This window comes from Janthinobacterium sp. CG3, assembly GCF_000344615.1.
Lineage (GTDB): Bacteria > Pseudomonadota > Gammaproteobacteria > Burkholderiales > Burkholderiaceae_D > Janthinobacterium.
The window spans coordinates 4,748,367-5,140,050 of record NZ_KB467824.1 but is presented as its reverse complement, the minus strand read 5'-3'; the positions used below and the strand labels follow the sequence as shown (position 1 = coordinate 5,140,050).

338 protein-coding genes, 4 tRNA genes, 1 rRNA gene and 2 pseudogenes are annotated in these 391,684 nt (G+C 65.5%); 142 read left to right on the top strand and 203 right to left on the bottom strand.

The annotated features are described in order from the left end of the window. The first annotated feature begins 752 nt into the window (after positions 1 to 752). Together JANGC3_RS0122820 and JANGC3_RS0122815 are read left to right on the top strand one after the other, a co-directional pair. On the top strand, positions 753 to 1,796 hold the full coding sequence (locus tag JANGC3_RS0122820) for a porin (RefSeq protein ID WP_026133378.1): 1,044 nt from the start codon (positions 753 to 755) through the stop codon (positions 1,794 to 1,796). Between the two features lie 318 nt (positions 1,797 to 2,114). Then, the gene (locus JANGC3_RS0122815; RefSeq protein WP_026133377.1) at positions 2,115 to 3,263 is read left to right on the top strand and encodes a branched-chain amino acid ABC transporter substrate-binding protein; all 1,149 of its coding nucleotides are present in this window, start codon (positions 2,115 to 2,117) and stop codon (positions 3,261 to 3,263) included. A gap of 141 nt (positions 3,264 to 3,404) precedes the next feature. On the opposite strand, the gene ispH is transcribed toward JANGC3_RS0122815, so the two are convergent. Both ispH and JANGC3_RS0122805 read right to left on the bottom strand, forming a co-directional pair. Continuing rightward, positions 3,405 to 4,352, bottom strand: coding sequence for a 4-hydroxy-3-methylbut-2-enyl diphosphate reductase (gene ispH / locus JANGC3_RS0122810; RefSeq protein WP_017878806.1), 948 nt, complete (start codon positions 4,350 to 4,352; stop codon positions 3,405 to 3,407). A gap of 32 nt (positions 4,353 to 4,384) precedes the next feature. Beyond that, complete coding sequence (locus JANGC3_RS0122805) at positions 4,385 to 4,840, bottom strand: FKBP-type peptidyl-prolyl cis-trans isomerase (protein WP_017878805.1); 456 nt, start codon at positions 4,838 to 4,840, stop codon at positions 4,385 to 4,387. Between the two features lie 93 nt (positions 4,841 to 4,933). Between JANGC3_RS0122805 and radC the strand changes: the two genes are divergently transcribed. The 4 genes from radC to JANGC3_RS0122790 all read left to right on the top strand — a co-directional run bounded on the left by radC (position 4,934) and on the right by JANGC3_RS0122790 (position 7,140). Then, a complete protein-coding gene (gene radC / locus JANGC3_RS0122800; RefSeq protein ID WP_017878804.1) occupies positions 4,934 to 5,608 on the top strand; it encodes a RadC family protein in 675 nt (224 codons plus the stop codon). 179 nt (positions 5,609 to 5,787) lie between these two features. Then, positions 5,788 to 6,024 carry a 50S ribosomal protein L28 gene (gene rpmB, locus JANGC3_RS0122795; protein ID WP_026637479.1) on the top strand — a complete coding sequence of 79 codons (237 nt, stop codon included), beginning with the start codon at positions 5,788 to 5,790 and terminating at the stop codon, positions 6,022 to 6,024. 22 nt (positions 6,025 to 6,046) lie between these two features. After that, the gene (gene rpmG, locus JANGC3_RS31860; protein WP_081611954.1) at positions 6,047 to 6,214 is read left to right on the top strand and encodes a 50S ribosomal protein L33; all 168 of its coding nucleotides are present in this window, start codon (positions 6,047 to 6,049) and stop codon (positions 6,212 to 6,214) included. A 122-nt stretch (positions 6,215 to 6,336) separates the two neighbouring features. Next, positions 6,337 to 7,140 carry a hypothetical protein gene (locus tag JANGC3_RS0122790; protein ID WP_157406839.1) on the top strand — a complete coding sequence of 268 codons (804 nt, stop codon included), beginning with the start codon at positions 6,337 to 6,339 and terminating at the stop codon, positions 7,138 to 7,140. A gap of 54 nt (positions 7,141 to 7,194) precedes the next feature. Here the strand turns inward: JANGC3_RS0122790 and JANGC3_RS0122785 are convergent, their stop codons facing one another. The 5 genes from JANGC3_RS0122785 to JANGC3_RS0122765 form a co-directional block, all read right to left on the bottom strand. Further along, the gene (locus JANGC3_RS0122785; RefSeq protein WP_017878802.1) at positions 7,195 to 8,403 is read right to left on the bottom strand and encodes a DesA family fatty acid desaturase; all 1,209 of its coding nucleotides are present in this window, start codon (positions 8,401 to 8,403) and stop codon (positions 7,195 to 7,197) included. A gap of 128 nt (positions 8,404 to 8,531) precedes the next feature. Further along, positions 8,532 to 9,887, bottom strand: coding sequence for a mechanosensitive ion channel family protein (locus tag JANGC3_RS0122780; protein WP_017878801.1), 1,356 nt, complete (start codon positions 9,885 to 9,887; stop codon positions 8,532 to 8,534). A 142-nt stretch (positions 9,888 to 10,029) separates the two neighbouring features. Further along, positions 10,030 to 11,349: an RsmB/NOP family class I SAM-dependent RNA methyltransferase gene (locus JANGC3_RS0122775; protein WP_026133376.1), complete on the bottom strand. Its 1,320-nt coding sequence runs from the start codon at positions 11,347 to 11,349 to the stop codon at positions 10,030 to 10,032. Positions 11,350 to 11,368: 19 nt separating this feature from the next. Beyond that, positions 11,369 to 11,977, bottom strand: coding sequence for a phosphoribosylglycinamide formyltransferase (gene purN / locus JANGC3_RS0122770; protein WP_017878799.1), 609 nt, complete (start codon positions 11,975 to 11,977; stop codon positions 11,369 to 11,371). Positions 11,978 to 12,306: 329 nt separating this feature from the next. Continuing rightward, a complete protein-coding gene (locus JANGC3_RS0122765) occupies positions 12,307 to 12,705 on the bottom strand; it encodes a barstar family protein (protein WP_026133375.1) in 399 nt (132 codons plus the stop codon). A 441-nt stretch (positions 12,706 to 13,146) separates the two neighbouring features. Here JANGC3_RS0122765 and JANGC3_RS0122760 point away from each other — a divergent pair, with 441 nt between their 5' ends. The 3 genes from JANGC3_RS0122760 (at position 13,147) to JANGC3_RS0122750 (ending at position 16,827) form a co-directional block, all read left to right on the top strand. Further along, positions 13,147 to 13,659, top strand: coding sequence for a glycine zipper 2TM domain-containing protein (locus JANGC3_RS0122760; protein ID WP_017878796.1), 513 nt, complete (start codon positions 13,147 to 13,149; stop codon positions 13,657 to 13,659). A 42-nt stretch (positions 13,660 to 13,701) separates the two neighbouring features. Next, on the top strand, positions 13,702 to 14,427 hold the full coding sequence (locus JANGC3_RS0122755; protein WP_017878795.1) for a PhzF family phenazine biosynthesis protein: 726 nt from the start codon (positions 13,702 to 13,704) through the stop codon (positions 14,425 to 14,427). 186 nt (positions 14,428 to 14,613) lie between these two features. Then, a complete protein-coding gene (locus JANGC3_RS0122750) occupies positions 14,614 to 16,827 on the top strand; it encodes a S9 family peptidase (protein WP_017878794.1) in 2,214 nt (737 codons plus the stop codon). A gap of 96 nt (positions 16,828 to 16,923) precedes the next feature. Here the strand turns inward: JANGC3_RS0122750 and JANGC3_RS29885 are convergent, their stop codons facing one another. The 3 genes from JANGC3_RS29885 to JANGC3_RS0122735 all read right to left on the bottom strand — a co-directional run bounded on the left by JANGC3_RS29885 (position 16,924) and on the right by JANGC3_RS0122735 (position 20,075). Beyond that, positions 16,924 to 17,133 (bottom strand): CsbD family protein, encoded by a 210-nt coding sequence (locus tag JANGC3_RS29885; protein ID WP_017878793.1) that lies wholly within the window; start codon positions 17,131 to 17,133, stop codon positions 16,924 to 16,926. Positions 17,134 to 17,289: 156 nt separating this feature from the next. Next, the gene (locus JANGC3_RS0122740; protein ID WP_017878792.1) at positions 17,290 to 17,919 is read right to left on the bottom strand and encodes a class I SAM-dependent methyltransferase; all 630 of its coding nucleotides are present in this window, start codon (positions 17,917 to 17,919) and stop codon (positions 17,290 to 17,292) included. Positions 17,920 to 18,011: 92 nt separating this feature from the next. Continuing rightward, positions 18,012 to 20,075, bottom strand: coding sequence for a M13 family metallopeptidase (locus JANGC3_RS0122735; protein WP_051068338.1), 2,064 nt, complete (start codon positions 20,073 to 20,075; stop codon positions 18,012 to 18,014). Between the two features lie 38 nt (positions 20,076 to 20,113). Between JANGC3_RS0122735 and JANGC3_RS32965 the strand changes: the two genes are divergently transcribed. The 3 genes from JANGC3_RS32965 to JANGC3_RS0122725 all read left to right on the top strand — a co-directional run bounded on the left by JANGC3_RS32965 (position 20,114) and on the right by JANGC3_RS0122725 (position 21,727). Then, positions 20,114 to 20,365, top strand: a complete 252-nt coding sequence (locus tag JANGC3_RS32965; RefSeq protein ID WP_157406837.1) for a hypothetical protein — start codon at positions 20,114 to 20,116, stop codon at positions 20,363 to 20,365. A gap of 39 nt (positions 20,366 to 20,404) precedes the next feature. Then, complete coding sequence (locus tag JANGC3_RS0122730; protein ID WP_026133374.1) at positions 20,405 to 21,232, top strand: HDOD domain-containing protein; 828 nt, start codon at positions 20,405 to 20,407, stop codon at positions 21,230 to 21,232. A gap of 207 nt (positions 21,233 to 21,439) precedes the next feature. Then, positions 21,440 to 21,727 carry a flagellar protein FliT gene (locus tag JANGC3_RS0122725; protein ID WP_017878789.1) on the top strand — a complete coding sequence of 96 codons (288 nt, stop codon included), beginning with the start codon at positions 21,440 to 21,442 and terminating at the stop codon, positions 21,725 to 21,727. A gap of 350 nt (positions 21,728 to 22,077) precedes the next feature. On the opposite strand, the gene JANGC3_RS0122720 is transcribed toward JANGC3_RS0122725, so the two are convergent. Beyond that, positions 22,078 to 23,202, bottom strand: coding sequence for a type IV pilus assembly protein FimV (locus JANGC3_RS0122720; RefSeq protein ID WP_026133373.1), 1,125 nt, complete (start codon positions 23,200 to 23,202; stop codon positions 22,078 to 22,080). 140 nt (positions 23,203 to 23,342) lie between these two features. Here JANGC3_RS0122720 and fumC point away from each other — a divergent pair, with 140 nt between their 5' ends. The 3 genes from fumC to JANGC3_RS0122705 all read left to right on the top strand — a co-directional run bounded on the left by fumC (position 23,343) and on the right by JANGC3_RS0122705 (position 25,534). Further along, positions 23,343 to 24,731, top strand: coding sequence for a class II fumarate hydratase (gene fumC, locus JANGC3_RS0122715; protein ID WP_026133372.1), 1,389 nt, complete (start codon positions 23,343 to 23,345; stop codon positions 24,729 to 24,731). Positions 24,732 to 24,848: 117 nt separating this feature from the next. Further along, on the top strand, positions 24,849 to 25,067 hold the full coding sequence (locus tag JANGC3_RS0122710) for an RNA-binding S4 domain-containing protein (RefSeq protein ID WP_017878787.1): 219 nt from the start codon (positions 24,849 to 24,851) through the stop codon (positions 25,065 to 25,067). 170 nt (positions 25,068 to 25,237) lie between these two features. After that, positions 25,238 to 25,534 (top strand): hypothetical protein, encoded by a 297-nt coding sequence (locus JANGC3_RS0122705; RefSeq protein ID WP_017878786.1) that lies wholly within the window; start codon positions 25,238 to 25,240, stop codon positions 25,532 to 25,534. Positions 25,535 to 25,603: 69 nt separating this feature from the next. On the opposite strand, the gene JANGC3_RS0122700 is transcribed toward JANGC3_RS0122705, so the two are convergent. The 10 genes from JANGC3_RS0122700 to JANGC3_RS0122655 form a co-directional block, all read right to left on the bottom strand. Beyond that, a complete protein-coding gene (locus tag JANGC3_RS0122700; RefSeq protein ID WP_017878785.1) occupies positions 25,604 to 26,062 on the bottom strand; it encodes a DoxX family protein in 459 nt (152 codons plus the stop codon). 36 nt (positions 26,063 to 26,098) lie between these two features. Then, positions 26,099 to 27,712 (bottom strand): MNIO family bufferin maturase, encoded by a 1,614-nt coding sequence (gene bufB, locus JANGC3_RS29880; protein WP_232429756.1) that lies wholly within the window; start codon positions 27,710 to 27,712, stop codon positions 26,099 to 26,101. Positions 27,713 to 27,778: 66 nt separating this feature from the next. Next, a complete protein-coding gene (locus JANGC3_RS0122690; RefSeq protein ID WP_017878783.1) occupies positions 27,779 to 28,045 on the bottom strand; it encodes a BufA1 family periplasmic bufferin-type metallophore in 267 nt (88 codons plus the stop codon). A gap of 365 nt (positions 28,046 to 28,410) precedes the next feature. Then, positions 28,411 to 28,602: a YjfB family protein gene (locus tag JANGC3_RS0122685; RefSeq protein WP_026133371.1), complete on the bottom strand. Its 192-nt coding sequence runs from the start codon at positions 28,600 to 28,602 to the stop codon at positions 28,411 to 28,413. Positions 28,603 to 28,654: 52 nt separating this feature from the next. Continuing rightward, positions 28,655 to 29,209 (bottom strand): molybdopterin-guanine dinucleotide biosynthesis protein B, encoded by a 555-nt coding sequence (gene mobB, locus JANGC3_RS0122680; protein ID WP_026133370.1) that lies wholly within the window; start codon positions 29,207 to 29,209, stop codon positions 28,655 to 28,657. Between the two features lie 87 nt (positions 29,210 to 29,296). After that, entirely contained in the window at positions 29,297 to 29,626 is a 330-nt protein-coding gene (locus JANGC3_RS0122675) for a hypothetical protein (protein WP_157406835.1), read from the bottom strand. Between the two features lie 98 nt (positions 29,627 to 29,724). Beyond that, a complete protein-coding gene (locus tag JANGC3_RS29875; RefSeq protein WP_017878779.1) occupies positions 29,725 to 31,143 on the bottom strand; it encodes an alkaline phosphatase family protein in 1,419 nt (472 codons plus the stop codon). Positions 31,144 to 31,352: 209 nt separating this feature from the next. Further along, positions 31,353 to 32,099, bottom strand: coding sequence for a general secretion pathway protein GspB (locus JANGC3_RS0122665; RefSeq protein WP_026133369.1), 747 nt, complete (start codon positions 32,097 to 32,099; stop codon positions 31,353 to 31,355). Between the two features lies 1 nt (position 32,100). Then, positions 32,101 to 33,753 carry an ExeA family protein gene (locus JANGC3_RS0122660; RefSeq protein WP_017878777.1) on the bottom strand — a complete coding sequence of 551 codons (1,653 nt, stop codon included), beginning with the start codon at positions 33,751 to 33,753 and terminating at the stop codon, positions 32,101 to 32,103. 46 nt (positions 33,754 to 33,799) lie between these two features. Next, positions 33,800 to 34,348 (bottom strand): hypothetical protein, encoded by a 549-nt coding sequence (locus JANGC3_RS0122655; protein ID WP_017878776.1) that lies wholly within the window; start codon positions 34,346 to 34,348, stop codon positions 33,800 to 33,802. Between the two features lie 776 nt (positions 34,349 to 35,124). Here JANGC3_RS0122655 and JANGC3_RS0122645 point away from each other — a divergent pair. Continuing rightward, on the top strand, positions 35,125 to 35,454 hold the full coding sequence (locus JANGC3_RS0122645) for a PEP-CTERM sorting domain-containing protein (protein WP_017878774.1): 330 nt from the start codon (positions 35,125 to 35,127) through the stop codon (positions 35,452 to 35,454). 49 nt (positions 35,455 to 35,503) lie between these two features. Here the strand turns inward: JANGC3_RS0122645 and JANGC3_RS0122640 are convergent, their stop codons facing one another. Next, complete coding sequence (locus tag JANGC3_RS0122640; RefSeq protein WP_017878773.1) at positions 35,504 to 35,788, bottom strand: hypothetical protein; 285 nt, start codon at positions 35,786 to 35,788, stop codon at positions 35,504 to 35,506. Positions 35,789 to 36,129: 341 nt separating this feature from the next. On the opposite strand from JANGC3_RS0122640, the gene JANGC3_RS0122635 reads away from it, so the two are divergent. The 12 genes from JANGC3_RS0122635 (at position 36,130) to JANGC3_RS0122580 (ending at position 49,680) form a co-directional block, all read left to right on the top strand. After that, on the top strand, positions 36,130 to 37,011 hold the full coding sequence (locus JANGC3_RS0122635; RefSeq protein WP_026133368.1) for a BadF/BadG/BcrA/BcrD ATPase family protein: 882 nt from the start codon (positions 36,130 to 36,132) through the stop codon (positions 37,009 to 37,011). Beyond that, on the top strand, positions 37,005 to 37,739 hold the full coding sequence (locus tag JANGC3_RS0122630) for a GntR family transcriptional regulator (RefSeq protein ID WP_017878771.1): 735 nt from the start codon (positions 37,005 to 37,007) through the stop codon (positions 37,737 to 37,739). Before JANGC3_RS0122635 ends, JANGC3_RS0122630 begins: the two co-directional genes overlap by 7 nt. Further along, entirely contained in the window at positions 37,736 to 38,848 is a 1,113-nt protein-coding gene (gene nagA / locus JANGC3_RS0122625; protein ID WP_017878770.1) for an N-acetylglucosamine-6-phosphate deacetylase, read from the top strand. The genes JANGC3_RS0122630 and nagA overlap by 4 nt, the downstream gene beginning before the upstream one ends. Further along, positions 38,838 to 39,851: an SIS domain-containing protein gene (locus JANGC3_RS0122620; protein ID WP_035787911.1), complete on the top strand. Its 1,014-nt coding sequence runs from the start codon at positions 38,838 to 38,840 to the stop codon at positions 39,849 to 39,851. Before nagA ends, JANGC3_RS0122620 begins: the two co-directional genes overlap by 11 nt. A gap of 123 nt (positions 39,852 to 39,974) precedes the next feature. Next, positions 39,975 to 41,240 (top strand): ABC transporter substrate-binding protein, encoded by a 1,266-nt coding sequence (locus JANGC3_RS0122615; RefSeq protein ID WP_017878768.1) that lies wholly within the window; start codon positions 39,975 to 39,977, stop codon positions 41,238 to 41,240. Position 41,241: 1 nt separating this feature from the next. Continuing rightward, positions 41,242 to 42,111: a carbohydrate ABC transporter permease gene (locus tag JANGC3_RS0122610; RefSeq protein ID WP_017878767.1), complete on the top strand. Its 870-nt coding sequence runs from the start codon at positions 41,242 to 41,244 to the stop codon at positions 42,109 to 42,111. Then, positions 42,108 to 42,944 carry a carbohydrate ABC transporter permease gene (locus JANGC3_RS0122605; RefSeq protein ID WP_017878766.1) on the top strand — a complete coding sequence of 279 codons (837 nt, stop codon included), beginning with the start codon at positions 42,108 to 42,110 and terminating at the stop codon, positions 42,942 to 42,944. Before JANGC3_RS0122610 ends, JANGC3_RS0122605 begins: the two co-directional genes overlap by 4 nt. Further along, positions 42,941 to 44,440, top strand: a complete 1,500-nt coding sequence (nagZ, locus tag JANGC3_RS0122600) for a beta-N-acetylhexosaminidase (RefSeq protein WP_017878765.1) — start codon at positions 42,941 to 42,943, stop codon at positions 44,438 to 44,440. Before JANGC3_RS0122605 ends, nagZ begins: the two co-directional genes overlap by 4 nt. Before the next feature lie 43 nt (positions 44,441 to 44,483). Beyond that, positions 44,484 to 45,788 (top strand): MFS transporter, encoded by a 1,305-nt coding sequence (locus JANGC3_RS0122595; protein WP_017878764.1) that lies wholly within the window; start codon positions 44,484 to 44,486, stop codon positions 45,786 to 45,788. 12 nt (positions 45,789 to 45,800) lie between these two features. Then, positions 45,801 to 46,946: an ABC transporter ATP-binding protein gene (locus tag JANGC3_RS0122590; protein WP_017878763.1), complete on the top strand. Its 1,146-nt coding sequence runs from the start codon at positions 45,801 to 45,803 to the stop codon at positions 46,944 to 46,946. Positions 46,947 to 47,113: 167 nt separating this feature from the next. Then, positions 47,114 to 48,412 (top strand): tetratricopeptide repeat protein, encoded by a 1,299-nt coding sequence (locus JANGC3_RS0122585; protein ID WP_017878762.1) that lies wholly within the window; start codon positions 47,114 to 47,116, stop codon positions 48,410 to 48,412. 56 nt (positions 48,413 to 48,468) lie between these two features. After that, positions 48,469 to 49,680 (top strand): DUF5009 domain-containing protein, encoded by a 1,212-nt coding sequence (locus tag JANGC3_RS0122580; protein WP_157406833.1) that lies wholly within the window; start codon positions 48,469 to 48,471, stop codon positions 49,678 to 49,680. Between the two features lie 39 nt (positions 49,681 to 49,719). Here the strand turns inward: JANGC3_RS0122580 and JANGC3_RS29870 are convergent, their stop codons facing one another. From JANGC3_RS29870 to JANGC3_RS0122560, 4 genes are all read right to left on the bottom strand, one after another. Beyond that, entirely contained in the window at positions 49,720 to 50,532 is an 813-nt protein-coding gene (locus JANGC3_RS29870) for a hypothetical protein (protein WP_017878760.1), read from the bottom strand. 19 nt (positions 50,533 to 50,551) lie between these two features. After that, on the bottom strand, positions 50,552 to 51,670 hold the full coding sequence (locus JANGC3_RS0122570) for an acyltransferase family protein (protein WP_017878759.1): 1,119 nt from the start codon (positions 51,668 to 51,670) through the stop codon (positions 50,552 to 50,554). Positions 51,671 to 51,694: 24 nt separating this feature from the next. Next, positions 51,695 to 54,409, bottom strand: a complete 2,715-nt coding sequence (locus JANGC3_RS0122565) for a TonB-dependent receptor (protein WP_026133363.1) — start codon at positions 54,407 to 54,409, stop codon at positions 51,695 to 51,697. A gap of 268 nt (positions 54,410 to 54,677) precedes the next feature. Further along, positions 54,678 to 57,347: a TonB-dependent receptor gene (locus JANGC3_RS0122560; RefSeq protein WP_157406831.1), complete on the bottom strand. Its 2,670-nt coding sequence runs from the start codon at positions 57,345 to 57,347 to the stop codon at positions 54,678 to 54,680. A gap of 366 nt (positions 57,348 to 57,713) precedes the next feature. On the opposite strand from JANGC3_RS0122560, the gene JANGC3_RS0122555 reads away from it, so the two are divergent. Continuing rightward, positions 57,714 to 58,451: a GntR family transcriptional regulator gene (locus JANGC3_RS0122555; RefSeq protein WP_017878756.1), complete on the top strand. Its 738-nt coding sequence runs from the start codon at positions 57,714 to 57,716 to the stop codon at positions 58,449 to 58,451. Between the two features lie 55 nt (positions 58,452 to 58,506). Here the strand turns inward: JANGC3_RS0122555 and JANGC3_RS0122550 are convergent, their stop codons facing one another. The 8 genes from JANGC3_RS0122550 to rpsP form a co-directional block, all read right to left on the bottom strand. Next, on the bottom strand, positions 58,507 to 58,956 hold the full coding sequence (locus JANGC3_RS0122550; RefSeq protein ID WP_026133362.1) for a CBS domain-containing protein: 450 nt from the start codon (positions 58,954 to 58,956) through the stop codon (positions 58,507 to 58,509). A gap of 118 nt (positions 58,957 to 59,074) precedes the next feature. After that, on the bottom strand, positions 59,075 to 59,413 hold the full coding sequence (locus JANGC3_RS0122545) for a DUF3579 domain-containing protein (protein WP_017878754.1): 339 nt from the start codon (positions 59,411 to 59,413) through the stop codon (positions 59,075 to 59,077). 222 nt (positions 59,414 to 59,635) lie between these two features. Beyond that, positions 59,636 to 60,595, bottom strand: coding sequence for a CobD/CbiB family protein (locus tag JANGC3_RS0122540; RefSeq protein WP_026133361.1), 960 nt, complete (start codon positions 60,593 to 60,595; stop codon positions 59,636 to 59,638). Between the two features lie 91 nt (positions 60,596 to 60,686). Then, positions 60,687 to 61,346 carry a CoA pyrophosphatase gene (locus JANGC3_RS0122535; protein ID WP_017878752.1) on the bottom strand — a complete coding sequence of 220 codons (660 nt, stop codon included), beginning with the start codon at positions 61,344 to 61,346 and terminating at the stop codon, positions 60,687 to 60,689. Between the two features lie 79 nt (positions 61,347 to 61,425). Continuing rightward, on the bottom strand, positions 61,426 to 61,809 hold the full coding sequence (rplS, locus tag JANGC3_RS31855; protein WP_026133360.1) for a 50S ribosomal protein L19: 384 nt from the start codon (positions 61,807 to 61,809) through the stop codon (positions 61,426 to 61,428). A gap of 121 nt (positions 61,810 to 61,930) precedes the next feature. Beyond that, complete coding sequence (gene trmD / locus JANGC3_RS0122525; protein ID WP_017878750.1) at positions 61,931 to 62,677, bottom strand: tRNA (guanosine(37)-N1)-methyltransferase TrmD; 747 nt, start codon at positions 62,675 to 62,677, stop codon at positions 61,931 to 61,933. Positions 62,678 to 62,703: 26 nt separating this feature from the next. Continuing rightward, positions 62,704 to 63,264 (bottom strand): ribosome maturation factor RimM, encoded by a 561-nt coding sequence (rimM, locus tag JANGC3_RS0122520; RefSeq protein WP_035787909.1) that lies wholly within the window; start codon positions 63,262 to 63,264, stop codon positions 62,704 to 62,706. 14 nt (positions 63,265 to 63,278) lie between these two features. Further along, complete coding sequence (rpsP, locus tag JANGC3_RS31850; protein WP_081611951.1) at positions 63,279 to 63,536, bottom strand: 30S ribosomal protein S16; 258 nt, start codon at positions 63,534 to 63,536, stop codon at positions 63,279 to 63,281. A gap of 233 nt (positions 63,537 to 63,769) precedes the next feature. On the opposite strand from rpsP, the gene JANGC3_RS0122515 reads away from it, so the two are divergent. Beyond that, entirely contained in the window at positions 63,770 to 64,186 is a 417-nt protein-coding gene (locus JANGC3_RS0122515) for an NINE protein (RefSeq protein WP_017878748.1), read from the top strand. 300 nt (positions 64,187 to 64,486) lie between these two features. Here the strand turns inward: JANGC3_RS0122515 and JANGC3_RS0122510 are convergent, their stop codons facing one another. The 6 genes from JANGC3_RS0122510 to ugpQ all read right to left on the bottom strand — a co-directional run bounded on the left by JANGC3_RS0122510 (position 64,487) and on the right by ugpQ (position 72,411). Further along, positions 64,487 to 66,277 (bottom strand): acyl-CoA dehydrogenase, encoded by a 1,791-nt coding sequence (locus JANGC3_RS0122510; RefSeq protein ID WP_026133359.1) that lies wholly within the window; start codon positions 66,275 to 66,277, stop codon positions 64,487 to 64,489. Positions 66,278 to 66,374: 97 nt separating this feature from the next. After that, positions 66,375 to 67,307 (bottom strand): electron transfer flavoprotein subunit alpha/FixB family protein, encoded by a 933-nt coding sequence (locus JANGC3_RS0122505; protein WP_026133358.1) that lies wholly within the window; start codon positions 67,305 to 67,307, stop codon positions 66,375 to 66,377. Positions 67,308 to 67,540: 233 nt separating this feature from the next. Further along, a complete protein-coding gene (locus JANGC3_RS0122500) occupies positions 67,541 to 68,290 on the bottom strand; it encodes an electron transfer flavoprotein subunit beta/FixA family protein (RefSeq protein WP_017878745.1) in 750 nt (249 codons plus the stop codon). A gap of 223 nt (positions 68,291 to 68,513) precedes the next feature. After that, the gene (locus tag JANGC3_RS0122495; protein ID WP_017878744.1) at positions 68,514 to 68,741 is read right to left on the bottom strand and encodes a sulfurtransferase TusA family protein; all 228 of its coding nucleotides are present in this window, start codon (positions 68,739 to 68,741) and stop codon (positions 68,514 to 68,516) included. Between the two features lie 191 nt (positions 68,742 to 68,932). Next, entirely contained in the window at positions 68,933 to 71,542 is a 2,610-nt protein-coding gene (alaS, locus tag JANGC3_RS0122490) for an alanine--tRNA ligase (RefSeq protein WP_017878743.1), read from the bottom strand. Positions 71,543 to 71,658: 116 nt separating this feature from the next. Beyond that, a complete protein-coding gene (ugpQ, locus tag JANGC3_RS0122485) occupies positions 71,659 to 72,411 on the bottom strand; it encodes a glycerophosphodiester phosphodiesterase (protein ID WP_017878742.1) in 753 nt (250 codons plus the stop codon). Positions 72,412 to 72,496: 85 nt separating this feature from the next. Between ugpQ and JANGC3_RS0122480 the strand changes: the two genes are divergently transcribed. Then, positions 72,497 to 73,750, top strand: coding sequence for a CaiB/BaiF CoA transferase family protein (locus JANGC3_RS0122480; protein ID WP_017878741.1), 1,254 nt, complete (start codon positions 72,497 to 72,499; stop codon positions 73,748 to 73,750). A 206-nt stretch (positions 73,751 to 73,956) separates the two neighbouring features. Here JANGC3_RS0122480 and JANGC3_RS0122475 read toward each other — a convergent pair whose 3' ends face one another. After that, positions 73,957 to 74,283: a hypothetical protein gene (locus JANGC3_RS0122475; RefSeq protein ID WP_017878740.1), complete on the bottom strand. Its 327-nt coding sequence runs from the start codon at positions 74,281 to 74,283 to the stop codon at positions 73,957 to 73,959. A 245-nt stretch (positions 74,284 to 74,528) separates the two neighbouring features. Here JANGC3_RS0122475 and JANGC3_RS0122470 point away from each other — a divergent pair, with 245 nt between their 5' ends. Continuing rightward, complete coding sequence (locus tag JANGC3_RS0122470) at positions 74,529 to 75,188, top strand: hypothetical protein (protein WP_157406829.1); 660 nt, start codon at positions 74,529 to 74,531, stop codon at positions 75,186 to 75,188. A 13-nt stretch (positions 75,189 to 75,201) separates the two neighbouring features. Here JANGC3_RS0122470 and JANGC3_RS0122465 read toward each other — a convergent pair whose 3' ends face one another. Further along, positions 75,202 to 76,485, bottom strand: coding sequence for an MFS transporter (locus JANGC3_RS0122465; protein ID WP_017878738.1), 1,284 nt, complete (start codon positions 76,483 to 76,485; stop codon positions 75,202 to 75,204). 68 nt (positions 76,486 to 76,553) lie between these two features. On the opposite strand from JANGC3_RS0122465, the gene JANGC3_RS0122460 reads away from it, so the two are divergent. Further along, positions 76,554 to 77,450 (top strand): LysR family transcriptional regulator, encoded by an 897-nt coding sequence (locus JANGC3_RS0122460; RefSeq protein ID WP_017878737.1) that lies wholly within the window; start codon positions 76,554 to 76,556, stop codon positions 77,448 to 77,450. 140 nt (positions 77,451 to 77,590) lie between these two features. Here the strand turns inward: JANGC3_RS0122460 and JANGC3_RS0122455 are convergent, their stop codons facing one another. From JANGC3_RS0122455 to JANGC3_RS0122440, 4 genes are all read right to left on the bottom strand, one after another. After that, complete coding sequence (locus JANGC3_RS0122455) at positions 77,591 to 78,463, bottom strand: hypothetical protein (protein WP_017878736.1); 873 nt, start codon at positions 78,461 to 78,463, stop codon at positions 77,591 to 77,593. 28 nt (positions 78,464 to 78,491) lie between these two features. Continuing rightward, complete coding sequence (locus JANGC3_RS0122450) at positions 78,492 to 79,274, bottom strand: hypothetical protein (RefSeq protein WP_017878735.1); 783 nt, start codon at positions 79,272 to 79,274, stop codon at positions 78,492 to 78,494. Further along, the gene (locus JANGC3_RS0122445) at positions 79,264 to 79,776 is read right to left on the bottom strand and encodes a hypothetical protein (protein WP_026133356.1); all 513 of its coding nucleotides are present in this window, start codon (positions 79,774 to 79,776) and stop codon (positions 79,264 to 79,266) included. Before JANGC3_RS0122445 ends, JANGC3_RS0122450 begins: the two co-directional genes overlap by 11 nt. Before the next feature lie 67 nt (positions 79,777 to 79,843). Continuing rightward, positions 79,844 to 80,134, bottom strand: coding sequence for a DnaJ domain-containing protein (locus JANGC3_RS0122440; protein ID WP_026133355.1), 291 nt, complete (start codon positions 80,132 to 80,134; stop codon positions 79,844 to 79,846). 175 nt (positions 80,135 to 80,309) lie between these two features. Here JANGC3_RS0122440 and JANGC3_RS0122435 point away from each other — a divergent pair, with 175 nt between their 5' ends. The 4 genes from JANGC3_RS0122435 to JANGC3_RS0122420 all read left to right on the top strand — a co-directional run bounded on the left by JANGC3_RS0122435 (position 80,310) and on the right by JANGC3_RS0122420 (position 86,182). After that, complete coding sequence (locus JANGC3_RS0122435) at positions 80,310 to 82,082, top strand: glutamine--tRNA ligase/YqeY domain fusion protein (protein ID WP_017878732.1); 1,773 nt, start codon at positions 80,310 to 80,312, stop codon at positions 82,080 to 82,082. A gap of 233 nt (positions 82,083 to 82,315) precedes the next feature. Next, on the top strand, positions 82,316 to 84,139 hold the full coding sequence (locus JANGC3_RS0122430) for a CHASE domain-containing protein (RefSeq protein WP_017878731.1): 1,824 nt from the start codon (positions 82,316 to 82,318) through the stop codon (positions 84,137 to 84,139). 131 nt (positions 84,140 to 84,270) lie between these two features. Further along, positions 84,271 to 85,047, top strand: coding sequence for a glycine-rich domain-containing protein (locus tag JANGC3_RS0122425; RefSeq protein ID WP_232429755.1), 777 nt, complete (start codon positions 84,271 to 84,273; stop codon positions 85,045 to 85,047). A gap of 352 nt (positions 85,048 to 85,399) precedes the next feature. Next, positions 85,400 to 86,182 (top strand): glycine-rich domain-containing protein, encoded by a 783-nt coding sequence (locus JANGC3_RS0122420; protein WP_017878729.1) that lies wholly within the window; start codon positions 85,400 to 85,402, stop codon positions 86,180 to 86,182. A 305-nt stretch (positions 86,183 to 86,487) separates the two neighbouring features. Here JANGC3_RS0122420 and JANGC3_RS0122415 read toward each other — a convergent pair whose 3' ends face one another. The 5 genes from JANGC3_RS0122415 to JANGC3_RS0122395 form a co-directional block, all read right to left on the bottom strand. Next, positions 86,488 to 86,667: a hypothetical protein gene (locus JANGC3_RS0122415; RefSeq protein WP_157406827.1), complete on the bottom strand. Its 180-nt coding sequence runs from the start codon at positions 86,665 to 86,667 to the stop codon at positions 86,488 to 86,490. 120 nt (positions 86,668 to 86,787) lie between these two features. Further along, positions 86,788 to 87,027, bottom strand: coding sequence for a hypothetical protein (locus JANGC3_RS0122410; protein ID WP_026133354.1), 240 nt, complete (start codon positions 87,025 to 87,027; stop codon positions 86,788 to 86,790). 245 nt (positions 87,028 to 87,272) lie between these two features. Beyond that, on the bottom strand, positions 87,273 to 87,512 hold the full coding sequence (locus tag JANGC3_RS0122405) for a hypothetical protein (protein WP_035787908.1): 240 nt from the start codon (positions 87,510 to 87,512) through the stop codon (positions 87,273 to 87,275). Positions 87,513 to 87,805: 293 nt separating this feature from the next. Beyond that, on the bottom strand, positions 87,806 to 88,075 hold the full coding sequence (locus tag JANGC3_RS0122400; protein WP_017878725.1) for a hypothetical protein: 270 nt from the start codon (positions 88,073 to 88,075) through the stop codon (positions 87,806 to 87,808). Positions 88,076 to 88,093: 18 nt separating this feature from the next. Beyond that, positions 88,094 to 88,990: an NAD-dependent epimerase/dehydratase family protein gene (locus JANGC3_RS0122395; protein ID WP_026133352.1), complete on the bottom strand. Its 897-nt coding sequence runs from the start codon at positions 88,988 to 88,990 to the stop codon at positions 88,094 to 88,096. Positions 88,991 to 89,002: 12 nt separating this feature from the next. On the opposite strand from JANGC3_RS0122395, the gene JANGC3_RS0122390 reads away from it, so the two are divergent. Continuing rightward, complete coding sequence (locus JANGC3_RS0122390) at positions 89,003 to 90,028, top strand: CDP-6-deoxy-delta-3,4-glucoseen reductase (protein WP_017878723.1); 1,026 nt, start codon at positions 89,003 to 89,005, stop codon at positions 90,026 to 90,028. Positions 90,029 to 90,090: 62 nt separating this feature from the next. Here JANGC3_RS0122390 and JANGC3_RS0122385 read toward each other — a convergent pair whose 3' ends face one another. After that, positions 90,091 to 90,699 carry a lysophospholipid acyltransferase family protein gene (locus JANGC3_RS0122385; RefSeq protein WP_017878722.1) on the bottom strand — a complete coding sequence of 203 codons (609 nt, stop codon included), beginning with the start codon at positions 90,697 to 90,699 and terminating at the stop codon, positions 90,091 to 90,093. 174 nt (positions 90,700 to 90,873) lie between these two features. On the opposite strand from JANGC3_RS0122385, the gene JANGC3_RS0122380 reads away from it, so the two are divergent. From JANGC3_RS0122380 to JANGC3_RS0122370, 3 genes are all read left to right on the top strand, one after another. Next, a complete protein-coding gene (locus JANGC3_RS0122380; RefSeq protein WP_035788926.1) occupies positions 90,874 to 92,139 on the top strand; it encodes an MFS transporter in 1,266 nt (421 codons plus the stop codon). A gap of 66 nt (positions 92,140 to 92,205) precedes the next feature. Further along, positions 92,206 to 92,868, top strand: a complete 663-nt coding sequence (locus tag JANGC3_RS0122375; protein ID WP_017878720.1) for a DUF1345 domain-containing protein — start codon at positions 92,206 to 92,208, stop codon at positions 92,866 to 92,868. Positions 92,869 to 93,096: 228 nt separating this feature from the next. Next, positions 93,097 to 93,474 carry an HPF/RaiA family ribosome-associated protein gene (locus tag JANGC3_RS0122370; protein ID WP_017878719.1) on the top strand — a complete coding sequence of 126 codons (378 nt, stop codon included), beginning with the start codon at positions 93,097 to 93,099 and terminating at the stop codon, positions 93,472 to 93,474. A 121-nt stretch (positions 93,475 to 93,595) separates the two neighbouring features. Here JANGC3_RS0122370 and JANGC3_RS0122365 read toward each other — a convergent pair whose 3' ends face one another. Continuing rightward, on the bottom strand, positions 93,596 to 94,375 hold the full coding sequence (locus JANGC3_RS0122365) for a helical backbone metal receptor (protein WP_017878718.1): 780 nt from the start codon (positions 94,373 to 94,375) through the stop codon (positions 93,596 to 93,598). Between the two features lie 201 nt (positions 94,376 to 94,576). Between JANGC3_RS0122365 and JANGC3_RS0122360 the strand changes: the two genes are divergently transcribed. Next, positions 94,577 to 95,542, top strand: coding sequence for a GGDEF domain-containing protein (locus tag JANGC3_RS0122360; RefSeq protein ID WP_017878717.1), 966 nt, complete (start codon positions 94,577 to 94,579; stop codon positions 95,540 to 95,542). Positions 95,543 to 95,545: 3 nt separating this feature from the next. Here JANGC3_RS0122360 and JANGC3_RS0122355 read toward each other — a convergent pair whose 3' ends face one another. Beyond that, entirely contained in the window at positions 95,546 to 96,121 is a 576-nt protein-coding gene (locus JANGC3_RS0122355) for a DUF5610 domain-containing protein (RefSeq protein WP_017878716.1), read from the bottom strand. 173 nt (positions 96,122 to 96,294) lie between these two features. On the opposite strand from JANGC3_RS0122355, the gene sbcB reads away from it, so the two are divergent. Continuing rightward, positions 96,295 to 97,743, top strand: coding sequence for an exodeoxyribonuclease I (gene sbcB / locus JANGC3_RS0122350; protein WP_017878715.1), 1,449 nt, complete (start codon positions 96,295 to 96,297; stop codon positions 97,741 to 97,743). Positions 97,744 to 97,780: 37 nt separating this feature from the next. Here sbcB and pyrF read toward each other — a convergent pair whose 3' ends face one another. Next, entirely contained in the window at positions 97,781 to 98,602 is an 822-nt protein-coding gene (pyrF, locus tag JANGC3_RS0122345) for an orotidine-5'-phosphate decarboxylase (RefSeq protein ID WP_017878714.1), read from the bottom strand. 202 nt (positions 98,603 to 98,804) lie between these two features. Here pyrF and JANGC3_RS0122340 point away from each other — a divergent pair, with 202 nt between their 5' ends. The 5 genes from JANGC3_RS0122340 (at position 98,805) to JANGC3_RS0122320 (ending at position 102,550) form a co-directional block, all read left to right on the top strand. Beyond that, positions 98,805 to 99,389, top strand: coding sequence for a LemA family protein (locus JANGC3_RS0122340; protein WP_017878713.1), 585 nt, complete (start codon positions 98,805 to 98,807; stop codon positions 99,387 to 99,389). 2 nt (positions 99,390 to 99,391) lie between these two features. After that, positions 99,392 to 100,213, top strand: a complete 822-nt coding sequence (locus JANGC3_RS0122335; RefSeq protein ID WP_017878712.1) for a TPM domain-containing protein — start codon at positions 99,392 to 99,394, stop codon at positions 100,211 to 100,213. Continuing rightward, a complete protein-coding gene (locus JANGC3_RS0122330; RefSeq protein ID WP_017878711.1) occupies positions 100,213 to 100,734 on the top strand; it encodes a TPM domain-containing protein in 522 nt (173 codons plus the stop codon). The genes JANGC3_RS0122335 and JANGC3_RS0122330 overlap by 1 nt, the downstream gene beginning before the upstream one ends. 39 nt (positions 100,735 to 100,773) lie before the next feature. Continuing rightward, complete coding sequence (locus JANGC3_RS0122325) at positions 100,774 to 101,538, top strand: SDR family NAD(P)-dependent oxidoreductase (RefSeq protein ID WP_017878710.1); 765 nt, start codon at positions 100,774 to 100,776, stop codon at positions 101,536 to 101,538. 577 nt (positions 101,539 to 102,115) lie between these two features. After that, complete coding sequence (locus tag JANGC3_RS0122320; protein WP_232429754.1) at positions 102,116 to 102,550, top strand: VanZ family protein; 435 nt, start codon at positions 102,116 to 102,118, stop codon at positions 102,548 to 102,550. A 45-nt stretch (positions 102,551 to 102,595) separates the two neighbouring features. Here the strand turns inward: JANGC3_RS0122320 and JANGC3_RS0122315 are convergent, their stop codons facing one another. Together JANGC3_RS0122315 and JANGC3_RS32960 are read right to left on the bottom strand one after the other, a co-directional pair. Continuing rightward, positions 102,596 to 102,883, bottom strand: a complete 288-nt coding sequence (locus JANGC3_RS0122315) for a hypothetical protein (protein ID WP_017878708.1) — start codon at positions 102,881 to 102,883, stop codon at positions 102,596 to 102,598. Positions 102,884 to 103,358: 475 nt separating this feature from the next. Next, positions 103,359 to 103,529 carry a hypothetical protein gene (locus tag JANGC3_RS32960; protein WP_157406825.1) on the bottom strand — a complete coding sequence of 57 codons (171 nt, stop codon included), beginning with the start codon at positions 103,527 to 103,529 and terminating at the stop codon, positions 103,359 to 103,361. Between JANGC3_RS32960 and JANGC3_RS32140 the strand changes: the two genes are divergently transcribed. Beyond that, entirely contained in the window at positions 103,516 to 103,758 is a 243-nt protein-coding gene (locus tag JANGC3_RS32140; protein WP_157406823.1) for a hypothetical protein, read from the top strand. The genes JANGC3_RS32960 and JANGC3_RS32140 overlap by 14 nt on opposite strands. Before the next feature lie 344 nt (positions 103,759 to 104,102). Here JANGC3_RS32140 and galE read toward each other — a convergent pair whose 3' ends face one another. From galE to galT, 7 genes are all read right to left on the bottom strand, one after another. Continuing rightward, complete coding sequence (gene galE, locus JANGC3_RS0122305; protein ID WP_017878707.1) at positions 104,103 to 105,107, bottom strand: UDP-glucose 4-epimerase GalE; 1,005 nt, start codon at positions 105,105 to 105,107, stop codon at positions 104,103 to 104,105. Between the two features lie 109 nt (positions 105,108 to 105,216). Then, positions 105,217 to 106,473 (bottom strand): IS4 family transposase, encoded by a 1,257-nt coding sequence (locus JANGC3_RS0122300; RefSeq protein ID WP_051068337.1) that lies wholly within the window; start codon positions 106,471 to 106,473, stop codon positions 105,217 to 105,219. Between the two features lie 241 nt (positions 106,474 to 106,714). Then, positions 106,715 to 110,542: an FAD-dependent oxidoreductase gene (locus tag JANGC3_RS0122290; protein WP_035788920.1), complete on the bottom strand. Its 3,828-nt coding sequence runs from the start codon at positions 110,540 to 110,542 to the stop codon at positions 106,715 to 106,717. Between the two features lie 200 nt (positions 110,543 to 110,742). Continuing rightward, the gene (locus JANGC3_RS0122285; RefSeq protein ID WP_026133347.1) at positions 110,743 to 112,515 is read right to left on the bottom strand and encodes a glycoside hydrolase family 2 protein; all 1,773 of its coding nucleotides are present in this window, start codon (positions 112,513 to 112,515) and stop codon (positions 110,743 to 110,745) included. Between the two features lie 231 nt (positions 112,516 to 112,746). Beyond that, entirely contained in the window at positions 112,747 to 113,853 is a 1,107-nt protein-coding gene (gene galK / locus JANGC3_RS0122280; RefSeq protein ID WP_017878703.1) for a galactokinase, read from the bottom strand. Next, a complete protein-coding gene (locus JANGC3_RS0122275) occupies positions 113,850 to 114,938 on the bottom strand; it encodes a M24 family metallopeptidase (RefSeq protein WP_017878702.1) in 1,089 nt (362 codons plus the stop codon). The genes galK and JANGC3_RS0122275 overlap by 4 nt, the downstream gene beginning before the upstream one ends. A gap of 3 nt (positions 114,939 to 114,941) precedes the next feature. Then, entirely contained in the window at positions 114,942 to 116,030 is a 1,089-nt protein-coding gene (gene galT, locus JANGC3_RS0122270; RefSeq protein ID WP_017878701.1) for a galactose-1-phosphate uridylyltransferase, read from the bottom strand. A gap of 221 nt (positions 116,031 to 116,251) precedes the next feature. Between galT and JANGC3_RS0122265 the strand changes: the two genes are divergently transcribed. Further along, positions 116,252 to 117,241 carry an LLM class flavin-dependent oxidoreductase gene (locus JANGC3_RS0122265; protein ID WP_017878700.1) on the top strand — a complete coding sequence of 330 codons (990 nt, stop codon included), beginning with the start codon at positions 116,252 to 116,254 and terminating at the stop codon, positions 117,239 to 117,241. Positions 117,242 to 117,398: 157 nt separating this feature from the next. After that, positions 117,399 to 117,776 (top strand): SirB2 family protein, encoded by a 378-nt coding sequence (locus tag JANGC3_RS0122260; protein ID WP_017878699.1) that lies wholly within the window; start codon positions 117,399 to 117,401, stop codon positions 117,774 to 117,776. Positions 117,777 to 117,804: 28 nt separating this feature from the next. On the opposite strand, the gene JANGC3_RS0122255 is transcribed toward JANGC3_RS0122260, so the two are convergent. The 4 genes from JANGC3_RS0122255 to JANGC3_RS0122240 all read right to left on the bottom strand — a co-directional run bounded on the left by JANGC3_RS0122255 (position 117,805) and on the right by JANGC3_RS0122240 (position 120,584). Next, positions 117,805 to 118,278 (bottom strand): hypothetical protein, encoded by a 474-nt coding sequence (locus tag JANGC3_RS0122255; protein ID WP_017878698.1) that lies wholly within the window; start codon positions 118,276 to 118,278, stop codon positions 117,805 to 117,807. A gap of 1 nt (position 118,279) precedes the next feature. Beyond that, positions 118,280 to 119,149 carry a hypothetical protein gene (locus tag JANGC3_RS0122250; protein WP_017878697.1) on the bottom strand — a complete coding sequence of 290 codons (870 nt, stop codon included), beginning with the start codon at positions 119,147 to 119,149 and terminating at the stop codon, positions 118,280 to 118,282. Positions 119,150 to 119,151: 2 nt separating this feature from the next. Then, a complete protein-coding gene (locus JANGC3_RS0122245; protein WP_232429752.1) occupies positions 119,152 to 119,967 on the bottom strand; it encodes a hypothetical protein in 816 nt (271 codons plus the stop codon). A 98-nt stretch (positions 119,968 to 120,065) separates the two neighbouring features. Beyond that, positions 120,066 to 120,584 (bottom strand): DUF6160 family protein, encoded by a 519-nt coding sequence (locus JANGC3_RS0122240; protein ID WP_026133346.1) that lies wholly within the window; start codon positions 120,582 to 120,584, stop codon positions 120,066 to 120,068. Positions 120,585 to 121,319: 735 nt separating this feature from the next. On the opposite strand from JANGC3_RS0122240, the gene JANGC3_RS0122235 reads away from it, so the two are divergent. From JANGC3_RS0122235 to JANGC3_RS0122205, 7 genes are all read left to right on the top strand, one after another. Next, entirely contained in the window at positions 121,320 to 122,087 is a 768-nt protein-coding gene (locus JANGC3_RS0122235) for a C39 family peptidase (RefSeq protein WP_026133345.1), read from the top strand. A 43-nt stretch (positions 122,088 to 122,130) separates the two neighbouring features. Beyond that, positions 122,131 to 123,150 carry a hypothetical protein gene (locus JANGC3_RS0122230; RefSeq protein WP_017878693.1) on the top strand — a complete coding sequence of 340 codons (1,020 nt, stop codon included), beginning with the start codon at positions 122,131 to 122,133 and terminating at the stop codon, positions 123,148 to 123,150. Between the two features lies 1 nt (position 123,151). Beyond that, complete coding sequence (locus JANGC3_RS0122225) at positions 123,152 to 124,765, top strand: OmpP1/FadL family transporter (protein WP_017878692.1); 1,614 nt, start codon at positions 123,152 to 123,154, stop codon at positions 124,763 to 124,765. Between the two features lie 56 nt (positions 124,766 to 124,821). Further along, positions 124,822 to 125,367 (top strand): hypothetical protein, encoded by a 546-nt coding sequence (locus JANGC3_RS0122220; RefSeq protein WP_017878691.1) that lies wholly within the window; start codon positions 124,822 to 124,824, stop codon positions 125,365 to 125,367. A 101-nt stretch (positions 125,368 to 125,468) separates the two neighbouring features. After that, positions 125,469 to 126,434 carry an AraC family transcriptional regulator gene (locus JANGC3_RS0122215; RefSeq protein ID WP_017878690.1) on the top strand — a complete coding sequence of 322 codons (966 nt, stop codon included), beginning with the start codon at positions 125,469 to 125,471 and terminating at the stop codon, positions 126,432 to 126,434. A gap of 24 nt (positions 126,435 to 126,458) precedes the next feature. Then, positions 126,459 to 129,194 (top strand): zinc-dependent metalloprotease, encoded by a 2,736-nt coding sequence (locus JANGC3_RS0122210; protein ID WP_017878689.1) that lies wholly within the window; start codon positions 126,459 to 126,461, stop codon positions 129,192 to 129,194. Positions 129,195 to 129,213: 19 nt separating this feature from the next. Further along, positions 129,214 to 129,912, top strand: coding sequence for a hypothetical protein (locus JANGC3_RS0122205; protein ID WP_017878688.1), 699 nt, complete (start codon positions 129,214 to 129,216; stop codon positions 129,910 to 129,912). A 51-nt stretch (positions 129,913 to 129,963) separates the two neighbouring features. On the opposite strand, the gene JANGC3_RS0122200 is transcribed toward JANGC3_RS0122205, so the two are convergent. The 6 genes from JANGC3_RS0122200 to JANGC3_RS0122175 form a co-directional block, all read right to left on the bottom strand. Continuing rightward, positions 129,964 to 131,631 carry a M28 family peptidase gene (locus JANGC3_RS0122200; protein WP_017878687.1) on the bottom strand — a complete coding sequence of 556 codons (1,668 nt, stop codon included), beginning with the start codon at positions 131,629 to 131,631 and terminating at the stop codon, positions 129,964 to 129,966. A gap of 184 nt (positions 131,632 to 131,815) precedes the next feature. Further along, positions 131,816 to 132,652, bottom strand: coding sequence for an HDOD domain-containing protein (locus JANGC3_RS0122195; RefSeq protein ID WP_017878686.1), 837 nt, complete (start codon positions 132,650 to 132,652; stop codon positions 131,816 to 131,818). Between the two features lie 149 nt (positions 132,653 to 132,801). Continuing rightward, positions 132,802 to 133,878, bottom strand: coding sequence for a BMP family ABC transporter substrate-binding protein (locus JANGC3_RS0122190; protein WP_026133344.1), 1,077 nt, complete (start codon positions 133,876 to 133,878; stop codon positions 132,802 to 132,804). A gap of 80 nt (positions 133,879 to 133,958) precedes the next feature. Further along, positions 133,959 to 134,876 carry an ABC transporter permease gene (locus JANGC3_RS0122185; protein WP_017878684.1) on the bottom strand — a complete coding sequence of 306 codons (918 nt, stop codon included), beginning with the start codon at positions 134,874 to 134,876 and terminating at the stop codon, positions 133,959 to 133,961. Then, positions 134,876 to 135,943 carry an ABC transporter permease gene (locus tag JANGC3_RS0122180; RefSeq protein ID WP_017878683.1) on the bottom strand — a complete coding sequence of 356 codons (1,068 nt, stop codon included), beginning with the start codon at positions 135,941 to 135,943 and terminating at the stop codon, positions 134,876 to 134,878. Before JANGC3_RS0122180 ends, JANGC3_RS0122185 begins: the two co-directional genes overlap by 1 nt. Next, positions 135,936 to 137,474, bottom strand: a complete 1,539-nt coding sequence (locus tag JANGC3_RS0122175; RefSeq protein WP_017878682.1) for an ABC transporter ATP-binding protein — start codon at positions 137,472 to 137,474, stop codon at positions 135,936 to 135,938. Before JANGC3_RS0122175 ends, JANGC3_RS0122180 begins: the two co-directional genes overlap by 8 nt. Positions 137,475 to 137,837: 363 nt before the next feature. Between JANGC3_RS0122175 and JANGC3_RS0122170 the strand changes: the two genes are divergently transcribed. After that, a complete protein-coding gene (locus JANGC3_RS0122170) occupies positions 137,838 to 138,707 on the top strand; it encodes a BLLF1 multi-domain protein (protein WP_017878681.1) in 870 nt (289 codons plus the stop codon). 193 nt (positions 138,708 to 138,900) lie between these two features. On the opposite strand, the gene JANGC3_RS0122165 is transcribed toward JANGC3_RS0122170, so the two are convergent. Together JANGC3_RS0122165 and JANGC3_RS30960 are read right to left on the bottom strand one after the other, a co-directional pair. Continuing rightward, positions 138,901 to 139,764 (bottom strand): substrate-binding periplasmic protein, encoded by an 864-nt coding sequence (locus tag JANGC3_RS0122165; protein ID WP_017878680.1) that lies wholly within the window; start codon positions 139,762 to 139,764, stop codon positions 138,901 to 138,903. Further along, positions 139,761 to 140,507: a substrate-binding periplasmic protein gene (locus JANGC3_RS30960; protein ID WP_017878679.1), complete on the bottom strand. Its 747-nt coding sequence runs from the start codon at positions 140,505 to 140,507 to the stop codon at positions 139,761 to 139,763. Before JANGC3_RS30960 ends, JANGC3_RS0122165 begins: the two co-directional genes overlap by 4 nt. Before the next feature lie 293 nt (positions 140,508 to 140,800). Between JANGC3_RS30960 and gluQRS the strand changes: the two genes are divergently transcribed. Then, positions 140,801 to 141,730, top strand: coding sequence for a tRNA glutamyl-Q(34) synthetase GluQRS (gene gluQRS, locus JANGC3_RS0122155; protein WP_017878678.1), 930 nt, complete (start codon positions 140,801 to 140,803; stop codon positions 141,728 to 141,730). Positions 141,731 to 141,794: 64 nt separating this feature from the next. Here the strand turns inward: gluQRS and JANGC3_RS0122150 are convergent, their stop codons facing one another. Next, a complete protein-coding gene (locus JANGC3_RS0122150) occupies positions 141,795 to 144,014 on the bottom strand; it encodes a TonB-dependent receptor (protein WP_017878677.1) in 2,220 nt (739 codons plus the stop codon). Between the two features lie 343 nt (positions 144,015 to 144,357). Here JANGC3_RS0122150 and JANGC3_RS0122145 point away from each other — a divergent pair, with 343 nt between their 5' ends. The 3 genes from JANGC3_RS0122145 to JANGC3_RS0122135 all read left to right on the top strand — a co-directional run bounded on the left by JANGC3_RS0122145 (position 144,358) and on the right by JANGC3_RS0122135 (position 147,050). After that, positions 144,358 to 145,203, top strand: coding sequence for a substrate-binding periplasmic protein (locus tag JANGC3_RS0122145; protein ID WP_017878676.1), 846 nt, complete (start codon positions 144,358 to 144,360; stop codon positions 145,201 to 145,203). Between the two features lie 52 nt (positions 145,204 to 145,255). After that, the gene (locus tag JANGC3_RS0122140) at positions 145,256 to 146,221 is read left to right on the top strand and encodes a GlxA family transcriptional regulator (RefSeq protein WP_017878675.1); all 966 of its coding nucleotides are present in this window, start codon (positions 145,256 to 145,258) and stop codon (positions 146,219 to 146,221) included. 190 nt (positions 146,222 to 146,411) lie between these two features. Continuing rightward, on the top strand, positions 146,412 to 147,050 hold the full coding sequence (locus JANGC3_RS0122135; protein ID WP_017878674.1) for an FABP family protein: 639 nt from the start codon (positions 146,412 to 146,414) through the stop codon (positions 147,048 to 147,050). Between the two features lie 63 nt (positions 147,051 to 147,113). Here the strand turns inward: JANGC3_RS0122135 and JANGC3_RS0122130 are convergent, their stop codons facing one another. Continuing rightward, the gene (locus tag JANGC3_RS0122130) at positions 147,114 to 148,253 is read right to left on the bottom strand and encodes an ABC transporter substrate-binding protein (protein WP_017878673.1); all 1,140 of its coding nucleotides are present in this window, start codon (positions 148,251 to 148,253) and stop codon (positions 147,114 to 147,116) included. A 220-nt stretch (positions 148,254 to 148,473) separates the two neighbouring features. Here JANGC3_RS0122130 and JANGC3_RS0122125 point away from each other — a divergent pair, with 220 nt between their 5' ends. Continuing rightward, the gene (locus JANGC3_RS0122125; protein ID WP_017878672.1) at positions 148,474 to 149,271 is read left to right on the top strand and encodes an alpha/beta fold hydrolase; all 798 of its coding nucleotides are present in this window, start codon (positions 148,474 to 148,476) and stop codon (positions 149,269 to 149,271) included. Here the strand turns inward: JANGC3_RS0122125 and JANGC3_RS0122120 are convergent. Together JANGC3_RS0122120 and JANGC3_RS0122115 are read right to left on the bottom strand one after the other, a co-directional pair. Continuing rightward, entirely contained in the window at positions 149,261 to 149,650 is a 390-nt protein-coding gene (locus tag JANGC3_RS0122120; protein WP_157406821.1) for a nuclear transport factor 2 family protein, read from the bottom strand. The genes JANGC3_RS0122125 and JANGC3_RS0122120 overlap by 11 nt on opposite strands. Before the next feature lie 116 nt (positions 149,651 to 149,766). Next, on the bottom strand, positions 149,767 to 150,495 hold the full coding sequence (locus JANGC3_RS0122115; protein WP_017878670.1) for a glutathione S-transferase family protein: 729 nt from the start codon (positions 150,493 to 150,495) through the stop codon (positions 149,767 to 149,769). A gap of 116 nt (positions 150,496 to 150,611) precedes the next feature. Between JANGC3_RS0122115 and JANGC3_RS0122110 the strand changes: the two genes are divergently transcribed. Then, positions 150,612 to 151,496: a LysR family transcriptional regulator gene (locus JANGC3_RS0122110; RefSeq protein WP_026133341.1), complete on the top strand. Its 885-nt coding sequence runs from the start codon at positions 150,612 to 150,614 to the stop codon at positions 151,494 to 151,496. Between the two features lie 82 nt (positions 151,497 to 151,578). Here JANGC3_RS0122110 and JANGC3_RS0122105 read toward each other — a convergent pair whose 3' ends face one another. After that, positions 151,579 to 152,055 carry an Lrp/AsnC family transcriptional regulator gene (locus tag JANGC3_RS0122105; protein ID WP_017878668.1) on the bottom strand — a complete coding sequence of 159 codons (477 nt, stop codon included), beginning with the start codon at positions 152,053 to 152,055 and terminating at the stop codon, positions 151,579 to 151,581. Positions 152,056 to 152,362: 307 nt separating this feature from the next. On the opposite strand from JANGC3_RS0122105, the gene JANGC3_RS0122095 reads away from it, so the two are divergent. Next, positions 152,363 to 153,583, top strand: a complete 1,221-nt coding sequence (locus tag JANGC3_RS0122095; RefSeq protein WP_026133340.1) for a diaminopropionate ammonia-lyase — start codon at positions 152,363 to 152,365, stop codon at positions 153,581 to 153,583. Between the two features lie 36 nt (positions 153,584 to 153,619). Then, on the top strand, positions 153,620 to 154,792 hold the full coding sequence (locus JANGC3_RS0122090) for a M20 aminoacylase family protein (RefSeq protein WP_017878665.1): 1,173 nt from the start codon (positions 153,620 to 153,622) through the stop codon (positions 154,790 to 154,792). A gap of 174 nt (positions 154,793 to 154,966) precedes the next feature. Here JANGC3_RS0122090 and JANGC3_RS0122085 read toward each other — a convergent pair whose 3' ends face one another. Further along, on the bottom strand, positions 154,967 to 155,386 hold the full coding sequence (locus tag JANGC3_RS0122085; protein WP_017878664.1) for a very short patch repair endonuclease: 420 nt from the start codon (positions 155,384 to 155,386) through the stop codon (positions 154,967 to 154,969). Positions 155,387 to 155,892: 506 nt separating this feature from the next. Between JANGC3_RS0122085 and JANGC3_RS0122080 the strand changes: the two genes are divergently transcribed. Then, positions 155,893 to 157,062, top strand: a complete 1,170-nt coding sequence (locus tag JANGC3_RS0122080) for a DNA cytosine methyltransferase (protein ID WP_035787898.1) — start codon at positions 155,893 to 155,895, stop codon at positions 157,060 to 157,062. A gap of 58 nt (positions 157,063 to 157,120) precedes the next feature. Here the strand turns inward: JANGC3_RS0122080 and JANGC3_RS30955 are convergent, their stop codons facing one another. Further along, positions 157,121 to 157,900: a hypothetical protein gene (locus tag JANGC3_RS30955; protein WP_017878662.1), complete on the bottom strand. Its 780-nt coding sequence runs from the start codon at positions 157,898 to 157,900 to the stop codon at positions 157,121 to 157,123. A gap of 162 nt (positions 157,901 to 158,062) precedes the next feature. On the opposite strand from JANGC3_RS30955, the gene JANGC3_RS0122070 reads away from it, so the two are divergent. After that, the gene (locus tag JANGC3_RS0122070; RefSeq protein ID WP_026133339.1) at positions 158,063 to 161,929 is read left to right on the top strand and encodes a DUF3427 domain-containing protein; all 3,867 of its coding nucleotides are present in this window, start codon (positions 158,063 to 158,065) and stop codon (positions 161,927 to 161,929) included. 449 nt (positions 161,930 to 162,378) lie between these two features. Here the strand turns inward: JANGC3_RS0122070 and JANGC3_RS0122065 are convergent. Then, a tRNA-Ser gene (locus tag JANGC3_RS0122065) sits at positions 162,379 to 162,469 on the bottom strand. Between the two features lie 135 nt (positions 162,470 to 162,604). Continuing rightward, positions 162,605 to 164,611 carry an acetate--CoA ligase gene (acs, locus tag JANGC3_RS0122060; RefSeq protein WP_017878660.1) on the bottom strand — a complete coding sequence of 669 codons (2,007 nt, stop codon included), beginning with the start codon at positions 164,609 to 164,611 and terminating at the stop codon, positions 162,605 to 162,607. A gap of 441 nt (positions 164,612 to 165,052) precedes the next feature. Between acs and JANGC3_RS0122055 the strand changes: the two genes are divergently transcribed. The 5 genes from JANGC3_RS0122055 to JANGC3_RS0122035 all read left to right on the top strand — a co-directional run bounded on the left by JANGC3_RS0122055 (position 165,053) and on the right by JANGC3_RS0122035 (position 168,593). After that, complete coding sequence (locus tag JANGC3_RS0122055; protein ID WP_017878659.1) at positions 165,053 to 165,664, top strand: TIGR00645 family protein; 612 nt, start codon at positions 165,053 to 165,055, stop codon at positions 165,662 to 165,664. Positions 165,665 to 165,688: 24 nt separating this feature from the next. Beyond that, positions 165,689 to 167,230, top strand: coding sequence for a fumarate hydratase (locus JANGC3_RS0122050; RefSeq protein WP_017878658.1), 1,542 nt, complete (start codon positions 165,689 to 165,691; stop codon positions 167,228 to 167,230). Positions 167,231 to 167,353: 123 nt separating this feature from the next. Then, the gene (gene murI / locus JANGC3_RS0122045) at positions 167,354 to 168,211 is read left to right on the top strand and encodes a glutamate racemase (protein WP_035787895.1); all 858 of its coding nucleotides are present in this window, start codon (positions 167,354 to 167,356) and stop codon (positions 168,209 to 168,211) included. Between the two features lie 91 nt (positions 168,212 to 168,302). Continuing rightward, positions 168,303 to 168,378, top strand: a tRNA-His gene (locus tag JANGC3_RS0122040). A gap of 139 nt (positions 168,379 to 168,517) precedes the next feature. Continuing rightward, a tRNA-His gene (locus JANGC3_RS0122035) sits at positions 168,518 to 168,593 on the top strand. A 191-nt stretch (positions 168,594 to 168,784) separates the two neighbouring features. Here JANGC3_RS0122035 and JANGC3_RS0122030 read toward each other — a convergent pair. Continuing rightward, positions 168,785 to 169,519 (bottom strand): substrate-binding periplasmic protein, encoded by a 735-nt coding sequence (locus JANGC3_RS0122030; protein ID WP_017878656.1) that lies wholly within the window; start codon positions 169,517 to 169,519, stop codon positions 168,785 to 168,787. 28 nt (positions 169,520 to 169,547) lie between these two features. Beyond that, positions 169,548 to 169,775, bottom strand: a complete 228-nt coding sequence (locus JANGC3_RS32955; RefSeq protein WP_157406819.1) for a hypothetical protein — start codon at positions 169,773 to 169,775, stop codon at positions 169,548 to 169,550. A gap of 700 nt (positions 169,776 to 170,475) precedes the next feature. Between JANGC3_RS32955 and JANGC3_RS0122020 the strand changes: the two genes are divergently transcribed. Further along, positions 170,476 to 170,925, top strand: a complete 450-nt coding sequence (locus JANGC3_RS0122020) for a hypothetical protein (protein ID WP_017878654.1) — start codon at positions 170,476 to 170,478, stop codon at positions 170,923 to 170,925. A 160-nt stretch (positions 170,926 to 171,085) separates the two neighbouring features. Next, the gene (locus JANGC3_RS34170; protein WP_017878653.1) at positions 171,086 to 171,217 is read left to right on the top strand and encodes a hypothetical protein; all 132 of its coding nucleotides are present in this window, start codon (positions 171,086 to 171,088) and stop codon (positions 171,215 to 171,217) included. Between the two features lie 55 nt (positions 171,218 to 171,272). Here JANGC3_RS34170 and JANGC3_RS31845 read toward each other — a convergent pair whose 3' ends face one another. The 15 genes from JANGC3_RS31845 to JANGC3_RS0121945 all read right to left on the bottom strand — a co-directional run bounded on the left by JANGC3_RS31845 (position 171,273) and on the right by JANGC3_RS0121945 (position 189,785). Then, positions 171,273 to 171,614 (bottom strand): hypothetical protein, encoded by a 342-nt coding sequence (locus JANGC3_RS31845; RefSeq protein ID WP_081612024.1) that lies wholly within the window; start codon positions 171,612 to 171,614, stop codon positions 171,273 to 171,275. 92 nt (positions 171,615 to 171,706) lie between these two features. Beyond that, the gene (locus JANGC3_RS32950) at positions 171,707 to 171,883 is read right to left on the bottom strand and encodes a hypothetical protein (RefSeq protein WP_017878652.1); all 177 of its coding nucleotides are present in this window, start codon (positions 171,881 to 171,883) and stop codon (positions 171,707 to 171,709) included. Positions 171,884 to 171,954: 71 nt separating this feature from the next. Beyond that, complete coding sequence (locus tag JANGC3_RS0122005) at positions 171,955 to 172,533, bottom strand: hypothetical protein (protein WP_157406817.1); 579 nt, start codon at positions 172,531 to 172,533, stop codon at positions 171,955 to 171,957. A 165-nt stretch (positions 172,534 to 172,698) separates the two neighbouring features. Further along, complete coding sequence (locus JANGC3_RS0122000; RefSeq protein ID WP_442789079.1) at positions 172,699 to 173,034, bottom strand: energy transducer TonB; 336 nt, start codon at positions 173,032 to 173,034, stop codon at positions 172,699 to 172,701. 74 nt (positions 173,035 to 173,108) lie between these two features. Further along, positions 173,109 to 174,836, bottom strand: a complete 1,728-nt coding sequence (locus tag JANGC3_RS0121995; RefSeq protein WP_017878649.1) for a methyl-accepting chemotaxis protein — start codon at positions 174,834 to 174,836, stop codon at positions 173,109 to 173,111. Positions 174,837 to 175,335: 499 nt separating this feature from the next. Continuing rightward, positions 175,336 to 176,340 carry a tRNA dihydrouridine(20/20a) synthase DusA gene (gene dusA, locus JANGC3_RS0121990; protein WP_269746258.1) on the bottom strand — a complete coding sequence of 335 codons (1,005 nt, stop codon included), beginning with the start codon at positions 176,338 to 176,340 and terminating at the stop codon, positions 175,336 to 175,338. Between the two features lie 125 nt (positions 176,341 to 176,465). Next, a complete protein-coding gene (typA, locus tag JANGC3_RS0121985; RefSeq protein WP_026133335.1) occupies positions 176,466 to 178,298 on the bottom strand; it encodes a translational GTPase TypA in 1,833 nt (610 codons plus the stop codon). A gap of 264 nt (positions 178,299 to 178,562) precedes the next feature. Then, entirely contained in the window at positions 178,563 to 179,498 is a 936-nt protein-coding gene (gene truB / locus JANGC3_RS0121980) for a tRNA pseudouridine(55) synthase TruB (protein ID WP_017878646.1), read from the bottom strand. Positions 179,499 to 179,510: 12 nt separating this feature from the next. Next, positions 179,511 to 179,957: a 30S ribosome-binding factor RbfA gene (gene rbfA / locus JANGC3_RS0121975; protein WP_017878645.1), complete on the bottom strand. Its 447-nt coding sequence runs from the start codon at positions 179,955 to 179,957 to the stop codon at positions 179,511 to 179,513. 115 nt (positions 179,958 to 180,072) lie between these two features. Beyond that, the gene (gene infB / locus JANGC3_RS0121970; RefSeq protein WP_026133334.1) at positions 180,073 to 182,934 is read right to left on the bottom strand and encodes a translation initiation factor IF-2; all 2,862 of its coding nucleotides are present in this window, start codon (positions 182,932 to 182,934) and stop codon (positions 180,073 to 180,075) included. A gap of 46 nt (positions 182,935 to 182,980) precedes the next feature. Further along, a complete protein-coding gene (nusA, locus tag JANGC3_RS0121965) occupies positions 182,981 to 184,546 on the bottom strand; it encodes a transcription termination factor NusA (RefSeq protein WP_026133333.1) in 1,566 nt (521 codons plus the stop codon). Continuing rightward, entirely contained in the window at positions 184,543 to 185,031 is a 489-nt protein-coding gene (gene rimP / locus JANGC3_RS0121960; RefSeq protein WP_017878642.1) for a ribosome maturation factor RimP, read from the bottom strand. Before rimP ends, nusA begins: the two co-directional genes overlap by 4 nt. Positions 185,032 to 185,300: 269 nt before the next feature. Beyond that, positions 185,301 to 187,445, bottom strand: coding sequence for a 23S rRNA pseudouridine(2605) synthase RluB (gene rluB, locus JANGC3_RS0121955; protein ID WP_026133332.1), 2,145 nt, complete (start codon positions 187,443 to 187,445; stop codon positions 185,301 to 185,303). Beyond that, positions 187,438 to 188,388 carry an SMC-Scp complex subunit ScpB gene (scpB, locus tag JANGC3_RS0121950; RefSeq protein WP_017878640.1) on the bottom strand — a complete coding sequence of 317 codons (951 nt, stop codon included), beginning with the start codon at positions 188,386 to 188,388 and terminating at the stop codon, positions 187,438 to 187,440. Before scpB ends, rluB begins: the two co-directional genes overlap by 8 nt. 371 nt (positions 188,389 to 188,759) lie before the next feature. Further along, positions 188,760 to 189,785: a glucokinase gene (locus tag JANGC3_RS0121945; protein WP_026133331.1), complete on the bottom strand. Its 1,026-nt coding sequence runs from the start codon at positions 189,783 to 189,785 to the stop codon at positions 188,760 to 188,762. Between the two features lie 245 nt (positions 189,786 to 190,030). Here JANGC3_RS0121945 and JANGC3_RS0121940 point away from each other — a divergent pair, with 245 nt between their 5' ends. Continuing rightward, positions 190,031 to 191,356 carry an IS1182 family transposase gene (locus tag JANGC3_RS0121940; RefSeq protein WP_017878638.1) on the top strand — a complete coding sequence of 442 codons (1,326 nt, stop codon included), beginning with the start codon at positions 190,031 to 190,033 and terminating at the stop codon, positions 191,354 to 191,356. Positions 191,357 to 191,722: 366 nt separating this feature from the next. Here JANGC3_RS0121940 and JANGC3_RS0121935 read toward each other — a convergent pair whose 3' ends face one another. The 5 genes from JANGC3_RS0121935 to JANGC3_RS0121915 form a co-directional block, all read right to left on the bottom strand. After that, positions 191,723 to 192,667, bottom strand: a complete 945-nt coding sequence (locus JANGC3_RS0121935) for a VTT domain-containing protein (RefSeq protein WP_026133330.1) — start codon at positions 192,665 to 192,667, stop codon at positions 191,723 to 191,725. A gap of 94 nt (positions 192,668 to 192,761) precedes the next feature. Then, positions 192,762 to 194,462: an ABC transporter ATP-binding protein gene (locus JANGC3_RS0121930; RefSeq protein WP_017878636.1), complete on the bottom strand. Its 1,701-nt coding sequence runs from the start codon at positions 194,460 to 194,462 to the stop codon at positions 192,762 to 192,764. 7 nt (positions 194,463 to 194,469) lie between these two features. After that, positions 194,470 to 195,582 (bottom strand): ABC transporter permease, encoded by a 1,113-nt coding sequence (locus JANGC3_RS0121925; RefSeq protein ID WP_035787891.1) that lies wholly within the window; start codon positions 195,580 to 195,582, stop codon positions 194,470 to 194,472. An 8-nt stretch (positions 195,583 to 195,590) separates the two neighbouring features. Then, entirely contained in the window at positions 195,591 to 196,529 is a 939-nt protein-coding gene (locus JANGC3_RS0121920; RefSeq protein WP_026133328.1) for an ABC transporter permease, read from the bottom strand. Positions 196,530 to 196,558: 29 nt separating this feature from the next. Next, positions 196,559 to 198,355: an ABC transporter substrate-binding protein gene (locus JANGC3_RS0121915; RefSeq protein WP_026133327.1), complete on the bottom strand. Its 1,797-nt coding sequence runs from the start codon at positions 198,353 to 198,355 to the stop codon at positions 196,559 to 196,561. 577 nt (positions 198,356 to 198,932) lie between these two features. On the opposite strand from JANGC3_RS0121915, the gene JANGC3_RS0121910 reads away from it, so the two are divergent. Next, positions 198,933 to 201,746, top strand: coding sequence for a TonB-dependent receptor (locus tag JANGC3_RS0121910; RefSeq protein ID WP_232429750.1), 2,814 nt, complete (start codon positions 198,933 to 198,935; stop codon positions 201,744 to 201,746). Between the two features lie 358 nt (positions 201,747 to 202,104). Beyond that, positions 202,105 to 204,690 (top strand): TonB-dependent receptor, encoded by a 2,586-nt coding sequence (locus JANGC3_RS0121905; protein WP_017878631.1) that lies wholly within the window; start codon positions 202,105 to 202,107, stop codon positions 204,688 to 204,690. Positions 204,691 to 204,837: 147 nt separating this feature from the next. On the opposite strand, the gene aroG is transcribed toward JANGC3_RS0121905, so the two are convergent. The 4 genes from aroG to JANGC3_RS0121885 all read right to left on the bottom strand — a co-directional run bounded on the left by aroG (position 204,838) and on the right by JANGC3_RS0121885 (position 212,908). Beyond that, positions 204,838 to 205,896 (bottom strand): 3-deoxy-7-phosphoheptulonate synthase AroG, encoded by a 1,059-nt coding sequence (aroG, locus tag JANGC3_RS0121900; protein ID WP_026133325.1) that lies wholly within the window; start codon positions 205,894 to 205,896, stop codon positions 204,838 to 204,840. Positions 205,897 to 206,290: 394 nt separating this feature from the next. Continuing rightward, positions 206,291 to 207,751 (bottom strand): metalloprotease TldD, encoded by a 1,461-nt coding sequence (tldD, locus tag JANGC3_RS0121895; protein ID WP_017878629.1) that lies wholly within the window; start codon positions 207,749 to 207,751, stop codon positions 206,291 to 206,293. Positions 207,752 to 207,790: 39 nt separating this feature from the next. Further along, positions 207,791 to 208,588, bottom strand: a complete 798-nt coding sequence (locus JANGC3_RS0121890) for a carbon-nitrogen hydrolase family protein (protein WP_081611947.1) — start codon at positions 208,586 to 208,588, stop codon at positions 207,791 to 207,793. A gap of 159 nt (positions 208,589 to 208,747) precedes the next feature. Then, positions 208,748 to 212,908 carry a YhdP family protein gene (locus JANGC3_RS0121885; protein ID WP_017878627.1) on the bottom strand — a complete coding sequence of 1,387 codons (4,161 nt, stop codon included), beginning with the start codon at positions 212,906 to 212,908 and terminating at the stop codon, positions 208,748 to 208,750. Between the two features lie 228 nt (positions 212,909 to 213,136). Between JANGC3_RS0121885 and glnE the strand changes: the two genes are divergently transcribed. The 4 genes and pseudogenes from glnE to JANGC3_RS34365 all read left to right on the top strand — a co-directional run bounded on the left by glnE (position 213,137) and on the right by JANGC3_RS34365 (position 218,651). Beyond that, entirely contained in the window at positions 213,137 to 215,893 is a 2,757-nt protein-coding gene (gene glnE, locus JANGC3_RS0121880) for a bifunctional [glutamate--ammonia ligase]-adenylyl-L-tyrosine phosphorylase/[glutamate--ammonia-ligase] adenylyltransferase (RefSeq protein WP_017878626.1), read from the top strand. An 87-nt stretch (positions 215,894 to 215,980) separates the two neighbouring features. Next, complete coding sequence (locus tag JANGC3_RS0121875) at positions 215,981 to 216,445, top strand: cache domain-containing protein (RefSeq protein ID WP_026133324.1); 465 nt, start codon at positions 215,981 to 215,983, stop codon at positions 216,443 to 216,445. 31 nt (positions 216,446 to 216,476) lie between these two features. Continuing rightward, complete coding sequence (locus JANGC3_RS0121870; RefSeq protein WP_017878624.1) at positions 216,477 to 217,238, top strand: YoaK family protein; 762 nt, start codon at positions 216,477 to 216,479, stop codon at positions 217,236 to 217,238. Between the two features lie 245 nt (positions 217,239 to 217,483). Next, positions 217,484 to 218,651: pseudogene (locus JANGC3_RS34365) on the top strand (IS110 family transposase). A 1,005-nt stretch (positions 218,652 to 219,656) separates the two neighbouring features. Here the strand turns inward: JANGC3_RS34365 and gap are convergent. Both gap and tkt read right to left on the bottom strand, forming a co-directional pair. After that, positions 219,657 to 220,667 (bottom strand): type I glyceraldehyde-3-phosphate dehydrogenase, encoded by a 1,011-nt coding sequence (gene gap, locus JANGC3_RS0121860; protein ID WP_017878623.1) that lies wholly within the window; start codon positions 220,665 to 220,667, stop codon positions 219,657 to 219,659. A gap of 71 nt (positions 220,668 to 220,738) precedes the next feature. Continuing rightward, the gene (tkt, locus tag JANGC3_RS0121855) at positions 220,739 to 222,736 is read right to left on the bottom strand and encodes a transketolase (protein ID WP_026133322.1); all 1,998 of its coding nucleotides are present in this window, start codon (positions 222,734 to 222,736) and stop codon (positions 220,739 to 220,741) included. Between the two features lie 215 nt (positions 222,737 to 222,951). On the opposite strand from tkt, the gene JANGC3_RS0121850 reads away from it, so the two are divergent. Further along, positions 222,952 to 223,677 (top strand): 16S rRNA (uracil(1498)-N(3))-methyltransferase, encoded by a 726-nt coding sequence (locus tag JANGC3_RS0121850; RefSeq protein WP_017878621.1) that lies wholly within the window; start codon positions 222,952 to 222,954, stop codon positions 223,675 to 223,677. A gap of 149 nt (positions 223,678 to 223,826) precedes the next feature. Here the strand turns inward: JANGC3_RS0121850 and JANGC3_RS0121845 are convergent, their stop codons facing one another. Continuing rightward, complete coding sequence (locus JANGC3_RS0121845; protein ID WP_017878620.1) at positions 223,827 to 226,613, bottom strand: TonB-dependent receptor domain-containing protein; 2,787 nt, start codon at positions 226,611 to 226,613, stop codon at positions 223,827 to 223,829. Between the two features lie 577 nt (positions 226,614 to 227,190). Here JANGC3_RS0121845 and JANGC3_RS0121840 point away from each other — a divergent pair. Next, positions 227,191 to 228,819, top strand: coding sequence for an NAD(P)/FAD-dependent oxidoreductase (locus tag JANGC3_RS0121840; protein WP_017878619.1), 1,629 nt, complete (start codon positions 227,191 to 227,193; stop codon positions 228,817 to 228,819). A gap of 99 nt (positions 228,820 to 228,918) precedes the next feature. Here JANGC3_RS0121840 and JANGC3_RS0121835 read toward each other — a convergent pair whose 3' ends face one another. Further along, positions 228,919 to 231,750: a TonB-dependent receptor gene (locus tag JANGC3_RS0121835; RefSeq protein WP_017878618.1), complete on the bottom strand. Its 2,832-nt coding sequence runs from the start codon at positions 231,748 to 231,750 to the stop codon at positions 228,919 to 228,921. A 125-nt stretch (positions 231,751 to 231,875) separates the two neighbouring features. Between JANGC3_RS0121835 and JANGC3_RS32945 the strand changes: the two genes are divergently transcribed. Beyond that, the gene (locus JANGC3_RS32945) at positions 231,876 to 232,121 is read left to right on the top strand and encodes a hypothetical protein (RefSeq protein ID WP_157406815.1); all 246 of its coding nucleotides are present in this window, start codon (positions 231,876 to 231,878) and stop codon (positions 232,119 to 232,121) included. 76 nt (positions 232,122 to 232,197) lie between these two features. Here JANGC3_RS32945 and JANGC3_RS30950 read toward each other — a convergent pair whose 3' ends face one another. From JANGC3_RS30950 to glnA, 7 genes are all read right to left on the bottom strand, one after another. Beyond that, complete coding sequence (locus JANGC3_RS30950; RefSeq protein ID WP_017878616.1) at positions 232,198 to 233,589, bottom strand: sensor histidine kinase; 1,392 nt, start codon at positions 233,587 to 233,589, stop codon at positions 232,198 to 232,200. 56 nt (positions 233,590 to 233,645) lie between these two features. Beyond that, complete coding sequence (locus JANGC3_RS0121820) at positions 233,646 to 235,187, bottom strand: HD domain-containing phosphohydrolase (RefSeq protein WP_026133321.1); 1,542 nt, start codon at positions 235,185 to 235,187, stop codon at positions 233,646 to 233,648. Positions 235,188 to 235,309: 122 nt separating this feature from the next. Further along, positions 235,310 to 236,278, bottom strand: coding sequence for a magnesium/cobalt transporter CorA (gene corA, locus JANGC3_RS0121815; protein WP_017878614.1), 969 nt, complete (start codon positions 236,276 to 236,278; stop codon positions 235,310 to 235,312). A 251-nt stretch (positions 236,279 to 236,529) separates the two neighbouring features. Further along, positions 236,530 to 238,029 (bottom strand): nitrogen regulation protein NR(I), encoded by a 1,500-nt coding sequence (gene ntrC, locus JANGC3_RS0121810; protein WP_017878613.1) that lies wholly within the window; start codon positions 238,027 to 238,029, stop codon positions 236,530 to 236,532. 63 nt (positions 238,030 to 238,092) lie between these two features. Further along, entirely contained in the window at positions 238,093 to 239,166 is a 1,074-nt protein-coding gene (glnL, locus tag JANGC3_RS0121805) for a nitrogen regulation protein NR(II) (RefSeq protein WP_017878612.1), read from the bottom strand. Then, on the bottom strand, positions 239,163 to 239,702 hold the full coding sequence (locus JANGC3_RS0121800) for a hypothetical protein (protein WP_017878611.1): 540 nt from the start codon (positions 239,700 to 239,702) through the stop codon (positions 239,163 to 239,165). Before JANGC3_RS0121800 ends, glnL begins: the two co-directional genes overlap by 4 nt. Before the next feature lie 158 nt (positions 239,703 to 239,860). Continuing rightward, positions 239,861 to 241,276, bottom strand: coding sequence for a type I glutamate--ammonia ligase (glnA, locus tag JANGC3_RS0121795; RefSeq protein ID WP_026133320.1), 1,416 nt, complete (start codon positions 241,274 to 241,276; stop codon positions 239,861 to 239,863). Between the two features lie 388 nt (positions 241,277 to 241,664). Between glnA and JANGC3_RS0121785 the strand changes: the two genes are divergently transcribed. Both JANGC3_RS0121785 and JANGC3_RS0121780 read left to right on the top strand, forming a co-directional pair. Beyond that, on the top strand, positions 241,665 to 242,123 hold the full coding sequence (locus tag JANGC3_RS0121785) for a rhodanese-like domain-containing protein (RefSeq protein ID WP_017878608.1): 459 nt from the start codon (positions 241,665 to 241,667) through the stop codon (positions 242,121 to 242,123). 103 nt (positions 242,124 to 242,226) lie between these two features. Beyond that, a complete protein-coding gene (locus tag JANGC3_RS0121780) occupies positions 242,227 to 243,357 on the top strand; it encodes a DUF3667 domain-containing protein (RefSeq protein ID WP_026133319.1) in 1,131 nt (376 codons plus the stop codon). A 211-nt stretch (positions 243,358 to 243,568) separates the two neighbouring features. Here JANGC3_RS0121780 and JANGC3_RS0121775 read toward each other — a convergent pair whose 3' ends face one another. Beyond that, positions 243,569 to 244,921, bottom strand: a complete 1,353-nt coding sequence (locus JANGC3_RS0121775) for a TAXI family TRAP transporter solute-binding subunit (RefSeq protein ID WP_026133318.1) — start codon at positions 244,919 to 244,921, stop codon at positions 243,569 to 243,571. A 127-nt stretch (positions 244,922 to 245,048) separates the two neighbouring features. Here JANGC3_RS0121775 and JANGC3_RS0121770 point away from each other — a divergent pair, with 127 nt between their 5' ends. Further along, positions 245,049 to 245,672 (top strand): glutathione S-transferase family protein, encoded by a 624-nt coding sequence (locus JANGC3_RS0121770; RefSeq protein WP_017878605.1) that lies wholly within the window; start codon positions 245,049 to 245,051, stop codon positions 245,670 to 245,672. Positions 245,673 to 245,763: 91 nt separating this feature from the next. Here JANGC3_RS0121770 and JANGC3_RS0121765 read toward each other — a convergent pair whose 3' ends face one another. The 6 genes from JANGC3_RS0121765 to JANGC3_RS0121740 all read right to left on the bottom strand — a co-directional run bounded on the left by JANGC3_RS0121765 (position 245,764) and on the right by JANGC3_RS0121740 (position 253,877). Then, positions 245,764 to 248,898, bottom strand: a complete 3,135-nt coding sequence (locus tag JANGC3_RS0121765; RefSeq protein WP_017878604.1) for a transglycosylase domain-containing protein — start codon at positions 248,896 to 248,898, stop codon at positions 245,764 to 245,766. A 502-nt stretch (positions 248,899 to 249,400) separates the two neighbouring features. Further along, entirely contained in the window at positions 249,401 to 250,186 is a 786-nt protein-coding gene (locus JANGC3_RS0121760) for a competence/damage-inducible protein A (RefSeq protein ID WP_017878603.1), read from the bottom strand. A gap of 71 nt (positions 250,187 to 250,257) precedes the next feature. Continuing rightward, complete coding sequence (locus tag JANGC3_RS0121755; protein ID WP_017878602.1) at positions 250,258 to 251,085, bottom strand: EI24 domain-containing protein; 828 nt, start codon at positions 251,083 to 251,085, stop codon at positions 250,258 to 250,260. Next, positions 251,085 to 252,080, bottom strand: coding sequence for a sterol desaturase family protein (locus JANGC3_RS0121750; RefSeq protein WP_017878601.1), 996 nt, complete (start codon positions 252,078 to 252,080; stop codon positions 251,085 to 251,087). The genes JANGC3_RS0121755 and JANGC3_RS0121750 overlap by 1 nt, the downstream gene beginning before the upstream one ends. Then, a complete protein-coding gene (locus tag JANGC3_RS0121745; RefSeq protein ID WP_017878600.1) occupies positions 252,077 to 252,889 on the bottom strand; it encodes a polysaccharide deacetylase family protein in 813 nt (270 codons plus the stop codon). Before JANGC3_RS0121745 ends, JANGC3_RS0121750 begins: the two co-directional genes overlap by 4 nt. A 7-nt stretch (positions 252,890 to 252,896) precedes the next feature. Beyond that, complete coding sequence (locus JANGC3_RS0121740) at positions 252,897 to 253,877, bottom strand: YVTN family beta-propeller repeat protein (protein ID WP_017878599.1); 981 nt, start codon at positions 253,875 to 253,877, stop codon at positions 252,897 to 252,899. Positions 253,878 to 254,068: 191 nt separating this feature from the next. Here JANGC3_RS0121740 and JANGC3_RS0121735 point away from each other — a divergent pair, with 191 nt between their 5' ends. Then, positions 254,069 to 254,425 carry an FKBP-type peptidyl-prolyl cis-trans isomerase gene (locus tag JANGC3_RS0121735; protein ID WP_017878598.1) on the top strand — a complete coding sequence of 119 codons (357 nt, stop codon included), beginning with the start codon at positions 254,069 to 254,071 and terminating at the stop codon, positions 254,423 to 254,425. Continuing rightward, on the top strand, positions 254,425 to 254,637 hold the full coding sequence (locus tag JANGC3_RS29840) for a hypothetical protein (RefSeq protein ID WP_017878597.1): 213 nt from the start codon (positions 254,425 to 254,427) through the stop codon (positions 254,635 to 254,637). Before JANGC3_RS0121735 ends, JANGC3_RS29840 begins: the two co-directional genes overlap by 1 nt. Positions 254,638 to 254,668: 31 nt before the next feature. Here JANGC3_RS29840 and JANGC3_RS0121725 read toward each other — a convergent pair whose 3' ends face one another. From JANGC3_RS0121725 to JANGC3_RS0121715, 3 genes are all read right to left on the bottom strand, one after another. After that, positions 254,669 to 255,451 carry an anti-sigma factor family protein gene (locus JANGC3_RS0121725; protein ID WP_017878596.1) on the bottom strand — a complete coding sequence of 261 codons (783 nt, stop codon included), beginning with the start codon at positions 255,449 to 255,451 and terminating at the stop codon, positions 254,669 to 254,671. Continuing rightward, positions 255,448 to 255,945 carry an RNA polymerase sigma factor gene (locus JANGC3_RS0121720; protein WP_157406813.1) on the bottom strand — a complete coding sequence of 166 codons (498 nt, stop codon included), beginning with the start codon at positions 255,943 to 255,945 and terminating at the stop codon, positions 255,448 to 255,450. Before JANGC3_RS0121720 ends, JANGC3_RS0121725 begins: the two co-directional genes overlap by 4 nt. 211 nt (positions 255,946 to 256,156) lie before the next feature. Continuing rightward, the gene (locus tag JANGC3_RS0121715) at positions 256,157 to 257,626 is read right to left on the bottom strand and encodes a wax ester/triacylglycerol synthase family O-acyltransferase (protein ID WP_232429749.1); all 1,470 of its coding nucleotides are present in this window, start codon (positions 257,624 to 257,626) and stop codon (positions 256,157 to 256,159) included. A gap of 138 nt (positions 257,627 to 257,764) precedes the next feature. On the opposite strand from JANGC3_RS0121715, the gene JANGC3_RS0121710 reads away from it, so the two are divergent. Next, positions 257,765 to 258,019, top strand: coding sequence for an acyl-CoA-binding protein (locus JANGC3_RS0121710; protein ID WP_017878593.1), 255 nt, complete (start codon positions 257,765 to 257,767; stop codon positions 258,017 to 258,019). Positions 258,020 to 258,297: 278 nt separating this feature from the next. On the opposite strand, the gene JANGC3_RS0121705 is transcribed toward JANGC3_RS0121710, so the two are convergent. After that, positions 258,298 to 258,582, bottom strand: a complete 285-nt coding sequence (locus tag JANGC3_RS0121705; protein ID WP_017878592.1) for a polyhydroxyalkanoic acid system family protein — start codon at positions 258,580 to 258,582, stop codon at positions 258,298 to 258,300. A gap of 186 nt (positions 258,583 to 258,768) precedes the next feature. Between JANGC3_RS0121705 and JANGC3_RS0121700 the strand changes: the two genes are divergently transcribed. The 6 genes from JANGC3_RS0121700 to JANGC3_RS0121675 all read left to right on the top strand — a co-directional run bounded on the left by JANGC3_RS0121700 (position 258,769) and on the right by JANGC3_RS0121675 (position 265,425). Beyond that, a complete protein-coding gene (locus JANGC3_RS0121700; protein WP_017878591.1) occupies positions 258,769 to 260,049 on the top strand; it encodes a putative Na+/H+ antiporter in 1,281 nt (426 codons plus the stop codon). Between the two features lie 352 nt (positions 260,050 to 260,401). After that, on the top strand, positions 260,402 to 261,910 hold the full coding sequence (locus tag JANGC3_RS0121695) for a hypothetical protein (RefSeq protein WP_020480971.1): 1,509 nt from the start codon (positions 260,402 to 260,404) through the stop codon (positions 261,908 to 261,910). Positions 261,911 to 261,966: 56 nt separating this feature from the next. Then, positions 261,967 to 262,257 (top strand): protealysin inhibitor emfourin, encoded by a 291-nt coding sequence (locus JANGC3_RS0121690; RefSeq protein ID WP_017878590.1) that lies wholly within the window; start codon positions 261,967 to 261,969, stop codon positions 262,255 to 262,257. A 228-nt stretch (positions 262,258 to 262,485) separates the two neighbouring features. After that, positions 262,486 to 262,809: a ferredoxin FdxA gene (fdxA, locus tag JANGC3_RS0121685; RefSeq protein WP_017878589.1), complete on the top strand. Its 324-nt coding sequence runs from the start codon at positions 262,486 to 262,488 to the stop codon at positions 262,807 to 262,809. A gap of 121 nt (positions 262,810 to 262,930) precedes the next feature. Beyond that, complete coding sequence (locus JANGC3_RS0121680; RefSeq protein ID WP_017878588.1) at positions 262,931 to 263,983, top strand: NAD(P)/FAD-dependent oxidoreductase; 1,053 nt, start codon at positions 262,931 to 262,933, stop codon at positions 263,981 to 263,983. Positions 263,984 to 264,204: 221 nt separating this feature from the next. Further along, complete coding sequence (locus JANGC3_RS0121675) at positions 264,205 to 265,425, top strand: polyhydroxyalkanoate depolymerase (protein WP_026133316.1); 1,221 nt, start codon at positions 264,205 to 264,207, stop codon at positions 265,423 to 265,425. 152 nt (positions 265,426 to 265,577) lie between these two features. On the opposite strand, the gene JANGC3_RS0121670 is transcribed toward JANGC3_RS0121675, so the two are convergent. Together JANGC3_RS0121670 and JANGC3_RS32940 are read right to left on the bottom strand one after the other, a co-directional pair. After that, positions 265,578 to 266,378, bottom strand: a complete 801-nt coding sequence (locus tag JANGC3_RS0121670) for a substrate-binding periplasmic protein (RefSeq protein ID WP_157406811.1) — start codon at positions 266,376 to 266,378, stop codon at positions 265,578 to 265,580. A gap of 19 nt (positions 266,379 to 266,397) precedes the next feature. Next, positions 266,398 to 266,583: a hypothetical protein gene (locus JANGC3_RS32940; protein WP_157406809.1), complete on the bottom strand. Its 186-nt coding sequence runs from the start codon at positions 266,581 to 266,583 to the stop codon at positions 266,398 to 266,400. 51 nt (positions 266,584 to 266,634) lie between these two features. Here JANGC3_RS32940 and rsxB point away from each other — a divergent pair, with 51 nt between their 5' ends. From rsxB to JANGC3_RS0121650, 4 genes are all read left to right on the top strand, one after another. Continuing rightward, entirely contained in the window at positions 266,635 to 267,324 is a 690-nt protein-coding gene (gene rsxB, locus JANGC3_RS0121665; protein ID WP_017878585.1) for an electron transport complex subunit RsxB, read from the top strand. Then, positions 267,321 to 267,968: an endonuclease III gene (gene nth / locus JANGC3_RS0121660; RefSeq protein ID WP_017878584.1), complete on the top strand. Its 648-nt coding sequence runs from the start codon at positions 267,321 to 267,323 to the stop codon at positions 267,966 to 267,968. Before rsxB ends, nth begins: the two co-directional genes overlap by 4 nt. 259 nt (positions 267,969 to 268,227) lie before the next feature. Continuing rightward, positions 268,228 to 270,135, top strand: a complete 1,908-nt coding sequence (locus JANGC3_RS0121655; RefSeq protein ID WP_017878583.1) for a rhomboid family intramembrane serine protease — start codon at positions 268,228 to 268,230, stop codon at positions 270,133 to 270,135. A 111-nt stretch (positions 270,136 to 270,246) separates the two neighbouring features. Continuing rightward, on the top strand, positions 270,247 to 270,639 hold the full coding sequence (locus JANGC3_RS0121650; protein WP_017878582.1) for a VOC family protein: 393 nt from the start codon (positions 270,247 to 270,249) through the stop codon (positions 270,637 to 270,639). A gap of 71 nt (positions 270,640 to 270,710) precedes the next feature. Here JANGC3_RS0121650 and proB read toward each other — a convergent pair whose 3' ends face one another. The 4 genes from proB to rplU all read right to left on the bottom strand — a co-directional run bounded on the left by proB (position 270,711) and on the right by rplU (position 274,040). Beyond that, complete coding sequence (proB, locus tag JANGC3_RS0121645) at positions 270,711 to 271,829, bottom strand: glutamate 5-kinase (protein WP_017878581.1); 1,119 nt, start codon at positions 271,827 to 271,829, stop codon at positions 270,711 to 270,713. A 382-nt stretch (positions 271,830 to 272,211) separates the two neighbouring features. Further along, complete coding sequence (gene obgE, locus JANGC3_RS0121640) at positions 272,212 to 273,321, bottom strand: GTPase ObgE (protein ID WP_017878580.1); 1,110 nt, start codon at positions 273,319 to 273,321, stop codon at positions 272,212 to 272,214. 91 nt (positions 273,322 to 273,412) lie between these two features. Next, positions 273,413 to 273,685 (bottom strand): 50S ribosomal protein L27, encoded by a 273-nt coding sequence (gene rpmA, locus JANGC3_RS31840; protein ID WP_081611939.1) that lies wholly within the window; start codon positions 273,683 to 273,685, stop codon positions 273,413 to 273,415. A 43-nt stretch (positions 273,686 to 273,728) separates the two neighbouring features. Continuing rightward, entirely contained in the window at positions 273,729 to 274,040 is a 312-nt protein-coding gene (gene rplU, locus JANGC3_RS31835; protein ID WP_038500602.1) for a 50S ribosomal protein L21, read from the bottom strand. A 293-nt stretch (positions 274,041 to 274,333) separates the two neighbouring features. On the opposite strand from rplU, the gene ispB reads away from it, so the two are divergent. After that, positions 274,334 to 275,323: an octaprenyl diphosphate synthase gene (gene ispB, locus JANGC3_RS0121630; RefSeq protein ID WP_017878578.1), complete on the top strand. Its 990-nt coding sequence runs from the start codon at positions 274,334 to 274,336 to the stop codon at positions 275,321 to 275,323. 156 nt (positions 275,324 to 275,479) lie between these two features. Here ispB and arsH read toward each other — a convergent pair whose 3' ends face one another. The 4 genes from arsH to JANGC3_RS0121610 form a co-directional block, all read right to left on the bottom strand. Then, positions 275,480 to 276,175 (bottom strand): arsenical resistance protein ArsH, encoded by a 696-nt coding sequence (gene arsH / locus JANGC3_RS0121625; RefSeq protein WP_035787882.1) that lies wholly within the window; start codon positions 276,173 to 276,175, stop codon positions 275,480 to 275,482. Continuing rightward, positions 276,168 to 276,596 carry an arsenate reductase (glutaredoxin) gene (gene arsC / locus JANGC3_RS0121620; protein WP_017878576.1) on the bottom strand — a complete coding sequence of 143 codons (429 nt, stop codon included), beginning with the start codon at positions 276,594 to 276,596 and terminating at the stop codon, positions 276,168 to 276,170. Before arsC ends, arsH begins: the two co-directional genes overlap by 8 nt. 41 nt (positions 276,597 to 276,637) lie before the next feature. After that, positions 276,638 to 276,976: an ArsR/SmtB family transcription factor gene (locus tag JANGC3_RS0121615; protein WP_026133312.1), complete on the bottom strand. Its 339-nt coding sequence runs from the start codon at positions 276,974 to 276,976 to the stop codon at positions 276,638 to 276,640. 150 nt (positions 276,977 to 277,126) lie between these two features. Beyond that, the gene (locus JANGC3_RS0121610; RefSeq protein ID WP_051068406.1) at positions 277,127 to 277,579 is read right to left on the bottom strand and encodes a cupin domain-containing protein; all 453 of its coding nucleotides are present in this window, start codon (positions 277,577 to 277,579) and stop codon (positions 277,127 to 277,129) included. A gap of 375 nt (positions 277,580 to 277,954) precedes the next feature. Here JANGC3_RS0121610 and JANGC3_RS0121605 point away from each other — a divergent pair, with 375 nt between their 5' ends. The 4 genes from JANGC3_RS0121605 (at position 277,955) to JANGC3_RS30940 (ending at position 280,866) form a co-directional block, all read left to right on the top strand. After that, on the top strand, positions 277,955 to 279,076 hold the full coding sequence (locus tag JANGC3_RS0121605; RefSeq protein WP_017875559.1) for an ISAs1 family transposase: 1,122 nt from the start codon (positions 277,955 to 277,957) through the stop codon (positions 279,074 to 279,076). A gap of 101 nt (positions 279,077 to 279,177) precedes the next feature. Continuing rightward, positions 279,178 to 279,254 (top strand) — tRNA-Pro (locus JANGC3_RS0121600). A 24-nt stretch (positions 279,255 to 279,278) separates the two neighbouring features. Further along, entirely contained in the window at positions 279,279 to 279,992 is a 714-nt protein-coding gene (locus JANGC3_RS30945; protein ID WP_017878573.1) for a glutaredoxin family protein, read from the top strand. A 286-nt stretch (positions 279,993 to 280,278) separates the two neighbouring features. After that, complete coding sequence (locus JANGC3_RS30940; protein ID WP_017878572.1) at positions 280,279 to 280,866, top strand: PEPxxWA-CTERM sorting domain-containing protein; 588 nt, start codon at positions 280,279 to 280,281, stop codon at positions 280,864 to 280,866. Positions 280,867 to 280,890: 24 nt separating this feature from the next. Here JANGC3_RS30940 and JANGC3_RS30935 read toward each other — a convergent pair whose 3' ends face one another. Next, complete coding sequence (locus JANGC3_RS30935) at positions 280,891 to 281,487, bottom strand: DUF2939 domain-containing protein (protein ID WP_081611936.1); 597 nt, start codon at positions 281,485 to 281,487, stop codon at positions 280,891 to 280,893. A gap of 405 nt (positions 281,488 to 281,892) precedes the next feature. On the opposite strand from JANGC3_RS30935, the gene ggpS reads away from it, so the two are divergent. From ggpS to JANGC3_RS0121560, 5 genes are read left to right on the top strand one after another with little or no spacing between them, the layout of a single operon-like run. Beyond that, positions 281,893 to 284,217 carry a glucosylglycerol-phosphate synthase gene (gene ggpS, locus JANGC3_RS0121580; RefSeq protein WP_198292048.1) on the top strand — a complete coding sequence of 775 codons (2,325 nt, stop codon included), beginning with the start codon at positions 281,893 to 281,895 and terminating at the stop codon, positions 284,215 to 284,217. Then, a complete protein-coding gene (locus tag JANGC3_RS0121575) occupies positions 284,214 to 285,116 on the top strand; it encodes a carbohydrate kinase family protein (protein ID WP_017878569.1) in 903 nt (300 codons plus the stop codon). The genes ggpS and JANGC3_RS0121575 overlap by 4 nt, the downstream gene beginning before the upstream one ends. Beyond that, entirely contained in the window at positions 285,104 to 286,384 is a 1,281-nt protein-coding gene (locus tag JANGC3_RS0121570; protein ID WP_017878568.1) for a family 4 glycosyl hydrolase, read from the top strand. The genes JANGC3_RS0121575 and JANGC3_RS0121570 overlap by 13 nt, the downstream gene beginning before the upstream one ends. Beyond that, entirely contained in the window at positions 286,381 to 287,220 is an 840-nt protein-coding gene (locus JANGC3_RS0121565) for a PIG-L deacetylase family protein (RefSeq protein ID WP_017878567.1), read from the top strand. Before JANGC3_RS0121570 ends, JANGC3_RS0121565 begins: the two co-directional genes overlap by 4 nt. 30 nt (positions 287,221 to 287,250) lie before the next feature. After that, a complete protein-coding gene (locus tag JANGC3_RS0121560) occupies positions 287,251 to 288,357 on the top strand; it encodes a mechanosensitive ion channel family protein (protein ID WP_017878566.1) in 1,107 nt (368 codons plus the stop codon). Positions 288,358 to 288,561: 204 nt separating this feature from the next. On the opposite strand, the gene JANGC3_RS0121555 is transcribed toward JANGC3_RS0121560, so the two are convergent. From JANGC3_RS0121555 to JANGC3_RS0121510, 10 genes are all read right to left on the bottom strand, one after another. After that, positions 288,562 to 289,125, bottom strand: a complete 564-nt coding sequence (locus tag JANGC3_RS0121555; RefSeq protein WP_232429748.1) for a YdcF family protein — start codon at positions 289,123 to 289,125, stop codon at positions 288,562 to 288,564. Between the two features lie 8 nt (positions 289,126 to 289,133). After that, a complete protein-coding gene (locus JANGC3_RS0121550) occupies positions 289,134 to 290,102 on the bottom strand; it encodes a hypothetical protein (RefSeq protein ID WP_017878564.1) in 969 nt (322 codons plus the stop codon). After that, positions 290,099 to 290,404: an NIPSNAP family protein gene (locus tag JANGC3_RS0121545; protein ID WP_026133310.1), complete on the bottom strand. Its 306-nt coding sequence runs from the start codon at positions 290,402 to 290,404 to the stop codon at positions 290,099 to 290,101. Before JANGC3_RS0121545 ends, JANGC3_RS0121550 begins: the two co-directional genes overlap by 4 nt. A gap of 114 nt (positions 290,405 to 290,518) precedes the next feature. After that, entirely contained in the window at positions 290,519 to 291,139 is a 621-nt protein-coding gene (locus JANGC3_RS29820) for a PqiC family protein (protein ID WP_232429747.1), read from the bottom strand. Beyond that, on the bottom strand, positions 291,136 to 292,776 hold the full coding sequence (locus JANGC3_RS0121535; protein WP_017878561.1) for a PqiB family protein: 1,641 nt from the start codon (positions 292,774 to 292,776) through the stop codon (positions 291,136 to 291,138). Before JANGC3_RS0121535 ends, JANGC3_RS29820 begins: the two co-directional genes overlap by 4 nt. After that, positions 292,769 to 294,046, bottom strand: coding sequence for a paraquat-inducible protein A (locus JANGC3_RS29815; protein WP_035787879.1), 1,278 nt, complete (start codon positions 294,044 to 294,046; stop codon positions 292,769 to 292,771). The genes JANGC3_RS0121535 and JANGC3_RS29815 overlap by 8 nt, the downstream gene beginning before the upstream one ends. A 119-nt stretch (positions 294,047 to 294,165) precedes the next feature. Next, positions 294,166 to 297,141 carry an EAL domain-containing protein gene (locus JANGC3_RS34230; protein ID WP_157406807.1) on the bottom strand — a complete coding sequence of 992 codons (2,976 nt, stop codon included), beginning with the start codon at positions 297,139 to 297,141 and terminating at the stop codon, positions 294,166 to 294,168. A gap of 12 nt (positions 297,142 to 297,153) precedes the next feature. After that, complete coding sequence (locus tag JANGC3_RS0121520; RefSeq protein ID WP_081611934.1) at positions 297,154 to 298,275, bottom strand: substrate-binding domain-containing protein; 1,122 nt, start codon at positions 298,273 to 298,275, stop codon at positions 297,154 to 297,156. A 263-nt stretch (positions 298,276 to 298,538) separates the two neighbouring features. After that, a complete protein-coding gene (locus JANGC3_RS0121515) occupies positions 298,539 to 299,771 on the bottom strand; it encodes a M20/M25/M40 family metallo-hydrolase (protein WP_017878557.1) in 1,233 nt (410 codons plus the stop codon). 68 nt (positions 299,772 to 299,839) lie between these two features. Further along, on the bottom strand, positions 299,840 to 301,054 hold the full coding sequence (locus JANGC3_RS0121510; RefSeq protein ID WP_017878556.1) for a urate hydroxylase PuuD: 1,215 nt from the start codon (positions 301,052 to 301,054) through the stop codon (positions 299,840 to 299,842). A 132-nt stretch (positions 301,055 to 301,186) separates the two neighbouring features. On the opposite strand from JANGC3_RS0121510, the gene JANGC3_RS0121505 reads away from it, so the two are divergent. After that, positions 301,187 to 302,125: a LysR family transcriptional regulator gene (locus tag JANGC3_RS0121505; protein WP_026133308.1), complete on the top strand. Its 939-nt coding sequence runs from the start codon at positions 301,187 to 301,189 to the stop codon at positions 302,123 to 302,125. A gap of 42 nt (positions 302,126 to 302,167) precedes the next feature. Here JANGC3_RS0121505 and JANGC3_RS0121500 read toward each other — a convergent pair whose 3' ends face one another. Beyond that, positions 302,168 to 302,494 (bottom strand): winged helix-turn-helix transcriptional regulator, encoded by a 327-nt coding sequence (locus tag JANGC3_RS0121500; protein WP_017878554.1) that lies wholly within the window; start codon positions 302,492 to 302,494, stop codon positions 302,168 to 302,170. Positions 302,495 to 302,605: 111 nt separating this feature from the next. On the opposite strand from JANGC3_RS0121500, the gene JANGC3_RS0121495 reads away from it, so the two are divergent. From JANGC3_RS0121495 to JANGC3_RS0121485, 3 genes are all read left to right on the top strand, one after another. Further along, positions 302,606 to 303,364 carry an MBL fold metallo-hydrolase gene (locus JANGC3_RS0121495; RefSeq protein WP_017878553.1) on the top strand — a complete coding sequence of 253 codons (759 nt, stop codon included), beginning with the start codon at positions 302,606 to 302,608 and terminating at the stop codon, positions 303,362 to 303,364. A gap of 119 nt (positions 303,365 to 303,483) precedes the next feature. Beyond that, positions 303,484 to 305,238, top strand: coding sequence for an allantoate amidohydrolase (locus JANGC3_RS0121490; RefSeq protein ID WP_017878552.1), 1,755 nt, complete (start codon positions 303,484 to 303,486; stop codon positions 305,236 to 305,238). Positions 305,239 to 305,522: 284 nt separating this feature from the next. Then, positions 305,523 to 306,716 (top strand): ammonium transporter, encoded by a 1,194-nt coding sequence (locus JANGC3_RS0121485; RefSeq protein WP_017878551.1) that lies wholly within the window; start codon positions 305,523 to 305,525, stop codon positions 306,714 to 306,716. 18 nt (positions 306,717 to 306,734) lie between these two features. On the opposite strand, the gene JANGC3_RS0121480 is transcribed toward JANGC3_RS0121485, so the two are convergent. The 10 genes from JANGC3_RS0121480 to JANGC3_RS0121435 form a co-directional block, all read right to left on the bottom strand. After that, positions 306,735 to 307,103, bottom strand: a complete 369-nt coding sequence (locus JANGC3_RS0121480) for a porin (RefSeq protein WP_017878550.1) — start codon at positions 307,101 to 307,103, stop codon at positions 306,735 to 306,737. A gap of 90 nt (positions 307,104 to 307,193) precedes the next feature. Next, on the bottom strand, positions 307,194 to 308,078 hold the full coding sequence (locus tag JANGC3_RS0121475) for a MaoC/PaaZ C-terminal domain-containing protein (RefSeq protein ID WP_017878549.1): 885 nt from the start codon (positions 308,076 to 308,078) through the stop codon (positions 307,194 to 307,196). Next, the gene (locus tag JANGC3_RS0121470; protein ID WP_026133307.1) at positions 308,075 to 309,634 is read right to left on the bottom strand and encodes an acyl-CoA synthetase; all 1,560 of its coding nucleotides are present in this window, start codon (positions 309,632 to 309,634) and stop codon (positions 308,075 to 308,077) included. Before JANGC3_RS0121470 ends, JANGC3_RS0121475 begins: the two co-directional genes overlap by 4 nt. Positions 309,635 to 309,658: 24 nt before the next feature. Then, on the bottom strand, positions 309,659 to 310,729 hold the full coding sequence (locus JANGC3_RS0121465) for an ABC transporter permease subunit (protein WP_017878547.1): 1,071 nt from the start codon (positions 310,727 to 310,729) through the stop codon (positions 309,659 to 309,661). Further along, the gene (locus tag JANGC3_RS0121460; RefSeq protein ID WP_017878546.1) at positions 310,726 to 311,721 is read right to left on the bottom strand and encodes a branched-chain amino acid ABC transporter permease; all 996 of its coding nucleotides are present in this window, start codon (positions 311,719 to 311,721) and stop codon (positions 310,726 to 310,728) included. Before JANGC3_RS0121460 ends, JANGC3_RS0121465 begins: the two co-directional genes overlap by 4 nt. Then, the gene (locus JANGC3_RS0121455) at positions 311,721 to 312,467 is read right to left on the bottom strand and encodes an ABC transporter ATP-binding protein (RefSeq protein ID WP_017878545.1); all 747 of its coding nucleotides are present in this window, start codon (positions 312,465 to 312,467) and stop codon (positions 311,721 to 311,723) included. The genes JANGC3_RS0121460 and JANGC3_RS0121455 overlap by 1 nt, the downstream gene beginning before the upstream one ends. Continuing rightward, the gene (locus JANGC3_RS0121450; RefSeq protein WP_017878544.1) at positions 312,464 to 313,234 is read right to left on the bottom strand and encodes an ABC transporter ATP-binding protein; all 771 of its coding nucleotides are present in this window, start codon (positions 313,232 to 313,234) and stop codon (positions 312,464 to 312,466) included. Before JANGC3_RS0121450 ends, JANGC3_RS0121455 begins: the two co-directional genes overlap by 4 nt. Positions 313,235 to 313,399: 165 nt before the next feature. Further along, entirely contained in the window at positions 313,400 to 314,593 is a 1,194-nt protein-coding gene (locus tag JANGC3_RS0121445; RefSeq protein ID WP_017878543.1) for an ABC transporter substrate-binding protein, read from the bottom strand. A 122-nt stretch (positions 314,594 to 314,715) separates the two neighbouring features. Continuing rightward, a complete protein-coding gene (locus JANGC3_RS0121440) occupies positions 314,716 to 315,495 on the bottom strand; it encodes an enoyl-CoA hydratase/isomerase family protein (protein WP_017878542.1) in 780 nt (259 codons plus the stop codon). Further along, positions 315,492 to 316,109, bottom strand: a complete 618-nt coding sequence (locus JANGC3_RS0121435; protein ID WP_017878541.1) for a TetR/AcrR family transcriptional regulator — start codon at positions 316,107 to 316,109, stop codon at positions 315,492 to 315,494. Before JANGC3_RS0121435 ends, JANGC3_RS0121440 begins: the two co-directional genes overlap by 4 nt. Before the next feature lie 55 nt (positions 316,110 to 316,164). Here JANGC3_RS0121435 and JANGC3_RS29805 point away from each other — a divergent pair, with 55 nt between their 5' ends. Continuing rightward, complete coding sequence (locus JANGC3_RS29805) at positions 316,165 to 317,043, top strand: alpha/beta fold hydrolase (RefSeq protein ID WP_017878540.1); 879 nt, start codon at positions 316,165 to 316,167, stop codon at positions 317,041 to 317,043. Here the strand turns inward: JANGC3_RS29805 and JANGC3_RS0121425 are convergent. The 8 genes from JANGC3_RS0121425 to JANGC3_RS0121390 form a co-directional block, all read right to left on the bottom strand. After that, positions 317,020 to 318,255, bottom strand: coding sequence for a Zn-dependent hydrolase (locus JANGC3_RS0121425; protein WP_017878539.1), 1,236 nt, complete (start codon positions 318,253 to 318,255; stop codon positions 317,020 to 317,022). The two genes, JANGC3_RS29805 and JANGC3_RS0121425, sit on opposite strands and share 24 nt — an antisense overlap. Before the next feature lie 134 nt (positions 318,256 to 318,389). Beyond that, complete coding sequence (hydA, locus tag JANGC3_RS0121420; protein WP_017878538.1) at positions 318,390 to 319,781, bottom strand: dihydropyrimidinase; 1,392 nt, start codon at positions 319,779 to 319,781, stop codon at positions 318,390 to 318,392. Between the two features lie 23 nt (positions 319,782 to 319,804). Beyond that, positions 319,805 to 321,289, bottom strand: coding sequence for an NCS1 family nucleobase:cation symporter-1 (locus JANGC3_RS0121415; protein ID WP_017878537.1), 1,485 nt, complete (start codon positions 321,287 to 321,289; stop codon positions 319,805 to 319,807). A gap of 160 nt (positions 321,290 to 321,449) precedes the next feature. Then, a complete protein-coding gene (preA, locus tag JANGC3_RS0121410) occupies positions 321,450 to 322,724 on the bottom strand; it encodes an NAD-dependent dihydropyrimidine dehydrogenase subunit PreA (RefSeq protein WP_017878536.1) in 1,275 nt (424 codons plus the stop codon). Then, the gene (locus JANGC3_RS0121405) at positions 322,724 to 324,094 is read right to left on the bottom strand and encodes an NAD(P)-dependent oxidoreductase (RefSeq protein WP_017878535.1); all 1,371 of its coding nucleotides are present in this window, start codon (positions 324,092 to 324,094) and stop codon (positions 322,724 to 322,726) included. Before JANGC3_RS0121405 ends, preA begins: the two co-directional genes overlap by 1 nt. 174 nt (positions 324,095 to 324,268) lie before the next feature. Beyond that, positions 324,269 to 325,771 (bottom strand): CoA-acylating methylmalonate-semialdehyde dehydrogenase, encoded by a 1,503-nt coding sequence (locus tag JANGC3_RS0121400; protein ID WP_017878534.1) that lies wholly within the window; start codon positions 325,769 to 325,771, stop codon positions 324,269 to 324,271. A gap of 29 nt (positions 325,772 to 325,800) precedes the next feature. Continuing rightward, positions 325,801 to 326,916 carry an alanine dehydrogenase gene (ald, locus tag JANGC3_RS0121395; RefSeq protein ID WP_026133304.1) on the bottom strand — a complete coding sequence of 372 codons (1,116 nt, stop codon included), beginning with the start codon at positions 326,914 to 326,916 and terminating at the stop codon, positions 325,801 to 325,803. Positions 326,917 to 327,013: 97 nt separating this feature from the next. Then, entirely contained in the window at positions 327,014 to 328,330 is a 1,317-nt protein-coding gene (locus tag JANGC3_RS0121390) for an aspartate aminotransferase family protein (protein ID WP_026133303.1), read from the bottom strand. Positions 328,331 to 328,557: 227 nt separating this feature from the next. Between JANGC3_RS0121390 and JANGC3_RS0121385 the strand changes: the two genes are divergently transcribed. From JANGC3_RS0121385 to JANGC3_RS0121360, 6 genes are all read left to right on the top strand, one after another. Then, positions 328,558 to 330,018: an aminotransferase-like domain-containing protein gene (locus JANGC3_RS0121385; protein WP_017878531.1), complete on the top strand. Its 1,461-nt coding sequence runs from the start codon at positions 328,558 to 328,560 to the stop codon at positions 330,016 to 330,018. 35 nt (positions 330,019 to 330,053) lie between these two features. Beyond that, the gene (locus tag JANGC3_RS0121380) at positions 330,054 to 330,731 is read left to right on the top strand and encodes a TetR/AcrR family transcriptional regulator (protein WP_017878530.1); all 678 of its coding nucleotides are present in this window, start codon (positions 330,054 to 330,056) and stop codon (positions 330,729 to 330,731) included. Positions 330,732 to 330,948: 217 nt separating this feature from the next. Further along, a complete protein-coding gene (locus JANGC3_RS0121375; RefSeq protein ID WP_017878529.1) occupies positions 330,949 to 331,581 on the top strand; it encodes a LysE family translocator in 633 nt (210 codons plus the stop codon). A gap of 118 nt (positions 331,582 to 331,699) precedes the next feature. Further along, positions 331,700 to 332,206 carry a hypothetical protein gene (locus JANGC3_RS0121370; protein ID WP_035787878.1) on the top strand — a complete coding sequence of 169 codons (507 nt, stop codon included), beginning with the start codon at positions 331,700 to 331,702 and terminating at the stop codon, positions 332,204 to 332,206. A 155-nt stretch (positions 332,207 to 332,361) separates the two neighbouring features. Further along, a complete protein-coding gene (locus JANGC3_RS0121365; RefSeq protein WP_017878527.1) occupies positions 332,362 to 332,640 on the top strand; it encodes a hypothetical protein in 279 nt (92 codons plus the stop codon). A 177-nt stretch (positions 332,641 to 332,817) separates the two neighbouring features. Next, positions 332,818 to 333,240: a VOC family protein gene (locus tag JANGC3_RS0121360; RefSeq protein WP_017878526.1), complete on the top strand. Its 423-nt coding sequence runs from the start codon at positions 332,818 to 332,820 to the stop codon at positions 333,238 to 333,240. Positions 333,241 to 333,282: 42 nt separating this feature from the next. Here JANGC3_RS0121360 and JANGC3_RS0121355 read toward each other — a convergent pair whose 3' ends face one another. The 7 genes from JANGC3_RS0121355 to xapA form a co-directional block, all read right to left on the bottom strand. Then, positions 333,283 to 334,497 carry a nucleoside deaminase gene (locus JANGC3_RS0121355; protein WP_026133301.1) on the bottom strand — a complete coding sequence of 405 codons (1,215 nt, stop codon included), beginning with the start codon at positions 334,495 to 334,497 and terminating at the stop codon, positions 333,283 to 333,285. A 9-nt stretch (positions 334,498 to 334,506) separates the two neighbouring features. After that, entirely contained in the window at positions 334,507 to 334,926 is a 420-nt protein-coding gene (locus JANGC3_RS0121350; RefSeq protein ID WP_017878524.1) for a cytidine deaminase, read from the bottom strand. Positions 334,927 to 334,945: 19 nt separating this feature from the next. Next, positions 334,946 to 336,268 carry a thymidine phosphorylase gene (gene deoA / locus JANGC3_RS0121345; protein ID WP_017878523.1) on the bottom strand — a complete coding sequence of 441 codons (1,323 nt, stop codon included), beginning with the start codon at positions 336,266 to 336,268 and terminating at the stop codon, positions 334,946 to 334,948. A gap of 127 nt (positions 336,269 to 336,395) precedes the next feature. Beyond that, entirely contained in the window at positions 336,396 to 338,780 is a 2,385-nt protein-coding gene (locus JANGC3_RS0121340) for an aldehyde dehydrogenase family protein (RefSeq protein ID WP_442789081.1), read from the bottom strand. 12 nt (positions 338,781 to 338,792) lie between these two features. Beyond that, the gene (gene deoC / locus JANGC3_RS0121335; protein ID WP_026133300.1) at positions 338,793 to 339,749 is read right to left on the bottom strand and encodes a deoxyribose-phosphate aldolase; all 957 of its coding nucleotides are present in this window, start codon (positions 339,747 to 339,749) and stop codon (positions 338,793 to 338,795) included. Next, the gene (locus tag JANGC3_RS0121330) at positions 339,746 to 340,939 is read right to left on the bottom strand and encodes a phosphopentomutase (protein WP_026133299.1); all 1,194 of its coding nucleotides are present in this window, start codon (positions 340,937 to 340,939) and stop codon (positions 339,746 to 339,748) included. Before JANGC3_RS0121330 ends, deoC begins: the two co-directional genes overlap by 4 nt. Positions 340,940 to 340,971: 32 nt before the next feature. Beyond that, positions 340,972 to 341,811: a xanthosine phosphorylase gene (xapA, locus tag JANGC3_RS0121325; protein WP_017878519.1), complete on the bottom strand. Its 840-nt coding sequence runs from the start codon at positions 341,809 to 341,811 to the stop codon at positions 340,972 to 340,974. A gap of 368 nt (positions 341,812 to 342,179) precedes the next feature. Between xapA and JANGC3_RS0121320 the strand changes: the two genes are divergently transcribed. Genes JANGC3_RS0121320 through JANGC3_RS0121310 form a run of 3 tightly spaced genes read left to right on the top strand, consistent with a single transcriptional unit; the run spans position 342,180 to position 345,159 of the window. Beyond that, on the top strand, positions 342,180 to 343,316 hold the full coding sequence (locus JANGC3_RS0121320) for a carbohydrate kinase (RefSeq protein ID WP_017878518.1): 1,137 nt from the start codon (positions 342,180 to 342,182) through the stop codon (positions 343,314 to 343,316). Between the two features lie 3 nt (positions 343,317 to 343,319). Beyond that, positions 343,320 to 344,243 carry a pseudouridine-5'-phosphate glycosidase gene (locus JANGC3_RS0121315; protein WP_017878517.1) on the top strand — a complete coding sequence of 308 codons (924 nt, stop codon included), beginning with the start codon at positions 343,320 to 343,322 and terminating at the stop codon, positions 344,241 to 344,243. A gap of 7 nt (positions 344,244 to 344,250) precedes the next feature. After that, positions 344,251 to 345,159, top strand: coding sequence for a LysR family transcriptional regulator (locus tag JANGC3_RS0121310; RefSeq protein WP_017878516.1), 909 nt, complete (start codon positions 344,251 to 344,253; stop codon positions 345,157 to 345,159). An 80-nt stretch (positions 345,160 to 345,239) separates the two neighbouring features. Here the strand turns inward: JANGC3_RS0121310 and JANGC3_RS0121305 are convergent, their stop codons facing one another. Next, positions 345,240 to 347,516, bottom strand: coding sequence for a TonB-dependent receptor (locus JANGC3_RS0121305; RefSeq protein ID WP_017878515.1), 2,277 nt, complete (start codon positions 347,514 to 347,516; stop codon positions 345,240 to 345,242). A gap of 702 nt (positions 347,517 to 348,218) precedes the next feature. Between JANGC3_RS0121305 and JANGC3_RS0121300 the strand changes: the two genes are divergently transcribed. From JANGC3_RS0121300 to JANGC3_RS32935, 7 genes are all read left to right on the top strand, one after another. Then, positions 348,219 to 349,214, top strand: a complete 996-nt coding sequence (locus tag JANGC3_RS0121300; RefSeq protein ID WP_026133297.1) for a BMP family lipoprotein — start codon at positions 348,219 to 348,221, stop codon at positions 349,212 to 349,214. Between the two features lie 73 nt (positions 349,215 to 349,287). After that, entirely contained in the window at positions 349,288 to 350,811 is a 1,524-nt protein-coding gene (locus tag JANGC3_RS0121295; protein WP_026133296.1) for an ABC transporter ATP-binding protein, read from the top strand. Between the two features lie 4 nt (positions 350,812 to 350,815). Continuing rightward, positions 350,816 to 351,907: an ABC transporter permease gene (locus JANGC3_RS0121290; protein WP_035787876.1), complete on the top strand. Its 1,092-nt coding sequence runs from the start codon at positions 350,816 to 350,818 to the stop codon at positions 351,905 to 351,907. Beyond that, a complete protein-coding gene (locus JANGC3_RS0121285; protein ID WP_017878511.1) occupies positions 351,904 to 352,875 on the top strand; it encodes an ABC transporter permease in 972 nt (323 codons plus the stop codon). The genes JANGC3_RS0121290 and JANGC3_RS0121285 overlap by 4 nt, the downstream gene beginning before the upstream one ends. 284 nt (positions 352,876 to 353,159) lie before the next feature. After that, complete coding sequence (locus JANGC3_RS29800; RefSeq protein ID WP_017878510.1) at positions 353,160 to 353,687, top strand: KGG domain-containing protein; 528 nt, start codon at positions 353,160 to 353,162, stop codon at positions 353,685 to 353,687. 103 nt (positions 353,688 to 353,790) lie between these two features. Beyond that, positions 353,791 to 354,942 carry an IS110 family transposase gene (locus JANGC3_RS0121275; RefSeq protein WP_017878279.1) on the top strand — a complete coding sequence of 384 codons (1,152 nt, stop codon included), beginning with the start codon at positions 353,791 to 353,793 and terminating at the stop codon, positions 354,940 to 354,942. A 222-nt stretch (positions 354,943 to 355,164) separates the two neighbouring features. Next, the gene (locus JANGC3_RS32935) at positions 355,165 to 355,386 is read left to right on the top strand and encodes a hypothetical protein (protein WP_157406805.1); all 222 of its coding nucleotides are present in this window, start codon (positions 355,165 to 355,167) and stop codon (positions 355,384 to 355,386) included. A gap of 550 nt (positions 355,387 to 355,936) precedes the next feature. Here JANGC3_RS32935 and JANGC3_RS33355 read toward each other — a convergent pair. After that, positions 355,937 to 356,506: pseudogene (locus JANGC3_RS33355) on the bottom strand (NUDIX domain-containing protein); the annotation flags it as partial. Between the two features lie 109 nt (positions 356,507 to 356,615). On the opposite strand from JANGC3_RS33355, the gene JANGC3_RS0121265 reads away from it, so the two are divergent. Continuing rightward, entirely contained in the window at positions 356,616 to 357,371 is a 756-nt protein-coding gene (locus JANGC3_RS0121265) for a DeoR/GlpR family DNA-binding transcription regulator (protein ID WP_017878508.1), read from the top strand. A gap of 15 nt (positions 357,372 to 357,386) precedes the next feature. On the opposite strand, the gene JANGC3_RS0121260 is transcribed toward JANGC3_RS0121265, so the two are convergent. The 3 genes from JANGC3_RS0121260 to JANGC3_RS0121250 all read right to left on the bottom strand — a co-directional run bounded on the left by JANGC3_RS0121260 (position 357,387) and on the right by JANGC3_RS0121250 (position 360,114). After that, a complete protein-coding gene (locus JANGC3_RS0121260) occupies positions 357,387 to 358,325 on the bottom strand; it encodes a sugar kinase (RefSeq protein WP_026133295.1) in 939 nt (312 codons plus the stop codon). Between the two features lie 5 nt (positions 358,326 to 358,330). Next, positions 358,331 to 359,350, bottom strand: coding sequence for an SPFH domain-containing protein (locus JANGC3_RS0121255; protein ID WP_017878506.1), 1,020 nt, complete (start codon positions 359,348 to 359,350; stop codon positions 358,331 to 358,333). A gap of 98 nt (positions 359,351 to 359,448) precedes the next feature. Then, positions 359,449 to 360,114, bottom strand: a complete 666-nt coding sequence (locus tag JANGC3_RS0121250) for an NUDIX hydrolase (protein ID WP_017878505.1) — start codon at positions 360,112 to 360,114, stop codon at positions 359,449 to 359,451. A gap of 181 nt (positions 360,115 to 360,295) precedes the next feature. On the opposite strand from JANGC3_RS0121250, the gene JANGC3_RS0121245 reads away from it, so the two are divergent. The 6 genes from JANGC3_RS0121245 (at position 360,296) to JANGC3_RS0121220 (ending at position 367,038) form a co-directional block, all read left to right on the top strand. Further along, positions 360,296 to 361,162 carry a hypothetical protein gene (locus JANGC3_RS0121245; protein ID WP_017878504.1) on the top strand — a complete coding sequence of 289 codons (867 nt, stop codon included), beginning with the start codon at positions 360,296 to 360,298 and terminating at the stop codon, positions 361,160 to 361,162. 57 nt (positions 361,163 to 361,219) lie between these two features. After that, positions 361,220 to 362,410, top strand: a complete 1,191-nt coding sequence (gene pncB, locus JANGC3_RS0121240) for a nicotinate phosphoribosyltransferase (RefSeq protein WP_017878503.1) — start codon at positions 361,220 to 361,222, stop codon at positions 362,408 to 362,410. A gap of 16 nt (positions 362,411 to 362,426) precedes the next feature. Then, positions 362,427 to 364,124, top strand: coding sequence for an NAD+ synthase (locus JANGC3_RS0121235; RefSeq protein WP_017878502.1), 1,698 nt, complete (start codon positions 362,427 to 362,429; stop codon positions 364,122 to 364,124). Positions 364,125 to 364,139: 15 nt separating this feature from the next. Continuing rightward, positions 364,140 to 365,186 (top strand): bifunctional nicotinamide-nucleotide adenylyltransferase/Nudix hydroxylase, encoded by a 1,047-nt coding sequence (locus tag JANGC3_RS0121230; RefSeq protein ID WP_017878501.1) that lies wholly within the window; start codon positions 364,140 to 364,142, stop codon positions 365,184 to 365,186. 80 nt (positions 365,187 to 365,266) lie between these two features. Continuing rightward, a complete protein-coding gene (locus tag JANGC3_RS0121225) occupies positions 365,267 to 366,178 on the top strand; it encodes a dihydrodipicolinate synthase family protein (RefSeq protein ID WP_017878500.1) in 912 nt (303 codons plus the stop codon). An 89-nt stretch (positions 366,179 to 366,267) separates the two neighbouring features. Then, complete coding sequence (locus JANGC3_RS0121220) at positions 366,268 to 367,038, top strand: AraC family transcriptional regulator (RefSeq protein WP_017878499.1); 771 nt, start codon at positions 366,268 to 366,270, stop codon at positions 367,036 to 367,038. 27 nt (positions 367,039 to 367,065) lie between these two features. Here JANGC3_RS0121220 and JANGC3_RS0121215 read toward each other — a convergent pair whose 3' ends face one another. The 14 genes from JANGC3_RS0121215 to puuE form a co-directional block, all read right to left on the bottom strand. Then, complete coding sequence (locus tag JANGC3_RS0121215) at positions 367,066 to 368,322, bottom strand: NAD(P)/FAD-dependent oxidoreductase (protein WP_017878498.1); 1,257 nt, start codon at positions 368,320 to 368,322, stop codon at positions 367,066 to 367,068. Next, positions 368,319 to 368,585 (bottom strand): 2Fe-2S iron-sulfur cluster-binding protein, encoded by a 267-nt coding sequence (locus JANGC3_RS0121210; RefSeq protein WP_017878497.1) that lies wholly within the window; start codon positions 368,583 to 368,585, stop codon positions 368,319 to 368,321. Before JANGC3_RS0121210 ends, JANGC3_RS0121215 begins: the two co-directional genes overlap by 4 nt. Then, entirely contained in the window at positions 368,578 to 369,702 is a 1,125-nt protein-coding gene (locus JANGC3_RS0121205) for an NAD(P)/FAD-dependent oxidoreductase (protein WP_017878496.1), read from the bottom strand. The genes JANGC3_RS0121210 and JANGC3_RS0121205 overlap by 8 nt, the downstream gene beginning before the upstream one ends. Continuing rightward, positions 369,699 to 370,634, bottom strand: a complete 936-nt coding sequence (locus JANGC3_RS33350; RefSeq protein WP_017878495.1) for a 4-hydroxyproline epimerase — start codon at positions 370,632 to 370,634, stop codon at positions 369,699 to 369,701. The genes JANGC3_RS0121205 and JANGC3_RS33350 overlap by 4 nt, the downstream gene beginning before the upstream one ends. A gap of 82 nt (positions 370,635 to 370,716) precedes the next feature. Then, a complete protein-coding gene (locus JANGC3_RS0121195) occupies positions 370,717 to 371,388 on the bottom strand; it encodes a GntR family transcriptional regulator (RefSeq protein WP_017878494.1) in 672 nt (223 codons plus the stop codon). A 150-nt stretch (positions 371,389 to 371,538) separates the two neighbouring features. Further along, positions 371,539 to 372,600: a S1/P1 nuclease gene (locus JANGC3_RS0121190; RefSeq protein ID WP_017878493.1), complete on the bottom strand. Its 1,062-nt coding sequence runs from the start codon at positions 372,598 to 372,600 to the stop codon at positions 371,539 to 371,541. Between the two features lie 49 nt (positions 372,601 to 372,649). After that, entirely contained in the window at positions 372,650 to 374,338 is a 1,689-nt protein-coding gene (locus JANGC3_RS0121185; protein WP_017878492.1) for a bifunctional metallophosphatase/5'-nucleotidase, read from the bottom strand. A gap of 153 nt (positions 374,339 to 374,491) precedes the next feature. Further along, positions 374,492 to 377,893: a TonB-dependent receptor gene (locus JANGC3_RS0121180; RefSeq protein WP_017878491.1), complete on the bottom strand. Its 3,402-nt coding sequence runs from the start codon at positions 377,891 to 377,893 to the stop codon at positions 374,492 to 374,494. Positions 377,894 to 378,384: 491 nt separating this feature from the next. Further along, entirely contained in the window at positions 378,385 to 379,848 is a 1,464-nt protein-coding gene (locus JANGC3_RS0121175) for a hypothetical protein (protein WP_017878490.1), read from the bottom strand. A gap of 70 nt (positions 379,849 to 379,918) precedes the next feature. Beyond that, on the bottom strand, positions 379,919 to 381,235 hold the full coding sequence (gene guaD / locus JANGC3_RS0121170; RefSeq protein ID WP_026133293.1) for a guanine deaminase: 1,317 nt from the start codon (positions 381,233 to 381,235) through the stop codon (positions 379,919 to 379,921). Between the two features lie 12 nt (positions 381,236 to 381,247). Further along, positions 381,248 to 382,300, bottom strand: coding sequence for a xanthine dehydrogenase accessory protein XdhC (gene xdhC, locus JANGC3_RS0121165; RefSeq protein WP_017878488.1), 1,053 nt, complete (start codon positions 382,298 to 382,300; stop codon positions 381,248 to 381,250). Beyond that, entirely contained in the window at positions 382,300 to 384,645 is a 2,346-nt protein-coding gene (xdhB, locus tag JANGC3_RS0121160; RefSeq protein ID WP_026133292.1) for a xanthine dehydrogenase molybdopterin binding subunit, read from the bottom strand. The genes xdhC and xdhB overlap by 1 nt, the downstream gene beginning before the upstream one ends. Positions 384,646 to 384,660: 15 nt before the next feature. After that, the gene (xdhA, locus tag JANGC3_RS0121155; RefSeq protein WP_026133291.1) at positions 384,661 to 386,124 is read right to left on the bottom strand and encodes a xanthine dehydrogenase small subunit; all 1,464 of its coding nucleotides are present in this window, start codon (positions 386,122 to 386,124) and stop codon (positions 384,661 to 384,663) included. Between the two features lie 140 nt (positions 386,125 to 386,264). After that, positions 386,265 to 387,218: an allantoinase PuuE gene (gene puuE, locus JANGC3_RS0121150; RefSeq protein ID WP_017878485.1), complete on the bottom strand. Its 954-nt coding sequence runs from the start codon at positions 387,216 to 387,218 to the stop codon at positions 386,265 to 386,267. Positions 387,219 to 387,325: 107 nt separating this feature from the next. On the opposite strand from puuE, the gene uraH reads away from it, so the two are divergent. Then, positions 387,326 to 387,679, top strand: coding sequence for a hydroxyisourate hydrolase (gene uraH / locus JANGC3_RS0121145; RefSeq protein WP_017878484.1), 354 nt, complete (start codon positions 387,326 to 387,328; stop codon positions 387,677 to 387,679). A gap of 3 nt (positions 387,680 to 387,682) precedes the next feature. Here the strand turns inward: uraH and JANGC3_RS29790 are convergent, their stop codons facing one another. Beyond that, positions 387,683 to 388,918: a TerD family protein gene (locus JANGC3_RS29790; RefSeq protein WP_157406799.1), complete on the bottom strand. Its 1,236-nt coding sequence runs from the start codon at positions 388,916 to 388,918 to the stop codon at positions 387,683 to 387,685. Positions 388,919 to 389,031: 113 nt separating this feature from the next. Beyond that, on the bottom strand, positions 389,032 to 389,703 hold the full coding sequence (locus JANGC3_RS0121135; RefSeq protein WP_017878482.1) for a LysE family translocator: 672 nt from the start codon (positions 389,701 to 389,703) through the stop codon (positions 389,032 to 389,034). Between the two features lie 32 nt (positions 389,704 to 389,735). Here JANGC3_RS0121135 and JANGC3_RS0121130 point away from each other — a divergent pair, with 32 nt between their 5' ends. Further along, positions 389,736 to 390,689 carry a LysR family transcriptional regulator gene (locus tag JANGC3_RS0121130; RefSeq protein ID WP_157406797.1) on the top strand — a complete coding sequence of 318 codons (954 nt, stop codon included), beginning with the start codon at positions 389,736 to 389,738 and terminating at the stop codon, positions 390,687 to 390,689. Here the strand turns inward: JANGC3_RS0121130 and JANGC3_RS0121125 are convergent. Both JANGC3_RS0121125 and rrf read right to left on the bottom strand, forming a co-directional pair. Next, entirely contained in the window at positions 390,686 to 391,321 is a 636-nt protein-coding gene (locus tag JANGC3_RS0121125) for a LysE family translocator (protein ID WP_026133289.1), read from the bottom strand. The two genes, JANGC3_RS0121130 and JANGC3_RS0121125, sit on opposite strands and share 4 nt — an antisense overlap. 218 nt (positions 391,322 to 391,539) lie before the next feature. Beyond that, positions 391,540 to 391,652, bottom strand: a 5S ribosomal RNA gene (gene rrf / locus JANGC3_RS0121120). Between the last annotated feature and the right edge of the window lie 32 nt (positions 391,653 to 391,684).

Sequence of the window (391,684 nt, the reverse complement as noted above, 5' to 3'; positions counted from 1 at the left end):
GCCATATACCATCGTATAGCCCAGGGCGACCAGCGCGTACATGCTGCCCAGCACCAAGCCGTTGATGATTTGTTGGATAAATGTATCCATGTTTTGCCTGCCCTTTATGAGTCGAATTATATTTGCGCAACGAACGCTATCAGAACAAACGACACCCAAAAAAACAACACTTCGGGCGCCCCGCGTGCGTGCTGTGATGACAGCCATAGGCCGCGACTACGCGCTGACATCGGTGACATGTGCTGTTCGTCCCCGTGTGCGGTAGGTGCTTTGCCGTTGCCTGTCGAATACAGTAGCCAAAATGATTAGAAGGCAATCTCTAAAGCGCTGCCATAATAACTAAGAATACGATAAACATCACGGGAATTTAGCGACACTCCAAATAAAATTCTGTTGCTTTTGCGGAAATGTTAGACGAGTGGGTAGAGAGCTGGGTGCCGAGACCCCCGCCCGGGCCAGGAAAGCCGATGGCGACCGTTTTTTATTCGCCGCCGTCAAGATAATAAATGTTGACATAAAAATCATTAAATGCGTCAAATAATTACATTAAAGCAATAATGTGTCGTAAAAATGTCTACAAACTACATTCAATTTCTGATTTCGCATGATTTTTGTATGTTAAGTAAGTAATCTTTGGTCAAATAAGCTCAGCTTCTTGAATCGACAGAACAAGCAGACCTCGACCAGCATACAGCTGAGCCGATTGCAGCATTAAGAAGTTGTACAACATACTCTTTTAGGATGACCCAAAAATGAAAAAAACGCTTCTCGCACTCGCAGTCCTGGCATCGATCGCCGGCGTCGCATCCGCACAATCGTCCGTCACCATCTACGGTGTAGTCGACGCAGGTATTACCCGTGAGACCGGCGCTATTGCCGGCGCCGTCACCAAGCTGTCTACCGGTGTGCAATCGGGCAATCGCCTGGGCTTTAAAGGTACGGAAGATCTGGGCGGCGGTTTGAAGGCGAACTTCCAACTTGAAAACGGTTTCGACCTCGATACCGGCGCGCAACGCCAAGGTGGCCGTCTGTTCGGTCGCCAGGCTTGGGTTGGCCTGTCGGGTGCCTTCGGCGCCGTGAACCTGGGTCGTCAATACAACCCAATCTTCCTGTCGATGGATGCTATCGATCCGTTCGGTACCGGCTTGTCGGGCGCCACCACCAACCTGATGAGCGCTGGCACCGTGCGCGTCGACAACGCCATTACCTACTCGATGCCAGCAATCAACGGCTTCACCGCAACCGCCCTGTTCGGCGCCGGTGAATCGTCGAACGGCAACAAAGTCAACGCCAAAGCCGGCGCCTCGGTTGACTTCAACAAAGGTCCACTGCTGGTCACCGCGGCTTGGAACAAAGTCGCCTCGAATTCAGCCATCGTAGGTTCGAACGGTACCGAAGACATCCTGGTCGGCGCGACCTACAACTTCGGTCCGGTCACCGCGCATGCGGCTTACGAAACCGAAGAAGTCAACGATGGCAAAACGGCCAAGTACCGCGACTTCATGGTTGGCGCTAGCGTACCGGTCGGTCCAGGCAGCTTCCTGGCTTCCTACATCGACAAAAACGACCGCATGGCCAATTCGAAAAAAGGCGCCAAGCAGATCGCCGTCGGTTACCTGTACTCGCTGTCGAAGCGCACCAACCTGTACACCTCGTATGCACGCATCAAAAACGAAGCAGGCGCGCGTAACTACGTGAGCGATGCCTCCAGCGGTGGCGTGGCCGACGCGTCGAAAGAGCAAGCCCTGGGTTCGACCTCGAGCGCGTTCAGCGTCGGTCTCCGTCACAAGTTCTAATCGACGACGGCTATAACAGTATGGTGGTAAAGCGGCGCCCTCGTCCCCCGGATGTTGGCGCCGCTATATAAAATGAGGCATGGAACGGGCCCAGATGCGCTTTTGCGTATTGACACATGGCCCGGCGCTGTGTCATCGTGCTCCGAACCGCAACCAACGCGAATATTCGGCGCTGCGCCATCGAGATAAGATAGCACAACGACAGCATGCGCTTGAGCGGTTTGCGGTACGGCGGATGATAAATAGAGGCTACTCGATTAGCCCGGTAAGAAAAAAATGGCAAGTCCCTGTTTTTTTAAATCCTCTGGAGAAGACCTAATGCAGATCAGTACAAAAATCATGCCACTGGCTGGCGCCATTGCTTTCGCATTCGCCGGTACAGCCGCTGCCCAAGAAGTTGTCAAGATTGGCCACGTTGGCCCGATCTCAGGCGCGATTGCCCACTTGGGCAAAGACAATGAAAACGGCGCACGCATGGCTATCGACGAACTGAACGCCAAGGGCGTGATGATCGGCGGTAAAAAAGTCAAACTGGAACTGCTGACCGAGGATGATGCTGCGGATCCAAAACAAGCCACCGCCGTCGCCCAGAAACTGGTCGATGCAAAAGTACAAGGCGTGATCGGCCACTTGAATTCGGGCACCACGATCCCGGCGTCGAAAATCTACAACGAAGCCGGCATCCCACAAATTTCGCCATCGGCAACCAACCCGAAATACACCCAACAAGGTTTCAAAACCGCCTTCCGCCTGGTCGCCAATGACGGCCAGCTGGGCGGCACGCTGGGTCGCTACGCCGTGCAAATCAACAAGGCCAAGAAAGTGGCCGTGATTGACGACCGCACCGCGTACGGCCAAGGCGTGTCCGAAGAGTTCATCAAAGGCGTGAACAGCAAAAAAGCCGGCACCGAAGTCGTCGGCCGCCAGTACACCACCGACAAGGCGACCGATTTCGGCGCCATCCTGACCGCCATCAAAGCCAAAAACCCGGACGTGATCTTCTTCGGCGGCATGGACGCCGTAGCCGGCCCAATGCTGCGCCAGATGAAACAACTGGGCATCAATGCCAAGCTGATGGGCGGCGACGGCATCTGTACCGAAGCGCTGGCCACCCTGGCGGGCGATGCGATGGCTGACAATCAAGTTGTCTGCGCGGAAGCCGGCGGCGTCGAAGATGCACAAAAATCGACCCTGGACGACTTCAAAGCGGCATACAAGAAAAAATTCGGCGTCGACGTGCAGATCTATGCTCCGTACGTGTACGATTCCGTTATGACCATGGTTGAGGCAATGCAGAAAGCCGGTTCGTCCGATCCTGCCAAGTACCTGCCTTTCCTGGCCAAGACCAAGCGCAAAGGCGTGACCGGCAATATCGCGTTTGACGCCAAAGGCGACATGCTCGAAGGCACCCTGACCTTGTACACCTACAAAGGCGGCAAGCGTTCGCTGCTGGCAGTGACCAAGTAATCATGTAAGCCAGTACGCCGGCTGGTCCGGCGTCGCATCGAATCGATGGCCGCCCTGTTCGCAGGGCCGCCATCGATTTTTCTTTTGGGCCTATACAAAACAACCGCGCGAGGCGGCCGTTCCTTTGTGGCAGGCAGACCGCTACAGCGCGCCGGCCTTGACGCCGTCGAGTCCCCGCGGCATCGGGAACGTCACCGCCTCCTGCACCCCGTCCAGCGCGCGCACGCTGCGCACGCCGCACGCCTTCAAGCGGTCGATCACTGCCTGCACCAGCACCTCCGGCGCCGAGGCGCCGGCCGTGACGCCGATCCTGACCTTGCCTTCAAGCCAGGCCGGATCGATTTGCGCGGCGCTATCGACCATGTAGGCCGGCGCGCCCATCTTCTCGGCCACTTCGCGCAGCCGGTTCGAGTTCGAGCTGTTCGGGCTGCCGACGACGATCACCAGGTCGACCTGCGGCGCCATGAACTTGACGGCCTCCTGGCGGTTGGTGGTGGCGTAGCAGATGTCGCCTTTTTTCGGCTCGGCGATATTCGGGAAGCGCGACTTGAGCGCGGCAATGATGTCGGCCGTGTCGTCGACCGACAAGGTGGTTTGCGACACGTAGGCCAGCATGTCCGGGTTGTCGACGTTTAAGCCGGCGACGTCGGCCAGGGTCTCCACCAGGTGCATGCCGCGCTCGGCCTGGCCCATCGTGCCCTCGACCTCGGGATGGCCGTCGTGGCCGATCATGACGATCTCGCGGCCCTCGCGGCGCATCTTCGCCACTTCGACGTGGACCTTGGTCACCAGCGGGCAGGTGGCGTCGAAAATGCTCAGTCCGCGCGACTCGGCCTCGGCCCGCACCGCCTTCGAGACGCCGTGCGCGGAAAACACCAGTGTGTTGCCGGCCGGGACGTCGTCGAGGTCGTCGATGAAGATCGCGCCCTTGTTGCGCAGGTCGGCCACGACGTAGGCGTTGTGCACGATTTCGTGGCGCACGTAGATCGGCGCGCCGAACTGCTGCAAGGCGCGCTCGACGATTTCAATGGCGCGGTCGACGCCGGCGCAAAAGCCGCGCGGTTGCGCCAGCAGAATTTCTTTGTCCATCGCTCATCCTTTTATCTATGCGGCGCGGCCGCTTACAGCACCGAAATCAGTTGGACTTCAAACGTCAGCGCCTGCCCGGCGAGCGGGTGGTTGAAGTCGAAAATCGCCGAATCGCCCTTCAGTTCGCGCAACACGCCGGCAAAGCGGCCGCCGCCCGGCGCGGCGAAGTCGACCAGGTCGCCGATCTTGTAGTCGGCGCCCGGCACCGAGTTTTCGTCGAGCGTGGCGCGGGTGACCGGCTGTACCAGCTCCGGGTTGCGTTCGCCGAAGGCTTCGGCGGCGGCCAGCTCGAAGCGCTGGTGGCTGCCTTCGGGCAGGCCCATCAGGCAGTCCTCGAGGAAGGGCGCCAGTTGGCCCTGCCCCAGCATCAGGGTGGCCGGATTTCCGTTAAAGGTAGTGACAATATCAGTACCGCCGGCGCTGGCGAGACGATAATGCAAAGTGAGGTAGGCCGATTTGGTGACGACCGCGGTTTCGACGTTGGACATAATATTCAGTTAGCAGGCAAAGCGATATTGTAAGCCACCTTGCCGTCGCCGCCGCGGGCACTGCGCGGACGGCGGCACATTTCGGGGGGAAACATGGGAATTAATCAATGGCCGGCCCACGAACGGCCGCGCGAACGCCTCATCAGCGAGGGCGCGCAGGCGCTGTCGAACGCCGAACTACTGGCGTTGTTCCTGCGCACCGGCGTCAAGGGCAAGAGCGCGGTCGACCTGGCGCGCGACACCGTATTACACTTCGGCTCGCTGGGCGGCCTGTTCGGCGCCAGCCTGAACGACTTTTGCGCCGTGCACGGCCTGGGCGCCGCCAAGTTCGCGCAACTGCAGGCGGTGATGGAGCTGGCGCGCCGCGCCATCGGCGAGCAACTGACGGCCGGCCAGGCCCTCAGCTCGCCGCAGGCGGTGAAGGAGTACCTGCGCCTGATGCTGAGCAACAAATCGCATGAATCGTTCTACGTGTTGTTTTTGGACGTCAAGAACCGCTTGATCGAGGCCAAGGAAATGTTTCGCGGCACCTTGACCCACACCAGCGTCTACCCGCGCGAAGTGGTCAAGGAAGCGCTGGCGCGCAACGCCGCCGGCGTCATGCTGGCCCACAACCATCCATCCGGCACGCCGGAACCCAGCGAGTCCGACCTGCTGCTCACGCGCGCGCTGGTGCAGGCGCTGGCCCTGGTGGACGTGCGCATCCTCGACCATTTCGTCGTGGCCGGCTGCATGGTGCACTCGTTCGCCGAGCACGGCCAGTTGTAGCCGGACGCGGCCGGTAGGCGGGTTTACCGCGCCGCCGCGGGCGTAAACCGCGAAAAACGCAATTGTTAAATTTATTTAAAACAACATGACACAATTGTTTTTCACAAGTCATTGATAATTCTGAGTTTTTTGGCTATACTCTCGTTTTTCCAATTGTGGAAGTCCTTAAGGAGTGCGATATGGCACGTGTTTGCCAAGTCACTGGGAAGAAGCCGATGGTCGGCAACAATGTTTCCCATGCAAACAACAAAACCAAACGTCGTTTTCTGCCTAACTTGCAGAATCGTCGTATTTTTGTTGAATCTGAAAACCGCTGGGTCTCCCTGCGCTTGTCCAACGCCGGTCTGCGCGTCATCGACAAAGTCGGCATCGACGCCGTATTGACCGATATGCGCGCTCGTGGCGAAAAAGTCTAATTAGCAGAATAAGGGAGCTATCATGGCAAAATCAGGCCGCGACAAAATCAAGTTAGAATCGACCGCCGGTACGGGTCACTTCTACACGACTACCAAAAACAAGCGTACCACGCCTGCGAAAATGGAGATCATGAAATTTGATCCTAAAGTTCGCAAGCACGTAACGTACAAAGAAACAAAGATCAAGTAATCCGGTCTCTGTCGCTTTGGGAAAAAGCCGCTCCACGAGCGGCTTTTTTTACGTCCGCGAATCGCCTCCCCGCCTGGGCGGCCGATTTCCTTTTCCCAGCCTTACTGTGAATGGCGCTTTCCATGAAACCAATACGCACCCTTGCCGTGGTCGCCATCTGGGCAAGCGCCGCTTGCACGACCGGAGCCACCGCCTCCGACATGCGGACCGGTAGCGGTAGCGCCGCACGCCTGTTCCAGTTCGAACCCCGCCTGGAGGACGGGCCGGGCGATCTGCACGGCGCTGCGGTGGGCCGCATCAGCGTGCTGCGCGCCGCCGACCGCCGGGTAGTCTATTCCGAGGACACGCCGTTGCAACCAGGTTGTGACGCCATCCCCGCGATGACACTACTGACGCCGCATCTGCTTGCCCTATGCGGCAATTTGGGCGGCCGGCACTACACCTATAAGGTCTTGCGCAGTGCCGGGGCGTCGCTAGACGTTGCCACGCTCGATATGCAGGATGGCAACGAGCCGCTCCATGTGGGCAGCGATGGCCGCGTATTCGGCGTCGTCATGCGGCGCGACGTTTACCCCCAGTTGACGGGGCCGCGCTATTTTCCATTGGTGTACCGCTTGCGGGAGGACGGCGCCAGTTTCGGTTTCCGGCCCGACTTTAGCAGCGCGGCGGCGCCGCTGTATCGGCGCCGCTATCAATTGATGAAACAACATAACAATGCCCAACAAGAGGCAGAGGAAATGCTGGCGATGCTGCTGGCTACCCAGGATCGGGCCTTTGTCTGCCAGGAATTGGCCTATCTGGAGAATATGCTCGTTAAGGGCGGCAAGTTCCAAGACGGGCAAGCGGCGCGCGGTTTCTTGACAGACTGGGCGCAAAAATTACCGGAGGCGGGATATCCCGCGTTCAACGATTTCACTTGTCAATGAGCGTAAAAAAGCCCCGCAAGCGGGGCTTTTTGCTGCTACGCGGACGCGGTGGCGTCAGGAATAGCTGCGCAGACGGAAAGAGAACTCTTGCAGCGACTTGATGCCGGACGCCTCGGCGCGCGCGCACCAGTCTTGCAGCTTGTGCAGCAACTGGTCGCGGGTGAAGTGCGAACGCTCCCAAATTACGCCCAGTTCTACGCGCATGTGGTGCATGGTTTCCAACGCCTTGCTGTGTTGGAACAATTCGCTCAGTTGTTGCTGCTGCGCGCCTTCCAACTTGCCCGGCTCGCGTTGCATCAGCTTACGCGACGATTTCAGGAAACGCGCCTCCAGTTCGGCCTTGCCCTTGAGCACAGCCAATTCTTCCTTCCACGCGTGCTTGATCGACTTGGCGTACTTCGACATGACGTCGTAGCGGTTGGCGATCACCGATTGCAGGGTGTCGAAGTCGGCTTCCATTTTTCCGTGCGCGAACTTCGGTTCCGGCGCGCGCTTCTTCACCTTGGCCAGGCCCATCATTTCCAAGGCGCGGATATAGCCCCAGCCAATATCGATTTCATACCATTTCGACGACAGCTTGGCCGACGTCGCGAAGGTGTGGTGATTGTTGTGCAATTCCTCGCCGCCGATCAGGATACCGAACGGAATGATGTTGGTGGCGGCGTCGGCGCAGTCGTAGTTGCGGTAGCCCCAATAGTGGCCGATGCCGTTGATGATGCCGGCGGCGGTGACGGGAATCCACATCATTTGCACGGCCCACACGGACACGCCGAGCACGCCGAACAGCGCGATGTTAATGAAAAACAAGGCAACCACGCCCTGCCAGCTGAAGCGGGTGTACAGATTGCGTTCGATCCAGTCGTCTGGCGTGCCATGGCCGTACTTCTCGATGGTTTCCATGTTTTTCGACTCGATACGGTACAGCTCGGCACCCTCGAACAGCACTTTCTTGATGCCGCGGGTGACCGGGCTGTGCGGATCTTCCACCGTGTCGCATTTGGCGTGGTGCTTGCGGTGTACGGCGGCCCATTCCTTGGTGACCTGGCCGGTCGTCAGCCACAGCCAGAAACGGAAGAAATGGCTGGGGAGGGCGTGCAGCTCCAACGCGCGGTGGGCCTGGTGGCGGTGCAAATAAATCGTCACGCTGGCGATGGTAATATGGGTTACCGCCAAGGTGTAAAAGAATACTTCCCAGCCCGAAAAGCCGGTGATGCCGTTGGCCAGAAACTCCAGCGTGGCATTTACAACTGAACTTAAAGTCATTACTGCTCCAAAGTGAATGGCGTGTTGACGGTCGCTCCCGCTACGCCAGAGAGGTCCGTTTTTCTCGATTTTGAACGCAATTGTACGCTGCTTTCAGATTTTTCAAGCGAAGCATTGCCGAGATACATCTACCCGGGCACAACGCCGGGGGCGGCGCCCGGCGCGCCGCCCGCTTCGGCGGCGAAAGCGCCGGCGCCGGCCGGCGCGCCGACAATGCGCACCTCGCGCTGCGGAAAGGGCACGGAAACATTGCTGGCCTTCAGCGCGTGCCAGATCGCCCGGTTGACGTCGGAGGTGACGCCGCCGCGGCCGTTCTCGGGGTCGCTGATCCAGAAGCCCACTTGCAGGTCGAGGCCGTCGGCGCCGAAGCGCAACAAGGTCGCCGACGGCGCAGGCTCCGTGGCCACGCGCGCAACGCTGGCGGCGGCGGCGATCAGCATCACCAGCACCGCCTCCAAGTCGGACTCGTAGGCCACCGACACCTGGGTCGAGAGCGCCAAATTGCGGTTTGACAGCGAGGAGTTTTGCACCGCCCCGGCGATGAACATTTCATTGGGCACAATCGACTCGATCCCGTCCAGCCCCTGCAACACCGTGTAGCGGGTGTTGATCTGCGTCACCCGGCCACTGTACTTGTCGACCGTGATCATGTCGCCGATCGACAAGCTGCGGTCGAGCAGGATAATGAAGCCGGACACGTAGTTACTGGCGATCTTCTGCAAACCCAGGCCGAGGCCGACACCAAGCGCGCCGCCGAACACCGACAACACCGTCAGGTCGATGCCCACCAGCGACAGGCTGAGCAGCACCGCCAGCAGGATCAGCACGGCGCGTGCCATGCGCGCCATCACCACCCGCAGCGACGAATGCATGCCCGACAGCTTCATCAAGCGGTCTTCCAGCGTGGCGCCGGCCCACATGGCCAGCATCAGCAACACTGCGACCGAGACGATGGCTTGCAAGATGGTGGCGACCGACACCTTGTGTTTGCCCAGCGGCAGCGTGGTCTGGTCCAGGTACTCGAACAGGTCTGGCCACAGGCCGGTGATGTACAAGGCCACGGCCAGCCACACCAGTAGCGCGAAGACTTTCTCAAACGTCACCAGGGCGGCGCCGACCTGGCCGTGGCGGGCGAAGACCTTGCGCAACATATAGAAGCCGAAACGAATCAAGGCTAGCGAGCTGCACAGCGGCAGCGCGACGCTAAGGGCGTGGACGTGCTGCGATTTGCTCAGGAAATATTGGGCGACGGCCATCAGGCCGGCAATCAGCGCTGGCGTGAGCACGCGCATGAAGCTTTCGATGCCGAAATGTTCGGCGGTGGGCGCCTGCGTGTTGCGCACGAAGGCCGCGCGCAAGCCGTGGGCGAGTGCCCAGCCGAGGATAACGCTGGCGAGAATGGCGCCAATCTGCCACATCATCGCCGGATTGCGCACATCGTCGGCCAAATCGGCGATCAGACTCAGGAGCGGGATTTGGTTCATGTCGTGGGGGAAGTGAACGAAGCCTAAAAAATCAAAAGTGTCAATCTTAGCGCGCCGGCGGCGTAAAACATCAGCCCAAGGCAAACGGCCCTTGGTTTGATGAATGCAACGACGAAGCCGCGGCGCCCTGCCGCGGCCCGCCTTACTCGGCGGCCGCTTCCGCGCCGTCGGCGTCTTCCACCTTGTCGGCGAAGACTTTCTTAGGCATGACTTTGCGCTCGAACACGGCGGCGAAGAAGCCGTCGGTATGGTGGCGGTGCGGCAAGAGTTTCAAGTAGTCGCCCATTTCCAGGTCGATTTTCTGTTCGGCCAAAACCTGCGACATCGGCAACAGGAAGAAGTCCGGGTGGCCCGCCAGGAACTGCTCGGCGATCTGGTCGTTTTCCTCGTTCAAGAAGCTGCAAGTCGCGTACACCAGGCGTCCGCCGCCTTTGACCAGGCGCGCCGCGCCGGCCAGGATGGCGGCCTGCTTTTCCTGCAGTTCGACGATCGATTGCGGCTGTTGGCGCCATTTGACGTCGGGATTGCGGCGCAGGGTGCCCAGGCCGCTGCACGGCGCGTCGACCAGCACGCGGTCGATCTTGCCGGCCAGGCGCTTGATCTTGGCGTCGCGCTCATGCGCGATCTGCACCGGATGCACGTTCGACAGACCGCTGCGGGCCAGGCGCGGCTTCAGCTTGGCCAGGCGTTTTTCCGACACGTCGAAGGCGTACAGCCGGCCGGTGTTGCGCATCAGCGCGCCCAGCGCCAGCGTCTTGCCGCCGGCGCCGGCGCAGAAATCGACCACCATCTCGCCGCGCTTGGCGCCGACGATTTGCGCCAGCACTTGGCTGCCCTCGTCCTGCACCTCGATTGCGCCGCTCTGGAACAAGGGCATGTTTTGCAGCGACGGCTTCTTCAGCACGCGCAAGCCAAGCGGCGCGTACGGCGTCGGCGTGCTCAGCACCGGCGCTTCGGCCAGCGCGACCATCACGTCTTCGCGGTTCGACTTCAGCGAATTGACGCGCAGGTCGAGCGGCGCCGGCGCGTTCAGCGCGTCGGTCAGCAGCATCGTTTCGGCTTCGCCGTACTGGGCGATGAGCTTGTCATACAGCCATTTCGGCATGTTGGCGCGCATCGTCGGCTGCATCAGGTTGCGGTCGATCTGGGTGATGCGTTCCAGCCATTCGGTTTCTTCCTCGGTCAAGCCGCCCAGCGAATCGGCGCCCATCGCCTCGGCCAGGCCGAGGATGGTCAGGCGGCGCATGGTCGGGCCGCTGCCGGCCTCGGCGAAGTCGGTGAAGAAGGATTTGTTGCGCAACACCGCGTAAATGCCTTCGGCGACGGCGCCGCGCTCGCGCGAGCCAAGCCGCGGGTGGTCGCGGAAATAGCGCGACAGGGTGGAGTCGGCTGGCGCCGTGAAACGCAAAATTTCGCGCAAGACTTCTTCGGCGTTGGCCAGAATCGCTGGTGGCAATCTCATAATATTTTCCTGTCTATATTTATTGTGTGTCCACGCGGACAGTGCCCTGCTCGATCGACAGCTTGCCGTCGATGAAGAGGCGGATCGCGCGCGGGTAAAGCAAATGTTCCTGGACCAACACGCGCGCCGACAGCGTGTCGGCGGTGTCGTCCGGCAAAACCGGCACCGTTGCCTGCGCAACCACGGGGCCGTGGTCGAGTTCGGCGGTGACGAAGTGCACCGTCGCCCCGTGCTCGCGCATGCCGCTGGCCAGCGCCTGCTCGTGCGTGGCCAGGCCGGGGAAGTGCGGCAGCAGCGACGGGTGGATGTTCAGCATGCGCCCGGCGTAGTGCTCGACGAAGGGCGCCGTCAAAATCCGCATGAAGCCGGCCAGCACCACCAGGTCGGGGGCGAAGCCGTCGATCGCGGTTTGCAGGGCGGCGTCGAACTCGGCGCGGCTAGCGTAGTCCTTGTTGGCCACGACGGCCGTCGCGATCCCCTTGTCGGCGGCGAAGGCCAGGCCTTTGGCGTCGGCGCGGTTGCTGATGACGGCGGCAATGCGGGCCGGCCATTGCTCGGCCTGGGCCGCGCGGACGACCGCCTCCATATTGCTGCCGCGCCCGGAAATGAGGATAACGATGTTTTTCATCAATTTTGCTCTGAGAGACTTCGCGGTTGAAGGCGAAGAGTGGAAGGAGCCGACTGCGATTAGGCGTCAACCTGGCGCGTAAAAGCGGTGAACGGTGTTGCGTGCCGACCGGGAGAGCGGCGGATCCGGCCTCTGTTGCGCGTGCGCGTCGCCTTTGTGGACAGCCTTCCTGTGCAGCGAAGAAGGCGTCAAACCGCGCATTGTACCTGCTATGGCGGCGCGAACCAAGGAAGCAGCGCAAATTTGTTGCGGCGCAGCACGCGAAAAGCCGGACCGCGTCGGCGTCGGCCGCGTCCGGCGCGGGGCGCGCGCGGGCGGCGCCGCGGCGCCTACTCGAAGGAGTAAAACACGCGGAAGGGAACTTTTTTCTCCATCCAGAAATCGGCCGCGTCGCGGAACACGTCGAGCAGGGTTTCGCGCGCCTCCTTGTCGAATTTCTGCGTGTTGGGCAACTGCTCCAACACCACCAGGAAACCGGTTTGCGGCCCCGCCTTGAACATCGTGTCGGTCAGGCATTCGCGCAGCGCGTCGACATTCTTGGCGAAGTTTTTCGGGAATAAAAACGACTCCGCAATAATGCCGAGCACTTGCTGTTTCGTTACACCGGCCAGGCAATGCGCATATAAAAAGTGCTGCCCGAGACGGACTGCCTCGTCTTGTAATTCGGTCACGCGGAACGCACGAATGGACTGGACAAGGTTGGGCGGCACGGTTATTAACAAACTCATTTTTCCCTCAAATCGACCTGTTATATGGATATGCTGGTGCTGTTTTCCCTATCGACGCACCACTGCAAGCGGGCCAATGCGCGTGCCGTGCTATGCTATGCTTTGTTTTTGCATTGTCAATCTGACGCCATACGCTTATTAGGGTAACGTGTTGTACTAAACGAATCAACCCGAATGTAGCGTCAAACGCAAGATTTGTTACAGACCGCGAATTTTGCCGCGCATTTCCGGTCGATTCGACCGATCGCCGCCACCGTTTCCCTCTTTCCTCCCCCTGCGCGGCGCTCGCCGCGTACGTCGAAGTGCATGTTACAGGCTGCCGGCGGCGGCGCCCCCGCTGTTACAATTTGTTGCCATACGAACCCCTTTTGCGCGCAAAGCGGGATTACCATTGTCTTAGGTTGTTAGAACACCCGACTATCCCCACGAACGAGGTCCCACATGAACTTGCAAGCCAAATTGATTCTGTCCGCCCTGTGTCTTGGCGCCTTGCCCGTCGCGCAGGCTGCCGACTTTGAAGATTTCGGCCGCGTCGTGCGCGTAACGCCGCAAGTTGAACAAGTGAACCGTCCACGGCAGGAATGCCGCACCGAATACGTCCAGGTACAGCAACAACAGCAACAACGCGGCGCCGGCGGCTCCATCATTGGCGGCATTGCCGGCGCCCTGATCGGTAGCCAGGTCGGCGGCGGCCACGGCAAAACCGCCGCCACCGCGGCCGGCGCCATCGCCGGTGCCGTCGCTGGCGACCGCATCGACAACAACGGCTACGGCGGTGGCGGCGTGCAAGAGCAAGCGGTCCAGCAATGTCGCACGGTTGACCACTGGGAATCGCAAAACAACGGCTACCAAGTGACCTACGACTATCGCGGCCGCAACTACACCAGCTTGATGTCGTACGATCCCGGCCAGCGCGTGCGCCTGCGCGTGTCGGTGGAGCCGGCGCAGCAATAAGCGCCCGCCCTCCCCGCGCCACCCCACACAAGCCGGCCAGCAATGACCGGCTTTGTTGCTTTCACAGCCGCCCCCCCCCTCTCGCCGCAGACCGAGTTCCCGTTCGCCGGCCACCCGACGCTGGGCACCGCGCACGCCCTGCTCGAAGCGGGCATGCGGCCGAAGGCCGGCGCGCGCATCGTCCAGGAATGCGGCGTCGGCCTGGTGCAAATCGACATGGCGGCGGACGGCTCGCTGGCATTCCAGGCGCCCGCCGCCGAGCTGCGGCCCTTCGATCCAAACCACCGCGCGCTGCTCGAAGCGGCGCTGGCCGGCGCCGCGCTGACGCCGTCGCCGGCGACGCCGCCGGTGCTGGCGAACATGGGCATTCGCTGGCTGGTCGCGCGCATGGCGAGCGCCCAGGCCTGCCTGGAGGTGCGCGCCGACGCCGCCGCGCTGGCCGGGCTGATGCGGCGTTGCGAGGTCGACGGCGTGGCCATTTACGGCCCTTATGGCGCAGCTGGCCCGGCCGATTACGAGGTTCGGGCGCTGCTGGTCGAGCAAGGCGCGCTGATCGAGGACCCCGTCACCGGCAGCGCCAACGCCTGCATCGCCCGCGTGCTACAGGCGCAGGGGTTTCCGGACGGCGCCGCGTCGGCACGCGCGTACAGCGCGCGCCAGGGCGCGCTGCTGCAGCGCGACGGCCGCGTGGCGGTGCGCTACCGCGACGGCCAGCCGTGGATAGGCGGGCATTCGGTGACGGTAATCGACGGCACGCTGGGGGCGTAGGCGCCGCGGGCGGCGTTGTGGCGGCACGGCCCGGCGGCTCTGCCCCGCCTTGCCGAACGATGCACGGCTTTTCCCGGCTTATTCCGAATCCCGGGCTATCGCTTAAAGCATCGCGCTCTGGTATCGTCTTGCGCATGGCCCACAGCCTTGTTGGGCCGTACCCCGTCCACCCTCACCGAGATATCCATGCGCTTTATTCTGTGTTTTTTGGCCGCCCTGGCCAGCGCCCCCGCCGGCGCCGAGCGCCTGACCCTGGAGCGTATCCACGCCGACCCGGCGCTGGCCGGTCCCGGCGTGCGCAATCTGAAAGTGTCGCCCGACGGCGCCCGCGTGACCTTCCTGCGCGGCCGCCCCGACAACCAGTTCCAGCTGGACCTGTGGGAATTCAACCTGAAGGATAAGCGCGCGCATTTGCTGGTCGATTCGACGGCGCTGGTGCCGAACGAGACGGTGTCGGAGCAGGAGAAGGCGCGCCGCGAACGCGACCGCACCTCCAGCCTGAACGGCATCCTCAGCTATAGCTGGTCGCCGGACGGCAAGCAACTGCTGGTGCCGCTGGGCGGCAACCTGTACCTGGTCGACGTCGCCAAGCCGGACGCGGCGCGCCTGGTCGCGGCGGGCAATGTGCTCGATCCGAAAATTTCGCCGAAGGGCCGCTACGTCTCCTTCGTGCGCGAGCAGAACCTGTTCGTGATCGACTTGGAAAGCGGCCGGGAGCGCCAGCTGACCAACGACGGCGCCGGCACCGTCCACAACGCCGAGGCGGAGTTCGTGGCGCAGGAAGAGATGGGCCAGCGTACCGGTTATTACTGGGCGCCGGACGATTCGGCGATCGCCTACAAACGCTACGACGAGGCGCCGGTGCCGGTGGTGCGGCGCTTTGAGATTTTCGCCGACCGCACCGACGTCGTCGAGCAGCGCTACCCGGCCGCCGGCGACCCGAACGTGCTGGTGCAACTGCTGATCGTTTCGCCGGAAACCGGCGCGCGGCGCCAGGTCGAGCTGGGCGCCGAGCAGGACATTTACCTGGTGCGCGCCGACTGGAGCGCCAACGGCAAGGCCCTGCTGTTCCAACGCCAGACGCGCGACCAGAAGCGCCTGGAACTGGTGTCGGTGGACGCCGCCACGCTGGCGCAGCGCGTCTTGATCACCGAAACCTCCAAGACCTGGGTCAGCATCCACGACGACCTGCGCTTCCTGAGCGGGCGCGACGCCTTCATCTGGTCGTCCGAGCGCAGCGGCCGCAACCACCTGTACCTGTACGACCTTGACGGTCGCTTGCTGCACCCGATTTCCAGCGGCGAATGGGGCATCGACAATGTGCTGGCGGTCGACGAAAAAGCCGGCCGCGTGTTCGTCGCCTCGAACCGCGACGCGGTGATCGACAAGCAGACCTACGCGCTGGCGCTGGACGGCGGCACGGCCGACCAGCCGGCGCGCATTACCCAGGGCGACGGCTGGCACGACGCCGCGTTCGCGCGCAACGGCGAGGTCTTCGTCGACACCTTCTCCGACCCGGACACGCCGCCGCAGGTGAGCATTCGCCGCCCCGACGGTTCGATGGTCGGTTGGCTTGAGCAGAACGCGCTGAGCGCCGAGCACCCGTACGGCAAATACCAGGCCAACCATCTGCCGACCGAGTACGGCACGCTGAAGGCGGCCGACGGCCAGAGCCTGCACTACTCGCTGCTGAAGCCGGCCAAGTTCAACCCGTTCAAGCGCTACCCCGTGTTCCTGTCGACCTACGGCGGGCCGCACGCGCAGCACGTGGCGCGGCGCTGGGGTAACCATTTCGACCAGTACATGGCGCAGCAGGGTTACGTGGTGTTCCGGCTGGATAACCGCGGCTCGTCGCGCCGCGAACGCGTCTTCACCGACGCGATTTACCGCAACCTGGGCGCGGCCGAGGTGGCCGACCAGCTGGTCGGTATCGACTGGCTGGGCCGGCAGAGTTTTGTCGACGCCAAGCGCATCGGCGTGTTCGGCTGGAGCTACGGCGGCTTTATGACGCTGCGCCTGCTGGCGGCGGCGTCCGACAAGATCGCGATGGGCGTGTCGGTGGCGCCGGTGACGGATTGGGCCTTGTACGACACCCACTACACCGAGCAGTTCATGGACGCGCCGAAAAACAACGTGGCCGGCTACCAGAGCGCCGGCGTGTACGCCCACCTCGACGGGCTGCGTTCGCCGCTGCTGCTGGTGCACGGCATGGCCGACGACAACGTGCTGTTCACCAACACCACGCGCATGATCGACGCGCTGGTCAACCGCGGCATACACTTCGACCTGATGACGTATCCGGGCGCGAAACACGGCATCTCGTCGCGCGCCGGCCAGCGCCACGTGTATGCGACCATCGAGGCGTTTTTCAAGAAAAACCTCGGCGGCGGAGAGCCATAATCTACGCTGGAAAACGCAGCCGAAAAAAAACAGCCGCACGTCGCGGCTGTTTTTTCATCCTCGCCGGGCGCGTCAGCGCGGGCGCGGCAAACAAGGTTAACGTTGCTTGTTGGCGTTTTTGACAGCTTGGTCGTTGGCGTCTTCAACGGCTTCCTGCATATTCCCAACCTGCTTTTGCAGCTTGCCTTCGACCTGGTTGGCCACACCCTTGGCTTGCTGCTTCGAGCTGCCGACAAGTTCGCCGACTTCCTGCTGGATTTTGCCGCCGATGTCTTTTGCTTCGCCTTTGATTTGGTTCTTGTTCATGATGAACTCCTTGGAAATGGTTGATACATCTGTCAATGGAACCTACTTCGGTCCGAGCTTCGCGGCTCTGGTGCGCCGCGGATGAATGAATCATAGAAGCAATAGCGGCATGGTTCTGTGCGCTTGCCAACATAGTGGAAAAGTAATTTTTCCCGCTCAGCCGGGTTTGCGCCAGACGCTGGCCAGCCACGCTTGCTGCGCGCGCGGCAAGCCGGCCGGCCGGTAGTAATGGCTGAGCGCGACAAAGCCGGCCGCCGTCATGAAGCGTTCCCAGGTGGCGTAGTCGTAGTAGCTGCCGTAGCGGGGGCCGTTCCAACCCTCCTGGTTTTGTCCGCGCGGATTCGAGCTGAACAGCACCGCGCCGGGTTTCAGCGTCGCGCACAACGCCTCCAGCACCTGCGGCAGGGCCGCGCTGGGCAGGTGGAATAGCGAGGCGTTGGCGAAGACGCCGTCGAAATGCCGCGGCGGTAGCTCGAGCTTGACGAAGTCCTGGTGCCAGACGGTGCAGCCGCTGTGCTGGCGCGCCATCGCGCAAAAGCTGGCCGAGCCGTCCACGCCGACCGCCGTGTGCCCCATGGCCGTGAAACTGGCCAGGTCGCGCCCGGGGCCGCAGCCCAGGTCGAGTATGGTGTACGGCGCTGGCGCTTCGATGGCGTCGAGCAGCGCGGCGATGTTTTGGCTGACGTCGTGGTCGCGCGTACCCTCGAAAAACTGCGCGGCGGTGTGTTCGTAGTGGGCCAGCGTGGGGCCGGTGATGTGCGCGAAAGCGTCGGGGGTGGCGGTCATGGCGGGGAAATGGGCGGACGGCGCGCGCGGCGCAAAGACACATTGTGCCTGATGCGCCGCGCGCTGTCGCGGGATGGCGCCGGGCCGGCTTGCTACCAGACGCGCACGCGCTGGCCGGGCGCCAAATACAGCGCCTGGCCCGGCTTGACGTCGAAGGCCTTGTACCAGGCGTCGAGATTGCGCACGGTGGCGGCGCGATAGGCCGCCGGGGCGTGGCCGTTGGTGACGAGCCGCTGCCGCTCGCTCGCCTCGCGCGCCTTGCTGCGCCAGGTTTCGGCGTAGCCAAGGAAGAACTGGCGGTCGGCGTCGGCCGACTCCGGTATCGCCTGCGCGGCCTTGAAGGCGTCGTAGGCGGCGGCCACGCCGGCCAGGTCGGCCAAGTTTTCGCTCAGCGTCAGCTGGCCGTTGACGGCCAGGTCCTTGAACGGCCGGTACTCCGAGTACTGCGCCGCCAACACCGCCGAGGCGCGCTTGAAGTGCTCCAGGTCGGCCGCCGTCCACCAGTCGCGCAGGCGGCCCTGGGCGTCGAACTGGGCGCCCTGGTCGTCGAAGCTGTGGCTGATTTCATGGCCGATGGTGGCGCCGATGCCGCCGTAGTTGGCGGCGTCGGAGGCCTTCGGGTCGAAGAACGGCGGCTGCAGTATCGCGGCCGGGAAGTTCAGCGCGTTTTGCAACGGCAGGTTGACGGCGTTGACCAGTTGCGCCGGCATCGCCCATTCGCTGCGCTCGACCGGTTGGCCCAGCTTGGCCAGCTGTTGGGCATAATGGTGCTGCTCGGCGCGCAGCATGTTGCCGAAGGCGTCGCCCGGCACCACCTCCAGGTCGCGGTAGGATGTCCAGCGCTCCGGGTAGGCCACGCCGACGTACAGCGTCTTGAGCTTTTCCTGCGCCTGGGCCTTGGTGGCCGGGGCCATCCAGTCGAGCTGCTCGACGCGGCGCGAGAAGGCGGCGACGATGTTGCCGACCATTTGCTGGACCCGCGCCTTCGACTCCGGCGCGACGTAGCGTTCGACGTACATCTGGCCGACGGCGTCCGGCAGCGCGGCATTGGTAGCGCTGAGCGCGCGCTTCCAGCGCGGCGGCTGCCGTTGCGCGCCGCTCAGGGCGCGGCCGTGGAACGAGAAGCGCTGCGCCGCCACCGCCTTCGGCAGCGCGCCGCCGAGCTGGTTGACGGTGTGGAAGCGCAGGAAGTCCTGCCACGTCGCCAGCGGCGTCGCGGCCACCAGCGCGGCGGCGCCGCTGAGGGCGTTGGGATGCCAGACGATGAAGCTGTCCTGGCCGCCCAGGCCGGCGCTGTTGAAGAAGGCGGCCCAGTCCATGCCGGGCGCCAGGTTGGCGAAGTCGGCCGCGCGCCAGACGTTGTTGCCCTTGACGACGTCGGCCGAGTCTTCGCGGCTGGCGTGCGACAGCGCGATGGCGTGCTCGAGTTCGAACACGCGCTTGGCGCGCGCGCGCGCGTCGGCGTAGCCGGCCAGCTTCAGCGTGGCGGCGATATGCGCCTGGTACTGGGTCCGCAAGGCCGCCATTTTCGGGTCGTCCGACAGGTAGTAGGTGCGCTCGGGCATGCCCAGGCCGCCCTGCAGCAGGTAGGGCAGGTTGCGCGAGGAGTCGGTCAAGCCTTGCGCGACCCACAGGCCGAACAGGTTCTCGGTGAAAAAATCGGTCATATTGAGCGGGTCGACGTCGGCGCGCAGGCTGGCGCCGAGCGCGCCGGTCAGCTCCGCCTTGTTGCGCAGGGCGTCGATTTTCTGCAACAGCGGCTTGAGCGGCGCCATGCCCTTGGCCTCGATCGCCGCCTCGTCCAGATAGGCGCGGTAGTAGTCGCTAACCTGCCGGGCCGGTTGCGGCGCCGCCGCACCTGCGGCCGCGGCCGCTTCGATCAGCTTGACGACGCGCTGGTTGGTTTCCTCGGACAGGGCGGCGAAGGAACTCCAGTCGCCGCGGTCGGCGGGGATCACGGTCGAGGCCATCCAGGCGCCGTTGACGTAATGGTAAAAATCGTCGCCCGGCAGTAGCGCGTGGCGCGCCTGCGCCGGCGCGCGGGCCGGCTGGGCGGCGGCGAACGCCGGCGCGAACGCCAGCGCGGCGCCGCAGAATGCCAGCGCGACGGTGTTTTTGCGCGGTGCGGCCCGCAACGATCGAAAAGCTGTGTGCATGGGTGTGCCTTTTTTGATTCTAGGTGGAAATGCGGCGGATGACGCGGACGCTTGTACTCAAGATCAACTATAAAGCCGGGAGCCGGAAAAAAACCGCACATTGCGACAAGCTGCGTTTTGCCCGCCCTGAACGGCGGATTGCCGGGGCGGAAAACCCGACGCCATCGCGGCGCGCACAATTGAACTTTCCACGGGGTAAATATATTGGTATGCTGGCTTTAAAACGCGCGGGCGGAAATGCCACAATTTCGCCGCAAATTTTTGCCTTGCGGCGACAAATCGGAATATAGTTCTTGGTAGTAACGTGGACACACACAGGAGACCAAAAAATGAAACTTGAGGCGCTTTTCCAAAACCCCCATGCCTTGCCCACGGCTCCCAAAGTAGTCGAGGAGCTCATCAACAGTTTCAACAACGCGAGCGTCTCAACCGACCAAATCGCCAAGAAAGTGTCCACCGATCCGGTGCTGAGCGCAAAACTGCTGCGCCTGGCCAACTCGGCGTACTACCACGTGTCGCGCAGCATCGGCACCGTCGAAGACGCCGTGCTGATGCTCGGCTTCGTTACCGTGCGCACGCTGGTGATCAGCTCCGGCCTGGTCAGCGGCTTCAAGGCCGTGCCCGGCCTCGACCTGAAGGAATTCTGGCGCTACAGCCTGCACACCGCCGTCTCGGCCAAATGGATCGCCAAGCAAGCGGGCGAAAACACCGACCTGGCGTTCACCATCGGCATGATGCACGCGATCGGCCAACTAGTGCTGCACTCGGCGATGCCGGAGCAGGCGATCCAGCTCGACAAAATCGCCCCGCCGCTGGACGCGCGCCGGCTCGACGCCGAAATGGCCTCGCTGGGCTACTGCTTCGCCGACGTCGGCGCGGAACTGGCCAAGCGCTGGAAATTCCCCGAGCCGTTCTCGGAAGCCATCGGCGCCTTCCCGGACCCGGTAAACAAACCGGAACTGAACCGGATGGCGGCGGTGATCCACCTGGCCGCCTGGCGCGCCCGGGTCGACGAAGCCAAACTGAGCGAAGAGGAAATCGCGGGATGCTATCCGACCGAGGTAGCGGAGGCGCTGGGCCTGGCGCCGGACCTGTTGATTGAGAAAATGCCGCCATTGAGCGACCTCAGCGCCGGCCTGGAAGAACTGGTCCACTAACTTTCCACGCATGCAAGGCGGGCCGCGGCGACTGCGGCGGCCCGTTTCCTCGCCCCCCCTGCCCCGCTCCAGCGCCGTCCAACGGCCGCGTCAAAATTATTTCACTTTATTTTCGTCTTTTTTCAAAAACACCCTAAAGTTTCCAAAAGCGCCGCCGCTAACCTAGACAAGCAGTAATCTTTTTCAATTTTAGCTACGGGTGCGCTCATGACCTCCACCGAAGTCCTTTCGATGTACGAAAACATTGCCGGCATCACCAATCAAATGGTATCGGCCGCGCGCGCGAGCGACTGGGACGCCCTGAGCACACTGGAAGGCCAATGCGCGAGCGAGGCGCGCGGCGCCAGCGCCGGCGCGGTACCGGCCCTGAGCGGCGCCCCGCGCATGCGCAAGATCGACCTGCTGAAACAAATCCTGGCCAACGACCGCGCCGTGCGCGACGCCACCGAGCCATGGATGGGGCAACTGGCCAACATCATGCCGGCAAAGCACTAAAATCGACACGCACTACCGAATCGAAGGCGCCTGCGGGCGCTTTTTTTTTTGGGGGGGGGGACCGCTGGATGAATTCTGGAGAGCGAGCACCAGGTATCTCCTGGTGTCGCCTCTTCGCCGGTTGCATCCGGCGTTCGCGTGCGCATCGTTGGCATCGCAAACCGCTTCCAGGGCAGGACGTTTATTCAACGTTAAACCTGTTTGTCGCGCCACTCCATCGTTGGTGACTGCGCCAGGTCCTGACCTGTTTTTTGTCGTGGTGCAAGACCACTGAAGTCAGTATAACCTATATGTTCGGGAATTGGCCCGCACAATTGAATCTCAGCATTGATTTATTTTTAGATAATATTTTATTCGTCCAGAACGGGTTCGACGGCGGCTGCGTCGGCGCCTTCAAGGGCTTTTTTGCGGCGGAAGGGTTTGCGCAGCAATACCCAGTATGTGGACGGTGCACCCGGCACGGCCGCCTTCTTGCGACGCCAGTACAAGTAGAGCGCCGCGCCGATCAGCAACAATAACGCAACGGCGCCGCCGCCCACCAGTGCCAGCGGCATCGGGCTGGTGGCCGGCGCTTTTTTGGCTGCGGCGGCGAGCGGTTTGGGTTTTGCCTTGAGCGGCGCGAGCGCGCTGATGGGCTGCGGTTTCAGCCCCGCCTGCCCCGGCAACAGTTCCCGCTGCAATATTTTTATTTTGCCTTCCAGTTCAACAAGTTTGCTGGTTAGCGCCGCGTTTTTCTGGTCCAGCACCCGGCAAGCCTTGGCTTGGCCGGCGGAACCGGGACCGCAAGTTGCCGCCGCCTCTGGTGTTGGTAGCTGCGCCGGCACGCTGGTATGCGGCACGGCCGGCGCCGCGGCGGCTTGTCGAGGTGGCTTATGGCTGGGCGGACGCGCCATGGCCGGAGCGGGAGCGGGCGCGGGTTCCCTTCGCTCGGGCATGGCGGCGCGCGCCCGCGCCGCCACCAAGGCTGGACTGGGCGCCGCTTCCGAGACGGCTGCGGCCGGCGAGGCGGGCACGGGCGCGTGTGCAATCACTGGCGCCGGTGCCGGCGCGGGTGTCGACGCCGGCGCCGGGTCCGCCGACAGCCAGAGCGTGACGGCGCGCACGGCGCTGCGCCCGCCCGCGCTCAGTTCCAAGTACAGGTGCAGGTAGTCGGCGTCGACGCGGCGCGGCGAGGTGACGCGCAGGTATTGCCGCTGCTCGCGCCGGAGCACGGCCAGGTGCACCGTTTGCAGCACCGGGTCCATGCTGATGTTGGCGCCACGGTAGACGTCGGGCGAGGCCAGCCGCACTTGCAGGCCCGCCACTTCGTCCGGCGCCAGCGCGGTCAGTTCGATCTCGGCCACCAGCGGCTGCCCAAGGTAGGAACGCACGCTCGGCTCGCCCAGTTCGGCCGCGGCCGCACCGGCGCAGGCCAGCGCGGCGGTGGCGATGACGCCGGCGCGTCGGATCAAGCTGAAGGGGGCGCTGCGCTGCATGGGCTGGTCGCTCGTATGTCGTGTGTATTGGAAGGAAGTGTATCTGCTATAACGGCAGGAAATCGCCGATTTGTAGCCCCGACGCAATTTTCAACCGCTGGAGTACACTTGCCAGCTCACCGTAGACGAAAGGAAGGCCCGTGAATAACAGAGTTGAACGCGACAGTTTCGGCCCGATCGAGGTGCCCGCCGATAAATTGTGGGGCGCGCAGACGCAGCGCTCACTGGAGCACTTCCATATTTCAAGCGAACGCATGCCGCCCGAGCTGATCGCCGCGCTGGCCGTGGTCAAGCGCGCCGCCGCCAAGGTCAACCTTGACCTGGGCTTGCTGGACGCGCCGAAGGCGCTGGCGATCACGCGGGCGGCCGACGAAGTGCTGGCCGGCGCCCACGCCGCCGAGTTCCCGCTGGCCGTGTGGCAGACCGGTTCCGGCACCCAGAGCAATATGAACATGAACGAGGTGCTGGCCAACCGCGGCTCGGAGTTGATGGGCGGCGTCCGCGGCGCCGAGCGGCTGTTGCATCCGAACGACGACGTCAACATGGGGCAGTCGTCAAACGATATTTTCCCGACCGCGATCCACGTCGCGGCGGCGCTGGCGGTGGCGCAGGCGGTGCTGCCGTCGCTGCGGCAGTTGCGCGACACGCTGGACGGCAAGGCCACCGCGTTCGCCGACATCGTCAAGATCGGCCGCACCCATCTGCAGGACGCCACCCCGCTGACCTTGGGACAGGAATTTTCCGGCTATGTGGCCCAGCTCGATTTCGCCGAGCATATTATCCAGGCGGCACTACCGCCGCTGTTACAACTGGCCGCCGGCGGCACCGCCGTGGGCACGGGCCTGAACGCGCATCCGCAGTTCGCCGAACGTATCGCCGCCGAGCTGGCCGAGCGTACCGCGCTGCCGTTCGCCAGCGCCAGCAACAAATTCGCCGCGCTGGCCGCACACGACGCGCTGGTGGCGGCGCACGGCGCGCTGAAAACCCTGGCCACCGCGTTGATGAAACTGGCCAACGACGTGCGCTGGATGGCCTCCGGTCCACGCTCGGGCCTGGGCGAACTGTCGATTCCGGAAAACGAGCCGGGCAGCTCCATCATGCCGGGCAAGGTCAACCCGACCCAGTGCGAGGCGCTGACGATGCTGTGTTGCCAGGTGTTCGGCAACGATGTCGCGATCACGCTGGGCGGCGCATCGGGCAATTTCGAGTTGAATGTGTTTAAACCCTTGATTGCGCACAACTTTTTGCAAAGCGCGCGCCTGCTGGCCGACGGCATGCGCAGTTTCGACCGCCATTGCGCGCATGGCATCGAAGCGAACCTGGAGCGCATCGGCGAACTGATGGCGCGCTCGCTGATGCTGGTGACGGCGCTGGCGCCGCACATCGGCTACGACCGCGCGGCGCAAATCGCCAAGAAGGCGCAGCACGAGGGATCGACGCTGAAGGAGGCGGCGCTGGCGCTGGGCTTCGTCACTGCCGAGCAGTTCGAGCAATGGATCGTCCCGCTTGAGATGACGCGGCCGGGTTGAGCGGCGTGGCAGGCGGCCGATTGCCGCCGCGGCGCGCGCTCAGGTACACTGCGCGCCGAGCCGGCGACATCGCGCTACACTTGGAACCAACCCGTAATGATGCAACAGAGGAAAGACATGCAAAGAGTAAGCTTTGACCTGACGTCGGAATATATTGAACTGAACCAGTTGCTGAAGCTGGTGGGGCTGTGCGACAGCGGCGGCGCCGGCAAGGTGCTGGTGGCCAGCGGCGTGGTCTGGATCGACGGGCAGCAAGAGTTGCGCAAGACGTGCAAAATCCGTGCCGGGCAGAACGTCAGCGTCGGCGATGTGCGCATTAGCGTCGTGGCGGCTTGACATTGGCGTAACGCAAGCAATTTCCCCAAGTAGATCTTGCGCTTAGGAAATAACCGTTTAAGCTGGAAAAAATGCACGGGCTTTCTGCGAATTTGCGCCTGATCAAATTCGTCCCGTCGTTGTTGTTTATATTATAAGTTAGTATATCAACCAGCTTGAAGGGGGACGCAATGGACAGTCCTGAACAAATCCACACCCAGGAACGCCTGATCGGCGATTTGCGTCTGGTAATCGAGAACGCTGAAGAGTTGCTGAAAAACACGGATCAGTACACCGGCGCGCTGTATCAACACGCCCGGGCCAAGCTGGTGGTGGCCTTGCAGGCCGCCTCCGAGGAGTTGGTCCGCTTCGAAGAAAGCCAACTCAACCGTATGATGGCGGCGACCCGCGTCGCCAACGAACTGTGGCATGACGACAGCGGCGAAGCGCGGCTGCTGCGCGCCTTCCAGCAGGCGCGTCCGGGCTGAGCGCCGCGACCCGCCACCCTGCCCGCCCGACTGTCGACGTTGCCCAATCGGCCCGAGCCTGGTCTGCGCTCAGCGCTTCTTGCCGAGAACACCGTCCAAGGAGAAGCGCCCCGCCCCGAACGCCGCGATCACCAGCAACAGCGCACCCCAGTAAAAATGGTCGTTGATGGCGGCCGGGCAGTCGAAGGAAAACAGCTGCGGGTAGGAAATCACCGCCATCGCATTGACCAGAAACAGCCCCAACGCCGCCGGACGCGTCAGCAAGCCGGCGAACAACAGCACCGGCAGCGCCAGCTCGCCCGCCGTGCCCATCAGCGCCGCCACTTCCGGCGACAGCAGCGGTACGTGGTATTCGTCGCGAAATAACGCCAAGGTCGCACTCCAGTCGCCGATTTTGCTCAGCCCCGCCTTGAGGAATTGCGCGCCGACATAAAAGCGGATTACCAGACTCAGCAGGGAGCCGCCCCAGTCGGCGATAGCGGCGTCGAAGCGGGTGGAAAGTTGGTGGTAGCCGAGTAGCGTTTTCATTGTTGTTTGGTCTAATTTAAGGGTGAACCGGACAGCTCAGTGCGCGCAGACGATCTCGACCACGACCGCGTGCGCTATCCAACGTGCGACACTGGCGCCGACGTCGAACGCCTCGTCGATGTCGAAGGCGGCGTCGAGCGCGGCGCCGAAGTCGTCGCCGCCGCCCAGCAGCGCCAGCGCCGCATGCTCGGCCTTGCCCAAGGGCAGCACCTGGGCCTTCCATAGCGGACGCGCGACCACGGCGTAGCTGTCGGCCCGCATCTGCTGCGGAAACGCCGGCGCGGCGTCGCCTTGGTGAGCCAGCCACAACGGTACGACCGCCCACTCCGACGCCAGTAGCGCGCACGCCGGATGCAGGCGCAGCCGCGCCGATTCCATACGCTGCGGCCCCACCGCGGCGAAATCGGCGGCGCCGACAGCGGCCGCGTCGGCGCTGTAATACGCCCGGTGCAAGGCCCATTCCAGCCGCGCCATGTCCGGCAGGTAAGGCAAGTGGGCGACATGCGGGAAACCGCCCAGGAAGTCGGCGAAACGCGCGCCGAAGCGGTTCAGGTCGCCGCTGTCGGACGGCTGCGCCAGCCCGTAGGCGCGCGCCAGGCCGCCGAAGAACTCCTCACCCACCAGCATCTGCAGCACCGGATAGGCGTGCGCCAGGGTCTTGGTCCACGTCGCCGTCAAATTGCCCCTGTACAAGGCAAGGCGGTGTGCATTGCCCTCCCCCCGACATTGCGCCAGGGCCGGCTCCTGTTGCGCCACCGCCAACAGGGCGGCGGCGAAACCTTGCTGCCCGGCGGCAAGAACGGCGCTGGCCGGGCCGCGCCCGGCGGCTGGCGCCGTGGCCGCGCCGGCGCGCCGCGCGGCCGGATAGTCGGCGGCCAGCGCGGCAGCCTTGCGCGCCTCGCCCAGCAGCACGTCGAGCGCGGGAATATCGGTGTCCCACTCGATCAAGGTCGGCACCCGCCCAAAACGTCGCAGGGCCGCCTGGTACAGCTCCCAGACCGGCGCGGCGACGGTGTCGCCGTGGTGGTCGATCACCGCCCGCGGCGTGACCAGATGCCCTGCCAGGTGAATTTCGCCGACGCTGCCGACGGCGATGGCTCCCAGCGCCGCCAGCGCGTCTTCGCCGTGGTTGCACTGGTTCACATACAGATTGTTCACGTCCAGCAGCAGGCCGCAGCCGCTGCGCCGCGCCAGCGCCGCCATGAACTCGGCCTCGCTCATCGCATCGTCGTGGAAACGCAGATAAGTGGACACGTTTTCCAGCAGAATCGGCCGCTTCAGCCGTTCCTGCACCCGCCCGACCCGCTCGCACAGCAGCGCCAGCGCGGCCTCGCTCAGCGTCAACGGCAGCAGGTCGTTGAGCTGGCGGCCGTCGACCGCGCCCCAGCACAGGTGCTCGGACACCAGCGCCGGCTCACACCGCTCGACCAGACTGGCGACCCGCTCCAGGTGCTCTTCGGAGAAACCGCGCGCCGAACCGAGACCCAGGCCGACGCCATGCAGGCTGATCGGATAATCGTGCCGCAACTGCCACAGCACGTGCCAGTCCCAACCCGCCTGGTCGAGATAGTTTTCGGTGTGGACTTCGAGCCAGTCGACGGCTGGCCGCTGTTCGATGAACTGCCGGTAATGCGGGGTCCGCAATCCCACTCCTGTGCCTGTCAATACGGAAGTATCTGGCATTGGCATGACCCCGTGGTTAAACGACAACGCCGATTACTTCGGCGCGGTCAGTTTGCCGCCGGCTTTTTCACAGGTACCTTTGGCAACATATTTCCACTCGGTGGCGGCCATGTCGGTTTTTCCCTGGCCGGCGCAGGAATGCGAACCGTTGGACGGCGCGCAATCGTTTTGACCGGCCTTGGCGACGCCGAAGCACTTTTCCTTGTCGCCGGTGGCGGAGGCGGCGGCCGTGGCGCTACCAACGCCGGCGGCGCAAACAGTGGCGAGGGCGGCGGCGATCAGGGCTTGACGTTTGTTCATGGTATATCTCCAATGTAGTAGTCGATTGTTTATGAATGGAAGCAAAGATTTTTGCAACTGAAGTATAGTCGTGGCGGCTCGCCCATCCTTACACAAGAAATTGAATATTCTCGCGATTGCATCCCCACTAGGCGGCGACGACACAGCGATTCTACTGAGTTTGGCTTGGAAAAGCTGATGTCCCGCACAATATTTCGGCGTGAGGGCGTCGGCAAACGGCCCACTCGACACGCGATCGCGCCGGCCTGGCGGGCGTTTTATTGAGTCGAACAAGGGGAAGGGGCGACGCTGGTGTCGCTGGCCGCGACGCCCCGGGAAAGGGGCGCTGGATGCACGGCGGCTCGCTTCTAGTGCTACGGCAAGATTTACGCGGTGGTGTTGATTCTGCTGCCCAGGTGCGCAGGCAGGTTCGGCACCGCCGGTATCGCTTCGATCAGCGCGGTCGCCGTCGAACTCTGGATATCTTGCGCTTTCTTCAACACTGCCATGCCAACCGCTTGCTTGGTGCCCGTATCCGCAAGTCCTGTTGCCAGCTGGGCAATACCGGTGATATCCATGCTGTTCTCCAATGAAGGTCTAACGGAGTTAACGGGCGCTCCGGCAAATACTTTAGCCTTCCCTGGACGACGCCGGCAAATTCCTGGCCTTACTCAACAACCAAGCCAGTACCTGCCGCGGCGCGTTCAGGTCGAGCCAGCTCACGCCGTCGGCCAAGTCGGCCGGCGCCGGCACGTCGGAGGCGACGGCGACAATGTGCGGGTCGCGCAGGTACAGCGGCGCCTGCCCCATTGCTGGCCGGAACACTTCAAGCTTGGCGATCGGCGTCGACTTGAAACCTTCGACCAGGGTCAGGTCGGCCGGCGCCAGGCGGGCGATCTGTTGCGCCAGCGTCGGCTCCGGCGCGCCGCGCAATTCATGCACGATGGCGTAGCGGAACGGCGACGCCACCAACACCTCGGCCGCGCCAACCATGCGCAGCCGGGCGCTGTCTTTATGCGCCGGCTCCAGCACAAGGTCGTGGTGGCTGTGCTTGATAATATTGACGCGCAAGCCCTGCGCCGCCAGTTGCGCCACGAGAAATTCAAGCAGCGTGGTCTTGCCGCTGCCCGAATGGCCGACCACGCCAAACACTGGGCCGGCCTGGATGGGAATTTCTCGCTGCATCGCTCAACCTCTTCGCCTTCGGTAAGAATGGCGCCATTATACGCAGCCATGGCCGAGGGGAAAGGTAGCCGACGTGGCGAGACGGCTTCAGGGGTCGCGCGCGAACACGTCGTTGCGCTGGCCGCGGGAGGTGAAACCCAGCATGCCCAGCCCGATGAGCAACAGGCAGTAGGGATTGGGCACCTGTGCAAGGGAGGCGGACTGCGGCGCAGCGCCCGCCGCCTGGCGCCGCAGCGCCGCATTGGCGCCGGCGGCAAGGCGGCCGCCGACGCCATCGGAGTCCGGCGCACCAGTGGCCGCAGACACAGCCGCAAAAGCCATGCCCCGGCCCCCCGTGGCGATCAGTTCGATGCATTGTGCGTTGCCCATGCCCCAGCAGGCCGCAAGGCACACCAAGGCCATTTTCTTCGTCAACATAAACATCCCCTGCCGTTTTAGCGATGTATGTAAATTAACAGTTTTACATGACAGCAAAATGACAAGAAAATATATTTAAACCAACATTTCCATGCGCTTTACTTCGCGCCGGCGGCTTCAGGGGAATGGGAGGGTTGCTGCGCCGGCTTGTCGCGCCTCTTGCGTCTTTTGGCGAGCGACAGCGGGGCCGCCTTGCCGTTCGCCGCCAGCGCCTTCTTCGACGTTTTCGCTATGTGTTTGTCGGCCGCGATCGCGCCCGCCTCTTCGACCGACAGCGTGCTTGCGGCGTCGGCGGTAGCGGCATCGCTGGCCAGGCCCGCGCCCCAACTTTCCACATGCCACGCGGCCCACTGGGCGATGGCGCTGTCGGGCATGAGCGGCGCCGGGCGCGCCTGCGACTCCGACAGCAAGGCGCCGACATGCGCCGCGGCGTTGACCCGCCGACCCATGTCGGGTATGTCGCCGTTGTCCAAGCGACAAAAGCGCATAAGGATGGTTTTGATGATCGAGGTATGGTCGAGCAGGCCGTGGTGTACGCTGGCCGGCGCCACCCACGGGCAAACCACCATGGCCGGCACGCGCACGCCGTATTGCTGAAAGGCCGGGTCGAGGTCTTGCGCCGGCGCCGGCGCGACATGGTCGTAGAAGCCGCCGTGCTCGTCGTAGCACAGCATTAGCAGCGTCTCGCCCCACGCCGGCCCGCGCGACAGCGCCTGGTACACCTGGGCCACCAGCGCCTGGCCGGCGCGCACGTCGCCCGGCGGGCTGTCGTCGTTTTCAAAGAAGTGCGGATCGATCCAGCTCACCGACGGCAAGGCGCCGGCCAGCGCGTCGCCGACGAAGCCGTAGCGGCGCCGGCTGCTGCCGAAGGGTTCGTAATTTTCCGAGGATCGATAATGCTCGTCCGTCAGCGCCAGCGTCCACGGTTTGCGCTCCGAGTAAAACTTCCAGCTGACACCGGCGCGGTCCAGGTGGCGCAGGAAGGATTTGTTGGCGTACAAGGGCACCCGCTTGTTGTCCTTGCTGCCGCTGGCCCGCCCGCTCATCGCGTACAGGCGGTTCGGCCAGGTGGCGCCGGGGACCGAACTGAACCATTTGTCGCACACGCAGAACTGCCGGGCCAGGAAGTCATACGCGGGCAATTGCTTGCCGTTGTAATAGCCCATCACCAGCGCGAACTCCGGGTCGCCCGGGTGCGTCAGCGCGTAGTCGTCGACGAAACCGCCATTGCCGCCCGCCAGTTGGCGCGCCACCGCCGCGCCGTCGTGCGCCGGCACCTGCTCCCGGCCCAGCGCGGTGCGCTCGAGGTGGTGGACCGGGTAGTTGCGCCCCTGGTGGGTGTTGAAAAAGGACGCCTGCAAGCCGTCGATGTCCGCGCGCCCGCCTTCCAGGCTCAGATAGCCCAGCATGTGGTCGAAGGATCGGTTTTCCATCATCAGCACGACGATGTGCTTGATCTTGTCGAGCTTACCGACACCGTCGATCGACGGTTCGGACACCGCGGTTTCAATAGTCATTCTGCCCCCAAAATCGACGGTTAGCGCCGTGTCGATTCTGGTTGGACCGGAGGGCGGCTCCACTGTTCAGCCTACTGTGCGCCCTTTTGATGCGGAACAATCCCGGCCGGGTCCGCAATGCCGCCAAGTGAAGCTTCCGTAGGTCGGATTAGCAACGCGTAGCATTAAATTAGCGCTCCGGGGCGCCTCGGCACAGGCCGCGCAGCGCGTTAATAGGGGACGCGGTAGCGATAGCCTTTGAAACTGAATACCGCCGATTTTGGCTGTAATTTTTCCAGGACCAGGCCGGGGGCCACTTCCTCGCCCTCGTGACGCAAGGCTTTGTCGACCAGCAGCAGGCGGTCGGCCGGATTTTTCGAGTAGATGTAACCGCCCAGCGCCAGCGGCGGAATCTGCCGTTGTATCGGCTCCGGCAGGTCGCGCAGGCCGGCCAGGTTGTCGTCGGCCGGCGTGGCCGGCGGCGCGGACTGCGCCGCCGGCTCCGGCGCCGGCAATACCGGTTTGGCGGACGCGCTCGCGCTCGCCACGTGCGGCGCAGCCATTGGCCGGCGCGGCGGCGCCGGAGGTGGCGCGGGGGACGCCAGGGCCACCGCGGCGGGCACGTGAACCGATGCCACAACAGCAGCGACGCCGACCGGAGCGGGCGCCGCCGCGGCAGCGCCGGTCGCCATGCCGGAGGGTGGCGGCGCAACGGCCGGCGTAGGCGACGCAGGCGGCGCGGTCGCGACGGCAACGCCAGCCGGCGCGGCCGGCGGCGGCGCCGCGCGCCACATCAGCGCCGCCAACGTTAACGCCAGCGCGGTCATGCCGCCCAGGGCCAGCCACAGCGGCTTGGCCAGCGCGCGGCCGGCAACCCTGGGGGCGCCCGCCCGCAGCTGTGGCGCGTGGATTGTTGGCAATTCGCCCAGTTGGCGCTCGGCCTGCGATTTCTTCAACGCTTCTAAAATATACGACATTTTATTTCCCCGCCACGGCGTTGGCCACCGGCGCCGGACGCATCAGGCGCGGCTCCTGGGCGCCGCTAGCCTGGATCAGGCGAATGAAGGTTTTCGGACCGGCCACGCCGTCCGCCTTGAGTTTCTGATCGAGCTGGAAGCCGCGTAGCAAGCGCTGGAAGTTGGCGTCGAGCGCTTGGTTGGCGGGCGGCTGGTCCAGTGCATGCATCTGCGCCAGGCGTCGCGCCAGCCAATCGACGTCCGGGCCGCGGTCGCCAACGCCGACTTCGTCGCGCCAGGAACGCGGCGCGCGCCAGAAGGTGACAAAGGCGCCGTCGAAGCGGGCCGCCAATTGCTCCAGGCTGAGCTGATAGTCCTTGCCGTCGACAAGCAAGGTCGCGCCCGCCTCGCCCAGCCCGCTCAACACCGCGTAATAGCGCGCGCCGGCGCTGTCATGCAGACTCAGCACGGCGGGACGGTCGAGCAGACGCAACTCGTCCAGCCCGCCCTTGCTTTGATGGCAGCGCAAATTCAATTTGGCGGCGACTTGGCAGGGCTCGCCGGCCGGCAAGGCCGCGCCCCACAGCGCCGCCAGCTCGCGCAGCGCGGCGCGGTTGTCGGTCGGCGCCAACGCCGCCACCGGCGCCGGCGCGGCGGTGGCGCCGGCTAACGGCGCCGCCGGCACCGGCGCCTTGGCGGGCGCGGACACGGCGGCGCGCGCGAGCACCGCGGCCGGCCGCTGCGCTTCGCGCGGCAACAATTGCCAGGCTGTGGCGCCCGTCACCAGCGCGCCCGCCATCACGCCGGCCAGCAGGTAGGGCCAGCGCGGCGCGGCGCGGGCCGGAGCGCCGTCGGCTTCGGCGAACACCTCGGCGGCGGCCTTGCGCAGGATCTGCCGCGTTACCTGGTGCCGGTTCTCGACGTAGGCGCCGAGCAAGGCGCGGTCGCACAGCAGGTTGATGCGGCGCGGCACGCCCTTGCTCAGTTGATGAATCCGCCGCGCCAGGCCGCGCGGAAACGGCGCCGCCGCCATTGCGCCGGCCACCGCCAGCCGGTGGCCGATATAGCTGGCGGTTTCGTCCGCCGACAGCGAGCCGAGGTGGTAGCGCGCGATGACCCGCTGCGCCAGTTGCTCCAGCTCCGGGCGGGCCAGCATAGCGCGCAACTCCGGCTGGCCGATCAGGATGATTTGCAGTAGCTTGCGCTCGTTGGTTTCCAGATTGGTCAGCAGGCGCAATTGCTCCAGCACCTCGGCCGACAGGTTTTGCGCCTCGTCGATGATCAACACATTGTTCTTGCCCTGGGCGTGGTTGGCCAGCAGGTACAGATTGATCGCGTCGACATAGGATTTCACGCTGACCGCGCCGGCGCCGTGCGGCGCCAGCGCGATGCCGAACTCGTCGCAGATCGACAGCAGCAACTCCTCCACCGACAATTTGGGGTTGAAGATGTAGGCCAGCTTGCAGTCCGGCGGAATCTGCTCCATGAAGCAGCGGCACACCGTGGTCTTGCCGGCGCCGATTTCGCCCGTCAACAGGACGAAGCCGCCGCCGCCGCCCACGCCGTACAGCAGATGCGCCAGCGCCTCGCGGTGGCGTTCGCTCATGAACAGGTAGCGCGGATCGGGGGCGATCGAAAACGGGGATTGCTTCAGCTGGAAAAATTGCGTGTACATGGAAACCCTGAGGATGCGTTGGCGGCACCGGAAAGCAGCGGAAAGCTCACTTGCGCCCCGGCGGCAACGGCTTGTATTTGGCGCAAAAAACCTTCGACTTGGTGCGGAAATAAACGATTTTGCTGCCCGGGCTCGATTCGCGCACCGGGTAGGCGCCGGCGTCGCGCTTGGCGTAGCGCGGCCCGGCCGCCGCGACGATGGCCGCGTCGACCGTCTCCGGCGTGGCGTCGGCCACCACGCCGAGGAAAGTGAGGGCGCTGGTGTCGTCGCTGACGATCACGTCGGTGATGCTCGCGCCCCACAGGGTGGCGTCGGCCTTGAACCAGTACGCCCCGCCCTCGCGCTTGTAGGCCGGGCCGAACGCGCTCGACAGATAGGAGTAAAAATATTTGTTGTCGATCTCGTCGAGGCACAGCACGGCGTTGCCGACGACGCTGCCGAAGGTCGACGGCGCCGCCTGCGCGGCGGCGCCGCAGACGCACAGCGCCAGCGCCGCCAGCCGGCGCAACGGCGCTGCGGACGGCGGCGGCGGAGCAGGCCAATATGCCTTGGCGCGCCATGCGGCGTTGCACATCTTGACGCGCCAATCCATCATATCGATCCGCTCCCCCGAGAATGCGGCGCTACATCAATGCTTGCGCTCGTCCTTCTTGACCTTCTTCGCTTCCTTCTTCTCTTTCATGGTTTTCGCCGGTTCCTTCTTGTTTTCCTTTTTACTGTCCTGTGCTTTACTCATAATGCCTGACTCCATTTGGTGGTTGAACTACTGGTACGCCCGCGGCCAGCGCCGGCTCGGCATGCTGGCAAGCAGCGCCGCCTGGCGTCCATCGGCTGGCGGCAACGGCTGGCATGTCACTTCGGCCATTATGACATTACAGCGCGCAATCCACAGCAGATTTCCCGCCCACGCCCCGGACCGGCATGGCCGGCCGCGCGCTTGACGTTCCGCCGAGGCCGTCCGCGCCGGCCATCCGCAGCGCGCGGCGCCAGCGACATACCCACAATACAACGACGGCGACTTTATTTTTCCGCCCCCGCGGCGCCGCCGCTAGCGGCTCTGCCCGCTCACCCGGGCGCCGCCCGGGCGCGCCGCCTTGTCGATAGCTCAAGCTTTAAAAAGTTGCCATGATTATTATCAAAATCAAATTCCCATGGCAATTAGATTGTGCTTAAATTAACGCCATTAAAGAGATAAGAAAACCGCCGGCCGAGGCGGCTACCGGCCCCGTCAGCGGGAGCGCGGCGTCACGGCCGCGGCGGCGACATAGTTGGAGACAGGGACATTGGGCGTGCTGGGTATGCCGCAGCGAAACTAGGTTTACCCAGCCCGGCAATGGATGTTTTCAAGCTTGAAATAATGAGGACGATGCGATGAAATTCGCCATACCCGCAGCAACTGCGCTGTTTTTGCTAACGCTGGCCAACGCCTCGCAGGGCGCGGTCGTTTACCTCGATCTGCCGACGGACGCACTTTCCGTCCAGCCGGCGCGCGCCGCCAACGGCGCGCAGCGCCAGCACCTGGCCTTGGCCGAGGCCGAGGTCGAGCTGCGCCACGGCGGCGCGCAACTGCCGCCAGGGCCGATGTCGACCGTGCCGGAACAAAGCGCCTACTCGATGCTGATGATCGGCCTGGGCTTGCTCGGCCTGCACATGCGCCGTCAACCGCAGGAAGAGAAATTCAGCGTCGAGCCGCCGCAATAGACGCGCCGGCGCCGTTGGCGCGACGCTTCCCCGTCCTTGTCGGCGGCGTTTACGCCAGGCCCAGGCGAACCCGGGTCGACTCGATCAGCGCGGTATCGTAGGGATACAGGTTTTCAATGAAGAACAGCTCGGTTTCGGCCGGGTCTTCCAGGCACATCGTCAGCATGTGCGGGCCGTCGTCTTCGCGGCCGAGAAACTCCTTAGGCCAGCGGTTTTTACGGTGCGCGCGCAGTACTTCCATGCCCAATGTTGCGAGGGGCGCGGCCACACCGGCCGCCAGCGCCTCGCGCTGCCAGTCGTCCCAATATGCGCTGTTTGCTGCCTTGTCGTTCATTTTGTACTTCCAACTGAGGTGTAAAGGGCGGACTGTACTCCGGATGGCCGCCGTTATCAAGCGCCGCCGCACAGCGCAGGCGCCCACCCCCGACGCGAATTGGCATTAAACAAGTCCAATTTCAATACCATTTGATCATCCCAATAAACCGAATAAAAACAACGGCTTACATTTTTTTAGACGGCGTCGACGGGCAGACCTCTTTGCCACTATGCAATACCACTTAAATACCTGTTGACAAGCTGGTTTGGCAACCATATAGTGCGCTCAGCTTGCCGCACCGCCGCCCCAACCTCGGCGCAGGCGGGCGCACTCCAACCAGTCAGCGGACTTGATAAAACATGATCGACTATTTAATCGGCGTAGATGGTGGCGGTAGCGGCACCCGGGTGCGCCTGGCGCAAGCCGACGGCAGCGTGCTGGCGCAGGGCCAGAACGGCCCGTCCGGCCTGGCCCACGGCATCGACCGGGCCTGGATCGCGGTCGGCAACGCGGTGCTCAACGCCTTCGCCGCGGCCGGCATCGCCCACCCGCCGCTGCGCCGCATCGCCATCGGCCTGGGCCTGGCGGGCGTGCACAACCCGCAGTGGGCCGCCCAGTTCCTCGACCAGAACCCCGGCTACGCCGCCATCGCGCTCGAATCGGACGCGCTGACCACGCTGCTGGGAGCGCACCAGGGCCAGCCCGGCGCCGTCGTGGCGATCGGCACCGGCAGCGTCGGCGAAGTGCTCTACCCCGACGGCGGCCGGCGCGAGGTCGGCGGCTGGGGCTTCCCCTCCGGCGACGAGGCCGGCGGCGCCTGGATCGGCATGCGCGCGGTCGGCCACGCCCAGCAGGTGGTCGACGGGCGCGCGCCGCACAGCCCGTTCAGCGACGCCGTCATCGACGCCTGCGGCGGCCACCGCGACGCCATCCAGGGCTGGCTGGCGTCGGCCAACCAAACCACCTACGCGCAACTGGCGCGCCTGGTGCTGGAGCACGCCGGCGCCAACCCGACCGCGCGCGCCATCCTGGCCGAGGCCGGCCAGCAGATCGCCCTGATCGCCGCCGCGCTCGACGCCAGCGCGGCGCTGCCGGTGGCGCTGTGCGGCGGCCTGGCCGAGCCGCTGCGCGCCTACCTGCCGCCGGAATTGCTGCGCCGCGTGGTGCCGCCCCACGGCGACTCGGCCGCCGGCGCGCTGCGCCTGATCCAGCAACACCTGCGCGAGCGCGGATCATGCTGAGCAAACTGAGCGCGTTTACGCCCGACCCCGACAGCGACACCCCTTTATATATGCAGCTGGCCAACACCCTGTCGGACGGCATCGCCGGCGGCGACTGGCGCGCCAACCAGGCCCTGCCCTCGGAGCGGGTGCTGTCGGAGCTGCTGCACATTTCCCGCGTCACCGCGCGCAAGGCCATCGACATGCTGTGCGAGCGCGGCATGCTGACCCGGAAACGCGGCTCCGGCACCTACATCACGCCCAAGCTGGAGCAGCCGCTGTCGCGCCTGACCAGTTTTTCGGAGGAGCTGCGCCAGCGCGGCTTCACCGCCGGCTCGCGCTGGCTGCAGCGCGACATCGGCGCGGCCGCGCCGCTGGAACTGCTGTCGCTGGGGCTGTCGCCGCACATGCCGGTGGCGCGCCTGAAGCGCCTGCGCACCGCCGACGACGTGGTGATGGCCATCGAGACCACCACCATCCCGGCGCTGTACATGCCCGACCCGGAGCGCGTCACCGACTCGCTGTACGGCTATCTCGAATCGATCGGCACGATCCCGATGCGCGCGCTGCAACACATCCGCGCCGTCAACGCCAGCCCGGAACAGGCCCGGCTGGCGGGGCTCAAAGCGGGGGCGGCGATGCTGCACATTACCCGCGTCAGTTATCTCGACAACGGAGCGGCGGTGGAACTGACCCACTCGTATTGCCGCAGTGATTATTATGAATTCGTAGCGGAGTCGCGCAGATGAGCGGTGCAATCAAAGGCAATATCCTGACCCCGGCGGGCTGGGTCCACGGCGGCATCGAGTTCGACGAGCGCGTCAAGGTGGTCGACGGCGCCGCCGCCAACCCGGCCTTCAACGCCGACGACTACATCATCCCCGGCTTCATCGACCTGCACGTGCACGGCGGCGCCGGCAAGGACGTGATGGAGGGCGGCGACGCCGTCTACGCCATCGCCGCGATGCACGCGCGCCACGGCACCACCAGCATGCTGGCCACCACCATGACGGCGCCGCCGGAGGACATCGACGTCGCCCTGAAGGCGATCGGCGAAGCGGCCGCCAGCCGCCGCCCCGGCACCGCGCGCGTGCTCGGCGCCCACCTGGAGGGGCCGTACATCAATTCCGGCAAGCTCGGCGCGCAGCCGAACTACGCCCGCGCCGCCACCCTCGAAGAGGTGCAGCGCCTGGCCGCGCTGGCGCCGCTGCGCCTGATCACGGTGGCGCCGGAAATCGCCGGCCACCTCGGCCTGGTGCGCCAGCTGTCCGACGCCGGCATGCGCGTGCAGATCGGCCACACGCTCGGCTCCTACGAGGACGGCGTGGCCGCGCTGGAGCACGGCGCGGCCGGCTTCACCCACCTGTTCAACGCCATGAGCGGCCTGCACCACCGCGAGCCGGGCATGGTCGGCGCGGCGCTGGCGCACGCCGAATACGCCGAACTGATCCCCGACCTGCTGCACGTCCACCCGGGCGCCATCAAGGTGGCGCTGCGCGCCATCCCGCGGCTGTACTGCGTCACCGATTCGACCGCCGCCACCGGCATGCCGGACGGCGAATACATGCTGGGCCGGCACGCCGTGCACAAGTGCATGGGCGGGGTGCGCCTGCCCGACGGCACCCTGGCCGGCAGCACCCTGACGATGGACCAGGCGCTGCGCAACCTGGTCGGCCTGGGGCTAGACCTGGCCGACGCCTCCAAGCGCGTCTCGACCCACGCCGCCGATTACCTGGGCTTGCATGAACGCGGCCGCCTCGCCCACGGCTGTTACGCCGATCTGGTGGTACTCGATCGCGACCTCAAACTCAAAGCTGTCTATATCGAAGGAGAATTGTGTGACCTCAATGATGCTTAAAGAAGCCGTATCCGCCGCCGAGTGCGTCGCCCTGCAACTGGCCAGCGACACCGAACGCTACGCGGAACTGGGCCGCAAATTGAGGAGCACCTCCTTCAACACCGCGCTGACGGTGGCGCGCGGCAGCTCCGACCACGCCGCCAACTACTGCGCCTACCTGATCATGGCGCGCCTGGGCCGCGTGGTGGCCTCGCTGCCGATGTCGCTGGTGACGCTGTACAAGTCGCCTTTGGTGACGCGCGACACCCTGACCATCGCCATTTCGCAGTCGGGCCAGAGTCCCGACGTGGTCGAACCGATCCGCTACTTCCGCGACGGCGGCGCCACCACCATCGCGCTGGTCAACGAGATCGATTCGCCGCTGGCGCACGCCGCCGAGTGGGCCATGCCGCTGCACGCCGGACGCGAACAGAGCGTGGCCGCCACCAAGAGCTTCATCGCCAGCCTGGTGGCCGGCGCGCGCCTGGTGGCGCAATGGCAGAACGACCCCGAGCTGCTGGCCGGCCTGGAGGCGCTGCCCGAGTCGCTGCTGGCGGCCACCCGGTGCGACTGGTCGGCCGCCGTCGACGTGCTGGCGCCGGCCAAGAACATCATGGTGGTCGGGCGCGGCATCAGCTTCCCGATCGCGCTGGAGTCGGCGCTGAAGTTCAAGGAAACCTCGGCGCTGCAGGCGGAGGCCTTCAGCGGCGCCGAGATCAAACACGGCCCGATGGCGCTGATCGAGGACGGCTATCCGCTGCTGATCTTCGCCACCCGCGGCCCGACCCAGGCCGGCCTGCTGCAACTGGCGCGCGAAATGCGCGAGCGCGGCGCGCGCGTGCTGCTGGCCGCGCCGGCCGACGTCGCTGAACGCGACCTGACGCTGCCGACCGCGGCCACGCCGGACCTCGACCCTATCGTCGCGGTGCAAGCGTTCTACGTGATGGCGGCCAAGCTGGCCGCGGCGCGCGGCATGGACCCGGACCGTCCGCGCCACCTGAACAAGGTCACCAAGACCCATTAAGCATAGCGGCGCCACCCCGGGGCCAGACCTCGGGGTCCGGCCTTCTCGCCTTGGCGCCGGCCCTTGCCCTTGGTTTCAAGCGCCACAGCGCACACAAACGGGGCGCCATCGTCCGGGATAGACATGATCATCAAGACACTGTTGGCGGCCCTGGCCGCGGCGAGCCTGATCGCGCCCTGCGCCATGGCGAGCGAGAAAATCGAATTCTGGACCTTCAGCATGAAGCCCAAATTCACGCCCTACTTCGAGGCCCTGGTGCGCCGGTACGAGGCCGGCAACCCCGACGTGAAAATCGAATGGGTCGACTTCCCGTGGGACGTGATCCAGACCAAGCTGGTGACGCGCATCGTCGCCGGCACGCCGCCGGCGCTGGTCAACCTGAACGTGCCCTGGGCCGACGAGTACGCCCGCGACGGCCTGCTCACGCCGGTCGACCTGCTGCTGCGCGAGAGCCGCGCCAACTACCTTCCCGGCACCCTGGCGGACCTGACCTTCCAGGGCAAGACCTATGGTTTCCCGATGTACAGCAACGTCGCCGTGATCGCCTACAACGGCGCCATCTTCAAGGCCGCCGGCCTGGAACGCGGCCCGGCCAGCCTGGACGAGCAATTGGCGTTCGCCCGGCAGATCGCCGCGCGCACCGGCAAGGCCGGCATCGCGCCGGCGCTGGCCAAGATCGACGGCCTGTTCATGCAACAGGGCCTGGCGCTGATCGCCGACGGCAAGGCGGTCTTCAATTCGCCGCGCCACGTCGCGCTGGTGCAAAAGCTGGCCGACACCTACAAGGCCGGCGGGCTGCTGAAGGAAGGCCTGTTCGCCGAGGATAATTTCCCGGCCGTCATCGACGCCTACAAGGGCGGCCGCCTGGGCATGCTGCTGGCGCCGCCGACGGCGCTCAAACGCATCCAGGCCGACGCCGCCGACATCTACGCGCTCACCGAGGTGGCGCCGGCGCCGCTGGGACCGACCGGCATCGCCGACGGCGGCTGGCTGATCCATTTCGCCATCCCGCGCGGCGTGCCGGTGCGGCTGCTGCCGGCGGTCGGCAAATTCGCCCGCTTCCTCAGCAACGACGACAACCAGCTGGCCTTCGCCAAGCAGGCCAGCGTGTTCCCGACCTCGGCCAAGGCGGCAGCCGACCCGTTTTTCCTGGCCGTGCCCAAGCACGCCGGCGCGGCCGAGAAGGCGCTGGCCGCCGGCGCCGCCTCGATGGCCCATGCGCGCACGCTGTACGTGGCCGGCATCCCCGACTACGACGAGCTGCGCCGCGCGCTGGTCAAAGCGGTCGAGGCCGGCGTCACCGGCAAGCAAAACGTCCAGCAGGCGCTCGACCGCGCCGCGCTGGTCTGGGACCGCAAGCTCGCCGTCGCCACCCAGCGCGCCCTGTAACATGGCCAGCACCCACCGCCACACCACCCAAGCCTGGTTGTTCCTGGCGCCGGCTATGCTGCTACTGGCGCTGTTTTCGTTCTGGCCGGTCGGCTTCGGCTCCTACCTGGCCTTCACCGACTACAGCCTGGTGCGGCCGACCTCCTGGGTCGGCCTGGCCAACTTCCGCTACATCTTCGACAACGAGATGTTCGTCACCGGCCTGCTCAACTCGCTGCTATTCCTGCTGGTGGTGCCGTTCACCCAGGTCGGCGCGCTGGCCCTGGCGGTGCTGGTCAACCAGCGCCTGCCCGGCATCGCCCTGTTCCGCGCCGCCTTCTACGTGCCGGTGGTGACCACCGTCTCGGTGGTCGGCATCATGTGGGGCTTCATGTTCCACGAACAGGGCGCGCTGAACTACGCGCTGCAAACGCTGCGCCTGGTCAACGCGCCGGTCGGCTGGCTCTCGGACGACGCGCTGGCGCTGTTCGCGGTGATGTTCGTGACGCTGTGGCGCGGCCTGGGCTGGTACATGGTGATGTACCTGGCGGCGCTGCAGGCGATCCCCTCGGACATGCGGGAGGCGGCCGTGCTGGACGGCGCCAACCGCTGGCAGATGTTTTGGAAAATCACCGTGCCGGTGCTGCGCCCGACCATCGCGCTGTGCTCGATCCTGTCGGTGCTGGCCGCGCTCAAGGCCTACCAGGAAGTCGACGTGCTGACCCAGGGCGGGCCGATGAACTCGACCTTCACGGCGCTGTACTACGCCTACGACCAGGGCTTGAAGCACTTGAAGCTGCCGCGCGCGCTGGCCGCCAGCATGGTGGTGTCGCTGTGTTGCGTCGGCATCGCCCTGCTCTGCCTGCGCTACCTGAAACCGGGGCGGCGATGAGGCGGCGCCGATTCCACCCGGCCGGCGCGGCCGCGCTGCTGGCGCGCTACCTGTTGCTGTGCGCGCTGGCGCTGCTGTGCGTGTTCCCGTTCTGGTGGACGCTGGTGACGGCGCTCTCGACCGAGGGCAACATCTTCGCCTTCCCGCCGACCTTCTGGCCGCGGGCGCCGTCGCTGGCCAACTTCGCCGAGGTGTTCCGCGCCATCCCGATGCTGGCCTTCTACAAGAACTCGCTCTTGATCGCCGCCTGCACGGTGTTCTGGAAGCTGCTGCTGTGCTCGATGGCGGCCTACCCGCTGGCGCGCCTGCGCTTCCGCGGCCGCAAGCTGGTGTTCGGCCTGATCCTGGCCACGCTGGTGCTGCCGTCGGAGGTCAACTTCCTGGTCAACTTCATCACCGTCACCCAACTGAGCCTGGTCGACACCTACACCGGCGTGCTGCTGCCGAACCTGGTCACGGCGGTCGCCATCCTGCTGCTCAAGCAAGCCTTCGAGGAGGTGCCGCAAGACCTGGTCGACGCCGCCCGCGTCGACGGCGCCTCCGAGTGGACCATCTTCAGCAAGATCATGCTGCCCTTGATCGCGCCGTGGCTGGCCACGGTCGGCGTGCTCACCGCCGTCGAGTCCTGGAACGAATACATCTGGCCCTCGATCGTCATGAGCAAACCCGACGAGTTTCCGCTGTCGGTGGGCGTGCTGTACCTGCGCGGCACCTTCGGCAGCAGCACCCGCGTGGTCGCGGCCGGCACCATTTTGACCATCTTGCCGACCCTGGCGGCCTTCCTATTTACCCAACGATTCTTCATGCGCGGCATGGACGGAGCAGTGAAATGACACAAGCACACGACAACCACACCTTCCGCCGCCTGGCCGGCCAACTGATCATGATCCGCTTTCCCGGCACCGAGCTGGACGCCGCCACCGCCGAGTTCCTGCGCGCCAACGCCATCCGCGCGGTCTGCCTGTTCCGCGCCAACATGGTCGATTCCACCCAGTTGGCGCGCCTGACCGCCGACCTGCGCGCGGCGATGGGGCCGCAGTCGCTGATCGCCATCGACCAGGAAGGCGGCGCCGTGGTGCGCTCGACCTGGGTGCCGGCGCCGCCGGCGGCGATGGCGCTGGGCGCCGCCGACGACGCCGAGCTGGCGCGCGCGGTCGGCGCGGCGGTGGCGCGGGCGGCGCGCTCGCTCGGCTTCAACTGGAACTTCGCGCCGGTGCTGGACCTCAACAACAACCCCGACAACCCGGTCATCGCCGAGCGCTCCTTCGGCGCCGACCCGCGCCGCGCCACCGAGCTGGCGATGGCCTGGATGGCCGGCAGCCACAGCGAGGGCGTGGCCTGCTGCGTCAAGCACTTCCCCGGCCACGGCGACACCCACGTCGACTCGCACCGCGACCTGCCGCGCGTCGACAAGCCCTTGGAAGAACTGGAACGGTTCGAGTTCGCGCCGTTCCGCGCCGCCGCGCCGCTGGCGCCGGCCATGATGACGGCGCACATCGTCTACCCGGCGCTGGACGCCGACAACCCGGCGACGATGTCGCGGCGCATCCTGCACCAGCTGCTGCGCGAAGAGTGGCGCTACGACGGCGTCATCATCACCGACGGCATGGACATGCACGCCATCGCCGGGCGCTACGGCGTCGGCAACGCCGCCGTGCGCGCCCTGGGAGCCGGCGCCGACATGGTGATGGCGCTGGGCACCGCCGCGACCCAGGAGGAAACGCTGGCGGCGATCGCCGCGGCGATCGCCTCCGGCGAACTCGACATGGAACAGGTGCGAAGCCGCCTGGCGCGCCTGGCGGCGCTGGCGAAGGCCTACCCGTGCCAGGCCCGCGACTACCCCGAGGACGAGGCCGACCGCGCGCTGATGGCCGCCGCCTGGCGCCGCGGCCTGAGCGCGCGCGGCGCGCCGCGGCGCCCGCCGGCCGGCGCCAGGCTGCGCCTGGTGGTGCGCCAGGACGTCGTCAGCGACGGCGTCTCCGAGGCCGGCGTGCCGGCGGCGGCGCTGGCGGCCTCGCTGGGCCAGTTGTACGACGTCGACATGGTCACCTTCGCCGACGCCGAACGCTTCGACTGGGCCGCGCTGCCCGCCGACGGCCGCTTCGTGGTGCTGGCCTCGACCTCGCGCCTGCGCTACGGTCCGCGGGCGCGCGCCAGCTGGCGCCCGGACCTGCACCTGGCGCTGTGGAACCCCTACCAGGCGCTCGACATCGACGCGCCGGCCCTGCTGACCTACGGCTTCGCGGCGCCGGCGCTGGCCGCCGTCAACGCCTGGCTGGGCGGCGAACTGGACGCCGCGGGCCGCTGCCCGGTGCCGGGTTTCGAATAAGGGAGCGCTTGGCGCACCCGCACGATAAAAACAGGAGACTCGCATGATCGATACAGACAAAACAACCCGCAATCCGGCCACCTGGATTCCCACCCTGTACTTCGCCCAGGGCCTGCCGTTCTACGCGGTGGCGCTGGTGGCCGGCCTGATGTTCAAGAGCATGGGCGTGTCGAACGCCGACATCGCCTACTGGACCGGACTGATCGGCTTCGCCTGGGTCTTCAAGCCGCTCTGGAGCCCGTTCCTGGAGCTGGCGCCGAGCAAGAAAATCATCGTCGTCGGCTTCCAGCTGGTCGGCGGCCTGAGCCTGGGCCTGGTCGCGCTGGCGCTGCAGACGCCGGCCTGGTTCGCCGTTTGCATCGGCGTGCTCGCGCTGGCGGCGATCGCCTCGGCCACCCACGACATCGCCTGCGACGGCCTGTACATCGCCAGCCTGTCGGACAAGCAGCAGGCCGCCTACGCCGGCTGGACCGGCGCCTTCTTCAACGCCGGCAAGTTCATCTCGCTGGGCGGCCTGGTGATCCTGGCCGGCCATTTCGAGAAAACCCTCGGCGTCGCGCCGGCCTGGACCATCATCTTCCTGATCCTCGGCGCGATGCTGCTGCTGCTGGCCTTCTACCATTCGTGGGCGCTGCCGCTGGCGCCGAACCCGGCGCTGGCCAGGCAGGACGTCGGCGCCATCGCCGCCACGCTGTGGGACGTGCTGGTGGAGTTCTTCAAGAAGCCCGGCATCTGGCTGGCGATCGTCTTCATCATCCTGTTCCGCGCCGGCGAGGCGCAGGTGCAGACCATTGGACCGCTGTTCCTGCGCGAGGCGCGCGCGCTCGGCGGGCTGGGCCTGTCGACCACCGAAGTGGGCGCCGTCTACGGCACCGCCGGCACGGTCGCCTTCGTGCTGGGCAGCATAGGCGGCGGCTACTTCACGTCCTGGCTCGGCCTGAAGCGGGCGATGCCCTTCCTGATCCTGGCGATGAACCTGCCGAACCTGGTGTTCTACTACCTGAGCCATGCGCTGCCGAGCGACATCACGCTGATCGCCGGCGCCCTCAGCGTCGAGATGTTCGGCTACGGCTTCGGCTTCGTCGGCCTGATCCTGTTCATGATGCAGGTGGTCGCCGTCGGCAAATACCAGACCGCCCACTACGCCTTCGCCACCGGCGTGATGCAGCTCGGCTTCGTGCTGTTCAAGATGGTCAGCGGCGCCGTCCAGACCGCGCTGGGCTACCAGCACTTCTTCCTGTGGGTGCTGCTGGCGGCGTTGCCGGTGCTGCTGCTGTCGCGCTTCATGCCGATCCGCGCGCGCCAGGACGGCGCCGACGCCGGCGCCGGCCACGCCGCCACCGCGTAACGGGCAGCGTCCATGGCCCAAATTTCCCTGAAAAACATCGTCAAGCGCTACGACGAGCGGCACACCGTCATCCACGGCGTCGACCTCGACATCGCCGACGGCGAATTCGTCGTCTTCGTCGGCCCGTCCGGCTGCGGCAAGTCGACCCTGCTGCGCATGATCGCCGGGCTGGAGGACATCAGCGGCGGCGAGCTGCACATCGGCGGGCGCCTGGCCAACGACGTCGCGCCGGCGCGGCGCGGCCTGGCGATGGTGTTCCAGTCGTACGCGCTGTACCCGCACATGACGGTGTTCGAGAACATGGCGTTCGCCCTCAAGCTGGCCGGCCACAAGGCGGCCGAGGTGAAGGCGGCGGTCGGGCGCGCCGCCGCCATCCTGCAGATCGAGCCGCTGCTGGGGCGCAAGCCGAAGGACCTGTCCGGCGGCCAGCGCCAGCGCGTGGCGATCGGCCGCGCCATCGTGCGCAAGCCGCAGGTGTTCCTGTTCGACGAGCCGTTGTCGAACCTGGACGCCAGCCTGCGGGTGCAGATGCGCGTCGAGATCAGCCGCCTGCACCGCGAGCTGCGCACCACCATGGTCTACGTCACCCACGACCAGGTCGAGGCGATGACGCTGGGCCAGCGCATCGTCGTCTTCAACGGCGGGCGCATCGAGCAGGTGGGCACGCCGCATGAACTGTACAACCACCCCGGCAACCTGTTCGTGGCCGGCTTCCTGGGCGCGCCGAAGATGAACTTGGTCGCCTGCCGGGTGTTGGCCGCCGACGCCGCCGGCGTGCGCGTGCGCCTGCCGGACGGCGCCGCCGTCGCGGTGGCGGCCGACGGCGCCGGCCTGGCCGCCGGCACGCCGCTGACGCTGGGCGTGCGCGCCGAGCACATCGCGTCGCGCGCGCCCGGCGCGGCCGGCGCCAACGTCGTCGCCGCCGGCGTCGGCCACGTCGAATACCTGGGCGACCAGTCGCTGGTGTACGCGGCGCTGGACGGCGCCCCCGGGCTGCTGGCGTTCAGGCAGCCGGCCGACGCCGCGCCGCCGCTGCCGGGCCAGCGCGTCGCCCTGCACCTGCCGCCGCGGCGCTGCCTGCTGTTCGACGACGCCGGCCTGGCGCTGCCGCGCGGCGACGCCGCGCTGTTGAGCGATCGCGCCGCGCAGTTTATGTGACAATACGCGTCTTGCCGGCCAGGACGGCGCTGGCCCCGCCTGTTCACCGGCGGGCGTGGCAGAATACCGTTCTTCGCGATTTTCGATTATTCTCTCCAACCCATTGCGACGCGGCCGCGCGCTTTACCCGCCAGCCCGTCACTTCGCCATTGATTGAAGGATTTACCATGTCCCAATTCCGTCTCGCCCGTCTTACTCTGCTGCTGGCCGCCATCGGCCTGAACCTCGCCCCGGTGCTGGCCGGCGCGTCGCTGGCCCAGGCGGCCGACGCCCCGGCGGCGGCGGCGCCGAAAGCCGACTCGGTGCGCCAGGAAATGTTCAAGCTGATCAATCCGACCGAGATGTCGGCCCTGATGGAGGCGAAGAACTACGCCGAGGTGCAAAGCCGCATCGACCGCGCCGAGGCGCTGGCCGACAAGAGCGCCTACGAGACGTTCGTGCTGAACCGCCTGCGCGTCGCGCTGGCCTCGTCCACCAACAACAACGCCATGGCCATCACCGCGCTCGAAGCGGTGATTGAATCGGGTCGCCTGGACAAGGCCGAGAAGGGCGCCTTCATCCAGGCGCTGGCCAACTACCACTACAACGCCAAGGACTACCCGAAGGCGATCACCTGGTACAAGCGGCATCAAACCGAGACCGGCGACCTGGCCACGGTGCGCCCTTACATCATCCGCGCCTACTACTTCGGCAACGAGCTGGAGCGGGCCAAGCAGGAATTGCTGGCCGACTTGAAGGCCAACCAGCAAGCCGGCACGACGCCGCCGCTGGACGCCCTGCAATTGCTGGCCAACACCGGCGCCAAGACCAAGGACAAGGCCACCTACCTGGTCGCGCTGGAACAGTTGGTCAAGTACTACCCGAGCGACGACTACTGGACCGACCTGCTCAGCCGCACCCAGGGTAAGGACGGTTACTCGGCGCGCTTCCAGCTCGACGTGTTGCGCCTCGAATTCGCCGCGGTGAAGGCGATGGCGCCGGATGAATACACCGAAATGGCCGAACTGGCGTTGCAGGCGGCCTTCCCGGCCGAGGCGAAAAAGGTCCTGGACGCCGGCTTCGCCGCCGGCTTGCTGGGCACCGGCCCGAACGGCGCCAAGCACAAGAAGCTGCGCGACCAGGCCGCCAAGGGCACGGCCGACGACCAGAAGAATATCGGCGCCGGCGAAGCGGCCGCCGCCAAGGCCAAGGACGGCACCGGCTTCGTCAACCTGGGTTACGCGTATGTCACGATGGACCAGTTCGACAAGGGTATCGAGCTGATCCAAAAAGGCATCGCCAAAGGCGGCCTGAAGCGTCCCGAAGACGCCAAGCTGCGCCTGGGCTACTCGTACGCGATGGCCGGCCGCAAGGACGACGCCGTCAAAACACTGGCGACGGTGCAAGGCAACGACGGCCTGGGCGACCTGGCGCGCTTCTGGACGTTGTGGCTGAACCGCCCGGCCGCAACCACCGCCGCGAAGTAAGGACGTCACGCCACGCCGCGGCGCCGCGCCGGCGCGGCGCCACCGAAAGCCGCACCATGCCCGTCGCGCCAGCCGCCACGCCCGTTCCCGCACGACTGCTCAGCCTGGACGCCTTCCGCGGCTTCGTCGTCCTGGCCATGGTCTGGCTCAACTACATTGCCGGGATGCCGGGCCTGCCGCACTGGCTCGAGCACGCCGGCGCCGGCGCCGACGGCGTCACCCTGCCCGACCTGGTGTTCCCGGCCTTCCTGTTCATTGTCGGCGTGGCGATTCCACTGGCGCTGCAGCGCCAGCGCGGCCGCGTCGGCTTGCCGCTGCTGGGCCGGCTGGGCTGGCGCGCCGCCGGCCTGATGCTCGCCGGCGTCGTGCTGGCCAACGCCTACCGCTACGACGCGGCCGCCGCGGCGCTGCCGCGCGCGCTGTACTTCGTGCTGTTTTACGCCGCGCTGATCCTGCTGTGGCGGCAAAGCGCCAGCCGCGGCGCCGCCTTCTACACCGGCGCCGCGCTGATGCTGGCGCTGCTGCTGGCGTTTCGCGGCACGCTCAACGGCGAATTCGACCGCGTCTGGCTGCAGCACAGCTGGTGGGGCATCCTCGGCATGATAGGCTGGACCTACCTGTTCTGCAGCCTGATTTACCTGGCCACCGGCGGCAACCGCGCCGCCCTGATGGGCGCGCTGGCCGGCTTGGTCGCGCTGTACATGGGCGGCCGGGTCGGCAGCCTGGATTTCCTGCCGGCGCAGTTGACGCAACTCGTCAACGTGCCGGAACTGCTGGGATCGACCGCCGCGAACGTGCTTGCCGGTACCGTCGTCGGCACCCTGTTCGTGCGCGACGGCGACGCGCCCGCCACCTCGCACGGGCAGCGCATCGGCTTCATGGCCTGGTTCGCCGCCGGGCTGGTGGCGGCCGGCATGCTGCTGCGCCCCTACCACCATATCAACAAAATCCACGCCACCGAGTCCTACACGCTGGTGTGCGCGGGGGCCGCGCTGGCCTTATTCCTGCTGTTTTATATAGTGATCGACGTGCTGGCATGGCGGCGCTGGAGCGCGCCGCTGCTGCCCGCCGGCGGCAACGCCCTGTTTGCCTACATCGTCCCGGACCTGTGCGAGCAGCTCGCGGCGCTGCTGCGCTTGCCGCGCCTCTGGTGGCCGTATTTGGCGACGGGCGGCGGCGCGGGACTGCTGAACGCCGCCGCGGTGACCGCCTGCATGATGCTCATCGTTGCGCTGGCGAACCGCCACGGCCTGCGCTTGAAATTTTAACCCTGGCGCAAACAAGCGGCCAGGCAAGCGCCCGCGGGGCTACTCAAGGCCGAACACTTCGTCGAGGGTTGACGCGCGCAGCAGCGCCTTGCTCCAAGCCATCAACTGCTCGTCGCCGGCATCGGCCAGGCGTTCCTTGAGCGTACTCGGCAAGGCGCCGAAACGCTCTTCGAGCAACGCCGACAGCATGCCGCGACGTCCTTCGATGCTGCCCTGCTGGCGGCCTTCCTGCCGCCCCGCTTGCCGGCCTTCGTCGCGAAATTTACGCTCAAAGTAACTCATGTAAGGCATCGTATCGCTCCTTTCCATTGCCTGGATGTCGGCCCACAATTCATCGTTCAATTCGGCGGGTAAACGCATCATCCAGTCTATGACGTTGAGGAAGTCGATGATACGTTGTTTGTCCCAGTTTCGCTGGAATAGCAGTACAAAAAGACGGCGCTTCGCCGCCGCCCGGCGCGCCACGTCGCCCTTGGTTTGGCGCGTCAGCAAGTGCGCCGCCGTCACCAGCGCAAACGGGTTGTCGTCCCGCAGCAATTGCTCGATTTGGCCGGCGTAATCGCTCAGTTTCACCACCGGAAAACTGAAGCGCATGTCGCAGCCGAACAGGCGATAGCCGAAGGTATCCGGCTTCCACGACGCGCTGCCGTCGGCCAGCAGCGCCAGGCTGGCGACGGGACGCCGGTAGTGGTCGTAAATGCGATAGTTGCAGACGAACATGCGCTCGGCGAAGCGGCCCTCGCGCCGCCCCTGCACTTCCAGATGCACCAGCACCCAGCGCTCGGCGCCGCCGAGCAAGGTAATTTTGGCCAGCTTGTCGGCCACGCGCTTGCCCAGTTCGGCCTCGCGCATCACCTGCGGCTTGCCGCGCTTAAACCTTGATGTAAAGCCCAGCCCGGTCCAACGCGTAGCCAACCAGCCAGCACGCCAGCATGAAGGCGACAGCGAACAGCAGCGAGCTGACGGACGCGCCGGCTAGCCCCTGGAACACGCTGGTGAACAGCCAGGAATACGCGCTTTGCCCGCCGATCTTCAGCGTGAACAGGAGCACCACGGCGATCTCGGACAGCAGGTAAATGAACAGGGTGTTCTTGCCGAACACCTCGAAGAAATAGGTCCATCGTCCGGGCTTGCGGCGTTCGATGAGATACATCAGCAGCGGCAGGATCAGCAGGTCGAGCCCGACCGTATAAAGCGCGTACGAGCCGGTCCACAATTTCTTGTTGATTGGCAGTACGCCGTTCCAGCACAAGCCGATGGCCACGCAAGCCAGGCCGGCGCATGCGAGTTTCAGCATGCTGTCGACGCCCTGCCCCCGGGACTGGATCAGGCGCCCGGCGTAGTAGCCGGCGATGACGTTGACCGTGGCCGGCAAAGTGCCCAGCACGCCCTCCGGGTCGAAGGCGATGCCCTCGCCGCGATACAGGTGGCGCTCGCCCAGCAAGTACAGGTCCAGTTTCAGGCCGGCGTTGCCGGCCAGCGTATAGTCGCCGAACTGGGCCAGGGCGAACCAGTGGCCCAGCAGCGCCACCGCGCAGAACAGCAGCGCGCCGCGCTCCCGCCAGAAGTGGAGGATCAGCGCGGCCAAGCCGAAACACAGGGCGATGCGCTGCAGCACGCCGGGAATCCGCGTCGCGGCCAGCGGCGCCAGCGTCCACGCGCCGGCGGCGTCGGGCTTGATAAACGGAAACCAGTACAGCAGGAAACCGAGCAGGAAGATCAATGCGCTACGCCGGCCGATCCTGGCGCACACGGCGGCATGGCCCAGCGCCGCGTACTTCGGCAGCGCGAAACTGAGCGCGTTGCCGACCACGAACAGGAAGGTCGGGAAGACCAGGTCGGTGGGCGTGAAACCGTGCCACAGCGCGTGCAGCAGCGGCGCGTAGGTGCCGGCCTCGTTGCCCGGGGTGTTTACGATGATCATCAAGGTGACGGTCAAGCCGCGCAGGACGTCGAGCGACAGGTAACGTTGGCTGGGTGGGTTCATCATACTTTCCTGGAGGGCGCCGGCGGCTTACAACTTGGCGCGCAGGCCGAAATAGTACTGGCGGCCGTTGGCGTACAGCGCGGTCGGCTGGTCGCGGGTGGCGCCGTAGGATTTCAGCACCGCGTTGTTCAGGTTCAACGCGTCAAAGGTCAGCGAATAGCGCTCGCTGAGCTTGTAGTTGAGCGACGCGGCCAGGTTGCCCACCGCGTCGACATGCTGCGGCGAGCTGCTGAACAAGCCGGACAGGAAGGTCGAGCGGTAGGTGTAGGCCAGCCGCGTGCTCAGGCGCGCGTCCTCGTAATACGCTTCCAGGTTGTAGGTGGCCTTCGAGCTGCCCACCATCGGCGCGCCGTCGGCCGCCTTGCCGTCGGTGTAGGTGTAGTTGCCCAGCACGCCGAAGCCGCCCCACAGGCCCTGCTGGTAGCTCAGCTCGACGCCCCGGTTTTTGGCGCCGATATTGGCCGGCGACTGGATCACGTAGGTGTTGAACTTTTTGAAGGTGTTGTTGTAATACGTGACCGGCGCGGTGCCGAACGTGACGTAGGACGCCATGTCCATGTAGAACACGCCGGCCGACAGCAGCGCCTTCGGCGCGAAATACCATTCCAGCGTGGCGTCGTAGTTGGTCGAGCGGATCGGTTTCAGGTCCGGGTTGCCGCCGCTGCCGGTCAGCAGCTGGTCGTTCAGGTTGACCGCCCCCACCAGCGCGCTGTAGTCGGCCCGCGCCATGGTCTTGGCGACGGCGACGCGCGCCACCAGGGCCGGACTCAGATCGAACTTGAAGTTGGCGCTGGGCAGCACGTCGGTGTAACTGTGCTCGGCCAGGGTCGGCGTGTACTGGCCGAAGATGCTGTCCTGGCTGATCGGGTTCGGTCCGCCCGGCACATTCGTCACCGTGCTCTGGCGCGTGCGCACGACGCGCACGCCGACGTTGCCGCGCCACTGCGCGCCGGCCAGGTTGAGCATCGCGTAGGCCGCGAGGTTCCTTTCCTTGACGTCCAGCTCGGCCGGCCAGTTGCGCGAATTCGGCCCGCCCGCCGTGTCGTACTGGTCGGCCCAGGCTTGCACCGCGGCCGGGTTCAACTGCCAGTAACGGCCGAACGCGCCGCCGCCCAGGGTGTTGCCGTAATTGGCCGGATAAGTGGCGCCGTTCCACACCGGCAGGGGCGCGGCGGCGCTGCCGTCGCAGCGCGCGCAACCGCGGTTTTCGGGCCAGCCGACGTTGCGGTGGTGCGCCGCGTAGCGCAGGCCGGCCTTGGCCGACTCCCAGACGCCGTCGCCGATGCTCAGCTCGGCGTCGGCCTGGCCGTACTGCTCGGTGTCCAGGGTTTTCACGTGCGAGCCCCAGCCGGAGGCCGTCACGGCGTTGCCGAACCTGGACACGTCCAGGCCGGGAAAGCCCATCTGCGCCGGCGCCAGGCCGTTCAGCCGGTAGGACATGCCGGCCCCGGTCAGGCCGGCCTCGTAGCCGAGGTCGTCCGGTGTTGCGCCGACGCCGCGGGTGCCGCCGGCGCTGGCCGACAGGCGCAGGCGCTCGCTGGCGCGGTAACTGCCATTGAGGTCGAGGTAGGCGGTCGACGAGTGCGATCCGGGCCGGTAGATCTGGTCCACCATGGCCGGGTACAACTGGGCGTTGTGGCGGCCGTCGGCGCCGGCGCCCGGGTACTGCGACGCCGGGAACAGCGCCGCCACCAGCGTGTTGTTGCGCACCGTGTACTGGGACGGCACCACGCCGACCGGCTTGCCGTCGGCGTCGACCGCGTTCAGGTTGGCGCCCGGCTGGCTGTAGAAGCTGCGGTTGTAGTTGGCCGCCTCGAGCTTGGAGGCGAAGCCGTTCAGGTCGAGCGTCAGGTCGGCGTGCGGCTTGAGCTGGATGTCGAAGCTGCCGCCGCTGCGCTTGCGGCGCTGCTCGAACAGCGCGGCGTTCACGCCCAGCGGCGCGCGCACCCCGGCCAGGTCCGGATGGGCGCGCGCTGCCGGGCTGTCCGGCGCGATCGGCGCGTAACCGAAGAATTCCTGGCCGTCACGCCGCTCGTGGCGCTTTTGCGAAAACAGTTGCAGCAGCACGCCCAGCGAGTTGGCCTGGTTCTTCCAGTTGAGCAGGCCGTTCAATTGCGGATCGGTGCGGCCCGGCAGGTCGGCGTAAATCGCCTGCAGCGACAGCTCGGCCGTGAACGGCTGCTTGAACGACAGCGGCTTGCGCGTTTCAATATTGACGGAGCCGGCCACGCCGCCCTCGACCAGGTCGGCCTGGGCGCTCTTTTGCACCGTCACGCGGTTGACGATTTCGGCCGGCAGCAGCGCGAAGCTGACGCTGCGCCCGACCGTGCCGACCTGGTCGTTGACGAACCAGTCGCCGGTGCCGACGGCGTGGCCGTTGATCAGGGTCTGGGTCAGGCTGGGGCTGGTGCCGCGGATGCTGACGCGGTCGTTCTCGGAAAAACCGCCGTCGCCGCCGGCCGCCGATGAAATGTTCACGCCCGGCACGCGCTGCACCGCGTCGGCGACGTTCTTGTCGGGCAGCTTGCCGATGTCCTCGGCGCTGACCACGTCGAGCACCGAGTCGCTGTTGCGCTTCTGGTTCAGCGACTGCTGGCGCGCCGCGCGGATGCCCGTCACCACCACTTCCTGGACGGCGCCGCCGGCCGGCGCCGCCGCTGCCGTGTGCGCCTGCTGCGCGTCGGCCGCCGCCGCGACGGCCAGCAAGGCCGCCGCCGCAATCGGTGTCAATGTCATCGTCATACCGTCCCCTTGATGATGCCCCTTCGATACGGCGGGGCTTTGCTTGTGTGGATGAACCTTAAAACATATACCAATATAAAACCAATTACGTTAAATATACATCAAATAAATACCAAATAACTACCACTTGCTATTTTTTTATCGCGTTTCCACCGTCATGCCGGGCGCGACGGACGTAAAAAAAGGCAAGTCCCGTGAAGAGACTCGCCTTGGCAAACCGAAATCTAGACCGACGCCCGCACCCCCGCGCGCGCGTCGGCCCGTACGATTACATCTTGCCGCGCAGACCGAGGTAGAACGTCCGGCCGTTCGAGTAAAACGCCCGCGGCTGGTCTTTATTCTCCGCGTACATTTTGATGGTGGTATTGGTCAGGTTCAATGCGTCGAAGGTCAGCGTGAAATTCTCGTTGATCTTGTAGTTCAACGAACCGGCCAGGCTGCTGCTGTCGTCGACGTGCTGGCTGGCGCCGCGGTCGACGCCGGCCTTGTAGGCCGAGCGGTAGTTGTAGGCCAGGCGCGCGCTGAAACGGTTGTCTTCATAGAAACCGGTGACGTTGTACGTGTTTTTCGACGCGTTCAACATTTCGCCGCCGCCGGCCAGTTCGCCGTCGGCGAAGGTGTAGTTGGCCAGTACGCCGAAGTTGCCCAGCACCGGCTGCTGGTAGCTCAGCTCGACACCCTTGTTCTTGCCGGTGGTGTTGAACGGCGACGTGATCTGGTACACCGTGCTGGCGTTTCGCTTGATGTTGAAATAACTCGCGCTGCTGGTGCCTTGGGCAACGATGGACGAGAAGTCCATGTAGAACACGCCCACCGAGACCGCCGATTTCGGCGCGAAGTACCACTCGGCGCTCACTTCGGCGTTGACCGACTTGACCGGGTTGAGCTGGGCGTTGCCGCCGGTACCGCTGAGGGCGTCGTCGTTCAGCGACACCGAACCGCCCAGCGCGCTGTAGTCGGGACGCGACATGGTCTTGGCCAGCGCGCCGCGCACCACCAGGTCCTTGCTGACGTCGAACTTGACGTTGGCGCTAGGCAGGTAGTCGGTGTAGCTGCGCTCCAACTCGAGCTGGGTGTAGGAACCGAACAGGGAACCGGTGATCGGGCCGCCGGCCTTGTTGAGCAGGGTCGTCTGTTCGGTGCGCACGGCGCGCACGCCGACGTTGCCGCTCCAGACGTCGCCGGCCAGGCTGGCCATGCCGTACAGCGCCGAGGTCTTTTCCCGCAGCTTGAATTCATGGCCCCAGTTGTGGCGCTGGACGGGGTCCAGGTTGCGGTAACCCGCCAAGCCCCACGCCGCCATCGCCGCGCCGTCGTACTTGAAGTAGTTCGACGACAGGCCGCCGCCCAGGTCCGAGGCGAAGTCGCCGGGATACATCTGGCCGTTCCAGGCAGGGCCCGGTACCGCCGTGCCGCCCGCGCCCGGGCCCGCCTCCACCGGGTGCTCGGCGGTGCGCTTGTGGTCGGTGAAGCGGGTACCGAACTTGACGGCGTCCCAGATGCCGTTGCTGATGCGCAGCTCGCCGTCGACCTGGGCGTAGCGTTCCTTGTCCACCGATTGCGCTTCGCCGCCGCCCATCCAGGCGGTGGTGCCCGGTTTGACGGTGCTGCCGCCCGGATAGGATACGCTGGCCGGGCTCATGCCGTTGAGCTGGTAGGCCATGCCGCCGCTGTCGATATTGTTTTGGAAGTACACGTCTTTGCGGTCGTAGCCGACGCCGTGGGTCGAGCCCAGTTTGCCGCTGAACGTCAGGTCGTTGGTGGCGCGGTATTTGGCGTTGAAATCGACATAATAAGCCTCGCCGCCGGCCTCGGGGCGGTAGATATTGTCGACTTCGCCCGAGTTATTGGCGAAGCTGGCGCCGACCAGCGTGCCGTTGCGCACCGTGTAGCCGGGCAGCGGCAGCTGCTTGTCGCGATGGATCGAGTTGGCCGGCGCCGCCAGCCAGTTGGTGTTTTGATGCGGCGCCTTCAGCTCCGAGTAGAAGCCGTTGAGGTCCAACGTCAGGTTCTTGGTCGGCTTGAATTCAACGTCGAAGGCGCCGCCCTTGCGGGTTTTCTCTTGCTCGAACAAGCTCGCGCCGATGAAAGTGGGCACCTGCACGCCGACCAGCGACGGGTCGCGCTGCGCGGCGGGCGAGTCGGCCAGGATCGGCGTGTAGCCGAGCACTTCCTGGCCGTCGCGGCGCACCGAGGTTTTCTGCGAGAAGGCCTGCAGCATCACGCCCAGCGTGTTGCCGTCGTTCTTCCAGTTGACCAGGCCGGAGAGTTGCGGCTCGGTTTTTTTCGACAGGTCGTTGTAGACCCCCTGCACCGAACCCTCGACCGTGACCTGCTTCTTGAACTCGAGCGGACGGCGGGTGATGACGTCGATGGCGCCGGAAACGCCACCCTCGACCAGGTCGGCGGTCGCGCTCTTCTTGACGACGACGGAGCTGACCAGCTCCGACGGCAACAGCGAGAAGCTGCTGCTGCGCCCGACGTTGCCGCCGAACTGGTTCAACACGAACCAGTCGCCGGTGCTGATGGCGTGGCCGTTGAACAGGGTTTGCTGCAGGCTCGGGCTGGTGCCGCGCAGGCTGACGCGGTCGTTTTCGCCGAAGCCGCCTTCGCCGCCGGCGGAGGACTGCGTATTCACACCTGGCAGGCGCTGGATCGCGTCGGCGACGTTACGGTCGGGCATTTTGCCGATGTCTTCGGCGGTCACCACCTCGACCACCGAGTCGGCGTTGCGTTTTTGCTTCAACGACTGCTCCAGCGACGCGCGCACGCCCGAGACGGTGACCACGGCAACCGGCGCCGCCGTCGCTTCCTGGGCTTGCGCTTGCGCGGCGAAACCGGCGCCGGCGATCAGGATCGCGACGCCAGCGGCGATCGGTGTCAGATTGCGTGACGCGGCGTTGCGCACAGCGTTACCAGGTGTCAAATTGCGTTTCATGTACTCCCCCTTGATGTCGGCTTCGGACGAAACCGTTTCATTTTTAACGTAGATCTTCTTTCCATTCCGCCGCGCGAACGGCATCGTGCAGATCCTTCGGTACAACCACCTACAAAACCAATTCAACGCCAATATACTCCTGTCCAATACCAGAATACTACCAGTTAGAATATTTTTTTTCTATCGTTGTGAGATACATACAGACCACTTTTGCGGCCCGCGCCGCGGCTTTACGCCAGCGCTGTTGGCGGCGAGAGATAAAATCCGGGAAATTGGTCTTGGGACGGCCTTTTTTGGTATTATCGGACGAGGTATTCCACAATAAGCAGGCGCGCACGCACGCGCCGCAACGGAGATTAGGACGGTATGACCACCCTGGCTGACATCATGCATAGCCTGGGGCAGAACAGCAGCCTGCCCCTGTACCAGCAATTGCAGCGCGCCTTGCGCGAGGCGATCGACCAACGCATCCTCGGCCCGGACGAAGCCCTGCCGGCCGAGCGGCAACTGGCGGCCGACCTGTCGGTGTCGCGCATTACGGTGCGCAAGGCGATCGACGGGCTGGTCGGCGAAGGCCTGCTGGTGCGCCGGCCCGGCTCGGGCAACTTCATCAATACCAGGATAGAAAAGAATTTCGCCAAGCTGACCTCGTTTTCCGAGGACATGCGGGCGCGCGGGCGCAGTCCGCGCAGCGTCTGGCTCAAGCGCTCGGCCGGCACGGTGACGCCGGAGGAGGCGCTGCGGCTGCGCCTCAGTCCGGGCGCGCCGGTGTACCGCTTCCACCGCATCCGCTACGCCGACGAGGTGCCGATGTGCCTGGAGTACGCGACCATCGTCGCGGCCTGCCTGCCGTCGCTGGAGGCGGTGGAGATTTCAATGTACGACGCGCTGGAGCGGGCCGGCAACCGGCCGGTGCGGGCGCTGCAGCGCCTGAGCGCGCTGCTGCTCAACGCCGAGCAAGCCACGCTGCTGCAGGCCAAGCCGGGCGACGCCGGCCTGTCGGTCGAGCGCCTGGGCTTTTTGCGCGATGGCCGCGCGGTGGAGTTTTGCCGCTCCTATTTCAGGGGCGACATGTACGACTTCGTGGCGGAGCTGACCACGTAGCGGGGCGCGGTGCTTGTTTTGCCGTCCGCGGCGCCTCGAGTGCGCCGCGCCGGGATTATTGCCGGGCCTGCTTCTCGTGGGCCAGTTGGCCCGAGCTGATGCGCGACAACTCGCCCATCTCCTCGGCCAGGAACTCGAGCAGGTCGTCGACACTGACAATGCCGCTCAAGCCGCCCATGCTGTTGACCACCGGCAGCCGGCGGATGTTCTTGAAACGCATGCGCTCGATGGTTTCATAAACGTCCTCGTCCTCGGTGGCGGTCATCAACTCCTCGGTCATAATGTCGCCGACCAGCAGGCTGGCCGGGTCCAGCCCGAGCGCGATGACGGAGATGACGATGTCGCGGTCGGTGATGATACCCACCGGAACCTGTTCGCCGTTGGGTTGCTCCACCACCACCAAGTCGCCGACATGGTGGGTGCGCATCAACAGCGCCGCTTCCTGCACCGTCATGTCGCGTTTGCAGTGCACGGTTTGCACAGTACAGATATCCCCGATACGCATAGCCATCCCCCTGTCGATGCGCGCGGCGCGCGCGTTGCAGCACCACGCTACGCCGGCACCGGCGCGCGGGCTTGATCTGCCTCAAAAGTGAGGGCGGCCGCGTCCGCGCCGCGCCGGCTTACGGGCGCTGGTCGTCGGGATACGGCAGGAAACAGGCGTCGACCACTTGCAGGTCGTTATCCTTGGCGAATTCGACGACGAAATGGAAAGCCATCGGCTCAAGCTGCTTGAGCTTGGCGTTGACCACCACCGCCTTCATGCCGTTGACGATGGTCGGGCGCACGTAGGGCGAGAATTGCAGGTGCGAGTGGCGCCCGCCTTCGGGATTGAAACAGGACATCACGCCGCACAGGCGTTCGGCCCAGTCGCTGGGACGGAACTGTTTGCCATCGCTGGTGGCGCCAAGGATAAAGAACTCGTTGGACAGTTCTTTGTTGGTTTGAGCGGAGTCGGCCATAGACGGTGGGCGGTGGGGCATGGATGCGTGAATGACCCCGGCAAGAGCGCCGGGCCGGTGGATCTGAACTGCCGTGTAGCGGTGCTGCCGTGCCTCTGAACTAGCAATACTTGGGTATTATATCTTATAGAAGACCTGCGCATCGAGCGCCGTTGCAGGCGGGCCGGCCGAAGTCGGCGCCGACCCCGGCCCTGCCCGCATTGTAGTCCTGTTTCCCGTCATTTAGCCGAGCCAGACCGCGCCGGACAACAACAACAGCAACAACATCCACAACAGCAAGGCGCGCCAGACCAGGCCCACCGTGCTTTGCAGCGCGCGCAGGCTCGGCTCGTCGCCGGGCACGCTCTCGCCTTCGCTGTCGCTGCTGTCGACGGTGGCGGCGTCGGCCGGCAGCACCTTGGCCGCGGTCTCCAGCGGCGTGCCCAGCCGCACGCCCATGGCGCCGCCGCCGGCCGACAGGATGATGCCGATGGCCTCGTCCTGCCAGCGGTGGGCGAAATTGCGCCAGGCGTAGATGGCGTCCTCGAAATTGCCGACCACGGCGAAGGCGATCGCCGTCAGGCGCGCCGGAATCCAGTCGATCCAGTAAAAGGCGCGCGCGGCGAACCGGCCGAAGGCCTCGTTGCGCATGTGCTCGGGTTCGTTCCAGGCGCGCGCCAGGTACTCGGCGACGCGGTACATCACGGCGCAGGCCGGCCCGAGCGGCATCAGGAACCAGAAGAACACGCCGAAGACGTTGCGGTGCGTGGTGATCAGCGACATCTCGACGGCGATGCGGGCGATCTCGTTGGCTTCCATGCCGACCGTGTCCTGCTTGGTCCATTCGGCCAGCAGCGCGCGCGCGGCGGCCTCGTCGCCGGCGCTCAGCGCCAGTTGAATCGACGTGAAGTAATGGCTGTAGTGGCGGAAACCCAGCGTCAGGTAGACGATCAGGATGTTCCAGACGAAGGCGACCAGCGGCAGGTTGTAATGGATCAGCACCCAGTAGATCAGCGCGGTGGGCACCATCAGCGCCGCCATCATCAGGAACCAGCCGATGCGGCCGTGGCCCGGGTCGCCGGCGTTGAACCAGGTTTCCATGCACATCGCGAGGCTTTTGATTTCGGCGTAGATGGGATTGTCCGCGCGCAAGGGCTTGAGTTGTTCGATCAACAGCGCGCAAAGAATGGAAAGAAATGTCATCAAACGTCCTTTTAATCAGCAATGCCGTAATGCCCGCTACGATAACGTAATGTCATGCCGGAATCAAACTTATTACTGGGGGGGGGCCGGCTCAGGCGCGCAGGAAGTGGAACAGGTTGCGCAGCATGCCGGCGGTGGCGCCCCAGATATAGAAGCGATCATACGGCATCGCGTAGAAAGAGCGTCGCCCGGCCGGCAACAGGGCCGACAGGCGCTGGTGGTTCTGGCCGTCCATCAGGAAGGCCAGCGGCACCTCGAAGATTTCATCGACCTCGCACGGGTCGGCGCGCAAGGCGAACGGCGGCGTGACCAGGCCGACCACCGGCGTGACGCAATAGCCGGTGCCGGTGTGGTAATCGGGCAAGGTGCCGAGCACGTCGACGTGGCGCCGCCGCAGGCCGACCTCTTCCTCGGTTTCGCGCAGCGCCGTGTCGACCGGCGAGCTGTCGCTTGGCTCGACGCGCCCGCCGGGAAAGCTGACCTGGCCGGCGTGGTTGTTCAGGTGCGCGGTGCGGCGCGTCAGCAGCAGCGTCAGACCGGCCTCGCGCAGCACCAGCGGCACCAACACCGCCGCCGCTTTGGCCGGCGCGGCCATCGGCCAGGGCTGCTCGGCCGCCTCCGGCGTCCAGTGCGGCGGCTCGGCGAAGCGCTGGCGCAACCAGTGCGCCGTCAGGCGCTCGGCGGCGACGGCGGCCTCGCCGGCGATCGAATCGATCGGCAGGGTTTGCGGGTCGAACAGGACGGTAGACAAGGCGTGTTTCCTTCCGGCGGCGGACAAACAAAAAAGGGGCACCTGCAGGCGCCCCTTCTTCCAGACACAGGCGCTAGAATTAAGCGCTTGCTTTCGCCACGACTTTACGTTGTGGCAATTTCTCTTTAATACGCGCCGATTTGCCCGAACGCTCACGCAGATAGTACAGCTTGGCGCGGCGAACGTCACCGCGGCGTTTCACTTCGATCGAAGCGATCAGCGGGGAGTACAACTGGAACGTACGCTCGACGCCTTCGCCGGACGAGATCTTGCGAACGATGAAGTTCGAGTTCAGGCCACGGTTACGACGGGAGATGACGACGCCTTCGTATGCCTGGGCGCGCTTGCGGGTGCCTTCGACGACGTTGACGTTGACGATAACGGTATCGCCAGGGGCGAACACAGGAATCGTTTTACCCAGACGGGCAATTTCTTCCTGCTCTAATTGCTGAATCAAGTCCATTTTTCTTACTCCAGAAACCATCTTGCCGGCGCGAAGATTTGCATCTGCCCGGTAGAGGATGGGGTTAAACATGCGGGCAAGACGCCCGCGCGGTACTGCTTGCTACCACCTGCGAAACGCATTACAGGCTTGATAAAAACTGTTCGTCGGCGCGCGTTAGCAAACCGGCGGCGCGCGACTTGGCCAGCAAGTCGGGGCGCTTGCGCGCGGTCGCCTCCAGCATGCGCTGGCGGCGCCATTTGACGATCTCGGCGTGGTTGCCGCCCATCAGCACCGGCGGCACGGCCACGCCTTCGTAACTTTCCGGACGCGTGTAGTGCGGCGAATCGAGCAAGCCGTTGACGAAGCTGTCCTCGACCGCCGAGGCGTCCGTGTTCAGCACGCCCGGCAACTGCCGTATCACCGCGTCCATCAGCGCCATCGCCGGCAGCTCGCCGCCGGACAGGACAAAGTCGCCGAGGCTGATTTCCTCGTCGACGCAGCGCTCGATCAGGCGCTGGTCGACCGCTTCGTAGCGGCCGCACAGGATCACCAGACCGGCTTCGGTTTTCAATTCCATCACGCGCTCGTGCGTCAGGGCGCGGCCTTGCGGCGACATGAACACCACCCGCGGCGCGGCCAGGCCGAGCGCGACTTGGCGCTGCTTGGCGGCGCCCAGGGTCGCCTCCAGCGGCTTGGCCAGCATTACCATGCCGGGGCCGCCGCCGTAGGGGCGGTCGTCGACGGTACGATGGTTGTCGGTGGTGAAATCACGCGGATTCCACAGCGACAGGCCGCATTTCTGCTGCTCGAACGCGCGCCGGGTCACCCCCGACTGCGTCAAGGCGGCAAACATTTCCGGAAACAGGGTGACGACATCAAATTGCATCGCAAGCCCCCTTCCCATGCCGCCGCTTAATAATCCAGACCCCAGTCGACCGTGATGGTCTTGCCGGCCTTGTCAACTTGAATGACAAACTGGCTGACAAACGGGATCAGGCGCTCGGGCGCCTTGTCGGCGGCGTCGGCGGCGGGGTCGACGACAGGGGCGACGCGCAATATCGATTGCGGACCGTTGCTCATCATGTCGGCGACCTGGCCGAGACACTCGCCTTGCAAATTCTGTACTGTCAGTCCGATCAGATCGGACCAATAAAATTCGTCAGCCGACAGCGTCGGGAAATGGCTGCGCGGAACCTGGACAGCGGCGCCTTTCAGCGCTTCTGCGGCATCCCGCCCTACCACACCCAGCAACTGGGCCACGACGTCGCCGCCGTGAAGTTTCACCTGCTTGACGTCAACGCCATGCAAGTTCGGCTTATCGAACCACCAGGTTTTGACACTCAACAAGGCATCCGCGTCGACCGAGAAAGGGGTGACCCTGACCCAGCCAGCGACGCCGTAGGCACCTGAAACATAACCTACCTGTACCAGATCGTCGGGGGCTTCCACCCCGGATGCAGTATTAACCGTCAAACCAGTGATCTAACTTAAGCTGCTACTGCTACTTTGTTGCCGGCCGCGATCAGGCGAGCGACGGTTGGCGACAATTGCGCGCCAACGCCTTGCCAGTACGACAGGCGATCTTCAGTGATACGGAATGGCACTTCGCCACCCGACGCCATCGGGTTGTAAAAACCGATGCGCTCAATGAAGCGACCATCGCGGCGATTGCGCGAATCCGTAGCGACGATGTTGAAGAACGGGCGCTTCTTGGCGCCTCCACGAGCTAAACGAATAACGACCATAATAATTCCAAATAAGTGTGCTGAGGCGGAAAAAGCCGCAAATTATAGCGCGCTTTACCGCCAGGCAGCAAGCGTTATGATGACGGGCGTGTAATTTGAGCTAATCGAACATTATGAACCATGCAGGGCCGGGCGCGCAATAGCGATCGGGGCCTTGATAGCGAATAAGGCTGGCGGCGGCGGCGGGTTTTGACCGATACTTGCGGTCTTTCCCCCTTCCCGCTCCGCACACCATGGCCGTTTCGCACAAAAACAAGACCTTCGCCAGCCTGCTGGCCTTCCTGCTGGGCGCGCTCGGCGCGCACCGCCTGTACCTGCGCGGCGCGCGCGACCGCTGGCTGTGGCTGCACCTGGCGGCGCTGCCGGCCAGCCTGCTGGTCTATACGCTGGCGCCGGCCGCCGACTGGTTCTACCAGGCCCTGCCGCTGATCGTCTCGACACTGGTCGCCTTCCTCGAATCGCTGGTGCTGGGCCTGACCCCGGACGAGAAGTGGGACGCGGCCCGCAACGCCGGCTCCGGCAAGCGGTCGGCGTCGAACTGGCCGCTGGCGCTGCTGCTGGTGGCCACGCTGATGGTCGGCGCCGGCTCGCTGATCTTCGCCATCGCCCGCCTGTTCGACCTGCTCTACACCGGCGGCGCCTACGGCTGAGCGCGACTAGCTGTTTTCCTCGACTTGAAGACGCGATAACACCCACCCCCACCCTCGCCGCCCATGGCATCGCCACGCGCGCGCGACGAGGGCAAGGGGCTGATGCGCGAGGATCGCGCCGGGGACGCTTGTTTGCGCTGGCGTAAGTGTGTCGTCGATCGGATTAGCGGGACGCGTCATCCGACAATGTTGGCCGAAGCGAGACGCGCTGCTCCGTGCCAACATTGTCGGGTTACGCCCTTTGGGCCAACCCGACCTGCAAAGCCGGGCTTGCTTAACGGTATCCGGGCGCCGCGAAGCTTAGAACTGGTCTTCGGTCAAGGCCAGCACGCCGGCGCTGCCGTCGATGATCGCCGTGCGCAGGCCCGACGCCTGCGACAGGATGTGGTCGGCGAAGAAGCGCGCGGTGCCGATCTTGGCGCGGTAGAACGAGGCGTCGCCGCCGCCCGCGTCCAGCTTCTGCTGGGCGATGATGGCGGCGCGCGCCATCTGCCAACCGCCCAGCACGATGCCGGCCAGTTTCAGGTACGGCACGCTGCCCGCGAAGACGGCTTTGATGTCGGTTTTCATGTTGGCGGCGACGTAGTCGACCACGGCGTCGAGCGCCGCGCTGCCTTCGCTCAACTGGCGGTGCATCGCCCGGAAGTCGGCGCCGGCCAGGCCGGCCAGTTGCGCCTCGGTCGCGCGGACCTGGGCGATGATGCTTTTCGCCACGGCGCCGCCGTCGCGCACGGTCTTGCGACCGACCAGGTCGTTGGCCTGGATCGCCGTGGTGCCTTCGTAGATCGTCAGGATCTTGGCGTCGCGGTAGTGCTGCGCGGCGCCGGTTTCCTCGATGAAGCCCATACCGCCGTGCACTTGCACGCCGTCGCGGGTGACGTCTTGCGACATTTCGGTCGACCAGCCCTTGATGACCGGCACCAGGTATTCATACACGGCCAGGCTGTCGGCGCGCACCGCCGCGTCCGGATGGTGGTGGGCCACGTCGCTGACGCCGGCGCCGACGTAGGCCAGCGCCCGCGCCGCCTCGATCTGCGCGCGCATCGACATCAGCATGCGCCGCACGTCCGGGTGGTGGATGATGGAAACCGGGCCGGCCGAACCGGCCAGGTCGCGCGACTGGACGCGGTCCTTGGCGAACGCCACCGCCTGCTGGTACGAGCGCTCGGCCAAGCCGATGCCCTGCAGGCCGACGCCGAAGCGGGCCGCGTTCATCATGATGAACATGTATTCCAGGCCGCGATTTTCCTCGCCGACCAGGGTGCCGATGGCGCCGCCGTGGTCGCCGAATTGCAGCACCGCGGTCGGGCTGGCCTTGATGCCCAGCTTGTGCTCGATCGAGACGCAATGGGCGTCGTTGCGCGCGCCCAGCGTACCGTCGGCGTTGACCAGGAATTTCGGCACGATGAACAGCGAGATGCCCTTGACGCCGGCCGGGGCGTCCGGCGTGCGCGCCAGCACCAGGTGGACGATGTTCTCGGCCATGTCGTGTTCGCCGTAGGTGATGAAGATTTTGGTGCCGAACACCTTGTAGGTGCCGTCGCCCTGCGGCACGGCGCGGCTGCGCACGGCGGCCAGGTCGGAGCCGGCCTGCGGCTCGGTCAGGTTCATGGTGCCGGTCCATTTGCCCGACACCAGCGGTTCCAGGTAGGTGGCCTTCTGCGCGTCGCTGCCGGCCGTCAGCAGCGCCTCGATGGCGCCGTCCGACAGCAGCGCGACCAGCGCGAACGAGACGCTGGCCGAGTTCAACATTTCAATGCACGGCGTCGCCAGCAACTTCGGCAAGCCCTGGCCGCCGAATTCGGTTGGATGTTGCACGCCCTGCCAGCCGGCCTCGGCGAACGCCTTGAAGGCGTCCTTGAAGCCCTTCGAGGTGGTGACGTTGCCGTCGTGCCAGAAGCTCGGCTCCTTGTCGCTGGGGCCGTTCAGCGGGGCCACCACGGCGCCGCAGAATTTCGCGTTCTCTTCCAGCACCGCCTCGGCGGTGTCCGGGGTCGCGTCTTCGCAGCCAGGCAGCGTGTGCACGTCGGCCAAGCCGGCCAGTTCGTTCATGACGAACAACATATCTTTCAACGGCGCTGTGTAACTCATCTCATCTCTCCAAGAAAACAAGCCACGGTGGCCCCGCACTTCGTGCGTCGGACCAGCGTGGCTTGGTAAGTATTAACTCAAGCTCTTATCAGCCGGATCAGCCCAGTTCTTTGACCAGTTCGGGAACGATATCGAACAGGTCGCCGACGATGCCGTAGTCGGCCACGGCGAAAATCGGCGCTTCCGGATCCTTATTGATCGCGACGATGGTTTTCGAATCCTTCATGCCGGCCAGATGCTGGATCGCGCCGGAAATACCGACGGCGATGTACAGCGTCGGCGCGACGATCTTGCCGGTCTGGCCCACCTGCCAGTCGTTCGGCACGAAGCCGGCGTCGACGGCGGCGCGCGAGGCGCCCATGGCCGCGCCCAGCTTGTCGGCCAGCGGCTCCAAGACCTTGAAGTTGTCGGCCGAACCGATACCGCGCCCGCCCGAAACGATGATCTTGGCGGCGGTCAACTCGGGACGGTCCGACTTGGCCACTTCGCGCCCGACGAAGACCGACTTGCCCGAGTCCGCGACGGCGGCCACGGTGTCGGTGGCGGCCGCACCGCCGGTGGCGGCGGCGGCGTCGAAGCCGGTACTGCGCACGGTGATGACTTTGACCTTGTCGCCCGACTGCACGGTGGCGATCGCGTTACCGGCGTAGATCGGGCGCTCGAAGGTGTCGGGCGAATCGACCTTGGTGATTTCCGAAATCTGCGCCACGTCCAGCTTGGCGGCCACGCGCGGCAGGATGTTCTTGCCGTAGGCGGTGGCCGGGGCCAGGATGTGGCTGTAGGCGGCGGCAACGGCGAGCACCTGCTCGGCGACGTTCTCGGCCAGGCCGTCGGCAAACGCGGGCGCGTCGGCAAGCAGCACCTTGGTCACGCCGGCGATTTGCGCGGCGGCCGCGGCGGCGGCGCCGGCATTGCTGCCGGCCACCAGAACGTGGACGTCGCCGCCGCATTGCAGCGCGGCGGTCACGGTGTGGAGGGTGCTTCCTTTTAACGAAGCGTTGTCGTGTTCAGCAATAACTAATGCGACCATGATAATTCCTAGTATGTCGGCGGCGCGGCGTTGCGCGCGCTGCCCGATTCATGTTGTGGGGACGGCGGGGCCGCAGGAACGTGTAAGAAATAAATTCCCTATTTGGACGCGTCTGGCGGGATGCGATGCAAGGCGGACGACCCGACGCAATGCGAGCATTGCTAGGGTCGGCCAACGCCGCAGCGCGCCCGCCAGACGCGCAACAAATCGGGAAGTTATTTCGCGCATGTTCCCTAGATGACTTTGGCTTCGTTGCGCAGCTTGGCGACCAGCGTCGCGACGTCCGGCACCTTGATGCCGGCCGAGCGCTTGGCCGGCTCGACGACTTTCAGGGTTTTCAGACGCGGCGTGCAGTCGACGCCCAGTTCCTCCGGCTTGACGGTGTCGAGCGGCTTCTTCTTCGCCTTCATGATGTTCGGCAGCGTCACGTAGCGCGGCTCGTTCAGGCGCAGGTCGGTGGTAATGATGGCCGGCAGAGTCAAAGTCAGCGTTTCCAGGCCGCCGTCGACTTCGCGGGTGACCGTCACTTTGCCGTCGTCGAGCAGCACTTTCGAGGCGAACGTCGCTTGCGGCCAGCCCAGCAGGGCCGCCAGCATCTGGCCGGTCTGGTTGCTGTCGTCGTCGATCGCCTGTTTGCCCAGGATGATCAGTTGCGGCTGTTCCTTGTCGGCCAGCGCCTTGACCAGCTTGGCGACGGCCAGCGGCTCCAGTTCGGCGGCCGTTTCCACCAGGATGCCGCGGTCGGCGCCGATGGCCATCGCGGTGCGCAGGGTTTCCTGGCACTGCGTCACGCCGCACGAGACGGCGATCACTTCGGTGACCTTGCCGGCTTCTTTGAGGCGCATCGCTTCTTCCAGCGCGATCTCATCGAACGGGTTCATCGACATTTTGACGTTGGCGGTATCGACGCCAGTGCCGTCACTTTTGACGCGGACTTTGACGTTGTAGTCGACCACGCGTTTGACGGGTACCAAGACTTTCATAGCTGTGCCTTTGGGAAATGATAAAAATGACGGACTAAGTAAATATGGGCTAGATTATAAGAGGAAACCCGGCGATAAACAGAATTAAAGCACGATCGTGCGATTTTTTGTTAGAAGAAGTCGTCTAATCCAACAGACGGCGTGCTTCGGAATGGCGATGAGAACGCTGCAAAGCAGCATAAACGCGTCGCGGCGGGCCGTTTCGGGGCCGCCGCGGCCTGGACTATTTGCGTTGCATCAAAAATACAAACTCGCGCCCGGTCTGCACGTGGGACAGCAGCGCGTTGCCGGTCTGCTTGGCGAACGCCTGGAAGTCGCGCACCGAACCGGGGTCGGTGGCCATAATGCGCAGTACTTCGCCGCTTTGCAGCTCGGCCAGGGCCTTCTTGGCCTTCAGAATCGGCAACGGGCAATTCAAGCCCCGCGCGTCGAGTTCTTTTTGGAATTCCATGATCTCGTTATCAAGTAGTGTGTCGCTCATCATATCCCGCTTGGTTCGTTGCACTGATTTTTGACATACTACTCCAATTACGGGCAAATGACGCGCTGCACCAAAATAGTTCGGCAAATGTTGTGAGGTCACAACGACAACTGAGGTAGTAAAACGACAACGCGGCCGTGGCCGCGCCGCCGTTTTCACTCTCAAGCGCGCTCGGCAACCCAGGCCGGGACGCCCGCCAAGGCGGCCGCCAGGTTGGTAGGATCGGTACCGCCGGCCTGCGCCATATCGGGGCGTCCGCCGCCTTTTCCGCCCACTTGTTGTGCAACGAAGTTGACCAGCTCGCCGGCCTTGACCTTGCCGGTGGCGTCGGCGGTGACGCCGGCGATCAGGCTGACCTTGCCGTCGGCGACGCTGGCGAGCACGATGGCGGCCGTCTTCAGCTTGTCCTTGAGCTTGTCCATGGTTTCACGCAGGCGCGCCACGTCGGCGCCGTCCAGCACCGCCGCCAGCACCTTGACGCCGTTGACGTCGACCGCCCGGGCGACCAGTTCGTCGCCCTGCCCGGAGGCCAGCTTCGACTTCAGCGCCGCCAATTCCTTCTCCAGCGACTTGACGTGGTCCTGTACCTGCACGATGCGGGCGGTCAGCTCGTCCGGGTTGGCCTTCAAGGCCGCCGACGCTTCCAGCAGACGCCGGTTCAAGCTTTGCACCAGCGCCAGCGCGCCTTCGCCGGTGACGGCCTCGACGCGGCGGATGCCGGCCGCGACGCCGCCCTCGCCGATGATCTTGAACAGGCCGATGTCGCCGGTGCGCTGCACGTGCACGCCGCCGCACAGCTCTTTCGAGCTGCCGATGTCGAGCACGCGCACCTCGTCGCCGTACTTCTCGCCGAACAAGGCCATGGCGCCGTGCTTGACGGCGTCGTCGAAGGACATGTTATGCGACTGGGTGGCGTGGTTTTGCAGGATCTCGCGGTTGACGAGCGCCTCCACGGCGACGATCTGCTCGGCCGTCAGCGGCGCGTTGTGCGAAAAGTCGAAACGGGTGCGGTCGGGATCGACCACCGAGCCTTTTTGCGCCACGTGGGCGCCCAGCACCTCGCGCAGCGCCTTGTGCATCAAATGCGTTGCCGAGTGGTTGCGGATGGTGCGCGCGCGGGTCGCCTCGTCGACGATCGCCTCGACCGTGTCGCCCACCGTCAGCGCGCCCTCCGCCAGCTCGCCGTGGTGGCCGAACACGTCGGCCTGGATCTTCAGCGTGTCTTCGACGTTGAACTGGCCGGAGGTGAACTGGATGACGCCCCGGTCGCCGACCTGGCCGCCCGATTCCGCGTAGAACGGCGTGGTGTCGAGCACCACGATGCCGGACTGGCCGCCCTTCAGTTCCTGCACCGACACGCCGTCGGCGTACAGCGCGACGACCTTGCTGGCGTGGACCAGCTTGTCGTAACCGACGAACTTGTTTTTCGCGCCGGCGTAGTCGACGTTTTGCAGCTTGGCGAAGCCGCCCTTCTTGCGCGCGTTTTCGCGCTGGCGCTCCATCGCCTCCTTGAAGCCGGCCTCGTCGAGCACGACGTCGCGCTCGCGGCAAATGTCGGCCGTCAAATCCAGCGGGAAGCCATAGGTGTCGTAGAGCAGGAAGGCGGTGGCGCCGTCGAGGTTCTTGCCGTCCTTGGCCAGTTGCGTTTCCAGGATCTTCATGCCGTTTTCCAGCGTCTCGCCGAAACGCTCTTCCTCCGTCTTGAGCATGTGCGCGACGCGCTCTTTCATGTCGGCCAGCTCGGGATAGGCGGCGCCCATCTGGATCGACAGGTCGTCGACCAGCCTGTAGAAGAACGGCTTGGTCTGGCCCAACTTGTGGCCGTGGCGCAGCGCGCGGCGGATGATGCGGCGCAGCACATAGCCGTGGCTTTCAGGGCCGGGAATGATGCCGTCGACGATCATGAACGCGGCCGAGCGGATGTGGTCGGCGATCACGCGCAGCGACTTGCTTTCCAGGTCGGTGGCGCCGGTTTCGCGCGCGGCGGCCTTGATCAAGGCCTGGAACAGGTCGATCTCGTAGTTCGAATGGACGTGCTGCAGCACGGCGGCCAGGCGCTCCATGCCCATGCCGGTATCGACGCAAGGCTTGGGCAGCTTGTGCATGACGCCGGCGTCGTCGCGGTTGAACTGCATGAACACCAGGTTCCAGATTTCGATGAAACGGTCGCCGTCCTCGTCGGGCGAACCCGGCGGGCCGCCCGGAATGTCGGCGCCGTGGTCGTAGAAGATCTCGGTGCACGGACCGCACGGGCCGGTGTCGGCCATCTGCCAGAAATTGTCCGAGGCGTAGCGCGCGCCCTTGTTGTCGCCGATGCGGATGATGCGCTCGACCGGCACGCCCATTTCCTTGGACCAGATGTCGTAGGCCTCGTCGTCCTCGTGGTAGACGGTGACGGTGAGCTTGTCGGCCGGCAGGCCGTAGACCTTGGTCAGCAATTCCCAGGCGTACTGGATGGCGTCGCGCTTGAAGTAGTCGCCGAAGCTGAAGTTGCCCAGCATTTCAAAGAAGGTGTGGTGGCGCGCGGTGTAGCCGACGTTTTCCAGGTCGTTGTGCTTGCCGCCGGCGCGCACGCAGCGTTGTACCGAGGTGGCGCGGGTGTACGGGCGCGTGTCGGTGCCGGTGAACACGTCCTTGAATTGCACCATGCCGCTATTGGTCAACAACAAGGTGGGATCGTTACCCGGAACGAGCGAACTGGAGCGGACAATTGTATGGCCCTTCGATTCGAAGAACTTGAGGAATTTGTCGCGGATGTCAGATGAATTCATGTTTTTTGGCAGGGGTGGCGGCAGCTTGAAAGAAAATATTATACGTGATAACCCCGCCCGGAAATACCGGGCGGCGGCGGCGGCGGGCGCCGTGGCGCCGCGGCCGGCCATGCCGTTTATGCGAAGTCCGGGCCGATCAGGTCGATGCGGTCGGTGCAGAAGCCGTCCACGCCCCAGCCGAGCAATTCGCGCGCGCGCCCGGGCTCGTTGACTGTGTAGCAGAACAGGCCCAGGCCGGCGTCCTTGACGGCCCGCGCCAGCGCCGCCGTCAGGTGGCGCTGGTTGGTGTGCACGGCAACAACGTCGAGCGCGCGCGCCCGGGCCAGCCAGTCGTGCGGCAGGCAATCGATCAGCAGCGCGCGCGGCAGGTAGGGCGCGGCCTCGCGCGCCGCCGCCAGCGCCTCGGCGCTGAACGAGGACAGCAGCGGCAGCTGGGCCGGGTCGCCGGCGGCGATCTCGGCGCCGAAGCAGGCCCGGGTAACGCCCGCCACCACCCTGCCCGTCTCGCGCTCGAAGCCCGGCACCGGCTTGATTTCAATGTTCATCCAGATGCGCTGCGCCTTGCAGTAGTCGACGAACAGGCCGAAGTTCGGCACCTTTTCGTCGGCGAACAGGGGGCTAAACCAGCTGCCGGCGTCCAGCGCCGCCAGCTCGGCCGCGCCGAGGTCGGCGACGCTGCCGGCGCCGGCCACGGTGCGCCCCAGCACGTCGTCGTGCAACACCACGCCGACGCCGTCGCGCGACAGCATGACGTCGAACTCGACGGCGTGGAAGCCGTAGGCCAGGGCGCAGCGCAGCGCGGCGAAGGTATTTTCCGGCGCCAGCGTGCCGCCGCCTCGGTGCGCAACAATTTTAGGGTAGGGCCACATGGACGATCCGCTCGGTGATTTCATCGACAAGCCTGGCGATGTGTTCTAGACTTTGTTTCCAACGTTACCATTGTTAAAGGACAAGATGTCGGATTCGACTGAAAAAACCTCGACCGCGCCAAAAGCGCTGGGCCATTTGCGCGTGCTCGACCTGAGCCGCGTGCTGGCCGGACCCTGGTGCTCGCAAAACCTGGCGGACTTGGGCGCCGACGTCATCAAGATCGAGCGGCCCGGCGCCGGCGACGACACGCGCGCCTGGGGCCCGCCCTATGCCAAGGACGCCGACGGCCGCGACACCAGCGAGGCGGCGTATTACCTGGCGGCGAACCGCGGCAAGCGCTCGGTGACGGTGGACATCGCCAGCGCCGACGGCCAGGCGCTGGTGCGCGAACTGGCGCGCCACTCCGACGTGGTGTTGGAGAACTTCAAGGTCGGCCATCTGAAACGCTACGGCCTCGACTATGAAACGCTGAAAGGGATCAAGCCGGACCTGGTGTATTGCTCGGTCACCGGTTTCGGCCAGGACGGGCCGTACGCGCACCGCCCCGGCTACGACTTCCTGATCCAAGGCATGGGCGGGCTGATGTCGGTCACCGGCGAACGCGACGACCTGCCCGGCGGCGGCCCGCAAAAGGCCGGCGTCGCGCTGACCGATTTGATGACCGGCATGTACGCGACCATCGCGGTGCTGGCCGCGCTGAGCCACCGCGACCGCACTGGCGAGGGCCAGTATATCGACATGGCGCTGCTCGACGTGCAGGTGGCGATGCTGGCGAATATGGGCAGCAATTACCTGAACAGCGGCAAGGCCCCCAAGCGCTGGGGCAACGCCCACCCGAACATCGTGCCCTACCAAACTTTCGCCTGCGCCGACGGCCACATCATCGTCGCCGCCGGCAACGACGGCCAGTACCAGAAGTTCGTCGAGGTCGGCGGGCGCGCGGACTTGGCGGCCGACGTCCGCTTCGCCAGCAATCCGGGCCGGGTCGAGCACCGCGACGCGCTGGTGCCGCTGCTGGCGGAGATGGTCAAGACGCGCACCCGGGCCGAGTGGATAGACCAGCTGGAAGCGGTCGGCGTGCCGTGCGGCCCGATCAACGACATCGCCGACGTGTTCGACAACCCGCAGGTGCGGGCGCGCGGTCTGGCCTTCGAGATGCCGCACCCCAGCGCCGGCACCGTCAAGCTGGTGCGCAGCCCGATGCGCCTGTCGGCCACGCCGCCCTGCACCGAGCTGGCGCCGCCGCTGCTGGGCCAGCACACCGACGAGGTGCTGCGCGAAATGCTCGGCCACAGCGCCGAACGCATCGCCGCGCTGCGCGACAAGGGCGTGCTCTAGTCCGTCGTGCCGCCGCGGAAGCCAATCGTCGCCCGTAAGTCGGGTTAGCCCGCAAGGGCGTAACCCGACTGGCGTACGCGTCAGCCCGGCGTTAACAACATTCAAACCACCGACAAAGGGCTGGGGTCAGACGGGGATGCCGTGTCACCTAGCCACCCACCCCGCTCCTTGAGGCCGTTGGCGGGCGTTTTACGTGCGCGGCGCTTTTAATGCAATTGGTGCTTCAGGTTGGACAGCTCGTCGTGCACCCGCAGCACGGCGTTTTTCATCTGCGGCGTCAGGTTGGCGCCGCTGCCGCACACCTGCTTGGCGCGGTCGCCCAGTTGTTCCAAGTCTTCGACCACTTTGCGGATGCGCATTTCGTCGCGCGATTCGATGGCTTCCTTGGCCAGGTCCGATTGCCGGTCCAGGCGCTCGATGCAATCCCTCAATTCGCTGGGCAGGTCGCGTTCGACGGAGCAAGCCTGGGAAGCCTGTCCGATGGCTTGCTGAATCGTAGTAAAGCGTTGTTGGATTTCGTTCGCTTGTAGCATGATTAGCCTCCAAAAAAAATCCCGGTGCGGAAAGTGCGCCGGTCTTGGTTGGATCGGCGGATGCGGCCAAAGTTGCAATCCCGGCCAGCCCGTCAGCCAGACTTTTTGCGCCGGCGCAAATAATCTATACGTCCAGAAACGAAGGTGCGCCCGCCTTGTAAGAATCTGTTACCGATTGCACAATTGTTAAATTAGTCATATACATTGCGCCATCGCTGACGCGCTTCGCCACTCGACATTCCACGATGACAAACACATTGAACACGCAGCGCATGGGGGCCGTCCTACTGACGGGGGCGGTGCATTTGGCCTTGCTGTACGCGTTTTTGCAAAGCCACCATCCGCTCCCGGCGGAGTCGGCACAGCCCGAGCGGGCGCCGATCCAGTGGTTCATCCTGCCTTTGCCGGCAACGCGCCCGAGCGGCACCAGCGCCGCGCCGCTGCCGCCGGTACCGCGGCGCCTGCCCGCCGCCGCGCGAACGCCGGCGCCACGCCGGGGCGCGCCGCGGGCGCCGACGGAAGCGGCGACTATCACGCCGGACCCGGTTACCGTCGCGCCGCCGGCGGCCGCGGCCGACCCCGCCGCGGCGCCGCTCAGCGTCGACGAGATCATGCGCATAGCCAAACGCGACATCGGCAAAATCGACAAACAATTGCGCAAGGAGCACCCGCAGCGCGGCGAACAGGCGCCGCTGGACACGCCGCAGGCCAGGCTGGAAAAAGGGTTCGCGGCGGCCCACGCGGCGGTACGGCCCAAGTTTTACGAAGCGGCAAGAACGGAGGAATTGACGATGCCGGGGAGCAGCGGCTCGCGCATCTATAAAGTCACTACCGCCGTCCTGAGCTACTGCATTCAAATCAAGCCCGACGGCGAGCGCATCTATCTGCTGACCTGCCCGAACTAGGCCGGCGGCCGGGTCAGGACGCGGCCAGGCGCGGCCCCAGCGGCGCCAGGTGACGCAAGCGCAGCGCGACTAGCAGGGCCAGCCCGAGGCCGACGCTGAGCAGCGTCACCACGCCGGACCAGCCGGCGCCGGCCCACACCAGGCCCGACAGCGAACCCACCAGGCTGGAACCGAGGTAGTAGAAGAACAGGTACAGCGCCGACGCCAGCGCCTGCGGCGCGCGCGCCCGCCGTCCCACCCAGCTGCTGGCGATCGAATGCGCGGCGAAAAAGCCAAAGGTGAACAGCGCCAGGCCGGCCAGGATCGGCGCCAGCGCGTTCGACAACGTCAGCAGCAAGCCGGCCAGCATCGTCGACAGCATGATCCACAACACGCCGCGGCGCCCGAGCCGGTCGGCCAGGCGGCCGGCCCAGACCGAACTGAAGATGCCGATCAGGTACAGGAAGGCGATCGCCCCGACGGTGCTCTGGCCCAGCGCGAACGGCGCCGCCAGCAGCCGGTAGGCGATGTAGTTGTACATGCTGACGAAACAACCCATCAGCAGGAACGCCAGCAGGAACAGCCACGGCAGGCCGGGGTCGGACAGGTGCCGGCGCAGGCCCGCCGGCAGCGCCGCCCAGCCGTCGCGGTTGGCGACGAAATTGCGCGAGCGCGGCAGGCTGCGCCAGAACTCGGCCGCCGCCAGCAAGCCCATCACGCCCATCGCCGCCAGCGCCGCCCGCCACGAGTAAAAGTCGCTGAGCACCGCCACCACCACCCTGCCGGCCATGCCGCCGAAGGCGCTGCCGGCGATGTACAAGCCCATCGACAAGCCCAGCGACGGCGCTTCGATCTCTTCGGCCAGGTAGGCCATGGCGATGGCCGGCATGCCGCCCAGGGCGACGCCGAGCGCGGCGCGCATCAGCAGCAACTGCGGATAACTGCGGGCGAAGGCGCACAGCAAAGTCATCAGTGCCGCCACGGCCAGCGCCGCCACCATCAGCGGCTTGCGCCCGAGCCGGTCGGACATGGCGCTCGTCAGCAACAGCGAGACGGCCAGCGCGGCCGTCGATATCGACAGCGACCAGCTGCTTTGCGCCGGCGTCAGCGCGAACTCGTGCGACAGCAGCGGCATCAGCGGCTGCACGCAGTACAACAGGGCGAAGGTGGAAAAACCGCCGAAAAACAGCGCGCGGTTGCTGCGTTTGAACGCCGGCGTGCCGGCGGCGATGGCCGGCTGCGCGGAGGGCGCGGCAACGAGATGGAGGGCGGGAGCGGGCATGGTGGCGGACTGGGAGGGCGGCGAGAAGTCCATCATAGGATTGCGTATTAATATCGTCCAATATATATTCGAGTCATTAATCATACTTTAAACAGATAACAAAAATGGAACTACGCCACCTGCGCTACTTCGTCGCCGTCGCCGAGGAGTTGCATTTCACGCGCGCCGCCGAACGCCTGCACATCGGCCAGCCGCCGCTGAGCCAACAAATCCAGGCGCTGGAGGCGGAGCTGGGCGCGCAGTTGTTCGAGCGCAGCAAGCGCTGGGTGCGCCTGACCGAGGCCGGCCGCCTGTTCCTCGTCGACGCCAGGCGCATCCTGGCGCTGGCCGACGAGGCCGCCGTGACGGCGCGCCGGGCCCAGCGCGGCGAGGCCGGCGAGCTGCGCATCGGCTTTACCTTCTCGACGCCGTTCACGCCGCTGTTTGCCAGCGTCATCAACGGCTACCGCCAGCGCTTCCCGCTGGTGCGCCTGACGCTGCATGAAATGGCGACGCTGCCGCAGATCGAGGCGATCGGCCAGCGCACGCTGGACCTGGGCTTCGTGCGCCCGCCGGAGGCGGCGATTCCCGACGGCGTGACGCTGAGCGTGTTGCGCCAGGACCCGCTGCTGCTGGTGCTGCCGAGCGGGCATGCGCTGGCCGGCCAGGCCGAGATCGCCATCAAGGATTTGGCCGGGCAGGCGTTCGTGATGTATCCGAAGGACGCCGGCACCGGCATTTATCCGCAAATCTTCCGTTTGTGCCGGGCCGCCGGTTTCGTGCCGCACATCGCCCAGGAGGCCGGCGAGGCGTCCACCATCATCGGCCTGGTGGCGGCCGGCTGCGGCATCTCGGTGCTGCCGGCCTCGTTCGACCGGATCAGGATGGACGGCGTGTGTTACCGGCCGATTGCCGACCCGGCCGCGACCACCAGCCTGCTGCTGGCGCGGCGCCGGGGGCCGAGCACGCCGCTGATCGACGCGTTTGTGGCGTTGGCGGGCGAGGCGGCCGGCGCGGCGTAGTGTAGGGGGGATCGAGGAAGGCCGCTGGAGCGGGAAAAAGCAACGCCAACGTGCCGGGGCCGGCCCCGGGTCAGACCCTCACGGTCTGGCCCGGGATGTGCGCCTCCGGTTTAATCGTACGACGGCGGCGCCCAGGGCGCCTAGTCGTAGTCGGCGTCGAGTTCCGAGCCGGCGTAGTTTTCCAGCTGTTCAAACAGCTTTTTCATGCTGGTGCGCGTCAGGATTTGCTGGATCACGGTGCAGTGCGTGCGATAGGCCTCGATGCGCTCGAGCAGCACCTCGTGGTGCTGCACCGGCACCTTGGCCAGCAGCTCCGTCCAGCCCGCCTCGAAGTCGGGCTTGTTCTTGCGCACCGCCCGCACCAGCCGTTCGAATTGCTTCTGGCCGGTGCGCGCGACGATGCCGCCGCCGCCCTCGATGGCGAAGATGACCGCCAGCGCAATCACGCCCTCCGCGTTGAGGTCGCTGTCGTTGACCGGGCCGCGGCTGTTGTGGCGGCGCAGCCAGTTGGCCAGGCGCACGATCGCCTGCACTTCCTTGCGCTGCTTGAGCTGGAGCGCGTATTTCTCCGGGCCGTTCCAGTTCTTGTTCGGGTCGGCGCCGCACAGGTCGACGAACAGGTCGCGCAGGCGCCGCTGCACATACACCGGGTCGACGTCGTACTCGCCGACCAGCGCGTCCTCGGGCAGTTGCGACAGCTCGCGCACCAGGCGGAAGCCGACCTGGAAGGCGTGCTCGGCGCCGTGCTCGACCAGGAAGTCGAGCGCCGCCTCGTCGCCCTCGTGCATCAGCGCGTGCTCCAGCCCCAGCGAGACGCCGCCCACCGTCAGGTACAGCGCCTTCTGGATGCCCTCGGCGGTGCGCTCGTTGGTGAACTTCTCGGCCACCATGGCGGTGATGCCGGTGAGTTCGTCGGCCAGGTTGGCGGCGGCGTCGATGCGCGCATCGGTCGCCAGCAATTTAATGGCGCGCACCAGGCGCGGCAGGTTTTCTACTACGATTGCAGGCAGCATTATGTAGGTTCCACTGACGATTGCGGCATCAAGAAAAGATGCCGGTGCCCAGGCTGCGGCGCGCGCCAGGCTTGGCCACGCTGCTGCGCGTGCTCGGCACTTGCTTGCGCAAGCGGTACAGCAACTCCTTGGTGCTGCGCTGCAGGAAGGCCGGCTCCTCCTCGTCCGGGTCGTCGGAAAATTCGGCGTCGACCAGGTCGCCGCTGTGGCGGAAGTCGGGGAACAGCTCGAACAGCGCGCGGTCCCAGCCGTCCTCGTTGGCCTGCGCCAGTTCGATCGCCAGCGGCACGACGTCGTTGTCGGACGAGGTCTGGCCGGTGATGTACGGGCCCTTGACCAGGATCTCGCCGGCCACTTCCAGGATTTCCTTCGGCGCCATCGAGAACAGGATGGCGAACGCGGTCGAGCCCCAGTCGGTGGCCGAGGCTTCGAACAGCAGCGCGCGGCGGCGCTCGGCGTCCTCGGACGAGAAGACGATGCCGTGGATGTGCGCGAACAGCGCCTCGGCGATGCGCTCCGGGTCGTCCTCGATCTGGTCGTCGCTCCAGGTGGCGGCGATGAAGGCCAGGCTGTCGGCCCAGGCCTTGGGCGGCACCAGCAGCGTCGCCAGCGACATCTTGCCGCCGTCGAAGCCGGCCAGGTGCAGCGCCGTCACCTGCGGCGGGATGCTGCCGAGCACCTCGGCCACGACCAGGTCACCGTACTGCTCGGCGGCGTCGGAAAAGGCTTGCTCGGCGTGGCCCAGCGAGCCGGCCAGCACCAGCTCGGTGACTTGCTTGCTCAGCGCCGGCAGGTTGCTGTTAGCGGCCATTGTCGTCTCCGTCCTGGTCGAACATCTGCGCGAACTCGTCGGTGACGTCGTCGTCGTCGTGCCGGTCGTCGCCGTCGTCGTTGACGCCGAGTTGCTCAAGCGACTGGTCCTCGTCGTCCCACAGGCGCGGGTTCTTGTACAGGAAGGCGGTGATAATGGCCTGGCGCGCCAGCTCCGGGAAGCTGTCGGCGATGGCCGCGTACATCTTGGCCGCCTCGGCGCCGGCGCAGGACGCCATCGCGAACACCGGGCCGGGCTCGCCCATGTCGTAGTCCTCGCTGGCGGCCAGCAAGCCCTTCGGGTTGTTGAAGACGATATGGTCGACCAGCGCAAAGCTGAGCATGTTCAAATCTTCGATGCCGCCGCCGCTGGCGTATTCGCCGACCAGCGCGCTGACCACGCTCTGGTAGTTCTTGCGGTTCGGCGGATCGCCCAGAATGCCTTCGATTTGGCCGCCCAACTCGCGCGACTGATAGGCAAATTCGGGGTGTACTCTTATCATTTTCTTCTTTCCAATGTATTCCACGGCGCCGTATGCGGCGCCGCTCTAGATGATGCGTAAACCCGGCTCAGGCCGGCAGGACGGTGCCGTGCAGACTGAACACGGAACGCCACAGCGCGTAGGCCTCGGCCTCCGGATCGATGATGATGCGGTGGTTGACGCTCTGGTCGTATTCAGCGCGCTTGACCGGGTCGGCCAGGATTTCATAGGCCTTGGTGATGCTCTTGAAACGCGCCTCCGCGCCCGGCGCCTGGTTGCGGTCGGGGTGGAAGCGCATCGCCAGCGAGCGGTAGACCTTCTTGACCTCCTCGTCGCTGGCATTCGGGGCGACGCCGAGGACGTTGTATACATTTTCCACCATATGAAGACTCCGGGACGCGTGCCGCAAACAATTAAAGACGAATTATCCTATAGAAAAGGGCCGGCGTCCGGCCCGCGCGTGAAATGCGCGCCGCAACATCGGCGGCAAACGCCGGCGCGTACGGTAAAATGCCGGCAACCCGACACTTTCACTGCATTGAACTGAAAAGCACATGAGCAACGACAAAAACAACAGCGCGCCGGCGGCCCCGGCGCTGACGTCCAACTTCCTGCGCGCCATCGTCGAAGCCGATCTGGCCGCCGGCACCCACGCGCGCCCGGGCCTGCCGCCCGTCATCACGCGCTTCCCGCCGGAGCCGAACGGCTACCTGCACGTCGGCCACGCCAAATCGATCTGCCTGAACTTCGGCCTGGCGCGCGACTACGCCGGGCGCTGCAACCTGCGCTTCGACGACACCAACCCGGCCAGGGAAGAGCAGGAATACGTCGACACCATCATCGACAGCGTCAAATGGCTCGGCTTCAACTGGGAATCCGCGGGACCGAACGGCGTCGAAAACCACCTGCACTACGCCAGCGACTACTTCGAGCAGTTGTACCTGATGGCCGAATACCTGATCCAGGCCGGCCTCGCCTACGTCGACAGCCAGAGCGCCGACGACATGGCGGCCAGCCGCGGCAACTTCAACACGCCGGGCAGCAATTCGCCGTTCCGCGACCGCCCCGCCGACGAGTCGCTGGCGCTGTTCCGGGCGATGCGCGCCGGCCAGTTCAAGGACGGCGAGCACATCCTGCGCGCCAAGGTCAGCGAGGACGCGATGGCGTCGCCGAACATGAACCTGCGCGACCCGGCCATCTACCGCATCCGCCACGCCCACCACCACCGCACCGGCGACGCCTGGTGCATCTACCCGATGTACGACTTCACGCACCCGATCTCGGATGCGCTGGAGAACATCACCCATTCGGTTTGCACGCTGGAGTTCCAGGACCACCGGCCGTTCTACGACTGGCTGCTGGCGACCCTGTCGGCCGGCAACTTCTTCCGGCTGCCGGCGCCGCGCCAGTACGAATTCTCGCGCCTGAACCTGACCTACGTCATCACCAGCAAGCGCAAGCTGCGCCAGCTGGTCGACGAGGGCATCGTCGACGGCTGGGACGATCCGCGCATGCCGACCATCGTCGGCCTGCGCCGGCGCGGCTTCACGCCGGAGGCGATCCAGCTGTTCTGCGAACGCATCGGCGTGACCAAGTCGGACGGCTGGATCGACATGAGCACCTTCGAGGGCTGCCTGCGCGAAGACCTGGACCCGAAGGCGCCGCGCGCGGCCGCCGTGCTGCGCCCGCTCAAGCTGGTGATCGACAACTTCGCCGAGGACGGCAGCGTCGAGTGCAACTCGCCGGTGCACCCGCACTTCCCCGAGCGCGGCCTGCGCACCTTCCCGCTGACGCGCCGGCTGTGGATCGAGCAGGACGACTTCATGGAGGTGCCGAGCAAGGGCTACTTCCGCCTGTATCCGCCGATCGGCGACAAGCCGGGCAGCCGGGTGCGCCTGCGCTACGGCTACGTGGTCGAATGCACCGGTTTTGACAAGGACGCCGACGGCAAGGTCGTCGCCGTGCATTGCCATTATTTCGAAGACAGCAAGTCGGGCAGCGACGGCAGCGCCACCTACAAGGTCAAGGGCAACATCCACTGGGTGAGCGAAGCGACCGCGGTGGAGGCCGAGGTACGCCTGTACGACCGCCTGTTTACCGACCCGCAGCCGGACGCCGGCGGCAAGGACTTCACACTGGCGCTGAACCCGAACGCCAAGGAAGTGGTGCGCGCCTACCTGGAGCCGGGCATGGCGGCGGCGCTGCCGGACCAGCGCTTCCAATTCGAACGGCACGGCTATTTCGTCGCCGACCGCGTCGACTCGCTGCCGGGCAAGCCGGTATTCAACCGCACCGTGACCCTGAAGGACAGCTGGGTCGCCAAGTAGGCGGGAACCGGCCGGGCCAGCGAACAACCCGCCGCGGCGGGTTTTTTTTGCGCCCGCCGCCCAGGCGGGGGCCGTTCAACCAACAGAAGTTTATTGACGCGGGAGGGCTTGATTTGTATATTAGTAACTTGTTGACCAAGTTTCAACAATGCAAAGTTTTCCGGCCAGAGGGTGCGGCAAGGCGCGGCGGACCCTGGACCCACGACCTCCTGATGCGGTTAACGATGCTTTCCATGTTAGGCAAGAAAAACCTGTTTGTCCCGAAAAAACCGTTCTGGTGGGTTGGCGTGCTGCTGTCGGCCGGCGTCGGCCTGCTGTTCTACCTGGCGACGTCGCGCTCGATCGAGGCCGATTCGAACCAACGTTTCAAGCACCTGGCCCACACCGCCCAGCACAGTATCGGCGCGCGCATTAAATCGTACGCGGACTTGCTGCGCGGCACCGCCAGCCTGTTCCAGGTGTCGGAGTCGATCACCCGCGCCCAGTTCCGCCACTATGTGGCCGGCCTGTCGCTGGCGGAGCATTTCCCGGCCATCGAAACGGTCAATTTCGCCAGGTTCATCACCGACGAGGCGCGCGCCGCCTTCGAGCTTAAGGTACGCGGGGAAGAGTCGGCCGGCGACGGCTATCCGCCCTTCGCGCTCACCCCGCCCGGGCGGCGCGCCAGTTATTCGGTGCTCACCTATATGGAACCGATCGCCAACGCGCCCGACAAGTTCGGCGTCGACATCGCCGCCGAACCCTTCCGCAACAAGGTGCTGGACGACTCCCGCGACAAAGGCACGGTCACCAATTCCGGACAAACGATCCAGATGCCGAGCAAGCCCGGCATGACGGCGCTGGCCATGCGCCTGCCGATCTACCGCGCCGGTATGTCCGTGAGCAACGTGGCGGAACGGCGCGCCGCCTATATAGGCTCGATCGGCGTCGGTTTCAACCTGCAGTCGCTGGTGCGCGGCGTGCTCGACGAAATGCCGGCGCGCAATGTGCGCGTCGAGCTGTACGATGGCGGCACCATCAGCCAACCGCGCCGGAGCGGCGACGGCGCCCTGGCCTTCGACAGCCAGGCGGCGCCGTGGCACGAGACCGCGGCACACCAAGTGTTTTCCACCATCGTTCCGATTAACTACAACGGGCGTTTGTGGCAAGCCCGCTTCAGCGTCAGCAAGGCCGAGCTGTACACCGGCTTCGACGTGTACTTCCCGTGGCTGGCGATGTTGGCCGGCTTCGTCGGCACCATGTTGATCTATGCGCTGTTCCACACCTTGACCACGTCGCGCATGCGCGCCATCCAGATGGCCAAGGCGATGACCCAGGAATTGCGCGACAGCCAGGCCAAGCTGCAGGTGTCGCACCAGAAGCTGCGCCGGTTGGCCGCGCACGCCGACCACATCAAGGAAGAGGAACGCAAGCGCATTGCCCGCGAGATCCACGACGACCTCGGCCAGAACCTGCTGGTGCTGCGCATCGACGCCGACATGCTGGCCTCGCGCACCGAACGGCGCCACCCGCGTCTGCACGCGCGCGCCCGCTCCACGCTGGGCCAGATCGACGCCACCATCAAGAGCGTGCGCCACATCATCAACGATTTGCGCCCGACCGTGCTCGACCTGGGCTTGAACGCGGCCGTCGAATGGCAGATCGCCGAGTTCCGCCGCCGCACCGGCATCTACTGCGAACTGAGCGAGAACCAGACCGACATCTGCCTCAGCGACCATTGCGCGACGGCCTTTTTCCGCATCCTGCAAGAGTCGCTCAGCAACATCTCCCAACACGCCAAGGCCAGCCTGGTCCAGGTGGAACTGAAAAAGGAGGGCGACATCCTGTCGATGACGGTGAAGGACAACGGCGTGGGCGTGCTCAACGAGGGGCGCAACAAGGCCGGCTCCTTTGGCCTGGTGGGCATCGAAGAGCGCATAAAGATACTAGGCGGAAAGTTTTCCATCAAGAGCGGCCAAGGCGCCGGCATGACGGTGCTGGTGTCGGTGCCGATCAAGGACGACCCCGTCTACCCGTATCTGCACGAGCAGAGCGAACTGGACTCCCATAGCGCCTGAGCCGACGGCGCCCCGGTTCAGCCATTCTCCTGCCGCGGCGTCGGACTTCGCCCGTCCGGCGTAGGAATTTCCTGAGTGAACATTGATATATATCAATAATGGCCTGCGCTTGAGGGGCAAAATGACTATCAATGCTTTTCATCAATATCCGATTCAAAGCAGACCTTTTTCAGGCTCTTGATTTGCGCGGCAGACGCACCCCGATCGCACACACCATTTTCCAAAGGACACTCACCATGCATGCAAACGACAATTTCAAGACAATTACAGAATTGGATCTGGACCCCATCAAAGTAAAGTTGATGCATCGGGAATCGGGGGAGGGTTGGAGCCTGGAGAAGGCCAACGCGGTCGAATTTGAATATCGCCGCTTCCTGATTTTGATGAAACAATATCCGACGGAGCAAGCCGCGCCATTGTTCGACGTCGACACATTTTGGCATTACCATATTCTCGACACGATGAAATACTCGGCCGATTGCGACGCGATCTTCGGCCATTTCATGCACCACTTCCCTTATATCGGCTTGCGCGGCGAGGCCGACGAAAAAGCGCACCAACGCCAAGGCGAGCGCATGCGCGAATTGTACGAAGGAACCTTCGGCGAGGACTATCTCCGCGCCGGCGCGCCGACTCAGGCGGCCTGGTCTGCACGCGCGCCCCTCGACGGCGCCGCCGCCGCGCCGCAAACGGCCTGGTCGGCCCGCGCCACCCTCGACGGCGCCGCCGCCGCGCCGCAAACGGCCTGGTCGGCCCGCGCCACGCTCGACGGCGGTGCCGCGGCGCCGCAAACGGCCTGGTCGGCCCGTGTGGCGATCGACGGGGCAGTCCAGTCGGCCCCAACGGAAGACCTGAGCGGACGCGCGCGCTTCTACTCGGAGCGCCCTAGCCTGCCAATTTCAGGCTAATAAACAACACTTCGGAGCCGCACAGGCTCCGAAGTCGCTACGCCCGCCACTGAGCCTTCAACGCGCGGCTCTCCCAGCCCGTCACCGCCCTCGCCCGCCACTGAAAATATTACCCCATCGCAATTAGTGTTGAAATTTTGATTGATTTCGCAACGACAATGCATATACTAAAAGAGTTGTCACGCAACAACTTGCAAAAAATTTTATTTAACACAACATTTTATCCAAGTCAATTTAGCGGTATGCAGATATCGGGCATGTCGCATACAGCGCTAGATCACCGATAGCGGCAAACAGCTTCACGTTTTCATCTTTATTCCCTAACGGCCCATTATCCAAAGGATTATCACTCATGAACTCGAACGACAACTTCCAAGCCATCGCCAATCTGGATCTGGATCCGATCAAAGTAAAACTGATGCATCAGGAGTCCGGCGAGGGCTGGTCGCTAGAAAAGGTCAACGCGGTCGAGTTTGAGTACCGCCGCTTTCTGCACCTGATGAAAATTTTCCCGTCCGAGGCCACCGCGCCGCTGTTCGACGTCGACACGTTCTGGCATTACCATATTTTGGACACGATGAAATACGCGGTCGATTGCGAGGAAGTCTTTGGTTATTTCCTGCACCACTTCCCGTATGTGGGATTGCGCGGCGAAGCCGATCTGGAAGCGCATCAACGCGTCGGCGAGCGGATGAAGGAACTGTACGAGCAGACGTTTGGCGAAGACTATATTCGCTCGGCAGCGGCGATGGAAGCGGCCGGCGCGCCGGAAACCGCTTTCTCCAGCGCCGCAACTACAACCGCGTTCTCCAGCCGCGCCCCGGCAGTCGCCTTTTCCAGCCGTGCGCCGGCAGTCGCATTCTCCAGCGCCGCCGTCGCCTCGGCGAAAACGGCATTTTCCAGCGCCGCCGTGAAAACGGCATTCTCCAGCAGAGCGCCAGCCACCGCATTCTCCAGCGCAGCGGTGCAAACGACGGCGTTTTCCAGCGCGGCGGTAAGCACCGCGTTTTCCAGCGCCTCCGTGAAAACGGCGTTCTCCAGCCGGGCGCCGGCCACGGCCTTTTCCAGCGCGGCGGTCACCGCCGAGCAAACCCGGTTTTACACGGAACGTCCGGTATTGAGCAAGCAACGCTAGCAAAGCGGGGGCAATGGCGCCATCATCGGGCAGCGGCGGATAAACGTCGCGCGCCCGGAACGCGCCCGCCTGCGCCTTGCGCCGCCGGCCGGCGGATACGCTGGGCGTACTCGGGCGCTACACAAGCGTCAACGTAGAGTTGAATTCACACGCGAAATGAATATACTAAGAAGGTTGACTTGTCTCAACCCGAGCAGAGCGATTTCGCTGCACTATGACGTCTAGGAAGACGCCTGGAATTGCGGCGTCCGAAAGCGGCCTCGACTTTAAAAGGCAGCAGCACGCTTCGCCGTCGCAGTCAACCGTCACCACACCGAGGGCATCATGACAGTCAGCGTTATTTCAAGCGGCAGCACCGTACCGATCGCACCGGTTAAAGCGCCAGAAACGACGCAGCAAGTGAAACCGCCACCGCCACCGGAGCCGGCCGCGCCGAAGGCGTCGGTCAACACCAGCGGCGAGCGCATTGGCAGCACCATCAGCACGACGGCTTGAACGGCCGGGCCGAGCGAGTCAGGCGTTCGACGCAGCCGCTGCAGTGGCGCGCTGGTCCGCCTGCCCCGCAAGGATGATTGCCGCGATGGCAAGCACCCAAGAATAGCTGTTTACGCAGCCATCAATTCGCGCAGTTCACGAATGCTGAAATCGCTGATTTCGTGCATGCGGATCAAGATGGTCGCGCCAATCGGCAAGGTGTTGTGGCGGATTTTACTGATGACCGGTGGCGCCACTTCGAGTGCGCGCGACAGGGCCGCGTCGTTTTTCAACTGCAACTTTTCAATGATCGCATCCAAAACGCGATTTGGATTGTAGGTAGGCAGTGCTGTGATTTGTTTGATAGTCATGATTGAACCCGAACTTTGTTGTATTTTTGCAAAAATTTGGCGCCAGAACACCTAACCTTGCTAGAACTCATGGAAACGCGCCAAAAACCACCTGTCATTTGTACGGCTTTTAACAAGTACGCCACATAATACACGTAATTGTTAGTTTTTGCTTAACTTGCGACATTTTTGTGATTATTGAAGAGATTTGATACGCATCAGATGTGTTAGAGGATACCGCAAAAACACTAAGTGTGCCTAAACTATCAGTGTTTGGTGTGGGCGCCGCCGATGCGGAACAGCCACTCCACGGCCAACAAAGCGGCGAGTTGGGCAATTTCGGCGGGAAAAAACAGACTTTGCGTGCCGCTGGCATGCAGCGGCGCCTTGATCCAGCCGAGCTGGCGGCGGATTTCATCGGCTGTGGGCGGCGGGCGGCGGGCGGCCTCGCGTTGCTGCATGTAGGCCCGGACTTGCTCTTTGGTAGGATGAGTGATGTGATGCATCGCACGCTCCAAAAGGATGCCGCGCCACAAGACGGAGCGGCCAAACTGCCATCAACGAACTGCCATCGACTATCGCTAACTGCTGACGAGTTAACTGCTCACGAGATGATGCACGATATCGTGTCGCGAACCCAGTATGCTTGATTTGCATCAAAAATGGCGCGTCGCATCAAACGAACACCACACGCCGCTTCGGCCACGGCGGCGCCCGGCCACGGGCCGGTTTTCAGCCCTTTCCTCCTGTGCCCCCGGCGGCGGTGCGCAGGGTCGGGCGCCTTGCCCGTTTCACCGGTTCAGCTCGGTTTGATTTTTTTGTCGCGCACCCTCAATTGCTGTTGTTTTTGCGTCAACTGCTTGTTTTGCTTGGCCTCGAACAAGCTTACCGCATCTTTCTTCGCCTGCTCGCGCGTGCGCATGTCTTCGCGGTTGTCATGCGCGACGAAAAAATCGGCCGCTTGCGCGTCGACCACCAATTTAATGGCAGCCTCATCCTCGACTTCGTACAGCTCGGTGATGATGGTGGTTACTTCATCCAAAAATTCTTCGTAAGTCAGGTTTGTCATGGTTTTTCCTGTTGCTGCTTAATAATTCGCTATTTTACTCTGCGGCAAGGCATCCGCCACCCGCGCATAGCGCAAACGCACGCCTAGCTCCTCTTTGATGCGCCGGTTCGACATGCGGCGCGACTCCGACATGAACGACAACAGCATCGGCGAGACCACCTCGCGCAGCGCGGCGCGCGGCAGGCGTGGCGGCCGCGGCAGCGCGTACGCGTCGGCCACCGCGTCGAAGTAATCGGCCATTTTCATGTCGCTGTCGTCGACCGCGTGGTAGACCCGGCCCGGCAGGCCGCGGCGCAGCGCGCAGGCGATGATGCGCGCCAGGTCGTCGGCGTGGATGTGGTTCGTATACACATCGTCGGCCGCGTCCAGCGCCGGCGTGCCCAACCGCAGGCGCTGGAGCGGCAGCCGCTCGGCCGCGTAAATGCCCGGCACCCGCAAAATCGACAGCACCGCGTGGCTGCCCCTGGCCCAGGCGCGCAAGACCCGCTCGGCGTCGAGGCGGCGCTTGGCGCGCGCATTGTTCGGCGCCACCGTCCGGGTCTCGTTGATGACGGCGCCGCCGCAATCGCCGTACACCCCGCTGGTACTGACGTAAACGAGTCGCGCGCGCTCAGGTAAAATGGCGCATACGTTGCGCGTGCGGCGGTCCAGCAAACCGTCCGATTGCGGCGGCGCCAGATGCACGATGGTCGACGCCAGGCCGGACAGGCGCGCCAGGCTGGCGCGGTCGTCCAGATCGGCGACGATCGGCACGGCGCCGGCGGCGCGCAGTTCGGCGCACCGCTCGGGCCGGCTGGTCACGGCGAAGATGCGAAAGCGCGCGCGCAGCAACGGCAGCAGGCGCAAGCCAACGTCGCCGCAGCCCAGAATAAGCAGGCGCGGTCGATGAATGCTGTGAATTATTGTATTTTTCATTTCAAGGATTGTATGACTTTTCAAATTACTGTCCAGCCCAGCGGCCACCAATTTAGCTGCGAAGCGGACGAAACAGTGCTGGCGGCGGCGATCCGCGCCGGCGTTGGCTTGCCTTACGGCTGCAAAAACGGCGCCTGCGGCTCGTGCAAAGGCAAGGTCGTGTCGGGCCAGGTGCAGCACAAGGCGCACCAGCAGCGCGCGCTGACGCCGGAAGAGGAGGCCGCCGGCGTCTCGCTGTTCTGCTGCGCCACCACCAGCGCCGACCTGGTCATCGAAGCGCGCGAAGTGGCCGGCAGCCACGACTTCCCAATCAAAAAAATGCCCTCGCGCGTGACCAGCATCGACAAGGTGGCGCCCGACGTGGTCGTGCTGACGCTGCAACTGCCGGCCACCGAGCGCCTGCAATACCGCGCCGGCCAGTATATCGAATTTATGCTGCGCGATGGCAAGCGGCGCAGTTATAGCATGGCCAACGCGCCCGACCTGGACGGCCCGATCACCCTGCACATCCGCCACATGGCCGGAGGCCTGTTCACCGAGCAGGTGTTCGGTACGATGAAGGAGCGCGACATCCTGCGCTTCGAGGGTCCGCTGGGTACCTTCTTCCTGCGCGAGGATAGCGAGAAGCCGATCGTGTTGCTGGCCTCGGGCACCGGTTTCGCGCCGATCAAAGCCATCGTCGAGCACATGATCCACCTGAAGTCGCCACGGCCGATGGTGCTGTACTGGGGCGGACGCCGCCCGCAAGACTTGTATATGGATGCGCTGTGCCGCCAGTGGCAGGCCGCACTGCCGAACTTCCGCTACGTGCCGGTGGTGTCCCAGGCCCAGCCAGACGACCAGTGGCAGGGCCGCGGCGGCTTCGTCCACCGCGCCGTCATCGACGACCTGCCGGACCTGTCGGGCTACCAGGTGTACGCCTGCGGCGCGCCGATCGTCGTCGATTCGGCCAAGCGCGACTTCGTGCAACTATGCAAGCTGCCGGAGGAGGAGTTTTACGCCGACGCGTTTACCACCGAGGCGGACCTGGCTAAGTAAGCCCGGCCGCGCGCGTGTAACCATGTCAGCGCCGAAGCCGCCTACGCTGACGGCATTGCCTGTCAGTCCCGGCCTTTGGTGCGGATCCGCGCGGCGTCGAACTGGTCCTGGTTCTTGCCCGTGACGCCGCTGTAGAACTGCTGGATCTGCGCCATGTCGCGTTCGATGTCGCCGCTGGTGCGAAACATCTGGCCGATGCCGCCGGCCTTGCGCTTGAAGTCGAGATAGGCCAGCGCCACCGGCACGCCGGCGCCGTGGGCGATGTGGTAGAACCCGGTCTTCCAGTGGCTGACGCGCCCGCGCGTGCCCTCCGGCGCGACGATCACCGCCAGCCGCGCTTGCCGCGCGAACGCCTCGATTGTGCTTTGCACCATGTTCGTGTTGGCGCTGCGGTCGACCGCGATGCCGCCCAGCCAACGCGCCAGCGGTCCCAGCGGCCAGCGGAACAGGCTGTCCTTGCCGACCCAGTACACCCGCAGCCGCAAGGCAAAGCACAGCATCAGCGTGTACGGGAAATCCCAGTTGCTGGTATGCGGCGCGGCGATCAGCACGTACTTCGGCGCGTCGGGCCGGATGCCTTCGGTTTTCCAGCCGAGCAGGCGCAGCGTGGCCACCGATATCCAGCGCATCAGGGTGTTGATAATGGGGGTGTCGAAAATTGTCTTGTGCATGGAGAACGACGGCGAAAAGCCGGTCTGGCGGGTGATGGCAGCGCGCGGTGCCGGGAACGCTGTTTTTGGCCGGGCCTCAAGCGGCGATGGGGAACATCAGGCACAATAGTGCAAAAAATTTCCGGCCGACACGTATTTTAATCCAAGCCCCGGCCCCGCCCCTTGAAAGTCTTCATGACCCCGACCTCCGGCAGCAACGCCTTCGGCGTATTACGGCACCGAAATTTCGCGTTTTACCTGTCGGCCCGGGTCCTCGGCACGCTCGCCGTGCAGATGCAGAGCGTCGCCATCGGCTGGCAAGTCTACCAGTTGACCGGCAGCCTGTTCGACCTCGGCCTGATCGGGCTGGCCCAGTTCGCCCCCTTCCTGCTGCTGATCCTGCTCGCCGGCCACGCCGCCGACCGCTACAACCGCCGCACCATCATTTCCCTGTGCCTGGGCGCGCAACTGCTGTGCGCCGGCGCGCTGCTGGCCTTCACCGTGGCCGGCCTGGGCGTGGTCTGGCCGGTGTTCGTGGTGCTGGTACTGTTCGGCGGCGCGCGCGCCTTCATGATGCCGGCCACCCAGGCGGTGCTGGTGAACATGGTGCCCACCGAGAGTTTCAGCCGGGCCGTCGCGCTCAGCTCGTCGGGTTCGCACCTGGCCGTCATCCTCGGACCGATCCTGGGCGGGCTGCTGTACCTGGCCGGGCCGGTGGCGGTGTACGTGGTGGCGGCGCTGCTGCTGGCCGTCTCGGTGCTGCTGATGCGCATGACGCACGCGGCGCCGCAGGCCAGCCACCGCGAGCCGGCCACCTGGCACACGCTGCTCGAAGGCCTGCGCTTCGTCTGGTCCAAGCCGGTCGTGCTGGGCGCCATCTCGCTGGACCTGTTCGCGGTGCTGTTCGGCGGCGCCACCGCGCTGCTGCCGGCGCTGGCGCACGACGTGCTGCACGTCGGCCCGACCGGCCTGGGCCTGCTGCGCACCGCGCCCGGCGCCGGCGCCGCGCTGTGCTCGGTGGCGCTGGCGTTTTTTCCGATCACGCGCCGGGTCGGGCCGTGGATGTTCGGCGGCGTCGCGCTGTTCGGCCTGGGCACGCTGGCGCTGGGCGCCACCACAAGTTTGGTAGTGGCGCTGGTGGCGCTGTTTCTGATGGGCATGGGCGACATGGTCAGCGTCTACATCCGCCACCTGCTGGTGCAATTTGAAACGCCGGACGCCATCCGCGGCCGCGTCAGCGCCGTCAACGCCGTCTTCATCGGCGCCTCCAACGAGCTGGGCGAATTCGAGTCGGGCCTGACCGCCGGCTGGTTCGGCCTGGTGCGGGCGATCCTGTTCGGCGGCGCCGCCACCGTCGTCGTCACGGCGACCTGGGCGTTGGGCTTCCCGGTGCTGGCGCGCATGGACCGCTTTCCCCACCACGAGAAGGAGCGGGCCGCCAGTGGCGGTAAAGCGGCCTGATCTTTGCCGCCGGCGCGCGCGCAAGGGGTAAGATGGCGCCTCCGCCCCTTCTTCGAGCCGACCGCCATGCCCATATCACTGCCGTTCCGCGGCTTCATCCGCAGCCGCCCGCACCTGAGCCTGGCAATCGGGCTCGGCCTCGCCGTCAGCGTATTCCTGCCGCGCGAGTGGCAAGCGATGACGCGCGTGCTGACCTCCTGGAACGTGGCGGTCTGGTCCTACCTGCTAACGTCCGGTTGGATGATCATGCGCGCCGACCACGTGAAGGTGCGGGAAATGTCGGCGCGGCAGGACGAGCGCGCCGCGCTGGTGCTGGCGACGCTGTCGGTGGCCTCGGTGATGAGCCTGGCGGCGATCATCTCGCAACTGTCGGCGCTGCAGGCGATGCCGCCCGACGCGCGCCTGTTGCACTACGGCTTCACCGTCGTCACGCTGCTGGGCTCCTGGTTCCTGGTCGGCACGCTGTTTTGCGTCCATTACGCCCACCTGTACTACCAGGCCGCGACCGACAAGCCGCTGCGCTTCCCCGACGACGAGGACAACCCCGATTACTGGGACTTCCTGTATTTCTCGTTCACCATCGCCGTTGCCGTGCAGACGTCGGACGTCAGCGTGCAGACGCGCGCGATGCGCAAAATCGTCCTGGGCCAGTCGGTGCTGAGCTTTTTCTTCAACCTGGTGGTGCTGGGCCTGTCGATCAACCTGGCCGCCGGCCTGATCAATGGATAAGGGCCCGGCCGGAGGACGCGCCGGACGGCGGAAAACGAACGGTACTGGCAAGAAGACGGAAAAGGTGTAAGATAAATTCGTGTGCAAAACGTTATAGCCAACCTGGATTTGGCGCCGGTATCACTGGCGCCTATGCACGCAAGCAAGGCCTCTGGTCGACTATGCGTCGACTGCGGCGCCGCGCCACTGGTTGGCAGGGTTTATTTTATGAATAACCGGAGTGAGCATATGCAAATCAATATCAATACCGACAGCACCATCGAACGCAACGTAGGATTGGACCAGCACGTGCAGTCCGTAGTTGAATCAGCCATCAGCCGTTTCCGCGAAAACATCACCCGCGTCGAAGTACACCTGAGCGACAACAACAGCCAGAAATCGGTCGACGGCGACAATCGCTGCCTGATGGAAGCGCGCATTACCGGCTACCAGCCGATCGCCGTCAGCGACCACGCCGCCACCCTGCACCAGGCCATTGCCGGTGCGGCGGAAAAACTCAAACGCGCCATCGATAGCGCGCTCGGACGACTGCACGACAGCAAGCGCCACGCCAGCGGCAAAATTCCCGCGACCGCCGACGTCGAAGCCGACGAAGTAAACGAGTAACACCCTAGCGCGCAAAGGTGCTGGCGGCCGTTCCAGGCCGCCAGTCAAGTTCCCTGCCGCATCCTATTGCGCCCGTTGCGCCCGTTGCATCGCGCGCATCCAGTACCGCCCTCCCCCCACTTTACGTTGCGGCCAACTGGCGCAGATAGCGCAAGCCCGCCAGCGAACGGCTGCCGTACCACGACATCATTTCGCCATCGACCAACTGCACCGGCTTGCCGATCTGCCGCTCCAGCGCGTCGACATGCTCCTCGGTAAAGCGATACGGCTCGCTCGACAGCAGCACGCCGTCGATTCCCGCCAGCAGTCCGGGATACCAGTCGAAGCGCGGATAGCGCGCCGCGCCGAGGTCGGGCACGCTCCAGCCGATCTGCGCCAGCATGTTGGCGATGTAGGTGTCGCGCGAGACGGCCATCCACGGGTCTTGCCAGATGCAGTACAACAGCGTCCGTGGCGGCCCCTTGGGCGCGGCCTGCAACAAGGCCCACTCGGCCTCGAAGGCGGCGCAAAAGGCTTCGGCCCTGTCCCCGGCGCGGAACACGCCGCCCAGCAGACGCGCCAGCGCCAAGTTGTCGCGCGGCGCGAGCGGGTGGGTGACGACGATATTCGGCACGAACTCGGCCAGCGCGGCCACGGTCGGCTTCTCGTTCTCGTCGATATTCACCACCAGATGGGTCGGCGCCAGCGCGCGGATCTTGGCCAGGTTGACATCCTTGGTGCCGCCGACCTTGGCGATGGCCGCCACCTGCGCGGCCGGATGGATGCAAAAGCCGGTGCGTCCGACGATTCGCGGCCCCAGGCCCAGCTCGCACAACAATTCGGTAATCGACGGCACCAGTGAGACTATCCGCGCGGCGCCATCGGCCGCGTGCGCCGTTCCCACCGCATCAATCCATTCCATCGCGTCTCCCGCAAAACAAAGTGGCTGCCATTGAACCACGCCGGCGCGGCGCGGCGCCAGCGCTTTTCAACGGCGCCGGCGCGGCAATCTGGCGTCAAGAGCAAAGTTGCACGGTGGCATATTTCAGCTGGGCATGGTTTGCGTTATGATTGCCGCAGCGGCCACGTGGTGGGCCGGCGCGGGTTTTTTGAAGGTCTTATTGTGGAACATATCTGTAGTTTTGGCGCTTCCCGCTACCAGATCGGCGATCTGCAGCTGTTTCGCGATTCGGACGACGCCGCCGTGGCCGCCTTGCTGGCGGCCTGCCCTATCGTGCGCCTGCTGCCCGGCCAGGTGATGACGGATACGCACCGTGCCCGCCTGTACATCGTGTTGCGCGGCGCGCTGACGGTGGCGGCCGACACCTCGACCGGCATGGCCGACGGCACGCTCAGCAAGGTATTGCCGGGCGAGAGCGTCGGCGAACAATCGGTGCTCGACGAGGAAAGCAACCTGTCGGCCATCGCCGCGCTGGAGGAAACCGAGTTGTTGGTCATCGACGGCAAGCTCGTCTGGCAATTGATCGACGCCTCGAACGCGCTGGCGCGCAATCTGCTGCGCCTGCTCTCCTTCCGCATCCGCGCCGCCAACGCGCAGTTGCGCCGGCGCCAGAAGGTCGGCGAGTTCTATCGCCAGTTGTCGATGGTCGACGGCCTGACCGGCTTGTACAACCGGGCCTGGTTGAACGATTTGCTGCCGGCCATGGCGGCCACCGCGCACGGCGCGAACACGCCGCTGTCGCTGATCATGATCGACCTCGACCATTTCAAGCGCTTCAACGACAGCCATGGCCACGTCGCCGGCGACCAGGCGCTGCGCACGGCGGCCCAGGTGCTCAGCGCGGCGCTGCGCCCGACCGACTGCGCGGTGCGCTACGGCGGCGAGGAAATGATGGTGATTTTGCCCGACACCAACACCAAGATGGCGCTGCTGGTGGCCGAGCGCCTGTGCGAGCGGATGCAGCAGGCGGTGGTGTTCGCCGACATGCGCAGTCCGTTGCCGCATGTTACGGCCTCGTTCGGCGTGGCCAGCCTGGCGCCGGGCCAGGACGAGCACGCGTTGATCGCCGCCGCCGACGCCGCCCTGTACCGCGCCAAGGACGGCGGCCGCAACCGCGCCGCGCTGTAGTCGTCAGGCCGGCGCGGCGGCGTCCGCCGGCGCCGGCTTGCGGGCCGCCTCGAAGGCGGCGTAACCCTGCTGGACCAGCGCGTAGGTCTTATCGATATTGCTGGCGATATTGCCGTTGAGCACCTTCAAGCCCTGCAGGATATCCTTCGCCTCCTTGAAACCCGATTCGAAGCCGCCGCGTATCGTGTCCATGAACTTGGTCAGCAGTTTGCCCTCGTCCTCGCCCGGGTGCTGTTTCTTGTAGGCGTCGAAAAACCCGGTCGACAACGATACAATGCGCTCGGCGGTGCCTTCCGCGCTGTTGTCTTGCGAGACGGCGCCCTGCAGCGCGTCGGGGCCATATTGCGTCTGCAGTTTTTCGTTGATGCTGGTGATGGCGCTCTTGTACAGCAGCGACAGCGGTTCGTTTTGCGAGCCGATGGCAACGCTGACGGACGCTTGCAGGATCGCCGCGTTCTGTTGCAGCCGGGCTTTTTCAAGCGGCGCCATGTCCGGCGTGGCGTCGGCCGACTTGGCTTTGTCGGTCGCGGCGGCGCTGGCGGCACTGCCGGCGCCGCTGACGGATAAGGGATTTGACATGATAAGTCTCCTTGGACGAGCATTCTGTGTAACATACGGGCCGACGGGCGGATTTACGCCGGCCACCAGCAGCCCCCACAGCTTATAACGACAACAACACCACAAACTATAGGCCGCCCGCGATAAAACGCCGCCGTCCGGCGCGGGCGCCACGAATTTTTTTAGCGATCACGATGACTACCCAGACCTTTCTTTGGCACGATTACGAAACCTTTGGCGTGCAGCCGCGGCGCGACCGCCCGGCCCAGTTCGCGGCGATCCGCACCGACGCCGACCTGAATGAGATCGACCAGCCTATCATGCTGTATTGCCAGCCGGCGCCCGACTTCCTACCCGACCCGCAATCGTGCCTGATCACCGGCATCACGCCGCAGCAGTGCCTGGAGCGGGGCGTGCCGGAACACCAGTTCGCCGCGACCATCGAAAAAGCCTTTTCCAAGGCCGGCACGATCGGCGTCGGCTACAACACCATCCGCTTCGACGACGAGGTCACCCGCTTCCTGTTCTGGCGCAACCTGATCGATCCCTACGCGCGCGAATGGCAACACCAGTGCGGCCGCTGGGACTTGCTCGACGTGGTGCGCATGACCTACGCGCTGCGCCCCGAGGGCATCGCGTGGCCGACGCGCGAAGACGGCAAGCCAAGCTTCCGCCTGGAACACCTGTGCGCGGCCAACGGCCTGTTGCACGAATCGGCGCATGACGCGCTGTCGGACGTGCGCGCCACCATCGCGCTGGCGCGCCTGATCAAGCAAAAGCAGCCGAAGCTGTTCGACTTTTGCTTCGCGCTGCACAAAAAGGACCGCGTCGCCGACGAAATGGGCATGGGCCTGGCGCCGGCGCTGCGCCAGCCCTTCCTGCACGTGTCGGGCATGTTCCCGACCGAGCGCGGCTGCATCGGCCTGGTGTGGCCGCTGGCCACCCACCCGAGCAACAAGAACGAGGTGATCGTCTGGGATTGCGCTTTCGACCCGGCCGAGCTGTTCACGCTGGACGCGGCGACGATCCGCACGCGCATGTTCACCCGCAGCGACGCGCTGCCCGAGGGCGTCACGCGCCTGCCGGTGAAAAGCATCCACCTGAACAAGTCGCCTATGTTGGTAGGCAACCTCAAGACCCTGTCGCCGGCCATGGCCGAGCGCTGGGGCATCGACCTGGCGGCCGGGCGCGCCCACGCCGCCACGGCGGCGGCCGGGCCGGACATGGCGGCGGTCTGGGCCGAGGTGTTCCAGCGCCCCGGCGCGACCGAGGCGCCGGACGTCGACGAGGATTTGTACGGCGGCTTCATCGGCAACGACGACCGCCGTCTGCTCGACGCGCTACGCAAGGAAAGTCCGCAGCGCCTGGCCAGCGCGCGCCCGTCGTTTTCCGACCAGCGCCTGCAAGAGCTGCTGTTCCGCTACCGCGCGCGCAATTTCCCGGCGAGCTTGAACGAGGTCGAGCTTGAGCGTTGGGAAGAGCACCGCGCCGCGCGCCTGTACCAAGGCGCCGCCGGGGCGCGCACGGTCGATCTGCTGTTCAGCGAAATCGACCAATTGCAGGAAACCGCCGACGAGCGCGGCGAGCAGATACTGGGCGCGCTGTACGATTACGTTGAGATGGTGGCGCCGCAGCACCAGTAGAAGCCGGTACGCGGCCCGTCCAGGGCCGCGAACCCATTCAAGCGCGGTACAGGTTGATGGCGTCGCGCGTTTCCAGCGCCACCCGGCGGGCGGCGGCGGCGAAGTCTTCGCCCTGCTCCGGCTTGGCGTAGATAATCGCGCGCGACGAGTTGATCATCATGCCCATGCCGTTCGCGGTCTGGCCGGCGGCAACCGTGGCGGCGACGTCGCCGCCCTGGGCGCCCACGCCCGGCACCAGCAGCGGCATGTCGCCGACAATCGCGCGCACCTGCGCCAGCTCCTGCGGGAAGGTGGCGCCGACCACCAGCGCGCACTGGCCGTTCTTGTTCCACTTTTCCGCCACCAGGCGCGCCACGTGCTGGTACAGCGGCTGGCCGTCGACATTCAAAAATTGCAGGTCGGAACCGCCCGGGTTCGAGGTGCGGCACAGGATGATCACGCCGCGGTCTTCCCACTCCATGTACGGCTCGACCGAATCGGCGCCCATGTACGGGTTGACGGTGACGGCGTCGGCGCCGTAGCGCTCGAACGCCTCGCGCGCGTACTGGGTCGCGGTGGCGCCGATGTCGCCGCGCTTGGCGTCGAGGATCAGCGGGATATGCGGATAGGTCTCGCGCGCGTAGCGGCAAATGTCCTCGAGCTGGCGCTCGGCGCCGAGCGCGGCGAAGTAGGCGATCTGCGGCTTGAACGAACACGCCAGGTCGGCGGTGGCGTCGATGATCCGGGTACAGAAGGTAACAATGCCATCCGGCTGGTCGCGCAGCTGCGGCGGCAGCTTGGCGAGGTCGGGGTCCAGCCCGACGCACAGCAGCGAATCGTTGGCCGTCCACGCGGCGGATAATTTATTGATGAAATTCACGGCGCGCCTTATCTATTCGGTTGCAAACCCCATATTGTACCGTCCGCCGGCCGGAAAGGCCGCCCAAGCCGCCGCGGCGCGCACGATATAACAGCGGCCGGCGGCGGGAAATTGCCCAGTTTGGGGTATATTAATCGCTCGTCCCTTACGCGCGCGCAGCGCCACCACCATGTCCACCACAGCAAACCGTTTTTCCCCTTGGATGCGCCTGATACTGATGCTGGGCGCGCTCGCCAGCCTGCTGTCGGGTTGCGGCTACAACCAGTTTCAAAGCAAGGACGAGGCCACCAAGGCCGCCTGGGGCGAGGTGGTGAACCAGTACCAACGGCGCGCCGACCTGATTCCCAACCTGGTCAACACCGTCAAGGGTTACGCCGCGCACGAGCGCGAAACGCTGGAGGCGGTCACGCGCGCGCGCGCCGCCGCCACCAGCTTCCAGATCACGCCGGAGGTGCTCAACAATCCCGCCGCGTTCCAGAAGTTCCAGCAGGTGCAGGGCGAGCTGTCGTCGGCGCTGTCGCGCCTGATGGTGGTGTCGGAGAAATATCCCGACCTGAAGGCCAACGCCAACTTCCGCGACCTGCAGTCTCAGCTCGAAGGCACGGAAAACCGCATCACCGTGGCGCGCCAGCGTTATATCGCGGCGGTCCAGGATTACAACGTGCTGGCGCGCAGCTTCCCCAGCAATCTGACGGCGATGGCGTTCGGCTACCAGGTCAAGCCCTCCTTCACGGTCGAGAACGAAAAATCGATATCGACCGCGCCCACCGTCAACTTCGGCAAATAGGCATGGCGATGCTGCGCAAGCTGGCCGGCCTCGTCTGCGTGCTGGGTTTCCTGGCGCCAGGTCCGGGCGCCGCCCAGGCGTTGCTGGCGGTGCCGCCGGTGCGCGCCCACGTCACCGACAACGCCGGCATGCTCGACGCCAAGCAGCGCGCCGCGCTCGACGGCGTGCTGGCCGACTACGAGGCCAAGACCGGCAGCCAGATCGCCGTGCTGCTGGTGGCCAGCACCGCGCCGGAAGCGATCGAACAATACGGCATCCGCGTCGCCGACGCCTGGAAGCTGGGCCGCAAGGGCGTCGACGACGGCGTTCTGTTATTGGTGGCCAAAGACAATCCGCCGGCGTTGCGGCGCCTGCGCATTGAGGCCGGCCGCGGCGTCCAGGGCGTGCTGACGGATGCGCAATCGAAGCGCGTGCTGCAGGACGTGATCGCACCGCATTTCCGCCAGAACGACTACTACGGCGGTCTGGTGGCCGGGGTCGGCGCGATCGCCACGCTGCTGAACCAGGAACAATTTCCAGCCGCCGCCCAGGGCAAGCCGGCCAACAGCGTGGAAGAAGACGTTGACGCCACCTTCTGGGGCCCGCTGCTGCTGTTGGGCGCGCTGGCGCTGGCGGCGCTGCGCCGTTCGCGCGGCGGCCCGCGCCGCGGCGGCTGGGCGCGCAACGCCAGCGGCGTCCTGCTGGGCGCCGCGCTGGGCAGCCGTGGCGGCGGCTTTTCCGGCGGCGGCGGGGGCTTTTCGGGCGGCGGCGGCTTTTCGGGCGGCGGCGGCTTTTCGGGCGGCGGCGGCAGTTTCGACGGCGGCGGCGCCTCGGGGGATTGGTAATGACTGACTCGAGCTCCTTCATCGCACGCTGCCGGCGCGCCCTGACCCATCTGCGCAGCACCGCGGCCGACGGCCGCCGCGCCTTTCCGCAGGCCACGCTGACAGCGATCGAGGACGCCATCGCCAAAGGCGAGCTGGCCCACACCGCCGAAGTGCGCCTGATCGTCGAAACCTCGCTGAATCCGGGCGAGGTGTTCAGCGGCATCAGCAACCGCGAGCGCGCGCTGGCCCTGTTCGCCCAATATGGCGTATGGGACACGGAAGACAATTGCGGCGTGCTGATCTACATTAACCTGGCCGAGCGCAAGGTCGACATCGTCGCCGACCGCAACGTCGGGCGCCGCCTCGGCCCGGCCGAATGGCAGGCGATCTGCCAGACGATGACGCGGGGCTACGCCAGCGGCGCCTTCCACGACAGCACGCTGCAAGCGCTGGCCACGCTCAACGACTTGCTTGCGCAGCACTTCCCCGCCAACGGCGCGCGTTCAAACCAGTTGCCGAACCAGGCCATCATCATCTAGGGCCACGCGGCCCCCTCCCCTATCCCAGTGTAAGCAACAATGAAACTATCCCATAAAGTAGCCATCGTCACCGGTGCGACCCAAGGCATCGGCCTGGCCTGCGCCCAACGCCTGATCATCGAAGGCGCCAGCGTGATGCTGGTCGACGTCAAGCCGGAGGGCGCACAGGCGGCCGCCGCGCTGGGCGGCAAGGCCGACTTCTTCACCGCCGACGTCAGCCAAAAAGCCGACGTCGACGCCCTGCTGGCGGCAACCCTGGCGCGCTTCGGGCGCGTCGACATTTTGATCAACAACGCCGGCGTCACCCACGCGGCCGACTTCCTCGACGTCAGCGAGGACGACTTCGACCGGGTTATGCGCATCAACCTGAAATCGATGTTCCTGTGCGGCCAGGCGGCGGCGCGCGAAATGGTCAGGCAAGGCAGCGGCTGCATCATCAACATGTCCAGCGTCAACGCCGAACTGGCAATCCCGAACCAGGTGCCCTATGTGGTGTCGAAAGGCGCGATCAACCAACTGACCAAGGTGATGGCGCTCAACCTGGCGCCGCACGGCGTGCGCGTGAACGGCATCGGCCCCGGCACCATCCTGACGGAACTGGCCAAGAAGGCGGTCCTGTCGAGTCCGCAAGCGCGCCACACCATCCTGTCGCGCACGCCGCTGGGACGCTGCGGCGAACCGGAGGAAGTGGCGTCCATCGCCGCTTTCCTGGCCAGCGACGACGCCAGCTACATGACCGGCCAGACCATCTACGTCGACGGCGGCCGCCTTGCGCTCAACTACACGGTAGCGGTCAAGGACTGAGGCGCGGCGGCGCGCCTATCGATATATGAAAAAATTATAACTGATATCGCGAAATATCATTAGACATATATGTGGCGGCGCAGCATAATGCATCTGTCTCCACTATTCTCCTCCAAGAAAATAGTTTTAAGCCCGCTTTTACCAGCGGGCTTTTTTTTATCCGCTCAACGCGCGTACCCGAACGGCAGGCCACGAACGTCGCCGCCGCCCGCTTTACACCGCTTAATTCAGTTGATTGATGTATGTCATCGCCCTGTCATCCTTGACGGTTATGCTGGTTACATCTGCAGTACACGCAAACGATATGCGTGATTTCGGATGGGTGTGCCGGCTCACTATGGCAGTCGGCACACCAAACTGCGGCGGCGTGCCGCCTTTCACACCGCGTCGCTGCCACACAGGCAGCGCGAGCAAACCCGCATTAGCGCAAGCAAGCCCGATGTAGCGCCAACAAGCCCATTTTGCACTCTTGACCCTTTCTTGGGTTTTTCGCCCGCTTTCACCAGCGGGCGCTTTTTTTCCCGGCGAACCAGCACCCGCCGTCCGATGCCGCCGACCCGAACGGCGGCGGCATGCTATGGTTGCCCTCTTTTTTGACTTTGCCCTTCCTATGCACACCCATCTCGTTAAGCTGCTTGTCTCCGCCGACTATCAAAAACTGCGCTACCGCAGCGCCTTCCTGCTGTATCTGATGATATTGATATGGGGATCGGTGCCCGGCGCCAGGGAAGAGATCGGCTATGTCGCGTCCGGCGTGGTGCTGCATTCGATCGCCTACGGCGGCCTGACCTTCCTGCTGTTTAGCGGCCGCACCGGCGCGCCGCTGTGGCGCGCGGCGACGGCGCTTGCGACAATTGCGCTGATGGGTGCGTTCGATGAACTGTTGCAAAGTTTTATGCCCTTCCGGCACGGTGCGCTGACAGACTGGCTGGTGGACTGCAACGCCGGCTTGATCATGTCGGCCTTGCTGTGGGCGTTCTGGGCCAAGGCGGAACGCGCCTACCAGGCCTGATCGCCGCCGCGCAACAAGGAAGGCCCGGCCTGGCCGGGCCGCCGCCTACTCCGAACTGGCGCCGTCCTCCTTATCAAACACAAATTTCCCCTGCCTGGCATTACCGTTCAAACCCATCCGGCGCAAGATCGCCTTGGTTTCGCGCCGGCTGCTGGAACACGCCACGGCCTTGCCGACATTGCTTTTCACATCCCTCATCTGCTCAGTCTTCGCCAGCCTCACCAGCCCGTACAAAGCCTGCGACAACACATATTGCTTACGCGGTTCCGGCGTGCCGCCATATACCGCAACGATTAAGTCTTCAATAACGTTGACACTGGTTTGTGTTGGCATGTTGTGTCCTAATTTCGGAAAAACAAATTATTGCCCTATCTTTAATCCGACAATTTGACTTGGCTCAATTTTTTTAATTGAGATATTAGGCTGCGCGTCATTGGGCGCGGAAACGGCAAAGCAAGATAAAAAAAATACATCGATTGATGTGGCTCAACGCCCTATACAGATGACGCGAACATCGTTACCGTTTTCCCCCTCTTACATTTGCGGCGGACGCTAAGCGGGTCGGCAAGGGGGCCGCAACGCAAAGGTTGCCGGCCACTTAATATCTGTTTGATAATTTCTTTAAAAAGAGTGTCTTGAATGACTGGGGCAATTGAATCATTTGCACACTTTGCCAAAAAATCTGAGCAGCAATTAAATAGGAGAATATTATGGGCACTACAAGAAACACTGTATTGGCGGGTCTCATCTGCGTCGCTGTGGCGGCGTGCGGCACCACAGACAGCGGCACCGCGATGAGCGGCGAGTCTTATGGCTCTAGCGCCGGCGGCGCATATGGTTCCAGCGGGTCCAGCGGCAGCGCAGCCGGCACCGGCGTCACCAGAGGCACCAGCGCCGGCGCTTCCGGTACCAGCGCCACCGGCGCCAGCCCGTTGACGGCGATGACGGCCCCTGGCGTCGTGGTGATGATCGAAACCATACCGCGTGCGCAGGCCGGCACGATGGACCACTCGACGTCCGGCACGACCAGTCAAGCCGGCACCTCGGGCACCGCGGGCGGCACCGGTTCATCCGGTGACGTCGCCTACCGCATCACAGTGCGCCTCGACGATGGCACGACCAGGGTCATGACGCAGCAAGCAACGCCGGCGTTCCAGACCGGCGACCGGGTGCGGATGGCAAGCGACGGTATGCTGCAGCGGTATTGAGGTATCGGCGAGACTGGCAAGGCGGCGCGCTCTGCCCGCCGCGCCAGTTGCTGCCCGCGTCAACAGAGTTGTTCAAGTTGCTGAGCACGCCGAAGAAATGAGTAGCCCGTACCACGCCGGTGGCGGGTTGCCATCGCGATGCGCAACGGCCCTTGCGCGAGTTCCAATATAAATACCAATGCGGAATGGCGAATGCCGCGGCGATGAAATATACTTCGGAAATTAAATTCAATCTCGACATCTGGATAAGGCGGACGGGTGCAAACAGACGATGTGTCGTCACGCCGCGCCGCGACAGATTGAAACATATATGGCAATAATAGAAAAGCCGGTCTTCTATTAGACTATCGCGTCTGCCCCGCTGTTTGCTCTTGCAACAATTTCAATTCCCACGCCCAAGCGTGTCGGATGATTACATTGATATCGGCATAGTTTGGCGACCATTGTAATTGCTTGCGCGCGCGCGTGGAATCGGCGACCAAGACCGCCGGATCGCCGTCCCGCCGCGGCCCGGCCAGTTGGCCGATGGCGCGGCCGCTGACCTGCCGCGCCGCCGCGATCACTTGGGCGATCGAATAGCCGTTGCCATTGCCTAGGTTAAAGCAGTCGCTGGCGCCCCCCGCCAACAGCGATTGCAGCGCCAGCAGGTGGGCTTCGCACAAATCCATCACGTGGACGTAGTCGCGCACGCAGGTGCCGTCCGCCGTGGCGTAGTCGTCGCCGTAGACGGTGACGGCCCCGCGCCGGCCGGAGGCGGCTTGCAGCACCAGCGGAATCAGGTGCGTCTCGGGCAGGTGGCGCTCGCCCAGTTCCGCGTCCGGGTCGGCGCCGGCGGCGTTGAAATAGCGCAGGCAAATGGACTTCATGCCGTAGGCGCGGTCGAAATCGGCCAGTATTTCCTCGACCATCCACTTCGAACGTCCGTAGGGGTTGATCGGGTGCTTCGGGTGGTTTTCATCGATGGGGACGTAAAGCGGATTGCCGAAGATGGCGGCGGTCGACGAAAAGATGAACTTGTCGACGCCGTGCCGCACCATCGCGTCGAGCAGGCGCACGGTGTTGCCGACGTTGTTGTCGTAGTACTTGGCCGGCTCGCGGAGCGATTCGCCAACCTGGATGAAGCTGGCGAAGTGCATCACGGCGCCGATGGGAAACGCTTGCAACATGACATCCAGCGCGCTGGCGTCGCCCAGGTCGCAGGCGATCAGGCTGTCGGGCGGCACGGCCTCGCGCCAACCCTGCGACAGGTTGTCGAGCACCACGCAAGGGTAGCCGGCCTGGCCCAGGCGCTTGACCATGTGGCTGCCGATGTAGCCGGCGCCGCCGACCACCAAAATATACGGTTTCATGTGCCGCCTCCGGACGGATCGGGTAATTCGGGCATGGGGGAAATCAAAACCACCGGCGTAAGCCCGGGGTCAGACCCCAATCCACCCAAGTTAGGGATTTTCCAACCTTTTAACATGGTTTTTGGATCATGTGCTTGTGCGGCTTCGGCCTGGTTTTGCGTGTTTTGGATAGATTTTCCCGATGGATGTGTGTCCGTTTCGCAATCAGGCGCAGCACCTCGCGCAGTAACTTCGCCACCTTTTTTCCGAGCAGAAGGGCCGGCAACAATGGTTTGAGGGCGGTATGCGCATAGGCGTGGTTGATGCGCTCGGCTGCGCGCAGGTCGGCGCTGTCGTGGGCTGTCAAGGCCGCCAGGGTTTGCAAGTTATCGCACATGATTTTGGCGGCGACGTCCTGCACCACGGCTTGCTGGGACAGGCCNGACACATGCTCCAAATTGAGNCGATGCTTGAGCCGCTTGAAGGCTTCCTCGATACGCCAGCGCTTGTGGTAGAGGTCGCCGAAGCCGTCGGCGGGAAAGCGCGCGCTGTCGAACAAATTGGTCATCAACACCCGCACCTTGCCGTTCGGCGCGACATGGCGGACGAGGCGCNCCTGCTGGGGNTCTCGGGGGCATTCATAATCGTCGGCGTCGCGCCGGTCGGGCGCGCGCAGCATGACGAGCTGCTCGCTCAGACCGGAGCGCAGGAAGTCGCGCACGCAGGGAAAGCCGCCGTTGCCGGCCTTCTCGACGCGCATGCAGAACGCAATGTGNCGATGTTTGAGCAGCGATACCAGCCATCGGGACGGGTAGCCCCGGTCGAGCAGCAGAAGATCGGTGCCGGAAAGTCGGTCCAGGTGTTCGACCAGCATTTGCCGCTCGCCGCAGTCCTCGATGCCGTGCAGCGAGGCCGCAAGCATCAATTCCGCGCCGGGAAGGAACAGGCCGAACAGGATTTGATCGGCCAGCGCGGCGCGCTTGACGTGGCTGGGGCGCAAGCCGAATCGCATGGTCGAAGCATCAGCGGCGACCAAACGCAGGCCGCGCCAGCGCGGCACAAATCCGTGGTGCTCGGCGCGTGCGACCAGCCAGTCGTTGAGCAGGGGAATGGCCGTCAGAGACAGCTTGGCGCGCGCCTGGGCGAACGCCTGCTCAGACACCTTGCGCACCAATTGCGCACGTTGCTGCAGATGGGCGAAGAATACGTCGAGCTCGGCTTGGACGCTCATGCGCATACCGGTAAGCATCAACGCGACCAGCGCCGGCAACGGCAATTTTCGCTGGCGGGAAAATGCGGCGGGGNGTTCAATATGTCGGGCCGTCAGAAGGAATTCGACGGACTGCAAATGCGCGGCAAGATCGTTGAACAGTGCGGCAAGGGACATAGCGGCCAATGAGGTAAAAAATCTCACTGACCGCGCCCTACCTCACTGGCATGTCAAGCTTTTTATTGTATTTCGCTCTACTTTTAAAGAAAAATTCTTAACTTGGGTGGATTGGGTCAGACCCCGAGGGTCTGACCCGCTCGCCTTGGCGCCGGCTCTTTGCCTTGGCTGGGCTTTCACCGTTGCCGGCACGCCAACTTCAGGGTGGGCGTGGGGGGGCGCCCCCCCCTCCCCGCCAGCGTCAATCGGCCAGCACGTTTTGCTGCGCCCCGCCCGTCTCGGCGGCAACCGCCAGCGCCGCCTTCTTGCCGGCGAGGAAGGCGTGGTCCGAGTTGTAGTACTCCCACTCGCTGTAGCGCCCGGCCAGCACGATGTCGTGGCCGGCCAGCCACGTCTTCACCAGCTCGACGTTGGCGGCGCGGGCGTGGTCGTAGACGACGTAGGCATAGGGCATGTCGACCTGGTTGGCGGTCAGCAGGCGGTCGTCGGGGCGCAGCATGCCGACCTTGATGCAGTCGGCCATGCAGCGCGCCACCAGCGCCGCGCCGCTGAGCGGCAAGGGCTTGCTCGGCGAATAGGAGATTTCGCAGGTCAGGCCGAAGCCCCCGGGCGGGTTGCAATGCGGGCTGGCATTGCCCTGGACGAAGATGCGGTGGAATATCGTCTCCTCCGGATAGTAGACCCAGTGTTTGTCGGTGATCTGCTCGCGCGCCACGCCAAGGTTGACGCAGCGCACCGACACGTGGCGCAGCGCGCGCGCGGCGGCGCGCACCTCGGCCGGCGCTTGCTCGCCAATCAGCCTGATCAGTTCCGGCAGCGGCATGGTGCTGATCAGCTGCTGGTAGCGGAAACGGCGGCCGTCGGCCAGCGCCAGCACGTGCTCGCGCGGCAGCAGTTGCACCACTTCGGCGTTGAGTTCGACTTTGCCGCGGATATGCGGCAGGAACGCCGACATCAGCGCCTGGAAGCCGCCCCGCAGCGGATAGCCGAAGCGCGCGTTCGGCCCCATCGGCCGCGCCACCGGCTCCAGCGCGCCGTCGATGATTTCCTCGAGGTCCGGCAACGGCACCCGCCCGCCCAGCCACGAGGTTTCCATTTCCGTCAGCGGAACGGTCCACAGCTTGCGGTTGTACGGAATCGCGAAATGCTTGGCGATGCCGGTGCCCCACACCTGGTAGATGAACTGCTCGAAGTTGATCGACTCCTTGCGGGCCGGCAGCGCGGTCGCCGCGTTGGCCACGTCGGCGCTGCCGTCGGCGCAGCAATCCTCGACCGGTTTGAGCGCGGCGCAGGCCGGCGCGGGCGCCGCCGCCGGCGCCGAACCTTGGCGCAGGTTGCCGAAGCGCGCCTGCATCGCGCCGACGATGCATTCCTTGATGACGGCCGGCGGCAGGCCGTAGAGCGCGCCCTGGAATGGGTAGCGCGTGTAGACGTTCTTGCTGTAGATCCAAGCCTCGCGGTTTTGCCAGTGCATGTTCGGCCCCAGCAGCAGACGGTACAGCTCGAGTACGTAGGGGTCGGTTGAAAACATGATGTGGCCGGCGTGGTCGAAGGTGAAGCCGGCGTCGCTGACCGAGCGGCACCAGCCGCCCACCTCGGCGTTGCGCTCCAGCAGCAGCGTGTCCGCTCCCAGGTGGTAAGCGGCCGACAGCCCGGTCGGGCCGGCGCCGACGATCGCGCAGCGCACCGCCTGCGGCGCGTTGGGCGTGCGCAGCGGGTTGACCTTGCCCGCGGCGGCGGCGTCCGGCGCCGGCGCCGCCACGGCGACGGCGCGCGCGCCCTGGCCCGGCTTGGTCGAATCGAGCAGCGCGCGCATCTGCTCCACCGTCGCGTCCCAGGAAGTCGCGGCGACCACCGCGGCCATGCCCGCGGCGCGCGCGGCGCGCTGCGCCGGCGTCGCCGCGAGCGCCTCTTCGCAGGCGCGCACGAAGCCGGCGGCGTCGTCGGCGATGGCGACCAGTTCGCCGTACGGCACCACCACGTCGGCGATCGCCGTGCTGACGATCGGCAGTTGCGCCGCCATGTATTCGAGCACCTTGGTCGGGCTGATGAACCGCGTCGCCTCGTTGAGCGCGAATGGCATCAGGCAGACGTCCCAGCCGGCCAGGAAGTGCGGCAGCGCCTGGTAGGGTTGCTGGCCGAGGTAATGGATGTTCTGCCGCTGCGGCAGGCTGGCCGGGTCGATTTTCAGCACCGGCCCGACCAGGACGATCTGCCAGTCGCTGTGGGCGTCGGCCAGCGCCGCCACCAGTGCCGGGTCGAAGCGCTCGTCGATGACGCCGTAGTAGCCCAGCCGCGGTGCCGGTATGTTCAGGTGCGCCGGATGGCCGTTGTGGCGGTCGAGCGCCTGCTCGAAATGCACCACGTCGACGCTGCTGGCGAAGCAATGCGTGTTCGGATGGCGCGCGCGCTTGGCCTCGAACAGGCTGGGGCCGCCGGCGAACACCAGGTCGGCGCGCGCCAGCAGCGCCGCCTCGCGCTGCAGCAACTGCTTGGGCGGGTTCTTGAACGCCGCCAGCTCGTCCATGCAGTCGTACACCACCAGGTGCGGATGCAGTTGCGGCAGCAGCGGCAGCGCCATCGGCGTGTAGAACCAGACGATCGGGTCCTCCTCCGGCGTCACCTCGCTCAGCAGCGACTGCAGCAGCGCCAGCTGGTCGTCGTGGAAGCCGCCCGCCGGCACCGGCGTTTGCGGCTGGCACAGCGTCACGTTGGGCGCCGGCGTCGACAAGGTCAGGTGCGGCGCCCCCTCGTGCAGCGTCGGCTCCTCGACGAACAACACATGGTAAAACTGCGCCAGGCGCGACAACAACTGCTGTGGCCTTTGGTAGACAAAGTTCCAACGAAGATGAGAGAAAACCATGATCGTCCTCATTCCAGCTCCTTCCCGCCCTGGTGGCGCGTACGTTGAACACAGGTGCCGCGTCAGGCGCTGGGCCTGGCGCAACCCCGTTGCATAAGGCTCGGACAGCACGCGCTGCAGTGGCTCCGGCCCGCTTAAACTGACATCCCACAAGCCGCTGTGGTGCCAGAAATTCTCGTCCTCCCAATCCGGCCGGTCGATCGCCGGATACATGCAGATGCCGCGCAGGTCGCCGCCGTGCTGGTGCGCCAGCGCGGCCTGCTGCGCGGTTTCCCTGATCCAGGCGCCGCGGCCGCTGCCGACGTGGCTGGTCTCGGCCAGCAGCAGCGGCCGGCGGTAGCGCCGCTGCACCTCCAGCAACAACTGGTGCAGCGGCATGCGGCGCGGCTCGCCCAGGTGCCACCACAGGCGCAGGTTGCTGCCGCTTTCCCATTGGTTGCTGTGGTAATAATTCAGGCCGATCAGGTCGAGGTAGCGCTCGGCCCCGCCCAGCTCCGGCTCGCTGCGTCCGCACAGCATGTCCCAGGCCTCGAACTGCGACTCGCGCCATTGCGCGGCGGAATCGGCCCAGTCGGGCCGGTCGGGCGGCGCGATGACGTGGATCAGCGGATCGCACTGCAGGATGCGGGCGCGCGGGTTGACGGCCCAGATCGCGTCGCAGCCGGCGAGCGTCGCGCGCACCAGTTGGCGCTTGCCGTCGGGGCCGGCGTTGGGCCGCTCCGTGTTCAAGCCCTGGAACATGTGCACCGACAGGCCCCAGCTGGAAAACGAGATTTCGTTGATCGGCGAGTAGATCGGCGCGGCGTCGGAGAACGGCGCCAGGTATGCGCTGACGGCGCCGCAAAAACGCGCGAAGCGTTCGACGAACTGCGGCGCGAACAGGTCGACGTCGGCCGGCCAGCCGTAGTGGTGGAAGGTCCAGCAGATCTGCAAGCCCATCTCGCGCGCCAGCCGGGCGCGCTCCTCCAGCGACGAGAAGTCGAAGCGGCCGTCCCGTTCGACCAGGCGCCAGCCGACGCTTTCGCGCACCGTGCGTATGCGGAACTGGGCCAGTTGCGCGTAGTCCTCGCGCACCCGCGCCAGATGGCCGCTGGCCTGGTTCATCGACAGCGCCCGCCCGGCGTGCGTGACGTGGTCGGCGCCCTCGAAGCCGGCCTGCCAGTACGACAGGAACGGCGCGGCGGCGGCGTCGTCTGGCTCACTCATCGGGGCCGCCATGCAGCAAGGTCTTCATGCCAAATCTCCTTTGAAAAACCGGCGCGCCGGTTCGCCGTCGTCGCTGAAATGCCGCCAATGCCAGGCACATGCAGGCGATTACCACCGGGGTCGGCCCCCTAGGGTCCGACTCCGGCGCTTTGCCTCCGGTATGCGTCGCCGTCCCGGTCGCCTTGGCCGCGCGCGGCGCGTCAATCGATTTTCTCGTTGCGGGTGGCCGCGCTGATCAGTTCCAGCTCGACCTTGGGCGTGCGGTCGGCGTTCAACAGGCCGTTCGCCTCCTGGAAGGTGTCGGCGAACTGGGTGTAGCAAAAACCGCTGAACAGTTGCGCCGTGTTGACCACCGCCAGCAGGCGCCGGTACAGGTCGAGGAAGCCGACCTCGCTGGTGGCGCGCGAGTAGCCCCAGGTGTGGCCGTCGACGCCCGCCGCCGGCTTGGTGAAGGCAATGCCGCCGAACTCGGTGAGCACGATCGGCTGGCCGCGGTGCGGAAAACCGTCCAGCGTCAAGATGCGCCCGCCCGGGCGGCGCTGGTCGAACAGGATCGTGCGCGAGGCGTCGGTGATGGCGTAGCGCGCCTGCAGCCGCTCCGGGTCGCAGTCGTAGTCGTGGATGCCGAGGATGTCGGTGGCCGAGGCCTCCCAGCCGTCGTTGCCGATCACCGGACGGGTCGCGTCGAGCGTGCGCGTCAAGTGGTACAGCGCCTCGACCGCGTTGCGGTGGGCCTGGATCGCGGTCAGGTTCGGCACCCCCCACGATTCGTTGAACGGCACCCACACCAGCACGCAGGGGTGGCTGTAGTCGCGCTCGATAACCTCGGTCCACTCGCGCACCATGCGCGTGATGGCGCGCGTCGTGAAGCGGTAGGCCGACGGCATTTCCTCCCATACCAGCAGACCGAGCCGGTCGGCCCAGTACAGGTAGCGCGGGTCTTCGATTTTCTGGTGCTTGCGCACGCCGTTGAAACCGAGCGCCTTGGCCAGTTCGACGTCGCGCTTGAGCGCGGCGTCGGACGGCGCCGCCAGCAGCGTGTCGGGCCAGTAGCCCTGGTCCAGCACCAGCCGCAGCGGATAGGGCCGGCCGTTGAGCATGAAGCGGTCGCGGTTGATCGCCACCGAGCGCAGCGCCGTATACGAGCGCACCGTGTCGATGACCTGCCCGCCCTGCAGCAGCAGGACCTCGGCGTCGAGCAGGGTCGGGCGTTCCGGACTCCACAGCAGCTCGTTGCGCGAATCGTCGATGCCCGGGTCCGCCAGCGAAATCTTGCGGTTCGCCTCGTTGCCCAACAGCGCGTAGCGGTCGTCGGCCAGCAGGCTGTCGCCGTGCCAGATGCGCACTTCGACGACCAGGTCGTCGGCGACGTCGCCGCCGGCGAACACTTCGCAGCCGATCTCGTAGCCCTCGAAGATCGGCGTCCAGCGCAGCTTCTGGATATAGGTGGCGGCGACGCGTTCAAGCCAGACCGTCTGCCAGATGCCGGTGGTGCGCGGATACCAGATCGAGTGCGGCTCGAGCTGCCAGTCCTGCTTGCCGCGCGGTTTGGCCAGGTCGTGCGGGTCGTCCTCGACGTACACCGTCACGGTGTGGCGGCCGTCGGCGTTGAGCACGTCGCCGATGTCGGCGACGAACGGCGTGTGGCCGCCCTCGTGCTCGGCCACGACGTGGCCGTTGACCCACACCTTGGCCTGGTAGTCGACGGCGCCGAAATGCAGCAGCACGCGCCCGGGGCCGGCGGCGATGTCGAACTCGCGCTGGTACCAGCAGGCGACGTGGAAGCCGCGGTCGCCGACCCCGCTGGCCTGCGACTCCGGCGGAAACGGCACGGTGATGTCGTGGGTCCAGTGAATGGGATCGGACGGCAGCTTGTGGCGCCGCTCGTTGTCGAAGGCGAAACGCCAGGGACCGTTGAGCGACTGCCAGTGCTCGCGCACCAGTTGCGGTCGGGGGTAGGCAAATGCGGACATCGGCTCCTCGTCGGGTGGGTCATATGGTCGGGTGGGTCGGGCAATGCGGCCGGGCAAGCCGAGGTCGGGCGCGTCGCCGGGCGCCGGCTTCGTGTACCGGTTACTAGTTGGAGCCGGCGCGGCGGCGGTAGTTCCAGCGCCGCGCCGGTTTCCGCCGCCGCCTTTAACTACGTCAAACAACCGCGTCAAACCACCGCGTCGAACTTTGGCGCGACGCCGCGGCCCGGCGCCTCAGGTTTGCCGCGGCGGCGCCGGCGCCGCGTCGTCCGGCGCCGGCAACAGCAGCCGGCCGCGCCGGCCGGCGCCGCCGCCGTTGTAGCGCGCCAGCACCGCGCGCCCGGTCGCCGCGCCCCAGCCGCGTTGGCACAGCGCCACGCAGGCGCCGCCGAAGCCAGCCCCGGTCAGGCGCGCGCCGTACACCGCCGGCTCGGCGCACAGCAGCGCGGCCAGCTCGTCGAGTTCGGCGATCGACACCTCGTAGTCGTCGCGCAGGCTGGCGTGCGACTGGCGCATCAGGCGGCCGAACTCGGCCGGGCCGGGCTGGGCGCAGGCGCGCAGCACGCGGGCGTTTTCGCTGACCACGTGGCGCGCCCGCCGCCGCCACGGCTGCGGCAGGCGCTCGACCAGCTCCAACGCGTCGACGTCGCGCAGCGCCGCCACCCCGAGCAGGCGCGCCGCCTCCTCGCACTCGCGGCGGCGCTCGTTGTACTTGCTGGCCGCCAGCGAGCGCGCGACGCCGGAGTCAATCACGATCAGCTCGCTGTCGGCCGGCAGCGGCAGCAGCTCGAACTGCAGGCTGCGGGCGTCGAGGAACAGCATGTGCGCGCTGTCGGCCAGGCTGGCCGCCATCTGGTCCATGACGCCGCAGTTGACCTGGGCGTAATTAACCTCGGCCTGCTGGCCGATCAGCGCCAGCGCGACGTCGTCCAGCGCCAGCCCGAGCAGCGCGCGCAGCGCGCGCAGCGTCGCCAGTTCCAGCGCCGCGCTGCTCGACAGGCCGGCGCCGACCGGCACGTCCGAGCGCACGTAGACGCGCAGCGCCGGCACCACCACCGCGCGCTCCTCGAGCACGCGGATGCAACCCTCGACATAGCGGCCGAAGCCGGGCGGCGCGTGGCCGGCGCGGGCGAAGCGCACGCCCTGGTCCAGCGTTGCCGAATACACCTGGTGGTGCTCGTCAAGGGCCGGCGCCAGCGCCACCTCGGTGCGCTGCAGCGTCGCCGTCGGCAACATGAAGCCGTCGTTGTAGTCGGTGTGCTCGCCGAGCAGGTTGACGCGCCCGGGCGCCGACGCCCGCACCGCCGGCGCGCCGGCGAAATATTCGGTCATGGTAATCATGTCTTCTCCAGGCAAAGCGGACGCTTGCGGCCCTGCACCAAGGCCCACGGCCAGTCCGGGTCGAAGGTCAGGTTCTCCAGCTCGCCGCCCTCGAGCAGGAAGGTGTCCTCGATCTTGATGCCGTCCAGGCTGGGGTTCAGCGCCAGCGCCATGCCGTCCCTCAAGCAGGTCTCGGCGTGCGCGCTGGCCAGCACCTCGCGCGCCAGGTAGCCGGTGATGCCGCCCTGGTGGTGTTGCAGGATGGCGTCCGGCCAGCCGGCGTAGGCGTAGGCGCCCTCGAGGGCGCGGTACACCGTCGACAAGGGCTGGCCGGGTTCGCAGGCGTCCAGGCCGACCGCCTCCAGCGCCATCAGCGCCTGCTGGCGCGGGTCGGCGCCGGCGCCGAAGCTGACGAAGCGGGTCAGGTTGGCGTACAGGCCGAAGCGGCGCGCGCACAGCACCAGCATGGCGCGCCGGCCCAGCGGCTGCGCGGTCGGCAGCGGATGGCGGTAGCGCCCCAGCCGCTCGGCGCCGGCGGCCAGCACCAGCGCCGGCGCCAGCCCGCGCGCGCACAGCGCCTGGGCGGCGGCGCCGGCGAGCTCGTATTCGGTCCAGCCCGGCCCGGCCGCGCGCAGCGTCGCGCTGGCGGCGCCGGCGGCGAGGCGGCCTAGTTGGCGGTAGCGCGCCCGCTCCGGCGCCGCCAGCACCAGCCGCTCGTCGCGCGCCCAGGCCGGCAGCGCGTGCTCCAGCGGGCCCGGGCGGTCGCTCAACACGCCGGCGCCGGCCGCCGCGTGGCGCACGAAATGTTCGCGCAACTCCTGCCGCGCCCACGGCGTCACCTGCCAGGTCCACGGCGCCAGCACTTGTTCGCTGCGCAAGCGCTCGGCCTCGATGGCGTCGGTCAGCACGTAGGCGGCGTCGGCCGTGACGAGCGCCTCGGCCACCCCGGCCTCGGCCGTCAGCAGCACCGCGTTCGAGGCGCCCGCCGCCGCCCAGGCGAACCAGTCGACGCCGCGCAGGCGCAGCGCGCCGGCGCCGCTGCGCGCCAACCAGCCGCGCATGCGCGCCAGCTTGGCCCTGGTTTCGTGTTCGCCCGGCGCCGTCACCGCTCAGCCCTCCAGCCTGACGTCGACCTGCTGCAATTCGCGCGCCTTGTCCTCGGGCAAGGCGTCCATCGCGAACAGGCCGGCCGCCAGCTCGGTGCCGGCGAGGTACTTGAGGCGCTCGCGGGTACGGTAGGGCGGATAGAACTGGGCGTGCAACTGGGTCTCCGGATGGGCCTGGCCGTCGGTGGGCGCCTGGTACCACGCCATCAGGTACGGGAACGGCCGCTGCCACAAACCCTCGTACTTGAGCAGCACGGTTTTCAGCGCGCGCGCCAGGTCGGCGCGCTGCGGCGCCGTCAGCGCGGCGAACTGGGCGACCGGCGCCAGCGGCGTCACCCACACCTCGTACGGGTAGCGCGCGCAGGCCGGCACGAAGGCGGCCGCGTGCGGGCCGCGGTACAACAGGCGCTCGCCGCTGTCGATCTCGCGCTGGGCGAAGTCGACCAGCAGCGGCACCCCGCCCTGCAGATAGAAGGCGCGCTCGCGCTCGAGCATGCGCTGCGGCACCGGCGGCACGAACGGATAGGCGTAGATCTGGCCGTGCGGATGGTGCAGCGTCACGCCGACCTCGGCGCCGCGGTTCTCGAACGGCAGCACATAGGCGATGGTGCCGCGCGCGGCCAGGCGCGCCGTGCGCGCCGCCCAGACCTGCAGCAGCAACTCGATGTGGCCCAGCTCCAACGCGCCCAGCGACGCCTGCGGGTCCTGCGTGAACACCACCACCTCGCAGTGGCCGGCGGCGGCGGCGGTCGGCACGATCAGCGCCGGCGGCTCGCCGGCGTCCAGCGCCAGCGACGGGAAGCGGTTGTCGAACACCGCCACCTCGTAGTCGCCGCGCGGCAACTCGGTCGGGTTGGCCGGGTCGAGCGTGGCGGCGAGCGGGTTGTATTGCGGCGGCGGCAGGAAGGTGCGCTCCTGGCGGAACGGCGCGTAGGCGACCCACTCGCCGCGCAACGGATGCCAGCGCAGGTGCGGATACGCCCGCTGCGGGTCGGCGAAGGGACTGGGCGCGGCGTCCACCGCGAGGATGGGCTGGCGGCTGTACAGCGTCAGGCGACGCCCGTCCGGTTTGATGAGTTCCTTGCAGTGCATACGCGGCGCCGTTTCGGTCGGGTGGGTAAACCAGTTCAGACTTGGACGGCGCCGGAAAGTTCGGCGCGGCGCCGGACTTGCTTGTCCGGGCGCAGTGGACGGCGTTTTTTCCGGCGTCTTGGCGGCAACGACGCGCCCCGGTCGCCGGCGATGCCCCTGCCGGCGACAGGGGAATGGCAATCTACCATTGCGTTTGCGCCCGCCGTCCCGATATCCGGTGCATGATTCCATTTTCCATACTCGATCTCGCCCCCATCGTCGAGGGCGGCAGCGCGGCCGCCTCGTTTCGCAACACGCTCGAACTGGCGCAGCACGGCGAACGCTGGGGCTACCAACGCTACTGGCTGGCCGAACACCACGGCATGCCCGGCATCGCCAGCGCCGCCACGGCGGTGGTGATGGCGCACGTCGCCGCCGGCACCCGCACCATCCGGGTCGGCGCCGGCGGCGTCATGCTGCCGAACCACTCGCCGCTAGTGATCGCCGAGCAATTCGGCACGCTCGAGGCGCTCCACCCCGGCCGCATCGACCTCGGGCTGGGCCGCGCGCCCGGCTCCGACCAGGCCACCGCGCGGGCGCTGCGCCGCAACCTGGAATCGGACGCCGACGCCTTCCCGCAAGACGTGCTGGAGTTGATGGACTACCTGTCCGACGCGCCCAAGCAGCGCGTACTGGCGGTGCCCGGCAAGGGTAGTAAGGTGCCGCTGTGGATACTTGGCTCGAGCATGTTCGGCGCACAACTGGCGGCCCACCTCGGCCTGCCCTACGCCTTCGCCTCGCACTTCGCGCCGCAGCAGATGATGCAGGCGGTGGCGTTTTACCGCGACAACTTCCGCCCGTCGGCGCAACTGGCCACGCCCTACGTGATGCTGGGTTTCAACGTCTTTGCCGCCGACACCGACGCCGAGGCGCAACTGCGCGCGACGTCGATGCAGCAAGCTTTCGTCAACCTGCGCAGCGGCCGGCCGGCGCGCCTGCAGCCGCCGCTGCCGGGCTACCTGGAAAACCTCGGCCCGCAGGAGCGCGCGATGCTCGACGCGGTGCTGTCGTGCTCGGCCATCGGCGCGCCCGACACCGTCGCGCGCCAGTTGCACGCCTTCATCGAGCGCAGCGGCGCCGACGAGCTGATGATCACCTCGCAGATTTTCGACCACCAGCACCGCCTGCGCTCGTACGAGCTCACCGCGCAGATCCGGCGCGCCGCCGCGTAGGCCGTTTCCACCGCCCTCCCCGCCCTCCCCTTTCGGCGCCCCCCCCGGGCAACCGGCGGCGCGCCGTTTTGACGCGGATTGGCGGCAGATTCCGCTTGCGTGGCGCGACGCCAGCACCGATGATGGCGGCAACTCATCATTCAAGGACGCCAGCACCATGACGTATTTCGCGTTGAAACACCTGCACGTCGCCTTCGCCATGCTCAGTGGCGTCTTGTTCCTGCTGCGCGGATGCTGGATGCTGGGCGACTCGGCGCTGCTGCAACGGCGCTGGGTGAGGATCGCCCCGCACGTGATCGATACGTTGTTGCTGGCCAGCGCGCTGGCGCTGGCGCTGTGGAGCAAGCAGTATCCGTTCGTGCAGGCCTGGCTCAGCGCCAAGGTCGTCGCGCTGCTGGTGTATATCGTGCTGGGGACGCTCGCTTTGAAACGCGGCAAGACCAAGGCGGTGCGCGCGCTGGCCTTCGCCGGCGCGCTGGCGGCGTTTGGCTATATTGTCGCGGTGGCGTTGAGCAAGCAGCCGCTGCCGTTTTAAGGCGGCGCTTGCAACCGCGGGCGGCGGCTCAGTGCGCCCACAGGCGGAACTGGCCTTGCAGCGCCATGCCGCCGTGGATGTTCAGGCTGCCCAGGCTGCTGGCCACCGGCGCCAGCGGATCGCTCTGCACGCTCAGCGATTCGAAGCCGAAATTGCTGAACTTGACGTAGCCCGGCAGGCCGAGCGCGACGTAGTCGCCGCCGTCCGGCTTTTTGTTGACGCCGATGCTGAAGGCGAACATGTCGACGCTGCCGCGCAGGTTTTTGATGACCAGGTAGTTGCTCTGGCCGTCGCCCTTGAAGCCCAGCGACAGACGGCTGTCGCTGACCGCGCCGACCAGCGTCGGGTCGTTGATGACGATGTGGGCGGCAAAGGCGACGCCGTCGCCGCCGCGCACCGCGGACAGTTCGCCGTCGTCGAGCGGGCGCAGCCCTTGGCCCGCCGCGGCTCCGCCGCAGAGCAGGCAAAACAGGCCCAGCCAGGCCAGCGGCAAGCGCCCCATATCAGCGCTTGAACTTCACGTCGAGGTACTGGATCTGCAGCGCGCCGATGCGCGACGAACCCAGGTCGACAGTCGGCCGGCCGGCGCTGACGAAGCAGATGTTGTCGACCTGCAGGGCGCCGGACGACGCCGCGCCGTTGCCGAAGCGCGCGTCCGGCCAGCCGATGCCGAAGTGCAGCCGCGGCCCGCTTTCGTCGCTCAGCGCGTTCAGCAGCGCCGGCTGCGCCGCGACGTCGGCCAGCACCCACGGCGTGTTGTCGAAGTTGCCGTCGGCGTCGACGCCGCCCAGGCGGATGCCGCGCAGCGCCAGTTGCTCGCTGGCGTCGCCGCGGCCGCGCGGGCGCAGCGCCAGCTCGCCCACGCGCAGGTGCAGCGCCAACCCGAAGGCGACGCCGTCGTGGAACTCCGGCGTGGCGAACTGCAGGCCGCCGCCGTACCAGCGCGCGTCTTGCCACACCACGCTGCCGCCGTCGCGGCTGACGCCGTCGGCCGTCACGCCCCAGTCGTAGGCGAACTGCCAGCGCTGCGCGCCGGCGGCGTTGAGCGGAAAGGCCAGTTGGAAGTAGTCGGCGCGGCCGGCGGCGCCGACGACGTCGAGGCGGTACGGGTCGCCGAACGGGTCGGCGCCGTCGCTGCGCGCGGCGCTGGCGGCGCCGGTGTACAGGCTGCGCCCGGGCGCCGCCGTGTAGGTGACGCGGGCGTCGCCGGACATCGAAAAACCGGCCAGGTCGAAGCTGACGCCGTCGCCGCCGCGCACCGCCGACAGCGCCGCGTCGCTCAGCGGTTCGAACGCCGCCGCCGGCCCCGCCGCCGCCAGCCACGCCAGCCACGCCAGCGCCGCCGCGCGAGAAAGACCCCAAGGCGCGCGCACGCTCAGCGTCCCTTCGGCAGGTTGGGCGGGGTCAGGCCGTTGACGCCGAGCGCGCTCAAGCGGTCGCGCCAGTTCAACCACATGCCGGCCTGCGCGGCGTCGGGCAGGCCGGCGCCGCCGGCCGGCGCCTGGAATTGCACGCCGGTCTTCAACATGGAAATCCAAAAGTCGCGGCTGGGGCCGCTGGCGTCGCCGGCGCGCACGCCGCCCAGCTGCGCCAGCGGCAGGCAGGGCGCGGCGCAGGCGCCGTCCCAGCGCTTGCCGCCGCCGGCGTCCAGGCGCGAGTCGAGCAGCAGCGCGGCGCCGTCGGCGCCGCTGCCGGCCACGCGCATCGAGCCCGACAGGCTGGCCAGCTTCAGGCCGACGTCGCCGCTGATGCCGTCGAAGCCGATGCGCAGGCCGATCACCTCGCGGGCGGCGCCGTCGCCGCGGAAAACGAATTCAAAATAGGGATTGCTGATGTGTACCAGCCGGGCCGCGTCGCCGGCGTCGCTGCGGCCGAACTGCAGCAGCGGCATGTCGATGTCGGCGCCCAGGCCGTTGCGCGTGGCCAGCGTGTATTCGCCCAGCCGGGTGTTGCGGACATTGGCGTTGAGCGCGACGTCGGCGTCCAGGCCGATGCGGGTGAAGTCAAACCCTCCCAGGCTGGCGTTGCTGATCGACAACAGCCCCTGCCCCCGCACGTGCGACAGCGCCTGGTCGTCGAGCGGGCGCAATTGGGCCCAGGCCGGCGCGGCCGCGGCCAGGCCGGCCAGCGCGAGGATGGCGCGGCGCCAGCGGGCGGGCGGGGACGGCGTCAAAGGGAGAGCGGTCATCATGGTCATCCGTGAGCGGCGCCGCGTGCGCCGGGAATGCTGTAGGAACGCCGGCCGCGCCGGCTGGCGTGGCGCCGGCGCTTCAAGCGGCCGCGCGCCGCTTAGTGCGCCCAGATCCAGACCTGGGTACCGCGCAGGTCGATCTGGTTCATCGCGACCGAGCCGAACGAGGCGGCGTTGTGACCCATTTTGATCGCGTCCACCGACACGTTCAAGAACTTGCCGGCGGCAACCTGCACGTCGGCCGGGATGGCGATCTGCACCACGTCGCCGCCGGTGGCCGGGTTGTAGAAGGTGCCCGGATTGGTCACGCCGGCGGCGCCGGCCGCCTGCAGGAACGAAGCCTTGCTGAGGATGTCGATGCTGGCGGCGATCAGGCCGTTGACCTTGATGCCGTTGAAGCTAACCGAACCGCCGCCCAGGCCGGTCGAGGCGTCGACCGCGTCGGTATCGGTGTAGACGAAGGAGTCGATCTTGACGTTCAGGTTGGCCGTGATCGACACGCCGTCCTGGCCGCTGACAGTGCTCAGTTCGGCGTCCTGGATCGGCGTCATCGCCGAGGCGGCCAGGGCGATCGAGGACAGCAAGGCGGCGATGGCGGTTTGTTTGATCAGTTTCATGGTGTTGTCTCCGTTGATTGACATGCTTGTTTTTGTGGTGTCGGCGCCGGGAAAAGCCCCTTTGCCGCATGAGTATTATTTCAATGTTGCAGGTCCATCTTATGGGCTGCGGCGGCGCCGGTAAAGCCTGTTGCGCTGACTTTCCGGGCCAAGCGACGGGCCTCGCAAGCCAGCGCCGCGGTCGCCGCGGCGGCGGCCAACGCCGTGGGGAATCCTCGTGCGCCCAGATCCACACCTGGGTGCCGCGCAGGTCGATCCGGTCATCGCGACCGAGCCGAACGAGGCGGCGTTGTGACCCATTTTGAAGTGGTTGGAATGGTGGATGAACCGACGCGGGCAATGCGTTTTTCCAGGCGGTACCACGAGCGCTCCCCGCCGTTTTTCAACGGGACCCCGCGCTCGCGCGCTGACCCGCAAAGCCAAGCACTTGACCCTGCGAGCCATGCACAGTGGCGCCCGTGCCGTGCGACCGTTGTTTGCGTTAGCATAAGTTTTGAAGAAAATCCTAGAGGCAGCGATCTAATTTTATAAGTTGCCCCGGGCACTGGAATCATGCGTTAATAAGTTACAAAAATATAAAGAAAACCTGTCGGCTTAATAAAGCACGACCGTTCTTATTAGAGACATTGGAGACAAGATGGACGCAGTCATGGGGCGCCGGACGCCTCGGGTAAGCCTGTATCGATTCACTTCGCGCGCCGGCCCGGCGCGGCTGCCCGGCGCCGGCGGTGCGCCATGATGATGATCCTGCTGGGCGTGCTGGCGGCGCTGATCGCCGGCGCCGGCGTCGTCGAGCGGCACACGCCGCTGGACCGCCCCAAGGGCCAGTACCAGATGCCGCAGCCGCTGCTGGGCGGCGGCGCCTACAGCCAGGCGGTGCGGATGGAGCCGTACTCCGAGCTGAAGTACCGCCACATCGTGCGCCAGGCCTTCGACTACAGCTGCGGCTCGGCCGCCCTGGTGACCATCCTGAATTTCCACCTCGGCCTGAAGGTCAGCGAACAGCAGGCCATGGAGGGCATGCTCGAGCGCGGCGAGAAGGAAAAGATCATCGAGCGGCGCGGTTTTTCCCTGCTCGACATGAAGCGCTACGTCGCCGCGCTGGGCGTCGAGGGGGCCGGCTTCCGCGCCGAGATCAAGGACTTGCTGGCGCTCGAGCATCCGGCCATCGTGCCGATCGACTACGCCGGCGCCAAGCACTTCGTGGTGCTGCGCGGCATCCGCGACGGCGTCGTCTACATCGCCGACCCGTCGGCCGGCAACATCGTCTTCTCGCTGGCCGAATTCGCCGCGCTGTGGGACAAGAACACCCTGTTCATCGTCTACCCGGCCAAGAACGCGCCGCTGCCGGCGCAACTGGCGCTGAGCGACCGCGAACTCGGCGTCGTCGACATGGACCGCGTCAGCAACCGCGCCCGCCTCGGCGCGCTGGAAAACCAGACCCACCTGCTGGAACGGGCCATCAATTCGGGCGCCAGCGGCACCTGGATGCGCCGCCAGTAGGCACGCCCTCCCCTTCGCTTCCACTTTTCGACAAGGACTCACCATGAAGATTCGCATCCCGCCAGCCAGCCTCGCCTGCGCCTGGCTGCTGCTGGCCGCCCCCGCGCTGGCCCAGGAAAGCCCGGCGGCGCCGGCCCCGGCCAGCTCGGACGCGGCGCGCGACGCGCTGGCCAAGCGCGAGGGCGAGGGCGACCAGAGCGCGCTGCTGAAGCAGACCCTGACGGCGGTCGACAAGCAGTATTCGCTGATCCGCCGCCAGCAGTTCCAGTTCAACTACGACCTCAACTACAGCTACATCGGCCAGGAAAAAATCATCACCGACCTGTCGGCCGGCAACATCACCCTGTTCGACATCGAGAACACCAGCTCGCACACCATCACCAACACCTTCTCGGCCGACTACGGCCTGCTCGACAACCTGACCGGCAACGTCACGCTGCCGGTGCTGTCGAAGTACGCCGAGTCGCGCGGCAAAAGCGGCGTCTCCAATTCGCTGGGCGACCTCGGCCTGGGCCTGCGCTGGCAGCCGCTGGCGGCCCAGCGCGACCGCCCCAACCTGACCGCCACGGCCAGCGTGCGCCTGCCGTCCGGGCGCAGCCCGTTCAAGGTCGTCGCCGGCAGCGGCCAGGCCACCGGCAGCGGCGTGACCGGCTTCAACGCCGGCCTGAACGTGAACCGCATCGTCGACCCGGTCGCCCTGTTCGGCTCGGTCAACGTCGGCGCCAGCCTGCCCGCCAAGCACCTGTGGCAGGTCAACGGCACGCGCGTGCTCACCAAGGTCGAGCCCGGCGCCAGCGTCGGCTTCGGCCTCGGCTTCGCCTACGCGCTGTCGTACGGCATCTCGACGACGATCTCGTTCCAGGAATCGATTTCGGCCGGCTCGACGCTCACCTTCTCCGACGGCAAGAGCGCCAAGACGACGATGCAAACCTCGGGCATGCTCAACCTCGGGCTGGGTTACCGGGTCTCGCCGAAGACCACCGTCAACCTGTCGGTGGGCATCGGCTTGACGGCCGACTCGCCCAACCTGTCGGTCGGGCTGAGCCTGCCGCTGGCGTTCTGACATGGGTCGCCGCGTCCCCGCCCGCGCGCGCCTGCTGGCCGCCGCCGCGGCGTGCGCCGCCGCCGCGCCGGCGCCGGCGGCGATCACCGAAAACCTGACCACCAGCGTCGTCGCGATGGCGCTGGGCAACGCCGTCACGGCCGACCCGCCGGCGATCGACTCGATCCACTTCAACCCGGCCGGGCTGGCCCGGCTGGTCGGCGACAGCGAAGCGTTTTCCGCCTTCGGCGCCTCGATCCGCACCGGCGCGACGATCCGCGCGCCGGCCGGCTTCGACGTCGGCGGCTGGAGCGACGACCCGCTGTCCGGCGCCAGCTCCGGCCCGGTGCGCCAGGGCATGTTCGTGCCGGCCTACGGCAAGCCGGGCTGGCGCCTGCCGGGCGTGCTGATCCCCGGCCTGGGCATGGCCTTCAACCGGGCCGGTTCGCGCTTCACCTTCGCCACCCAGAGCTATATGTCGCAGGCGATGAGCATCGACCGCACCACCGAGCCGAACGACCCGGCGCGCTTCCAGGGCCGCCAGGTGCAGTTGCAGCGCCTGGTGTACGCGGCGCCGTCGGTCGGCTACAAGTATTCGGAGACGCTGCGCTTCGGCGTGTCGGTGCCGATCGCCCACGCCGCCTTCGTCGTCGACACCGACATGCGCTTCCCGAACAGCCTGCTGGGCATCTTCGGCAAGTTCCAGCAGGGCTGGTGCCCGGAAAACGGCGGCAACATCCTCGACACGCTCAGCGTCGGCCTGTGCGGCGGCGGCAAGGACGGCATGGTCAACCCGTTCAAGAAGGCCGCCCGGATGCGCCTGGAGATGACGGCGCCGTTCGACCCGACGCTGAACCTGGGCGTGCTGTGGGAGCCGCGCCCGTGGTTCGCGCTGGGCGCGGTCTACCAGGGCGGCTCGAAGACCCAGTACACCGGCACCTACACCTTCAACACCGAGCCGATGCTGCGCAGTTTCGTCAACGGCATGAACAGCAGCCTGTTCGGACCGATCGTCGGCGCCGTGCTCGGCCTGCCCAGCTCGATCCCGGCCGAGCAGAAGGGCAACCTGACGGCGACCATCCCGTTTCCGGCCCACGTGCAGATCGGCGTCAAACTCAAACCGCTGCGCTACCTGCAACTGAACGTCGACGCCAGCTACGCCCGCTGGGCCGAATGGGACGCGCTGACGTTCCAGTTCGACCAGAGCGTCAAGCTGCTCGAGGTGGCGCGCCTGTACGGCATCGCCAACTCGGGCCAGTTGAAGATCCCGCGCGGCTATAAGAGCGTGCTCAACATGGGCTACGGCCTGCAGCTGTTGCCGACCGAGAAGCTGACCGTGCGCTTCGGCTACGAGCCGCGCAAGAGTTCGATCCCGGGCAACAAGATCGACTTGATCGCGCCGCTGCCGGACACCAGGCTGTACAGCTTCGGCCTGGGCTACCAGCTGAGCCCGAAGAGCGACGTCAGCCTGACGGCCAGCTACATGGTCGGGCATTTCAACGCGCCGGCCAACAGCGACTGCAATCTGAACTGCAACAAGCTGTTCAACGTGATCTACAACCCCTACGCCGGCGAAGACGTGGCCGGCAACATCCGGGTGCGCTATGTCGGCGTCAGTTACAACAAACGTTTTTAAGCAGCCATGACGGTTTCACTGATGTTTCACTGATATCACTCACAGAGGAGGTTTCGATGTTGAAAGCAAGCGCGACAATCATACTGGCGGCCCTGTGCGGCGCCGCCGCCGCCGCCCCGGCCCCGGCCGCCGTGCCGGCCGCCAAGCAGGAACTGGTGCGCCAGGTGCTGCAACTGTGGCATATCGACGCCATCGGCCAGTCGATGCTGCAGGTGCCGGTGGGCGACGCGGTGCAGCAGGCGCGCGCCATGCTGCAGGGCCGCGCCGCGCCGGACAAGCGCGACGCCGCCATGAGCGAGGTGGTCGGCGAGGCCAAGAAATTCATGGACGAGGCGGCGCCGGTGGTGCGCGCCAGCGCGCAAAAGCTGATCCCCAGCACCGTCGCGCCGCTGCTGGCCGAGCGCTTCAGCGAGGACGAGCTGCGGCAGATGGTGGCGATCCTGGAGTCGCCGGTCAAGCGCAAGTTCGAGGCGATGCTGCCGGAGATGCAAAAGCTGCTCGGCGAGGGCGTCGCCGCCGACACCCGCGGCGCCATCGACCCCAAGCTGCAAGGCTTGAAGGAACGCATCGGCCTGCGCCTGCGCGCCGCGGTCACGCCTTGAAACACGTTTTACGCATGCCCGATTGCAGTGATGACCACAGGGAGATCCATCTTGTTCATGCACTTTATTGATCGCAGTATGTCGGCAACGGGGGGGGCGCCATGAGCTACTCTTCCGCGCTGCACCTGGTGCGCGGCGTCAAGTCGCGCCTGGCCAACTCCGGCTTCGAGGCCGAGGCGCTGTTCAAGCAGGCCGGCCTGGACGAGGGCGACGGCCTGGCCTGCGACGCGCTGTCGCTGTCCGACAAGCTCAGCCACCTGTGGGAATTGCTGGTGGAGAGTTCGGGCGACCCGCTGCTGGGCTTGAAGATCTCGACGCCGCACCGCCTCGGCTGGCTCGGCGTGATGGGCCACATCATGCTGGTCTCGCCGACGGTGCAAAGCACCATCGAACGCTGCCACGGCCACACCCGGGTCGGCATGTTGTTGCCGGGCGCGCAGCGGGTGGTGCCGCAACAACGCTACGACTTCGTCTGGTGCGTGCTGCTGCGCACGCTGCGTTGCGCCTCCGGGCGCGACGACGCCACCCCGGTGCTGGTCGAGTACGCCTTTCCGAAGCCGGCCAACGCCCAGGTCTACGCCGACACCTTCGGCTGCCCGGTGCACTTCAACATGCCGCACAACGTCATGGAGTTCGCCGACACCGACATGGTGATGGCGCTGCCGCAGGCGGCCAGCGGCAACGTGCTGGCCACGCTGGCGCGGGCCGAGCCGCCCACCTTCAGCGCCAAGGTGCAGGCGCTGCTGGCGTGCATGCTGCCGAAGGGGCCGCCGCTGCGCGACGACGTCGCCGCGCGCATGATGATGAGCGAGCGCACGCTGCAGCGCCGCCTGGCCGAGGAGGGCACCAGCTTTACCACGCTGGTCGACGACACCCGCCGCGAACTGGCGCGGCAGTCGCTCAACAGCGGCGAGCTGTCGCTGAAAATGCTCAGCTTCCAGCTCGGCTTTTCCGAGCCGAGCGCCTTTTACCGCGCCTGCAAGCGCTGGTTCGGCCGCGCCCCGTCCGACATCGCCGGCGACGCCGCGCCGCTGCTGACGCGGCATCCGCACAAACTGTCGGCGTAAGGGGGGTTACCGCGCATGCTTACTATGAGCGATGTTCTGCGGCGCCGGCGCGGCGCCGGCGCCGGCCAAACCAAGGGCGTGAACCTGGGGTCGGACCCCGGGGGTCTGAGCCCGCGGCTTGGCCTGTGGGTTTTTCTCGCGGCGGCGGCGTTGCAGCCGCAGCACGCCCGCGCCAACGACGCCGCCGCGGCCGCCGCCGCCGCGCAAAGCCAGGCCAACGCGCTGCTGGCCCGGCTTGAACCGGCGGCGCGGCCGTTCCAGTTCGTCGTCAAGGACGCGCGCGAACTCAAGGGCCTGTTTACGTTGTGGCAGCAGGACGAGAAGATCTGGATCGCGCTGCGCCCGGAGCAGCTTGAACAGCCGTTCTTTCTCAGCTACAACGTCAGCCACAGCGTCGGCGAACGCCGCCTGTACGCCGGCCAGATGGGCGGCAGCCGCATCGCGCTGTGGCGCCGCGTCGGCAACCAGGTCCAGCTGATCGCCAAGAACACCGCCTATCGCGCCGCGCCCGGCACGCCGCAGGCGCTGGCGGTCAGCCAGGCCTTCTCCGACAGCCTGCTGGCCAGCGCGCCGGTGGCCAGCGCCGCGCACCCGGCCAGCAAGGCTTTCCTGGTCGAAGCCAACGCCCTGCTGCTGACCGACATCCCGGGCTACGCGACCCAGCTCGAAAGCGCCTACCGCCTGCCCTACCAGCTCGACGCGCGCAACAGCAGCTTCGCCAGCGCGCGCGGCGACGCCGGCCTGACCGGGCTGCAAGTCAACGCCCACTTCGCGCTGGCGCGCCTGCCGGCGCCGGCGCCCGGCCAGCCGGGCGCGCCGGCGCCGGCCATGCCCGACCCGCGCAGCCTGTTCGCCGGCTTCTACTACAGCTTCGCGGCGCTGCCGGCCAGCGTCATGCCGGGGCGCGCGGCCGACGACCGCATCGGCCATTTCGCCACCACCGTGCACGACTATTCCGACGACCTGAGCGCCGGCACCGCGCTGCGCCACGTCTACCGCTGGCGCCTCGAACCGGCCGACGCCGCCGATGCCGCCAATGCCGCCGACACGGGCGGGCCCGGCGCGCCGCGCGAACCGAAGCAGCCGATCGTCTACTGGATCGACAAAAACGTGCCGCTGAAATACCGCCGCGCGGTGGCCGAGGGCGTGCTCGAATGGAACCGCGCGTTTGAAAAAATCGGCTTCAAGAACGCCATCGTGGTCAGGCAGCAAAGCGAGCAGGATGCCTTCGACACGCTCGACGCGCGCCACGCCTCGATCCGCTGGTTCCTCGGCAGCGACGTCGGTTTCGCCGCCGGCCCGGTGCAGGTCGACCCGCGCAGCGGCGAAATCCTCGACGCCGACATCGCCATGTCCGACGTCTACGCCCGCAGCGCGCGGCGCTTCGCCGCCGACCACCCCGAGCCGGGTTCGGCTGGCGGCGCCGGCGCGGCGGCGGCAGGCGCCGCGCTGTGCGAGTATGGCCACGGCGGCCACGGCGGCGGCGCCGACATCCACTTCGCGCTCGACCTGCTGGCCGCCCGCGGCGGCGTCGAAGCGGACCTGGCCGGGCCGCAGGCCGAGGCGCTGGCCCAGGCCTACGTGCGCCAGGTGATCATGCACGAGGTCGGCCACACCCTCGGGCTGCGCCACAACTTCCGCGCGTCCACCATCTACAGCCTGCGCCAGTTGCAAGACCCGCGCTTCGGCAAGCAGCGCCCGCTGGCCGGCTCGGTGATGGACTACCTGCCCTTCAACCTGGCCGCGCCGGGCCAGGCGCAGGGTCCGTACGTCAACGAAACGCTCGGCCCCTACGACTACTGGGCCATCGAATACGCCTACAAGACGCTGCCGGCGGCGGACGAAAAGCAGCTGCTCGCAGAAATCGCCGCGCGCTCGAGCGAGCCGGCGCTGGCCTACGGCACCGACGAGGACGCGCAAGCCAACGTCGCCGACCCCGAGGTCAACGCCTTCGACCTCGGCGACGACCCGCTGCTATACGCGCGCCAGCGCCTGGGCCTGACGCGCGAGTTGTGGCAACGGCTGGAAACGCGCCGGCTGCCGGACGGCGAAAGCTACGCCACGCTGCGCCGCGGCCTCAACGAGGGCTTCAGCCAGCTGGCCGCGACGCTGCCGGTGGCGCTCAAGTACATCGGCGGCGTGCGCATGCTGCGCGACCACGCCGGCACCGCGCGCGCGCCGTTCACGCCGGTGGCGCTGCACAGCCAGCGCGCCGCGCTGGCGCTGATCACCGACAGCGTGTTCGCCGCCGACAGCTTGCGCTTCTCGCCGGCGCTGATCAGCCGGCTCGGCATCGACCACTTCGAGCAGCAGCCCGACATCGCCGTCGGCCGGCGCGTGCTGGCGCTGCAAAGCAACGCGCTCGACCAGGTGCTGGCCGACGCGGTGGCGGCGCGCCTGCTCGACGCCCAGGCCGCCGAGGCCGGCGGCGCGCCCACGCTGTCGCTGGGCGAACTGTACGCCAGCGTGCAGGGCGCGGTCTGGAGCGAACTCAAGCAAGGCAAGAACATCCCGGCGCAGCGCCGCAACCTGCAACGCGAACACTTGAAACGGCTGGCCGGCGCGCTGCTGCGGCCGGGGCCGGGCGCGCCGGCCGACGTGCGCAGCCTGCAACGGCAAAACGCCATCGCGCTGCGGGCGCTGCTGCGCGCGGGGCTGCCCGGCAAATCGCTCGACCGCGAAACCCGGGCCCACCTGAGCGAATGCGCGCAGACGCTCGACGAGGCGCTGCGCGCGCCGCTGCTGCGCGCGACCATTTGAATTGACCGGGGAGAGTGACATGGGCTGGCTGACACAACATCAAAGCAAATCGCAAATCGGACAACTGCTGGTCAAGCGCAGGCTGATCTCGGAGGAGCAACTGGCGCGCGCCATCGAGCGCCAGCGCGGCACCGGCCAGCGCCTCGGCGACATTCTGGCCGAGTGGAACCTGGTCACACACCAGCACGTGCGGGAAGCGCTGCGCAAGCAACGCCAATTGCGCATGGCGGCGGCCATCGTCACCGCCATGCTGGCGCCGCTGGAAACCTACGCGGTGGAGGCGCTGCCGACGCTGGCCGCCAGCGCCACCATGCTACCCAACCGCGGCGGCGCCGGCGCCGGCCCGCAAGCGCTCAGCGAGGAGGAATTGGACAACACCTCGGCGCAGGGCCTGAACGAGGAATTGCTGCTGCAGGTGCGCGAACAGGGCAAGCAGCGCAGCCTGGCCATCAGCGGCGACGTCGCCAAACTGCTCAACCCGGTGCTGGGTTTTTTGCAGGCCGACGTCAGCATGAAAGACGTCGTCTACGACCCGGCGATGGCGGCGGCGGCCATCAACAAGGACGGCTCGCTGACCTTGCGCCTGCCCAGCTCGATCGGCGAAATCAGCTTCCAGAACATCCGCGTCAAAGGCTCCGACGGGCCGAGCTTCGGCAGCATCGCCATCAAGGGCATCGACCTGAGCGGCACCACCATCACGCTCGCGCTGAAGCGTTAGTATCGAACATCAAAAAAGCCGGACGCGGGGCCGACGTTGTCGGGTTACGCCCTATGGGCTAACCCGACCAACTGCGGGCCACTGGCGCGGACCCGGCTTGACGGCGCGCACCTTGCCGAAGGCGTCGCCGGCTTTCCACGCCGGCATCCGCGGCGCGTTCGCCACCGCCAGCCCCAGGTTTAGCGTGAACTGCGCCTGTTGCGTCATGCCCGACAGATCCCAGCTCGGGTCGTACTCGTCGCTGGCCTGGTGGTAGCGCGCCCGGTACGCCTTCATTTTCGCCTTGGCCGCCGCCGGGTCGCGCAGGTAGTCGCGCCCCGCCTCGACCGAGAACGCCGGCACTCCCGCCTTGGCGAAGCTGAAATGGTCGCTGCGGAAATAGCCGCCGGCCAGGTCCGGCTCGGCCGCGGCGACGCGCATGCCCATGCCTTTGGCGACCGCCCGCGCCATCTGTCCCAACTCGCTGCGTTCGCTGCCGTCGGCGCCAATGTCGCGGGTGGCGCCGACGAAGTTGAGGCTGTCGAGGTTAAGGTTGGCGGCGGTCTTTTCCAGCGGCCACAGCGGGCTGGCGGCGTACGCCGTGCTGCCCAGCAGGCCCTCCTCCTCGCCGGCCAGCCACAGGAACATCTGGCTGCGCCGGGCCGGTTGCAAGGCCGCCTCCTTGGCCATCGCCAGCAGCGCCGCCACGCCCGAGGCGTTGTCGACGGCGCCGTTGAAGACGCGGTCGCCGGGGCCGGCGTGCACGCCCAGGTGGTCCCAGTGGGCGCTGTAGATGACGACTTCGTCCTTGAGCTTGGGATCGCTGCCGGGCACCAGGCCGGCGACGTTGAATTGTTCGAACTGCCGCACCACGGACTTCATCTCGCCGGCGGCGCGGGCGGCCAGCGCGACCGGGCGGAAGTCCTTGCGCTCGGCCGCCGCGCGCAGCAGGTCGAGGTCCTGGCCGCCGGCGCTGAACAGCGCGCGCGCCGCCGCGTCGGCGATCCAGCCCTGCAGCGCGGTGCCGGCGCTGGCCCCGGTCAGCTGGAAGCGCTCGCCGCCGCCCCAGCTGCTTTGCACCACGCCCCAACCGTAGGTGGCCGAGGCGTCGGTGTGGATGAGCAGCACGCCGGCGGCGCCGCGGCGCTTGGCTTCTTCCAGTTTATAGGTCCAGCGGCCGTAATAGGTCAGCGCCTTGCCGCCGAAGCGCTCCGGCTCGGCGGCGCTCGGCAAGGGGTCGTTGACCATCACCACCAGCACCTTGCCTTCACAGTCGACGCCCTTGAAATCGTCCCAGTCCTGCTCCGGCGCGCTGATGCCGTAGCCGACGAACAGCAGCCCGGCGTCCAGCGTGCGCGAGGGCGTGGCGTCGCCGGCCATCCAGACCCAGTCGCGGCCGTACTCCAGCGGCAAGGCCTTGCCGCCGGCCTGCAGGTGGACGCTGCTTTCGGCCGGCAAAACCTTGACGCCGGCGATCTTGACGGACTGGCGGTAGCCGCCGCCCCGTACCGGCTTGAGCCCGGCGACGATGGCCTGGCTTTCCAGATAGGCGACGGTCAGGTCGGCGCCGCGCTGGCCGGTGCCGCGCCCTTCCAGCGCGTCGCTGGCCAGCAGGGCGAGGTGGGCGCGCAGCGGCGCTTCCTGCACGGTGGGCGCGGTGGGCGCGGCGTGGGCGGGGAACGCCAGCGCCAGGCTTGTGGCCAGCACGCTCGCGGCGAATGAGGAGTACACGTTTTGCATGGGATCCTATTGTCATTTGTGAATGGGATGGAGGGGGCATTGTAAAGCCATGGGGACAGACCACGATTTCCGGGAAAGAATTTCCCGGAAATCGTGGTCTGTCCCCGGTGTGGCCCCGGCGGCGTGTGGACGAAAAAAAGCCCCGCGGCGCCAGGCGGGGCTTTTTTTCGGGCGCCGGCGCGGGCTACACCAGCAGCGCCGCCGTCAGCGATTCAATTTCCTCGGCCGAGTCGTCGAGGATGCCGTGCAGCGTGCTGCCGCCGGTCTCGAAGTCGATCATCGCCGCCACCTGGCGCGCGTTGGCGCTTTCCGGCGGGTGCAGCGGCGAGACCACGCGCGCCAGGTCGTTGGCCAGCAGCAGCGTGTCGCCAAGGGTGCGCGGCGGCGTGTTGGCGCCGCCGTGCCACATGCCTTCGACCGCCTGCAGCACCTGGTCGGGCACGCCGAGCTGGCGCAGCACGCCGCGGCCGATCAGTTTTTCGCCGTATTCGATCCAGTCTTCGGTGTTGTCGTCGAGCAGGCCCGGATACTCCTCGGCGCGCGACAGCAGGTAGAAGCCGCCGACCTCGTGCACGATGGCGGCGAACATCGCCGTTTCCGGGTCGATGCGGCTGATTTTCTTGCCGATCACCTGGGCCAGCGCGGCCACGTGGGCGGTGTGCTCCCACAGCCTGGCCGATTTGGCGCGCAGCATCGGGTCGGTGATGCTGCTGCCGAGCTGGCGCACGATGACCGAGGCGACCATCGATTTCAGCGTGCGAAAGCCGAGCCGGCTGACGGCCACGCGCACGCTGGTGATTTCGTCGCCGCTGCGGTTGTAGGCGGCCGAGTTGGCGATGGCCACGGTGCGCGCCGACAGCACCGGTTCGGCCATCACCATCTTGGCGGCGGCGTCGATGTGGCAGTCCGGGTCGTCCAGCGCCTGCTGCAGTTTCAACGTCGCGCTGACGTTCGCCGGGAAGGTCAGTTCGCCCCTGCCGGCCTGGGTGGCGATGCTCTTGAAAATTTCCAGTCTGTCCATGAAACCACTCTCCTCGCATACCGGACCGGTGCCGGGCCGGCTTGATCCGATGGGCGATCCGGATCATCGATCGATGCTGCCACGGCAGCAAGGACGGCGGCGGGCGGACGCCACCTGCCGCCCGTCCGCCGCCGCCGCCCTGCCGCCGCCTACTTGTTCGACACCTTGCCGAGCACGCCTTCGACGAAATAGTCCATCTTGTTGAGCGCGTCGTCGCCGAGCGTGCCCTTGTCGAGGCGGAGCTTGCCCTCGTTGTCCTTCATCGGCCCGGCGAACGGCGCCAGCGCGCCGCTGACGAGGTCCTTCTCGCGCGCCGCGACGAACTGCCTGACGTCGGCCGGCACCGCCGCGTTGATGCCTTCGAGCTTGACCATGCCGTCCTTGATGCCGCCCCAGACGCTGCTCGGCTTCCAGCTGCCGTCGATTACCGCCTGCGCCTGTTTCGCATAGTATGCACCCCAATGATGCGTTACGGCACCCAGTTGCGCTTTCGAACCGTATTTTTTCATGTCCGAGTGGTAGGCGATCGCGTACTTGCCCTTTTCCTCGGCGGCCTGGACCACGGCGGTCGAGTCGGTGTGGTGGGTGACCACGTCGGCGCCCTGGCCCAGCAGCGTGATGGCGGCGTCGCGCTCCTTGCCCGGGTCGAACCAGCTGTTGACCCAGATCACCTTCACCTGCGCCTTCGGATCGACGCTGCGCATGCCGCGCGCGAACGCGTTGACGCCCTGCAGCACTTCGGGGATCGGGAAGGCCGCCACGTAGCCGGCGGTGTGGGTTTTGCTCATTTTGCCGGCCAGCACGCCGGCCAGATAGCGGCCCTCGTAGAAGCGGGCGTTGGTGTTGCCGACGTTGGCGGCGGTTTTATAGCCGGTCACGTGGATGAATTTGACGTCGGGGAATTGCTTGGCCACCTTCAGCGTCGGGTTCATGTAGCCGAACGAGGTGGTGATGACGAGCTTGCTGCCCTGCTGCGCCAGGTCGCGGATGACGCGTTCCGAGTCGGCGCCCTCGGGCACGTTTTCGACGTACTTGGTGGTGATCTTCGGGCCCAGCGCCTTTTCCATTTCCTTGCGCGCGATGTCATGCTGCGTGGTCCAGCCGGCGTCGCCGATCGGGCTGATATACACAAAGCCGACGTTGAGCGGCGCGGCGGCCGCGGCCAGCGTCGCCACGGGCGACAAGACAAGCGTGCATAGCGCGGCGCGCAAGATTTTTTTGGACATGATTTTCCTCGTGTTGGCTCCCCCCACCTACCTTCCGGCCCCGCCGCGGGGGAGACAACGGCGCAGCAACGTAAAACGCCTCAGGCGCCCGGCTTGAAATACTTGCCGAGCGACGCGGGCATGTTCAATTTGATGTAGTTGGCGTTGCTCGAAATAAGCACCAGCACCACGATGGTGGCCAGGTAGGGCAGCATCGACAGCAGTTGCGAGGCGACCGCCACGCCCTCGCCCTGCACCGAGTACGTCAAAATGGTGATGCCGCCGAACAGGTAGGCGCCGCCGACCACGCGCGCCGGGCGCCAGGTGGCGAAGGTGGTCAAGGCCAGCGCGATCCAGCCGCGCCCGGCCACCATATTCTCCACCCACAGCGGGGTGTAGACCAGCGACATGAAGGCGCCGGCCAGGCCGCAGCAGGCGCCGCCGAAGAGGATCGCGGCGAGGCGGATGCGGCGCACGTCGTAACCCAGCGAATGCGCCGACGACGGCGACTCGCCGACCGCGCGCAGCACCAGGCCGGCGCGGCTGCGGTACAGGAAGCAGGCGATGGCCGCGCACAGCAGCAGCGCCAGGTACACCATCGGGTGCTGGCGGAACAGCGCCGGGCCGACGAAGGGCAGGTCCTGCAACCAGGGCACGCCGAAGCTGCCGTTGCTCAGGCTGTTGCCGACGTAGTTGATGCCGATGTAGGTCGAGGCGCCGCCGCCGAACAGCGCCAGCGCCAGGCCGGTGGCGTACTGGTTGGTGCCCAGCCACACCGTCATCCAGGCGAAGAAGCCGGCCAGCACCACGCTGGCGCCGGCGCCGGCGGCGAAACCCAGCGCCGGGCTGCCGCTGTTGACGGCGACGGCGAAGCCGACCACGGCGCCGATCAGCATCATGCCCTCGGCGCCGAGGTTGACGACGCCGGATTTTTCATTGATCAGCAAGCCCAGCGCGGCCAGCATCAGGGGGGTGCCGGCGTTGATGCTGGCGGCGATCAGGAGGGCGATGGCGTCCATTATGGGTTCCGGCTAACACGCAGTTTGTAGTGGATCAGCACGTCGCAGGCCAGCAGCGCGAACAGCAGCACGCCCTGGAACACGCCGGTGATCGCGCTTGGCAGGCCCAGGCGCGACTGCGCCAGTTCGCCGCCGATGTAAAACATCGCCATGATGAAGCTGGAGAAGACCACGCCGACCGGGTGCAGCCGGCCGACGTAGGCGACGATGATGGCGGCGAAGCCGTAGCCGGGCGACACCGACGGCGTCAACTGGCCCAGCGGCCCCAGCACTTCGCAGGTGCCGGCCAGGCCGGCCAGCGCGCCGCACAGCAGCATCGAGGTCCACAGCGATTTGCGCGCCGAGAAGCCGGCGTAGCGCGCCGCCGCCGGCGCCATGCCGCCGACGCGCAGGCGGAAACCGGCCATGCTTTTCGACAGGAACAGCCAGCCGCCGACCGAGGCCAGCAGCGCCAGGATTATTCCCAGGTGCAGGCGCGTGCCGGGCAGCACGATCGGCAGCAGCAGCGCCTCCGACAGCAGCTTTGACTGCGGAAAATTGAACCCCTCCGGGTCCTTCAGCACGCCGTACACCAGGTAGCTCAGCAGCAATTGGGCGATATACACCAGCATCAGCGAGACCAGGATTTCGCTGGCGTTGAAACGGTCGCGCAGGAACGCCGTGACGCCGGCCCAGGCCATGCCGCCGGCCATGCCGGCCAGCAGCACCAGCGCCGTCACCCACGCGCCGGCGGCGCCGGCGTCGTCGAAGTAGAGCGCGGCGGCGCCGCCGCTGACGGCGCCGACGACGAACTGGCCCTCGGCGCCGATGTTGTAGACGTTGGCGCGGTAGCACACCGCCAGGCCGACGGCGATCAACAGCAGCGGCGCCACCTTCACGCCCAGCTCCGACAGGCCGCGCAAGTCCTTCATCGGCTCCCAGAAAAACACCGCCAGGCCGGCCAGCGGGTCCTTGCCCAGCGCGACGAACAGCAGCGCGCCGCACAACACCGTCAACAGCAGCGCCAGCAGCGGCGAGCACCAGGACATCGCCGCCGACGGCGTGGCGCGCGCTTCGAGTTTAAACATGCTTGCCCCCGGCATGGCTGGCCCGCGGCGCCGGCTGCGGCCACAGGCCGCTCATCCATTGGCCGACCAGCGCGACGCTGGCGTCGGCGGTCTTGATCGACGGCGACAGCCGCCCCTTCGCGATCACATGCAGGCGGTCGGCGATCTGGAACAATTCGTCGAGCTCCTCGGAAATGACCAGCAGCGCGCAGCCGGCGTCGCGCAGCGCCACCAGCTCGGCGCGGATCTGCGCGGCGGCGCCGACGTCGACGCCCCAGGTCGGTTGCGCCACCACCAGCACGCTCGGGGCGCGCATGACTTCGCGCCCGACGATGTATTTTTGCAGGTTGCCGCCCGACAGGCTGCGCGCCGGCGCGTGCGGCCCGCCGGCCTTGACGCCGAAGCGGGCGATGATCGCCGCCGCCATCGCCGCGATGGCCTTGCCGCGCACGAAGCCGCGCTTGACGGTGGCCCCGGTTTGCAGACTCAGCAGCACGTTGTCGGCCAGCGACATCTCCGGCACCGCGCCGCGGCCCAGGCGCTCCTCCGGCACGAAGCCGAAGCCGAGGGCGCGCCGCCGCCCGGGCGCCAGGCGCCCGGCCGCGACGCCGCCCAGCATGATGGAAGCGGGCGCCGCGCGCGGGTCCTCGCCCGACAGCGCCGCCATCAATTCCTGCTGGCCGTTGCCGGAAACGCCGGCCAGGCCGACGATCTCGCCGGCGCGCAGCTCGAAGCAAACGTCTTGCAACGCGGTGGCGAACGGGTGGCTCTTCGACAGGCACAGCTGGTTCACCGCCAGCATGCTGGCGCCGGGCGCGCGCTCGACGTGGGTGAGGGCCGGCGGTTCCGCACCGATCATCAGGCGCGACAGGCTGGCGGCGGACTCTTCGCGCGGGTCGCAGACGCCGCTGTTCTTGCCGGCGCGCACCACCGTGCAGGTGTGGCACAGCGCCCGGATCTCGTCGAGCTTATGGCTGATGTAGAGGATGCTGCAACCCTCGGCCGCCAACTGGCGCAGCGTGCCGAACAGCTTCTCGACGGCGCCCGGCGTCAGCACCGAGGTCGGCTCGTCGAGGATCAGCAGTTGCGGCTTGGCCAGCAGCGCGCGCACGATCTCGACGCGCTGGCACTCGCCCACCGACAGCGTGTGCACGTGGCGCTGCGGCTCCAGTTCCAGGCCGTACTGGCTGGCGGTGGCCTCGATGCGCCGGGCCAGCTCGTCGAGTTTGGTGTCGGCGGGCAGGCCGAGGGCGATGTTTTCCGTCACCGTCAGCGTGTCGAACAGCGAAAAGTGCTGGAACACCATGGCGATGCCGAGCTCGCGCGCCATCGCCGGGTTGGCAATGTGCACTTCCCTGCCGTTCCACAGCACCCGGCCGGCGTCCGGTTTCACCGAGCCGTAGATGATCTTCATCAGCGTCGACTTGCCGGCGCCGTTCTCGCCCAGCACGGCGTGGATCTGGCCCGGCTCGACCGTCAAATGGATGGCGTCGTTGGCCACCACGGAAGGGTAGCGCTTGGTGATGTCGTGTAGTTCCAGGCGGGTCGTCATGTCGTTTTTATCGTTCTCGAACGGTCACCAACAATTCATCGGAATCGGCGCCACGGCGGGCCGCCAACGCCATGTATCGTATCGGCATCTGTCCCGATTATCCGCATCGGTCATTGCGCCGGCGCAGACTTTCAGCGTAAAAACAACACCGGGAAACTATTTACACGATAGCCAACGGCCGACGCCGTTGCCGCCAGCCCCTGCCGGTACGAAAATCCGACTATTATATCAGCTCGAATATACCAACTATTAACCGCCCTGGCAGCCCGCGAGGGGGCGCTTCTCGCATCATTGCCGGGCTAGTCTGGTTGTCGACGCCGCCAGCGCCATGTTTTTTTCATGCAACGTCAAGAGGAGTTTCAAGTGTACAAAACAACATCGAGTCTCGTTCCCCGCCTGTGTTTCGCCGCCATCCTGAGCCTGTCCGCCGGCGCCCACGCCGCCGACTGGAGCGACACCTCGATCAGCTGGCGCGCCGGCAGCGACTACCGCGAACCGTTCAACCCGAACGACATCAAGAAAAACATCGTCGGACTGACCCACGCCAGCGGCTACAAATACGGCAGCAACTTCGTCAACGTCGACTACCTGATGTCCGACAGCAAGGACCCGGGTTCGTTGAACCAGCGTTCGGGCGCCAGCGAAGCCTACATCCTCTACCGCCACACGCTCGACATCGGCAAACTGCGCGGCAGCGACATCAAATTCGGCCCGGTGCGCGGCGTCGGCGTGACCGCCGGTTTCGACCTCAACACCAAGAACGACACCGGCTACAACTCGCGCAAGCGCATGCTGGTGGCCGGCCCCACGCTGATGTGGGACGTGCCCGGCTTCCTCAACACCAGCCTGTTGCTGCTGCGTGAAAGCAACGCGCCGAGCGGCGCCTTCGCGCCGATCTCCAACGTCAACGGGCGCTACACCTACAAGACCCACGCCATGCTCAACGCGGTGTGGGGCATCCCGGTGACGCCGCTGCTGTCGTTCGAAGGCTTCGCCAACGTCATCGACGCCAAGGGCAACGACGAGGTGGGGCGCAAAACCGGCGTGGAAACCAACATCGACATGCAACTGATGCTCGACGTCGGCGCCGCCATGGGCAAAGCCAAGAACACCTTCCGCGTCGGCCTGCAATACCAGTACTGGAACAACAAGTTCGGCAACACCGACGCCACCACCGGCGGCGTTGGCAACACCGCCAAAACGCCGATGATCCGCGCCGAATACCACTTCTAAGCGGACCTCGCCGCCCGCACGGCTGCGGCGTTGAGTTCATCCAAACCAACGCCGCGAGTCCGGGGGCAGACCCAAAGGCCGTAGATCGGGTTAGCCGGAACGGCGTAACCCGGCTGGCGTCGGCGGCGGCTCGGCGGCGGCTCGGCGTCGGATTACGCGTCCGCCCCGGCGCCCCCCCCCCCCCGGATCCGGCCTACGGCACCATAACTGGGCGGAATGAGGGTCCGACCACGGCGCCTTGCACCGTCGCGGCGCCTTCATGGCGCCCGCTAACGCCCTGCCGCTTGCCGGCGTCGCCATACGCGGCCACGATCTGCGCCAGACGCCCGGAATCGCGCAGCTTCACCATCCCCCCGGAAAACATCTGCGCATAGTCGCGCGCACGCGCGCCGCCCGGCGCGAAGCCGACATACTCGTACTTGCGCTCAATGCAGCCGGCCATCCTCAGCGGCGCCAGGTGCTGCGTCGCCAGCACATACTCCACGCTGCGGCGCTCCTCGAGCAGCGCGTCCAGGCGATGCAACTGCAGCATCGTGACCATGCGCCGGGTCACGCCCTCGCCGCTGACCCGCGCCACCTTGTCGAACGCGCGCGCCAGGCGCGCATCGACCACCTTGCCATGGGCCACGCCCAGCGCGACGCCGCCGTACTTCCTGCCGAAGCCGCCGAAGCGCCAGGCGCTGCCGGCGTCGGTGAAGAAACAAAATTGCGTGTCGATGACGGGCTGGTCGGGAAAGAGCAAGTCCGGCGCCAGCGCCGGCAGGATGCCGACGACGCCGTCGATCTGGCCGCCGCGGGCGGATTGGACGCCGCGCGACAGCGGCATGTTAACGAAGGACACGGCCAGACCCTCGGCCGCGAACAGCTCGGTGATGACGTCGACCAGGATGCCGCGGCGGGCGCTGGCCAGCTCGCAGATATACGGGCACCACTGGTTCACCGCCAGCACGATCGGCGCGGCGCGCGCCGGCCCCGACGCCAGCGCCAGCGCCAAGGCCGGCAGGCCCAGGCAAACGCGCCACGACGGCGCCCGCACGCCGGCCGGCGCCACGTTCACTCGAGTCCGTACTTGCCGGTGATGGCCTTCCAGGCCGGATCACCCTTCATGCCGGCGGCCACCGCGTCAAGCTCCTTGGCCAGCGCGGCGTCGCCGTTCGCGCTGAACAGGAAGCGGTCGAATTTCGCGTGCGGCTTCGGCGACAGGTACAGCGTCGACTTGACTGGGCTGGCGTCGCCCAACTGCTTGAGCAGGAAGCGGTACGTGCTCGACGCCATAATGGTGACGTCGGCCTTGCCGGACGACACCTTGCGGATGTTCGACAACTCCTCGTTACTGTTCTCGCGCTGGATATCCTTGCCGAAGCGATCATCCAGGCCGGCGTAGCGGTTGCCGGCCACGCCGGCGAACTTCAAGCCCTTCAGCGAGTCCGGGTCGACATAATCGACCTTCTTCGTGTTCAGCGAAATGACCGCGTTCGAGTCGGCGATAACGGCCGGGGTCCAATGGTATTTTTTCTTGTCCGGGTCGCCCACGAACATCGGATTGAGGAACAGCACCACCCCCTTGAAGTTCGGCTCCTTCTCCAGCGTCTGGTTGAGCTTGTCGCGCGGCAGCACGGTCAAATCGAAGTGGTACTTGCCTTTGAGCTTGTCGTTCAAATAGCCGACCATGTCGCTGGCCAAGCCGCCGCCGCCGACCACGAACGGCACCGCCTGGTAGGTGTTATAGGCGGGGAGGTTTTCGAGCGCGCCGGCGCACTGCGCGGCGACGGCCAAGACGCCGAAGGCGATGCCGCGCAAAGTGTAAGCCGACCAACGCTGATTCTGACGTCGGGATTGCTGACTAACCATATTTCCTCCAATGCAGTGAACGAATCTGTTAACACGAAGCAATGTGTGTCTGGACGATTCTACGCGCAAGCGCGCCGCGCATTGTTGTATCAACGCCGCGCCGGGCAAAAAAACACCGTTGCCGCCCCGGCCCTCGCCCCGGGTGTGCGGCGCGTCCCCCACGCCGCCCCGACAAAAAACGGCACAAGGAATAGAATAGCATAATCACACTGTTAACTTTAAAGTCTACCTGCCGGCTTCGAATGACATCAGAACGCGACACCCGCCGCTACGTCGGCCGCTTCGCCCCCTCCCCCACCGGCACGCTGCATCTGGGTTCGCTGGTGGCGGCGCTGGCCAGCTACCTGGACGCCAAAGTGCACCACGGCCAATGGCTGGTGCGCATCGAAGACCTCGACTGGGACCGCAACGTGGTCGGCGCCGACCGCGCCATCCTGGCCTCGCTGCGGCGCTGCGGCATGCACTGGGACGGCGATGTCGCCTGGCAAAGCGAACGCCTGGCGCTGTACGAGGCGGCGGCCGGCGCCCTGCGCGCCGACATCTACCCCTGCGCCTGCTCGCGCCGCGAAATCCTCGATGCGCGGGCCGACCCCGGCGCCGCCCGGGCGGCGGCGCCGCCGGTGTATTCCGGCGCCTGCCGCAACGGCATCGCCGCCGGGCGCGCCGTGCGCGCGCTGCGCCTGCGCGTGCCGCCGGCGCCGCGCGGCGTGGTCGGCTTCACCGACCGCTGGCACGGCGCGCTGCGCCAGGACCTGGCCGACGCCGTCGGCGACTTCATCGTGCGCCGCGCCGACGGCTACTGGGCCTACCAGCTGGCCGTCGTCGTCGACGACGCCGCCCAGGGCGTCACCCACGTGGTGCGCGGCGCCGACCTGCTCGACTCGACGCCGCGCCAGATCTACCTGCAAGGGCTGCTCGGCCTGCCGCGGCCGGCCTACCTGCACGTGCCCGTCGTTACCAACCCGGCCGGCGACAAACTCTCGAAGCAAACCGGCGCGCAAGCGTTCGACACCGGCGCCGCGCCCGCCGAGCTGCTGCGCACGGCGCTGCTGCCGGCGGCGCGCTTCCTCGGCATGGAGCTGCGCGCGGCCAGCCTCGACGACTTCTGGCGCCTGGCCCTGCCGGCGTGGGCGCAGCTGCTGCGCCGGCGCGGCGCGCCCGCGGCGCCCTGAAAGCAAACAACCCGCCGCGGCGCTGGGGCCGGGGCGGGTTGTGCGCGACTCAGCGTCGACGGGCTTAGAAGTTGCCCTTGAACTGGACGCCCCAAATGCGCGGCTCGTTGAGGAAGCCGGTGCGATTGTTAAAATCGATGGCGCCGGTGACGCGCCTGGTGTCGGTGATGTTGCGGCCGTAGGCGGCCACTTCATATTTGCCGCTGTCCCAGGTGTAACCGACGCGCAAGCCGCCTTCGAGCAAGGGTTTGGCGCTGTATTCCACCGCTTCGTACAGGAACAGGTTGATCTTGCTGCGGTAGGCCCAGTCGGTGAAGACGAACAGTTCGCCGTCGGCCAGCGGCACCGAGTAGCGCGCGGTGCTGGTGACGATCCACTTCGGCGCCTGCGGCAGCGGGTTGCCGTCGATGACGACGCGCCCGGCCGCGTTCAGCGGATCGGTCACGGTGCACGAACCGCACTTGCCGACGGACAGGCTGGTGTCCTTGATCTCGGTGAAGTTGTAGCTGCCGCCCAGCGACATTTTCAGGCTGGGCGTGACGAAGCCTTCCAGGTCCAGCTCGGCGCCGTGGCCCTTGGTCTTGGCCGCGTTGATCAGCCGGGTCACGTTCGACAGGCCGCCGACGACGGTCAATTGCTGGTTCTTGACGTCGAAGTTGTAGACGCTGAAGGCGACGCGGGCGCGCCGGTTCATCAAGTCGGCCTTGACGCCGGCCTCGTACGACAGGATGGTCTCGGCGTCGGCCACGGTGATCGGCACCTGGCTGTTGGCGGCGGCGATGCTCGGCGCGCGGAAACCGGTGGCGACGCGGGCGTAGACGTTGACGTCCCGGTTCATCTTGTAGCTGCCGCTGACGTCCCAGTTGACCTTGTTCTTGCTCTCGGCCACGCCGTTCGGTCCGATCTGCACCACGTTGAGCGCCTCGACCGTGTTGAAGTCTTTCTTGTCGGTGGTGTAGCGCAGGCCGCCGCGCAGCGTGAAGGCGTCGCTGAAGGCGTAGTTGAGCGAGCCGAACGCCGCCCAGGCGGTGTTCTTCTGGTGGCTGGCCAGGTGCGTGGTGCGCGCGCCGCTGTCGCTGTTGAAGCCGTCGGTATAGCCGTTGGCGTCTTCGTTGAAGTAGTAGAGGCCGCTCTGCCAGTTCAGCGGGCCGGCGTTTTTCGACTCGACCCGGAATTCCTGGCTGTACTGCTTGACGGCGCCGATGCCGCCGGCGCTTTCCACCTGGAAGGGGATGAAGCCGGGGCCGGTCTTGGCGCCGCCGTCGATGTCGCCGCGGCTCAGGTAGTCGTCGACGCCTTCGTAGCCGGTGATCGAGAACAGCTTGACGCTGTCGAGGTCCCAGCTCAGGCGCACGCTGCCGCCGTTGCTGCGCAGGCGCTGGAAGTTCTGGCCGTTGGTATGCGACTGCCCGGCGTCGTAGCCGTCGACGATGTCGTTCGTCCCCTTTTTAATCAAGTTGGCGTAAAACAGGCGCGAGCTGCCCGTGGTGGCGCGCTGGTGCAGGTTGAACAGCGCGTTGAACTGGCCGTTCGGCGCGTACAGCAACTGCACCCGCTCGGCGTGTTCGTTGTAGCCGTCCAGCGCGTCCTTGGCGCCGGTGAAGCTGTTGTCGACGTAGTCGTCGCGGTGCTGGCGCAGCGCCGACACGCGCATCGCCCATTCCTTGCTCAGCGGGACGTTGACGGCGCCGTCGGCGTTGGCCGTGTTGTGGCTGGCGACGGAGACGTTGTAATAGCCTTCCACTGTCGCCAGCTTCGGCTTTTCCGACTCGAATTTGACGACGCCGGCCGGGGTGTTGCGGCCGAACAGCGTGCCCTGCGGACCGCGCAGCACTTCCACGCCGGCCAGGTCGAAGATCGGGAAGCCCTTCAGGATGGGATTTTCCTGCACCACGTCGTCGTAGATCAGCGAGACCGGCTGCGAGGCGAAGGTGCTGAAGTCGGTGTTGCCGTAGCCGCGGATGTAAAAGCGCGGGAAGGTGCGCCCGTTCGACGACTCCACGTTCAGGCTCGGCACCTTGCCGGCCAACACGCGGATGTCCTGGCCGCCGGAGACCAGCACGTCGAGTTTTTCGTCGCGCAGCAGCGTCACCGAGACCGGCACCTCGCGGATGTTTTCCTTGCGGCGCTGCGCGGTGACGGTGACCGTTTCCAATTGCGGCGCGGCGGCGGGCGCGGCGGCCGACTGGGCCATCGCCGAGCCGATAGGCAGGGCGGCGCTCAAGGCCAGCATCGCGCCGTGGGTGCGGGCGAGACGCTTGTGGATGTTCGACTTCTTGATCATTGACTTCCCCAGAATTTTAATAAGCTTACAAAGAGTGTTCCAAGCAGCGTCTCCCGCTTTCTCTTGTGCTGGCGCCGGCCAGCCGGCGCGAACGGGTGTCCCCCCGCCCCCGGCAGTGGCTGCCGGCTTGTAGAAGGCCGACAATTTAATTCATGCCCAAAGGCATTTGCAAGAACTTATTGCCAGATGCGAGGCATCTACAACACTTTCCCGCCTGAAGGTGGCGGCTTAACAACAACAGCGCCGGCGGCGCCCGCATGAAACGCAGCAACATTTTTCCGCACCGACACACGGTTGTTGACGAAACTATCGGCCGCCAGCACAATCACCCCAGCGCCTTCCAATGACTAACACGATAGCCAGCGGCGTAAACGGAAAGAACACCACCGTGACACAAGCCAAGCTTTGCAAGCCGCGCGACTGGCCGGCGCGCGTGGCCACCCTGGCCGGCGCGGCCGCGCTGGCGCTCGGCCTGTGCGCCGGCCCGGCCCAGGGCGCGCAAGTGAGCATGGCCTTCGGCGAAAAAATCCCCCCGTTCTGCCTGCCCGAGAGCAACTCGGGGATCGAACTGGAAGTCATCGGCGAAGCGCTGGCCCACCGCGGCCACGTGCTGCGGCCGAAGTACTATCCGTTCGCGCGCATCCCGCTGGCCTTCAAGAACCGCGACGTGGCCGCCGCGATGACCGACCTGGGCCAGGACATGACGGCGGAGGGCGCCTTCTACGGCGACCCCGCCGTCATCTACGACAACGTTTTCATCAGCCTCAAAGAGCGCCACCTGCAAATCCGCAAGCCGGCCGACCTACAAGGCTTGCGAGTGCTGTCGTTCGCCGGCGCCGCCAAACGCTATCCCGAGTGGCTCGGTCCGGTCGCCAAGGCCGGCCGCTACTTCGAGCAAAACGACCAGGCGCTGCAAGTGCTGACGTTGAACTATGGCCGCTACGACGTCGTCCTCAGCGACCGCAACATCTTCAAATACTTCAGCATCAAGCTGGCGCGCGAGCACGGCTTGGTGTCCGCCCCGACCACCCAGCAAAGCTTCGTCAAGGTCAACCCGATGGATTACCGGCCGGTGTTCCGCGACCGCGGCATCCGCGACGACTTCAACGCCGGACTGAAACACTTGAAGGACAGCGGCCGCTTCGAGGCGATCTACCGGAAATACCTCGGCGACGGCGCGGCGGAGTAGCGCCGGCGCGAAAAGATTGGCATAAACAGGCGAAAGGTATTACATTCCGCCAATGAGCGCTCCCCTCCACATTGCGCTGCTGGCCTTCGACGGCATGCAGATACTCGACATCACCGGGCCGGCGGCCGTGTTCGCCGCCGCCAACGACGCCTGCGGGCGCGCGTTCTACCGCGTCCACATCCTGTCGGCGCACGGCGGCGCCGTCGCCAGCAACAGCGCCGTCAGCGTGGCCAGCGCCGCGCTGGCCACGTTGGCCCCGGCCGCCGTGGACACGCTGCTGATCGCCGGCGGCGCCAGCGCCGGCCTGCGCCACATGGGCACGCAGGCGGCGGTGCGCGATTGGGTGCGCGACAGCGCGGCCACGGCGCGGCGCTACGGCTCGGTGTGCAGCGGCGCCCTGGCGCTGGGCGCGTTCGGCCTGCTCGACGGCAAGCGCGTGGCCACCCACTGGGACGATTGCGCGGCGCTGGCGCGCGACAACCCGCGCGCGCAGGTCGACCCGAACGCGCTGTACATCCAGGACGGCCGGCTGTGGACCTCGGCCGGCGTGACCACCGGCATCGACATGTGCCTGGCGCTGGTCGAGCAAGACCTCGGCAGCGCGATCAGCCACACCATCGCCGCCCGCTTCGTGCTCTACGCGCGCCGGCCCGGCTACCAGTCGCAATTTAGCCCGATGCTGCACGCCCAGGCGCGCGCCGGCGCGCAGTTCTCCGGGCTGGTCGACTGGATGAAGGACCACCTGACGGCGGCGCTGGACGTGCCCAGCCTGGCGGCCAGGGTCGCCATGTCGGAGCGCAGCTTCCACCGCAAGTTTACCGGCGCCATCGGCGCCACGCCGGCCTACTTCGTTGAAACGCTGCGGCTCGACCACGCCCGCGACCTGCTGGGCGCCCAGGTCGCGCTCAAGGAAATCGCCGCGCGCGCCGGCTTCTCGACGCCGGCCCAGCTGTCGAAGGCGTTCGAGCGCCGCTTCGGCGTGACGCCGATGCTGTTTCGCGAAATGCAGGCGGCCTGACCCATTTCCACGGCTTCGGGGACAGACCACGATTTCCGGGAAACTATTTCCTGGAAATCGTGGTCTGTCCCCGTTTACGCGAACGACGCTGGCGCGCGCAGGACCTGAAAAATTGGGGGGCTTACCCGCTGCGGAGCCTTGCTCTACAATCGTTAGCTCCGACTGTCGCCAACCGCAAGGAACTGAACCAATGAGCCAATTTTCCCACGATATCTACACCGAACCTTCCGACACCGACATCAACACCTTGAACCAGCTCGGGCCGTTGCGCGCGATGGCCGGCATCTGGGAAGGCGAGCGCGGCCTCGACATCAAACCCAAGGCCGACGGCGCGCGCAAGCAAGCCTTCGTCGAGCGCATCGAACTGCAGCCGATCGACCCGGTGACCAACGGCCCGCAACTGTTCTACGGCCTGCGCTACCAGATCCACGTGACCAAGCCGGGCCAGGTCAAGACCTACCACGAGCAGGTTGGCTACTGGCTGTGGGAGCCGGCCACCGGCACCGTGATCCAGACCCTGGCGATCCCGCGCGGGCAGATCGCCATGGCCTCCGGCAGCGCCAGCGCCGACGCCACCAGCTTCGAACTGGTGGCCTACAACGACGCCGAAAGCTACGGCATCCGCTCGAACCCCTTCCTCGAATACGCGTTCAAAACCGTCGAATACCGCATCAAAGTGACCATCAACGCCGACGGCACCTGGGGCTACGAAGAAGACACCGTGATGATGATCAAAGGCCAGGACGAACCGTTCCACCACATCGACCGCAACATCCTGGTCAAAGTCGCCGAGCCGACGCCCAACCCGCTGGCGCGCCAGGCGCAATAAGAGAAAAAACCAGCGGCGCAAACCCGGGGTCCGCCCCTGCCCCACGCCCTTGGTTTATCCACACTACAGCTTATCCAGCGGCGTCACCCTGCCCCCCTTCACCTGCGTCAGATACACCCGGTCGCTGCCCTGATGACGCTGCGCGCTGAACGCGACGGGCATGCCGCCGGCGTTCATCTGAAGCTGCTCGAGCGTGCGCAGCAGCCCGGCCCGGGTCGGCTCGCGGCCGCAGCGCCGCAAGGCCTCGACCAGGATCATCGCGTTCGCATACCCCTCCAGCGAGCCGTAATTGCGCGCGGCCGGCAACACGTCGGCGTGGTACAGCTTCACCAGCGGATCGGCGCCGTCGTCCGGCGACGGCACAACCTGGCTGATGACGACACCGTTGCCGGCGTCGCCGGCGTGCTTGATGAATTCACTGGAGCCGACGAAGGACACGGTCAGGAACCTGGTCTTGACGCCGGCCTGCCCGGCCTTCTTGACCAGCGAGGCGAGCGGCCGGTAGGTGCCGATGAAGATCACCGCCTCCGGCGCCTGGCTCTTGAGGAGCGCCAGGCCGGCCTCGATGTCGATGGTGTTGCGGCTGTAGCGCGCCTCCAACGCCACGCTCAGCCGGCGCTTGCTCAGCGCGCGCACGACGCCGGCCTTGCCGGCCTCGCCAAACTCGTCGTCCTGGATGAACAAAGCGATTTTCTTCACGCCCAGCGCGCCGGTGAGGTGCGCCACCAGCGCCTCGGTCTCGTCGAAATACGAGGCGCGGAAATTGAACACGACCGGAATGACGGGATTGCGCAGGAACTCGGCGCCGGTGAACGGGAACAGATACGGCACGCCGGCCTTCGCCGCGATCGGCACCGCCGCCGTCGACGTCGGCGTGCCGACGTAGCCGAACAGCGCGAACACCTTGTCGGTGTCGATCAGCGCGCGGGTGGCGGCGGCCGACTGCAGCGGGTCGTAGGCGTCGTCGACGCTGACCAGCGCCACGGCGCGGCCGTTGACGCCGCCGCCGGCGTTAATTTTGTCCAAGTAGGCCTTGGCGCCGGCGCGCAATTGCAGGCCGAGGCCGGCGGCCGGGCCGCTGGTGGCGTTGGCCATGCCGATCTTGATGGCGCTGGCCGACACGCCGTCCTCGGCCACGGCCGAACCCGCCCAGCCGAGCGAGCAACACACCAGCGCCAACGCCGCCAATCTCAATTTTTGCATGTCAATTCCGCCTCGCGTGAACCGGCAAAGGAACCCATACCTTGCAGAGAGTATCCGCAAGGTGGGCGCGGTTGTCAAACGTCAAGATGGCGAAAAGCCGCCGTCGACAAGACAAACCACGTTAAAAAGCGTTCCCACACCGGATCAACTGCCCCGACATATCGACTCGGCAAGCGGCCCCGCATATAATCCGCGCCTCGTCCTTTACTTCACGCCAACAATGACCACCAACGCCATGCCGCCCGACGCGCGGCCAGCCATCGTCCTGCTCCACAGCTCCATGAGTTCCCGCAACCAATGGTCCGACCTGAGCGCGCAGCTGGAAGCGAGCTTCCGCTGCATCGCCGTCGACTTGCTCGGCTACGGCAAGTCGCCGTTCCCCGACGTTGCCGACGGCGCGGCCTTCACGCTGGCGCACGAGGTCGACGCGGTCAACGCGGCCATCGCCGCCAAGCTCGCCCCAGGCGAGTCCTTCCACCTGGTCGGCCACTCCTACGGCGGCGTCACCGCACTGCGGCTGGCCCGCCAGATGCGCGAACGCGTGTTGTCGCTGGCCGTCTTCGAGCCGGTCGCCTTCCACCTGCTCGCCGCCAACGACGCGGCGCGGGTCGAGATCGAGACCGTCGTGGCCGCCATCGGCGACGCCGCCACGCCGCGCGACGCGACCCGCGTCTTTATCGACTATTGGAACCGCGCGGGCGCCTTCGATTCGCTGCCCGGCGCGCAGCAGGACAAGTTCACCGCGCAGATTGAGAAAGTCAAGCTGGACTTCCAAGCCTTGCTGGGCGAGCCGGCCACGCTGGTCGACATGGCCGGACTCGACATGCCGGCGCTGGTCATGTCCGGCCTGAACAGCCCGGCGTCGACGCGCCGCCTGGCCGAGCGGCTGGCCGCCGCGCTGCCGAACGCATCCGCCGTGCAGACCAAGGGCGGCCACATGGGGCCGATCACGCACGGCCAGGTCGTCAATGCGCTGATCGCCAGCTTCCTCGTCGGCGCCGAAGTCGTCAGCGTCTAGGGTACTCCTCCTTCCATCTTCCCTTCATGCGGGCGTAGACGTCGACATAGCGATAGTGCGACTCAACGTCCTCGGCCTGGCAGGGATTGACGGCAAGCCTGGGCGACATGATGAAGGCCAGAAAGGCGGCACGGTTGCTGACGTCGCCGTTGGCACGGATGTGCCTGAAGTCGTTGGCCATGTTGGCGTCCAGGGCGGCCCAATCCTTGTCCCGGATGGCCGCATTCCAGGCGTCGGCCTGGCGCGTCAAATCGTCGACGATCGACTTCGTCGTTTCGCCGGTCCCCATGATCGCCGCACAAGCCTGAAGCACCCATAGATGGATGTAAAGCCGGACCAGGCGGGCGACCATTTTAAGCGGGGTTCTGAGTGGCATCATAGGCCCGTGCAAGCGGCTGGGTTGGCACGAAACGACCTGCCCCGACCGCTGGCGCCTGCCGACCACTCGCGCGACGCTGCAGTATAGCGCCGCGCACCATGGCAAACATGCCGGCATCAACGTGGATCGACGGCTACTTGTTCCAGCACGAAGTTTGCGTCCCGCGCCGCCGGCCCGGCCGTCTGCGCCACCAGCCTGGACAGCGCCGAGTTTCGCCGCAGCAGGAAGGTCCGCAGCAGCGCGGCATAATCTGCGGGCGCGGCGTTGCGCACCGACTGGCGCGCCCGCAACACCCCGCGCCAGGCTTGCACCCGCGGCGCCCGCTTGAAAAACGCGAAGTCGGCGACGTCGTCGAAGACGTCGAAGTAGCGAAATATCGGGCCGAAGACCGCGTCCACCATCGACATGCGTCCTCCCGAGAAATAGCCGCCGTCGCCCAGCGCCGCCTCGACCTGCTCGAACCGCGCGCGTATCGTGGCGGCCTGGTGCGACAACGCTTCGATGTCCGGCGCCCGGTAAAAGGCGCCAATGTCGTTGAGGATGGCCGAACCGAATTCCATCCACGCGCGGTGGCGGGCGCGCTGCAAGGCGCTGTCCGGGTGCAGCCGTGGCGCGCTGGTTTCGTCCAGATACTCGCAGATCACCGACGATTCAAAGATCGCCTCTGCATCGACCAGCAATACCGGCGTCTTGCCCAACGGAGAGACCGCCAGGAACCAGTCCGGTTTGTTCGCCAGGTCGATATCGACGCGCTCGAAGGCGATGCCCTTCTCTTCCAGCACAATCGCGACGCGCTGCACGTAGGGGCACAAGCTATGGCTGATCAGCCTTGGTAACGCGTTCATGGTTGCCTGGCCGTAAATTGATGATCGGGGTGTTTCATTGCGTTTCTCCATTCAAATCGTCGTGGATTCACTATATGATTTCGAATGCGCAATGAAAATAGGCGGGGACGCACATCATGGTTGCAACGACGCAATATAGAATTGGCTACGCCGACTTGGAGGTCGTACTGGCCCTGGTACGGGCCGGCACCTTGGCGCAGGCCGGCGAGCGTCTGTCGCTGGACGCGTCGACGGTGTTTCGCACCGTACAGCGCATTGAAAAGGGGCTTGCCGAACGCCTGTTTGAACGCTCGCGCAGCGGCTACGTGCCGTCCGAGCTGGCGCGGGAACTGGCCGCCCACGCCGAGCAGATGGAGGCGCAGCTCGAAGCGGCCCGCTCGGCCGTACAAGGCAGCCCGGAGCAAGTATCCGGCACGGTGCGCATCAGCACCACCGACACGGTGCTGCACGGCCTGGTGGCGCCGGCGCTGCTGCAGTTGCAAACCAGCCATCCACTGCTGACGTATGAGCTGCACACCGGAAACGAGCTGGCCAACCTGACCCGCCGCGACGCCGACATCGCCGTGCGCGCCACCAAGCGCCCGCCGCAACATTTGGTCGGCAAACACGTCGGCCCGATCCGCGTCGCCCTGTTCGGGCCGAAGCAAGGCGGGCTGGCGAGCTTCGACGGCGACGTCGCGGCGCGCGCGCGCTGGGTGGCGCCGGACGACGCCTTGCCCGAGCATCCGTCCGTGCTCTGGCGCAAGAAGCATTTTCCCAAGGTGGCGCCGGCCTACCGGGTCAACAGCATCTTGACGGTGGCCGAACTGGTGGGGCGTGGATTGGGCATCGGCGTGCTGCCGCTGTTCCTGGCGAGTCGCCGCGGCGACCTGGTGCAACTGAGCGAGGTGCTCGACGAGTGCCAGACCGAGTTGTGGTTGCTCACGCATATGGAGTCGAAGCATCTGCGCCGGGTCGCCGCGGTGTTCAGCCACCTGTCGCAGAATCTATTGCTGGATTGACGCTGCACTGTCGGCGCAATCGGAAAACCCTTCACATTGAGCCACAACACTGCAACAGCTAGACCAGAACTCACCCGGCATCCTATTCAGGATAAGGGCTGTCCACTGGGACTGACATCTTCGCTTTAACGCGGTTCATGGCAACCAGTGTGTTGAACGACTTGACGTTGCCCGATTCGAAGAAGAGTTCGCGTGTGAGCGAGACGTATTGGTCCATCGAGCGGACCAGGAAGATCAGCACGAAGTCCCACTCGCCCGCGACGTAGTAGCACTGTTGAACCTGGGGGCAGGCGGCGAACCGGCGCTGCATTTCATCCAATAGGTCCACCCGCTCGTTTTCCACCTTGACCTCCACGATCACCGTGATGTCGTAGCCCAAGGATTTCGGGTTGAGGCAGGCAGAAAACCGCTCGATGACGCCGGCGCCCTGCAGCAGTTTGAGTCGGCGGTTCACTGCCGCGGTCGACAGATTGGCCATCTGTCCGAGCTGGCTCTGCGGCACGCGGCCATCCTCCTGAAGAGCCGCTAAGAGGACGCGATCGTAGTTATCCAATTTCATTGTAGAGAGAGGCAGATCAACCCTTGATGTGAATAATATTCAACTTTTTTCTCGAATTTTCGAAAAATTAGTCGGCGCTAAAGCATATTATTATCACACGGAAGACCCAGGAGACAAACATGGCCGCGACTAAACTTTCACTGAATGTCGAGCCGATGCTCCAGCAAATTTGCAATGGGCCGGCCTCGCTGGCCGCATCGAAGCGCGTCCAGGACTGCCTGGCCGCAGGCTGAAGCGCCGTTCGCCGACCCATGGCGGCGCCAAGCCGCGCCGGCTATTTATTCTCGATTTTCCCTCTAGGACAGCTATGTTAAACCTCAACCAGCGCGCCGTACGTGCGCCATACCCGGCTGAACTGGCCTCGATTATGAACATTGAACGTTCGCACGAGAGCCGTCAATGGTTGTCGCACTGGCCGCGGATCGCGCGCGGCGCCACCCCGCTGCACAGCCTGCCCGGTCTGGCGCAAGGACTCAACGTTGCGCAATTGAGCGTCAAAGACGAGTCGCTGCGCTCCCCGCTGGGCAGCTTCAAAGCCCTGGGCGCGCCCATCGCCCTGGTGCGCCAGATCTTGCTGTTGCACCCGCACTTCGAACCAACAAGCGTCCTGGCTGGTCGGTATGCGGACCAGCTCGCGGCGTACACCGTGATCAGCGCCACCGACGGCAACCATGGTCGCGGCTTGGCCGCCGCTGCCCGGGACGCCGGCTGTCGCTGCGTGATCGTGTTGCACGCCCACGTCAGCGAGGAACGCGAACGGGCCATCGCCGTCCATGGCGCGCGGATTGTGCGCGTCAAGGGCAATTACGACGAGTCGGTGGAAGAAGCCGCGCGCCTGGCCGGCGCCAACGGCTGGCAGGTGGTGTCCGACACATCCTATCAAGGCTACGAGACGATTCCACGCGACGTGATGCAAGGCTACGGCACCATCGCCGAAGAGATTGTTGAACAGAGCGCTGGCCGCGCCGGCGAGGCCGGGGCGTTCACCCATGTTTTCCTACAGGGCGGCGTAGGCGGCATGGCGGCCGGGTTGGCGAGCTATTTCTGGGAGTTCCAAGGCGCGCAGCGTCCGCGCTTCATCGTCGTCGAGCCGGCACAAGCGGACTGCCTGCTGCAAAGCGCGATCCAGGGCCGGGCGGCCCGGGCCACCGGCTCGGTCGATTCAGTGATGGCGGGCCTGGCGTGCGGCGCGACATCGCCGCTGGCCTGGCGCTTCCTGCAACCCTGCGTGGACGCCTTCATGACGATCGAGGACGACCAGGCGGTGCAGGCCATGCGCACGCTGGCCAGGGGCAGCGCTGGCGACATTCCCATTGTCTCCGGCGAATCCGGCGCGGCCGGGCTGGCAGCGTTGCAGCTGTTGCGATCCGATCCGGCCTGGTCCCTCCAGGTCCGGCTCGACGAGCAATCGCGCGTGCTCGTCATCAGCACCGAAGGTGCCACGGCGCCCAAGGTGTACCAGGCACTGGCCGGCGAGAGCGCCGAAGCCGTGCTCCGGCGTCAGCGGGCCTGGATTGCGGCGCGATAATTGACACCGACGGCAATCACTCACGGGAGACGCACCATGTATATCGACAACGAACTCGGCACCCAGATGGTGCGATGGCGGCACCAGCTACACCAGTTCCCCGAGACCGGCTTCAACGAGCATAAAACAGCCAACTTTATTGCCAACGCGCTTGAACTGATGGGCATGCAAGTGCACAGGGGTATCGGCGGCACGGGGCTGGTGGCCAGCCTCACGGTGGGCGAGGGCAAGGGCGTGATCGGCCTGCGCGCCGACATGGACGCCCTGGCGATGACGGAGACGGCCCAGGGCCGCCCCTACATCTCCCGGCATACCGGCTGCATGCACGGCTGCGGACACGACGGGCACATGGCCATGTTGCTGGGCGCGGCCCAGAGCCTGACGCGCACCCGCGACTTCAACGGCACGGTGCGCTTTATCTTCCAGCCCGCCGAAGAACATGGCAGGGGCGCCAACGCGATGATCGGGGACGGTCTGTTCGATCGGTTTCCAGTCGACCAGATCTATGGTGCCCACAACATCCCCGGCCTGCCAGCCGGACACATTGCCACCCGCGCGGGCGGCATCATGGCCAGCGAGGACAACTTTGTCATTCGCATCCACGGTCGGGGCGGCCATGCCGCCCGCCCCCACATGGCCATCGACCCGCTGCTGGTGGCGGCCGAGATCATCCTGGCGCTGCAAACCATAGTGGCTCGCGCGGTCGATCCGGCCGACCCGGCCGTGCTCTCCTGCACCGAGATCCACAGCGACGGCATCCGCAACGCGATCCCGGGCAACGTGGAAATCAAGGGCGATACGCGCAGCTACTCGCCGCATGTGCAAGCCCTGCTGGAGCGCCGCATGCGCGAAATCTGCCACGGCATCGCCGCGGCGCACGGTGCCAGCTGCGAGGTGGAGTACACACACGAGTTCGTTCCCACGGTGAACTGGCCGGAGTGCACCTCCGTCGCGGTGCGCGCCGCCCAAGCTGTGGTGGGAATTGATAACGTGGACGGCAATGTCGCGCCGATGATGATCTCGGAAGACTTCGGGGCTTTCCTCAAGGTGGTTCCGGGCGCGTTCGTGTTCATAGGCAACGGTATTGCAGACGCACCGGGAGGTGTGCCGCTGCACAACGCCAAGTACGACTTCAACGACGCCATCCTGCCCATCGGCGCGCGCTACTTCGCCGAGCTCGTACGGCAACGGCTTTTACCCGCTTGTTGATACCCGCTTTGCCAGTGATGTCCCGCTGACCAAAAACCTGGTATTCGTCAGCACGCACTCGACGACCTACGCAATCGACCGCCGACCGGGCGTCGCGAAGCGTTTTTCAACATGCAATGCCAGGATCGAAAGCAAGCCTACACAATAGGTTGGCGCGGCGGCCAATTGAGCGGCTCAGCCGGGACCGTCGAGGAACGCGAAGACCTTGGCGCGAAGCGCGTCATGGTCGGCCAACTCGCATTCCCACAGCGTCAACACCTTCCAGCCCAATCCGGCAAGCGCCGCGCGGTTCGCCTCGTCGCGGCGCCGGTTTCCCTCCAGCTTCAGCGTCCAAAAATCAACCCGCGACTTCGGTATGCGCGCGCCAAGCAAACAGCCCGCATGCAAATGCCAGAAGCAGCCGTGCACAAAGATGACCTTGCGCCGGCCGGCGAACACCAGATCCGGCTTCCCCGGCAGCTTCTTCCCGTGCAAACGGTAGCGGTAGCCGGCCGCGAACACCAGGCGCCGCACCAGCATTTCCGGCCCCGTGTTTTTCGAGCGGACGCACGACATGATGTCGCTCCTTGTCGCGACGTCGACCGTGTCAACCACAAGCGCCCCGCACCGCCAGCCGACCGCCTAGCCCAAAACAAAAACAATCGTCCATCCCGCCATTTCATCCACGAAAGCCGCCACGCCCGGCACCGCAATATTATGTGCCCCTCCCTTTTCGATTTCCAGCGGAATTTTTCAACTGTGCGGCAGTCCGCCCCTCGGGTCTGCCCCCTGCACTACGCCTCTGGCTTTAACGATAACTGTATATAAATACAGTATAATAAATCCTAAAATAAATTGCCACAAAACAGGCAAATGGAACTTTCCCGGCGGCGGTGCTTTATACTACTGCCTGCCTGGCGGGGCCGAGCCCGCAGCCCACCTAGCGGCCCGTTTCCCGACGGCCCGCCAACCGGTGCGCCGCCCGCACAAACACACACTACCGGAAGAAGTAAACGCTTTGAACAAGTCACGCACCCCACACCCGCCCCAGCGCCGCCGCGGCGGCACCCAAGGCCCGACGGCGCCACAGACCCCGACGGCCGACGCTAAGGGGCGGCGCCGTGAAGCTTGAATCGATTGAACTGTTCGCCGGCGCCGGCGGGCTCGCCATGGGCTTCTCCGGGCAAAACGTGGACCACCGCGCGGTGGTCGAGTGGAACAGCCACGCCTGCGAGACGCTGCGCAACAACAAGCTCAAACTGGTCGCCCCGATGAGCCACTGGCCGGACGTCACCGAGGGCGACGTCCGCCAATTCCTGTACGGCGGCCACCAGGGCCTCGACCTGGTCACCGGCGGCCCGCCCTGCCAACCCTTCTCTATGGGCGGCAAGCACGGCGGCTTCCTCGACGAGCGCGACATGTTCCCGCAGGCGATCCGCGCGGTGCGCGAGGTGCGCCCGCGCGCCTTCGTCTTCGAAAACGTCCGCGGCCTGACGCGCGCCGCGTTCGCCAACTACTTCAACTACATCCTGCTGCAACTCGAATACCCGTCGCTGCAGCCGAAGGCCAAGGAGGAATGGCTGGACCACCTGGCCCGGCTGGAAAAGCACAAGGCCAAGGGCGGCAAGCGCGAGTACCGCGTCGTGTCCAAGCTGGTCAACGCCGCCAACTTCGGCGTGCCGCAAAAACGCATGCGCGTGTTCATCGTCGGCTTCCGCGAAGACCTCGGCCTGGACTGGGTATTCCCGGAGGAAACGCACAGCCACGACGCGCTGCTGCTGTCGCAGTGGGGCAATGGCGAATACTGGGCGCGCCACCGCGTGGCGGCGAAAAACCGCCCGGCCAAGCCGGACGGCCTGGAGCGCAAGCTCGCCATCCTGGCCGACGCCGACCCGGACGCCTTGGCGCTGCCGTGGGAAACCGTGCGCGACGCCATCTCCGACCTGCCGGACCCGGAAAAGCACCCGGGCAAGGAACTGGTGCAGGCGCACCGCTTCCAGCCGGGCGCGCGCTCGTACGCGGGGCACACCGGCAGCCCGCTCGACGAGCCGGCCAAGGCGCTGAAGGCGGGCGACCACGGCGTGCCCGGCGGCGAAAACATGCTGCGCCGGCACGACGGCTCGGTGCGCTACTTCACGGTGCGGGAATCGGCGCGCATCCAGACCTTCCCGGACAGCTTCATCTTCGAGGGGGGGTGGTCGGAGACCATGCGCCAGCTGGGCAACGCCGTGCCGGTGAAACTGGCGGCGGTCGTCGCCAACGGGGTGTGCAAAATGTTGCGGAAGGGATAGCAACGAAACGGGACGCGGGCAGGCGCAGGATTCGGGCCCCCTCCCCCGCCCGCGTAGCTTACGGCGTCAACTCTTCGCCGTAAGGGTAGTCTTTGGTCGTTTTGTACAGCACCATGCCATAGCTGATGATGGCGCCCTTCCATCCGGCACCGAGGACCGTCACCGCCGCTTGAAGCAGGCTGCGCGCATCGTGTTTGACGCCCGCCAGACTAATTTGCCGCACCAGCTGGTCAGCTGGAACCGTGTATCTGAAAACGTACGGAAGCTGCACTTTCATCAGCCCAAGCAATACGGCCAAACCGATTTGCTCCGTCGGCCCGGCATCGAGGTCGATCGGAAAATCATCGACAATAGGGAAATGCCTATCGAACCAGCCGGGTCTGGTAGTGTCGCGGTTTTGGCCTGGATCCTTCGGCCCAAAACCTGCTCCATTCCACATGTTCGCGTGCTTGCCTTTGTACATGGAAATTAGCAGGTCTTCGTTCGCTGCCGTGCCCATGCTTTTGTCCAGCAGGAGCGCCTTGTAGCCCACTCGGTCGGGGTCGACGCCCCGGCGCCCCTTGAGTTTTTCGAGATGCTGGGAAAGCCGTTCGCTGACGTCGTTCGCCTTGCCGAGGTAGACCGGAACGCCATCGTAGTGGAGGACGTAGACGCCTTGGCGCGAATCCTTTTGAACCTGAAACGCATTCAGCGTTGTCAATGCGACACCGTTCAACATCGACTCCTCCATACCATCCAGCGTTTCTTTGAGTTGCGTAGACACAGTCTGAAGAAAATCGAACACGTAAATTGATTGCAAAATGAAGGCTCCGGAAATTTTGGTGGCAGGGATGGCCATGCGTGCGCAGCAGCGGAATATTTTACCTGATTGAAATCGTACTCCAGGGGGATACGTATAGAGCCACTGCAAGTGCCATGGTCAGCTTACCTTCCACTCCATGGAACTGACTAGCCACCAATAAGGAATATAATTAAGGAATTGAAATTCAAGCGGCCATGTATGACCAGTTCCCTCGCCTACTACAATCAAAACGCAGCCGCTTTTTTTTCCAATACCATCCATGTGGATATGTCGATCCTACACGATCGTTTTCTTTCCACTGTCAATCCAGGTGGATTGATTCTCGATGCCGGTTGCGGCTCCGGCAGGGATACACAGGCGTTTCTCGGCCGTGGTTTTCGGGTAAGGGCCTTCGACGCCTCGCCCGAACTGGCTCGTATGGCCTCCGAACACACCGGAATAAACGTTGAGGTCCGACGCTTTTCCGACGTACGCGAACAGTCCTGCTATGACGGTATTTGGGCCTGCGCCAGCTTATTGCATTTACCCCCACTGGATATTCCAGCCATTTTGGCGCAATTATGGACTGCGCTAAAACCGGGTGGGACTTTATATCTCAGCTTTAAGCGTGGCGATGGCGAGCGAGTCCAAAATGGCCGACATTTCACCGATGCGAGCGAGATCCGGTTACGCAGCTGGCTCGCCGCGCTGCCTGATCTGCTTGGCGTGGAATGCTGGCTATCGACCGATCAGCGTCCGGGGCGAGTCGAGCCGTGGCTCAACGCCATCCTATTGCGTGCACCGCAAGAAAAAAAGCAGTTGATCACCGGTGGCGACGATCCCTTTCTGCCGCACCTTTGCGGCGCCATCAACCGCGCGTCCGAGGTCGATCTGGCGGTGGCGTTCGTTAAAGCCACGGGACTACGTTTATTGCTTCCCGATTTGTACGGTACGCTGGCGCGCAATGGAGCCAACAGAGAAAGGGTGGGGCGCGTTCGCGTGCTAACCAGCGATTATCTCGATGTTACCGATCCGGAGGCATTGCGGCTATTGATGTTGCTTCAAGCGCAAGGCGCACAGGTGCGCGTATACGAATCGGCCGGTGGCAGTTTTCATCTGAAAGCCTATATATTTACCCAACTGGATGACGAAAACGGCTTATGCGGCACAGCCTTCATCGGTTCCAGCAATATCAGCAGGCAAGCGCTGCAAAACGGATTGGAATGGAACTACCGGATCGACTATCCCGGGGAGCAAGGTTTCCTTGAAGCGCGCGCCAGGTTCGACGAGCTATTTGCGAGCGCGCGCTGCGTACCCTTGACCGACGCGTGGATCGATCAGTACCAGGCCCGTCGTGTTCCACTGCCGCTCGCAGTCGCGCCCGGTAGCCAGGAACAAGATCCCGCGCCGCTACCGACCGGAGTCCAAGAAGATGCCTTGCTTGCGCTCTCAGAAACCAGAGACGAGGGTTTCCGCCGAGGTTTGGTGGTATTGGCCACCGGTCTTGGCAAGACCTGGCTGGCCGCTTTCGACGCCGAACAGTTCGCCGCCAGACGAGTATTGTTCGTCGCTCACCGAGAAGAAATTTTGAATCAGGCGGCGGAAACTTTTCTGCGCATTAAACCACGCTCAAGAGTCGGCCTGTATATGGGAAAGACATGCGACGTTGAGGTCGATGTGCTGTGTGCGTCGATCCAGACACTCAGTCGCAACACTCACCTTGAGCGCTTTTCCCCCCAACATTTCGACTACATCGTGGTTGACGAATTCCATCATGCGGCGGCGTCCACTTATCGGCGCCTGCTGAGCTATTTCGCCCCCCGTTTTATGCTCGGACTGACCGCGACGCCTGACCGCTCGGACCAATCAGACATTTTGTCGTTATGCGATGACAATTTGGTGTTCACCTGTGGCCTATTCGCCGGAATCGAGTCCGACCTGCTGGTGCCGTTCCACTACTACGGTATTTTCGACGAATCGGTCAATTATGCGGAAGTGCCTTGGCGTAATGGCCGCTTCGACCCGGAACAATTATCCAACAAACTGGCCACGCTGGCGCGCGCCCGGCATGCACTGAAAACATGGCGTCTGCACAAGCAGGAACGCACTTTGGCGTTTTGCGTATCGATTTCCCACGCCGATTTTATGGCGCTCCAGTTCGCTAAAGCCGGGATCACATGCGCCGCCGTCTATTCGGGCTCAGCCTTGAGCCGTGGGGATGCCTTGGCTCGCTTGCGCGATGGCCGCCTCGCGATTATTTTTTCGGTTGATCTATTCAATGAAGGGGTGGACTTGCCCGTGATAGACACGGTGATGATGTTGCGGCCGACCGAATCGAAAATCCTTTTCCTTCAACAACTGGGTCGGGGCTTGCGTAAGAGCCCGGGCAAGGAGAGATTGGTAGTGCTCGACTTCATCGGCAACCATCAAAGTTTCCTGCACAAGCCGCAGGCGCTGTTTGAAATCGGTTCCAGCTACAAACAATTGGCAAAATTCGGCCGCGATCTGGAAGAAAAACGACTCAAGCTGCCCAAGGGTTGTTACATCAATTATGACTTGCAGTTGGTAGCATTCCTGAAAGCCCTCGACAACGGCGACGGTATTCAAAAGGAGTATCAAGCGCTGAAGGAAGCTTTTGGACGGCGGCCAACACTGAGCGAGTTCTACCGCGCCGGAGCCAGTTTGCCAAAATTGCGGCAGCAATATGGCAGCTGGTTCGAACTGGTCGCCGCCGCCGGCGACCTCGACGAGACCGAACAAGCCATTGCGCTCGATCACCGCTCTTTTTTGCGCGAAGTGGAAACCACCAAAATGACCAAGAGTTTCAAAATGGTGCTGTTGGAGGCTTTCCAGGAATTAAACGGTTGGCGCGCCCCGATTCCGACCACGGCCTTGGCCATACGGTCCTGGCAAGTGTTGCAGCGGCGGCGCGCCTTGCTCGTCGACCTCCCCGATGCGCAGCGTCAAGTATCGGACGCGGCGGACATTACCTGGCATCGTTATTGGCAAGAAAACCCCGTGCTTGCCTGGATCGGCGGCAACCGCCCTGCCAACGCCAGCGCCTTTTTCAAGGTTGTAGACGGCACTTTTCAAGCCGCATTCACGCTTCGACCAGAACAACAAGCGGAGTTCGAGTCCATGTTGCAAGAGCTGATCGATTTCCGTCTGGCGGCTTATGAAGTTCGTGGCGCCAATGGCGATGCGCCCGGCAATGTGATCCAGTTCAACCGGCTTCCGAACCCACCACATATCGATCGCACGGAATTGCCCTATTTCCCGAACCTCAAGATCGCTTGCGGCCATTTCAAGAATGCCACGGCGGATGCCGAGGAATACCGCGCGCTCGGACCTAAGCATGGCCGCCTGGACCCGGAGCGGCACTTTCTCGCCCACGCATCGGGCAATTCCATGGACGGGGGGAAACATCCGATTCGGGATGGTGATTTCCTCTTATTCGAACATCTTTCAGCCACGAACGCGGGATCCATCACGGGCGCGGTCGTGGCAATCGAGCGCCAAGACGCATCAGGCGAGGGGAATCAATATCTGTTGCGCGTAGTGCTGAAAGCGCCCGATGGAAGCTACCTGTTGCGTGCTAATAACGCCGACTATGCGGACCTGCCGGCAACCGAGGAAATGCGTACCTTGGCCCGCCTCAAGGCCGTAATCAGTCCGCACGACATGGCGCTCGGCCGGTCCTTCATGCGGGAAGATATTGCGCCGCTGTTCAGTAGTACGTTTAATCCCGGCAACTGGAATACGGGGCATGTTGTGCTCACCGACCAAAAGGCCCATGTATTGCTCGTGACACTCAATAAGAGCGGCAGAGCTCTTGATCACCGCTACTTGGACCACTGGATCGATGCCACTCACTTTCATTGGCAAAGTCAGAACGCCACGACGCCCCACAGCAAGCGAGGACAGGAAGTAATCGAGCATGCCAAGCGAGGCATTGACGTCCACCTATTTGTGCGTGAAAACAAACTATTTAATGGAAAGGCCGCCCCGTTCGCTTATCACGGCATGGTTTACTACCAAAACCATATGGGAAGTGGCCCGATGAGTGTGGTTTTCAAGGTCGAATGAAGCTGCCGATGCCGTTACTTGCCGGAGAGTACCACCATGCGTCGGCTTCAGCTCCATACAGTTATGGCGCAGCAAGTGCCTGCTTTGCAACGTCTGCGGCCACGCTTAGGGAGCCGATCAGTTCAAGTAGGTTTGACGCCCGAGTTCGACAGTTTGATTGGTTTTGCCCCGTCTTTTTGATCGCAGGAGCGAGTATCCATGCTGGGGGCGATGGGTAGTGCCGACACTCGAAAAATTTCCGAAATACAATTTCTCTTGAGGAACTGCGCTGCGCGCTGCGCCTTCGGCGCGCCACCGCTACGCGGTGGCAAATGGGCGATTCGGAGAGGGCTGGGCCAGTAGGCCCAGCCCTTCGAATCCCCCGCGCAAGGCCCGCAGGGGCCTTGCTTCTCTCCGCCAAGGCTACAACGCAAAAAGCCACCCGAGGGTGGCTTTTGCTTTTGTATCCTTGGCGGAGAGAGGGGGATTCGAACCCCCGATAGGCTATGAACCTATACACGCTTTCCAGGCGTGCGACTTCAACCACTCATCCACCTCTCCTGCATTACATCTTCGTTCTCACGAAGAGCGCGAATTATAGCAAAAATTACGCGAAGCACCAAGTTTTCCGACAAGCTACTTTGCGCGCGGCGCGGGGCGCCAACAACACCCAGCGCCGCGCCCGCCGTCAGCGTGTCAAGACGCCTCTTTCAACTGCTCCAGAATCGCCGGATTTTCCAGTGTGGAAATATCCTGGGTGATCGTCTCGCCCTTGGCCAGCACGCGCAGCAGGCGGCGCATGATCTTGCCCGAGCGCGTCTTCGGCAGATTGTCGCCGAAGCGGATTTCCTTCGGCTTGGCGATCGGGCCGATTTCCTTGGCGACCCAGTTGCGCAACTCCAGCGCCAGCTTCTTGGCTTCCTCGCCGGTCGGGCGCGCCTGCTTCAGCACGACGAAGGCGCAGATCGATTCGCCGGTGGTGTCGTCCGGCTTGCCGACCACGGCCGCCTCGGCCACCAGTGGGTTGGCCACCAGCGCCGATTCGATTTCCATCGTGCCCATGCGGTGGCCAGAGACGTTCAGCACGTCGTCGATACGCCCGGTAATGGTGAAGTAGCCGGTGTCCTTGTTGCGGATGGCGCCGTCGCCGGCCAGGTACATCTTGCCGCCCAGCTCCTCCGGGAAGTAGCTGCTCTTGAAGCGCTCCGGGTTGCCCCAGATGGTGCGAATCATCGACGGCCAAGGCCGCTTGACGACCAGGATGCCGCCCTGCCCGTTCGGCACGTCGTGGCCGGCCTCGTCGACGATGGCGGCGGCAATGCCCGGCAGCGGCAAGGTGCACGAACCCGGCACCATCGGCGTCGCGCCCGGCAGCGGCGTGATCATGTGGCCGCCCGTTTCGGTCTGCCAGAAGGTGTCGACGATCGGGCATTTCTCGCGGCCGATGTTTTTGTAGTACCACATCCAGGCCTCCGGGTTGATCGGCTCGCCGACACTGCCCAGCAGGCGCAGGCTGCCCAGGTCGTAATTGTCCGGGTGGACTTTCGGGTCGACGTCGGCCGCCTTGATCAGCGAGCGGATCGCCGTCGGCGCCGTGTAAAAAATGCTGACCTGGTGTTTTTTAATCGTCTCCCAGAAGCGCCCGGCGTTGGGGAACGTCGGGATACCCTCGAACACCACCTGGGTCGCGCCGACCGCCAACGGGCCGTAGGCGATGTAGCTGTGGCCGGTAACCCAACCGATGTCGGCGGTGCACCAGAACACGTCGGCCGGCTTGATGTCGAAGCTCCACTTCATCGTCAGCGCCGCCCACAGCAGGTAGCCGCCGCTGGCGTGCTGCACGCCCTTCGGCGTGCCGGTCGAGCCGGAGGTGTAGAGGATGAACAGCGGGTGTTCGGCGTCGACCCATTCCGGTTCGCACACGGCCGGTTGCGCCGCCACCAGTTCGTGCAGCCAGACGTCGCGCCCGGCCGCCATCGGCAGCGCGCTGCCGGTGCGTTGATAGACGACGACGTTGCGGATGCTGTCGCAGCCGCCCAGCGCCAGCGCCTCGTCGACGATGGCTTTGAGCGCCAGTTGCTTGCCGCCGCGCAGTTGCTGGTCGGCGGTGATGACGGCCACCGCGCCGGCGTCGATGATGCGTTCCTGCAGCGATTTGGCCGAGAAGCCGCCGAACACCACCGAGTGGGTCGCGCCGATGCGCGCGCACGCCTGCATCGCCGCCACGCCTTCGACCGACATCGACATGTAGATGATGACGCGGTCGCCCTTCTTGATGCCCAGCGACTTCAAGCCGTTGGCGAACTTGCAGACCTTTTCGTGCAGCTCTTTATACGTGACCTTGCTCGACTGGCCGTCGTCGGCTTCGAAGATGATGGCGATCTTGTCGGCGTTGCCGTTTTCCAGGTTGCGGTCCAGGCAGTTGTAGGACACGTTCAGCTGCCCGTCCTCGTACCATTTGTAGAACGGCGCGTTGTCTTCGTTCAGGGTTTTGGTGAACGGTTTGTGCCAGGCCAGGTTTTCCCGCGCCAGCCGGGCCCAAAAGCCTTCGTAGTCTTGCTCGGCTTCGGCGCACAGCGCGTTGTAGGCGGCCATGCCGGATATCGTCGCCTGCCCGGTGAACGCCGCCGGCGCGTTGAATACGCGCGATTCCTGTGGTCCCTGTTGCTGCGTGCCCTGCCCTGAGTTTTCTGTCGCGGCCATGCTTGTCTCCATTGAATAATAGTTTGTTAACAATGTAGGCGGTGTCGCTTACGGACGCCTTACATTGCCCTGTTTGCTGCGTGGTTGCACAACTGCGGGGGCGCTGCGGCTTGGCTAACTTGTCTGGGAATGTGTATTTTTATGTAATTTTACCAACTTTTAGCGGGGTTTGCTGGAGGCGTTTTGGCGGCCTTGTAAACCAGGGGCAAGCGCCGGGGTCGGCCGCCTCGCGCCGAGGCGAGAAGGCCTGACCCCGTATCGGGGCCGCGCGCCGAGGCGGACGACTCCATCATCGCCGAAAAAATTGTGGCTGACGCCTTTGTTTCGTGGTGTTTGCGTGAAATCAAGACGCGCCACCGGTGTCGGGACCGTACGCATGGGCTTGCAGCCCGTGTAAAATGTCGGGCATATTAACTTGCAGCATCTTAGGAGCAGACCACGATGACAGTCCCGCAACACACCAAGCAGCAGGCCAAGTTGAGGCCGCTGCCGTCCTTCATTTTCATGACGCGCTGGTTGCAACTGCCGCTGTATCTGGGCCTGATCCTCGCGCAATGCGTGTATGTGTTCCATTTCTGGGTCGAGCTGAAGGACCTGATCGGCGCGGTGTTCGGCAACGAGGCGGCGCTGCAGCATATTTTCCAGGCCGTCGCGGTGCCCGGCACGGTGCCGCCCACCAAGCTGAACGAGTCGACCATCATGCTGGTGGTGCTGGGCCTGATCGACGTCGTCATGATCTCCAACTTGCTGATCATGGTCATCATCGGCGGCTACGAAACCTTCGTCTCGCGCATGCACCTCGACGAGCACCCGGACCAGCCGGAGTGGTTGTCGCATGTGAACGCGTCCGTGCTCAAAACCAAGCTGGCGATGGCGATCATCGGCATCTCCTCGATCCACCTGCTGAAGACCTTCATCAACGCCAACGCCTACACCAGCCAGGTGCTGATCGCCCAGACCGTGATCCATCTGGTCTTCCTGCTGTCGGCGCTGGCCATCGCCTACACCGACCGCATCATGGTGGGCACGCAAAACGAAATCAAGTCTCATTAATACCGACCCCACAGCGAGAACACCATGACCATCATAAAGCAAGAAGACCTGATCGAATCCGTCGCCGCGGCGCTGCAATACATCAGCTATTACCATCCGGCCGATTACATTGCGCACCTGGCGCGCGCCTACGACGCCGAGCAGAGTCCGGCGGCGAAGGACGCGATCGCGCAGATCCTGACCAACTCGCGCATGTGCGCCGAGGGCAAGCGGCCAATCTGCCAGGACACCGGCATCGTCAACGTCTTCCTGAAGATCGGCATGGGCGTGCGTTTCGAGGGCTTTTCCGGCACCGTCACCGACGCGATCAACGAGGGCGTGCGCCGGGCCTACAATTTCGAGGACAACAAGCTGCGCGCCTCGATCGTCGCCGACCCGCATTTCGATCGCAAGAACACCAAGGACAACACCCCGGCCGTGGTGCACATGGAGCTGGTCGCCGGCAACACCGTCGACGTCAAGGTCGCGGCCAAGGGCGGCGGTTCGGAAAACAAGTCGAAATTCGTCATGCTCAACCCGTCCGACTCGCTGGTCGACTGGGTCATGAAGACGGTGCCGCTGATGGGCGCCGGCTGGTGCCCGCCGGGCATGCTGGGCATCGGCATCGGCGGCACCGCCGAGAAGGCCATGCTGATGGCCAAGGAAGTGCTGATGGACGACATCGACATGTTCGACCTGAAACAGCGCGGCCCGCAAAACAAGACCGAAGAGCTGCGCATCGAGCTGTGCGACAAAATCAACGCGCTCGGCATCGGCGCCCAGGGCCTGGGCGGCCTGACCACCGTGCTCGACGTGAAAATCATGATGCACCCGACCCACGCCGCCTCCAAGCCGGTGGCGATGATCCCGAACTGCGCGGCGACCCGCCACGCCCACTTCGTGCTCGACGGCTCCGGCGCCAGCTACATCGAACCGCCGCTGCTGTCGTCGTGGCCGGACGTGCACTGGACCGCCGACACCGAAAAGTCGCAGCGCGTCAACCTCGACACGCTGACCAAGGCCGAAGTGGCGGCGTGGAAACCGGGCCAGACCCTGCTGCTGAACGGCAAAATGCTGACCGGCCGCGACGCCGCCCACAAGCGCATCCAGGACATGCTGGCCAAGGGCGAAAGCCTGCCGGTCGACTTCGCCAACCGCGTCATCTACTACGTCGGCCCGGTCGATCCGGTGCGCGACGAAGCGGTCGGCCCGGCCGGCCCGACCACCGCCACGCGCATGGACGGCTTCACCGACATGATGCTGGAAAAAACCGGCCTGATCGCAATGATCGGCAAGGCCGAGCGCGGACCGGCGGCGATCGAGTCGATCAAGCAGCACCAGTCTGCCTACCTGATGGCGGTCGGCGGCGCGGCCTACCTGGTGTCGAAGGCGATCAAGACGGCCAAGGTGGTCGGCTTCCACGACCTCGGCATGGAAGCGATCTACGAGTTCGACGTCACCGACATGCCGGTGACGGTGGCGGTCGATTCGACCGGCACCTCGGTGCACAACACCGGCCCGAAAGAGTGGCAGGCGAAGATCGAGCAACTGAGCAGCGTGGGAAAAATCCCCGTCGCCGTCGCTTAAGCTCCCCGCGCGCCGCTGGCCAGGAAAAAAACCAGCGGCGTAAAACCGGGGTCTGCCCCTCGGGGACGCGGGGTCCCCGTCCGCCCCCGGAATTACGCCCTTGGTGTTAAAGCGAAGAAAGACATGCTCCCACTTGCCCCCCTTACCTCCCCCGCAGACGCGCCCATCGGCGTGTTCGACTCCGGCGCGGGCGGGCTGTCGGTACTGCGCCATATCCGCGCGCAACTGCCGCGAGAACACCTGATGTATTTCGCCGACACCGGCTTCGCGCCGTACGGCGGCAAGTCCGAGCAGGTGCTCGTCGAGCGCTCGCTGGCCATCGCCGCCTTCCTGCTCGAGCGCGGCGCCAAGGCGCTGGTGGTGGCCTGCAACACCGCCACCGTCGCCGCCATCAAGGCGCTGCGCGCGCGCTACCCGGCGCTGCCGCTGGTCGGCGTCGAACCCGGCCTGAAACCGGGCGCCGCCCTGACCCACAACGGCAAGGTCGGCGTGCTGGCGACCGTATTTACGCTGTCCGGCGAAAAATTCCTGGCGCTGCGCGAGCAGATCAGCGCCGCCAGCAAGGTCGAATTCCTGTTGCAGCCTTGCCCGGGCCTGGCCGACCAGGTGGAAAAAGGCGAACTCGATACGCCCGCCACCGTCGCCCTGCTGGAGGGTTTCATCGCGCCGCTGCTGGCGCAGGGCGTCGACACGCTGGTGCTCGGCTGCACCCACTATCCATTCGTGCTGCCGCAGGTCGAGCGCATCATCGCGCGGCACGGCGCGCCGGTCGCGCTGGTCGACACCGGCGACGCGGTGGCGCGGCAACTGGCCCGGCTGCTGGCGGCGGCGGCGCTGCTGCGCGGCGGCGACGAGGCGCCGCAATTACGCGGCTACACCAGCGCCGACGCTGCGGCCCTGTCGGCGAAGTTCGCCACCCTGCTGGGCCTGCATCCGCAGGTGGAAGAAGCGCGCCTGGCCAGCGCCCCGCAGCCCCTTTAGAAGGCGCCGCATTTAAGTTTGCACATTCGCGGAGAACTTTGTATAATTCGGCACCTGTCTAGGAAATATCTAGACAAACGTTAGTTCAGTGGTGGCTGTAGCTCAGTTGGTAGAGTCCAGGATTGTGATTCCTGTTGTCGTGGGTTCGAGCCCCATCAGTCACCCCATTTACTGTTCAACGTGCAAGAGAAAACCAAGTCGCCTACGCGGCTTTTTTTTCGCCCTCCGCGCCTGTTGCAAATCGCGGAAAAGTTTGTATAATGCGACACCTGTTTAAGAAGCACCAAGACAGGCGTTCGTTCAGTGGTGGCTGTAGCTCAGTTGGTAGAGTCCAGGATTGTGATTCCTGTTGTCGTGGGTTCGAGCCCCATCAGTCACCCCATTTACTGTTCAATGCGCAAGAAAAAATCCAAGCCGCCCACGCGGCTTTTTTTTCGTCCCCACCTTAATCCGAATGTCGATTTCGTAGGTCGGGTTAGCCGGAACGGCGTAACCCGACAACGTTGGCCTCGACGGCCCCCACATCCGGCGCCGACACCGCAACTCAACGGCCATCGCGGCCTGTGCCCTTTTTCATGGTTCGAAACGGATCTCGCGGTCCAGCCGGCGCATCCACTGTTCCGCCACGTCCTTGCTGCACATGATGTGGCGGGTTTCGCCGTTCGGCAGATCGGCGAAGCGCAGCAGGCTGAAGCCCTGCTGGCTCAGACCGCTCTGACCGATCAGGTACTGCGCCTCCTCCTCCGCCACGAACATCAGGTCGGCGCGCCCGGCCTCGATCATCGCCACCATGTTGACGCTCTCGGCGCTGGTCTTGGCCAGCGCCGGATGGATTTTCAGCAGCGCCTCGTCGATATAGCCGCCGTAGGAATAGTTTTCCTTGACCAATACGCGCAGGCCCGGCGTGGCCAGCGCGCTCTCCAGCGCCAGCTTTTGCCCGATCGGGTAAGCGCTGCGCATCAACGCTACCGTCGGCAGGTCGCGGTAAATCGCTTTGGAAAAACGCGCGAAGCGTTCGCGCTCGCTGTTCTTGAACCAGCCGACCACGCAGCGCGCGCCGCCCTCCTTGAGCAGCGCCAATTGCCGGTTGATCGGCGTCTTCAACCAGTTGACGTCGATGCCGGCGGCGCGGAACGCGCGCTCGGCAACGCTGGCGGTGAGGCCGTTGACGCTGCCGTCCGGCGCCCCGGCCATATACGGCGGGCGCTCGTTGTAGTACAGCGTGACGGCGTCGCCGGCGCGGCAGGCGCCGCCGCACAATAGCAACAGCAGCGGCAGCCAGGCGGCGCGCCGCGGCGATGCAACCATCTGGCTTGTCCGCTTCATTGCGCCAGCGCTATTGGACGGCGGGCTTCCTGGCGGCGATCGCCTTGTTCAGCTTGCCGATGACCTCGTCGGACCCGGCCGGCGAGGCCGTCAAACCGCTGGCCGAGCCGTCCGCGGCGGGGATAATGTAGGGCGGGCGTTCGTTGAAACTGAGGGTGATTTTGTCGTCGGCCTGGGCCAAGGCCGGGGACGCCAGGAACAGGCATGCCGCGTACTGCGCAAAGCGAAGAACATTCATGGCGATACTCCTGCGAGTGGGTCGAGCAAGCGCGCCAAGCCGCATCCGCCAAATGCACCGTCCGGCAAGCGACTCCAGGCACCTTGTCTATTCTACATCCGTCAGATATGTGCATACAGAAACTTTTTGGCTTGTGCCGAAAAGCCGCATTTGCCTCCGCGGTGCTGGCAAGGTCAGCGGGCCGACCCCGCCGGATTAGCAGAGCGCAATCCGACGCCGAGCGCGCGCTGGCTGCGACCCCGCCCCCTCAGTTGCCCTGGCGCACGCGCCTGAGCAGCCACAGCGCCAGCCCGAACAGGGCGGCGGCCCACAGCGCGGCCGTCGTAGCGCTTGCTCAAATGTTCAATGTGGATCATGGCTCTCCTGGATTAGCGGCGGCAAGCCGGCTTACTCGACTCATGCAAGTGAGTTGCAAAATAACCGCATGATATTGCCAGGCCGATTTTAATGCAACAATCTTGCATTAAATATTTACCACAGAGGAGGCAGCAGGCAAATTAAAAAAATGCCACCGATGTTGCACGAAAGAATTAGATTAGGACTACAATGGGGTAGCCGTTTTGCGGTGCAGCCGCGCGGCACCAGACTTACCGGGCGACAATAACGCCCTCCCCCCACTACCTCACTCAACAGGAGGGCCGGCAATGCTGGACTTGGCAGCGACCCTGCCGTCTCGCTGCGACCGCGGCCACGAAATACCATGTCTGAAGAAAAAAGCGCACTCGAACTCAGCACGTATAGCAAGGACACGCCAATCGGCCGTCCCGACGTCGACGGCCGCGCCGGCGTGTTCGTACCGACGGACGAATTCGATCTGGACAATACCACCACCATCCGCAAAGGCGCCGGCGTAGTTGGTTACGGCAATCTGGATGGCTCGCTGACGGTGTACTTCGAAGCTAACCGCTTCGACGATTCGAGTCTGCACAAATGGGAAAACAAGGCGCGCAAGGCCTACGATCGCATGGTGATGGGTTCGCCAACCGTGTCGAAGATCGCCAAGATCGATTCCAAGATGCTGGAACAGGTCGGCGTCATCGACGGCATGGGAATTAACTTGAAGCATCCGGAACGCCTGAGCCTGTGGCTGGCGCGCTCGGACTTGTCGGACACGGCGCCGGAACAAAACATTGTGTTGTGGAAAAAATAGGCGGCGCCCGTTTGCAACCCGGGCCGGCATACTCTTACCGGCCGGGCATGATCTTGTCATAAATATACTCGACGGGCGTTTCTCCTACGCCGTCGCGGACGTCCATCCGATTCACACAGTCATTGCTATCTCATATCATTCAGGCACACTCAGAAACTCTATGGAACATGATATGTCCCGCCTTTTTCCCGTCGCTTTCGGTGCATTGCAGCTTGGTTTGGTGGCTGCTGCGACCTATATTCTGTGCTCGGCGCCGCTGCTGCACGAAGCCGTCGTGTTTTTCGCGCACTGAGCCAGGACTAGAAAAACCACTGGCATAACCCGCCCCCGAGAGTAAGGCGCGGGCCTTAACGGTGGCCGTGGCCGCGCCCGCCCCAACCATGATGCCTGCCGCCATGCCGGCCACCGCTCCATCCAAACATGAAGTCGAGCCCGATGCTTACCGGCGGCGTGTAAAAGTACGGCTGCGGAGCATACAGTGGCTGCGGCAAATACACAGTTTGTTGCACATAGACGGGCGCGTTGCCGTAGCTTCGCTGCGGCGCGTACACCGGCACGGCCGACACGGTGTGCCATTGATATGGATCGAAAGGCTCGGCCCAACGGCTTCCGTAATATGCGGGACCAGGCGGCGCCACAACGCAGCCTCCCAGAGCGACGAGCAACACAACGGCCAGCAGGCTTTTCATGGCAAATTCTCCTATCCTAACAAGCAATACTATAAGAAAAATTTGCCGGACGCCGCACATTTACAGTTGCTTACATTCGATCCCATGCAAGCTTAATGCTTGCGCTTTTGCTTGGCGCCGCCGCCCTTCCCGCCGGACTTGGGCGTGCTGGCCGCTTCCTTACCGCGTTTATCGCTCTTGTCGCTACTGGCGCCCTGCTCCGACCCGCGACTAGCCGCCTCGCCGACCGATTGCTTGCTCTGGCCGCCGTTCGATTTCTGCTTGTTCATATGACCCCCATCTACGAAGGAATATCCCATGCGCCGCCATCATCGCCTTGCGGCGCGCCCTCTTACAAGAGTTAAATATAAGGGATTTCGCAGATGTCGAGCGCACGACCGCTTGCGTCGTAGCGCAGCGCGCACACTTCGAAGCGCACGCCGTAGTCGAACTCAATGCGCTCCACCCGGCCGTACTGCAAGTTCAGCGTACGTTGCTCGTCCTTCTTCCAGCGCAAGGCGGCGATATCGGACGGAATCGCCATCGCCGCGTTAAACGTGCCACGGTGAATCTCCTGGCGCCGGTCGACGTCCAGCGCCAAGCCCAGTTCCAGCGTCACGCCGCCGGGCGCATAGGTGAAACGGTTCAGCTTACGCTGCGCCACCATCACGCCCCAGGCACAGGGCGCCCCGGCCGCCTCGCAATGTTTGATCTGGGCCAGCGGGAAGATTTCAACCTCGCCCTTATGCGCCTTCAAGGGCCAGCTGGAGCGCAGGCCGTCGCGCTTGCCGGTCATTGGATTGATCCAGCTCAAGCTATTCACCATCGAGACGTATTGCTGGTCCTTGGCGGGATCGTGCTCGCTGGGTAACACAGCGCAGGCCGACAGCGTGCATGCCGCAAGCGCGGACGCGGCCAGGGTAACGGTTCTATTCATCATGGCGACCCATTTCAAACGTGGCGCCGGGCGCATCGTGCCGGCGGGATAGATATGGGGAGATAGGGTAACAGATAGTGGCGCGCGGGGAAGCGCGCCATGGAGGCGAGCAGGAAATAAGGCGCCGGGAACGATCAAAGCAAAGCAAGCACGTCGGCGCCCGGAAAATCAGTCCAGCTTCCAGGCGTAGTCCACCTTGGTCCAGCTCTGGTCGGCCTTGCCGTCCTTGCTGCCGGGCTTGAACTTGCAGGCGCTGAGGGCTTTGAGCGCGGCCTTGTCCAAATTCTTGAAGCCGCTGGTTTTCTCCAGCTTCGACTCGACCACGCTGCCGTCGGCGGCGACCAGGAACATCATCGATACCGTGCCCTGCTCCTCGTTCATCAGCGACGCCTTCGGATAGTCGGCCTTGCAATTTTTCGAGTCGAAGCTTGCGGATGTGTCGGCGGCCGACGCGGCGCAAGACAAGGACACGAGCAAGGCGGCCATTACACTGGATGTATTCATAGACATTTGTTTCCTCAAGTATTTAATTAAAGCGAACTCTTACCGCTCATGCGCACGTGCCCTGCTGCCGGTGCTTAGCATTGTTCCCAGTCGTCGCTTTCGGCGCCGGAAGCCGCCCTCTTCGGCCGGGCCGACGGCGCCGCCACCGCCAGCGGTTGGCGGCCGGCCGGCCGGACCACCGCGCGCAACGCCTGCGGCTTCACCGGCGCGCGCGGCGCCAGCGCCGGCAACGCGGCGCGCACCGCCTCCTCGCCCTCGGCCAGCTTGAAGATGCTGACTACGTTTGCCAGTTCGCAGGCCTGGTCCTGCAAGCTTTGCGCGGCGGCGGCGGCCTGTTCCACCAATGCCGCGTTTTGCTGCGTCATGCTGTCCATGTCGATGATCGACTGGTTGACCTGCTCGATGCCGGCGCTCTGCTCCTCGCTGGCGTTGGCGATCTCGCCCATGATGTCGGTGACGCGCCTGACGCTGGCCACCACCTCGCCCATGGTCACGCCGGCCTGGCCAACCAGCCGGGTGCCGCGCTCGACCTTCTCGGCCGAGTCGTCGATTAAAATCTTGATTTCCTTGGCCGCACCGGCGCTGCGCTGCGCCAGGCTGCGCACTTCCGACGCCACCACGGCGAAGCCGCGGCCCTGCTCGCCGGCACGGGCCGCTTCGACGGCGGCGTTCAGCGCCAGAATATTCGTCTGGAAGGCGATGCCGTCGATGACGCCGATGATGTCGACAATTTTTTTGGCCGAATCGTTGATCGAACTCATCGTGTCGACCACCTGCGACACCACCGAACCGCCCTTCAGCGCCACGTCGGAGGCGGTGGCCGCCAACAGATTGGCTTCGCGGGCGTTGTCGGCGTTTTGCTTCACGGTCGAGGTCAGCTCCTCCATCGCCAGAGCGGTTTTCTCCAGCGAGCTGGCCTGCATTTCGGTGCGCGACGACAAATCGATATTGCCGGCCGCGATTTCACGCGACGCCGTACCGATGGTTTCCGTCCCGGCACGCACTTGGCCGACGATACCCACCAGGCTGTTGCGCATTTCCTTCATTTCCGCCAACAGGCTGGTATTGTCGGCGGCGCGCGTGTCGATCGACACCGACAAATCGCCGTTGGCGATACTGCCGGCGATTGACGCCGTGTAATCGGGTTCGCCGCCCAACTGTTTGAGCAGGCCGCGGGTAATCACCAGCGCCGCCGCGATGCCCAGCGCCACCGCCAGCACGCCCAGCATAATCATGAAGGTGCGCGCGTTGTCGAAGGCGCCGCGGGCGTCGGCCAGCACCTGCTCGTTCAACTTGTCTTCCAGCGCGGCCAACTGTTCCAGCGCCTCCATCCATTTCTTTTGCGGCGGACGGATTTCCTTGATCATGACCTTGGTCGCGTCTTCGGCCTGGTTGGCCAGCCACAACTGCGAGGCCTTGGCGATGGCCGGCATCGCCACGGCCGCGTGCTCCTTGATCGCCGCCAGCAAGGCCTTTTCCTCGGCCGACGCGTGCAGCGCGAACTGCGCCTGCAACTGCTGCTCGGCTTCGTCGTATTTGGCGCTCTGGCCCTTGATGCGCGCCATTTCCGGCTCCATGTCGCCGGCGTCCGTCATCAGCGTCAAAATGCGCAGCGAGGTGATGCGGTCTCTGACATTGGTGCGCATGTCGATGACCAGCCGCGTGACGACGTTGTTCACGCCGACCACGTGGTCGAGCCGGTCCTGGATCTGCGACATACGGTTGATGCCGACGCCCGTCACCGCGATCAACAGCACCAACACCAGTGCGAACCCCAGACCCAGGCGGGTGCCAACCTTCATTTTTGCTAAATTCATTTCGACTCTTCGTAAGTGACACGTGGATAGAATTTGCCCGACGTACGGCTGCGATACAAGACGAAGGCCACGTCTTACCGGCGATCCGCTTGGCGCATGGTGCGACGCAAGGGCAACCGGCCAGACGCAGCCTGGGGTACTTGGGACATGCAAAATAGGCGCAACATCCGCATAAAAACCGCGCCGAAATAGCGCTGGATTAAATGAAAATATTGCAAATAATGTTTGTCGTTATTGAATTATAGATGCAAATTTTTCCTGATAGCAAGCACAAAAACATTGGAAAAACGCATACATACTTTCTGTGGAGAAACTGAACCTCCACCGATGCTTGCACGGGAAAAGGCGGAAATACAGGGAATTTATGTGTCGCGGAAAGGCCGGAAAACGCGGTAGCCGGCGCAAAGCCAAGCTCGGTGGCGCTGCCGCGCGAACGCGCGGCGGGCTGCGCAGTCCCGGGAGCCGGGCCGCGCCGTGATATTTCCTAGATTGTGTCGTTGTGCGTGACGCGGGCGGCCGCCTCCAGCAACAGATTGGCGTCGCCGCTGGCGAGCTTTTTTGAGTCCGACATGGTTTGCCGGTAAGCGCGCGCGCCGGCCAGGCCCTGCATCAAGCCCAGCATGTGGCGCGTAATGCTGTTGAGCCTCAAGCCGCGGCTGTCCTCCTTAGCCAACTGCGCCTGGATGTACGGAATCATCGCCGCCAGCACTTCCTCGCGCGTCTTGGTCGGCCTCTCGTCGCCGTAGTAGCGTTGGTCGAACTGCGCCATCGAATACGGATTGTGATACGCCTCGCGTCCCAGCATCACGCCGTCGACGTGCTGCAAGTGTAAATCGATTTCCTCGGTGGTTTTGATGGCGCCGTTGATGATGAATTCGAGGTCCGGGAAATCGCGCTTCAACTGGTAGGCGAAGTCGTACTTCAACGGCGGAATCTCGCGGTTTTCCTTCGGCGTCAAGCCCTTCAGGATGGCGTTGCGGGCGTGCACGATAAACGTCGTGCAACCGGCTGCGGCCACCGTGCCGACGAAGTCGCGCACGAAATCATAGGACTCGAACTGGTCGATACCGACGCGGTGCTTGACGGTGACGTCGATGCTCACGGCGTCGCGCATCGCCTTCACGCAGTCCGCCACCAGTTGCGGCTCGGCCATCAGGCAGGCGCCGAACGCGCCCTTCTGCACCCGCTCCGACGGGCAACCGCAATTCAGGTTGATCTCGTCGTAACCCCACTGCTGGCCCAGCTTGGCGCTGGTGGCCAGGTCGGCCGGATCGCTGCCGCCCAGTTGCAGCGCGACCGGATGCTCCTCGTCGTTGAACTGCAAATGGCGCGCCACGTCGCCGTGCACCAGCGCGCCAGTGGTCACCATCTCGGTGTACAACCAGGTGTGGCGCGTAATCTGGCGATGGAACAGGCGGCAATGGCGGTCGCTCCAGTCCATCATCGGAGCGACGGAGATGCGGCGGGAAGGCAGGATACGGGAGGTCACAATACACTCACTACAAAAAAGGGCGGTACAACGTCAAACCCGCTGCCCCGCAAGGCCGTTGAGGCAATGCGGGAACAGCGGGCTGGAATTCCCGGGGCAAGCCCCGGGACGGCAGACAAAGGCGATTAGCCTTCGCGCGAGCTACGCTTGCGCTCGTTCTCTTTCAAGAAACGCTTACGCAGGCGGATGCTCTTCGGCGTGATTTCAACCAGCTCATCGTCGGCGATGAATTCAACCGCGTATTCCAGCGACATTTGAACCGGTGGCACCAGGCGCACCGCTTCGTCGGTACCGGACGAACGCACGTTGGTCAATTGCTTGCCCTTGATCGGGTTGACGACCAGATCGTTGTCGCGCGAGTGGATACCGATGATCATGCCTTCGTACACTGGGTCGTTGTGAACCACGAACATACGGCCGCGGTCTTGCAGTTTCCAGATGGCGTAGGCAACGGCGGCGCCGTCGTCTTGGGAGATCAGCACGCCGTTGCGACGGCCGGCCATTTCGCCCTTGTTATTGTCGACCGGTGCGTACTCGTCGAAAATGTGGCTCATCAAGCCGGTACCGCGGGTCAGGGTCATGAATTCGCCCTGGAAGCCGATCAGGCCACGCGCAGGGATACGGTATTCCAGGCGAACGCGGCCTTTGGCATCCGATTCCATGTTCTGCAGATCACCGCGACGACGACCCAGTTCTTCCATGACGCCGCCCTGGTTGGCTTCTTCGACGTCGACCGACAGCAGTTCAAACGGCTCGTGGCGCACGCCGTCGACCATTTTGTACACAACGCGCGGACGCGATACGGCCATCTCGAAACCTTCGCGACGCATGTTTTCGATCAGAATCGTCAGATGCAATTCGCCGCGGCCGGACACTTCGAAAATCGTGTCGTCGTCGGTTGGCGCAACGCGCAAGGCGACGTTGGCTTTCAATTCGCGGTCCAGACGGTCGCGCAATTGACGGCTAGTAACGAACTTGCCTTCGCGGCCGGCCAGTGGCGAGTTGTTGACCATGAAGTTCATCGTCAGCGTCGGCTCGTCGACGGTCAGCATTTCCAGCGCGTCTGGTTTTTCAGGTGCGCAGATGGTCGAACCGATACCGATTTCTTCGATACCGTTGATCAGTACGATGTCGCCGGCGACGGCTTCGTCAACGATCACGCGGTCCAGGCCCTTGAAGTTCAGAACCTGGTTGATGCGTGCCTTGATCGGGGTCGAATCCGGACCGTTCATGACGATCACGTCTTGCAGCGCGCGAACGCGGCCGCGGGTGATGCGGCCAATACCGATCTTGCCGACGTAGGACGAATAGTCCAGCGAAGTGATCTGGAATTGCAGAGGACCGTCTTGGTCGTCTTCGCGGGCTGGAACGTGCTTCAGGATGGCTTCGAACAGCGGCGTCATGTCGCCTTCGCGCACTTCCGAATCCAGGCTGGCGTAGCCGTTCAGGGCCGAAGCGAACACCACTGGGAAGTCCAGCTGCTCTTCGGTCGCGCCCAGTTTGTCGAACAGTTCGAACGTGGCGTTGATGGCCCACTCCGGACGCGCGCCTGGACGGTCGATTTTATTGATGACGACGATAGGCTTCAGACCCAACGCCAGCGCTTTGCGCGTGACGAAACGGGTTTGCGGCATCGGGCCTTCTTGGGCATCGACCAGCAACAGAACCGAGTCAACCATCGACAGCACGCGTTCGACTTCGCCGCCGAAGTCGGCATGGCCCGGGGTGTCGACGATGTTGATGTGGGTGCCTTGATACTCAACCGCGCAGTTCTTCGACAAAATCGTAATGCCGCGTTCTTTTTCGAGGTCGTTCGAATCCATGACACGTGCGTCAACCTGCTGGTTGTCGCGGAAAGTTCCGGACTGACGCAGCAGCTTGTCGACGAGAGTAGTTTTGCCGTGGTCAACGTGGGCGATGATGGCGATGTTACGAATTGCGCGTTTTGTATTTGACATGGTCGTAGTGTTTGCTGAAAAACTGCGGGGTGTGTACGGGTGTGTACGTAGAGCGAGCTGCTTGCCTAATTCCGGAACCGCGTAGTATAGCATGATGTGCCGCAACGCCCTTTTAACTTTAAAGAATCGCGTGCAAATAGGTACAAAATAGCGCGGCGCGGCGTGATGCACTTGCCTTACGCGGCTTCGGAAACCCAATGCCGCCAAGGCAAGCTTCCGTAGGTCGGCTTAGTCCAAGGGACGTAAGCCGACCTACGAAATACTTTACTGGTGGGCGGTGGCGATCAGGCGCTCGGGCGCCAGGATCGCGTATTCCTGCATGTTGCCGGTGCCAAGCAGGCGCGGCGCGTCGCCCCGCTCGTAGACGCGCACGCGGCCCAGTTCAGCCGGTACGCTAACCGCCTCCTCTTTGCCCAGCGCCAGGCGCTGGCCTTGCAGGAAGCGCGCGGCCAGCTCCGCCGTCAACATGACGGCCGGGAACGACGACAGCAGCGCGTCGACCGGCGCGAGCAGGCCCAACGGCGCGGCGTGGGCGATCAGCGCGTCCAGCGTGATGATGTTGTCCATCGTCAGCGCGCCGACCTGCGTGCGGCGCAGCGCGTTCAGATGGGCGCCGCAGCCGAGCGCGTTGCCGATGTCTTCGCCCAGCACGCGGATGTAGGTGCCTTTGCTGCAGGTCACCGACAATTTCAGGAACGGCGCCTGGTAGTCGAGCAATTCGAGCTTGTGGATCGTCACCGGGCGCGCCTCGCGCTCCAGCGTGATGCCGGCGCGCGCGTATTCGTACAGCGGCTTGCCGTCGCGCTTCAAGGCCGAGTACATCGGCGGCGTCTGCCATATCGGCCCGCGGAAACGTGCCAGCACGGCTTCGATCTGCTCGCGCGTGACGTCGACCGGACGTTCTTCGATGACGTCGCCCTCGGTGTCGCCGGTGTCGGTGTTCTGTCCCAGGTGCACCAGGGTTTCGTAGGTCTTGTCCGCTTCCAGCAAGTCTTGCGAGAACTTGGTCGCCTCGCCGAAGCACAGCGGCAGCAAACCCGTGGCGAACGGGTCGAGCGTGCCGGTGTGGCCGGCCTTCTTGGCGTTGAGCACGCGCTTGGCCTTGATCAGCGCGTCGTTGCTGGAAAAGCCGACCGGCTTGTCGAGCAGCAGCACGCCGTCGACCAGGTCGCGGATCTTTTTAGGGGAAGTAGCTTTCATGGCGCCCGGCGCTTACTCTGCGTCCGCCGCCTTGGCGCCGTCGGCCGCTTCCGGCTTAAGCTCAGGCTTTACATCCGGCTCGGCGTCGGCCGCGCGCACCGAGTTGGCCTTGTCGATCAGCAGCGACATTTCCATGCCGCGCGAGGTCGACGAGTCGTACACGAAATGCAAGGCCGGCAGCGTGTGGATGTGCAGGCGCTTGCCCAGCTGGCCACGGACGTAGCCGGCGGCGGCGGCCAGGCCTTCAACGGTGTTCTTGATGTCTTCCTTGCCGTCCTTGAGCATCGTGAAAAACACTTTCGCGTGTGCGTAGTCGGGCGTGATCTGCACTTCGGTGACGGTGATCATGCCGACGCGCGGGTCTTTCAAGTCGTAGGCGAGGATTTCGGCCAGGTCGCGCTGGATCTGGTCGGCCACGCGCAAGCCGCGGGCTGGCATGGTTTTGCTATGTTTGGCCATGATAATGACTGCTTTCTAAAGTGCCGCAGGGCGCAGTCGCTGTGGCGGGTTGCCGCCAAGCTCGTGCGCCCTACGTGTTTGCGCGGGCCAGAATAGGCCCGCACCAAGCGTGCTATTACAGTGTGCGGGCGATTTCCTGCACTTCGAACACTTCCAAAACGTCGCCGATTTCGATGTCGTTGTAGCCTTTGAGCGACAAACCGCACTCGAAGCCCGAACGCACTTCTTTCGCGTCGTCCTTGAAACGTTTCAGCGAGTCGATCTCGCCGGTCCAGGTGACGATGTTGTTGCGCAACAAACGTACCGAGGAACCGCGCTTGACCACGCCGTCGGTGACCAGGCAACCGGCAATCGCGCCCACTTTCGAGACCAGGATAACCTGGCGGATCTCGACTTGGCCGATGACGCTTTCGCGCTTCTCCGGCGACAACATACCCGACAAGGCGGAACGAATTTCGTCGATCGCGTCGTAGATGATGTTGTAGTAGCGGATGTCGACGCCGTTCGACTCGGCCAGTTTGCGCGCTTGCGCGTCGGCACGGGCGTTGAAGCCAATGATGACCGCTTTCGAGGCAACCGCCAAGTTGACGTCCGATTCCGTGATACCGCCGACCGCCGCGTGCACCACCTGAACCCGGACTTCCGAGGTCGACAGTTTTTGCAGCGATTGCACCAGCGCCTCTTGCGAACCCTGCACGTCGGTCTTGATGATCAACGGCAGGTTTTTGACTTCGCCCTCGGCCATCTGGTCGAACATGTTTTCCAGCTTCGACGCTTGCTGCTTGGCCAGTTTGACGTCGCGGAACTTACCTTGACGGAACAAACCGATTTCGCGCGCTTTGCGCTCGTCAGCCATCACAACCACTTCTTCACCGGCGACCGGTACTTCGGTCAGGCCCTGGATCTCGACCGGAATCGACGGACCGGCTTCGGCGATGCTCTTGCCGTTTTCGTCCAGCATGGCGCGCACGCGGCCATACGAGGAACCCGCCAGCACGACGTCGCCGCGCTTCAGGGTACCGGACTGCACCAGGATCGTCGCAACCGGGCCCTTGCCCTTGTCGAGGCGGGCTTCGACCACCAGGCCACGGGCCGGGGCGTCGATTGGCGCCGTCAATTCCAGCACCTCCGCTTGCAACAGCACTTGCTCCAGCAACTCGTCGATACCGGCACCGGTTTTCGCCGACACCAGGCAGAACGGCGATTCGCCGCCGTACTCTTCCGGCACCACTTGTTCGGCAACCAGTTCCTGCTTGACGCGGTCCAGGTTCGAACCGGGCTTGTCGATCTTGTTGATCGCCACGACCAGCGGTACGCCGGCGGCTTTCGCGTGGGCGATCGCTTCCTTGGTTTGCGGCATCACGCCATCGTCGGCGGCAACCACCAGAATCACGATGTCGGTTGCCTTCGCGCCACGGGCACGCATCGCCGTAAAGGCTTCATGGCCAGGGGTATCCAGGAAGGTGATCGTGCCGCGCGGTGTTTCAACGTGGTACGCACCAATGTGCTGGGTAATCCCGCCCGCTTCGCCGGAGGCGACCTTGGCGCGACGGATGTAATCGAGCAGCGAGGTCTTACCATGGTCGACGTGACCCATGACGGTGACGACCGGCGCGCGCGGCTTCAGTTCGAAGTGGGCGTGCTCGCCGATATCGGCCAGCAGCGCTTCAGGATCGTCTTGCTCGGCGGCAAACGCCTTGTGGCCCATTTCTTCCACCAAAATCATGGCGGTTTCCTGGTCCAGCACCTGGTTGATGGTGCACATCTGGCCGAGCTTCATCAAATGCTTGATGACTTCGGAAGCCTTGACCGACATCTTGTGGGCCAGTTCGGCGACGGTAATCGTCTCCGGCACGTGGACGTCCTTGATGACGGCTTCGGTAGGCGCCTGGAAATTCGTTTCGCGGTCGTCGTGGTGCGAAGGGCGACGGCCCTTGGCACCGCCACGCCAGCCGTCGCGGCCGGACGGGCCGCTGTTGCCGCGCGGTTTGGGACCACCGGTGGTGCCGCGTTTTTTCGCGTCGTCCGACCAGGTCGAGGACACGTTCGCCGATTTGATCGACTTCTTGTCCGCGACAACCGGCTTCTTGTCGCCGGGCTTGTCGCCCGGTTTCTTGTCGGCTGGTTTGTGCAGCGTGCCTTCAGGCGGTTTCGGCTTGACGGCGGCCACCACGGGCACCGGCTCCGGGGCCTTGATGGCGCGGCGCGGCGCGTTCATCATCGCTTTGATCTGGGCGACTTCGTCCGCCACGGCCTTGCGGGCGCGGTCGGTCGCTTCGGCCTTGTCGGCGGCTTCTTTCGCGGCGACGGCGGCTTTTTTCTTCGCTTCGTCGGCGGCGGCTTTTTTCTTCTCTTCGGCGACGGCGTCGTCGGCGACGGCAGGCGCGCCGGCGGCGACGGCGGCAACCGCGGTCGCTGCCTTGGCGGCGGCTTTCTTCGCTTCGGCGTCGGCTTCGCGCTTGGCGCTCAACTCGGCCGCTTGCGTGGCTTTCGCTTGCGCTTCCTTCTCGGCGTCGAGCTTGGCCAGGCGCTCTTGCTTCTCGCGCAGGTCAGCTTCCTGACGCGCGATCAGCTCGACCTGGCGGCGCGCCTCGTCTTCGCGGCGCGCCACTTCGGCGGCGTCGATCACCGGCGCGGCCGGGGCGGCAGCCTCGACCACCGGTGCCGGCACGTCGTCGCGTTGCACGAAGGTGCGTACCTTCTTGACGGCTACCTGGATCGTGCGCGACTTGCCCGTGGAGTCGGCTTGCTTGATCTCGGTGGTTTCCTTGCGCGTCAGCGTGATTTTCTTTTTCTCAGTGTCTGCCACTGCGCCGTGCGTGCGGCGCAGGTGATCCAAAAGCTTGTCCTTATCATCTTTCGACAATGGATCTGACGTCGAACTTTTCTCGACGCCGGCAGAACGCAGCTGCGTCAGCAGCAAATCTGCAGGCATCTTCAGTTCGGTGGCAAATTGGGCTACGTTGTTACTCGCCATTCAGTCCTCTTTTCTATGTGTCGCGGAGATGATAAAGATACTCAAATTAAGCCTTTGCGGATTCGGCCAGACTCCATGCCTTGGCCTGGAGGGCCTTGGCACGATCGTCGTATTTCGAGTCAACCAACTTCATCTCATCGTCGGTCACATCTTTAAATTCACTTGTAATCAGTTCACGCGCACGGTCCGCAGACAAGGCCAGGATTGCGCCGAACTCGTCGTATGCCAGTGCTGCAAATGCTTCAACGGTCTTGATACCAGCCAGACCCAGCTTGCCGGCGGTGATGCGGTCCATGCTTTCCAGACCAACCAACGCCTCGTCCATGCCTTCCAGACCTTCTTCCGAGGCAATCGCCTCGGTCACCAGCGCATCGCGCGCCCGGGTCCGCAATTCATTGACGGTATCTTCGTCAAACGATTCGATTTCCAGCATTTCGGAAATTGGCACGTAGGCGATTTCTTCCAGACTGGCGAAACCTTCCTCCACCAGAATGTCGGCCACTTCCTGGTCAACATCGAGCTTTTCCATGAACAGGATGCGCACGGCAGCCGTTTCCTGGGCCGACTTGTCGGCCGATTCCTCGGCCGTCATGATGTTGATCTTCCAACCGGTCAGTTCGGCGGCCAGGCGCACGTTCTGGCCGGAGCGGCCGATCGCGATCGCCAGGTTTTCCTCGTCGACGACCACGTCCATCGCGTGTTTTTCTTCATCGACCATGATCGAGGATACGTTGGCCGGGGCCAGCGCGCCGATGACGAACTGGGCCGGATCTTCCGACCACAACACGATATCGACACGTTCGCCGCCCAGCTCGCCGGTGACGGCCTGGACGCGGGAACCGCGCATGCCGACGCAGGTGCCGATGGGATCGATGCGCTTGTCGGCCGTGTAGACGGCGATCTTGGCGCGCACGCCGGCGTCGCGGGCGGCGGATTTAATCTCCAGCATGCCCTGCTCGATTTCCGGCACTTCCAGTTCGAACAGCTTCATGATGAAGTCCGGCGCGGTGCGCGACAGAATCACCTGCGGCCCGCGCATATTGCGGTCGATGCGCAGGATGAAGGCGCGAACGCGGTCACCGATACGCAGATTCTCTTTCGGAATCATCTGGTCGCGCGGCAGGCGCGCTTCGATCTTGCCCGACTCGACGATCGCGTCGCCGCGTTCCATGCGCTTGATGGTGCCGGTCACGAGCGCGTCGCCGCGTTCGAGGAAGTCGACCAGGATCTGTTCGCGCTCGGCGTCACGCACGCGCTGCAAGACCACCTGTTTGGTGTCCTGGGCGAAGCGGCGGCCGAATTCGACGGACTCGATCGGTTCTTCAATATGGTCGTCTACTTCGATGTCGGGAATTTGTTCCTTGGCTTCGAAATGGAGGATCTCCTGGTCCGGCAGTTGCAGGCCGGCCTCGTCGGGCACGACGTGCCAGCGACGGAACGATTCAAACACACCCGAGTCGCGATCGATCGAGACGCGAATGTCGACCTCGCCCTCGTAGCGTTTTTTCGTGGCTTGCGCCAGCGCGAATTCCAGCGCTCCGAATACGACATCCTTGTCGACATTTTTTTCACGCGCCAGCGCGTCAACCAATAATAAAACTTCGCGACTCATGCTTTGCGACTCCTAAAATCCACCTGCGGCACCAAACGTGCCTTATCCACATCGGCGAGCGTAAACTCCAACATCGCCGGACCATCCTTACCTTCAAATTCTAACGACAATTTATCGCCCACGGGTTCTTGCAAGATCCCCTGGAACGACTTCCGGTTGTTCGTACCCGGCATGGCAACCGTCAGCTTGACGATGATTTCGTAACCGGCGAAGCGCACGAAATCTTCCAGCTTGCGCACCGGGCGGTCTAAGCCCGGGGAAGAAATTTCAAGGCGCTCGTACGGCACGTTTTCAACCGTCAGCACATGCGACAACTGGTGACTGACCGTGGCGCAATCCTCGACCGTGATCGGGCCTTTTTCGGCCGCGTCGGCGGCGGTGAAATCGATAAACACGCGCAGCACGCCGCGCTCGGCTCGTTCGACATCAACCAGCTCGTAGCCCAGTCCTGTAACTGTCGTTTCTATTAATCCCAAACGCTGCAAGTCATTCTCCAGATCATAGCCGTTATCTTATCAAACAGACCATCACAAACGGTTCAACAAAAAAAAAATGGGCATCTGCCCACCTTCTTGTATTTCCCCAACCAGATGAAAGCACTCCCCGCCACGCTACTTTGCGGAGAACTTTTATTAGGCTGCAGATTATAACCCCTTCTGGAGCGCGAAGCAATCCCGCGCACTGCGTCCAGGGCATTCATACAACACCGACGAAGATGTCAACCGCGCGGCCGCGAGCCGCGCCGGCGCTGCCTTTACGGCTTGCGCGAACCGCGTTTCATGCCCTGGTCCATGCCGCCGCGATTGTGATCCATGCCGCCGCGGGGCTGGCCGGAACGGGCCTGGCCGGCGCCGGCGCCGGCGCCGCCGCGGCGCGGACCGGTGTTGGCGAAACCAAACGTCGTTTGCAGCGGATCAGGCTGGCGGGTACGCTGTGGCGCGCGGCCTTCGCCGGCGCGGCCTTCGCTTGGACGACCCTCGCCGCCTGGACGACCCTGCCCTTGCGGACGGCCCTGGCCCTGCGAACGAGCCTGGCCCTGGCCTTCAAACGCGGCCGCCGAGGAACGCGGCTGGCCGGCGAACTGGCCCGACGACTGGCCGCGGCCCGGACCGCGGCTTTCGCCACCCGGACGGCCCATGCCGGCGCCCATGCCACCCTGGCCGCCCGGACGACCCTGGCCGCCCGGACGGCCGGAACCCTGGAACTGGCCCTGCGGCTGGCCGCGGCCGACGCCACGCCCGGTCGACGGGTAGGGATCGGCGTTGCGGTTGCTGGCGTCGATGCGGTTGCCGTTCGGCTCGTCCGATTCGCGCGCCGGGCGCCCCTTGGCGGCGGCGGCGGCGCGTGGATCGCCCGATGCCGGCATCTTTTTCTCGATACCGTAGGCGGTGAGCAGATCGCGCACCGTGTTTTCTTCCATTTCTTCCCAACGGCCGCGTTTCAAGTTGCTAGGCAAGGTCATCGCGCCGTAACGGGTACGGATCAGGCGCGACACGGTCAGGCCGATCGCTTCGAACATGCGCCGCACTTCGCGGTTACGGCCTTCGCCGATGATGACGCGATACCACTTGTTGATGCCTTCGCCGCCGCCGTCGGCGATCTTCGAGAAGTTCGCCGGACCGTCTTCCAGCTCGACGCCGGCCAGCAGCTTCTGGCGCATGCCCTCTTCCAGCTCGCCCAGCGTGCGCACCGCGTATTCGCGGTCGATGCCGTAGCGCGGGTGCATCAGACGGTTGGCCAGGTCACCCGAGGTGGTAAACAGCAGCAGGCCCTCGGTGTTGAAATCGAGGCGGCCGACGGCCAGCCACTTGCCGGCCTTCATGGTCGGCAGGCGGTCGAACACCGACGGACGGCCGTCCGGATCGTCGTGGCTGACGATTTCGCCGGCCGGCTTGTGGTACACCAGCACGCGTGGCGGCTTCTTGCTGACGCGGCGCTGGATCAATTTACCGTTGATGCGCACGTGGTCGGTGGGCAGGATGCGCTGGCCGATATGGGCCGGCTCGCCGTTGACCGACACGCGGCCCGACATGATCAAGTCTTCCATGTCGCGGCGCGAACCGAGACCGGCCTCGGCCAGCACCTTGTGCAGCTTCGGCGCGTCGTCGTCCGAGGTCAGGTCGCGGCGCACCAGCGCTTTTTGCGGCTGGCGGCCCTTGGCCGGCTCGTCGCTGTCGAAGGCGTCCGAGGTAACGAAGGAAAACACGTCGTCGGCGTCGCTAGGCTTGGCCTGGCCGGCGTCGCGGCCCTTGCCCTTGTTGCCCTTGCCTTTGCCGGCGTTCTTGCCGGCGCCGCGCACGTCGTTGCGCGCCGCGCGCTCCTGGCGGGTCGGGGCGACGACATTGCCTTCGGCGTCGAGCGTTTCCGGCAGCGGCGCCGGTTGCGCCGCGTCGAGCGGCTGGGCGTTGCGCGGCAGATTGATGCGCGGCGCGCGGTCGGCTTGCTCGGCGCGCATCTGGCGCGGGCCGCGCGGGGCGCGCTCCTGGCGCTCCTGGCGCGGCGCGGCGTCGGCGACAGCCGCTTCGGCGGCTTCGGCGGCGACTTCGATTTTCTTGGCTTCGCGGGCCGGGCGCGGACGCGGGGCCGGCGCGGCGGGCGCGCCGGCGGTTTCGGCGTCGGGCTGGGCGGCCTTGGCGGCCGGCTTGGCGCGCGGTTTTTTCACAGGCGCGACGGCGTCGGCGGCGCCCGCGTCGGCGCTGGCCGCTTCCACCACGCCGGCGTCGGCCTTGGCGCGGCGCTTCGGTTTGGCGGGCGCGTCGCCGGCCAGGGCCGCGGCGGCGGCGTCGGCTTCGATCTGCGCCTTGGTGCGTCGCTTCGGCTTGGCAACAACGTCTGCGGCGCCATCGGCGGCACCCATCACGGCGTTGGTAACTGTCTCGGGAGTGTTCGGATTAGTCATTATTAGTTTCTTGGTTGTGCTGACCTGGCGCAGCGTCAACCGTTAATTCTGGCGCAGGGTCGTGAGTGAAGGCTTCATCAGCTGAAGCATCGGGGCCGGCATCAGGGCTTGCTGTCACATCTGTCACAGCCGTATTGCTACCTGCACCACCTTGTATTACAGCGTCTTTCATTGCGGCGTCGCGTACCGCGGCGTCGTGTATTGCAGCGTCGCGTATTGCAGCGGCGATAGCGTCGGCGTCGCTCATTGGAACCTCGCGCGGCGTCGCCTTTTCAAACACCGCGACGTCGTGCGTCGCAGTCTTATCGACTTTGACAGCGTCGTTGGTCGCCGCCTTATCAAAATTCTCTTGCAGGGCGGCCTCCAGGGCCTCCATCTCCAGCCCGCTGCCGCCCATGTCACTGATGTGCTGCAACGGCGGCAACTGGGACAGCGAATTCAAACCCAGGTCTTCCAAAAACTGCTTGGTGGTGGCCAGCAAGGCCGGCCGCCCCACCACGTCGCGGTAACCGATGGCATCGACCCAGCCGCGGTCTTCCAGCATCTTGATCGTCTGCGAATTGACGGCGACGCCGCGAATCTCCTCGATGTCGCCGCGCGTCACCGGCTGGCGATAGGCAATGATGGCCAGCGTCTCCAGCGTCGCCCGGGAATACTTCGGCGGACGCTCCGGCGTCATGCGGTCCAGATACATCTTCATTTCCGGGCGGCTTTGAAAACGCCAGCCCGAGGCCAGGCTCACCACTTCGATACCCTTGCCGGCCCAATCGCGGCGCAACTCCTCCAGCAACTGCTTGATGGTGTCGGCGCCCACCCCCACGCCGCGCGCACGACCACTGTCATCGGCGTCGACAAACAGCTTTTTCAGGCTGTGGATCGACAAGGACTCGCGCGCGCACAGCAAAGCGGTTTCGAGGACTTTTTTCGCCTCAATTGTATTCATAGCAACTCTGTGCGGATGTGTATTGCAAATCGTATGCAAAGAAAGAAATCAAAACAAATCATCTCAACGAAAACAGGACACTGGCATCGGAGGACGCCGCCTTGCTGGATTGCTCGTTGAAGCTGTTTTCCGACGCCCTGGCCGATGCGCGCAGAGCGGGACTGTTACAGAAGGAGAGTAGTACCCTGCCAACTACGGCCCGGATTCTATTGAATCAGTGCTGGGCCGTTGATTTCAAAGTGGAACGCGATCTCGCTCCGCGATGTTCAGGCAAGTGCGAACGAGAGACGCAATTTCATCCAACGACGCCAATTGTACCTGATAAAAGCGGAGAAAGCGCAAAAACGGGTAAACGCTTGCCGGGGACGACCTCAGCCGCCGGCCAGTTTTTCCGACAAGATAGCCGATGTCCCAAGGAAGGCGGGGTATTGCGCGGTGATAACAAAGGTTGGTACCTGCGAAAGATATTTCACGAAGCGGCCTTTTTGCTGGAAACGGGCGCGGAAGCTGGAGCGGTCGAAGCGCTCGCCCAGCCGCGGCACGATGCCGCCGCCTATATAGATACCGCCGTGCGCGCCCAAGGTCACGGCGATGTTGCCGCAGACGGTGCCGAGCATGCCGCAGAACGCCTCGATGACGTCGTCGCACAGCGCCGACTCGCCGGCCAACGCGCGCCGGGTGATCTCGGCCGCGCCGATCGCCTCGGCGGCGACGCCGGCGCGGTCGGCCAGCGCCCGGTAGATCAACTCCAGGCCGACGCCGGACATCAGGCGTTCGGCCGAGACGTGCTCGAACTCGCGCCAGGCGAATTGCAAAATGGCGATCTCGGTCTGGTTAACCGGCGAAAAGCTGACATGGCCGCCCTCGCTTTGCAGCGCGCTCCAGTAACCGTGCGACGGGATCAGGCCGGACACGCCCAGGCCTGTGCCGGGGCCGATCAGGCCCAGCGCGGCGTCGGCGCGCGCCTCGCCGGAACCGACCTGGCGCTTGTCGGCGGCCGACAAATGCGGCAGCGAGCGCGCCAGCGCGGTGAAATCGTTGACCACGACGAAGTTGTCGAAACCGCACTCCAGGCGCATCGCCTCGATCGAGAACGACCAGTGGTGGTTGGTCATCTGCAAAAAGTCGCCGTCGACCGGATTGGCGATGGCCACCGCCGCGTTGCGCACCGCGGCGCCACCGGCGGCGGCCACCTCCGGCGACGCCAAATATGCCTTGAGCGCGTCCGTCAGGCTCGCGTAGTTGGCGCACGGCAGTACGACCACCAAACCGATGTCGCCCGGCGCCGTCTCCAGCGCGAAACGGGCATTGGTGCCGCCAACATCCGCCAACAGGCGCGGACCATCGATGAAGGTGGAAGGCGAAGTATGCAAGGCGGAGTTGGACTGAGCGCTCATGATGTCAATTAAGAAGTGGGAAGCCAAGCTTAATGGATTTCTTGGTAACGACGCAAGCTATCTTTGTAGTTTTAGTACATATCATGGCCGTAGCCGCCAAAAACACGACAAAACTACGTTGATATGTCAGTAGTAAAACTACCAAAAACTAAATATTTAGCGACGCCGGAGTCTGGGGCCAGACCCTAGGAGTCTGCGCGGCAGAAACTGATGCAATCGGAATGGGGACGAGGTAAACTTGTCGAATGACGACGAGCTACCTCCCCTACAATCAGCATCAACAGATGCTGCTTCCCCATGCTTTGCAAGATTGGCTCCCTGAGGGGCACCTGGCCTACTTCGTTAGCGACACTGTCGACTCGCTCGACCTGTCCGCCTTTCACGCGCGGTATGCAGGGGGCGGGTCCCGCAACCAGCCATTTAATCCGGCGATGATGGTCAAAATACTTGTGTACGGGTATGCAACCGGTGTGTTCTCATCACGCAAGCTGGCCCGAAAGCTGTACGAGGACGTGGCGTTGCGTATGCTCGCCGCTGACAACTATCCGGCGCACCGAACAATTTGCGATTTCCGCGCGATCCACTTGAAGGAACTGTCGGACCTGTTCGTACAGGTAGTGAAGATGGCGAAAGAGTGCGGCTTGGTCAAGCTTGGCACGATCGGTGTCGATGGCACCAAGATCAAGGCCAACGCATCGCGCCACAAAGCGATGAGCTACGACCGGATGCAAAAGGCCGAGCGTGAGCTCAAGGATCAAATCGACGCGTTGCTGGCCAGGGCCAGAGCGGCGGATGCCGCCGAAAAAAACGAGCCGGAACTCGATATCCCGGCGGAGATCGCAAGGCGCGAGGACCGCCTTGCCGTCATCCGCGCTGCCCGTGCGCGTCTTGAAGATCGCCAACGCCAGGCCGATATCGCGCGCGGCCGTAGCGATGACGAAGATGTGCCGCCCGAGGACTCTGGCAAGCCAAAGAAGAAGTCGCGTTTTAAATACAAGTTCGGCGAACCCAAGCCCGACGCCCAAGAGAATTTTACCGANCCGGAAAGCCGTATCATGAAGCGCGCCGGCGGCGGCTTCGACTATGCGTACAACGCCCAAGCTGCAGTCGACGAGAGCGCCCACATCATCGTGGCGGCCAAACTCGTCAATAGTGCGGCTGACAGTGGGCAACTGGCGTCGGTGCTCGCAGCGGTAAAGCGCAACGTCGGTGACGATGCCGAGCTGGTGCTCGCCGATGCAGGCTATCGCTCGGAAGCCATGTTCGAGCAACTACGCGCTCACCCGTCCGAACTGATTGTGGCACTCGGACGCATCGGCAAGCAGGAAGCGGTAATCGATCCGAAAAAGCGGCCTTTGTGTGCCGCCATGGCAGACAAGTTCAGATCCGCGACGATCCAGGCGGCTTACCGAAAACGCAAGTGGATCTCGGAACCGCCCAACGCTTGGGTGAAAAGCGTACTCGGGTTCCGGCAATTTAGCATGCGAGGACTGGCGAAGGCTCAGGCCGAGTGGAAACTCGTCTGCACCGCGCTGAACCTGCGGCGCATGGCGAAAATGCTGTCCGCGTAAGACCTGAAAGGGCGAAAGTCCGTCCAATCCCCACTCTCAGGCTCCTATTTCATTCCACTTTCGAGTGCGAAAGTGAATCGCCATCGACGCAGGCAAGAAGCGCGTCACATGGTCAGCGCAAGAATTGTCTGCCGCGCAGACTCCTAGGGGTCTGACCCCGGCCTTTGCGCTTGGTTTCAAATGAGCTTAGCGGGATAGCGAACGAGGTGGCGCGCGCCGGGCGCCGCCAAGGATGCAGCTGGCGCGATTTTCGTAGGTCGGGTTAGCCCGACTGGGCGTAAGCCGGCTGGCGTCGGCAGCGGCTCGGCGTCGGATTACGCGACGCTAATCCGACCTACGCGGCAGCCGGGTCTGGCCCCGGTTGCCTCAAGCCGCCGCGTTGACCGCGGCGCCCTGCGGCCGGAACGCCGCGTTCCACGCGTCCAGCCCGCCCTGCAGCGGTTTGGCGCGGTGGTAACCATGGGCGTGCAATTGCTGGGCGACATGGGCGGCCGTCACGTCGTTGGGGCAACTACAATATACGACGATGTGGCGATCCTTCGACAGCGCGCCGATCGCCTTGCTCGGCTCGCCGCCACTGAACAACAGCGCGCCGGGCGCGGCCGGGTCCAGCGTTTGCGCCGTGGCGCTGCGGGCGTCCACCAGCACCGGCTCGAGGCCGTCGTCGACCAGTTTGCGCAATGCGTCGACGCTGATGCGCTCGCCTTGCATCTTGCGCTGGAAACGCTTGCGCTCGACATACTTAAAGCAGACGAACAGCGCCAGCAGGCACACCAGCACGATCAGCGCGGTCGTGCCCATGGTGCCGAGCGTTTCAAGCACCTCGTCGACGCTGGTGTGGAAGTAGGCGCCGAGGGCAATGCCGGTGCCGCTCCACAGCAACGCGCCCAGCACGCTGAAGCCGAGGAAGGTGGCGTCGCCGGTACCCATCGCGCCGGCCAGCGGCGGCGCGATCGTGCTAAAGCCGGGGACGAACTTGGCCACGATCAAGCCCTTCGGACCCCAGCGGCTGAAACTGTCCTCGGTCTGGCTGACGCAATAGTCGGGCGACAGGGATATGCGGCACAGTAGCTTGAGGATGCGCTTGCCGTAATGGCGTCCGGCGCGGAACCAGAAATAGTCGCTGATCAGGCACGCCGCGACGCTCAGGGCGAGCACCGCCGGCCAACTGCCGTCGCCGTCGACGACCAGCGCGCCGGAGACGATCAGGATGGGAAAGGCTGGAATGGGCAAGCCGAATTGCTGGACCAGCACCACGGCGAACACGATGAACAAACCGTATTCTTGCAACAGGGAGATTAAGGTCGACATAGCGTCATGATAGCCGAAAAATATGTCGAAGCCGAGGCTGCCGGCCACTCCCTTTGATATGGCCGGCAGCCCGGGGTGACGCCCTTGGTGCTAATTACGCCGGCACGCCGCGCGGAATGGCGCTGAGCAGGGTCTTCGTGTACGGGTGCACCGGGTTGCGGTACAACTCGTCCGAATTGGCCATTTCCACCACTTGCCCCTTGTGCATCACCATCACCTGGTCGGCCATGTATTTCACCACCGACAGGTCGTGCGAGATGAAGATGTAACTCATGCCGAATTCGTCCTGCAAGTCTTGCAGCAGGTTCAGCACCTGCGCCTGCACCGACACGTCCAGCGCCGACACCGATTCGTCGCACACCAGGATTTCCGGCTGCATCGTCAGGCAGCGCGCAATGGCGATGCGCTGCCGCTGGCCGCCGGAAAACTCGTGCGGGTAGCGCTGGAAGGCTTGCGCCGGCAAGCCGACCTTTTCCAGCAGCCAATAGGCTTTCTCGGTGCGTTCCTTGTCCGTGGCGCCGATCTTGTGGATGCGCATCGGCTCCAGCAGGATCTGCCCGACCGTGAAGCGCGGGTTCAGCGAGGCGTACGGGTTCTGGAAAATGATCTGGATGCGCCGCTTGTACGGCAGGTATTCCTTGGCCGGCATGGCGATCAGGTCCTTGCCCTCGAACAGCGCGGTGCCACCGGTGGCCTGGTGCAGGCGCAGCAAAGTCAGGCCGACCGTGGTCTTGCCCGAGCCGGACTCGCCGACCACGCCCAGGGTTTTGCCGCGGGGCAGGTTGAACGAGACGTCCTTGACGGCCTGGAACTCGCGCTTGCCGAACAGCCCTTCGCGCAGGTAAAAACTCTTGCAGAGGTTTTTCACCACCAGCACGTTGTCCTCGCCGTCGACGTAGCCGCGGCTGCGCTGCCTAACCTCGACGCCGGGCGCGGCCGCGCCGCTGATGTAGTCGTTGATCACCGGCAGGCGCCACGGCCGCTGCTCCAGCGACGGCCGGCAGTGCAGCAACGCCTTGGTATAGGCGTCCCGCGGGTCGCTGAACACGGCGCCGGTGGCGCCGGTCTCGCGCACGTCGCCGTGGCGCATGACGATGACGTGGTCGGCGATCTCGCCCACCAGGCCCAGGTCGTGGGTGATGAACAGCACCGACATCTGGTGTTTCTTTTGCAGCTTGGCGATCAGTTCCATGATCTGCTTCTGGATCGTCACGTCGAGCGCGGTGGTGGGCTCGTCGGCGATCAGCAGTTTCGGCTCGCAGGCGATGGCCATGGCGATCATCACGCGCTGCTGCTGGCCGCCCGACATCATGCTCGGGTAGGCGTCGATCTTGGTGGCCGGGTCGGGAATGCCCACCTCGTCGAGCAACGCCAGCGTGCGCGCGCGCGCCTGCTTGGCGTCCATGCCCATGTGCTGGCGCAGCACCTCGGCGATCTGGAAGCCGACCGTGAAGACCGGGTTGAGCGACGACATCGGCTCCTGGAAGATCATCGCGATGTCCTTGCCGCAGATGTCGCGCCGCGCCGCCTTGCCCATCTTCAGCAAGTCCCTGCCGCCGAACAGGATGCGGCTGGCCGGGTCGATGATGGTGGTGTCCTCCGGCAGCAGGCCCATTACGGCCAGCGAGCTGACCGATTTGCCGCTGCCGGACTCGCCCACCAGCGCCACCGTGGCGTTGCGCGGCACGTCGAAGGAGATCGCCTTGACGGCTTCGAAGGTGTTTTTCTTGTCGATGCGGAAGGTCACGCGCAAATCGCGCACCTGCAGCAAATCGTTATGCTTGTCTTGGCTCATGGCTGTCCTATTTCACTTTCGGGTCAAGCGCGTCGCGCAGCGCGTCGGTAAACAGCGAGAACGCCGTCACCAGGACCGCCATCGCCACGGCCGCGGCGGTCAATTGCCACCACATGCCAAGAATCAACTCGTTTTGCGCCTCGTTCAAAATACTGCCCCAGGACACCATGCCGACCGGCACGCCGAAACCGAGGAAGCTCAAAATCACCTCGGCCTTGATGAAGCCGACCACCAGGATCGACATCTGCACCAGCGCGACGTGGCTGACGTTGGGGAAGATGTGCGAGAACATCTTGCGCCAGTGCGAGGCGCCGATGGCGTCGGCCGCCATCACGTACTCGCGCGCCTTGTGCTTGATGTATTCGGCGCGCATCAGGCGGTACGGCCCGGTCCAGCCGGTCAGGCCGAGGATCAAGACGATGGTCATCAAGCCCTTCTGTTGCAGCACGGCGGCCACCGTCAGTATCATCAGAATCGACGGAATCGCCGTGAAGATGCTGTAGAACCAGTTGAAGAAATCGTCGACGACGCCGCCGAAGTAGCCGGAGACGGCGCCGAACAGGGTGCCCAGCAGCACCGCCAGCAGCGCCGCGACCAGGCCGACGACGATCGAGGTTTCGGCGCCCTTGATGGTTTTCTTGAGCACGTCGTGGCCCCATTTGTCGGCGCCGAACGGCAGCGTCGCCAGTTTCGCGGCGGCGCCGGCGCCGTGCGACTTGGCCATGCCGGCGCGCAATTCGGCCAGTTCGGCGGCGAGCGGGTCGGTGACGCCGTACATGTCGACGGCGACGTCCGGGCTGGCGCCCATTTCGGCGCGCAACTGGGCGATCTCGTCGGCCAGCGGGTCGAGCACGTTGACTTCGGTCGGCGCGTCATGGCCGGCCTTGGCCTTGACCTTTTCCTGCAGGGCGGCGACGGCGCCGGCGCCGAGGAAACCCGGTGGCGCGTAACTGACGCCGACCTCGTCTTCCCAGTCGGCGACGATGACGCCGGTCGACGACAGTAGCAGCATCAGCAGGAAGGCGCCAACCACGGCCAGCGCCAGCATCGCCATCTTGTCGGCGCGCAAACGGCGCCACGCCAGGGCCCACAGCCCCGGCGATGAGTGAGTATTCGACATCGCTATCCTTACTTCAGTTGTACGCGTGGATCAACCGCCTGGTACATCAGGTCGGTGAGCAGATTGAAGACCATGGTTGCGGCGGCGACGTACACGGTGATCGCCTTGATCACCGGGAAGTCGCTGCGCTCGACGGCCAAAATCACCTCGCGGCCGATGCCGGGGATGCCGAAGAAGCGCTCGAGCAAAAAGGCGCCGATCAACAACGCGGGCAAATTCGACATCACATGCGTGATGATCGGAATCGAGGCGTTGCGCAGCACGTGCACCCACATGATGCGGCGCTCCGGCAAGCCCTTGGCGCGCGCGGTGCGCACGTAATCCTGGTTGACCTCGTCGAGCACGAAGGTGCGGTACAGCCGCAACGTCGGGGCGATCGACACGGCCAGCCCGATCAGGATCGGCAGCGTCGAATAGCGCAGCAGGTTTTCCCAAAAGCCCTCGCCCCAGCCCTGCACCGGGAACAGGCCCAGCTTGTAGGCGAAGCCGTACTGGAACACGATGATGTAGACCAGGATGGAAATCGACATGCCGACGGTGCAGGCGACCATGACGGCGCGGTCGGTCAACGAGCCGCGCACGAAGGCGATCGCCAGCGCCAGCGCGATGCCGAAGAAGGTTTCCAGTATCGTCAACGGCAGCAGCACCGTCAGCGACGGTCCGAGCCGGCTGCCGATGATGTGCGAGACGGTCTCGCCGGTGGCCCAGCTCTGGCCGAAGTCGAAGGTGACGATCTGCTTGACGAAGATCCACAGTTGCACGTAGTACGGCTGGTCCACGCCCAGCTGGGCGCGGATGTTGGCGATGCTTTCGGCGTTCGACATCTTGCCCGCGAGGATATAGGCGGGGTCGCCGCCGACCCAGTTAAACAGCAGGAAGACCAGCAGCACGACGCCCAGCATGGTGGGCAGCATCTGCCACAGGCGACGCAATATATAAGCAAACATTATTTTTCCTTAGTAACTATAAGCGGCGCTTACTTGGCTTTTTCAATGTCGATGTATTGCCATTCCTGGTGCAGGATGGGGTGTTTTTTGTAGCCCAGCACGCCCGGCTGGGCCAGCATGTTGCGGTAGCGCGCGTAGCCCATCAGGGCGCCGGCGTTGACTTCCAGCAGGCGCGCCATCTTGTGGTACAGCAGGTCGCGCTCGGGGCCGGCCGCCATCTTCTGGCTGGCCGCGTACAGCTTGTCGTATTCCGGGTCCTGGTAGCAGCCGTTGTTGTTCTGGTGCGTGTTCGGGCCGTAGTACAACTGCATGAAGTTGTCGCCGTCCGGATAGTCGGCCAGCCACGGCGCGCTGCGGCTTTGCATCTTGCACTGCTTCTCGGTCTTCAGGATGTCGGAGAAGATCATGCGGTCGTTGACCATCTGGATGCCGATCGAGGTGTAGGTCTTGCGCCACATCTCGGCCTGCAACACGCCGCTGGCCTCGTTGCGCGAGGCGTAGTGCAGCACCAGCGGCTTGCCGTCGGGCAGCGTGCGCCAGCCGTCGGCGCCCTTCTTGTAGCCGAACTTGTCGAGCAGCTTGTTGGCCAGCACCGGGTCGTATTGCAGCAGGCTCTTGTAGTGCGGGTCGTGGCCGACGACGCCCGGCGGAATCGGGAATTCCATCTTCTCGGCCTGGCCTTGCCAGACGATGCGGATTTCCTCGTCGATGTTGTGGGCCATCGCGATGGCGCGCCGCAGGGCGATTTTTTCCTTCGCGAAGCCGCCCAGGATCGGGTCCTGCATATTCCAATAGTAGGAGGTGATTTCCGGGTCGATCAGGCGCGACAGCTGCACGCCGCGGGCCGCCAGCTCGGGCCGCAGCTTGCCGTCCAGCATGGCCTTCGGCGACAGCGGGCCGTCCAGCCAGAACAGGTCGGTGCCGCCGCTCTGGAACGACAGCCAGCGCGACTGGTCCTCGATCAACACGCTAATTTCAATACGGCCGATCTGCGGGATTTTCTTGCCCTTCATCTGGCGCACGATGCGCTGGTCGTCCGGGTCGTCGCCGGCCTCGAAGTCCCAGGTTTCGGGCAGGTGGTCGGTGTTTTCCTCGAGCACGATGCGGTTGCCGCGGACCCACTGGCCCAGCTTGTAGTGGCCGCTGCCGACCGGGTTCGAGGCGACCTCGCCCTTGACGTCGCCGTATTGCTGCACCACCTCGCGCGCCACCGCCGAGGTCGGCTCGTACGCGAGGATCATGCCGAGGTTGAAATCGGTCTGGGTCAGGTTGATGCGCAGCGTGTACGGGTCGAGCAGCTCGAAGCCGGGAATCGCCTTGTCGTAGTCGAACTTGCCGCTTTTCTTGGCGTCCTTGGCCAACTGGTCGAGGCCGACGACCTTGTTTTCCAGCAGCCAGGTGTGGGCCGACGCCAGTTTCGGGTCGAACAGCCGCTTCCACGAGTACACGTAGTCGGCCATCGTCACCTCGCGCCGCTTGCCCTTGAAGGCCGGGTCGGGCGTGAAAACGATGCCCTTTTTCAGGCGGATCGTATAGGTCTTGCCGTCGGCCGACACCTCGGGCAGCGCGGCGGCGGCGTGCGGGGCCAGCTTGGCCGGGCGCGCCAGGTAATCGTAGGTGAACAGCGGCTCGAAAATGGCCTGCGTGATGTGGTTCGAATACAGGTCGCGCGCGGTGGCCGGATCGAAACCCGTTTCCGCCGCCGGCAAGATATAGCGCAACACCTTCACCGGCTTGCCCGCCTCGTCCGGCGCGGCCGCCGCCAGCGGCGCCAAGGCGCCCAGCGCTGCCGCCAGCGTCAAGCGCTGGCCCCATTTTGATCTCATCTGCAACCCTTCCATGTCTTGTTGTGACGCCCCGTATCAGTGCGCCGCGCCGACCGGCCCCCGGTTGGCGGGGGCCGGCGTTGAACGCCCGTTTCACTAATGCAAGTTCCGTGCCGGTTGGGTGCGGTCCCTGGTATTGTGCCGCGCCCAAAAAGAGGCGTAACGATAACGCATATTCCACCGTCTTGGCGAACCCCGGCGGACATAAATATTTTGCGCCGGCGCCGGCGCGCGCGGAAAACGCGGATGTGCGCCGGACTGGCCAAACGTGCTGCGGCGCAGCATCGGCGGACGCAGGAGGCCGGCCGGTCCGCGCGCCGGCCCGGGGTAAGTGGTTTACACCGTAATAAAGCGCTTTTTGCGCCGCAACATACGCGGCCCCACTCTGTAAATAATGACGATTACGGCAATTTTATTGGTGTTGTTTCTATGTTGAACGAACATGCCGGCGATTGACAGCCGCGGGGGCGCGGTGGTCTTATCGATTAATAAAAAATCAATATGATTTTTTTGACAGAGTTAAGGAAACGACCTCCCCCGCCCCCAACCAATACCGTTACTTACTGGAGCCAGCACCATGATCAGGATGGAAACCGTTGAAACCGTGATATCGCGCTCGGTGCGCCTGCTGTGCGCCGGCGGCGTCGCCGCCCTCGCCGCCGCCGCGCTGGCCCAGCCGGCCCTGGCCCAGGACGGCAATATGCAACGGGTTGAAATTACCGGCTCAAGCATCAAGCGCGCCAGCGCCGAGACGGCCTCGCCGATCCAGGTGATCGGCCGCGACGAGTTGCTCAAATCGGGCAAAAGCAGCGTCGCCGACTTCCTGCAAACCCTGACCGCCGACGGCGCCGGCTCGCTGCCCACCGGCTTTGGCAACGGTTTTGCCGCCGGCTCGACGGCGATCTCGCTGCGCGGCCTGGGCGCGACCTCGACCTTGGTGCTGCTCAACGGGCGGCGTATGGCGCCGTTCGCGCGCGCCGACGACGGCCAGAAAAGCTTCACCGACCTGAGCAGCGTGCCGATGCAAATCGTCGAGCGCATCGAGATTCTCAAGGACGGCGCCTCGTCGACCTACGGCGCCGACGCCATCGCCGGCGTCGTCAACATCATCTTGCGCAAGGACTTCGAGGGCAGCATGCTCAAGGCCGACACCGGCGTCTCCGGCGACGGCGACGCGCGCCAGCACAAGGCCTCGCTGAGCGTTGGCAAGGGCAACCTCGAGCGCGACAACTACAACCTCGTCGTCAACGCCGAATACAGCAAGTCCGACATGCTGTTCAACAAGGACCGCGCCGGCCGCGACTGGATCGGCAAGGGCGACCTGCGCGCCTACGGCTACCCGATCGGCACCCAGTTCGCCTCCGGCTACATCAACGGCAACAACGACGCCACGGCCGGCCCGGCCGGTTCGATCCGCAACCCCGCCACCCTCGACTACGTTTCCCTGCCGGGCTGCGCCGGCCTGTCGGCGTCGGCCCCGCCCGACCCGAAGGGCGGCTGCCTGTGGCACCACGACCAGTTCCGCGCGATGCAGCCGAAGATCGAATCGGTCAACCTGTACGGCCGCGGCACCTGGCAGTTGCATCCCGACACCCAGCTCTACACCGAACTGGGCTACTCGAAGCGCGACACCTCCTTCCAGATGATCCCGCCGACCATCACCCCGACCGTGGCCTTCCCGTCGAGCGCGGCCAACCCGGCCGGCGTGATCAACTACGGCTCCGGCGCCGGCACCGCCATGTTGCTGGCCGCGAACCATCCGCAAAACCCGTATGGCGTGCCGGTGCGGGTGCGCTACACCGCCTTCGACGTCGGCGCCAGCACGCGCTCGGCGAACAACGAGTTCAGCCGCTTCGTCGCCGGCGCCAAGGGCAAGCTCGGCGACTGGGACTACGACGCCGCCTATGTGCATTCCGAGTCGAAACTGCACCTGGACTACAGCAACATGTTGAACCTGAACGTGGTGCGCGACGCGCTGGGCAACCCGGCCAGCCAGTATTTCCCCTACTACCTCGGAGCCCAGGCCGGCCGCAACCCGGCCTCGCTGTACGCGGCGATGGCGCGCAGCCTGCGCTCCGACTCCACCACCAAGCTCGACATCGTCGACGCCAAGGCCTCGCGCGAGCTGTTCGCGCTGCCGGGCGGCATGCTGGGCCTGGCCGTGGGCGCCGAGCACCGCCGCGAAAAACTCGACAACCCCTCGCTCGACGGCACCCGCGACGGCTCGGTCAACTCGAACTACGTCGCCGCCAAGGGCGACAGCAAGGTCTCGGCGCTGTTCATCGAGGTGGCGGCGCCGCTCGTCAACACGCTGGAACTGTCGGCCGCGCTGCGCTACGACAAGTACCAGAACTTCAGCTCGAGCACGCCGAAACTGGGCGCCAAGTGGACCCCGCTGAAAACCTTCGCGCTGCGCGGCACCTACGCCGAGGGCTTCCGCGCGCCCGGTCCGGCCGAGTCCGGCGCCGAAAGCCAGAGCACCGGCGCCGCGCCGACCGTCGACCCGGTGCGCTGTCCGAACGGCAAGACGCCGCTGTCGGGCGCCACCTCGACCGACTGCAACATCACCATCAACGCCGTCAAGCTGGGCAATCCGAACCTGCGTCCGGAAACCTCGAAGGGCTACACGCTGGGCCTGGTGTGGGATGTGCTCAAGGACACCAGCCTGTCGCTGGACGCGTGGAAGATCAAGCGCATTGACGAGATCAACCCGCTGCCGTACAACGAGGCGGCGGCGCTGCCGAGCGCGATCCGGGCCGACAATAACCTGAGCATCGGCGGCGTGGTCGCGCCCAACACCGGCACCCTGCTGCTGGCGCGCGCGCCCTACCGCAACTCCAGCTTCACCGAGATCAAGGGCGTCGACCTGGACCTCAAACAGCGCCTGCGGCTGGGCGAGTACGGCCGCGCCAGCGTCGGCCTGACCTGGACCCACATCGCCTCGTGGCTGCGGGCCGAGTCCGCCACGGTGCGCTACCAGTTCGCCGGCACCCACGGCAATTGCGACACCTCGAACTGCGCCGGCACGCCGAAGAACAAAATCAACCTGGTCGCCTCGTGGGACCGGGCCGACTGGAACGTCACGGGCACGCTGAACTACCGCTCGGACCTGAAGAACATCAAGTACCAGGGCGCCAAGTGCGCCACCGTGCTGGCCGACGGCGGCGACGCGCCGCCGGGCTGTACGCTGGCCTCGTTCACGACGCTGGACCTGTCGACGCGCTGGAACTACAGCAAGGCGCTGCAACTGTTCGCCTCGGTGTCCAACGCCACCGACAAGGTCGCCCCGCTGGACGCGCTGACCTACGGCGGCTTGAGCTACAACCCGATGGACGCCAGCGGCGCCATCGGCCGCTACTTCAAGCTCGGCGCCAGCTACCGGTTTAACTAGTCGGCGCGGCGGAGGTCGGCGCCGCCATGCTGCGGCGCCGCATGCGCGCGGCCGCCGCCGGTCGCCGCGCGCGCGGGCCTTTGCGCGCGGCCAAACGCCGCTCGCGCAGGCGTTGTTTAACCGCACAACCGCGCTGTAAATGTTGACACTAGGATCATCTGCTAGGTACATTGATTCGCAAATCTTGCTAAACGAATTAGCAAGGTTGCTGCACCGGTCGCCATGGCCACCCCACGTCGACTGCACTCGAAATAGCCAATCACGCTTTTAAAAGGGAGTTCCGCACATGTTCAGAGAATCAGTTTTGTCGCGTTCCGTTCGTATTATTTGTGCCGGTGGTTTTGCCGCGAGCTTAGGTATGCTGGCGCAGCCGGCGCAGGCGCAGGAGGCTGCACCGATGCAGCGCGTCGAGGTGACGGGGTCGTCGATCAAACGCCTGGTGTCGGAAACGGCCAACCCGCTGAGCGTGATCAAGGCGGAGGAATTCATCAAACAGGGCCTGACCACGGCCCAGGAAGTGCTGAGCAAGATCCCGTCCAACCAATCGAACCTGGGCAGCGGCAACTCCGTCGGCGGCAACTCCAGCGGCCTGCCCACCGGCGGCCAGGCCGGCGCCGACTTGCGCGGCCTGGGCGGCGACAAGACCCTGGTGCTGCTGAACGGCCGGCGCATCGCCAACCACCCGTACGACGGCGCCAGCGTCGACTTGAACATCATTCCGCTGTCGGCGCTGGACCGGGTCGAAGTGCTGCGCGACGGCGCCTCGGCGATCTACGGCACCGACGCCATCGGCGGCGTGATCAACTTCATCACCAAACGTTCGGTCAACGTCACCAACATCACCGCCGAAGTGGTGGCGCCGCAACACAAGGGCGGCGGCGAGCATCGCGTCAACCTGTCGTCCGGCTTCGGCAAGCTCGACACCGACGGCTTCAACGTTTTCGGCGTGGTCGACTACCACAAGCAAAAAGTGCTGACCTCGCAGCAGCGCGAGTTCTCCAAGACCGGCGTGAACCGCGCCCGCGGCCTCGACACGACCAGCGGCACCACCTTCCCCGGCAACTATTACGACGCCACCGCGGACCTGGCCGGCAATCCCAGCTTCGCCACCGGTTGCCAGCCGCCGCTGTCGGTGCCCAGCGTCGACAACAATACCTGCCGCCAGGATTACACGCGGCAGATCGACAACTTGCCGGAGCAAAAGCAACTGGCCTTCTTCGGCAAGGGCGCGCTGAAGCTGGGCAGCCACCTGGCGACGCTGGAATACCTGCATTCGGAAAGCGACGTGCGCGCGCGCACCGCGCCGCCGCCGCAAATCGGCCTGGTGCTGCCGGCCAGCAGCCCCTACTATCCGGGCAACGCGGGCGGCGTGCCGGCCCAGCCCGGCTTGTCCGGCGATCCGCTCAGCGTCAACTGGCGCCCGATCGACGCCGGCCAGCGCCAAATCGACTCGAAGGGCCGCACCGACCGCCTGTTGCTGTCGCTGGAGGGCGAACTGGCCGGCTGGGACTACCAGACCGGCTTGAGCCGCGCCATCAGCAAATCGGCCGAAAACTTCACCGGCGGCTATGTGCAGGACGCCTCGTTTGCGGCCGGCGTGGCCAACGGCATCTTGAACCCGTTCGGACCGCAAAACGCCGCCGGCACCGCCTACCTGGCCAGCACCGCGCTGCGCGGCGAAGTGCAGAACGCCAAGGTGACCACGACCGCGCTCGACGCCAAGGCCAGCCGCGAGCTGATGCCGATGGCCGGCGGCATGATGGCGCTGGCGGTGGGCGCCGAGGTGCGCCAGGAGAAGGCCGACTTCTACGTCAACCGCGCGATCGCCTCGCAGGCCAGCAGCTCCGGCCTGTCGGGTTCGTTGTCGAAGGACGGTTCGCGCAATATCAAGGCGCTGTTCGGCGAACTGAATTTGCCGCTGGTCAAGGACCTGGAAGTGCAACTGGCGCTGCGCTACGACGATTACAGCGACGTCGGCAACACCACCAACCCGAAAATCGGCGTGCGCTACCAGCCCACCAAGCAGGTGTTGCTGCGCGGCTCGGCCAGCACCGGCTTCCGCGCGCCGACGCTGTTCGAGAAAAACGGCCCGCCGTCGCGCAACGACACCAACGACTCGTACAGCGATCCGATCCTGTGCCCGGGCGGCGTCAAGCAACCCGGCGCCAACCCTTCGCGCGACTGCAAAACCCAGCAGTTCAAGCTGCAGGGCGGCAATCCCAACCTGAAGCCTGAACAATCCAAGACCTTCGCCGTCGGCATGGTCATCGAGCCGATCAAGGAAGTCACGCTGGCGCTCGACTACTGGAACATCGCGCTCAAGGACAAGATCTCCTCGCTGCCAGAGCAAAGCATTTTCGGCAACTACGAACGCTACAAGGCGCTGTTCCTGCGCAACGCCGACGGCTCGCCGAACGCCATCCTCGACCTCAACGACAACATCGGCGAAGTCAAGACCGACGGTATCGACGCCAGCCTGAACCTGCGCCTGCCGGCCAGCGCCTACGGCAACTTCACCGTCTCGCTGGACGGCACCTATGTGCACAAGTACGACTACCAGAACGAGCGCAACGGCGAGTTCATCCACAACGTCGGCCGCTACGCCGACAACAACGTGGTGTTCCGCTGGAAGCACAACCTGGCGCTGAACTGGCGCATGGGCGACTACAGCGCGACGCTGGCGCAGTCGTTTAAGTCGGGCTACACCGACCAGAACGCGGTCGATCCCGAGTTCAAGCAGGACATCGGTTCGTACAGCCTGATCAACCTGTCGGGCAGCTACGCCGGCGTCAAGGGCTTGCTGCTGACGGCCGGCGTGAAAAACCTGTTCGACAAGGAGCCGCCGTTCTCCAACCAGGGCACGCTGTTCCAGAAGGGTTACGATCCGCGCTACACCGACCCGGTCGGCCGCGCGTTCTACGTGCGCGCAGGCTATACGTTCTAATCGGCAGGGAGAAGGGCGCGCCGCAGACGGCCGCCCGAACCGGCGCCGGGAAGGCGGGGGAAACCCCGCGCCCGGCGCCGTTTTTTTGCGTTGACGGCCATGCCGGCGCGACGCGTCTGGCGGGCGCGTCGCCGCGCCCGGCCCCCGTCAGTCCTGTTGCAGGCGGCGCTGGCGCACCGCGGCGGCCAGGCCTTCGAGCACGGCAACACTCTGGGTCCAGTCGATGCAACCGTCGGTCACGGACTGGCCGTACACCAGCTCTTTGCCCGGCACCAGGTCCTGGCGCCCGGCCACCAGGTGCGATTCGACCATCACGCCGACGATGCGGCTGTCGCCGCCGGCCACCTGGGCGGCGATGTCGGCGCACACCGGCACCTGGTTTTCCGGTTTCTTCGAGCTGTTGGCGTGCGAGGCGTCGATCATCAGGCGCGCCGCCAAGCCTTGCGCGGCGATGGCCTTGCAGGCCTCCTCGACGCTGACGGCGTCGTAATTCGGCGCCTTGCCGCCGCGCAGGATGATGTGGCAGTCCTCGTTGCCGTTGGTCGAGACGATGGCCGAGTGGCCGCCCTTGGTCACCGACAGGAAATGGTGCGGCTGCGAGGCCGCCTTGATCGCCTCGACGGCGATCTTGACGTTGCCGTCGGTGCCGTTCTTGAAGCCGACCGGGCACGACAACCCCGACGCCAGTTCGCGGTGCACCTGCGATTCGGTGGTGCGGGCGCCGATCGCGCCCCAGCTGATCAGGTCGGCGATGTACTGCGGGCTGATCACGTCGAGGAATTCGGTGCCGGCCGGCAGGCCCAGCTCGTTGATGTCGCGCAGCAGCTCGCGCGCCATGCGCAGGCCGTCGTTGATGCGGAAGCTGTTGTCCATGTACGGGTCGTTGATCAGCCCCTTCCAGCCCACCGTCGTGCGCGGCTTCTCGAAGTACACCCGCATCACGATTTCGAGTTCGCCGGCGAAGCGCGCCCGCTCCTTCACCAGCAGGCGCGCGTATTCCATCGCCGCCTTGGTGTCGTGGATCGAGCACGGCCCGATCACCACCATCAGGCGGTCGTCCTGGCCGTGCAGGATGCGGTGCAGCGCGATGCGCGCGTCGGCGGCGGTCTGGCCGGCGTTTTCCGAGCAGGCGAATTCGCGGATCAGGTGCGACGGCGGCGTTAATTCTTTCATTTCGCGGATGCGCAGATCGTCGGTGCGTGGCATGGTGTTCTCCAAAAAGAGTCGAAAGATAAAACGTCGAAGTAAAAAAAAACCGCCATCGTTGGCGGTTTTCAGGATTTGCTGGGATCTCGTTTTTGCTTGCTACGTGAACCGGCCGCTACTCCACCGCCTTTGGGTTGGAATTGCTAAAGTAAAAATAACCGGTAAAAAATGGGAAGCTGTGCATGTCGGAATCCATTGAAGTCGCAACGACTATACCGCCAATCCACGCCGCTTGGCAAGGAAATTGTCCTTTTGTACTTTGTTGCGGCGCCGCGACATAGGCGAAACCAAGGGCGCGCACCCGGGGCCGGACCCCGACGGTCCGACCTTGCCGCCTTGGCGCCGGCTGCCCGCCTCGGATTTTTTTCAACGCCGGCGGCGCGCCATCCTCTTATCAGGCGGTGCCGCCGACGGTGACGCCGTCGATGCGCAGCGTCGGCTGGCCGACGCCCACCGGCACGCTCTGGCCTTCCTTGCCGCACACGCCCACGCCGGAATCGAGGCGCATGTCGTTGCCGATCATCGAGACGCGGTTCAGCACGTCGGGACCGTTGCCGATCAGCGTGGCGCCCTTGACCGGATAGGTGACCTTGCCGTTTTCGATCATGTACGCTTCGCTGGCCGAGAAGACGAACTTGCCGTTGGTGATGTCGACCTGGCCGCCGCCGAAGTTGACCGCGTACAGGCCGTTTTTCACCGACGCCAGGATTTCCGCCGGGTCCTTGTCGCCGGCCAGCATGTAGGTGTTGGTCATGCGCGGCATCGGCAGGTGGGCGAACGATTCGCGGCGGGCGTTGCCGGTCACCGGCATTTTCATCAGGCGCGCGTTCATCGTGTCCTGGATGTAGCCCTTCAGAATGCCGTCCTCGATCAGCGTGGTGCACTGGGTCGGATTGCCCTCGTCGTCCATGTTGAGCGAGCCGCGGCGGTCCGCCAGCGTGCCGTCGTCGACCACGGTGACGCCCTTGGCGGCGACGCGCTCGCCGATGCGCCCGGAGAACGCCGACGAGCCTTTGCGGTTGAAGTCGCCTTCCAGGCCGTGGCCGATCGCCTCGTGCAGCAGCACGCCGGGCCAGCCCGGTCCCAGCACGATCGTCATCGGGCCGGCCGGGGCCGGACGGGCGTCGAGGTTGACGATGGCGGCGTTGACCGCCTCGCTGGCGTATTGCTCCAGCAAGGCGTCGCTGAAGTAGTCGTAGCTGTAGCGCCCGCCGCCGCCGGACGAGCCCATCTCGCGGCGGCCGTTCTGCTCGGCGATCACCGTCACCGACACGCGCACCAGCGGCCGGATGTCGGCCGCCAGCACGCCGTCGCTGCGCACCACCAGCACCACGTCGTATTCGCCGGCCAGGCCGGCCATCACCTGCACCACGCGCGGGTCCTTGGCGCGCGCCATTTTCTCGACGCGCTCAAGCAGCTTCACCTTGGCGGTGGCGTCGAGCGAGTCGAGCGGGTCGTTCGGCAGGTACAAGGAGCGCCCGCCCTGCTGGCGCATGGCGCCGGCGACCTTGACCTTGCCGGCGCCGGCGCGCGCGATGGTGCGCGTGGCGGCCGCCGCTTCCAGCAGCGCGCTTTCGGAGATTTCGTCCGAATACGAAAAAGCCGTCTTGTCGCCCGACACCGCGCGCACGCCGACGCCCTGGTCGATCGAGAAACTGCCGGTCTTGACGATGCCCTCTTCCAGGCTCCAGCCCTCGTTCTTGGTGAACTGGAAATACAGGTCGGCGTAGTCGACCTTGTGCGTAAACATCGTGCCCAGCGCCTTCAACAGCTTGGCCTCGTCCAGGCCGAACGGCGTCAGCAGGATCTCGCGGGCCACCGCCATGGTGGAGAGGTTCGGTTCAAATAGGTTCATGATGGTGTCTTTTCGTCGATGTTGTTTAATTATGCCGCATTACATGGTGCGGTGCTGCAGGGCCGGCAGCGACTCGCGCACGCTGGCCAGGAAAAGCGGGTCGACCGCGCCGCTGACCACGCCCTCGCCCTCGGGCAAGAGCGCCTTGATCTCGCCCCACGGGTCGATCAGCATGCTATGGCCCCAGGTGCGGCGGCCGTTCGGGTGCAGCCCGCCCTGCGCGGCGGCCAGCACGTAGCATTGGTTTTCAATCGCCCGCGCGCGCAGCAACACCTCCCAGTGCGCCAGGCCGGTGGTGTGGGTGAAGGCGGCCGGCACGACGATCAGCGCGCACGGCCCCATCGCCCGGTACAGCTCGGGGAAGCGCAGGTCGTAGCAGACCGACAGGCCGACCCGGCCGAATGGCGCCTGGAAGCTGCCCACCGCCGCGCCCGGCACGATGGTGCGCGCCTCGTCGTAGGATTCGCTGCCCTTGGTGAAGCCGAACAGGTGGATCTTGTCGTAGCGTCCGGCCGGCCGGCCCTGCGGGTCGTACACCAGCGTGGTGTTCAAGACCTTGCCCTCCAACTCGCTGGCCAGCGGCAGCGTGCCGCCGATCAGCCAGACGCCGTGCTGGCGCGCCATCTGCGCCATGAAGTCCTGGATCGGGCCGCGCCCGGCCTGCTCGGCGTGGGCCACCTTGTCGCTGTCGTGCTGGCCCATGATGGCCCAGTATTCCGGCAGCGTCACCAGGCAGGCGCCGGTGGCGGCGGCCTGGCCGATCAGGCGGCGCGCCGTCTCGATGTTGTCGGCCACCGACGGCGAGGAAATCATCTGTACTGCTGCAACTGTATCCATAGAAATTCTTGCCCGTTCTCGTTTGATGAGCGTGACGCTCCACACCGGGGACAGACCACGATTTCCGCGCTCCACACCGGGGACAGACCACGATTTCCGGGAAACTTCCCCCGGAAATCGTGGTCTGTCCCCTCGCCCCCTGCCCCCTCGGCCCCGCGCTTAATTCGCCTTGGCCGGCGCAGCCTCCAATTTACCACTATCGAGCTTGCTTATCACGGGCGCCTTCCACGGCCCCGTCACTTGCATATGGTAGGTCAGCGCCTTCATCACCGGCGCGCGCAAGAACAACTGCGCCAGGAAGCTGCCCAGGCCGATGACCGGGTTGACCGCCAGCGCGTATACCAGCGGCCCGGTGCCGAGGTTGAACTCGGGTATCACCACCACGTGCAGGTTGGTCGATTCGTTGGCGATGTCGGCGCTGCCGTCCATTAACACGGTGGCGGCCACGCCGTGCATTTTCAAGTTGTCGGTCTTGACCACGCCGCGCGCGATGCTGGCGTTGGCGCTGATGCCGTCGAACGCCAGCCCCTCCGAAAAGACGTCGTGGAAATCCAGCTTGAGCAGGCGCGGCAGGGCCTGCAGGCTGAGCACGCCCAGCAACTTGGCCGCGCCCGGGTCTTGCTTGAGGAACTGGCCCGATTCGACGTTCATCACCAGCTGGCCGCTCAGGCTGGGGATGTCCAGCGAATACGGCAAGCCCTTCCAGCTGATGTCGCCGCTCAGCTTGCCCTTGCCCTTGCGCACCGTGTCGGCGAAGCCGAAGCGGTCCAGCAGCCTGCCGGCGTCGGCGATGTCGAGCGTGAAGTTCAGGCTGGTGTTGCTCTGGCCGTCGCGCAAAATCCATTTGCCGGTGCCCTTCAGCTCGCCGTCGGCGTTGGCCAGCGATAACTTGCTGACGCGCCAGTCGCGCCCGGTGGCGGCGGCGTTGTAGGCTTGCAGTTCGAGCCGGCCGATCTGTTTGTTGAACAATTCGAAGCGCTCGGCCACGATGTCGAGCGCGGGGATGCTTTGGGCCGCGCCGTTTTTACCTTCTAGCAAGTCCTTGACGTCGGCGCCGGCCGACTCCGGAATAATCAGCGAGGATAACCGCGCCGTCACCTTGCCCAGGCCGGACGGCGTTTCGACCCAGCTGACGTAGCCGGACACGCGGTTGGAATCCACGTTGGCCTGCCACAGGCCCTTCTGGTGGGTGGCGCCGACGACGACGTTGTCGAGCTTGCGTTCGCCCAGGATCATCTCGTCGGCGCGCGCCGCCATCAGGTCCGGCAGCACGTACTGGCCCAGCTCCGGGGCGCCGGGGTCGCCGGCCGCGGTCGCGCCGGGGGCGGCGGCCGGGCCGGCGATGGCGCCGCCGAGGTTCAGCCAGGAGTCGACGTTGAGCGACTTGAGGTTGACGTTGATCATCATGCCGCTGTCGGGCTCGGGCGCCGGCGTGTTCACGCCGATGCCGCCGCGCACCACCCGCCAAGCCTCGCCGCCCTGCTTCTCGCGCTGGTAGCGCGCGGCGATGCCGCCGCCGAGCGCGATGCGGATGTCGTCGCGCATCAAGCCGGCCTCGTTGGCGGCGCCGCCGCTGAGCACGAACTTCAGCGGCAGGCTGTCGGGCGCCGCCTTCTTCGCCGGGACCGGGAAGTCCAGGCCCAGGCCGACCAGGTTCGAGTCGACCGCGACCTGGAACTGGTGCTCGCGCGCCGTCACCAGCGCGCTGTAGCGGGCGCCGCCGCTCAGGTGCCCGGCCAGGCGCTGCATCACCGGCGCCGGATAGGCCTTGCGCAAGCCGTCGGCGGTGACGTTGCCGGCGATGCGCACGACGATGCTATTGTCGCGCTGGCTGCCGCCCGACACCGCCACCGGGCCGCCGACGAAGCTGCCGCCCAGGCTGTTCAGGTTGACGCCCTTCTCGTTGAACTCGATGCGCCCCAGCGTGCCCTGCACCGGCGGAAAGTCGTGGAACAGCGTAATGTCGTTGCCCGCCAGTTGCAGCGCGCCCTGCACCTTGGCCTCGACCATGTGGTGCAGCGGCAGGTGCAGCTTGAGCGCCAGCTTGGCGTTGCCGCTGGCCGAGGTCTGGTCGGTGAAGTGGGAAATCCACTCCAGCACCGGGCTGGCCGCCATGTACTTCAGGAATTCCTGCATCGGCCCGGACGCGCCGCCTTCGATGTCGAGCATTTTTTCCGGCACCGTCAAGTCGGCGATCACCGCCTTCACGCCGGACAGCGCGACGCCGCCGGTGGTGGCGCTGTCGCCGCGGATTTCCATGCGCGCGCGCTCGAACACGAAGCCGCCCTTGATGTGCTCGGCCTGCGGCCACAGCGGCGCCTTGCCGTCCTTGGCGACATGCCCGGGCGAATAGTTCAGCTTGGCGTTCTCGAGCCGGCCGGCAACGCGGAATTCGCCGCGGCTGCGCTCCTGCGGCGTGTCGGCCTTGAACGGGAAATGCGCCAGCTCGCCGCGCAGGCGCAGGCCGACGTCGCTGGCAACGCCGTCCTCGAGCGCGCCGACCAGCCAGTGGCGCAGGTCGGCCGGGGTTTGCAGCGGCAGGTAGCGGTCGATGGTTTTCAGGTCGAAATTGTGCACGGTGCCGCTGAAGTCGGCGCTGCCCAGGCCCTTGCCGGGCGCCGCGTCGAGCGGCAGCAGGTGCGAGCCCTTGAGCGTGGCCGACAAGCCCTGTTGGACGAAGTCGAGGCCGTCGACGTCGACCCGCAGCTTGCTGCCGCTTTCGAACGACCAGCGCGCCTTCAGGTTGAGGCGCTCGAACGGCATGGCCGGCTCGCTGAAGTAAGCGGGCATGCGCAGCACCAGGTCGCGCGAGGCCAGCGTGACGCTGCCGCCCCGCTCGCTGGCGTCGATGGCGCCGCTCAAGTTGTCGAAGCCGGGCAACGCGGCCGTCGCCGGCACGGCCGCGTCGGCGCCGTTCCTCGGCTGCGCCGGGCGCGCCGGCTGGGCCCGCAGGCCCAGCCCCGCCAGTTGGCCGCGCACGCGGTAAGACTTCACCTCGGGCAAGGCGCCCTGCCACTCGGCCGAGAAATTGTGCAGCCGGCCGCTCGGCGCCAGCGCCTCCAGCGCCTGGCGCTGCGCCGCGGCCAGCGGCAGGCGCGCGGCCAGCGCCGCCATGGTTTGCAGCTCCAGCGAGCGGGCCTTGATTTCCACCCGCTGCGGCTGGCCGGCGGCGGCGGCGACGTAGCGCTCCGACAGCGAAGTTGGCGGCAGGCTCAGGCCGTCCCGGGTTTCCAGCGAAAACGCGCTGAGGCTGACGGCGTGGCCGCGCGCGCCGAAGGTCGGCTTGCCGTCCTGCGCGTCGGCGGCGATGACCTCGTGCGCCGAGACGCGCCCGCTGACGCGCACCAGGTCCAGCGCCGGCAGCTCCGGCCCCAGTTGCGCCAGCACGTCGGTCAGGCCGACGTCGGCGGTGAAGCCGGCCAATTTGGCGTGGTCCAGCGTCAGCCAGGCGCGCAGCGCGCCGCGGCCCCGGCTCAGTTCAAACGGAAAATCGATATGGCTTGTCAGGGCCGCCAGGTCGGCGTCCTTCAAGTCGGCGAAAATTTCGCCCTTCCACATGCCGACGTCGGAAACGCGGCGCGCGAAAGGCGGGTGGGAAAAGCGCGCCCGCACGTCGATCGGCGCGGCCAGGCCGGCCGGCGGCGTCGCCTGCAAGCCGAACTGGTGGCTGCGCCATTTGTTGCGCAGCAGCAGGTTGAGCTTGTCGAGCGCCAGCGGGACGTTGCCGCGCAGCTCGTCGGTCCAGCGCAGGCGCCCTTCGCGCACGACGATTTCGCGCTGCGACAGCAACCAGTCGGCGCCGGCGCCGTCGCCGCCGGCGCCGCCCAGCGCCACGCCGGCGGCGTACAGCGTGCCGTCGGCGGCGCGGCGCACGTCCAGGTCGGGGCGGATGATTTCCAGCGATTCGAAACGCACGCCGCCGGACAGCACGCTCCACCAGGACAGCGTGGCCGACACGCTCGGCAGGCTCAGCACGGTGCGCCCGGCGCCGTCGCGCAGCGTCACGTCGCCCAGGAACAGGTTCGGCCGCAGCCCGCTCCACGACGCGTAAATGCGCGCAATGGCGACCCGGTTGCCGATCGCCCGGCTGGCGGCCTGTTCGATGCCGCCCTTGTAATAGTCGATATTCGGCAGGATCGCGTAGCGCAGGAACAGGAACAGGACGGCGAACAGGAAATACGCGGCCACGGCCAGCTTGACGCTAAAGCCCAGCACGTGGTGGGTTGCCAGGTTGCAAATCCGATAGGCGCTACGCATCCTGCGCCAGCGCACGGCCAGGGGCACATGCGCGTTCACGGTCTCCTCTGGCGGTTTTTGCATCAATAAGCTAATAAATCGGGTCCGGCGTAAAAAAAAGCTGAATAAAAGGCGCACTTGCTTCAAAACCACGCCTCCCTTACCATCGTCCTGGCGGGGCGGGCGGCGCGGGTTTCCGCCCGCGGCCCAATTCTACCGCATACCCACCGGAAAGAACGCCGCTTTGCCCAGCATTTCGGCCTTCCTTTGCCATTTACCCAGCCACTTACCGAGCCCCACAGAACGCCACCGATGAGCCACTCCCCCCTGATCTCCGCCTCCCGTTTCTACCAGCGCTGGCTGGGCGCGGCCCCCGACCGCGCCGCCAAGGTGGCGCAACTGGCGCGCCTGCCGCTGGCCGGACTCGACTTCGCCGCCGCGCTGGAACGCGAGGCCCGCCCGGAAGGGGCTGTGGCGGCGCTGCCGCTACCGCGCGCCATGCGGCGCCTGCGCAACCTGCTGGTGGCCGGCCTGATCGAGCGCGACCTGGATGGCCGCGCCGACCTCGCCGAGGTGGTCGGCGCGATGACCGGCTTCGCCGACTTCGCCATCCAGACCCACCTGCGGGCGCTGATGGCCGAGACGGTGGCCGCGCACGGTATGCCCATCGGTCACGAATCGGGACTGCCGCAGGAAATGCTGGTGTTGGCGATGGGCAAACAGGGCGGCGGCGAACTCAACGTCTCTTCCGACATCGACCTGATCTTCGTCTATCCGGAGGACGGCGACACGCTGGCCGACGGGCCGGGCCAGCGGCCGCTGTCGAACCACGAATTCTTCACCCGCCTGGGCAAGAAACTGATCGCCGCGCTCGCCGAAATCACCGAGGACGGCTTCACCTTCCGGGTCGACATGGCGCTGCGCCCGAACGGCAACTCCGGCCCGCTGGTGGCCAGCCTGAACATGGTCGAGCAATACCTGATCGTCCAGGGCCGCGAATGGGAGCGCTACGCCTGGGTCAAGGCGCGCGCCGTCAGCGGCACCGAGGCCGACATCGCCGCGCTCGACGCCATCGTGCGCCCGTTCGTGTTCCGCCGCTACCTCGACTTCGGCGTCATCGACGCGATCCGCAACATGCACGGGCAAATCCGCGCCGAGGTCGGCCGCCAGGAGCGCCTGCACCCGGACCGCAGCAACAACGTCAAGCTGGGCCGCGGCGGCATCCGCGAAATCGAATTCCTGGCGCAGGTGTTCCAACTGATACGGGGCGGGCGCGACGCCGCGCTGCGGGACCGCTCGACGCGCGCCACGCTGCGGATACTGGCCGAGAAAACCCTGCTAACGCCGGACATCGTCGAACAACTGCTGGCATCCTACACCTTCCTGCGCAACCTCGAACACCGCCTGCAATACCTCGACGACGCCCAGACCCACACGCTGCCGCCCAACGACGCCGACCGCCTGGTGGTGGCGCAGATGATGGGCCTGGCCGACACCGCCACGCTGCTGGCGCGGCTCGAATGGCACCGCGCCTTCGTCGCCGGGCAGTTCGACGAAATGTTCAGCGACAAGAGCGCGCCGCCGGCCGACGGCAATCTCGACCCGCAGGCCAGCAACGACTGCGCCGACCCCGACAACCACGAGGCGATCGAGGCGCGCTTCCGCGCCCTCGGCTTCGTCGAGCCGCCGGCCGCCGCCAAGCGCCTGATCGCCACCTGGCAGGCGCCGCGGCTGCAATCGATGCCCGAGGCCAGCCGCAACCGCCTGGTCGCGCTGGTCAACCTGGCGCTGCCGCTGATTGCCAAGAACGCCCCGGCCAGCGGCCCGGGCGACCAGCTGACCACGCTGGGCCGCCTGCTCGACTTCCTCGAAGCGATCGCGCGCCGCTCGGCCTACCTGTCGCTGCTGACCGAATACCCGCACACGCTCGAACACGTGGTGCTGATGGTCTGCGCCAGCGGCTGGGCCGCCACGTTCCTGACGCTGCACCCGATTTTGCTCGACGAGTTGCTGGACGCGCGCATCCGCAACGACGTGCCGGACCCGACGGCGCTGGCGCGCGAACTGCAAGAACAGCTCGACGGCGCCACCGGCGACACCGAGCGGCAGATGGACGTGCTGCGCGAAATGCACCATGCCCAGCTGTTCCATTGGCTGGCGCAAGACCTGGCCGGCGACCTGACGGTGGAAAAACTCGCCGATTACCTGTCCAAGCTGGCCGACATCATCGTCGCCGCCACCATCCAGTCGGCTTGGCAGGCGCTGGCGACGCGCCACCGCGAGGTGCCGAAATTCGCCGTGATCGCCTACGGCAAGCTGGGCGGCAAGGAACTCGGCTACGTCTCCGACCTCGACGTCATCTTCCTGTACGACGACGACGACCAGGACGCCCCCGGCCTGTACGCCAAGCTGGCGCAGCGCTTCATCACCTGGATGACCTCGCACACCTCGGCCGGCATCCTGTTCGACGTCGACATCGCGCTGCGCCCGGACGGCGCCTCCGGCATGCTGGTGTCGAGCGTGCAGGCGTTCGAGCGCTACCAGGCCAACTCGGCCTGGGTGTGGGAACACCAGGCGTTGACGCGGGCGCGTTTTTGCGCCGGCGACGCCGGCATCGGCGAGCGCTTCGAGCAAATCCGCGAAGACGTGCTGCGCCGCGAGCGGCCCCAGGACGGGCCGCTGAAGCAGGAGGTGCTGACGATGCGCAAGAAAATGCGCGACGCCCACCCGTCCCGCCCCGGCCGCTTCGACCTCAAGCAAGACCCGGGCGGCATGATCGACATCGAATTCATGGTCCAGTTCCTGGTGCTGCAACACGCGGCGCGCTACCCGCAACTGACCGCCAACGTCGGCAACATCGCCCTGCTCAAGCTGTGCGGCGAGCTGGACTTGATCGACGCGGCGCTGGCGGCCCGCGCCGCCGACGCCTACCGCGCGCTGCGCAAGCTACAGCACCAGATCCGGCTGCAGGGCCAGGACTCGGCGCGGGTCGAACCGGCCCAGGTGCGGGCGCACACCGACAGCGTACGGCAACTATGGACGGGCATCTTCGGTGACAAGGCCGCGTAAATATTGTATAACTGTTTCAGTACGGAAAGAACGTTTAAGCCGGACGACAAGGCCGGATTCACCATTGCACTTTTGGAGAGCGTCACAATGAAAGCACTCGTTACCGCAGTCGCAGTGAGCCTCAGCATCCTCGCCATGCCGTCCGCGGCGCTGGCGGCCGACAAGGGCACGGCCGAGCAGGCCATCGCCATGACCAAGAAGGCCGTGGCGCTGATCAGATCGGCCGGCAAGGACAAGGCCTTCGCCGAGATTGCCGATCCGACCAACGCCACCTTCCACGACCGCGACCTGTATGTCTACGTCTACGACATGAACGGCATCACCCTGGCGCATGGCAACAATCCTAAGATGGTCGGCAAGAACCTGATCGAATTGAAGGACAACGAGGGCAAGGCCGTCATCAAGGGTTTGATCGAGATGGCCAACAGCCCGGCCGGCAAAGGCTGGGTCGAATTCAAATGGCCCAATCCGGTGACCAAGGCGGTCGAGCAGAAGGCCGGCTATATCGAGAAGGTCGACAACATCATCGTCGGCTCCGGTATCTACAAATAAGCCGGGTCGGCGCACGCGCCCGACCGCCCCGATGCCGATCCGCTACCTGTCCCGCCTCAGCGCCGAAAAACGCGACGCCCGCTCCGACCTGCATCTGGGTTGCGTGCTGGCCTTCGTTGCCGGCGCGGTCAACGCCGGCGGCTTCCTCGCCATCGGCCGCTACACCTCGCACATGACCGGCATCGTCTCCAACATGGCCGACGACCTGGCGCTGGGCAACGCCCGGGTGGCGCTGGCCGCGCTGGCGGCCTGGTTGGCTTTCATCGCCGGCGCGGCCACCACCGCCGTATTGATCAACTGGACCCGACGCCGCAAATTGCGCAGCCAATATGCGCTGAGTTTATTGCTGGAGGCGGCGCTGCTATTATTGTTCGGCCTGGCCGGCAATAACCTGGCGGCGATGCACGATATGCTGGCCCCGGTCACCGTGTTATTGCTGTGTTTTATCATGGGCTTGCAAAACGCGATCATTACCAAAATATCCGGCGCCTCGATCCGTACCACCCACGTCACCGGCCTGTCGACTGACATCGGTATCGAACTGGGCAAGCTCTTCTATTACAACCGCCACGCCCGGCCCGAATTACTGGTGCGCGCCAACCGCCAGAAACTCAAGCTACATTCCCTGCTGGTTTTGTTCTTCTTCGTCGGCGGCATATCTGGCGCGCTTGGCTTTAAACATATCGGCTTCTCCGCCACCATTGTTCTGGCCGCCGTGCTGGCGACCTTGGCCATCGGTCCGATCGTGCACGACGCGCATCTGCTGTGGCGCTATTACCGCCGTAAAGCTTGACAACACATGCCGCCCATATGACTGGCCGGGGATAACGTCAAGTCTAATTCCGGGGTTATGCCGTCAGCTTGATTATGTCGCAGCGCGCCCAGGACAGACAAAAAATTGACTTGTTTAAGCCAAAATTGAGCATGAGCGGCGCCCTTTCCAAGGGTTTCCGTAGATACTATGAATGAAGGCGGGTCGGCAAAAGACGCAAATTAATCCTAAAGTGAAGGTTCGAAGAATCAACTTAGGAGAAAATCATGCAACCGACCCGCGCCAACGATTTTACGCCTGAAGTCGAAGTTTTTGCAGTGGCATTAGAGTTGTCGAGCAAGAGCTGGAAAATTGCCTTGCACGACGAAAAGAGAGAGAAGCCGGCGATTCAGACGGTTTCCGGCGAGACAGCGGCGGGGCGCCTCAACGAAACGGTGCAGGAGATTGAGAAGTTCAAGGCAAAGTGGGGCCTGGCCGCCCGAGGTACGCACCGTCGTGCTGTACGAGGCTGGTCAGGATGGCTTCTGGATTGAACGCGCCCTCTCGAAGCTGGGCTACGAGGTGGTGATCTGCGACCCTGCCAGCATTCCCGTCGAGCGGCACAAACGGCGGGCCAAGACCGACCGGCTCGACGCGATCAAGCTGGTGCTGACATTGCGGGGCTGGTTTGCGTGGCGAGTACGACCGGATGCACGTGATCCGTGTTCCGACGGTGGAGGCCGAGGCGCAGCGGCACGTGGTACGGGGACCGCGGCGAGTTGCAAAAGGAAACGCAGCAGCACCGCGACCGGATCCGCAAGCTGCTGCGCACCGTCGGCTGCCTGGGATGGCGTCGGCGGCGAATGTGTGGGGGCGCGGCTGAACAAGCGGGAATTGTGTTGCCTACGACGCGCGATCCGCTTGTCGGCGCAGCTGCAGCAGCGGCTGGAACAGGGAGTTGCAAACGTTTGGAGTTTGCGCGCAGCAAACAACTGGCCGCGCGCTGGAAAAAGGGATGGCGGAGGCAATTGCCGCCGGAGGTGCGCCAGCGCATTGCCGACCTGGAACGGTTGAAGGCGGTGGGGCGGGTGGGCGCGACCGAGGCTGGTGCTGGAGCTGTTCTGGCGCAAATTTCGAGAACCGCAGGCAGGTGGGCGCCTGCGTCGGTTTTGGTGCCGCAGCCCTACGACAGCGGTCGAGAGCCGGGTTGACCAGGGCATCAGCAAGCAGGGGCAACCGGCGCGTGCGCGCGCTGTTGATCGAGAGTCTTGGGTTCTGGCTGCGCTACCAACCCGACAGCGTGATGACGAAATGGTTCGCCCGGCGCACGCATGGAGGCCAGAACAAGCGGCGGCAAGCGCATCGCCATCGTCGGCGGTTGGCGCGCAAGCTGGTGGTCGCCCTGTGGCGCTACCTGGGATCATGGGTATCGTCCCCGAAGGGGCGCGCAGTTGAAACGAGCGGCATTAAGGGAGTAAGGCGGCACGTTCAGTACCAGTAGTTGGCATTACGTTGAAGTACGCCAGCAGCAAGGAGTAGGCAGGCCCGTAACCCGACCTGGTTGCCCCATGGCAACCGACCGCTAGTAGATGGGGCTTGCACGCATCAAGGTCACTAAGCGCAACGGCGCATGCAGAATTAGGCTGGGGTAGCAAAACCAGCGGATAGAGGTGTGTGGGACGTGAAGTCTCACCGTGCAATGATGACCGAGAGCTTCGAACTGGGCTGTTACGAACGGGACGAAAGCGCAATAGCGGCTGGCAATGAACGAAGGCCAAAAAACGAAAACAGGTCGGCATGGCGCCAAGCCGCAATATGCGTCATGGCGCCATGGACCAGCAGTATTTCGGTATCGGTCGGCGTCAAGGGTTCGCTTCGCCGGGCTTCTGCCCCGCCCTTGACCCCGGCCGATACCGAAACAAGGGATAGGATAAATTTGCGAAAAACCAGTTGACTTGGAATTCATCATAGAAGGTCGGGTTAGCCGGAACGGCATAACCCGACTGGCGTCGGCAGCGGCCCGGCGTCGGATTACGCGTCCCGCTAATCCGACCTACGGAATCTTAACCTAGCGGTATTTCCAACGAATGCGATGTTGGGGGGGACGAGGCAAGACGCGGCGCTTTGGATCAACGTTGTTGGACTAATCCAACTTACGAAAATCGCTCGAACTTAGCGGCATAAGCGGCGTGGCGGATATTCGAAGAGTTTATTTTTGAAAGTGTAAATAGTGTCCGATTAAATAATTTATTGCATTCGCGTTTCTCCTTATACTCGCCCGATAAGAAGGTCCATATTCGCTGCGCCGAGGTTTCCAATGCGCGCGTCGCAGGCGGTTTCAAATAAGCTGTATTTGATATCAAAGCCAATACCATCCTCACCTAGCCGGGCTTATATCTCGGTTTGTGCGGACGAAAAAAAACGCCCCGCGGGGCGTTTTTTTCCAGCGATATGGCAGGCTTATTTAGCCGACATCAGCGCCACCGTGGTATCCAGCATGCGGTTCGAGAAACCCCATTCGTTGTCGTACCACGACGATACTTTCACCAGGCGGCCCGATACCTTGGTCAGGGTCGAATCGAAATTCGACGACGCCGGGTTGTGGTTGAAGTCGATCGACACCAGCGGCTCGGTCTGGTATGTCAGGATGCCTTCCAGCGCGCCTTCGGCCGCGGCCTTCATCAGCGCGTTGACTTCGTCGACCGTGGTGTCGCGCTTGGCGATGAACGACAGGTCGACCAGCGACACGTTGATCGTCGGCACGCGAATGGCGAAACCGTCCAGCTTGCCGTTCAACTCGGGCAGCACCAGGCCGACCGCGGCGGCGGCGCCGGTCTTGGTCGGGATCATGCTCATCGTGGCCGAACGGGCGCGGCGCAGGTCTTCGTGCATCACGTCGGACAGCACCTGGTCGTTGGTGTAGGCGTGGATGGTGGTCATCAGGCCGGTTTCGATGCCGATGGCGTCGTTGAGCGGCTTGACCAGCGGCGCCAGGCAATTCGTGGTGCAGGAGGCGTTCGAGATGACGGTGTCGCTCGACTTCAGCACGGCGTGGTTGACGCCGTAGACGATGGTGGCGTCGACGTCCTTGCCGCCCGGCGCCGAAATGATGACTTTCTTGGCGCCGCCGACCAGATGGGCCGAAGCCTTTTCCTTGGTGGTGAAGAAGCCGGTGCACTCGAGCACGACGTCCACGCCCAGCTCGCCCCACGGGATTTCCGCGGGATTGCGCTGCGCGAACACGCGGATGGTGTCGCCGTTGACGATCATGTTGTCGCCTTCGACCGTGACGGTGCCGGGAAACTTGCCGTGCGCCGTATCGTAGCGCGTCAGGTGGGCGTTCGACTTGGCGTCGCCCAGGTCGTTGATCGCGACGATCTGGATGTCTTGCTTCTTGCCGCCTTCGTAGAATGCGCGCAAGACATTGCGGCCGATGCGGCCATAACCGTTAATTGCAACTTTGATCGTCATACTTTGCTCCTGATTAAAAAAATGAGGTACTTAGCACAAGGGCGCCGCCTACGCGGCGCCCGTCACAGAAATTATGCGGCCAGAACGGATTTGACTTTCGCCACGACGTTCTCGACGGTGAAGCCGAAATGCTTGAACAGTACGCCGGCCGGGGCCGACTCGCCGAAGCTGTCGATGCCGACGACGGCGCCTTCCAGGCCGACATATTTATACCAGAAGCTGGTGACGCCGGCTTCGATGGCCACCCGCGGCAGGCCTTTGGCCAATACGCCGGCCTTGTAGGCGGCGTCCTGGCGGTCGTAGACGTCGGTCGACGGCATCGACACCACGCGCACGGCGATGCCTTCGGCCGCCAGCGCGCTGGCCGCGGCCACCGCCAGTTCGACTTCGGAACCGGTGGCGATCAGGATCGCCTTGGCGTCGGCAACGTCGTTCAGGACGTAGCCGCCGCGGCTGATGTCGGCGATCTGCGCGCTCGAACGTTCCTGGTAAGGCAGGTTCTGGCGCGAGAAGATCAAGGTCGACGGGCCGTCCTGGCGTTTCACCGCCGCGCCCCACGCCGCCGCCGACTCAACGGTGTCGCACGGGCGCCAGTTGTCCAGGTTCGGGATCAGGCGCATCGACGAGATGTGCTCGACCGACTGGTGGGTCGGGCCGTCTTCGCCCAGGCCGATCGAGTCGTGGGTGAAGACGAAAATCGAGCGCAGCTTCATCAGCGCGGCCATGCGCAGCGCGTTGCGGCTGTAGTCGGAGAAGGTCAGGAAGGTCGCGCCGAACGGGATATAGCCGCCGTGCAGGACGATGCCGTTCATGATCGCGCTCATGCCGAATTCGCGCACGCCGTAGTTGATATGGTTGCCCGGCTGGCCGGAGCGCAGCGCGACGCACTCTTTCCAGTTGGTCAGGTTGGAACCGGTCAGGTCGGCCGAGCCGCCGAGGAATTCCGGCAGCGCCGGCGCCAGCGCCTGGATGGCGTTCTGGCTGGCCTTGCGGGTGGCGATGTTTTCTTTTTTCTCGACGCAGGCGGCGATGGCGGCGGCCAGCACCTCGTCGAACGCGGCCGGCAGCTCGCCTTTCATGCGCCGCGTCAGCTCGCCCGCTTCGGCCGGGAAGGCGGCGGCGTAGGCGGCGAAGCTGGCGTTCCATTGGGCTTCGGCGGCGGCGCCGGCGGCTTTCGCGTCCCAGGCGGCGTAGACGTCGGCCGGCATCTCGAACGGCGCGGCGTCCCAGCCGATGTATTCGCGTACCGCGGCGATTTCCTTGTCGCCCAGCGCGGCGCCGTGCACCTTGTCGCCGCCTTGCAGGTTCGGCGAACCCTTGCCGATGACGGTCTTGCAGCAGATCAGGGTCGGCTTGGCCGAGGTCTTGGCGGCGGCGATGGCGGCGTCGACCGCGGCGACGTCGTGGCCGTCGACGGCGGCGATGACGTTCCAGCCGTAGGCTTCGAAGCGCTTCGGCGTGTCATCGGTGAACCAGCCCTCGACCTTGCCGTCGATCGAAATGCCGTTGTCGTCGTACAGCGCGATCAGCTTGTTCAAGCCCAGCGTGCCGGCCAGCGCGCACACTTCGTGGGAAATGCCTTCCATCAGGCAACCGTCGCCGAGGAAGGCGTAGGTGTAGTGGTCGACCACGTCGAAACCCGGGCGGTTGAACTCGGCCGCCAGCAGTTGCTCCGACAGCGCCATGCCGACCGCGTTGGCGATACCCTGGCCGAGCGGGCCGGTGGTCGTTTCCACGCCGGGCGTGACGTCCACTTCCGGGTGGCCCGGGGTTTTCGAGTGCATCTGGCGGAAGGCGCGCAGGTCGTCCATCGTCAACGCGTAGCCGCTCAGGTGCAGCAGCGCGTAGTGCAGCATCGAACCGTGGCCGTTCGACAGCAGGAAGCGGTCGCGGTTGATCCATTTCGGGTTGGCCGGGTTGTGGCTATAGTGCCCGCTCCACAGCGCGACGGCGATCTCGGCCATGCCCATCGGCATGCCCGGGTGGCCGGAATTGGCCTTTTGCACAGCGTCCATTGCCAGCGCGCGGATCGCGTTGGCCATTTTGGTGGTAGGGAGCGTAGATTTCATCGTGGTGTGGTCGATCGCGGAGTTTGAATTCGTTTGCAGTAGATCAAGCTACTTTCTGAGCTAAGTATTTTACCAGACCAAGTGTGTCCGAATTAAAATTGCACTGCAAAGCGGCGCGTTTTTGATGCCTGTTGCGCGCTTTTCCCCCGTTTTGGCCGCGCCCGGCGCCCCCCCCCGGGGCGGGCCGCCCCCACCCTTCTACACCAGGATTTTGCATGCCGCGTTTTTTCTGCCCACTCGCCCTCGCCATCGGCGCCACCGTCACCCTGCCCGAGGCCGTCGCCCACCATGTGCAAGTGGTGCGGCTGGCGCCGGGCGACGCCATCACCCTGTTCAACGGCGAGGGCGGCGAGTACACGGCGGTTCTGGCCAGCGTCGAGAAGCGCCGCGTGACGGCCGAGCTGAAGGCCTTCGCGCCGCGCGACACCGAGCTGGCCTACGCGGTGACGCTGGCGCAGGCGCTGCCGGAGGCGTCGAAGATGGACTGGATCGTCGAGAAGGCGATCGAACTGGGCGCGTCCGGCATCGCGCCGCTGTCGGCGCAGCGCTGCGTGGTGCGCCTGTCGGCCGAACGGGCCGAGAAAAAGCACGCGCATTGGCAAGGCATCGTCGTCGCCGCCTCGGAGCAAAGCGGACGCAACCGGCTGGCGCAACTGGCGCCGTTGGACGATTTCCAGCGCTGGATCGCCCAGCAGGACATGCACCGGCGCATCATTCTCAGTCCGCGCGGCCAGCAGTCGCTGGCCGACTGGGCGCGCCACCAGCCGCCGCAGGCCGTCACGCTGATGGTCGGCCCGGAGGGCGGCTTCAGCGCCGCCGAGGAGGACGCCGCGCTGGCGCACGGCGCGCTGGCGCTGTCGATGGGAGCGCGCATCCTGCGCACCGAGACGGCCGGCCTGGCCGCGCTGGCCGCGCTCAACGCGCTGTGGGGCGGCATGTAACGCCCCCCTTCGCAAAAAAACCGCCGGCTTGACGCCGGCGGTTTTTTTTCGAAGCGGCCACCCACCTGGACTAGCCAGGCCGCGGCCGCCGCGCGCCCCGCTTCGGGGCGCGCACTCACAGCAGGCGCAAGCCCACCGTGTCCAGTCGCTTAAAACTTATACGACGCGTTCGCATACAGCGTGCGGCCGCGCGAATCGTAGTAACGGTCGTCGTAGCCGAACTGCTGGCCGCGGTTGCCACCGGACGTAGAAGGAACGAACGGCGGATCGCGGTCGAACAGGTTCAAAGCACCCGCCGAAATGGACCAGCTTTTGCTCGGGGTCCACAGGGTCTGCCAATCCCAGGTCGAGAAATAGCCGACTTCCATGCGGATTTTTTCGGTACCGGTGACGACACCGCTGGCATCGAGCACTTCGACGCTGGTGGCCTGATCCTTGTAGCCGGACTTGAAGTTCAAGCCCAGTGTATTGGTCCAGTTACCGGTTTTCAAGGTGGTCACCAAACGGCCCTGGGTGCGGAACGTCACCGTGCCCAGGTCGGCGAAATTGCCTACCGCCGAGTAATACTCGCCGTCTTTCAGCAACTGGCTACGCTCACGCAGCATATGGGTCACGTTCAGCTGCGAGGTCAACTGGCCGAAGCCGGTTTTGAGGCGGCCGGTGATATCGATATCGACTCCGGTGTAATAGGCGTTGCCCAGGTTTTTGTTATCCGCCAGGAAGGCCAGATAGTTTTTACCGGTGCCGACGTCGACCTTGCTGCCCCAGGAATCCGCGTACTTAGCCGGATTGGCGAAGACCACGTCCTCGGTCAGCTGGCCAAACGTGTCGCGAATTTGCACATGCCACAGATCGGCGCCCATCGACAGCGCGGCCATCGGCTCGAAACGCAGGCCAAAGGTCGCTTGCTTGGATTTTTCTGCCTTCAGCTCGGGATTGCCGCCGGCCAGCTTGTCATATTGGCGGTTGCCGCTCTGGCAAATGGCGTTGTTCGCGGTTGCGACCGCCTGCAATTCCGGCGTGCATTTGTATTTTTCACTGGTGACGCCATAGCCTTGCAACAGCGCGTTCACCTGTGGCACCGTCGGCGCGTGGAAGCCGTTGCCGACCGAACCGCGCACCATTACTGTCGGCACCGGGGTCCAGCGGAAACTGGCCTTGGCCGTCGTGGCGCTGTCGAAGTCGGAGAAATCGTCGAGGCGCAGCGCGGCGCCCAGTTCCAGCGTTTTCAGCACCGGCATGATCAATTCGCCGAATACGCCCTTCGACGTGCGGCCGGCCTCGTACGGCAGGGCGTCGGCGGCGTCGCCGAAGCGCTTGTCGCACAGCAGCGCGCCGCCGCACAAGGTGCCCTTGACCGGATCGGCCAGTTTGCCCTGCGAAAACAAGCTAGGCTTGCTGGAGAAATTCTCGCGCGACACGCTGGCGCCGACGCCCAGCATCATCGAGCCGCCCTGCAGTTGCGCCAGGGCGCGCGAACCGTTGACGCTCAACGATTGCAGTTTGGACTCGCCGCCGTCGAAGTAACCGCTGTAGGCGGCGCCTTTGATGGCTTCCAGCGCGGCGGCCGATTGCTGGCCCGGTCCGACGAAAGGATCGAGCAAGCCGCTGCCGGTCAGAGCACGCACCGCCCGCGCGCCCGGGTAGCCGGAGATGCTGCCCTTGACCTTGCTTTCGGAGAAATTGTACGCGGCGTTATAGTCCCAACCCATCACTTCGCCGCGGATGCCGCCGACGATGCTGACGAAATCGGCCTTGTCGCTCGAGGTGCGCTTACCCATGTCGTACAGGCGGTAGTACGCCAGGCTGTCTTGCGTAATACCCAGTGGCAGCAGGTACTTGTCATGCAGCGGGGTACCGGCGTCGATGCTGATCGAGCCCGGCACCGGTGCGATACGCGAGACCTGGCTGGTGCGCGACAACAGGACGTCGGCGAAGACTTCCTGGCTGCCGAGTTTGGCGGTCAGCGAGCTCATGAAGCTGTCGCGCTTGCGCTCCGGAAAGATTTCCAGATCGCCCACGAAGTCGTAGCCGCAGTAGTCGTCCACCAAACCGGTGCCGTCGTTGTAAGGCTCGGTCACGCGGAAGGTCTGGGTTGGGCAGGAGCCGTTTTTTTTCTGGTACGGGTTGATCAGCTGTCCCAGGTCGTCGGTCGCGTTGGCCGGAATCGGGCTGGCCGAGAATTGTTGCTTCTGGTATTGCTTGCCGTTGGCGGAAAACTTCACCTTGCCGGTCTTGGCGAAGTCGCGGTCGCCGGACTTCAATTTGGTGCGTTCGTCATGGCCGAACGTCATCATCACGTTGAAGCCGTCTTCATCGAGCGAGCCGAAGCCCTTGCTGGCGCTCAAACGTTTTTCCTGGGCGCCGTCGGCCGGGTTGGAGAAGCCGATGGTGACATCGCCTTCGGTCGAGTTGCGCTTGGTGATAAAGTTGACCACGCCGGCGATCGCGTCGGCGCCGTACAGGGCCGAGGCGCCGTCGGTCAGCATTTCCACGCGTTCAATGGCCGACAGCGGAATCGAATTCAAGTCGAAGCCGGCGGCGAAGCCGGTCAGGTTCTGGCCGCCAAACAGGGCCAGGCGCTTGCCGTTCAACAGCACCAGGGTGCGGGTTTCGCCGACGTTGTGGATCGAGATGCCAGAAAAACCGAAACTGCCGCCGCCGACGGCGCCCGATTCGCCCATTCCGCCCTGGGTGGCGACGAGGCGCTTGACCAGATCGGCGGCGGACGTCACACCGCTGGCCTTGATCGCCGCGGCGTTCACCACGGTTACCGGCAGCGCACCTTCGGCGGCGATCCGTTTGATCGACGAGCCGGTGATTTCAACGCGCTGGATCGGGGCGTCCGCGGCGGGTTGCTGTTGCGCCATGGCCGACGGAACCACCACAGCGCTGAGCGCGGCGGTGCCGAATGCGATTGTCAGGGCGCGTGCCAAAACTGTTTTTCTAAACATGTGATTTCCCAATTTATATGCTTTTCTGATAGATAAGCTGGTGTAAGTTTGTGGACTCATTACGTAGCATTACAGGATAGTAAAGTCTGGCCTCTTCCTATTTCCCAAGCCGCCGGTAAGCAGACTAGCTGATCAGACGCGATACAAAAATCCGCCTGATCAAGCTACCTATGGAAACATATCGAAACATTTACTGTCAACTAAGCACGTTGCTTTATGCGTAGAAACAACAGATGGTTGTCACACAATGACGTAAATCGTTATCTTCACCAAGTCGGTGCAGGCCCGCACAAAATTAAGCACCATAAATGCATCTACAAACAGCGGCAAAGTTCGGAACCAGCGTTTTCCGCGGGCGCGAACGCCACGCGCACGGGCGGTCTCGACGGGCCCGCCGCGCGGCGATCCGGCGGCGCCGTTTGATGGAGGTAAAATAGCGTCTTTGGCGCGCCCCGCCCGCTTGGCGGCTGGCGCCGGCGCCGCGCGCTCACCCCGCACACGCCGCTCACACTATCCGCCGGTCCGACGACCGGCGCAGAAATTCTCGGAAATATTGATTATGTTGCGACTCAACGAAGTAAAACTCCCGCTCGAGCACGACGAGGCGGCGCTGACCGGCGCCGTGCTGGCGCGCCTGGGCATCGGCGCCGAGGCGCTGCTCGGCTACACCATCTTCAAGCGTAGTTACGACGCCAGGAAGCGCAGCGCGGTGGTGCTGATTTACTCGCTCGACGTCGCCGTCGCCGACGAGGCCGCGCTGCTGGCGCGCCTGAAGCACGACGCCCACCTGGCGCCGGCGCCCGACACCGCCTACCGCTTCGTCGCCGGCGGCGAACGCGCCGCCGCCGGGGCGCGCGGCGAACGCCCGGTGGTCATCGGCACCGGCCCCTGCGGCCTGTTCGCGGCGCTGGTGCTGGCGCAGATGGGCTTGCGCCCTTTGATCCTCGAGCGCGGCAAGGAAGTGCGCGAGCGCACCGTCGACACCTTCGGCTTCTGGCGCAAGCGCGAACTGAACCCGGAGTCGAACGTGCAGTTCGGCGAGGGCGGCGCCGGCACCTTCTCGGACGGCAAGCTGTACAGCCAGATCAAGGACCCGAAGCACTACGGGCGCAAGGTCTTGACCGAGTTCGTCAAGGCCGGCGCGCCGGAGGAGATCATGTACGTCAGCAAACCGCACATTGGCACCTTCCGCCTGGTCAAAATGGTCGAGCAGATGCGCGCCAACATCGAGGCGATGGGCGGCGAATACCGCTTCAACAGCAAGGTCGTCGACATCGAGATCGAGCCGGGCCAGGACGGCGGCCAGGTGCGCGCCCTGACGCTGGCCGGCGGCGAGCGCATCGCCACGCGCCACGTCGTGCTGGCGATCGGCCACAGCGCCCGCGACACCTTTGAAATGCTCTACGAACGCGGCGTATACATCGAGGCCAAGCCGTTTTCGATCGGCTTCCGGGTCGAGCACCCGCAGTCGCTGATCGACAGCTGCCGCTTCGGCCCCAGCGCCGGCCACCCCATCCTCGGCGCCGCCGACTACAAGCTGGTGCACCACGCCACCAACGGCCGCTCGGTGTACAGTTTTTGCATGTGCCCGGGCGGCACCGTGGTGGCGGCGGCGTCCGAGCCGGGCCGCCTGGTCACCAACGGCATGAGCCAGTATTCGCGCAACGAGCGCAACGCCAACAGCGCCATCGTGGTCGGCATCACGCCGCTGGACTACCCGGGCCATCCGCTGGCCGGCATCGCCCTGCAGCGCGAGCTGGAGGAGCGCGCCTTCGCCCTGGGCGGCGGCAACTACGACGCCCCCGGCCAGCTGGTGGGCGACTTCGTCGCCGCGCGCGCCTCGACCGAGTTCGGCTCGGTGACGCCGTCGTACAAGCCGGCGGTGCGCCTGACCGACCTGGCGTCGGCGCTGCCGGAATACGCCATCGCGGCCATGCGCGAAGCCTTCCCGGCGTTCAACAAGCAGATCAAGGGTTACTACCAGGCCGACGCGGTGCTGACCGGGGTCGAGACGCGCACCTCGTCGCCGATCCGCATCAAACGCCGCGACGACGACCTGCAAAGCCTGAACACCCGCGGCCTGTTCCCGGCCGGCGAGGGCGCCGGTTACGCCGGCGGCATCCTGTCGGCGGCGGTCGACGGCATCAAGGTGGCCGAGGCGGTGGCGCTGGCGATGGCCGCCGGCTAGCGGCGCGCCGGCCCCGGACGAAAAAAACGCCGCGAAGATCGCGGCGTTTTTTTTACGTCGGGCGGCGCCCGGACCGGCGCGCCGCTGGCGAACGGGGGCTTAAAACTTGTAGTTCGCCTTGGCGGTGAAGTAACGACCTTTGCCGCTATGCATGCTGGCGTTGAAGCCGCCAATCTGCGTGGTGTTGGAGTTCGGATCGAACGGCGCCTTCGAGTCCAGCAAATTCTGGACGTTGAAGCCCATCGTCAGCTGTTTCGAGTAGGCGTAGCTGTAGGCCATGTCGACCGTGGTCCAGGCGCTGACTTTGCAGTCGGCGTGGTCCTTGGCGTACAGCGGCACGCTGGCGGCGCGGCCGTATTCGCAATACGGCTTCTCGTAGGCAACCACCTTGCCGGTCTCCTCGTCGGTGGCGTAGCGGGCGATCAGCGACACGCCGCCGATGTAGTTGACGGTGCCGGTCAGGCTGTGCGGACCGAACGACCAGTTGGTCGACAGGCTGCCTTTCAGGCGCGGCAGGTCGCCGACGCTGGTGGTGTCGTTGCTGACGGCGCCGTTGGTGCCAACCAGTTCATACGCCGGGTCGTTCGCGCCGCCGGCCTTTTTGTACGACAGCATGTAGCTGGCGTTCAGGCGGCTGCTCAGCTTGCCGTACTGGCCCAGCGAGTTGCGCATTGCCAATTCCAGATCGAGGCCGCTGGTGTCGGTGCGGCCGGCGTTGATGTAAGGCGTTTGCACGCTGATCAACGGACCCGAGTTGGGGATCAGCACGCCGTTGGCGTCGCGCAACCAGGTACCCTGGTTTTGGTTGCGGCTGACGTATTTCGCATATGCCGGATCGTCGATGACGGTGGCCGACGAGATCAGGTCGACTTCCTTCTCTTTCTTGATTCTGTAGTAATCAAGCAAGATGTCGATCGAATTGATCGGCGAGTACACCAGTCCCAGCGTAAAGCTCTTGGCGGTTTCCGGCTTCAAGTCCGGATTGGCCGCGGCGATGCCGGAGAAGCTGCGGTTGCAATCGAGCGTGTCGGCGCCCGGCTTATCGCAGCGCAGCTTGTCGACGTAGTTGTTGACGAAGTACTGGGTGCTGCCGTTGACCATCTGGGTCAGCGACGGCGCGCGGAAACCGGTCGAATACGTGCCGCGCACGGCCAGGTTCGGCATAATCGTCCATTTCGCGCCGACCTTCGGCGTGACTTTGCCTTTGAAGCCCTGGTATTTGTCGTAGCGCCCGGCAAATTCCATTTCCAGCGACTTGAAGAACGGCGTGCGCAATTCGATGAAGGTTGAGCCGACGTTGCGCGACGCCTCGGCGAAGGTGTTGGCGATGCCGACCATCTGGCCCGTCACGCTGAGCGGATCGGGACGCAGGGACATGGTTTCGTGCTTCGCTTCGACGCCCACGGCCAAGCCGATTTTACCGCCCGGCAAAGAACCCAATTCGGTCGCGCCCTTCAAGTCCCACTGGGTGATGGTGGAGTCGCCGTCCAGGGTGACGTTGCGGATCAGGTTGGGGTCTTTGATGATCGTTGCCAACGGGACGTTGTTTTTGTACAGCTTTTCAATCGTCGGCAAATGGACGAAACCGTTGCTGATCTGCGAGCGCTCCGACTTGTTGTACAGCAGGCCGGTATCCCAGTCCCAGTTGAAGTTGCTGCCCTTCAAGCCCGCCAGCAGGCGCGTTGCCGAGTTGGTGTTTTCGCTGCCGCCGATGCTGTCGGTGAAGCGGTAGGCCACCGCCACCCGCTGCGGTTTGGCGCTGTTGTTGGTCGGATTGTCTGGATGGCCCACCGGCAAAATCGGCTGGAACGGTGTACCGGCGCCCTGGGCCGGGAACACCGTGGTCAGCACGCGCCCGCTCATGCTGCGCGGCGAGCCGCTGTATTGCAGCTTGGAGCGGTTGTAGGTCGCTTCGCTGAACGCGGTCAGCGTCGACGAGACCTTGAACTCGCCGCGCAACAGCACGCTGGCGGCGTCGCTCTGGCCTTGCGCGTCTTCGAAATTCGCGTTGTCGAAATTGCAGAATTTTTTGCCGATCAGCGGATCGTTGGCGCGCATCGGCACCAGCGCGGTCGAACCGGTGCGCAGTTGCGATGGATCGCAACCGAGGTCGGCGCCGGCGTAGGTGCCGAACACGCCGCTACCCGGTTTCGCTTCCTTGTAGAACACCGGATGGCCGCTGACGCCGCTGAAGAAATTGCTCAGACGGCCGTGGATGGCGCGGTATTCGTCGGTGCGCACGCCGCGCGCGTCGTCGATCGAGGCGCGCTGGCGTTGCGACAGGTCGACCGAGCCGAAGACGTTGTAGCCGTCCTTGTCCAGGTCGCCGAAACCGAAGGCGCCGTTGACGGTGGAGCGGCCGAAATTGCCGCGCGCGTCGCTGCTGGTGTCGGCCGACAGTTCGGCGCCGTGGTAGTCGCTGCGGGTGATGAAGTTGATCACGCCGGCGATCGCGTCGGAACCGTAGACGGCCGAGGCGCCGTCCTTCAGCACTTCAACGCGTTCGATCGCCGACAGCGGGATCGAGTTCAAGTCGTACTGGGTCGACTGGCCGGCGTTCGGATCGGCGTACGCGCTCGGGGCGATGCGGCGCCCGTTCAGCAGCACCAGCGTCGAGGCCGAACCCAGGCCGCGCATCGACGCGGTCGCCAGCCCCTTCGAGAAACCGCCGTCGCGGGCGTCGACCTGGTTGCTCGAACCGAGCGCAGGCAGCTTGCTCATCAGGTCGGCCACGCTGACCGCGCCCGATTGCTGAATTTCCTTCTTGGTGATCAATTGCATCGGCGACGTGCCTTCCGAGGCCGTGCGCTTGATGTTCGAACCGGTCACGATGACCCGTTCCATCGCCACTTCTTCGGCGGCGATGGCGCCATGGACGAAACCGACACAGCCCATCAACGCGATGGCCTTGGCAATCATACTTTTTTGCATGTCCCACACTCCAAATAATTGCTAAAAATAATCAACAAAAATGAGAATGATCGGTTCAAGCCTATTCCATTGTTCCGCCCGGCGTTGCGCACCGAAGCACACTGCGGGGCCGAGGAGCAGGATTGGTGGCTGGATTCGATCATCTGCACTGCCTGCACGATGTAAAACGCCAAGCTATTGTCGCTGCGGCAACAGCACACAATGACCAAAAGCTCAACATTTCTTACACGGAGGCCATTATGGAGCGAAAGCGACGGGCGCGGGGGAGGCCGAAGGGAGGCGGCAAATCAAAAAATCCGCAAATGAGCGAATATTCTGCCATTCTTAAAAAAAACATTGAATGTTTTGCAAAAAATCAAATGACCGTATGAATATTGTAGCCAATACGCAACAACAATGCGCATAGTGGCCGCGCCGGGACGCCGTGTGGCGCCGGGCGCGGACGGCTCAGGCCGGCGGCAGCGGCAGGCGCACGTGGATGCGGCAGCCGGGCGCGGCGCCGCCGTCGAGCGCCACCTGGCCGCCGAGCTGGTGCACGATGGTGTAGACGATGTGCATGCCCAGGCCGGAACCGCCCTGCCCGCGCTTGGTGGTGAAGAAGGGTTCGAAGACGCGCTCGCGGATGCCGGGCGCCAGGCCGACGCCGTCGTCGGCGAAGTCGAGCAACAGCCACGCCGCGGCCGGGTCGGCGGCGTCGACGCGGCCGGCAATCGTCACCAGCCCCGGCCCGCCCTGCGGATAGCCGTGCTTGGCGGCGTTCATCAACAAATTCGACAACACCTGCGAGACCTTGCCGGCCGCCAGCCGCACCCGGCTGTCCGGGGCGATCAACAGCTCGACCTTGATGCCGGCCTTGCGCAGCTCCGGGCTGTGCGCCGACACCACGCCGTGCACATACTCGCGCAGCGCCAGCTCGGTGACGTGCTCGCTGGCCTGGTCCACCGCCAGTTGTTTGAAGTTGCCGATCAGCTCGGCGGCGCGCGCCAGGTTTTGCTCGACCAGACCGGCCGCGGCCTTGAGCCGGCCGGCCAGCTCGGCCAGCTCGGCGCGGCTGACCTTGTCGCCGCCCAGCGTGGCGATCAGCTTGTCGGCGTAGCTGCTCAGCCCCGACGCCGCCGTCACCGCCACGCCGATCGGCGTGTTGACCTCGTGCGCGACGCCGGCCACCAGCGCGCCCAGCGCCGCCATCTTTTCCTGCTCGACCAGGTTGGCCTGGGCCGCGCGCAGCGCCTCGGTGCGCTGCGCAACCTTCAGTTCGAGCAGCGCCTCGCGGTCCTGGTGCTGCAGCTCGGCGGCGCCGCGGGCGGCGAAGATCGACAGCAGCGACAACGCCAGCAGGCGCTTGTTCTCGTCGATCTCCTTGGTGTCGATGGCCGACAGGATGCCCAGCGTCTTGCCCTCGGTGTCGATCATCGGCATCCCGATATAGCTCTCGGCGCCCATGTCGACCAGCAGCGTGTCGAGCGGATAGTCGGCCTGGATGCCGCAGCCGTGGAAGCACATGGTCTGGTCGGTGACGTCCTGGCACGGCGTGTGCCGCAGGCTGTATTCCATGTTCGGCAGGTAGTCGGCGCCGCCCCACACCGCCAGCGTGCGGATGCCCTCGCCGCCGTCGGCCTGCTCGATGACGCGCCCGGCGATGACGTAGGTGACGTCGAGCGCCAGGGCCAGGTCGCGCACCAGAATGCGCAGGAAGTCGTCGCCGCGGGCGCGCGCGGTCGACGCCGTGATCGAGCGCAGCGCCGCCTCGGCCAGGGTGCGGCGTTCGTCGGCGTCGAACAGCGCGCGGTGCTCGCCGCCGTCGGGGTCGGCCTGCTTGGCCGGTGTGTTCAAGTCCATCGTAGGCTCCTGCGCAGCGCGCGTGAATTGGCGGTATAAAGCTTGAATCGTCTACATTAATCCGGCGGCAGGCGCAGGTACAGCGCGCGCAGCCAGTCGAGCCGCTCGAACAGGTGCGCCACCAGGTCCGGCGCGAAGCGCTTGCCGCTTTCCTCGCGCACCTGGCGCAGCGTGTGTTCCAGCGACCAGGCTTGGCGGTAGCTGCGCGGGCTGACCATGGCGTCGATAAAGTCGGCCAGGGCGGTGATGCGCGCGGCCAGGCCGATCTGTTCGCCGGCCAGCGCGCGCGGGTAGCCGCCGCCGTCCCAGCGCTCGTGGTGTTCGTGGGCGATGGCGGCCGCCAATTGCAGCACCGGCCGCGGCGAGCGCGCCAGCATGTCGCGCCCGATGCCCGTATGGCGGCGCATCAGCTGCCACTGCTCGGCGTCGAGCGGACCGGGCGCGTGCAGCACGGCGTCGGGCACGCCGCAGTGGCCGGCGTCGTGCAGCGGCGCGGCCAGGCGCAGCTGGCGCACGGCCGCCGGCGCCATGCCGGCGGCGGCGCCGAGCATCGCGGCGATCGCGCCGACCCGCTCGGCGTGCGCGCCGGGCGCGGCCGAACGCCGCCCGAGCGCCTCGCCGAGGATCGCCACGGTGGCTTCCTGGGTCGCCTCGAGCTCTTCGCGCTGCAGCAGTTTTTCATAGGTGATGGCGACGTTGGCGGCGAAGGCGGCCAGCGTCTCGCGCGCGTCGGCGCCGATCGGCTCGGCGAAGGCCATGTACAGGAAGCTTTCGTTGCCGTCGCCGGTGCGGTGGTAGCTCAGGTGGTGCAACTCGCCCTGGTGGCCGCGCCGCTCGGCCATCGCGCGCTCGAAGGCGGCGCGCACCGGCCCCGGCAGATGGTCCAGGCTGGTCTGCGGCGCCAGGCCGGCGTAGGCCGGCGTGACGGCCAGCACGCGCATGCCCTCGTCGAGCCGGGCGGCGGCGAAGGTGCCGAGGCGGCCGGCGCAGACGCCCTCGCCGTCCTGGCCCAGCAACGCGCCGGCCTGGGCCAGCACCGCCGAGCAAAAGCCGCGCAGGTTGTCGGCGTCGCAGACGGCGGTGATCGCCTCGATCGAACGGCGCAGGCCGTCCCTGGCGCGCTGCAGGCGCATCAGGTCGCGGTAGCCGCGCAACGCCGAGTAGAACACGGTGCTCAGCTTGCCGTGCGTGAGTTCGGTCTTTTCGCGGTAGTCGTTGATGTCGTAGTTGCGGATCACGTATTCCTGCGGCGCCTGGCCGGGCTGGCCGGTGCGCAGCACGATGCGTACGCTGTGGTTGTGCAGCTCGTCGCGGATGAAGCGCACCAGGTCCAGCCCGGCGTGCTCGTGCTCCATGACGACGTCGAGCAGGATCAGCGCGACGTCGCCGCCCTGCGCCAGCGCGGCGCCGGCCTCGGCCGCCGAATAGCAACTGCTGAACTGCACGCCGCGCCCGTCGAAGCTGAAGTCCGACATCACCAGCCGGGTTACCTGGTGCACCGATTCCTCGTCGTCGACGATCATCACTTGCCACGGCGGCGGCGCGGCGCACTTGGCCTGCGGCGCCTCGTCGTCTTCGAACAACATCTCGTCTGTCATGGATCTTCCTTGGTGCGCGGCCGCGACGGCCCGATGGACAAGATGGTGCGAGCAAGCCACTGCGCCCATGCGGCCATTGTACATCCTACTGTTGTTGTAATTGACACGGCCGCGGCGTTTTTTTAGAGCCAGCCGGAGCGCCGGAAACGGTAGTACAGATAGCCCGACACCGAGAACATCGCCAGCACCGCCGCCGGATAGCCGTATTTCCACTTCAGCTCGGGCATGACGTCGAAGTTCATGCCCCAGACGCCGGCGAAGGCGGTGAAGATGGCGAAGATCGCGGCCCAGGCCGCCAGGCGCTTGTTGACCTCGCTCTCGTCGATCGCCACCATCGACAGGTTGACCTGGATCGCCGTGCTGATGGTGTCGCGGATGGTGTCGAGGGTGCCGCTGATGCGGTGCAAATGGTCGTGCACGTCGCGGAAGTATTCCTGGGTGTCGCCGCACAGCGCCGGCACGCGCCCGCCGTGCAGCTTGCCGACGGCCTCCATCAGCGGCGCGACGACGTGGCGCAGCACCATGATCTTGCGTTTGAGCTGGTACAGCCGCTCGATGTTGTCGCGCTCGGCGCCGCGGGCGAAGATGCGGTCCTCGATCAGTTCGAGTTCGCTCTCGAGCGCGTCGACCACCGGGAAATAGCGGTCGACGACCGCGTCCATCAGCGCGTAGAAGACGAAGGCCGAGCCCTTCGACAGCAGGTGCGGTTCGCGCTCGGCGCGCGCGCGCACGCCGAGGAAGCCCTGCGAGCTGTGGCTGCCGCGCACCGACAGCACATAGTTGGCGCCGACGAAAATGTCGACTTCGCCGAGCACCAGCGCGTCGCCGACCAGCTCGACCGTCTGCACCACGGCGAACAGCGAATCGCCGTATTCCTCGATCTTCGGGCGCTGGTGGCCGCGGCGGGCGTCCTCGACGGCCAATTCGTGCAGGCAGAACTCCTCCTGCATCTGGGCCAGCTCGGCGGGCTGGGCGTCGAGCAAGGCGACCCAGACGAAGCAATCGGGCCGCTCGACGAAATCGCTGATCGCCTCGACCGGGATGTCCGCCAGTTTTTTGCCGTCCTGGTAGGCCACGCAGTTAATCAACATACTGTTTCCATGAAAAACGGGGCACGCCGCCCCTGCAGCCGAGAGCTTACCTGATCGCGGCAGGTTTGCGCAGTGCAAGATGGAGGGGGACGTGGCCGCTACGGTGAACTTCCGCGGGTCGGATGCGCGACGGCGCCAGCCGACGCCGGGCCGCGCGTAGTCATAGCGCACCTGCTTGCGGCATTCGACCGCGCCGGCCCGCCGGCGGCGGCGCCGACACGCGCCGGCGCGCGACCTGGACCGGCGCTGCGCTAGTCGTCCTTGGCGCCGTCGATGCCCAGCTCGGCGATCTTGCGCGTGATGGTGTTGCGGCCGATACCCAGGCGCACCGCGGCGTCGTTCTTGCGCCCGTGCGTGTGGCGCAGCGCGGTCTTGATCAGCGCCGACTCGAACTGCCGGCCCAGCACCGCCATGACCTCTTGCTGGCCGCCGGCGAGCATCGCGGCGGCCTGCAACTCCAGCAGGCCGAGCCAGCCCGGCGGCGTGCCGTTGCCGGACGCGGCGGCGTCGAACACCACCCCGCCGGCCGGCGCGTGCGCGCCCGCGGCCTCGGGCGCGGTGGCGAGCGGCGCCGCGGGCGGCGCGGCGCCGCCCTCGTGCCCCTGGGTCAGTTCCGGCGGCAAGTCCTTGACTTCGACGCTCTGGCCCGGCGCCATCACGGTGATCCAGTTGCACAGGTTTTCCAGCTGGCGCACATTGCCCGGCAGGTCCAGCCCGGTGAGGAACTGCACCGTCGCCTCGCTCATGCGCTTGGCCTCGACGCCCAGTTGGCGCGCGCTCTGCACCAGGAAGTGGCGCACCAAAATAGGGATATCCTCGCGCCGCTCCCTCAAACTGGGCAGGCGCAGGCGGATGACGTTGAGGCGGTGGTACAAGTCCTCGCGGAACAGGCCGTCGCGCACGCGCTGCTCCAGGTTCTGGTGCGTCGCCGTGATGACGCGCACGTTGGCCTTCAAGGGCTGGTGGCCGCCGACGCGATAGAAGTGGCCGTCCGACAAGACCCGCAGCAGCCGGGTCTGCAGGTCGAAGGGCATGTCGCCGATTTCATCGAGGAACAGGGTGCCGTTCTCGGCCTGTTCGAAGCGGCCGCGCCGGCTGGTCTGGGCGCCGGTGAAGGCGCCGCGCTCGTGGCCGAACAATTCCGATTCCAGCAAGTCCTTCGGAATGGCGGCGGTGTTCAGGGCGATGAACGGTTGCTGCGCGCGCGGGCTGTGCTTGTGCAGCGCGCGCGCGACCAGTTCCTTGCCGGTGCCGGACTCGCCGGTGATGAGCACCGTCACGTTCGACTGCGACAGCCGGCCGATGGCGCGGAACACTTCCTGCATGGCGGCGGCCTGGCCGAGGATTTCCGGGGTCTCGCTGGGACCGGACTCGACGCTGGTCTCGCGCAGGCTCTCGTCGAGGGCGCGGCGGATCAGCTCGACGGCCTTGTCGATGTCGAAGGGCTTGGCCAGGTATTCGAAGGCGCCGCCCTGGAAGGCGGCGACCGCCGAGTCGAGGTCGGAGAAGGCGGTGATGATGATCACCGGCAGGCCGGGGAAGCGGCGCTTGACGGTTTGCAGCAGGTCCAGCCCGGAGGCGCCCGGCATGCGGATGTCCGACACCAGCACCTGCGGGGTGTCGAATTCCAGCGCGGCGATGGCGTCGCGCGCGTTGGCAAAACTCTTGGTGGCGAGGTTTTCCCGCGCCAGCGCTTTTTCCAGCACCCAGCGGATCGATTCGTCGTCGTCAACTATCCAGATTGGCTTCATGTGTATGTGCGTCCCGCAATATGGATTCATTTGGGATACGGACCAGGCGCCGCCCCGCGCCGCCTAGGGAAGCGGCAGGACGATCCTGAAATCGGTATATCCTGGCCGGCTCTCGCACTCGATCACGCCCATATGCTGCTGCACGAAAGTTTGCGCCAGTGTCAGCCCCAAACCGCTGCCGCCCTCCCGTCCCGACACCAGCGGGTAGAAAATACGGTCGCGGATCTGGGGCGAGATGCCCGGTCCATTGTCAATGATATGCAAGTCTAATGCCAGGTTGTAGCGCACCTTCGCCAGCGTCACCTGGCGCGCCACCCGGGTCTTGAAAACCAGCTCGGCGTCGCCCGCCTCGATGCGCTCGGACAGCGCCTGGGCGGCGTTGTGGGCGATGTTGAGCACGGTCTGGATCAGTTGTTCCTTGTCGCCGCGGAACTCGGGAATCGAGGCGTCGTAGTCGCGCCGGATGCTCAGGCCGCAGGGAAACTCGGCCAGGATCAGGCTGCGCACCCGCTCGCACACTTCGTGGATGTTGACGTCGCCGACGATGTGCGGGCGGCGGTGCGGCGCCAGCAGCCGGTCGACCAGGGTTTGCAGGCGGTCGGCCTCCTTGATGATGACCTGGGTGTACTCGCGCAAGGCGCCCAGGTGCAGCGCCGGCAGCTCCAGTTCCAGCAACTGGGCGGCGCCGCGGATGCCGCCCAGCGGGTTCTTGATCTCGTGCGCCAGGTTGCGGATCAACTCCTTGTTGACCTGGCTCTGGTCGAGGATGCGCTCCTCGCGGTCGAGCTTGAGCTGCTGGACGTTCTCGCGCAGCTCGATCAGGATGGTGCCGGCGGCGTCGTCGAGCGCGCTGATAATGCTGTGCACGTGCAGCGCCTCGCGCCCGGGCCGCTCCAGCGTCAGGTCCTGGCGCATGTCGGCGAACTTGTGCTCGAGCGCCTGGACGCAGATGCCGGCCAGTTCGTCGGGGTTGCTGAACAGCGAGGTCAGCCTCTGGCGCGAGAGCGCCTTGAGCGAACTCTCCAGCAGGTTCTCGGCGGCCGCGTTGGCGTAGCTGATGCGGCCCTCGGCGTCGAGCAGGACCACGGCCGAGGCCAGGATGTCCAGCCCGGCCAGCTTGTGGTTAACTAGTGTCATCGGATATTCGCGATCTCGCGTTTCAAGGCCTCGACGTTCTTTTCGGCGCGGCCCACGTTGTCCTTCATTTGCGCCACCCGCTCCAGGTACTTGGCGTAGTTGCGCTCGTTGCCATGGCGCTCGGGCTCGCCGCCGTTGTACTCCAGCTTCAGCGCGGCCAGTTTTTGCTCCTCGGCGCGCAGTTCGTCGAGCAGGATCTGGCGCCGGTCGTTGTCGCGCGCCTTCTGGGCGCCGCTGTCGACCTTGGGAAAATCGGCCGGCGTCGACATCGTCGGGGCCGGCGCGGCGGCGCCGCCGCCGGCGCGCGCCGGCGCCGCGACCGGCGCGGAGCGCCGCGGCGCCGGCGCCGGCGCGATCGCCCCCGGCAGGTCGAGCAGCTTGCACTGGCCCTTGCGGTTCACGTCGGTCAATTCCTTGCGCCCGTCGGCGTCGACGCACAAAAAAATCTGGCCGTCGGCGCGCGCCTGCGCGCCGGCGCCCAGCGCCAGCGCGGCGGCCAGCGCCAGTACAGTGGCAGGTGCTGCGATTTTCTGCATATTCAATCCGCTTGTCATTCCAATAGCCCATTCGCGGTGCGCGAATAAATCAGCCCAAGCCGAATATACAACATCAATGAAAAAACGCGAGGAAAGCCGTGTGGCTCGCCTCGCGTTCTTTTAAGCCCCGGCGCCGGCAGCGGGCCGGCGCGGCGCCGTTACAGCGAGTAGTACATGTCGAATTCGACCGGATGCGTGGTCATGCGCATGCGCTGCACGTCCTGCATCTTCAATTCGAGGTAGGCGTCGATCATGGCGTCGCTGAACACGCCGCCACGGGTCAGGAACTCGCGGTCCTTGTTCAACGCGTCCAGCGCTTCTTCCAGCGAGGCGCAGACGGTCGGGATCAGCGCGTCTTCCTCGGGCGGCAGATGGTACAGATCCTTCGAGGCGGCTTCGCCCGGGTGGATCTTGTTCTGCACGCCGTCCAGGCCGGCCATCAGCAGCGCGGCGAAGCACAGGTACGGGTTCGCCAGCGGGTCCGGGAAGCGCGCTTCGACGCGGCGGCCCTTAGGATTGGCCACGTGCGGGATGCGGATCGAGGCCGAGCGGTTGCGCGCCGAGTACGCCAGCTTGACCGGCGCCTCGTAGCCTGGAACCAGACGCTTGTACGAGTTGGTGCCCGGGTTGGTGATGGCGTTCAGCGCCTTGGCGTGCTTGATGATACCGCCGATGTAGTACAGGGCGAAATCGGACAGGCCGGCATAGCCGTCGCCGGCGAACAGGTTCTTGCCGTCTTTCCATACCGATTGGTGCACGTGCATGCCGGAACCGTTGTCGCCGACGATAGGCTTAGGCATGAAGGTGGCGGTCTTGCCGTAGCTGTGGGCGACGTTCCAGATCACGTACTTCATGTTCTGGGTCCAGTCGGCGCGCTCGACCAGGGTCGAGAAGCGGGTGCCGATTTCGTTCTGGCCGGCGCCGGCCACTTCGTGGTGGTGCACTTCGACCGGGATGCCCAGCGATTCCAGGATCAGGCACATTTCCGAACGCATGTCCTGGAAGCTGTCCACCGGCGGCACCGGGAAGTAGCCGCCCTTGACGGTAGGACGGTGGCCGCTGTTGCCGCCTTCGATGTCCTTGCCGGTCGACCACGAGGCTTCGTCGGAACCGATCTTGACGAAGCAACCCGACATGTCGATTTTCCAGCGCACGCTGTCGAAGATGAAGAATTCCGGCTCGGGACCGAAGTAGGCGGTGTCGCCCAGGCCCGACGATTTCAGGTAGGCTTCGGCGCGCTTGGCGATCGAGCGCGGATCGCGGTCGTAACCCTTGCCGTCCGACGGTTCGATCACGTCGCACTGCATGAACAGGGTGGTCTCTTCCATGAACGGGTCGATGTTGGCCGTGTTGGGATCCGGCAGCAGGATCATGTCGGACGCTTCGATGCCCTTCCAGCCGGCGATCGACGAACCGTCGAAGGCGTGGCCGGATTCAAATTTATCCATATCGAAATGCGACACGGGAACAGTCACGTGTTGTTCTTTACCACGGGTGTCGGCAAAGCGGAAATCAACGAATTTCACTTCGTTGTCTTTTGCCATTTTCAAGACTTCTGCGGCTGTCATTGCCATGCGTATCTCCTAAATAAATGTGGGGTGAGCCGACCATGTCTTACTGGCTGATCATGCGGCGCCAAGCGAACATTGCGTGCGACCAAAACTCAATGAAATGATAGCAGATTCCATGCCAGCCCCGGTAGCCCGGGCAAATTGCCGAGTCCGCCGGCAAGCGCTTGAAAAGACAGCGGTATTTCCGCCTTCGTGAACTTTTTTGCACTACTTTGCGCCACATCAATAACGCACTAAAGAAGTGCAAAAAACGATTATCGCACTATCCTTGTGCGTTTTTTTCAAAAACGCCAAAAACGCATCGTTGCGGTGCATTGCGCCGGCCGCGACGAAGCGTCCGGCGCGCACTATAATCAAGCCATCCTTCTTCCACTCCGACCGGAGAAATACCATGAGCTTTGTCGCCGACATCCTGGGCGCCGCGCGCGCCCGCATCCAGCCCGCACCCTATGCGGGCGCCGTCACGCCGCAAGAGGCGCACGCGCTGCTGGAAGCGGACCCGGCCATCAAACTGATCGACGTGCGCACCAACGCCGAGCGCGACTGGGTCGGCCGGGTGGATATTCCCGCCGCCCAGCACGGCGCGGTGCAATGGAGCACCTACCCGGGCGGCGCGGCCAACCCCGACTTCCTGGCGCAACTGGCCGCCGCCGCCGGCAAGGACGAGGTGCTGCTGTTCCTGTGCCGTTCCGGCGTGCGCTCGCGCCATGCGGCCAAGCTGGCCACCGAAAACGGCTACACGCACTGCTTCGACATCCTCGAAGGCTTCGAGGGCGACAAGGACGAACACGGCCATCGCAAACACGTGGCCGGCTGGTGCAAGTGCGGCCTGCCCTGGCTGGGCGCGTAAACCATTCGAGGGTTTCGACTAATTCCATAAGGAAAGCTTGGTTTTACAATAATCTCATCGATTATTTCGGTACAATCTGCGCGACAACTACTTGGAGCGCGGGATGAGTATGGAAATCGAATCGGTCGGCGCGCTGCTCACGGCCGGGCTGGCGGCCAGCGCTATCGAAGGCGAAGGCGGCAAGGCCGCAGGCCAGCACGACGCCAATTGCGCCAATTGCGCCACGCCGTTGAGCGGACAATACTGCCACGCCTGCGGCCAGGCCGCGCACGTGCATCGCTCCCTGCTGCACCTGGGCGAGGAAGTCCTGCACGGCATGCTGCATTTCGACGCCAAGGGTTGGCGCACCATTCCGATGCTGGTGGCCCAGCCCGGCCAACTGACGCGGCGTTACGTCAACGGCCAGCGCGCGCGCTACGTCTCGCCGCTCGGCCTGTTCCTGTTCATGATCTTCCTGATGTTCTTTGTGTTCTCGTACACCAGCGGCAGCATCAACGTGAAGGGGCCGGGCAACACCGGGTCGCGGAGCGGACTGGTCGACGAAGTGGCCGACAAGCAGGCCGAAGTCGGCCGCGCCGAGGCGGCGCTGGCCAAGCTGCAGGCGCGCGCCGGCGGCGAGCCGAGCCACGCCGACCTGGCCGCAGCGCGCAGCGAACTGGAGAGCGAGCGCGCCGCGTTGGCGCTGAACCAAAACATACTCCAGGAATTCGACGCCAAGGCCGCCCGAAAGACGGCGGCGGGGACGGCCCCCGCCACGGCGGCGCCGGAAGAGGAGCGGCGCGACTGGTCGAGCATCATCACGACCGACGATCCAAGCATCGGCCTGCCGCTCAAACGCGCGCTGAAGAACCCCGACCTGATGCTCTACAAGCTGAAGAACACCGCCTACAAGTTCTCCTTCGCGCTGGTGCCGATCACCCTGCCCTTCCTCTGGTTGATGTTCGTGCGCCGGCGCGACATCACCATGTACGACCACGCCGTGTTTTCGCTGTATTCGCTGTGCTTCATGTCATTGCTGTTCAGCGTACTGGCGGTGCTCGCCAAGCTCGACGCCGACACCTTGTTTATCAGCTTGCTGCTGCTCGCGCCGCCGCTGCACATGTTTGTGCAACTGCGCGGCGCCTACGGCATCAGCCGCCGCGCGGCGCTGTGGCGCACCGCGCTGCTGCTGTTTGTCGTCGGCAGCGTGTTCCTGCTGTTCCTGGCGCTGATCACCGTGCTCAGCGTGAAATGAGACGCCCGCGCCGCGCCTAAAACCGCGGCGCCGCCGGCGGGTCCGACCCTCGGGCCCGCCCCTAATACCGCTACCTTGAGCTTCCGTAGGTCGGATTAGCGACAGCGTAATCCGACGCCGAGCCGCTGCCGACGCCAGTCGGGTTACGCGGTTCCGGCTACGCCGACCTACGCAAAGCCTTAACGTAGCGGTATCAGGGGCCAACCCCGGCTCAATCCGCCACGACGGCCGCTTCCGCCGAGTTGCCGGCCATCAGGCCGAGCACGCGCTGGCGCACGAAGTTGATGTGGCTGCGCAGGCCGTACAGGCCGTCCGCGAACGACAGCGGTATCGATATCTGGTTGACCATTTCCTCGATTTCATTCAGGCGCTTGAGTTGCTCGGCGTAGATCTCGGCGCGGCGTTCCTCCGGCGCCTCCTCCAGCGCCTGCTCGACGGTGCGCAACTGGCCGTACCAACGGTACACGCGCGAACGGATGCGCCACACGTACAGCGGCGGCACCACCTTCGACAGCGGCAGGATCAGCGCGCCCAGCGCCACCACCAGCACCCACATGCGGTCGAAGAAATTGGCCAGCCAGAAACTCATGTAGTGCTGCAACATCGGCGCGCCATCCTTGTAGAACTTGGCGGCCTCGCGCGCCACCGGAATTTCGGTATACCGCGCCGACGGAAACTGGCCCTGCTGCTGGAACCAGCCGGTGCCGCCGTGGATCTGCCCGGCGGCCTGGACGAACAGGTCGATCAGCGCCGGATGCAAGTCCTCGCGCGCGACCAGGGTCGCGGTCGGCGCGATCAACTGGTAGTCCTGGCCCGGCAGGTCGCGGCCCAGATCGACGATGCCGCGCGGCAAGGTCACATGGGTCAGGAACGGCAGGCGCCGGGTGTAGGCCTCGGCTTGGGCGAAGTCGAACAGGGTGATGCCCGGCGTTTGCAGCAGCATCTGGATCAGCGGCGCCTCCGGCGCCGAGCTAAACACCAGCGCGTCGATGCGCCCCTCCAGCAATTCCACGGTGGCCGGGGTGTTTTCCAGCCCGCCGATGACCAGGTCGGCCGCCTCGACGCCGTTGACCGCCAGCACCTGCTTGAACAGGCGCGGCACGCCGCTGCCCTCCGGTCCCAGATTAATTTTCAATCCCTTGAGCTGGGTCAACTGATTGATCGATTTTTCCTCCCGCATGAACAGCCAGACCGGCTCGGTAAACAAGCTGCCCAGAGAAATCAAGCCCTTGCGCTCGGCCTCGGCCTGTTCGGTCGAGCCGCTTTGCACGAAGGCGATATCGACCGCGCCCTGGTTCAGGCGCTGCAGGTTTTCCTGCGAGCCGAGCGAAGGCTGCGGCGTGACGACGATGGCGTGCCTGGCCAGCGCGGCGACGTATTGCTTGCCGAATTCACTATAGGCGCTGTTGTCCTGGCCCGTGGCCAGGCTCACTTTGCGCGGCGGCGCCGGGTCGACCAGCCAGTAGGCGACGGCGCAGACGGCGACGATGACGGCGATGGTGGGGCCGGCGGTGACGAGCAGGTCGCGCACCGAAAAACGCGTGAACGTCAGGATTTTGGACATGGTATAGCGCATAGGTTTCATGGGTTGATACCATGCCAATATTTGCGCAACTATGCAAGGGGCTTGTCCATGCGGCGCTGCGTCAATTCGGGTACAGTGGAACGATGTTCATTAAACAGGGAAGTTTATGTTGAAAATACTGGGCAAGGCGTCTTCCATCAACGTGCGCAAAGTGCTGTGGACCTGCGCCGAAATCGGCATTCCCTTTGAACGCGAAGACTGGGGCGCGGGGTTCCGGTCTACCGCCGACCCGGAATTTCTCCGAATGAACCCGAACGCGCTAGTACCCGTCATCAAGGACGGCGACTTCGTGCTGTGGGAATCGAACGCCATCTGCCGCTACCTGTGCGCGCGGCACGAACGCGAGGACTTGCTGCCGCGCGCGCCGCAAGCCCGCGCCCACGTCGAAAAATGGATGGATTGGCAAGCCACGGACTTGAACAATTCGTGGAAGTACGCCTTCATGGCGCTGGTGCGCGAGAGTCCGCAGCACCGCAACGCCGCCGAACTGGAGGCCGGCATGGCCAACTGGGTCAAGCACACCGCCATGCTGGAGCGCCATTTGCAGGGCGGCGGCGAGTACGTGGCCGGACCCGGCTTCACGCTGGCCGACGTGGTGCTGGGTCTGTCGGTGAACCGCTGGTACATGACGCCGATGAAGCGGCCCGACTACCCGGCCGTGGCGGCCTACTACGAACGCCTGAGCCAGCGCCCCGGCTTCATGCTGCACGGGCGCAACGGCACGCCGTAACGCCGGCGCCGCACCGCGGTCAGCCCCCGAGGGTCCGACCCCGGTGTAAGGCCGCCGCTTCCGTTCACTGGCGCGGCCCTCTCACTTCCCCTCAACCACCGACGCATTGCGCCGGCGCGGCCGGCCCCGGCGCCGGGCCGGCCGCGGTCTTCAGCAGCGCGCCGGCGGCCGGCGCCGGCGGCTCGATCAGCGGCATTAGTTTCGGCGCCAGCACCACCAGCAACTGCACCGGCAGCGCGCTGGTGAAGTCGTAGTTCTTGGCGTCAGGGCCGCGCACATAGGCGGTCATGCTGCCGAAGAAGCGTTCACCGATGTTGAAGACGAAAGTGGCCGAGCGGTTCACGTAGCGCGACTCGATCAGCCGACCGCCGCCGCCGTAGACGTCGAAACGCTGGTCGCCGGTGCCAGTCTTGCCGCCGACCGGGATGACGCTGCCGTCGGCCTTGACGAAGGCGCTTTTGACGCGCTTGGCGGTGCCGTTGGAGACCACTTCGGCGATCGCGTCAACCACCGCGCGCGCCACTTCCGGCGCCAGCACCTGTTCGTTGGCGCTGCTGGTAGCGCGCTTGACGGTGGTGTCGTACGGCGTCCCGGCGGCGAAGTGCAGCGATTCGATGCGCTGGCTGGCCTTGCGCACGCCGCCGTTGATGAGGATGCCCATCATTTCGGCCAGCGCCGCCGGCCGGTCGGCCGAGGCGCCCAGCGTGGTGGCGTAGGACGGCACCAGCGAGTCGAACGGATACCCCATCTTTTTCCACTGGCGGTGGATTTCCAGGAAGCCCTCCAGTTCCAGCAATTCCGAAATGCGCCGGTCCTGGGCGTGCTTGCGGTGGGTCGAAAACAGCCATTTATACACTTCCTGGCGCTCCTTGTCGCTGGCGGCGACCATTTGCGACAGCGTCGCGCCCTCGTGGCCGCGCAGGTAGCCGACCATCCACAGTTCCAGCGGGTGGACGTTGGCCAGGTAGCCGCGGTCGGCCAGCGACCAGTTGCCGATGGCGTATTGCTGGTACAGCTTGGCCACGCGCTCGGCCGGCACTTCGTTTTGCGACGGCAGGTTGTCCTTGAGGAAGGCGGCGAACTGTTCCAGGCTGGCCTCGGGGGCGATCGAGCGGTGGATATTGCTCAAGCGAACCGGGGTGGCGCGTATGCTACCGAGCAGCACTTTTTCCTGCTCGGCGGCGTTCTTGCCCTTGTACTTCTGGTAGAAGCGCTGCAGGAACTCGCGCCCTTCCTTGTCGGCGAAGCGGCTCAGGTAGAGGGCGCGGCGCGGGTCGTCCGAGTCGGCCAGCAGCGACGCCGACGAGCCCGGCGTCTGGAACATGTAGAAGCGCGCGACGTCGCGCATCAGGCGCACGAACACCAGGTTGGTCGACTGGCGCAACGCCTCGCGCACGGTGAGGATGCGGCTGTCGTCGAGCTTGGAGAAGTTGTTGAAGTAGTGCACGCCGCCGCCGGTGAAGAAGCCTTCGCCCGGGCCGCCCGAATACTTGCGCTCGAGCGCGGCCTGGAGCATCGCCGGCAGGTCGCGGCCCCGGTCCAGCGGCAGCGCCTTGAAGTAGCCGATGGCCCACTGCGACAGCGTGTCCTTGGGGTCGACCACGGCCTTGCCGAGCGCGCCCGCGTCCATGCCGCCGTAGCGCTTGTGCAATTGCGCGACGATGTCCATATACGTCACCAGCGTGCGCAGCTTGGCGGTCGAGCCGAGGTCGAGCTTGGCGCCGTCGTTGATGTCGAGCGGCTGGTCGAAGTTGTCGGTCTGCAGGCGCAGGCGGTTGACCTGCTCGCCCTTTTCCAGCAGCGTGAAGCTGTAGACGACGTTGGCCGGGTCGCCGTTGCCCAGCATGCCCTTGCCGGTCAGGCCGGCGGCCTTGGCCGCCTCCGGGTCGCGCAACTGGCGCAGCACGGTGGTGACGTCCTTCTGGGCGCGCGCGTCGAGCGTGCTGACCACGCTCAGGTCGAGCCGGTCGAGGTTGTACAGGCGGGCGTCGCCGAGCAGGCCGCCGAGGTGGGTGCGCACCGCGTTCGAAGCCTTGCGCGTGACGAAGGAAATCGGCTGCGCCAGTTGCGCGCCGGAGGCGGCCGCCGTGTGCAGCTTGACGGCGGTGGCGGCGTCGCGCAGTTGCGCCGTGATGACGCCGGCCTGGGCCAGCAGGCGCAGGTGGCTGTTGGTCAGCTCTTCCAGATCCTCGTCGCCGGCGCCCAGGTAGTGCGACGGCCGGCGCTGCGCGATCAGCAGGCTGAGCGCCTGCTTGTAGGCCAGCGCGCTGCCGGGCTGGTCGAGCTTGCCCTTCAGCTCGCCGCTGACTTCGTTGAAGTCGCGCCCGTACCAGACCCACAGGCCGTCGCCGATGCCGTTGACCTCGCCGTAGCCGGGCTTGGCCGACAGCGGCACCGTGTTCAGGTAGTCGACGACGATCTGCCGCCGCACCTCGGTGGTGTCCTCGCCCTGCTGGTAGGCGCGCAGGGTGGCCGAGACCATCTGCCGCAGCTTGTCCTTCATCGAGCCGGTGCGGCCCTCGGCCGAGTGGCGGTATTTCTCGATCTGCGTCGCCAGCGTGCTGCCGCCGCCGCCGCGGTGGCCGCCCAGCGTGTTGAGCGATTTGTCGAGCACGGCCTTGCTGAGGCGGTCCCACTCGACCGCCGGGTTGCGCTTCGGATAGGTCGGGTCGAGCAGCTCGCGGTTTTCAATGAACAGCAGGCTTTTCACCAGGATGGCCGGGGTGTGCGCGAAGCCGTTGTAGACGCGCTCCGGATAGCTGGCGGTAAACAGCGGCTCGCTGCGGCAGTCGAGGATGGCCAGGCCGACCTTGGTCTTTTCGCGGTAGGTGGCGAACACGCCCATGTCGGCCAGTTCCACCATCTTCGGCGAGAAGCGCGCCTGCGACGTGACCAGGTAGTCCTTGCTCTTGAGCTTGCCGAGGAAGTCCGGCAGGTTGGCGTAGCCGAGCCGCTCGTCGTACGGGCTGTCTTGCGGGAAACGGATCGACGCGGCCGGGCTAGGGCCGGCCTCGACCGTGTACTTGAGCTTGCCGACCAGTTGCGTGAAGAACCGCGCCTGCATCGCCGAGGTGCGGCTTTCGCGCACGCCCCACCAGGCCGCCGCCAGCAGCAGCGCCAGCAGGATCAACAGCAACATGGCCTTGAGGCGGCGGGGTTTTTTCGGCGCCGCTGGCGGCGCCGGGGCGTCTTCCTGCGGCGGGACCGGAACGTCGGCCGGGGCCATATGTGCGCTTGTTTGTGTCATAGGATGCAAATGGGTAAAAGGGACTGGCCGCGGCCGGCCGTAGCGCAACGCGGCCGCGCCGGCGCGCAGTTTGCGCACCGCGCGCACCACGACGCGCGGGCGGGAAAAGCGGCGGTTGCTTAACATATGCCGGCCCCCGGCGCCGCCGCACCGCCGCGCGACGCGCGTCGCACACGGTACGCGCGCGTTGCCGTGGCGACGCGCAGCAGGTTCTCGGAGGTGCCCATATGTGTCAAACCTGTCAGTCGTGGTTCAGTGAGCGTAAAACTGTCGGTCGGTTGGAAATGTTCGGCCGTGGCGCCGGCGCATGCCGGCGTCGCACTACCATTCCACCACATCGGCACCGCGGCGACCGGGTGGCGTGTATAAAAAACCCGCTTCAGTTGAGATTTTCGCAAAAAAACAACGGCGCGTCCCGGATTCGGCCAGCGCCGCATCGGTCCTCCAGAAAGCGGGGTTTTCCGACGCTAGTATTTTGTTATTAAATCTCCGTGTACTCGACCTCCAGTCGTTCCAGTTCGGCGCACAGCAGCGCGAAGGCGGCCGCCGTCTGGGCCGGCTCGCCCTTGACGCCCAGCTCGATATGCCGGCGCGTCTTGGCGTCGCCCACGTGCGGCAGGCTGAACACCTTCACCAGCGCGAACTGCGCCTCGAGCGCCTCCATCAGCGGCGTCAGTGTCGACTCGGCCGCCTCGAACACCAGCGCCGCCTGCTCGGTGCGGGCGTCGCGGTTGAACAGCTGCGGATAGTGGGTGTCGAGCACCCATTCGATCATCGGCCAGGCCATCACCGGGAAGCCCGGCACGAAGTAATGCGTGCCCAGCGCGAAGCCGGCGACCTTGTTGTACGGGTTCGGGATCAGCTCGGCGCCCTCGGCGAACTCGGCCATTTTGAGGCGGTGCAGATTGTCCGCCGCCTCCAGGTCGACCGTGCGGCCGGCCTCGGCGGCCACCTCCAGGATGCGCTGCTGGATGCTGTCCCTGGCCCCCGGGTGCAGGCGCAGCGGCCGGCCCAGCGCCGTGGCGGCGGCCTGGCGGGTATGGTCGTCCGGCGTGGCGCCGATGCCGCCGCAGCAAAACACGATGTCGCCGCCGGCGAAGGTGCGCTTCAGCGTCGCCGCGATGCGCTCCGGCTCGTCGCCCAGGTATTCGGCCCAACCCAGTTGCAGGCCGCGCGCGCCGAGCAGTTGCACGACCTTGGCGAAGTGCTGGTCGACCCGCTTGCCCGATAAGATTTCGTCGCCGATGATGATCAGTCCGATAGCCATAGCCGCTCCTGTGTGATAGTCGAAAGTAGGGATTGCAAAGCCCGCGCTAGCGGCCGTGGCGCCCGGCGCGTTCAAGCCTCGGCCGCCGCCGCTTCCCCGGCGCCGCCGGCGCCGCGCAGCGCGCCCAGCGCCGCAAGGCAGAAATAGGCGAACCACAGGCCGGTAAAGATGAATATGAGCACATACAACCAGATCGCCAGCATCGCCAGGAAGGGGAAGAACACCACCGACATGGCGCCGCCCATCCACAACAGGCCGGGCAGCGAGCCGGCCGCGCCCGAGACCAGGCCGATCGCCAGCAGGGGCCAGCGCCGGGTGCGCATCAGCGCGCGCCGCTCGTCCTCGCTGGCGTAGTCGGCCAGCGCGTCGTAGGCCATGACGCGGCAGGTCAGCCAGCCCCACAGCAGCGCCTGGGCCAGCAGCGCCAGCGGCGGAAAGACGTACAGCGGCAAGGTGACGAACCAGCCCAGCACGAATACCAGGAAGGCGCCGCAGCTGGTCTTGAGGCTGCCGGCGAAGCTGCCGCCGCGCTTTTTCTCCAGTTGCGGGAAATGCCGCCCGCCGACGTGGCGCCCGACCGCCGGCATCGCCGCCACGCCGATGAACAGCAGCGCCGTCAAGATCATCAGCGGCAGCAGCAGGAACATGGCGATCAGCGGCACGATGACGGTCTTCAGCATGCCCAGGCCGAGCGCGCCCAGCACGCCGCCGCTGAGGCGAAAGCCGTCGTGCTCGACGAAAAAGCCGTGCAGGGCGTCGACCAGCGGTTGCAGGCCCAGCCACAGCAACGCGGCCCACAGGGCCACCGACAGCGCGAAGGGGATCAGGCTCAGCAAGATCATGCGGCCGTGCAACTGCGACAGCAGCGCGCGGCCATAGGCGTTCAGCACGGCGCGCATCAGTCCGGGCTCCGGCGCATGTATTCGAGCATGCGCTTCAGGCCCAGCCATTGCTGGCTGTAGAAGCCGCGGCCGTAGTCGCGCCCCGGGATCGCCTTGCCGGCGGCGTTGATGTAGGGATACTGGCCGCGCACGCCGGTGGCGGCGTATTCCGCCGTGAAGTTGGCGGTGCGAAAGACGATGTCCCAGATCGGCAGCAGGACGGCGAAATTGCAGCCGCCCAGGCTGCCCTTGCCCTTCGATTCGTGGCCGACGCCGATGGCGTGGTGCATGCGGTGGTAGCGCGGCGACACCAGCAGGCGTTCGCCGACGCGCCCGAAATGGATGCGCACGTTGGCGTGCTGCAAACTTTGCAGGATGCGCGAGACCGACACCAGCAACACGTACTGGCCGGGCGGCACGCCGATGCCCAGCGCGATCAGCGCCATGAAGACGTCGCGCAGCAGGTCGTCGAGCAGGTGGTTGCGGTCGTCGCTCCACAAGTTCATATTGCGCTGGCTGTGGTGCAGGCTGTGCAGGCCCCACCACCAGTTGAACACGTGCGAGGCGCGGTGGTACCAGTAGTCGAAGAAGTCGAGCACGACAAAGTACAGCAGGAAGCTGGCGATCGGGCTGATGCCCGGCCACAAGGTTTCCAGGTTGACCGGGTGCACCCCGTCGAGCCGCAACGCGCCGGCCAGGCTATCCATCAGCGGGTCGAGCGTGAAGAAGATCAGCAGCGGGAACAGGCCGACGCGGTGCAGCACGGTGTAGACGAAGTCGTTCCAGCGCGCGCGCCGGTCGCTGATCTGGTGCACCGGAATCAGCGCCTCCAGCGGGCGCAGCACGACGAACAGCAGCGCCAGCTCGCACACGCCGATCAGCAGCCACTCGGTGCCCTCGAAGGCTTCCTCGGTGAATGCGCCGAAGCCGAACTGGTAAATCAAGGGTTGGATGGCGTGTTCGAACAGCCAGCCCTGGGTGGCGCCGAAGCCATCGATTAAAAATTGGATCATGGACGCTTCATGAGGGGTTTATAGTCGGGATGCTCGCGCAGCGTGGCGAAGCAAAAGCCTTTTTGTTGCAGGCCGACGATCAGCGGTTCCAGGTTGGCCGGTGCCCACGCCTGCCGGCGCGACCAGATGCCCATGTGCGCGACGAAGATGTCGCCGTCGCGCAAGTTGGCCAGCGCGCGTTGCAGCAGCAGCGGGTTGGGGTAGGCTTCGCTGGACAGTTCGTCGCCGGAGAAACCGGCCTTGGCCCAGCCCACGTGGGCGTAGCCGCAAGCCTTGCCGGCGGCTATGCTGGCGGCCGAGACGCGCCCGCCGGGCGCGCGCCAGAGCGGGTCGAGCTTGGCGCCGGTGAGTTCCTGGAAGCGCCGGTCGACCCGTTCGATTTCCTCGCACAACTGGCGCGCACTCCAGTGGAGCGTTTTGCCGGCGTTGGCGCCGAACTGCGGCTGCACCGCGATGGCCCCGGGCGCGGCGTCGCGCCGCAGGTAGACGTGGTCGAAGGTGTGCGAGCCGAAGGCGTGGCCCTCGGCGACGCGGGCCTTCCAGTAGGCGGCCCAGGACGGGTCCAGCGAATAGTCGCCGCGGCTGGTCTTTTCGTTGGCCAGGAAGAAGGTGGCCTTGACGCGGTGCCGCCCGAGCGTGCTGGCGATCAGCTCGGCCTGCGACTGGCTGCCGGTGTCGAAGGTCAGGTAAATCGTGCCCTGGCAGGCCGGCGCGGCGGCGGCCGGCGCCGCCACTTGCAGCGCCGCCGCCAGCGCGCCGGCGATCAGGGCGGCGCGCGGCGCCGGGGCGGGCGGGGTCGGAATCGGCATGCCGCGCTTAAATGCGCGGCGAGTGGCCGGCGAAATACACGCCGTGCGGCGAACGGCCGACCGGGATCAACTTGACAACCTTGCGCGTGGTCAAGTCGATGACCGCGACTTTCTTAATCCAGCGCAAAGTCACCCACATGGTCTTGCCGTCGGCGCTGACCTCCATGCAGTCCGGGCCGCCCGGCACGTTGATGGTGCCGACGTTTTCCAGCGTGTGCTGGTCGATGATGTTGATCGTGTTCGAGACCCGGTTCGAGACGAAGGTGTGGCGCTTGTCGCCCAGCGCGCGGAAATTGTGGGTGCCGGCGCCGGCCTTGATGCGCTTGACGATTTTCTGGCTCTTCCAGTCGATCACCTCGACGTAGTCGCTGCCCATGATGCCGACGAGCAGGTATTTGTCGTCCGGCGTCATGGCGATGCCGGCCGGCAGCTTGCCAACCGGCATGGTCCACTTGACCGTTTGCGTGGCCAGGTCGATGCCGCTGACCTGGTCGCTGCCCTGCTGGGTGATGAAGGCCATGGTGCTGGCGGCGTTGAAGGCCATGTGGCTAGGCAACTTGGCCAGCGGGATGCGCTTGGCCAGCGTCAGCGCGCTGCCGTCGTAGCGGTACAGGTCGATCCGGTCCAGGCGCAGGGAATTGGAGATAAACCACTTCTGGTCGGGCGAAAAGCCGATTTGATACGGATCAAGGATGTCCTTGATGCGGCGCTGCAACTGACCGGTTTTCGGATCGAGGAAAATCAGCTCGTTGCCGACCGAACTGGCGACGATCAGCGACTTGCCGTCCGGCGTTTCCATCAAATGGTGCGGCTCCTTGCCCACTGGTATCGAGGAGATCGGGCTGAAGGTTTCCTGGTTCAACAGTTGGATGGTGGCGTCGCGCGAGTTGAGAACCACCACGACACCCGCTTGCGCCGTCGAGACGGCCGCGACGGCCGAGATGGCGCAGACACTGGAAAAAACGATACGGCGTAGACTGCGGAACATGAAAAAATCGCTTGAAAGTCCGAAAAGGCTATTTTACGTGCAAACGGGCATGCGCTTCGATTTATTGCCTAGATATCGCCCAGATATCAATTCGCTCTCCGGCCGGCGCCGCGCGCCGGCCACGCCCAATAGCGCTTTGTAACTGCTTGCTCTACAATCTAGGATTAGCCCCTCCACACACAAGGAAAACCATGTCCACAATCACCACACCATCCGGCCTGCAATACATCGACGTCAGCGTCGGCGAAGGCGCCGAGGCGCAAGCGGGCCAGAACGTCGTCGTCCATTACACCGGCTGGCTGCAAAACGACGACGGCAGCAAGGGCTCGAAATTCGACTCCAGCAAAGACCGCAACGACCCGTTTGAATTCCCGCTGGGCGCCGGCCGCGTCATCAAGGGTTGGGACGAGGGCGTGCAGGGCATGAAAATCGGCGGCACCCGCCAGCTGATCATCCCGTCGGCGCTGGGCTACGGTTCGCGCGGCGCGGGCGGCGCGATTCCACCGAACGCGACCCTGATTTTCGACGTCGAACTGCTGGGCGTGTAATGTCCCAGGCCGCCGTTGTTACCGTTGCGCGCAGCGCGCTGCTGCTGGTGGCGCTGCTGCCGGCCTTGAGCGGCTGCGTCGTCGTGGCGGTCGCCTCGACGGTCGTCGGCGTGGGCGTGTCGGTGGCCTCGACCGCCGTTGACGCCACCGTCGCCGTCGGCAAGGGCGCCGTCAAAGTCGGCGGCGCCGTGCTCGGCTCCGGCGACGAGTAAGCCGCCGGCCGGCCGCGGCCGGCCGCGGCCGTTAGCGCTGCCAACCCTGGCGCAACGCCTGCCGTTCCATCTTGGCGTCCAGCGCGGCGCTGTCGATGCGCTGCTCGACCGCCTGCTGCACCGCCAACGCCGCCTCGGCGCGGCCGCGCCCGGCGCCCGCCTGCCGCGCTTGCCCGGCCTGCTGCACCAGCACCGGCAGCGCCCATTGCGCGCCGCTGCGGCACGCCAGCCCGGCCAGATCCCGGCCGCCGCCGTCCATCACGAAGCTGCGGCAATACACCCCCTGGTTCGACACGAAGCTCAAGCCAATGGCCACCTTGCCGTCCGCCGTGGCCGGGCCGGACAGTTGCTGCGACAGCGCCGCCGCCAGTTCGCCGCGCGCCACCAGCGCGCCGTCGGCGCCGGCCGCCGCCGCCAACCGGTCCGACGGCCACTCGGCCAGCACGAAGCGGCCCAGCAGCAAGCCGCAGGCCAGCGCCGCCGCCAGCGCCGCCCATTCCGGCCAGGACCAGTTCGCCACCCTGGCGACCGGCTCCGGCGCGGCGTGGCGCGCCGTCCTGGTGGCGCGCACCGCGTCGAGTTGCACCACCTTGGCGCCGCGCAGGGGCCGCAGCGGCCGCAACAAGCGCGGCGGCGGCGTCTCGTCGAGGATAGGCGCGAAGGCGGCGAACACCTCGGCGCGCAAGGCCTTGTACCGCGCCACCCGTTGCGCCACGGCCGGGTCGCGCCGCATCGCCGCCTCGACGGCCTGGCGGCTGGCGTCGTCGAGTTCGCCGTCGGCAAACGCCATCAGGATGTCGTCGCTCAAGGTCATGGCATTTTCCGCGCCTGGTCAGGTAGCAGCCCCTGCAAGGCCTGGCGCGCCCGTAGCAAATGCTGGCCCACCGACTCGGGCGGCAGGTCCAGCACGGCCGCCGCCTCCTGATACGGCAAACCCTCGACCAGCACCAGGCCGAGCACCAGGCGCTGCTCGTCGTCGAGCCGGCCGATGGCCTGCCGCAGCGCGCGCCTGGGCGCGTCGGCCGCGACGCCGCCGCGCTCGCCGGTATCGTCCGCCGAGAACGCCGGCTCGGCGCGCGCGGCCGGCCGCGGCTGGCCGCGCCAAGCCTGCGCCATGATGCGGAAAACCCAACTGTCGAGGCGGGTGCCGGGCTGCCACTGCGCGCTGCGCTGCAAGGCGCGTTCGACCGAGATCTGGACCAGGTCGTCGGCCTCGTCGCGGCGCGGGCACAGGACGCGGGCGAAGCGACGCAGGCGCGGCAGCAAGGCGCCAATGTCGGCATGGAGCAACATGGAGGTCGTGGTCATCAATATCCGCTCAGCGGGCGCGGCGCCGCGCGCCGTTGCCGCGCCGCGCCATCCATCATCGATATCAGGACACCTATACTATCATCCGGCCCGCCGGCGCCGCGCACGCGCCTCCGGTATAGCGGGCCGGCAAGTACGAGCTTGCCGGCCGTCTCAGCCGTCGCAGCCGTCGATTGACCTGCCGCGCCGGACCGTCCGCCGCCGCGACCTGTCAGCCCGGTTCCCGCCACTCGTCCATCAGCGCCAGCATCACCAGTTTCTCGAACTCGGGCGCGAAGCGGTGAATGATGTTGTCCGGATCGGTGGCCAGCGCGTCGTCGGTGACGATGCCGAACTGCACGCCGCCGTTGTAGCTGAGGATGGACACGCCGACGCCGATGTCGCCCGACTGCGGCACCCAGAACATCACCTGGTCGAGCTGGCTGCCGGCCAGGTACAGCGGCGTGTGCGGACCGGACACGTTGCTCATCACCGCCGTGGCCTTCCTGGCGAAGTAGTTCTGTACCTCGTTTTGCACCTGCTTCGGGGTCGCCCCCAGCACGCCCAGCACCGACATCGCCACCAGCGCGGTGTAACCGCCCTTCAGCTCGTTCATGCGCCGGCGCACCTCGAACAGGCGGGCGACCGGGTCTTCCAGCCCGACCGGCAACACCAGCGGCACCAGGCCGAAGGCGTTGCCGAGCTTTTGCCGGCGGCTGGCCTTGCGCAGGTTCACCGGCACCATGACGCGCACGTCGCAGTCGCGCGCCACCGCGTCGCCCTTGGCGCGCAGGTAGGCGCGCAGCGCCCCGGCCACGCTGGCCATCAACACGTCGTTGATCGAGCAGCCGAAGGCCTTGCCGACCGCCTTCACCTCGGCCAGCGGCAGCGGCTCGCTCCACGCCACGTGCTTTTTACCGTTCGGCTTGCCCTTCAAGCGGGTCGGCGTATCCTCGCTCATGGTCGTCAATTTGACGGCGTCGGTCGCCAATTGCCCGGCCGTATGGCCCAGCTCGGCGAGCTGCCCGCCCAGCTTGTCGAGCTCGCCCAGCATGCCCATCGACTTGATCAGCAGGTGCGACGACAGGTCGATCGCCTTGATGCCGGTGGCGGTCAGCGGCAGCAGGATCTGCGCCCACGGGTTTTCCTCGGCGGCGGCGCGCGCGCGCGGGCTCGGCTCGGCCGGGGCGACGTCGATTTTGCTACCGAACATGGACATGAACACGCCCACCAGCGCCACGCCGTCGGCGATGCAGTGGTGGATGCGCACGATCAGCGCTTGGCGCACGCGGCCGTCCTCGCCGACGCAATGGTCGACCAGGTGCATCTGCCACAGCGGCTTGTCGGCCGCCAGCGGCTGCTGCGACAAGGCGCCGACCAGTTGCTGCAGCGCCGGCTTGTTGCTGGCGCCGGCCGGCAGCGCCGGCGCCAGCAGGGCCGGCACCACGTGGTCGTCGAGGTCGACCGTTTGCTCCTGCCACCAACTACCCGACAGGTCGCTGACGACCCGGCTGCGAAAGCGCGACAACACCAGGAAGCGCGTCGTCAGCGCCAGCTTCAGCGCCGCGGCGCTGATCGGCTTGTCGAGCATGGCGACGCCGACGATCATCATCAAGTTGCTGTCCGAATCCATCCTGAGCCATGCGGTGTCGACGCTGGACATCTTTTTCCGGCTGGGGGCCGGCAGGGCTTTGGACAACATTCGAGCATCTCCTCTATAGTTTGGCGGGGGTTTGGTCCTATTATGTCGCTCGGGAATCGGATTGTTGCGATAAGATTCTAGTGAAACTACTCTAGCAACATTAACAGAGCAATATTTTTTCAGCCAACAGGAGTACGTATGAGTTTACAAGAGCAATTCGAGCAAGCGCAGCTTGACTCCAAGAACCTGTCCGAGCGTCCGGACAATATGACCTTGCTGAAGATTTACGCGCTGTTCAAGCAATCGTCGGCCGGCGACGCCAGCGGTTCGCGCCCCGGCTTCACCGACATGGTCGGCCGCGCCAAATACGACGCCTGGGCAGCCCTGACGGGTACCTCGACCGAAGAGGCGCAACAGCAATACGTCGACTTGATCGCCGATCTGAAAGACTAAAACGCACTAGCGCGCGGGCGGCGCCGGCGCGCAGCGGCGCCCGCCCCGCCCATCGCCCATCGCCCACCGCCGGCCCCCGCCGCCGGCCCCCTCCGTCCCGCTTCCACCGCGACTATTTTTATCCGCCGCCAGCGCCTGGACGATCCATTCGTCGCCGCTTTTCTGTTGCCATATGATGACCCGCGCGTCGGTGTGGCGGGCGACGTCCCTGGCCGGGCTCGAAGGACGCCTTGCGCGCCCTTCGCGGCGAAGCGGCGCGGCCAGCGCCGCGCGCGCCGTCAAGCTTTGCCGCCGAACACGGTCTGCATGTTTTCGGTGATCTTGCTTTCGATCTTGGCCGAGAAGGCGCTGAACAGGAAACCCAGCTTCAAGTCCATCTGCGCCTGCGTCTTGGCCAGCGTCAACGAACCGCTGACGCCGCTGCGCTCGAAGCGCAGCACGTCGCCCTCCCAGGTGCAGTCGAGGTCGTATTCCTCGGCCATTTTGTCGGCCACTTTTTGCGCCGCCTCGCGGGCTTTTTTGGGTGTCAGGCCGTGTTCCTGAACGATATGAATGTCAGCCATCGAGCTATCCTTTTGTTGAGATGAAATAAGACAGTCGGAATAATGCCAGTTGGGCCGCGGCGGCGCCAGTGCCCGCCCGTCGCCGCCCTCCGGCGGCGCGCCGTTGTGTAGCATAATAACGCCGCGGCGGCCGTGCGCCCCGGGCCGCCGCCGCGCCGACAACAGACAAAAGAAGAAAGATAAACGATGGAAACGAGCAGCATGCAAACGCTAGGCGCGGTCCTGTTCGGACTGGCCCTGTTGCACACCTTCGGCGCCAAATTTTTCGAGGTGCTGGCCCACCGCCACCCGCGCCACGCCGGCCTGCTGCACCTGCTCGGCGAGGTCGAGGTGGTGTTCGGCTTCTGGGCCATGCTGCTGCTGCTGGCGATGGCCGCGCTGGCCGGCGGCCCCGCCGCCCTCGCCTACGCCGAATCGCGCCAGTTCGCCGAGCCGATGTTCGTCTGCGTGGTCATGGTGGTGGCCGCCTCGCAACCGGTGCTGGGCGCGGTCGGGCGCCTGCTGGCCGGGCTGGCGCGGCTGGCGCCAATGCGCACCGCGGTCGCGCTGGCCTGGCTCGGGCTGGGCGTGGTACCGCTGACCGGTTCGCTCATCACCGAGCCGGCGGCGATGACGCTGGCCGCGCTGATGCTGGCGCCGCAGATTTTTCGCAAGGACATGCCGGAATGGCTGAAGTACGGCGCGCTGGGCGTGCTGTTCGTCAACGTCTCGATCGGCGGCACGCTGACCTCGTACGCCGCGCCGCCGGTGCTGATGGTCGCCACGACCTGGCATTGGGACACCGCGTTCATGGCCAGCACCTTCGGCTGGCGCGCCGCGCTGGCGGTCGTGCTCAACGCCAGCGTCATCACCTTCCTGCTGCGCGCGCACCTGCGCGACGCCGGCGCCGGCGCGGATGACGGCGCCGGCGCCGACGCCGCCCCGGCTGGCGCCGCGCCGATGTCGTGGACCGTCAGCGCGGTGCACCTGGCGTTCCTGGCCGGCGTGGTGTATTTCGCCCACCACCCGGTGGTCTTCATCGGCCTGTTCCTGTTCTTCCTCGGCTACACCAAGGCCTACGAGCACCACCAAAGCCCGCTGATCCTGAAGGAGGGCCTGCTGGTCGGATTCTTCCTGGCCGGCCTGGTGCTGCTCGGCGGCATGCAGCAGTGGTGGTTGCAGCCGCTGGTGTCCAGCCTGGGCCCGACCGCCATCTTCTTCGGCGCGCTCGGCCTGACGGCGATCACCGACAACGCCGCGCTGACCTACCTCGGCTCGCTGATCAGCGGCCTGTCGGAGCAGGCCAAGTACATGCTGATGGCCGGCGCGGTGGCCGGCGGCGGCCTGACCGTGATCGCCAACGCGCCCAATCCGGCCGGCGCCGCGCTGGTGCGGCGCGGCTTCAAGGACGGTTCGATCGGCGCCCTCGGCCTGCTGCTGGGCGCGCTGCCGCCGACCATCACGGCGGCGTTTTTCTTCCTGCTGTAACAACTGGGTCCACCCTGACGCCGCGGGTCGGCTTGGCCTGGCGCCATCCGACGCCGAGCCGCCGCCGGCGCCAGTCGGGTTACGCCCTGGCGGGCTAACCCGACCGACGACAACCCTCAACTGAGCGCGCGGTCCCGGGTTCAGCCCCTGGTTTCGGTGCGCGGCGCCCCTCCCCCTGTCCCGGCACCGGGCGCCACGTCGCGCCGCCCGTGCAAAGCTTGTGCCAGCTCAAACCGCGGCGCGGACAGAAGCCGACTATCTCAGTTCGAACCGAGGCGTGAAACTGGAACGGTCTGATCGCGCTGGCGCGTCGACGCCGCGGCCCGCGCCGCATCTTTTCTGGAGAGAAAATATGGACCAAAAAGTGATCGTGCCGGTCGAAGCCGTGCTCACGAAATGCGCCTCCCTGCCCGTCAGCTACGTGCCGACGCCGTCGGCGCCGTACCGCCAGCACCGCAAGAACGTGCAACTGACGCTGCAGCCGGGGCGCCCGCGCGGGCCGCAACCGTCGACGCCGGCGGCGGTGCCGCTCGGCTCGCGCGTGCTGATCTGGAAGCAAGACCCGGCCGTGAGCGACCTGGGCACGCGCAAGGTGTTCCTGCCCGGCCTGGTGCTGCAGGGTCCGCGCGACGCCCGCGTCACCTTCGGCGAGCCGGGCATCGCCCCGGTCAACCCGAACGCCTTCGGCGACTTCGTGGTCTCGCCCAACACCGACCAGTTCGACGCGATCCATACCTTCGCCGTGGTGCGCCTGACGCTGAGCATGTACCAGCGCGCGCTGGCCAGCGGCGGCAACGCCGCGCCGTTGCCGTGGCAGTGGAACAGCGCCAACAACACCGCGCCGCTGAAGGTGTTTCCGCACGGCCTGCCCAACGTCATGAACGCGTTCTACAGCCGCACCGAGAAGGCGCTCAAGTTCGGCGACTTCATCCCCAGCGGCGGCACCGAGCGGGTCTACACCTGCCGCTCGTTCGACATCGTCTCGCACGAGGCCGGCCACGCGGTGCTCGACGGCCTCAAGCCGAAATGGCTGCTCAACGGCAATCCGCCGCAAACCGGCGGCCTGCACGAAGCCTTCGGCGACCTGACCGCGATCTTCCTGGCCCTGTCGCAGCTCGACCAGGTCGAGGCGGTGATCGCCCAGACCAAGGCCAACCTGCACGACAAGACCTTCCTGGCCGACATGGCCGAACAGTTCGGTCTGGCGCTGGGGCGGCCGAACGGCTTGCGCAACGCCGACAACGACTTCAAGCTCTCCGAAACCGGCAACGAGGTGCACGCGATCTCGCAGGTGTTCACCGGCGCCGTCTACGACATCCTGGCCGACGTGTTCGCGTTCGAGCGCGACCCGGCCGTCGCAGACGACGCGGCGGTGCTGCACCGCGTCGCCGACGGCCTGCGCAGCCTGCTGCTGCGCGCGCTGATCGGCGCGCCGGACATGGGCGCCACCTACGCCGACGTCGCCAACCAGATGCTGCTCATCGCCAGCGCCGACGGCAAGCCGCAGCGCTACCGCGACGCCATCCGCGAACAGTTCACGCGGCGCGAAGTGCTCAGCGAGACGCCGTTGACGGGCCAGGCCGGTCCCAATCTGATGTTCCAGGCCTACACCGAAGACCAGCCCGGCGCGCGGCAAGACCGGCGCGCCTGCTGCGGCACGATGAACAGCGCCGAATACCTCGAATCGGAAAGCCTGCTCGACGAGGAGCGCGCGGCGCTGGCGGCGTGGTGCCGCGACTACGGCGGCAACCTGCGCGGCAACGGCCACGCGCCCGACGGCGGCGGCGCGCAACAAAACGGCGGCGGCGGCGGCGGCGGCGGCGGCGCGGCGGCGCGGGGCTTGAACGAAGAGCTGGGTTAAGCCCGGTTCGCGGGCGCCGCGCGGCGGCGGCCCGGCACGCAACCAAGAGGAGCGAGATGAAAATATCGGCAACCAGCAGCGGTGGCTTCGCCGGCCAGGGCGAACGCTACGACATAGACACCGCCGCCAGCGCCAAGGGCAAGGCGCTGGAGGCGGCGCTGGCCGGGGCCGGCTTTTTCGCGGACCGGGCCACGGCCCAGCCGGAGACCATCGGCGCCGACCTGCCGCGCTGGCACATCACCGTCGACGACAACGGCCGCCAGCACACGCTGAGCTTCGTCGAGGACGGCAGCCCGGCCAGCGCGGCGTGGCAAACCCTGCTGGCGCAGATCCGCGCCGCCGCCTGAACGGCGGCGGCCGCCTCCAAACCAAGGGCGCCAATCCGCTACCGCGCCGCGGCCGCGCCTTGGCGCCGCGGCCGCAAAACCGCGCATAAAACGAATTTGCTTATTTGTATTGTATATAAGCCCGATTTGTGAGAAATACCGAATTGCCTTAAAATACGCTGCTTTGCTTTAGCGGCACCGACGAATTCCCTCCGGCGCCACAGCACCCCCCATATTGATAGGACTGTTATGACCCACGTTGTCACCGAATCCTGCATCGCCTGCCGTTACACGGACTGCGTTGATGTCTGCCCGGTAGATTGTTTCCGGGAAGGCCCGAATTTCCTGACAATCGATCCGGACGAATGCATCGACTGCGCGGTGTGCGTCGCGGAATGCCCGGTCAACGCGATTTTCGCCGAGGAAGATGTGCCGGCCGACCAGCAAGCCTTCATCAAGATCAACGTCGACCTGGCGCGTAACTGGCCGTCGATCACCAAGACCAAGGCGGCCCTGCCGGATGCCGAAGAATTCAAGGACGTCAAGGAAAAAACCCACCTGCTGGTACGCTGACAGCGCGGCCGCGCGGCCACGCTAACTTGACCGTTCCCGGCGCCGGGCAGCCGAGCACAGCCGCGTTCGCGGCTGCGCGCCGTTGACCACCCCATCGCGCAACAGACAGGACACACACGGTATGAGTTATCACAACGTCATCGACGCCGACGCCGTCATCATCGGCGCCGGCCCGGTCGGGCTGTTCCAGGTTTTCGAACTCGGCCTGCTGGAAATCAAAGCCCATGTCATCGATTCGCTGCCGGCCGTCGGCGGCCAGTGCATCGAACTCTACCCCGACAAGCCGATCTACGACATTCCAGCCGTGCCCGTGTGCACCGGCCAGGAACTGACCGACAAGCTGCTCAAGCAAATCGCCCCGTTTGAACCGACCTTCCACCTGAGCCAGGAAGTGAGCGTGGTCGAGCGCCGCGACGACGGCCGCTTCAACGTCGAGACCAGCACCGGCACGCGCTTTCTGACCAAGACCATTTTCATCGCCGCCGGCGTCGGCTCGTTCCAGGCGCGCAAGCTAAAGCTCGACGGCATCGAAGCCTTCGAAGACACGCAACTGTTCTACCGCGTCAAGCAGCCGGCGCTGTTCGACGGCAAGAACATCGTCATCTGCGGCGGCGGCGACTCGGCGCTCGACTGGGCCTTGAATTTCGTCGGCAAGGCCGAATCGGTGGTGCTGTTGCACCGCCGCGAAGACTTCCGCGCCGCCCCGGCGTCGGTGGCGAAAATGAAGGCGCTGTGCGACGCCTGCGAAATGCAGCTGATCGTCGGCCAGGCCACCGGCTTCGACACCCGCGACGGCCGACTGAGCGAGATCAAGGTAAGCGGCAGCGACGGCGTGACGCGCCGCCTGCCGCTCGACATGCTGCTGGTGTTCTTCGGCCTGACGCCCAAGCTGGGGCCGATCGCCGACTGGGGCCTGGACATCGAGCGGCGCCAGTTGAAGGTGGTCAGCACGGAAAAGTTCGAGACCAGCGTCCCGGGTATTTTCGCCGTCGGCGACATCAACACCTATCCGGGCAAGAAAAAGCTGATCCTGTCGGGCTTCCACGAAGCGGCGCTGGCGGCATTCGGCGCCGCGCCCTACATCTTCCCGGACAAAAAAATCTATATGCAATACACCACCACCTCGCCGAAGCTGCACAAGATCCTCGGCGTCGACACCCCGGTTTTCGACTAGGCGGGCGGGCCTTCCGGCGCAGCCAAAACGCAACACTGAAAGCAGCGGAAACGCTGCTTTTTACGTTTTGGGCGCATGATGGAGACGTGCACCTTTACCGCTAGTTAGCGTAATTGCCACTCGGAATTAAAAACTGCTTCAAGTCACGAACAATTTTTCTATAATTGGATTATGATGATTGGAGCTGAAATCCGCACCCGGCACTCTACGAGGAATCATTTATGCTTTATCAACTGCACGAAATGCAACGCTCATTTCTCACACCCGTGATGCAATGGGCGGACATGTCCTCCAAGTTGTTCACCAACCCGGTGTCACCGCTGGCCCATACGCCGTTTTCGCAGCGCATCGCCGCCGGCTACGAGCTGATGTACCGGTTGGGCAAGGACTACGAGAAGCCAAAATTCGAAATCGACACGATTGACGTCAATGGCCAGACCCTGGCCATCACCGAACGCGTCGTCGTCAACAAATCATTCTGCCGCCTGCTGCACTTCCAGAAGGACGCGGGCGCCCCGGCGCAGCCGAAAGTGTTGCTGGTGGCGCCGCTGTCGGGCCACCACTCGACGCTGCTGCGCGACACCGTGCGCGGCCTGCTGGCCGAGCACGACGTCTACATTACCGACTGGACCGATGCGCGCATGGTGCCGGCCAGCGCCGGCGCCTTCCACCTGGACGACTACATCTTTTACGTGCAGGAATTCATCCGCCTGCTGGCGCCCGACCTGCACGTTATTTCGGTATGCCAGCCGACGGTGCCGGTGCTGGCGGCGATTTCGTTGATGGCCACGGCCAAAGACAAGCACATGCCGAAGACCATGACGATGATGGGCGGGCCGATCGATCCGCGCAAATCGCCGACCCAGGTCAACAACCTGGCCACCGAGAAGAAATTTTCGTGGTTTGAAAACACCGTCATTTACGCGGTGCCGCCGAACTATCCGGGTTTTGGCCGCAAGGTCTACCCCGGCTTCCTGCAGCACGCCGGTTTCATCGCGATGAACCCGGGCCGCCACGCCCAGAGCCACCGCGAGTTTTATATGCACCTGGTGACCGGCGACGACGAGCCGGCGGAAGGCCACCGCCAGTTCTACAACGAGTACAACGCGGTGCTGGACATGCCGGCTGAATACTATCTGGACACGATCAAGACCGTGTTCCAGGAATTCAAGCTGCCGATGGGCACATGGGAAGTGGACGGCCAACTGGTGCGTCCGCAAGACATCACCAATGTCGCCCTGTTCACCGTCGAAGGCGAGCTGGACGACATTTCCGGCGCCGGCCAGACCCAGGCCGCGCATGACCTGTGCAGCGGCATACCGGCCGAGATGCAGCGCGACTTCGTGGCGCCGAAATGCGGCCACTACGGTATTTTCTCGGGCCGCCGCTGGCGCGAAGTGATTTGCCCTGAAATCGGCAAGTTCATCAAGCAGCACGGTTAAGCGGGCGGGCCGGCAACGCTAGAAATCAACCCAGGCAAGGAGCCGGGGTCGGCCCCCAGGGGTCCGACCCCGGGGTTGCGCCTTTTTGGTTTTTACTATGTCAACGCCGAAACCGTCCGTCCAAGCGCGCCGTTGAGCGCGCTTTTTTACGCCTAGAAATCCAGCCCGGCGCCGCTGGTGTCGGCGCCGATACGCTTCCAGTACTCGCGCTCCAGCTTGGCCATATCGATCTCCTTGGCGGCGTCGTTGAATTTCTGCTGCTGCCGCAAGCCCTCCGCCGTCCGCTTGAAGCACAGGTGCACCGGGCGCTCCTTGAAAACATGCTCGGTAATCGTGATGCGCGCCCGTTCGGCCGCGCTGAAACGCGAACTGAGCATCAAATGCCGCAGCACATGCCTTTCAATCACGATCACGCGAAAGCGCTTGATCAGCAGCTTCCTCACATTGATTTCATCGCTGACGCCCTCCTCGACGCCGAGTTCGCCGCGTTTGACCATCGCATCGAACTGCTCGCCGTTCGAGTAGCCCGCCACCGTGCCGATCTTGACGCCGCCCAGCTGCGCCAGGCTCGCCGTCGGCAACGGGTCTTCCTTCAGGTGCGCCAGCACGGTCAGCGTGTTGCCGATCGGCGCCGAAAAGTGGCAGAGCGTTTCGCGTTCGGGGGTGCGCCATACCGCCAGAAAACCGGCGTAGGCCGGGTCCCGCAGGCCCGACTGCATGGTGCGCTTCCAGGGGAAATAGTCGACCCTCAGGCGGTAACCAGCGCGCTCGAACGCCAGCCTCACCATGGTGCCCGACAGGCCCTCGCCGGGCAGCGCCGCTGAAATGAACGGCGGCCAGTCCTCGGCCGCAAAGCGGATAGGACGCAACGCATCGGCCGGCCCGTCCGCCGCCCCGGCGGCGCAGGACAGGGCCAGCCCGGCGAGCACCGCGACCGTCCTGAAGATACTCATTTGCTGGCTCCCAAACACATCAGCGGATCGCCTCTTCCTCGATAGTAGGAAACATCGTCCCATAAACGATACCGTTTTCAAAGTTGTTTGTCCGCATCTTGTATACAAACGGGAAATACGCTGAAAAACCGGCAATTGCGCCACACCGGCGCCGGCCACGCCCGCTTTCGCCGATAGTCCGACAGCGCGCCATGGTTTTTTGCATAAGCCGCACCCATATATTGGATAATGAGGTTTTACCGCCCCGAAGATCACCGTGCCGCAACCAGACCACCGCTCCCTCGCCGACCAGATCGAAGACCTGCTGCCGCAGACGCAATGCACCAAATGCGGCTTTGACGGCTGCCGCCCCTACGCCGAGGCCATCGCCGCCGGCGCCGCCGACATCAACCAGTGTCCGCCGGGCGGCCTGGAGGGGGTGGCGCGGCTGGCCGGGATGCTGGGGCGCAAGGTCATCCCGCTGAACCCGGTACACGGCTTCGAGCGGTCGCGCCCGGTCGCCTTCATCGACGAGGCTTTGTGTATCGGCTGCACGCTGTGCATCCAGGCCTGTCCGGTCGACGCCATCATCGGCGCGGCCAAGCACATGCACACCATCGTCCCGAGCCTGTGCACCGGTTGCGACCTGTGCGTGGCGCCCTGCCCGGTCGATTGCATCGTGATGTACCCGGTGACCGACGAGCGGACCGGCTGGAACGCCTGGAGCGGGGAACAGGCCGCCGCCGCGCGCCAACGGCACGACTTGCGCGGCATGCGCCTGCAGCGCGAGCGCGCCGAAAACGACGCGCGCCTGGCCGCCAAGGCGCTTGAAAAAATGAAGGCGGTCATCGCCGAGCCGGGCAACACGGATGCCGAAATCGCCGAGAAGGAACGCAAGCGCGCCATCATCGCCGCGGCGATGGAGCGCGCCCGCGCCAAGGCCGCCGAACCGAAGGGCGACGCGTGAACGCCGCCAAGCGCCTGGAAATCTTCACCCGTTTCCGCGCCGCCAACCCAAAACCCATGACGGAGTTGGAATACAGCACGCCGTTTGAATTGCTGATCGCCGTGCTGTTGTCGGCCCAGTCCACCGACGTCGGCGTCAACAAGGCCACGCGCCTGCTGTACCCGGTCGCCAACACCCCGGCGGCGATCCTGGCGCTGGGGCTGGAAGAGTTGAAGGGCTACATCCAGACCATCGGCCTGTATCCGAACAAGGCCAAGAACGTCATCGCCACCTGCCGCATCCTGGTCGAGCAATACGGCGGCGAGGTGCCGCGCACCCGCGAACAGCTGGTGGAACTGCCCGGGGTCGGCCGCAAGACCGCCAACGTTGTGCTCAACACCGCCTTCGGCGAAATAGCCATGGCGGTCGACACGCATATTTTCCGCGTGTCCAACCGCACCGGCATCGCGCCCGGCAAGACCGTCGAGATCGTCGAGCAGAAGCTGCTCCAATTCGTGCCCAAGCAATTCCTGCTCGACGCCCACCACTGGTTGATACTGCACGGGCGCTACACCTGCGTGGCGCGCAAACCGCAATGCTGGAACTGCATGATCGCCGACCTGTGCGACTACAAGTCGAAATCGGCCACCCCGCAGCAGGTATAAGGCGCGCACCATCGCGTATTCAGGGCAACACTGGAACGGCTGCACCGTCGGCGACGATATTTGTCCTGAAGGGCGCGGTGCCGCGCGTAAATCCGATACACTCTGGCGCTTCAGCATTGTTGCCAATGTATTAAAGTTTTCGCGTACGCGCGCGAACTGGCTTTCGCGCGAATGCAATCGCGCCATCTTGACGGAAAAATCCCAGCTAATGAAAACCGACGTCCGCCCCGCTCTCTATCTGAGAACGTTCCTCGTTTTAATGACGATCAATATCGCTTTATATATCCTGCAACTAGTCAAAGGCGTCGACGCGATGTCGCCGGAGACGATGGATATGATCGAATGGGGCGCGAATCTGGCGCCGCTGACGATGGCGGGCGAATCCTGGCGTCTCTTTACCAGCATGTTCCTGCATATCGGCCTCATCCACCTCGCGCTGAATATGTACATGCTGCTGATGTGCGGCCCGATCGTCGAGCGCGCTTTCGGCTCGGTGAAGTTTATGCTGATCTATCTGATATCCGGTTTGTTCGGCAGCCTGGCCAGCGCGCTGTGGTATGCGCAACATAAAGTCACGTCGGTATCGGTATCGATTTTCGGCCAAATTGCCAGCCAGTCCGAACTGCAACTGGTGGTCGCGGCCGGCGCCTCCGGCGCCCTGATGGGTATCTCGGGGGCGTTTCTGGCGCGCTCGCTGGTGCTCGACGAGGTGGACCAGAACAACAACCCGGTCGGCTACGGCGGCATGCGCGGCGCGTTCGCGCAAACCATCGGGATCAACCTGGTCATGGGTTTTGCCGGCACCGGTGTCGACAACGCCTGCCATATCGGCGGCTTGCTCGCCGGGGCGGTGATCGGCGGCGGCTTGGCGCTGGCGGGCGACAATCAGCAGCGCCTCAAGCGCGGCGTCGCCAGCCTCGCCGTGGTGGTCGGCAGCCTGGCCCTGCTGTACTACGCGACGACCACGACGCCGTCGGCCGAACTGTTGAAACTGCACACCCAGGTCGCGGACGAAATACTGGAGGCACAGCAGAAAAAAACCGCCGCCGGAGCCCAGGCCAACAGAGCCCAGGAGATCGCCCAGGATTTGAAAACCGCCCCGGCGCCGGTCGACGAAACAACAGCTGCCGGTACGCTGGCGCCGATTGGCAAGCTGACCCGGGCCATGGTCCTGAGCAAGGACGGCAAGCGCCTGTACCTGGTCGGGGACGAGAGCAACCTTCTTTCGATTATGGATCTGGGAACGAAAAAACTCATTGCAACGCTGGCGCACCCGTCGCCCAAGCCCGTCTCGGACGACTGCGGTTGGCACGACTGCCAGCAAGACCGCGGCGCCCATGCCATCGCGCTGAGCCCGGACGAACATTTTGCCTACGTCACGTCGATCATGGACAACCTCGTGACCGTGATCGATGTACGGCAAAACAAGGTCGTCACCGCCATCCCGCTCGACCAAGGGCCGCGCAGCGTCAAGGTGTCCGGCAACGGCCAGCGCGCGTATGTGCTGAATACGCGCTCCAATAGCGTGACGCAACTGGACCTGGGCAGCAACAAGGTCATCGGCAACCCCTTGGCTCTGCCAGGCGGCCCCTTGCAACACAGCTTCTTCGCGCCGTCGGAGCTGTGGCTGGCCAACGACGACAAGGAAGTATGGGTGGTCAACCCCGTCACAAATGCGCTCAGCGTGATCGATACCGCCAGCATGACGGTAAAACAAGAACTCCCCTTGGGCGACGATAATCTGTTTCGCGCCGGCTTCTTTTTCCCGAAAACATCGTCGGCCTGGGTCGCCGGTTTCCAGGGGCTGGACGCCATCAACCTGAAGACAAAAACCTCGAAAAACATCCTGTCGTTCTGTGGGAAAATGGAAGAAACCCAGCTTGACGTCAACCCGGCGGGCACGCTGATCGCGCTGGCCGCGCCGGCAAGGAATTATGTTCGCCTGGTCAAAGTGCGCACGCAAACGACCGTCGGCGTTTACCCGGTGAAGGGCGGCATCGGCGGCATCCGCTTCTCGGCGGACGATAAGCAACTGTATGTGCTGACCAATGAGATCGGCGCCAAGGGCGCGGCAAGCCAGGCGCTGGCCATTCTCGACATCAACAAAACGGCGAATGTGGCGGAATACCTCGACCAGAATGGCGAACTGGCCTGCACCAGCCAATAGCGGCCTCGGCAGGTCCGGCGTCGCGCCCCCATCGGCTTTGCCACCCGGCTTGCTGGCGGTGGCATTGCAATTGAGGTAATATTGCACGCCGTCCCCCACTGGAGTTCAAGCATGAAGTTCGGCTACACCATCGTCTACGTCCCCGACGTCGCCGCCTCCCTTTCCTTCTACGAAACGGCCTTCGGCCTGCCACGCCGCTTCCTGCACGATTCCGGCACCTACGGCGAACTGGAAACCGGCGCGACGACGCTGGCGTTCGCCGCGCACGAGCTAGGCGAGCTGAATTTCCCCGCCGGCCACGTCCGCGCCAGCGCCTCCGACAAGCCGCTTGGCGTCGAAATCGCCCTGGTCACCGAAGACGTCGCCCAAGCGCACCGCACCGCGCTGGCCGCCGGCGCCACCGAAGTGGCCGCGCCCACCGCCAAACCATGGGGCCAGGTGGTGTCCTACGTACGCTGCCCGGACGGCAGCCTGGTCGAACTGTGCACGCCGATGGGCGCCTGACACGCCCTTTAAAACGCCGCCGCATAAAAAACGCGCGCCGATGGCGCGCGTTTTTTTCAACAGCTAAACAATCAAAGCAAGACCATGTTGTCGCGATGCACCAGCTCCGGGCCTTCCAGGAAGCCCAGGATCGCTTCGATCTCGGCCGACGGCCGGCGCATGATACGCCGCGCCTCGGCGCTGGTGTAGTTCGACAGGCCGCGCGCCACCGCGTGGCCGTCCTCGCCGATGCAGGTGATGACGGCGCCGCGGCCGAACTCGCCCTTGACGTCGACGACGCCGATCGGCAGCAGCGACTTGCCCTCCTGCGTCAGCTTCTGCACCGCGCCGGCGTCGAGCACGACCTTGCCGGCCGTGTGCAAATGGTCGGCCATCCACTGCTTGCGCGCGGTCAACTGGCCGGTCTGCGCCGTCAACTCGGTGCCGATCGCCTCGCCCTCGGCCAGGCGGGTCAGCACGTCGCTGTCGCGGCCCCAGGCGATGATGGTGTGGGCGCCCGACTTGGCGGCGCGCTTGGCCGCCAGGATCTTGGTCAGCATGCCGCCGCGGCCGATGCTGGTGCCGGCGCCGCCGGCCATCGCCTCCAACGCCGGGTCGCCCGCCTGCGCCTGCGTGATCAGATAGGCGTTCGGGTCCTTGCGCGGATCGGCCGAGAACAGGCCGTGCTGGTCGGTCAGGATGATCAGGGCGTCGGCCTCGATCAGATTGGCCACCAGCGCGCCCAGCGTGTCGTTGTCGCCGAACTTGATTTCATCGGTGACGACGGTGTCGTTCTCGTTGATGATCGGCACCACGCCCAGGCGCAGCAAAGTTGTCAGCGTCGAGCGCGCGTTCAGGTAGCGTTCGCGGTCGGCCAAGTCGGCGTGGGTCAGCAGCACCTGGGCGGTGCCCAGCCCGTGGGCGCGGAAACTGGTTTCGTAGATTTGCGCCAGGCCCATCTGGCCGACGGCGGCGCAAGCCTGCAATTCGTGGATATCGGTGGGGCGGCGTTCGAAGCCCAGGCGCAACATGCCCTCGGCGATGGCGCCGGAGCTGACCAGTACGACTTCCTTGCCGAGCGCGCGCAAGCCGGCGATCTGCACGGCCCAGCGCGCGATGGCGGCGTGGTCCAGGCCGCTGCCGTCGTTGGTAACCAGCGAGGAGCCGACTTTGATGATGATGCGGCTAGCTTTTTGAATGACGGATTTCATGATGCGGCGGCTCTTATCTCAAGTCGCGGGGCGCAACGCCAGCAGGCCCTATCACCCCGCGCATGACTAACAAAAAACCCGGGCATGCCGCTCCAGGGGCCGCGAACACACGGCCGGGCGGCTGCGCCAGGACGAACATTGCTGTGACATCGCCGCGGCCGGCTGTGCGCCGCGCCTTGCGCCAGCGCAAGCGGGCCGGCGGTAAGCGGACCAGCCCCGCCATGGGTGGGCGGCGGTAGCCGGCCACACCATTGAGAATGAGGCTCCGGTGAATACCGGAGTAAAACCAGCGACGTAATGCCTGGGCCGGCCCCTCGGGGTCCGACCTTCTCGCCTTGGCGCCAGCTCTTCGCCGCTGGTTCTTTTGACGTATCTGCTACATTTAGTCGAGGATCTTGAAGCGCGGATCGTCCGGGTCGATCGACGAAATGCCGCGCGCCTCTTCGGTCATCTGGGTTTCTTCGGCGCGGCTTTCGCTGTGCTTCTTCTCTTCCAGATGCTTGTAGATGGCGTTGACCAGTTCCGGGCAACCGTTGTGGTTCAGCGCCGAAATCTCGAACACCGGACCCTTCCAGCCGAAACGCTTGATGAAGTCCTTGACGATCTTCACGCGATCGTCGGTCGGCACCATATCAAGCTTGTTGAGCACCAACCAGCGCGGCTTGTCGACCAGCGACTCGTCGTACTTTTTCAACTCCTTGACCAGCGCCTTGGCTTCCTTGACAGGATCGACGTTGGTTTCGAACGGCGCCAGGTCGACGATGTGCAACAGCAAACCGGTGCGCTGCAGATGGCGCAGAAATTGATGGCCCAGGCCGGCGCCTTCGGAAGCGCCTTCGATCAAGCCGGGAATGTCGGCGATCACAAAGCTCTTCTCGTGCGACACGCGGACCACGCCCAGGTTCGGGTGCAAGGTCGTAAACGGGTAGTCGGCGATCTTCGGACGGGCGTTCGAGACGGCCGAAATAAAGGTCGACTTGCCGGCGTTCGGCATGCCCAGCAGGCCGACGTCGGCCAGCACCTTCAGTTCCAGACGCAACTCGCGCCGCTCGCCTTCCTTGCCCTCGCCCTTTTGGCGTGGTGCGCGGTTGGTCGAGGATTTGAAATGGATATTGCCCCAGCCGCCTTCGCCGCCCTTGGCCAGCATTTCGATCTGACCGTGCTCGGTCATATCGGCAATGATCTCGCCGCTCAGGTGGTCGACGATCAGGGTGCCGACCGGCATGCGCAGGTGGATGTCGTCCGCGCCCTTGCCGTAGCAATCGGCGCCGCGGCCCGGTTCGCCATTTTTGGCTTTGTGCATTTTGGAGAAACGGAAGTCGACCAGCGTGTTGATGTTGCGGTCCGCGACGGCCCAAATGGTGCCGCCCTTGCCGCCATCGCCACCATCGGGCCCGCCGAATGGTCTAAATTTCTCACGACAGAAAGATGCGCAGCCATTGCCGCCATCACCAGCGATGACTTCGATTTTTGCTTCGTCGATAAACTTCATGATTTGCCGCCATAAAACTAAAAAGGCTCCACCTGGGGCAGAGCCTTTCGATTGAAGGCTTGCGCCTTACACTATGCGAATACGGTAAGTATTACGCTGGTACTGCTTCGTTCGGTACAACGGTAACGAACTGGTGCGATTTTGCGCCACGAACGATGAACTTGACTTTGCCTGCGATCAACGCGAACAGAGTGTGGTCCTTGCCCATGCCAACACCTTCGCCGGCGCGCACTGGCGTGCCGCGTTGACGAATGATGATGCCGCCAGCGTTGATAGCTTGGCCGCCGTAAACCTTAACGCCCAGGCGTTTTGATTCTGAATCACGGCCGTTGCGCGTTGTGCCGCCGCCCTTTTTATGTGCCATTTAAGACTCCTTGATAGCTGATTATGAATTCAAACAGCGGCAATTAGCCGTTGATCGAAACGATTTGGATTTCGGTAAAATTCTGGCGATGGCCCTGATGCTTTTGGTAGTGCTTACGACGACGCATCTTGAAAATTTTGACCTTATCATGGCGACCATGCGCCACAACCGTAACCAGTACCGTTGCACCTTCGACCAATGGGGCACCAAACTTGATGGTGTCGCCCGCACCTACTGCGAGTACTTGATCGATGGTGATTTCGGAACCAATGTCTGCCGGTATCTGTTCTACTTTAAGTTTTTCGCCAGCGACAACTTTGTATTGTTTGCCACCGGTTTTTATGACCGCGTACATGATTTGAAACCTCATCAAATGTTGAAAGAATTTCTCTCTAAGCCGGACCAGGCAAGCCGTGCCCAACCGGGAGAACTGGCGATTATACATGGGATGAGAAAATCCGTCAAAAACTATTCACAAACGCCGGTTGTCGTGGTATGTCGGCAACTTGAAAGGCAGGGCCGGGCGAGCCAAAAACGTGAAAAATACTGACAAGACAGCAATATAGACCCCGAAGAGGCCGCCAGTGAACACAGCGGCGCGAGCCATGTCGTATAATCGCCGCACCTAACGTCTATTGCAGGTTCGCCTTGTCTGCCGCTCACAAAAACGCCACCCAGAACACCATCGCCCTTTCGATCGCCACCGACATGGAGGCAGTCAACACCGTGATCCGGCAGAAACTGTATTCCGAGGTCAGCCTCGTGAACCAGATCGCCGAATACATCATCAGCGCCGGCGGCAAACGCATCCGCCCGGTGCTGGTACTGCTGGTGGCCAACGCCTATTCATATAAGGGAACCGCCCACCACGAGCTGGCGGCGGTCGTCGAATTCATCCACACCGCCACGCTGCTGCACGACGACGTCGTCGACGAATCGTCGATGCGGCGCGGCCGCCAGACCGCCAACGCGCTGTTCGGCAACGCCGCCTCGGTGCTGGTGGGCGACTTCCTGTACTCGCGCTCGTTCCAGATGATGGTCACGCTCGACAACATGCGCGTGATGCAAATCCTGTCGGACGCCACCAACGTGATCGCCGAAGGCGAAGTGCTGCAGCTGCTCAACATGCACAACCCCGACGTCAGCCAGGACAACTACCTGCAAGTGATACGCTCCAAGACCGCCAAGCTGTTTGAGGCGGCGGCGCAACTGGGCGCGCTGATCTCCGGCGCCAGCGACGCCGAGATCGACGCGGCCGGCGAATACGGCCGCTCGCTGGGTACCGCCTTCCAGCTGATCGACGACGTGCTCGACTACGCCGGCGACGCCGCCGAAATCGGCAAGAACGTCGGCGACGACCTGCGCGAAGGCAAACCGACCCTGCCGCTGATCTACCTGATGGAAAACGGCACGCCGGAACAGCGCGAACTGGTGCGCGCCTGTATTGAAAAAGGCGACGAACAACACTTCGACGCGATCCTGGCCGCCATCACCAGCAGCGGCGCGCTCGACTACACCCGGCGCGCGGCGGAAGCAGCGGCCCGCCGCGCCGCCGACGCCGTCGCCGACCTCCCCGATAGCGTCTACAAGCAAGCGCTGCTGCAACTGTGCGTATTCGCGGTCGACCGCAACCACTGAGCGCCGGCGCGGGCAACAAGAAAGGCGGCGCCGTGGCGCCGCCTTTTTTGTTGCCCGCGCGCCCGGAACCCCGCTTTAAACCAGCGGCAACGAGCCGGGGGCAGCCCCACGGAGCCTGGCCCCGGGGTTACGCGCTTGGTTAATAAACACCCACCATCACAGCTTCGCCACGGATTGCGGCCGCGCCTCCTTGCGCTCGCTATACCGGCTGGTCAGATAATCGGAGCGGTCGCGAATGATCAGGGTGAACTTGTACAACTCTTCCATCACATCAACCAAGCGCTCGTAATACGCCGACGGCTTCATGCGCCCGGCCTCGTCGAACTCCTGGTAAGCCTTGGCCACCGAGGACTGGTTCGGAATCGTCACCATACGCATCCAGCGTCCGAGAACCCGCAAGCCGTTGACTGCGTTGAACGACTGCGAGCCGCCCGACACTTGCATTACCGCCAGCGTGCGGCCCTGGGTGGGGCGCAGGCTACCCAGCTCCAGCGGCAGCCAGTCGATCTGCGACTTGAACACACCCGTCATCGCGCCGTGGCGTTCCGGGCTGCACCACACCTGCCCCTCCGACCAGACCGACAAGGCGCGCAACTCCTGTACCTTCGGATGGTCGGCCGGCACGCTATCGACCATCGGCAAGCCGTGCGGATCGAACACCCGCGTCTCGGCGCCGAAATGCCGCAGGATGCGCTCGGCCTCCAGCGTCAGCAGCTTGCTGAACGAACGCTCGCGCAACGAGCCGTACAGCAGCAGGATGCGCGGCGCATGACGCGACACGCTGGCCGGCTCCAGCTTCTCCAGCGTCGGCAAGTCCAGATGCTCGACACTAATGTTGGGCAATTTATCCATGCGAGCCCAGCCGGCGCCCGGCCGCGTCAACCACCGCCTCACCGTCTTCCTTGCTAAAGGCGCCCTGCTGCGGCAGCGGCAGAATGTCGAGCACCAGCTCGGACGGACGGCACAGGCGCACGCCCTTCTCGGTGGCGACGAAAGGCCGGTTGATCAGGACCGGATGGGCCAGCATGGCGTCCAGCAGGACCTCGTCGGTATGCTCGTCGGCCAGGCCCAGCTCCTGGTACAGATCGCCCTTGTCGCGCAGCGCCTCGCGCACGGTCAAGCCTGCACGCGCGATCAAATCCATCAACGTGTCGCGCGACGGCGGATTCTTGAGGTAGTCGACGATTTCCGGCTCGACACCGGTGTTGCGGATCAGCGCAAGCGTGTTGCGCGAAGTGCCGCAGGCGGCGTTGTGATAGATCGTGATGGCCATGATAGATATCCTTTTTCAAACCAGTGTTGTGAGACTGCACTTCATGGCGCCGGTTCCTGGCCGACGCAAAGCGACACGCTGACGGGCGAACAGGCGTTTCCGCCGCAGCAATTCTGCGTCAGGAACGCCAACAAGCCGTTCATCGACGCGAAATTGGCCGAATAGATAATCGAGCGCCCGGCCTTGACCGAGGCGATCAGATTCGCGTGCGCCAGCTCCTTTAGATGGAAGGACAGCGACGACGGCGCGATGCCGAGCGCCTCGGCGATCTTGCTCGCCGCCAGACCAGCCGGCCCCGCCTGCACCAGCAGCCGGAACACGGCCAGGCGCGATTCCTGCGCCAGCGCGGCCAACGATGTGAGAGCGGTAGAAGTTTCCATATTTCGATAATAATGGAAATATCTATCGAGCGCAACGCCGCGCTTCCGCGGCGCCATGGATCTGCGTCAAGGAAGCGGCCACGGACGACGTAGTGTCCTGTTGGCGCTGCGCGCAGCGGGCCTTGCGTTGACGCGAACCGACGCCGTTTTTTATTGCGCGGCGGTCGAAGCGGCGTCTAATTCAGGGTGCGCCACAGTCAATTTCCGACCGACGGCTCCGGTATACAACACCAGCAGTTTGACGCTCTTTCCGTCCAAGGAGCGGCCATTGTGCAGCGTGTTGACCACTTCGGGCAACACGTCGCCTACGTGCAGCACCTTGGTCTCCCCGGTCTTGCGCGTCACTTCCAGGGTGCCTTCCAAGACATAGGCGAACGACGCAACCGGATGTTCATGCCAACCTGTTTGCGCGCCGGCCGCTATCTCGACGATGAGGGCCGTGACCTCGGCCTGGCCCTCGGGATAGGCCAACGCCTTGCCATCCCAGCTAGTGCTTGACTTGAGCAAGGGCGTGACCTTGACCGCGACGGAATTGTCCAGGGCGTGGGCGCTAAATGGCAGGCAGATGGCAAACAGACTTGCCATTATCAGAGTTCGGTTCATTGACATCCCTTTTTGTCGATTGAATAGGTCGCGCAGGCTGGTGGAGAAAAGTCATCGCATTTTACGCCGTTACCAGGGCTTGGTTGTGTATTTGTAGCAACATGCGCTTGAAAAGGCGCCGACTTGCATGTGGCGCGTTTTTCCTCTGCTGCACACACACAACAACTCTGGGATCAGGTCTCAAAATGACGGTTTCCTACCCAGCAACCCTGTAGAGGAACTAGCGCTGCGTCAAGGAAGGGGCAATAAGGCGCCAGGGCGATTGCATGAAGGCGGAGCCGAGGCGATGAGCACAGCTTGTAGGTATCGCTTGTAAACTCTTTGAAAAAGGCGTTTACTCTCGATATTTGGGCGAGAAAAATGACAATCGGACCGATGTCGCTGCTGGAAGCATTCGATGAATTACGCGATCCGCGCGCGCGCGAGTGCGCATATCAACTGGACGAATTGCTGCTGGCCGCGATCTGCGCCGTCATCAGTGGAGCGGAAAGCTGGACCACGGTTGTGGAATGGAGCGAAATGAAGCTCGAGTGGCTGCGTCAGTACCGGCCGTTCGCCAATGGCATCGCCTCGCACGACACCTTCGGACGCGTTTTTTCCCTGCTTGACGCGAAGCAGTTCGAATCGTGTTTTGTACGCTGGATGGGCGCACTGTGTCCGTCGCTTGAAGGGCAGCACATTGCCATCGATGGCAAATGCGTGCGTGGTTCACACGATGGCAAACAGAGCGCCATTCATCTGGTGTCGGCGTGGAGCAGCGCGAGCGGCGTCACACTTGGGCAGGTTCGGACCGCCGACAAGAGCAACGAGATCACCGCGATACCGGAATTATTGGATACCCTGGACGTCAAAGGCGCCATCATCACAATCGACGCGATGGGGTGCCAGCGCGACATCGCCGCCAAGATCGTTGCCAACGGCGCCGACTATGTTCTGGGTGTGAAGGACAACCAGCCCGTCTTGGCCGAAGCCGTCAAGCTGTGGTTCGACGCCGCCGACGCAGGCAAGATGGATCGTCCATTCTGGGAGCACATCCAGACCGAAAAAGATCACGGACGGATCGAAACCCGGCGCTGCCTTGTCACCAACGACATCGCTTGGCTCGTTCAGCAAAAACAGCATTGGAGCGGGCTGCAAAGCCTCATCATGATCGAGTCGACGCGCGAAATCATCGGGCGAAACAGCACCGGAACAGCCAGCGTTGAACGCCGCTATTACATCAGCAGCTTGCCGGCCAAGGCTGCAATGTTGGGCAAAACAGTACGGGCGCACTGGGGCATCGAAAACAGCATGCATTGGGTGCTGGACGTCGCATTTCGCGAGGACGGCTGCCGCGTGCGCGTTGGCGACGCGGCGCAAAATTTCGCCATCCTGCGCCGCATTGCCCTCAACCTGCTGAAGAACGAGAAAACGACGAAGCTCGGCGTCGCCTCCAAGCGCCTAAAGGCGGGCTGGAACGCCGACTACCTTGGCAAGGTGTTGGGCCTGGCCATCTGATCCTTCATGCAATCGCCCTGAATAAGGCGCGGGAAGGTGCCACGCCGCTGGCTGCGCCGGTTGAAAACCCTGTACGAGTATGATGTAATAAACATAAGACTCGGGGTGTGGCTCAGCCTGGTAGAGCGCTGCGTTCGGGACGCAGAGGCCGGAGGTTCGAATCCTCTCACCCCGACCAAGAATTCCAAGCAAGGAGGAATACATGTTGTCTTCAGGCCCCACCAAAGTATCGCTCTTCATTCTTATTTTAGCAACCTTTCTGACTTCAACAGGCCACACCCAATCGCTGGGCAACTTGCTGAAAGCGCTACAGGAAGCCAGCTCCTCGGACACCGTAGGGGCCATCAAATCGCTTGCGGATACCCTGCAAGGTCATGTACCACCAGGAATCCAAGCTGAAAACGCCGAGGGGAAGGTGGTCTTGTATCGCACCGCGTGGTGCGGGTATTGCAAGAAAGCCGCCGTTTACATGCGCAATAACAACATCCCCTTTGTCGAGCGCGACATTGAAACCAACGGTGCCTACAAGGCGGAATACAAGAGCTTAGGTGGCTACGGCGCAGTTCCGTTCTTGGTGTTCGGACAGAAAACGATGCATGGATTTTCGGAAACCGCATTTGTTAAAAACTACGCCGATTTTCAGGTTGCGCTTGCAGCTCCGCAGCCGACAACCGCAGGCCACGGTCCATTGTCAACGAAGGGGCAGCCCGACGGCGCGCAGGCTGGCCAAACGATGATGGGGAAGATCCCAGGGGTCAAGGTGTACGCGCAGCCATATAAATCGGCCGAAAAGCTCCTGCTGCTGGGCAAAACTGACGAGGTCGTCTATATGGGGGAGGAGCGAGATGGAATGTATCGGGTAACGACGCAAAAAGGAGAAGGCTGGGTTGATAAGCTGCTCCTTAAGAAGCCGTAGTGGAAGTCGCGTGGCGTTGCAAGTGCAGCCATTGACATCAGACGTTCAAGAGCCGCAACGTGAGACCCGTAGTTCAGCGCCACTTTGAGCGCCGTCAAGCTAAGCTTGGGTCGGACGCCTATCCTGACAACTGGTATGCGCAGGCAAACAATACGCGAGCCCTATTGCCCGCAGAGAAAAAACGACTCCCTCCACGCATACCCCCCCCCAAGACAGCGCTTCGGTGAATTGCGCCACCACGTCCACCGCCGCGCCCCCAACGTATAACAAGCAATAAGGAGCATATATGAACGCTGTTTCAGTATCCAAGCTGGGCGCCGCCCTGCTGCTCGGTTGCGGCCTGCTGGCTCCGGCCGCGCAAGCCGATACCCAAACGGTCTTCTACAGCCACCTCGTTTCCACGGCGGTCGTGGCAACGCCGCTGCTGGCGCAAGACACCCTGTTCGTCGATACCTTCACCACGGAGCGCGGGCCGCTGCGGCAAACCACGACGTTTACCGTCGGCGCCGACGTCCAATCGTTTACGGGCAACGCCGCGTGGCTGGTCAACACGGCCACCGGCGTCGGACCGCGGCTGATTGACGTCAACATCGACCTGTTCGACGCCGGCAACCAATTGATTCAATCGGACAGCTTCGCCGGGCTACTGGCCGGCTTTGCCCACTCGACCTTCAGCGGTTCGCTGGAACCCGGCATCTACACCCTCGTCGCAACCGGCACCGGCGTGCGCGACTCGTCCCTGGACATTTCGCTGACGCTCGCCGTTCCCGAACCGGCCACCTACGCGATGCTGCTCGCCGGACTCGGCTTGGTCGGGCTTGGGTTGCGCCGCAGGGAGTCTGAAGATGAGCCGGAACCGTCCGTCAACATGTGAGCCGTTTTCCCCATGATTCATGCCTCATTTGTTCGCCGATGACATCCGCACCTCGGTCAGCTTCCAGTCGGCGAAGCCGCTGCGCTGGAACACCAGGCCGAGTATGCCCCGGCCCGCCGCATCCGCGGCGTCCGGATCGGCCGCATGGACGACGACGTTGTTCAGCCCCCGCCGTTCATACTTCCAGATGAATTTTTCCTTCGGCGTTGCGGCCGGCGCCGAGGCGCCGGCCGAACGCTGGCGATTGGACGGCGCAAACTGGCCGCTCCGCATCGCCAGCATCATGGATTCCGGCTGCACCACCGCGTCGACGAATCGGTCGACCATTAGCGCGCCCAATCTGGCGCCAAAATCGGCGCCGTTCGCGCCGAGCGCCCTGTCGACGCCGCCCGACCGTTCCATCTCGTTTTGAAACAAGGCGGAGAATTGGCCCTTGATGCTCTGGCGCACCTTGGGGTAGTCGACGTGCTCGCTAAAGGCTACCGCATCCCTGCTCCGGACCGCCGACTGCAGCTGCCGCACGGCTAGCAATGGCGACCAGTACCAATACGCGGCGACGGCCACGATGGTTGCAAGCGCGGATGCCGCGACTATGTTTGTTTTGATGACTATTGACCTCATATTAAATCGGCTCCGGGCGCTTCCGCAGCGCCCACCGCGGGCCTGCCATCGGATTGCGCGAACTGACTCCGGCGCTATCGGAGCCCGATATTACCGCAAAGCGCAGGTTTCACCCGGCGGCCAAGCGTGCGCCCGCTCAAGCCACATCATGGTAAAGTTGCAAAGCTTTCTGAGGGTCAAGCGCCATCACGAACACCGCCACACAAGCGCCACCGGTCCCCGGCGCGCCAAGCTGGCCCAGCTTCCCCTCTTCGCCTGGCAACACGCCTGCGGCGCCTTTCGCGCCCACCCGATTGCCTCTCCGCCCATGTGAACGGCCCCTTGCGGCCGCTGCGTTCACACCTCGATCTGCTTCGGCGCGACCGCTGTATGGCCACGTCGATTTCGCTACCAAAGGATAAATACATGACTATTCTCGCGCCGCAACGATGGACTTCGCCGACCAATCCACGCCCCCTGGTGCTCGCCACCGACCTCGACGGTACCCTGCTGGCGGGAACGCACGAGGCGCGCCGACGCGTGCGCGACCTGTTCAGCGGCGCCTTGCCGGGCGCCAAGCTGGTGTTCATCACCGGCCGCGGCCTTGAATCGATCATCCCCCTGCTCAGCGACCCGACCATTCCGATGCCTGACTACATCATCGCCGACGTCGGCGCCACCATCGTCCACGGCGACCTGCGCCCGGTCGAGCCGCTGCACCACGAAATCGCCGCCCACTGGCCCGGCGCGCAGGCGGTGCTGAAAGCGCTGGCCGACTTCCCCAGGCTGCGCCGGCAAAACGTGCCGCAGGAGCGGCGCTGCTCGTTTTTCATCAGCGAGGGCGGCGTCACGCCGGCGCTGCGCGCGGCGGTCGAGGCGCTCGGCTGCGACCTGCTGTTTTCCGGCGGGCGCTATCTCGACGTGCTGCCGCGCGGCATCGGCAAGGGTCCGGCGCTGCTGCGCCTGGCCCAGGCGGAAGGTTTCGACCCGGCCGACGTGGTGGTGGCCGGCGACACCCTGAACGACCTGTCGATGTTCGAGGCCGGCTATCGCGGCATCGTCGTCGGCGGCGCCGAGCCGGCCCTGGTCGAGCGGGTGCGCAAACTGCCGCGCGCCTACCTGGCCCGGGCCGAAGGCTGCGGCGGCATTCTGGAGGGGCTGGCCCACCACGGCACGCTGGTCGAGCCGTCCGCGGCGGCGCAGGGGCGCATCGACCAGCGCGGCGAGGCCGAACTGGTGATGGTCTACCACCGCCAACCCTTCGATGAAATCGTCGAGGACGGCGTGCTGCGGCAGCGCCGCCCGGAAAGCCCGAACGGCATCATTCCGACGCTGCTGAGCTTTTTCGCCGGGGAGCGCTGCGGCTCCTGGGTCGCCTGGTCGCAGCAGCCCAGCCGCGCGCCGGCCGATTTCGCCAGCCACGCGCCGGTCGACCTGGAACGCTATCCGCGCTTGCAGGTGGCGCGCATCGCCCTGACCGAGGACGACATCGACGTGTTCTACAAGAAGTTTTCCAAGGAGGCGTTCTGGCCGATCATCTTTTCCTTCCCCGACAAGGCCGAGTTCCACCAGGCCCATTGGGAGCGCTTCCTCGAAGTCAACCGCCTGTTCGCCGAGCAGGCCGCGCGCGAGGCGGCCGAAGGCGCCATCGCCTGGATCCACGACTACAACCTGTGGATGGTGCCGGCCTTCCTGCGCCCGCTGCGCCCGGACCTGCGCATCGCCTTCTTCCACCACACGGCCTTCCCGTCGAGCGACGTGTTCAACATCCTGCCGTGGCGCCGCGACATCATCGGCAGCCTGCTGCAATGCGACTATATCGGCTTCCACATCCCGCGCTACGTCGAGAACTTCGTCGACGCGGTGCGCTCCTTCGCGCCGCTCGAAGTGCTCGCCAGCGTACCCTGCGCGCCGCGCTTCCTGACCTACGGCTGCGCCCTCGGGGTGGACAAGATGACGTCGGCCATCGAGGCCGGCGGGCGCCGCGTCGCGCTCGGCGCGCACCCGGTCGGCACCGACGTCGGCCTGATCGCGCAGCAGTTGCGCACGCCGGAAGTCGAGCGGAAAATCGCCGGCATCCGCGACTACCTGGGCGGCGTCACCGGGGTCGTGTCGATCGAACGGCTGGACTACGTCAAGGGCTCGCTGGAAAAACTGCAAGCCTTCGAGCGCCTGCTCGAACAGTACCCGGAACACGCCGGCAAGGTCACGCTGCTCAACGTCATCACCCCGGCCGCGCCCGGCATGGAAATCTACCAGGCGCTGCGGGTCGAAGTCGACCGCATCGTCGGCCGCATCAACGGCCGCTTCTCGACGCTGGAATGGGTGCCGGTGCGTTACTTCTACCGCTCGCTGCCGTTCGAGGAGGTGCTCGCCCACTACGCCGCCTGCGACATCGCCTGGATCACGCCGCTGCGCGACGGCCTCAACCTGGTCGCCAAGGAATTCGTCGCCACCAAGCAGGCCATCGGCCAGTCCGGCGTGCTGATCCTGTCGGAATTCGCCGGCGCCGCCGTCGAACTGCACGGCGCCCTGCTCACCAACCCCTACGACGCCGGCGCCATGACGGCGGCGCTGCACCAGGCCCTGACCATGGGCGAGGACGAGCGCGCCTACCGCACCGCGCGCATGGCGGCCATCGTCGCCGAGCACGACATCACGCGCTGGGGCGACGACTTCCTCGACGCGGTCGCGCGCGGCCCCCACGCCAGCGACGCGCTGGCGCTGGCCGAGCAACGGGCCGCCGCGTGAGCGCGCCGGCCGGCGCCGCCGCGGCCGAGCTGCTGGTGGCCGGCCTGGCCTATTTCGAGGTGCACGTGCCGGCGGGCGCGCCGCCGCAACCCGGCGAGGAGCGCTTCGTGTCGACCATCGGACTCGGTTTCGGCGGCGCCCTGAACAGCGCCAGCGTGGCCGCCGCGCTCGGCCTGCGGGTGGCGCTGTGCGTGCCGGCCGGCGCCGGCGTCGCCGACCACGCGCTGGCGCTGCTGGCGCGGCGCCTGGGCATCGCCCTCACCGCCCTGCCCTGCGGCGACAACCCGGCCATCTCGCTGGTGTACGCCAGCGCCGACGAGCGCGCCTTCCTCAGCGCCGCCGACTTCACCGCGCTGGAGCGGGTCGAGACGCTGCCGGCCGCGCGCTGGATCCACGTGCCGGGGCTGGAGGAGGCGGCCCGGCTGGCCGCGCCGCTGGCGCGCGCGCGCGGCGCCGGCGCCCAGGTCGCCGTCAGCGGCAGCTGGACGCCGGCGCGCCTGGCCGCTCTGGCGGCGCGGCGCGACTGCCCGTGGGACCTGCTGGTGCTCAACGACAAGGAGGCGCACGCGGCCTGCGGCGACGTCGCCGAGGCGCCGCGCCACCTGGCCGGCGCGGCCCGCTCGGTGCTGGTCACGCAAGGCGCGCAGGGCGCGTTTGGCACCCTCAACGGCTACGGCGTGCGCCTGCCGGCGGCGGCGCTCGCCGTGTGCGACCCGACCGGCGCCGGCGACGCCTTCTGCGCCGGCCTGCTGGCCGCCCTGATCCGCGGCGCCGCGCCCGAGCCGGCCTTGCGCCTGGCCGGCGCGGCCGCCGGCCACATTTTGCAACAACGCGGCGGCGTGCTCGACGACCCCGCCCGCATAGCCCTCGTGGCCAAGGAGATGCGATGGATATCCTGACGGTACTCGGCGGCGGCAGCGCCTACACCCCCGGCCTGCTGCAAGCGCTGCTCGCCCACGCGGCGCTGCTGCCGCTGCACACGGTGCGCCTGTACGACACCGACCCCGCGCGGCTCGACCTGGTGGCCCGCCTCGGCGCCGGCATGGCGCGCAGCGCCGGCGCGCCCTTCAAGGTCGAGCCGGCGCGCAGCCTGGAGGACGCCGTCCGCGGCGCCGGCCTGGTGCTCAATTCGACCCGACCCGGCGGGCTGGCGGCGCGCCGCATCGACGAAACGCTGCCGCTGGAATTCGACATTCCCGGCCAGGAAACGGTCGGCCCCGGCGGTTTTTTCTACGCGCTGCGCTCGGTCCCCGAGGCGCTGCGCGTGGCCGCGGCGATGCACGCGCTGGCGCCGGGCGCGGTCCTGCTCAACTACACCAACCCCAGCAACATCGTCACCCAGGCGCTGGCCGACCAGGGCAAGGTGGCCGTCATCGGCATGTGCGACCAGTCCGACGAAGACCTGCAAGCGCTGGCGCGGGCGCTCGGCCTGGACGGCCAGCCGACGGCCCGTTGCAACGGCCTGAACCACGCGACCTGGTACAGCGAGCTGAGCGTCGGCGGCACGCCGCTGGGTCCGCTTCCGGCGACGCTGGCGGCGCCGCCCGAGTTCGACGAGGAACACCAGTTGCGCTTTTCCTACGCGCTGGCGCTGGCGCGCGCGCAGCCGCCGGGCCACTGGCCCAATTCCTACCTGCCCTATTACCTGTATCCGCAAGCGTTCGTCGAACAGGCGCGCCGGGTCGGCCCGCGCAGCGACGTCGTGGCGGCCTCGCTGGAACGCTACTACAGCCACTTCGCCGAGCAGGCCGCATGCGCCGAGCCGAAGCTGGCGCTGTACCGCGGCGCGGCCGGCTTCGGCGACCTGGCCGTCAACGTCATCCGCGCCCTGGCCGCCGAGCGGCCGCGCGAACTGGTGCTCAACCTGCCCAACCGCGGCGCCAGCGACGCCTTCGCCGCCGACTGCGTGATCGAAACGCGGGTGCGGCTGTCGCGCCACGGCGTCGAACGGCTGCCGGCGCCGGCGCTGCCGGCCTCGTTCGCGCCGCTGGCGGGCCAGCTGGAACGCTACCAGCGCCTGAGCGCGCGCGCCGCCGCCGGCGCCGCGCTGGCGCCGCGGGTGGCGGCGCTGGCCGCCAACCCGCTGGTGGCCGACGCCGCGCTGGCCGCGCGCATGCTGGAACGCGCGCGCGCCGCCTACGGCGAGCTGATCGCGTGGCAGGCATGACGCCGATGCCGCCGCGCGCGCTGCTCGAGCGGCTCGACTTCGACGCCTTCGAACGGGTGGTGGTCCTCTCGCCCCACCTCGACGACGCCGCCCTCAGCTGCGGCGGCCTGCTGCACGCGCTGCAGGGCGTCCCGACGCTGGTGGTGACGATTTGCAGCGGCAACCCGCCGGCGCCGGCGGCGCCGGACGGCGGCGCCGGCAAGGGGCCGCCGCGGCGCGGCCACGTCAGCCCGCGCATCCGCCGCGCCGAGGACATCGCGGCGATGCACGCGATCCGCGCCGACTTCGTCCACCTCAGCTTTCCCGACGCGATCTACCGGCGCAGCGCCCGCACCGGCAAACTAATCTACCGCAACGCGCGCGAGCGCTGGATCGCGCCGCACGTCGACGACGCCGGCTACATCGAGGAACTGCACCAGCTGCTGCGCCGCATCTGCCTCGACCTGGGCGGCATTCTGCTGGTGAGCCCGCTGGGCATTGGCGACCACGTCGACCACCAGATCACGGCGCGGGTCGCGCTGCGCCTGGCGGCGGCCGGCGCCAGCCTGTTGTTCTACGAAGACTTTCCCTACGTGGCCGACGCCAGCAGCGGCCGCGGCGACGGCGACGGCCCGCAGGCCGCGATGGCGCGCCTGCGCCTGGTGCCGGCCGAGCGCTTCGTGGTGCCGGTCGACCTCGAAGGCAAGATGAACCTGCTGCGCCACTACACCTCGCAGGTGCCGCCGCTGTTCGGCGACGACGAGGGCATGCGCGCCGCCGTGCTGGGCCGCCAATACCTGGGACAACCCTGCGAATTCTACTGGCGCGCGAAGGCACCCCCGCCGCTCGCGCCCTGACGCCCCACGCAAGCAAGGAGAACGACGACAATGGCATTCACATTCATCGGCAACGGGCCGATTCCATGGGGCACCGCGCTGGCGGTGCTGGCCGGCAGCGCCGGCGCCATCTACCTGTTAAAAATCGTCCTCGTCAAGCGCCTGGGCATGATGGCCGGCCGCGGCACCAGCTATGTCGACAAGATCGCCGTGGCGGTGCTGTCGTCGACCAGGCCGCTGTTCATCCTGGCCACGGCGCTGTACCTGGCGACGCTGTCGCTGGAACTGCCGGCGAAAAGCGAGCGCATCATCAACCAGGCGGTGGTCGTCACCGTGCTGCTGCAACTGGCGCTGTGGGGCGACACCGGCGTGCGCGAATGGCTGACGCGCTACCGCCAGCAACGCAGCGTGGACGACGTCGGCAGCACCACCTCGACGGCCGCGCTGGGCTTTTTGGCGCGCACCGGGCTGTGGCTGCTCGCCACGCTGATGATCCTCGACAATCTCGGCGTCAACGTCACGACGCTCGTCGCCAGCCTGGGCATCGGCGGCATCGCGGTCGCGCTGGCGCTGCAAAACATCCTCGGCGACCTGTTTTCCTCGCTCTCGATCGTACTCGACAAACCGTTCGTCATCGGCGACTTCATCATCGTCGGCGACACGCCTGGCACGGTCGAATACGTCGGCCTGAAAACCACGCGCCTGCGCAGCCTGGGCGGCGAACAAGTGGTGTTCTCGAATTCGGACCTGTTGAAAAGCCGCATCCACAACTACAAGTGCATGCAAACGCGGCGCATCGCCTTCCGCATCGGCGTCACCTACCAGAGCAGCGCCCGGCAACTGCGGGCGATCCCGGAGATCGTCCGCGCCATCGTGGCCGAGCAGGCCCACGCGCACTTCGACCGCGCCCACTTCAAGGAATTCGCGGCGGCCTCGCTCGACTTCGAAGTGGTCTACTTCATCGACAGCCCCGACTACCAGATCTACATGGACATCCAGCAGGAGATCAACCTGGGGCTGTTCGAACGATTCGCGCGCGAAGGCATCGAATTCGCCTACCTGACCCAGACGCTGCAACTGGCGAACCAGACGGCGGCCGCCGCCGAGCCGCCGGCGCCGGGCATGCGCATGGCCGCGGCGCGGGCCGTGCCGCGCTGACGGCGAAGCCGGCGCGCATCGGAGAGGGATAAGCAGGTAGTTGTGCCCGTGCGGGGCGCAGGAGGCGCCCCGCAGCACCACAAGCAAAACAGCACCTCATCGTGCCGGCCCGCGGTACGGAGCCAGCCGCGCGGGCTCGACAGCGTGCTGACGCTACAGGGGAAACAATCCAGCCGTTGCCCATGGCAACACCTCCCTGCACAGTCATTTCGCGCCGAATATATACACCGGCACGGCGACCGCCTCCCGCAAGGTGGAATATACGTCGCGCCACTCGACATAGCGCGGGTGGGCCGAGTACACCGTCGCCACGCCGTTGTCGCGCAGCGCCATCTTGCTGCGGGTGACGTGGAAATACTGGGTCACTACGAGCGCGCTCGTCATACCCCGCTGGCGCATCAGCGCGGCGCTGTTTCTCGCCGTCGCCTCGGTGTTGACGCCAGCGGCGTCGACGATGACCGCCGCCGCCGGCACGCCGCGCGCCACCAGATAATCGCGCATGGTCGCGGCTTCGTCGTAGCCTTCCTTGCCCAGCCCGCCGCTAACGATCACGCTGGGAAACAGGCCGGCGCGGTACAGCTCGACGGCCTTGTCCAGCCGCGCCGCCAGGCGCGCCGATGGCCGGCCGTCCAGCTCCACCTTCGAGCCGAGCACAATGCCAACGTCGCTGCGCCGGGCGTCGTCGCTCAGGCCGTCGGCGACGATGGCGCAGCCGCCGCCGGCCAGCAGCATGCCCGCCATGATGGCGATCCTGGCAACGGTCGTCACCGGGCGCCTCACTTCAGCAGGCGCCGCGGTATGGTGGCCATATTGGCCTCCCGGCCCTGGCCGCCGCCGACGCCAAACACCTCCTCGTCGGCCAGCGCCTCGGCGATGCGGGGCTGGGGCTGGGGCTGGCGGTGCCACTTGAAGCCGTCTTTTGTCATCGTGTAATACTCGACTTTTTTCAGCGGCTTGGTCGCATCCTCGTCCGTGGTGCCGCTATACGTGGCGCGGATCGTGAAATACTCGCCCGGCCCGTTTTTCAGAAAAGCCAGCTTGGCCTCGAAGCCCCAGCACGGGTGCAAGGTGGTGCCGGGCTCTGCCAACTCCTTGGGATCGTCCGAGCAGGTGCCGCTGTTGGAGCGCCCGGTTTCGAACTCGAACGTCTGCCGCACGGTGGCGGCGCTGAGGTCGACGAGAATGGCGTAGTCGTTGCTCACGCCCTGGTGCACGTCGCCGCCCTCGAACAGCAGCCCGAACTTGCCGTCGCCGATGCGCAGCAGCCGGCCGTTGGGCGCGTTGCCGTGGGCCCCGGCCGTCGCCGCCACCTGTTTGCCCTTTTCAAACACCCACTGCCCGCCCTTGTGGATGAAGACATACACCGACATATCGGCCGCCGTGGCGTGCGAGTCGACCACCTCGCCGTCCGTCGTCACCGTTTGCCGCTGGATCGCCAGCACGCCCTTTTCCACCCCGCCGTCGTCGTAGGTCACCGCCAGCATCGGCGTGGCCAGCACCTCGGCGCCCTTGAGGCTCCACGCGGCCGTGTTCGCCACCGGGATCAAGGTGCCCTTTTGCGCGCTGTTGTAGGCGCCGAAAATGGCGCGCATCGCCGTGCCTTCGTTAAACACGGCAGGCCGCGCGCCGTCGCCGCCCACCGGCGCGGCGTGCTGCGCCTCGGCGCCGTGCGAGACCCACAGCACGGCCGCCGCGCCGATCGCGCAGGCGGCCAGCAGCGCACCGACGACGGAGAATTTTTTCATGTGAATACGGGGCGGAAGAAGCTTCTTTCGTAGCTGACGATGCACTGCGTTTCGTCGGCGTAGTGGAAGGCGGCGACGCAGTCGGCGTCGTCCAGCATCTTGATGCGGTATTGCTCGTATTCGGCCAGGCTGGGAAAGCTGAACAGCGCCAGCGCGACGTTGCTGGCGCCTTCCGACGGCAGGAAGTAGCCGTGGTGCTGGCCGCCGAATTTTTCCACCAGCGGTATCCACATTTGCCCGTAGCGCTCGAATTGCTTGAGCTTGGACGGATCGATGATGTAGCGCAAATAACAAGTGACCATGCCGTTTCCTCTGTCGGTGGACCCGCCGGTCCGTTGTTCAACAGGCATGATACTGCAATTTATCGCGGGTTCAGCGCGGCCGGAGCGCTCAACGGTGCGCCCGGCACCACGTTGTTACGCCGCGTTGCAGCCGCCGCCGTCTTTCGGGAAGCTGCGGATGCTGTTGGCGATCTGCTGCGACACCTGGCCCAGCGCGCGCCGGTGGCCCGCCACCAGCGCCTCGTAGCCGGCGCCGACTTTTTCGTTGACCACGCTGCGGCAGGTCAGCACCTTGCCGCTGGCCAGCTGGCGCACGCTCCACACCGCGTCCACCAGCGCGTACTGGCCCAGCGCCGATTCGAAGCGCTGCACGTTGGTGCTGACGCGGTACACCGGCAGCGTGTCCGGATACGGCGTGCGGTACACGTCGATCGCGCCCAGCTCGCCGGTGATGCCGATCGACAACGCCTGGCCGATCTCGGCCGCCAGCGGCCCGGCCCAACGCTCCTGCTCCAACAGTTCGACGCGCCCGCCGGCGCCGGTCAGCACCAGCTGGTTGCGGCTGACCTGCTGCGGCACGCTGACGGCCAGCACCTCGACGTAATAATTCACCGCGGTCTTGGCCGGCGCCGCCTCGGCGCCGCCGTTGAGGGTGTAGAAGCGCTCGACCTGCGGCGCGGCGCAGGCCGCCAGCAGGCCCAGCGCGGCAAACAGGGCCAGCGCGGGCGCGCGGCGCAACATGGCATGGCGGGTCATTTTTGGTCTCCTTTTTTACCGCGGAGCAGCGCTTCCGGGTGGCGTTCCAGATAGTCGGACAGGCCGTTGAGCGACTGCAGCGTCTGCGTCAGTTGTTGCAGCGCCTGGCGCACGTCCGATTGCAGCGGCGAGTCCTTCTGCAGCACCTGTTCGGCGGTGCTGAAGGTTTGCTTGGCCGCGTCCAGGGTTTTCTGCATCTCCGGCACGAGCTGGCCGTCGAGCCGCTTGATCATCGCGTCGGCGCTTTTCACGGTGGCGTTCAGGTTCGCGGCGATCTCGGCGTACGGCACCTGGTCGAGCTTTTTGACGATGCTGGCGATCTGCGTCTGCAACTCGTCCAGGCTGTTCGGCACCGTCGGCACCTCCATCGGATACTGGTTGAAGTCGAGTTTGACCGGCGGCGCCTTCGGGAAGAAGTCGAGCGCGATGTACAACTGGCTGGTCAGCAGGTTGCCGGTGCGCAGCTGGGCGCGCATGCCGCGGCTGACCATCCGTCCCAGCACGTCGTGGCCTTCCTTGCGGTACTCGTTCTCCAGCGTCTGCTGGAAGCGTTTGCCCAGGCGGCCCGGGTACAGGTCGACCGTCACCGGCATGCGGAAACTCTTCTTGAGGTTGTCGTACTCGACGCCGACCGAGCGCACCTCGCCCAGCACGATGCCGCGGAAGTCGACCGTGGCGCCGGCCGACAGGCCGCGCAGCGACTGGTCGAAATAAAACACCGTGGTGATCGGCGCGCCGTCCGGCTCGCGCATCGCGCTGGCCTGGTCGGCCGCCAGCGGGAAGGTGGTGCCGGCGGCGGCCACCGCGTCGGGCCGCTGGCCGTTCTGCGATTCGAAGGCGATGCCGCCGACGACCATCGCCGCCAGCGACTGGGTGTTGAGCTTGAAACCGTTCGAGTCGAGCCGCACGTCGACGCCGCTGGCGTGCCACCAGCGCGAATTCTGGCCGACGAACTGCTCGTACGGCGATTGCACGAACACCTCCATGCTGACGCCGTTGCCGGCCTTGTCGAGCGCGAAGCTGACCACCTGGCCGACCTGCACGCGGCGGTAGAACAGCGGCGAGCCGATGTCGACCGAGCCGAGGCTGTCGCCGTGCAGCTTGAACAGCTTGCCCTTCTGGTCGCCGGCCACCGGCGGCGCGTTCTCCAGCCCGGTGAAGGCGTCGTCGCGCTCGGCCGACTTGCCGGCGTCGACGCCGATGTAGGCGCCCGACAGCAAGGTGCCCAGGCCGGACACGCCGCTGGCGCCGACGCGCGGACGCACCACCCAGAAGCGCGTGTCCTGCGCCGTGAAGCGCTTGGCCTCCTTGCTCATGTCGATCGTCACCAGCACCTTCGACAGGTCCTCGCCGAGCTTGATGGCGCGCACTAGGCCGATCTCGACGTCCTTGTACTTGACCTTGGTCTTGCCCGGCTCCAGCCCCTCGGCGCTGCGGAAGCTGACCGTCACCGTCGGCCCCTGGTCGAGCACCGAACGGGCCACCAGCGCGGCGCCGATCAGCGCCGCCAGCAACGGGATCAGCCAGACCAGCGACGGCAGCCAGCGGCTGGCCGGCTCGACTTCGGGTTCCGGCGGCAGCGGCGGCGCGGGTGGGCGGACGACGGCGCCCGCGATGCTCGGCTCGTGCTCAGACATGTTTTTCTCCAGGGGGGGCAAGCGGGCCACGGTCGACGTGGTCCCAGATAAGGCGCGGGTCGAACTGCATCGACGCCAGCATGGTCAACACCACCACCGCGCCGAAGGCCAGCGCGCCCGGGCCGGCCGTAATCACGGCCAAGGCCTGGAAGCGCACCAGCGCGACGGTCAGGGTGACGACGAAAATATCCAGCATCGACCAGCGGCCGATGAATTCCACCATCCGGTACAGCAGCGTACGTTGCAGCGGGCGCCAGCGCGAGCGCCGCTGCGCGCTCCAGGCCAGCAGCGTCAGTACCGCCAGCTTGAGCATCGGCACCACCACGCTGGCGACGAAAATGATCGCCGCCATGCCCTGCGAACCGCTGTTCCAGAAAAACACCACGCCGCTCATGATGGTGTCGTCCTCGGTGCCGAACAGCGAATGGGTGGTCATCACCGGCAGGATGTTGGCGGGGATATACAGGATCGCCGCGGCGATCAGCAGCGCCCAGGTGCGCGCCACGCTGTCCGGACGGCGCCGGTGCAGCGCGCCGGCGCAGCGCGCGCAGCGCTGGCGGGCGCGCGCCGGCGCCGCCGGCGTGACCAGGCCGCAGGCGTGGCAGGGCAGCAGCTCGGCGCCCGAGGCGCGCAGCGCCGCGTAGTCGAGTCGCGGCGGCGGCCGCGGCGCCAGGTCGTCGGCCAGGTTCCACAGCGTCTTCGGGTCGAACGCCACCACCAGCGCCAGCATCAGGGTCAGCGCGCCGAAGGCGTACAGGCCCGGCTGCGGCAGCACCCGCGCCAGGCTGGTCATCTTGATGACGGTGATCAGGATGCCGATCATCAGCACCTCCGTCATGCCCCAGCGGCGCGCCGCCTGCACCGCGCGCAGCACCCGGTTCAAGCCGGGCGGCGGCGCGCCGGCGCGCAGGCCCAGCGCGACGTACAGCAGCGCGCCCAGTTCGACCGCCGGGAACAGTATCGTGAAGAGGAACACCATCGCCGCCACCAGCTGCATCTGTTCCGACCACAGCACGACGATGGCGCCGAGCAGCGTGGCGCTGGACGTGTAGCCGTTGACCTCCAGCTCGACGATGGGGAAGAACTGGGCGATCAGGAACACCAGCGCGGTGGCCAGCGTCAGCGCGACCACCCGGTCCAGGTCGGCGGTGCCGCCGCGGTAGAGCACCGAACGGCAGCGCGTGCAGCGCGCCTTCTCCCTCGGACGCAGCGGCCGCTTGCGGTGCAAGGTGCCACAGTCATGACAGCTGATCAGGTCGTATCGATGCACGGGTTCGCGGAGGCTGGATAATGTTGCATATCATACGGTATCGGCGCGCGTGCAAGCGCGAATGCCGTTCAGTGGGCGGGCCGGCGGCGCCAAAAACCCGCGCCGGCAACGAGCCGCGGTCACACCGCGATGGTCTGACCCCGGGGTTGCGGGCTTGCCGTGAAGTGTTGCCCGGCCTGCCCCTCGAACAGGCGCACGATCTCCTCGGCCGGCACCGGCCGGCTGAACAGGTAACCCTGCATTTCGTCGCAGCCGTTGGCGTGCAGGAAGTCGCGCTGCGCCTGCGTCTCGACGCCCTCGGCCACCACTTTCAGCTGCAGCTTGTGCCCCAGCGAGATCACCGCCGTGGCGATGGCGCGGTCGTCGTCGTCGTCGGGCAGGTCGCGCACGAACGACTTGTCGATCTTCAGGCGGCCGATGGGGAAGCTTTTCAAGGCCGACAGGCTGGAATAGCCGGTGCCGAAATCGTCGATCGACAGTTGCACGCCCATCGCCTGCAACTCGCGCATCGTCTGCAGCGCCTGCTGCAAGTCTTGCATGATCAGGCTTTCGGTCAGCTCCATGCCCAGGTAGCGCGGCGCCAGGCCGCTGTCGCGCAACGCCTCGGCGATGCGGGCGACCAGGTTGGCCTCCTTGAACTGGCGCGCCGACAGGTTCACCGACATGGTGATCGGCGGCAGGCCGGCGTCCTGCCAGGCGCGGTTTTGCCGGCACGCGGTCTGGATGACCCAGTCGCCGATCGGCACGATCAGGCCGTTTTCCTCGGCCAGCGGAATGAAGGCGTCCGGCGCCACCATGCCCAGCTGCGGGTGGCGCCAGCGGATCAGCGCCTCGACGCCGATCATGCGCCCGCTGTCCAGGTCCACCTGCGGCTGGTACAGCAGGATGAACTCGGCGCGCTCGACGGCGTTGCGCAAGCCCTCCTGCAGCGCCAGCTTTTGCTGGATCTTCAGATTCATCTCGCTGGTGTAGAACTGGTAGTTGTTACGCCCCAGCTCCTTGGCGCGGTACATCGCCGCGTCCGCGTGCATCAGCAGCGTGGTGGTGTCGGCGCCGTCGGCCGGATAGCTCGCCAGGCCCATGCTGCAGGTGATCTGCAGACGCTGCCCGGCGACGTGCACCGGCTGGCCGATGGCGTCGCGGATGTCGCCGAGCACCCGCGCCACGCCGCCGGCCGCCTCGGCCTGGTCGCACAGCACGATGACGAATTCGTCGCCGCCCAGGCGCACCACCGTGTCGGTCGCGCGCACGCACAGCAACATGCGGTCGGCCACCGCCTTGAGCAGCTCGTCGCCGGCGTTGTGGCCCAGGCTGTCGTTGATCAGCTTGAAATGGTCGAGGTCGAGGAAGGCCACCGTCACCTCGCGCTCGTAGCGCTGGGCGTAGAACATCGCCTGCTTCAAGCGGTCCTCCAACAGCGTGCGGTTGGGCAGGCCGGTCAACGCGTCGTGCTGGCCCATGTAGCGGATCTGCTCCTCGGTGTTCCTGCGCTCAATGGCGATGCCGGCGATGCGCGTGGCCATCTCCATCAGGCGCGTCTCGGCCGCGCTGGGCACCCGCACCTGGTAGGCGTACAGCGCGAAGGTGCCGAGGATTTTCCCGTCGTTGAGCATCACCGGGGTCGACCAGCAGGCGCGCAAGCCATACGGCGCCACCAGCGCGCGGTAGTCGTCCCACAGCGGATCGACCAGGATGTCGCTGACGATCACGGTTTCGCCGCGGTGCGCGGCGGTGCCGCAGGAGCCCGCCTTGGGTCCGGCGGCGAGGCCGTCGATCAGCGCCGTGTAGTGCGCCGGCAGGTTGGGCGCGGCGCCGTGGCGCAGATGGCGGCCGTCCTCCTCCAGCAACAGCACCGACGCCATCATGCCCTCCATCTGCGACTCGATCAACAGCACCAGGCTCTCCAACACCTCGGCCAGCGGCGTGCTGCTGGCAATCATCTCCAGCACCCTGCCCTGCTTGACCCACAGCGTTTCGGCGCGCAGGCGCACCACCGCCTCCTCCTGCAACTGCTGGTTCTGCTCGGCCAAGCGCTCCTTGGCGTCGCCCAGCTCCAGCGTGCGCTTTTCCAGCTGCAGCCGGTCGTGCAGGAAGCGCTGCACCGCGCGCGCCATCTCGCCGATCTCGTCGGCGGCGTCGACCGCCAGCGCGGCCGCGCCGGCGTCGGCGCCGGCATGGCCGCGCCGCAGCGCGCGGCTGATGTCGCTCAGGCGCGCCAGCACATGGCGGCCCAGGAACACCCGCCCGACCAGCCAGGCCAGCAACACGCTACCGGCCAGCATCGCCAACACCCACTGCTGGCGGCGGTTGGACGCTTGCACCAGCTCGCGCACGGCGCCGCGGTAGTCGCGCGTCAGCTGGGACGACTGCTGGCGCGCGGCGCCGGCCAGCGCGGCGCCCTGGCGGCGCAGTTCGCCATGGAAGCGCTGCAGTACCCGCCGCCGCTCCAGCATGTCGGCGCGCAGCGCGAACAGGTCCGCCGCCCCGGCAGCCGCGGCGGCGCCGCCGCGGCGCTCGAACGCCAGCGCCAACTGGCGCACGCGCCCGGCGTCGGCGGCGTCGCGCAACTGCTGCAACAGCAGCGCCCGCTCCAGGTCCGGCCGGGTGGCGCCGGCCTGCAACTGGGCGCCGCGCTCGCGCACGCCGCGCGCGAACGCGGTTTCCACCTCGAAGACGCCCTCGTGCAAGCTGGCGACGATGTTCGCGGTGTTGCGAAACGCCTGGCTGGCCTGCTGCAAATCGAGCACCGCGACGTCGTCGCTGGCCTGCGCCAGGGCGGCCACCTGCGCGTCGAGCGCGGCCAGTTGGCGCACCATGTCGTCGTAACTGGCGCGCAGCGCCTCCGGCGAGGCGGCCACCAGCAGGCGGTCGCTGTCGCGGTCGATCAGCATGCTCTGTTGCAGCACATCCTGGGCGCCCTGCATGCGCACCAGACGCTGGTCGGCCAGCTCACGGGTGGCGTCGCTTGAACTGCGCAGCGCGTAGACGGCGATGGCGCCGCCGCCGACGACCAGCATGGCCAGCGCCGACAGCGCCAGCGTGAACTGCACGCGCAGCGAGCGCGGCAACAGTGTGCGGGGAAAGGAAATGCGCATGTGGCCGCTCCGCTAGCGTTTCCAGATGCGCCGGTAGACGTCGCGGTAGCCGTTGTCGGGATCGTACTGGAAGCGCGCGCCGCCGTCGAAGCCGACGTTCTCGGCCGTGACCAGGTGCGCCGGCGCGACGAAGGCGCTGACGGGCTTGCCGGCGAACAGGCGATTGAGTTCGTCGACCACCTGCCAGCCCTGCGCGTTGAGCGGTTCGGCCACGGTACCGGTCTGGAAAATATGCGCCTGGATGCGCATGAAGGCGGCGGCGCTGCCGTCGCCGGCCGACAACAGGCTGAGCGACTTGGCGGCCGCGCCGGCCCTGGTCAGCGCCGGCAGCGCGTAGTCGAAATACAGGTCGTTGATGGCCAGCGCGTGGGTCCAGCGCTTGCCGTATTGCGCCAGCCATTGCTCGGTCAGCGGCGCCATCTTTTCGGCGCTGTCGGAAATGGCCACGTCGCGCACCTCCAGCAGTGTGCAGCCGGGGCAGGCGCGGATGACGTCGGCCATCGCGTTGGCCTTGGCCATGGCGATGCCGAAGCGCGAGTCGGTCAGGATCACCACGCCGGCGCGCCCGTCCGACTGCGCCACCGCCGCCAGCGCCGTCACGCGCGCCACCTGCAGCGGGTCGGTGCTGACGTTCATCGCCACCGGCGTGCCGTCGATCGGGCCGGGTTTCGGGCCGGCGTGCCAGCCCACCACCGCCAGCTTGCGCTGGGCGAACGGCGCCAGCGCGGCGCGGCTTTCCAGCGCGTCCGAGCCGCACAGCACCAAGCCGTCCGGCCGCGAGGCCAGCGCCAGCGCCAGCGCCTTGGCGCGGCCGGCGGGCGAGCCGCCGCCGTCGAAAATCTTCAGGGTCCAGCCCATCACGGCGGCGGCCTCGCGCACGCCCTGGGCGACGCCGACCACGCCGCCGTTGCGCAAATCCTCGGCCATCAGGGCGATGTACTTGCCGGGCACGGCGGCCGGCCCGGTGGTCGGGCCGCTCCAACTGCCGCCCGGCAGCGTGGCCGTGGCGACGCGCGCGCGGGCCTGCTGCAAGCCGGCCGCGGCGCTCGCCGGCCCCTGGCAGACAGCGCTGGATGTGGCGAAGACACCACAGACGACGATCAAGGCGCGGGCGACCCGATGCCAAGTTTTCATAGCATGTCCTAGGGTGCTGGCCGGACCGTGGCAAACCGGGAATAGCTTGCCGAGAATCAACAATTATGGCCAACCCCATACTACCCGAAAAGCGCCGGCAAGTATGTAATTACGCGGACATGCGCGATTTTCCTTTCTCGGGTTAGCCCATCGCCGTTACACGAGGCGGATAACCCGGCTGGCGTCGGAGGGCGCGTGCCGCCGATCCGACCGAGGTATTGCAACCATGTTGCGCCGCATCGCGCCGGAGCGCAGCCCGACGCTCAGGCGGCGAAGAAGTCGAGCAGTGTCAGCGCGACCACCTTAGTGGCCTTGCGCAAATCTTCCAGCTCCAGCCGCTCGTCGGCTTTTTTCGCGTTCGACTCCGGCACCGTGCGCGGACCGGCGCCGTACAGCACCGCCGGAATGCCGTGCTCGCCGTACAGGCGGGCGTCGGCGTACAGCGGCGTGCCCTGCGCCGGAATGGTTTCGCCGATGACCTCGAGCGCGTTCTTTTGCAGCTTGGCCACCAGTTGCTCGGAGCCGGGCAGCGGACGCAGCGCGTGCGACAGCAGCAGCCGCTTGATCTCGATGCGGATGCCCGGCTCGCCCTGCACCGCCGCCTCGATCATCGCGCGCACCTGCGCCTCGACCTCGACCGGATTTTCTTCCGGGATCATGCGCCGGTCCATCTTCATCACCACCTTGCCCGGCACCACGTTGGTATTGGTGCCGCCGTCAATGCGACCCACCAGCATGGTCGGCGAATCGATGCCGGGAACCGCCGACTTGATCTTTTTCAACCCCGGCAACTGGGCGTAGATGGCGCTCAAAATCTTGTTGGCGGCCTGCAAGGCGTCATGCCCGGTTTCCGGCATCGAACCGTGGCCGGCCTTGCCGTGCACGGTGATTTCCAGTTGCAGGCAGGCGTTGTGCGCGGTGATGATGTTGTAGCTGAAGCCGGCGGCGATGACGAAGTCCGGCTTGGTCAGCTTTTGTTCCAGCAGCCAGCCCGGCCCCAGCAGGCCGCCGAATTCCTCGTCGTAGGTGAAGTGCAATTCCAGATTGCCCCTCAGCGGCACGCCCAGCGCCTCCAGCGCCCGGGCGGCGAAGATATAGGTGGCGAAATCGCATTTCGAGACGGCGGCGGCGCGGCCGTAGATGTGGCCGTTGTCGATCACCCCGCCGTATGGCGGAAAGGTCCAGCCGTCGCCCGGCGGCACCACGTCGCCGTGGGCGTTCAGCGCGACCGTCGGGCCGCCGGCCAGGTAGGGGCGGCGCACGATCAGATTGGTGATGCTTTCCATGCCGTAGTCGGTGACGGTTTGCTGCGGCACCACATGCTTTTCGGCGTGCCAGCCGAATCCCTGCAGCAAGTCGGCGACGGCGTCGGCGTGCGGCGCGTTGTTGCCCGGCGGCGTGTCGGTCGGCACCTGGATGACCTGTTGCAGGAAGGCGATTTGCGCGTCGAAATGGGCGTCGATCCAGTCAGTCAGTTGCGCGCGTGCGTTGCTCATTCTGTTTCCTTGGCGGTGATAGGTGAATACCGCGTTAAAGTTGATTTTGATATGTTGTCGACGTCGGCTTACTTGGCGCCGGACTCGAACCAGGCGCCCAGCAACGCGCGCTCCGCGTCGGTCATCTGCGTCAGGTTGCCAATCGGCATGGCCTTCAACTGCACGGCCTGCTTGTAGATTTGCTCCGAATGCTGGCGGATCTGCGCCGCCGAGTCGAGCATGACGCCGGCCGGCGCCGTCGCGAAGCCCGGCTGGGTCGGCGCGGCCGCGTGGCAGGTGGCGCAGCGCTGGGTGACCACCGCCTGCACCTTGGCGAACTGCGCCGCCGGGTCGTTGGCGGCGCGCGCCACCGGCGCCGGCGGCGCGATCGCCACCGCCACGCCGACCAGCAGCGCCACGCCCAACAGCGGATAGCCCCACACCACGCGGCCCTTGTGGCGCAAATTGAAAAAGTGGCGGATGAACACGCCCGCCGCCATGATACAGGCCAGCACCAGCCAGCCGCGCTCGTTGCGGTAGGTCATCGCGTAGTGGTTGCTGATCATGATGAACAGCACCGGCAGCGTGAAGTAGTTGTTGTGCACGCTGCGCTGCTTGGCGCGCTGGCCGTGCACCGGGTCCGGCAACTTGCCGGCCGCCATCGCCTCGACCATCTTGCGCTGGCCCGGGATGATCAGCATCAGCACGTTGCCCACCATGATGGTGCCGATCATCGCGCCGACGTGGATGTAGGCGGCGCGCCCGCTCAGCAGATGCGTCAGCGCGTAGGCCGCCGCCACCACCAGCGCGAACACCACCACGCCGAACCACAGCTCGTGCCTGGCCAGCGGCGAACGGCACAGCAGGTCGTAGACGGTCCAGCCGAGCGCCAGCATGCCGACGCCGACGCCGATCGCCTGCCAGCTGCTGAGGTCGGCCACCGACTTGTCGATCATCATCGCCTGGGCGTTGAAGTAATACGCGATCGTCAGCAGCGCGATGCCCGACAGCCAGGTCGAGTAGGCCTCCCACTTGAACCAGTGCAAATCCTTCGGCAACTCGGCCGGCGCGACCAGGTATTTTTGCGGATTGTAGAAGCCGCCGCCGTGCACCGCCCACAACTCGCCCGAGACGCCCTTCAGCGCCAGCGGCGAGCCGGGGGCCGGCGCACGGATCGAATTGTCCAGCCAGACGAAGTAAAACGAGGCGCCGATCCAGGCGATGCCGGTAATCATGTGCAACCAGCGCACGATCAGGTTGAGCCACTCGAGGCCATAGGGGATCAGGTAGGCAAACACATCCATAAAATTCCTTCAGTCGACGCTGGGCTTGATTGGGGGTAACTTACACAAGATAAACCGAATTGGCGCACGAAATAGGAAATCTATCGTATATTTAACATATTCGAAATAATATAGCCGAGGGTGCCCTACACGATGTCCAGCCTGCCGCAACACCTCGACCTGCACCTGATCCGCATCCTCTACCTGCTGCTGGTGGAAAAAAACGTCTCGCGGGTGGCGCTCAAGCTGAACCAGCCGCAGCCGTCGATTTCGGCCTCGCTGCGCAAGCTGCGCGAACTCACCGGCGACCCGCTGCTGGTGCGCGGCGCGCGCGGCATGGTGCCGACCCAGCACGGCGAGAGCCTGCTCAGCCCGGCCAAGAAAATCCTCGACCAGACCGAAAGCCTGTTCGTCAAAAAGACCCCCTTCGTCGCGCAGGAAGAGGCGCGCACCTTCCACATCGCCGCGCCGGACTACCTCGACAGCCAGTTCCTGCCGAACGTCGTCGCCGTGCTGCGGCGCGGCTCGCCGAAGAGCCGCGTGGTGCTTCACAACCTGGGGCCGGGCATCGACCACGTGCGACTGTTGTCGGACGGCGACATGGACCTGGTCATCGCCAACTGGGACGAGCCGCCGGCGCACCTGCACATCTCGAAGCTGTTCGAAGACCCGATCATCTGCACCATGCGCGCCGAGAGCGCCTACGCCAAGCGCACCGCCAGCGACGCCATGACGCTCGAGGACTACCTGAGCCTGCCGCACGTGGCGCCGTCGCAAATGATGCCCGGCTACCACGGCGTGATCGACGCCTTCCTTGAAAAGCAAAACTTGCAGCGCAACGTCGTCGTCGAATCGGCCTACTTCGGCCTGATCCCCTACATGCTGACGCAAACCGACCTGGTGCTCACCACCGGGCGCCAGTTCATGCGCTTCTACGAAAAAACGCTGCCGCTGAAAAGCTTCACGGTGCCGCTGAAATTCCCGCCGATGCGCTTCTACCAGTTGTGGCACCAGCGCGTGCACCAGGCGCCCGAGCACAAATGGCTGCGCGACCAGATCAGCGCGGCGGCCAAGGCGCTGGTCATCAAGTAGGCATCAAGTAAGCGCGCGGCGCGCCCCACCGGGCCGCGCGGGTCACGCCGCCAGCGTCTCGCCCCAGGCGTACAAATCGCGCAGCACCGGCTGCAGCGCGCAGCCGCGCGGCGTGAGCGAATACTCGACCCGCGGCGGCACCTCGGCGTAGACCTTGCGCAGCACCACGCCGTCGGCCTCGAGCTCGCGCAACTGCTGCGTCAGCATCTTCTGGCTCACCGGCGGGATATTCTTCTTCATCTCGCCAAAGCGCAGCGTGCCCTCGCTCAGCATATGCAAAATGATCGGCTTCCACTTCCCGCCGATCACATCGAGCGCCGCCACCATCGGGCAGGCGAGCGGATTGTCCGTGTGCCAGTCCTGTTCCATGACTCTCCTTTTTAGTGACTACGTTACTAAATTGTGCCTACTTGTTTAAATATCGCCCGCATTCCAGAATACGCGCTCCGCTGCCGCGCAGCGCCTACAGAGAGCGCCATTATGCCCCTGCCGCACATCATCCGCATCGCCATCCTACCGTTCGGCATGGTCAACTGCCACCTCATCGTCGGGCCGCAAGGCTGCATCCTGGTCGACACCGGCCTGCCCGGCTCGGAGGCGAAAATCGGCCGCGCCCTGCGTCGCCACGGCATGCGGTTCAGCGACATTCGATTGATCGTCGTCACCCACGCCCATGTCGACCACGCAGGCAGCGCCGCGCGCCTGCGCGAGCTATCCGGCGCCCCCATCGTCGGCCACGCCGGCGACATCGACTACTACCAGCAAAGAAAAACCATGACGTTCTGCTCGACCGGCTGGTTTGGCCGGCTGTTCCTGAAAACCGGCCTGATACTGCAACCCTACACGCCGTTCCAACCCGACGTCCTGCTGGCCGACGGCGCCAGCCTCGACCTGCAGCGCTTCGGCGCGGCCGGCGCCGTCAGGCACACGCCGGGCCACACGGCCGGTTCGATCTCGGTGCAACTGGCCGGCATGGCGGTGCTGGCCGGCGACTTGCTGGCGTCCGGGATACTATTGGGCGGCATCGTCAGGACCGGCAAGGCGATGCGTCCGCCGTTTGAAGACGACCCGCACGCCGTGGCCGACGAATTGCAGCACATGCTGGACGGCGGCGCGCACACCTTTTACATCGGCCACGGCGGCCCGCTGCGCGCCGCCGCCGTCGCGCGCCACGTGAAGGCGCTGCGCGCGCTGCCGCCACCGCAGCGGCCGGCGCCGGCGCCGGGCTGCTGCCGCTGAGCGCCCGGCCGCGCGCATGCCCATATAAGGCGCGGCAGAGATGCCACATCAGCGCCCACGTATATCCGGACTATCGACAACGATATATGATCGGCTCTTGCATGATCGGATAAAAAACCATGACGACACTGACAGAACTGAACGGCTGCGACCAGGCCAGCTTCATCGAGCACCTGCGCGGCATCTACGAACACTCGCCATGGATACCCGAGCGGGCCTGCGCCTGGCGCCCGTTCGCCAGCGCCACCGCGCTCAAGCAGGCCTTGCAGCGCGCCGTCAACGGCGCCAGCGTCGACGAGCAACTGGGCCTGATCCGCGCCCACCCCGAGCTGGCCGGCAAGGCCGCCATCGCCGGCGAGCTGACCGCCGAATCGACCGACGAACAAACCAAGTCCGGCCTGAACCTGTGCAGCGCCGACGAATTCGCCGCGCTGCAGCGCCTCAACGCCGACTACAACGCCAAATTCGGCTTCCCCTTCATCCTCGCCGTCAAAGGCCCGGACGGCAACGGCCTGACGCGCCAGCACATCATCGCCACCTTCACGCGGCGCCTAAAGCAGCAGCGCGGCGACGAAATGGCCGAGTGCCTGCGGCAGATCAAGCGCATCGCCGAACTGCGCGTCAACGCCCTGCTCGACTGCCAACTCGAATTCGGCCCCACCATCATGCAATGGTCGGAAACCCTGGCCGGCTGGAGCGACAGCCCCGACAACCTGACCTGCGCCTACCTGACCGAGGCGCATATCCAGAGCGCCGCGCAACTGGCCGAGTGGATGCGCGCGGCCGGCATGCAGGTGCGGATCGACGCCGTCGGCAACGTCGCCGGGCGCTACCTGTCGCCCCTGCCGGGGGCGAAAACCCTGATGACCGGCTCGCACTACGACACCGTGCGCAACGGCGGCAAATACGACGGCCGCCTCGGCATCCTGCTGCCGATCGCCATCGTCCAACACCTGCACCAGCGCGGCGAAACGCTGCCCTTCCACTTTGAAATCGTCGGCTTCGCGGAAGAGGAAGGCGTGCGCTTCAAGAGTACCTTCCTGGGCAGCAACGCCGTCACCGGCCGCTTCGACCTGTCGCTGCTGGGGCAAACCGACGCCGACGGCGTCAGCATGCGCGAGGCCATCGCCGCCGCCGGCCACGACGTCGGCGCCATCCCGGCCATCGCCCGCGACCCGGCCGACCTGCTCGGCTACGTCGAGGTGCACATCGAACAGGGACCGGTGCTGCTCGAACGCGACCTGGCGCTGGGCGTGGTCACCGCCATCAACGGCAGCTCGCGCTACCTGGTCGAGCTGGGCGGCCTAGCCAGCCACGCCGGCACCACCCCGATGACGATGCGCAAGGACGCCGCCGCCGCCGCCGCCGAAATCGTCCTGCTGGTCGAGCGCCGCTGCGGCAGCGGCGCATCGCTGGTCGGCACCGTCGGCCAGTTGCAGGTGCCGGGCGGCTCGGTGAACGTCATTCCGGGCGCCTGCAAACTCTCGCTCGACATCCGCGCCGCCGACGACGCGGTGCGGCTGGCGGCGGTCGCCGACATCCTCGACGGCATCGCCGCGATCTGCGCGCGGCGCCAGATCGACGCCGACGTCAAACAAATCGTCTCGGCCAGCGCGGCGCCGTGCGCGCCGTGGCTGATGCGGCAACTGGGCGAGGCGGTCGAACGCGCCGGCCTGCCGCGCTTCGAACTGGCCTCCGGCGCCGGCCACGACGCCATGGCGATGGCCGCCGTGACCGACGTGGCGATGCTGTTTACGCGCTGCGGCAACGGCGGCATCAGCCACAACCCGCTGGAAACGATGACCGCCGACGACGCCGACATCGCCGCCCAAGTGCTGCTCGACTTCCTGCGCCGCTTCCAGCCGAAGGCGTGATTCGCAGGTCGGGTTAGCCCAGCGGGCGTAACCCGACTGGCGCCGGCAGCGGCCAGGCGTCGGATGACGCTCTGCCAATCCGACCTAGGGGACCTGCCGCGCCCGCCCCAAAGCGGGGCGAAAAACCGCACGCTAACGGTGCGCCGTCCCGCGCCCCGCCCGGCCGCCGCAATTTTTACCCATACGTATCAAGCCACTACACAAACCGCACCAAAATGGAACGAATCTTGCTTTAGTTTGTAGCAGTCATTTAATTCTGCACAATTATTGGGAGAATCCTCAGCATGGATGCACAAAAAAACGGCGCCGACGCCCTCTTCATCCTGCTCGGCGCAATCATGATCCTGGCCATGCACGCCGACTTCGCGTTTCTCGAACTGGGCACGGTGCGCAAAAAGAACCAGGTCAACGCCCTGGTCAAGATCCTGGTCGACTTCGCCGTCTCGACTATCGCCTACTTCTTCGTCGGCTACGGCATCGCCTACGGCGCCCACTTCTTCGGCAGCGCCGCAACGCTGAGCGCCCAAAACGGCTACGAGCTGGTCAAATTTTTCTTCCTGTTGACGTTTGCGGCGGCGATCCCGGCCATCATCTCCGGCGGCATCGCCGAGCGCGCCAAGTTCTATCCGCAACTGGCGGCCACCGCCGTGCTGGTCGGTTTGGTCTACCCCTTCTTCGAAGGCATCGCCTGGAACGACCGCTTCGGCGTCCAGGGCTGGCTGCTGGCCAGCTTCGGCCACAAATTCCACGACTTCGCCGGTTCCATCGTCGTGCATGCGGTGGGCGGCTGGGTCGCGCTGCCGGCGGTGCTGCTGCTGGGCGCGCGCCGCGGGCGCTACACGAAGGACGGTGCGGTCGCCGCCCATCCGCCGTCGAACATCCCCTTCCTGGCGCTGGGCGCCTGGATCCTGACGGTGGGCTGGTTCGGCTTCAACGTCATGAGCGCGCAAACCCTCGACAACATGAACGGCCTGGTGGCGGTGAACTCGCTGATGGCGATGGTCGGCGGCACCCTGGTGGCGCTGGTGATGGGCAAAAACGATCCGGGCTTCGTCTACAACGGCCCGCTGGCGGGGCTGGTGGCGGTATGCGCCGGCTCCGACCTGATGCACCCGCTGGGCGCGCTGATCACCGGCGGCATCGCCGGCGCCATCTTCGTCTGGATGTTCACCTGGACCCAGAACAAATGGAAAATCGACGACGTGCTGGGCGTGTGGCCGCTGCACGGCCTGTGCGGCACCTGGGGCGGACTGGCGGCGGGCATCTTCGGCGGCAAGGCGCTGGGCGGCATCGGCGGCGTCTCGTTCATGTCGCAACTGCTGGGCAGCGCGCTCGGCATCGCCATCGCCGTCGCCGGCGGCGCCATCATCTACGGCGTACTGAAAAAAACCGTCGGCATCCGCCTCGACGCCGAACAGGAATTCGACGGCGCCGACCTGTCCATCCACAAGATCAGCGCCACCCCCGAGCGTGACTGAACGGGGCGCGTTTTTGGCTTAGAAGAGGTGGTCGACGCCGATGGAGACGCCGGTCTGGCTGGTCTGGCTGCCGATGCGCGAGCGGCCGCTCAGTTTGGCGTGGTCGATGTCGGCGTACAGGTTGGTGCGCTTGGACAGGTAGTAGACCGCGCCGACCATGTAGAGTTTGCGCGCGCCGCCTATGCGCGCCACCGGGCTTGTGGTCCGGTAGTAGGCGGCGCTGACGACGGTTTGCGGCGCCACGTCGGCGCTGATACCGCCCCAGGCGTTTTTGGAGGCCAGGCCGAGCGCTTTGGCGGTGTTGGTGCCGGCGCCGCCGGCTTTTTCGCCGGGCGCGGGTGGTGCCGACTGCCCGCCGCGGTGGCCGCGGCCGGCAGTGTTGAACATGTCGACGTCGACAGGGCGCGGCTCTCCCGCGCCGCGCGCCGGCGGCGATTGTCACATCGGTGGGGGAGCGGGCGCCGGGTCCGCGCGGCGTCAGCCGGCCGGCGCTTCCAGGTTGCGCACCAGGACCAGCGATTCGCCGCGGCAGATGGTGCGCCCGTCCGCGCCGGTGAGTACGCTGGACAGGTTGACCAGGTCCTTGTCGGCGCGCAGGCGGACGATTTCGACTTCGGCGGTGATGCGTTCGCCGACGTAGGCCGGCGCGACGAAGCGCAGCGCCTGCTTCATCCAGCCGGTGCCGCGCCCCGGCAGGCGGGTGCCGAGCAGGTCGGAGAACAGGCTCGCCAGCAGCGGCGGCGGCACCAGGCGGCCGGCGAAGCCGTGGGCGACGGCCCAGTCGTCGCTGTGGTGCAGCGGGTTGCAATCGCCGGTCAGCGCCGCGTAGTCGGCCAGGTCGGCCTCGCTCAGGGTGCGCTCGGCGCGCGCGCGCATGCCGCGGCGCAGTCCGCGCAGTTCGTCGTCGCCGCCGCCGGCCGCCCCGGTGTCGGCGGCGGCGTCGTTGGCGCCGGCCAGCGCGGCGGCGCCGCCGCTGTTGCTCACGCGCGCGCTTCCCTGCGCGGTGACGATGGCCGCGCCGCCGGCCTGCTTGCGCACCACCGTGCTGAAGCTGCGGCTGCCGTCGCCGCGCCCGGGCAGCGGCGTGACCAGCACCTCCACATCGTCGTGCGCGAAGCTGGGGTTGGGGAACATCAGTTCCTGTTCGAGCTGCAGCATGCCGGCGCCGGGCAGCGCCTCTCCCAGCGCGCGGTAGATCAGGCCGTACAGGAACATGCCGTGCGCGACGGTGGCGCCGAAGTGGCTGCGGCCGGCGAATTCCGGGTCGCAGTGGATCGGGTTGTCGTCGCCGCTCAGCACGGCGAAACGGTCGAAGTCGCTCTGTTGCAGCGTGCGGCGAAAGCCGGATGGGACGGAGCTCATGGCGCGCCTCCTTGTTGATTACCGAGATCGGCGAATTGGCTGCGCAGTTTGTGTTTTTCGAGCTTGCCCGACGGCGTGCGCGGCAGCGTGTCGACGAACACCACGTGGCGCGGCACCTTGTAGCCGGACAGGCGGCCGCGGCAGAACGCTTGCAGCTCGGCCGGCGCCAGCGGCTGGCCGGCCTTGAGCACGACGATGGCGGCGCCGACGTCGCCCCATTTGGCGTCGGCCACGCCGATGACGGCGGCGTCGGCGATTTGCGGCATTTGGAACAGCACGTTTTCAACTTCGGCCGGGTAGACGTTTTCGGCGCCGGAGATGTACATGTCCTTGGCGCGGTCGACGATGTAGTGGTCGCCCTCGTCGTCGAAGTAGGCGACGTCGCCCGAGCGCAGCCAGCCGTCGACGAAGGCTTCGGCGCTGGCCCGCGGCAGCTTCCAGTAGCCGGGCGTGACGCCCGGCCCCTGGATGTAGAGTTCGCCGCGCTGGCCGGGGCCGGCGTCGCCGCCGTCGGCCAGCACCACGCGCGTGCGCATCGAGCCGACCGGCCGGCCGATGCTGCCGGTCTTGCGCCGGGCGGTGGCCTCGTCGCAGATGAACACGGTGGGTCCGGTTTCGGTCATGCCGAAGCCGAAGCAAATGGTCACGCCCTTGGCCTGGTACAGTTCGAGCAGGCTGTGCGCCATCGGCGAGCCGCCGGCCGACCAGTGGCGCATGGAGCGGAAGCGCGCGGCGGCGAAGCCGGGATGCTGGCTCAGCATCAGGTAGACCGCCGGCACGCCGAGGAACAGCGTCACCGTGCTGTCGAGCAGCTCGAGGGTGGCGCCGGCGTCGAATTGCTGCATGATGTGGACCGTGCCGCCGGCGTGCAGGACGGGATTGGTGTACAGGTTCAGGCCGCCCGTGTGGAAGAACGGCAGCACGTTGAGCAGCACGTCGCGCTGCGACAGGCCGGTCGCCAGCATGCAGTTGACGGCGTTGAAGTAGACCATGCCGTAGGTCTGCATCACCCCCTTCGGCTTGCCGGTGGTGCCGGAGGTGTAGAGCAGGTGCCAAAGTTCGTCCATGCGGCGCGGCGGCATTTCGATGACGCGGCCGGCGGCGCCGGCCAGGCAATCCTCGTAGGCGTGCGCGGCTCCCCCCTCTTGCGCCGCGCCGATCACCACCGCCCGCTGCGTCTGCAGGCCCGGCAGCTGCGCCCGCAGCGCCTCGGCGGTGGCGGCGAAGGGCTGGCCGTACACCAGCACGGCCGGGTCGGCGTCCCGCAAAATCGGCAGCAGCTCGGCCGGCGCCAGGCGCCAGTTCAGGCAAACCATCACCATGCCGGCCTTGGCGCAGCCGTACAGCAGCTCCAGGTAGTCCGACGAGTTATGCGCCAGCACCGCCACGCGCGCGCCCGGTTGCAGGCCGGGCCGCGTCAGCAGGTAGTCGGCGACGCCGCTGGCGCGCGCGTTGAACTGGCGGTAGGTCCATGCGCGCCCGCTGGCAAGGTCGACCAGCGCGGTCTTGTCCGGCGTGTTTTGGGCTTGCTTGTGCAACCAGTCCACTACATACATATGCGACTCCCTTCAATGCCAATATCAATGTTTGCCGCGCAGGCGACCGACTATGCCGCTCGGGAAAAAGTACACGCTGAGGATGAACAGCACGCCCAGCCACAGCAGCCAACGGTCCGGATGGAACAGCGCCGCCAGCGGCGGCGCCGCCGCCAGCGCGCCGCTCAGCAGCTTCATGCCGTCTTGCAGATAGTTTTGCGCGATCACGAAAATGGCCGCGCCCAGCGCCGCGCCGTACATCGAGCCCATGCCGCCGATGACCACCATCAGCAGGATGTCGACCATGATGGCGAAGCTGAGCGTGGTGTCGGGGCCGACGTAGCGCAGCCATAGCGCGTACAGGATGCCGGCGGCGCAGGCCAGCAGCGCCGCCAGGCAATTCGCCACGGTGCGGTACAGCACCGGGTTGTAGCCGATGGCGGCGGCGCGGAAGTCGTTTTCGCGGATCGCCTGCAGCACCTTGCCGAACGGCGAATTGACCACCCGCAGCGCGAGCAGGAACAGCGCCAGGCTGCAAAAAAACACCAGGTAGTAGCTCAGCAGCTTGCCGCTCCAGTCGACGCCGAGGAAGGGCTGCTCGAGCAACCGCGTGGCCGGCGACAGCAGCGCCGGCAGCTTGAAGCTGAGGCCGTCCTCGCCGCCGGTGAAGGCGGAAAACTGCGACGCCAGCGTGGCGAAGAAGGACGCCAGCGCCAGCGACATCATGGCGAAGAAAATGGTGCGCACGCGCAGCGACAGCACGCCCAGCAGCAGGGCCAGCAGCAGCGCCAGCAGCAACGCCGCGGCGGCGCCGGCGGCCAGCGCCAGCCAGTCGCCCTCGTGGCGCGCCATGGCGATGCCGACGCCGTAGGCGCCGATGCCGAAGAACATGGTGTGGGCGAAGGAGACCACGCCGGTGTAACCCAGCAGCAGGTCGTAGCTGGCGGCCAGCACGATGAAGACGCAGATCTTGGCGGCGACGTTGAGCGCGCGCGTGCCGGGGAACAGGAACGGCGCCAGCAGCAGGCCGACGCAAACCAGCAGCAGCAAGGCCGCCAGGACGCGGCTGCGCGGCGCGTCGCCCGACAGCGCGCCGGGGAGCAGGCGGGCCATCATCGCGACGTCACCGGAAACAGGCCCTGCGGGCGCCACAGCAGGATCAGCACCATCAACAGGATGTTGGCGCCCAGCGCCACCTTGGGCGCCAGGAAGCCGGCGTAGTTGGCGGTCAGGCCGACCAGCAGCGCGCCGGCGAAGCAGCCGCCAACCGAGCCGAGGCCGCCGATGATGATGACGATGAAGATCAGCACCATCAGTTGCGCGCCCAGCGCGGCGCTGACGCTTTCCTGGTACAAGCCCCACAGCACCCCGCCCAGCCCGGCCAGCGCGGAACCGGCGACGAAGACGCCGACGAACAGCACGCCGACGCGGTAGCCCAGCGCTTCCACCATTTCGCGGTCCTGCACGCCGGCGCGCACCAGCAGACCGATCTTGGTGCGGTTCAGTACCAGCCACATGGCGGCGAAGACCAGCAGCCCCAGCGCCACCGCCAGCAGGCGGAATTTTTCGACCGCGACGTCGCCGACGATCCAGGCGCCGCGCAGGCTGGCCGGGCGCGGCAGCGGAATCTGCTCCGGCCCCCAGATGACGTGGATCAGCTGCTCGGCGACGATCAGGCCGCCGGTGGTGACCAGGATCTGGGTCAGGTGGCTGCCGTAGACCGGGCGTATCATCAGGCGCTCGACGCCCCAGCCCAGCAGGCCGGTGACCAGCGCCGCCACCAGCAGCGCGACGCCGACGGCGCCGCCGTTGAGCAGCAGGCTGTCGGCCTCCATCCAGCCCGCCATCCGCCGCAGCACGCTGGTGGCCACAAAAGCGCCGACGGCGATAAAGGCGCCGTGGCCGAAGTTCATCACGTCCATCAGGCCGAACACCAGGGTCAGGCCGCTGGCCATGATGAAGATCATCATGCCCATCGCCAGCCCGGTCACGGTCAGCGTGATCCAGGTCGGCAGGCCGGGCAGCAGCGGCAGGGCCAGCAGCATCAGCGCCGGCAGCACCAGCTTGGGCAGGTTCTGGTCGAACGCCTGCAGGCGGCTCGCGGCCATCACGCGCCCTCCCCGGCGCGCGCCGGGGCGGCGCCCAGGTGCAGGCCGAGCAGGCGCTGCTGCAGGTCGGGGTCGGCCGCCAGTTGCGCCATGCCGCCATGGTGGACCACCCTGCCGGCGCCCATCACCGCCACCGTGTCGCCCAGCGCCTGCGCCACCGCCAGGTTCTGCTCGACCAGCAGCACCGTCGCGCCCTGCTCCTTGAGCGCGCGCAGCGCCGCCACCATGCTGTTGACCATCACCGGCGCCAGCCCCTTGGAGGGTTCGTCGAACATGTACAACTGGCGCGGTTCGATCAGCGCGCGGCCGATCGCCAGCATCTGCTTCTGGCCGCCCGAAAGCTTGCCGGCCGGCTTCTCCCAAAACTGTTTGATCGAGGGGAAGAGCTTGACTATCCACTCCAGGCGGGCGCCGTCCATCGGCCCGCTGCGCGCCGCCAGCAGCATGTTTTCGCGCACCGACAGGTCGCTGAAGATGCCCATGTTCTCCGGCACGTAGGCGATGCCGCGGGCGGCGATGTCGGCCGTGCCGACGCCGCACAGCGCGGCGCCGCCGAAGGTGACGGACCCGGCGCTGGCGCGCCACAGCCCCATGATGGTGCGCAGCGTCGTGCTCTTGCCGGCGCCGTTGCGACCCAGCAGCATGGTCAGTTGGCCGCGCGGCACCTCCAGGTCGACGCCCTGCAGAATGTGGTAGGGTCCGATGTGGGTGTGCACCCCGGCCAGCGTCAGCAGGGGCGCGTTCATGCCGCCTCCTCCAGCGCCACCTCGGCGCCCAGATAGGCTTGCTGCACCACGCGCAGGCGCATCACCTCGGCCGGCGCGCCGTCGGCCACCAGCTCGCCGTGGTTGAGCACGATGACGCGGTCGGCCAGGCGCTCGACCACGTCCATCTTGTGCTCGACCAGCAGGATGGTCTTGTCGCGCCGCGCCTGGATCCGCGCGATCAGCTCGAGGATCACCGGCGCCTCGTCGTGGCTCATGCCGGCGGTCGGTTCGTCGAACATGAACACCTGCGGCTGCATCGCCAGCAGCAGGCCGACCTCCAGCTTGCGCTGGTCGCCGTGCGACAGCGCGCTGGCCGGCGTCTCGCGCCGCGCCGTCAGGGAAATCTGTTCGAGGATGTCGTCGGCCTCCTCGATCAGGTGGCGCTGGCTGAACCAGGTCGTCAGCAGGCGCAGGCCGATGCGGTGGCGCACCTGCAGCACCAGGCGCACGTTTTCCAGCACCGACAGGCGCGGAAAAAGATTGGTCAGCTGGAAGGCCCGGCCCAGGCCGCCGCGGGCGCGCGCGGCGGCGCCGTGGCGCGTCAGGTTCTCGCCGTTCAGCAGCACCTCGCCGCCGCTGGCCGGCAACTGGCCGGAGATCAGATTGAAATAGGTGGTCTTGCCGGCGCCGTTGGGGCCGACGATGGCGGTCAGGGTGCCGGGCCGGAAGGCGCACGAGACCTGGTTGACCGCCACGTGGCCGCCAAAATTGACGGTCAGCGCGCGCGTTTCGAGAGAAATGGACATGGGGAACCCGAGCCGCGTTTGAAGGCGGCAAAAATGTGCAAAAAAAGGTAACGCCAAGGTGCTGCCACGGATGCCGAAAACCCAAAAGCGCAGGGGGGGCAGGCGGGGACACCGCGTCCCTTGGGGTCCGACCCCGGGGTTACGCTCTTGGTTTGGCCGGCGGCGTCACAGCTTGTTACGCAGCGGCACCTTGATCTCCTCGATCGTCAGCTCGCGCACCAGCTCCGGCACGCCCCAGGCAAACGCCGGATCGGCCTTGATCTGGAAGTGGTACATCGACTGCAGCGCCTGGTGGTCCTCCTTGCGGAACACCATCTTGCCTTTCGGGCTCTGGAACTCCATGCCCTCCATGGCCTTGATCAGCTTTTCCGAGCCGCTGTCGTCGGCCTTTTTCAGCGCCTCCACCAGCGCGATGCCGGCCGCCATGCCGCCGGCCGTGAAGAAATCGGGCGGCGTCTTGAACTTCTTGTAGTGCTCGGCGACCAGCCAGGTGTTGGCCGGGTTCTTCGGGATGCCGAAGTAATAATAGGTGGCGCCCTGCATGCCGGGGAACTGCTTGTAGGCGGCCATCGCCGGCAGGATATTGCCGCCGCTGGCGATCTCGATGCCGTAGCGCTTCAGGTCCAGGTCGGCGATCTTGAAGGGGTTGCCGGCGCCGGCCCAGATCACGAAGATCACCTTGCGCCCGGGCTGGTTCTTCAGCGCGTCGATCAGGCGCTGGGCGCCGGCGGTGAAGTCGGTGGTCGAGGTGGGCAGATATTCCTCGTGCACCAGTTTGGCGCCCTTGCCCGACAGCGCCTGGGAGAAGGCCTTCACGCCGTCGCGCCCGAAGGCGTAGTCCTGCGCCAGCGTGGCGATGGTCACGCCCGGCTTGTCCAGCGCGACGGCGTTGGCGATGGCGTCCTGGGACGAGTTGCGCCCGCTGCGGAAGACGTAGCGGTTCCACTTGCTGCCGGTGATCGAATCGGCCACCGCCGGCTCCACCAGCAGCACCTTCTTGTATTCCTCGGCCACCGGTAGCATGGCGATGGCCACGCTCGACGAGGTCGGGCCGACGGCCAGGTCGACCTTGTCGTCGCCGTAGGCCTGCGCCAGCAGCGACTTGCCGACGTCCGGCTTGCCCTGGTCGTCCTTCTCGATGACGACGATCTTGCGGCCCTTGACGGTCATGCTGCCGCCGGTGGCGTAGTCCAGCCCCATCATCAGCCCGGTCTGGGTCTGCTTGCCGTAGGCTTCCAGCGCGCCGGTCTTGCTATAGATGTGGGCGATTTTGATATCGGCGGCCCGCGCCGGCGTACTCGCGCACGCCAGCGCCAGCAGCGCGCCGGCGGCCTTCATCGTCAACGATATGGTATTCATGTCTCTTCTATCCTTTTTCATATGATGGTGGAGATGCACTGACGCCAAGACGCCGCGTAGCGCGCCCTTGACACTGGATGACACATGCATGAAACCGTACATCGTCGCGCCCGTATCAGCTATTAACGCTGTAGCGCCTGGCTGCCCTGGGACAAGAACCGCCGCATGCCTTGCTGCGCCTCCGCGCTCACCAGCTGGCGTAAAAATTCGACGCGTTCCCGCTCCAGCGCCGCGGCCAGGCGCAGCGGGTCCGGCCCCAGCAAGGCGCGCGTGCGGCGCACGCTGCCGGGCACCTTGGCGGCGACGGCGCGGGCCGTCGCGGCGGCCTGGTCGGCCATGTCGATCGACGCCACCAGCTTCGACGCCATGCCCCAGGCCAGCGCCTGCTCGGCGCTGATGCGCTGGTTCAGCAACTGCACCGTGCGCGCGCGCGCCGGGCCGATAAAGGCCGGCAGCAACGCGCTCCAACCACCGTCCGGGCTGAAGCCGACGTCGACGTAATAAGGCGTGAAGCTGGCGCGCGCCGACACCAGCACGATGTCGCAGGCCAGCACCAGGCCGAGCGCGCCGCCGGTGACGATGCCGTCGACCGCCGCCACGACCGGCTTGGCGCCGCCGGCCAGGCGCACGATGGCCTCGTTGAGCAGGCCGACCAGCTCGGCGCCGTAGGCGGCGATGCCCTCGCCCTGTTCATGCAAGGCGCGCACGTCGCCGCCGGTTGAAAACGACGTTCCGGCGTGCGCCAGCACCAGCGCGCCGATGCCGGCGTCGGCCTCGCAGGCGTCCAGCGCCGCCAGCAGCGCGCGCAACAACTCGGGCACCAGGCTGTTGTGGCGCGCCGGGCGGTTCAACACCAGACGCGCGATCGCGCCGTCGCGCTCGACCAGCACCAGCGCCGTCATGTGGCGCCGCCCGCGCGCAAGCCGTTGCTGATGAAATCGGTGGCGGCGTCGACCACGCGGGCGTGCGCCTGCGGGTTGTCCCACAGGCCGTAACGCATGCCGAGGAAATGGCTGATACCCATCAGGCACCAGGCGCGCACCTCGGTGTCGCCGGCGCTGATCTCGCCGTTGTCCGCCGCCGCCGCGAGCCGGCCCTGGTACAGCGCGCCGAAGTTGCTGAAGTAGTTGCGGTAGATCGCCTCGTCGACGAACAGCGACTCGAGCACGATGCGGTACAGGTTTTTGTGCTCGGCGACGAAAGACAGAAAGGCTTGCAAACCGAGGCGCTCGGCCTCGATCCGGCTCTGCGCGGCGCCGGTGCGCTGGCGGATGAAGGCTTGCGTTTCCTGGCCCATGTACTCGACCAGCGCGCGGAACGCCTCTTCCTTGTCCGGAAAGTAGATATAGAAGGTACCCTGCGAGACCTCGGCGACCTGGGTGATTTCCGCGATCGAGGCGGCGTGGAAGCCCTTGTTGCCGAACACCTGCTCGGCCGCCGCGAGGATCTTGGCGCGCGTTTTCAGGCCGCGGGCGGTCTTCGGCGGGTCGATTTTCTTGACTGGGGTCGCTTGCATGGCTACTCAATATACAATATGATTCATGCGTCATATTGTATATTGAAAAACAACAATGTCAACGACTACCGGCACAAATTCCGAGCTCGCGCTACGCGACGGCGCGCGGCTGCACTACCGCGACAGCGGCGCCGGCGCGCCCGCGCCCGTCCCTGTCATCCTGCTGCACGGCTGGGGCGCCTCGGGCGACTTCTTCGAGCGGCAAACGGCGCTGGCCGGGCGCGGCCTGCGGCTGATCGTCCCCGACCTGCGCGGCCACGGCCGGTCGCCGGGCGTGCCGGGGGCGCCGCTGAGCATCGCCATGCTGGCGGCCGACCTGCGCGAACTCATCGCCCACCTTGAACTGGGCCGCTACTCGCTGGTAGGCTGGTCGATGGGCGCGATGGTCGCGTGGGAGCACCTGCGCGGCGACGGCCTGGGCGGGCTGGACAAACTGAGCGTCGTCGACATGACGGCGAAAATCGTCACCGACGCCGCATGGAGCGACGGCCTGACGGGCGGCTACCCGGAAACGATGGTGGCGCCGACGGCGGCGGCGGTGCGCGCCAACTGGGGCCGCCTCGCCGACATCAGCGCGGCCAAACTATTCGCCCGCGGCGCCAGCCCCGATCCGGCGCTACTGGCGCGCCTGGGCGCCCTGATGCGCGCCAACGCCGCGGAAGGACTGGCGCAACTGTGGACCGACATGGCGCGGCAAGACTACCGCGCGCTGCTGCCGGCGCTGGGCGAGCGCTGCCAATACATCTACGGCAAAGAAAGCCGGCTCTACGCCGAAGCCACCTTCCACCACCTGGCGCGCATGACGGGCACCACCCAACTAGTCGGCCTGGCGGGCGCCGGCCACGCGCCGCAATGGGAACAGCCCGAAGCGTTCGGCGCCGCCCTGCTGCGCCACCTGGCCGCGGATCGCTCAGGCGGTGCCGGCGCGCTGTAACATGGCGTGCAGCAGGACGTTGCAGCCCGCTTCGAGGTGCGCCGGTTGGGCGTCTTCGATTTCGTTGTGGCTGATGCCGTCTTTGCACGGCACGAAGATCATGCCGGACGGCGCCAGCCGCGCCGCGTAGATGGCGTCGTGGCCGGCGCCGGAGACCACGTCCATGCTGCTGTAGCCGAGTTGGGCGGTGGCCTTGCGCACGGCGTCGACGCAGTCCGGGTGGAACGGGCACGGCGGGTAGTACGAGACCCGTTCGACGCTGATCGCCAAGCCCGAGTCGACGCGGGTGCGCTCGATGAAGGCCAGCATTTCCTGGTGCATGGTGTTGAGCAGCGCCTCGTTGACGTTGCGCAGGTCGATGCTGAATGTGACTTCGCCCGGGATGACGTTGCGGCTGTTCGGGAACACTTGTACCATGCCGACCGTGCCGCGCCCGTACGGCGGGTAGCGGTTGGCGATGGCCACCACTTCCTGCATGATGCGCGTCGATATCTGCAACGCGTCCTTGCGCAGGCCCATCGGCGTCGGCCCGGCGTGCGCCTCCATGCCGCTCACCACGCAGTCGTACCACGACAGCCCCATCACCGCCGGCACCACGCCGATGACGACGTCGGCGTCTTCCAGCACCGGCCCCTGTTCGATGTGGGTCTCGAAGTAGGCGCCGATCGGGTGCCGGCCCGGCACCTGCTCGCCCAGATAGCCGATGCGCGCCAGCTCCTCGCCGACCGTCTTGCCCTCGGTGTCCTTGGCGGCGTAGGCCGTCTCCAGGCTGAAGGCGCCGCAAAACACGCCCGAGCCCATCATCACCGGCACGAAGCGCGAGCCCTCTTCGTTGGTCCAGAACGCCACTTCGATCGGCGCGACGGTCGTGACGTTGTGCTCGTTGAGGGTGCGCACCACTTCGAGCCCGGCCAGCACGCCGTAGTTGCCGTCGAATTTGCCGCCGGTCGGCTGGGTGTCGATGTGGCTGCCGGTGACCACCGGCGCCAGCGTGTTGTCGCTGCCGTCGCGGCGCATGAAGACGTTGCCGATCTGGTCGACGGTGATGCTCAGGCCCGCCTCGCGGCCCCAGCCGACCACCAGGTCGCGGCCCTGCTTGTCCAGGTCCGTCAGCGCCAGGCGCTTGACGCCGCCCTTCGGCGTCGCGCCGATCTTCGCCAGTTCCATCAGCGCGGCCCACAGGCGCTCGCCGTTGATACGCAGTTCACTCATGTTCGGATGCTCCTTCGGTTGGTGTTCCGTTGGTATGGCGCTAAATTAGCGTGTCGTAGCTCGGGTTACGCCGTTCCGGCTAACCCGAGCTACGAAAATCGCGTCAACTTAACGGCACCTTGGCGCTGCGGTTCCTAAGCCGACACCGGCGCGAACGCCGGGCGTTCGATGTAGCGGCCGGCGCCCTCGACCGCCGTCAATTCGCCGCGGTGGTAGACCACGTTGCCGGCGGCGACCGTGGTGGTGGCGACGCCGCGCACGGTGCGCCCTTCGAAGACGTTGAAGCCGCCCTTGGCGTACTGGGTCTTGGCCGAAATGGTGCGCGTGCCCTGCGGGTCCCACACCACCAGGTCGGCGTCGGCGCCGACCGCGATCAGCCCCTTGCGCGGGTACATATTGAAGATCTGCGCGGCGTTGGTCGAGGTGACGCGGACGAATTCGGACGGCGTCAGCTTGCCGCTGTTGACGCCGGCGTCCCACACCACCGACATGCGGTCTTCGACGCCGCCGCAGCCGTTCGGGATCTTGGTGAAGTCGTCGCGCCCGGCCGCCTTCTGCTCGGCGCAAAAGGTGCAGTGGTCGGTCGCGGTGGTCTGCAGGTTGCCGCTTTGCAGGCCGTGCCACAGCGCCGCCTGGTGGTGCTTGCCGCGGAACGGCGGGCTCATGACGTAGGCGGCGGCGACGGCCGGGTCGGCGTGCTGGTAGACGCTGTCGTCGATCACCAGGTGGCCCGCCAGCGCCTCGCCGTAGACGCGCTGGCCGTTGGCGCGCGCGCGCGTGATGGCGGCTAGCGATTCGGCGCAGGAGACGTGGACGATGTAGACCGGCGTGCCGAGCACGTCGGCGATGGCGATGGCGCGGTTGGCCGCCTCCGCCTCCACCGCCGGCGGGCGCGACAGCGGATGCGCGGCCGGCCCCGTCATACCCTTCTTCAGCAGGTCGCGCTGCAGCTGGAACACCAGCTCGCCGTTCTCGGCGTGCACCGTCGGCAGCGCGCCCAGTTCCAGCGAGCGGGTGAAGCTTTTCACCAGCGTCTCGTCGTCCGCCATGATGGCGTTCTTGTACGCCATGAAGTGCTTGAAGCTGTTGACGCCGTGCTGGCGCACCAAGGTGCCCATGTCGGCGTGGACGCTGTCGTCCCACCAGGTGATGGCGACGTGGAAGGTGTAGTCGCCGGCCGATTTCGCGGCCCAGCCGCGCCAGGTGTGGTAGGCCTCCAGCAGCGACTGCCGCGGCGCCGGGATGACGAAGTCCATGATGGTGGTGGTGCCGCCGGCCAGGCCGGCGGCGGTGCCGCTGAAGAAGTCGTCGGCGGTAACGGTGCCCATGAACGGCAGGTTCATGTGGGTGTGGGTGTCGATACCGCCCGGTAGCACGTACTGGCCGCCGGCGTCGATCACCTTGGCCGACGCCGGCGCGTCCAGGTTTTCGCCGACGGCGACGATCTTGTCGCCGTAGCACAGCACGTCGGCGCGGAAGGCGCGGTCGGCGTTGACGACGGTGCCGCCGCGGATGATCGTTGTCATTCAGTTCTCCTGTTTAAGCTCGGTTAGGGCTGGGCCGCGGCGCGCAGGGACGGCACGGTTTTGCCCTTCATCATAAGGCCATACGCCAGCGCCGAAATACCGACGCCGACAAACCAGGCGTAGGTGTACACGGTCTTGAAGGCGTCGCCGACGGCGGGGAACGATTGCGGGAACGCGGCGTTCAGAAAGCCCGGAATGTTCGGCAGCACGCCGAGCACGAAGGCCACCAGCGCCGCCATGTTCCAGCCGTTGCCGTACGAGTAGGCGCCGTCGGCGCGGTACAGCTCGGGCACGTCCAGTTCGGTCTTGCGGATGAAGTAGTAGTCGACGATGAGGATGCCGGCGATCGGCCCCAGCAGGGCCGAGTAGCCGATCAGCCAGGTGAAGATATAGCCCTGGGTCGATTCAAGTATTTTCCACGGCATCATCAGGATCGCGATCGAGGCGGTGATGTAGCCGCCGACCTTGTACGAGATCTGCTTCGGCGCCAGCGACGAGAAGTCGTAGGCCGGGCCGACCAGGTTGGCCGCCAGGTTGACGCTGACGGTGTCGACCAGCAGCACGATCAGGGCGATCAGCACGGCCGCGCCGGTCATGCGGCTGGCCAGGTCGACCGGGTCCCAGATGGCCTTGCCGTACAGGACCACGGTGGCCGAGGTGACGATCACGGCCAGCATGGCCAGCAGGCCCATCGGCACCGGCAGGCCGATGCTCTGGCCCAGGATCTGGTCGCGCTGGGTTTTGGCGAAGCGGGTGAAGTCGGGGATGTTCAGCGCCAGCGTGGCCCAGAAGCCGACCATCGCCGTCAGCGACGGCCAGAACACGGCCCAGAACTGGCCGGCTTTTTTGCCGCCCGCGACGAATTGCGAGGGCTGCTCGAACAGCGCGCCGAAGCCGCCGGCCTTGTCGTGGACCCAGGCCAGCAGCACGAAGCAGATGGCGATTTTCAGCGGCGCGGTGTAGGTTTCCAGTTTGCGGATGGCGTCCATGCCATGCAGGATGTAGTAGAACTGGATGGCCCAGAAGGTCAGGAAGCACAGCAGCTGGCTGGCGTTGATGCCCAGGCCGGCGATCTTGTCGCCGCCCAGTTCGTGCCCGAGCAGCACGCCCGCCAGCGTGTAGATCATCTGGCCGCCGAACCAGGTCTGGATGCCGTACCAGCCGCAGGCGACGATGGCGCGCATCAGCGCCGGCAGGCGCGCGCCGCTGGTGCCGAAGGAGGAGCGCGCCAGCACCGCGTAGGGAATGCCGTATTTGGTGCCGGCGTGGCCGATCAGCAACATCGGCAGCAGCACGATGGCGTTGGCCAGGAACACCGTCAGCACCGCCTGCATGCCGGACATGCCGCTGTCGATCAGGCTGGCCGAGAGCGTGTAGGCGGGAATGCACATCACCATGCCGACCCACAGGGCGGCGAAGTGGTACCAGCGCCAGGTGCGCTGCGCCGCCGTGGTCGGGGCCAGGTCCTCGTTCCACAGTTGGGGGTTGGCTGATATGTCTTTGTTCACAGGTTTTTCTCCATTTTTTATAATTCAACCAAGGGGCCGGGAGCGCTGTTGAAAGCAACGGCAAAGGGCCGGGGCCAGACCTCGGGGGGTCCGCCCGCAGTCCTCGCCTGTGGCTTTAACGGGCGCCGCGGACGATATGAGTTTATATCAAATACCGCCCTTATCGCACCTCCGCCCGAGGATTGCGCGGGTCCTGCGTCCAGTTCATATACGCCTTGCCGGTATCCTGCGGCACCATGCTGATGCAGCCCTGCACCGGGCAGGTGATTTCGCACAGGTTGCAGCCGACGCACTCCTCCTTGATGACCTCGTAGGTGCGCACGCCGGCCGCGTCGATCAGCTGGGCGATCGACTGGTGCGAGGTGTCCTCGCAGGCGACGTAGCACTTGCCGCACTTGATGCAATCGTCCTGGTTGATCCGGGCGATGACCTGGTAGTTCATGTCCAGGTATTTCCAGTCGGTGGTGTTGGCCACCGCCTTGCCGGAGAATTCGCTGATCGACCGGTAGCCCTTCTCGTCCATCCAGCGCGACAGGCCGTCCTTCATCTCCTCGACGATGCGGAAGCCGTGCAGCATGGCGGCGGTGCAAACCTGCACCGAGCCGGCGCCGAGCGCCAGGAACTCGGCCGCGTCGCGCCAGTTGCCGATGCCGCCGATGCCGGAGATCGGCAAGCCGCGCGTCTGCGGGTCGCGCGCGATCTCGGCCACCATGTTCAGCGCGATCGGCTTGACCGCCGCGCCGCAGTAGCCGCCGTGGGTGCTGGCGCCGCCGACGATGGGCCGCGCCACCATCAGGTCGAGGTCGATCGAGGTGATCGAGTTGATGGTGTTGATCAGCGAAACCGCGTCGGCGCCGCCGGCCTTGGCCGCGCGCGCCGGCATGCGCACGTCGGTGATATTCGGCGTCAGCTTGACGATCACCGGCAGCCTCGAGTGCTTCTTGCACCAGCTGGTGACCAGCTGCACGTACTCCGGCACCTGGCCCACCGCCGCGCCCATGCCGCGCTCCGGCATGCCGTGCGGGCAGCCGAAATTGAGCTCGATGCCGTCGGCGCCGGTGGCTTCGACCAGCGGCAGGATGGCGGCCCACAGCGGCTCCTCGCAGGGCAGCATCAGCGAGACGATCATGGCGCGGTCCGGCCAATCCTTCTTGACCTGGGTGATTTCGCGCAGGTTGATGTCCAGGCTGCGGTCGGTGATCAGCTCGATGTTGTTGAAGCCGACCACCTCGCGGTTCTTGCCGTACAGCGCCGAGTAGCGCGACGACACGTTGACGGCGGCGGGGTCCTCGCCCAACGTCTTCCACACCACCCCGCCCCAACCGGCCTCGAAGGCGCGCACCACGTTGTAAGCCTTGTCGGTCGGCGGCGCCGAGGCCAGCCAAAATGGATTGGGCGACTTGATACCGCAAAAATCGATGCTGAGATCGGCCATTATGCAGCCTCCACTGTGGATTGGATGTCGTGATGAATGGCCAGCGCGGCGAGTTTGCCGTGCTGCACCGCCTGCACCGTCAAGTCCTGCCCCGGCGCGACGCAATCGCCGCCGGCGTAGACGCCCGGAACGATGGTGCGGAACCGCGCGTCGACGGCGATTTTGTCGCCCTCGCGCGGCAGCGTCGCCGCCAGCGCGTCGCCCAGGCTGGCGCCGTCCAGGCTCTGGCCGATGGCCTTGAAGATGGCGTCGGCGGCGACTTCGAAGGTGGCGCCGGTGCCGACCAGGCGGCCGCCCTCGAGCGCGGTTTTCTCGAAGCGCATGCCGGCCACCAGCCCGGCGCTGTTGAGGATCACGTCCTGCGGTTGGGCCCAGGTCAGCAGGCGCACCTGGTTGGCCTTGGCGATGTCCTGCTCGTGCAGCGTGGCGCTCATGGCCTCGAAGCCGCGCCGGTACACCAGCGTGACCTCGGCGGCGCCCAGGCGCTTGAGCTGCACCGCCATGTCGATGGCGGTGTTGCCCGCGCCGACGACGATGGCCCGGGCCGGCAGCGGCAGCGCGGCCAGGTCGTCGCACTGGCGCAGCGCGGCGATGTAGTCGACCGCCGCCAGCAGGCCGGGCGCGTCCTCGCCGGCCAGGCCGAGGCGGCGGCTGGCGCCCAGGCCCAGGCCGAGGAAGACGGCGTCGTAGCGCGCGTGCAAATCCCTCAGCGCCAGGTTGCCGCCGAGGGTCTGGCCACAGCGGATCTCGATGCCGCCGACGCCGAGCAGGAACTCGACCTCCTTGCGCGCGAAGTCGTCGGTCAGCTTGTATTTGGCGATGCCGTATTCGTTCAGGCCGCCGGCTTTTTCGCGCGCCTCGAAGACGACCACGTCGTGGCCCAGCATCGCCAGCCGGTGCGCGCACGACAGCCCGGCCGGGCCGGCGCCGACCACCGCCACCGTCTTGCCGGTCGACGGCGCGCGGCTGAACGGATGGCCGGCGAATTGCATGTGGTCGACCGCGTAGCGTTGCAGCGCGCCGATGCGCACCGGCTGGCCCTCGGCGTCGTGGTTGCGCACGCAGGCGTCCTCGCACAGGATCTCGGTGGGGCAGACCCGCGCGCAGCTGCCGCCCAGGATATTCTGCTTCAGGATGCCGACCGCGGCGCCGTTGACGTTCTTGTCGTGGATGTTGCGGATGAAGCTGGCGACGTCGATTTCCGACGGGCAGATGCGCGTGCAGGGCGCGTCGTAGCAGTACAGGCAACGCGCGCTTTCGATGGCCGCCTGGCGCGCGGTCAGCGCCGGCGCCAGGTCGGTGAAATGCCGCTGCAGCGCGTCGTTCGACTCCAGCGGGCGCGGCAGGTATTTGAGAGATTCGATCATCATTTCGATTCCTGCGTAGTGTTGGGCGGGACTTCTATGGCTGAATTCGAACTGCGCTTGCATCGCGTCGCCCGACAGGGTCGGCGGCGGCGCTTGTCGGGTTACGCCGCGCTAACCCGACCTACGGTGAGCGCCCACGGACAGGCGTATTTCGTAGGTCCGCCGCGGCACGTCCAATTACTTCATCTGTGGGAAAGCAAATTCCACACCAGCGCTGGCGGTGTTCGGCCAGCGCTGCATCACGGCCTTGTGGCGCGTGTAGAAACGCACGCCTTCCGGGCCGTAGGCGTGGTGGTCGCCGAACATGCTGCGCTTCCAGCCGCCGAAGCTGTTGAAGGCCATCGGCACCGGCAGCGGCACGTTGACGCCGACCATGCCGACCTGGATCTGCCGCACGAATTCGCGCGCCACGCCGCCGTCGCGGGTGTACACGGCGACGCCGTTGCCGTACTCGTTGTTGTTGATCAGCGCGACCGCGCTGGCCACGTCCGGCGAGCGCATCACGCACAGCACCGGCCCGAAAATCTCCTCCTTGTAGATCGACATTTCCGGCGTCACGTGGTCGAACAGGGTGCCGCCGACGAAGAAGCCGTTCTCGCGTCCGGCCACCTTGCAGTTGCGCCCGTCCACCAGCAGGGTGGCGCCCTGCTCGACGCCCTCGCCGATCAGTTTTTCAATGCGCTGCTTGGCCGCCGACGACACCACCGGCCCCATTTCGGCGTCCGCCGCCATGCCGTCGCGTATTTTCAGTGCGGCCGTGCGCGTTGCCAGTGCGTCGATCAGCTTGTCGCCGGCGTCGCCCACCGCCACCACCACCGAGATCGCCATGCAGCGCTCGCCGGCCGAACCGTAGGCCGCGCCGATCAACGCGTCGACCGTCATGTCCATGTCGGCGTCGGGCATCACCACCATGTGGTTCTTGGCGCCGCCCAGCGCCTGCACGCGCTTGCCGCTGGCGCTGCCGCGGGCGTAGATATATTCGGCGATCGGGGTCGAGCCGACGAAGCTGATGGCCTGCACCACCGGATGGTCGAGCAGCGCGTCGACCGTCACCTTGTCGCCCTGGATGACGTTGAAGACGCCGTCCGGCAGGCCGGCCTGCTTCAACAGCTTGGCGTGCAGCAGCGAGGCCGACGGATCGCGCTCGGACGGCTTCAGGATGAAGGTGTTGCCGCAGGCGATGGCGACCGGGAACATCCACATCGGCACCATCACCGGGAAGTTGAACGGCGTGATGCCGGCCACCACGCCGAGCGCCTGGCGCATCGACCAGGCGTCGATGCCGCGCGAGATCTGGTCGGTGAATTCACCCTTCAGCAATTGCGGAATGCCGACCGCGAATTCGACCATCTCGATACCGCGCGCCACTTCGCCCTGGGCGTCGGCGAAGGTCTTGCCGTGCTCGCGCGTCAGCATCGCGGCGAATTCGTCGGTGTGCTGCTGGCACAGCTGCAGGTACTTGAACAGGACGCGGGCGCGCCCCAGCGGCGGCGTGGCGGACCACGACGGGAAGGCGGCGGCGGCGGCCCGCACCGCCGCGTCCACGTCGTCCGCCGTGCCCAGCGCGACCTTGGAAACCGGCTCGCCCAGCGCCGGGTTGAAGACGTCGGCGTAGCGCCCGCTCTGGGTGTCGACGAAGGCGCCGTTGATGAAATGGGTGATGGTGTCGAGATTGCTCATGATGGTTCGCTTTAATAAAAAGAATCGGTTCAGGCCAACGCGGTGTCGGCCGGTACATATAGGTAGCCAAGGTCCCTGGCCACCGCTTCGTAGGTGATCTGGCCCTGGCACACGTTCAAGCCGTGCTTCAGGTGCAAATTGTCTTTCATGGCCTGGCGCCAGCCCTTGTCGGCCAGCGCCACGGCGTGGGCTATGGTGGCGTTGTTGAGCGCGAAGGTCGAGGTGCGGGCGACCGCGCCCGGCATGTTGGCGACGCAGTAATGCACCACGTCGCCGACCATGTAGGTCGGGTTGGCGTGGGTGGTGGCGCGCGAGGTTTCGAAGCAGCCGCCCTGGTCGATGGCGACGTCGACCACCACCGCGCCCGGCTTCATGCGCGCTATCATGGCGGCGCTGACCAGCTTCGGCGCGGCCGCGCCGGGCACCAGCACGCCGCCGATGACGAGGTCGGCGTCGAGCACCGCCTCCTCGATCGATTGCGCGTTCGAATATTGGGTGACGATGCGGTTGCCGAACACCAGGTCGAGCTGGCGCAGGCGGTCGACGTTCTTGTCGAGCACCGTGACGCGCGCGCCGATGCCGACCGCCATCTGCAGCGCGTTGGTGCCGACCACGCCGCCGCCGAGGATGGCGATGTGGCCCGGCGCCACGCCCGGCACGCCGCCCAGCAGCAGGCCCATGCCGCCCTTGGATTTCTCCAGGTGCGCGGCGCCGGCCTGGATCGCCATGCGGCCGGCCACCTCGCTCATCGGCGCCAGCAGCGGCAGGCCGCCGCCGTGGCCGGTAATGGTTTCGTAGGCGATGCAGATGGCGCCGGATTGCACCAGCGCGGCGGTTTGTTCCGGGTCGGGGGCCAGGTGCAGGTAGGTGTAGAGGATCTGGCCAGGGCGCAGCATCGCGCATTCCTGCGGCTGCGGCTCCTTGACCTTGACGATCATCTCGGCGCGGGCAAAAATCTCCCCGGCCGATTCAACCGTCACGGCGCCGGCCGCCTCGTACATCGCGTCGGTCAGACCGATGGCGAGGCCGGCGTTCTTCTGCACGAGCACCGTGTGCCCGCGCAGAACCAACTCGCGTACGCTGGCCGGGGTAAGGCCGACGCGCGATTCCTGGTTTTTAATCTCTCTTGGGACGCCTACTAGCATGCTGGTCTCCTGTTTTTATAGGTATGTTTGCACCGCCAACCGCAGATATTGGGGGGGCAGACCCCGAGGGTCTGGCCCCGCTTTGACGCGCCTCGGTTTAGTCGAGGTTCTTCAGCACTTTGGCGAGCTTGCCGAACAGCTCGTCAATGTGTTTTTTCTCCAGCACCAGCGGCGGCGACAGGGCGATGATGTCGCCGGTGGTGCGAATCAGCACGCCGTCGGCGAACGCCTGTTTGAAGGCGCTGAACGCGCGCGCGCCCGGCTTGCCGGCGATCGGCGCCAGCTCGATCCCGGCGATCAGCCCGATGGTGCGGATGTCGATCACGTGCGGTAGCCCCTTGAGCGAATGCACCGCGTCTTCCCAGTAGGCTTGCACGCCCTGGGCGTGTTCCAATATCTGCTGCTCCTCGAACACTTCCAGCGTCGCCAGCGAGGCGGCGCAGGCCAGCGGATGGCCCGAGTAGGTGTAGCCGTGGAACAGTTCGATGCCGGCCGGGCCGTCCATGAAGGCGTCGTGGATGTGCTGTTTGGTGAACACGGCGCCCATCGGCACGACGCCGTTGGTCAAGCCCTTGGCGGTGGTCATCATGTCCGGTTCGACGTCGAAGTAGTCGGCCGCGAACGGCGTCGTCATGCGTCCGAAGCCGGTGATGACCTCGTCGAAGATCAGCAGGATGCCGTGCTTGGTGCACAGCTCGCGCAGGCGTTTCAGGTAGCCCTTCGGCGGTATCAGCACGCCGGTCGAGCCGGCCACCGGCTCGACGATCACGGCGGCGATGGTGGAGGCGTCGTGCAGCGTGACGATGCGTTCCAGTTCGTCGGCCAGGTGGCTGCCGTATTCCGGCTCGCCGCGGGTGAAGGCGTTCTTTTCCAGGTTGTGCGTGTGCGGCAGGTGGTCGACGCCGGGCAGCAGCGGGCCGAAGGTTTTGCGGTTGCCGGCGATGCCGCCGACCGAAATGCCGCCGAAGCCGACGCCGTGGTAGCCGCGCTCGCGGCCGATCAGGCGGGTGCGCCCGGCTTCGCCGCGGGCCTTGTGGTAGGCCAGCGCCATCTTCAGCGCGGTGTCGACGGCCTCGGAACCGGAGTTGGTGTAGAACACGTGGCCGAAGCGGTGGCCGGTGTAGTCCATCAGTTTTTCGGCCAGGTCGAAGGCGGCCGGGTGGCCCATCTGGAAGGTCGGCGCGAAGTCGAGCTGGCCGACCATTTCGCGCACGGCGCTGACGATTTTCGGCTGGGCGTGGCCGCACGGCACGCACCACAGGCCGGCGGTGCCGTCCAGGATGCTGTTGCCGTCGACGTCCTTGTAGTACATGCCCTCGGCCGACACCAGCAGGCGCGGGTTGGCTTTGAAGTCGCGGTTGTTGGTAAATGGCATCCAAAACGACGACATCGATTCTGGTCTGGATTCGTTCATGCAAATCTCCTTTGAATTTCGGTTTCGACGGGAGCCAGCGCTGGTTTCAGCATCGCTCCATCGGGAAGTTTTTACAAGCGTAAAATAATTTACCAGTTGGCAAAATGATGGTGCAATAATAGACAGGCAGCCAACTATGGCACAGATACACAAATATCAAAACCATCCAACCGTACAGGCGACAATACCAATACAGTTCTGTCCGGTGCTTCACAAGGGGACAATGGATGAATGAGATTAGCACCGCCGCCGAGCTGGCGGATTGCGCCAAATCGGGCTGGCCCACGCTGGCCATCGAGCGCAGCAAGAAGGGCGGCCTGGTCGAGCAGATCGTCGCCGCCATCAGCCTGATGGTGGGCCAGCGCGAACTGCGCGTCGGCACCAAGATGCCGTCGGTGCGCCAGTTCGCCAAGTGTAATGGCGTCTCCACCTTCACGGTGGTCGAGGCCTACGACCGGCTCGTCACGCTCGGGCTGCTGTCGTCGCGGCGCGGCTCCGGCTACTTCGTCGCGCGCAACGAGACGGCGGCCTCGGCGCAGGTGGCGATCCACGCCAGCCCGACCGCCATCGACGCCCTCACGCCCGACCTGTACTCGGGCGTGTCGGACGCGCTGCCGGTCGGCGCCGGCTGGCTGCCGCCGGAGATGTACGGCGAGGACACCATCCTCGACGCGGTGCGCCAGGCCATGCGCATTCCCGCCAACCGCCTGCGCGGCTACGGCCACCCGCTCGGCTTCCCGTCGCTGCGCCAGCACCTGGCGGCGACGCTGTCGGAGGAGCTGTACGCGGTCGAGCCGGACCAGATCGTGCTGACCCACGGCGCCACCCACGCCTTCGACCTGATCCTGCGCACGCTGACCAGGCCGGGCGACACCGTCTTCGTCGAAGACCCCGGCTACAGCAACCTGCTGTCCCTGATCCGCCACCACGGCTGCGTCCCGGTCGGCATTCCGCGCAGCGACGCCGGCCTCGACTTCGAGGCGCTGGCGCGCCAGGCCGCGGCCACGCAACCGAAACTGATGTTCGTCAACACGGTGCTGCAAAACCCGCTCGGCGCCTCGCTCAGCCACGCCCAGGCGCACCGCCTGCTGGGACTGGCCGAGCAGTTCGACTTCTGGCTGGTCGAGGACGACATCTACCGCGAACTGACGCCGCGCGGCGAAGCCTCGCTGGCGGCGATGGACGGCCTGCGCCGCGTGATCCGCGTCGGCAGCTACTCGAAGACGCTGTCGCCGGCGCTGCGGGTCGGCTCGATCTCGGCGTCCAACTCGCTGCTGCCGGAACTGGTGCGGGTGAAGATGCTGGCCGGCCTGACCACCTCCGAAATCAACGAGCGCGCGGTCTACCACGCGGTGTCGTCGCGGGCCTACCGGCGCATGATCGAGCGCCTGACGACCCAGCTCGACGGCTGCCGCGAGCGCAGCATCGACTGCCTGGCGCAGGCCGGCATGGCGCCGGTGGCGCGCCCGCGCGGCGGCATGTTCGTCAGCGCCGGCTGGGACCGCGCGCCGACGCCGGACTGGAACGGCAAGGTCATCGCCGACCTGGCGCTGAAGTCCGGCATCCTGCTGTCGCCCAACGAATTTTTCATGCTGCGCCAGCCCGACACGGTCTGGTTCCGCTTCAACGTCGCCTACTCGGACACGCCGCCGCTGCTGAAGTTCCTGCAGTCGGTCCGCCCCCGGTAAGCGGCCACGATGACAGTCACGGTGAAAGTTCCGCCATGCCGCCAGCAAAACCACTGAACGCCGCGCCGGTCCCGGGCAAGCGGCGCGTGCAGAACCGCGACAAGCTCGAAGCCGACGTCGTCGCCCGGGCCGTGCGCGCGTTCGCCGAATGCGGCTACGAGGGCACCTCGATCGCCGCCATCGCCGACAGCGCCGGGCTGTCGAAGCAAAACCTGATGTACTACTTTCCCACCAAGCAGGCGCTGTACCAGCGCGTGCTCGACGACGTGCTCGACGAATGGCTGGAGCGCATGGAAAGCCTGGCCGACGACCACCAGGACCCGCACGACATGCTGCGCGCCTACATCCAGGCCAAGCTGCGCTTCTCGCGCGAGCAGCCGTGGGCCTCGCGGGTGTACGCGATGGAGGTCATCAGCGGCGCCCAGTTGTACGGGGCGCAAATCCGCGAGCGCGTGGTGCCGCTGCTGCGCAAGGACATCGCCGTGTTCGAGAAATGGATCGCGGCCGGGTTGATCGCGCCGGTCAACGCCACCCATCTGCTGTTCGCTATCTGGGCGATGACGCAGTCCTACGCCGACTTCTCGGCGCAGATGGCGCTGGTGCTGGACCGCGCCCAGCTGACCGGCGCCGACTTCGACGCCGGCGAAAAGCTGATCACGCAGATGGTGCTGGCGGCGGTGCGCCTGGAACCCGGCACGGCGCCGCTAAGTTAAGCTTGCGTAGCTCGGATGCGGGGGCCGCCGCGGCGAACGCGTCATCCGACGCCGAGCCGCCGCCGACGCCAGTCGGGTTACGCCGTTCCAGCTCACCCGACCGCCGAAAATGCTTCACTTGTCGGTATCCCCCCTGTGCCAACAAACAGTTGGCGCCGCGACGCTCTAGCATGCATAATTACCAATACGACAGCGCATCCTTAGAATCGGACTTCCCATGGCCTTCCACGTGTGGCTGACCTTCGCCGCCACCTACTTCCTGCTCACCATCACGCCGGGGCCGAACGTCGTGCTGGTCATCCGCAACAGCCTGAAATTCGGCTCCGCCTCGGCCCTGCTGACCATCCTCGGCAACCTGACGGCGCAACTCATCGTCGTCATGCTGGTGGCCGGCGGCGTCGGCGCGACCATCGCCGCGCTGCCCGAGTTTTTCCTGGTGATGAAGGTGCTGGGCGCGGCCTACCTGATCTTGCTGGGCATCGGCCAGATCCGCACCGCGCGCCAGCCCGGCTCCCCAACCGGCGACGAGGCGCCGGGCGCGCCGATGTCGAAGTCGGGCGTGTTCCGCTCCGCCTTCCTGGTCTCGATCAGCAACCCGAAGACCTTGATCTTCCTGTCCGCCTTCATGCCGCAATTTATCGACCAGAGCCGCGCGCTGGGCTGGCAGTTCGCCGTCATGTACCTGACCATCGCCGCCAGCGTCGGCAGCGTCCACATTTTCTATTCGTTTTCGGTGAACCGGCTCAAGCACAAGGTCAAGAACAGCCGCTTCATCAAATCGGTCAAATTCCTGGGCGGCTCGTTGTTTGTGCTGCTGGGGTTAAAACTGCTGACCAGCCAACGCACTTGAGGACGCCGGCTGAAGGCGCTGCCGTAGACGCCACGCTTGCGGTTCGGCATGGCGGCGGGTAAGCTTTGCGCGCACGCGCCACCGCCGCGCCCGAATCAATCAGATCTGAAGGAACTTCATGAATTACCTGTCGCCGGCACGTAAGCTGCCCTGGGCTTGCGCCGCATTATTGTTGGCGCTGTGTTCCAGCGCCAACGCGCAACCGTTCGAACTGCTCGAGAACCAAGCGCTGCGGCAAGTATGGCTCAACGCCGGCTTCTACTCGGCACACTTCGACAGCGACAAAGGCTTGAACAACAGCAACCCCGGCATTGGCGCCGAGTACCGCTTCTCGACGGTCATGTCGGCCACCGCCGGGCGCTTCTACAATAGCGACCGCGCCTATTCGAACTACGCCGGCATGTACTACCAGCCGGTGGCGCTGGGGCCGTTCCGCCTGGGCGCCGTGGTCGGCGCCTTCAGCGGCTATCCGAAAATGCGCGACGGCGGCTGGTTTCCAGCCATCATTCCGACGCTCAGCTACGAGTACAACAGCGTCGGCTTGAACCTGGCCTTCGTTCCGCCGTACAAGGACCGTTTATACGGCGCCCTGAGCTTCCAGCTCAAGCTCAAAGTCTTCGAGTAGGCGCCGCGGGCGATTGGTCGCGCGCCGGCGCCGGCCATGCCGCCGCTTCGGCGTTTCGTCGGAAACGCGCGGCGTGCGCGCCGCCGCCGCGCTATAGTGCCGTCATCGCCAAGCCGCAGTTCGCGGCCGCGCAGCGTCCTATCAGGAGAAACGGCATGAAAGACATCAATTCCCCACCGTTCAAATCGGTGTTCCAAGATACGCAACAAAGCACGTTGCGAATCGGCCGCCTGGGCGCGCGCATTGTGAGCAATATGTCCTGGCCGTCGCTGTTGGTCAGCTGCGTCGTGCTGGCTCTGCTGATCACCATCGTTCCCCTGGTGATCGGCCTGTTCCTCGTCTTCCTGGTATTGAAATGGCTGATCCGCAACGCGCCCTTCGGCGCCGGCGGCAAACCGCGCCGTGACCGCCATGGCATGGCCCGGCATGAATAACGCGTCATCCGCCTTGTCGCGCGACAAACAGTGGCTATATCGATAGATTCTGTGCGATTTCGGCGCCGTCGTGCGTTCGTCTGACGCTGATCAACGGGCGCCCCAGGCGCGCGGAGAGGGCGAACGCAAACCGGCGGAAAACGATCCAAACTTCTTTATGCGTTGTAGGAGTTTTCCATGTCCGCAATACCGAAGAACACCAAGGCAAGCGTCGTCCCTTGCCTGCGCTACCGCGACGCGCCGGCCGCGATCGCATGGTTGTGCAGAGCATTCGGCTTTGAACAGCAACTGGTAGTGCCCAACGAGGACGGCAGCATCGCCCACGCCCAGTTAAGCTTTGGCAACGGTATGGTGATGCTCAGTTCGATCTTCGACACCGAATTCGGCCGCCTGATGGCGCAGCCCGGCGCGCTGGGCAACCTCAACAGCCAAACCTGCTACCTGGTCGTCGCCGACGCCGACGCCGTGTACCAGCGCGCCCGCGAAGCCGGCGCCGCCATCGTGCTCGACATCAAGGACGAGGACTACGGCGGACGCGGCTTTACCTGCCGCGACCCGGAAGGCCACCTGTGGAGCCTGGGCACCTACGACCCGTGGTGAGCGCCGCCGTGATGTGGTGCATGCAAATAGACTCGGGCCAGGCTAAGCCAGCGCGGCGATCAGCGCCGCGTCGCGCACCTGCACCGGCCCGATCTTGATGACGTTGCGGTACAGCGGCGGCAAACCCTCGCACAGCGCACTCAGCGCCGCCTGCTCCAGCCCGGCGCGCACATACTGGAACTGGGCCGGATTATTCGCCGGCAAAGGCCCTTCCATGGTCGAGCCATACGCGCCCAGGTTCATGAAGCTGGCCGCGCTGTCGTCGGGGCCGATGGCGAACACGAAGGTGCCCTCCTTCGGGTGCGCCAGGTAGCGGCTGACGTCGTCCTGCAGGGCCGCGTCGGCGCCGTGCATCAACGCGTAGCGCAACTGCGCGTAGCGCCGCGTGCACTCCATGAACGGCGTGCGGATGGCCGACTGCGCGCGCTGGCCCGGCACGCACAACAGCAGGTTGCCGAACAGGTCGAGCAAGGCGCAGGCGTCGCCGGCGCCGCCGTTCAGGCGGTCTTGCGCCATGGCCGCCAGCAGGAACGGCGCCAGCCCGGCGTCGGGCCGGTGCGGCGTGCCGCGGTAGCCCAGCGCGGCGGGGTCGCCGCGCTTGAGCGCCAGCACGATCGGATGGTCGGCGGGCAGGCTGGCCGGGTCGCGCAACTGCTGCTGGCCCGGATCGGCGGTCAGCAATGCCATCACCTCCTCCGAGGTCGATTCAAACACCAGCGCGCACAGCGCCTGGGTCGGCTCGGTCACCGTTTTGCCGATGAAGAAAGGCTTCGGCGCGGCGCCCGCGGCGGCGCGCGCGTACTCCGAGCGCCCGCGCACGGCCGGGTAGCAAAAACTGGCCGCCGCCTGCGCCTGCAAGCGCGCCGGCAGCGCGGTGAAGCTGGCGTCGCCGTCGTAGTTAATGCCGGCGTTGGCGTCGCCGGCCGCAGCCACCACGTGGAAGCCCGCCGCCAGGATCGCGCCGGCGCACATGCAGCAGGGGTCGAGCGAGGTGACGATGGTGACGTCCTCCGGCGGCGGCAGCGCCACGCCCTTGGCGCGCTCGGCGAAATACCAGTCGACCAGTTGGCGTTCACCGTGCGCGGTCGGGTCGAATATCAGGCCGTTGCGCACCACGTTGTTGTGCATCGATTGCAGCACGTTGCCGGACTGGTCGAGCAGCACGCCGCCGACGCCGAAGGTGCCCTGCGTCTTCGCCGTCATGGCCTCGGCGGCGGCGATGGCCACCGCCGCCTGCACGTCAATAGTCTTGTTCACGGCGCGGCCTTATGGACGTTCGGGAGGTTTTTTCAGGTCGGCGCCGCCAAAGGCGTTCGGCAACTGCGCGCTGGCCGTGGTCTCGAAGACGTCGCCGTTCAGATTGGTCAGCAGCACCGGCAGGTCGTTGCCGCCCAGTTCCAGGATCACCTGGCGACAAGCGCCGCAGGGGGCGATCGGGCCGTCGGTTTCGCCGATGACGACCAACTGGTCGAAGTCGCCCGGCTGGTAGCCGTGCGCGAAGGCGCTGAAGAAGGCGGTGCGCTCGGCGCAGTTGCACAGGCCGTAAGCGGCGTTTTCCACGTTACAGCCGCGGAACACGCGCCCGTCGCTGCACAGCAGCGCCGCGCCAACCTTGAAGTTCGAGTACGGCGTGTAGGCCAGCAGGCGCGCGGCGGCCGCTTCGGCGATCAGTTCTTGCTTGTTCATGTTGCGTGTCCTTGGCAGGTTATGGGCGGATCGAACGGTACACGACCGGGTTCGCGGCCGGCGCGATGGCGCTGATGGCGTAGGCGGCCTGCACTTCGCGCACGGCCTGCCGCGCCGCCGCTTCGGTGCGCGCGTGGACGATGGCCAGCGGCTGGCCGAGCGCGACCGCCTGGCCCAGGTTGACCAGTTCAGTCAAGCCGACGGCGAAGTCGATGGCGTCGCTTGGACGGCGGCGGCCGCCGCCCAGGCCGACCACGGCCAGGCCCAGGCCGCGGCAGTCGCAGGCGCTGGCGAAGCCGGCTTGCAGCGCCGGCGCCGGCAGCACCACCGGGGCGCGTTCCAGGTGGCGGTCCGGGTTGTCGACCAGGTCGGCCGGGCCGCCCAGGGCGCTGACCATGCGCGCGAAACGCTCGGCGGCGGCGCCGGAGTCGAGCGCCGCCACCAGCTTGGCGCGCGCCTCGGTTTCGTCACCGGCCAGTTTGCCCAGCACCAGCATTTCGGCGCACAGCGCCAGCGTCACCTCGTGCAGGCGCGCCGGACGCGAGCGGCCGGTCAGGTAATCCATCGCGCAGCGCACTTCCAGCGCGTTGCCGGCGGCCGGCGCCAGCGATTCGTTCATGTCGGTCAGGAGGGCCGAGGTGTGCATGCCGGCGCCGTTGCCGACGGCGACGATGCTCTCGGCCAGCTCGACCGACTTGTCGTAGGTGGGCATGAAGGCGCCGCTGCCGACTTTGACGTCCATCACCAGCGCGTCCAGGCCGGCCGAGAGTTTTTTCGACAGGATCGACCCGGTGATCATGGCCACCGATTCCACCGTCGCGGTGACGTCGCGGATGCTGTAGAAGCGTTTGTCGGACGGCGCCAGTTGCGCGGTCTGCCCGATGATGGCGACGCCGACTTCCCGCACCACCTTGCGGAACAGCGCGTTGTCGGGCACCGTGCAGTAGCCGGGAATGGCGTCGAACTTGTCGAGCGTGCCGCCGGTGTGGCCCAGGCCGCGGCCGGAGATCATCGGCACGTAGCCGCCGCAGGCCGCGATCATCGGCCCCAGCAGCAGCGAGACGACGTCGCCGACGCCGCCGGTCGAGTGCTTGTCGACCACCGGGCCGGGCAGGTCCAGGCCGCGCCAGTCGAGCACCTCGCCGGAGTCGCGCATGGCCAGCGTGAAGGCGACGCGCTCGTCCATGTTCATATCGTTGAAAAACACCGCCATCGCCAGCGCCGCGATCTGGCCCTCGCTGACGCCGCCGTCGGTGATACCGCGCACGAAGAACTGGATTTCTTCCGCGCTCAGGGCGCCGCCATCGCGTTTTTTACGAATGATCTCTTGGGTTAAAAACATGTCTTGGTCCGCCTGTAAGATAAGGTGATAGCCGCGCGCGCCGCTTTGGCGATTTGTAAAGCGATTCGGGCCGGACCTCCACGCGCATACCTGCGGCGAGAATCCGGCCCCTTGCTGTCGATGCTGTTCAAACGCCGTAAGGAATCCAGACGTTCTTGACCTGGCTGGCGTGCGCCAACACCGCGCGGCCGCCGCTTTGCGCCGTACTATACCAGTCGCGTCCCTTGGCGCCGCCGACCCAGGTGCGCTTGAGCGACCCGGCCGACAAGCGCTCCACTTCGGCGCAGCCCTCGGCCGAGCCGTCGTGGCGCCACACCGCGTCGATATCCGAATGGGTCGCCAGCGTGCGCGCCAATTCGTCGGCGCCGCCGGTGACGATATTCACCACGCCGCCCGGCAAATCGGAGGTGTCGAACACCTGGTACAGGTCGATCGCCGACAGCGGATGCGCTTGCGACGGCACCACCACCACGCGGTTGCCCAGCGCGATGGCCGGCGCCACCAGGGCGATAAAGCCCAGCAGCGGCGACTCGTTCGGGCAGACGATGCCGATCACGCCGACCGGCTCGTTGAGCGCCACCGTGACGCCCTGCGTCGGCGGCTGGTGCGCCAGACCGTCGTACTTGTCGGCCCAGGCGGCGTAGTAGAACAGCCGCTCGATAGCCGCCTGCACCTCTTTTTCCGGATTTTTAGCGCCGGTCATGGCGCCGATGCGGGCGGCGAATTCGTCGGCGCGCGCGGCCAGGTTTTCGGCGATGTAATACAGCACCTGGGCCCGGTTGTGCGCGCTCGCGCGGCTCCAGCCGGAGGCTTTGTGCGCCGCCTCGACGGCGTTGCGGATGTCCTTGCGGCTGCCCTCGCCGATATCGGCCAGGAAGGCGCCGTCGGCGCCGAACACGGCGCGGCTGTAGGCGCTGTCGGGGCGGGCCTGCTTGCCGCCGATATACATTTTCGCGGTGCGGTCGATGGCGAAGGCGTCGCCGGCCGGCGCCGCCGCAGCCTTGGGTTTGGCCTTCGGCTCCAGCGGCGGCGCGGCCGGACGCGCGTCCTCGGACAGCGGCGTCATATATTCCAGCATGCCTTCGCGGCCGCCCTCGCGGCCGAAGCCCGATTCCTTGTAACCGCCGAAACCGCAGGAGGCGTCGAACTGGTTGGCGCTGTTGATCCACACCACGCCGGCCTTGATCTGCGGCGCGACGTCGAGCGCCAGGCTGATCGACTCGGTCCAGACGCAGGCGGCCAGCCCGTAGACGGTGTTGTTGGCCAGTTGGACCGCCTCCGGCGGCGTGCGGAAGCTCATCGCCACCAGCACCGGGCCGAAGATTTCCGCCTGCGCCACGGCGGCCGAGGTGGAGGCGCCGGTGATCAGCGTCGGCGGGAACCAGGAGCCGTCGGCCGGCAGTTCGCAGGCGGGCTGCCACACGGTGCAGCCCTCGGCGCGGGCCGAGTCGACCAGCGCGGCGATGCGCTGGCGCTGGACCGGGTCGACCAACGCGCCGATATCGCTCGACTTGTCGAGCGGCGAGCCGAGGCGCAGGTTCTGCATGCGCGCGCGCACCTTGGCCAGGAAACGCTCGTGCACCGACTCTTGCACCAGCAGGCGCGAGCCGGCGCAGCAGACCTGGCCCTGGTTGAACCAGATCGAATCGACCAGGCCCTCGACGGCGGCGTCCAGGTCGGCGTCTTCGAAGACGATGAAGGGCGACTTGCCGCCCAGTTCCAGCGACAGCTTCTTGCCGCTGCCGGCGGTGGCGACGCGGATCAGGCGGCCCACTTCGGTCGAGCCGGTGAAGGCCAGCTTGTCGACGCCGGGATGCGTGACGATGGCTTCGCCGACGCGGCCGTCGCCGGTGACGATGTTGACCACGCCGGCCGGCACGCCCGCCTGCAGGCACAGCTCGGCGAACAACAGCGCCGTCAGCGAGGTGAATTCGGCCGGCTTGAACACCACCGTGTTACCGGCGGCCAGCGCCGGCGCGATTTTCCAGGACAGCATCAGCAGCGGGAAATTCCACGGCACGATCTGGCCGACCACGCCCACCGCGCGGTAGTCGGCGAAGTCCTCGGCCTGCAACTGGGCCCAGCCGGCGTGGTAGTAGAAATGCCGCGCCGCCTGCGGCATGTCGACGTCGCGCGTTTCGCGGATGGTCTTGCCGTTGTCGAGCGTCTCCAGCACCGCGAACAGGCGCGCGTGCTTTTGCAGCAGCCGCGCCAGCGCGTACAGCACGCGCGCGCGGGCGTGGCCGCCGATGCCCTGCCACAGCGGCTGGGCGCGGCGCGCCGCCTCGACGGCGCGGTCGACGTCGAGCGCGCTGGCCTGGGTCAGCTCGGCCAACTGCGTGCCGTCGGCCGGATTGGTGGAGGCGAACAGCTCGCCCGCCTCGCTCCAGGCGTTGTCGATGAACAGGCCGAACTTGCGCTGGCGCTGGTCCAACCACGCTTGCGCTTCTTTTTGACTTTCCGCTGCGGGGCCGTAGTCCATAGTCGTGAGAATCTCGTTAATTGTTGGCATGACGATTGTTCTTTAAGGTTGCGCGTGGCGGTGGTTGGCCGAGTAGTTCCCGGTGACGTAGTGTTCAAGCTGGCGCTCGATGTCGGTCAGCAGGCTCGACGCGCCGATGCGGAACAGCTGCGGCTGCAGCCAGGCGTTGCCCAGTTCTTCCTTCATCAGGGTCAAATACTGCAGCGCGCTCTTGGCCGAACTGACGCCGCCGGCCGGCTTGAAGCCGACCATGAAACCGGTTTGCTCGTGGTACTCGCGGATCGTGCGCACCATCGTCAGGGCTACCGGGATGGTGGCGTTGACGCCCTCCTTGCCGGTCGAGGTCTTGATGAAATCGGCGCCCGCCATCATGCACACCCACGACGCCTTGGCGACGTTTTCCAGGGTCAGCAAGTCGCCGGTGGCCAGGATCGCCTTGACGTGGGCGTCGCCGCAGGCTTTGCGGTAGGCCAGCATCTCGTCGTACAGCGTTTGCCAGTTGCCCGTCAAAACGTGCTGGCGGGTGATGACGATGTCGATCTCGGTGGCGCCGGCGGCGACCGACAATTCGATTTCGCGCAGCTTCGTTTCCATGCTGGTCAGGCCGGCCGGGAAGCCGGTCGAGACGGCGGCGATCGGCAGGCGGCCGTTCAGCGCGCGCACGGCCGGGGCGATCATTTCGTGGTAGACGCACACCGCGCCGGTGCTCAGGTCGGCGACGCCGAGCGCCGCCATCAAATCGGCGCGCAGCGGACGCAGCGCCTTCATGCACAGGCGCTCGACGCGGCCCGGGGTGTCGTCGCCGCCGAGCGTGGTCAGGTCGATCACCTGGATCGCCTTGACCAGCCAGGCGGCCTGGTATTCCTTCTTCACCGTGCGGCGGTTCGCCAGGCTGGCGGCGCGGCGGTCGGCGGCGGCGCGGTTGACGCGGATCTGGTTGATCCAGCCGAGGTCGAGGCCGATCGCTTCGTTACGCTTGAAGTCGGGGGACATTGTCATAGCAAGTTGTTTCCATGTGCAAGTGGCGCCACGCCCAGGTGGTGGGCGAGGGTTTGGCCGATATCGGAGAAACTGTCGGAAATGCCGAGCGCCCGCGGGGCCACGCCGGGGCCGAAGAACATCATCGGTATATGCTCGCGGGTGTGGTCCGAACCGGGCCAGGTCGGGTCGCAGCCGTGGTCGGCGGTGACGACCACCAGATCGCCCTGTTTCAGCTTGGCGACGAACTCGGGCAGGCGCGCGTCCATCTCGTGCAGCGCGTCCGAATAACCCTGGACGTTGCGGCGGTGGCCGAAAGCCTGGTCGAAATCGACGAAATTGACGAAGGTCAGCGAGCCGTCCCCAACCTCGTCGGCGACCGTCAGCAGCGCGTCGAACAAGGCCATGTTGTCGACGCCCTTGACCACGCGCGAGATGCCCTGGCCGGCGAAAATATCGCTGATCTTGCCCAGGCCGACGACCTCGCCGCCGGCGTCCTTGACGTGGTCGAGCAGCGTCGACGCCGGCGGCGCGACGGCGTAGTCGTGGCGGTTCGAGGTGCGCGTGTAGTCGCCGTTGGCGCCGCTGAACGGGCGCGCGATGACGCGGCCGATGTTGTACGGCGCGACCAGCTTGAAGGCCGCCTCGCACACCTCGTATAAACGCTCCAGGCCGAACGAGTCCTCGTGCGCGGCGATCTGCATCACCGAGTCGCCCGAGGTGTAGATAATCAGCTTGCCGCTGGCGACATGCTCGTCGCCGTGGCGGTTGATGATCTCCGTGCCGGAAGCGTGGCAGTCGCCGAGGAAGCCCGGCACGCCGGTCAAGGCCTGCAGCGCGGCGGTCAGCTCGGCCGGGAACGACGGCGTCGTGCGCGGGAAATAGCCCCACTCGAAATCGACCGGCACGCCGGCGATCTCCCAATGCCCGCTCTGGGTGTCCTTGCCGGTCGAACGCTCGCGCGCGGCGCCGTAGGCGGCGCCGAAACCGTCGCGCAGCGCGAAGCCCTCGGCCCATTCGCCGCAAGCCAAATGGGCGGCGGCGGCCAGGCCGAGCCGCTCCAGGTTGGGCAGGGACATCGGCTTGCCCTGTCCCGCGGCCCAGCTGGCGATATGGCCAAAGGTATTGGCGCCGGCGTCGCCGAAGGAGGCCGCGTCCGGCGTGGCGCCGAGGCCGAAGGAATCAAGCAAAAGGATAAAGGCGCGTGACATGATGGGGCTCGATTAAAAAGAGGTAAACGCTATCAAGCCTGCGGCTTGGCGGCGACGTCGGCCAGGAAGGCCAAAATCAGCTTGACCAGATCCTTGGCGCCGATAGCGGCGTACTTCAGGGTCTGCTCGTGCGACAGCGCAAACGGCGACATGCCTTCGGCCAGATTGGTGATGACGGACACGCCGACCACCTTCAAGCCGCAATGGCGCGCCGATACCACCTCCGGCACCACCGACATGCCGACGGTGTCGGCGCCCAGGCGCGACATCATGCGGATTTCGGCGGCGGTCTCGAAGTTCGGGCCGGGATAGGCGACGAACACGCCCTCGTGCAGCGTGATGCTGTTGGCGGCGGCGCTTGCCTTGACCATGTCGCGCAGTTCGGCGTCGTAGGCGTTGGCCATGCTGAAGAAACGCGGGCCGAAGCGCTCGTCGTTGGCGCCGACCATCGGCGTACCCGGCAACAGGTTGATATGGTCGGTAATCGCCACCAGACTGCCGGCGTCGACTTCAGGGCGCAGCGAACCGGCCGCGTTGGTCACGAACAGCATCTCGCAGCCCAGCAGCTTCAGGGTGCGGATCGCGCTGGTCATCACGCCCATGCCGTAGCCCTCGTAGAAATGGCCGCGGCCCTTCATACACACCACCGCCACGCCCGACAGCGTACCGACCACCAGCTCGCCGGCGTGGCCGTGCACGGTGCTGATCGGGAAGCCAGGCAATTCATCGAAGCTGATCGTCACCGCGTCGCTCATCTGCTCGGCCAGCACGCCCAGGCCGGAGCCCAGGATCATCGCCACGCGCGGCATGAAATTCGCGGGGGCGCGGGCGCGGATGATTTCGGCGGCGTGGAAAGGGGAATTGTTCGACATGATTATCCTCGTAATTTTAATAGATGAATTCGTTGCTGCTATGCGCTGCGATAGTAAAAAGAGCGGCGCAAAAGAGCGGCGCGCCGGCTCCGTGTGAGGCGACTGCGTGTCTGGTACGCAAGCGTGGTGCGGATGCATCGAATTGGGTGGAGCTACTGCTATCGAACGTCACTATGCATCAACCGCCATATGTATGGCAAATACCATTTTTCTTCCACATTTATACAAAACCAATATAAATAAGCCGTATGATAAGACAGCGTAAACAGCCCCAAACGAGCGAACGCGACAACAGCGTAGGGAACCTCGTTTGACAGCTGTAAAACATATGTTTACGATCACTAACAATTGTACAATCCCATTATGCCATGACCGACCTTTCGAAAAAAGACCAGTTGTATGGGCTGATCCGCGCCAACCCCTTCATTTCGCAGCAAGAGTTGGCGGTGGAGCTACGCCTGTCGCGCTCGGCCGTGGCCGGCCATATCGCCGGTCTGATGCGCGAGCGCCGCCTGCTCGGGCGCGCCTACGTGCTGCCCGACAGCCGGCCGGTGATGTGCATCGGCGCGGCCAATCTGGACCGCAAGCTGCGCACGCTGGCGACGCTGCAGATGGGCACGTCGAACCCAGCCAGCGCCGAGGAGGTCTTCGGCGGCGTGGCCCGCAATATCGCCGAGAACCTGGCGCGCCTGGGCGTGCCGGCCGCGCTGTTGACGGTGTTCGGCGACGACGCCGCCGGCGCCGCGCTGCAAGCCCACGCCGAGGCCGCCGGCATCGATACGCGCGGCAGTCTGCGCCTGGCCAACACCTGCAGCGGCACCTACACGGCGGTCCTCGACGAGCGCGGCGAGATGGTGCTGGCGCTGGCCGATATGCAGTTGTACGACGCGCTGACGGCGCAGTTCCTGGCCGGGCGCGCGCCGCAACGCGCCGCCGCCGCGCTGACGGTGGCGGACTTGAATTTGCCGCTCGAAGCCGTCGCCTCGCTGCTGGCCGACGCGCTGCGCGACAGCGTGCCGCTGGTGTTGGTGGCGGTGTCGCAGCCGAAGATGCGCCACCTGCCGCTCGACCTGCGCGGCCTGCATCTGCTGATCCTCAACCGCGGCGAGCTGGAAACCCGGGTCGGCCACGCCCTGCCCGACCAGGCCGCCGTGCGCGAGGCCAGCCTGGCCGTGCAGGCGCAGGGCGCGCAGCACCTTATCGTCACCTGCGCCGGCGCCGGCGTGTACTACAGCTGCGCCGACGGCGTCGCCCACCTGCCGGCGCTGGAGGTGCAAACGGTCGACGTCACCGGCGCCGGCGACGCCTTCGCCGCCGCGGTCTGCTGGTCGCTATACCAGAGCAGCGGCGACTTGAAGCTGGCCTGCCGCCGCGGCTTGAAAGTGGCCGCGATGACGCTCGAATCGGACGCCACGGTGTCGCCGCTGCTAGCGCCCGACGTGCTCGACGAAATCCATAGCTTCGACCTGTCGCAGCCGATCTCCACTTTTTTTCCCCTGGACTGAACCATGCACCATTTGCTCTCGTTTTCCCCCGAAGTGGCGGCCGCCCGCGCCGCCGGCCTGCCGGTCGTCGCGCTTGAGTCGACCATCATTTCGCACGGCATGCCCTACCCGCAAAACGTCCAGATGGCGCAGGAGGTCGAGCAGATCATCCGCGACGGCGGCGCCGTGCCGGCCACCATCGCCGCCATCGACGGCAAGATCTGCATCGGCCTGACGCCGGCCCAGCTGGAGCTCTTGGCCACCTCGCCGGACGCGATGAAGGTCAGCCGGCGCGACCTGCCCTACGTGCTGTCGCAGGCCAGGCTGGGCGCGACGACGGTGGCGGCGACGATGATTTGCGCCGAACTGGCCGGCATCGCCGTGTTCGTCACCGGCGGCATCGGCGGCGTGCACCGCGGCGCCGAGACCAGCTTCGACATTTCGGCCGACCTGCAGGAACTGGCGCAGACCTCGGTGGCGGTGGTGTGCGCCGGCGTCAAGTCCATCCTCGACATCGGGCTAACGCTGGAGTACCTGGAAACCCACGGCGTGCCGGTGCTGGCGGTCGGCCAGGGCGGCTTCCCGGCCTTTTTCACGCGCGAGAGCGGCTTCCAGGCCGACTTCCAGCTCGACACGCCGGCCGAGCAGGCCGCCTTCATCCACACCAAGTGGCAGCTCGGCCTGAAGGGCGGCGTGGTGGTCGGCAATCCGGTGCCGGCCGCCGACGCCATGCAAAAAGACGAGATCGACGCCATCACCGCACAGGCGCTGGCCGAGGCCGCGCAAGGCGGCGTCAAGGGCAAGCAGGTCACGCCCTTCCTGCTGGCGCGCATCAAGCAACTGACCGGCGGGCGCAGCCTGGCCACCAACATCGCGCTGGTGAAGAACAACGCCCGCGTCGGCGCGGCGCTCGCGCGCGCCATGCTGAGCCATCGGGCGGTGCCGTAACAACGCCATGTCCATCGACCTGAAACAGTTAAAATATTTTCTCGCCGTCGCCGAGGAAAAGAGCTTCAGCCGCGCCGCCGAGCGGCTGCACATATCGCAGCCGCCGCTGAGCCAGCAGATCATGAAGCTGGAGAGCGAACTGGGCGTGCGCCTGTTCGCCCGCACCACCCGCACCTTCGAGCTGACCGTGGCCGGCAAGGCGCTGATGTCGGAGGCCGCGGACCTGCTGGCGAAAATGCGCATGACGATAGACACGATCCGCCAGATCGACCGCGGCGAGGTTGGGCGGCTGCGCGTGGGCATCGTCGGCTCGGCCATGTGGGGGCCGATTCCCAGTCTGCTCGAAGAGTTCCAAACCAAGTATCCGCGCGTCACCTGGACGCTGCACGAGTCCGGCCCGAACGTGCAGTACGAGGCTCTGCGCGCCAAGCAGATCGACGTCGGCTTCTGGCGCGAGCCGAAGCTCAACGACGACGACCTGCGCCGCGACAACCTGCGCCAGGAGCTGTGCTTCCGCGAAAACGTTTGCGTGGCCGTCAACGAGCACCACGCGCTGGCGAAGGAAAGTGCGATCGAGCTGAGCGACCTGGAACACGAGCCGATGCTGACGCTGGCGCTCGACAAGTCGGCCTTCCCGCGCTACCTGGTGCAATGCTGCGTCAAGGCCGGCTTCCAGCCCTTCATTTTCCAGGAGGCGTCCGAGCCGCAGACGCTGCTGGCGATGGTCGGCGCCGGCCTGGGTTACACGCTGCTGCCGGAAACCACCAGCCGCATCGGCTGGCCCGGCGTGGTATTCCTGCCGATCAAGACCAACCCGCCGTCCGCCAACCTGTACATCAGCTACACCACGCTGGACGACGCGCCGGTGGTGCGCGCCTTCCTCAACATCATCAACCCGCCGGCCCGCGCCGACTAGCCGCGCCAAGCGCGCCTGCAACGCAAAAAGCCCCCGCACACCTTGCGATGTGCGGGGGCCGCGGGGTGGCGCTCCCTTGTTTAGAAGTTGGCCTTGAACTGCACGCCGTAGCTGCGCGGTTCGTTGACGATGCCGGTCAGGTTGTTGAAGTTGATCGCGCCGATCAACTGCACCTTGTTGGTGATGTTGCGGCCGTAGGCGGCCACTTCATACTTGCCGTCCGCCCATTTGTAGCCGGCGCGCAGGCCGCCTTCGACCAGCGACTTGGCGGTGTATTCCTTGGCTTCGTCGAGGAACATATTGTAGGTCGAGCGGTAGGTCCAGTCGGTGTAGGCGTAGAACTCGCCCTCGCCAATCGGCTTGCTGTAGCGCAGCGTGACGTTGCCGGTCCACTTAGGCGCGCGCGGCAATGGATTGCCGTTGATCAGCGAGGTGTTGGCGCCGGGGCCGGCGGGCGAGGTCACGGTGCAACCGTTGCCGCAGGTCGCCACGAACAGGTTCGGGTCCTTGATTTCGGTGTCGTTGTAGCTGCCGCCCAGGGTCAGGCGGAACTCGTCGGACAGGATCGCCTGGAAGTCCAGCTCGACACCCTGGCCAACCGCTTTTTCAGCGTTGACGAGGCGGTTCTGGTTGACCGCGCCGCTGCCGGCCGTCAATTGCAAATCCTTCACGCGGTACTGGTAGACCGTGGCCGACAGGCGCGCGCGCTTGTTGAACAGGTCTTGCTTGATACCGGCTTCGTACGACAGGTTCTTCTCGGCATCGCCGATCGAAATGGTGTCGCCGAACAGGATGCGCCCCTGGATACTCGGCGCGCGGTAGCCGGTGGCGATGCGCGCGTACACATTGGTTTCCTTGGTCAGCTCGTAGTTGGTGCTCAAGTCCCAGCTGTAGTTGGTCGACTCGGGCTTGGCCGTGAGCGGGCCGATGGCGCCAACATAGCTCGATGGTATGCGCGGATCCATGGTGCGCACGGCGCTGAAGTCCTTCTGGTCGTCGGTGTAGCGCAGGCCGGCGCGCACTTTCCAGACATTGCTCATCGCATAGTTCAGCGAACCGAACAAGGCCCACGACTTGCTTTCCTGCTGTTGCTGCGCGAAACCGTTGAGTTTATTCTGGTTCAGCGTGTCGTAGCTGTTACTGTCGACCGTGATCTTCTCGTTGAACGCGTACACGCCGGCGATCCATTGCAGGCGCTCCTTGGTGTTCGACTCGACCCGGAATTCCTGCGACAACTGGCGGTGCTTCGGCAAGCCGTCGCCGGTTTCGGCGGTAAACGGGATAAACCCGGGACCCATCGGCGGCGCGTAGGAGGCGCCGTAGCCGCCGTCCACGTCGGCGCGGCTGGAATACTCGGCCTTCTCGTAGCCGCTGATCGAATGCAAGGTCACGCCGTCGAGGTCCCAGCGCAGCCGCAGGCTGGTGCCGGTGCTGGTCAGGGTCTGGTCGTTGATGCCGTCGGTCGGGTAGTTGTCGTAGTCGAAGCCGTCGACCAGTTCGTTGCTACCCTTCTTGATGATGTTGGCGCGGAACAAGGTGGCGCTGCCTTCCATCTTGCGGTGGTGCACATTGAACAAGGCGCCGAAGTCCTTGCTCGGCTTGAACGACAGTTGCAGGCGCGCGGCCTTGTCGTCGTAGCCTTCCAGTTCCTGGGTGCCGGTCGAACGCGGATTGCGCACGCGGTCGTCGCGCGTCTGCGATTGCAGCGAGACGCGGGCCGCCCATTGTTCGTTCAGCGGCAGGTTGTAGGCGCCTTCCAGGTTGACGACGCCGTCGTTGCCCAGGCCGCCGCTAAAGTAACCTTCCCGCTTATTGGTCGGCTTGACCGACTCGAACTTGACCACGCCGGCCGGCGAGTTGCGCCCGAACAGCGTGCCCTGCGGGCCGCGCAGCACTTCGATCTGCTCCACGTCGAACACCGGGAAGCCTTTCAGCACCGGATTTTCCTGCACCACGTCGTCGTAGACCAGGCCGACCGGTTGCGAGGCGTTCAAGTCGAAGTCGATATTGCCCAGGCCGCGCACGTAGAAGCGCGGAAAGGAGCGGCCGAACTCGGATTCCACGTTCAGGCTCGGCGTGCGGCCCGACATGAAGCGCACGTCCTGGCCGCCGGCGGTCAATACGTCGAGTTTCTCGCCCTTCATGGTGGAGATGGCCATCGGCACGTCTTTGATGTTTTCCGAACGACGCTGCGCGGTGACGATCACCGTTTCCAGTTGGCCGGGCTGGGCCTTGGCGGCCTCCGGCGCTTCCTGGGCGATCGCCGCGTGCAGCGGGAAAGCCGCGGCCACCGCCAGCGCGATCAGCGAACGCGCGGCATGCCGGCGCGGCGGATTGTTCTCATTTGTTTTCATCATCGACCAACTCCTATGGGGGTAAACACCAGTTTCAACTCTGTACAGCGGCTCTTGGGCGGCGCGGCGCGGGCATTCGGCGGGTCTGCCGGGATGCGCAAACGCACCTCCAACACAGGCCGTTTTGACAGTTTCCGGCTTTGCAAAATGCAAAGTATTGGTCATGCTAGCAGGAAAAATATTCACTGAAAATCACAAAATGGTGCTGTTTATTTATATGTCGATCATATAAATAGCTAAATAAAATCGTATTTGTCATACATATATAGCATGATGCATAGTGACGAACCAAGTCCCTGTGCGGTTCGTGTGCTTAACAAAAAGGCAGCGTGATACGCGCCGCGGAAAGCCGCGGCGGCGGCGGCGGCGGCGGCTAAAAAAAGTGCCGCGGCACCCGCGTTTCACTCGGCGGCGCGGCGCCGGCGGCAGACGCCAACGCGTGCAGCACGGACAGGTATGTATACAAACCGCGGCGCGCCGCGTCCGGCGCCCGGCGTGGCGCGGTGGCAACAGCGATGCGCGCGGACGCAACAAGTTGAGCGGCGGCGTTTCCACAACGGTATGCGGAAACTGTTGTGATGATGCTACAAGATTGCGATCAAGGCATGGTTGGCGCGCAAGGCTGGCGCATACGGCGGTAAAACGAGCGAATTAGCGGCTTCGTCTATAAAAAATATACAATATCGAACTTCCAGGAGCCAATTCATGAAACTTACACAACTTAGTTTGACGATCGCAGCCTTGTTTATGACGGCTAGCGCGTCCGCGGCGGACCCAAAATTGGGCATCGTGTATGACGCCGGCGGCAAGTTCGACAAGTCGTTCAACCAGTCCGCTTTCGAAGGCGCACAACGCTTCAAGAAAGAGACCAATATTTCCTTCATCGAAGTGCAGGCGTCCAGCGACACCCAGGCCGAGCAGGTGCTGCGCGGTTTGGCGCGCAAAAAACTCGATCTGATCGCATCGATCGGCTTCGCCCAGACGCAAGCCGTGCAAAAGGTCGCCAAGGAATTTCCCAACGTGAAATTCGTGCTGATCGACGGCACCGCGCCCGGCAATAACGTCAATTCCGTGCTGTTCAAGGAAGAAGAAGGCTCTTATCTGGTCGGCGTGGCGGCGGCAATGGCCAGCAAGTCGAAAAAACTCGGTTTCATCGGCGGCATCGACATCCCGCTGATCCGCACCTTCGCCTGCGGCTACGCGCAAGGCGCAAAGCTCGTCAATCCGAAGGCGGAAGTGACGCAAAACATGGTCGGCACCACCTCCGGCGCCTGGAACGACCCGGCCAAGGGCGGCGAACTGGCGCGCTCGCAGTTCGAGCGCGGCGTCGACGTGGTATTCGCGGTGGCCGGCGGCAGCGGCATGGGCACGCTGCAAACGGCCAAGGAAAAAGGCAAGCTGGCGATCGGCGTCGATTCCAACCAGAACCACCTGTACCCGGGCACGATGCTGACCTCAATGGTCAAGCGCGTCGACAACGCCGTCTACGACAGTTTCATGCAAGTCAAGAACGGCACCTGGAAGGCCGGCGTCGTCAGCAAGGGTTTGAAGGAAGGCGGCGTCGACTGGGCGCTGGACGAGCACAACCGCAAGCTGATCACGCCGGAGATTGAAAAGCGCGTGCTCGGCGCCCGCAAGGACATCATTGACGGCAAGATCAAGGTCATCGACTACCGCGCCGGCAACAGCTGCCCGGTTTAAACTCACACGTCAACTCAAAGCGCGCCGCCGGGGACCACAGTCTCCGCGCGGCGCGTTTTTACCTAGTGAACATATGCAAGCAGCAGTAGAATTTCGCGGCATCTCCAAGCACTTTGGACAGGTGAAGGCGAACGCCGACGTCAGCTTCGCCATCGCCAAGGGTTCGATCCACGGCCTGGTGGGGGAGAACGGCGCCGGCAAGTCGACCTTGATGAGCATCCTGTACGGCTATTACCGGGCCGACGGCGGCGACATCCTGCTCGACGGCCAGCACCAGCCGATCCGCAACAGCCAGGAGGCGATCCGCCTGGGCATCGGCATGGTGCACCAGCACTTCATGCTGGTGGAAAATTTCACCGTTCTCGACAACGTGATGCTCGGCACCGAGGGCGGCTTCCAGCTGGCCGGCCAGCGCGCCGCCACCGAGGCCAAGCTGCGCGAGATCTGCCAGCGCTACCGGCTCGACGTCGATCCGCTGGCGAAGATCGAAGACTTGTCGGTCGGCGCCCAGCAGCGCGTCGAGATCCTCAAGCAGATCTACCGCAGCGCCAACATCCTGATCCTCGACGAGCCGACCGCCGTGCTGACGGCGCAGGAAACCGCGTCGCTGTTCGACATCCTGCGCCTGTTCAAGGAACAGGGCAAGACCATCATCCTGATCACCCACAAGTTGCAGGAAATCCTGGACATCACCGACACCGTCACGGTGATGCGCGGCGGGCGCGTCGTCGGCGCCGTCGCCACCGCCGGCACCACCAAGGAGCAACTGGCGAACATGATGGTGGGCCGGCCGATCCAGAACCACCTGCCGCGCGCGCCCTACCAACCGGGCGCGGTCGTGCTCGACGTAAAGAATGTGCAACTGGTCAACGCGCAGCAGGTCAAGCTGCTGGCCGGCATCAACTTCAGCCTGCGCGCCGGCGAGATTGTCGCCATCGCCGGCGTCTCCGGCAACGGCCAGAGCGAGCTGATGGAAATCCTGTCGGGCATGCGCCTGCCCAGCTCGGGCGCGGTGGCCTTCCTCGGCCAGGACTTGCCGTTCGCCAAACGCGGCGACGCCGACGGCCTGCCGCGCCTGTTCCGCGAACTGGGCATCGCCCACGTTCCCGAAGACCGGCTGCGCGACGGCGTCGTCAAGAATTTTTCGGTAATGCACAACACCATGCTCGGCTACCAGGACCAGCTCAGCAACCGCTGGGGCCTGTTCGACTTCAAGGCCATCGCGGCGCGCTGCGCCGAACTGCTGACAACCTTCGACGTGCGTCCGGCCAACCCGGAGCTGCGCATCGGCCTGTTGTCCGGCGGCAACCAGCAAAAAGTCGTCATCGCCCGCGAAGTGCTGGCCAAACCGACGCTGATGCTGGTCGGGCAACCGACCCGCGGCGTCGACATCGGCACCATCGAAAGCATCCACACGCAACTGCTGGCCCTGCGCGACGCCGGCGTCGCCATCTTACTGGTGTCGGTCGAACTGGAGGAGGTGCGCTCGCTGGCCGACCGCATCCTCGTCATGTGCGGCGGACGCATCACTGGAGAACTGCCCATCGAGCAATTCGATACCACCCGCATCGGCCTGTTGATGGGCGGGGGGGCATAATAATATGAACAATAACGACTTGCCACGTTGGGCGACCGCCGTCGTCCTGCCCGTTTTAAACTTGCTGTCGGCGCTGCTGGTAGCCGCCCTGGTGATCTACCTGCTGGGTGAAAACCCGGCCGTATCGCTGGGCATTCTGGTCAATAGCGCGATCATCAACCCGGAAGGCCTCAGTTACACGCTGTTCTACGCCAGCACCTTCATCTTCACCGGCCTGTCGGTGTCGGTGGCGATGCAGGCCGGCCTGTTCAACATCGGCAGCGAGGGCCAGATGTATTTCGGCGGCCTCGGCCTGACGCTGGCCATGCTGGCGTTCGACTCCAGCCTGCCGGCCTGGGCCTTGATTCCGGCGGCCATGCTGGGCGCGGCCGTGTTCGGCGCGCTATGGGCCTTCCTGCCCGGCTACCTGCAGGCGAAGCGCGGCAGCCACATCGTCGTCACGACGATCATGTTCAACTTCATCGCCGCCAGCCTGATGAACTTCATCATCGTCAAATACCTGATCCCGGTCGGCGAGCAAAACACCGCCAGCCGCCTGTTCGCCGACAGCGGCGCCATGCCGCGCCTGAACACCTGGTTGCCGATGCTGGGCGACACCCCGCTCAACGTCAGCTTCCCGCTGGCCATCGTCGCGCTGGCCATTTACGGCGTCATGATGACGCGCTCGGCGTGGGGCTTCAAGCTGCGCGCCACCGGCCTGAACCAGAACGCCGCCCACTACGCCGGCGTGTCGATCAGCAAGATGATCATCGCCGTCATGCTGATCTCGGGCGCGCTGGCCGGGCTCGGCTCGGTCAACTCCATCATGGGCTCGACCCACTACCTGAGCCTGAACTTCACCGCCGGCGCCGGCTTCATCGGCATCGCCATCGCGCTGATGGGGCGCCAGCATCCGGTTGGTATCTTCCTGTCGGCGATCCTGTTCGGCGCGCTGATCCAGGGCGGCTTCGACCTGTCGCTGGAGAAACCGAACATCCCGACCGAGACCTTCATCTTCATCCAGGGTTTGATCATCCTCTTCTGCGGCGCGATGGAAAACTTCTACGCGCCGGCAATCGCGGCCATGCTCAAACGCAGCAAACGGAGCGCAGCATGACCTTCGACGACTTCCATTTCGCCAGCATCCTGGTGTCGACCGTGCGCAACGCGCCGGTGCTGATCTTCGCCGCGATGGCCGGCCTGTTCGCCGAACGCAGCGGCGTCATCGACATCGGCCTGGAGGGCAAGATCCTGGCCAGCGCCTTCACCTCGGCGGCGGTGGCCTTCGCCACCCAGAACCCGTGGTACGGCGTGGCCGCCGGCACGCTGGTGTGCGCGCTGCTGGCCCTGCTGCAAGGCTATGTCAGCATCACGCAAAAGGGCAACCAATTGGTGGCCGGCATCGCCATCAACATCGCCATGAGCGGGCTGACCTTCGTGCTGGCGCAGTTTTACTTCCAGCAGGGCGGGCGCACGCCGGACCTGGGCCAGGCGCGCTTGTTCGACGTGGTGCTGCCCGGCACCCAGTACGTCGAAGGCATCCCCTTTGTCGGCTGGCTGTACGCCCACCTGATCGGCGGCCATTCGGCGCTGGTGTACCTGGCGTTCGCGCTGGTACCGCTGGTACACTGGGTGCTGTACCACAGCCGCTTCGGCCTGCGCCTGCGCGCCTGCGGCGAAAACCCGCACGCTGCCGACGCCGCCGGCGTCAGCGTCGAAAAGACGCGCTACCTGGCGATGCTCGTCGCCGGCGTGCTGTGCTCGTTCTCGGGCGCCTACCTGGCCATCGTCCAGAGCGGCTTTTTCCTGCGCGACATGTCGGCCGGCGCCGGCTACCTGGCCTTGACGGCCATGGTGTTCGGCAACTGGCGCCCGCTCTACACCTTCCTCGGCTGCCTGATGTTCGGCTTCTTCGGCGCAGTGCAGATCCAGATCGAGGGCGTCGACCTGCCCGGCATCGGCCGCATCCCCGGCTCGCTGATCCAGATGGTGCCCTACGTCGTCACCGTCATCGTGCTGGCCGGCCTGATGGCCAAGTCGGTGGCGCCGAAAGCGCTCGGCACGCCGTTCGTCAAATCGCGCTAAGCCTCGTTAGCGCGCCTGCCGGGGAACAGCGCGTTCCCCGGCCCCGCCGCCATCGGCGCGGCAACACGTCCCTCCCAACATCGTTAGTTATCGCCCGTCAATGTCCAGCAGGATTGTTCCTACGCTAACTCCATCCGTCGTCCTATTTCGGACAAGGGATGCGCGCTCTACTATGGAATCTATCCCCTCGCCTGATCAGTCAGCGAAGCTGCAACGATGCACCCGGGTGGCGGGAGACTCTGTATGCCATTTGAACTCTAACTTATTAGATCGGGAGAACACTCATGTCTTCGTCAAATCAAAGCGGTAGCAAAGGTAGCAACCAAAGCGGTAACGACAACAGCAAAGAAAGCGGCAAAGGCTCCAGCCAGGCCAGCAACAAGGACGACGACAAATCGCGCGGTAATCAAGCCGGCAGCAAGGGCGGCAACAATCAAAGCGACACCAGCAACCGCGGTTTTGCGTCGATGGACCCTGAGCAGCAGCGTGAAATCGCAGCCGAAGGCGGCCGCGCCGCCCACGCCGCAGGCACCGCGCACGAGTTCACCTCGGAAGAGGCGCGCAAGGCCGGCGCAATGAGCCATAAGAACGACGGCAACCAGCAAAGCGATTCGGACGACGGTGGCTCGCGCGGCAAGTCGGGCGGCAACCAGCAAAGCGATTCGGACGACGGCGGTTCGCGCGGCAAGTCGGGCGGCAACCAAGGTAGTTCCGGCGGCAACCAAGGCAGTTCGGGCAGCTCCTCGGGTTCGGGCAAGTCGAGCGCTTCGTCAAGCTCAAGCAAGTCAGGTGGCTCCGGCTCCAAAAGCTAGTTAGCGGCGCCGGTTTCGTAGATACTATGAATGAAGGCGGGTCGGCAAAAGACGCAAATTAATCCTAAAGTGAAGGTTCGAAGAATCAACTTAGGAGAAAATCATGCAACCGACCCGCGCCAACGATTTTACGCCTGAAGTCGAAGTTTTTGCAGTGGCATTAGAGTTGTCGAGCAAGAGCTGGAAAATTGCCTTGCACGACGGAAAGAGAGAGAAGCCGGCGATTCAGACGGTTTCCGGCGAGACAGCGGCGGGGCGCCTCAACGAAACGGTGCAGGAGATTGAGAAGTTCAAGGCAAAGTGGGGCCTGGCCGCCGAGGTACGCACCGTCGTGCTGTACGAGGCTGGTCAGGATGGCTTCTGGATTGAACGCGCCCTCTCGAAGCTGGGCTACGAGGTGGTGATCTGCGACCCTGCCAGCATTCCCGTCGAGCGGCACAAACGGCGGGCCAAGACCGACCGGCTCGACGCGATCAAGCTGGTGCTGACATTGCGGGGCTGGTTGCGTGGCGAGTACGACCGGATGCACGTGATCCGTGTTCCGACGGTGGAGGCCGAGGCGCAGCGGCACGTGGTACGGGACCGCGGCGAGTTGCAAAAGGAAACGCAGCAGCACCGCGACCGGATCCGCAAGCTGCTGCGCACCGTCGGCTGCTGGGATGGCGTCGGCGGCGATGTGGGGGCGCGGCTGAACAAGCGGGAATTGTGTTGCTACGACGGCGATCCGCTGTCGGCGCAGCTGCAGCAGCGGCTGGAACAGGAGTGCAAACGTTTGGAGTTGGCGCAGCAACAACTGGCCGCGCTGGAAAAAGGGATGGCGGAGCAATTGCCGCCGGAGGTGCGCCAGCGCATTGCCGACCTGGAACGGTTGAAGGCGGTGGGGCCGGTGGGCGCGACGAGGTTGGTGCTGGAGCTGTTCTGGCGCAAATTCGAGAACCGCAGGCAGGTGGGCGCCTGCGTCGGTTTGGTGCCGCAGCCCTACGACAGCGGCGAGAGCCGGGTTGACCAGGGCATCAGCAAGCAGGGCAACCGGCGCGTGCGCGCGCTGTTGATCGAGATGTCTTGGTTCTGGCTGCGCTACCAACCCGACAGCGTGATGACGAAATGGTTCGCCCGGCGCACGCAGGGAGGCCAGAACAAGCGCGGCAAGCGCATCGCCATCGTCGCGGTGGCGCGCAAGCTGGTGGTCGCCCTGTGGCGCTACCTGGAGCATGGGATCGTCCCCGAAGGGGCGCAGTTGAAACGAGCGGCATAAGGGAGTAAGGCGGCACGTTCAGTACCAGCAGTTGGCATTACGTTGAACTACGCAGCAGCAAGGAGTAGGCAGGCCCGTAACCCGACCTGGTTGCCCATGGCAACCGACCCTAGTAGATGGGGCTTGCACGCATCAAGGTCACTAAGCGCAACGCGCATGCAGAATTAGGCTGGGGTAGCAAAACCAGCGGATAGAAGGTGGTGGGACGTGAAGTCTCACGCAATGATGACCGAGAGCTTCGAACTGGGCTGTACGAACGACGAAAGCAAAGCGCTGGCAATGAACGAAGGCCAAAACGAAACAGGTCGGCATGGCGCCAAGCCGCAATATGCGTCATGGCGCCATGGACCAGCATATTTCGGTATCGGCGGCGTCAAGGGTTCGCTTCGCCGGGCTTCGCCCGCCCTTGACCCGCTGGTTATGCCGAAACAAGGGATAGGATAAATTTGCGAAAAACCACCTTGATGCTTGGAATTCCCATCTACTAGGGTCGGGTTAGCCCGTTCGGGCTTAACCCGACTGGCGTCGGCATCTGCTCGGCGCTGGATTACGCTTCGCTAATCGCTGCGTAAGTTCAACGTAATGCCAACTCGCTGGAACTGAACGTGCCGCCATACGAGTCGAATGCCGCCGAGTCGACTGCGCCCCTTCGGACGATCCCCATGCGCCCAGGAGCGCCACAGGCGGCCCCGAGCGGCGCGCCACGCGTCAATGGCGATGCCGCCTGCCGAGCAGGGTCGTCGCCTCCCTGCGCGTGGAAGATGCGCTCGAAAGCCGCGTCACCCACCTGCGCCGAGCCGGCCAGTTTCAGCAGCGGCAGCGCCAGCCATTCGCCCAGCACCGGCATGTGGCCGGCCTGGTACCGCGGCAGCGCGAACGCTTCCATCGCCGCCACGTTGGCCGCCATCAGCGCCGGGTCGTCGCCCGTGCCCGAGCGGTAGGGACCGGCGATCAAAATCATCATCGCATCCTTGCGCGGTGCCGGCGGCGGCAACAGGTGCAGCTGCGCGTACTGCAGCAGCATGATGGTTTTGCCGTCGGCGATACGGCCGTCGGCCACCATGTGCAGCGCCTGCTCCAGCGGCAATTCCAGCACTTCGATGTCTTCCCCTTCCGCCACCACGCCACCGCCGTCGCCGGCACGCGCGCCGGGTTCGTATTCTGCGACGAAGAAATACAGCTTTTCGGTGACCGAGCCGGGGCTCATGAAGGCTTCAAAAACCTTGCACACCTCGGCCACGCGGTAGCCGGTTTCTTCCTCGACTTCGAGTTTGATGCGCTCTTCCGGGCTTGCCTGGTCGAGCAGGCCGGCGGCCGTTTCGATCAAGAAGCCGTCGTGGCCGTTGCCGTAGGTGGGGAAGCGGAATTGGCGGATCAGGATCACGCTGCGGCGGGCGCGGTTGTATAGCAGGATAGTGGCGCCGTTGCCGCGGTCGTAGGTTTCGCGCGTTTGGGTTTGCCACGCGCCGTCGCGGCGCAGGTAGTCGAAGGTGGTTTTTTGCAGCAGGTACCAGTCGTGGGACAGGGTTTCGACCTTGTGGATTTTGACTCTGTTGTCTTGCATGCTGTGCTCCGGTGGGTGGGCTTTGCGTTGGAGGGCCAATGCGCGCTTGTGCCCGGCAAAGATATCATGCAATATCGTGCAATCTCAAGATTATTCATGCAAATATACTATGCTGACACGCCAACGCAAACAACATCTGCTGGAACTGCTCAAACGCGACGGCCAAATCGTCGCCAAGTTGCTGAGCGAACAATTGGGCCTGTCGGAGGACACGATACGGCGCGATCTGCGCGAGCTGGCCAGGGAGGGGCTGCTGCAGCGGGTGCACGGCGGCGCCCTGCCCGCCTCGCCGGCGATGGCGCCGTTCGCCGCGCGCCAGGGCATTTCCAGCGACGCCAAGCCGGCCATCGGCCGCGCCGCCGCCGCCATGATTTTGCCGGGGCAGGTGGTGTTCATCGACGGCGGCACCACCGCCGTGCAACTGGTGCGCCAGTTGCCGGCGGACTTGCGTGCCACCGTGGTTACGCACAGCCCGTCGATTGCGCTTGAGCTGGTCGAGCACGCCCACGTCGAGGTGATCATGCTCGGCGGGCGCCTGTTCAAGCATTCCATCGTCGGCGTCGGCGCGGCCGCCATCGAGGCCATCGGCCGGGTGCGCGCCGACCTGTATTTCATGGGCGTGTCCGGCCTGCATCCCGAGGCCGGCATTACCACCGGCGATTTCGAGGAGGCCGCCGTCAAGCGCGCCCTGAGCAACGCCGCCGCCACAACCGTGGTGCTGGCCTCGCCGGAAAAGCTCAACACCGCGTCGCCTTACCTGATCGCGCCGCTGGCCCAGGTCAGCGGCATCGTCGTCAACGCCGACGTCGACGACGCTTTGCTGGCGCCGTACCGGGCGCTGGGCATTACCGTCACGCTGGCCTGACGGCGGCGCCCGCCCTCACACCACCAACAAGCCCTTTTTCTCGGCCGGGCCAAGCCGGGCGACGATGCCGGAATTAAATTCGAGGTAGTCGGCCTCGATACCGTCGCTGAAGATGACGCCGTTCTCGGCCATCTGCGAGGTCAGCGTCAGGCACGACCCGGCGCTGATTTTGCCAAACACCAGCGAGGCCGCCGAGGTCCGGCTGGGGAAGGGTTCGCGCACCGTGAAGTACAAGTAGTCGGCGTCCCACGGCGCCGGCGGCGCCGGCGCGCGCGCCGCGCCGCCCGGCGTCGCCTGCGCGGCGATGGCGCTGGCCCCGGTCAGCAGGCTTTTCAGCCAGCCGGTCGATCCCAATCCGGTGGAGACGATGACGCCGCTCGACGATTGCTGTTCCTGCGCCTCGTCCAGGCAGATCGTGTAGCGGGCGGAGGTGTGCGACTTCGGCCCGATAAAAATGTCGTTGACGCCGTACAGCGTCTGGCCGTTGTTCAGCGCCACCTTGGCCATCGTCACTTCCTGGATCTGGCGCCGGCCGGCGAACACCTGGGCGACGATGCGGGCCAGGTCGGCCACGCCGAACGGCAACAACACGCCGTCCCAACGCTTGGGGTCGGGATTGACGCCGATCAACGGTTGCCCGTCCAGATATTTCAGCGTATTGGCAACCAGGCCGTCCTGCCCCAGCGCGACGACGACGTCTTGCGGGCCGAACAGGAAGTTCGGCAGGAAGGCGCGCTCGACCACCTGCACGCGGCTCAACTGTTGCAGCGTGGTTTCCGCTTCGCGCACGCAGCGCTGGTAAGTGTCGTGCTCAACCAGATAGTCGGAAAAATCGGCGCCCAGATGCTCGATATAGAACTTGGCCTGGCCAACGGTGTTGTATTGGGCCACCAGGTTCTCCAGGCGCGTCTTGCGCGTGACCAGAACGGTCTTGTTTTCGGTGTGGCGGCGCATCGCGTTCACCGGACCGGACTGTCGATGACTTCCCGCAACAAATCGGGCGTCACGTTGAGCTGGCCGATGCGCTCGGCCTTCTCGGCCAGTTCGTGGAAGGCCAGCGCGATCAACTGGCCGGGCTGCATGCCGGACATCGCCAACGCTTGCAGGATCTTCGGATCGACGCCGGCGTAGGCTCGCATCAACACGCCGGCCGCGTGCGCCTTGACGTCCGCTTCGCGCTTGGCGTTGTCCATCGCCAAGGTCACCAACTGCGTATTTTGCCCCTCCAGCGCAATCTTCGCCGTCATCTCGGCCTGCTGCAATTCATGCTGCTTGTGCTGGATGCTGCGCTCCGCCTCCATCTGCGTTTCGCGGATTTGGCGCTGCTTGGTTTCCACGGCGATCTCGGTGTTGAGTTCATTCTCCTTGATGCGCCGCTCCTGCTCGACCGCCGCGTTGCGGCGCGCGTAGACCGCCTCGTCCGCTTCGCGCAGGATCTGTTCGCGCGCCTGCGCCTCCAGTGCGCGCGCGGTCTCGGGCGTGGGCTTGATCGCCAGGAAGGACAAGCCGAGGATCTCGACGCCCAGCGCCTGCAATTCGGCGCTGCCTTTGACGCTCTGCGTCACCAGCGTGGCCAGCATGTCGGTGGCGCGCAAGGCTTCGCGCAGCGGCAGCTCTTGCAAGCCTTTGCGCGTGAGCACCTTGGCGACGTTGATGATGCGCTGCGACAGCTTTTGCGGATCGTCGGAAATGTACTGTTGCGTGACCGGATCGATCGAGAAATTGAGCAGGCCGGCGATTTTTTTCGGATCGGTGATGCGGTACGTGACCTGGCCCTGCACCGTGATGAGCTGAAAGTCGGCCGAGCTTTCCTCGAAGATGAAGGGAACGTCTTCGCTGCCCATCGGTACCGCCACCAGGGCGGCGGTTGGCGTGTAGTAGAAGAACGCCAGGCCGGCGCCCTCGCGGACGAGCACGCCTTTCTTGTATTGCAGCACATGGGTACTCGGCTGGAACTTGATGAATTTGAGGGTGAACATGGGGCTTACCTCCGGTTATTTTCAATGGGGATCAACGGGAACACCAAGGGCGCCTCTTGGCTTGGTTTTCAGCGCCGCCGGCCCGCGAACTTCAACAATTACAAGCCGCGGGAAAGCAGCGCCAGCTGCGCGCGCAGGGCCGGCTTCAATCGGTACAACTGCGCCGGACGGTGCGCGCCGCCCACTTCCATCTGTCCCTCGACCGCTTCGAGCATGCCCATCTCCGTCATCTTGCGGCGGAAACTGACCTTGTTGAGCGGCTCGCCCATCAGCGCCTCGTAGATGCGCTGCAATTGCGGCAAGGTGAACGTGTCGCCGGCCAGGTAGCAGGGCAAGGACGAGTACTGGCTCTTGCTGCGCAGCCGCGCCACCGCCGTGTCGATGATGGCCTGGTGGTCGAACGGCAGGTTCATCAGTTGGTCGACGCTGCGCAATGCCACGTCGGGGTGCCCGGCCCCGGCGATGACGTCGTGCGACACCAACGCGTAGTGGGCGATCGACATCGACCAGCCGCGCGGGTCGCGCACCGGCCCGGAAAACGTCGCCAATTGCCCCAGGTACGGCGCGTCGATGCCGGTCTTTTCTTTCAACACGCGCAAGGCGGCGGCCTGGGCGTCGGCGTCCTCCCGCACATGCACGAAGCCGCCGGGCAAGGCCAGCACGTCCTTATACGGGTCGCGGTCGCGCTTCAGCAAGGCCACGTGCAAAGCGCCGTCCTTGATAGTCAGCAAAACCACGTCTACGGTACAGATCACGTCATTCATCTTCCACTCCGGTGCAAAAGCCACTTAGTTCGATACCTATACTAAGTCTACACGCAAAATCGCGGGCACGTAGATAAACCTGGGGCCGAACTCCAGTCCCATGAGAAATATCAAATTAGTTAGTTGCACAAATAAACTAAGTGACCTACATTACACTCACTGCCAACCACCGGAGATCCACATGAGACGCAACCTTCACCTGCTCGTCATCGATCCGCAAAACGATTTTTGCGACTTGCCCGAAAGCTATTTGGCGCCGCGTCCGCTCGGCGGCATCGAGGCGCCGGCGCTGCCGGTGGCCGGCGCCCACGCCGACATGCTGCGCATTGCCGAGCTGGTCAACCGCGGTCGCCAGGGCCTGTCCGGCATCAGCGTTACGCTCGACACGCACCAGCGCGTCGACATTGCCCACCCCACGTTCTGGTTCGACGCCCAAGGCGCGGCCGTGCCGCCCTTCACCGAAATCAGCGCCGCCGACGTGCGCGCCGGCACATACGCGCCGCGCAACAAGGACGCGCTGCCACGCACCTTGGCCTATCTGGACACGCTCGAAGCGAGCGGGCGCTACCGCTTGATGGTTTGGCCGGTGCACTGCGAAATCGGCTCGTGGGGCCACAACATCCACGCCGACGTGCGTGCCGCCTGCAACGGCTGGCAGGACGCCGGGCTGGGCGTGGTCAACATGGTGACCAAGGGTAGCAACCCGTGGACCGAGCACTATTCCGCCGTGCTGGCCGAGGTGCCGGACCGCGACGACCCGGCCACGCAGTTGAACCAGGGCCTGATCGATACGCTGGCGCGGGCCGACCGCGTCTACATTTGCGGCGAAGCAAGCAGCCATTGCGTCAAAGCCACCACCGAGCACATCGCCGCCAATATCGGCGCCGAAAATCTGTCTAAGCTGGTGTTGCTGACCGACTGCATGAGTCCGGTTGGCGGCTACGACGCGCAATACCAGGGTTTTGTCCGCGCCATGCTGGCGCTGGGCGTGCAGACGGCCGGCGCCGCCGACGCCTTGCCGGAATTGCTATCGAACGCGCAACGCTAATAAAAACAATTATCCTGTCAGCCCTTGTCGAAGCCACAACACGAATCTGGACCCAATATGCAACCCATCGTCAACAGCCTGCTCGAAACCGACCTCTACAAATTCACCATGTGGCAGGCGCTGCTGCACAGCCATCCGGGCGCCGAAACCGAGTACGCCTTCGTCTGCCGCAACACGCCGGCCTACCCGCTGGCCGAGTTGAAAGCCGACGTCGACTATGAACTCGACCAGCTCTGCGCGCTGACCTTCGCCGAGGACGAGCTGGACTACCTGCGCTCGCTGCGCTACATCAAAAGCGATTTCGTCGACTTCCTGACGATCTTCCGCTTCCAGCGCAAATTCATCAGCGTCGACTGCGACGGGCCGACGCTGCGCGTCGTCGCCAAGGGTCCGCAGGTGCACGTGATGGGCTTTGAAATCTTCGTGCTCTTCATCGTCAACGAGCTGTATTTCCGCCGTTTCGAGCAAGCGCCGCTGCTGGCCGAGGCGCGCCGCCGCCTGGCCGAAAAAGTCGAGCTGCTGCGCGCCTTCGGCGCCGAGCCGGGGCGCAAGCATCCGTTCGAATTCTTCGACTTCGGCGTGCGCCGCCGTTTTTCCGGCGCCTGGCAGGACGAAGTCGTCGCCACGCTGGCGCGCGCCGTGCCGCGGTACTTCAAGGGCACCTCGAACGTCTACCTGGCCAAGAAATACAACTTGGTACCGATCGGCACGATGGCCCATGAATACCTGCAATCGTACCAATCGTTCGGCGTGCGCCTGCGCGACTTCCAGAAGGCCGCGCTGGAGGACTGGGTGCAGGAATACCGCGGCGACCTGGGCACCGCGCTGACCGACGTGGTCGGCATGGACGCCTTCCTGGCCGACTTCGACCTGTACTTCGCCAAGCTGTTCGACGGCCTGCGGCACGACTCCGGCGACCCGGTGGTGTGGGGCGAAAAGGCGCTGGCGCACTACGCCACGCTGCGCATCGACGCCAACACCAAGCGCCTGGTGTTCTCCGACGGCCTCGACCTGGAAGCGGCGTTCGCGCTGTACCGCCACTTCGCCGACCGCTGCATGACCGGCTTCGGCATCGGCACCAACCTGAGCAACGACACCGGCGTGGCGCCGCTCAACATCGTCATGAAACTGATGAGCTGCAACGGCCAGCCGGTCGCCAAGCTGTCCGACTCGGCCGGCAAAACCCTGTGCAAGGACGAGACCTTCCTGGCCTACCTGCGCCAGATCTTCCGCCACGCCGCCGCCTGAACCAAAGGAAAAAATCATGCTCAAGCTCGCCATCGCCCAGCTGAACTACACCGTCGGCGACTTCGCCGGCAACGCCGCCGCCACCGAGCGCCACATGGCCGGCGCCGCCGCCGCCGGCGCCGACATCGTCGTCTTCTCCGAGCTGTCGCTGTGCGGCTACTACCCGGCCGACCTGCTCGAAGACGCCGCCTTCCTGGGCCGCCTCGACGACGCGCTGGCCCAGGTAATCGACGCCTCGCGCCGCGTGCCCTCGCTGGTCACGGTGCTGGGCACCGTGCGCCGCAACAGCGGCCCCGGCAAACCGCTGTACAACGCGCTGCTGGCGATCCAGGACGGCGCCGTGGTGGCCGAATACTACAAACAGCTGCTGCCGACCTACGGCATCTTCGACGAGCGCCGCCACTTCGAGCCGGGTCCGGAAGGCGCCTGCCTGCTCGACGTCGCCGGCCACCGCATCGGCTTCATGGTCTGCGAGGACGGCTGGAACGACGCCGGCCGCGACTACCTGGTCAACCCCTTCACCGCGCTGCGGGCGGCCAAGCCGGAACTGGTCATCAGCATCAACGCCAGCCCGTCCGACATCGGCAAGCGCCAGCAGCGCCACGACCTGTTCCGCGCCGCCGCCGAGCGCACCGGCCTGCCCGTCCTGTACGTCAACCAGGTCGGCGGCCAGGACCAGCTGGTGTTCGACGGCGCCTCGTTCGCCGTCGCGCCGGCGCAAGGCGTGGCGTTCGAAGCGCTGCGCTTCCAGGAAGACTTCCAGGTCATCGGTTTCGCCGACGGCCGCTTCAGCGACGCCGACGGCGCCGCCCTGGCCGCGCCGGACCCGGCCGGCCTGTCGGTGCCCGACTTCACCCGCCGCCAGATCGTGCTGGGCCTGCAGGACTACGCGCGGCGCTGCAACTTCACCCAGGCGGTGGTCGGCTCGTCCGGCGGCATCGACTCGGCGCTGACCTTGGCGCTGGCGGTCGAGGCGCTCGGCGCCGAGAACGTATTCGCCATCACCATGCCGTCGGCCTACTCCAGCGAAGGCTCGGTGTCGGACTCGGTGGCGCTGTGCGACAAGCTCGGCATCAAGCTCTACACCCACCCCATCCTGGCGCTGGTGGAGAGCTACCGCGACGGCTTCGGCGCCGCCTTCGACCAGCCGCTGCAAGGCCTGTCGCTGGAAAACCTGCAGGCGCGCGTGCGCGGCACCATCCTGATGGAATACTCGAACACCTTCGGCGCGCTGCTGCTCACCACCGGCAACAAGAGCGAAATCTCGGTTGGCTATTGCACGCTATACGGCGACACCAACGGCGGCCTGGGCCTGATCGGCGACCTGTATAAAACCGAGGTGTACGCGCTGTCGCGCCACGTCAACGAGCACGCCGGCCGCGAAATCATTCCCGAGGCGGTGCTGACCAAGCCGCCGTCCGCCGAACTGGCGCCGGGCCAGCAAGACACCGACAGCCTGCCGCCCTACGAGGTGTTGGACGACATCCTGAAGTGGCACATCGAAGGCAAGCGCCTGCCGCAAGCCGAAGCGGCGGCCGCCGGCGGCTTCGTCGACGCGCTGCTGGTCCGCGACGACGGCCGCAAGCTGGTCGCGCGCATCCTCGGCATGGTCGCCCGCAACGAGTACAAGCGACGCCAGGCGCCGCCGATCATCCGGGTGCGTTCGCGCGCCTTCGGCAGCGGCCGCCAAATGCCCATCACCGCGAAATATTAAAGAAAGCGCCCCTCTATGAACACCCAGGCAAACGCCGACGCCGCCGTCCTGATCGGCCGCTTCCAACCCTTCCACAACGGCCACGCCAGCCTGCTGCGCATGGCGCTCGACGCCGCGCCCAAGGTCGTCGTGGTACTCGGCTCGTCGTTCCACGCCCGCAGCGCGAAGAACCCGTTCACCTGGCAGGAACGCGCCGCCATGATCGCCGCCACGCTGCCGGCGCACGAGCGCGAGCGGGTCTCCTTCGTCGCCGTGCGCGACTACTACGAGGACGCGCGCTGGGCCGGCGTGGTCGGCAAAAAAGTCGCGCAATGCGCGGCCGGCGCGAAACGCATCGTCCTGGTCGGCTACCTCAAGGACAGCTCCAGCCAGTACCTGAACCATTTCCCGCAATGGCAGGAAATCTTCGTCAGCGCCGCCGCCGACATCCACGCCACGCAGATCCGCCGCGTGCTGTTCGAAGCCGAAGACATCGACGTCTCGCTGGCCGCGCTGGACGCGCTGGTGCCGGCGGCGGTGCGTCAATACCTGCGCGCGTGGACCCTGCTGTCGGCCTACGCGCCGCTGCTGCTGGAACACCGCGCGGTGCAAGCCTACAAGGCCGCCTGGAGCCTGGCGCCGTACGCGCCAATCTTTTCCACCGTCGACGCGCTGGTCAAGACCGCCGGCCACGTGCTGCTGGTCGAGCGCGGCGCCCACCCCGGCAAAGGACTATGGGCGCTGCCGGGCGGTTTCGTCGAACAGCACGAACGCCTGCTGCAGGGCGCGCTGCGCGAACTGGCCGAGGAAACCGGCCTGGCCGTGCTGGGCGCGACGCTGGCCGAGTCGCTGGTCGACGTCAAGGTGTTCGACCACCCGTCGCGCAGCCTGCGCGGGCGCACCATCACGCACGCCCACTACTTCGACCTGAAAACCGAGCAACTGCCGGCGGTCGAAGGCGCCGACGACGCCGCCCAGGCCTGCTGGATACCGCTTGCCGACCTGGCGGCGATGGAAGACCAGTTCTTCGAGGACCACTTCCACATCCTCAACCACTTCCTGCGGCTGACGCACGAAGATTGAGATTAAATATGTTGTAAATATATTAGACTCATATTAATATCTCCTTCAGTGATCCATTTCCCAACTGAAGGAGTAAAGCAATGGCGACGACGAAGTGGCAGGGCGTGTTCCCGGCGGTAACGACGAAGTTTAAAGAAAACGAAGACTTGGACCACGCGGAGATGGAACGGCACTTCGCCTTCCAGATCGACAACGGCGTGCACGGGCTGGTCACATGCGGCTCGCTGGGCGAGGCCAGCACCCTCTCCTTCGAGGAAAAACTGGAGGTGACGAAGACCGCGCTGGCGGTGGCCGACAAGCGCGTGCCGGTGCTGGTCAACGTCTCCGAAACGCGCACCCGCAACGCCTGCCGCTTCGTCGAGCAGGCCGCCGCCATGGGCGTGCAAGGCTTCATGGTAATGCCGTCGGTGCTGTACGCGGCCGACGCGCGCGAGGCCAAGGACAACCTGCGCACCATCGCCAAGGCGGCCCAATTACCGATCATGGTGTACAACAATCCGGTCACCTACAAGGTCGACCTGACGGCGCAGGACTTCCTCGACCTGGCCGACTGCGAATGGCTGGTGGCGATCAAGGAATCGAGCGACAACGTGCGCCGAATCACCGACCTGCGCAACGCCCTGGGCCAGCGCTACCAGCTGTTCATGGGCGTCGACGACCTGTCCTTCGAAGGGCTGGCGGTGGGCGCCGACGGCCTGCTGGCCGGGCTGGTGGTGGCCTTCCCGAAAGAGACCGTGGTACTGTACCAACTGATGAAAGCCAAGCGCTGGGACGAGGCGCTCAAGCTATACCAATGGTTCATGCCGCTGATGCACCTGGACGTATCGAACAAACTGGTGCAGAACCTGAAACTGGTTGAAACGCTGGTCGGCGTCGGCAACGAAAACGTGCGCCGGCCGCGCCAGCCGTTGAGCGGTGCCGAGCGCGAACGGGTGACGGCAATCGTCCGCGCGGCGCTGGAGACGCGGCCCGACCTGAGCAACTTGCTGTAGACAGGCGACGACGCCGGCCGCGCGCGGCGCGCCGGCACCGCCCACCGCCGGCAACGGCGCCACCTGACGGGACTGACTCAAGCATGCCAATGACAGAGCAAAACCGACACGAGGACAGCGCCGGCGGCGACGCGGCGCGGCTGCTGCTGGCGTCGCTGGCCGACAACGCCTGCTTCGCCGCACCGCTATTCGACCTGCTGCCAGACGTCGTCTTTTTCGTCAAAGACAAAGAAAGCCGCTACGTGCTGGTGAACCAGACGCTGGCCAGCCGCTGCGGCATGCGCGACAAGGCGGCGATGGTAGGCCGCCACACCGCCGAGGTATTCCCGGCCGCCTACGCCTGCACCTACCTGGCGCAGGACCGCGCCGTGCTGGCGGGTGGAGCGGAGATACGCGACCGGCTGGAACTGCACCTGTACCCGGACCGCGACCCGGGCTGGTGCATGACCCACAAAATGGCGCTGCGCGACAACGCCGGCGCCATCGTCGGCCTGACCGGCATCTCGCGCGACCTCAACATGCCGGACCAGGAACACCCGGTGTACCGGCGCATCTCGGCGGCGGCCAACCACATCCTGGAAAACTACGAACAACCGATCCAGCTGGCCGACCTGGCGCGCATCGCCAAACTATCGGCGTCGCAGATCGAGCGCTACTTCCACCGCATCTTCCAGCTGACGCCGCGCCAAATGATCATCAAAACCCGGCTCGACGCGGCCACCACACTGCTGGCCGGCGCGCAAAACATCACCGACATCGCCGTCGCCTGCGGCTACCACGACCACAGCGCCTTCACCCGCCAATTCAAGGAAAAAGTCGGCGTCACCCCGAGCCAATACCGCGCCGCCAACAAAATCTGACCGCAACAGTGGACGTCGACGCTTTTTCTATTCGGCGTCGGCGAGGAGGCTGGCGATGCGCGCCGGCGCCAGCGGCATGCGCGCGGCATCTTTGCTCCAGCCGTAGAGCGTTGCGGCGGCGCCGCCGCAGACGCGGCCCTGGCACGCGCCCATGCCGCAGCGGGTGTGCAGTTTGGCGCTGCGCCAGTCGGCGTGCGGCGCCAGTTCGCCGTGCCGCACGTCTTCGCAGCGGCAGACGATGGTGTCGGCCTCGCACAGGCCGCGCAGTTCGGGCCGCAGCGCGAAGGCGCCGGCCAGGCGGGCGGCAAAGCGGCGCCCGCGCGCGCGTTGCGCCAAGTGGCGAGCGGCCCGCGCCAGGTCGTCGACGGCGGCCAGGCCGGCGATGCGCCCTTCCACCAGCGCCAGGTCGACGCCGCCGACGCCGGTGCTTTCGCCGGCGCAGTAGATGTCGGGCCGCGAGCTTTGCTGCCAGCGGTCGACTTGGACGGCGTTGTCCGCCGTCGCGCAGCCGAGCGCCTCCGCCAGTTCCAGGTTGGGCAGCAGGCCGTAGCCGCAGGCCAGGTAGTCGCAGGCGAGTATCCGCCGGCTCGCGCCGGTTTGCAGCGTGACTTCGCGCAGTTGGCCGTCGCCGCCGGCCGCGCTGATGTAGGCGCCGCTGTGGTAGGGCACGCCGTTCAGTTGGCGCCGCAGTTGCAACGCCTGGTGCAGTTTGCCGGGCGTGCCGAACAGCGCCAGCGCGAACCGCGCCAGCCGCCGCAGCGGCGCTTGTTCGACGATTGCCAGCACGTGCGCGCCACGTTCGCGCAGGGTTGCGGCGACCGCCAGCAGCAACGGCCCGGAGCCGGCCACGACGATGCGTTTGCCGGCCACCGGATAACCGCCTTTGACCAGCGCCTGCAGGCCGCCGGCGCCGGTCACGCCCGGCAGGGTCCAGCCGGGGAACGGCAGCAGCCGTTCGCGCGCGCCGGTGGCGACGATCAGGCGCCCGTAGTGCAGCGTTAGCGCGCTGTCGGGCGTTTCGACCAGCAGTTGTTTCGGGCCGGACGGATACAGCACCCGCGTCTGGGCCAGCATGTGGACGTTGTCGGCGGCGCGCAGCGCGGCCGACAACGCGACGGCGCGGGCGTCCTTGCTGCGCTCCGCTCCGCCGCGCCAGATCTGGCCGCCGGTCAGCGGGTTGTCGTCGAGCACGCCGACCCTGGCCCCGGCCATGGCGGCGGCGTGCGCGGCGGCCAGGCCGGCCGGGCCGGCGCCAATGACCAGTACGTCGAAATGCAGCTTCATGCCGTTTTCTCCATCGCCGTTTGCACGCGCATGCCGGGCGCGCACAGGGTCTGGCAGGCCAGCCGGTGCGCGCGCCCGTCGATGGTGACGCGGCATTCCTGGCACACGCCCATGCCGCACACGGGCGCGCGCGGCATGCCGCTGACCGAGCGCCGGGTGGCGCCGATGCCGGCGATGGCGATGGCCGCGGCGACGCTACTGCCGGCCTCCACCCCGACGCCGCGGCCGTCGATGGTCAGTTCGATGCGCTTGCGCTCAACCATGGGCGGCCAGTTGCGCGAACCGCGCCGGCAGGTAGGGCGCGGCGGCGATGGGCGCGGCCGAACCGCACAGTTGCGCCGCCAGCAGTTGCGCGGTGGCCAGCGAGGTTGTGATGCCCAGCCCCTCGTGGCCGGTCGCCAGCCAGACGTTGCGGCGCGCCGGGTGCGGGCCGATCAGCGGCAGGCCGTCCGCGCTGGCGGCGCGCAGGCCGGTCCAGCAGCGCAGCGCGTGCAGTTGCGCCAGCCCGGGCAGGTAGTCGGCGGCGCGCGCCAGCATGCGCCGCAGCAGGCGCGGGTCGACGTCGCGGTCGTCGTTGTCGAACTGGCGCGAGGAACCGATCAGCAGTTGCCCGGTCGGGCGCGGCTGGACGTTGAAGGCGACCGATTCGCCGCTGGCGGCGTGCGCGCTTTTGATATAGCCCAGCTCGACCAGCTGGTGCCGGACGAAACCGGGATAGCGGTCGGTGATCATGAGGTGGCCTTTTTTCGGCCGCAGCGGCAGTTCCGGCAGCAGCGCGGCGGCGCCGACGCCGTTGGCGACGACCACCATGCCGGCGTCGATGCGCGCGCCGTTGTCGAGCGTGACGCCGTGTTGCGTGAGGCCGCGCACGCGCTCGCGCAGCAGGCCGGCGCCGCGCGCGCAGGCCCGGTCGAGCAGGATTTGCGCGCTCTTGGGCGGGTACACGACGGCGTCGCCGCCGACGCGCAGGCCGCCGGCCAGGCCGGGGCGCAGGCGCGGCTCGCACGCGGCCAGCGCGGCGGCGTCGAGCAGTTCGCAGGCGACGCCGGCGTCGCCGAGCAGCGTCTGCTTGGCGCGCGCCGCCGCCAGTTCCTCGTCGTCGGCGGCGACCCAGATGGTGCCGCACTGGCTGTATTCGTGGCGCCGCGGCGCGTCGGCGACGAAGCGGCGCCACAGTTCCAGCGAATAGCGCGTCAGCGCCAGCTCGGCCGGGTTGTCGTCCATCGCCACCAGGTGGCCCATGCCGGCGGCGGTGGCGCCGCCGCCCACGGTGCCGGACTCGATGACGAGCACGCGCAGGCCGCGCGCCGCCAGTTCATCGGCGCAGGCGGCGCCGACGATGCCGGCGCCGATCACCAGCACGTCGGCGCCCACCGTCAACGAATGCCCCAGACCAGCGCGTCGTCCGGGTCCAGCAGCAGCGTCGCCTCGGCGCTGACGTGGGCGCGGCCGCGGATGCTTGGCAGCACGCGCCCGCCGTCGAGCCGGTAGCTGGCCTCGAACACGCTGCCGATGATGCTCTCCTGGCGCCAGATAGCGCCCGGGGCCAGCTTCGCGTCGGCGGCCAGGCAGGCCACCTTGGCGCTGGTGCCGGTGCCGCAGGGCGAGCGGTCGTAGGCTTTGCCCGGGCACAGCACAAAGTTGCGGCTGTCGACGCCGGGCGTGGCCGAGGGCGCGAACAGTTCGACGTGGTCGACCAGCGCGCCGTCGGCGCCGCGCACGCCGGCCTGCTCCAGCGCTTGGCGGGTGCGCCAGGCGAAGTCGGTCAGCGCGTCGACGTTCGACACGTCCAGCCGCAGGCCATGTTCGGCCACCAGGAAAAACCAGTTGCCGCCCCAGGCCACGTCGCCGACCACGCGACCGTGGCCCGCCACCTGCAGCGCCACGCCCTGGTGCAGGCGGTACGCCGGGACGTTGTGCACGGTGACGCCGCCGTCCTCGTGCAGCTCGCATTCGACCACCCCGACCGGCGTCTCGACGCGGTGGCGGCCGGCGCCGATGCGGCCCAGGTAGGCCAGCGAGGCGATGCAGCCGATCATGCCGTGGCCGCACATGCCGAGGTAGGCGGTATTGTTGAAGAAGATGACGCCGGCCGTGCAGCCGGGGTCGTGCGGTTGGCATAACAGCGCGCCGACCATGACGTCCGAGCCGCGCGGCTCGCAAACGATGGCCGAGCGCAGCAGGTCGTGGTCGCGCCGGAAGCGCTCCAGGCGCTCGGCCAGCGGGCCGTCGCCAAGGTCGGGGCCGCCGTCCAGTACCAGCCGGGTCGGCTCGCCGCCGGTGTGGGTATCGAGTATCGAGATCTTTTTCATAGGCTCAGATTAAAGGAGTTCATCGCGGCTGTCTTGGCCCGAAAGCCAAGTAGAAAATGACGATTTCAGCATAGCCGCGGGGTCAGCCGTCGATCACCTTGCGGGCGAACGATTCCAGGTAGTCCATCAGCGCGTCGGCGCCGGCCACCGCGGCGTCGGCGTCGGCGGCGGCGATGGCTTCAGCCAGTTGAACATGGCAGGCGGCGCCCTGTTCGATGTCGCCCTCGTGCTGGAAGGCGTACCAGAAGCGCCGGCACTTGATCACCAGCGGCACCACCGCCGCCACCGCCGACCGGTTGCGGCAGGCTTCATGGGTAACGTGGTCGAGCGCCTGGTCGGCCAGCATGTAGGCTTTCAAGTCGCCCTTGGCGGCGGCCGCGACCATCTTTTGCGCGCTCGCCAGGATCGCCTTGCGCAGCGCCGGCGCGGCCCGGCGCGCGGCGCTGGCGGCGATCAGGCGTTCCAGCACGCGGCGCGTTTCGATCAAAGTCAGGTGTTCGGCGGCCTCGATGGCGCTGACTGTCAAGCCGCGCCGCGGCAACTGGTCGATCAAGCCGTTGGCGACCATGCGCATCAGCGCCTCGCGCACCGGCGTGCGGCCCATGCCGGTGCCTTCGACCAGATCGGCTTCGACGATGGGCGCGCCGGGCTTCAGTTGCAGCGTCACGATCATGCTCTCGATGCGGTCGTAGGCGACATCGGCGGCGCGCGCCTTGGATGCGGGCGGCTTGCCGTCGGCGGAAATGAAGGTCATGGGGGGAGTGCTCCGGGGTGGCGGCTAAAAACCCATCATAATATATTCGCCGGATATTTAACACGGCCGCCGGTACTGCGAAACCGGGGACAGACCACGATTTCCGAGAAACTCTTTCTCGGAAATCGTGGTCTGTCCCCGGTTTATACGTTACGGCCAGATCGCCCGCAGCAGCGCCGCCAGGTGGTAGCCGCCCTTGACCAGCTGCGCCTTGGCCAGCGCCGAACTCGGCACGGGGTAGTTGTGCGGCACCTCGAGCGCCCAGACGTGGTAGTTGTCGCCGTTCTTGCCGGTTTGCAGACTGGCCCGGCCCGGCGTGACGTCGGCGTAGGCCAGTTTCGACGCTTGCAGCGCGTCGTCGGCCCACTGGTACGGCCAGCCCGCCGGCGCGCCGGTGTTGGCGGCGACGACGGGCTGGCCGCCGATGACGATCTGCGCGAACTGCTGCGGCGTGCGCGCGCCGACGCGGCGCATCGCGTAATCGACCACGGTGGTGTCCCAATACGAGTGGAAGGGCTTGGCCGTCGCTTTCAAGGCCGGACCGGCGTCGCCGTCCAGCGGCGCCGGAGCCGGCGGAATCAGGCCGGCGCTGGCGGCGGCCAGCTTGGCGTCGTCGAGCAGCAGGTTGTTGCCGCCGCGCGCGTCGAATATATTGACCGCGTCGATCTGGCCGTGCGCGCCCGGCACCACGAAGCCGCCGTCCTTGCCGACGTAGGCGGCGCCCACGTGCAGCGGCTGGTGGATGTCGCCGGCCAGGTGGGTCAGCAACAGCAGCGCCTGGCGCCGGCTGAAACGGCGCGGGTTCGAGACGGCGTCGTCCCTGCCCTGCAGCACCGCGATGGTCTGCTTGAGCGTCTGCACGATGTCGTTGCCGGCGCTGCCGACGGCGCCGTCGTGGTAGTGCGCGTGCTGGAACGGGATGTCGGTGTAATGGTATTGGCTGTGCTTGGGGTTGGCCGCGGTGTACTCGAGCATCTCCGCCGTCTGCGCGCCGCAATACGTGCCCTTGACGCAGTCGGCCCAGACCGCGACCTTCTCCAAGCTCTCGCCGGCCCGCAGCAGGGCCGCCACCTGGCGCTGCGCGTTCGAGCCCTTGATCAACTGGTCGGCGATGGCGCCGACGGCGCGGTGGCCGTCGTTGCCCCAGGCCGCCGCCGGGAACGGGGCGAACGCGCCGGCCAGCGCCAGCACGCATGCGCATGTCTTGATCATTTTGCTATCCTCATCAAAAAGCCGCGGCGCAGGCCGGCGCCGCTCATGCTCATTGCACCCGCTGGATGCGGCCGGCGGGCGCCGCGCGGCCGGCCGGCACGCCGGCCCGGTCGCGCTGGCTCAGGTAGTCGGTCAGCGCGTCGCCGTCGCGGATGCCCGTATTAACCCGGTCGCCGCCCTGGTTGAACATCGGAAAACTGTCGCCGCCCTCGGCCAGGAAGTTGTTCACCGCAACACGATAAACCTTGGCATCCTCCAGCGGCGCGCCGTTCAGGCGCACGCTGCCGGGCAGCACGCGCTGGCCCTGCGCCCGCCGGGCGTCCCAACGGTAGGCAAAGCCGTCCGACACCTGCAACAGGCCGCGCGAGTCGGCCTTGTCCTGCACCCATTGCTGTTCGAGCAAGGCGCGGATTTGCGCGCCGCTCAGGCTCATCGTGACCAAGGTGTTGGCGAACGGCAGCACCATCTGGCATTGCCCCACCGTGCTGACCAGGTCGGCGCCGGCGTCGAGGTCTTTGCGTATGCCGCCATTGTTCATGAAGGCGATCTGCGCGCCGGCGGACCGGGTCGCCGCCAGCGCGGAGTCCGCCACCAGGTTGCCCAGCGCCGACTCGCCGGCGTCGTTGCGTTCGCGCGTGACGCTGGCCACGGCCAGCCGGGCCACCGGTTTCGACAGCACCGCCGCGCTGCGCTCCCTGACGCTCTTCAAATACTCTTCCATGACCAGGTCTGGCGGATAGGTGCCCTGGGTCATGACGACGTTGCGCGCGCTGGCCTCGCGCACGCTGTTGCTGACGGGATCGACGCTGAGCTTGATGCGCGAGAGCACGTGCCCGCCCATCTCGGCCTGGGTCACGAGGCGGCCGTCGACGCGGCAGGTGTAGCCGGTGTGCGAATGGCCGCTGACGACGACGCTGATAGCCGGGTCGAGGCGCTTGGCGATATCGACCACCGGGCCGCCCAGGTTGGCGCAGTCTGGCTGGTCGAAATAGTCGGCGCTGTGGCCGCCCTGGTGCACCAGCAGCACGAACACGCCGACGCCCTGCTCGCGCAACTCCGGCAGCACGCGGTTGACGGCGTCGGCCTCGTCGATGAATTCCAGGCCGGCGATGCTGGACGCCAGCACCACCGAGGCGGTGTCCTTGAGCACCGCGCCGATCAAGCCGATCTTAACCCCGCGCACCGTTTCAATCCGGTAGGCCGGCATGAAGGGCTTGCCGCTGGCGCGGTCGAGCACGTTGGCGGCCAGGTAGCTGAACTTGGCGCCGTGGAAAAACGGCTCGAACTGGCAGGCTTGTTGCGGCCGGGTCGAGACGCAGCCGCCTTCCTGCTGGCGCAGCAGTTCCAGGCGGCCTTGGTCGAATTCGTGGTTGCCGAGCGAGCTGGCGCGCAGGCCCAGCAGGTTCAGCGCGGCGATGCTGGGTTCGTCCGCCCACATCGACGACATCGCCGGGCTGCCGCCGACCAGGTCGCCGGCGCCGATCAGCAGCAGTTCGCGGTCCTCCTGGCGCCACGCCTGCAACGCCGCCGCCAACGTGTCGACGCCGCCGGCCTCGATGGTGTGCTGGGTCTTGTCGAGCACGCTGGTGTAGCGGAATTTACTGCTGTCGAGGTTGCCGTGGAAGTCGTTCAGCGCGACCAGGTTGATCTCCACCGGCGCGGTGGAGCGGCTGGCGCAGCCGGACAGGGCCAAAGCGAGGGCGACGGCGGCGGCGAGGGGGCGGAGGAAGTTTGTCATGGTCTAGCCGGAAGGAATATTTTTCAAAAAACAATAGGGTACATCAGCTGCGCCGGCGCAGCCCCAAAAAAAACGGCCGGTGTCGCCGCCAGCCGTTTCGCTACGATGCGGCACCCGCGGCGCCAAGGCGCGCGGCTCCCCGCAGCGAGACAATTAGAATTCGTACTTTACCGTGGCCTGGATCGCCCACTGCGATTCGCCCTTGGCCTGGCGAACTTCGTAGTCTTCCACCTTGTCCTTCACTTGATACACGTAGCGGCCGTCGACCATGCCGCCATAGTCGACGAAGCTGCGCGACTGGCCACCGCTGGTGGCGAAGCCGATCTCGTTGATACGACCCCATTTTTTGTTGATCATATTGCCGACGTTGAAGAAATCCAGGGTCAGGATGCCTTTGTTCCCTTTGAAGAAACCCGGGACTTCCTGGCTGACACGCATGTCAATACTATTCGTCCATGGCGAGAAACTATCGTTGCGGCTGGTAAGCTGGCCGATCGAGCGCTTCAATTCCTTGTTGCCGTTGACGACGGACCAGAAGCGGTCTTCGTTCAGATGGCTGCTGGCGGTGTCGCCGGCGAACACCACTTCGCCCGAACCCGGCGCCTTGGGAATGTACATCAGGTCGTTGCCGGCCTGGCCGTCGCCGTTCAAGTCGTTGTTGTAGGTCCAGCTGTACGGCTTGCCCTTGCGTCCCTCGTAGAACACGCCCACCGTGGTCTTGTAGCTCGAGAAGAAGCGATGCTGCCAGTTCACCATGGCGTTGATGCGGTCCTTCACCAGGTAGCTCGAATTGGCCAGCTTCTCCTCGTTCGGATGGAACACCGCGCGGGCGGCCCAGTTCGAGTTCGACACCGACGACGTCAGCGGCGACACCTCGGTGGCGTCGGTGTAGGTGTACGACATCGACCAGCCTATGCCCTGGCTCAGCGGACGGCTCAGCGACAGGGTGGCGAGGTTGCCGCCGCCCTTCTCGGTTTTTTGCGCCACCAGGACGTTGTTGAAGCTCTTGTTGTTATACGCGCGGGTGCGCACGCCGCAGGCGGACACCAGCGTACCGTTGTTCTGCCAGCAAGCAGTGTCGTATCCATTGTCCGTGTAGAAGAGCTCGCGGCCGTCGCGGCCGATGCGCGACGCCACGCCCAGGTTTTTATGCTGGTAATAGATCGCGTCCTTGGTTTTGGTGTACATGTACTCCGCGCCGAACACCATGCCGTACCAAGGCAACTGGTGTTCAAACGCCAGGTTCGATTTCCACACCGACGGCTGGCGCATGTCCGGCGACAGGAAGTCGACGTTGGCGGCCGGCTGCGCGCCGACGAAGCTGACCGGCTGCTTGGACGGGTCGGTACTGAAGGTGCCGTCCGTGGTAGGGCAAGGCTTGAAGGAACCGCCGCAACCGACAATGCGGGTGGCCACGCCGGAGTTGCTGAACGGGTTGGCCAGCCAGACGTTGGCCGCCGCGCCCTGGAACAGGCCGGCGCCGCCGCGCACCTGCATCGGGCGCGCGCTGTCGAAGGTGTAGTTGAAGCCGACCCGCGGCTGCACCAGGTTTTGGCCATCAATGGTTTGGGTGTTGTCCAGCCCGAAACCGCCGGTCTGGTTGGTCTTGCTGGCGGCGTTGCCGGCCACCATGGGCGCGGCGGCGGCGGCATTGGCCGCCGGACGGTCGCCGAGGCGGGCCGCGTCCACCCGCACGCCGTAGCTGACGGTCAACTGCTTGTTGACGGTCCAGGTGTCCTGGGCGAAGAAGCCGTAGTTTTGCAGGGTGAAGCGCGCCACGGCGGCGTCGAACTTGTCGCCGCTGGCCGGCACTTGCACCATATAACTCGACGGGCGGCCACGGCGGAAGTTGTCCAGGATAACTTGCTCTTCCAGCGCCGCGCTCAAGCCCGAACCGCAGACGATCGGGCTTGCGCTGAACGCATATTTTCCGGAGATGCAACCGAAGGTGTAGTTGCCGTTAACGTTCTGCAAATACGCGTTATACACGTCGTTTTTGCTGTAATCGCCGCCGAATTTCACTTCATGGTCGCCTAGCGCCCAGTTCGCGCCCAGGTAGGCGTCCTTGGTCTTGGTGCCCAGCACGTTGTTCTGGTTGCTTTGCTCGGTGCCGAAATTGAGGTAGCGCTTGTCCACCTTGATGCTGGAAGGCGAACCCGGCGGCAAGGCGCCGGCGAACAGCAGGCCGACCGCCGGCGACGTCGAGTTGTTGACGGGGATGCTATTGAAGTCGCGCGCCGACACCTTGAACTCGGTGGTGAACGTCGGGGTCCAGTCGGCAAACCACTGGCCGACCAGGGTTTCGACATCCTTCTTCTGGGTGTTCCATTGCGAGCTGAGCGACAGCGAGGTGGCGCTAATGCCGGGGAACCGCGGCTCGGACTGCGTGGTCTTCGAATAACGCATCATCGCGCGGTGCGTATCGCTGATGTTCCAGTCCAGCTTGAGCAGGGTGTCTTTCACCGACATCTCCGGCGTGCCCGGCACCTCGGCCGTGCCGACATCCCAGCCGTGCGCCGACTTGGCGATCTCTTGCGCGCTGGAGATGGTCGACGGGGTGATGCCGACATTGGTTTTCGGGCCGCCCAGCGGGCTGAAGGCTGGCGTGGTACGGGTGCTGATCAGCTCTTCGACGTTGGCGAAGAAGAACAATTTATCCTTGATCAAGGGGCCGCCAAGCGTCGCGCCCTTGGTGGTTTCGCGGAACGGCGGCGCCTCATAGTACTCGCCGGTGGTGGCGTTAAAGCGCTCGCCCACCATGCTGTCGTTACGGAAAACGTAATAAACGCTGCCCTTGACGGTGTTGGTGCCCGACTTCGTGGCGGCGTTAACGTTGCCGCCCGTATAGCCTTTTTGCGTGACGTCGTAATTGGCCACGTTTACCTGCACCGACTGGATCGCCTCGATAGAAATCGGCTGCTTCGCCGTCGGGCTGCCGCTTGGCTCCAGGCCGAAGGTGTCGTTGACGGCCACGCCGTCGATGGTCAGCGAGTTGTAGCGCGAGTTCTGGCCGCCGACCGACATTTCGCCGCGCTCCTTGTCGGTTTGCGACACGCGCGGATCGGACCGCGCATAGTCTTGCAAATTGCGCTGGATGGACGCCTGCATCGCCAGTTCGGTCGCGCTGATGCTGGTGCCGGCGCCCATGTTGGACTTGCTGAACTTGTCGGAACGGGCCGCGTTGCCGGTGACGGTCACCGACTGGATGGGCGCGCCCAGGGTGGCGTCGACGTTGGAGGTTTCGGCCAGTTGCACAAACACGCCCTCGCGTTTTTCGACCACGCCGTTTTTGCTGACCGTGATCGTGTACGGACCACCGGCGCGCAAGCCGCGCGCCACGTAACGGCCTTCGGCGTCGGTGACGACGTGGCTGATCGAGCCGGACTCGGTGTGCACGATGGTGACGGTGGCGCCGCCGGCCGGCTGGCCGTCGCTGCCGGAAATGCGCCCGCCGATGGCGGACGTGGTGTTCTGGGCGAAGGACGGTGCCACCGCCAACGCGATAGCCAGGCTTAGCGCTATCTGCGTCAGCCGAAACCGTTTGTGATTGATCATGGTAGTACCCCTAAAAAACTGTTTTATTTTGTGGGATCGGTACGCGGTCAGCGCGACACCCCCCGTTTTTACTGTGCTGTAGCTATCCCGTTACGGGCGTGAGGCGAGAGTGTAATGATCAAATATGTCAAGGCCATGACACATTTCCAGCGGCACGAAGACACAAAAAACACGCTGTCGACGCGGCCTCGCGGCGCGGGCGTAGTGGGGCTAAAGCATCTTAAAAACATGCTATAAAGCGATAATTTTAACGATTTAACATCGCTTGTCGCCCCACTATGCATCAAGCTAAATTGGATGACAAATACGTTTTATTTTACGTATTTATATATAAATAGTATAAATAACGCAATACGCAACGGACACGTCGCGGCGTCGTTAAAAGGCAGTGTTGATAGCGCTATCACGCAAGGGAGTGCGGCCGGCGAGTCCGGCCGCGTACTGTTCACACCGGCGGCGCGCCCGGGGGGGCGCCGCCGCACACCGCAATATTATGGTTTCGCGGCTGTGGTATTTTTGTGCGCCGCGGCGATATCCGCCTCGAACTGGGTGAAACGTCCGTCCAGGGCCTTGATCAGGCGCTGTTTGTCGCCAGCGGCGAGGAAGGAATAGCGCAGGCTGTTATACGACAGCTTTTTGACCTCGGCGTAGTCGGTCTTATAGCGGCTGGCAAACAACACGTATTCACCCGACAGATTGTTGCGCGCCACGCCGGGATCGTCGGTCGAGATGACAAACGGCACGCCGTACTTGCGGTACAGCGTCAGCGGATGGGCCTGGTTCTTGACGCCGGCGATGAAGTCGTTGCTGGTCAAATTGATTTCAACCGGGATGCCGCGCTCGCGCATTGTTTTCATGATGCCCAGCGCGTTCGTTTCATGCGCCAGGTCGATGCCGTGGCCGATGCGGTCGGCGCCGGCCACCGTGATGGCGTCGTTGATGTGGAAGGTCAAGCCTTCCGGCGGCACCATGCCCAGCGCCAGTTCGCCGGCGTGCAGCGCCAGCTTGACGGACGGATACTTGGTCTTCAAGAACTTGAACATCTGCATGTGCAGCGCGTAGTCGCGCATCGAGACGCTGAAGTTTTCCGCGCCGACGATGTTGACGCCGACTATCTGCGGGCTTTGGCTGGCCAGCTGGAAACCGGCCAGCATCGACGAAAACACTTGCGACGGCGACAGGAAGCGCAGCACGTAAGCCTGGTAGCGCATGGTGAAGCGGGCGTCGTCGACGCCGGCGCTGCTGGCCTTGACGTTGGCCAGGTAATTGGCGATGTTTTGCTTGAAGGCGGCGTCCTGCTCCAGCGTGGCGCTCCAGGCCGTCAGCTGCGCGGCCAGGTCGGCGCCGGGTTGCGCCACCTTCCGGTCGAAATCGGCGCTTTGGGTGAACGGCGCCAGCTCGAAAATGGTTTCGATGTAGCCGAGGTTTTCCTGCAGCGCGCGCTGTTTCAGCGTCAGCAGGCCCTCGTTGGTGTTGCTCGACGCGACAGGGCCGAAATAACCGAAGGTGTCGAAGAATTGGCGGTCCGGCGGCGCTTGCAGCGCGCCGTGGTTGGCGTAATCCTTGATCGACCAGCGCTGCAACAATTCGCGGTACATGGCGTTGTCGCCGATGACTTCGCTCGATGACAGGCAACTGCCCTTGGCGCGGCCGGCGGCGATGGCCGCAGCGTCGGTAACAATCTGGTAGCTGGCCTTGTCGACGCAGAAGCGCTGCTTGTCGACCCACTCCAGGTATTGCTCGGCGTAGATGGCGCCCGAGTAATGGTGGTGCAAATCCCCGCCCTTCGGCATCATCGAAAAGAACATGGTCAGCTCGGCCGTTTTCGGCTGCGGGCCGGCCAGCAGCTCGGCGAAATGGCGTTTCGTGATGTCTTCGTTCGACACCGGCGGGGCGGCGTTGGCGCCGCCGGCGATGGCCAGCGCGATCATCAGGCCGGGGAGTTTCTTTTGCATGTGTTGCTTTCGTTGGATTGGGGGGGGCGGCAGCCTCCGGGAATGCGCCGCCGGTAATCCAACGACCTTCTTAGCCGGCGACGCGTTGGTGCACCCGGCGCCCGGCGGCGTAGGTGGCCGCGACCGTGCGGTCGTCGCCCAGCAGCGCCAGCGCGAACAACAACTCTTCCAGGCTGTTGCAGCGCTCGGTGCGGCGCGCCAGCAGCGGCGTCGCCTTCGGGTCGAGGACGATGAAGTCCGCTTCCGCGCCGGCGACGAAGTTGCCGATCGTGCCTTCGAGCTGCAAGCTGCGCGCACCGCCCAGTGTCGCCAGGTAAAACATACGCATTGCCGGCAGATAACTGCCTTTCATGCGCGCTACTTTATAGGCTTCATTCATCGTTTGCAACATCGAGAACGTGGTGCCGCCGCCGACGTCGGTCGCCAGCGACAGCGGCACGCGGGCCGCGTCGGCGCGCTCGAAGTCGAACAGGCCGCTGCCGAGGAACAGGTTGGAGGTCGGGCAGATCGCCGCCGCCGACTGGGTTTCGGCCATGCGTTCGCGGTCGCGCTCGTCGAGCCAGATGCAATGGCCGAACACCGCGCGCGGACGCAGCATACCGTAGTGGTCGTAGACGTCGATGTAGCTGCGCGAATGCGGAAACAGCGACTGCACCCATTTGCACTCGTCCAGGTTTTCCGACACGTGGGTTTGCAGATAGGTGTCCGGGTAGGCGCGCGCCAGCTCGCCGGCCAGTTCCAGCTGGGCTTCGGTCGAGGTCGGGGCGAACCGCGGCGTGATCGCGTACAGCGCGCGGCCGCGCTTGTGCCAGCGCTTGATCAAGTCCTCGGTCTGGCGGGCGCCGCTCTCGGCGGTGTCGCGCAGGAATTCCGGGCAGTTGCGGTCCATCATCACCTTGCCGGCCACCATGCGCAACTGGCGCGCTTCGCTGGCGCTGAAGAAGGCGTCCACCGATTCTGGATGCACGGTGCAATACACCATGGCCGTCGTGGTGCCGCAGCGCAGCAGCTCGTCGAGGAAGAACTCGGCGACGTCGCGCGCGTGCGCCGGGTCGGAAAACTGGCGCTCGGTCGGGAAGGTGTAGGTTTCCAGCCACGGCAGCAGGCCCGGCGCGGGCGAGGCGATCATGTCGGTTTGCGGGAAATGCACGTGGGTGTCGATAAAGCCGGGCATGATGACCTTGCCGCGGTAGTCGAGCACGTCGGTGCCGGGCGGCAGGCTGGCGTGCAGCTGGGCGTAATCGCCGGCCGCCTGGATTTTGCCGTCGGCGACCAGCAGCAGGCCGTCTTCAAACCAGCTATGGGCTTGCTCGTTGAAGGCGGGATCGGCGTGGAAGTGCAGCAAGCTGGCCCGGTAGGCTTGCAAGGTGGTTGTTGCAGTAGACATGAAATCTTTCTTTTACTTGTACTGGTGAGTTGCTTTGGACGCGCCGCCGGAGGCTACCAGCCTGAGCGGTGCGGTGGTGCCGGAGGCCGCCGCAGCAGCCTCCCACACCGTGATGAGTTGCGCGGCGACGGCGATGGCGATCACCGCCGGCGCCTTGTTGGTAATACCGGGCATGCCGATCGGGCACACCATCGCGTCGATGCGCTCGGCGGCCACGCCGCGCGCGCGCAGCCGGTGCTCGAACTGCTTGCGCTTGGTCTGCGAGCCGATCAGGCCGAACCAGCCAACGTCGGCGCGCGCCATGATGGCCTCGGTCAGGCGCTGGTCGAGCGCGTGGCTGTGCGTCATGACCAGGAAACTGCCGCCGGCCGGCGCCTCGCCGACCAGCGCCTCCGGGGTGTCGGACGCTTCGATGCGGACATTGCCGGGCACCGTTGCGGGAAACATGTCTTCGCGCTCGTCGACCCAGGTGACGTTGCACGGCAACTCGGCCAGCGCGCGCACGATGGCCGCGCCGACGTGGCCGGCGCCGAACAAGGTCAGATGGGCGCGCGGCGCCAGGCACGGGTCGACCAGCCAGCGCCGCCCGGCCTCGTCGCGCAGCACGTGGGCGGCGCGTTCGCGCGCAAACGCCGACGGCACCACCAGGTCGGCGCCCGTGATGGTCTTGCCGGCCGCGTCGAACAAGGCCGAGGCGGCCGCGCCGTCGATGGCGCTGACGCGCCAGCTATCTTCCTGGCGGCGCTGGCGCAAGGCGTCCAGCACCGCCAGCAGGCCGGCGTCGACGCGTTCGAACGCCAGGTGCACGACGCCGCCGCAGCACTGGCCCAGGCTGGGGCCGAGCGCAAACCGTTCAATGCGGGCCGGCGCGGCGTCGCCCGCCAGCATGCCGCGCGCGACTTCGATGGCGCGCATTTCCAGGTGGCCGCCGCCGATGGTGTCGAATAAGCGATCGGCGCTCACCAGCATTTTCGCGCCGGCTTCGCGCGGGCCGGAACCCTCGACGATCGCCACCGTCACCAGCACTGCGGCTTGATCGCCGGCGCTTGTCAGCCAGTTATCCATCACGCCATCCCTTCGATTGCCGACTCGACCGCGGCGATGGCCTTGAGGATTTCCTCGCTGGTGGCCGGCGCGTTCAGCGGCGGGTTGACGCGGTGGCCGGCGACGCTGGAGACGGCGTCGCGGATCGCGAAAAACACCGAAAACGGCAGCAGCAACGGCGGCTCGCCCACCGCCTTGGAGCGGTGGATACTGTCCTCCACGTTGCGGTTCTTAAACAGGCGCACGCGGAAGTCTTCCGGGCAATCGGAGACGCCCGGTATCTTGTACGTCGACGGCGCGTGCGTCATCAGCTTGCCGCCGGCGTTCCACCACAATTGCTCGGTCGTCAACCAGCCCATGCCCTGGATAAAGGCGCCTTCGACCTGGCCCAGGTCGATGGCCGGGTTGAGCGACTGGCCGGCGTCGTACAGCGCGTCGGCGCGCAACAGTTTCCACTCGCCGGTGAGGGTGTCGACCACCACTTCGGACACCGCCGCGCCGTAGGCGTAATACGAGAACGGGTGGCCGTTCATGGTTGTCGGGTTCCAGTGCAAATGCGGGGTGGCGTAGAAGCCGTCGGACCACAACTGCACCCGTGCCAGGTAAGCCTTTTGCACCAGTTCCGTGAACGGCAGGACATGCTCGTTCACGTGCACGGCGTTGTCGAAAAACGCGACGTCGGCCACGTCGCCACCGTACAGTTCGACAGCGTAGGCGCTCAGGCGTTCGCGGATTTGCCGGGCGGCGTCCTGCGCCGCCTTGCCGTTCAGGTCCGCGCCGGTCGAGGCCGCCGTCGCCGAGGTGTTGGCGACCTTGCTGGTGTCGGTGGCGGTGGCGCGCACATGCTCGAAGTCCAGGCCCAGTTCATGCGCGACCACCTGCAACACCTTGGTGTTGATGCCCTGCCCCATTTCGGTGCCGCCGTGGTTGACCAGCACCGAGCCGTCGACGTAGACGTGCACCAGCGCGCCGGCCTGGTTCAGATGCGTGACGTTGAAGGCGATGCCGAACTTGAGCGGGGTCAAGGCCAGGCCTTTTTTCAGCACCGGGCTGGTGGCGTTGAAGGCGTCGACGGCGGCGCGCCGGGCGCGGTATTCACTGCTGGCCTCCAGCTCGGCGCTCAATTCGACGATGACGTTGTCGACCACTTTCTGGCCGTAGGGCGTGACGTTGCGGCCCTCGGTGTCGTTGCGGCCGTAGAAATTCAGGCGGCGGATGTCGAGCGCGTCGCGGCCCAGGTTGCGGGCGATGTCGTCGATGATGTACTCGATGGCGATGGCGCCCTGCGGCCCGCCGAAGCCGCGGAAGGCGGTGTTAGACTGGGTGTTGGTCTTGCCGCAAGCGGCGCGGATATCGACGTCGGACAGGTAATAGGTATTGTCGAAATGGCAGACGGCGCGCGTGGCGACCGGGCCGGACAAGTCCGCCGAGAAACCGGCGCGCGACACCATGTCGACCTTGGCCGCGAGAATCTTGCCGTCGGCGTCGTAGCCGACTGTGTATTCATAAAAAAAGCAGTGGCGCTTGCCGGTGACGAGCATGTCGTCGTCGCGGTCGGCGCGCAGCTTGACCGGGCGCTTCAGCGCGGCGGCGGCGATGGCCGCGCACGCCGCCCACAGGCCGGACTGCGATTCCTTGCCGCCGAAACCGCCGCCCATGCGCCGGCATTCAACCGTGACGTTGTGCGCGTGCACGCCCAGCGTGTGCGCGACGATGTGCTGCATCTCGCTCGGGTGCTGCGTCGAGCACAGCACCAGCATGCCCCCGTCTTCCTTCGGGATCGCGTAGGAAATCTGCCCTTCCAGATAAAACTGTTCCTGGCCGCCCACATACAATTCGCCCTTGACGACGTGCGGCGCGCGCTCGAACGCGGCCTGGTAGTCGCCGCGCTTCAGGTGCATCGGCGGCAGCACGTACGACTGCGCCGCCTTGGCCGCCTGCGGCGTCATAATCGCCGGCAATTCCTCGTACGTCACATTGCCCAGGCGCGCGGCGCGGCGGGCGTTGTCGTGGCTGTCCGCGACGACGATGAAAATGGGCTGGCCGACGTATTGCACCAGGCCGTCGGCGAGGATGGGGTCGTCGTGGATGATCGGTCCGCAATCGTTGCTGCCGGGGATGTCGCGCGCGACGTAGGCGGCGACCACGCCGGCCGACTTGCGCACCGCCGCCAGGTCGATGGCGACGATCTTCGCGTGCGGCTTTTGCGACAGGCCGAGCGCGGCGTGCAGCGTGCCTTGCAGTTCGGGAATGTCGTCGGTATAGGTGGCCTGGCCAAGCACGTGCAACTGCGCCGACTCGTGCGGACGCGCAACGCCGACCGCCGCCCACGCCGCTTTCAATTCTGGTACGCCTGGATGGTTCATGCTGATTCCTCGAAATTATGCGCGGCAGGCAAAAGCGTTGACGCCGGTAACGGCCAGCGGCGCGTCGATACGGGTTTCAAACCAGAAACGGCGCAGCAGGTTTTGCGCGCTTTTCATGCGGTAGGCGCTGGAGGCGCGCATGTCCGACAGCGGCGCGTAGTCTTGCTCCATCAACTTCATGGCGGCCTTCAAGTTGGCCTCGCTCCATTCCAGCCCGTCCAGGAAGGCTTCCGCGTGGGTGGCCCGCTTCGGCGTGGCCGCCATGCCGCCGAAGGCAATGCGCGCCTCTTTGATCAGGCCGCCGTCGAGGGTGAAGGCGAACGCCGCGCACACCGCCGAAATATCCTGGTCGTAACGCTTGGCCAGCTTGTAGGTGCGGAACTGCACGCCGGCGCGCGGCAAGGGCACGCGCACCGCTTCGACGAACTCGTCCGCCAGCAAGTCCTTCTTTTGATAGCCGAGGTAAAAGTCCTCCAGCGCCATCACGCGCTGGCCGGCGCTGCCGCGCAACACGATTTCACTGCCCAGCGCGATCATCCACGGCATCGAATCGCCGATCGGCGAGCCGTTGGCAACGTTGCCGCCCAAGGTGCCGGCGTTGCGGATGGGCAGCGACGCGAAACGCTGCCACATCTCGGACAGGTGCTCCCGGTAATGCACGCACAGCGCCTGGTAGGCGTCGTTCAAGGTGGCGCCGGCGCCGATTTCCAGCATGCCGTCGGTCGTGGTGATGCTTTTCAGGGAGTCGACTTGGCCCAGGTAGATGATGTCGCCCAGATCGCGCATCTGCTTGGTGACCCACAGGCCGACGTCGGTCGAGCCGGCCAGCAGCACCGCGCTTGGATGGGCGGCGCGCACCCGCACCAGCTCGTCGAGCGTGCGAGGCGCGTGGAACTGCCGGCCCTGGGCGCTGTATGTCGCCATCTCGCCGCGTTGCAGGGCCTGCAATTGCAGCGTCAGCGCCGCACGGTCGAGTTCGACGCGGGGATAGTCGCCCATGCGCTGGGCCGCTTCGATGATCGGGCGGTAGCCGGTGCAGCGGCACAAGTTGCCGGACAGGGCGTCGTCGATTTCGCGCCGTTGCGGCGTACATTCTTGCTTCAAATACATGCCCCACAGCGACATGGCGAAGCCGGGCGTGCAAAAGCCGCATTGGGAACCGTGGCATTCGACCAGCGCCTGCTGCACCGGATGCAGCGCGCCATCGGCCTGCTGCAAGTCTTCCACCGAAAACAAGGCCTTGCCGTCAAGCGTAGGCGTCAGTTGGATGCAGGAATTGACGGCCTTCAATTCCAGCTGGCCGTTCTGCAAGCTGCCGATGACCACCGTGCAGGCGCCGCAGTCGCCCTCGGCGCAACCTTCCTTGGTGCCGGTGCAATGCAAATCCTCGCGCAGGTGCTGTAGCACGGTTTGCGTCGGCGACACATTGGCGACTTCTTGCACGGCGCCGCGGTAGTAAAATCGAATCGGTTCTGACATGGTGGCCTCAGCTTTGTTTCAGCATTGTCTCAGCCTGCAGATTAACACCCGCGCGCCCCACCATTATGGTTTGACGCTGATGTCGCTTATCAGCCGAGTTACATATCACGCCAGTACCGGCCTACTTCACGTCGATTGCTTCATTTTACATACGGATGCGTCGAATGCCAGTGTTCGGCGATATCGATGCGGCGCGTGATCCACACCTGTTGGTGGCTTTGCACGTAGTCGAGGAAGCGCGCCAGGGCGGCGGCCCGCCCCGGCCGTCCCACCAGGCGGCAATGCAAGCCGACCGACAGCATCTTCGGCTGGTTCAGGCCGTTCGGATCGCCCTCCGCGTACAGCACGTCGAAGGCATCCTTCAGATAGTCGAAGAATTGCGTGCCGGAGTTGAAACCCTGCATCGCCGCGAAGCGCATATCGTTGGTGTCCAGCGTGTACGGCACCACCAGGTGCGGTTGCGACGCCGCCGCGCCGGACGCGTCGGTGTGGGCGACTTGCTCCCAGAACGGCAAATCGTCGCCGTAATAATCCGAGTCGTAACGGAAACCGCCATGCTCGACCACCAGCTTGCGCGTGTTCGGCGAATCGCGGCCGGTGTACCAGCCCTGCGGCGCGGCCCCGGTCAGGTCCTTGATGATGGCCATTGCCTCTTGCATATGCGCGCGCTCGGTGGCCTCGTCGACGTTCTGGTAGGAAATCCAGCGCAAACCGTGGCAGGCGATCTCGTGGCCCAGTTGCTGGAAGGCCGCGACGGCCTCCGGGTTGCGTTTCAGCGCCATCGCCACGCCGAACACCGTCAGCGGCAAGCCGCGGTCCTCGAACATGCGCAACAGGCGCCACAGACCGGCGCGCGAACCGTATTCGTAGATCGACTCCATGCTAAGGTGGCGCATCGGGAAGGCGGCCGCACCGATAATCTCGGACAGGAAGGTTTCGGACGCGGCGTCGCCGTGCAGGACGTTGTTTTCGCCGCCCTCTTCATAGTTCAGCACGAACTGCAGCGCGATGCGGGCGCGGTTCGGCCATTGCGGATGGGGCGGCGTGCGGCCGTAGCCGATCAAATCGCGCGGGTAATTATCGTAAGTGGTCATGGGGGCGGCGCCAATGTGAGTATATGCCCAATAATATAGTGACTGCGGCGTACCAGTATATGATTTACAAGATAAGCATTTTCAACTTCGACATATAGGAACGCACAATGGGCAAACTGAGCACACATGTATTGGACATCGCGCATGGCAAACCGGGAGCGGGCGTCAAGGTTGCCTTGTTCTCCGTCGGGGCGGAAGGCAAGGTGTTGTTGAAGATGGATGTCACCAACGCCGACGGCCGCTGCGGCGCGCCGCTGCTGGAAGGCGACACCATGAAAGCCGGCCAATACGAGCTGGTGTTCAACGCCGGCGATTATTTCGCGGCCCAGGGCGTGGAACTGCCCTCGCCGCGCTTCATCGACCTCGTCACGCTGGCCTTCGGCATTGCGCACGCCGACCAGAATTACCATGTGCCGCTGGTGGTGTCGCCATGGTCGTACTCGACCTATCGCGGCAGCTAACGATCAGCAATAGCGGTGCGGGCTGTCGCAATCTAAGTCGGCGTCGTCGTCCTTGAATACCACTGGGCCGTCCATTGTCATCTTGGCTTGCTTGCCGTCCCATTGGAGCCAGGGCGTGCTCTCGCTGCCAGACTCCGACGTTTGCCCGGATGGGGCCAAGACGATGCTGTCGCCGTCGATAACCGCCATGCCGATCACGTAGGTGTAAACGCTGCTGTCCTTGGCGGCCTTGCAACCGGAAAAGTCGAATGCGCATTCAACGATTTGATCACCGTATTCCATCCGCATTTTCGGTTTCAAGGAGGCCACCGACACGGCGCCATTCCCTACCGCTGAATACACGCTAAATACCAGCGCTACCCGGCCGCCGCAGTGCTGGGCGATGGCGGGATTCACTTCGACGGTTTCGGTAGCCGGCTCCTTGGCCGACGCCACTTTAATATCGCCGAGATGCTTGACGAAGGGGGCGCTGTCGAAGTCGCCAGGGAAATTCGGCGCCGAAACAAACTTCATCCGTCCATCCGCCAACAGAATGCCGACACGCAAGTCCAGGTCGTCGTTATCGTCCTCGCCGTCGCCGTTGTCTTCCCACGTCGCCTTCACCACCAGTTTGCGCGGCGCGGCTGGACCTTTCACCAGCGAGATAGAATGGCTTTGGCCGACCTTGGTCAAGCTCACTTTAGACAGTGAAATCTTGCTTGGCGCCGGAACCGGCGCCGCCGCTTCCACGGGTCCGGACTCGGCGCCGCCGAAATGCGCCAGCAACGCGGCCAAGCCACCCGAAAAGCCTTGGCCAACTGCACCAAAACGCCAAAGACCGTCGCGCTTATACACCTCGCCTACGATAACCGCTTTTTCATTGTCGAAATCGGCACCGGCAAAGTTGAATATCCCGGTACCGAGCGTCATCGAGCTTTGGCCCAATTGGCGCATGGTGCCCTCGCCGTCGATCGACGCGGCGAACACCAGGCGATGGATCGAATCCGGCAACTTGGCCACGTCCGTGACGAAGACCGATTTCTCGCCAGCCGTTTCCAGCGTCACCGCCCCGCCGGGACTGGCTTTTTGATTGAAAAACACCATATAGCGGTCGTCCGACAGCTTGCCGGCTTCATCCAAACCAAAGCAGGCGGCGTCCACCGATATGCCCGACGCCGCAAGATTCAGGGTGATCGGGAATGCGCCGGTGCATTCCATATCTGCCAACTTACCTTTTTGACCACGGCCGAAATCGCTCATTATCCTGCTCCTTGTGTTATCGGTTTGTGACCGGAACACCAGTCAGTTGTGGCGAATTATAGAAGATGGATGCAAAAACAGCGCGCACGCCGACGATAAGCTTAGCTGCCTGCTTAAAGCTTCAGCGTCAGCATCGTGACGCCAAACGCAAAAAACATCAGTGCGCTCAGGCGTGACAGCAGGCGGGCGGCGCCCGGCTGGCTTAGCCACGTTCTGGCCCTGGCCGCCAGCCCGGCGTACAGCCCGTGGACCAGAATCAGCACGATGCAATAGGTGGCGACAGCCGCTACCAGCGGCAGCGGCTGACCGGCCTTGCCCTCGGCGAGCTGCGGCAACACGGACAAGAAAAAGAACAGCGATTTGGGATTACTCGTCTGCAAGATAGCGCCTGCGACCATGCGTTTTTGCAGCGTCACGCCAGCGTCGCAATTGCCGCGCGCACCACCCAGCGCCTGCGACGTGCGGCTCCAAGTCTTATAGGACAGATAAAAAAGATACGCCACTCCGCAATATTTCAGCAGCACAAACAAGAGTGGAGAGGAGCGGATCAGCAGTCCGATGCCGGCGGCGGACAGCGCCGCCATCGCCGCCGCACCGATCGCCAGCCCTAGCACGCCATGCATTGCCGCTCGCCAGCCAGCGGCAATCGCGTTGTCCAAGGTCATCAGCACGCCTGGCCCGGGGCTTGACACGGTGAAGACGACCATGGCGACAAAAATCCAATAGGCTTGGTTCATCGCCCATCCCTGCTCAATTTGTAATATTTGATAGTGCAATTTCTGCATCTAGCCATCAACCGAGATTTTGGTATGATGTGTTGAATTTTCCTCAACTCCGTTCTCACATTACGATGAGTCTTCGTCCTCCGCTGAATGCCTTACACGTCTTTTGTGTCGTTGTTCAAGAGGGCGGCTTTCGCCAAGCCGCGCTGGCGCTGCACCTTACGCCAGGCGCGGTCAGCCGGCAAATCCAAACGCTGGAAGCACATCTGAAGCAGGTGCTATTCGACCGTGGCCTTGGCAGCTCGGCCACGCTGACGGCGCAAGGGCGACATCTACAGGAGCGCGTTGGCGACAAAATGGCGGCGATTAATGACGTGCTCGATCCTGGCGGCCGTGTTCAACGGCAGGGTTCCATCCTGGTCGACACCAGTGTGACGCTTGCGATGCACTGGTTAATTCCGCAGTTAGCGGATTTTAGGAAGCGTTACCTACATATTCATGTGCAGATCCGTACAGTCGACGGCAACATTAATCCATCCTCGCCGGCGGACGTGTTCTTGCGGCGCGACGTCAGTGAATTGCGCGGCCTGCCGGCGCAGACATTCATGCAGGAGCGCTCCGTGCTGGTATCGAGTCCTGAATTCATGTCGAATTTGCCTCCCGGCAGATCGGCGGACATGCGCTGGTTAAGCGGGGTGGCGCGCATCGGCGCGCGTTCCAGGCCCGACCTTTGGGCGGGCTGGAGCACAGCTCACGGCATGGATGCCAAGCCGCTGGAGCCGACGTTTGAGCTGGACAACACCGTGTTGGCGATAGAAGCGGCTAAACAGGGCCTGGGCGCTCTGGTTGTACCGGCGGCCTTCATCTCGACGATGCTACAGTCCAATGCACTCCAACTGCTTCATGCAACAGCCATCGATTCAGGCTCTTATTCGTTTGCGATTGGCCGCCATCAAGCTTCTTCACGGGTAGCGATTTTCACCGATTGGCTGAAGGCGCAAGGGGCACCGGAGATAACCCCCGCCTCATTGCTAAAGCTGACTGATTAGACTTCCGCGGAGGTCGCCACCAAGCGCACGCCGAGCAAGCCCATTACACCGCCAGCCACGCGGTCGACCCAGCTCTTGTAACGCAGATAGGTGTCGCGCGGCGAAGCGGACGACAGTAACGTGGCAACAATGCTGTACCAGCCTGCCTCGATCGTGAAAATCACTAGCGGCAGGGCCAGCATCAAGGCCACAGGCACCTCTTTCGGCAACAGCGAAGCGAAAATGCTGCCGTAACAAATCGCCGTCTTGGGATTGCTCAACTGCGCGGCTAGTCCCAGCAGGAAGGAACGTCGCAACGTCGGATGTGTTTCCTCGCCGGCGCCGGCCGACAGCATCAATGGCGAATTGGCACCCTTCCAAATTCGATACCCGATATAGGCCAGATAGGCACCGCCCGCCGCCTTCAATACGAGGTAAAGCACCGGTACGGAAGCCAGCAGCGCTTGTAGCCCCAGCAGCACGGCGACGGCAAAGATAGTACCGCCGATCCCCATCCCGAACGCGGCGGCCAGGCCGTTTGCGCGGCTCGACGTGACGGCGGTGCGGGCGATCATCACGAAGCTTGGTCCAGGGCTAATTGCGCCAATTGCGGTGGCGCTAGCGATACTAAGAAGCGTAATCATTGTGCTCATGATGGCCTTTTCTATCCAGGGGTGGGAAATGCGACCCCAATGATAGCGCGAGCAGGAAGCTTGGTGTGAATTTAATTGCCAAAAATAGAACAGCCTTGGAGCGCGACGGGCCGCCGACAAAAAACAAAGCCGACGAAAACGCGGACGGAAAAAAACCCCACCGGCGCCCGGCGCGATCTTGAGCACGCTGGGGCTGGTGGGGTTTTTTAATATAACAAGCCTGACGATAACCTACTTTCACACTGGTTGCAGCACTATCATCGGCGCAAAATTGTTTCACGGTCCTGTTCGGGATGGGAAGGGGTGGTACCAATTTGCTATGGTCATCAGGCATAACTTGTAAAACCATCTGCCCCGGGAATT

Coding starts and splice junctions, on each gene's coding strand:
- JANGC3_RS0122320 (WP_232429754.1), top strand. CDS start 102,116: ATGGTTGCCCTCTTTTTTGACTTTGCCCTTCCTATGCACACCCATCTC.
- JANGC3_RS0121305 (WP_017878515.1), bottom strand. CDS start 347,516: ATGATGAAAACAAATGAGAACAATCCGCCGCGCCGGCATGCCGCGCGT.
- gap (WP_017878623.1), bottom strand. CDS start 220,667: ATGACGATCAAAGTTGCAATTAACGGTTATGGCCGCATCGGCCGCAAT.
- JANGC3_RS0122240 (WP_026133346.1), bottom strand. CDS start 120,584: ATGAAACTGATCAAACAAACCGCCATCGCCGCCTTGCTGTCCTCGATC.
- JANGC3_RS0121235 (WP_017878502.1), top strand. CDS start 362,427: ATGCTCAAGCTCGCCATCGCCCAGCTGAACTACACCGTCGGCGACTTC.
- JANGC3_RS0121715 (WP_232429749.1), bottom strand. CDS start 257,626: ATGTTGTCCAAAGCCCTGCCGGCCCCCAGCCGGAAAAAGATGTCCAGC.
- JANGC3_RS0121230 (WP_017878501.1), top strand. CDS start 364,140: ATGAACACCCAGGCAAACGCCGACGCCGCCGTCCTGATCGGCCGCTTC.
- JANGC3_RS0121680 (WP_017878588.1), top strand. CDS start 262,931: ATGAGTTATCACAACGTCATCGACGCCGACGCCGTCATCATCGGCGCC.
- nagA (WP_017878770.1), top strand. CDS start 37,736: ATGAGCGGTGCAATCAAAGGCAATATCCTGACCCCGGCGGGCTGGGTC.
- pncB (WP_017878503.1), top strand. CDS start 361,220: ATGCAACCCATCGTCAACAGCCTGCTCGAAACCGACCTCTACAAATTC.
- xdhB (WP_026133292.1), bottom strand. CDS start 384,645: ATGAACCATCCAGGCGTACCAGAATTGAAAGCGGCGTGGGCGGCGGTC.
- JANGC3_RS0121915 (WP_026133327.1), bottom strand. CDS start 198,355: ATGAGATCAAAATGGGGCCAGCGCTTGACGCTGGCGGCAGCGCTGGGC.
- JANGC3_RS0122815 (WP_026133377.1), top strand. CDS start 2,115: ATGCAGATCAGTACAAAAATCATGCCACTGGCTGGCGCCATTGCTTTC.
- JANGC3_RS0122590 (WP_017878763.1), top strand. CDS start 45,801: ATGGCCCAAATTTCCCTGAAAAACATCGTCAAGCGCTACGACGAGCGG.
- aroG (WP_026133325.1), bottom strand. CDS start 205,896: ATGCCACGCACCGACGATCTGCGCATCCGCGAAATGAAAGAATTAACG.
- rplU (WP_038500602.1), bottom strand. CDS start 274,040: ATGTACGCGGTCATAAAAACCGGTGGCAAACAATACAAAGTTGTCGCT.
- JANGC3_RS0122290 (WP_035788920.1), bottom strand. CDS start 110,542: ATGAGTGAGCCAGACGACGCCGCCGCCGCGCCGTTCCTGTCGTACTGG.
- JANGC3_RS0121560 (WP_017878566.1), top strand. CDS start 287,251: ATGGCATTCACATTCATCGGCAACGGGCCGATTCCATGGGGCACCGCG.
- radC (WP_017878804.1), top strand. CDS start 4,934: ATGGGAATTAATCAATGGCCGGCCCACGAACGGCCGCGCGAACGCCTC.
- ald (WP_026133304.1), bottom strand. CDS start 326,916: ATGCTAGTAGGCGTCCCAAGAGAGATTAAAAACCAGGAATCGCGCGTC.
- JANGC3_RS0122285 (WP_026133347.1), bottom strand. CDS start 112,515: ATGTCCGCATTTGCCTACCCCCGACCGCAACTGGTGCGCGAGCACTGG.
- JANGC3_RS29800 (WP_017878510.1), top strand. CDS start 353,160: ATGTCTTCGTCAAATCAAAGCGGTAGCAAAGGTAGCAACCAAAGCGGT.
- JANGC3_RS0122710 (WP_017878787.1), top strand. CDS start 24,849: ATGCAAAGAGTAAGCTTTGACCTGACGTCGGAATATATTGAACTGAAC.
- JANGC3_RS0121190 (WP_017878493.1), bottom strand. CDS start 372,600: ATGATCAAGACATGCGCATGCGTGCTGGCGCTGGCCGGCGCGTTCGCC.
- JANGC3_RS0121720 (WP_157406813.1), bottom strand. CDS start 255,945: ATGACCACGACCTCCATGTTGCTCCATGCCGACATTGGCGCCTTGCTG.
- JANGC3_RS0121370 (WP_035787878.1), top strand. CDS start 331,700: ATGAATTACCTGTCGCCGGCACGTAAGCTGCCCTGGGCTTGCGCCGCA.
- JANGC3_RS0122720 (WP_026133373.1), bottom strand. CDS start 23,202: ATGCAGCGCAGCGCCCCCTTCAGCTTGATCCGACGCGCCGGCGTCATC.
- JANGC3_RS32955 (WP_157406819.1), bottom strand. CDS start 169,775: ATGAATGTTCTTCGCTTTGCGCAGTACGCGGCATGCCTGTTCCTGGCG.
- JANGC3_RS30935 (WP_081611936.1), bottom strand. CDS start 281,487: ATGAGGTCAATAGTCATCAAAACAAACATAGTCGCGGCATCCGCGCTT.
- JANGC3_RS0121360 (WP_017878526.1), top strand. CDS start 332,818: ATGTCCGCAATACCGAAGAACACCAAGGCAAGCGTCGTCCCTTGCCTG.
- JANGC3_RS0121285 (WP_017878511.1), top strand. CDS start 351,904: ATGACCTTCGACGACTTCCATTTCGCCAGCATCCTGGTGTCGACCGTG.
- nusA (WP_026133333.1), bottom strand. CDS start 184,546: ATGAGTCGCGAAGTTTTATTATTGGTTGACGCGCTGGCGCGTGAAAAA.
- mobB (WP_026133370.1), bottom strand. CDS start 29,209: ATGCAGCGAGAAATTCCCATCCAGGCCGGCCCAGTGTTTGGCGTGGTC.
- rpmB (WP_026637479.1), top strand. CDS start 5,788: ATGGCACGTGTTTGCCAAGTCACTGGGAAGAAGCCGATGGTCGGCAAC.
- JANGC3_RS0122510 (WP_026133359.1), bottom strand. CDS start 66,277: ATGAGTTACACAGCGCCGTTGAAAGATATGTTGTTCGTCATGAACGAA.
- JANGC3_RS0122255 (WP_017878698.1), bottom strand. CDS start 118,278: ATGGGGCGCTTGCCGCTGGCCTGGCTGGGCCTGTTTTGCCTGCTCTGC.
- JANGC3_RS0122120 (WP_157406821.1), bottom strand. CDS start 149,650: ATGATGCCACTCAGAACCCCGCTTAAAATGGTCGCCCGCCTGGTCCGG.
- JANGC3_RS0122000 (WP_442789079.1), bottom strand. CDS start 173,034: ATGAATACATCCAGTGTAATGGCCGCCTTGCTCGTGTCCTTGTCTTGC.
- JANGC3_RS0122175 (WP_017878682.1), bottom strand. CDS start 137,474: ATGACGACCCGCCTGGAACTACACGACATCACCAAGCGCTACCCTTCC.
- rpsP (WP_081611951.1), bottom strand. CDS start 63,536: ATGGTCGTTATTCGTTTAGCTCGTGGAGGCGCCAAGAAGCGCCCGTTC.
- JANGC3_RS0121255 (WP_017878506.1), bottom strand. CDS start 359,350: ATGTTCACCCTCAAATTCATCAAGTTCCAGCCGAGTACCCATGTGCTG.
- JANGC3_RS0122570 (WP_017878759.1), bottom strand. CDS start 51,670: ATGATGAACCCACCCAGCCAACGTTACCTGTCGCTCGACGTCCTGCGC.
- JANGC3_RS0121275 (WP_017878279.1), top strand. CDS start 353,791: ATGCAACCGACCCGCGCCAACGATTTTACGCCTGAAGTCGAAGTTTTT.
- JANGC3_RS0121770 (WP_017878605.1), top strand. CDS start 245,049: ATGTTGAAAATACTGGGCAAGGCGTCTTCCATCAACGTGCGCAAAGTG.
- JANGC3_RS0121295 (WP_026133296.1), top strand. CDS start 349,288: ATGCAAGCAGCAGTAGAATTTCGCGGCATCTCCAAGCACTTTGGACAG.
- ugpQ (WP_017878742.1), bottom strand. CDS start 72,411: ATGTGGCCCTACCCTAAAATTGTTGCGCACCGAGGCGGCGGCACGCTG.
- JANGC3_RS0122425 (WP_232429755.1), top strand. CDS start 84,271: ATGCTTTTCATCAATATCCGATTCAAAGCAGACCTTTTTCAGGCTCTT.
- JANGC3_RS0121605 (WP_017875559.1), top strand. CDS start 277,955: ATGTCGCTGCTGGAAGCATTCGATGAATTACGCGATCCGCGCGCGCGC.
- JANGC3_RS0122050 (WP_017878658.1), top strand. CDS start 165,689: ATGACCATCATAAAGCAAGAAGACCTGATCGAATCCGTCGCCGCGGCG.
- JANGC3_RS0121465 (WP_017878547.1), bottom strand. CDS start 310,729: ATGATGGCCCGCCTGCTCCCCGGCGCGCTGTCGGGCGACGCGCCGCGC.
- JANGC3_RS0121385 (WP_017878531.1), top strand. CDS start 328,558: ATGAATGAGATTAGCACCGCCGCCGAGCTGGCGGATTGCGCCAAATCG.
- JANGC3_RS0121675 (WP_026133316.1), top strand. CDS start 264,205: ATGCTTTATCAACTGCACGAAATGCAACGCTCATTTCTCACACCCGTG.
- JANGC3_RS0122755 (WP_017878795.1), top strand. CDS start 13,702: ATGACCGGCTTTGTTGCTTTCACAGCCGCCCCCCCCCTCTCGCCGCAG.
- JANGC3_RS0121695 (WP_020480971.1), top strand. CDS start 260,402: ATGGACCAAAAAGTGATCGTGCCGGTCGAAGCCGTGCTCACGAAATGC.
- JANGC3_RS0121220 (WP_017878499.1), top strand. CDS start 366,268: ATGACAGAGCAAAACCGACACGAGGACAGCGCCGGCGGCGACGCGGCG.
- JANGC3_RS0122560 (WP_157406831.1), bottom strand. CDS start 57,347: ATGAAACGCAATTTGACACCTGGTAACGCTGTGCGCAACGCCGCGTCA.
- JANGC3_RS0121185 (WP_017878492.1), bottom strand. CDS start 374,338: ATGACAAACTTCCTCCGCCCCCTCGCCGCCGCCGTCGCCCTCGCTTTG.
- JANGC3_RS0121535 (WP_017878561.1), bottom strand. CDS start 292,776: ATGTCTGAGCACGAGCCGAGCATCGCGGGCGCCGTCGTCCGCCCACCC.
- obgE (WP_017878580.1), bottom strand. CDS start 273,321: ATGAAGTTTATCGACGAAGCAAAAATCGAAGTCATCGCTGGTGATGGC.
- JANGC3_RS0121885 (WP_017878627.1), bottom strand. CDS start 212,908: ATGCAAAAACCGCCAGAGGAGACCGTGAACGCGCATGTGCCCCTGGCC.
- JANGC3_RS0121125 (WP_026133289.1), bottom strand. CDS start 391,321: ATGAGCACAATGATTACGCTTCTTAGTATCGCTAGCGCCACCGCAATT.
- JANGC3_RS0122230 (WP_017878693.1), top strand. CDS start 122,131: ATGAAGATTCGCATCCCGCCAGCCAGCCTCGCCTGCGCCTGGCTGCTG.
- JANGC3_RS0122400 (WP_017878725.1), bottom strand. CDS start 88,075: ATGACAAACCTGACTTACGAAGAATTTTTGGATGAAGTAACCACCATC.
- xdhA (WP_026133291.1), bottom strand. CDS start 386,124: ATGTCAGAACCGATTCGATTTTACTACCGCGGCGCCGTGCAAGAAGTC.
- JANGC3_RS0122675 (WP_157406835.1), bottom strand. CDS start 29,626: ATGTTGACGAAGAAAATGGCCTTGGTGTGCCTTGCGGCCTGCTGGGGC.
- JANGC3_RS0122260 (WP_017878699.1), top strand. CDS start 117,399: ATGACGTATTTCGCGTTGAAACACCTGCACGTCGCCTTCGCCATGCTC.
- JANGC3_RS0122515 (WP_017878748.1), top strand. CDS start 63,770: ATGGCCGTTTCGCACAAAAACAAGACCTTCGCCAGCCTGCTGGCCTTC.
- JANGC3_RS0122700 (WP_017878785.1), bottom strand. CDS start 26,062: ATGAAAACGCTACTCGGCTACCACCAACTTTCCACCCGCTTCGACGCC.
- JANGC3_RS0122765 (WP_026133375.1), bottom strand. CDS start 12,705: ATGAGTTTGTTAATAACCGTGCCGCCCAACCTTGTCCAGTCCATTCGT.
- xapA (WP_017878519.1), bottom strand. CDS start 341,811: ATGTCGAACAATTCCCCTTTCCACGCCGCCGAAATCATCCGCGCCCGC.
- typA (WP_026133335.1), bottom strand. CDS start 178,298: ATGTCAAATACAAAACGCGCAATTCGTAACATCGCCATCATCGCCCAC.
- JANGC3_RS0122190 (WP_026133344.1), bottom strand. CDS start 133,878: ATGTCCAAAAAAATCTTGCGCGCCGCGCTATGCACGCTTGTCTTGTCG.
- JANGC3_RS0122355 (WP_017878716.1), bottom strand. CDS start 96,121: ATGTCAAATCCCTTATCCGTCAGCGGCGCCGGCAGTGCCGCCAGCGCC.
- JANGC3_RS34170 (WP_017878653.1), top strand. CDS start 171,086: ATGGAACATGATATGTCCCGCCTTTTTCCCGTCGCTTTCGGTGCATTG.
- JANGC3_RS0122205 (WP_017878688.1), top strand. CDS start 129,214: ATGGGCTGGCTGACACAACATCAAAGCAAATCGCAAATCGGACAACTG.
- JANGC3_RS0121380 (WP_017878530.1), top strand. CDS start 330,054: ATGCCGCCAGCAAAACCACTGAACGCCGCGCCGGTCCCGGGCAAGCGG.
- rpmG (WP_081611954.1), top strand. CDS start 6,047: ATGGCAAAATCAGGCCGCGACAAAATCAAGTTAGAATCGACCGCCGGT.
- JANGC3_RS0122465 (WP_017878738.1), bottom strand. CDS start 76,485: ATGATGGACTTCTCGCCGCCCTCCCAGTCCGCCACCATGCCCGCTCCC.
- JANGC3_RS0121460 (WP_017878546.1), bottom strand. CDS start 311,721: ATGGCCGCGAGCCGCCTGCAGGCGTTCGACCAGAACCTGCCCAAGCTG.
- JANGC3_RS0122630 (WP_017878771.1), top strand. CDS start 37,005: ATGCTGAGCAAACTGAGCGCGTTTACGCCCGACCCCGACAGCGACACC.
- JANGC3_RS0121705 (WP_017878592.1), bottom strand. CDS start 258,582: ATGGCTGACATTCATATCGTTCAGGAACACGGCCTGACACCCAAAAAA.
- JANGC3_RS32140 (WP_157406823.1), top strand. CDS start 103,516: ATGATCGAAACCATACCGCGTGCGCAGGCCGGCACGATGGACCACTCG.
- JANGC3_RS0121310 (WP_017878516.1), top strand. CDS start 344,251: ATGTCCATCGACCTGAAACAGTTAAAATATTTTCTCGCCGTCGCCGAG.
- JANGC3_RS0121435 (WP_017878541.1), bottom strand. CDS start 316,109: ATGCAAGCGACCCCAGTCAAGAAAATCGACCCGCCGAAGACCGCCCGC.
- JANGC3_RS0121210 (WP_017878497.1), bottom strand. CDS start 368,585: ATGGTTGAGCGCAAGCGCATCGAACTGACCATCGACGGCCGCGGCGTC.
- JANGC3_RS0122725 (WP_017878789.1), top strand. CDS start 21,440: ATGACCTCCACCGAAGTCCTTTCGATGTACGAAAACATTGCCGGCATC.
- JANGC3_RS0121700 (WP_017878591.1), top strand. CDS start 258,769: ATGGAAACGAGCAGCATGCAAACGCTAGGCGCGGTCCTGTTCGGACTG.
- JANGC3_RS0121480 (WP_017878550.1), bottom strand. CDS start 307,103: ATGTTCAACACTGCCGGCCGCGGCCACCGCGGCGGGCAGTCGGCACCA.
- JANGC3_RS0121995 (WP_017878649.1), bottom strand. CDS start 174,836: ATGAAGGTTGGCACCCGCCTGGGTCTGGGGTTCGCACTGGTGTTGGTG.
- corA (WP_017878614.1), bottom strand. CDS start 236,278: ATGTTGATTAACTGCGTGGCCTACCAGGACGGCAAAAAACTGGCGGAC.
- JANGC3_RS0122430 (WP_017878731.1), top strand. CDS start 82,316: ATGTTAGGCAAGAAAAACCTGTTTGTCCCGAAAAAACCGTTCTGGTGG.
- JANGC3_RS0122395 (WP_026133352.1), bottom strand. CDS start 88,990: ATGAAAAATACAATAATTCACAGCATTCATCGACCGCGCCTGCTTATT.
- glnE (WP_017878626.1), top strand. CDS start 213,137: ATGAGCCACTCCCCCCTGATCTCCGCCTCCCGTTTCTACCAGCGCTGG.
- JANGC3_RS0121300 (WP_026133297.1), top strand. CDS start 348,219: ATGAAACTTACACAACTTAGTTTGACGATCGCAGCCTTGTTTATGACG.
- JANGC3_RS0122365 (WP_017878718.1), bottom strand. CDS start 94,375: ATGGAATGGATTGATGCGGTGGGAACGGCGCACGCGGCCGATGGCGCC.
- JANGC3_RS0122005 (WP_157406817.1), bottom strand. CDS start 172,533: ATGATGAATAGAACCGTTACCCTGGCCGCGTCCGCGCTTGCGGCATGC.
- JANGC3_RS0122615 (WP_017878768.1), top strand. CDS start 39,975: ATGATCATCAAGACACTGTTGGCGGCCCTGGCCGCGGCGAGCCTGATC.
- arsC (WP_017878576.1), bottom strand. CDS start 276,596: ATGGCCATCACGATCTATCACAACGCCGCCTGCGGCACTTCGCGCAAC.
- JANGC3_RS0121455 (WP_017878545.1), bottom strand. CDS start 312,467: ATGAACGCGCCCCTGCTGACGCTGGCCGGGGTGCACACCCACATCGGA.
- JANGC3_RS0121785 (WP_017878608.1), top strand. CDS start 241,665: ATGAGCTTTGTCGCCGACATCCTGGGCGCCGCGCGCGCCCGCATCCAG.
- JANGC3_RS0122225 (WP_017878692.1), top strand. CDS start 123,152: ATGGGTCGCCGCGTCCCCGCCCGCGCGCGCCTGCTGGCCGCCGCCGCG.
- JANGC3_RS0121375 (WP_017878529.1), top strand. CDS start 330,949: ATGGCCTTCCACGTGTGGCTGACCTTCGCCGCCACCTACTTCCTGCTC.
- JANGC3_RS0121425 (WP_017878539.1), bottom strand. CDS start 318,255: ATGAGTGAACTGCGTATCAACGGCGAGCGCCTGTGGGCCGCGCTGATG.
- rplS (WP_026133360.1), bottom strand. CDS start 61,809: ATGGACTTGATTCAGCAATTAGAGCAGGAAGAAATTGCCCGTCTGGGT.
- JANGC3_RS0121290 (WP_035787876.1), top strand. CDS start 350,816: ATGAACAATAACGACTTGCCACGTTGGGCGACCGCCGTCGTCCTGCCC.
- JANGC3_RS0122020 (WP_017878654.1), top strand. CDS start 170,476: ATGTCTGAAGAAAAAAGCGCACTCGAACTCAGCACGTATAGCAAGGAC.
- JANGC3_RS0122105 (WP_017878668.1), bottom strand. CDS start 152,055: ATGAAATTGGATAACTACGATCGCGTCCTCTTAGCGGCTCTTCAGGAG.
- JANGC3_RS0121195 (WP_017878494.1), bottom strand. CDS start 371,388: ATGACCTTCATTTCCGCCGACGGCAAGCCGCCCGCATCCAAGGCGCGC.
- JANGC3_RS0121945 (WP_026133331.1), bottom strand. CDS start 189,785: ATGAGCGCTCAGTCCAACTCCGCCTTGCATACTTCGCCTTCCACCTTC.
- JANGC3_RS0121905 (WP_017878631.1), top strand. CDS start 202,105: ATGCTGGCGCAGCCGGCGCAGGCGCAGGAGGCTGCACCGATGCAGCGC.
- JANGC3_RS0121515 (WP_017878557.1), bottom strand. CDS start 299,771: ATGAGCAACGCACGCGCGCAACTGACTGACTGGATCGACGCCCATTTC.
- JANGC3_RS0121930 (WP_017878636.1), bottom strand. CDS start 194,462: ATGAGCCAAGACAAGCATAACGATTTGCTGCAGGTGCGCGATTTGCGC.
- murI (WP_035787895.1), top strand. CDS start 167,354: ATGCTCCCACTTGCCCCCCTTACCTCCCCCGCAGACGCGCCCATCGGC.
- JANGC3_RS0122665 (WP_026133369.1), bottom strand. CDS start 32,099: ATGTCGTATATTTTAGAAGCGTTGAAGAAATCGCAGGCCGAGCGCCAA.
- JANGC3_RS0122090 (WP_017878665.1), top strand. CDS start 153,620: ATGTATATCGACAACGAACTCGGCACCCAGATGGTGCGATGGCGGCAC.
- JANGC3_RS0121690 (WP_017878590.1), top strand. CDS start 261,967: ATGAAAATATCGGCAACCAGCAGCGGTGGCTTCGCCGGCCAGGGCGAA.
- JANGC3_RS0121350 (WP_017878524.1), bottom strand. CDS start 334,926: ATGAACAAGCAAGAACTGATCGCCGAAGCGGCCGCCGCGCGCCTGCTG.
- JANGC3_RS0122030 (WP_017878656.1), bottom strand. CDS start 169,519: ATGGTTGCATCGCCGCGGCGCGCCGCCTGGCTGCCGCTGCTGTTGCTA.
- JANGC3_RS29840 (WP_017878597.1), top strand. CDS start 254,425: ATGTCCCAGGCCGCCGTTGTTACCGTTGCGCGCAGCGCGCTGCTGCTG.
- JANGC3_RS0121445 (WP_017878543.1), bottom strand. CDS start 314,593: ATGAATACCATATCGTTGACGATGAAGGCCGCCGGCGCGCTGCTGGCG.
- JANGC3_RS34230 (WP_157406807.1), bottom strand. CDS start 297,141: ATGCGCATTTCCTTTCCCCGCACACTGTTGCCGCGCTCGCTGCGCGTG.
- preA (WP_017878536.1), bottom strand. CDS start 322,724: ATGGCCGATCTCAGCATCGATTTTTGCGGTATCAAGTCGCCCAATCCA.
- JANGC3_RS32935 (WP_157406805.1), top strand. CDS start 355,165: ATGATGACCGAGAGCTTCGAACTGGGCTGTACGAACGACGAAAGCAAA.
- fdxA (WP_017878589.1), top strand. CDS start 262,486: ATGACCCACGTTGTCACCGAATCCTGCATCGCCTGCCGTTACACGGAC.
- ntrC (WP_017878613.1), bottom strand. CDS start 238,029: ATGAAGCCAATCTGGATAGTTGACGACGACGAATCGATCCGCTGGGTG.
- JANGC3_RS0121265 (WP_017878508.1), top strand. CDS start 356,616: ATGCTGACACGCCAACGCAAACAACATCTGCTGGAACTGCTCAAACGC.
- tldD (WP_017878629.1), bottom strand. CDS start 207,751: ATGAACCTATTTGAACCGAACCTCTCCACCATGGCGGTGGCCCGCGAG.
- JANGC3_RS0121340 (WP_442789081.1), bottom strand. CDS start 338,780: ATGCCAACAATTAACGAGATTCTCACGACTATGGACTACGGCCCCGCA.
- JANGC3_RS0122785 (WP_017878802.1), bottom strand. CDS start 8,403: ATGACTTTAAGTTCAGTTGTAAATGCCACGCTGGAGTTTCTGGCCAAC.
- proB (WP_017878581.1), bottom strand. CDS start 271,829: ATGAAATCCGTCATTCAAAAAGCTAGCCGCATCATCATCAAAGTCGGC.
- JANGC3_RS0122330 (WP_017878711.1), top strand. CDS start 100,213: ATGACTGACTCGAGCTCCTTCATCGCACGCTGCCGGCGCGCCCTGACC.
- JANGC3_RS0121485 (WP_017878551.1), top strand. CDS start 305,523: ATGGATGCACAAAAAAACGGCGCCGACGCCCTCTTCATCCTGCTCGGC.
- JANGC3_RS0122380 (WP_035788926.1), top strand. CDS start 90,874: ATGACCCCGACCTCCGGCAGCAACGCCTTCGGCGTATTACGGCACCGA.
- tkt (WP_026133322.1), bottom strand. CDS start 222,736: ATGAAATCTACGCTCCCTACCACCAAAATGGCCAACGCGATCCGCGCG.
- JANGC3_RS0121840 (WP_017878619.1), top strand. CDS start 227,191: ATGTTGCGACTCAACGAAGTAAAACTCCCGCTCGAGCACGACGAGGCG.
- JANGC3_RS0121920 (WP_026133328.1), bottom strand. CDS start 196,529: ATGTTTGCTTATATATTGCGTCGCCTGTGGCAGATGCTGCCCACCATG.
- alaS (WP_017878743.1), bottom strand. CDS start 71,542: ATGAATTCATCTGACATCCGCGACAAATTCCTCAAGTTCTTCGAATCG.
- JANGC3_RS0122580 (WP_157406833.1), top strand. CDS start 48,469: ATGCCCGTCGCGCCAGCCGCCACGCCCGTTCCCGCACGACTGCTCAGC.
- JANGC3_RS29790 (WP_157406799.1), bottom strand. CDS start 388,918: ATGAGCGATTTCGGCCGTGGTCAAAAAGGTAAGTTGGCAGATATGGAA.
- JANGC3_RS0121615 (WP_026133312.1), bottom strand. CDS start 276,976: ATGGAAACTTCTACCGCTCTCACATCGTTGGCCGCGCTGGCGCAGGAA.
- JANGC3_RS0122435 (WP_017878732.1), top strand. CDS start 80,310: ATGAGCAACGACAAAAACAACAGCGCGCCGGCGGCCCCGGCGCTGACG.
- JANGC3_RS0122135 (WP_017878674.1), top strand. CDS start 146,412: ATGAGCCAATTTTCCCACGATATCTACACCGAACCTTCCGACACCGAC.
- JANGC3_RS0122390 (WP_017878723.1), top strand. CDS start 89,003: ATGACTTTTCAAATTACTGTCCAGCCCAGCGGCCACCAATTTAGCTGC.
- purN (WP_017878799.1), bottom strand. CDS start 11,977: ATGAAAAACATCGTTATCCTCATTTCCGGGCGCGGCAGCAATATGGAG.
- uraH (WP_017878484.1), top strand. CDS start 387,326: ATGGGCAAACTGAGCACACATGTATTGGACATCGCGCATGGCAAACCG.
- JANGC3_RS0122805 (WP_017878805.1), bottom strand. CDS start 4,840: ATGTCCAACGTCGAAACCGCGGTCGTCACCAAATCGGCCTACCTCACT.
- JANGC3_RS0121935 (WP_026133330.1), bottom strand. CDS start 192,667: ATGTCGACCTTAATCTCCCTGTTGCAAGAATACGGTTTGTTCATCGTG.
- JANGC3_RS29885 (WP_017878793.1), bottom strand. CDS start 17,133: ATGAACAAGAACCAAATCAAAGGCGAAGCAAAAGACATCGGCGGCAAA.
- JANGC3_RS30945 (WP_017878573.1), top strand. CDS start 279,279: ATGTTGTCTTCAGGCCCCACCAAAGTATCGCTCTTCATTCTTATTTTA.
- JANGC3_RS0122775 (WP_026133376.1), bottom strand. CDS start 11,349: ATGAGATTGCCACCAGCGATTCTGGCCAACGCCGAAGAAGTCTTGCGC.
- JANGC3_RS0121250 (WP_017878505.1), bottom strand. CDS start 360,114: ATGAATGACGTGATCTGTACCGTAGACGTGGTTTTGCTGACTATCAAG.
- glnL (WP_017878612.1), bottom strand. CDS start 239,166: ATGACACTAGTTAACCACAAGCTGGCCGGGCTGGACATCCTGGCCTCG.
- JANGC3_RS0122820 (WP_026133378.1), top strand. CDS start 753: ATGAAAAAAACGCTTCTCGCACTCGCAGTCCTGGCATCGATCGCCGGC.
- JANGC3_RS0122445 (WP_026133356.1), bottom strand. CDS start 79,776: ATGATAAGAGTACACCCCGAATTTGCCTATCAGTCGCGCGAGTTGGGC.
- galE (WP_017878707.1), bottom strand. CDS start 105,107: ATGAAACCGTATATTTTGGTGGTCGGCGGCGCCGGCTACATCGGCAGC.
- JANGC3_RS0121910 (WP_232429750.1), top strand. CDS start 198,933: ATGATCAGGATGGAAACCGTTGAAACCGTGATATCGCGCTCGGTGCGC.
- JANGC3_RS0122095 (WP_026133340.1), top strand. CDS start 152,363: ATGTTAAACCTCAACCAGCGCGCCGTACGTGCGCCATACCCGGCTGAA.
- JANGC3_RS0121550 (WP_017878564.1), bottom strand. CDS start 290,102: ATGAAAAAATTCTCCGTCGTCGGTGCGCTGCTGGCCGCCTGCGCGATC.
- JANGC3_RS0121610 (WP_051068406.1), bottom strand. CDS start 277,579: ATGAACCGAACTCTGATAATGGCAAGTCTGTTTGCCATCTGCCTGCCA.
- JANGC3_RS0122215 (WP_017878690.1), top strand. CDS start 125,469: ATGAGCTACTCTTCCGCGCTGCACCTGGTGCGCGGCGTCAAGTCGCGC.
- JANGC3_RS30940 (WP_017878572.1), top strand. CDS start 280,279: ATGAACGCTGTTTCAGTATCCAAGCTGGGCGCCGCCCTGCTGCTCGGT.
- JANGC3_RS0121365 (WP_017878527.1), top strand. CDS start 332,362: ATGAAAGACATCAATTCCCCACCGTTCAAATCGGTGTTCCAAGATACG.
- JANGC3_RS0122385 (WP_017878722.1), bottom strand. CDS start 90,699: ATGCACAAGACAATTTTCGACACCCCCATTATCAACACCCTGATGCGC.
- JANGC3_RS0121400 (WP_017878534.1), bottom strand. CDS start 325,771: ATGAGCAATCTCGACACCATCACCCATTTCATCAACGGCGCCTTCGTC.
- puuE (WP_017878485.1), bottom strand. CDS start 387,218: ATGACCACTTACGATAATTACCCGCGCGATTTGATCGGCTACGGCCGC.
- JANGC3_RS0121225 (WP_017878500.1), top strand. CDS start 365,267: ATGGCGACGACGAAGTGGCAGGGCGTGTTCCCGGCGGTAACGACGAAG.
- acs (WP_017878660.1), bottom strand. CDS start 164,611: ATGGCCGCGACAGAAAACTCAGGGCAGGGCACGCAGCAACAGGGACCA.
- infB (WP_026133334.1), bottom strand. CDS start 182,934: ATGGCGAGTAACAACGTAGCCCAATTTGCCACCGAACTGAAGATGCCT.
- JANGC3_RS0122740 (WP_017878792.1), bottom strand. CDS start 17,919: ATGACCGCCACCCCCGACGCTTTCGCGCACATCACCGGCCCCACGCTG.
- JANGC3_RS33350 (WP_017878495.1), bottom strand. CDS start 370,634: ATGAAAAAGATCTCGATACTCGATACCCACACCGGCGGCGAGCCGACC.
- JANGC3_RS0122555 (WP_017878756.1), top strand. CDS start 57,714: ATGACCACCCTGGCTGACATCATGCATAGCCTGGGGCAGAACAGCAGC.
- JANGC3_RS32965 (WP_157406837.1), top strand. CDS start 20,114: ATGACGCGGACGCTTGTACTCAAGATCAACTATAAAGCCGGGAGCCGG.
- JANGC3_RS0122115 (WP_017878670.1), bottom strand. CDS start 150,495: ATGAACGCGTTACCAAGGCTGATCAGCCATAGCTTGTGCCCCTACGTG.
- JANGC3_RS0121710 (WP_017878593.1), top strand. CDS start 257,765: ATGAGTTTACAAGAGCAATTCGAGCAAGCGCAGCTTGACTCCAAGAAC.
- JANGC3_RS0122455 (WP_017878736.1), bottom strand. CDS start 78,463: ATGCTGCCTGCAATCGTAGTAGAAAACCTGCCGCGCCTGGTGCGCGCC.
- JANGC3_RS29805 (WP_017878540.1), top strand. CDS start 316,165: ATGTCAACGACTACCGGCACAAATTCCGAGCTCGCGCTACGCGACGGC.
- JANGC3_RS0122620 (WP_035787911.1), top strand. CDS start 38,838: ATGATGCTTAAAGAAGCCGTATCCGCCGCCGAGTGCGTCGCCCTGCAA.
- JANGC3_RS0121820 (WP_026133321.1), bottom strand. CDS start 235,187: ATGACAGACGAGATGTTGTTCGAAGACGACGAGGCGCCGCAGGCCAAG.
- JANGC3_RS0122605 (WP_017878766.1), top strand. CDS start 42,108: ATGAGGCGGCGCCGATTCCACCCGGCCGGCGCGGCCGCGCTGCTGGCG.
- JANGC3_RS0121835 (WP_017878618.1), bottom strand. CDS start 231,750: ATGCAAAAAAGTATGATTGCCAAGGCCATCGCGTTGATGGGCTGTGTC.
- JANGC3_RS0122660 (WP_017878777.1), bottom strand. CDS start 33,753: ATGTACACGCAATTTTTCCAGCTGAAGCAATCCCCGTTTTCGATCGCC.
- JANGC3_RS0121725 (WP_017878596.1), bottom strand. CDS start 255,451: ATGACCTTGAGCGACGACATCCTGATGGCGTTTGCCGACGGCGAACTC.
- trmD (WP_017878750.1), bottom strand. CDS start 62,677: ATGCAATTTGATGTCGTCACCCTGTTTCCGGAAATGTTTGCCGCCTTG.
- JANGC3_RS0122705 (WP_017878786.1), top strand. CDS start 25,238: ATGGACAGTCCTGAACAAATCCACACCCAGGAACGCCTGATCGGCGAT.
- JANGC3_RS0121565 (WP_017878567.1), top strand. CDS start 286,381: ATGACGCCGATGCCGCCGCGCGCGCTGCTCGAGCGGCTCGACTTCGAC.
- glnA (WP_026133320.1), bottom strand. CDS start 241,276: ATGGCAATGACAGCCGCAGAAGTCTTGAAAATGGCAAAAGACAACGAA.
- JANGC3_RS0122550 (WP_026133362.1), bottom strand. CDS start 58,956: ATGCGTATCGGGGATATCTGTACTGTGCAAACCGTGCACTGCAAACGC.
- JANGC3_RS0121330 (WP_026133299.1), bottom strand. CDS start 340,939: ATGTCACGCGCCTTTATCCTTTTGCTTGATTCCTTCGGCCTCGGCGCC.
- JANGC3_RS0121850 (WP_017878621.1), top strand. CDS start 222,952: ATGCCGCGTTTTTTCTGCCCACTCGCCCTCGCCATCGGCGCCACCGTC.
- JANGC3_RS0122480 (WP_017878741.1), top strand. CDS start 72,497: ATGTCGGATTCGACTGAAAAAACCTCGACCGCGCCAAAAGCGCTGGGC.
- JANGC3_RS0122730 (WP_026133374.1), top strand. CDS start 20,405: ATGAAACTTGAGGCGCTTTTCCAAAACCCCCATGCCTTGCCCACGGCT.
- JANGC3_RS0121245 (WP_017878504.1), top strand. CDS start 360,296: ATGAGACGCAACCTTCACCTGCTCGTCATCGATCCGCAAAACGATTTT.
- JANGC3_RS0122610 (WP_017878767.1), top strand. CDS start 41,242: ATGGCCAGCACCCACCGCCACACCACCCAAGCCTGGTTGTTCCTGGCG.
- JANGC3_RS29870 (WP_017878760.1), bottom strand. CDS start 50,532: ATGCGCGAGGCCGAACTGGGCAAGCGCGTGGCCGACAAGCTGGCCAAA.
- gluQRS (WP_017878678.1), top strand. CDS start 140,801: ATGACATCAGAACGCGACACCCGCCGCTACGTCGGCCGCTTCGCCCCC.
- JANGC3_RS0122635 (WP_026133368.1), top strand. CDS start 36,130: ATGATCGACTATTTAATCGGCGTAGATGGTGGCGGTAGCGGCACCCGG.
- JANGC3_RS32940 (WP_157406809.1), bottom strand. CDS start 266,583: ATGCAAAAAACCATGGCGCGCTGTCGGACTATCGGCGAAAGCGGGCGT.
- JANGC3_RS0121650 (WP_017878582.1), top strand. CDS start 270,247: ATGAAGTTCGGCTACACCATCGTCTACGTCCCCGACGTCGCCGCCTCC.
- JANGC3_RS0121735 (WP_017878598.1), top strand. CDS start 254,069: ATGTCCACAATCACCACACCATCCGGCCTGCAATACATCGACGTCAGC.
- JANGC3_RS0122185 (WP_017878684.1), bottom strand. CDS start 134,876: ATGGACGCCATCGCCCTCCTGATCGCCGCCAGCATCAACGCCGGCACC.
- JANGC3_RS0121175 (WP_017878490.1), bottom strand. CDS start 379,848: ATGCAAAAGAAACTCCCCGGCCTGATGATCGCGCTGGCCATCGCCGGC.
- ggpS (WP_198292048.1), top strand. CDS start 281,893: ATGACTATTCTCGCGCCGCAACGATGGACTTCGCCGACCAATCCACGC.
- JANGC3_RS0121740 (WP_017878599.1), bottom strand. CDS start 253,877: ATGTTCCGCAGTCTACGCCGTATCGTTTTTTCCAGTGTCTGCGCCATC.
- JANGC3_RS0121510 (WP_017878556.1), bottom strand. CDS start 301,054: ATGGATGTGTTTGCCTACCTGATCCCCTATGGCCTCGAGTGGCTCAAC.
- JANGC3_RS30950 (WP_017878616.1), bottom strand. CDS start 233,589: ATGGACTTGAACACACCGGCCAAGCAGGCCGACCCCGACGGCGGCGAG.
- JANGC3_RS0122265 (WP_017878700.1), top strand. CDS start 116,252: ATGATTCCATTTTCCATACTCGATCTCGCCCCCATCGTCGAGGGCGGC.
- JANGC3_RS0121655 (WP_017878583.1), top strand. CDS start 268,228: ATGACGATCAATATCGCTTTATATATCCTGCAACTAGTCAAAGGCGTC.
- ispH (WP_017878806.1), bottom strand. CDS start 4,352: ATGGACAAAGAAATTCTGCTGGCGCAACCGCGCGGCTTTTGCGCCGGC.
- JANGC3_RS0121450 (WP_017878544.1), bottom strand. CDS start 313,234: ATGTCCATTTCTCTCGAAACGCGCGCGCTGACCGTCAATTTTGGCGGC.
- JANGC3_RS0121315 (WP_017878517.1), top strand. CDS start 343,320: ATGCACCATTTGCTCTCGTTTTCCCCCGAAGTGGCGGCCGCCCGCGCC.
- rluB (WP_026133332.1), bottom strand. CDS start 187,445: ATGACTAATCCGAACACTCCCGAGACAGTTACCAACGCCGTGATGGGT.
- rbfA (WP_017878645.1), bottom strand. CDS start 179,957: ATGGCCAAACATAGCAAAACCATGCCAGCCCGCGGCTTGCGCGTGGCC.
- guaD (WP_026133293.1), bottom strand. CDS start 381,235: ATGTCTACTGCAACAACCACCTTGCAAGCCTACCGGGCCAGCTTGCTG.
- JANGC3_RS0122470 (WP_157406829.1), top strand. CDS start 74,529: ATGACAAACACATTGAACACGCAGCGCATGGGGGCCGTCCTACTGACG.
- JANGC3_RS0121870 (WP_017878624.1), top strand. CDS start 216,477: ATGCCGATCCGCTACCTGTCCCGCCTCAGCGCCGAAAAACGCGACGCC.
- deoA (WP_017878523.1), bottom strand. CDS start 336,268: ATGTTTTTAACCCAAGAGATCATTCGTAAAAAACGCGATGGCGGCGCC.
- JANGC3_RS0122460 (WP_017878737.1), top strand. CDS start 76,554: ATGGAACTACGCCACCTGCGCTACTTCGTCGCCGTCGCCGAGGAGTTG.
- JANGC3_RS0122180 (WP_017878683.1), bottom strand. CDS start 135,943: ATGTTTAAACTCGAAGCGCGCGCCACGCCGTCGGCGGCGATGTCCTGG.
- nagZ (WP_017878765.1), top strand. CDS start 42,941: ATGACACAAGCACACGACAACCACACCTTCCGCCGCCTGGCCGGCCAA.
- JANGC3_RS0121670 (WP_157406811.1), bottom strand. CDS start 266,378: ATGAGTATCTTCAGGACGGTCGCGGTGCTCGCCGGGCTGGCCCTGTCC.
- JANGC3_RS0122545 (WP_017878754.1), bottom strand. CDS start 59,413: ATGGCCGACTCCGCTCAAACCAACAAAGAACTGTCCAACGAGTTCTTT.
- JANGC3_RS0121570 (WP_017878568.1), top strand. CDS start 285,104: ATGGATATCCTGACGGTACTCGGCGGCGGCAGCGCCTACACCCCCGGC.
- JANGC3_RS0122325 (WP_017878710.1), top strand. CDS start 100,774: ATGAAACTATCCCATAAAGTAGCCATCGTCACCGGTGCGACCCAAGGC.
- JANGC3_RS0122475 (WP_017878740.1), bottom strand. CDS start 74,283: ATGCTACAAGCGAACGAAATCCAACAACGCTTTACTACGATTCAGCAA.
- JANGC3_RS29875 (WP_017878779.1), bottom strand. CDS start 31,143: ATGACTATTGAAACCGCGGTGTCCGAACCGTCGATCGACGGTGTCGGT.
- JANGC3_RS0122140 (WP_017878675.1), top strand. CDS start 145,256: ATGAGCGCTCCCCTCCACATTGCGCTGCTGGCCTTCGACGGCATGCAG.
- JANGC3_RS0121765 (WP_017878604.1), bottom strand. CDS start 248,898: ATGGCCCCGGCCGACGTTCCGGTCCCGCCGCAGGAAGACGCCCCGGCG.
- JANGC3_RS0122125 (WP_017878672.1), top strand. CDS start 148,474: ATGACCACCAACGCCATGCCGCCCGACGCGCGGCCAGCCATCGTCCTG.
- JANGC3_RS0121925 (WP_035787891.1), bottom strand. CDS start 195,582: ATGTCGAATACTCACTCATCGCCGGGGCTGTGGGCCCTGGCGTGGCGC.
- JANGC3_RS0122405 (WP_035787908.1), bottom strand. CDS start 87,512: ATGCATCACATCACTCATCCTACCAAAGAGCAAGTCCGGGCCTACATG.
- JANGC3_RS0122685 (WP_026133371.1), bottom strand. CDS start 28,602: ATGGATATCACCGGTATTGCCCAGCTGGCAACAGGACTTGCGGATACG.
- JANGC3_RS0122595 (WP_017878764.1), top strand. CDS start 44,484: ATGATCGATACAGACAAAACAACCCGCAATCCGGCCACCTGGATTCCC.
- JANGC3_RS30955 (WP_017878662.1), bottom strand. CDS start 157,900: ATGGCCATCCCTGCCACCAAAATTTCCGGAGCCTTCATTTTGCAATCA.
- JANGC3_RS0122645 (WP_017878774.1), top strand. CDS start 35,125: ATGAAATTCGCCATACCCGCAGCAACTGCGCTGTTTTTGCTAACGCTG.
- JANGC3_RS0122585 (WP_017878762.1), top strand. CDS start 47,114: ATGTCCCAATTCCGTCTCGCCCGTCTTACTCTGCTGCTGGCCGCCATC.
- JANGC3_RS0122505 (WP_026133358.1), bottom strand. CDS start 67,307: ATGGTCGCATTAGTTATTGCTGAACACGACAACGCTTCGTTAAAAGGA.
- JANGC3_RS0122055 (WP_017878659.1), top strand. CDS start 165,053: ATGACAGTCCCGCAACACACCAAGCAGCAGGCCAAGTTGAGGCCGCTG.
- JANGC3_RS0122210 (WP_017878689.1), top strand. CDS start 126,459: ATGAGCGATGTTCTGCGGCGCCGGCGCGGCGCCGGCGCCGGCCAAACC.
- JANGC3_RS0122145 (WP_017878676.1), top strand. CDS start 144,358: ATGACTAACACGATAGCCAGCGGCGTAAACGGAAAGAACACCACCGTG.
- JANGC3_RS0121775 (WP_026133318.1), bottom strand. CDS start 244,921: ATGTCCAAAATCCTGACGTTCACGCGTTTTTCGGTGCGCGACCTGCTC.
- rpmA (WP_081611939.1), bottom strand. CDS start 273,685: ATGGCACATAAAAAGGGCGGCGGCACAACGCGCAACGGCCGTGATTCA.
- JANGC3_RS0122375 (WP_017878720.1), top strand. CDS start 92,206: ATGCCCATATCACTGCCGTTCCGCGGCTTCATCCGCAGCCGCCCGCAC.
- JANGC3_RS0122500 (WP_017878745.1), bottom strand. CDS start 68,290: ATGAAAGTCTTGGTACCCGTCAAACGCGTGGTCGACTACAACGTCAAA.
- JANGC3_RS0122150 (WP_017878677.1), bottom strand. CDS start 144,014: ATGATCAAGAAGTCGAACATCCACAAGCGTCTCGCCCGCACCCACGGC.
- galT (WP_017878701.1), bottom strand. CDS start 116,030: ATGCACTGCAAGGAACTCATCAAACCGGACGGGCGTCGCCTGACGCTG.
- JANGC3_RS0121405 (WP_017878535.1), bottom strand. CDS start 324,094: ATGATGATCGAATCTCTCAAATACCTGCCGCGCCCGCTGGAGTCGAAC.
- JANGC3_RS0122220 (WP_017878691.1), top strand. CDS start 124,822: ATGTTGAAAGCAAGCGCGACAATCATACTGGCGGCCCTGTGCGGCGCC.
- JANGC3_RS0122245 (WP_232429752.1), bottom strand. CDS start 119,967: ATGATGACCGCTCTCCCTTTGACGCCGTCCCCGCCCGCCCGCTGGCGC.
- JANGC3_RS0122195 (WP_017878686.1), bottom strand. CDS start 132,652: ATGGACAGACTGGAAATTTTCAAGAGCATCGCCACCCAGGCCGGCAGG.
- deoC (WP_026133300.1), bottom strand. CDS start 339,749: ATGACAATGTCCCCCGACTTCAAGCGTAACGAAGCGATCGGCCTCGAC.
- galK (WP_017878703.1), bottom strand. CDS start 113,853: ATGATTACCATGACCGAATATTTCGCCGGCGCGCCGGCGGTGCGGGCG.
- JANGC3_RS0122790 (WP_157406839.1), top strand. CDS start 6,337: ATGAAACCAATACGCACCCTTGCCGTGGTCGCCATCTGGGCAAGCGCC.
- JANGC3_RS0121500 (WP_017878554.1), bottom strand. CDS start 302,494: ATGGAACAGGACTGGCACACGGACAATCCGCTCGCCTGCCCGATGGTG.
- hydA (WP_017878538.1), bottom strand. CDS start 319,781: ATGACAACGATCATCCGCGGCGGCACCGTCGTCAACGCCGACCGCGCC.
- JANGC3_RS0122640 (WP_017878773.1), bottom strand. CDS start 35,788: ATGAACGACAAGGCAGCAAACAGCGCATATTGGGACGACTGGCAGCGC.
- JANGC3_RS0122110 (WP_026133341.1), top strand. CDS start 150,612: ATGGTTGCAACGACGCAATATAGAATTGGCTACGCCGACTTGGAGGTC.
- JANGC3_RS0121440 (WP_017878542.1), bottom strand. CDS start 315,495: ATGACGGCGCTGGTGCTGGTCGAGCGCGACGGCGCGATCGCGCGTCTG.
- JANGC3_RS0121320 (WP_017878518.1), top strand. CDS start 342,180: ATGACCGACCTTTCGAAAAAAGACCAGTTGTATGGGCTGATCCGCGCC.
- xdhC (WP_017878488.1), bottom strand. CDS start 382,300: ATGGATAACTGGCTGACAAGCGCCGGCGATCAAGCCGCAGTGCTGGTG.
- JANGC3_RS0121545 (WP_026133310.1), bottom strand. CDS start 290,404: ATGGTCACTTGTTATTTGCGCTACATCATCGATCCGTCCAAGCTCAAG.
- JANGC3_RS29820 (WP_232429747.1), bottom strand. CDS start 291,139: ATGACCCGCCATGCCATGTTGCGCCGCGCGCCCGCGCTGGCCCTGTTT.
- scpB (WP_017878640.1), bottom strand. CDS start 188,388: ATGAATACAATTGAGGCGAAAAAAGTCCTCGAAACCGCTTTGCTGTGC.
- JANGC3_RS0122130 (WP_017878673.1), bottom strand. CDS start 148,253: ATGCAAAAATTGAGATTGGCGGCGTTGGCGCTGGTGTGTTGCTCGCTC.
- JANGC3_RS0121180 (WP_017878491.1), bottom strand. CDS start 377,893: ATGATCAATCACAAACGGTTTCGGCTGACGCAGATAGCGCTAAGCCTG.
- JANGC3_RS0122200 (WP_017878687.1), bottom strand. CDS start 131,631: ATGCAAAACGTGTACTCCTCATTCGCCGCGAGCGTGCTGGCCACAAGC.
- sbcB (WP_017878715.1), top strand. CDS start 96,295: ATGACTACCCAGACCTTTCTTTGGCACGATTACGAAACCTTTGGCGTG.
- JANGC3_RS0121875 (WP_026133324.1), top strand. CDS start 215,981: ATGAAAGCACTCGTTACCGCAGTCGCAGTGAGCCTCAGCATCCTCGCC.
- JANGC3_RS0122420 (WP_017878729.1), top strand. CDS start 85,400: ATGAACTCGAACGACAACTTCCAAGCCATCGCCAATCTGGATCTGGAT.
- JANGC3_RS0122750 (WP_017878794.1), top strand. CDS start 14,614: ATGCGCTTTATTCTGTGTTTTTTGGCCGCCCTGGCCAGCGCCCCCGCC.
- JANGC3_RS0122495 (WP_017878744.1), bottom strand. CDS start 68,741: ATGGAATTCCAAAAAGAACTCGACGCGCGGGGCTTGAATTGCCCGTTG.
- JANGC3_RS0121470 (WP_026133307.1), bottom strand. CDS start 309,634: ATGTATGTAGTGGACTGGTTGCACAAGCAAGCCCAAAACACGCCGGAC.
- JANGC3_RS0121890 (WP_081611947.1), bottom strand. CDS start 208,588: ATGGATACAGTTGCAGCAGTACAGATGATTTCCTCGCCGTCGGTGGCC.
- JANGC3_RS0121750 (WP_017878601.1), bottom strand. CDS start 252,080: ATGATCCAATTTTTAATCGATGGCTTCGGCGCCACCCAGGGCTGGCTG.
- JANGC3_RS0122735 (WP_051068338.1), bottom strand. CDS start 20,075: ATGCACACAGCTTTTCGATCGTTGCGGGCCGCACCGCGCAAAAACACC.
- JANGC3_RS0121215 (WP_017878498.1), bottom strand. CDS start 368,322: ATGAAGCTGCATTTCGACGTACTGGTCATTGGCGCCGGCCCGGCCGGC.
- JANGC3_RS0121260 (WP_026133295.1), bottom strand. CDS start 358,325: ATGCGCCGCCACACCGAAAACAAGACCGTTCTGGTCACGCGCAAGACG.
- JANGC3_RS0122315 (WP_017878708.1), bottom strand. CDS start 102,883: ATGCCAACACAAACCAGTGTCAACGTTATTGAAGACTTAATCGTTGCG.
- JANGC3_RS0121495 (WP_017878553.1), top strand. CDS start 302,606: ATGCCCCTGCCGCACATCATCCGCATCGCCATCCTACCGTTCGGCATG.
- JANGC3_RS0122540 (WP_026133361.1), bottom strand. CDS start 60,595: ATGACATTTCTTTCCATTCTTTGCGCGCTGTTGATCGAACAACTCAAG.
- JANGC3_RS0122340 (WP_017878713.1), top strand. CDS start 98,805: ATGCGCCTGATACTGATGCTGGGCGCGCTCGCCAGCCTGCTGTCGGGT.
- JANGC3_RS0122565 (WP_026133363.1), bottom strand. CDS start 54,409: ATGACGATGACATTGACACCGATTGCGGCGGCGGCCTTGCTGGCCGTC.
- JANGC3_RS0121475 (WP_017878549.1), bottom strand. CDS start 308,078: ATGAGCTCCGTCCCATCCGGCTTTCGCCGCACGCTGCAACAGAGCGAC.
- JANGC3_RS0122410 (WP_026133354.1), bottom strand. CDS start 87,027: ATGACTATCAAACAAATCACAGCACTGCCTACCTACAATCCAAATCGC.
- JANGC3_RS0121490 (WP_017878552.1), top strand. CDS start 303,484: ATGACGACACTGACAGAACTGAACGGCTGCGACCAGGCCAGCTTCATC.
- JANGC3_RS0121135 (WP_017878482.1), bottom strand. CDS start 389,703: ATGCAGAAATTGCACTATCAAATATTACAAATTGAGCAGGGATGGGCG.
- JANGC3_RS32950 (WP_017878652.1), bottom strand. CDS start 171,883: ATGAACAAGCAGAAATCGAACGGCGGCCAGAGCAAGCAATCGGTCGGC.
- JANGC3_RS0121760 (WP_017878603.1), bottom strand. CDS start 250,186: ATGGCTATCGGACTGATCATCATCGGCGACGAAATCTTATCGGGCAAG.
- JANGC3_RS0122370 (WP_017878719.1), top strand. CDS start 93,097: ATGCAAATCAATATCAATACCGACAGCACCATCGAACGCAACGTAGGA.
- truB (WP_017878646.1), bottom strand. CDS start 179,498: ATGAAAGCTACTTCCCCTAAAAAGATCCGCGACCTGGTCGACGGCGTG.
- arsH (WP_035787882.1), bottom strand. CDS start 276,175: ATGGATAAATTGCCCAACATTAGTGTCGAGCATCTGGACTTGCCGACG.
- JANGC3_RS0121745 (WP_017878600.1), bottom strand. CDS start 252,889: ATGCCGATTCCGACCCCGCCCGCCCCGGCGCCGCGCGCCGCCCTGATC.
- JANGC3_RS0121755 (WP_017878602.1), bottom strand. CDS start 251,085: ATGCGCGCCGTGCTGAACGCCTATGGCCGCGCGCTGCTGTCGCAGTTG.
- JANGC3_RS0121780 (WP_026133319.1), top strand. CDS start 242,227: ATGAGTATGGAAATCGAATCGGTCGGCGCGCTGCTCACGGCCGGGCTG.
- JANGC3_RS0122690 (WP_017878783.1), bottom strand. CDS start 28,045: ATGAACAAACGTCAAGCCCTGATCGCCGCCGCCCTCGCCACTGTTTGC.
- JANGC3_RS0122655 (WP_017878776.1), bottom strand. CDS start 34,348: ATGATGGATTGGCGCGTCAAGATGTGCAACGCCGCATGGCGCGCCAAG.
- JANGC3_RS0121800 (WP_017878611.1), bottom strand. CDS start 239,702: ATGCAGAAAATCGCAGCACCTGCCACTGTACTGGCGCTGGCCGCCGCG.
- JANGC3_RS0122780 (WP_017878801.1), bottom strand. CDS start 9,887: ATGAACCAAATCCCGCTCCTGAGTCTGATCGCCGATTTGGCCGACGAT.
- JANGC3_RS0121520 (WP_081611934.1), bottom strand. CDS start 298,275: ATGAAAACTTGGCATCGGGTCGCCCGCGCCTTGATCGTCGTCTGTGGT.
- JANGC3_RS32960 (WP_157406825.1), bottom strand. CDS start 103,529: ATGGTTTCGATCATCACCACGACGCCAGGGGCCGTCATCGCCGTCAAC.
- JANGC3_RS0122070 (WP_026133339.1), top strand. CDS start 158,063: ATGACCAGTTCCCTCGCCTACTACAATCAAAACGCAGCCGCTTTTTTT.
- JANGC3_RS0122335 (WP_017878712.1), top strand. CDS start 99,392: ATGGCGATGCTGCGCAAGCTGGCCGGCCTCGTCTGCGTGCTGGGTTTC.
- JANGC3_RS31845 (WP_081612024.1), bottom strand. CDS start 171,614: ATGAAAAGCCTGCTGGCCGTTGTGTTGCTCGTCGCTCTGGGAGGCTGC.
- JANGC3_RS0121390 (WP_026133303.1), bottom strand. CDS start 328,330: ATGAACGAATCCAGACCAGAATCGATGTCGTCGTTTTGGATGCCATTT.
- JANGC3_RS0122760 (WP_017878796.1), top strand. CDS start 13,147: ATGAACTTGCAAGCCAAATTGATTCTGTCCGCCCTGTGTCTTGGCGCC.
- JANGC3_RS0122235 (WP_026133345.1), top strand. CDS start 121,320: ATGATGATGATCCTGCTGGGCGTGCTGGCGGCGCTGATCGCCGGCGCC.
- JANGC3_RS0121505 (WP_026133308.1), top strand. CDS start 301,187: ATGTCCAGCCTGCCGCAACACCTCGACCTGCACCTGATCCGCATCCTC.
- JANGC3_RS0122450 (WP_017878735.1), bottom strand. CDS start 79,274: ATGGCCGCTAACAGCAACCTGCCGGCGCTGAGCAAGCAAGTCACCGAG.